The sequence below is a fragment of the Micromonospora sp. DT15 genome (assembly GCF_049841475.1).
GTDB lineage: Bacteria > Actinomycetota > Actinomycetes > Mycobacteriales > Micromonosporaceae > Micromonospora.
In genome coordinates, this window is sequence record NZ_JBNCKJ010000007.1 from 1 (window position 1) to 404,916 (window position 404,916).

Genomic DNA, 404,916 nt, shown 5'->3' on the forward strand with positions numbered 1-404,916 from the left:
CAAGATCCCCTACCAACCACGGCCGACAGATCAGGCACCCGTCCCCGCTTGACGAAACCCATAGGGACACCCCCCCCGGAAAGGAGATGTACCGAGATGGCAGCGACATTGCAGGGCAAGCGGATCGCCTTCCTGGCCGCCGACGGCGTCGAGGAGGTCGAGTACGTCCAGCCACGCGAGGCGGTCGAGAACGCAGGCGCGACGGCCGAGCTGGTCTCGCTGAAGCCTGGTTCCATCCAGTCCTTCAACCACCTGGACCACTCCAAGACGTACGACGTGGACGTGACCGTCGACAAGGCCGACGCCGCCGGCTACGACGCGTTGGTGCTGCCCGGAGGGGTGGCGAACCCGGACTTCCTGCGGGGCGACCCGGACGCGGTGCGGTTCGTGAAGGCGTTCTTCGACGCGGACAAGCCCGTCGGGGTGATCTGTCACGGCCCGTGGACGCTGATCGAGGCGGACGTGGTGCATGGCCGTCGGATCACCTCCTGGCCGACCCTGCGTACCGACCTGACGAACGCGGGCGCCACCTGGGTGGACGAGGAGTGCGTCACCGACGGCAACCTGACCAGCAGCCGCAAACCCGACGACCTCCCCGCCTTCTGCGAAACGATCACCAAAACCTTCACAACCCCCTAACTCCCACCCCCCAACCCTGTTGATCATGAAGTTATTGCCACCTCGCACGGCGTGTCGTGGCAATAACTTCATGATCAACGCTGACGGGGCGGGGTTGGGGTTGGGGCGGGGGGTTGGGGCGGGGGTTGGGGTTGGGGTGGGGGCGGTGGGGGTTGGTTTTTTGGTGGGTTGGCGCATGTTCTGCGGCTCGCGGGATAGAAGGCCACATGACCACCGAAGCCTCAGATGCGCCGGTACTGAGCCGTCAGCAGATCCGGCTGCTCATGTTGGGCCTGATGACCGGCATGCTGCTGGCCGCACTCGACCAGACCATCGTCGGTACGGCGCTGCCGACCATCGTGGGCGAGCTGGGCGGGATCAACCACTACTCGTGGGTGGTCACCGCGTACCTGCTCGCCTCGACCGCGTCGACGCCGCTCTACGGCAAGATGGCCGACCTGTACGGGCGTCGGCCGGTCTTCCTCTTCTCGATCGGCACGTTCCTGGTCGGGTCGTTGCTGGCCGGGCTGTCGCAGAACATGACCCAGCTGATCGTCACCCGGGGTATCCAGGGTCTCGGCGCCGGTGGTCTGCTCACGCTCGCGTTCACCATCATCTCGGACGTGGTGTCTCCCCGGGAACGTGGGAAGTACCAGGGCCTGTTTGGCGCGGTCTTCGGGATCTCGTCGGTCGCCGGGCCGCTCGTGGGCGGTTACTTCGCGGAGACCGACTGGAGGTGGATCTTCTACATCAACGTGCCGCTGGCGATCCTGGCGATCGTCGTCTGCTACCACGTGATGCGGCTGATCCCGTTCGAACGTCGGGACCACTCGATCGACTGGCTCGGTGCCGGTCTGCTGGTGGCCGGGGTGAGTTCCCTGCTGCTCGCGCTGAGCTGGGGTGGCAACGAGTACGCCTGGGGCTCTGGCGTGATCATCACGTTGTTCGTGGTCGGTGCGGTGCTGGGGGTGCTCTTCGTCCTCCAGGAGGCCCGGGTGGCCGAGCCGATCCTGCCGCTGCGGCTGTTCCGGAACGCCACCTTCGCGTTGGCCAACTCGGCGCTGCTCATCATCGGTCTGGTGATGTTCGGTTCGATCATCTTCATTCCGCTGTACCTGCAGATCGTGAAGGGCGCCTCGCCGACCCGAAGCGGTCTGCTGATGCTGCCGATGATGGCCGGCATCATCATCACCTCGATCCTCACCGGCCGCGCGATGACCCGGATCGGCCGGTACAAGTGGTTCCCGGTGGCCGGTTCGGCGACCCTCCTGGTCGGCATGTTCCTCTTCACCCAGTTGGAGGTGGCCACCTCGCTCTGGGTGGCGTTCGGGTACATGGTGGTGATCGGCGTCGGGCTGGGCCTGTGCATGCAGTCGCTGATCCTGGCGGTGCAGAACGCGGTCTCGGTACGCGACCTGGGTGCCGGCACCTCCTCGGCGACCTTCTTCCGGTCGCTGGGTGGTTCGTTCGGGGTGGCGATCCTCGGCACTGTGCTCTCGTCCCGGCTGACCGGTGGGCTCGCCGACCGGTTGCCCGGCGCGATCGCGCAGCTCCCGCCGCAGGAGCAGGCAGCGGTCGCGGCGAGTGGCGGCGCCAACATCTCGATCAACGATCCGGCCACCATCCTGGCCCTGCCGGGGCCGGTGCGCGCGGCCATCCAGGGTGCCTTCGTCGACGCGCTGGACATGGTCTTCCTGACCGCCGGCCTGATCGCGATCGTGGCGGTGGTGGTCACCCTGACCCTGCCCAACACGCAGCTGCGGGGTGCCGGCCCGAAGGGTGCCACCGGTGGCGCCGACCCGCTCGGCGGGGAGGCCCCGGCTCCGGGCGGCAAGCCGTTGACCCGCGAGTCGAAGGAGGAGGCGGCCGCCGACATGGAGGCCAAGTCCCAGACGATGATCTGAGCGTCTCGACACCGACCGTCCCGGATCGCTCCGGGGCGGTCGGCGTCAGCCGGGGCGTGGGTGGTCAGGCGGGGCGCCCTACTTGAGGATGAGCCGGTTCGTCTTCTCGAAGACGTCCAGGTCGGCAAGGGTTTCGATGACCGAGGTGGAGAGTGGGGTGGGAAACCGGTCGCGGGCGAAGAAGCCGGCGTCGGTGGTCTCGTCGGTGACCCGGGCCAACTGCCCGTCCCACTCCTCCACCTTGAACGCGGTCGTGAACACCTGGTAAGTGTGCCCGTACATGTTGGTGCTCGTCCGGTCCGGGCCGGTGTAGAGGGCGAACGCGCAGACCCGCAGCGCGCGCAGGCCGGTCTCCTCACGGACCTCGCGTACCGCGCAGTCGGCTATCGACTCGCCCAGCTCCATCGCGCCGGCCGGCATGGCCCACTGGCCGTTGTCCGAGCGTTTGATCAGCAGAACGCGTCCGGCGTCGTCGTTGACCACGGCACGAGCGCCGACGAACATCAGCGTCCGATCGCCGGCGATCGCGCGCAACTGCCCCACGTACGAGTCGGCCCAGGAGATGCTCACCTGCGACAACTTACCGGGGGTTCCCAACGTGTGACCGGCGACACTAGCTTGTTACCCATGCGTAGCACGATGATGGACGCCCCTCTGCAGATCTCCCGGATCCTCGACCACGGTGCACTGGTGCACGGCTCGGCCGAGGTGGTCACCTGGACGGGTGCCGAGCCCCGCCGGATGACGTACGCCGAGGTGGGACGGGCCGCCGCCCGGCTGGCACACGGGCTGCGCGACGAGTGTGGGGTGACCGGCGACGAGCGGGTCGCGACCTTCATGTGGAACAACAACGAGCACCTCGTCGCCTACTTCGCGGTGCCGAGCATGGGTGCGGTGCTGCACACGCTCAACATCCGGCTCTTCCCCGACCAGGTCGTCTACATCGCCAACCACGCCGAGGACCGGGTGGTTCTCGTCGACAGCACGCTCATTCCGCTGCTGGCCCGGGTGATCGGTGAGCTGACCACCGTGCGGCACGTCGTGGTGGTCGGCGGTGGCGACCCGGCGCCGCTGGTGGCCGCGGCCGGCGACCGGATCACGGTGCACCACTGGGACGCGTTGCTCGCCGACCGACCCGACACGTACGACTGGCCGGAGGTGGACGAGCGCGACGCCGCCGCGCTCTGCTACACCTCGGGCACCACAGGCAACCCGAAGGGCGTGGCCTACTCGCACCGGTCGATCTACCTGCACTCGTTGCAGGTCTGCATGCCTGAGGGTTTCGGCCTCGGGCCGACCGACCGCGAGTTGGCCATCGTGCCGATGTTCCACGCCATGTCGTGGGGCCTGCCCTACGCGGCCTTCCTCTCCGGCGCGTCGCTGATCATGCCGGACCGGTTCCTCCAGGCCGCGCCGATCGCCGAGATGATCGCCGCCGAGAAGCCCACGCTGGCCGGTGCGGTGCCGACCATCTGGACCGACCTGCTGGCCTACCTGGACACCCACGACGTGGACACCTCCTCGCTCGGTGAGGTGATCGTCGGCGGTTCGGCGTGCCCACCGGCGCTGATGCACGCGTTCGACGAGCGGCACGGTATCGACGTCATCCACGCCTGGGGGATGACCGAGATGTCCCCGCTGGGGTCGGTCTCGCGTCCGCCCGCCGGTGCGACAGGTGACGATGCCTGGCGCTACCGCTACACCCAGGGGCGGGTGCCGGCGGGCGTGCAGGCGCGGATCGTCGGCCCGGCGGGCGACCCGATGCCCGCCGACGGCACGGCCGTGGGTGAGCTGGAGGTCCGGGGGCCGTGGGTGACCGCCCGGTACGTCGGTGACGACGCCCCGGACGAGGAGAAGTTCCGCGACGGCTGGCTGCGGACCGGCGACGTGGGCACCCTCTCGCCGGACGGGTACATCAACCTGACCGACCGCGCCAAGGACGTGATCAAGTCCGGCGGCGAGTGGATCTCGTCGGTGGAGTTGGAGAACGCGCTGATGGCCCACCCGGCGGTGCTGGAGGCGTGCGTGGTGGGGGTCCCGGACGAGCGATGGGACGAACGTCCGCTGGCCACCGTCGTGGTCCGGGAGGGCGCTTCGGTGACCGCCGAGGAGTTGCGGGACTTCCTGGCCGGGTCGGTGGCGCGCTGGCAGTTGCCCGAGCGCTGGGCGTTCATCGACACGGTGCCGAAGACCAGCGTGGGCAAGTTCGACAAGAAGGTCGTCCGTTCGCGGTACGCCGAGGGCGAGCTGACTGTCCGGGAGCTGACAGCCCCGTAACGTTTTCCCCGGCAGTGTCGCCTGTTGGGGCGGGACTACTCCTGAACCCTCCCCAGGGGCGGCCCCGGCGTTCGCACCGCGCCGGGGCCGCCCGCTCCACGCGGGGTAACCCGCACCGTCATTGTTGCGAAACTTGTTCGCTTCTGTCCTGCTGACGGGGAAATCGGGTGGTCGGCGACCCGATCAGGCGTCGCTGGTGGTGATGAGCACCTTGCCCACCGTCGAATCCTCCACCGCCTGGTGCGCCGCGGCGGCCTCCGCCAGCGGGTAGTAGTGCAACGGCAGGCCGGCGTCCGCGCCGACCCGGATGCCACCCTGGCTGGCCGCCGCCGCCACGTCCTTCACGCCCTGCGCCTTGGCCGCCTTCGGCTCGGTGTAGACCAGGACGAACTGCCAGCGGGCGTTCGGCGCCATCATCGCCCGGATCGGGATGCTCACCTCGTCCCCGCCGTTGTCGGCGTACATGCAGACCGCGCCGCCGTGCCGCAGCACCCGTGCGTCGACCGAGGCGTTGCGGGCGGGGGCGACCTCCACGATCGTGTGGACCCCGTCGGGAGCGATCTTGTGGACCTCCTCGACCACGTCCTGCTCCCGATAGTTGATCACGAAGGATGCGCCGGCCGAGGCTGCGAGCTGGGCCTTCTCCGCGCTGCTCACAGTGGCGATCACAGTGGCGTCGGCCCAACGGGCGAGCTGGATCGCGGCGTTGCCGACCGCGCCCGCGCCGCCCTGCACCAGCACCGTGTGATCCGCCAGCGCGCCCGCCCGCAGAGTGTCCGGCATGAACTCGCCAGCCGTCAGACAGCGGTGCGCGGTGAGGAACGGAATGCCGAGGGCCGCGCCCAGCTCGAACGGAGCGGCACCGAGGCGTACCGCCTGCCGGACCGGCACCAGCGTGTACTCCGCCGTCGTGCCCCACTGTCGCTGCCAGGCGGCCTCCCAGACCCACACCCGCTCACCGATCAGGTCGGGATCGACCCCGTCGCCGACCGCCTCGACCAACCCCGCGCCGTCCTGCCCGGGGATCTGCCACCCGTTCGGCGGGCTGTTGCGTCGGGACTTCCAGTCGGTCGGGTTCACCCCGGAGACCGCCATCCGCACCAGGACCTCGCCCGCCCCCGGCTCGGGCACCGGGCGGTCGACCAGGTTGAGCACCGAAGGGTCGCCGTTGCGCTCGTACACGATGGCCTTCATCCGTGGTCTCTACCCGGCTCGAACCGGGTCAACCCAGCTCGTCCACCAGCTCCGGGGTCAGCTCACCGATCGCGTTCAGCGTCACCACGGCCAGCCCGGCGGCGTCCGGATCGAGCGGGTACGAGCCGTGCGGCACCGCCACCACCCGCATCCCCGCCGCCGCGGCGGAACGCACCCCGTTGGACGAGTCCTCCACCGCCACACACCGGGTCGGGTCGACGCCGAGGCGCTGCGCCACGCTCAGGTACACGTCCGGTGCGGGCTTGCCCCGCTCGGTCTGCTCGGTGGAGAGGGCCGCGCCGAACGCGTCGGTCAGGCCGGTCGCCGCCAGCGCCGCCTCGATCAGCCGGGTCGGCGACGAACTGGCCAACCCGAGCGGCCACCGCGCGGCCAGCCCGCGAACGACCTGGTCGGCGCCGTCGATCAGGGGTACGTGGTCCCGGTAGCGTCGGGCCATCTCCTCGACAACCTCGACGGCGACCTGCTCGGCGGTGCGGTCGACGCCCAGCTCTCCGCTGAGGTAGTGCGCCCACTCGCCGGTGCTCATCCCCATCAGTCGGCGTTGCGTGTCGGGCTGCCACGTCCCGCCGTGCGCCGCCACGTACGCCCGCCGGACCTCCTCCCACACCGGCTCGGAATCCACGATCACGCCGTCCAGGTCGAAGACCACAGCATCAGTCACGGGCCCATCCTGCCCGACCGGTGGGTGCCCGGTCAGCCGGGCAACGCGGGCAGACCGAGCGGGCTGCCCTCGGGAAGCAGGGTGTGGGCGGACCGGGCGATCGGCTCCAGCAGCTCCCGCAGCCGGTCCGTGTCGTCGGCGCCGAGCGCCTGCCAGGGGTGCGCGGCGGCCAGGTCGGTGGCGTCCTCGATGGCCTGGAACTCGGCCCGGGCGTGGTCGGTGGCCGCGCCGTCACCGGTCAGCCAACCCCGCTCGGTGAGCCGCTCGCGGGCGGCCTGCCACTGCTCCTCGGACCAGCCCCGGCCCAGCAGGTACTGCGGTGGCGAACCGTCCAGCGCGACCCGCACGGTCAGCGTCTCCACCGGGTCCAGGCCGGCGGCCACCAGCGCCGCCACGTGCCCGTCCCCCCGGTGCTCCCGCAGCGTGGTCGCGGCCTGCCAGAGCCGCGCCAACGGGTACTCACCGGCCGGGAGAGCCGCGTTCGCCGCGCCGAGCACCCGGCCGGCGGTCTGCGCCGCCGATGCGGCCCGTTCCAACAGGTCGGCGGCCTCCACGAGGTGCGACTCAGGAAGCTCGTAGGTCAACTCGGCCAGCGCCTGCACCGCACCGGTCAGGCGGGCGCGCAGCGCCTCCTGGGGAGTGGCCAACCGCCACACCGCAGGCAGTGCCCGGGTCACCATCGGCGGCGCGAAGTTGAAGAAGGCGGCGATCACCGGGGCCGCCTCGGCGGCTCCCAGCGGCGCGGCCCGGCCGGCGAAGTAACCGCGCCAGTAGCCGCGCAACCCGACCGCCTCGTACGCGGCACGCGCCCGGGGGTGAAGGTAGGTGACAGCGTGGACCGGCTCGAAGTACGCCCACATCGACCGGGCGGTCCGCCCAGGCTCGTCCAGCGCAGTCACATGCACCTCCGCGTCGCGGTTCCGGATGCTCACCCCGGGCGGCGAACCGCCCGGGGTGACGCCGAACCTACTGCCGCTGGGTGACGGGCCGGAAGCCCCATGTGAACAACTCCATCCCGTCCCGGCGACAACCGGGACGATCCGGACAGGTCACTGGGCGGCGAGCACGTCCACCACGAAGCGCAGCGGACCGGTCGGACGTCCACCGGCGTTGGCCTCGTCGTTGCCGTACGCCAGCTCGCCCGGGATGTCGAGCTGCACCCGGCTGCCCACTGTCACACCGACCAGGCCCTGGTCCCAGCCCGGAATGACCTGGCCGACGCCGATCGGGAAGGTGGCCGGCTGCCCGGCCTTCCACGAGGAGTCGAACTCCTTGCCGTCCTTGAAGAACACCCCCACGTAGTTGGTGGTGATGTTCTGGCCCTTCTGCACGGCCGGGCCCTTGCCCTTGATCAGCGGGGTGACCACGAGCTTCTTCAGGTCACCCGTGCCCGGCGTCACCGTCGGCTTGGTGCCCAGCGCCGGGTCGGAGCCCTCGGGCAGCTGCGGAGCGGGGGGTGCGCCAGCCTCGTCGGGGGCCGGGGCGGAGGCGGACGGGGTCGCGTCGGCCTGGGTCTTGGGCTTGTCGTCGCCCCCGCCGATCGCCACGAAGACGCCGATCAGCGTCGCGGCCACGGCGAGGGCGGCGAGGCTACTGAGCCCGGCGTTGATCTTCCGCCTCCGGTCGGCGGCCTTCTTCTCCGCCAACTGGGCGGCCAGGCGGCGCCCCGACTTGGTTGCCGGGCTCTGGTCCGGGCCCGTCTGCTGCGTCCGCTCGCTCACGTCGTCGACTCCCTGCTGCGAAGTGTGGCCGGCACCCGGTGCCGGGGGGAAAGCCGACGCACACGGTACCCGCACAGCGGCCCACCGTGCCCGCCGCGGACGCCTCGGATCGCCCAGCGCGACAGTTCCGGGTCTTTCCCCGGCGGTTATTCCGGGACGACCATGAAGTCCGTCACGAACGAGGTGACCCGCCCGTCGGCGGCACGGCCGATCCAGGTGCCGTAGCAGCCGTCGCCCCAACCGGTGGCCACTGTGACGACGTTGGCACCGCTGGCCTCGTCCAACACGGCGGTGATCAGCCCCGGAACCGGGGACGAGGGCAGCTCGGCCGGGATGAAGACCTCCTCGACCAGTTCCTCGTCCCAGCCCTCCAGGACGGCGAGGGCGGTCGGGTCGGCGAAGGTGCCGACGCCGGCATCCACCCCGTAGCCGAAGTAGTCGTCAGCACCGAGCGTGGCCACGTCCTGGTCACCCGCGACGGCCGGCTCCCAGCGGATCGTCGGCTCGGCCGAGACGACCAGCTCCAGCGCCGCGACCCGCCGGTCCACCTCGGCGTCCTCCCGGAGCACCACAGCCACCCAGGCGCGCGCGGGATGCCGCCCCGGCGGCACCGTCACGGTGAACGGCTCCGCCTCCGGGCAGACCAGCGGGTCACACCCGACCACACGGCCGGTCGGCAACACGATGTCGCCCACCGGGTGCACCTCGATCAGGTATCCGCCGTGCTGGTCGGTGAAGCGGGCGCCGGGCGTCAGTAACCGGTCCAGATCAGGGGTGTACGGCATGGGGGCTCCTCCGGTCGCCAGCGGCCGGCGGAGCGTACCCGGCGAGGCGGACACCGCCGCCGCTGCCGTACGGTCAGGCGCTCTTGCGGGGTGCGGTCTTGCGTGCGGCGGTCTTCTTCGCCGGCTCCGCCTTCTTCGCGGCGGTCTTCTTGGTGGCGGTCTTCTTCGCCGGCTCCGCCGCCTTCTTCTCGGCCGTCTTCTTCGCCGCGGTCTTCTTCGCGGGTGCCTTGGCCGCCTTCTTCTCGGCTGCCTTCTGCGCCGACCGGGCCGACGAGATGGGCGTCGGCGCACCCCCGCCACCACCCCCGCCGGCGGGCTGCTCGCCGCGAGCCGCCTTGGCGCGCTCCACCGAGGCCTTCAACGCCGCCATCAGGTCCACCGCCGCGGCCGGGGCCTCCTCGACCTCCTCCGGCTGGACGACCTCCCGACCCTCCACCTTGGCGTCGATGACCTCCTGCAACGCGGCCCGGTAGTCGTCGGTGAAGACGTCCGGCTCGAACTCGCCGGTCATCGAGTCGATCAGCGAGCTGGCCATGGCCAGCTCCGGGGGGCGCACCTTGAGGTCCTCGTCGAGGAAACCGAAGTCCGGGGTACGGATCTCGTCCGGCCAGAGCATGGTGTTGAGCAGCAGCACACCCTCACGGACCCGCAGCGTGGCCAGCTGCTCCCGCTGGCGCAGCGCCACCTTGACGATGGCCACCCGCTCCGAGTCGATGAGCGCGTCGCGCAGCAGCACGTACGGCTTGGTAGCGGCGCCCTCCGGCTCCAGGAAGTACGCCTTGTTGTAGAGGATCGGGTCGACCTGCTCGGCCGGCACGAACTCCAGCACGTCGATCGCACGGGAGCTGGTCAGCGGCAGGTCGGCGAAGTCCTCGTCGGTGAGGATCACCATTTCGCCGCCGCCGATGTCGTAGCCCTTGGCGATGTCGTCGTAGGTGACCTCTTCGCCGCAGACCGAGCAGGTGCGCTTGTAGCGGATCCGGCCGCCGTCCTCGCGGTGCACCTGGTGGAACCGAATGTCCTTCTCCTCGGTCGCGGAGTAGAGCTTCACCCCGATCGAGACGAGCCCGAACGACACGGCTCCCTTCCAGATGGCACGCATCCTGCGCTCCCTTCCCCGGTATCGACCATGCTCGCATCCGAAGGAACCTGACGCGAGGTGTTCGGCCCGCTACTACAATTCGGGTCGTGCCCGGAGCGCCGCTCAAGCCGATGCTCGCGATGACCGGGCCGCTCCCGGCCGGCGACGGCTGGGCGTACGAGTTCAAGTGGGACGGCGTCCGCGCCCTGGCCGACATCTCAGGCGGCGGTCAACACCTCTATGCCCGCTCCGGCGTGGAGATCACCGCCGCGTACCCGGAGTTGGCAACCCTGCCCGAGCAGGTCGACGACGCGCTGCTCGACGGTGAGGTGGTGCTGCTCGGCCAGGGTGGGCAGCCGTCGTTCACCGCACTGGCCGAGCGGATGCACGTCCGGGACCGGGCCAAGGCGGCCCGGTTGGCAGCGGTCATGCCGGTGACTTACATGATCTTCGACCTGCTCCGACTGAACGGCGACGACCTGACCGGCTGGCCGTACGAGCGCCGCCGGGAGGCGTTGGACGCGCTGGCGCTCGGTGGCCTCCGGTGGGCGGTGCCGCCGATGTTCACGGACGGGCCGGCGACCTACGAGGCGGCCGGGGAGCACGGCCTGGAAGGTGTGATGGCCAAGCGCTCCGGGGCCGTCTACCGCCCGGGGGTGCGCTCGCCGGACTGGGTGAAGGTCAAGCTGGAGGTGACCGGCGACTTCGTCATCGGCGGTTGGCGACCGGGCGCGCGCCGGATCGGCGGGCTGCTGGTCGGGGTGCCCGGCCCAGATGGCCGACTGATCTACCGGGGTCGGGTCGGCGGCGGGATCGGCGCGGCCATCGAGCGGCAGCTCCTCGCCGAGCTGGAGCCGCTGCGCTCCGGCGTGTCACCGTTCGCGCCGGGGGTGCCGCGCGAGGATGCGCGGGGCGCCATCTGGGTAGAACCCCGGGTGGTGGTGGAGGTGAAGTACGGCCAGCGCACCCCCGACGGCCGGCTGCGCTTCCCCCGGGTGCTGCGGTTGCGCCCGGACAAGCCTCCGGAGGAGGTCGACGATGCCGGCTGATCGGCTACGGGTGGACGTCGAGGGCCGTGCGCTGGAGCTGTCCAACCTGGACAAGGTGCTCTACCCGGCGGCCGGGTTCACCAAGGGTGAGGTGATCGACTACTACACCCGGATCTCGCCGGTGCTGCTGCCGCACCTGCGGGACAGACCGGTCACCCGGATCCGCTTCCCCAACGGGGTGGACGACAAGTCGTTCTTCGAGAAGAACACGCCGGCGGCGACCCCGGACTGGGTGCGGGTGGAGAACCTGCCGGCGCCCGGGTCGACGAAGGGTCGGGAAACCATCGACTACGTGGTCGCCGACGACCTTCCCACCCTGGTCTGGCTGGCCAACCTGGCCGCGTTGGAGCTGCACACACCGCAGTGGAAGGTGGGCCAGCACCCGGACATGATGGTCGTCGACCTGGACCCGGGCCCGCCGGCCGGGCTCGCCGAGTGTTGCCCGGTGGCGGTGCTGATGCGCGACCGCCTCGCCGACGACGGCATCGAGTCGTACCCGAAGACGTCCGGCAAGAAGGGCATGCAGCTCTGCTGCCCGATCGCCGGCACCCAGACGTCCGACCTCGTCTCCGACTACGCCCGGCGGATCGCGCAGGAGTTGGAGAAGGCCCACCCGAAGCTGATCGTGTCGAAGATGGCGAAGAACCTTCGACCGGGCAAGGTCTTCATCGACTGGAGCCAGAACAACGCGGCGAAGACCACAGTGGCGCCGTACTCGCTGCGGGCCCAGTCGGTGCCGTCGGTGTCGACGCCGCTGACCTGGGACGAGGTGGAGGCCGGCGCTCGCGGCCGGAAGCCGGCCGTCCGCCAGTTCACCGCCGCCGAGGTCCTGGCCCGGGTCGAGGAGTACGACGACCTGCTCGGCCCCCTGCTCGACGGCGGCCCGGAACTGCCCACCCACTGACGCGGCGCAGCCGCCACCAGGCGCCGCCGACCAGGGCGAGCGTGAGGACTGTGACCGCGACGTCGCCGGCCAGGGCCGCTGCCGGGCTCGCCGGGGAGTAGGGCGGCACCAGGTACGCGAATGCTGCGGCGATGACCAGGCCCGCCGACCCGGCCGTCAGCACGTGCGGTTGCCCCCAGCCGCTGCCAGACGACCAGTAGGCGATCAGGGCCCCGGCGGCGGCTGCCAGCGTCAGTGCCACAGTCACTCCCGCCCAGCCGGGCGTCAGGTCGCCGCCGAACCGGACGAGGACGACCGGCAGACCCACCCAGAGCGGGTGCGGCACCCGACGGGCCCGACGCGGGCGGGGATGACGCCAGCGGGGCAGCAGGGCGACCGCGATCAGGGCGACGACCACCACGGCGGCGAAGGCCAGTTGGAGCGGGCTGGCCAGGAAGCCTTTGTCCCCGTTGATGTCCGAGAAGATGAACAGACTGCCGAGCAGGTAGGTCAGACCGACGACGAGGAGGCCGGGGCGGCCCAGCCACGGCCGCAGCCGGCGGTCCGCACCGAGGAACGACTCGATCAGCACGATCGGCGCGCAGATCGTCAGCACGATGTGGTTGCCGACGTAGTCGAACGCCTGCCGGAGGCTGAATTCGAGCCCCGGCACCAGCGACGCCTCGGCGGCGGCGCGGGTGTCGGCGTACTGCGTGTCGTCCAGGAAGTCGGGGTTGAACAACGACTGGTCGACCAGCCCGGCCTGGAGTACGCCGAACGCGGCGGCGAGCAGCACGATCGTCGGCCAGCCCGCGCCGAGGTGCCGGGCGGTCTCCCGGATGAGGATCGCCGCACCGCCGTACATCGGGCCGAGGAAGATCAGCACCGGGAGGAAGTCGTCGATGGCGAAGCCACCCCACGAGCACTCGGCCGCCCACGGGGCGAGCAACAGCAACGCGATCACCGGCAGGAGCCGCCGGCGAAGAGGCAGACGGTCGGCGGATACGAGACGGTCGGCGGCGGGGCGGTCGGTGGCGGGGCGGTCGCCGGTGACGGGGTCGGAACCGGTCGGCATGGGCGCTCCTCGGCGGCGTTCTCTTCGGGGTCACCTGCACGGTGCCCGGACCACCCGGTCACCCGATACGGCCATCGGCCGACGAGCGATGCGACCAAAGTCGTTGAGTACTGTGATGCCGACGTCGACCCGGGGAGCGTGAAGATGCAGCCAACCGACACGGCCGACCTGGCGGCCCGGCCCGTCGAGGCCGAGCGCCCGCTGCTCAGCTACCGCGACGAGGCGACCGGCGAGCGCGTTGACCTGACCGCGCAGCAGGTCGGCCAGTGGGCTGCCCGGAGCGCCGGCCTGCTGCGGGACGGGTGCGGCCTTGGCCCCGGCAGCCGCGTAGCGGTCCTGCTGCCGCCGCACTGGCGTACCGCCGCTGTGTTGTTGGGGGCCTGGGCCTCGGGCCTGGCGGTGTCGTTCCGACCGCGCGCCACCGCGGGCCTGGCGGTCCTCGAACCCGGCGGCGACCGGCCGTTCGATGCGGTGTTCGTGACGCCGGAGCGGCAGGACGACTGGCTGGAGGACGTGCCGGACGCGCCGCACCGCTACCTCGTCGGCACCGGTCCGGGGCGGCTGGACGACGTGCCGTTGGGCTGGTTGGACTGGTCCGCCGAGGTGCTCCGGCACGGCGACGGCGCGCCCGACCACACAGCCATCCACCCGTCGGACCCGGCCACCGCCGACGGCACCACCTACGGTCAGTGGGGTGCTCTCGCCCAGGAGTTCGCCACGATGCTGGACCTGCGCGCCAGCGACCGCCTGCTGGTCGACGCCGCCGAAACCGAGCAGCCGCTGAAGTGGTTGCTCGCGCCGCTCTCGGCCGGCGCGTCAGTGGTGATCAGCGCCAACCTCGACCCGGCGCGGCGGGACTCGATCGTCGCCGCGGAACGCATCACCCGCGTCCTCTGAGGCCGTCTCGAGTCACCCGACCGGTGGAGCCGCCGCCTTCCGTCAGCTCTCACATCTTTCCTGCTCATACGCTTCGCCGAAGGCACGCGCGATGGTCCGGGCGCGGCCACTGTGCACACCGGCGGAGGGTTGATGGCTTCGAGGCGTACACCTCGGGTTGTGGTCGCGGCGGTGGCCGGTGGACTCTTCGCCCTCGGGGTGGTCGCGCCCGGGCCGGCGGCGGCGCCGATGCCCCGTGCGGCCCAGGCCGACGGGCCCACGGCCCCCGACCCGCGCGAGCCGCGCCCGCCGCTGCTCCCCGCCGACTTCCAGGGCACCGGCCGGTACGTCGTGCGGGACCTCGGCATCGACGTGCCGTTCTCCTGGCAGGGCCGCGACGGCAACAGCCAGATGATCGCCGGCGGCCCGGACCACCCGATCTGGTTCACGAACCTGATCTACGAGAACACGCTCTACACGCTCACCTACAAGTGGCCCAACATCCCGCTGTTCCCGCCCCGCGCGTGCAGCAAGGTCCCGGGTTTCTTCAACCGGCAGATCTTCAACGACAAGCTGAAGACCGCTCGTTACGTGGGGCCGGAGATCCTTCAGGGTGAGAAGGACCGACATGTCGACCACTGGCGGGTCGGGGTCGTCGGCGGCTCCGCGGTGCCAGGGGAGTTCTTCCGGTTCCCGATCGCGCTCGGCGACATCTACGTCGACCAGCACGACCCGAGCCGGTGGTGGCAGGTGTTGCAGTTCGGGTTGCAGAACCTTTTCGACCCGGAGCTGGACGAATGGTTCACAATGGACACCTTCGATCACCGCCCCGGCGAGGTCACCCTCCCCGACCGCTGCCCACCCCCCACGTCTTGATCAACACGGGCAGGGTCAGGGCCGAGGGGGTCCGGGTGGGGGTTACAGGGCGAACAGCAGGGCGGCGTTCAGGAGGACGACGACGGCGGTGGCGAAGTGGATGCCGAATGCCACAGCCTTCGTTCCGCCATTCCGCAGCACGATGACGGTGTCGCCCAGCGGGACGAGCGCGACGACCAGCATGTACCACGCGACCGCCTCGGCGGTCGTGAAGGCGATCAGGGCAAGGCCGAGCAGCCCGAATGTGAGGTCCTTGAGTCCTTTGACCGTCAGGTAGGCGGGGTCGCCGTCCGGTCGGGCCGGCACGCCGTAGCCGGCGGCGGCGGCCTGCGGCACCAGCAGGAACCGCGCGCCGATGAAGGCGACGAAGAGGCTGAGTGCGACGGCGAGCCCGTAGGCGAGGGGTGCCAGCATGAGTCTGCTCCAATTCCTAGCGCTGCTAGATATAAGAGCGACGCTAGCAGAGCGAAGACAGGATTGCTAGCAGTGCTAGGTTGCTGTCATGTCGACACAGGCGCGCCGGGAGCGTGAGCGGGCTGAACGGGAGCAGGCGATCATCACCGCGGCGCGGGACCTGGCGTTGGCCGAAGGCTGGGACGCGGTGACCACCCGACGGCTCGCCGCCGAGATCGAGTACAGCCAGCCCGTCCTCTACAGCCACTTCAAGGGCAAGGACGCCATCATGGCGGCGGTCGCCGTCGAGGGCTTCGCCGAGCTGGCAACCGCACTGGTCTCGGCCCGGGCCTCCGCCCCCGACCCCCGGCAGGCGGTCGCCGACGTGGCAGCCGCGTACGTCGCGTTCGCCCAGCAGCGGCCCGCGATCTACGACGCGATGTTCACCCTCGCCGTGGACCTGCCGTTCGCCAGCCAGGACGTGCCAACCGACCTGGCCCGGGGCTTCGCCGAACTGTCCGAGACAGTGCGCCCGGTCGCGTTGGACGACGACCTGGAGACGGTCACCGAAACCTTCTGGGCCGGCCTGCACGGCCTGGTCACACTGATGCGCAGCGGCCGGCTCCGCCGCGCCGACCACGAGCGCCGGCTCGCGGTCCTGGTGGACCGCTTCTCCCGTTGAGCGATGCCGGTCAAGGCTGACGCGGTCGGGGCGCGCACGGCGCGAGGTGGTCGGTCGGCAGAGCGCACCGCGCGCCGCGAGGCAGCGGCCGTCTACGACATCAGCTCCACAGCGAGCGCGAGAGACATCCCGTTCCCGCGCCGTGGTCCGCACCCGCCGTGGTCCGCGCCCACCGTGCTGCCCGCGCCAACCGCGCTGCCCCGCGCCCACCGTGCTGATCGACTCGGGCTCCAGGAAAGTGGGGCATCACAGCGCCCCGAACACCGCGACTTCCTGGAAACCGAGTCGATCGAGGCCGCGCGGGTCAGTCGACAGTGGGCAGCTTCGGGCCGAGGACGTCGTCGGCGTCGACGATCGTGTACGCGTACCCCTGCTCGGCGAGGAAGCGCTGCCGGTGTGCCGCGTACTCGGTGTCGATCGTGTCCCGGGACACCACGGTGTAGAAGTGCGCCTGCCGGCCGTCGGCCTTCGGCCGCAGCACCCGACCGAGCCGCTGCGCCTCCTCCTGGCGTGAGCCGAACGTCCCGGACACCTGGATCGCCACCGCCGCCTCGGGCAGGTCGATCGAGAAGTTCCCGACCTTCGAGATCACCAACGTGCGGATCTCCCCGGTGCGGAACGCGTCGAACAGACGCTCCCGCTCCTTGTTCGTGGTCGAGCCCTGGATGATCGGCGCGTCGAGGTACTCGCCGAGCTGGTGCAACTGGTCGATGTACGCGCCGATCACCAGCACCTGGTCGTCCGGGTGCCGGTCGACCAGCGCCTTGACCACCGGCAGCTTGGTGCGGGCGGTCGCCGCCATCCGGTAGCGCTCCTCGGCTTCCGCCGTCGCGTACGACATCCGCTCCGCGTCGGTGAGGGTCACCCGGACCTCGGTGCACTCGGCAGGGGCGATCCAGCCCTGCGATTCGATGTCCTTCCACGGCGCGTCGTACCGCTTCGGCCCGATCAGGCTGAACACGTCGCCCTCGCGGCCGTCCTCGCGTACCAGGGTCGCGGTGAGGCCCAGCCGGCGGCGGGCCTGGAGGTCCGCCGTGAACCGGAAGATCGGCGCGGGCAGCAGGTGCACCTCGTCGTAGACGACCAGGCCCCAGTCGCGGGCCCCGAAGAGGTCCAGGTGGGTGAATGCGCCGCCGCGCCGCGAGGTGAGCACCTGGTACGTGGCGATGGTGACCGGACGGATCTCCTTGCGCTCGCCCGAGTACTCGCCGATCTCCTCCTCGGTCAGCGAGGTGCGGGCGATCAGCTCCCGCTTCCACTGCCGACCGGCGACCGTGTTGGTGACCAGGATCAGGGTGGTCGCCTTCGCCTCGGCCATCGCCGCCGCGCCGACCAGGGTCTTGCCGGCACCGCAGGGCAGCACCACCACCCCCGACCCGCCGGCCCAGAACGCCTCCACGGCCTCCCGCTGGTACGAGCGCAGCGTCCACGGCTTGCGGCCGTCCTTGCCGGCCTCGGCCAGCTCGATCGGGTGCGCCTCACCGTCGACGTAACCGGCCAGGTCCTCCGCCGGCCAGCCCAGCTTGAGCAGCGCCTGCTTGAGCCGGCCACGCTCGGACGGGTGCACCCTGATGGTGTCGTCGTCGATCTTGTCGCCGAGCATCCCGGCGAGCTTCTTGCTCTTGGCCACCTCGATCAGCACCAGCCGGTCCAGTGCGCGCAGCACCAGCCCGTACGCCGGGTCGTTGGCGAGCTGGAGCCGGCCGTACCGGTCCATCGTCTCGGCCACGTCCACCAGCAGCGCGTGCGGCACCGGGTAGCGGGAGTACTTGAGCAGCGAATCCACCACTCCCTCGGCGTCGTGCCCCGCCGCGCGGGCGTTCCACAGACCCAGCGGGGTCAGCCGGTAGGTGTGCACGTGCTCCGGCGAGCGTTCCAGCTCCGCGAACGGCGCGATCGCCATCCGGCAGGCCTGCGCGTCGGGGTGGTCGATCTCCAGCAGCAGGGTCTTGTCCGACTGCACGATCAGTGGTCCACCGCTCACGCCAGCGTCCTCTCCTCGGTTGGCCGACCGGCCGGAACGGGTCGCATACCCGCTGCTGGCCGACCATCCAGTGTTGCACGATGCGGGACGGCGAAAGAAAGATGCTCACCGGGCGCAACCGTGATGGCACTCACGAACGTCTAGTAAAGGGACGACTGTCTGGGGAGGGCCCATGGAGCATGTCCGGATCGCCTCCCGGCTGGTTGCCCTCGTGGTGGTCGTGCTGGTCGGCGCGGGAGCGTGCGCGTTCGATCCGCAGTCCGGCGGGAGTGGTGGCGGGGGAGCCGCCCAAGCCGGTGCGGCGGAACAGGCAACGGGGGCGGGCGACACGTCCGGGCCCGACCAGCACGGCCGGCCCACCCCGGCCGCGCCCACAACGAAACCCTCCCGGAAACCCACGCCGAAGCCGACCCGCCCGGCACCCACCACGACCCCCGGCACCGGTACGCCGACAGTCGCCGGCTGCCCCCAGGGGCAGCACCAGCGGGCGGTGGAGACCCACCTGGCCCGGTTGGGCGGGTTCGGGGCGGTGACAGTGGACGGCCGGCAGTCCGCCGCCGACTGCGCGGCGATCAAGAAGTTCCAGAAGAGGTACGGCATTCGCCCCGTCGAGGGTCGCGCCGGACCAACCACCCTCGACGTGGCCCAGCGCCTCGCCACCACCGACACGACCCGCTGCAAGGCCGGCACCGGCACGACGTTCTGCGTGGACCTCACGCGGCAGACCGTCTGGGCGCTCCGCGGCGGCAAGGTGATCATGGCGCCGACGGTGACCCGCACCGGCATGTCCGGCTACCGCACCCCGGCCGGCACGTACGCCGTCAACTACCGCAACCCCAAGGAGTGGTCCAACCCGTACGAGGTGTGGCTGCCGTACTGGCAGCACTTCACCCAGGGGATGGGCTTCCACGAAACCACCACCTACCTGCACGACAAGTCGATCGGCTCGCACGGCTGCGTCAACCTGCTGCACGCCGACGCCGTCCGGATGTGGGAGCTCGGCAAGGTCGGCACCCGGGTGGTGCTGATCGGCCGACGCCCCGGCACCTGAGTGACACGGAGCGAATCGCGGGGATAACCCCCTGTCCGACCGGACCAACGAGTGTCACCCTTGGAGTCCAGGGCCGGACCGGGCGGGGAGGCTGGGCATGACGGTCGACCGTGACGTGATCGCGGAGCACGAACACGCACCACCCGACGAAGTGTCCCGAGCGACGGTGATCGCGTACGCCGTCGCGGCGACACTCCTGCTCGGGTGGTTCCTCTTCGGCTGGCTGGTGCTCCAGCAGGGCTTCGTCGACTCCGTCGGCGAGTCCGCCGGTGCCGGCTTCGCGCTGCTGTTGATCATCTCGGTGGTCGGCACCGTACGCCGCAGTCGCCGCTGACCGACGGCGTCCGCGCGGTGGCACCGTCGGTCAGTCCGCCACCACCGCCGCGGTGATCCGGTGCAGCGCGAACGTGTGCAGCATCTCGGTCCGTTCGTCCTCGGCCCGCAGGTAGCCGGCACCGATCGAGACCGGCTTGAGCAGGCGTGACGCCGTCGCCCCGTGCGCGTCGACGTAGCCCACCCAGACCAGCGCCTTGTCCCGGACCGCCTGCTGGAGCACCGCCAGTGCCTCGCTGTGGGTGTGCGCCGGCACCGGGCCGCCGCCCAGCCCGGGTGCACCGCCGCGCACCACGGCAGGCGCCCGTCGGGCGGCCCGCGCCGCCGCGTCGCCGCGCCGGATGTGCTCCACCACACCGAGCAGCCGGGGCATGGGCAGCTTCGGTGCGGCCAGCGGATCGATCGTCCGGGTGGTCACCGACACCCGGGGCGGGGCCCGCCGGATTCGCGGCCGGGCCAGCACAGTGCTGCCGGTGCCGTCCTCCTGCACCGGGGCGTACCCCGCGTCGCGCAGCGCACCCAGCAGCCGACCAACCTGGTACTGCGTACACAGCACCGTCGGCGCGAGCCGGCGCAGCGCCAACGACTCCAGCCGCCGGTCGGCCAACACCTCGCTGATCAGCGTCTCGTCGTCGCTGCGCAGGTACGCCCCGGCCAGGCCGACCCGCAGCCCACCGTGCTTACGGGCCACGTCGTCGATCAGGTAGGTGAGCCCTTGAGGCACCGGGGTACGTGACCGACGCCGGAACACGTCGTGCAGGTCGTCGGCCGTGTAGCCGGAATCCAGGGCCCGCCGCACGCTCGCCGTGGTGACGCGGTGCACGCTGGCCCCGCCGGCCGACTCCAGTTCGGTCATCGCCTCCAACTCGACGGCGAGTGCCGGCTCGGGTGGGCCGGGCACCACCACTGTCAGGTCGGCCTGCACCAGGAAGTGGTCGACTGGTGCGGGGAGCAGGGCGTCCAGCGCCCGCGCGGTACTGGACGGGTCGCCGCTCTCGACGTCGGCGTGCACGCCCAGCGGGTCGTCACCCCGATCGTCGGTCGACGTCAGGTCCCCCAGCAGCAGCCGACCGTACGAGGTGAGCGCCCCCAGCCCCGTCACGCCCAGCTGTGCGGCCTCGGCCAGCACCTCCCGGTGTGCGGCATCCCGGCCCCGGCTGCGACGGGGAGACCGCCAGTCCAGCAGCTCCTGCACCTCCTCCGGGGTGGGTGCCGTCGCCGGCTCCAGATCGGCGAGTACGCCGAGCACCGCCCGTCGGGTGGCCGGCACGCTGGCCCGCTCGGCCTCGGCGGAGAGCGCGGTGATCGGCCGGTCCCGGTCGTCACGGCGGCCCACCAGCCCCACCTGCCGGGTCATGGTCAGCCACGCGCGGGCGAGCTGCTCCCACCGTTGGGCCAGCGAGGCGGCCCGCCACACCTCGTACCCGCCGGTCGGCAGCACCTGCTGATCCGCCCCGTAGCGGCCGGTGGTCGCACCGGGCATCTCCAGCTCACCGAGGAGCCCCGCCGCGTACGCCACCTCCAGCAGCAGCGCGGTGGTCGGTTCGTCCAGCCCGGCGGTACGCGCCAACCGGCGCAGGTCCCGTACACCGATGCCACCCGAACGCAGCACCGGCGCGGGCTCGTCGGCGAGCTGCTCCAGCAGCCCTTCGGTGTGCCGGACCACCTCCATGGACTGCCCGGCTCCGGCCGAGTCGACCGCCTTCGGCTCGCGCGGCGCGGCGGCCACCGGCGGCGGGCTGGTGCGCAGCGGCCCGAGGGGGCCGCTGTCGCGGCGCAGCAGCAGGCCGACCTCGCGGGGCAGCTCCACCGTTCCGCTCGCCGTGGACGAGCCGGTCGTCGCCGGGACCAGCAGCCGGTTGTCGACGAGCCACCGCACCGGGGAGCCGGTCGGCGCGCCACCGTTCGTCGGGTCGGTGAGGACCGGGTCCGCCGCGCCGAGCGGCGGTGCCTGCAACGCCCCCGGCGGCACGCTGCCCACCGGTGGGCCGGCCGCCAACCGGTCCAGGATCGCCCGGGCCGAGGGCGGGGCGGCGAGCACCGTCCGTCGCAGCTTCGCCGGGTCCGCGCAGAGCGCGGCCGCGCGCGGGTCCAGCTCTGCGGCCGGTCGGCCGAGCCCAGCGGGGTACGGGGAGACTTCGTCGACTGCGGGCAACACCTGGAGCGCGTGTTCCGGGCCGTACAGCAGGAAGAGCGCACGCAGTCGGCCCACGGCGGCCCGGACGGCCGTCGGAGCCGGCGGGTGCGGCCCGGCGGTCGCCATCGCGAGCACGGTGTCGGTGGCCGTGGTGGCGTCGTCCGGGTTCCGGGTGAGGCGGGCGGCGTCGAGGATCTGGAGGGTGAACTGGTCCAGGCCGTCCAGCGCGCGGGCCACGGAGACCCGGGACTGGGCCCGGATGGCCAGGGCGGAGACGTCGGCCGGCACGGGCACGACGAGGTCGGGCCGCAGTTGGAGGAGCGCGGCCAGTGACTCGTCGGGCAGCGACCGCAGGTGGTCGGCGAGTGAGGTGGTCATCGTCTTTCCACGCTAGCCCGGCACCGGGCTTCCGCGCCCCTCGGACGTCCGGTCGGCTGGGAGTAGCCGGTACGTTTCTCGACATGCCCGCACTGACCGTCGGATTCGACCTCGACATGACCCTGGTGGACTCCCGCCCCGGCATCGCCGCGGCGTACCGGGCGTTGACCGCGAGGACCGGTGTGCCGGTCGACGCCGAGCTGGCGGTGTCCCGGCTCGGGCCGCCGCTGCGTACCGAGATCGCGCACTGGTTCCCGCCGGATCAGGTCGAGTCGGCCGTGCGGGTGTATCGCGAGCTGTACCCGGCGTACGCGATCACCCCGACGCTCCTGCTGCCCGGCGCGCGGGAGGCGATCGAGGCGATCCGTGCGCGCGGTGGCCGGGTGCTGGTCGTCACGTCCAAGATCGGCCGGCTGGCTCGGTTGCACCTGGACCACCTCGGTCTCACTGTCGACGAGTTGGCCGGCGACCTGTTCGCCGAGCAGAAGGCGACCGCTCTGCGGGAGCACGGCGCTACCCACTACGTCGGTGACCATGTCGCGGACATGGTGGCGGCGGCAGCGGCCGGGGTGCCCGGCATCGGTGTGGCGACCGGCCCGTGCTCCTCCGATGAGCTGCGCGCGGCCGGGGCGGAAGTGGTGCTGGAGGAGCTCACCGAATTCCCAGCGGCGCTCGACGGGATGATCCAGCTAGCCTTGGAGCAGTAGCGGCTCAAGTGAAGCAGGGGTTTTCAGGTGCCTACGGGTCGAGTGAAGTGGTACGACACGGCCAAGGGATACGGCTTCGTCACGAGTGACGAGGGCGGCGACGTGTTCCTGCCCAAGGGGGCGCTGCCGGCGGGTGTCACCGACCTCAAGGGTGGCCAGCGGGTCGACTTCAGCGTGGTGGACAGCCGCCGGGGCTCGCAGGCCATGGGGGTCAAGCTGCTGGACGCGCCGCCGTCGATGTCGGAGCTGCGCCGTCGGCCGGCTGAGGAACTGCACGGCCTGGTCGAAGACATGATCAAGGTGCTGGAGGCGAAGGTCCAGCCGGACCTGCGCCGGGGTCGGTATCCGGACAAGAAGTCCGCGCAGAAAATCGCTCAGCTGGTCCACGCGGTGGCCCGCGAGCTGGAGGTCTGAGGCACCAGGCCGGCGGTGGCGGCCCGGTCGAGCAGTGCCGCCACCGCGGCGAAACCGGCCTCGCCCAGGTCCGCTGTGAACTCGTTGACGTAGAGGCCGATGTGCCGGTCGACCACGTCGAGTTCCATCTCCTGGGCATGCGCCAGCACGTACTCCCGGCTGGCCTTCGGGTCCGCCCAGGCCTGCCGGACCGACTCGCGGACCCAGGCGGCCGCGGCCTGCGGGTCGACCGCCCCGCGTCGGGCCAGGATCGCGCCGAGGGGGATGGGTAGGCCGGTGTCGGCCTCCCACCATTCGCCGAGGTCGACGAGGGCGCTCAGGCCGTGCCGGTGGTAGGTGAACCGGGCCTCGTGGATGACCAGCCCGGCGTCGTAACGCCCAGCCGCCACGCCCGGCATGATCTCGTGGAACGGCACCACCTCGATCCGGGCCGGTGGCCGCCCGGCCGACCAGAGCCGGAACAGCAGGTACGCGGTGGTCCGGTCACCCGGCACCGCCACAGTGGCGCCGGTCAGGTCGGTGCGGTCCGGGCCGCCGTCGCGGTCACCCCGGGTGAGCACCAGCGGACCACAACCGCGACCGAGGGCGCCGCCGCAGGGCAGCAGGTGGTAGTCGTCGAGCAGCCAGGGCAGCGCCGCGAAGCTCACCTTCACCAGGTCGAACGCGCCCTGCTCGGCCGCCGTGTTGGTGACGTCCACGTCGGCGTACGTCACCTCGACCGGCGGTGCGTCGGGCACCCGCCCGTGCACCAGCGCGTGGAAGACGAACGTGTCGTTGGGGCAGGGCGAGATCGCCAGGGAGAGCGCCACACCCTCACGGTAGTCCCGCGCCCGCCTCGCGGCCCGCGCCCACCCCACGACTGTGACCCGCGACCATGACCGGCGGCCCGTGGCCCTGATCTGTGCCCGCGACTGCGGCTGGCGGTCAGCGGCCGTGATCCGGCCGTAGGGCGGTGGCCCGAACTCCGACGGATGCCCGCCGGGTGGGAATGACGCGCGGAAACGACTGGCCCAGCAATGTCAGACACCCACCCCACTCTCCCTTTGGAGCTGATGTCGTTAACGAATCGCCCAGGTTCGGTGACCGGTGGTTCGGAGCTTGCGGTCCTAGCTCCGAGTGGCGATGTCGTAGACGATTCAGCTCCAAAGGGGGCTTGCGGAGTAGGTCGTCCACCGAGCCGAGCGGTTGTCCACAGCTTTATCCACAGGTCTGGCCGGGGTGTTGATAGTGCGCTGACCAGCGGGGAGCATCGGTATGTGACCGAGGCGAGTGACCACACGGACGAGACCAGCGGGGTCGATCTCGGTCCGGCGCTCCGCGCCCTGCGTCGGCGGGCCGATCTGAGTCAGCGGCAGTTGGCCGAGAGATCCGGGGTGCCGCAGCCGACGCTGGCCCGGATCGAGTCGGGGCGGGCGCTCGATCCCCGATTCCGGACAGTGGAACGCCTCGTCCAGGCGGCGGGTGGGGCGCTGGCCGTCGGCGTCCCACCCGCCGTCTCCGGCGTCACCGAACCCACGCCGGTTCCGCACGACGACATGCGCGACGAGGCGGGCCGCCGATACCCGGCTCACCTGGACGTCTGGCCGGTCCACGAGCCTCGGGACTGGCCCGGCGCCTGGTGGGCGGAGTGGTACCGGTTGCCGCCCGAGCGGTATCCGCTTCCGCTGCCACCGGCCGCCTACGAGCTGAACCGGCGCTATCGCGACAACCGGCGGTGGGCTGCCGAGGTCCGAAGGACTGCGCAGGTGCGTCGGGTGCTGGCCAGCGACCTGCCGTCCACCTGCTGGCGCTACGTCGCCGAGCTTCCCGACGGCACGCTGGTTGGTGAGCTGCGGGCCCATGAGCGCAGCCCGTTCCTGGAGTTCGGCGAGTGGCATCCGGACATGCCGGAGCGGGAGATGGTGCTCGACGGCGTGCTTGTCGACGCCCGGCACCGGCGGTTGGGGCTCGGGCGACGGCTGGTCACCGCGCTGGTGACCGGGATGCGCGAGGCGGGCATCGACGACGCGGTCGCTGTCGCCGAGGGGTCCGGCATCGACCTGCTGCTGGCGTGCGGTTTCGAGATCGAGGCACGCCGCGCTGCCGCACTACGCCTGGGTCATCCTGGCAGGCGCCGCTTCTCCTGAGCGTCGGCCGGGTCAGCGCAGTGCCGGGGCTGCTGCGGTCAGGGCGGCCAGGGCTTCGCGCAGCCGCCAGGCGTCCCGGTCGCGGGGGCCGATCGGGTTGGAGATCGTGCGCAGTTCGGCGAAGGGCACCCCGGCCTGCGCCGCGGCGACCGCCACGCCGTACCCCTCCATGGCTTCGGCGACCGCTTCCGGATGCCTCCGGCGCAGCTCGTCGGTGCTGGCCGTAGTGCCGGTGACGGTGCTGACCGTGAGCACCGGGCCGGCCGTGGCCGTCGGGAGGGCGGCTCGCAGTGCCGCCAGCAGGCCCGGGTCCGCCGGGACCCTGCTGCCGGCACCGAGCAGCGCGGGCGGCATGCCCAGCTCGTCGACCGGGATGAAGCCGTCGGGCGACTCGGCACCCAGGTCGGCGGCGATGCTGGCGGTGCCGAGCACCGTGTCGCCGACCTCGGCCCGCCCGGTGAAGCCGCCGGCAACGCCGGCGCTGACCACCGCACGGTACGGGCGACCGGCGGCCTCTGCCAGCGCCAGCAGCCGGGCGGTGGCGGCACCGGCGAGGGCCGGGCCCACACCGATCGGGCTGACGGTCACGCTGGGGTCGGTCAGCCCGGAGCGGACCGCGTCCGCCTCGGCTGGAACCGCCGTCACCACCAGCAGCCCGGTCACGAAAGTGAGCCGGGGGACTCGCGGCGGGTTTCGTCGTCGGCCCCGCCACCCGGGCCGCCAACGGCCGACGACGGGCGGTAGATGTGGTAGCCCGGCGGGGCGAGGCTCGGGTCGTCGTACTGCGGTGAGCTGGTCCGGGCCGGGGCCGGTGAGGTCGGTGTGGGGTCCCCGGGCTCGTCCGCCGGCTCGTCCGTCGGCTCGTCCTCAGTCAGCTCGTCGTCACCGAGCGGTCGGCCGGCCAGCTTCTCACCGCGCAGCCGGGCGGCGGCCAGCACACCCCGGATCGCCGCCAGTACGCCGACCCCGGCGGCCACGGCGATGCCCATCCGGCCGTCGAACGGCACCAGCCCGAGCCCACCGCCGGCGACGAAGGCGAGCATCAGCACCGTCTCGGAGTGGGCGAAGGAACTGGCTCGCAACCGTTCCGGGATGCGCTCCTGGATCGAGGCGTCCACCGCCAGCTTCGCTATCCCGCTGGCCAGCGCGGCGACAAGGCAGAGCAGGGCGACCATCAGCAGCGAGAACTGGATGACGGCGAGCACCGCCACCCCGGCCACGATGATCATGCTGCTGGACTGGATGGCGGTCGGCCGGTGGATGCGCAGCCGGGTGCCGATGGCGGTGGCCAGGAAGGTGCCGACCGCGAGCGCGCCGCCGACCACGCCCAACGCCCACTCGGCGCCCAGATCCCGGCCGAACACCACTGTCGTCAGGTCGCCCTTCTTGATCGCGAAGGCGAGGAAGAGCAGCAGGAAGCCGTAGAGCGCGCGTAGCGTCGCCGCGCCGATCAGGGTGGCGATCACCAGCCGGCCGGACGGTCGGCCCCGGCCCAGCGGCCGGTCGCCACGGCGGCGGCCCAGCGCGCGCAGTGGCCGGGGGACCCGCTCCGGTGGCTCCGAGTCGGCCTTTGGCGGCAGCCGCAGGGAGATCACCATGCCGACCAGGAAGATCACCGACGCGACCCGCAGCGGCCACTGCGGCCCGAACCAGAACGCGGCCAACCCGATCGGCGCCACCAGCGCACCCGCGACGGTGCCGTAGACGCTGGCCCGGGCACCCACCTGGGACAGACCGAGCCCCTCCGGCAGTAACCGGGGCACCGCCGCGGATCGGGCCACGCCGTACGCCCGGGAGAGCGCGAGCACCCCGAACGCGGCCGGATAGAGCCCGAAGCCGTGGATGTAGTCGGAGATCAACCAGGCCAGGAAGGCGCGCCCGAGCATCGTCGCCGCCAGGGCGTACCGCCGGCCGTGCCGGAAGTGATCCAGCAGCGGGCCCACCACCGGGGCGAGCATCGCGAACGGCACCATGGTCACCAGCAGGTAGAGCGCGACCTTGCTGCGAGCCTCGCCGAGCGGCACGTTGAAGAAGATCGTGCCGGCCAGGCCGATGGCGATCAGGGTGTCACCGGCGCAGGAGAGCGCGTGCAGGTCGAACAGGCGAACCATGCCGACCTCGCCGCCGGCACCCCGGGCGCGGGCCCGGCCGGCCCGGCGGGTCACCCAGCGGCCGCTACCCACCGAACCACGCAACAGCAGACGGATGGCGCGAATGCCGGTGCCGACGGTCCGCCCGAGGACGGATCGCCCGGAGCGGGAGTACGACGGCATGTGCACCATCCTCGCCCATCTGATCCGGGTACGCCGCACCACCGCTGGGAAAGGTTCCCCGGGAGTCCCTGTCACCCCTGCGAGGCGCATGGGGAACAATGGTCGGGTGACCAGGCCCGTCTCCACCCGTGCCGCCCGTCTCGACCAGGTCTGCGCCGCCGCCGTCGAGGTGGCCCGCGCCGGCATCACCGAGGTGGGCTCCGACGATGTCGGCGACCACCTGCAGGTTGTCGCCGAGGGTGACCGGCTCGTCACCCATTACTTCGAATGTCGCCTCGCCGGCTACAACGGCTGGCGCTGGGCGGTCACCGTCACCCGGGTGCCGCGTAGCAAGACGGTGACCATCTGCGAGACGGTGTTGCTGCCCGGCCCGGACGCGCTGCTCGCGCCCGGCTGGCTGCCCTGGCAGGAGCGGCTCAAGCCGGGCGACCTGGGTCCGGGTGACCTGCTCCCGACCTCGCCCGACGACGATCGACTGGTCCCCGGTTACCTGCTCTCCGACGACCCGGCGGTCGAGGAGACAGCATGGGAGTTGGGCCTCGGCCGCGCCCGCGTGCTCTCCCGGGAGGGTCGCATCGACACGGCGCAGCGCTGGTACGAAGGTGACCACGGCCCCGCTGCGGCCATCTCGTCCGCCGCTCCGGCCGCCGCCCGCTGCGGCACCTGCGGCTTCTACCTGCCGCTGGCCGGTGCGATGCGGCAGGCATTCGGGGCGTGCGGCAACTTCTACGCTCCCGACGACGGCCGGGTGGTGAGCGCCGACCACGGTTGCGGCGCCCACTCCGAGACGTTGATCGAGGCGGCCGAGACCGCTGTCGACGAGCTGCCCACTGTTTACGACGACAGCGCGGTGGAGGCCATGTCGGTCAGCCGGGCTCCGGGCTCGGTGGAGGCCGCTGAGCCGGCGGAGCCGTACGGGCACTCCTGATCGTCCGCGCCGGAGTGCTCCGGCGCGGCGGCCAGCTCACCTTGCGCGGCGACGTCGTCGGTTGGCGTCGTGCCGCATCATCACGGCGAGGCCCGGGAAACCCCACAGGAAACCGGCGAGGCAGGTCCAGAGCCAGTTCTGGTGACCGTGGTCGGTCAGCCAGCCCCGGAAGAAGATCAGCAGGACCAGCCCGGCCACGGCCCACGCGATCAACCCGGCGAGGGCGAACGGCACCATCGGCGGATCCAGTGGTGCGGGCCGCGGTGGCTGCTCGTTCGGCATTCGGCAAGCGTACGGGATCTACTTCCCCTGCCCGCCGACGATCTGGGACGATGCGCGCGACAACTGGAAGATCACCTGCGAGGACCTGATGGCCGTAGCGCCGCCCGAGAACGGCACACCTTCCAAATCCGCCCCTCCGCGTAACGGTTTCGACCGGTTCTTCGAGATTTCCGCCCGTGGCTCGACGTTGAGCCGTGAGGTACGCGGTGGCCTGGCGACCTTCTTCACGATGGCGTACATCGTGGTGCTCAACCCGCTGATCCTGGGTGGCGCCGTCGACGGTGACGGCAAGAGCCTCCCGATTCCCGCGCTGGCTGCCGCGACCGCGCTGGTCGCCGGCCTGATGACCATCCTCATGGGTGTGGTCGGCCGGTTCCCGCTGGCGCTCGCCGCCGGTCTGGGTGTCAACGCGCTCGTGGCGTACGAGATCGCCCCCGAGATGACCTGGGCAGACGCGATGGGCCTGGTGGTGATCGAGGGTCTGATCATCGCGGTGCTGGTGCTGACCGGTCTGCGGACCGCTGTGTTCCGCTCGGTGCCGACGCAGATGAAGAGTGCGATCGGGGTCGGCATCGGTCTGTTCCTGACCATCATCGGCCTGGTGGACGCCGGCTTCGTCCGGCGCATCCCGGACGATGCCAACACCACAGTTCCGGTCGGCCTGGGCATCGGCGGCAAGCTGGTGAGCTGGCCGATGCTGGTCTTCGTGGTGGGCCTGCTGATCACGCTGGTGCTGGTGGTCCGTCGGGTCAAGGGCGCGATCCTGATCGGCATCCTCGCCTCGACGGTGCTCGCGGTGATCGTGGAGGCGATCGGCAACATCGGCCCGTCGTTCGTCAACGGTCAGCCCAACCCGAAGGGCTGGTCGCTGAACGTGCCGGAGTTGCCGAAGTCGGTGGTCGACCTGCCGGACCTGTCGCTGCTCGGCAAGTTCAACGTGTTGGACTCGTGGGGCCGCGCCGGTTGGCTGGTCGTGCTGATGTTCATCTTCACGCTGTTGATCACGGATTTCTTCGACACCATGGGCACGATGGTCGCGGTCGGCCAGGAGGGTGGGCTGCTCGACGAGCAGGGCACTCCGCCGAAGGCCAAGGAGATCCTGCTTGTCGACTCGATCGCGGCGGCGGCCGGCGGTGCGGCCAGCACCTCCAGCAACACGTCGTACATCGAGAGCGCCGCCGGTGTCGCGGAGGGTGCCCGGACCGGTGTGGCCAACCTGGTCACCGGCGTGCTTTTCCTGCTCGCGATGTTCCTGGCGCCGCTGGTCGTGATCGTGCCGTTCGAGGCGGCGTCGACGGCACTGGTGGTGGTCGGGTTCCTGATGATGACAGCGGTCCGGACGATCGACTGGTCCGACTACGAGATCGCCATTCCGGCCTTCCTCACCATCGTGTTGATGCCGTTCACCTACTCGATCTCCAACGGTATCGGCGCTGGTCTGATCACCTTCGTGGTGGTCAAGCTGGCGCGGGGCAAGGCCCGGGAGATTCACCCGTTGCTGTACGGGGTGGCCGTGCTCTTCGTGCTGTACTTCCTGCGTGGGCCGATCGAGTCCCTGGTGCTCTGAGGCTCGTCCGGGCGGGGAATCGATCGGGATTCCCCGCCCGTACCATCTGAATCCCCTCGTGAGCCTGGTCATAACGGATGTCGTTAGCCATGCTCATTAGTTAAGCTAACTACTGTGACGGAGCGGACGGTGACGGCGGAACGCGTGCCACCGGCGCAGCTGGCTCCCCAGCTGCGTGATGCGATCACCCGACTCAACCGGCGGGTCCGACAGGCCCGACCGGTCGGCGACCTCACGGTCACCCAGGTCTCCGCGCTCACCAGCCTGCGGCTGGCGGGCGCGATGACACCCCGTGAGCTGGCCGACGTGGAGCGGGTGCAGCCGCCGACGATGACCAAGATCGTCGGGAAGTTGGAGGACCGCGGCCTTGTGCAGCGGACACCCCATCCGACCGACGGGCGGCAGGTCATCCTCGCGGCGACCGAAGGAGCGCAGGCCGTGCTCGACCAGTTCGAGCGGGCCCGCGACGAATGGCTGGCCCACCGGCTGGCCGCGCTCGACGAGGACGAACGGGAGACCCTGCAGAGGGCCGCCCAGATTCTTCAGCAGCTCGCTCGCGCCTGAGCCGCGCCCGCGCCACCGGGTCCGTGCCGTCACCTGTCGATGACGCGTACGTCCGAGGAGGCGCACCAAGAGTGCAGGCCAAGCTGAGCACGATGTTCCAGTCCCTACAGGTCCGCAACTACCGGCTCTTCGCATCCGGGCAACTGATCAAACTGATCGGTGTCTGGATGATGTTCATCGCCCAGGACTGGCTCGTCCTCGACCTCTCCGACAACTCGGCGACCGCGCTCGGCGTGGTGACCGCGTGTCAGTTCACCCCGGTGCTGCTGCTCACCCTGTTCTCCGGCCGACTCGCCGACCGGTACGACAAGCGGGTGCTGCTCTTCGTCGCCAACGCCTTCTGGAGTGTGCTGGCGCTCGGCATGGCGGTGCTGGTCCTCACCGATTTGGTGCAGCTCTGGCACGTCTTCGCCTTCGCCGCCCTGCTCGGCACGGCCAACGCCGTGGAGACCCCGGTCCGGCAGGCGTTCGTCTCCGAACTCGTCGGCACGCCGCTGCTGCCCAACGCGTTGTCGCTGAACGCCGCCGTGTTCAACTCGGCGCGGATCGTCGGCCCGGCCGTCGCCGGCCTGGCGATCGCCGCGTTCGACGTGGGCCCCGTCTTCCTCTTCACCGCCCTCAGTTCCGTCGCGCCCCTGGTCAACGTGGTCCGGATGCGGACGGCCGACCTGCACCGCGACGCCCTGCTGCCCCGCGACGAGCGGGCGTCCGCAAAGGTCATCGACGGGCTGCGGTACGTGTCCCGTCGCCCCGACCTGCTACTGCCGATGGCTGTCATGTCGGTGATCGGCATGTCGCTGTTCAACTTCCAGCTCACCCTCGCCGCGCTGGCGAAGACGGTCTTCCACACCGGTGCCGCCTCCTTCGGCCTGTTCAGCACGGCGCTGGCCGTGGGCGCGCTCGGCGGCGCGCTCAGCGGCACCGGTCGACGCAGCCGGCCGTCGGTCTGGCTGGTGCTCGGCGCGGCGATCGCCTGCGCCAGCTTCGGCACCCTGGTCGGTCTCGCCTCGACGTACTGGCTGGTCGTGGCCCTGCTGGTGCCGACCGGCTTCTTCATGGTCTTCTTCGCCCAGGCCGCCAACCAGCGGGTCCAGTTGGGCGTGGACGCGGCCTTCCGGGGTCGGGTGATGGCGCTGTGGGTGCTGGTGTTCCTGGGTACCAACCCGGTCGGCGCGCCGCTGATCGGCTGGGTCGCGGAGCACTACGGTGCCGGTGCCAGCATCTGGATGGGTGGGCTCATCTCGCTGGCCGCCGCGGTGATCGCCCTCACCTGGCAGCTCCGCCACTCCGGTGCCCGGCTGCGTTTCCGGGTGCTGCCGATGCCCCGCTTCTACGTCACCTCCACCGACTGCTGAGGTTTACCACCAGCTCCGGCCGCGTCCGGTTGCGCGGATTGCTCGGATGCGGCCAAATCGCTGGCGGGGTGGCACGGTGGGGCTTAGCGTCGATGCGTGGGAGTCGGACACGCGCTGATGCTGGCCCTGGCGTTCCTCGCCGTGGCCACGCTGCCGGCGGCGTTCGCCCTGCTCTTCTGCTACGACGAGATCCTCGACCGGGTGGTCTGCGGCTGGTCCGAGTGGCGTGACCGCCGACGGGAGAAGCGCACGATCGCCAGACTCGACCGTGCCATCGAGGCCGACGCGCTGACCCGGGACATCGACCTCAGCGAGTTCGACAGCGTTGACCGCCGGCCGCTGGAGCAGCTCGCCGCCGACCTGCGCCGTCTCGGCGGTCAACGGGTCGGCGGTAGCGGTCGCTCGATGGTCTGGCACAGCGCGCTGCTCCAGGCGTACGACGACCGGCTTCGTCTCGCCTGCCGCGCTCTCAGCATCGCCGAGCACCTCGCCGAGCTGGAGGGCGTCGACCAGGAGATCGAGCGGGTCCGGGTGGAGGGCGTGCTGCACGCCGCCGGTCTGGCCCTTCCGGCGGCCCGCCCCGGGCAGCGGCAGCGGCACCGCTGACCCGCCCGCCCGTCGGTCACCGCCGATCCGGTTGCCCGGTGGCCTGGGCAGCGGGTTGGGTCCCGGTGTGAAGCACCGCGCGGCCCTGCTCGGCGGCGCGGACGACGCTCTCACTGATGAAGTCGAGGAAACGGGCGATGTTCTCCAGGCGGGCGGCGGCGGGGGTCTGCGGGCCGAGAATGGCGACGCCCTGGCGCGCGGTTGCGACGAGCTGGTCGTTGGCCCGGGCGCTGGCGATCGTCGCCTGGTAGAACAGCTCGTCGTCGACCACGTAGCGGTCGCGGCGGCGTTCGTCGCGTTCCCGGCGGACGAGGCTCTGACTCTCCAGGAAGGTGATCGCCTTGGAGATGGACGCCGGGCTGACCTGGAGGCGCTGGGCGAGCTGTGACGCGGTGAGGCTGGCCGAGTCGGTGATGAACAGGTGGGTCAGGACCCGGGCCGCCATCTTGGGCAGGCCCGAAGCCATGAGGACCGTGGTGAACGTCTCCCCGTACTCCGCCACGGCCCCGGCGTCACGTCCATGCTCCTGAGGGAGCGCGCTGGCCCCTGGTGAGGTGACTGTCCTGCGCCGCTGGGCGCGGCGTTCGGTGGCGCGGTGGGCCAGCTCGGCGCGGTAGGCGGTGGGGCCGCCGTTGCGCATCACCTCGCGGGTGACTGTCGACGTGGGACGGTCGAGGCGCCGGGCGATCTCCGCGTAGGGGAGGCTGTCGATCAGCCCCAGCGCGATCTGCTGGCGCTCCTGCTGACTGAGTCTGCCTCCCGGCATCACGATCTCCCCGGTAATTGCTCGTCGCGTCCGCTGACTGCCCCACCATAGCGTTCACCCTCCGCCCGTTGCAACGGTTGCGACCTTCGCCGTTGCGTTATCTCCGGGATCGTTGCAACACTTTATGAGCCTTGAGCTGCGCCTCTGCAACTCTAACGCAACATACTTGTTGCCTCCGTTTGGAAAGCAACGTAGCGTTTCCGTTGTCAGAAAGAGCTGTCAACACAGGAGAACACGATGCAGACGTTCGACACCCCCGCCCCCATCTCGGCCGTCCTCGACATCCCCGCCGGACGGATCCAGTTGATCGCCGCGGACCGCGCCGACACCGTCGTCGAGGTTCTGCCCACCGACCCCTCGAAGAAGCGCGACACCAGGGCCGCCGAGCAGACCACTGTCGCCTACACCGACGGCGTCCTGCGGATCACGGCCCCGGCCTCCGGCAACCCGCTCGTCGGCCCGTCCGGGTCGCTGGAAGTGACCGTTCAGCTCCCCGCCGGCTCGACGATCAAGGCCAGGACCGCCAGCGCCGAACTTCGCGGCGTCGGGCGTCTCGGCGACATGGCCTTCGACGGGGCGTACCGCCAGATCAAGATCGACGAGGTCGCGAGCCTGCGGCTCACCGCGATCGACGGCGACGTCGAGGTCGGCCGGCTCAACGGCCCCGCCGAGATCAGCACCGCCCGGGGTGACATCCGGATCGCCGAGGCCGTGCGCGGCGCGGTCGTGCTCAGCACCCAGTCCGGCGACATCTCGGTCGGTGCCGCCGCCGGCGTCTCCGCCGCACTCGACGCCGGCACCGGCCACGGCCGGGTCAGCAACGCCCTCAAGAACGACGGCACCACGACGCTCGACATCCGCGCCACCACCTCCCAGGGCGACATCACCGCCCGGAGCCTCTGAACCCCACCACGACCAGGCGACAGGAGTACGACATGAACCCAGCTACCTTGTGGACCGGCATGGTGTCGGTCGACGACACGGCCCTGGCCGTCACCGACACCGGTGGCCCCGGCATCCCGGTGGTCTACCTCAACGGCCAGTTCGCCACCCAGGGCTACTGGCGGCGGGTCATCGCCGAACTGGGCACCGAGTTCCGGCACATCACCTACGACGAGCGGGCTCGCGGCAGGAAGTCGGAGCGCTCAGCCGACTACTCGTTCGAAGCTGCCGTCCGGGACGTCGACGCCGTACTCGCCGCCCGGGGGGTGGCCCAGGTGTTGCTGGTGGGCTGGTCCTACGGAGCGGTGGTCGGGGCGCACTGGGCCAACCGGAACCCGGAGCGTGCCCTGGGCGCGGTCCTGGTCGACGGCGCGTTCCCGCACGACTGGCTCGACGATGCCATGGCGCAACGGATCCGCAGGATGTTCCGACGGATGAACCTGTTCATGCCGCTGCTCCGCCCGACCGGCCTGACCCCACGGATGAACGCCGACCAGATGGCGGACAGCAACATCGAACTGGGCGAACTCTCCCGCGAGCGCGAACTGGGCCCGGTGCTGGACGCCATCAGCGTTCCGGTGCGGTACGTCGTCGCCTCGGGAACGTCCCTCGGCAGTCGCGGGGACGAGCAGGAGCAGATCCGCGCCAGCCTCGACGCGGTGACCGCCCGCAACCCGCACATCACCATCGGGGCGAAGGTCGCCAGCAACCACGGTGCGATCCTCAAGAAGGACTTCCGCGCCGTCGCCGAAGCGGTACGCGGAGTCGCCGCCCTCAGCCGAACCGCACGAAGGACCCTCAACGAGGATGCGTAGTCGGCCGCTACACCGCGCCGATCTTGCAGTTTCGGTCGCCGAGATGGGCGGATTGCCCAGTGAGTCTGGACAGAAAGTGCAAGATCGCCGGGCGGACCGTGTCGCTCAGGGAGCTGAGGTTCGAACGCGCGCGTTGACGGGTGACACAGGGTCACCCGTCAACGCGAGGCGTCAGGAGGATTCGCGGGCGGCCGGGCCGCTGCCGAAGAGCACGTCGTCCCAGCTCGGCAGCCGCTTGCGTGGCTTGCCGTTGGCGTCGGTGGACTCGCCGCCGGTGGCCGCCGCAGCGCCCGTGCGGCGGGGCCGCAGCACCGCCAGCGACGGCACGGCCGGCACCTCCTTGGGCGCGTCCGAATCGTCGTCGAAGGCCGAGCCCTGGCCACCGCCGAGCAGCGCGGCGGCACCCCCACCGACCGGCCGCTGCCGGGGCGCGTCCGACCCGGCCAGGGCAGCCGGGGTACGCGGCTCCAGCCCACGACCCGACGAACCGCCGAGCGGACGGTCCAGGGAGGCGAGCAGCGCGTCACGGCCGGCCCGGATCGGATCACGGCCAGGGCGCGGGTGCTCGGACGCCGCTGGCAGACCGTGCCCGCCACGACTCGGCTCGCCGCGCGACGGGCCCGGCAGGGCGTGCCCGCCGCGCTCCGGTGCCGGCTCCTGGCCGAGGATCGGCGTGGGCCGCTCGGCGCACAGGTACTGCGCCATGTCGTCGTGCGGCGTGACCACCTGTCGCGCCTTGTCCATGTCCCAGATGGCCTGCGCGGTGGCCTTGCCCGACGGCCAGGTGGCGATGATCCGCCAGGTGCCGTCGTCGCGCCGGTACGCGTCCCAGGAGATCTTCTCGGTGTCGATGCCGTGCTGGCTCAGCCGGCCGTTGACCACCTCGGCGAGCGGGGTGGGCTTCTCCGCGCCCTTGAGTCGGGTGCGCCGGGCGTGCTGGGCGAGCATCGCCCGCTCCTGCAACACCGGGCCGGCGTAGCGCAGCACGCGGTCGACCGGCACCCCGGCGATCCGGGCGACGTCCTCCGCGGACTCACCGGAGCGGATGCGGGCCTGGATGTCCCGGGGGGACAGTGAGGGAATTGGGTCGACGGTGCTCGGTGCCACCGCGAGCGGCGGGGCACCCGGCTCGGGGTGCATCACACCGGCGATGCGTTCGTCGATGGGCAGGGCCAGGAGGCGCCCAACCTCGTCGGCGAGCACCAGTGCCTGGCCGTCCTCGGAGAGGGCGACGAAGCGTACTGGGCGCATAACGTTGCCTCCGTCCCGCTTCGCTGGCCGCACACCACGAGTCGGCCACCCAGGCGTCTCGGACCACCGTACGCGCATCTGTCTCGGGGTGGGGGAAGCGACACCCCGCATGTCGTGACTGAGCTGCGGCGATGATCACGGTCGGTGTCCGTGGAGGCTCCAACGGACACCGACCGTGACGAACGTCAGAGTCGCTCGACCACGTAGTCGATGGACGCGGTGAGCGCCTCGACATCGGCCGGCTCGACGGCCGGGAACAGCGCCACCCGCAGCTGGTTGCGACCAAGCTTGCGGTAGGGCTCAGTGTCCACGATGCCGTTGGCGCGCAGCGCCTTGGCGATCGCCGTGGCATCCACCCCGTCGGCGAAGTCGATGGTGGCGACCACGTTGGAGCGCAGCGCCGGGTCGGTGACGAACGGGGTGGCCACGCTGGACCGCTCGGCCCAGCCGTAGACCGCTGCGGCGCTCTCGGCGGTGCGCTTCGCCGCCCAGGACAGGCCGCCCTGCGCGTTCATCCAGTCGGTCTGCTCGGCGGCCAGGAAGATCGTGGCCAGCGCCGGGGTGTTGTAGGTCTGCTCCAGCCGCGAGTTGTCGATAGCGGTGACCAGGTCGAGGAAGGCGGGGATGTAGCGCCCCGACGCCTTGATCTCGGCGGCCCGGTCCAGTGCGGCCGGCGACATCAGAGCCAGCCACAGACCGCCATCGGAGCCGAAGCACTTCTGCGGGGCGAAGTAGTAGACATCGGTCTCACCGACGTTGACGTCCAGGCCACCCGCGCCGGAGGTTGCGTCGACAAGCAGCAGCGCGCCCTCGTCGGCACCGGCCACCCGGCTGATCGGGACGGCCACACCGGTCGAGGTCTCGTTCTGCGGCGTCGCGTACGCGTCCACGCCGGACTCGGCGACCAGTGTCGGAGCGCTGCCCGCCTCGGACTTGCGGACGGTCGGCTCACCCAGGAACGGGGCGTCCTTGACCGACTTGGCGAACTTGGCGCCGAACTCGCCGAAGCTGGCGAACTGGGCCCGCTCGCGAATCAGGCCGAAGGTGGCGACCTCCCAGAACGCGGTGGTGCCGCCATTGCCGATGACCACCTCGTAGCCCTCGGGCAGCGAGAAGAACTCGGCGATGCCGGAGCGCAGCCGGGCAACCTGGTCACGGACCGTCTTCTGCCGGTGCGAGGTGCCGAGGTAGGTGGTCGCGACCTCGGTGAGGGCGGACACCGCCTCCGGGCGGACCTTGGACGGGCCGCAGCCGAAGCGTCCATCGGCGGGCTTGATCTCATCGGGAATCCGGATGATCGGTGCGTCAGCCACGGTCTTGAAGATCCTTCCGCAAGGGCGAGGGCGGGCCCGGCGACACTGCCGGCCCTCATCCTCGCACCCGGACCGGACGACGGTGGGCGGGGTCCCGGCGGTCGGTCTGAGTCCTTCGCCACAGTCGGCTCCGGTGACCGACGACAACGACCACTCTTCGACGCGCGGCGTGGACAAGGGGCCCTTCCTCGACGTCCGGCGTCGAGGAAGGGCCCCTTGTCGATCAGCTCAGACGCCGTGCGGGATGGCCGCCCAGCCCTCGACGTCGGACGGCTTACGGGTCTCCGGGCCCGTGTAGCGGGCGGACGGGCGGACCAGCCGCTGCAGGCGCTTCTGCTCCAGGATGTGCGCGCTCCAGCCGCCCATCCGCGCGCAGGTGAACATCGAGGTGAACATGTGCGCCGGTACCTCGGCGAAGTCCAGCACCACGGCCGACCAGAACTCGACGTTGGTGGCCAGCACCCGGTCCGGGCGGCGGGCCTGAAGCTCGGCGAGGGCGGCCTTCTCCAGCGCCTCGGCGATCTCGAAGCGCGGCGCGCCCAGCTCCTTGGCCGTACGCCGGAGCACTCGGGCGCGCGGGTCCTCGGCACGGTAGACGCGGTGGCCGAAGCCCATCAACCGCTCACCGCGGTCGAGGACGCCCTTGACGTAGCCCTCCGCGTCGCCGCTGCGCTCCACCGCCTCCAGCATGCTGAGCACCCGCGACGGGGCGCCGCCGTGCAACGGGCCGGAGAGGGCGCCGATGCCCGACGAGATGCAGGCAGCCGCGTCCGCACCGGTGGAGGCGACGATGCGAGCGGTGAAGGTGGACGCGTTGAGGCCGTGCTCGGCGGCCGAGATGAAGTACGCGTCGACAGCCTTGACGTGCCGCGGGTCCGGCTCGCCGCGCCAGCGCTTCATGAACCGCTCGACGATGGTCTGCGCCTTGTCGATCTCCTTCTGCGGCACCGCCGGCAGGCCGAGGCCGCGGGCGGACTGGGCGACGAAGGAGAGCGCGGTCACCGAGACCCGGGCGAGATCCTCACGGGCCTGCTCGTCGGAGATGTCCAGCAGTTGGTTGAGACCCCAGTACGGGGCCAGCATGGCGACCGCGGACTGCACGTCGACGCGGATGTCACCGGAGTGCACCGGCACCGGGAACGGCTCCGCCGGCGGCAGGCCCGGCCCGAACCGGCCGTCGACGAGCAGCGCCCAGACGTTGCCGAACGACACCTGGCCGATCAGATCCTCGATGTCGACTCCGCGATAGCGCAGCGCACCGCCCTCACGGTCAGGTTCGGCGATCTCGGTCTCGAAGGCGACGACGCCCTCCAGCCCGGGTTTGAAATCGGCCATGTCGCTCTCCTGGATCTGGTCGGTGCGCCCGATCGCTCATCCGGCCCGGATCGGCCGAGCGCCTTAGGCGACCCTCAGGGATGTGTTCGCAACATACTGCCTGCTGAGTAAGGGATACGCGACCCGCTGCGACTGTGCTGCACGCGACATCCCCGGGCGCGCATTCTCCGTCCGGCTCGGTGAGACTGGGCAGGGCGGGCTGGTCAGCGCGGGAGGGTGCTGGTGGGGCCCCCGAGAAGGAGTGGGGACGTGACGGGCGACACACCCGCCCCGGCCGCGATGCGTAACGAGTACGCCGCGGACCTGGGCCTGACCGAGGCTGACCTGGCCGCCGACTGGCACACCCAGTTCGACAGCTGGTTCGCCGACGCGGTGGCCTTCGGGCTACCCGAACCGAACGCCATGGTGGTGGGCACCGCCGACTCGGCCGGCCGGCCGAGCGGGCGGACGGTGCTGCTGAAGGGGTACGACCCGGAGGGCTTCGTCTTCTTCACCAACCACCTGTCGCGCAAGGGCGTCGAGGCGACCGCCAACCCGTACGCCAGCCTGGTCTTTCCGTGGTTTTCCATGCAGCGTCAGGTGGTGGTCGCCGGACGGGTCACGCCGGTCGACCGCGCCACGAGCGAGGCGTACTTCGCCAGCCGACCGCGCGGCTCCCAACTGGGTGCCTGGGCCAGCCCGCAGTCGCAGGTGGTGTCGGATCGGGCGGCGTTGGAGCAGCGGTACCAGGAGGCGGTCGAGCGGTTCGCCGACCAGGCCGAGATCCCGACCCCGTCGCACTGGGGAGGGCTGCGGGTCCAACCCGAGTCGGTGGAGTTCTGGCAGGGCCGGGCCGGCCGGTTGCACGACCGGCTCCGCTTCCGTCGCCTCGACGAGGGTGGCTGGATCGTCGAGCGGTTGGCGCCGTGACGGGTGTGCGGGAGACCCGGCCGCGCGCAGCGCGCCGCTGGGCGATCGACGTGCGTCCGCTGCGGGTTCCGGCGTACCGCCGGCTCTGGCTCGGCAACACGGTGGCGATGTTCGGCTTCCAGTTCACCGCCGTCGCGGTGCCGGTGGAGATGTACGCCCTGACCCGGGACTCGTTCTGGGTGGGCCTGCTGGGCGTGGCTGCCTTCGTACCGTTGCTGGTCTTCGGGCTCTGGGGCGGCGCGGTCGCCGACGCCCGTGACCGGCGTGCGGTGCTGCTCGGCGGCTCATTGTTGCTCTGGGCATCCACTCTCGGGTTGCTGCTCCAGGCGGTGCTGGACGTGGGCAGCCCGGTGCTGCTGCTGGCGTTGATGGCGTTGCAGTCGGTGGCCTTCGCGATCAGCTCGCCGGCCCGTAGCGCCATGCTGCCCCGGCTGGTGCCGGAGGACCTGGTGGCGTCCGCGACCACCCTGAACTACACGACCTTCACCGCCGCCTCGGTCGCCGGCCCGCTCGCCGCCGGTCTGATCCTCTCCGCCTCGCCGGACACCACTGTGGTCCTGCCGATCGCCTACGGGCTGGACGCGGTGCTGTTCACCGCGATGCTCTGGGCGGCGCTGCGGCTGCCCTCGCTCCCGCCCGAGCCCAGCGCCGACGGCCAGGTCCGGCGTGCCGGTCTGGCCAGCGTCGTCGACGGGTTCCGCTACCTGGCCACCACCCCGGTCCTGCTGCTGTCCTTCGGGGTGGACCTGATCGCGATGATCCTCGCCATGCCACGGGCCCTCTTTCCGGAGATCGCGCACGAGCGCTTCGGTGGCGGTGGCTCGGTCGGTCTGCTCTACAGCGCCATCGCGATCGGCTCGATGATCGGTGGGTTGACCTCCGGCTGGATCGGCCGGCTCCGCCGGCAGGGGCTCGGCCTGGTGCTGGCGGTGGTCGGCTGGGGCCTGGCGATCGCCGCCGCCGGGTTGGCCCACCAGCTCTGGCTGATGGTCGTGCTACTCGCCGTGGCCGGCGCCGCCGACCTGATCAGCGCGGTGCTGCGTCAGTCGATGCTGCTGGTCTACGCACCGGACCGGATGCGCGGCCGACTCCAGGGCGTGAACACGGTGGTGGTGGCGGGTGGCCCACGCCTGGGTGATCTGCGCGCCGGCACCATGGCCGCCGGGTTCGGTGGCGGGGTGGCCTGGGTGGCCGGTGGGCTCGCCTCCGCGGTGCTCGTGGTGGTGCTCGCTGTCGCGTTCCCGGCGCTGCTGCGCTACCGGGCGGCGACGGCGTCGAGCGACAACCGGACCTGACCGGTTAGTGTCGCCGGCATGGAAAGCCCCGATCCGCGCCCGTTCTCCGGCGCCCAGTGGACCATCTCCGCCGCCGGCCACGAGGCCGTCATCGTGGAGGTCGGCGGTGGGCTCCGGACGTACCGGCACAACGGTGTCGACCTGCTCGACGGGTACCAGACCGACGAGGTCTGCCCCGGTTGCACCGGGCAGGTGCTGGCACCGTGGCCGAACCGGATCCGCGATGGTCGCTACTCGTTCGACGGGCGGACGCACCAGCTTTCGCTGACCGAGCCGGAGCGGCACGTGGCCATCCACGGGCTGGTCAACTGGGTGCCGTGGCAGTTGCTGGAGCAGTCGGCGGACGCCGTGACGGTCGGATACGACCTGCCGCCGCAGCCCGGCTACCCGTGGCCGCTGCGGCTGCGCAGCCGGTGGAGCGTCGACGCGGACGGGCTGCGCGCCGAGCACGAGGTGACGAACATCGGCGGGGAGCTTGCCCCGTTCGGCTTCTCCGTGCACCCGTACCTGCAACTGCCGGGCGTCGCGGTGGACGACCTGGTGATGCGGCTGCCCACCCGCAGCCGCGTGCTGGTGGACGGTCGACTGCTGCCGGTGGGGGTCACCCCGGTGGCCGGCACCGAGTACGACTGGACCAGCCCCCGCCGGATCGGCGCTGCCGTGTTGGACTCCTGCTTCGGCGAGGTGATCTCCGACGCCGACGGCGGTTCGTCGGTGAGCCTCGCCGCGCCGGACGGTTCGGCCGCGGTGAGCATCTGGGCGGACGCCGAGTTCGGCTGGTGGCAGGTGTTCACCGGGGACGCCCTCACCGGCGAGCGGCACCGCCGTTCGGTGGCAATCGAGCCGATGACCTGCCCACCGGACGCGTTCCGGTCGGGCAAGGACCTGCTCGCCCTCAAGTCCGGCGCGACCTGGCGAGGTGCCTGGGGCATCCGCCCCGGCGCCTGATGGAGTTCGCCGAGGTCGTCCGCCGCCGGCGGATGGTGCGCAACTACGACCCGGACCGCCCGGTCCCGCCCGACGTGGTGGACCGGTTGCTCGACCACGCGGTCCGCGCGCCGTCGGCCGGCTTCGCCCAGGGCTGGGGTTTCCTGGTGTTGGAGGAGTTGGCCGATCGGGAGCGGTTCTGGGCCGCCACCACACCCGATGGCGGGGGGCGGGAGCGTTGGCTCGCGGGCATGCGCCGGGCACCAGTGATCGTGGTGCCGCACGCCAACGAGTCGGCCTACCTGCGGCGGTACGCGGAGCCGGACAAGGGCTGGACGGATCAGTCCTCGGACCGGTGGCCGGTGCCGTACTGGCACGTGGACGCCGGCTTCGCGGCGTTGCTGATGCTGCTCACCGCTGTGGACGAGGGGCTGGGGGCGTGCTTCTTCGGCATTCCACAGCAGCGGATCGCCGCCTACCGGGACGCGTTCGGCGTGCCGGCGGAGTACCAACCCATCGGTGCCGTCACAATCGGTTACCGTGCAGCCGACCATCGGTCACCATCGTTGCGCCGTGGACGTCGTCCGATGGACGAGGTGGTGCGGCGCGGTCGGTGGAACTGACGCTGACGTCCCGTTCGTCCGGTTCAGGATCGGACGAGCGATAGCGAAACTGACATCAGGGAGCAGAACGTAGCGTGCGCTGGGCGGCTAGGCTGGCACGGTCATCGGTGCCGCGCCGCGCGGTGCCCGCCGCGGCCCGGCTCGGCGCCGTCGGTCGGCCCGGCCACGGGGAGGGGAGCGTGCCGTCGTGATCTTCAGAGCGGTCCGGGACGGGCGTCCCTATCCGGAGCACAATCTGACGCTCAAGCAGTGGGCGGAGATCCCGCCGAGGCCACTGCGCCTGGATCAGATGATCACCACCAAGCGCGAGTTGGCGCTGGACAAGCTGCTCGCCGAGGATTCGACCTTCTACGGTGACCTCTTCCCGCACGTCGTGCAGTGGAACGGTGGGCTCTACCTGGAGGACGGGCTGCACCGCGCGCTGCGCGCAGCCCTCCAGCAGCGCAACCAGATCCACGCGCGGGTGCTGGTGCTCTCCGGGCCCATCGAGTGACGAGCCCTTCTTTCCCGCGCTGAACCTTCGTTAGGGTGGCGTCCATGACCGCTGCGCTGGATCTGCTCGACCTGGACCCGTCGCTCAGCGAGGAGGAGCGGCAGATCCGCGACGTCGTCCGCCAACTCGTCGACGACCGGGTGCGACCCCACGTCGCCGACTGGTACGAGGACGGCCGGGTGCCCGCCCGGGAACTGGCCCGTGAGTTCGGCAAGCTCGGCCTGCTCGGCATGCACCTGACCGGCTACGGCTGCGCCGGCGCCTCCGCTGTCGCCTACGGCCTGGCCTGCCAGGAGCTGGAAGCCGGCGACTCCGGCCTCCGCTCCCTGGTCTCCGTGCAGGGATCGCTCGCCATGTACGCCATCTGGCGCTACGGCAGCGAGGAGCAGAAGCAACGGTGGCTGCCGTCGATGGCCACCGGTGAGGCGATCGGCTGCTTCGGCCTGACCGAGCCGGATCACGGCTCCGACCCCGCCTCGATGGCCACCCGGGCCCGCCGCGACGGCGACGACTGGGTGCTCACCGGTGGGAAGATGTGGATCACCAACGCCCCGATCGCGGACGTCGCGGTGATCTGGGCGCGCACCGACGAGGGCGTACGGGGTTTCGCCGTACCCATGGACACCCCCGGCGTCACGGCCCGCGAGATCCGCCGCAAGATGTCGCTGCGCGCGTCGGTGACCGGCGAGATCGTGCTCGACGACGTCCGGCTCCCGGCCGACGCCCAACTACCCGAGGCGGTCGGGCTCAAGGCACCGCTGAGCTGCCTCACCGAGGCCCGCTACGGCATCGTCTGGGGAGCGGTGGGCGCGGCCCGCGACTGCCTGGAAACCACACTGGCGTACGCGACCACCCGCACCCAGTTCGGGCGCCCCCTGGCCGGCTTCCAACTCACCCAGGCGAAGCTGGCCGACATGGCCGTCGAGTTGGTGAAGGGGCAACTGCTCGCGCTGCACCTGGGCCGGCTCGCCGACGTCCGGCGACTGCGGCCCGAGCAGGTCAGCGTGGGCAAGCTGAACAACGTGCGGGAGGCGCTGGCCATCGCCCGGCAGTGCCGCACCATCCTCGGCGCCAACGGTGTCTCCGGTGAGTACCCGGTGATGCGCCACGCCAACAACCTGGAGAGCGTGCTGACCTACGAGGGCACCTCCGAGATCCACCAATTGGTCATCGGGCAGCGGCTGACCGGGCTCTCCGCGTTCGCCTGACCTGCTCGTTTGTCACTTCCTGGCGCTCGCCGCGCGGCTGTCGTATCGGGGCCGTACCGTCATTGACAGACGACGTGTCTGACGAGGACGGTGAGCGTGATGGCCCGCGACGCTGGCAGCAACGAGCCCACGAGAGAGTTCCCCGGTTACCCGACCGGTGACGATCTCAAGGCGCGGTCGACCGCTACAACCGGGTGGACCATGGACACGCCGGGTGGCCCCGGCGAGCCGGCCGGTCCCGGTGGACCCGCTGGCCCCGGTGGGCCTGGAGATCCCGGTGGCCCGACGAGCGGTGGCGATGGCCCCGTCGGTGGTGGTGGCGGTGGGGCGGCCCGTGGTCTGCTCCTGTTGCTCGGCGCCGCCGCGCTGGCCGTGGTCGTGCTGCTCGGCATCCAGGCGACCGGCATTCTGCCGGAGTTCCGCAACCCGTTCGCCAAGGAGCAGACCGACCGCAGTCAGCCACCGCTGCTGAAGTCGATCCAGGACCTCAGCCGCTACGTGGCCGCGGAGGGCAACTTCCAGGTCGTGGTCGACACGCAGAACGACAGGCGCAACGTTCCGGACTTCCTGCTCAACGAGCGCACCCTGTTCGTCGGGGCCGGCAGTGTCGAGGCGTACGTCGACTTCACCAAGATCGGTGAGGGCGCTGTCGTCCAGTCCGCCGACGGCAAGTCCGTCGAGATCAAACTGCCCGCGCCGCAACTCGGTGAGACCAACCTCGACATGGAGAAGAGCTACGTCTTCGCCGAGCAGCGCGGTCTGCTCAACCGACTCGGTGACCTGGTCGGCAACGACCCCAACCGGCAGCAGCAGGTCTACAAGCTCGCCGAGGACCGGATCACCGCCGCCGCCCGGGACAGCGGGCTCTCGGCCCGAGCCGAGGAGAACACCCGCAAGATGCTGGAGGGGTTGCTCCGCTCCCTCGGCTACCAGCAGATCACTGTCACCTACATCGCCCCCTGACCTGCCCTCCGTACGCCGAAGCGCCCGCCCCGACCTCCGTCGGAGCGGGCGCTCCCGTCTCTACCGCCGACGCGCCCTCCCCCAAGATCCGCCGCCCGGGGTGGGGTGTGACCGTGGCGGGTGGGTCAGTGTTGGGCGGATCAGTGTCCGGTGGACGCGAGGTAGCGGTCCTCGTTCGGCATCAGCACCCACAGGATCAGGTAGACGATCACCTGCGTGCCGGGCAGCAGCAGCGACAGCAGGAACAGCAGCCGGACCATTCCGGCCGACATGCCGAACCGCCGCCCGAGACCGGCGCAGACACCAGCGATCATGCGCCCCTCGCGGGGCCGAACCAGTTTGCGACTCATCGTCGTACTCCCACTCTGCGGCGGTGCGCCGCGTCTGCAATCCACGGTAGAAAGGGATGGCCACCTCGCCCTCGGTCTCGAGGAGGAGCGGCGACCCGTGGACCCGTAGGTGCTTTACCCGGGCAACCCCTCGCTGACGCCTCCCCGAGCCGCCCGCCCGCCGCAGCCAGGCGGGGCGTGGCGGGCGGGGCGTGGCGCGGGGCGGGAGACGGTGGTCGGGTGTTCACGTCCCGGACCGGGTGGCGGGTGAGCTGGGCGGGTAGGCTGGTAGATCGGCCTCCCACACCCCGGGAGGCCGGCACCCATACCCCGGACGGTCACGAGCGGGGCCGCCAGACCGGCGGTCACGACCCGGCCGGGTCCCGTACGCCGGGACGACGGCGAGGAAGCGCAGCCATGATCAGTGTTTTCGACCTCTTCAGCGTCGGTATCGGGCCGTCCAGCTCACACACGGTGGGGCCGATGCGGGCCGCGCGGACGTTCGTCGGAGGGCTGAAGGCCGACGGGCTGCTCAGCGACACGGCGCGGGTGCAGGCCGAGCTGTTCGGCTCGCTGGGTGCCACCGGGCACGGCCACGGCAGTGGTCCGGCGGTGCTGCTCGGGTTGGCCGGCGAGTCGCCGGAGACCGTCGACACGGACACCGTCGGTCCTCGTGTCGAGCGGATCCGGGCCGAGCGGCGGATCAACATCCTCGACGCGCACGAGATCGACTTCGACCCGGATCGGGATTTGACACTGCACCGCCGGCGGTCGTTGCCGTACCACCCGAACGGGATGACCTTCGCGGCGTACGACCGGGCCGGTGCCGAGCTGCGCAGCCGCACCTACTACTCGGTGGGTGGCGGGTTCGTGGTGGACGAGGCGGCTGCCGGGGCGGACCGGATCAAGCCGGACAGCACCGTGGTGCGGTACCCCTTCCTGACCGGGGCGCAACTCCTCGACGTCACCACCCGCACCGGGCTGTCGATCAGCGAGGTGATGCTCGCCAACGAGCGTTCCTGGCGCAGCGAGGCGGACATCCGGGCCGGTCTGCTGGAGATCTGGCGGGTGATGCAGGAGTGCGTGCGCAACGGCTGCGAGCGCGACGGCGTACTCCCTGGGGGGTTGAAGGTCCGGCGGCGCGCGGCGGAGCTGCGGCGTGGCCTGGAGGCGGAGGCCGGGTCGGCCGACCCGCTGCACGCGATGGACTGGGTGACCCTGTTCGCGCTGGCGGTCAACGAGGAGAACGCCGCTGGTGGCCGGGTGGTCACCGCGCCGACCAACGGCGCGGCCGGGATCATTCCGGCGGTGCTGCACTACTACACCCGGTTCGTGCCGGACGCCGATGACGAGGGTGTGGTGCGGTTCCTGCTGACGGCGGGCGCGATCGGTGTCCTGTTCAAGGAGAACGCCTCGATCTCGGGCGCCGAGGTGGGCTGCCAGGGTGAGGTCGGTTCGGCGTGCTCGATGGCGGCGGCGGGGCTGGCCGAGGCGCTCGGTGGCACCCCGGAGCAGGTGGAGAACGCGGCCGAGATCGGGATGGAGCACAACCTCGGGTTGACCTGTGACCCGGTGGGTGGCCTGGTGCAGATCCCCTGCATCGAGCGGAACGCGGTGGCTAGCATCAAGGCGATCACGGCCGCCCGGTTGGCGTTGCGCGGCGACGGGGTGCACAAGGTGTCGCTGGACAAGGTCATCAAGACCATGCGGGAGACCGGCGCCGACATGAAGGTCAAGTACAAGGAGACGGCGCGTGGCGGTTTGGCCGTCAACGTGATCGAGTGCTGAGTCCGGTCGATTCGGGGCAATCGTTCACCGACTGCTAACCTGTCGTCCGTTTCAGGAGGCGGGAGGCTGCGGTGACCTCTGGCGTCGCGGCGTTGTGGTCGCACCGCAACTCGCTGCGCATCCTGGTCAGGCGGGATCTCGCGGTCAAGTACCAGCAGTCGGTGCTGGGCTACTTCTGGTCGTTGATCGAGCCGCTCGGCATGGGCGCCATCTACTGGTTCGTCTTCGGGGTGCTCTACTCCCGGGACACCGGTCGGCACCTCGGTGAGGCGGCCGGGTCGTACCCGTTGTTCCTGATCACCGGCATCTTCGCCTGGATGTGGACCAGCTCCGCGCTGAGTGAGGCGACGAATGCGCTGACCGGCCAGTCCCGGCTGATCACCACGATGAACGTGCCGCGTCAGGTGTTTCCGATCGGCCGGGTCACCGGCCGGTTCGCCGAGTACGCGGCCGGCCTGCCGATCCTGATCGCCATCGCGGTGATCTACGCGGTGCACGGCCGGATCCACCCGGGTTGGTCGCTGCTCTCCCTGCCGCTGGCGGTGGCCGTCCAGGCCGTTCTGCTGACCGGGCTCGCCCTGCTGCTGTCCGCGTGGAACGTGCTGATGCGCGACGTGGAGCGGCTGATGCGGCTGATCATCCGGGTGCTCTTCTACGCCACGCCGATCATCTATCCGCTCAGCCTGGTCCGGGAGTCCGGGCTGCCCGGCTGGCTGAAGGTGGTGTACGAGCTGAACCCGCTGGTCGGGATCTTCCAGCTGCACCACGCGATCTGGTACCCGGACGAGTTCCCGGACGCCCGACTGCTCGCCACCACGATCGTCGGCAGCCTGCTGGTGCTGGCCGCCGGTTGGTGGTCGTTCCGCCGGTTGGAGCCTGCCGTGCTCAAGGAGCTCTGAGGTGGCCGCGCCGATCATCGAGGCGGACGGCCTGGGCATTCGGTTCGTCCGCAACCGTCGCCGTCAGCTCCGCCTGCGGGAGTTGTTCATCCACCGGGGCGCCCGTGGCGCGCTGCCCGGCCAGTTCTGGCCGTTGCGGGACGTGTCGTTCACAGTGCAGCCCGGCGAGACCGTCGGGGTGATCGGGCGCAACGGCACCGGCAAGAGCACACTGCTGCGGCTGATCGCCGGGGTGCTCATCCCGGACGAGGGCGACATCCGGGTGCACGGCGCGGTGGCGCCGTTGCTGGAGTTGTCCGCCGGTTTCTCCAACGACCTGACCGGGCGGGAGAACCTGCACCTGGTCGGTGGGCTGCACGGACTGTCGACGAGCTACCTGAAGCGGCACTTCGACGAGATCGTCGAGTTCGCCGGTGAGCAGGTGGAACGGGCCATCGACACGTCGGTGCGGCACTACTCGTCGGGGATGAAGGTGCGGCTGGGCTTCGCGATCATCTCGCACCTGCCGCACCCGATCCTGCTGATGGACGAGGTGACCGCGGTCGGGGACGCGGAGTTCCGCAAGAAGTGTTACGCGACGATTGATCGTCTGCTCGGGGAGGGGCGCACGCTGGTGCTGGTGTCACACAACGAAAAGGACCTGACCCGGTTCTGCCGTCGGGGGTTGTACCTCGACGCGGGCCGGTTGACGCTCGACGGCACCATCGCCGAGGCGCTCGACGCGTACCACGCAGCGGTTCCGCGGTGACGCTCGCGATCGTGCTCGCCGCCGGAACGTCCGCGGCGGGCCTCACCACGGCGGGCCTCACCACGGCGACAGGTGAGCCGCTGGCCGACCGGTTGGCCGCCCAGTTGCGCCTGGCCGGGGCGGACGAGGTGCGCTTCGCCGCCACCCTCGACGAGTTGTCCGACCTGGTCACCACCGCGACCGCCCCGGTGCTGATCACCGGCACCGACCTGGTCGCGCACACCGCCGTACTGCGGCACCTGGCCACCAGCCCGGTGGGCCCCACCGTGGCGCTGGTGCTCGGCGACCCGCCGGTGCCCGGTCGGACCGCTGTGCGGGAGGAGCGCGGCCAGGTGGTCGACGCCGGCGCGTTGGACGCCCTCGACGGGGCCGCCACCGGCGTGTTCGGCGGCGCGCTGCGGGTCGGCGTGGACGACCTGCCGACCCTCGCGGCCGCCGCCCGGGCCGCCGCGTCCGGGATGCTTCCCGTCGCCGCCCCGATCGGCCCGGCCGGCGACGTGGCGCCGCTGCCGGCGACGGTCGGAGCCGGGCCCGGAGGGTCGGTGGCGGCCGGTGGCCCCGGGTCCGCCGTGGACCGGCTCTTCGCGGGTCTCGCGGCGCTCGGCACCCTGATCTTCGCCCAGCGGGTACGCCTGCTCGTCGCCCACCGGGTCGAGGACCCGGCCGGGCTGACCGCTGCCGAGGCGGCGGTGACCGCTGTCGACGAGGACCGGGCCGAGTTGCGGCTGTCGGTGAAGGAGAAGGACGACTTCTTCTCCACCTACTTCGTCAGCACCTGGTCGCCGTACCTGGTCCGGCTCTCGGCCCGGCTCCGGCTCACCCCGACCGGGGTGACGGTGATCTCGGTGCTCTTCGCGCTTGGCGCGGCGGTGCTGTTCGGGGTCGGTGGGCGGCCCGCGCTGGTCGGTGGCGCGGTGCTGCTCTACCTCGGCTTCGTGCTCGACTGCGTGGACGGTCAACTGGCCCGCTACACCCGGCACTTCAGCGCCTGGGGTGGCTGGCTGGACACCATGGCGGACCGAGCCAAGGAGTACCTGGTCTACGCCGGGTTGGGCTTCGGTGTGAGCCACGCCGGGCTGGGCAACGGGTGGGCGCTCGCGATCGCCGCGATGACGTTGCAGACCGTCCGCCACATGACCGACACCTGGTACGGGGTGCTGCACGACGAGGCGGCCCGCCGCCCGCGTACGGCCACGAACGCCAGCGGCGGGATCGGCGACCGGCTCAACGCCGCGTCGACCCGGGTGCAGGCGGACACCGGGTCGGTGTCGTACTGGTTGAAGCGGACGGTGGTCTTCCCGATCGGTGAGCGGTGGGCGCTGATCGCGCTGACCGTGGCGCTGTTCAACCCACTGGTCAGCCTGATCGCCGTCCTGGTCTGGGGGGTGCTGGCGTTCGCGTACACCGGGGCCCTGCGGACCCTGCGGGCCCGCTGGATGTGGGTGCCGGTGCTGGACACGGTCGACGCCACCCTGCACCGCGACGACGGCCCGTTGGCCCGCTGGCTGCCGGTGGTCCGCCCGATGGGACCACTGACCCTGGCGGTCATCGCCGCGCTCGGCCCGGCGGTGCTTCTGGTAGCGGCGCTGCTGAGCGACGCCCCGGACGAGCTGCGCTGGGCGGTGCCGGTGGCACTGCTGGTGCTGCTCATCGGTGGACTCGGGGCCGGGGCGGCGCACAACGGCCCGCTGGACTGGCTGGTGCCCGCGGCGTTGCGAGCCGCCGAGTACCTGTTCGCCATCGCGGTCGGGGTGGTCGGTGCGGCACCCGGCTGGCTGATCTTCGGGTACGTCTTCGTGCTCACCGTGCACCACTACGACCTGACCGCCCGGCTGGAGAAGCGGCAGGCGGCACCGCCCCTGCACGCAGCGACGCTGGGCTGGGAGGGGCGTTCGGTGCTGCTGGCCCTCGCGGCGATCGCCGGTATTGCGGGTATCGGACTGGCTACACTCGGTGCGTACCTTCTCGTGGTTTTCGTGGTGAGCGTCGTCCTGGCCTGGTTCGTGCGACCGGCCCGTAGCGCGCGGGCGTCGGTGGCGCCGGCGGGCGCTGGAGGTGCCGCGCCGCACTGACGGAGGGCGGCCGGATGACTCTGATCAGCTTCGTGGTGCCGGCCTTCCGGGTGCAGGGATACCTGCGGGAGTGCCTGGACTCCATCCTCGGTCAGCCGGAGACCGACATCGAGGTGATCGCCGTCGACGACTGCTCGCCGGACGCCAGCGGCGACATCATCGACGAGTACGCGGCCCGCGACCAGCGGGTCCACTCGGTCCGGCTGCCGGAGAACGTCGGCCTCGGTCCGGCCCGGAACATCGGGCTGGACCGGGCCGTCGGCGAGTACGTGTGGTTCCTCGACGGCGACGACTGGCTGGCTCCGGAATGCCTGACCGAGGTCGCCGAACGGTTGCGGGTCACCCGCCCGGACGTCCTGCTGGTCGACCACGTCCGCACCCACTGGAACGACACCGCCACCCGCAGCGCGATGGCCGAGGTGTTTCCGGAGTCCCCGGGGTCGGACACCTTCCGGTTGCGGGACCGGCCGCAGGCGATGCACCTGCTGCACACCGCGTGGAACCGGCTGGTCCGACGGGAGTTCCTCGCCGACCTGGGGTTGCGTTTCGCGCCCGGCTGGTACGAGGACGTCTCCTTCAGCTATCCGGTGCTGATGGCCGCGCACCGGATCGGCGTACTCGATCGCGTCTGCGTCAACTACCGCCAGCGCCGCGCCGGCGCGATCACCCGGACCCGGGGTGACCGGCACTTCGAGGTGTTCCCGCAGTGGCACCGGGTCTTCCACCTGATGGATTCGTGGGGGCCGGCGACGGAGGCCCTGCGGCCGGCGGTCTTCGAACGGATGATCTGGCACTACCTGACAGTGCTCGGCAACGGTCAGCGGATCGCCCCGGAGCTGCGGGAGGCGTTCTTCGCGCAGATCACCGCGGACTACGAGCGCTGGCTGCCGCCCGGCGGCTATCCGGTGCCGGACGGGGTCGAGGGGATCAAGCACAAGCTTGTCGCCTCCGGCCGGTGGCGCACCTTCAGCGCGTTGCGGGCGGCCAGCCGGGCCCGCGACGCCGCCCGCCGACGGGCCCGCACCGCGCGGCGCGCTGTCGGCCCGGTCGCCCGGCGCGGTGCCCGGCTGACCCGGGACGGGCTGCTGCGTGAGTACTACCGGGCCGAGTTGCGGCGGCCGGTCGACCCGACGCTCGCGGTGTACGCCGCGTACTGGTACCGGGGCTACTCCTGCAACCCGGCGGCCATCTACGAGGTCGCCCGCCGGTTGGCGCCGGGGGTGCGCGGGGTGTGGGTGGTGCGCCGGGACCGGGTGGAGGCCGTGCCGGCCGGAGTGGAGTACGTGGTGGCCGGCACGCCGGCGTACTACCGGGTGCTCGCCCGCGCCCGGTGGCTGGTCAACAACGTCAACTTTCCGGACTTCGTCCGCAAGCGACCGGAACAGGTGCACGTCCAGACTCACCACGGCACGCCGGTCAAGGTGATGGGGCTTGATCAGCAGCGCCACCCGATCGGCGCGGGCCGGATGGACTTCGCCGGGCTGCTGCGCCGGGTGGACCGCTGGGACTACAGCGTCAGCGCCAACAGCTTCTCCACCCAGATGTGGGACCGGGCGTACCCGGCCACGTACACCACGCTGGAGGTGGGGTACCCGCGCAACGACCGCCTGGTCACCGCGGGCCCGGACGAGGTGCGCCGACTCCGCGCGGAGTTCGGCCTCGACCCCGACGAGCAGGTCGTCCTGTACGCCCCGACGCACCGCGAGCACCTGCCCGGCTACCGGCCACCGTTCGACCCGGACCGGTTCGTCCAGGCGCTGGGTGACTCGGGCCGGTTGCTGATGCGCAGTCACTACTTTCACGACCGTGATCGACGCCCCGGCCAGCCGAGGGACTGGGAGCGGGTTCGGGACGTCAGCGGCCATCAACGGGTGGAGGATCTGTACCTGGTGGCAGATGTGCTGGTCACCGACTACTCGTCGGCCATGTTCGACTATGCGGTGTTGGACCGGCCGATCGTGCTCTACACCCCGGACTGGGAGGCGTACCGGCTGGCGCGGGGGGTCTACTTCGACGTCACCGCCGAACCGCCGGGCGCGGTGGCCTCCACTTTCGCCGATCTGCTCGATGTGTTCCGCACCGACGGGGTGCGCTCGGACGCGGCGATCAAGGCCCGCGAGCATTTCCGGGCCCGGTTCTGCACGTTGGACGACGGGCGGGCGGCGGAGCGCGTGGTGCGACGGGTGTTCCTCGGGGAGCCGGACGAGCGGTCCACGCGCTGCTGATCGCGGTTTCTGTCGTGTAATAGCAGCGTCATCGATCGAACATGAGACGTTTACCCGATGTCACAAACCCATGATCCTGGTCACAGTCTTGGGGGGTTCGGCCGACGCGCGCTGGGGGGAAGACGGTGAGTACCGTCACGCTCAAGGATGTGACCAAGGTTTTCCGAGATGGCACGCTGGCCGTCGACAGCATCAACCTCGATGTGAACGACGGCGAGTTCCTGGTGCTGCTCGGGCCTTCCGGGTGCGGTAAGTCGACAGTGCTGCGAATGATCGCCGGGCTGGAGGAGCCGACCACCGGTGCGGTGATGCTCGACGGGGAGTTGGCGAACGACCTCCCCCCACGCGACCGCCGGATCGCCATGGTCTTCCAGGACTTCGCCCTCTATCCGCACATGACGGTCGGCGACAACATCGCCTTCCCGCTGCGACTGGCCGGGGTCGAGCCGGAGCCGCGGGGCGAGCGGGTCAGCGACGTGGCGAGCGCGCTGGGCATCGGTGACGTGCTGGCCCGCAAGCCGGGTCAGCTCTCCGGCGGGCAGCGGCAGCGGGTGGCGATGGGCCGCGCGATCGTCCGCCGGCCCGGCCTGTTCCTGATGGACGAGCCGCTGTCCAACCTGGACAGCGGCCTGCGCGCCGAGTTGCGCGCGGAGATCTCCGGCCTGACCCGCGAGCTGGGCGTCACCACTGTCTACGTCACGCACGACCAGGCCGAGGCTCTCACAATGGCCGACCGGGTGGCGATCATGCGCCGCGGCGTGCTCCAGGACGTGGGCACACCGACCCAGGTGTACGGCCGGCCGGCGACGCTCTACGTCGCGGCGTTCCTGGGCAGCCCACGGATGAACCTGCTGGAGGCGTCGGTCTACGTCCATCTCGACCGGTACGTCACGCTCAACCTCGGTGACCAGTCGCTCTACCTGCCCTGGAACGACATCCGCAGTCGGGCGGTGGCGCACTACCACGGTGAGCGGATCGTGGTCGGCATGCGGGCCGAGGCGCTCACCCCGGTCGCACCCGACAGCCCCGGCGACGTGCTGCGCGGGCGGATCCGCTACCTGGAGCACCACGGGCACGAGTCCCTGGCGTTCCTCGACATCGGCGCGACCGCGATCGTGGTCGACGAGATGGGTGCCCCGCTCGACCCGCCGCCGGTCGGCCAACGCGGCCTACGCCGCTTCGGCTCGGTGATGCAGCGGCTCACCGGCAAGCCGGTGGACACGCAGGAGGCTCCGGCCAGTGGCGTCCAGACCAGCGTGCTCCCCGATCCGGGCCGGCACCACCGCCGCCCGGCGGAGCTGGCGGTGCGGCTGGCGCCGTACCCGGCGGTCAGCGCCGGTCACCCGCTCGCCGTCTCGGTACGGATGGACGCGCTGCACTTCTTCGACGAGCGTGGCGACCGGATCGACGTGGGTTGGCGCTGACGACGTCTGACCGTGCCCTGGCGGCGAAATCGCTGGTTGCCGGCATGGTTACCGGTTAGTAACGTCAGGCCATGACTATCGACTCCCGCCAGGTGGCGGCCGGCATGCTGGAAGCGGTGCCGTTCGCTCGCACGCTCGGTATCGAGTTCGTCGAGGTGGCACCCGAGGCCGAGGGCGGCGTGCGGGCAGTCGTCCGGCTGCCCGACTCGGCGGCCACCCACAACCACATCGGCGGGCCGCACGCCGGTGCCATGTTCACCCTCGGCGAGACGGCCTCCGGCGCGGTCGTGCTGGCTGCCTTCGGGCAACTGCTCGACCGGGCCGTGCCACTGGCCGTCCGGGCCGAGATCGCCTACCGGAAACTCGCCATGGGTCCGGTGCTGGCCACCGCGCGACTCGGCCGGCCGGCGGCCGAGGTGACCGAGGAGTTGGCCGCCGGGCGACGACCGGAATTCCCCGTCGAGGTCCAGCTCACCACCGAGGACGGCAAACCGACCTCGGAGATGACAGTGATCTGGACGCTGCGACCGAACTGAAACGCCTCAGGGCGGCCGAAATGGGTTTGCGTGCCCAGCAGGGTGGATAGATTCGTACCGTGCTGGGCCTACCTGCTCACGTGACCGCCTGTCTCTTCGACCTGGACGGTGTGCTGACGCAGACCGCCCGCGTACACAACGCCGCCTGGACGCAGACGTTCGACGAGTTCCTCCGTCAGCGCGCAGCGACCTCCGGCGAACCGTTCCAACCGTTCGACCCGGGCCCGGACTACAACCGCTACGTCGACGGCCGCCCCCGGGCCGACGGCGTGCGGTCGTTCCTCGCCTCCCGAGGGATCGTGCTGCCCGAGGGCAGCCCGGACGACCCGCCGGAGGCGGAGACCGTCAACGGCCTGGGCAACCGCAAGAACGTCCTGCTGCTGCACCGTCTGCGTACCGCAGGCGTCGAGGTCTACCCGGGCTCGGTGCGGTATCTGAAGGCGGCGGCCGCTGCCGGCCTCCGCCGAGCCGTCGTCACCGCCAGCGCGAACGGGGGTGAGGTGGTCGCCGCCGCCGGGCTGGAGCCGCTGCTGGAGGCCCGGGTGGACGGGATCGTCGCGCGCACGCAGGGGCTGCGCGGCAAACCACAGCCCGACTCGTTCCTCGCCGGAGCCAGGCTGCTCGGCGTCGACCCGACGCAGGCCGCCGTCTTCGAGGACGCGCTCTCCGGGGTGGCCGCCGGCCGCGCCGGTGGCTTCGGCTACGTGGTCGGCGTCGACCGGGTCGGGCAAGCCGACGAGCTGCTGGCCCACGGGGCCGACATCGTGGTGACCGACCTCGCCGACCTGCTCGACCGCGCGAACCCCCCGGCGCCGGACCGCACCGCCACCGACCCGCTCGCCGCCGAACGAGGCTCCGGATGATTCGGGAGCGCGCCTACCCGGTCGAGCCGTGGCACGTCCGGGAGACCCGGCTGGACATGGACGTGCTGGCCCAGTCCGAGTCGGTCTTCGCGCTCTCCAACGGGCACGTCGGCCTGCGGGGCAACCTCGACGAGGGCGAACCGCACGGCCTGCCCGGCACCTACCTCAACTCGTTCTACGAGCTGCGTCCACTGCCGTACGCGGAGGCGGGCTACGGCTTCCCCGAGTCCGGGCAGACCATCGTCAACGTCACCAACGGCAAACTGATCCGGCTGCTGGTCGACGACGAACCGCTCGACGTGCGTTACGGCGAGCTGATCGCCCACGAGCGGATCCTCGACCTGCGGGCCGGCACGCTGCACCGGGAGCTGCACTGGCGCTCGCCCGCCGGCCGGGAGGTCAAGGTCCGCAGCACCCGTCTCGTCTCGTTCACCCAGCGGTCCGTGGCCGCCATCAGCTACGAGGTGGAGGCCGTCGACGGCCCGCTGCGGCTGATCGTGCAGTCCGAGTTGGTGGCGAACGAATCGCTGCCCGCGCAGAGCAAGGACCCCCGGGTAGCGGCGGTGCTGGAGTCGCCTCTCCAGGCCGAGGAGGAGCTGACCACCCCCGACGGCGGCCAGCTGATCCACCGCACGAAGGTCTCCGGTCTACGGGTCGCCGCCGCCATGGAGCACGAGGTGCACGGCCCGGACCACACCACCATCGAGTCCGAGGGTTACCAGGACTGGGTGCGGACCACCATCGCCTGCGTGCTCCAGCCCGGCGAGAAGCTGCGGGTGATCAAGTATCTGACGTACAGCTGGTCGAGTCGCCGGTCCCTGCCGGCGTTGCGCGACCAGGTCGGCGCGGCACTGGCCGGCGCCCGACTCGACGGATGGGACGGGCTGCACCGGGAACAGCGCAACTACCTCGACGCGTTCTGGGACGCCTCCGACGTGCTGGTCGAGGGCGACCCGGAGGTGCAGCAGGCGGTCCGGTTCGGGCTCTTCCACGTGTTGCAGGCCGGCGCGCGGGCCGAGCAGCGGCCGATCTCGGCGAAGGGGCTGACCGGCCCCGGTTACGACGGTCATGCCTTCTGGGACACCGAGATGTTCGTCCTTCCGGTGCTCACGTACACCCAGCCGAGCGCGGTGCGCAGCGCGTTGCAGTGGCGACACACCACGCTGGATTCGGCGCGGGAACGCGCCGAGACGCTCAACCTCAAGGGCGCCGCCTTCCCCTGGCGCACCATCGGCGGCCCGGAATCATCCGGGTACTGGCCGGCCGGAACGGCAGCCTTCCACATCGCCGCCGACATCGCCGACGCCGTGCGCCGCTACGTGATGGTCACCGGGGACACCCAGCTGGAACGGGAGATCGGGCTGGAGCTGCTGGTGGAGACCGCCCGGCTGTGGCGCTCGATCGGCCACCACGACCGGCACGGGCAGTTCCACATCGATGGTGTCACCGGCCCGGACGAGTACACCGCAGTGAAGAACGACAACGTCTACACCAACCTGATGGCGCAGCGGAATTTGCTCGCCGCCGCCGAAGTGGTCATGCGCCACCGGGACGAGGCGTTCCACCTCGGGGTCACCGACGAGGAGGCCGCGAGCTGGCGGGACGCCGCCACCTCGATGCACGTCCCGTACGACGATGAACTCGAGGTCCACCAGCAGGTCGAGGGCTTCACCCGACTCCAGGAATGGGACTTCACGCACACACCGGCGGAGAAGTACCCGTTGCTGCTGCACTACCCGTACTTCGAGCTGTACCGCAAGCAGGTGGTGAAGCAGGCCGACCTGGTCCTCGCCATGCACTGGCGGGGAGATGCCTTCACACCCGAGGAGAAGGTGCGCAACTTCCTCTACTACGAGCGCCGCACCGTACGCGACTCGTCGTTGTCGGCGTGCACCCAGTCGGTGCTCGCCGCCGAGGTGGGCCACCCCGAACTCGCGCACACCTACCTGCGTGAGGCCGCGTTGATGGACCTGCACGACCTCAACGAGAACACCCGCGACGGCGTTCACATGGCGTCGTTGGCCGGCGCGTGGCTCGCCCTGGTCAGCGGGTTGGGCGGTCTACGCGACCACGACGGCGAGCTGTCCTTCGCCCCCCGGCTATCCAGCCGACTCAGCCGGTTGGAGTTCTCACTCCAGTGGCGGGGGCTGTCGCTGCGGGTGGATGTCCGGCCGCACCAGACGACGTACTCGCTGCGACACGGCGGCCCGGACGACGTGGTGGAGCTGCGCCACCATGACCAGGTGCTGCGGGTGACCTGCGACGAGCCGGTGACGGTACCGGTGCCGCCGGCCGAGCCGTCCGGCCCGCCGCCCGAGCAGCCACCGGGCCGGTCCCCGCTGCTGCGGTTGCCCGAACGCGAACAGTGACGGGCGGGGCGGGAGTCTTCCCGCCCCGCCCGTCCGAGCTGTTGATCAGACCGAAGTGCCGGCCCAGGTTGATCAGACCGGCTCGCCGGTCGAGGTGGATCAGACCGGCTCGCCGGTCGAGGTGGATCAGACCGGCTCGCCGGTCGAGGTGGATCAGACCGGCTCGCCGGTGGACGGACGCCCGATCGCGTCCCGGGGCGCCGCCGCCTTCGGGTCGTCGGGCAGCCGGGCCGAAGCGGCCTGGTCGCCGAAATCCTGGTCCCCGACGTCCTGGTTGCGCTCGGCGTCCTGTTCACGCTGGGCTCGCTCGGTCAGCTGCTGCTGCCGGGAAATCTGCTGCTTGGCCATGGCGATCCTCGCGATCCGTCGGGGCGCGGCTGCGCCGACACGGTCTGCGGTCGCTCGTCGCGTACCCGGCGCCCCAGCCGACAAACGCGGCCCGGCGGCGGGCGCACGGCCCCGGGTGAACGCCGTCGCGGCGTGCGTGCCCGGCGGCGGGCGGGGTAACCGGGCCACCGGCGAGTACGCGGAGGTGGGGCATGGACGAGCAGCGCAGCGTGACCATTCCGGTCGGGGACGCTCAACTCCCCGCCGACCTGACGCTGCCCGCCCAGCCGGTCGGCGTGGTGCTGTTCGCGCATGGCAGCGGCAGTTCCCGGCACAGCCCGCGCAATGTGGCGGTGGCCCGGACGCTGAACGACAGTGGGCTCGGCACGGTGCTGGCGGACCTGCTCACCCCGGCCGAGGACGAGGTGGACGCGCGAACAGCCGAACTGCGCTTCGACATCGGGCTGCTGGCCAGCCGGCTGGCCGGGATCGTCGACTGGCTGGCCGTCGAGCGTCCTGCCGGCGATGCGCCGATCGGCCTGTTCGGGGCCAGCACGGGTGCTGCCGCTGCCCTGGTCGCGGCGTCGTCCCGCGCCGATCGGGTGGCCGCAGTGGTCAGCCGGGGTGGTCGGCCGGACCTGGCCGGGAGCGCGCTGGCCCAGGTGCGTACCCCGACGTTGCTCCTGGTCGGCGGGCTGGACGAAGAGGTGATCACGCTCAACGAGCGGGCGCTGGCCGAGTTGGGGGAGGTCGGCGAGTTGCGGGTGATCCCCGGCGCCACCCATCTCTTCGAGGAGGCCGGCACCCTTGAGCAGGTCGCCGATCAGGCTGGCACCTGGTTCACCACGCACCTCGGTCGGTGATGATCACTCCGAGGGCAGCAGAGCCGAGGTCGAGCGGCGCTGTTGGACGGTGTCGATGACGCGCCAGAGGACGGCGGTGATCGGGACGCTGACGAAGGCGCCAGCGATGCCAGCGATCAGCGTGCCAGCGGTGACCGCCACCAGGATCACCGCCGGATGCAGTCGGACCTGCCGCTTCATGACCAGCGGCTCCAGCAGGTTGCCCTCGATCTGCTGCACGGCGATCACCGCCGCGAGGGTGAGCAGCGCTGTGGTCGGCCCGTTGGCTGCCAGCGCCACCAGCACCGCCACCGCGCCGGCCACCGTCGCCCCGATGATCGGCACGAACCCGCCGAGGAACGTGATCAACGCCAGCGGCAGGGCGAGTGGCACCCGCAGCACCACGAGAGCCAGCCCGATGCCCAGCGCGTCGATCGCGGCGATGAACATGGTTCCCCGGCTGTACGCGCCCAACGTCTGCCAACCGTTGCGGCCGGCCTCGGCCAGCACTGGTTGGTTCGGGCCGGACGCCCGGGACAGCACCCAGTGCCACATGGACCGGCCGTCCTTGAGCAGGAAGAAGAGCAGCACCAGAGCCAGCAGCGCGGAGCCGAACACCTCGGTGGCGGTCCGGGCGCCGGCCACCGGATCCGGTGAGCTGCCGCTGAGCCCTTCCCGAGCCTGGTCGACCAGCCGGTCCAGCTGTGCCTCGCTGACCGGCAGGGTGGACGTCACGAAGTCCCGGCTGCGTTCGACCCCCTGCGTCAACTCCTGGCTGAGCTGATCGAACTGGCTGGCCGTCAGGTTCCACACCAGAGCGCCGACGCCGACCAGGATGCCGAGCAGCAGCAGTACGGTGCAGAGCGCGGCCAGCGCCGCCGGCAGGCGCAACCGGCGCAGCAGCAGCAGGACCGGATCCAGCAGCGCGGTGAGGAAGATGGTGGCGGCCAGCGCGATGGCCAGCGGCGCCAACAGGACGGCGATCCGGCCAAGCAGGTAGAGCCCCGCGGCGATCACCACCAGGCAGGCGCTCCACAACACAGCGGTCCGGACCAGCCACGGCAGCGCCGCCCAGGTCTGGCGCGGCCCGGGGCCGCCTGTCGGTCCGGGTACCTCTGCGGCCATGTCGGTCCTCCTCGATGTCGACGAGGTCGGTACCCGGTCGGTCGTGCCCCGACACCCGAATCGCTGGCCGTTGCCCGCGCGGATCGTACGTCGGCCGGAGTGACGCCGGTGGGTGTTCGCCAATCACGTCCGGAGCGGCGGCGTTTGCGTGGTCCGGCCGAGGGAACGCGAAGGGGACGGACCAGACTGAGGAGGAACGCCATGGGTGACTTCATGGACAAGGCCAAGGACTTCGCGGACAAGCATGACAAGCAGGTCGACCAGGGTGCGGAGAAGGCCGGCGACATGGCCGACAAGCGCACCGGCGGCAAGTACGGCGATCAGATCGACAAGGGCGTCGACCAGGCCCAGGCGCGCACCGGCGAGGGCGATCAGGTCCGCTGACCCGCCGCGCTTCTCCCGGGTCGCCGAGCCTCGGCGACCCGGGAGTGCCGGGTCCGGACGACGCGGGTCAGCGCTTGTCGCGTAGCTCGTCCATCGAGGTCGGCCGGCCGCTCAACGCGTCACGCAACCGGTCGACCAGGCCGATGCCGGGGGCGAGCAGCTTGTTCGCCGGTGGGTGCTCCGGGCTCCCCGGGTGCGGCCGGGTCGGCCCGATCTCCTTGATCACCGTCACCCGGGCGGCGATCTCGACCAGCTCCTCACGGGCCGTCGCCGCGCGCAGCCGCGGAAAGAGCTCCTTCTCCTCTTCCGCCACGTGGTGTCGGACGGTGCTGGTCAGGTGGGCGAGCAGTTCGTCGAAGCGGGGGTCGGACGGGTCGGCCGACTCCAGCTCCTTCATGGTCCGCTCGGCGTCGGCGTGCTCCGCGATCTCCCGATCGGCGATCTCGTTGCCGTCGGGCAGCACCTTTCGGGCGATCGGATACACGTACGCCTCCTCGGCCACCGAGTGGCGGACGAGTTCGGCGATCACCACGTCGGCGAGGTGTCGGCGGTGCTCGGCAGTGCCCTGCCGGGTCGCCAACTCGACGAGGACCGCCTCGATCGCACGATGATCGGAGATCAGGATGTCGACGGCGTCGTGGTCGTCGGTGTTCGGTGGATTGGTCATTGTCACGGCCCCTTACCGGTTGCGGATCGGTGGGAGGTGTGTGGCTCTGGTACCCCCACGGGGCTGCACAAACCCACGGTTGACGATGCGTACGACGGTGTCTCTGGTACCTGCGGTGGCGGGTGGTGCCCGGCCGTCACGATTGCCGTGCCGCCGCCGGGGTAACCGCCGCCATGGCCGACGAACGCCCACCCGCCGACCGCGATCAGTCGCGGTTCGATGAGACCGCCGAGCGGACGGTCCGGCGGGTGCGGCACCGTGGCGGGCAGGCCGGCCGGATCCGGGCCCGGCAGTGGGAGGTCACTCTGGTGATCTCCATCCAGGCCGGGCTGGCCGCGGCCATCGCCGCCCTGCTCGCCAAGAATCTGCTCGGCCAGGGATCGCACGTCTTCGCACCCGCCGCCGCCGTCGGTACGATCGCCACCGCCATCGGGCAGCGGGCCCGCCGGACCTTCGAACTGTTGGGCGGCGTGGCCCTGGGCATCATCATCGGCGACACGCTGCGATTCCTGCTCGGCTCGGGACCGTGGCAGACCGGCGTGGTGGTCGCGTTGGCCATCGCCAGCGCGTTGCTGGTGGCCGGTAAGGGCGGTCCGCTCGTCGGCCAGGCCGGCGGTACCGCCGTGCTGATCGCCACGCTGGCCCCGATGCAACGCGGCCTGGAGGTGCCCCGCATCTTCGACGCGCTCGTCGGTGGGGCGGTCGGCCTGGTGGTGGTCGCGCTGTTGTTGCCGATCAACCCGATGCGGGTGCTGGACCGGGCCGCGGCACCGATCTTCGCGATCCTCTGCGAGCAGCTCGACGAGCTGGCGCAGGCGTTGCGCGAGCGCGACGTCGCCCGGACCATGGGCGTTCTCGACCGGCTCCGCAGCACCGAGGACGACCTGGGCCGGTTGCACGATGCGCTCAGCGGCGCCGAGGAAGTGGTGACGATCGCCCCGGTGCGCTGGCACCGCCGGCAGCAGTACCACCGTTACGCCCGCAGCGCGGGCCACCTGGAGCGGTTACTGCTGGACACTCGCGCCATGGCCCGCTGGTCGACCACTGCCTTGCAGTACGACGAGCCGATCCCACCGGAGCTGCCGGACGCGATGGGCCGACTGGGTCAGGCGGTGGCGGAGATGCGTGCGGAGTGCAAGGTCGGCGACGACACCCAGCGCACCCGTCGACTGGTCGAGCAGTGCGCCGAGTTGGCCGGGCGGGCATCGGCGACCGGGGTCAAGTCGTTCGTCGAATCCCTCGTCACCGGGCTGCGTACCGCGGCCAGCGACCTGCTCCGGGCAGCGGGTTCCGAACCCGAGGACGCCAACCGGATCGTGCGCCGGGCGGCCGGAGCCGGCGAGGCCGAGATCCACCCGCCACTCCGCCGACAACTGCACCGGGCCCCACCGACGCGAGCCGCCCGAGCCCGCCGACGCGCGCACCTCGCCAACCGCCGTGACAACGGACGGGCCGGCCTCCCCGCACGGGAGAGGCCGGCCCGGTGAAGCGTCCGGATCAGGAGGAGTAGCCGCGCTCGGCGATCCAGTTGGCGACCTTCGGCAGGCTCATCCAGTACTCGCCCAACGCCGGGTCGGCCGGGTCGGCGACCCGGATCGTGTCACCACCGTCGCGGTAGCCGACGAGGGTCAGGTAGTGGCCACCCTCGTACGAGTGCGGGTTGCCGTCGGTGTCCACTGTCGTGCCCTTGATGTTGGCCACCACCGGGCGGCCGGCGTCCACCGCGGCCAGCACGTCACGGCGCAACTGCTCGACCTGGTCGGGGCGGGCCACCGAATCACGGATCTCGGTGGTCCGGTACTTGCCGCCGGTCAGTTCGTTGAGCACCCGGGTGGTGTCCAGGGCCGAGGGGGTGCCCGCCTCGGTGGTGCCGAGCAGCCGGGCCACCTCGTCCTGCGAGAGCGCCTTGCCCTGGGCGGACAACGCGATCCTGGTCGCGGCCGGGCCGCAGTAGTAGAAGTTCGGCTGGGCCTGGTAGTCGACGCCAAGGACCCGCTCGGCGTGCCTGTCGGTCTGGCTCGACGAAGCCGGAGCGGCGGGTGCCGGCGCGGCCTGCGCGGCCACCGCCGGGCCGAGGGCGCAGCCGCCGGCGACGAGCAGGCCGACGACGGACAGGCCGCTCTTCTGGACGATCGGGTTCATGGTCGAGTCTCCGTTCGGGGGTTGTCGGCTCCGACAAGCGGAGGGCGGCAGCACCGGGAATGGCGCTCGGCGCAACACGGGGGCCGACCAGCTGTGGTCTCGGCCCTGGGCGTACCGAGGGCGTAACGGCTCTGCTCCACGGAGAATTCCGCCGGCTGAGGGCACCGGGACCCGCACGACATCCCTGCCCGACCCGAACCGGTCATCGGGGACAGACGGTCAGCTCAGAGGCTGCCCAACAACCTGGTCACGGTGATCTCGATGACCACCCGCTCCGGATTCGGGCGTGGTGTCCGGTACCGCTCGGCGTACCGCCGCTCCGCCTCCGCCACCGCGGCCGGATCCGACCGCAGCACCGCGCGGCCCTCGATGGTCAACCAGCGGCGGCCATCCACGTGGCACACGGCCACCGCCGCGCCCGCCGCGCCGGCAGCCGCCACCTGACGGGCTTTGCGGGAGGCGCCGGAGGTGATGACCCGGGCCAGGCCGGCCGCCGGGTCGAGCGTCACCCCGACCGGTACGACGTGCGGGGTACCGTCCGCCCGCAGGGTGGTCAGCGTCGCCAGGTGTCGTTCGGCGCAGAAGGCGACAACCCGCTCATCGTGCACGTCCAACCGATGATCGCCCGCCATGCCCGTCCCCTGTCCGCCGAACCGATCCCGATCATGGCACGCGGCGGCGCACCTGGCCCCGATCCGGCGGGGCGTCCGGCTGACCGGGCAGCTGGCGGCCTGCCGCCCGACGTTGGTGCACCAGCCGGGTCAGGTAGATCAGCGCGGCGGCCAGGACCCCCATGTCATCCAGGTAGATCGGGTCCGGCAGCACGTCGACCGGGAAGACCGTGTAGATCAGCGCCCCGTAGAAGGCGACCTTGCCGCCCGCGCCCAGCCCGGTCAGCATCCGCCGGGTACGCACCACCCGCACCGCCAGCACCACGGCACCGACCAGTGTGGCGAGCGCCAGGATGCTGGCGATCACCACGAGGACCCACGCCTGTCGGGACATGCCGTCACGCTAACCCACCCGAGCCCGCGCGGCTCAGAACGCGGGCACCGTCGCACGGCCGCGAGCGGTCACCTTGTTCTCCCGGGTCTGCTCGACGTTCTCCCGAGGCTGCGCGCCCACCGGCCGGGCAACCTCGCTCAGCGGCAGCACGGACGCGGACTCGGCGACCCGTCGCCCGCTCGCGGCGTGCGCCTCCTCGCGCAGACTGCGAGCCGCGGCAACCGCCAACTCCGCCGCTCGCCACGCGCTCTGCTCCCGCTCGCGGGCTGCGGCGTGCCGGGCCGCCAGGTTGTCCCGGATCGCCCGCTGGAGCACCAGCTCCTGCTCGACCGGGTGCAGTCGCGGGTCCCAGCCGTCGCGGTGCGCGAAGACGTCGCTGAGCTGCTCCACCGACAGGTCCCGCCGCCAGTACGCATCCAGCGCCGCCCGGTGCAGGTAGCGCTCGCGGTCCGCGTACTCGGCGGGGGTCCGTGCGGTGTGCGGCAGCGGCATGGCGGCCGCCGCGTCCAACCGCCGTACGCCAGCCTCGGCCGCCTCGTACGCCAGCCAGGCCGCCTCGACCGCCTCCTGCGCGGCAACCCACTCCGTCCGGCGGCGCTGCACGGTGGTGGTCGCCCGCTCGGCGGCCACCGCGACCTCCTGCGCGTAACGGCTCTGCTCCCGCTCCTCCTGGGCCTGCTCAAGTTGGCTCGGCATTGCGGCGCGCCGGATCCGGGAACCCGGGTCGAAGCGGAGCCGGCCGGGTCGCAGCAGGAGAGCGGAGACAGCGACGGCTACCACCCCGAGCAGGCTCAGCCAGATGACGGCGGCCCGGGAGAGGTCGGGCAGGACGGCGGAGAGGATGGTTTGCATGTAACAGCACCTCGCGGTCGAAGGCGGGTATCGACGGGCGGCAGGAAGGCGCGGCAGCACCGGTCGGCCCGGTGGCGGGATGATCCCGTGGACGGCGAACTCAGGTGCCGTGCGGGAGGATCAGCCGGGATCGGGCCCCGGGGATCGCCGGGCCTGGCTCAGCGGGTGGGTGGGCCGCGTCGTGCGGGAGAGCCACGGCCGGGATCGGCGGCCGGGACGTGCACCGGGCCCGCCGCGACCGGAGCGGTCGCCGTGGCGGTGTCGAGCGTGCCAGCCGGCGGGGCTTCAGCGGGCTGGCCGGCTCGCTCGTCGGCCGGGCCGGCGTCGGGGCTGACACTCGCCACCCGGCTGCTCACGGCGCTGGGCCGCAGCGGCGTGGGGGTGGGCGGTGGGGTCGCGGCGAGAGCGGCACCGAGGCCGACCGCGAGGACGAGCGCGGTGACCGCCAGGCGGGTCAGTTCCCGCAGTGACCGCAGCACAGCCCACCTGGCTGGGCGGACGGACGCTGCTGACGACACCTGACCAACCTATCGCCCGTTCCGGCCAACCGCAGCACGGCGATGGGCGGCGCGGGCGTGACCGCCACCACCATGCGCACTGTGGACACCGCCGATCAGGGCCCGGAAACGGCAACGCCCCCGACCGGATCGGGTCCGATCGGGGGCACCGTCAATCGTCGGGGGCGCACCGCCGGTGGTGCGTGCTGGCCGGCGGTGGGCCGTGGTCAGTCGCCGGTGCCGAGCACCGGGGGCGCGGCTTTGTCGTCGCCCTGCCACACCATCTCGTCCTCGGTCAGCCAGGTCAGCCGCTCGTCGGAGTCGTCGTCCTGCGCACGCCCCTGCCCGCCGAGCACACCGGGACGACCGCCGCCGGACCCCGGCCGGGCGTTGCCACCGGTCATGGCCGGACGGCCGCCGCTCCCGCCACGCTGGCCGTCGATGCTGCGCCCGACCCCGTTGGCGGCGCGGGTCTCCGCCGGGGCCGCGCCACCGCCGGTCGGTCGAGCCGAGGTGGGGGCCGCGCTGCCCGAGCCGGCGAGCGCGCCGCTGCGCAACACCCCGCCGGCCGGTGCCCCGCCCTGCGCCCCGTAGAGCAGGCCGGGACCGGTGCTCGCCGCGGTGGGCGCGCCGGCCGGCCCGGACAGCCCGACCAGCCCGGCGGCACCCCCGCCGAGCAGCGCGCCGCCGAGAAGCGGGTCGGCTCCGGCGAGGGACGTGCCGCCGCCAGCGAGGTCGCTGCCAGCGCCGGTCGGAACGGTGACGACAGCAGCCCCGCCGCCGGTGACCGCGCCGACCTCGCCCGGCGTCGAACCGTCGCCCGGCAGTTGGGCGACATGGTCGGGCGTCGAGATGGTCGCGTCACCCTTGCGGCCGGTGTCGGCGCCGGTGTGGGGGCCGCCGCTCACCCGGGCGATCGCCGAGACGCTCTGTGGCGTCGTCGGGTCCTTCCGGGCGGTGGTCGGCGTGTCCGGATCCGGTGGGGGCGGTTCGACCACCCGGTCGTAGGCGGAGATCTCGTAACTGTTGGCCAGGCCGGCCACCAGGTTCACCATCCGCTGGTGGGCCTTCTCCTGCTCTGCCTTGTCCTGCTGGTGACCCGCGATGCCTCCGACGATCAGACCGGTCAGACCGAAGACCGCGCCACCCTTGATCGCACCGCCGATCGCCTTGTCGTTGTCGTCGGTCTCCTCCGGGCTCTCAGCCTGCTTGTGGGCGTCGCGCAGATGGTCGGCCATCATGGTCAACCCCTGCCTGATGCCGGCCATCCCTTCGCCCAGCGCGTCAGTGTGGGCGACGATGAAGCTGAGTCGCCGGTGGAACTCCTGACCCGCCGAACCCGTCCAGGTGTTGGCGAGCTTGTCGAGGTCGCCGCTCAGCTCCCGGCCGAGACCGTCGAGGATGCCCTTGAGCTCGGCCCACTGGGTGGCCACGCCCTCGATCTGCTCCGGCTTGCCCGCCATCAGGCCGTCGTACAGCTGCTGGTGACTGTTGCCCTGGTAGCGCTGGGTGTAGTCAGACACGCCCGTCCTCCTTCGGCTGCAACGCCCGGTCGACCGGGGTCAGCGCGGCGGTGACATCGTCGGCGTTCGCCGCGTTACGTGCCTCGGCGGTGCGGTAGTTGTTCAGGATCGTGCTCGTCGCCTGCTGTGCCGCCAGCACCGCCTGCCGGATCCGTTCGGCCTGGTCGACATAGGACTGGTGGACCTCGCTGTAGCGACGCGCCTTGTCGGTGGCGTCGAAGAACGAGCCCAGGGCCGGAGGACGGCACTGCATCTCGGTGTTGAGCTTGCGCAGCACCGACTCGGCCTGGCTCAACCGCGACGCCAGGTGCTCGTGGAAGTCCTCAAGGGACAACAGGTCGACTTCCGTACGCCCGGCCATGGCAACATCCCCGTCGTTCTGGTTGACAACCGTCAGCGGCATCCAGGTTAGTCCACCAGTGCGACTCCGGGCGACCCGTCGAAGCTGCTCAGCCGTCGGCGTCGGTCGATTCCGCGGACCCTCCGCCGGTCCCACCGCTCGACGGGGTGCCACTGGCGGGACTCGACGATGTCGACCCCGACGGTGGCGCGGCGGACGGCATACCCGACGGCGGTGCCGCTGACGGCGAGCCCGACCTCGGCGCGGTCGACGGCGGTGCGGTCGGTGCCGGTCCGTCGGCAGCGAAGACGGCGAACGCGTCCTCGCGGTCCAGCGTCGGCCCGGTCGGGATCAGTGCGAGCAGGGAGCCGGGCACCGCCAGCGGGGTGATCCCGCCGTAACCGAGCACGTCGAGGGTCTCCGCCGAAGCGAGCGGATACCGGATGCCCTGCGGGCTGATCAGGTAGATCGTCGACCCGGCGGCACCGGAACCGCTGGTCCCGGCACCGGGCGAGGCCTGCGCGATGACACCCTTGCCGCCGGGCAGCAGCACCGCCTCAGCGGTGCGTACCGCGTCGCGCCTGGTCTGGCGCACCGGCACCAGGCCCGGATCGCTGTCGGTCAACTCGGTCGGCACCCGGTCGAAGACCTCCAGGGTGGTCGTCGGCGGGCCGCCCGCGCTGCCCTTGCGGTACGTCGCGCACAGCGTGGTCTGACCGGGCTGGGCCGGGTAGAGGGCGGGCATCGTCGCCGGCACCCCCTCCTCCTCGATCCGCCGCTCCTCGAATGCCTCGCTGGCCTGGTTCGGGGTGATGTCGGTGATCCGACCGCCGTTGCTGACGAGCAGCAGAGCGGTGATCTCACTGATCGAGACGAGAGCGTCCCGGGTCAGCACGTAGTGCCGCCCGGCGGCCTTGAACACCGAACCGACGTCGTACGTCTGCCCTGCCACAGTGCGGCTGCTGGGCTGACCCTCGCCGGGCAGTGACGGCCGGCGCAGCGGTGGCCCGGCCGGCACGGCGTTGAGCAGCTGCTGTCCGACCTGGAGTCGCTCGGTGCCGGCCATCCGCAGCGCCGTGATCGTGCGGGACGGATCGAGCAGCTGGAGTCGGGTGTTGTTGGTGACCAGGTACCGCTGGTCGTTCACCGAGACCAGCACCGCCCGGTCACCCAGCGGCGTGCCGCCGGGCAGCGCCCGGTCGATCACCAGCCGGGTGCTGGAACGCTGCCGGTCGACCGGGTCGGGCACGTCGCAGACCGACCAGGGCAGGCCGGTCAGCGACTTGCGGTCCGGCAGGGCGTCAGGCGCCCCGACGATGCCGACGGTGACGCCGCGCGGCCGGTCCCGCAGCGACGCCTGGGACATCGTCCGCACCTGGGCACTCGCATCGTTCACGATGAGGCGTGCCGAGGTGTAGTTGAGCGTCGGGTGCAACTTGCCCTCGATGAACACGTACGTCGCGCCGGTTTCCCGTTCGATGACCAGGGTCTGGTCGTCCAGCGGTGCCGCGCCACCGGTCAACTGGCCGTAGGCCCCGACCCCGCCCAGCACGATGGCCGCGGTGAGGACACTGCCGAAGACGGCCATGCCGAGACGTCGCATCGGCAGGTTGGTGGTCTCCGGATCGCCCGACAGCAAGGCGGAGACGATGCGGCGGGTGACGAAGCGGTACGCCTGCACCTGATCGCGGCGGGTCCGCATGACTTACCTCCGGCGGGGTGGATCCGCGACGATCAGGGTCGGGGTGCCGTCGCGGGCTTCCCTACGATAAGGGGCCGACTGTGGTTCCTTGGGACCACCGCTCGTGGCCGGCACCGGAGAAGACCCGGCGCAGAGTCGTACCGTGCAGGAGGGACAGTCAGCGATGACGCAGGTTCAGGCGCCACCCGTCCGAGCGGTCACGGACCCTGTGGACGTTCCGACCCGGCCGGCGCCCCCGGCCGAGCGGCCCGGCCGTGGGCGGGTCGGCCCCGTGCTGGTCGGGCAGCTCGTCGTACTGGAGCTGTGCGTGGTCGGCGTCTGGGCCGCCACGGCCGGACCCAGCTGGGTGCTCGCCGCGGCGGGTGTCGCTTCGCTGCTGGTCGTCCTGGCGGCCTTCGCCCGTCGGGGTGGCCGCTGGTGGTTCGAGGACCTGCTGCTGCGCCGGCGTCTGCGGCGACGTGGTGAGCGGGCGTTGGCAGCCCTGGCCAGCGGCACGGCGACCGACCCGAGGTTGGCTGCGCTCGCTCCCGAGCTGAGCGTCATCGAGCTGACCGACCGAGGCACCCGGCTCGGCATCGGGCGCGACGACCAGGGCTGGTTCGCCGCCGTCGCCCTGCAGTCCGCCACCGGTGCGGCGGTCGGCTCCGTCGACGCCGCCGCCGTGGACCGCGCGCTGCGGGTGCTCGCGGACTTCAGCGCCCCGGTCTCCCGGGCCCAGGTCGTTGCGCACACGTTGGTCTGGTACCCGGCACCCGGCGCGCCGCCGGCTGCTCACCGGACCGTCTGGGTGGCGGTGCGGCTCACCGTCCGGGATGCCCGGGTCGAGGCGGTGAGCCGGGGCGGCGGGTTGACCGGCGTACACCGGACGGTGGCTGCCGGCATCGGCCGGCTCGGCAAGGCGCTGACCTCGGCGGGGCTGGCACATCGCCCACTGGGCCGGGAGGAGCTGCGTGCGGCCATCGTCTCGGCCGCCGGCCTCGACCTGGTGCCCGAGGCGCCGGCCGAGAGTTGGCGTGGGTTGCGCGGCGGCGGCTGGACGCACCGCTGCATGGCTCTGCCGGGCCGCTTCGACGCGCCGCTCGGTCCGCTGGTGGACGCGATCACCGCGACCTCGGCACCGTCGCACACGGTGGCCGTGACCGTCTCGTCGGACGGTCGGGTGGCGGCACCGCTGCTGCGGGTCGCGGCGATGGACAACCACGTCGAGGCCCTGGTCAAGGTGGTTCGCGACGTCGCCGGCCGGGTGGGCGCGTCCACCCGGCCGATGGACGGTCAGCACGGCCCGGGGGTCTACGCCACCGCTCCGGTCGCGTCGGCGCTGGGCGTCTCCACCGATCTGCGGTCGCGCTGACCGGTGCGGGGGCGCACGGTCAGGGGCGGAGGTTGACGATCCAGCCGTAGAGGCCGCAGACCCAGAAGGCGAGCGGCACCAGCGAGATGATGAGCAGGATCTCGGCGATGTCGAGCAGACGGCCCCAGACCGGCGAGATGCGCTTGCCGGCGACGGTCAGACCGTAGATCAGGCTGATCACCGCGGCGAGCACCAGACCGCCCAGGATCAGGCCGAGCCGGACCGGCAGCGACCCACCGGCGAAGGTGGTCGCGGCGGCCAGGCCCAGACCCACGGTGCCGGCCAGCAGCACCGGGGTGCGCTGCGCCCGGCCCAGGAGGGGGCGGGCCCGCAGCAGTGCCAGCAGGGCCAGCACCAGGCAGAGCAGCACCGCGGGCAGGCGCCCGTCCAGGGCCAGCACGAGTTGCGCGCCCAGCACCAGCAGCGACACCGTCCACAGCAGACCGGTCAGGAACGCGTCGGCGCGCTCGCTCTGCTGGAGCACCTGGCGGCCGTCCACCGACTCGCTGTCGGTCTTCAGGTCCTCCGGACCGGTCGGAATCGACGGCACCGGCAGCCGGGCCAGCCGGTAGGCCATCATCGGCAGCGCCGGCACCACGCCGAACGCGACAGCGGCGACCACCGAGGCGGAGGCCGCCGCGTCGAGGTCGAGGGCCAGGCAGAGCACGGCGCCCAGGCCGGTCGCGGCCGCGACCCCGATCGCGGCGAAGAAGAGAGGGTACCGGTCGCCGACCGCCAGCACCGCCACCGCGCCGGCCACCACCGCGGCGGTCGCCGCGAGCAGGACATGCGGACTGGCCAGGTCGGTCAGTGCCCGATCACCGGCCAGCAGCAGCAGGCCGCCGGTGGCCGCGTGCACCAGGCCGACCAGGGCCAGCACCGCGCCGATGCCGCTGTCACCGGCGGCCCTGGACAGCACCGCCGCGCCCACCAGCAGCGCCACCGCGACCAGCAGCGCGGCCAGCGCGCCAGGCAGGTGCGGCGGACCGGCGAAGAGGGCGGCGAGCGCGCCGGCACCGAGCGCCGCCGCCGCGAAGACCACAGCGAAGGATCGGGTCGCGCCGACCTGCCAGGCGCCCGGGCGCTGGTTGGTCGCGGTGGCGACCGCGTCCACCACGTCGTCGAAGACGATCTCCGGCGCGGCGTCGGACCGGGGGTTGAAGTAGAGCACCTCACCGTCCCGGACGCTGAGCTGCGCCGCGGTACGACCACCGTCGAGGGGCGCACCGCCCAACCGGGACAGTGCCCAGCCGCCGTGCCGCGCACCCTCGTCGGCCATGTCCTCACCGGCGTAGCGCAGCAGAGTGGGGAGCAGGTCGGCCAACGGCACGTCCGACGGCAGCGCCAGGTCCATCCGGGTACGCGGGGCCACGATGGTGATCCGGCTGAGACCGCCGGTCGCCGTCTTCGTCGCCACAGTGGCCTCCAGGTGTGCGTCTGTGATCGGCTGGCTGGGATGCCGCGGTCCGGGTCCACCGCGCACACGGCAGATTACCTACGATGACGGCACGTACGATGCCCACCCGCGGGCGGTGTTCCGCGGGCCGCACGTCATCAGGGCCGCTTCTGGGGAGGAGACAGCCGTGAGCACTGTGGTGTTCCGCCGGCTCCCGCGTCAGCCGGGGCCGGCCCTGCCGCGCGGCGAGGTGCTGCTGGAGTCGCCTCCTGAGCTGCCCGAGCCGACACCCCGCGGGATGGGGCAGTTGCTCATGATCCTGCCGATGTTCTGCGGGGTCGGCGCCATGGCGTTCCTCTACGCCGGCAAGGGCGGCGGCATGATGACCTACGTCGCCGGTGGTCTGTTCGGTGTCTCGATGCTCGGCATGGCGATCGGCTCGTTGGCCAACAGCGGCGGCAAGGACAAGGCCGAGCTGAACGCCGATCGCCGTGATTACATGCGCTACCTGGCGCAGATGCGCAAGCGCACCCGGCGTGCCGCCGAGCAGCAGCGGGCCGCGATGGCCTGGCGGCACCCGGAGCCCGACGCGCTCTGGTCCATCGCCGCGTCCCGGCGACTCTGGGAACGGCGGATCACCGAGGACGACTTCGGTGAGACCCGGATCGCCCTCGGCCCGCAGCGGCTCGCCGTGGAGATCGTCCCACCGGAGACGAAGCCGGTGGAGGACCTGGAGCCGATGAGCGCCATCGCGCTCCGCCGGTTCGTCCGCGCACACTCCACGGTGCCCGAACTGCCGACGGCGCTGTCGGTGCGCGCGTTCAGTCGGGTGGTGCTGCGCGGCGACCGCGAGCCGGTGCTCGACCTGACCCGGGCGGCGCTGGGGCAGCTGACCACCTTCCACGCACCGGACGACCTGGTGATCGCTGTGGTCGCCGCACCCGACCGGCAGTCGTCCTGGGACTGGGTGAAGTGGCTGCCACACGCCCACCACAGCGGTCGGACGGACGCCGCAGGCGCGCGCCGGCTGGTGTTCGCCAGCCTGGCCGAGGCCGAGGCCTCGCTCGCCGCCGAGCTGGCCGGGCGGCCCCGGTTCGCGCCGGAGGCCAAGCCGCTGACCACTGCCCCGCACCTGGTCGTGGTGATCGACGGCGGGGAGATCTCGCCGACCTGCCAGCTGGTCGGTCCGGGTCTGCTCGGGACCACCGTGATCGACCTCTCCGGGACGGTGCCGCGCGACGCCGGCCGCTGGCTGCTCTGCCTCGACGTGAACGACGGAGGCTCACTCGACCTGGTCCGGGGCACTTCGTCGTCGACGCTGGGTCGTCCCGACCGACTCAGCGCGGAGGCCGCCGAGGGGTTGGCCCGACAGATCGCCCCCTTCCGGCTCTCCCAGCAGCAGACCGGCGGCGACGAGCCGCTGGCCCGCAGCACCGAGCTGCCGGACCTGCTCGGCGTCGGCGACGCCGCAGCGGTGGACGTGCAGAACACCTGGCGCCCGCGTGGGCACCGCGACCGGCTGCGCATCCCGCTCGGTGTCGGCCCGGACGGCAACGTGGTCGAGCTCGACTTCAAGGAGTCGGCGCACGAGGGCATGGGCCCGCACGGTCTGGTGATCGGTGCGACCGGCTCCGGCAAGAGCGAGCTGCTGCGTACGGTGGTGGCCGCGTTGGCGGTGACCCACTCGTCGGAGGAACTGAACTTCGTCCTGGTGGACTTCAAGGGCGGCGCTACCTTCGCCTCGCTGGAGGCGCTGCCGCACACCAGCGCGGTGATCACCAACCTGGCCGACGAGCTGCCGCTCGTCGACCGGATGCGCGACGCGCTCGCCGGTGAGATGGTGCGCCGCCAGGAGTTGCTGCGGGCGGCCGGCAACTACGTCTCCCGCTTCGAGTACGAGAAGGCGCGCTCGGCCGGTGAACCGCTGGCGCCGATGCCCAGCTTGTTGATCATCTGTGACGAGTTCAGCGAACTGCTCGCCGCCAAACCGGACTTCATCGACCTGTTCGTGATGATCGGCCGGCTGGGTCGGTCCCTCGGCGTGCACCTGCTGCTGGCCAGCCAGCGCCTCGAAGAGGGCAAGCTGCGGGGCCTCGACACGCACCTGTCGTACCGGATCGGTCTGCGGACCTTCTCCGCTGTGGAGAGCCGGATCGTGCTCGGCGTCCCGGACGCGTACGAGCTGCCGAACGCGCCGGGCCACGGCTACCTGAAGACCGACACCAGCACCATGCTGCGCTTCCGGGCCGCGTACGTGTCGGGGGCGTACCGGGCGCCGGGGCAGCAGGCCTCCGCCTCGCAGGCGCTGGTGCAGCGCCGGATCGTGCCCTACGGTCTCGACTTCGTACCGGTGCAGGTCCCGCAGGTGCCGGTGGCCACCGCTCCGGAGGCGGAGCAGCCGGCCGACGGCAAGGCAGTGGCGATGCTCGACGTGCTGATCGACCAGCTCAAGGGGCGGGGCCGCCCGGCGCACCAGGTGTGGTTGCCGCCGTTGGCCGACCCGCCGGGTCTGGGCGAGCTGCTCGGTCCGCTGGCGGTGGACCCGACCTACGGGTTGTGCACCGCCTCCTGGCCCGGCCGCGGGCGACTGACAGTGCCCGTCGGCGTTGTGGACCGCCCTTACGAGCAGCGTCGGGATCCGATGATGGTCGAGCTGGCCGGGGCCGGCGGCAACGTGGTCATCGTCGGTCGGTCGCTGAGTGGCAAGAGCACGATGCTGCGTACGCTGCTGGCCTCGTTGGCGCTCACGCACACGCCGCGGGAGGTGCAGTTCTTCTGCCTGGACTTCGGTGGGGGCGCGCTACGCAGCATGGAGCGGTTGCCGCACGTGGCCGGGGTGGCGGGTCGGCGCGACGTCGAGGCGGTCCGCCGGACGGTGGCCGAGGTGGTCGCCGTCCTGGACGATCGGGAGGGTCGTTTCGCCCAGCACGGCATCGACTCGGTGGCGAGTTACCGTCGTCGTCGTGCCGCCGGTGAGTTCGCCGACGATCCGTTCGGCGACGTGTTCCTGGTGGTGGACGGGTGGAACACCCTGCGTCAGGAGTACGAGGAGCTGGAGCAGACCATTACCACGTTGGCCAACCGGGGCCTCGGCTTCGGTGTGCACGTGGTGCTCACCGCCGTGCGGTGGGCGGAGATCCGGATCAACATGCGGGATCTGCTCGGCACCAAGTTGGAGCTGCGCCTCGGTGACGCGTCGGAGTCCGAGATCGACCGTCGGGCGGCGAACAACGTGCCGGAGAAGTCGCCCGGTCGTGGCCTGACCCGGGACAAGCTGCATTTCCTCACCGCGATCTCACGCATCGACGGCCGTCGCGACATCGATGATCTGAGCGAGGCCTCGCTGTCCCTGGCCGGGCACGTGGCCGCGAACTGGTCGGGTCGACCGGCGCCGAAGGTGCGGTTGCTGCCGCGCCGGCTGCCGGTGACGGAGCTGGCCCGGATCATCGACCGCTCGGCGCCCGGTATCCCGATCGGGGTCAACGAGTCGGCACTCGCGCCGGTCTACCTGGACCTGACCAACGAGCCGCACCTGACGGTCTTCGGCGACGCGGAGTGCGGCAAGACCAACCTGCTGCGCCTGATCGCCCGGGGGATCACCGAGCGCTACACCCCGGCGCAGGCCCGGCTGGTGATCGCCGACTACCGGCGTGGCCTGCTGGGGGCGGTGGAGGGTGACCACCTGCTCGACTACGCCCCGTCGAACCAGGCGTTCGCCCAGGGCCTCGGGTCGATCCGCAGTGCCCTGAACAACCGGCTGCCCGGCCCGGACGTGACCACCGCCCAGCTGCGTGATCGGAGCTGGTGGAAGGGTCCGGATCTCTACATCCTGGTGGACGACTACGACCTGGTGGCATCGGGCGGCAGTAACCCACTGAGCGCCCTCCAGGAGTTGTTGCCGCAGGCCCGCGACATCGGTCTGCACCTGATCGTCACGCGCCGCGTCGGTGGTGTCTCCAGGGCGCTGTACGAGCCGGTGCTGCAACGGCTGCGCGAGTTGGACTCGCCGGGCCTGCTGATGTCCGGCAACCGGGAGGAGGGCGCGGTCTTCGGCACGTTGCGGCCGAGCCCGCAACCGGCCGGTCGGGGCACCCTGGTTCGCCGTCGCGATGGCCAGCAGCTGATTCAGACGGCCTGGTCTGAGCCGGCCTGAGCGCTGTCGTTCGTTCGGTAGGGGCTGGTGGGCCGTTCCGGTCCGATTCACCACCATCCATCGAACGTCGCCGGTCAGGGCTGCGAGGGCTGGACACGTTCCGCTACGGTCTTCACTGGAGTGTCCGTCGGTGGGGTGTTGCTGCCTTGCCGCGGGGGAGGGGTGCGGCGAAGCCGCCACCACAACAGACGGAAGGGTGTGAAGCATGGCGTTCGAGGTCGAAGCTGCGACTCTGCATACCGCCGCGAGTGACGTGCGGTCCACGCGCAGCGAGGTCGACGGCGAGCTGAAGAAGCTCTGGAACGTGGTCGACGACCTGGCCATGGCGTGGAAGGGTCAGGCGTCCACGGGCTTCCAGTCGCTGATGACGCGCTGGAACGAGGACACCGTCAAACTGCTGACGGCGATGGACAGCATCGCTGACCTGCTCGACAAGTCGGGTACGACGCACCAGGTCAACGACGAAGAGCAGCAGCAGATGCTGGACAAGTTCCACTCTGCTCTCAACCCGTGATCCGTAGCCGGCAGAGGAGGAAATCGTGACGATCAAAGTTGACTATGCGGTCCTCGAGAGCAGCAACCAGCAGATGCAGGCCATCTCGAAGACCCTCGAGGAAAAGCTCGACACGCTGCGGTCGATGCTGACCAAGCTGCACTGGGACGGCGAGGACCGGGTTGCCTACGAGCAGCACCAGGCGAAGTGGGACGCCGCGGTCCGGGACATCAACCGGATCCTGAACGAGATCGGCGGTGCCGTGGGCATCGCCCGCGAAAACTACCTCACCACGGAGATGAGCAACTCCAAGGTGTGGAGCTGAGGCATTCGCACGAGCGGCTCCGGTCCGGTTCGCCCGGCCCGGAGCCGCTTTGTGTCTGGCGTTGGCGGGCGTAGGCGTCGGCGTCGGGCTGCGGTGCCCAGCTCAGCCGGCGGTTGGTGCGTCCTTGCGTCGGCCGGGGCGCCAGTCGCGTCGGCGGCCCAGGGTCATGATCGGTCGCGCGAGCAGCAGCAGCCCGGCGAGTAGCCCGCCGATGACCGCAGCCCAGATCGCTGTGGGGCGCTGCCAGCTCAGCGGGTCGTCCCGCACGGCGGGCGCCGGGAGCGCGCCGGCCGGCGGGTTCGCCCGGGTGCCGAGCAGGCTCGACACCGCCCGGTACGGGTTGACCATCCCGTGCCCGATGTCGGCGTTCTGGCCCTCGGGTGGGTTGTCCGCGGTGCGCTTCAGCCGATCCGCTACCTGCTGCGGGTCGAGACCGGGGTAGGCGGCCCGGACCAGCGCGGCCGCTCCCGACACGTACGCGGCGGCATAGCTGGTGCCGCCCTCCGGCACGGTGCGGTAGCCGCTGTTTCCGGGTGCCGGCCCGACGATGTTCATCCCGGGTGCGGCGATGTCGACGTAGTCGCCGCTGATCGAGGTGCCGACGTGGCCGCCCTGCTCGTCCACCCCGCCGACCGCTATCACCCCGGGGTAGGCGGCCGGGTAACCCGGCAGGTTCTGCGAATCTTCGGACCGGTTGCCCGCGGCGGCGACCAGCACCACCCCTTTGGCCAGCGCGCGTTCGACGGCCGCCGTCAGTTCGGGGCGGGGAACCGTGGTCAGGGACAGGTTGATCACGTCGGCGCCCTGCTCGACCGCCCAGTCGATTGCCGCGGCGATCTGCGCGGGGAGTTGCGGGTTGTTGACCGCGCCGAGTTGCGGCAGCACCCGGATCGGCAGGATGCGGGCGGCCGGGGCGATGCCGCTGAAGGGGACGACGGTGCCCTCCCGGCCCGCGATGATGCCCGCGATCAGCGTGCCGTGCCCGGCCTCGTCGCACTGGCCCTGGCGGGCCGGCAGGCCGTTGAAGTCGCGACCCTCGAGCACCTGCCCCTTGAGGAGCGGGTGGGCGGCGGAGACTCCGGAGTCGATCACGGCCACCGTGATCCCGGCGCCCCGGGACAGCGGCCACGCCGAGGACGGCTCCAGCCGGCGGAGCGCCCACGGCATCTGGGTCAGGCTGTCGGTGCCGGTGGGACCGCAGAGGGGCGGCGCCGCGGTCGCGGGGGAGGGTGCCACCAGGCCGGCGCCGAGCAGGACCGCCAGCGTTCCACTAAGGACGCCGCGAAGGGCACGGCGGGACGGGGTCGCGCTCAACGGCGGGCATTCGCGCACCCGCAAAGGTTACCGCCGCGACCGTTTGTCAGCGGCCCCCGGTGACCGGGGTCAGGCCCGGGGCTCCGCCTTCGCGGTGGACGTGTCGGCGAACAGCGCGAGCAGGTCGCCGACCTGCCGGTCGGCCTCGGCTGGGTGCCGGAACCGGCCGGCCGGGTTGAGGGTGTACTCGTTGCGTCGCCCGACCCGGGTGCGGTGCAGGTACCCGTCCGCCTCCAGGTCGGCGACGATCGCCTGCGCGGCCCGTTCGGTCACCCCGACCTCGGCTGCGACGTCACGCAGCCGGGCGGTCGGATTGCGGGCGATGGCCAGTAGGACGTGCCCGTGATTGGTGAGGAACGTCCAGTTCCGCCCACTGCCGGTGTCGCCTGTCACCGTGCTCGCCATCGTGTGACCGCCCTTTCGGATGTCCGTCTGCCCTCGCGAGAGTCTGGTCCGCCCCGCCCCGGGAAGGTTGCCCAGGGTGTGGCCGGAGTCAACGTATGAAATCTAAATCACGCATACCTTGACGCATCTTACGGTGCGTGTGACGGTGGAGCACGAGCCAGCGCCCGCCGCCCGCCCGGCGGAAAGCCGGTTTGACCAGGTCAGATGCGTCGAGACGAGGTGCGGGATGAGTCATACCGGGAGCTCCGGCGGTCAGCCGGGTCCGCAGCGGACCACCGACGGGGCCACCGCGCTCAGTGAGCCGACCCGGGCGTACGCCGAACTGGTCGCCGGCAACCGGCGTTTCGTCGATGGCGCCCCACGCCACCCCAACCAGGATGCCGGGCACCGGGCCGCGGTGGCCGACGGGCAACACCCGTTCGCGGTGATCGTCGGCTGCTCGGACTCGCGACTGGCTGCCGAGATCATCTTCGACCGAGGCCTGGGCGACCTGTTCGTGGTTCGCACCGCCGGGCACACCGCCGGCCCCGAGGTGCTCGGCAGCGTCGAGTACGCGGTGACAGTGCTCGGCACCCCGCTGGTGGTGGTGCTCGGTCACGACTCCTGCGGTGCGGTGCAGGCCGCCCGGGAGTCCGCCGCGACCGGTACCGCGCCGAGTGGCCATCTGCGCGCCGTGGTCGACGCCGTGCTGCCCAGCCTGCGCCGGGCCGCGGCCGAGGGCGTGGACGACATCGACGGCATCGTCGACATCCACATCGCACAGACCGTCGAGACGCTGCTCGGGCAGTCGCCAGTGCTGGCCGACGAGGTGGCGCGGGGGCGGTGCGCGGTGGTGGGCGTGTCCTACCGACTGGCAGCCGGAGCGGTACGTCCGGTGGCCGCTGTGCCGGCCGGCTTCACGACGTTGACGACTCCGGCCTCGACCGACCCGGCCGCGCCTGCCACCGTCTGACGCGACGAGGGCCGCTCCGCGTCACGCGGAACGGCCCTCGACGGAGATCGGGCGGGTCAGAGCAGCGACATGTGAACGTGGTCGGTGTGGTTCGACGGCCCGCTGTACGAACTCCAGCCGGTGGCCGGGAACCAGATCTGCCGGTTCCAGATCACGTAGTAGATGCCGAGCCGGTCGGCGTTACGGATGAGGAACGCGGCGACGTTGTTGCCGTACGTCCTGGTGTCGTTGTTGTGCCACGGGGAGAACCCGCTCTTCTGTAGCGACCAGTCGCAGGCGCGGCCCTTCGGGTGCTCCCACGGCCCGCCGGGGCGGTAGCAGCCGACGAACCGGTTGAAGCCGGCCGCCTTGACCTCCTTGTACGCGTGCAGCGTGCGCGGCGTGATGCAGCCGGAGGTGGTGGGGTCGTTCTCGCTGCACGACTGGGCCTTCCAGTCACCGTCGGCCGTGCGACCCGGGCCGATCTTCGCGACCTTGGAGGTGGCATCCACCAGGCCGCCGGTGAAACCCTTGCCGCCGACGAGGGAGAGCGCCTTGTCGGCCTCGCTCTTGCGCTTCGCCATCAGGGCGGTCTGCTTCTGCTGCTCGCGCACCTCGGTGTCGAGGGCCAGCTTGGCCTGCTCGGCGCGGGACTTCACCTCGTTGACCTCGGAGAGCTTCTTCTCGTTGACCATGTTGATCTCGTCGAGCAGCCCGGCGCGCTGGACGAACGAGTCGGGCGCGTCGCTCTCCAGCAGCATTGCGACGGCACCGATCCGGCCGGTCCGGTACGCCTGGGCGGCGATCTGCCCGACCTGCGGGGCCAACGCGTCCAGGTCGGCCTTGGCCCGGTTGACCTCCGCCGCCAACTCGCTCTGCCGCTTCTTGGATTTGTCCAGCTTGGACTTCGCGGCGGAGTAGTCACGGTTGGCCTGCTCGATGACGTCGTTGAGCAGCTTGGGCTCGCCGTCCTCCTCGTGCCCGGACGGTGTGGGGTTCGTCGGGGCGGCGTGCGCCGGGAACGGCCCGGCGAACACGGTCAGTGCGGCGATCACGGCCACCACGGGTGTCAACCAGCGGCGTAGGGGTGCCGTCACAATGTTCCCTTCCGTCGACCGCCGACCGGGTTAGCTGACGGGTTCGGGGCGGAAGTGGCCCCTACCGCTGATGCGGATTCACCCCAGGTACCTGGGTCCCCGGCTCGCCGGTTGGCGATTGGGCGGTGGCACCGCAGGCGCCGCTTCGCGCCTTCATCGGTAACCGGCAGCGAGGTTACCCGAGAGTCGACCGGCTGAGCTACGCCTGGATGCCGACCAAAAGCGTCATTTCGCCATAGCGTTCTGTGACCAGTGACGGGGTTCTCAGGGTGGATGCCCGATCTGGTCACGCTGAGGAGTGTCACCATGCCGTATCCGTGCTCCTGTTCGACTTCGGCCACCGGTCGGTGGCCTCGGGTGGGGGTGCGGTCCGCGTCCGGTCCGGTTCGTCGGAGCCGGCCGTTCGCGGTGAGCTGAGTGCGGCCAGCGCCTCGCTGCGGTCCGGCTGGGGCCGGGGCGCGGGAGCGTCGGTGGGGGCTGAGGCGTCGGTGAGCGCTGAGGCGTCGGCGCGCCCGGCGGCGGTGACCACCGCGGCCAGCCCGGTGGTCAGCGGCACGGCGGCGATCAGACCGAGGGTGGCGACCGCGCTGCGGACGATCTCCTGCGCGAGGAACTCACTGGTGAGGATCTGCCCGATCGGCCGCGAGTCGGCGGTGAGCAGGAGCAGTAGGGGCAGTGACGCACCCGCGTAGGCCAGCACGATGGTGTTGACAGTGGAGGCGATGTGCGCGCGGCCGACCCGGGTGGCGGCACGGTAGAGCTGCAACCGGGTCAGCCCGGGGTTGGCGCTCGCCAGTTCGGTGACGGTGGCCGCCTGGGTGACCGTCACGTCGTCGAGCACCCCGAGTGACCCGATGATGATTCCGGCGAGCAGCAGACCGTGCAGGTCCACGTCGCCCTGGAACATCGACAGGGTGGTGGCGTCCTCGCTGCCGAAGCCGGTGAGGTGGGTCGCGGCCGTGGCGATTGTGGCGAGCACGCCGGTCAGGACCAGGCTGCCCAGGGTGCCGAGCACCGCGACCGAGGTCTGTGCGGTGACCCCGTGGGTCAGATAGAGCACCACGAACATGATCAGGGCCGAGCCGACCACCGCCACCAGCAGCGGTGACCTGCCGGCGCTGATGCCCGGCAGCACGAAGGTGAGCAGGATGGCGAAGCTGGCGGCCAGCCCGGCGAGCGCGGCCAGACCCCGCCACCGACCGAACGCGACGATCGCGACCGCGAAGATCACCGCCAGCCACACCATCGGGGTGCCGCGTTGGTGTTCGGCGATGTTCCAGTTGCTGGTGGCGGGATCGGTCGGGTCGGCCAGCTCGACCAGGACGACCTCGTCGCCGACCTCGACCCGGGGTGCGCCGGGCCCGTCGGGCACCGGAGTCCGTACCTGCTGGCCGGCGGTCGGCCCGTCGTCCACCCGCACGTCGACAGTGCCGCACCGCCCGTCGCCGAGCCTCGGTGTGCCCTCGGGGACCGACGGCGCCGGCGGGCACGGCTCGCTCACCACCCGGGTGACAGTGCCGGGGTAGCGCGGCACGTCCGCACCACCATCGGTCTGCGGTGACCCGCCGCGCGGCCAGAGCAGCACCGCGGCCAGCACGGTGGCGACGAAGAGGGGCACCACAGTCACGACGAGGATCCGTCGCACCCGAGGCGGGGCGGACGGAGCAGGGTGAGTGTGGTCGGCGGCCAAGGTGAGACTCCCAACGATCCGGTGCGGGATACGGGTCAGCGGGCCGGGCGGTTCACCGTTGCGGTGGAAACGCGGCGGACGGCGGGGCGGATCGCTGCCTGACGACCGCTTGATCACGGACGGTCAGTGCTCGGCCCGGTCGGCTGGGGGCACCGCCACGACGTGGCGGCGCCGGTGCCCGACTGTGCAGCGGCATTCGGAGGGCCATCGGGGGAGATGCTAGCCAGCCCTTCCGGGGGTTGCAGGTCGTGGCGGAGTGTCGGGCGGCCGAACCGCTCGCGCGGCGGTCTCCGGGGCGGCATGTTGGAGCCATGCCCGCTCCGTCACCGCCCGACCCCGACCGACCGCGACACGCCGAACCCGTGCCGCACGACAAGCACGCCGGACACGACAAGCACGCCGGACACGATCCGGCGATGTTTCGCCGTCGGTTCTGGGTCTGCCTGGTATTGACCATCCCGGTGGTGCTGACGAGTCATCTCGTGTCGGGTCGGCTGGGCCTGAGCGGGGACGTCGTCCCCGGTCAGGGCTGGGTGGGCCCGGTGCTCGGCTCGGTGGTGTTCTGGTGGGGCGGTTGGCCGTTCCTGGTCGGCGCGGTTCGGGAGGTCCGGGACCGGGCGCCCGGGATGATGCTGCTGGTCGCGATGGCGATCACCGTCGCATACGCCGCGTCCCTGGCGACCAGCGTCGGCGTCTTCGACCTGGACTTCTGGTGGGAGTTGGCCGCGCTGGTCACCATCATGCTGCTCGGGCACTGGCAGGAGATGAAGGCCATCGGACAGGCCCGGGGAGCGCTGGCGGCGCTGGCCGCGCTGTTGCCGGACGAGGCCGAACGGGTGGCGGCGGACGGGCGGGTCGAGGCCGTGCCGGTGACCGGTCTGCGGATCGGCGACGTGGTGCTGGTCCGGCCGGGGGGTCGGGTACCGGCGGACGGCCGTGTCGTCGAGGGCGGCGCCGAGCTGGACGAGTCGATGATCACGGGGGAGTCGCGGCCGGTCGCCCGGTCGACTGGCGACCGGGTGGTGGCCGGCACCGTCGCCACCGACTCGGCGATCCGGGTGCGCGTCGAGGCGTTGGGTGAGCAGACCGCCCTCGCCGGCATCCAGCGGATGGTCGCGCAGGCCCAGGCCTCCGGTGGACGGGCCCAACTGTTGGCCGACCGGTTCGCCGCCGCGCTGTTCTACCTGGCCACCGGGACCGCCGTGCTGACCGTGCTGGTCTGGACCGCGCTCGGTCAGCCCGACGAGGCGGTGGTCCGCGCGGTGACCGTCCTGGTGATCGCCTGCCCGCACGCGCTGGGTCTCGCCATCCCGCTGGTCGTCGCGCTCTCCACCGCGCTCGCCGCACGGTCCGGGATTCTGGTCAAGGACCGGCTGGCCCTGGAGCGGATGCGGACCGTCGGCGCGGTGCTCTTCGACAAGACCGGCACGTTGACCCGGGGCGAGCACGGGGTGACCGACCTGGCGACGGCGTCCGGCGTCGAGCGGAACGAGGTGCTGCGGATCGCGGCCGGTGTCGAGTCGGAGAGCGAACATCCGTTGGCCCGGGCGATAGTGGCGGCGGCCGGCCGCGGCGGCCCGGCCCGGGCAACCGGGTTCCGGTCGCTGCCGGGCCGCGGTGTGAAGGCGACAATCGACGGTACGGAGTACGCGGTGGGCGGGCCGGCGCTGCTGCGCGAGCTGGGCCTTTCGCTCCCGGCGGAGCTGGAGGCCGCGACCGGGCGGTGGTCGGCGCGGGGTGCCGCGGTGTTGCACCTGGTGCGGCTGCCCGACGCCGTGCTCGGTGCGTTCGCGTTGACCGACGAGGTGCGTCCGGAGGCCCGGCGCGCTGTCGACGAGTTGCGAGCCGAGGGTGTCCGGACCATCGCCATGATCACCGGTGATGCCCGGCCGGTGGCCGAGGCGGTCGCCGCCGACCTCGGCTTCCGGCCCGGCGTCGACGAGGTCTTCGCCGAGGTGCTGCCGGCGGAGAAGGACGATCGGGTGGCCGAGCTCCAGCGGCGGGGGTTGGTGGTGGCGATGGTCGGTGACGGGGTGAACGACGCGCCGGCGCTGGCCCGGGCGGACGTGGGCATCGCGATCGGCGCGGGCACCGATGTGGCCATCGAGTCCGCCGGGGTGGTGCTGGCATCCTCGGACCCGCGCGGGGTGGGGGCCGTGGTCCGGCTGTCCCGGGCGTCGTACCGGAAGATGCGACAGAACCTGGCCTGGGCGGCCGGCTACAACGTGGTGGCGCTGCCGCTGGCCGCCGGGGTGCTGGCCTGGGCGGGTGTGGCGTTGAGCCCGGCGGTGGCCGCGGTGCTGATGTCGGCGTCGACGATCGTGGTGGCGCTCAACGCTCAGTTGCTGCGCCGGGTCCGTCTCGATCCCGCGCCGGACTGAGCGCGGTCAGCCGCGCTTCATGAGCCGGCCGACCGCCGCCATCATCTCGGTGGCCATCTCGTCGGCCCGACCATCGGCGGCGCCCTCGTGCATGCAGTGCCGGGCGTGCCCGTCGAGCAGCCCGAGGGCCACCTTGTCGAGGGCGGCCTGGATGGCGGAGATCTGGGTGAGCACGTCGATGCAGTAGCGGTCGTCGTCGACCATCTTCTCGATGCCCCGGACCTGCCCCTCGACGCGGCGGAGCCGCGCGAGCAGCTGGTCCTTGCTGGCGGTGTATCCGCGGATCGGGGTGGGTGCGGTCATACCGACCAGGATAGCGTACCCCCAGGGGGTATGGTACGGTCGGTTCTGTTGGGATACCCCCACCGGGTACCGGTACCACGAAGGAGACGATCCAATGGTCGACACGACGTACCAGGTGCAGGGCATGACCTGCGGGCACTGCGTCAGCGCGGTGAGCGCTGAGGTCGGCGCCATCGCGGGTGTGCGTGACGTCCAGGTCGACCTCGCCGCCGGCCGGGTCACCGTCAGCAGCGACCAGCCGCTGGACACCGCCGTCGTCCGGGCCGCCGTCGACGAGGCCGGTTACGACCTCGTCGACGCGTGATCGGCGGGCCGGCGTGCGTACCGTGACGAAACTGGCCGGGTTCGCCGTCGGCCTGGCGGCGGTCTTCGGCGCCGCCTACGGGATCGGCCGGGTCGTCGACCCCGCCCCGGTCGCCGAGAGCCGGCACGACGATGCCGCCGCCACCCCGACGGCGGACGAGCGGGGCGGGACGGGCGATCGGCTGCCCGGTGGGTTGCTCGTCTCCGAACGTGGCTACACCCTCGAACCGCTCGACGCCCCGGCCGACGAGTTCGCCTTCCGGATCACCGGCCCGGACGGCCGCCCGGTCATCCGGTACGACGTGGCGCACGACAAGCAGATGCACCTGATCGTCGCCCGTCGGGACCTCTCCGGCTTCCGCCACGTCCACCCCGAGCTGGCCGCGGACGGCACCTGGCGGGTCGACACCCCGCTGGCCGGTCCCGGACAGTGGCGGGCGTTCGCCGACTTCACCCCGACCGGGGGCGATCCGCTGACCCTGGGCGTGGACGTGACAGTCCCCGGCGTGCTGACCGAACGGCCGTTGCCCGCCCCGACGACCAGCACCACTGTCGACGGCTACACGGTCACCCTGACCGGTGCGCCGCAGCCCGGTCGGACGTCGTCGCTGACCCTGACCGTCAGCCGGGACGGGCAGCCGGTCACCGACCTGGAGCCCTACCTGGGCGCGTACGGGCACCTGGTGGCACTGCGTCGGGGTGATCTGGCGTACCTGCACGTGCACCCGGACGGAACGCCCGGCGACGGGCGCACCCGGCCCGGTCCGGCCGTCACCTTCCTCGCCGAGGTGCCCTCGGCCGGCAGCTACCGGCTCTACCTCGACTTCCAACACGGCGGGAGGGTGCACACCGCCGAGTTCACAGTGGTCGCCGGCGCTGCCCCGACCGGAGACGCCCCCAAGCCGAGCGGGCCCGCACCGACCGGCGGGGCCGACCACGGCACCCCCGGGCACGGACATGACTGACGGGACCAGACGATGACCACCACCAGCAGACCGCTGCCCGAGGCGCCGAACCGGATCGAACTGGCGATCAGCGGGATGACCTGCGCCGCGTGCGCCGCCCGCATCGAGAAGAAGCTCAACCGGATGGACGGGGTGAGCGCCACCGTCAACTACGCCACCGAGAAGGCGACAGTCCGGTACGCCGACGGCGTCACGCCGGACGACCTGATCGGGACCGTGCAGAAGACCGGTTACACAGCGGCGCTGCCAGCCCCGCCCAGCGCGGAACCCCCGGTGGACCCGTTGCGGGGGCCGCGTACCCGGCTGTGGGTGTCGGTGGCCCTGAGCGTGCCGGTGGTCCTGCTGGCCATGGTCCCGGCCTGGCAGTTCGACTACTGGCAGTGGCTGTCGCTGACCCTGGCCGCCCCGGTGGTGGTCTGGGGCGGGCTGCCGTTCCACCGGGCCGCCTGGACCAACCTGCGGCACGGCGCGGCCACCATGGACACACTGGTGTCGCTCGGCACGTTGGCCGCGTTCGGCTGGTCGCTCTGGGCGCTCTTCCTCGGTGACGCGGGGATGCCCGGAATGACGCACCCGTTCCGCTTCGACATCGTCCGGAGCGACGGCGCCGGCAACATCTACCTGGAGGCGGCCGCCGGGGTCACCGTGTTCATCCTGGCCGGTCGCTACTTCGAGGCTCGGTCCAAGCGAACTGCCGGCGCCGCCCTGCGCGCCCTGCTCGATCTCGGCGCCAAGGACGTGACGGTGCTGCGTGACGGCGTGGAAATCCTGATCCCGGTGGACCGGCTCGCCGTCGGTGACCGCTTCGTGGTCCGCCCCGGGGAGAAGATCGCCACCGACGGTGTGGTCGACGAGGGCACCTCCGCCGTCGACGCCAGCATGCTCACCGGTGAGTCGGTGCCGGTCGAGGTCGCCCCGGGTGACGGCGTGGTCGGCGCAACGATCAACGCGGGTGGGCGGCTGATCGTCACCGCCACCCGGGTCGGCGCGGACACCCAGCTCGCCCGGATGGCCGACCTGGTGGAGCAGGCGCAGAGCGGCAAGGCGGCGGTGCAGCGGCTGGCGGACCGGATCTCCGGGGTCTTCGTGCCGATCGTCATCACCCTCGCCGTCGGCACGCTCGGCTGGTGGCTCGGCACCGGGGCCGGCCCGACCGCCGCGTTCACCGCCGCCGTAGCCGTGCTGATCATCGCCTGTCCGTGCGCGCTCGGCCTGGCCACCCCGACCGCGCTGCTGGTCGGCACTGGTCGGGGCGCCCAGCTCGGCGTGCTGATCAAGGGCCCGGAGGTGCTGGAGTCGACCCGTCGGGTGGACACCGTGGTGCTCGACAAGACCGGCACCGTGACGACCGGCCGGATGACACTGGTGGACGTGGTGCCGGCGAGCGGCGTGGACCGGGCCGAGCTGCTCCGGCTCGCCGGGGCGGTGGAGGCCGCCTCCGAGCACCCGATCGCCCGTGCGGTAGCGGCCGCTGCCACCGAGGCGGGCGCGTTGCCCCCGGTGACCGCCTTCGGCAACCTCGAAGGGCTGGGGGTGAGCGGCACCGTCGACGGGCGGGCCGTGCTGGTCGGCCGGGTCCGGCTGCTGCGCGAGCGTGAGATCGACGTACCCCCGGAGGTCGAGTGGGCGGTGCGCGACGCCGAGGCCGCCGGCCGTACGCCGATCGTCGCCGGCTGGGACGGCCGGGCCCGGGGCGTGCTCACTGTCGCCGACGTGGTCCGGCCGACCAGCCGGGCGGCGGTGGCTCGGCTGCGCGGGCTGGGGCTGACTCCGGTCCTGCTGACCGGGGACAACGCCACTGTGGCTCGCGCGGTCGCCGCCGAGGTGGGCGTCGACGAGGTGATCGCCGAGGTGCTGCCCGCCGGAAAGGTCGACGTGATCAAGCGGCTCCAGGCCGAGGGGCGGTCGGTGGCGATGGTCGGTGACGGGGTCAACGACGCCCCGGCGCTGGCCCAGGCCGACCTGGGGCTGGCCATGGGCACCGGCGCCGACGTGGCGATCGAGGCGTCCGACCTCACCCTCGTCCGGGGCGACCTGGACGCCGCGGTGGACGCCATCCGATTGTCCCGCCGCACGCTCGGCATCATCCGGGGCAACCTGTTCTGGGCGTTCGGCTACAACGTGGCGGCCCTGCCGTTGGCCGCTGCCGGGCTGCTCAACCCGATGATCGCCGGTGCCACGATGGCGCTGTCCTCGGTCTTCGTGGTGGCCAACAGCCTGCGCCTGCGTCGCTTCCGGTCGGCCGTCGCCGATCTGTGACGACGGTAATGGTTGGACCGGGGACGGCGGGGGTACCTCTGTTGTCGTAGCGACGCTTGCAATGGAGGTTGGCAATGGGATTCGACGACAAGATCAACAACGCCACCGAGGACGCGACCGGCAAGCTGAAGGAAGGCGCCGGTCGGGCCACCGACAACGAGCAGCTGGAGGCGGAGGGACGCGCTGACCAGTCCACCGCCAAGCTCAAGCAGGCGGGCGAGAAGATCAAGGACGCCTTCAAGAGCTGACGTACGACGTAACCCGCACGCCGGGCCGGTGATCATCACCGGCCCGGCGTGCTGTGTGTCCGGCCTCTTTCGCCGACCCTGAGATCCCCCTGATTCCGCTCTCCGTCCGCACCGCAGTTCGCCGACACCTGCTAACTTTCCTTGGCATGTGCAAGGGCTGGTTATGAGCACCGCCTCACCGCCGACCGGCGACGACCTGGTCCGGGTGCTGGCCACCCTGGCCAACCCGCACCGGCTGCGGGTCGTCGCCGCGCTGGCCCGCGAGCGTGCGTACGTCAGCGGGCTGGCCCGGCAACTGGGCATCAGTCGAGCGCTGTTGCAGGTCCACCTACGGAAGCTGGCGGCGGCCGGGCTGGTCACCGCCCGCCTGGAGTTGTCGGAGGACGGGAAGGCCATGAACTACTACGAGGTGGAGCCGTTCGTGCTCACACTCACCCCCGCGGTCATCGCGGCGGCGGTCGAGACGCTGACAGTGCCCGACTCGGGCGAGCAGCCGGGAGCGCAGCGATGAGCGAACACGACTGGACCGAGGTGGTCGGCGCGATCGGCATCTTCGCCTTCCTGATCAGCGTGGTCACGGTGACCGTCGTGCAACTCGCCAAGACCCGTCGGGCCCGGTACGAGGCGGACCGGGCGGACGACTACCGCCAACTCGCCGAGACGGCCGCTCAGGCCCAGGCGGAGAACGCCCGACTGCTCGCGGCGATGGACGGCCGGCTGGGCGGGATGGAAACCCGGATGACCACGCTCGAACGCGTCCTGCGCGAGGTCGACTGACCCGGCGGACGAGAAGGGCCCCGGGCCGTCGAGCGGCTACTCGACGGCCCGGGTGGAAGCAGCATCACCTCGCCCAGTGGGCGATTTTCACCGGCAACGCTCCTTCGAGGAGAGGACAGCACCTCATGCTGCGCTCACGCAAATCCGCAGTCGGCTGGGCCGTCGCCCTGGCCCTGACGGCCGCCGGCCTGACCCCGGCGAGCCCGGCCGCCGCCCGACCACAGCCCGCCCGGACTATCGACTGGCGGCCCTGCGCCACTGACACCAGCGCCGAGTGCGGCACCCTGTCGCTGCCGGTGGACTGGAACCGACCCGGGGGTGAGCGCTTCGACCTGTCGCTGGCCCGCCGGGTCGCCGACCCGGCCACCCGCGAAGGCGCGCTGGTCTTCGGCCCCGGCGGGCCGGGCGACAGCGGGGTCGACCGGGTGGTGGACGGCAGCTCCCGATTCAGCGCCGACCTGCGGGCCCGGTTCGACATCGTCAGCTTCGACCCACGCGGCACCGGCGGCAGCCACCCGGTGGTCTGCGCCCGGGACCTGCTCGCCCGGCAACCGCAACTGATCGCCGACCAGGCGCAGTTCGACGCCACACTGGCCGACAACGCGCTGCTGCGCGCCGACTGCCGGGCCCGCACCGGGGCGCTCTACGACCACGTCGACACCACCAGTGCCGCCCGCGACCTGGACGCGGTCCGCGCCGCGCTCGGCGAACGGCAGTTGACCTTCCACGGCAGCTCGTACGGCACCCTGCTCGGGCAGCGGTACGCCGAGCTGTACCCCGACCGGGTCCGGGCCGTGGTGCTGGAGGCCACGATGGACCACAGCCTCGGCACCCGCGCCTTCCTGGACACCCAGGCCGCCACAGCGGAGGGCGCGTTCGACGAGTTCGCCGCCTGGTGTGAACGGTCCACGGCCTGTGCCCTGCACGGCCGGGACCTCCGGTCGATCTGGGCCGGGCTGCACGTGCGGGCCGAGCGCGGCCTGCTGACCGACCCGAAGCGGCCCGGGGTGGTGCTGACCCCGTTCGAATTGAGTCGGCTCACCCACAAGGAGTTCTACGACACCTGGCGGTGGCCGGGCCTGGCCGAGTGGCTGGGCAGGATGGATGCCGCCACCGCCATGCGAAGCGCCGGCCCATCGACCGCCGACGCCGTGGCTCCGTACCCCTTCGCGGTTTTCTGTCAGGACTGGAGCCTGCCGGTGCGCGACTACCGCGAGTACGTCGGACATCTGCGCCGGGCGGCCCGGCTCGCGCCGGACCTGCGCTACCCGCCGGCGCTGTTCGCACTGGTCACCTGCCTGGGCGCCCCGACGCCGGTGGCCAACCCGCAGCATCGGCTACGGGTCCACACCGACGTGCCGCTGCTGCTCGCCGCCACGGTGCACGACCCGGCCACTGGCTACGACTGGGCGCGCAACGTGGCGCGACAGTTGGGCCGGCACGGCGCGGTGCTCACCTACCAGGGGTGGGGGCACGGCAGCTACAGCAGTAGCCAGTGCGTGCAACGAGCCGTCGACTCGTACCTGATCGATCAGGTGGTGCCCGCCCGGGGTGCCAGCTGCCCGGCCGTCGAACCCGAGGTGTGACCGCCGCTGCCGGCCGCCGGGCGCCCGGCGGCCGGCAGCGCTGTGCTCAGCGGCGTGACAATTGGTGCCAAAGCGGCAAGGCGACGTCGCTCAGCCCTGCCCGGTCAGCCGGGCCGCCCGCACCTCCAGGTAGCGCTGCTCTGGCCGGCTCGTGGTGCCCCGCGCCGCCACCAGGTACGCCTCCCGCGCCGCACCGACCTCCCCAGCCAGCTCCAACAGGTGAGCCCGGACGGCGGCCAGCCGGTGGTGCCCGGCCGTGCGTTCGTCGGCGTCCAACGGCGTGAGCAGGGCGAGGCCGGCCCGGGGCCCGTCGACCATGGCCACCGCCACCGCCTGGTTGAGGGTGACCATCGGATTCGGCGCGATCCGGGCCAGCAGTCGGTAGAGCGCGACGATCTGCCGCCAGTCCGTCTCCGCCGCCGTCGACGCCTCGGCGTGCACAGCGGCGATGGCCGCCTGGAGCTGGTACGGGCCGGGCGGCGACCAGGTCAGCGCCTCGGTGATCAGCGCTACCCCCTCCGCGATGGCGGCGACGTCCCACCGGGAACGGTCCTGCTCCGCCAGCGGCACCAACTCCCCGTCCGGCCCCACCCGGGCCGCCCGGTGCGCATCGGTCAGCAGCATCAGCGCCAGCAGCCCGGTCACCTCGCCGTCGTCGGGCAGCAGCCCGCGCAGGATGCGAGCCAGCCGGATCGCCTCGCCGGTCAGCTCGGCCCGGCGCAGGTCCTGGCCACTGGACGCGGTGTAGCCCTCGTTGAAGATCAGGTAGAGCACCCGCAGCACCGTGCCCAGCCGCTCGCCCCGCTCGGCCGGCCCGGGCATCGTGAACCGTGCCCCGGCAGCCTCGATCCGCTGCTTGGCCCGTCGGATCCGTTGACTCATCGTCGCCTCGGGCACCAGGTGCGCCCGGGCGATCTGGGCGGTGCTGAGACCGCCGACCGCCCGCAGTGTGAGCGCCACCTGCGCCGAGCCGGGCAGCGCCGGGTGGCAGCAGAGGAACAGCAGCGTGAGGGTGTCGTCGTCGGCCGCAACGGTGGGCTCCGCGTCCGCCGCGGGCGCCACCCCGGCGTACGCCGGCTCGCGCCGCGCCACCGCCACCTCGCGGTCCCGGCGCGCGCTCTCGCTGCGCCACTCGTCGGTGAGCCGGCGGGTGGCAACGGTGAGCAACCAGGCGCGCGGATTGTCCGGCACGCCCTGCCCGGGCCACTGCGTCGCGGCGGCGAGCAGTGCCTCCTGGACCGCGTCCTCGCACCTGTCGAACTGTCCATGCCGACGGACCAGCAGGCCGAGGACCTGCGGCGCGAACGTGCGCAGCAGGTCCTCGACCGTCCGGTCCTCGGTCACATCTCCGTCCCAGCCTCGTCCATGATCGGGCGGACCTCCATGGCGCCGCCGTACCGGACGTCCGGCCAGCGGGCCGCAATCTCGGCAGCCCGCTGCGGGGTGTCGCAGTCGACGGCCAGGTAGCCGGCGAACTGCTCCTTGCTCTCCATGAACGGGCCGTCGAGAACCTCGGGGCTGCCGTCCACGAGCCGGACCGTCAACGTCTGCGACGGATTCGCCAACGCCTGGCCGCCGATCAGCTCGCCGGTCTCGGTCAGCTCCTTCATGATCTCGTCGACCTCGCCGAAGAGGGCGGTGCGCTCCTGCTCGCTCAGACTCTCGGTGAAGCCGGGCCGGTTCCAGATCAGCAGCATGTACTTCACGGCGATTGCTCCTCAGGCTCTGGTCGCACCCCGATCGGGGCGCGACTCACCGGAGGGTCGGAGCTGATCCCCCGATCCCTACCGCGTACCGAAGAAGATCGCAGATACATCCGCCGGGGGCGTTCCCACGCCGGACGGTTCAGCGCGGATCGGGTCGGCCGGGCACCTGTCGGGGCTTCCGGGCGCCCCCGACGTCCAGCGAGGCCCGGTCGGCGGCCGAGGTGCCGGACGACCAGCCCTCGGCGTCGCGCACGCTGAGCCGGTGCCGGGTGACGCCGGGGAAGAGCGAGTCCAACCGCTCCCGGACCGCCTCGCCCCGCGCCGCGAGCACCGGCAACAGTCCTTCCGCCCCCGCCGTCTCGGCCGCCGCCTCGTCCGCCGCGGTGGTCGCCGCCTCGGTGGCCGTGCGCAGCCGCTCGCCGATCCGCAGCGCGAACGCGTTGAGGAAGGACTCGTCCCAGACCTTCGTCCGCCGCCCCGACCCCGGCCGACGCTCGGCACGGCCACGCAGCATCGCCGCCGTGGCCTGGACCAGCAGCGACGTGTAGAGCAACTCGACCGCCACCAGATCGGCCGGCCAGCCCAGCACTGTGGCGAAGCCCAGATCGTCGGACCAGACCGCCTCGCACCGGTTCGCCGCCGCCACCTCCTGCACCAGCAGCGCCTTCGCGCCCGCGTACGGGGCGTCGGTGCTCAGACGTACCCCGCCGGGCAGGTCACCGCGCTCGGACCCGGCCGCCAGCAACGCCTCGTCGATGCTGTGCCGGGCAATCAGCTCCTGGGCCTTTCCCGTCAGTGCCTCCGCCTCCGCCGGGAAGGTCGTCGACTCGGCCTTCGCCAGCAGCGCCCGCACCCGATCCAGCATCGGCGACCCGCTGCGAGCCGTGCCCGCCGTGCGGGGCAGTGCCGCGCCGCTCGTGCCCGGCGGTGGGCGCAGCACCGCGATCGGCGGCAGGCTCTCCACCAGCGCGAGAGCGTCCACTGCCGAGCGGAGCGCGTCGGCCCGGTCCAGACCCTCCTGGCTGGCCCAGCCAGCCACCACGCTGCCGTCGGCCTTGGTGGCCGCCAACTCGCGTAGCTGGTCGTCCCACCAGGCCGGGACCGGCTCGGCCTGGTCGCGCCGCTGAACGGCCATCGCGGCACGGACCAGCCGCGCCGCGCGGCCGTCGAGCCGTCGACTGGTGATCCGGTCCACGTCGACCGGCTGCCAACCGCGCGGCCAGAGCCGACCCAGTGCGCGGACCAGGCGACGCAGCAGAGCGGCGTCCACCGCCGTGCTGCCGTCCACGGCGCCGGTGCCGACCATCAGTTGGTCCAGCTGCCGTTCGGCCTGTCGTACGTCAGTGCCGCGCACCGCCGCGAGCGCGTTGGCGACGAGTTCGTCCGCGTCCGGCACGGGCACCTCCTTCTCGGGATCTGGCTGTCGCTGCCTCTCCAGGCTCCATGATCATGCCGTCAGTGGCCCGGGAGCCACGAAACGGGGATATCGCCGGCCGCCCCCGCCCCGCCCGTCCCCGTCGCCGTTGATCAAGAGGTTTGCGTCACCGGAAGGCGATTTCCTGACGCAAACCTCTTGATCAACAGGGTGAGGGGGACGGTCAGGCGCGCTGGGGCCAGTGGGTGAGGATCTCCTCGACGGGTAGGACGTCCTGCTCCGGGTTGGGTGCCGGGGTCGGCCGGTCGGTCGGGGTGCGGTCGAAGCGGGGTGCGGGGGCCGGCTGGATCTCGCCGCCCACCTCGACGAACGTGCCCCGGGCCGCGTTGTGCGGGTGCGCGTGCGCCTCGCCGGGGGCGAGCACCGGCGCGACGCAGGCGTCCAGGTCGGCGAAGACCGCCGTCCACTCGTCCCGGGTGCGCTCGGCGAACCGTTCGGTGAACCGGCGGCGCAGCTCGTCCCAGCCGCTCGGGTCGTACTGGGCGGGCAGGTCCGGGTCGTCGGCGAGGCCGAGGCCGGTGAGCAGTACGGCGTAGAAGGCCGGTTCCATCGCGCCGACCGCCATGAATCCACCGTCGGCGGCGGCGTACGTGTCGTAGAACGGGGCCCCGCCGTCGAACATGTTGCCCCCGCGTGGGGCGGCCCACAGGCCGGCGCCGAGCAGCCCGTGCAGGAACGAGGTGAGCAGCGCCGAGCCGTCCACCATCGCCGCGTCGACCACCTGGCCGAAGCCGGAGCGCTCCCGCTCCAGCAGCGCAGCCAGCACCCCGACGGCGAGCAGCATCCCGCCGCCGCCGAAGTCGCCGAGGAGGTTCATCGGCGCGTACGGGCGTTCGCCGGCCCGTCCGAGCGGCTCCAACGCCCCGGCCACCGCGATGTAGTCGATGTCGTGCCCGGCTCGGGCTGCCAGCGGGCCGTCCTGACCCCAGCCGGTCATCCGCGCGTACACCAGTCGGGGGTTGCGGGCCTGGCACACCTCCGGCCCGATGCCGAGCCGCTCGGCCACCCCCGGCCGGTACGCCTCGACCAGCACGTCCGCGCGGTCGGCGAGGCGCAGCAGGTCCGCCACCCCGGCCGGGGACTTGAGGTCCAGCGCAGTGACTTGCCGGCCGCGTTGCAACGGCCCGCTGGTCGGTGCGGCCAGCCGGCCCGCTCCCGGTGCGCCCGGCCGGTCCACCCGCACCACGTCCGCGCCGAGGTCGGCGAGCACCATGCAGCCGAACGGCGCCGGGGCGAGGCTGGCCAGCTCGACCACGCGCACCCCGGCCAGCGGCCCACCGCGGGCCGCCATCACGCGACGTCAGCCGGTTCGGCCCGAAGGGCGGCGAGCCGGTCGGCCAGGTCGGCGGGGGGCGTGAACCGGTCGCCGTAGCTGGCGGCCAGCTCGGTGGCACGGGCCGCGAAGCCGGCCGGGCCGCCCGTGTACTGCCGGACGTAGCGGATCACCCCGCCCGTCCACGCCGGGAAGCCGATGCCGAAGATCGAGCCGATGTTGGCGTCGGTCTCGGTGCGCAGCACCCCCTCGTCGAGGCAGCGCAGCGCGTCCAGCGCCTCGGCGAAGAGCATCCGCTCCTGAAGGTCGGTGAACGGCACCGCCCGACCCGCGTCGGTGATCAGGTCGGCGAGCCCGGACCACAGCCGGCCCCGGGCACCCTCGTCGTAGGAGTAGAAGCCGCGTCCCGCGGCGCGCCCCGGCCGGTCGTACGCGTCGACCAGCTCGTCCACCAGGCGGTGCGCCGGCAGCGGGCGGAACTCCTCGCTGGCCGCCTCGAACTGGCGGCGGATCCGTTGGATCAGCGTGAGACTGACCTCGTCGGCCAGCGCCAGCGGCCCGGTCGGGTAGCCGGCCTGGAGGGCGGCCTGCTCCACCGATGCGGCGGGGACACCCTCGGCGACCATGCCGACCGCCTCGTCGATGAACCTGCCGATCACCCGGCTGGTGAAGAAGCCCCGGCCGTCGTTGACCACGATCGGGGTCTTGCCGATCCGCCGGCCCAGGTCGAAGGCCCGGGCCAGCGCCACGTCCCCGGTCCGCTCGCCCACCACGATCTCCAGCAGCGGCATCCGGTCCACCGGAGAGAAGAAGTGCATGCCGATGAAGTCCGCCGGCCGGTCCACGCCGGCGGCCAGCCCGGTGATCGGCAGGGTGGAGGTGTTGGAGGCGAGCAACGCGTCGGGCGCCAGGACGGGCAGCACCTCGGCGAAGACCCGCTGTTTCAGCGCCGGGTCCTCGAAGACCGCCTCGATGACCGCGTCGCAGCCGGCCAGCGCGTCCGCCTGGTCGGTGGTGGTGATCCGGTCCAGTACGGCGCGGGCGTCCGCCTCGGTCTTGCGGCCCTTGCGTACGGCGCGGGCCAGTAGGCGCTCGGCGTGTTCGCGGGCCCGGCCGGCGGCCTCCGGGGTGACGTCCTTGACCACGACGTCCAGCCCGGCGCTGGCGCAGGCGTACGCGATGCCCGCGCCCATCATGCCGGCCCCGAGCACCGCCACCCGGCGTACCGGTGCGGCGTCCACACCGGTCGGTCGGGCCGCACCACCGTTGACGGCCTTCAGGTCGAAGAAGAACGCACCGATCATGTTCTTGGCGACCTGCCCGGTGAGCAGGCCGATCAGGTGCCGGGTCTCCACCGTCAGGGCGGTCTCCAGGTCGACCTGCGCGCCCTCGACGGCGGCGGCGAGGATCGCCTCGGGCGCGGGTAGCCGGGCACCCTTGAGCTGCTTGCGCAGCGTCGCCGGGAAGGCGGGCAGTTGTGCGGCCAGCGAGCGGCTCGCCGGGGTGCCGCCCGGCATCCGATAGTCCGGCCGGTCCCACCGTTGCGCCGGGTGCGGGTTCGCCGCGATCCAGGCCCGTGCCCGGTCCAGCAGTTCGGCGGGCGTGGCGACCACCTCGTCGACCAGCCCGACCGACAGCGCCTCGGTCGGGCGCATCCGCCGGCCGGTGAGCAGCACCGTGGTCAGCGCGCCGGCCAGGCCGAGCATCCGCACGGTCCGGGTGACGCCACCCGCCCCGGGCAGCAGGCCCAGCGTCACCTCGGGCAGCCCGAGCCGGCTGCCGGGGGTGTCCAGCGCGATCCGGTGGTGGCAGGCGAGCGCGATCTCCAGGCCACCGCCGAGCGCGGAGCCGTTGACCGCGGCGACCACCGGTCGGCCCAGCGTCTCCAGCCGGCGCAGGTCCCGTTTGATGGCGCCGAGCAGGTCGGCCAGGTCGGGCGCGTCGGCGCGGGTCGCCCGGATCATCTCGGGCAGGTCCCCGCCGGCGAAGAAGGTCGACTTCGCGCTGGTCACTATGACGCCGACGAGATCGGGCTCGGCCTCCAGCCGGTCCAGCACCGCGCTCATCGAGGCGGCGTACGCCCGGTTCATGGTGTTGGCGGACTGGGTGGGGTCGTCCAGGGTGAGCGTGACGATGCCGTCGGCGCCGCGGTCGTACCGGATGGTGTCTGTCATTGTCGTCCTCCGGGTCAGCAGCGCTCGAGAACTGTGGCGACGCCCATGCCGCCGCCGATGCACAGGGTCACCACGGCCCGGCGCAGGTCGCGGCGCTCCAACTCGTCCAACGCCGTACCGAGCAGCATCGCTCCGGTCGCGCCGAGCGGGTGGCCGAGCGCGATCGCGCCGCCGTTGACGTTCACCCGGTCCGGGTCGAGGCCCAGGTCGCGGACGTACTTGAGCACCACCGCGGCGAACGCCTCGTTGATCTCGAACAGGTCGATGTCGTCGACTGTCAGCCCGGCTACGGCCAGCGCCTTGTGGGTGGCCGGGATCGGGCCGGTCAACATCAGCGTCGGGTCCGCGCCGGTGACTGCCGCGCCGACGATCCGGGCGCGCGGGGTGAGGCCGAGATCCTGACCCACCTGTTCCGACCCGATCAGCACCAGCGCGGCACCGTCCACGATGCCGGACGAGTTGCCCGCGTGGTGGACGTGCTCGATGGCCTCCAGCCAGTGGAACTTCTGCAACGCGACCGCGTCGAAGCCGGCCGCCTCACCCATCGTGGCGAACGACGGGGTGAGCTTGGCCAGCGCCTCCCGGGTCGTCTCCGGGCGCGGGTGCTCGTCGACGGTGAGGATGTCCAGGCCGTTGCCGTCGCGGACCGGCACCACCGAGCGGGCAAAGTATCCGCCGGCCCACGCCTTGGCGGCCCGCTCCTGCGACCGCAGCGCGTAGCCGTCCACGTCGTCGCGGGTGAAGCCCTCCAGGGTGGCGATCAGGTCCGCGCTGACGCCCTGCGGCACGAACGACGTGGCCAGCGCGGTCTGCGGATCGGTGGCCCAGGCCGCCCCGTCGGAGCCCATCGGCACCCGGGACATCGACTCGACCCCGCCGGCGAGCAGCAGATGCTCCCAACCGGAGCGGATTCGCGCGGCGGCGGAGTTGACCGCCTCCAACCCGGAGGCGCAGAACCTGTTGAGCTGCACCCCGCCGACCTGGTCCGGCAGCCCGGCCAGCAGCGCGGCCGCCCGGGCCAGGTCGCCGCCCTGCTCGCCGACCGGGGTCACGATGCCGAGCAGCAGATCCTCCAGCCGGCCCACGTCCAGGCCGGGGTTGCGCTCCCGCAACGCGTCGATCAGGCCGACCACGAGGGAGATGGGCTTGACCCCGTGCAGCGCGCCGGTGTCCCGGCCGCGTCCGCGCGGGGTGCGGACCGCGTCATAGACGTACGCCTCAGAGGGCACGGGCGATCAACTCCTTCATGATCTCGTTGGTGCCGCCGTAGATCTTCTGGACGCGGGCGTCGGCGTACATCCGGGCGATCGGGTACTCCGTCGTGTAGCCGTAGCCGCCGAAGAGCTGAAGGCACCTGTCGACGACCTCGCACTGCCCGTCAGTGAGCCATGACTTCGCCATCGCCGCTGTGGAGACGTCCAGGTCGCCACGGGTGTGTCGGACGATGCAGTCGTCCAGGAAGACGCGGCTGACGCGGGCGCGGGTGGCGCACTCGGCGAGCACCATCCGGGTGTTCTGGTGACCCATCAACGCCTTGCCGAAGGCGGTGCGCTCCTTGGCGTACGCGACAGTCAGCGCGACCGCCCGTTCCATGGCGGCGACCGCGCCCACACCGATGACCAGCCGTTCCTGCGGAAGCTGCTGCATGAGTTGGACGAAGCCCAGCCCTTCGGCGCCGCCGAGCAGGTTGGCCGCCGGCACCCGGAACTCGTCGAAGAACAACTCCGCCGTGTCGTTGGCGTGCAGGCCGATCTTGGACAGCAGCCGGCCTCGCCGGAAGCCCTCCGGGTCACCGCCCACCTCGCAGACAAGCAGCGAGACGCCGGCCGCCCGCTGCTCGGGGTCGGTCTTCACGGCGACGATGATCAGGTCGGCCAGGCCACCGTTGGTGATGAACGTCTTCGCGCCGGTGACCAGGTAGTCGTCGCCGTCGCGGACCGCCCGGGTCCGCATCGCCTGAAGATCGGAGCCGCCGTCCGGTTCGGTCATCGCGATGGCACCGACCAGTTCGCCGCTGCACAGGCCGGGCAGCCAGCGCCGCTTCTGCTCCTCGCTGCCGTACGCCACCAGGTAGCCGGTGACGATGCCACTGTGGACGGCGAGGCCCAGACTGCTCTCCCCGGTGTACGCCTGCTCGTGCAGCAGCACCGCCTCGTGGGTGAACCCGCCGCCTCCACCGCCGTACTCCTCAGGGACCGACAGGCCGAGCAGCCCCAGCTCACCGGCGCGCCGGTAGTGCCCGCGGTCCGGGTGGCCCTGCGCGAGGAGGCGTTCGGCGTGCGGCAGCACCTCCTTGGTGAAGAAGGTGCGGGCCAGCTCGGCGAGGTCGTCGTGTTCCGGTTCGCGCCAGGGCGAGGGGGGATGGTCGGGCGTCGACATGTGCACACCCTCGCGCCCTGTTGGCACGCTGTCAATAAGCGGTGCTGGACGGCTGCGGCGGCGTCGGGGCGTGCGGTGATCAGGGTGAGGAACGGCTGCTGACCGGTGAGCTGTCGATAGGGTCGGGCAGATGAATGTCGAGACGGCTCCGCGCCGCCGCCGTTTGGAGCCGGACGCCCGGCGTGGGCAGATCCTGGCCTGCGCGGTCCGGCTGTTCGGCGAGCGCCCGTACGCGGACGTGTCGACCACCGACGTGGCCCGCGAGGCAGGTGTCGCTCGCGGCCTGGTCAACCATTACTTCGGTGCGAAGAAGGACCTCTACCTGGAGGTCGTCCGGGTCATGGTGACCATCCCCGAGGTTGCAGTGGAGCGGCTGCCCAAGGGTGATCTCCGGACCCGGGTCGACGCCAGCGTCACCTGGTTCCTCGACGTGGTGTCCCGGCACAGCACCTCGTGGCTGGCGGCGGTCACCGCCCGGGGGATGGGCGGTGACGCCGACGTGGAGCGGGTGCTCGCCGAGGCCGAGGAGGTCGCCGCGGACCGGATGCTGGTCGCCGTCGGGTTGGCCGGCGAGGCGGAGCACCGCGAGGAGTTGCGCGGGATGGTCCGCGCGTACGGCGGGCTGGCGACGTCGACCGCCCGCGAGTGGCTTCAGCGCGGCGCGCTGACCCGTGCCCAGGTGCACCTGCTGCTCACCACCACCCTGCTGACCATCGTCGAGCAGGTCATCCCGCAGGCCCTCGCCGACGACGGTCCGCCCCGCCCGGCGCAGCCGGCTGGACCTTCGGCGTAGGGCCTGACTCGGGGGCGGGTGACGCAGGCCATGGGCCCGATGATTGCCGGTGAAATAGGCATAGGGGCTACGGTTATTTCAGCGGTCTACGGGTACCCAACCCCGACGTGCCGCCGACCGCGTCACCGGAGGAGGAGACATGACCACATCTGCGCTGTCCTACGAGGTGTTCGTCTCAGACGGCCCGATGCGAGCCGGTGATCGGCGCATGCCGGACGGGTCGAGGCTCTACGGAAGCCCGGTCGCGTCCACGTTGATCTTCGGGGCCGAGGAGGCCCTTCTCGTGGACCCACCCTTCACCCACGAGCAGATCGCGAAGGTGGGCGACTGGATCGCCCAGTCGGGTAAGCGGCTGACGTACATCTACGCCACCCACGGGCACGGCGACCACTGGTTCGGTGCGGCTGAGCTGGTCAAGCGCTTCCCCGGTGCCGTCACCTACGCGACGCCCGGCACCATCGAGGTCATGCACCAGCAGGCCACTGTTGGCCGGAGTGAGGTGTTCGACAGGGATTTCCCCGGCCTGATCCCGGAGTCGCCGGTCGACGCGGTGCCCGTGCCGGCCGACGGGTTCCTGCTGGAGGGCAATCTCATCCAGCCCGTCGAAACCGGGCACACCGACACCGACCAGTCCACCGTGCTGCACGTTCCGTCGATCGGCCTGGTGGTCGCCGGTGACGTCGTCTACAACGGGGTTCACCAGTACATCTCGGAGAGCGCCAACGGGGGCCTGCGGCAATGGCTCGACGCCCTCGACCGCGTCGAGGCGCTCGCACCCCGCACAGTCGTCGCCAGTCACAAGAACCGGGACCTCCCCGACGACCCGGCCAGCATCGACCAGACCCGGCAGTACCTGCTGAACGTGCAGCGGCTGTTGGCCGAGAAGCAGACCGCCAGTGAGTTCTTCGACGAGATCGTGCGACTCTACCCAGACCGGATCAATCCGGGACCCGCGTGGTACGGGGCGCTTGCCCTGCTCGGGAAGTGAGCTGATGGTGCCCTCGATCCCCGACCACCCAGCAGATGTGGTGGTCGGGTCGTGGCCCGCCACCGCGAGGTACGACCTGGACGCCGCCCCAGGTGGCCTCGGGCTCGTCCAGGATCTGCTCAACACGATCTCGGCCGGCGCGCCACGGCAACCGGACCTCCTGGACGACCTGGACAGCGCCACGGAGTGGGCCCACCTGGCCGTCGCGCAGTGGTCGACCGCCACCGGGCGCCCGGCGCCCGACGTCACGCTCGACGCCGCAGGGCTCCGGGCGCTGCGCATCTTCCGCGAGGAATTGTCGGACGAGATCGATGCCAGGCTCCGCATCACGCCGGACCCCGGGCAACCCGTCGGAGCGTCGAACCGGGTTCCGACCGGATCTCGTACCACCGGTGCCACGCTCCGGCTCGATCGAGACGGCTCCGTCCACCTCGACCCCGCCGGGTTCGGTGTCGATCTGCTGGTCTCGCTCGTTCTCGGCGCACTGTTCGAGGCGCAGCTCGCCGACGTGGGGCGGCGGATCAAGACCTGCCGCAACCCCCGCTGCCGGGTGGCGTTCTACGACCGCTCCCGCAACAACAGCGGGGCCTGGCACTCCGTACGCGTCTGCGGGCACCCCACCAACCTGCGCGCCCACCGCGCGCGCCAACGGCAGGCGGACTGACTCAGGCGGCCCGGCGTTCGTCGCCCTGGCCGGTGCGGGGCCGACCGCTGTGCGCCGCCGGTGCGGCGAACCGGTCGGCCGCCTGCGCCGGATAGGACTCGGGGCGCACCACCCGCAGCGGCCGGTCCACCTCGTCGGCCCCGAAGCGCCAGCGGGACGGCGTCGGCTGCCGCTGCGGTGCCGGGCCACCGGGGCGCAGCCCGGGCCGGGACAGCGCCACGGTGATCAGGTAGCCGACCACCAGGAAGCCATGGCTGATCAGCCGTTCCCCGCCCACCGAACCGGTGGCCAGGTCGTTCACCGACAGCAGCAGCAACGTGCCGACGAACGCGCTGAGCATCGGCAGCAGCCCGGCGGGCGGGCTGCGGCGCAACGCCACGAACAGGAAGCCCGCGCCCACTGCCACGTTCCACGCCGCCGACTCGTGCCACAGGTGTTGGCCGGTGGGGTGCAGGTGGTCGGCGGTCGCGCCCCGGCCGACCTGGGCCAGGCCGAGCACCAGTTGCACCGCGCCGAGCAGCCCGAGCGCCGACCGCAGGCCGGCCACGAGCGGGCCACGTCCGAACGCCGCGCGCAGGCCGGCGGCGAGCTGACCCCGTCCGGGCACCTTTCGCAGGCCGGCGACCAGCGGGCCACGCCGCCAGCGTGACCGGCGGGCCGGGTCCGCGCTGGCGGCGGCAAGGATCGCCGCCGTCCGGTCGGGCACCTCGACCACCAATCGGGTACGAACCCGACGGGTCACCGCGGCCGCCGCCGTGAACCAGGCCCGGCAATCGGCACACCCGTCGAGGTGCCCCTGCACCGCCGCCAGTTCGGCGGCGGTCTCCTCCCCGTCCAACTGCGCGGACAGGACCTCCCGCCACTGCTCACACCCCATGTATCGGTAGTCGCTCCGGCAGCCGCTCCGGTTCCCGGCGACCGTGACCCGTTGTGGAATACTCGCCGGATCATGACGCGTTACGGCCTGCTGATCCTGCCCGCCACCAACCGGGTGTACGCCCGCGCCGCAGTCGACCTCACCCGGGCCGAGCTGGAGATCTTCGGCCGCTCGGCACTCGACGGTCGGATCGGCGAGCTGGACACCGAGGTCGTGGGAGGGGCGTCCTACATCACGTTCACCGGCGACGGGCTGACCGAGCGTGACCTGGCCGTCCTGGGCAACCTCTCCGCCGGGTACGCGTTGTTCGAGATCGTCGGTGAGCTGTTGCGGCCGATCGAGTGGAGCCGTCTGGACCGCTACGACGACGATCTGCTCACCATTCAGAAGTACCCGGGCAAGACCAATGAGCAGTTCACCAAGCTGCTGCTCAACGTCACACTGCTCGCCTCGGACTGGGCCGCCGAGATGACCAGCCGCCGGTTCCGGGTGCTCGACCCGCTCTGTGGTCGGGGCACCACCCTCAACCAGGCGCTGATGTACGGCTTCGACGCCGCCGGGATCGAGCGCGACCAGAAGGACGTCGAGGCGTACCGGGCGTTCGTCACCACCTGGCTGAAGCAGAAGCGGGTCAAGCACCGGGTGCTGGAGTCGGGGCCGGTGCGACGGGAGCGCAAGGTGGTCGGCCGGCGGGTACGGATCGAGGTGGCGCCGACCCGTGAGGAGCACAAGGCCGGCCAGACGCAACTGCTGGACGTGGTCAACGCCGACACCACCCGCTCGGCGGAGTTCTTCCGCCCGGAGACCGTGGACCTGGTCGTCGCCGACGCGCCGTACGGCGTGCAGCACGGCAGCCGTACCGCCGGGCAGGGGTTGACCCGCGACCCGCTGGCGTTGCTCGCGGACGCCGCACCGGTCTGGGCCCGGTTGTTGCGGCCCGGCGGTGCGCTCGGGATCTCCTGGAACACCCACGTCGCCAGTCGGGACGACGCGGCGGCGGCGTTGGCCGACGCCGGCCTGACAGTGCTCGACGACGAGCCCTACCGCGCGCTGCGGCACCGGGTGGACCAGTCGATCATGCGTGACGTGCTGGTGGCACGCCGCCCGGCCTAGCCCCCGGTCTCGCCCCTCCGCCCCTCGCCCCTCCGCCCCTGCGCCGCGCAGTGCGTCACCCCATCGGGGTCGCGCACGGTCTCGTGCGTCCTTTGCTCTGCACCCGCGGAGGCGACACTCACGGTCCGTAGCTGGTGCCTCCGCGGGTGCAGAGCAAAGGGGTGGACAACTGGTCTCGACCCCCCCGGACCACCGAGGGTCTGTGCCGCATTTCACCTGTTTAGTGGGCGGGCGTGAAAACCACGTCAAGAAAAGGTTCGCCCCCGTCATGGTCGCGTTATGACCCCTGCCGTTCGGCGGGTGGTGGGGCTTTGATTGCCCGGCGCGACCGGAAGGCGGTCGCGACGAACCTTTCCGGCTGAGGAGTCAGCGTGTCTGACGTGGTGTTCGTGGTCCTGACGGTGGTGCTGTTCGCAGTGCTCGCCCTGGTGGTCCGGGCGGTGGAGAAGCTGTGAACGCGGTAAACGCCGTCGGTCTGGTGCTCGCGGTCGTCCTGGGCGCGTTCCTAGTGTTCGCCCTGCTGTTTCCGGAGCGCTTCTGATGACCATGACAACAGCGGGCGTCATCTTCGTGTTGACGCTGGTGGCGGCCCTGGTCGCCGTCTACAAGCCGTTCGGCGACTACATGTTCCGGGCGGTCTCCGGCACCAAGCAGTCCCGGGTCGAGCGGGGCATCTTCCGACTGGTCGGGGTCAATCCGGCAGCCGAGCAGACCTGGGGCGTGTACGCCCGCAGCGTGCTGGCGTTCTCCGCGGTCTCGATCCTGTTCCTGTACCTGTTCCAGCGGGTGCAGAACCACCTGTGGTTGTCGCTCGGGTTCGACCCGGTGGTGCCGCACGGCGCGTGGAACACGGCCGTGTCGTTCGTGACGAACACGAACTGGCAGTCGTACTCGGGTGAGTCGACGATGGGCCACCTGGTGCAGATGGCCGGTCTGGCCGTGCAGAACTTCGTGTCGGCGGCGGTCGGCATCGCGGTGGCTGTCGCGTTGGTACGCGGCTTCGCCCGCAGCCGTACCGGGCAGCTCGGCAACTTCTGGGTCGACCTGACCCGGATCACGCTGCGGATCCTGCTGCCGATCGCGGTGCTCGGCGCCATCGCGTTGATGATCGGCGGGGCGGTGCAGAACCTGTCCGCCGGCACCGACGTGAGCACGCTGACCGGCGGCACCCAGACCATCACCGGTGGTCCGGTCGCCAGCCAGGAAGTGATCAAGGAGCTGGGCACCAACGGTGGCGGCTTCTACAACGTCAACAGCGCGCACCCGTTCGAGAACCCGACCACCTGGACGAACTGGCTGCAGATCTTCCTGATCTTCCTGATCCCGTTCAGCCTGCCCCGGGTCTTCGGCCGGATGGTCGGGCAGAACCGGCAGGGCTACGCCATCGCCGCGGTGATGGGCATCCTCGCGTTCCTCAGCGTCGCCATCACCAACATCTTCGAGCTGGCCGGCCACGGCACTGTGCCGCAGGCGGTCGGCGCGGCGATGGAGGGCAAGGAGGTGCGTTTCGACGTGTCGAACTCGGCCACCTTCGCCGCCGCCACCACGCTCACCTCGACCGGTGCGGTGAACTCGTTCCACGACTCGTTCACCTCGCTCGGCGGCATGATGACGATGGTCAACATGATGCTCGGCGAGGTCGCGCCGGGTGGCACCGGTTCGGGGCTCTACGGCCTGCTCATCCTCGCGGTGATCACGGTCTTCGTGGCCGGGCTGATGGTGGGCCGCACTCCCGAGTACCTGGGCAAGAAGATCGGGTCCCGCGAGATCAAGTTCGCCTCGCTCTACTTCCTGATCACGCCGATCCTGGTGCTCGTCGGTACGGCGGCGGCGTTCGGCACCGGCAACAACTCGACGGCGCTCAACGTCGGCCCGCACGGTCTCTCCGAGGTGCTGTACGCGTTCACCTCGGCCAGCAACAACAACGGCTCGGCGTTCGGCGGCATCACTGTCAACACCACCTGGTGGGACACCGCGCTCGGGTTGTGCATGCTGCTGGGCAGGTTCCTGCCGCTGATCTTCGTGCTCGCGTTGGCCGGCTCGCTGGCCCGCCAGGCACCCACCCCCGCGTCCGAGGGCACTCTGCCGACCCATCGACCGCTGTTCATCGGCATGGTCGTCGGCGTCACCGTGGTCCTCGTCGCGCTGACCTTCCTGCCCGCGCTCGCGCTCGGTCCGCTGGCAGAGGGGCTCTGACCATCATGAGGAACGAGGACATGTCCGTCACGTCCGCCCCAACAGAGCAACTCCCCGGTACGCCCGCCACCCAGGGCAACCGGATCGGTGGAGGGCTGCTCGACCCCAAGCAGTTGATCCGGTCCCTGCCGGACGCGGTACGCAAGCTGAACCCCGCCACGATGTGGCGCAACCCGGTGATGCTGATCGTGGAGGTCGGTGCGGCCTTCACCACCGTCCTGGCGGTGGCCGACCCGTCGGTGTTCGCCTGGGCGATCACCATCTGGCTCTGGCTGACGGTGGTCTTCGCCAACCTGGCCGAGGCGGTCGCCGAGGGTCGGGGCAAGGCCCAGGCCGCGACCCTGCGGCAGGCGAAGAAGGACACCATCGCCACCCGGCTGATCGACTGGAAGCCGGGCGCGCGGGCCAACACCTACCGCGACGAGGCGGTGCCGGCGCCGGACCTGCGTCAGGGCGACGTGGTGCTCGTCGAGGCGGGCGGCATCATCCCCGGTGACGGTGACATCGTCGAGGGCATCGCCAGCGTCGACGAGTCGGCCATCACCGGCGAGTCGGCCCCGGTCATCCGGGAGTCCGGCGGCGACCGCAGCGCGGTCACCGGTGGCACCAAGGTGCTCTCCGACCAGATCATCGTGAAGATCACCCAGAAGCCCGGGGAGAGCTTCATCGACCGGATGATCGCCCTGGTCGAGGGTGCCAACCGGCAGAAGACGCCGAACGAGATCGCGCTGAACATCCTGCTCGCCGCGCTCACTGTCATCTTCCTGCTGGCCGTCGTCACCCTCCAGCCGCTGGCCATCTTCTCCAAGGCGTACCAGGCGGCCGCTCCGGACAGCGGGGCGATCACCGGTTCCGGTGTCACCGGGGTCGTGCTGGTCTCGCTGCTGGTCTGCCTGATCCCCACCACCATCGGGGCGCTGCTCTCCGCCATCGGCATCGCCGGCATGGACCGCCTCGTCCAGCGCAACGTCCTGGCCATGAGCGGCCGGGCCGTCGAGGCGGCCGGCGACGTCAACACCCTGCTGCTGGACAAGACCGGCACCATCACGCTGGGCAACCGGCAGGCCGCCGAGTTCGTTCCGGTCGAGGGGGTCGACGCCGCGACGTTGGCCGACGCCGCGCAGATGTCCAGCCTGGCCGACGAGACCCCGGAGGGGCGCTCGGTGGTCGTACTGGCGAAAAACGAGTTCGGGCTGCGCGAGCGCGAGCCGGGCGTGATGCCGCACGCCACCTTCGTACCGTTCACCGCGCAGACCCGGATGAGCGGCGTCGACCTCACCCCGGACGCCAGCGTGGACGCCGGCGCGGTGGGCACGGCCCGCCGGGTCCGCAAGGGCGCCGCGGCGGCGGTCATGAAGTGGGTACGCGAGAACGGCGGTCACCCGACCGAGCAGGTCGGCGAGATCGTGGACGCGATCAGCGGCACCGGCGGCACCCCGCTCGTGGTCGCCGAGCACGTCGACGGTCAGCCCGCCCGCGCGCTTGGCGTCATCCACCTCAAGGACGTCGTCAAGTCCGGCATGCGCGAACGGTTCGACGAGATGCGCCGGATGGGCATCCGCACCGTGATGATCACCGGTGACAACCCGCGTACCGCGAAGGCGATCGCCGACGAGGCCGGGGTGGACGACTTCCTGGCCGAGGCGACGCCGGAGGACAAGCTCGCGCTGATCAAGCGGGAGCAGGAGGGCGGTCGTCTGGTCGCGATGACCGGTGACGGCACCAACGACGCGCCGGCGCTCGCCCAGGCCGACGTCGGGGTGGCCATGAACACCGGCACGTCGGCCGCCAAGGAGGCCGGCAACATGGTCGACCTCGACTCCGACCCGACCAAGCTGATCGAGATCGTGGAGATCGGCAAGCAGTTGCTGATCACCCGTGGCGCGCTGACCACGTTCAGCATCTCGAACGACATCGCGAAGTACTTCGCGATCATCCCGGCCATGTTCGCCGGCCTCTACCCGAGCCTGGACGCGCTGAACATCATGCGGCTGGCCAGCCCGGAGTCGGCGATCCTGTCCGCTGTCATCTTCAACGCCCTGGTGATCATCGCGCTGATCCCGCTCGCCCTGCGGGGCGTGCGGTACCGGCCGGCCGCCGCGTCGAAGCTGCTCAGCCGCAACCTGCTGGTCTACGGACTGGGCGGCATCATCGTGCCGTTCATCGGGATCAAAATCATCGACCTGCTCATCCAGTTCATCCCGGGGATTTCGTGATGCGCCTACCCACCTGGATCGCCCAACACCTCGCCGCGCTGCGCGCCGTACTCGTCTTCACGGTGCTGCTCGGCCTGGTCTACCCGCTGGCCCTGGTAGCGCTCGGTCAGCTACCCGGCCTCAACCACAAGACCGACGGTTCGCTGATCTCCTCGGGCGGGACGGTTGTCGGCAGCGCCCTGATCGGCCAGTCCTTCACCGACGCGGACGGCAACCCGATCGCCCGGTACTTCCAGTCCCGCCCCTCCGCCGCCGGCGACGGCTACGACCCGACCTCCACCTCGGCCAGCAACCTGGGCCCGGAGAGCGTTGTCGACACCATCGCCACGGACCCGGAGGAATCCAGCGAGAGCCTGCTCACCCAGGTGTGTGGGCGCAGCAAGTCGGTCGGCGAACTCAACGGCGTCGACGGCCGGCGCCCGTACTGCACCGACGACGGGGTGGGCGCCGTGCTCGCGGTGTTCCGCGCCGACGGTCTGACCGGCCCGGTCACCCGGGTGGTCAGCGTCAACCAGGCAGCCCCGGCCACGCCGTTCGTCAGCGAGTACCAGGGCGTGACGGTGGAGCCGGCCCAGCCTGGCGAGGACTACGTGGCCGCCGGCGGGGTGATCACCCCGATCCGGGGCGACGCGCCCGCCGACCCGGCGGTTCCGGCCGACGCGGTCACCGCCAGCGCCAGCGGCCTCGACCCGCAGATCAGCCCGGCGTACGCCGAGTTGCAGGTGAACCGGGTCGCGCGGGAGCGCGGCGCGGACCCGGCGGCGGTCCGCAAGCTGGTCAAGGAGCACACCGACGGGCGGGCGCTCGGCTTCATGGGTGAGCCCGGCGTGAACGTGCTGGAGCTCAACCTCGCGCTCGACAAGCAGTTCGCCGCACGCTGAGCACGCGCGCGGGGCGGGGCCGTGCCCACCGGGCGCGGCCCCGCCCGCCAATCTGACCAGGGAGGATGGTCCCCGTGCCACGCGGAGAACTGCGCATCTATCTGGGGGCCGCCCCCGGCGTCGGTAAGACGTACGCCATGTTGGAGGAGGCCCAGCGGCGGGCCACGCGCGGCACCGACGTGGTGATCGGTTTTGTGGAGACCCACGGCCGTCAACACACCGCCGCGATGCTCGGTGACCTGGAGCAGGTGCCCCGCCGGACCATCGACTACCGCGGCGCGGAGTTCACCGAGATGGACCTGGACGCGGTGCTGGCCCGCCGACCACAGATCGCCGTGGTCGACGAGTTGGCGCACAGCAACGTGCCCGGTTCCCGGCACGACAAGCGCTGGCAGGACGTCCAGGAGCTGCTCGACGCGGGGATCGACGTGCTGTCCACCGTCAACGTGCAGCACCTGGACTCGGTGAACGACGTCGTCGCGCAGATCACCGGCACCACCCAGCGGGAGACCGTGCCGGACGAGATCGTCCGCGCCGCCGAGCAGGTCGAGCTTGTCGACATGACCCCGGAGGCGCTGCGCCGGCGGATGGCGCACGGCAACATCTACCGACCTGACAAGATCGACGCCGCGTTGGGCAACTACTTTCGGGTCGGCAACCTCACCGCGCTGCGCGAGCTGGCGCTGCTCTGGCTGGCCGACAAGGTCGACGAGCAGCTCGACCGCTACCGCAGCCAGCAGGGCATCGCTGCCACCTGGGAGGCCCGGGAACGGGTGGTGGTCGCGCTGACCGGCGGCCCGGAGGGCGAGACGCTGATCCGCCGCGCCGCCCGGGTCGCGGCCCGCAGCAAGGGCGCCGACCTGCTCGCCGTGCACGTGGCCCGCAGCGACGGCCTGGCCGGGGCCGACCCGGCCCAGTTGGCCCGGCAACGGGTGCTGGTGGAGAGCCTGGGCGGCACGTACCACCAGGTGCTCGGCACCGACGTGCCGGCCGCGCTGCTGGACTTCGCCCAGGGCGTGAACGCCACCCAGTTGGTGCTGGGGGCCAGCCGGCGGGGTCGCCTCGCGCAGGTCTTCGCGAGGGGTGTCGGGGTGACCACCACAGCGCTCTCCGGCTCGATCGACGTGCACCTGGTCACCCACAAACAGGCCGGCAAGGGCCGGAGGGCGGCGGCCGTACCGGCGGCGCTGTCCCGACGCCGCCGGCTGCTCGGCTTCGGCCTGGCGGTGCTGGGCATGCCGCTGCTCACAGTGCTGCTGAAGACCCTGCCCGACCTGACGTTGACGAACGACATCCTGCTGTTCCTCGCCGGGGTGGTCGGGGTCGCGCTGGTCGGCGGGGTGTGGCCGGCCCTGGTCGCCGCGCTCGGCGGCTCGCTGCTGCTCAACTGGTTCTTCACCCCGCCCTTCCGCACGCTCACCATCGCCGAGGCGGACAACCTGCTCGCCCTGGCCGTCTTCGTCGGGGTGGCCCTGGCCGTGAGCTGGATCGTCGACGTGGCCGCCCGGCGTACCCGGGAGGCCGCGCGAGCCGCCGCCGACGCGCAGACCCTCGCCGCCGTCGCCGGTGGTGTGCTGCGCGGCGAACGTCCGCTGCCCGCCCTGCTCGATCAGCTCCGGGAGACCTTCGGGCTGCGCGCGGTGAGCGTGCTGGAGTTGGCCGAGGAGGCCAGCGGGCGACCGGAGCGGGCCCGCGAGGAGCACGCCTGGTGCGTGGTGGCGAGCGTCGGCGAGCAGCCGGCGTGCACACCCGACGCTGGCGAGACCGCGGTGCCGGTCGACGAGCGGATCACTGTCGTGCTCAGCGGCCGGCGGTTGGAGGCGGCCGACCGGCGCATCGTCGAGGCGTTCGCCGCCCAGGCCGCCGTCGCGCTGCGCCAGGAACGGCTCGCCGAGGAGGCCGCCACCGCCCGGCCCCTCGCCGCCGCCGACCGGATGCGCACCGCGCTGCTCGCGGCGGTCAGCCACGATCTGCGTACGCCACTGGCGTCCGCGAAGGCGGCCGTGACCAGCCTGCGCAGCCACGACATCGAGTTCGACGAGTCCGACCGCGAGGAGTTGCTGGAGACCGCCGAGGAGTCGCTGGACCGGCTCGCCCGGCTGGTCGGCAACCTGCTGGACATGAGCCGGCTCCAGGCGGGCGTGCTGGGCATCTCGGCGACAGCGATCGGCCTGGAGGACGCCGTACCCCTGGCGCTTGACGAACTTGGCCCGGTGGCCGCGACTGTCGGCACTGACATTCCGGCCGACCTGCCGGCCGCCACCGCCGACCCGGGCCTGCTGGAACGGGTGCTTGTCAACATCGTCGCCAACGCCCTGCGGTACAGCCCGCCCGGTCAGCCGCCCACGATCACCGCGAGCGCCCACGCCGGCCAGGTCGAGCTGCGGGTGATCGACCGGGGGCCGGGCATCCCGGAGGACCAGTGGGAGCACGTCTTCCTGCCGTTCCAACGTCTCGGCGACCGGGACAACCAGACGGGTGTCGGTCTCGGTCTTGCCCTGTCCCGGGGGTTGGCCGAGGCGATGGGTGGCAGCATCACCCCGGAGACCACGCCCGGCGGTGGGCTCACCATGGTGCTGCGGCTGCCTGCCGCGCCGACCAGCTCGGAGGGGCCGCAGGAATGACGCGCATCCTGGTCGTCGACGACGAACCGCAGATCCTGCGTGCCCTGCACATCAACCTGCGCGCCCGCCGGTACGACGTGGACGTGGCCGGCACCGGGGCCGCCGCGTTGAAGGCCGCCGCCAGCCACCCGCCCGACCTGGTGGTGCTGGACCTCGGCCTGCCCGACATCGACGGCGTGGAGGTGATCCGGGGCCTGCGCGGGTGGACCACAGTGCCGATCATCGTGCTCTCCGGTCGGGCCGGCAGCGAGGACAAGGTCGCCGCGCTGGACGCGGGCGCGGACGACTACGTCACCAAGCCGTTCGGGGTGGAGGAGCTGCTGGCCCGCATCCGCGCGGTGACCCGCCGTCTCGGCGGGCCCAGCGAGGCGGTGCCGGCCCTGCGGATCGGCCAGCACACCGTCGACCTGGCCGACCACAGCGTGCGGCGAGACGACGGCACCGAGGTCAAGCTGACCCCCACCCAGTGGAGCGTGCTGGAGAAGCTGCTGCGTCACCCTGGCAAGCTGGTCAGCCAACGTCAGCTGCTCCAGGACGTGTGGGGGCCGGAATACCAGAACGAGACCAACTACCTGCGGCAGTACCTGGCCCAGCTGCGGCGCAAGCTGGAGGACGACCCGGCCCGCCCCCGCCACCTCATCACCGAGCCGGGAATGGGTTACCGCTACCGGCCGTGAACCGTTGACACCCACCGGCAGAGATTGAAGAATTTCGCTCGCAGCGGCAGCGGCGTGCTTCTGTAACCGTCCCCTCCACCGGTTACCCCTCGGGAGCCCGCCGTGTCCGTGCCTCTGCCCCTGTCCCGTCGTCGGCTGCTGGTCGCCGGCGGTGCCGGCCTCGTCCTGGCCGGTCTCACCGACCCGTTCCGGGCCGCCCCCGCCCGAGCCGCCGTCACCACCGCCGACCTTGTCGTCTACGGCGCCACCTCCGGCGGGCTGGCCGCCGCGATCACCATGCGCCGGCTCGGCCGCACCGCAGTGGTGGTGGAGCCCACCGGTCACGTCGGCGGGTTGAGCACCGCCGGGCTGGGCGCCACCGACACCGGCGTCCAGGCGTCCATCGGCGGGCTCGCCGCCGAGTTCTACCGCCGGGTGTACGTGAAGTACCACGGCGGAACCCTCACGTCGACGTCGCCGCTGCGGATGACCTTCGAACCGCACGTCGCCACCGCCGTCTTCGCCGAGATGCTGGCCGAGGCGGGCGTGCCGGTGGTCGTCGACGCCCGGCTGGCCGGCCTGGGCCGAACCGGCAACCGGATCACCGAGTTGCGCACCGAGGACGGGTCGATCTACCGGGGCGGGGTGTTCGTCGACGCCACCTACGAGGGCGATCTGCTGGCCATGGCCGGCGTCGGGTTCACCGTCGGGCGGGAGTCAAACGACACCTACGGCGAGACGATCAACGGGGTGCAGTCGCGTAACACGCACCAGTTTGCCTACCCCGTCGATCCGTACGTGACGGCCGGCTCGCCCGCCAGTGGACTGCTGCCGGGCATCTCCGCCACCCCGCTCGCCCCGCAGGGCAGCGGCGACGACAGGATCCAGGCGTACTGCTTCCGGATGTGCCTGACCCAGGCGGCCAACCGGATCCCGTTCGGCAAGCCGTCCGGCTACGACCCGATCCGGTACGAGTTGCTGCTGCGGCACATCCAGGCCGGCTACGCGGGACCGTACTTCACCACCCACTCGGTCGGTGGCGGGAAGACCGACTCCAACAACAACGGGGCCGTGTCGACCGACAACATCGGCTTCAACTACGCGTACCCGACGGCGAGCTGGGCGACGCGCGAGAGCATCATCGCCGAGCACCGCACGTACCAGCAGGGGTTGATGTGGTTCCTGGCCAATGACAGCCGACTGCCGGCGTCGGTTCGCGACTCGACGGCCCGGTGGGGGCTGCCGGTGGACGAGTTCACCGGCACGGGCGGCTGGCCGCCGCTGCTCTACATCCGCGAGGCCCGCCGGATGATCTCCGCGTACGTGATGACCGAGGCCGACTGTCGGGGCCGGGTACGCGCCACCGACTCCGTGGGCCTGGCCAGCTACACGATGGACTCGCACAACTGTCAGCGGGTAATCATCGACGGCAAGGTGCGCAACGAGGGCGATGTGCAGATCGGTGTGCCAGCGCCGTACCCGGTGAGCTACCGCGCGATCGTGCCGCACGAGGCGCAGTGCGCCAACCTGCTGGTGCCGGTCTGCCTCTCGGCGAGTCACATCGCCTACGGCTCGATCCGGATGGAACCCGTGTTCATGATCCTCGGGCAGGCCGCGGCCACCGCGGCGTCCCTGGCGCTCGCCGGGAACCTCGCCGTGCAGGCCGTCTCCGTGCCGGCCCTCCAGACCCGGCTGCGCCAGGACGGCGCGGTGCTGGAGTGGGGCTCCACCAGCGAGGTGATCCTGGACAACGCGTCGACCAGCGGGATCACCCGGGCCGGAACGTGGCTGCGCAGCACCAGCATCGGTGGTTACTACGGCGGGGACTACGAGCACGACGGCAACACCGCCAAGGGCGTCAACCGGCTGCGGTTCCGCCCGACGCTACCGGTCTCCGGGTCGTGGACGGTGCAGTTGCGCTGGACCGCTGACCCCAACCGGGCGAGCAACGTGCCGGTGGACATCGCGTACTCCGGGGGGTTGGTCACCCGGACCGTCGACCAGCGGCAGTCCGGGGGTCAGTGGGTACCGCTGGGCACCTACCCGTTCACGGCGGGCACGGAGGGGAGCGTGTTGATCCGCACCGAGGACACCGACGGCCACGTGATCGCCGACGCGGTGCGCTTCGTCCGGGCCTGACCGCTCGAAACGGCGGCGGTCTCCGGGCGGGCAGCGGTCTCCGGGCGGGCGGCGGTTCCCGGGCGGGCGGCGGTCCTCGGGTCGAGCGGCGGTGCCACCAGCAGCGGGTCGACCTGGATCACCTCGATCCCGAGCGGGCGCAGCATGCCCCGCAGTGCCGACTCGCACAGCTCCTCCCATGGCTGCTCCGCGCCCATGGCGGCGACCAGCAGCTCGGGTCTGGTGAAGGCGATGCCCACCCGTTGCCCCTGTGGGGAGCGGCCGGTCCGCACCGTCCGCACCAGCCGTCCCGGCAGATCGCGCACCGGAACGGCGAAGACTATCGGGGCCTCGTCCATTGTCGGGTTGGTCCTTCCCGTTCGTGCCGCGGTTGCGGCGGTTGCTGGTTGTGCCGTAGTTGCGGTGGTCATCGGCTGAATCGTTCGAGGTCATGGGCGAAGCGGCGGATCGTCGCGGCCCGTGCCCAGGACGGCGCGGGAACCGCGACGACCGGCACGGACGCGCGCGTCACGCAGTACCGGGTGACGTTCCCGCGCGACCTACCGAACCGGCCGCGATCCGGGCTGCCGACGACGAGCAGGTCGGACTCCCGATCCGCGTGGTCGACGAGCACCTGCCCGGCGTACCCCTGGGTCGCCACCAGCCGCACTGTCACGTCCCCTGGCAGGCCACCGAGCGCCGCGTCGAACACGCCGCGCAGGTAGACCAGGGCCGCCCTGTCGCACTCGTCCTGCCAACGCCAGGTCAGGGTGCCGGGCCGCCACGTCGGCGCGAAGACCCAGGCGCGGACGGCGTCCAGTTGCGCTCCGTCGCGGCGGGCCAACTGCATCGCGCGCCGCAACGCCTGCATTCCGGCGAACGACCTGTCGACTCCGACCACGATCCGGTGGGGCTGGGCCGGGCGGCTCATGCGGCGGACACCACCCAGGCCGGGGCGTGGGTCGCGGTACGCGGGTCGGTCGGCGTGATCAGGTCGAGCGCGCGCAGGATGTAGTTGGCCTCGACCACCTCCACCCCGGCGCGCAGGCGCAGGTCGGCCACGGCGCGGTGCAGCACTGTGATGCTGCCGGCGGAGAGGCGGACCACGGCGTCGACGTCGGCGGCGATCCACCATGCCGCGACCGCGCACGGCTCGTGCCGCAGGTACTCCACCAGGTGACTGCCCGGCGCGGATGGGCCGAGCCGGACGCTCACCAGCGCCTCGTGCCGCCGCTCGGGCTCGCTCGCCCCGGTCACGGTCTCACCGGGGTCGCCGTCTGTGCCGGGTGGCGGTCCTCCGCGTTCCCAGCGTGTCATCCGCCAAGGACTCATGGACCCATCGTCACCACCAGGCGACGGCGGAGCGCCAGTCGATACGCCGTTTCGACGGGCCACCGCCAAATCTTGACGCCGCGTTCACGCGGAGCACTCTCCGGTCAGTTGCCGGAGAACCCGACGGCCACTAACCGTTGCGAGACGGCCCAGAGGCGGGCGGCGTCGTCGATGCTCCGGGCGGAACGGTAGACGGTCAACTCGGTCGGCGCTCCGGTGAACTGACCCAGCCCGTCCGGGCCGTAGAACCGGCCGCCCTGCGCCTGCGGGCTGGTGGCCGCGTACAGGGCGGGGCGCAGCCCGGCCTCCACCGAGTGCACCAGGAAACCCCAACGGGCCAGCCGACTCATCACCGTGTGGTGCAGCGAGGGCCGGCTGCGGCCCAGGTTGGGACCGGACGCGTACAGGTTCGTCATCGTGGTGCCCGGGTGGGCGACGTTGCTGACGATTCCCCAGCCGCCGGCTCGACTGCGCCGGTCCAGTTCCAGCCCGAACAGCAGGGTGGCGAGCTTGGAGGCGTTGTAGGCGCGGATCGACGCGTACCTGCTGTCGCTCTGGAGGTCGTCCCAGTCCAGCCGGCCGGAGCGGGCGGCACTGCTCGACATGGTGGTGACCCGCGCCCGCCCGGCGCGAAGCAGCGGCAGCAGCCGTCCGGTCAGCGCGAAGTGGCCCAGGTGGTTGGTGCCGAGTTGCAGCTCGAAGCCCTCCGCTGTGACGTGCCGGGTGGGAGGTGTCATCACGCCCGCGTTATTGATCATGAGGTGGATCGGCCGGCCCTCGCCCAGCAGCGTGTCGGCCAGCGCGGCCACCGAGTCCAGCGAGGCGAGGTCCAGCTGCCGGGTCGACACGACGGCAACCGGTGCGGCGGCCCGTACGGCGTCCAGCGCAGCGGCGCCTTTGGCAGGGTTGCGGACCGGCAGCACCACCTCGGCGCCGGCCTGCGCCAGCCGGGTGGCCAGGCCGAGGCCCAGTCCGTCGCTGCCGCCGGTCACGACGGCGAGTTTTCCAGTCAGGTCCGGAACGGTCAGGTCGAGCACGACATCCCCCAGGTCGACGGTGTCCTTCATCGGTCGTGGACAAGCCTGGATCGGTCGCCGGCCGGCACCCAGGGTGGCCTTGTCCAGGGATCACCGGTCCCTGGCTCGGGGAAGCTGCCGGCCGGGCCGACACGGGGAGTAGCGTTCCCGGCGGACCAAGATCGGCGTACGAGGAGGCACAGTGCAGACGACGACGGTGGACATCCCGACCGGTGACGGAGTCGCGGACGCATCCCTGAGCCGGCCCGACGGAGACGGCCCGTTCCCCGCGGTGCTGCTCTTCATGGACGCCTTCGGCCCGCGTCCGCGCCTGGTCGAGATGGCCGAGCGGATCGCCGCCCGGGGCTACCTGGTGCTGACGCCCCACCTGTTCTACCGGGCCGGCCGGGCGCCGCTGTTCGACCTGTCCCGGCTCGCCGAGCCGGATCAGCGCGGCGCGCTGTTCCAGAAGATCATGCCGTTGGTCGGTGCGTTGACCCCCGAGGTGATCAGCCGGGACACCGCCGCGTTCCTCGACTTCCTGGCCGCCCGCGACGACGTCCGACCGGGCCCGGTCGCCATCACCGGTTACTGCATGGGCGGCACGAACGCGCTGCGGGCCATCGAGGCACACCCGGACCGCATCGCCGCGGTGGCGAGCTTCCACGGTGGGCGGATCGTCACCGAGGCGCCGGACAGCCCACACCTGGGCGTCGCCTCGGTGACCGGCGAGGTGTACTTCGGGCACGCCGACGCCGACCAGTCGATGACGCCCGAGCAGATCGCCACGCTGGAGAAGGCGCTCGACGCCGCCGGTGTGCGCTACCGCTCCGAGGTGTACGAGGGCGCCCACCACGGCTACACCATGGCCGACACCCCGGCGTACGACGAGCAGGCCACCGAGCGTCACTGGGCCGCTCTGTTCGACCTCCTGGACCGCACCCTGCCCGTCAGCTGACGGGCGCCGGCCCGATCAGCGGCGCAGCAGCACCGGGCCGGCGTCGATGCGGGTGCGGAACAGCGCGTACGGCTTGCGCCGTAGGTCCTTGCCCCGCTGGTACTGCGGCTGCCGGTGCAGTTGGTTGGCGGTGACGTAGAGGTACCCGTCGGTGGCCACCGACATGGTGTCCGGCCACAGCAGCCGTGGGTCGTGCACCAGGGTCTCGTACTCGCCGTCGGGCAGTCGACGGAGCACCGCGTTGTGCTCGTACGAGGTGAGGTAGAGCCGCCCCGCGTCGTCGCTCTCCAACCCGTCCGAGGCGGTGCCCCGGTCGCCCTCGTCGACCACTGTGGCGGCGACCGCCTCCTGGGTGACGCCCGGGTCGGCCAGCGCCTCGGTGGACACGCTGTGCAGGCGTCGGGACGCCAACGGGCAGTAGTAGAGCCGTTCGCCGTCGGCGGAGATGGCGATGCCGTCGGAGCCCATGCTCACCGGCTTCGGCGGACCGTCGGCCGGCCGTTCGAGGAACGGTCGGCCCTCCACCACCGGCCGGAACGACGTCAGCGGCTCCGCCTTTGTGGACGGGTGGTCGTGCAGTCGCCGCCAGGAGGCCCCGCTGGCCAGGTCCACGACGATGATCCCGTTCGGCCCGGAGTCCGCCGAGTCGGTGATGTACGCGACCCCCGCCTCGCCCCGCCGCAGGTCGAAGCGGACGTCGTTGAGGTACGTCGTCGGCAGCGCCACGTCCGCCGGGAAGGTGATCACTTGGGCGACGGTGTCCGTGTCCAGGTCGATCCGGACCAGCTTGGGGCCGCCCGGCTTGGTGGGCTGGAACATCGGGCTGCCGGTGTCCAGCACCCAGAGCCGGTCGGCCGGGTCCACCACGATGCTCTGCACCGAGACGAACGCGCCCGCGTCGTCGTCGCCGGACGGGTCGTTCCAGGCCTGGTCGGGGTAGGGCACCTCCTGACCGTCGCGCAGCTCGACGACAGTGGCCGGCACCTCGTCGCCCCATTTCGGGAAGTTGACGAAGATCCGGCCGGAGTGCGAGACGCTCACCCCGGTCGGCATCGGCCCGGTGAAGGTGTGCACCAGATCCAGCTCGCCCATCGGCTCGTCGCCGACCGGCCCGTTCATGACGTCCGCCCCACGGTGCTCATCGCCCGCCCCTTCCGACCCGCCGGATGTCCCGCTCCACCGCTGCTATTCCCGCCCGGACGTCCGGTATGCGTCGCTGGTCAGCGGAGCCGGAAGGGACGGCGGAGCCGGGAGGTACGGGGGAGCCGGAAGGGGCGGGCCGGTCCGGGTTTCGGTCAGGCCACCGGCGCGGCGGCCCTGGCTGCGGGCAGGCCGGGGACGGGGACGTCCACCGCGAGTAGCGCTCCGTCTTCCGGGCCGGGCGTGTCCAGCCCCACCCGGGCGGTGCCGATGAAGAGTCGCCGCAGGTCGGGGCCGCCCAGGCAGATCCCGGCCGGCTGTTTCGCGGGCAGCCGGATCTCCTGCTCCAGGGTCCCGTCCGGCCGGTAGCGGCGGACCGCCGAACCGCCCCACAGCGCGATCCAGAGGTGACCGGCGGCGTCGACGGTCATGCCGTCCGGGCCGCCGTCCGCGGAGGGCAACCGGAGGAACGGCTCCCGCCCGTTCAGGGCCCCGGTCGCGGGGTCGACGGTGAACCGGTCGATCTCGCCGCGCGGCGTGTCGGCGAGGTACATGGTGGTGCCGGTGGCGTCGAACGCCGGTCCGTTCGGGATGGTCAGTCCGGTGACCGCGGGCACCGGTGCCGCGCCGGGGGTGAGCCGGAACAGCGTGCCCCCGCCGGGCGTCATCGCGTACGTCATGCTGCCGGCCCAGAAGTGGCCGTGCGGGTCCGCGACCGCGTCGTTCATCCGGGTGGGAACGGGCGCGTCAGCAACCAGGTCGGCGACCGGTCGGGGGTCGCCGGTGGCGGGCAGCACTGTGAGACCGGTTCCGGCGGCGGCCAGCCAGTCACCGGGCCGGCCGGCCACCGGGGCCACCGCGCCGAGCGGGACGTCGAGACGGCGCACCTCCCGTAGCGCGGCGGGGGCGTCGCCGTCGGTTTCCAGCAGTCGTCCGGCCAGCAGATCGACGAGGATCAGGCGGTCGTCGACCCAGCGCAGCCCTTCGCCCAACTCCAACCGGTCGGTGCTCCAGACGGTCGGCTCGGTCAGCTCCATCTCGCTCCTCCAAACGATCTGCGGGGGCGGCGGCGGGCGGTCCTGCCGATCAGCGGTGACCGCCCACAGCCCGGTCAGCGGACCGTACCGCCCGGCTCGTGGTCCAGCAGCGTCAGCTCCGCCCGGTCGGGCAGGCCCTCCCAGTCGCCCCGGGTGGCGACCGCGAACGCGCCGGTGGTGACGGCCCGTTCCAGTCGGCCACGGGTCGGCTCGGCTCCGCGCCGGTTCAGGCCGGGACGAACTCCCGGCATCGACGTAGCGCGGCGAGGGCGAGTGGAGCCTCGCGGCCGGCGATCCCGGCTTCCAACTCGGCCACCGCACTCGCCGCCCGCGCCGGTTCACCAGTCGCGGCCGCCGCTTCGGCCAACACCAGCACGGCCTCGGCGGCCCAGGCCAGGACGCCCTTTCCGCGTACCAGCGACAGCGCCTCGGCCGCGTGCCGGACCGCCTCGTCCGGCCTGTCGACCAGCAGCAGCCGGGCGAGCGCCGAGAGTGCCTGCACCAGTGGCCAGATCGCGCCGACCCGTCGAGCGTCGGCCACCACATCCCGCAGCGCCCGTTCGGCGGCCTCCACGTCGTCGCGGCGCCCGGCGGTGCTGCGGAGGGTGTTGCGTCCCTCGGCGGTGCCGCCGCGTTCGTTGCGTCCCGCGGCGGTGCCGCCGTGTCCGGTGCCGGCAACGAGCGCCAGCACCGTGGCCAGTTCGGCCCGCGCGTCCAGCAGGGTGACCGGCATCCGCTCGGCGTTGGCCACCAACCGGCCGAGCCGTTCGGCGAGCCCGTCCAGCCGGCCGGCGGCCCGATCCAGTGACAGTTCGGTCGCCTCCACCAGGGACGCCAGCCGCTCGTACCCGGTCTCGTCGACAAGCGCCCGACCGGCCGCCAGCAACGCTTCGGCCTGCTCCGGGTGACCGGCGTGCAGCGCGCCCTGCGCCCAGTTCAGGCAGGCTCGCGCGTGCTCGCGGGGCCGGTCGGCCAAGTCGGCGGACGCGCGCAGCTCGGAGATGATCGCCCACGCCGCCGGGTCGCCCAGCTCCAGCAGCAACGAGGCTCGGGCGATGCGGACCGCGAGGTGCGCCGCCGGATCCCCGCTGGCCGCAGCGGCGGTCTCCGCCTCCGCGCAGCGGGCCAGGTGGTCGTCGACGTGCCGGCCGACGACGGTGTCGGGGGCCGCCAGCACCGCGAGCGCCGGGGCCTTGCGGCGCGGCGCGCGCAGGTACGGCACGGCACGCTCGATCTCGGTGTACCCGCGCAGCGCCTCGCCCTGCTGTCGCAGCATCCGCCCGAGCACCAGACCCAGCTCACCTCGGGCACCCGGCGGCAGCCGCCGGTCGGCGAGCAGCCGTTCCAGCACCGGGATCGCCTCGGCCTGGCTGAGTCCGTCGATGGCCGAACGGCCCAACTTGGCGGCGAGCCGAACCCGTACCGGTCGGGGCAGTTCGGCGATGTCCATCGTCTGGAGCAGGAAGCTGGCCGCTGTCGCGTCGTCGCCGCGCTCGGTGGCGAGGTCGGCGGCCGCCTCGGCGTTGCGGACGAAGTCGGCGCCGCTGCCAGCTCGACGGTAGTGGTGCGCCAGTTGGGCAACCGGCCTCGGCAACTCCTGTTCCAACACCCGTGCCACCCGCAGGTGCAGCCACTCCCGGCTCTCCCGGGGCACCAGGTCGTACACCACCTGTCGGGCCAGGTCGTGCCGGAACCGCAGGCCGTCCCCGGCGTCGTGCAGCAGGCCCGCCCGGTGCGCGGCGGTCAACGCCGCGCGGATCGCCACCCGGTCCAGGCTGAGCACCGAGGCGAGGATGCGCTGATCAGGCGTCATCCCCAGTACGGCCGCCGCGCCGAGCACCTCCCGGGTGGCCTCGTCGAGCGGACGCAGCCGCCAGAGCAGCACGTCACGCAGGACGAAAGGGACACTGTCGTCGGCCAGCGGGTCGCCGCCCCGCTCGGCGAGCGTCCGCAGCACCTCCTCGACCACGAACGGGATGCCTGCCGTGCGGTCGAGCAGGGTGGCGGTCAGCTGCTGCGGCGGATCATCGAGGCGCAGGGTCCGGGCCGCCAACCGGCGTACGTCGGCGGCGTCCAGCGGGCCGAGCGCAACGCGCGTGACGCTCCACGGGGGAGTACGCGCCAGGGCGTCGTGGATCGGCGTACTGCTTCCCGGCGTCGCCGTACGCGCGGTCAGCACCACTGCCAGCCCCTCCACCGGGTGGGTGCTCAGGTAGGCGAGGAGTTCGCAGGTCGCCGGGTCCGCCCAGTGCAGATCCTCCAGCAACAGCGTGGCCGGACTCAGCGCGGCGAGCACCGCCGCGACGGCGCGGAGCAGGCGATGTCGTTCGGCCGCCGGGTCGGTCAACGAGGGCGGGACGTCCGGCAGCACGTCGGCCAGTTCGGGTAGCAGTGGCGCGAGGGCGCCGGCCACCGGGTTGAGCGGACCGAGTCGGTCGGCGCCGCCCCGGATCGCGTCCAGCAGCACGCCGAGCGGGAAGGGCTCGGGCACGTCGTCACACTCGCCGACGAGGTGTCGTCCGGGGAGTTCGGCGAGGAGTTCGGCGACGAGTCGACTCTTGCCGATCCCGGGCTCACCCTCCAGCAGGATCAGGCAGGGCGGGGTGGCGACGAGCCGGCGTAACTGCGCCAGTTCCGCCGCTCGGCCGACGAACTCGACGGGCCCGCGCAGACGTTCGGGGCGGACGGGAGTTGGGCTCCCGCCGCCCCGTTTCTTGTCCTCGCCACCGTCGATCACCGTGGGCCGAGCAGATCACCTCTGCCCGGCGCGACGGTGGGCCGGCGGACCGGCGGTGACCTGGGTCACACGCCGGTCCGCCGGGTGGGGGGTGCAGTCAGGACTGGATGGTGACGGGCACTGTCTTCAGCGACCCGTCCCCGTTGCGGAACTCCACCACGCCGACGTAGCGCTGACCCGGAGCGAGTCCGAACCAGCGCAGAGTCAGGTTCGCCGTCGCGCCCGGCTGCACGCTGCGCTGCTTCGGGTCGATGGTGAACCGGCCGGTGGACGTGCCCGGCGCGCCCGGCAGGTAGCTGGTGACTGTGTACGCGTTCGCGCCGTCCTTGATGTTCTCGGTGAACTCCTGCTCGACGACCACGATGTAGTCACCGGCACCGTCCGGCAGGGTGACCTTGGCGCCGATCCGGGTGCTTGCCGTGGCGGTGACGAACTTCCCGGACTTGTCGTAGACGTTGAGGCTGAACTCGGTGCACTCCATCACGCCCTCCTCGTCTTCCCAGTCGATGTGGGAGCAGGTGGGTCGCGCGGACGTCACGTGGATCTCCGGACTGCGGGTACCGGCCGGGACGTGCAGGGTGGTCCTGCTGATCGACGCGGGCAGCGGCACCGGCAGGTTGTTCGACGTGCTCCAGTCCCAGCTCGGCCCGTCGCCCTTCAGGGTGACCACGTTGCTGGTGCCCGAGGTCAGGCCGGAGAGCTGGGAGACCAGCTGACCCTTGAAGCCGACCTCGGCGGCGATCCGGACGCTGCCGAAGGTGCCCTTGCCGGTGATGGCGTCGGGGGCGACCAAACCGGAATTGTGTACGACGAGCGGGCTGCGTACCGCGTGCTTGAACTGGTCGCGCCAGGTCAGCGACCCGTCGGCCCAGGTGTCGAACGGGCCCCCGGTGTTGGTGACCTCAACCGTGAAGCGGGCGCTGTGGCCCGGACGGACCTGCAGCTTCTTCGGGGTGACAGTGACCTTGTACCCCGGCGGGGCCTGCACCGAGGAGGTGTAGGTGCTGGTCTTGTCGCTGACGTTGGTGACCGTACGGGTCACGGTCTGCCTGCCCACCATCCGGCCCAGCGAGATGGACGGGTAGTTGAGCTGGGCCGTGTCGATCGCGCCGACGGTGTCGCAGCCGTCCAGGTCGCCGAGCCCGTAGTCACCGCCACGGTCGGCGGACACCCCGCACAGGTACTGGATCCAGTCCTGCTGGTTGGAGTCGTAGACCAGGCCCGGGTCGAAGGCGCTGCCCGGCTCCACCTGCCCGGCGCCGTAGTTCAGCGGAGTCGCGTCGTACGTGCCGATCTTGATCGGGTTGCCCTTGTCGGTCTTGTCCACGGCGCTGGTCATCAGCGCCGAGCGGACCGCCGCCGGCGACCAGCCGGGGTGCTTGGCCAGAACCAGGGCGGCGATACCGGCGATGTGCGGCGCCGCCATCGAGGTGCCCGACTCCAGGGCGAAGTCGTTGCCGCCGATGGATGGGGAGAACGCGGCGACGATGTCCTGACCGGGCGCGCTGATGTCCGGCTTGAGCAGCTCACCGGCGTTCAGGTTCGACGGGCCCGCCGAGGAGAACGCGGCGACCGATGGGGCCTCCACCGTCTCCAGCTTGCTCGGCGCGATGGTCGCCGTGGCGTTGCCCTTGGCGACGTACGCCGTGACGGTGGCCAGGTCGACCTCGTTGATGTGCACTGTCGGCACTGTCTGCACGTCGGCGTTCAGGGAGTTCAGCTCGTCGTTGTACAGCACCATGCCGACGCCGCCGGCCCGCGCCACCTCGATGCTCTTGTCGGTACGCGGGATCTCGCCGCGCAGGCAGAGCACGATCGCACCCTTGACCTTGGCCGGATCCAACGTGTCGTCGGCGCAGAGACCGGCACCGTAGGCGCCGTCCGGATCGATCGCGCTGTCCTTCGCGAAGACCAGTCGGGCCGGCCCGACGCCGGTCTCGCCCATGCCCACGCCGGCGATCGTGGTGCCGTTGCCGAGGGTGAGCTTCCGGGTGTTCTGCCGGTCGGTCGTGCTCGCGGCCACCGTGGTCAGCCATGGCGTCGAGTTGTCGACAGTGTTGGCGAACGGGCCGGAGTTGCCGGCGGCGGCGGCGACGAACACCCCGGCGGCGGCCGCGTTGAAGAACGTCGCGTCGACCGCCCCGAACTGCTCGGTGTCATCACCGATCGAGTAGTTGATCACGTCGACGCCGTCCGCGACCGCGTCGTCGATGGCGTGCACGATGTCGATGTCGGTGCCGGTCGCGCCGCCCGCACCGTTGTCGTACAGAGCCTTGTAGATCGCCAACCGCGCAGCCGGCGCCATGCCGGAAATCATGCCCAGGTCCTGGGTGCCCGACGTGGCCCGCACGCCGTGGATGCCGGCCGCGGTGCTGGCGGTGTGGGTGCCGTGGCCGTTGCGGTCGCGCGGCGAGGAGTAGTCGTCCGGGAAGGCCTCGGCGATGCCGCTGTCGTTGTACCAACGTGCCCCGATCACCTTGTTGTTGCAGGTGACCGGCGCTTCGACGCCGACGTCGCAGGTGCCCTTCCACTTGGCGTCGATGACGGCCTGGTCGGGGCGCGGGCTGGGCAGCGGCGCGAAGCTCGCGCTCTCCGGCCAGTAGCCGCTGTCGATGACCCCGATGATGACGCCCTCACCAGCGTGGGAGTCTCCACCGAACTCCTTGTTCCACACCCCGCCCTTTCCGGTCAGGCCCAGGTAGTCGGGGGTGTGTGAGGTGGTGGCGTGCACCTTCTGGCTCTCGTACACCGCTCGGACACCGGTTGTGGCGCGCAGCCGGGCGGCCTGTGGCCCGGTGAGGTCGGCGGCGAAGCCGTTGAACGCGGTCTCCATGGTGACGCGGGTGCGGTCGGCTGGCACGCCGACGTGGTCCAGCACCGACTTACGCTGCTGGCGCAGGTGATTCCGGTACGCGTTGGCGTTCCCGGACGTGCGGTTCAGCTTGGCCCCGTCGGCCGGCTTGGTGGCCGCGATCCCGGGAACCCCGCCGGTGTAGGTGGCCAGCGGCTCCTCGGCGAGCTGGACGAGATAGCGGGCGGTCGGCCCACTGCCGGCCGGCGCGGCGGTGGCGCTGGCGCTGGCGGGCAGGCCGGTCAGGCCGGCCGCGGTCAGCGCAACGGCGGCCAGCATGCTGACCCCGTACCTGGCCCGTCCGGTCCGATGTGCGTTCGGTTGTGGCACGTCGTTGCCTCCACGTTCGGTGCCGGCCGCCACGACTGATGACGGTGGCCGAAACCTAGGATCGGTACCGATCATCGAGAAGCACCCGTAACCTGCCTGTCATCTTGGAAACAAGCTCGTAACACAACGGGTACTTTGCGCGTCATTTGGAAGCGCCGACCTGGGGGATCTGTGCCATTTGGTCGGGCGCGACGCCGTCTGCCATCCGCCTCAATGGTCCTGTTCGGACGGTGCGCGACGTGGCTTTGTCTGACCTCATCCACCCCTGGTGCGACGGCAGCAACCTGAACCACGCCACAACGTACGCGCGGACCGCCGCCGACTCGCCGGTTCCAGGACCTGCCGGTCCGCGCTGTCGAGCAGGCGGAGCAGGGCGTCGGTTTACGGGCCTGGCCACCGGGCTGCTCCTATGTGCGTCGGTGGTAGTGGTTGCGGCGGGGGAGTTGTTCGGGGTCGAGCCAGGCGGGTGGGATGAATTCGGGGTGGCCGTGGCCGTTGAGTTGGATGGTCCAGTCGCTGTGGTGCAGGTGTCGGTGGTGGTGGCCGCAGAGTAGGACGGCGTTGGCCAGGCTGGTGGGGCCGCCGTCGGCCCAGTGGTGGATGTGGTGGGCGTCGCACCAGCGGGGTGGTCGGTCGCAGCCGGGGAAGGCGCACCCGCGGTCGCGGAGCACGAGGGCGCGGCGCAGTGGGCCGGTGATGAGTCGGCGTTGTCGTCCGACGTCGAGGATCTGACCGGTGCCGCCGAGGACGGCGGGCAGGATGGTGGCGTCGCAGGCGAGCCGGCGCACTGTTTGCGGGGTGAGGGGCAGGCCGGTGTCGAGGGTGCCGCTGCTCAGTTGCCGGGTCAGCGCGTCGTAGCTGGTGGTGACGACGATCTGGGTGGGGTCGCCGCCGCTGTCGGGTAGCTCGCCGGCTCGAAGGGCGAGTCGGCAGACCTCGGTGAGGGCGTCGTGGCGTCGTTGACCGGGGGACCGTGAGTCGTCTGGTGCGGACGGGGCGGTCAGCGGATCGATGGCGGCGCGGAGCAGGCCGGCGGTTTCGGCGTCGAGGGTGCCGGTGAGTCGCAGGCGTCCGTCGGTCTGTTCGGAGAGGGTGAGGTGGCGGTCGCGGGCGGCGCGGGCGGCTTCGGCGTCGAGTGCTGCTTGGGCGGCGGCGTCGGCGAGGTCGGGGGCGACGTGGTCGAGGATGCGGGTGCCGAGTTTGCGCAGCAGGGTGGGGTCGAATTGTGTGGCCCAGTCGGTGAGCAGGGTGACGGCTTTGTCGGCGGCCTGCGTGCCGGCGGTGGCGTGCACGGTGGTGGCGGTGTCGGCGATGACCCGGGCCTGGTCGAGGGTGATGTGTCCGTCGGCGAGCGCTTGTCGGATGCCGGGGCTGCCGGTGTCCAAGGCGGTGGCGAGGTCGACGAGCCGGCGGGCGGCGGAAACGGTCAGCCGTAGCCGTCCGCGGAGCCAGACCGCAGTGGATGAGGCTCCTTGGGTGCGGGCGGTGCCGTGGGCGTCGATCTCGCGGATCAGGGTCAGTTTGACTGCGGCGAGGCGCTGCTCCAAGCGGTGCGCGGCGTCGAGTGCGGCGATCAGATCGTGTTCCGGGAGTGGCCAGGCGGGGGCGTCGACGCACGCGGAGATCGCGTCGTCTGCCTGCGCCAACTCCTCTACCATGACCCGAGACTAGAACAGGTGTACGACATATTTGGTCGGCCATGATCGATGCGTTCTCGGGGCTCGATGCTGATCACGGTTGCTCCGCGACCGAGGCGGACCAGGCTCGTTCAGTTGAGGAAGCTGCGCCCGTGCCGCGCCCGTGCCGCGCCGTCTCGGCTCGCGGCTGTCGGCCGGGCCGAGGTGCCGCGAGTGGCGCTGGTGAGCGCAGCCAGCGAAAGGCCTGCGCCGGGAAAAGGGTAGCGCTGGTTCGGCCACGCTGTGGTCAGTCGCGCCGGACGAGGCCTGGGCCGGCGATGATGTCGATGTCGCCGTCGGCGATCTCGTGGCCGGCGGCGCAGCGGAGCACTGCGCGGATCGGTTCGCCGCAGTCGTGGTGGGTGGCGACGACGGACGGGCCGGTGTCGGTGGTGGCCCAGGTGTCGCCCCAGTTGCGCAGTGCGGTGATGACGGGCAGGAGGTCGCGGCCCTTGCGGGTGAGTTGGTACTCGTGGCGGGTGCGCTGCCCGGGCTCCCGGTAGGGGATTCGTTCGAGCAGTTCCGCGGCGACCATTTCCTTGAGGCGGGCGGCCATGGCGGGTTCGCCGACGCCGACCCGGCGGACGAAGTCGTCGAAGCGGCGTGTGCCGAGCAGGGCCTCGCGCATGATCAGGACCGTTGACCTGCTGCCCACGATGTCCATCGCCCGGGCTACCGAGCAGTTCTCGCTCGTCCAGGAATCGCGATCGCCTCGTAGGTCCTCCATGCCCACCAGCCTACCTGACTTGCATGAAGGCTAGCCAGGTGCTTAACTGGGCCGCGCTGACTTCAGCATACGCAAGTCAGACCCCAGCCTGAAGGATCTTCAGTGACCACCAGCGCCACGGCCCCGACCCCACCCGGAGCGACCCCACCCGGAGCGACCCCACCCGGAGCGACCCCGCCCGGGAAGATCCCATCGGGGCCAGCGGCACCCGGGTCGGCCGCCTCTACCCGCTCGTCCTTGCGCGGCTCCCGCCCGGTGACCCTGATCGCCATGTGCCTGGGCGCGATGATCACGTTCCTGCAGATCACCGCGACGGTCTCCGCGTTGACCACGATCCAGCGGGACCTGCGGGTCGACCCCACCACTCTGGTCTGGATCCCCAGCGCCTACACCCTGATGGTGGCGAGCGTCGTGCTGTCCGCGGCCACCCTGGGCAGCCGCTACGGGCGTAAGCGCATGTTCGGCGCCGGGGTCGTCGCGATGATCGTCGGCGCAGCCGTCGTGGCTGAGGCTCCGACCGTCGGGTGGGTGATCGTCGGGCAGTTGGTCGCCGGCCTCGGCGGGGCGCTGATCCTGCCGAACAGCCTGGCGATCCTCGGTGCGACCTTCACCGATCCGCACCGACGGACCGAGGTCATCACCGCCTGGTCGGCGGCGTCCGGCATCGGCCTCGCGATCGGCCCACTCATCGCCGGCTTCCTGCTGCGGCACTACCAGTGGCACAGCGTCTACCTGTCGACGATCGCGCTGGGTCTGGTCACCCTCGTCGTCGCCATCGTCGGGGTGGTCGAGTCCCGGCCGAGCCCCGCCCGACTCGACGTGCCCGGCCTGCTGCTGGGTACCGTCGCCATCGCGGCCGCCGTCTACGCGCTGATCCAGGGCGGCAAGGTTGGCTACACCGACCCGGTGGTGTCGACGGCCTGGGTCGTCGCGGTCGTCGCACTTGTCGCGTTCGTGCTGGTCGAGCTGCGGACCAGTGCGCCGATGCTCGACGTGCGGCTGTTCCGGTCCGCGTCGTTCAGCGCCGTCATGGTCGTCGGCGCGGTGTCGCTGTTCGGCTTCACCGGCGTGGCGATCCTGCTGGTTCTCTTCCACGAACGTGCCCAGGAACTCAGCCCGCTGGACACCGGCTGGCGCATGCTGGTGCTCTTCGGCGCGTACGTGCTGGTCGCCTTCGGTGCCGGGCGCGCGATCCGCCGTACCGGATTCAAGGCGCCGTTGACCCTCGGCCTGGTCCTCGCTGCGGTGGCCAGCTTCGCGCTGGCCAACCAGGGGCCGACCACGTCGTTCGGTGACCGCTGGGCGCTGTTCGCGTTGTTCGGCGCGGCCACCGGTCTGGTGGTGGCCCCGGCGACGGCGGCGGCGTTGGCCAGCGTCGCGCCCGCCCAGGCCGGTATGGCCTCCGGCGCGGTGAACGCCGCCCGCCAGGTCGGCTCGGTGCTTGGCTCGTCCCTGCTCGGCACGCTCCTCACCACCACGATGGTGGCCGACCTGCCGGGCCGGCTCGCCGCGCACCAGATCGACGAACCCACCCGTACCGCCGTGCGGGCGGCCGTGGCCTCCGGCGCCAACGGCGGCCAACCCCTGCCCGACCCGGTCCGGGCGGCGATCGCGGAGGCACTGACCTCCGGTGTCCAGGCCGGGCTGCGGGTCACCGGCATCGTCTTCCTCGTCACCGCGGTGCTGGCGCTCACCCTGATCCGAAACCGGCCGCACCAGCAGCACCAGCAGCACCAGCAGCACCAGCACTGAGCCGCACGAACGCTAGGCGGCGAGCGCGTCCAGTTCCTCGATGGCGTCGGTCGGCAGTTTCAGGTCGGCCGCCGCCATGTTCTCCCGCAGGTGCGCCAGGCTGGAGGTGCCGGGGATCAGGACGGTGGTGGGAGACCGCTGAAGCAGCCAGGCGAGGGCGACCTGCTGAGGTGAGGCGCCCAGTCGGGCGGCCACGCCGTCGAGCGTGTCGGACTGCAACGGCGTGAACCCGCCGAGCGGGAAGAACGCCGCGAACGCGATGTTCTCCGCCGCGCACCTGTCGACCAGTGCGTCGTCCCGGCGGTTGGCGAGGTTGTAGAGGTTCTGCACGGTGACCACCGGCGCGATGGCCTGGGCCTCGTCGAGCTGGTCGAGCGTCACGTTGCTGAGCCCGAGGTGCCGGATCAGGCCCTCCTGGCGCAGCTCCGCCAGGGCGGCGAACTGCTCGCCGAGCGGCGCGTCGCCGGTGCCCTCCGCCACGCCCACCCGCAGGTTGACCACGTCGAGGACGTCCAAGCGGAGATGCTGGAGGTTCTCCCGCACCTGGGCCTTGAGGTCGTCCGGCTCCAGGGCCGGGATCCAGGAGCGGTCGGCGCCGCGGCGCGCGCCGACCTTGGTGACCAGGTGCAAACCCTGGGGGTACGGGTGAAGCGCCTCGCGGATCAGCTCGTTGACCACGACGGGCCCGTAGAAGTCGCTTGTGTCGATGTGTCGGACGCCCAGGTCGACGGCCTCGCGGAGCACGGCGAGCGCCTGCTCGCGGTCGCGGGGCGGGCCGAAGACACCCGGGCCGGCCAACTGCATCGCCCCGTAGCCCATCCGGCTCAGGGTGAGGCCGTCGGCGGGGGTGAGGGTGCCGCCGGGAAGGTTCTCGCTCATCTCATCCTCTTGTCAGCAGTAGTGATGACATCCGTGGCCGAACGGATCCGGCCCTTCGACGACTGTCCGCCGCGAGTGACCCCGGCGGCAGGGCGAGCTGTTCCTGGTAGTGACACAGCCAGTCACCGGGCCGCCCGGCGATCTACCGTCGGTGGCATGGACGCAACGAACCCGCTCGGCGACTTCCTGCGCGCCCGCCGGGAGCAGACCCGGCCCGAGGACGTCGGGCTCGGCCCGGGGGTGGGCCTGCGCCGGGTGCCGGGGCTGCGGCGCGAGGAGGTGGCGATGCTGGCCGGCATCAGCGCCGACTACTACCTCCGACTGGAGCAGGGTCGCGAACGGCACCCCTCGGTGCAGGTCCTCGATGCCCTCGCCGGGGTGTTGCGGCTGGATCCGGAGGCGACCGCGTACATGATCGGGTTGAGCCGGGCGCGGTCGCGCCGGGCGGCCCGACCGGCCGCCGAGCGGGTGCCGGCCAGCATCCTGCACCTGCTGCGGCAGCTCTCCATGCCGGCCTTCGTGCAGAATCGCTACCTCGACATCCTGGCCTCGAACCCGATGGCGAGGGCGCTGTCGCCGAATCTGGCCCCGGGTGCCAACCGACTCCGCGCGGTGTTCCTGGACGAGGCCGAGCGGGAGCTGTTCCGCGACTGGCGGCAGGCGATGCAGAGCGTGGTGGGGCAGATGCGTGCCGACTCGGGCGGGGCCACCGACGACCCACGGTTGACGGCGCTGGTGGGGGAGTTGTCCCTCAAGAGCGACTGCTTCCGGCAGTTGTGGGCGCGCCACGAGGTGCGTCGGCGGGAGGGCGTCGTCAGCCGGCTGCACCACCCCGAGGTGGGCGACCTCGACCTGTACTGCGACAAGCTCGCCGTGGCGGGCGCCGACGGGCAGCTGCTGGTGATCTACCACGCCGAGCCCGGTACGGAGTCCGCCCGCTCGTTGGCGCTGCTCGGCTCGATCGCCGCCAGCAGTGCGGACGACGTGCCGGACAGCCTCCGACCCGGCGACCCGGCCCGTCTCTATCCGCTGGAGTGAGCCGGTCATGGCCGCTGCGGACCGCCTGCGTGGGGATGTGCTCGTAGCGACGACTTGACGACACTTGTTTGTGAGTGCACACTTACAAATATGCGATCCACCGCCGAGGCCCGCCGGGTCACAGTCCTGAACACCGCGGTGTCGGTGTTCGCGCGCGCCGGCTTCCACGCCACCCCGGTCACCGCCGTGGCCGCCGCCGCTGGCATCTCCGAGGCGTACGTCTTCCGACTCTTCTCCGGGAAGCTCGGCTTGTTCGTGGCGGCGGCCGGGGCGTGTTTCGACCGGATCGCCGACGCGATCGAGGCGGGCGCTGAGCGCGCCGTGGGTGGCAGTCCGGAGGAGATCCTCGACGCCATGGGCGATGCCTACGCGGAGCTGATCGCCGATCGCGACCTGCTGCTCTTCCAGGTGCAGGCACAGGCCGTCACGGACATCCCGGAGGTCGCCGAGGCGGTGCGGGCCGGCTACCGGCGGGTCGCGACCTTCGTGCAGAGTCGGGCCCGGGCCAGCGACGCGCAGGTGCAGCAGTTCTTCGCGTACGGCCAGTTGTGCCACCTGATCGTGACGGCCGGCCTGGAGGAGGTCCCGGAGCCCTGGGCTCGCGCCCTGACCGCCGGTATCCGCCACCCCTGACCGACCCCCGATGCTGGGCCGCCTCGGCGGCCCAATCTTTTGACCAGGCAAGTGTGTGAGTGCACACTTACAAACAAGGAGAATCCGATGACGACCACCGACACGACGATCACCGAAGTGGTACTGCCCGGCGTGGTGGAGCCTGACGGCCTCCTGCTGCACCGACGCGCGATGCCCGTCCCCGCCCAGGGGCAGGCGCTCGTCCAGGTAGAGGCCACCGGCATCTCGTTCGCCGAGCAGCAGATGCGCCACGCGCTCTACCCCGGCCAGCCGAAGTTTCCGTTCGTGCCCGGCTACGACCTGGTCGGCACGGTGCGGGCGGTCGGCCCCGGCGGCGACGACGCGCTGGTCGGCACCCGGGTGGCGGCGGTCACCAAGACCGGTGCCTGGGCCACGCACGCGCTTGTCGACATCGACGCCCTGGCCCCGGTGCCCGCGGGTCTGGACCCCGCCGCGGCCGAGACCGTCGTCGTCAACGGGGTGACCGCCTGGCAGATGCTGCGGGACGCCCACCTGACGGCCGGACAGACCATCCTCGTGCACGGCGCGAACGGCGGCGTCGGGAGCGTGCTCGTCCAACTCGGCCGACACCTCGGCCTGCGGGTCATCGGCACCGCCGCCGAACGGCACCACGCCGGGCTGCGTGAACTCGGCGTCGAACCGCTCGACTACCGCGACCCGGACATGGCCGCGCGGGTCCGCGAACTGTCGCCAGGCGGGGTCGACGCCGTCTTCGACCCGGTCGCCGGCCCGGGCGTACGCACGTCGTACGCCCTGCTCGCCCCCGGCGGCACGTTGGTCGTCTACGGCAACGCCGCCGCCGTCGGCACCGGGCAGTCGGTCGCGTGGGTCTTCGTGAAGCTGCTGGCCCGCCTCTACACCTGGAACGCGCTGCCCAACGGCCACCGCGCCGGCTTCTACAACTTCTGGGCCGGCCAGCTCACCCGGCGCGCCGCGTTCCGCCGTCGCCTGCGTACCGACCTCGGCATCGTGCTCGACCTGCTGCGGCAGGGAGTGATCGTGCCGCAGATCGCCGCCCGCTACCCGCTCAGCGAGGTTTCCGCAGCACTGGTGTTCGCCGAGAACCGCAGCCGGGCCGGCAAGGTGGTGCTGGAGCCCTGACCTCCGGCCCGCCCAGGGCGCTGGTGCGGCGGGCCGCCGGCGGCTCGGTCGTCCCGACGCGCCCTGGGGCGTACGCCACTCGTGCACACCGGGTGCGCGGCGGGCGAGGTAGCCTCACGCTCGCACTACGTGCTCCTGCTACCGGGGAGGACAGGGGGAGGTGGAGCGTGGCCGACATCGGCGAGGTGGTCCGTTGGTTGCAGCTCAACGCGCCCCGGGGTGGCCCGGACGAGGTGTCGCAGTTGGTTGCCCGAGCGGCGCCCGAGATCGATGCCAGCGAGATCGTGATCTATCTGGCCGACTACACGCAGACTCTCCTCGTGCCGCTGCTCGGCGCGGGTGCCGACCGGGACCAGTTGCCGCTCGAGACGACGCTCGCCGGCCGGGCCTTCACCACCCTCGACATCCAGCGCGCGCCCGACAACCCGGACCGGCTGTGGGTGCCACTGCTTCTCGGCTGTGAGCGGATGGGCGTACTGGAAGTCGTCTCGCCGGCCGCCGCCGACGAGGCGATGGACGCTCCAGCCTGGGAGGTGGCGGTCAACGTCGCCCAGATCCTGGTGAACCGCCGGCTCTACGGTGACGTGGTCGAGCGGATGCGGCGGCGGATGCCGATGCAGGTCGCTGCCGAGATCGTGTGGGGCCTGCTCCCGCCGCTGACCTTCGCCACCGACGACCTGGTGGTCACCGCCATCCTCGAACCGTGCTACGACGTCGGCGGCGACATCTTCGACTACGCGTTGAACGACGACGTGCTCAGCGTCGGGCTCTTCGACACCTGCGGGCACGGCATCAAGGCGAGCACCCTGGCCTCGCTGGTGGTCAGCGCGTACCGCAATGCCCGTCGGTGTGGCCTCGACCTGGTCGACACGGCGATCAGCATCGACCGGTGGGTGCGCTCCGAGCACCCGAACTTCTTCGCTACCGGGTTGCTCATCGAGTTGGACCGCCGGACCGGCCGGCTCAGCATGATCAACGCGGGGCATCCCGGTGCGATGTTGCTGCGAGACGGCAAGGCCGTTCGGGAACTGCCCGGGCCGACCGCGTTGCCGCTCGGCCTGGGCCACATGGCACCCCGCCGACCGCGGGTGCACGAGGAGAATCTGCACCCGGGCGACCGCATCCTCGCCTACACCGACGGCATCACCGACGCCCGTAGCGCCCAGGGGGAGCAGTTCGGGGTGGACCGGCTCGTCGACTTCGTCAACCGCGCCCTGAACGACGGGTTGCCCAGCCCGGAGACGATGCGTCGCCTGGTCCGCGCGGTCGTCGGCTACCAGGATGACCAGCTCGAGGACGACGCGACGGCCCTCTTCGTGGAGTGGCGGCCACCGCACCTGCCGCTCGCGCACCTCCGCGACCTCGCCGCGCTCCGACCCTGACTCCTCGCGCAGTGGGATTTTGCACTCGCAGTGCACTTGTCTCCGATTGCGGGGCTGTCTAGCGTCACCTCATGGCTGACTCATGGACCTTCGCCGTGGCGCGTGACGACCTCGGGCAGACCACGCTCGTCGATGGCTCCACCCCTGTCCTGTCCGACGGCGAGGCGCTGCTGCGCGTGGACCGCGTCGGCCTCACCGCCAACAACGTGACCTACGCGGTGCTCGGCGACTCGATGCGGTACTGGCAGTTCTTCCCACCGGCGGCCCAGGGCCTCGGGCCGCAGTGGGGTCTGCCGCCGCTCTGGGGCTTCGCCGAGGTGGTCGCCTCGGCGGTGGCCGGTGTCGAGGTGGGGCAACGGGTCTACGGCTACCTCCCGCCCGCCGGTCACCTCGTGGTGCGGCCGGACCGGGTGGACGCGTCCGGGTTCCGCGAGGCGAGCCCGCACCGGGCCGAGCTGCCGTCGCCGTACAACGCGTACCGGTCGACCACCGGCGACCCGGCGTACCAGCGCGACCAGGAGGACCTGCTGATCCTGTTCCGGCCGCTGTTCTTCACCTCGTTCATGCTGGCCGACCAGGTCGTCGACAACGACTTCTACGGTGCCGAGGCGCTGCTGGTGTCGTCGGCGTCGAGCAAGACCGCGTACGCCGCCGCGTTCGAGCTGCACCGGCGCGGGCCGCGCCTGATCGGTCTCACCTCACCGGGCAACCTGGCGTTCACCCGGTCGCTCGGCTGCTACGACGAGGTCGTGTCGTACGACGACATCGATTCCCTCGACGTGGTCCCGAGCGTCTACCTCGACCTGTCCGGCGCGCCCTCGACCCGCGCCGCCCTGCGTCGACGTCTCGGCGACCGGTTCGTCCGGGACATCGCGGTCGGGCTCACCAACCAGACGCCGAACGCCGACGCCGCCGAGGAGGTGTTCTTCGCGCCGGTGCAGATGCGCAAGCGCAGCCACGACTGGGGCCGCGACGGGCTCGACCAACGGTTCACCGAGGCGTGGCAACGCTTCGCCGCCGTCGTGAGCCAGTGGCTCGACGTTCGGGTGGGTGCCGGGCCGGCAGCCCTCCAGCACGCGTGGCTCGACGTCCTCGCCGGTCGTACGCCGCCACGGGTGGGCCACGTCGTCCAACTGTGAACCGGCTCAGGCGGTGATGTCGTCGCTGAGCTGGTGACGCAGCGTGGCCAGTGAGCGGGTGATCAGCCGGGACACGTGCATCTGTGACACGCCGATCCGGTCGGCGATCTGGGCCTGGGTCAGATTGCCGTGGAAGCGCAGGCTGAGGATCTCGCGCTCGCGTTCCGGCAGCGTCGCGAGGGCCGGGCCGAGGGCGACGCGGATCTCGACGAGGTCGATCTCGTGGTCGTCGACGCCGAGGGTGTCGCCGAGCTCCCGGTTGCCGTCGGTCCCGATCGGGGTGGACAGCGACGTGGCCCGGTAGGCACGCGCCCCCTCCAGCCCTTCCAGGACGGTTTCCTCGGACACGTCGAGGTAGGAGGCGATGTCGGCCACCGTGGGCAGGCGGCCGAGGGTCTGGGTCAGGACGCCGTTGGCGGCGCTGATCGACAGGCGTAGCTCCTGTAGGCGGCGAGGCACCCGCACCGCCCAGGTGCGATCCCGGAAGTATCGCTTGATTTCGCCGATGATGGTGGGGATGGCGTACCCGCTGAAGTCGATCCCCCGGCTGTGGTCGAAGTTGTCGACGGCCTTGATGAGCCCCACCGAGGCGGTCTGGGCCAGGTCGTCGTCGGGGGCGCCGCGTCCGCTGTAGCGGCGCGCCAGGTGCCGGGCGAGCGGCAGCCACGCCTCGATGGTGCGCTCCCGCAGTGCCGGGCGCCGGGGGTCGTGCGGCGAGGTCGCCGCCAGGGCGGCGAGGAGGTCCTCCGGGCTCTGGTCCCTGTTGCGCTGGCCGACCCGGGTGCTCGTGGCGTTCTCGGCGGTGGCTGTGGCGTTCTCGACGATCGTGGACATGGGTGGTTCCTCCGGCGTTCGCCCGTCGATCGGATCGACCGGAAGGATCTCCGAACCGGCTTGTGGCCGGGGGCGCACCTGCGGGCAGGAGCGCGCTGTCGCAACACCACACGATCACGGGCCTGGCCACCGCGTCATGTCTTTCATGTGATGAAGCGACCCTACCCGAACGTCCGACTGATTACTAGCCGAAAGTATGAATCGAGGCAGGTCTAGGCCGTCCGGAGAGGGGGTTGCGCCCCAGCTCAGCCGCGCTGGGCGGGGGCGTCGACAGCAGCCGAGGCAGTCTGGGCGGGCTCCACCGCGAACGGGTGACGCAGTCGCCGCATGGCCTCCTCGCTGCTGTCGAAGGTCACCGCCGGTCCGTCCAGCACGTCACCGTGCGACGTGGCGAGGAACAGTGCGGGTCGATTGCTGTCGTTCGATGTCATGCAGAGATCCTGTCTCTTTGAAAGGGGTGCGTCTGGGGCCCCGGCAACATCGGCCGTGCGACCTGGTGACGCTTCGGCGCACACGCTGGCGCCCGAATGCTGGTGTCCTGTTGCACGGGCGAGCGCCCGGCGACACCGACACCCCGCACCATACCCGCCGCCGCCGACACATATGCGCCGCCGACGGACCCGCCTCGCTTGTGGCGGACCGACCGCCCGGGAATTCTGTAATCCCACCCGCTGCCGTGAGTCTCCGATCTTGAGGGCGGTCAGCACAACCAGCGTGGGCGCCGCGCGGATGAGCACCAAAGGAGTGAGACCCATGTCGTCAGCCGGTCGAGCACTGCCCGATGTCGGGTTGGTCGTCGCGGCCCGGCAGGGCGACCAGCGCGCACTCGACGACGTCGTCGCGGCCTCGCTCCCGCTGGTCTACAACATCGTCGGGCGTGCGCTGCGCGGGCACGCCGACGTCGACGACGTGGTCCAGGAGACGTTGGTACGGGTGATCCGGTACCTGCCCGCGCTCAACGACCCGGCGGCATACCGGTCCTGGCTGGTGGCGATCACCATCCGCCAGGTGCGGGACTGGGAGACGCGCCGCCGTGTCGCGCTCAACCGGGATGCCGGGCTGGACGCGATCCACAACGTGCCCGACCCCGCCTCCGACTTCGCGGGGATGACCATCCTCCGGCTCGGCCTCACCGACCAACGACGCGAGGTCGCCGAGGCGACCCGCTGGCTCGACCCGGACGACCAGGAACTGCTCTCGCTGTGGTGGCTGGAGGAGACCGGCGAGATCGACCGGAACGAGGTCGCCGACGCGCTCGGGTTGTCGCCCGGGCACGTCGCGGTGCGGATTCACCGGATGAAGGAGCAGATCCAGAGCGCCCGAGGCGTCGTACGCGCGCTTCGCGCCCGCCCCGGTTGCCCGGACCTGGGCGCCGTGACCGCCGAGTGGGACGGCACGCCCAGCTCGCTGTGGCGCAAGCGACTGGCTCGACACGTCCGTGACTGCGCGTTCTGCGGACGGCTGGGAAACACCCTCCTGCCGATCGATCGACTGCTCGCCGGCATGCCGTTGCTGCCGCTGCCGGCGGGTCTCGGCGCCCAGCTGCCGAGCGCTGCCGCCCCGGCAGCCGCCGCGCAGGCAGTCCCGCCGCCCGGCCCGACTGCCGCACCCGCCGCCGGACCGACGGCACCCGGCACGGTGCCCACGGACGCGGGCGGCGGCCCGAGCGTCGTCGACCTCGCGGTGAACCGGCCCCGTGGCCTCGTGCCGTCCCTCGCCGCCGGTGTGGCCGCCGCCGTCCTGGCCATCACCATGGCGGTGGTGATCCAGCCGGACGACCCGTCCGCGCCCTCCTGGGCGGCGCCGCCGTCCGCCGCGCCCACCGCCGCCGCCACCCCGAGCGTGGCGCCCTCGCCGAGCGCACGCCCCTCGTCGAAGGCTCCGGTAGCGCCGGCGGTCAGCTCCGCCCGCAAGGGTGTCGGGGTGTGGAACTTCGCCGGGGCGAGTCAGGCGTTGGCGAACTCGAAGGCCGGCTGGTACTACACCTGGGGCACCCAGCACCCGGGGATCAGCACGCCGCGCGGTGCGACGTTCGTGCCGATGATCCGCAGCGCGGAGAACGTCACCGCCGCAGAGCTGGCCCGGGCCAGGGCCGCCGGGCCGTACCTGCTCACCTTCAACGAGCCGGACATGCCCGAGCAGGCGAACATGACCGTCGAGCAGGCGTTGGAGCTGTGGCCGCAGCTGATGGCGACGGGCAGCAAGCTGGGCAGCCCGGCGGTCGCCTGGGGTGGGCCGGACCCGCAGGGTTGGCTGGACAGGTTCATGACCGGCGCCCAGGCCCGCGGCCACCGGGTGGACTTCATCACGCTGCACTGGTTCGGCGCCGACTTCACGACCGCCACCGCCGTGGCCCAACTCCGGCAGTATCTCCAGGCCGTCTACCAGCGGTACCGAAAGCCGATCTGGCTGACCGAGTTCGCGCTGATTCGCTTCGCCGGGGGCGGTTCGCAGTTCCCCAGTCAGCAGCAGCAGGCGGCCTTCCTCACCGCAGCCACCGCCATGCTCGGTCAACTGCCCTACCTACAGCGCTACGCCTGGTTCGGGCTACCCGCCACGGACAAGGATCGGTCCGGACTGTTCAGCGACGGGGCCGAGGCGACAGTGGTCGGCCGCGCGTTCCAAGCCGCCCGTTGAGCACCGACGAACGGATGGACGAGCAGAGCATGGCGGAGCGCCGAGGCTTTCGCGTACGGGCCGGGCGGCTGATCGGCGTCGTCGCGACCCTGGTCGCCACGGCGGTGGCCGTCGGGCTCAGCCAGGGCTGGGGCCGCACCAACCAGGCACCAGCAGCGTCGACGGTGGCAGCGTCGTCGGCCGCTGCGGCACCGACCGCCCCGGTGGTGCTCAACGGCACCGACGACGCCTTCATCCAACTGTTGATTCCGATGAACGAGGGCGCGCTCGCGCTGATCGACCAGCTCGACACCCGCCCGGCGGATCCGTCGTTGCGGGCCCTCCTCGGCGAGGTCCGGAAGGCTCATCAGGCGGAGTTGCGGGACCTGCGGGGGCTCCTGGCCGCGGGCAACGTGCCGGAGCTGAACATCCACGAGGGGCATCAGATGCCCGGCATGGTCACCCAGGCCAGCCTCGCCGAGCTACGTGCCGCATCCGACACGGAGGTGTCGTCCCGGGCGGCCGGTCTGATCCGGGCGCATCTCGCGCAGACAGTGGTGCTGTGCCGGGGCGAGCAGACCGCCGGGGGAAGCCCGGAGCTGAAGGCGCTCGCCGGCCGGATCCAACAGGCGCGGGCCGCCGAGCTGAACACGCTGGACAACCGACCCGGCGCGCCCACCGCCGCACCGGGCGGCTGAGCATGCGGCCCGGAGGTCCGGCCGATGCGGACGTCTGACCTGCACGTCGACGTCCACCCACAGTCCCGGGCGTCCCGTCCCGCCCACCGTGCCGTCGCGTCGGACGCCGTCCGCCCGGTGCGGCGCGCGACGCACCGGACCCGCAGCGCGTCCCTGCCCGAGGCGGTCGCCCCGATGCCGGTTGCCGGCTGGCGCGGTGGCCACCGGCGCGCTGCCGGCCGGGCCACCATCGTCGCCTCGGTCCTGACGGTCAGCATCGGGTGGCTGATCGCGATCCTGGTCGCGCCGCACGTCACCCTCTCTCCGGGTGCGCGGATGGTCGCCCTCTTCTGCCACCTGACCTGCCTGGTGGTGGGCTTCGGCGCGGTGCTGACGGTGGACTGGTTCAGCCTTCGCTGGCTGCTGCGCCGGGAACCACTCGGCACCGTGCTGACCGCCGCCCGTGGCGCGCACCTGCTCATCTGGCTGGGTCTGGTGGGTCTGCTCGCCAGTGGGGCCGCCCTCGGACCGGACACGTCGTCCGGGCTGGTCTGGGTCAAGTTGCTCGCGGTGCTGGTGGTCGGCATCAACGGGCTGTTCCTCGGCCGGGTCCGGGATCGACTCGTGGCGGTGCAGGGCCGCCCACAGTGGTCCGCCCTGCTGCCCGGTGTCGCCGCCGCCACGATCTCGCAGCTCGCCTGGTGGACCGCGACCCTCGTCGGCTTCTGGAACGCCAACGGCTGACGGCCGGTGGTCAGGCCGGCGTCGGGTGCCTCTCCGCGAACCGGGCGCGGGTCAGGAACGCGAGCTGGGCCCGCTTGTCCGGCATGTCGATCTCGGAGTCGAAGGTGAAGCCCTCGATCTCCAGTCGGCGCAGGGCGAGGTGGTTGCGGACGTCCGGTTCCACAACGATGCGCTGCGCGGCCGGGTCGCGGAACAGGAATCGGGCGATGGCCGGGCCGGCCGCGTTGGTGAGGCTGCGGGCGAGGCGTCGGTCGGGGCTGAGCAGCAGGTGCATCCCCACGTCGCCGGGCTGGACGGGGTAGCGCTCGCCGACCGGGTCTGCCTCGGGCTGATAGCTCTGGAAGAGGCCGACCGGCTCCCCGTCGACCGTGATCAGGTACGCGTGGTGCGTTGGCAGACTGTCCACAAAGGCGTAGATCTCGCGTACCTCGTCGAGGGTGTGCGAACCCATGCCCCAGAAGGAGTTGCGGGGCATGGTCACCCAACCGTGCAGGAGTGCGGCGTCCCGATCCGGGTCGACTGTCACCAACGACAGCTCGCCGAGACCGACGATCTTCTCCTGGTACGTCATCGGGCGCTGTCCTCTGTTCCATCCGGGGCGCAACTTAGGTTAACCTCCCCTAACCAAGGATGACCTTACCTGGAGGGGTGCGTGAAACGGAACTGGGAGGCCCTGGTCCTCAAGGCCATGGGAGGGCGGGACTTTCAGTTGACCGTCCTGGGCACCGAGTCAGTCGACGGGCACTACCAGCGACTCCTTCTGGACGGGGGCGGCCTGCTGGAGGCGTGCGGGGTGCACCCCACGATGTGGATCCGGCTGTGGTTCGACAACGACGGCCGAGCCCACCAACGCGCGTACACGCTGGTTGACCCCGACCCGGCCACCGGGCGATTCACCCTCGAATTCGCCATCCACGACGGCTGCGCGGCCCGCTGGGCCACCACTGCCACTGTCGGCGACACCATCAGCGCGACAGTGCAGGGCAGCGCCTTCGAGCTGCCCGACCCCGCGCCCGAGCACCTCTACCTGGTCGGTGACGCGGCCTCGCTGCCCGCGGTCAACAGCCTGCTCGACGCCGGTGCCGACATCCCGGCGACGGTGTGGCTGGAGTACGCCCACGAGGGCGAGAAGGCACTCGCGCTGCGGGCCCGGGCGCACCACGACATCACCTGGGTGCCGCGGCGCGACGAGGGTCAGCACCTCGTCGACACGGTCTGCGCGGCCCTGCCGACCAGCGGTGCGGGCCACTACTGGGTGGCCTGCGAGGCGGCAACCACCCGGGGCATCACCCGACACCTCCGCAAGACGTTGGGCGTCGACAAGGACAGGTTGACCTCTCTCGGCTACTGGAAAGCGGCATGAAGGGCCGCCTCGGCACCCTGACCGCGCTGTACGTCACCCAGTACCTCGGCGTCGGCTTCATCACCGTCGGGCTCACCGCCATCCTGCGCGACGGTGGCACCTCGCTGGACACGTTGGCGCTGTTGCAGATCGTCGGTCTGATCTGGCCCGTCAAGTTCCTCTGGGCACCGATCCTCGACCGGTACGGCTCACGGCACCGCGGCCACTACCGCTCCTGGTTGCTCGTACTCCAGACCGCTCTGGTGCTCGCCCTGCTGGCGTTGCTGCCCTTCGCCAGTCCGGCCGACGCGCTCGGCCCGATCGTCGCGATCTGCGCCGCGTACGTGTTCTTCTCGGCCACCCAGGACATCGCCGTGGACGCCGTCGCGGTCCGGATGCTGGCCGACTCGGCCCGGGGGACCGGCAACGGCATCCAGGTAGCGGCGAGCTACCTCGGCAACCTGCTCGGCGGCGGCGCCTGCGTCCTGGTCTACGACCAGTTCGGCTGGGCGCCGGCGATCGGCCTGCTGGTTGCGATGACGGCGGTCGGCCTGCTGGTGGTGTGGCGGTTCCAGGAGCCTCCCCGTACCGACCGGGTGGAACGGGTCGGCACTGCCTACCGGGCGTTGCTGTCGGTGTTCGGCCAGCCGGGCTGCCGGTGGTGGACCTTCGGCGTGGTGCCGCTGGTCTACGTCGGGGCGGGAATGGCGTACGCCCTGGTCACCCCGGCGCTGGTCGACGCCGGGTGGTCGTTGGGTCGGATCGGCGTCGTCACGGGTGTGGTGACCAGCGTCCCGGCCATCGTGGCGGGCTTGGTCGCGGGCCTCGGGATCGGGCGGTTCGGGCGCGGTGGCGTGCTCGTGATCGGCGGCGTGACGCTGACGGTGTCGACGTTGTTGCTGCTGCCGCTGATGAACGGCCGCGCGCCGCTGGGCGGGACGGTCGCCGCGCTCTGCTGCTTCATGGTGGCCTACACCATCGCCAACGTCGTGCTCTACACGGTCAACATGGACTACTCCCGGCCCGACACCGGCGGTACCGACTTCACGGTGCTGTCGTCGTTCGGCCTGGTCTGCTCGTTCGTGGCGGCGTCCATCGGCCTCGCGGCGGCCGACCGGGTCGGCTACCCGGCGGTCGCGGTCGCGGCCATCGTGCTGGTGGCCGCCGGCGTCGCCCTCGGCCTCGTCCACCAGCGGCGCTTCCCGCACCGGCCCGGCCCCGCCGTCGGCCCGGCGGTCGAGCAGCCCTCCGAGCAGCCAGCGGTGGACGGCGTCAAGGCGGTGGCGTGACCACGGTCCAGCCGGCCACCGACACCGCGACATCGGCACGACTTCCACAGCGATGGCTCATCCTGGCCGTGCTGTGCGTCGCGCAACTGGTAGTGGTGTTGGACAACACCGTGCTGACCGTGGCGGTGCCGGTGCTCACCACCGAGTTGGGCGCCAGCACCGCCGAGGTGCAATGGATGATCAACGCGTACGCGTTGGTGTTGTCCGGGTTGCTGCTCACCGCCGGTAGCGCCGCCGACCGGTACGGCCGCCGCCGGATGCTGCTCGCCGGGCTGGTCCTGTTCGGGGTCGGCTCGCTGGCCGCCGGTCTGGCCAGCACCAGCGGGCAGTTGATCGCTGCGCGGGCCGGGATGGGCGTCGGTGGAGCGTTGCTGGTCACCGCGACGCTCGCGGTGGCGATGCAGGTCTTCGACGCCACCGAGCGGTCCCGGGCGATCGGCATCTGGGCGGCCACCAGCGCGTTGGGCTTCGCCGTCGGGCCACCGATCGGCGGCACGATCCTCGCGCATCTGCCGTGGGGCGCGATCTTCCTGATGAACGTGCCGATCGTGCTTGTCTGCCTGCTCGTCGCTCGCGCGCTGGTCCCGGAGTCCCGCGGGCCGGCCGGCGGCCGACTCGACGTGCTGGGCGCCGTGCTCTCCACAGCCGGTCTGACATCTGTCGTCTGGGCGATCATCTCTGGGCCGGAGCGCGGCTGGGCGTCGACCGAGGTGGTCGGCGCGGCGGTCGTCGGCGTACTCCTGCTCGGGATCTTCGTGCGGTGGGAGCGACGGATCGCGCACCCGATGCTGGACATGAGCTTCTTCCGGGACCGGCGCTTCGTCGGTGCGATCTCCGGCGTCGTGCTGATCACGTTCGGCGCCACCGGCGCGCTGTTCCTGCTCACCCAGCACCTCCAGTTCGTCAGGGGTTACCCCGCCTGGGAGGCCGGTCTGCGGATGGCGCCCTTCGCACTGTCCATTGTGCTGCTCAACGTCAGTGGCGTCGTCGCGAGCGTGATCCGTCGGCTCGGCCTCGCTGTCGCCATCGCCGTTGGCATGACGCTGCTCGCGGCTGGTCTCGCGCTGGTCACAGTCTTTCCGTCCGACGGGTACGGGGTGCTGCTGGTCGGGTTGCTCGTCATGGGTGTCGGCTGCGCATTGGCCAATCCGGCCATCGTCGAGGCGGTGATGAGCGCGATCCCGACGGCGAAGGCCGGCGCGGGCGCGGGTGTCGACGGCACCATGACCGAGGTCGGCAGCAGCCTCGGCATCGCGGTGCTGGGTGCCGTGCTGAACGCCCGGTTCGCGGCGCTGCTGCCGGCGGCCCTGGCCGGCACCGGGTCGTTTCCCGCAGCGCTCGCCGCAGCCCGTGGAGGAGCTGAGCGGGAGGCGGTGACCGTCGCCTTCGCCTCGGCACTGGAGACGGGGCAGTTGGTGGGCGCGGCTGCGGTGTTGATCGGTGGCCTGGTGGCCGCCGGGTTGCTACATAGGGCAGACCGCATCAAATCCGTTTAATAAGGATAGGCTACCCTAATAGCGACATCGTGGTAGTCGACGGAGGCGGTATGCAGCTGTACCTGACCGCGCTCAACCCCACCGACGCGCTCCTGGACGGGTTACTCCCGGCGGCGGCGTCGCTCGGGCTGTCGGCGACCGTGCTGACCGACCGGCCCGCCGAATGGCCGGCCGACGTGCGGGTGGCGCGCTGCGCCGTCCGCGACCCGGCCGCCGTGGTGGCGGCGGCGGCCCCCGCCCGGCCCCTGGCGCTACTGTCCAACAGCGACCATCTCCAGGAGGCCACCGCGATCGCCGCCCGAAAGCTCGGCCTGCCCGGCAAGGACCCGGACGCCGCCCGTCTCTGCAAGGACAAGGCCGCGGCGCGCCGGGCGATCGCCGCTGCGGGCCTCGATCTGGTACGCACCGTCACCGTCGACCCCGGCGCCACGCCGCACGTGCCGACCCTGATGTTCCCGGCGGTGGTCAAACCCCGCGAGGGAGTTGCCAGTGAGGACGCCTACCTGGTGACCGACCACGCCGAGCTGGTCGCCCGGGTCGCCGAGATCCGTGGCCGACGGCCGGACGTGGCACTGGTCGTCGAGGAGTACCTCGCCGGTGAGCTGCGGACCTTCGAGACCCTCGGTGACGGCACCGAGCTGGCCTCCCTCGGCGGATGGCGCACCGGCCTCGGCCCGCCGCCGACCTTCACCGAGGAGAGCCTCGCCTGGTCGCCCCCGGCGGAGCAGGCACGCACCCAGTTGCGGGAGCGGCTGGACGCCCTCGGGGTCGGCTTCGGCGCCTGCCACACCGAGTACGTCGTCTCCGACGGCCGGGTCCGGCTCATCGAGGTGAACTACCGTCTCATCGGCGACCGGATGGACCTGATCCTCGCCGACCTGCTCGGTGTGCCGTTGTTCGAGTACGTCATCCGGCTGCACCTCGGCGAACCGCTGGCCGCCCTCGGCCTGCCCCACACCGTCGACCGCTACGCCCGGGTCGAGTACGTCTGCGCGGACCGGTCCGGCCGTCTCGTCGCCGCACCGGGGCCCCTCGACACCGTCGACGGCGACGTCCGGCTGGCCTGCCGTCCGCTGCGCGAGGTGGGCCGCACCGCCGAGCACACCGGCACGAACCGCGACTACCTCGCCGTGCTGCACGGAGTCGGCCCCGACGAGGCCACCGTCCGGCAGTCGCTGACCGCCCTCCGCGACAGCCTTCAGTGGACCATCGTCGAGTGAGCGACGAGTGTGAGCGGGAGGTCCTCGCCCGGGTGCTCGACGCCCTGCTGCGCGAGGATCACCTCGGCCTGCGCAGTGCCGGCCGAGCGGACGGCCCCGGCTGGTGGCAGGTGCCGCACCCCGACGGCCTGCTGCGCATTCCGGTCCGGGCGGACGGGTTCCTGCAGGCCCTGCGCAGCGCCGCGCCGATGGTGCTGCTGGTGACCCACACCGGGGAGACGCAGCGCGCGGAGACGCTGGACGGACTGTTGACGCTGCTCGCCCCGTACGACAACGCCGAGGCCGAGGCCGGCTGGCGGGACTTCGGCGTCGAGTGCCGCGCCGACCTGCGGGCCCGACGCCTCGCCGCCCGCAACCGGGCACGGGTGCTAACCGAGGTGGCCGCCGAACGCGCGCACACCCCGACCGGCCTGCCGGCGGCACTCCTGGACGACGTGCTCGCGGCCCACCACGGCCACCCCGTCTACCCCACCGACCGGTGCCGGCACGGTCTTCGCGACGACGAACTGCTCCGGTACGCCCCGGAGCACGCCCCACGGTTCGCGCTGCGCTGGTACGCCGCCCCGGCCGACGACGTCCGACTCGCTGGCGAGCTGCCAGCGTGGTGGCCGAGCGCGCCGCGACCGGATCAGCTGCTGCTGCCAGCGCATCCGATCACTGTGGCCCGCGACGCGCTCCCGGTGGTCGACCTGCCGGTGACACCGGTGCGACCCACCCTCTCCATGCGGACGGTGGCGCTCGACCACGACCCGTACCTGCATCTCAAACTGCCGCTGCCGACCGCGAGTCTCGGCGCGCGTAACCGACGCACGCTGCAACCGGGCTCGCTCGCCGACGGCGCTGCCGTCGCCGGGCTGCTCGACCGGATCGCCACCGCCGAACCCCGCTTCGCCGGCCGGATCCGGCACGCCGACGAGAGCACCTGGGCGCACGTCGACGGCGACGAGCGCCGCGGTTTCCTGCTGCGCCGATTTTCGCGCGACCTGGGCGGCGTCCAGGTGGTGCCGGTCGCGGCCCTCGCCGCCGCCGACCCGGTGGCGGGCACGGTCCTCGAACGGATCAGCCCGCAGCGGCCCGTCGCGCTGCTGGAGTCCTACCTGGACCTGCTGCTCGACTGGCACGTCTTCCTCTGGCTGCGCCACGGGATCGCGCTGGAGGCGCACCCGCAGAACATCCACCTGCTGGTCCACCCGGACGGCGCTGTCGGCCTGCTCTACAAGGACAACGACGGCGCCCGGCTCGACCCACGACACGACGGCGTGGACGGGCTCGCCCTGCACGACGACCGGATGTGGGCGCGCGACCCGCACGAGTTGGCCGACGTGTTCATCACCATCACCCTGCACCTGGCCGCCGCCGCGCCAGTGATCGCCCTGGCCGCCCGAGGACTGCCCGTACCGACGCCCGCCGAGGCGCTGGTGCCCCGGCTCGCCGCCGCCCGCGACCGGTGGGGCGACGGACCGGCGGTGCGGACCTTCACCGAGCAGGTCCTGCACGCCGCCCAGTTGCCCATCAAGGCGATGCTCACCGCCGGCACCCTGCTGCCCAAACAGCGGCTCGGCTGCGCCGACATCAACAAGTACTACCTGCGTACCGGCCCGAACTACCTCCGGGAGACACGATGACGAGCGCCCAGCTGCGCTCCCGGCCGGCCACCGACACCGGTCAGCGCGCCGACCTGGCCGCCGCCCACGCCCTCTTCGGGTGCCTGCTGCGCGAGCTCGCCCCGCCGGACGGCACCCCGAGCGTTGTCGACGGCGCGGTACGGCTGCTACTGCGGCACCTCGACGTCACAGTGCGCTGTGCTGTCGCGCGAACCTCGCCGCTCGGCGCGCACCGCTACAGCGGCCCGGTCCAACGCAACACGGGCAGCGGACGGTGGGAAGACCTGGACGCGGACGGGTTGGCCGCCCTGGTCACGGCGGAACTCACCACCCGTACCGGCCTGGTCAACGACGAGTTCGCCGAGCAGGTCAGGGCCAGCCGGGACACCGTGGCCCGGCTGCTGGCCGACCGACCGGCCGAGGATCCGACCCCCACCGGTGAGCCCGCCATCGACGCGTACATCGAATCCGAGCAGTCGCTTGTCTTCGGCCACCCGCACCACCCCACCCCGAAATGGCGCAGCGGCGACCCGGACAGTTGGCGGGCGTACGCGCCGGAGCTGCGCACCGCGTTCCGGCTGCACTGGCTGGCCGTACCGGACGACCTGACCGCCGACGCCGGGCCGTTCGATCCGCTGGTGGCCACGCTCGACCCGCCACGCCCCCCGCGCGGGTACCGCGTCCTACCGGTGCACCCCTGGCAGCTGTCGCTGATCCCGCCCACCCATCCACGGCTGCGTGACCTGGGGGCGGCCGGTGTGCCGGTACGACCCACGGCGAGCGTCCGTACCCTCTACGCCCCCGAGGCCGACCTGTTCGTGAAGACCAGCCTGCACGTGCGGATCACCAACTGTCTGCGCAAGAACGCCCGCTACGAGCTCACCGGGGCGGTGGCGCTGACCGACCTGCTGGCCCGGGTGCCGCTGCCGGACGGGGTGGGGCTGCTCGCCGAGCCCGCCTACCGCACTGTCGACGTCCCAGGCCCGGACGAGGCGTACGGGACGATCCTGCGCGGCGGTCTGCGTCCGCACCTGCGTCCCGGCGACACCCCGGTGCTGGCGGCGGCTCTGGCCGCGACGCCGCTGGTGACGTCGGATCCGGTGGCCTGGTGGCGCGCGTACGTCGGCCTGCTGGTGCCGGCGGTGCTGCGCAGCTGGCTCAGCCACGGCGTCGTGCACGAGGCGCACCTGCAGAACGTGGTCGTCGTGCTGGACCGGGATCACCATCCGGTACGGATGCTGCTGCGCGACCTGGAGGGGGTGAAGCTGGACGCCGACCGGTGGGATACCTGGCCGGACGGCGTCCCGGCGCAGGTCCGCTACGGTCCCCGGGCCGCCCACCGCCGGATCGTCTACTGCCTGTTCGTCAACCACCTCGGGGGGATCAGCGGGGCCCTCGCCGACGCGCGGCCGGGAATCGAACGGCGGCTGTGGCAGGAGGTGCGCGCCGTCGTCGAGGCGGTGGCCGCCGACCTCGGTGAGCCGGCGGAGCTGCGCGCGCTGCTGACCGGGGAACCGCTGCTGGCCAAGGCGAACCTGCTGGTCCGGTGGCGGCGAGACGCCGACCGGGCCGCGCCGTTCGTGCCGGTGCCGAACCCGATGGGTGGGCCACGATGACCCGACCGGTCTACGTCCACGACCTCGACGCGCTGGCCGGGCAGGCCCGTGCCATCCGGGCGGCGCTGCCTCGGCCGGTCGAGCTGCTCTACGCGGTCAAGGCCAATCCGGATGCCGGCGTGCTGCGCACCCTCGCGCCGATCGTCGACGGGTTCGAGGCCGCCAGCCGGGGCGAGCTGCGCAGGCTGGCCGAGGTGCTGCCCGGACGGGCGCCCGCCGCGTACGCCGGACCGGGCAAGACCGACGCGGACCTCGCCGCCGCTCTCGCCGCCGGGGTGCGCCGCATCCACGTCGAGTCCCCCACCGAGCTGGCGCGACTCGGCGCGCTGGCCACCGCGGCGGGCCGGTCGGCCCAGGTGCTGCTGCGGGTGAACCTGCCTGTCGACGCGCCGGGCGCGAGCCTGGTCATGGGCGGTGGACCCAGCCCGTTCGGCATGGACCCGGCCGACGTGGTGGCGTGCGCCCGCCGCCCGCCCGCCGGCATCGACGTACGCGGAATCCACGCCCATCTGGCCAGCGGACTGGACGCACCGCTCGCCGCGACGGTCGCCGCGGCCGTGGTCGACTGGGCGGCGGCCGAGGTCGACGCCTCCGAGGTCGACGTCGGCGGCGGCATGACAGTCGACTACACCGACCCGGACGCGCGGTTCGACTGGGCGGGCTACGGCCAGGCCCTGGCGGACGTCCTCGACAGGCACCCGGGCGTGCGGCTGCGCATCGAGCCGGGCCGGTCGGTCACCGCCTACTGCGGGGCGTACCTCACCGAGGTCGTCGACGTGAAGCGTTCCTACGGCGAGTGGTTCGTGGTGGTGGCCGGTGGGACGCACCACCTACGGACTCCGGCGGCGAAGGGGCACGCGCAGCCGTTCACCGTGCACCAACGGCCTAGTGCCGGCGGCCCCCGCACCGACGGCGGGCCGGTCACAGTGGTCGGGCAACTCTGCACACCGAAGGACGTGCTGTCCTTCTCGGCCACCGCGGGGCCGATCGGCGTGGGCGACGTGCTGGCCTTCACCATGGCCGGGGCGTACGCCTGGAACATCAGCCACCGTGACTTCCTGCTGCACGAGCCTCCGCTTTTTCGCACCGGTGACCTGCACGAAGTGGCTGTCGAGTGGGCGGCCCGGCCGCTCGGGACGTGAGCCCGGGAGGCCCGATCGGCTCGGTGTGTTATCGATAACATGCTATCTTTCACCCGGGAGTGAAGGGCACGCTCCCGGTCACCCGAGCCAGCGGCGAAGACGCGCCGAGGGGCCCGTCCCCTCCCGCCGCCTTCCCGGTCGGTGACCAGTCCGGGCCCCCGTCGATGCCAGGCGACCACGGTTGGTCGCCGAACGGCAAGGAGCCCCAGCAATGCTGAGACGTAGGTTCTTCCTCCCATCCATCGCGGCCGCGGCGCTTGTTCTCGCGGCCACCACCGGCGGCGTGTTGAGCGGCGGCTTCGGTGCGACGGCGGTGGCCGCCACCAACGGCACCCTCGCGGCGACCGCCGGCTGCGGCAAGGCCCCCACGCTCGCCAGCGGGACGCGGACGATTCAGAGCAGCGGACAGAGTCGTACGTACAACCTGCGGATCCCGGACGGTTACGACCGGAACCGCCCCTACCGGCTGATCTTCGGCTTCCACTGGTTGAACGGCTCGGCCAACAACGTCACCTCGGCCGGTTACTACGGGCTCCAGCCGCTGTCGAACAACAGCGCGATCTTCGTCGCCCCGCAGGGTCTCAACGCCGGCTGGGCCAACACCAACGGTCGGGACCTGACCCTCTTCGACGACATCTCCCGGCAGATCGAGAACGATCTCTGCGTGGACACCACTCAGCGCTTCGCCCTGGGCTGGAGCTACGGCGGAGCGATGAGTTACGCGGTGGCTTGCGCCCGGCCCACGATCATCCGCGCGGTCACCGTCCTGTCCGGCGCGAACCTCAGCGGGTGCAATGGGGGCACGCAGCCGGTCGCCTACTTCGGCATCCACGGCATCTACGACAGCGTGCTGAACATCTCCCAGGGTCGGCAACTGCGCGACACGTTCGTACGAAACAACGGCTGCACCGCGCAGAGCCCACGGGAGCCGAGCCGAGGCAGCCTCACCCACATCACCACGACGTACGCGGGTTGCCGGGCCGGCTACCCGGTGCAGTGGGCGGCGTTCGACGGGGACCACACCCCGAGCCCGGTGGACGGTTCGGGCAGCCCCAACGACTCGCGGACCTGGACCTCGGGGGAAATCTGGAGGTTCTTCAGCCAGTTCGCGTCGACCACGCCGCCGACGACCGACCCGCCGACTGACCCGCCCACCGATCCGCCGACCAGCCCGCCGCCGACCGGGGGGCCCGGCACCTGCGCTGCCACCTACCGGACGACCAACACCTGGCCCGGCGGCTTCCAGGTCGAGGTGACAGTGGCCAACACCTCCACCGCGCCCTTGAACGGCTGGACGGTGGGCCTGACTCTGGCCAGTGGTCAGGCCATCAGCAGTCTGTGGAGTGGCGTCAACACGGGCACCACCGGCAGCGTCACGGTCAGAAACGCCGCCTACAACGGCACAGTTGGCCCGAACGCATCGACCACCTTCGGGTTCACCGCCACGGGCAACGGTGCCACCGCGCCCAGCAGCGTCACCTGCACCAGCCCCTGAGTTCGGCAGAGGGAGGGCCCGGAGCCGACCGGCTCCGGGCCCCACGGCTGAGCCGACGGGCCTTTGCGGACAGTTCACGGTCGGGAAGGGCCCTTCGCTGACGGACCGTGCGCGCGTCGTACCGTTGCGGACATGAACCCGGCCGTCAGGCGAATCGCGATCGATGCCCTCATCGCGGTCGTCGTCGCGGCCGTGGTGGCGGTGGCGATCCGGGTCGCCGACGAGCCCGGCGCCCGGCCGCCGGATGCGCGCGCCTACGCGATCGGCGCGGTGATCGGGCTGCTGCTGGTCTTCCGACGCCGCTGGCCGCTACTGGTGCTGGTCGGCTCGGTCACCGCGCTGATGATCTACTACGTCCTCGAGTACCCGGGCATCCCGCCCGCCCTCCCGCTGGCCGCCGCCCTCTTCTCCGTCGCGGCCGCCGGCCGGTTCACCTGGGCGCTCGTCGTCGCCGGGTTCTTCGTCGTCCTTGAGCTGATCATGCGGTACACGCTGCTCGGCGAGGGTTTCTTCCCCGCTCTCTCGGCCACCCTCGAAGAGGGCTCGCTACTCGCGGCAGTGGTGCTGCTCGCCGAGACGATCCGCACCCGCCGGGTCCGGCTGGCCGAGGCACAGCAACGTCTCGCTGTGATGCGCCAGGAGCGTCAACACGAGGTCGCCCAGGAGCGGCTCCGCATCGCCCGCGAGGTCCACGACGTACTCGGTCACACGATCGCCGCGATCAGTGTGCAGGCGAGCCTCGCCGACGACATCTTCGACAGCAGGCCGGCCGAGGCGCGGGCGGCGCTACGGAACATCCGGGGCGCGGCCCGCGACGCCATGCACGAGGTGCGCTCGGCCATCGGCATGCTCCGCGACCCCGGGGAGGTGCCCGATCTGGCGCGGGTCTTCGCTGTCGCCGAACAGGCCGGCGTGAAGGTGCGGTCGGGAATCGCGGGCACCCCGCGCCCGATCCCGCCGGAGGTGGCGCTCTCGGTCTACCGGATCGTGCAGGAGTCGATCACGAACACCGTCAAGCACGCCGGAGCAACGACCGTCGACGTCACGATCGCCTACGCGGGCGACGCCGTCACAGTGGAGATCGTCGACGACGGGGTCGGGTCCGGGGCTGGCCGGCGGGGGCACGGGGTGGCCGGCATGCGGGAACGGGCCACGGCCGCCGGCGGATCCCTTGAGGCCGGGCCCCGGCCGGAGGGTGGGGGGTTCCGGGTGGCCGCGCGGCTGCCGGTCGAGGTGGGGGAGACAGCGTGACGATCCGGATGGTGCTGGCGGACGACCAGACACTCGTGCGGGCCGGCTTCCGGGGCCTGCTCGACCACAGCGACGACCTGGAGGTGGTCGGTGAGGCGTCCAACGGTGCCCAGGCTGTCGAGATGGTCGCCGCGACCCGGCCGGACATCGTGCTGATGGACGTACGAATGCCGGTGCTCGACGGCGTGCGTGCCACGGCCGCGATCGTCGAACGGTTCCCGGCCGTGCGGGTCATCGTCCTGACCACCTTCGAGCTCGACGAGTACGTCTTCGAGGCGCTGCGGGCCGGCGCGAGTGGCTTCCTGCTCAAGGACATCGAGCCCGACGAGCTGCGCCAGGCGGTGCGGGTGGTGGCCGGCGGCGACATGTTGATCTCGCCGCGGGTGACGAGCCGGCTGGTGGGCGCGTTCGTCAGCCAGGTCGCACCGACGCCCGTCGACGGCGGCCGGCTGGCGGTGTTGACCGACCGCGAGCGCGAGGTGATGAGCCTGGTGGCCATCGGGCTGACGAACGAGGAGATCGGACGCCGGCTGTCGATGAGCCCGGCCACGGCCCGTACCCACGTCCACCGAGCCATGGTCAAGCTCAGCGTCCGTGACCGCGCGCAACTCGTCGTCCTCGCCTACCAGACGGGGCTCGTCGCGCCCGGCAGTTGACTACGGCCCCTGTTTCCCGGGTGGTGCGGGCTACGGCGATTCCCGTACGCACCGGCCGTTCCTCAGCGGATGCCACGCGGTACGCAGCCTTCGTACGTTGGCGTCATGTTCGAGGTCGGAGAGAACGCCGACGGGATCCTGGCCGGGGTCCTGTTCCTGATCTGGCTGTCCGCGGCGATCCTCGCCACGCGGCTGGCCTGGCGGCCGACACCCGAGGCGCTACGGAAGAGCGCCCGTCGGTTGCTGCGTCTGCTCGTCGCCGCGCTGGTGGTGCTGGTCGTCAAGTGCGTCGCGATCGGGCTGATGCTCGCCGTCGACTGGATCTTTGCCGACAACCGCGTGATCGTGCAGATGCCGCTCCTGCTACTGCCGATGTTGGCCGTCGCCCTCTGGACCGTGCCGGGCCTGCGCGCCCTGGCCAACCGCGACGACGCACCGGTCGACGCCGGGACGCGCTCCGCCGCCGCCGACCCGCGATTCGTCGTGCCGGTCCAGGTGACGGCCGTGGCGACAGTTGTCGGCGTCTACGTCGCGTACGTGTCCCGTCCGGTCCCGTCCTACCTCGACGACATCGTGACCCACTCCGCGCCGATCCTGCTGTCGGCGGTGGTGCTGTGGTTCTGGCAGGGGAGTCGCCTGCGGGTCGTCACCGCCACCGACTTCGCGCGCCGGGGCCGGCGGGCCCGCGGTCTGCGCGCCACCGCGCAGGCCGCCGTCGTGGTGCTGGTCGTCGCCGCCGGCATCACCTACGTGGCGCAGAGCAGCAGGCTGCCCGACCGGATGAGCATGATGTCGCACGACAACGTCGACTACGGCGGAGGCCCGTCGTTCGGTCACGGCGGTCATGGCGGGGTCTCCGTCGACGACCTGCGTGGGCCGCGGACCGCCAAGCCCGACAGGGCCTTCACGCTGACCGCGAAGAAGGCGACGGTACGGCTCTCGTCGGGCGCGGAGATCGAGGCGCTGACGTACAACGGACAGTCGCCCGGGCCGGAGCTGCGGGTCCGCGAGGGAGACCTCGTCGAGGTGACGCTGCACAACGAGATTCCCGACGAGAACGTGACCATCCACTGGCACGGTCTCGACGTCCCCAACGGTGAGGACGGCGTGGCCGGCGCGACGCAGAACGCGGTGGAGCCGGGCGGCAGCTTCACCTACCGGTTCCTCGCCGAGCAGGTCGGCACCTTCTGGTACCACACCCACCAGAACCCACTGGAGGCGATCAGGCGGGGCCTGTTCGGCGCGCTGATCGTCGAGCCGCGCGACGGCCCACCACCCGGCGAGCGGGACTTCGTCGTGCAGGCCCACGAGTGGCGTACGCCGACCGACACCATCGTCTCGTTCGGCACGAGTGACACCCTGCAACGCCAGGAGGTCGACCCGGGCACTCCGGTGCGGCTGCGTCTGGTCAACACCGACAACAACCCGTCCACCGACAGCCGTCCGCGGTCCCTGACGGTCAACGGCACACAGGTACGGGTGGCGGCGATCGACGGGGTCGACGTCAACGGCCCGACCCCGCTGACCGACCCGCGGTTCGGGCTGGCGACCGGTGGACGCTACGACGTGACGTTCACGATGCCGGCGGGCCCGGTGCGGCTGACGGACCTCGCCAACCGCGACGCCGGGCTGGTCCTCGCGCCACCGGGCGACACGTCGACGCCGAGGATCGTCGACGACGGGGACCGGTTCGATCCGCTGTCGTACGGCTCCGGCGGCTCCCGGCCCTTCGACGCCGGCTCGTCGTACGACCGCTCGTTCACCCAGCTCCTCGACGACCGGCTGTCCTTCTACAACGGGGGCCTCCACCTGGTGCCGATCATCAACGGGCACAGCTTCCCCGACACACCGACGCTCATGGTCCGGACGGACGACGTGGTCAAGGTGCGGATCGTCAACCGCAGTCACCAGAACCACCCGATGCATCTGCACGGCCATCACGCGTTGGTCCTGTCCCGCAACGGGGTCGCCGCGACCGGGTCACCGTGGTGGATCGACAGCCTCGACGTGATCCCCGGCGAGATCTACGAAATCGGCTTCACGGCGGACAACCCGGGTCTCTGGATGGACCACTGCCACAACCTCGACCACGCGGCCAACGGCATGGTGATGCACCTCGCCTACGAGGGCGTGACATCCCCCTACGAGCTGGGTCGCGGCACTCCCAACCAGCCGGAGTAAACAGACCTGTCGAGTCTTCCCCACCGAGCAAGTGCGCGGTTGAACCGGACTCCATCGGTTCTCGACACTGGTGGGGGAGGTGCGGACATGACTGGTGACTTCAGCGATTTCAAGGTGGCGGATCTGTCGCTGGCAGCCTTCGGGCGTAAGGAGATTGAGCTGGCCGAGCACGAGATGCCGGGTCTGATGTCGATCCGGAGGGAGTTCGCCTCGCGGCAGCCGTTGAAGGGCGCCCGGATCACGGGCTCGCTGCACATGACAATCCAGACGGCCGTGTTGATCGAGACGTTGGTGGCGCTCGGCGCGCAGGTCCGGTGGGCGTCCTGCAACATCTTCTCCACCCAGGACCACGCGGCGGCGGCGATCGTGGTCGGCCCGACCGGCACCCCGGACGCCCCGGCGGGTGTCCCGGTCTACGCCTGGAAGGGCGAATCCCTCGACGAGTACTGGTGGTGCACCCAGCAGGCGCTGCTCTGGCCGGACGGCCAGGGCCCGAACATGATCCTCGACGACGGTGGTGACGCCACGCTGCTGGTGCACAAGGGCGCCGAGTTCGAGGCGATCGGCGCGGTCCCGTCCCCGGAGAGCGCGGACTCCGAGGAGTACGAGGTCATCCTCGGTGTGTTGACGCGGTCGTTGCGCGAGGACAACCGCCGCTGGACGCGGCTCGCGGCCGGGATCAGGGGGGTGACCGAGGAGACCACCACGGGCGTGCACCGGCTGTACGAGATGCAGCAGGCAGGGAGCCTGCTCTTCCCGGCGATCAACGTGAACGACTCGGTGACCAAGAGCAAGTTCGACAACAAGTACGGCTGCCGGCACTCACTGATCGACGGGATCAACCGGGCCACCGATGTGCTGATCGGCGGGAAGGTCGCCGTGGTGTTCGGTTACGGCGACGTCGGCAAGGGCTGCGCCGAGAGTCTGCGTGGTCAGGGTGCGCGGGTCATCGTGACCGAGGTGGATCCGATCTGCGCCCTCCAGGCGGCGATGGACGGCTACCAGGTCGCAACCATGGACGACGTGGTCGAGACCGCTGACATCTTCGTGACCGCGACGGGCTGCTTCAGCGTGATCACCAACGAGCACATGGCGCGGATGAAGCACCAGGCGATCGTGGGAAACATCGGCCACTTCGACAACGAGATCGACATGGCAGGTCTCGCGAAACGCGACGATGTCGAGCGGATCACCGTGAAGCCGCAGGTGGATGAGTGGCGGTTCGCCGACGGCCACTCGATCATCGTGCTGTCCGAGGGCCGGCTGTTGAACCTGGGCAACGCCACCGGGCATCCGAGCTTCGTGATGTCGAACAGCTTCGCCAACCAGACCATCGCGCAGATCGAGCTGTTCACCAGGACCGACCAGTACCCGATCGGTGTCCACACCCTCCCCAAACACCTGGACGAGAAGGTGGCCCGACTCCACCTCTCCGCGCTGGGTGTCCGCCTCACCGAACTGACGAAGGAACAAGCCAGCTACCTCGGCGTCCCGGTCGAAGGGCCCTACAAGCCCGACCACTACCGCTACTGAGAGGGCCCCTCCGCATGATCGCCGTGTCCGGCTCGATCGCGACCGACCATCTGATGCGCTTTCCGGGGCGGTTCGCCGAGCAACTCGTCGCCGGCAGCCTCGACACCGTCTCGCTCTCGTTCCTCGTCGATGACCTGGTCGTCCGGCGCGGCGGGGTCGCCGCCAACATCGCCTTCGGGCTCGCCCAACTCGGGCACCGGCCGGTGCTGCTCGGCGCGGTCGGCGGTGACTTCGGCGACTACCGCAGCTGGCTGGAGCGGCACGGGGTCGACTGCTCGGAGGTGCAGGTCAGCTCCATCGCCCACACTGCCCGGTTCATCTGCACCACCGACACCGATCTCTGCCAGATCGCCTCGTTCTATCCCGGCGCGATGGGCGAGCCCGACCGGATCAGCCTCGACGGCGTCGCCGAGCGCGCCGGAGGGCTCGGGCTCGTCATCGTCGCCGCGGAGAACCCGGACACGATGCTCGCCCGCGCCGCGGCCTGCCGTCGGTTGGGTCTGCCCTTCGCCGCCGACCCGTCACAGCAGTTGGCCCGGATGCCGTCGGCCGACATCGAGGCGATGATCGACGGCGCGAGCTACCTGTTGACGAACGAGTACGAGGCGGCGCTGCTGGAGTCGAAGACCGGGCTCAGCGAAGACGACATCCTGCGCCGCGTGGGCGTGCGGGTCGTGACCATGGGCGCCAACGGGGTACGGATCACCGGGCGGGACGGCGACGTCCTGGTGCCGGCGGCCCGGGTGGGCGACATCGTCGACCCGACAGGCGTCGGCGACGGCTTCCGGGCCGGCTTCTTCGCCGCGCTCGCCGCGGACCTGCCGATCGAGCGGGCGGCGCAGGTCGGCTGTGTTCTGGCGGCGCACGTGTTGGAGGTCGAGGGTCCACAGGAATACACGATCGACGCGGACGCTTTCGAGCGCCGCCTCGTCGAGTCCTACGGCCCCGACGTGGCGGTGGATGTGCGCGCGCTCGGGCTGGCCCGGGTCTGACCGGGCCAGCGGGCCGAGCCGAAAGGCACCCGGGGGTGATCGGATAGCCTGCACGGGTGCGTACACCGCTTCCGGCCGCGGGTTCAACTCGCCGCGGGCTGATCGCCGCGGCGACGCTGGCACTGCTCGTTTCGGGGGCGTGCGCCGACGCCCAGCCGACATCCGAGCAGCAGCGAGGGCCCGATCCCGAGGTGCTGATCGATGAGCTGACCGCCGGCCTATCCCGGGACAACCCCTACCGAGACCCGGACACGGAGGAGCGGGCGACGGCCCGGCGGGCAGCGCGGTCGCTGGTCACCGAGCCGAATGCCGCCAACGACCTGGATCAGGTCTTCGGCGACCTCGGCTTCCGGGCCCATCATGGGACGGACCCGGTCACCGACCGGCCGTTCGCGCTCTACCTCGCCGATGGGTCGGACGATCGTTCCTGGGGCGCCGTGCTGGTGGACCGGGGCACCGCCCCGCGCACGGTGATCGAGGTGCCGCACCCCGGCTTCGACATCAACACGGAGAAGCTGGGCCTGGCCGTCCACCGGAAGACGCCGGGAAGCGTACTGCTCGTCGCCGGGGCACACCGGCAGGCCGCCGACAGCGACGCGGACGTCGCCCACAACGACCGCTCGCTGTTCCACACCCTGGCGACCGAGTTCGCCAGGAACGACCTCGACCAGATCCAACTGCACGGCTTCGCCGACCGGAACCTGCCCACGTCCGACGCGGTGGTGTCGACGGGGTCGGCTCCGGTGACCCCGGTGGCCCGCCGGATCGCGGACGGCCTCTCCGGGGCCGGGCTGAACGCCTGTCGGGCGTGGGTGCGGAAGTGCGGCCAGCTTGAGGGTAAGACCAACCAGCAGGGCCGGGCCGCGGCGGAGCTGGAAGCGGTCTTCGTCCACCTGGAGCTGAGCTGGTCGGTCCGGCGGGACGCCGAGGCCCGCGGCCGTGTCGCGGACGTGCTCGCGGCGCAGCTCGCCGTGGCCTGACCCGTTGCAGGGTCGCCGTCGAGGTCAGATCCGGCGGGCCGTCCGCCAACGCAGGGCCCAGTAGCCGGTGCCGTCCAGGATGGACTCGCCACCCAGGTCACCCATGGTCGGGCCGTTCGCGGTGGTACGGCTCGAGATGAACCTGTGGTGTCCCCGGTCGTCCACGCCGAGGTACATGCCGGAGTGCTCGATGTTCGCGCCCTGCACCGGCCCGGCGTTGAAGAACAGAAGATCGCCGGGGAGCAGCCGATCCAGCTCCCGGGCCCGCTTGCCGGTGTTCGGCATCAGCAGGGCCCCTGGTCCCACCGAGGCCATCGCGGTCGCCCGCCGGGGTAGGCCGGGGCCAGCGTTGTTCGTGCCGAGGAGCGGGTAGCCCATCCGGTAGCCGTAGACCATGCGCAGGAAGCCCGAGCAGTCCAGGCTGCGGATGTGCGACGCCGTCGGCTTCTCCTTCTTGTCGGGGAACTCCCACGACACACCGAGGTAGTCGTAGAAGTCGGAGTTCTCGGCGCGACCGTCCGGGTCGATGTCCGACAGAGGCCCGAAGGCGGCGTCCCCGGAGTACTGCCGGCCTTTCGCGTCCTTCTTCGGCACGGCGACGTAGGTGTACTCCCGGGCCACCGCCAGAACGTCGGGCGAGCGGTCGGTACGGGCCTTACGGAACCAGTCGGTGAACCACTTCTCCTTCTCGGCACCCGCCCGCCACTCCCGTGGTGCCAGTCGTACCCAGAGCTCGGCGGGGACCTTGGCCTTGGTGAACCGCGACTCGGCGAACGTCCGCTTCGGGCCGCTGATGTGCACCGTGCGGGCACCGTCGGTCATGATCGCGACGGTCTTGCCCTTGGCGTCGACCATCTGCGTCCGGTTCGGCGCGGTCAACCGTCGGTAGCTGTAGCCGGAGCCGCTGGTCACGGCGGCCTGAGCGGCCTGCGCGCCGAGGCTCAGCTCGATCGGATCCGCCGCGCTGTGCCGGGCGATGACGTAGGCGAAGGTGCTGCCGCCGCTCAGCAGAGCGAAGGCGGCGACGGTCATCAGCATGGCGCGGCTGCGGGAGTAAGTCCGGTAGTTCATGCCTGTTCCTCGTCGGTGTGGGGCCTCAGGTGACCGGCACGAAGCCGGCCACGACGCCGCTGAACGCCACCCCGTAGGTGATGACGGTGACCATGACGGTGGCCAGCACTGTCGCCTTCGGCGGCTGGCGTACGAGCTGGTAGGCGATCAGCCCCGGTGCCACGAAGCCCAGGGTCTGGTGTGCGAAGAGCAGCGGCAGGTCCCGTTGGACAATCACGAACAGAGTCATCTGGAGGAGGACGCTGAGCAGGACGATCGCGGCGAAGAGGCGCTTGCCGTAGAGGATCACCATGCGCTGCATCAGCCGGGTGAGGGCGTAGGTGACGACGGTCATGACCACGATCACCGCAGCCTGGAGCGGGTCCTCGATCAGCGCGAGCGCGATCCAGCCCGGCGTGATCATCCCGCCTGGCGAGAGGTTCGTGGTCAGATAGCAGAGCAGCGCGAAGACCAGGCCGATGCCAAGGCACGCGGTGGCCAGCTGGGCGCTTAGTTCTCCTCCGAATGTCACCGGTAGGTCCTTCCCAGGAACACGGTCTCGCCGTCCACGGCGGAAGCGCGCGCGGTCGGCGGACGGAGCATCGATTCGGCACGACTGCGGTCCTGCGGTTCCCAGCTCGGCAGGGCGGCCAGCTCGTGCAGCAGCACCTCACCCTGCCCGTGGATGTTCCCGACGGCGACGATCGAGGCATCCTCCGCCGTCACCGCCATGACCTCGCTGATCAGCCGTTCCGAGGGGAGCTTGCCGCCCAGGTCGACCACCCGGCTCTGCAACTCGGCGGGAACGTTGACCTTGGCGCTGCGGGTCATCTCGCCGATCAGCACGATGCACTGCGGCTGTACCCGGCCGGCGAGCGTACCCATCTGCCCGTTCCGTTCCACCCGGTCCGGTCGACAGTTGATGACCATGGTCAACGGCTTGCTGATGAGCCGTTGCTTCTCCAGTTGCTCGATGTTCATGTACGTCGACTCCGGGTCGTTGGCGGCGAAGATGTTGGCGAAGCGGACGCGCTTGTCGCCGTACAGAACCCGGGCCACGGAGAGCACTCCCGGGTCGGGTGGGGCCGACCACATGCCGGTGAGCGCGCTGTGCCTGTCGACGCCGAGCTGTTCGGCAACGGCGAGTGCGATGGCCACGTTCTCCTTGAAGGTGATCCAGCCAAAGCCGGACATCTCCTGGTCGGTCACCGACTCGGGGTCGACCGCGATCAGTCGGCAGTTCCGTTTGGCTGCCTCCTTCTCCAGGATCGCCAGTCGGTCCTTCTCCGCGGTGATGCAGATGCCGCCCTCGGGCATCGACCGGCTCAGCGACCGGGCCACGTCGTCGAGGGTCGGCCCCATCTCGGCGAGGTGATCCTCGCGGACGTTGCAGAGCACCCCGATGGTGGACCTGATGAGCTTGATCTGGTTGATCTCCTGCAACGCCGGCATGACCGCCATGCACTCGATGACGAGCGAATCCGGGTGGTAGACGGCGGCCCGCCGGACGATGCCGATCTGCTCGACCACGTTGGCGATCCCGAACTTGCGGTGCACCGGCTCCTCGCTGGCATCCGGGAAGATGAACCGCGCGGCGGTGCCGGTGGTCTTGGCCACCACCACCTTGCCGCCGCCGCGCAACGCGCCCGCGCAGAGTCGTGTGATCGAACTCTTGCCACGGATCCCGTTGACGAGCACCCGGTGCGGGATGGTGTCGAGGTTGCGGTTGTGGTTCCGCTGCTCGATCACGCCGGCCACCAGGAGGGCGAGGCAGCAGAGGCTGTAGACGGTGTAGAGGTAGAACATGCTCAGCCTTTCGTCGCCCGGTTGCGAGTCCCCGCCGCGTGCCGGACGCGGGCGAGGACGCTGGTCCGGTCGGCTCCCGCGCCGCGTAGCCGCAGCGCACCACCGAATCGGGCGGACCCGGTGTGTCGGACCTGGCGACAGATCTCCAGGCACATCGCGATCGCACCGATGTCGTCGTGGCGCTGCGGCGGGACGGGCAGATCCACGGTCCCGTCGGCCATCCGCTCGGCGAAGGAGCTCAACCTCCGCAACGGCCGGACGAAGATGTAGAGCTGCCACAGGTGGGTGAGAAGGGCGATGCCCACCACGGCCCCGGCCACAAGCAGGGTCCACCGCCGCTCCACCATCGTGGGCAGGCGCAACGCGGCGACGTCCTGCTCCAGCACGACCGCCCACTCAAGGTGGGCGACTGTCGTCGGCACGGTCAGACCGGAGGCGGCGACCATCGCCGGGGTACCGTCCTCGGTGGTCGACCGGCCAACAGTGCTGCCCGGCAGCACCTCGACGGCGACGCTTCGGGCCAACGCGCCCTGTAGCGGCTGGAACGCTTGGAAGCCCTCCGAGTCCAGGATCGTCCGCAGCTCGGCGTCGACGACCCGGACTCGGCCATCCACCCGACGGACCAGCCCGAGCAGGCGGTCCGGGTCGAACTCACCGACCACAGCGAAGCCGTCGGCGCGCTGGTTGAAGGCGTACACGAGCGGCAACCGCTCGGCTGTGTCGTCGAGATGGATGCCGACCTCGCCTGGCAGTGGCGCGACGGTCCGCAGCGGTTTCCGGCCCGCGCCGGCCACCATTTTTCCGTCGTGGTCGACCAGGTACAAGGCCCGCAGCCGCTGCTCGGCGGCGAGTTCCCGGTCGAGGGTCCGGTCCGCCTGCCCGAGGTCCTTCGAGGTGATCCCCTGCGAGACCCGGGAGACGGTGGTCAGGCCGTCATCCAGCAGGTGCCCGAGGGCGTTGCTGGCCTCCTCTGCCCGGCTCTCCGCATCCCGCACCAACTGCACGGGAATCGTCGGATCGGTAGCCTGCAACGCGACCACCGTGGCCGCCGCCGGCCAGAGCATGGCGACCACCACGGCGACGGTCAGGCCCTGGAGGACGGTTGGCCGCCACCGCTGGTCCGGCGGGTACTGGTCGCCGGAGGCCAGGGCCAACGCCCGCGTGATCCGGTGCGCCTCGCGGATGCGCATCGGCGGACGGCGCCGGGTCATCACGCCGCAGGCGTCGGCCTTGGCCTGGTTCAGCAGCGCCCGGACCGGCCGGACCAGCGACATGCGCATGAGTACGAAGCTGAGCAGTGTCACGAGCAGCAGGCTGAGCCCGAGCAGCACCCCCTTGGTGCCCGAGGTCCCCGCGCTCACGTCCGCCGCGAGCAGGGAGACGACCACGAGCCCTGTCTCACCCACCGGCGCGGACGACACCACGAGCCTGCGGTCCGTCCACTCCTTGACCACCACCTCGCGGCTCTGGGGCGAGTCGGACCCGGCCAGGCCGGCGAAGACCGTCGGCAGGTGCACGGCGTCGACCGCACTGGCCCCCTGCATCAGGCTGCTCTTGCCGTCGGGTCCGATCATGTGGACGCCATGTCCCGCGTCGGGGTTGAGTCGCAGGTTCCGCATGGTGACCTGCTGGAGTGCGAGTACTGCCCGGGTGTCGTCCAGCGCTACGGCATAGACCAGCACCGGGCCATCAGCCGTGGTGGCGGCGATCGTCCTGTCGACTTCCAGCACCGGCGGCAGGAGGTCGAGCGGTAGCGCCGCGCCCTTGGCGGCGAGAGGTCGCCGGGAGGCGGTTTCCACGATCACCGCGCCGGTGAAGCCGGCACCCTCCCCGACAAGGCGGGTCAGCAGATCGGCGTCGCTCGTGGTGCCCCGGTCCTGCACGGTCCGGCTGAGGTTGGTCGCCCGGCTGCGGGCCTCGGTCTGCATGCTCGACGCCAGTTTGGACACGACGTCACGCTGGGAGTCGACGACGGCTGGGAGCACCCCGCGCTCGGCGCTGACCGCGAACCCGAGGATCGCCATGGCGACCACGAACATCGTGGTCCAGAGATAGACGAGTGAGGGTGCGCTCGTGCCGGCGGGAAAGGACGCGGCCGGCAACTGCTGGTCTAGCGCCCGTCGCCTCCAGGCCAGCAACTGTTCATGATCGTCTGCGGGCCCAGCCGTCGACTGCCATGGCGCGTACTGCGCCGACCTGCCTGACACGAAACGACAACCTTCCCCGTGGAGCTACCCCCTGGACCGCTGCCTGTCCAGCTCGTCACCCCAGGCGACGGCCGCAGGCCGCCGCGAATGCTAGCAAGGCGCGCCACCACGAGATCTGTGACGATTTCGCCTTTGTGTCGGCTCAGTTGCGGTTGTTACCTGCGCGGCACTCCGCGTACCACCAGGCCTGCGGTATCGGCGGCCCTGGTTAAGAGGTTGCCTTCGATCCGCTCGACCGCGGCCTCGTAGATCCGGCGGCGCCCTGGGGAGAGGGCCGGATCCGCCAACGCCCGCTCAAGATCGACCAGACGGATGTTCGGATTCAGATCAACGAAGGTGGGGATCGCCTCGATGGCCACCACCTTCCACCTCTTCGTCTCGCCGGCCGGACCGAACGTCACCCGGGTCATCGCGCCGTCACGGTTGGCGTTCACCGGCTCGGCGTGCCGGGCGATCTGGTTGCCCATCCCGTAGACGATCCAGGTGTCGCCGATCCGCTCCACCGGCTGGACGACGTGCGCGTGATGCCCGAAGACGACGTTCACGTCGTCGATGGCGGCGATCTGACGGGCCCAGGTCTGCTGGTCGACGTCCGGTTCGTGCTCGTACTCGGTGCCCCAGTGCAGGCTGACCACCACGATCTCCGCGCCGGCTTCCCGGGCCGCCGCCGCGTCCCGCCGAATGGCCTTCACGTCGATGAGGTTCGCCACCCACTCCTTGTCGGCGGGCGGGCGCAGACCGTTGAAGCTCTTGGTGAAGCTGATGTGCCCGACCTTCACGCCCTTGGCCCGATAGATCTTGACGGTGCGGGACTCACGCTCGGTCCGGTAGCTGCCGGTGTGCCCCAGATCCGACTTGTCCAACGCGTCGAGGGTCCGCTTGACGCCGTCGTACCCCTGGTCGATCGTGTGGTTCGAGGCGGTGGAGCAACCGTCGTACCCGGTGCTCTTGATGCCCTTGACCACCTCCTGCGGCACGTTGAACTTCGGGAAGCCGATGTAGGGGCCGCCCGGCGGTGCCAGCGGGGTCTCCAGGTGGCACAGGGCCAGATCCGCGCTGGAAACGGTCTCCCGCACCGGCGCGAGCATGGGGGCGAAGTCGAACTCGCCGCCACCGTCGCGCCGGGCCTGGTCCCACAGCTCGGGGTGCAGCAGGATGTCCCCGGCGCCGAGCACGGACACCGTCCGTCCGGCCGCCTTCACCGGGGCCCCCAAGGGGCGGGGCGGGTCTGCCGGCGCGGGAGATTCAACGGACCAGGGTCCGAGGACATAGATCGCCCCGACCCCGACCGCCAGTGCGATCACGCAACTGAGGATCGCCCGTAGCGTGCCGGAGAACCCGCCGCTCACCTGAGAATTGCTCGCCACCGCGACAGGCTAGTACGCCTTGTCCGCCGCCGGTCGAGGGGTTGGCCCGCTGTCCCCCGGTCGATGAACGACCTCAACAGTCGGAGAAGCCGGCGCTTCCGTCGTGCAGACCCTGCGCGAGCATGCCCGCGCATCTTGGCAGCGGCACGTGCCTCCGCTACCGTGGGAACGCTCCCACAAACTTAGATACATCGATGTGATCTGGAGGCAACACGTCGTGGCTATCCTCTCCTCGCTCCGCCGCAGATCGGCGGCTTTCAGCGTGGCGGCCGTCGCGGGCGCCACCGCCGTCGGCGTCTGCCTCGCCGTCAGTAGCGCCTCCGCCGGCACGCTGTCCGGGTCGCTCTACCGTGACCCGAGTTCGGCCGTTGTCCGCTGGGTCGCCGCCAACCCGGGCGACTCGCGTACGGCCGTCATCCGGGACAAGATCGCGAGTCAGCCGCAGGCGCGCTGGTTCGCCAACTTCAACCCCTCGACTGTGCAGTCCGAGGTCTCCGGGTTCATCGGCGCCGCCAACGCGGCGCAGCAGATCCCGGTCCTGGCCGTCTACGAGATCACCAACCGGGACTGCGGCGGTGCCAGCGCCGGTGGGGCGCCGGATCTCAACCAGTACCAGACGTGGGTGTCGAACTTCGCCAGGGGACTGGGCAACCAGACCGTCATCATCATCCTGGAGACCGACTCGCTCGCTCTGCTGACGTGCCTGAGCAGCGCCGAGATCAACGCGCGCAACGCGGCGATCTCGACGGCCACCCGGACCATCAAGTCGGGCAACCCCAACGCCAAGGTGTACCTCGACGGCGGCCACTCCACCTGGAACAGCGCTGGTGAGACGGCCAACCGGCTCCGGGCGGCCGGCGTGCAGTACGCGGACGGCTTCTTCACCAACGTCTCGAACTACAACTCCACCTCCAACGAGGCGAACTTCGGTCGGGGGGTCATCTCCGCTCTCAACGGCATGGGGATCTCGGGCAAGCGCCAGGTCATCGACACCAGCCGTAACGGGGGTGCCAGCGGGGACTGGTGCGGCGACGACAACACCGACCGGCGCATCGGGCAGTACCCGACGACCAACACCGGCGACGGCAACATCGACGCGTACCTGTGGGTGAAGCCGCCGGGGGAGGCGGACGGCTGCCGCTTCACGGCCGGCTCGTTCCAGCCCGAACTGGCCTTCAGCCTGGCCAACGGCGCGCCCAACCCGCCCACCACCACCCCGCCGACGACTCCGCCGACGACTCCTCCGACGACGCCGCCAACCACCCCGCCAACGACTCCGCCGACCACGCCGCCGGCCGGTGACGGCTGCTACGCGTCGATCGCGGTCAACCAGTGGGCTGGCGGTTTCACCGCGAGCGTGACAGTCACCGCCGGCAAGTCGGACATCAACGGCTGGACCGTGACCGTCGCACTGCCCAACGGCACTGTCACCAGCGCCTGGAACGCGCAGGTCAGCGGCACCAGCGGATCCGTAGGGTTCACCAACGTGAGCTACAACGGACGTGTCCTCGGCCGGCAGTCGACCAACTTCGGCTTCCAGGGCACCGGCACCGGCCCGGGCATGTCGGCCGACTGCGTGACCAACTGACAGCAGTCGATGCGGCGGCCCGGCGCGGAGGACCACTCTCCGCGCCGGGCCGTTCCTCGCCAACCCAGGTCGCGCTCGCGCCGCCCGTAGCCGTCGGGGACGCCGCGCCAGCTAGGTCCGCACGCTGGTGGCCGGTGGCTTCTCGGCATCCCGAACACGGGTCGGTCGCACCGACCAACTGCTGTGGTTCCTCCCTCTCCTGCGGGACATCTCCTGGCCGGCGAGCAACGCGATCGCCACGGCTGTCAGCAGGCCACCGAACAAGGGGATGACGCGCACCCCGGCCGTCGCCAGCAGACCCGCGCCGATCAACGAGCCGGCCGCGAGGCCGAAGTTGAACGCGACGCTGAGGCTGGCCGACGCCATGTCGGTGGTCGACGGGGCCACCTGCATGACGCGGTGCTGGATTCCCGCGATCAGCGAGCTGAACGACATCCCCGCCACGGCGAGCAACGGGATCGTCACCACCTTGCTCGCGCCAGCTCCATAAAGGCCGAGCATCGCGGCGGTGAGAAGCCCGAGTAGAACCAGCACGACACCGAGCGGAAACCGGTCGAGGACCCGGCCGACCGCCCAGGTCCCGGCGACGCCGAACGAGCCCTGGACGAAGAGCAGCAGGCCGAGAGATGCTGCGGCGAACCCGCTGACGTCGAGGAGGAAGACCGTCATGTAGGTGAACGCGCCCATGGCGCCAGTGACCGCGAGGACGGTGGCGGAAAGGAGCACGCCGAAGCGTGCTCGGTCCGGCATCGGCCCGATGTCGCCGGCACCCTGTTGCGGTGCGACGCTCGGCAGGAGCAGGGCGACCGCGACGCAGGTGACGAAGCCGAAGACGGCCATCGCGACGAAGGCGGCCCGCCACCCGGCCTGCCCGCCCAGCCAGGTGCTCAGCGGCACGCCGAGGACCGGGCCGAGGGCGTTACCGATCGACAGCCGAGCCACGATGCGGCCGCGGATGTTCGCGGGGAACATCGAGATCGCCACCGGAAACACCACAGCCCAGAAGACACCGTTCGTGGTTGCGGACACCAGTCGCGCGGCGAGCAACACCTCGTAGGACGTTGCGAAGGCCGACACCGTCGTCGCCGCGGCGAACACACCGAGGGCGCCGGCGAGCAGTGGGCGCCGGGGCACACGCCGAGTGACCCGGGTCAGCGGGAGCGCCACGATCATGACCACCACGGCGTACCCGGTCACCAGCAGGCCGGCCTCGGACCTGGAGCGTCCCAGGTCCGGGGCGATCAGCGTGAGCAACCCGATCGGAAGCACCTCGGTGGTGACGTAACAGAAAGTGGCGGCGGACAACGCGGCGAGGGCATAGACCGCGCGTCGTTGGGGCGCCATTGGCTACCTCCCAGATCCCGAACGTCCATGGATGATCCCGGCTAAGTCGATTTTGACGGTAGCATAGACGAGTGGGCATCCCTCGTTGTTCGGCCGTAAAGCGCTGTCCTCGTACCGATGCGTGGGGTCAAGCGTGGCCTACTGACTCTCGAACTGGACGGGCGTGAACCGCCGTCGATGCTTTAGGTGGTAGCCTCGCTGGTATGCCACTCGACGTGTGCCAGCTACCGATGGTCGGCGGGCACCCCGTGCTGGATCTGGTCAACACACTGGAACGCGGCGGCACGTCGCCGCACGACTTCCTGTCCGACAGCTCCGCCCTGCTGCGTTGGTCGGTCCAGGTGGGCCTGATCAGCGACGCGGAGGCCGACCAGGTTGGCCGCGCCTGGGGCGACGAGCCGGCGGCGGCGCACGCGGGCCTGGCCGCCGTGCGGGACATCCGCGAAGGGCTGTATCTCGTGATGCTCGCGGCGATCACCGACGCGGACGACAGCGCGGCGGGCGACCCCGTAGCGGCCGGTGCCGCGCTGGTCGGGCTCCACCAGCGCTGGTCCGGCGCGGCCGCCCGAGCGAAGTTCGTGCTCGACTCGTCGCAGGTACGGCTGGTCTACGGCACGGTGCGGGCCATGTTGGTGCCCGACCGGATCGCCGAGGCCGCCCTGGACCTCATGGTGGCGGCCGACCTGACCCGGGTGCGCCGCTGCCCGGTGCTCGAAGGCGGCTGCGGCTGGCTGTTCCTCGATCGGACCCGCAACGGTTCCCGCCGCTGGTGTCGCATGGCGGACTGCGGCAACGCGGTGAAGGCGCGACGGCTCACCGAACGTCGCCGCGCCGCCCGGCCCGCCAGTCCGTAGCCGGTCGACGGTGGTGAACGTGGTGAGTCTCCGCCGGCAGCGGGCGGCTGCCGCCCTCATGTCGGTCCCCCTGGCGTCCCGCCGGGGGTGGCCCTGTGCTGGGACAAGAGGCGTCCGGGTGGCGGGGTGAACGCAGGCCGCTCCCTGCCACCTCCGCTGGACGCCCGGGTCGCTAGACTGAGCCCTCGCGCCCCCGTAGCTCAGGGGATAGAGCATCGGTTTCCTAAACCGTGTGTCGCAGGTTCGAATCCTGCCGGGGGCACCAGGTCAGAGCTTTGATCATCGATCAATCTTCGCTCTTACGCGACTTCCGTGCCCGATGCGTGCCCGATCGTGCCTGTCCAAGGTTGTCCAGGTGAGCGGCTACCTCAGCATCTCGGGAGTCAATCGCGCGGGCGTAGTGCCGGGTACTGACGCTCGCGTTGGCGTGTCAGCGCCGGCGGGCAGCGACGAGCACGCCGTGAGAGTCAGCCATCCAGCTTGCGTGTTGCCCGCAGGTCGTGTGGGGTCACGTCGTCGAGTCCGGCGGTGGTGACGGCCTGGACGAAGCGGCGCCGGAATCCGTGGTAGCTCTGCTGCCGGCAGTGTGCTTCTTGCTACGGAAGGCCTTGAATCATTTGGCAATCTTCTAGTGGTGCTTATCGGTGAGTTGCTGAGGCACTGCGGCCGGGCCCGCCCTGCTCGGGCGGGCCCGGCACTTTCTGGGGCAGCTATGAGCTGACTCGTTGCCAGCCCCGATCTGCGACAAAGGGACGGTACGACCACACCTGTTTTCCGCTTGTGGTCGTGACCGTTACCTGCACGATGCCTTCGCTGACTTCCGCCTTCTCAATACGGGTGACTCCGTTGACGCCCGACCGGAGAACCTCCGAGCCGAGCGGGTAGTCACCATCCCGCCGGAAGGATTGCAGGGTCTGCGACGTCTCGCCGCTAGGGGACCGCAACGTGAGGATGGCGAACGTCGCTTCACCGTCGCTGGCGTTGACGAAGGACACGGCGCCGATCGTGACTGTGTAGTGGGTCGTGCCCTTGCTGGGGTCATCGCTGTTGTTGTACATGTTGACTTCGCCGGACCCATTCACCATCGGCACGCAGTAAGCCGACTCGCCGGATCCGTCGGGCTTCCGGCGGCTCACGAGGAGGCCGGTGTTGCGGAAGTCGACCTCGTGGAAGTTCTTGGATGGCTTTTGGAAGGTGGTCGGACCGTCCACCTGACGGAAGGCGCCCTTCCGGAACGCATAGCCCCGCACCTGTCGCTCGCAGGGCAGCCACCCGTTGGTCTGGTACGGGCCATAGGCGGCGAGCCGGACGACGCCGTTATCGACTGTTATTGCCTCGCGGGAGAACGTCGCGGCCACGTTGGGAGTGTCCGCCGAGTTGATGACGTATCCCAACGGTGTCAGTGCGCCGTCCGAAGCGACCTTCAGCGCCAGCAGCTGGGTAACGTTCAGCGACTCATCGTTCTGGCAACGGATGGTGGTGATTTCCTCGTCGCCTGGCACGCCATCGAGGTCGGCCTTGATGGGAGCCAGCTCCCCGATGACCAGTTTCGCGCCATCCGCCAGCGTCGTCGTACCGTGGACAAATTTCCTCGTTCCCTTCGCCTTGCACCCGTCGTCTTCCCAGCCAGGGAAGGCCGGGAGGGTGAGGGAGGCATTGCGCAGATCGGCCGCCGATGGAGCCGACGATGCTGGAGTCGATGACGGGGCGAGCGACAGAGTCGGAGTGGCCGGTTCGACGGGGTTGGCGGATCCGATCGCATCGGGTGGCGAGTTGTTGCCCCGTGGACTGGCGGAGTAGGCCGTGATCGGCAGGGCGATCAGCAACGCACCGGCCACGCTGAATGCCGTGAGGTGGACTCTCCGCCGGAACGCCACCTTGTGGCGGACTGCGGGGGCGCCCGGCGCAGGCAGGTAGGAGGAGCGCTCCGCCGCGTCGAACTCGGTGAATGCGTTGTTAATGAGGTTGTCCAGGTTGTCAGACATATGATTTTCCTTTCCGGTCATCCCTTGAGGTGCCCGGCGAGGGCGGTTCTCCCGCGGCTGAGCCAACTTTTTACGGTGCCCTCGGCCACGTTTTCCTGCACGGCGATTTCCGCGACTGACAACTGGCCCAGGTAATGCAGAACGACGGCCTTGCGAAGCTTCGGCGGTATCTTGGATAAGGCCGCGACCAGCGCCACGCGGTCTGGCGACGGGCCGTCGTGATGTTCTTCGCGCTGGCGGCGCAGGAATATCGCGGACGTCTTCTGTCGCCGGAGCCTACTGGTGGCGAGATTCCATGCGACCCGGCGCACCCAGGCATAGGAGTCGTCGTATTGCCTGATCCTTGCCCATCTGGTGTAGGCGCGGCAGAATGCCTCTTGCACCAGGTCCTGTGCCTCTGCTCGGTCACCCAGGTACGCGTAGAGCTGGGACCTGAGGACGTCGAACTTTGTTGCATAAAATTCGTCGAAATCGCGCTGGTCGTCTTTTGTCGAGGCTCGAGGTGCGGCCGCGGCTGCGGTCATCACTGCGGTCACGTTTCCTTCCTCCCGTGGTGCCACCCTCGTGGGCGAGCAACACGAACACGTGCGGGCCCTCCCGTCGGTTGCATAGGTCTTTCCGGTGCCGCCCGCGCTCCGGCGGCAGGGTTGGCACTTCAGGCCGACGGCGTGTCAAGAAACCCCGCCGAGTGGGCGGCGCGCGGCTCGGGCCACGACAGTCGTGGTCCCGCGTGCACAACTCCGGTCCGATATATTGCCGCAGGGTGTCGACCAGGTGAACGAGCCGGCATATTTCGCTGAGTGCGACGCCTAGAGAAGGACTTTCCCGCCTTGCGGAACGAGCTGGCTACCAAGGAGAAGTAGCTGCGCAGCGAGATTGGCGCGGTGGGCCAACGCCTCTATGACTATTTGCTGTCGCCGGAGTCCGACCCGGTCGACGGCTTCGAGACTGCAGAGGAACGAAATCGCTGACTGGGAGCAGGCGCACCCGACCTCGATACGGAGATCAGCTGGCGGCGTATGAACGGTGTGCACCCGAGGAGCGCGACGACGGCCTCAACGAAGCGGAAGCGATCGCCATGCGCGACCAACTCCACGCGCAGCTGACCCGCGAGCGGCGTCGGCTTGACGCCCGCACCCGGTTCGCTCACCACCGATGCCCACGGGTCAGCGGCTGCGCGCTCTAGCACCGCACCATCCGGGCCGGCCGGTCACGACCGGCCGGGGCGGTGGGCGACTCAGGCGGCGTAGATGAGCTTGACGCCGTCCAGCCCCAGGGCGGCTGCCCGGGTTCCGCGGACCCCGCTGTTGAGGTTGCGCCAGCCGTTGTTGCTGGCGGCCTCGTGCACGTACCCGTCGACGGCGTTGAGATGTGCTTCACCCCGTCGAGGTTCAGCGCGGTATCTACGGAGGCTACTGGGTGGGGTGGTCGGGCGGTACCGCGGCCACCAGACGTTGATCAGAGCGTCGGCAGCTGTTCGGCTCGGGTGACCACCTGGTCGATGAGGCCGTACTCCCGGGCCTGCTCGGCGGTGAACCACCGGTCCCGGTCCCAGTCCCGCTGGATCTCGTCGAGGGTCCGTCCACTGTGCTGGGCGATGAGCTCCTGCATCGTCCGCTTCACGTGCAGCATGTTCTCCGCCTGGATGGTGATGTCGGCGGCGGTTCCGCCCATCCCGCCGGACGGCTGGTGCATCATGATCCGCGAGTGCGGCAGCGCGTACCGCTTGCCGGCCGCACCCGCGCAGAGGAGGAACTGCCCCATCGAGCCGGCGAACCCGAGCGCCAGCGTCGCCACGTCGTTGCGGACGTAGCGCATCGTGTCGTAGACCGCCATCCCCGCGCTCACCGAACCGCCCGGCGAGTTGATGTAGAGGTAGATGTCCCGGTTGTCGTCCTCGGCGGCGAGCAGCAGGATCTGCGCGCAGATCTGGTTGGCCGACTCCTCCGTCACCTCGGTGCCGAGGAAGACGATCCGCTCCCGCAGCAGCCGCTCGAATACGTGATCACCGAAGGACGGCTGCCCGCCGTTGAGCATCTGTACGCCGTACCCCATCATGTGCCGCCGCCCTCCGCCGTGCCGGCGGGCGGTGGGACCACCCGGTGGACCGGCCCTTCCAGCGTGCCGGCGGTCGCGACGGCCAGCCCACGGATTCTGCCGCCGGCAGATCCGCCGACGGCAGAACCGGCGCGGCCTACGCGGCGGTCAACCGGCGCGCGCCGACCGGGGCCGACCCCCTGCCAGCCAGGCAAGGGGTACGCGGGCCGGGGCGCGAGCCACCAGCGGAGACCGTCACGCCGACCCGCATGGTCGGCTCGCCGGCCCTGGGCACCCGCTGGAGGGGCAGCCCGCCGCCGAGCGGACCCACCAGAAGGGTGGCATTGCCGATCTCCCGTCGGACCGCCTCGACAGGCTCCAGGTGGGTCAGCGCGGCGCGGGGTGCCGCCGGGAGACGGGGTTCGACCCGGCGCATGTCGTCGCGGGCCTCCCCGAGCAGGTCGGCGAGGCTGATGCCGAGCGCCCGACAGATCGCTGCGAGCACCTCCGAGGAAGCCTCCTTGCGGCCCCGCTCCACCTCCGACAGGTAGGGCACCGACACGTCGGCCGACTCGGCCACCTCGCGCAGCGTGCGGCCCTGGCGCTGGCGGTGGCGACGCAGCACCCCGCCGATGACTCGTCGCAGCAACGACATGCCGGCCTCACTTTCGCGGTCGTCGTCGGGAACACCCTCATCATGCCCGTCCCCGGCCGTTAAGGCCGACCCGTCCGGGCCCGCGCCGCTCGACGGCGCGGGCCCGGGGCGCTCACCGGTGCAGGTGGGTGTGCCAGTTGGCCGGATCGGCCACCAGCGTCACCGCCGGGAACAGCGCCCGGGTGCCACCGCTGGGGAGCAGGGCGCTGTCGTCGATCGACACGTTCGCCCCGTCGACGTCGTAGACGGTCAACGACTCGTTGCCGTTCTCCCCGCCGAACCGCGCCGGGTGCCCGTCGACGGTCGTGTTCGGGTCGACGTACTCGTTGTCGGCGGAATCGGTGATGTTCCGGTAGCGGGAGATGCTCACCGTCATCGTCCGGGCCCGCTGCTGGCCGGGATCGTCGGTGATCGACTTCGGTGACCAGGTGGTCGACGCGTACCAGACCTTCGGCTCGTCCAGCGACTCCTGCACGTCGACGACGATCACCTGTAGTGCGGCCGGTACACCCGCCACCGCGGCCGGCATCGGGATCGGGTCGTCTGCGAACCGCAGCGCCCGGGCCACCCGCGTCGCGGTGCTCCGGACGTCGGCTCCGACGCCGACCACCCTGAGCTGTGCCCAGCCGTCCGGGGCGTACCGCCAGCGGAGGATCGCCTCCGGCTGCTCGGCCCCGCTGTACGAGGCGAAACTGCTGGTCCCGCCGTTCAACTGCGGGCCGGGTGTGGTCTCGCCGGGCCGGGCCGCTTCGCCGCTGTCCCGCTGCGGTGCCGAAGGCTGCACTCCCTTCGGATAGAGGGTGATCGCGACGCCCTTCCATTGGCCGCCGCCGGGCGCAGTGGACGCGCTGAGATAGACGCCGGAGCCGGAGAGCAACAGCCCGGCCTGGTATTGAAGTTTGGGCAGCCCGTCCGGCAGCCAGCCGAACCGGACGTACACCCGTTGTGGGTCGATGGTGGTGAGCGCGGCCGGTAGCCCGGTCTGGCCGGGGAGTGTGGCGGCGTCGAACGGGGCGGGGGCCGGCGTCCGGTCCGGGGTCAGCAGGTGGGGGACGGTGAGCCCGCCGACGGTGAGCGCCACCGCCAGCAGCGCGGCGCCGGCACCGTGGGCGAGGCGGCGTTGCCGCCGTGCCGTGGTCATCGCCCGTTCCACGTCCAGCACGACGGAGGGCCGCTCGGCCGACTTGATCTCGGTCAGCATCAGGTCGCCAATCTGACGTTCGTCAAGCATCGTCGCTCCTCTCAGTTCGCGGTCAGGGTGGGGGTGAGCAGGGTGCGCAGAGTGGCCAGGCCCTTGGCGGTCTGGCTCTTCACCGTCCCCGTCGAGCAGCCCATCGCGTGGGCGGTCTCCTCGACGCTGAGGTCCTGGAAGTACCGCAGCACCAGCACCGCGCGTTGGCGCGGAGGCACCTGCCGCAGCGCGCCCACCAGGGTGATCCGGTCGGTCGGGTCGGCGAAGGCCCTGGACACGTCGGGCAGCGCGGCGCCGAGGCGGACCCGCGTCCACCGCAACCGCCGCTCGTCGATCAGTCGCCGCAGCAGCATCGTGCGGACCAGCGCGTCCAGGTGATCGGCCTGCCGGGCCCGCGCCCACGAGCGGTACAGCTCGGTGAGCACCCGTTGCAGAATGTCGTCGCCCCGGTCCCAGTCCCCGCACATCAGGTAGGCGGTGCGTCGCCACTGCGCCATCCGGGACCGGACGTACTCGGTGTATTCGTCGTCGGCCTCGGCTCGCCGTCTGCCGCTCGTCGTCACGAGGGTCGCGCCCCCTCCGTCTGCCGGCCTGCACCGGTTCGTCGTTGTCGTCCGGTAGTCGGGTGCGGGAGCGGCGTCGGTTGTCCGCCGCGACCCGGACGTGCGATCGGCGGTGCACCCGCTATGTTGTGGGCGTGCAGGCGACGGCGGGGCAGCAGGTTCGACGGTGATCCATTTTCCCGCGCAGCGGCGGGGCCCACTGAGCGCGCTGAGCCTCCGGCTCGCCGCCGCCCTGGGCCTGGTCTTCGCAGTGGTCGCCGCGGTCTATCTCGGCCGGGACGGCTACCGCGATGTCAACGAGGACGGTCTCACCCTCCTCGACTGCTTCTACTACGCGGTCGTCTCGCTCTCGACCACCGGTTACGGGGACATCACCCCGGCCGCGCCGTCGGCCCGGCTGGTCAACGTCCTCTTCATCACCCCGGCCCGAGTGATCTTCCTTATCATCCTGGTCGGCACCACCCTGGAAGTTCTGACCGAGCAGTACCGGACCGGCCGTCGCCTGTCGCGGTGGAGGAGAGCCGTGAAGGACCACGTCATCATCTGCGGCTACGGCACCAAGGGGCGTAGCGCTGTCTCCGCCCTGATGGAGAACGGTCTGGACCGTTCGCGGATCGTGGTGGTGGAGCGCAGCGCCGCCGCCCTGCGGCAGGCCACCTCCGCCGGGCTGGTGGCGATCGAGGGCTCGGCGACCCGCTCGTCGGTGCTGAATGAGGCGCACGTCAAGAACGCGAAGGCCGTGATCATCGCGACCGACAGCGACGACGCGTCGGTGCTGGTCGCGCTGACGGTACGGCAGCTCACCGCCGGGCAGGTTCGCATCATCGCGGCAGCCCGGGAGGCGGAGAACGCCCCGCTGCTCAAGCAGAGTGGCGCACACCATGTGATCGTCTCCTCGGCCACGGCGGGCCGGCTGCTCGGCCTGTCCACCTCGGCGCCGCCGCTGATCGACGTGGTGGAGGACCTGCTCACCCCCGGCCAGGGCATGGCGCTGGCGATGCGTTCGGCCGAGCGGGACGAGGTGGGGCGCTCGCCGCGCGAGCTGGAGTCGTTGGTGATCGCCCTGGTGCGGCGGGGCAAGGTGGTCACCCTGGCCGACCGGGCCGGCGCGGTGATCGAGACCGGCGACATGCTGGTGCACGTACGCGACGACCGTCCCCAGTCGGCGACCACCGCCTGATCGTCCTGCCGCTGCCGCGGCGTGCCGGCCCCGCTGTCGCCGGTGTGGTGAGGCGGCGTCAGCAGGTGTCGTCGGCGACGCAGATCGCCTCGGTGCAGTTGACCGCCGTGCCGGTGGAGGCCCGGCTGAGCAGTTTGTAGAGCGTCTCCCGCTCGGTGGGATCCAGCGCGCCCAGCACCTCGTCCTCGGCGCTGGCCAGGGCGCATTCGGCCTCGCTGAGGCGTTTCGCCCCATCTTCGGTGAGTTCGACGACGTGTCGGCGACGATCCTCGGGTGAGCGCCGACGCTCGATCAGCTGCTTCGCCTCCAGGTCGTTGAGCAGCCCGACGATGTTGGTGCTGTCCATCTCCAGGATGGTGGCGAGCGCCTGCTGCCCGGTGCCGCCGCCGGCGCGCAGCACGGTGAGCGCGACCAGATGCCGCGGGCGAAGTCCCAGCGGCGCCAGCACCGACTCCGACCGCAGTCGCATCCGCCGGGCCAGATGGTCCAGGAGCGCGCCCGAGCGGTGCTCGGAGGAGTCGAGCGGCTGCGCGGACATGTGACCCAGTCTACCGAGTCTGAGGAACATCGGCCTGCTATAAATAGTTGGTGCTTCACAGACGATTCCTGGAGGAGGAATGATGCATCTGCTGCATATCGACTCGAGCATCCGCGGTGACTGGTCGGTCAGCCGGCGGCTCACCGCCCGCGCCGTGGCGACCTGGCGTGCGGCTCACCCGAACGGCACGGTGGCCTACCGAGATCTGGGCGCGGAGCCGCTGCCGCACCTGGATGCAGACGGTGGGCTGGCTCGCATGACGCCGCCGGACCAGCACAGCCCGGCGCAGCGCGACTCCTGGCAGCTCAGTGAGCGGCTGGTCGACGAGGTGAAGCGGGCCGACGTGGTGCTGCTCGGCCTGCCGCTCTACAACTTCGGCGCGCCCAGCAGCGTCAAGTCCTGGGTCGACCACCTGATCGTTCCCGGGCTGGCGTACGACCCGACGACGCAGGAGGGCCTGCTCGGCGGGCGCGAATTCGTGGTGCTGGCCACCCGGGGCGGCGGCTACGGCGAGGGAACCCCTCGCTCCGGCTGGGACCACGCCGAGCCTTGGCTCCCGCACGGCCTGTCGATGACCGGCATGCAGCCGCGCTTCATCAGTGCCGAGCTGACCCTGGCGCCGTCGGTGCCGGCGATGGCCGAGCTGATCCCGCTGCACGAGGCGAGTCTCGCGGCGGCCGAGAAGGAGATCGACAACCTCTGGACGCCGGCCACCGCCCAGCGCTGAGGCATCGCCGGTACGACGAGAGAGCGGCCGCCCCCCCGGATCGGGGACGGCCGCTCTCGTCAGTAACGACGGGTCAGATGATGGTCCAGGTGTCGCCGCTGCCCAGCAGGCCGGCGAGCTGCTGCTCGGGGGTCTCGGTGACAGTCGCCTTGGCGGCCGCGAGCTGAGCCTGCACCACGCTGTCGTAGGACGGTCGGTCCACCGAGCGGAACACCCCGATCGGGGTGTTGCGCAGGTCCAGGCCGGGCAGCCGGGACAGCGCGAACGCGTACGCCGGATCGGTCACCGTCGCGTCGTGCACGACGATCTCCTCGGGGCGGACCGAACTGGTCTCCCGGACCTCCAGACCGAAGCCACCCGGCGGGTGCACCACGCAGAACCGCCCGTCGGCACCGAAGGTGATCGGCTGCCCGTGCTCCAGGCGGATCAGGTAGTCGTCCCGGGTCGACGGGTCCTTGAGCTGTTCGAACGCCCCGTCGTTGAAGATGTTGCAGTTCTGGTAGATCTCCACGAAGGCCGAGCCCTCGTGCTCCGCGGCGGCCCGCAGCACCGACTGGAGGTGCTTGCGGTCCGAGTCGATGGTGCGGCCGACGAAGCTGGCCTCCGCCCCGAGGGCGAGCGAGAGCGGGTTGAACGGGGCGTCCGCCGAGCCGGCCGGGGTCGACTTGGTGACCTTGCCGACCTCGGACGTCGGAGAATACTGGCCCTTGGTCAGACCGTAGATCCGGTTGTTGAACAGCAGGATCTTGAGGTTGACGTTGCGACGCAGCGCGTGGATCAGGTGGTTGCCACCGATGGAGAGCGCGTCGCCGTCGCCGGTGACCACCCAGACCGACAGGTCCGGCCGGGACACCGACAGGCCGGTCGCGATCGCCGGGGCCCGACCGTGGATCGAGTGCATCCCGTACGTGTTCATGTAGTACGGGAAGCGGGACGAGCAGCCGATCCCGGAGACGAAGACGGTGCGCTCCCGGGGGATGTTCAGCTCCGGCATGAACTGCTGGATGGCTGCCAGGATCGCGTAGTCACCGCAGCCGGGGCACCAGCGCACCTCCTGGTCGGACTTGAAGTCCTTGGCGGTGAGCTTGACGGCGACGGGCTCAGACATTCTTCAGCACCTCTTCCAGCGTCGTCTCCAGCTCGGCGGCCGTGAACGGCAGACCGCGGACCTGGTTGTAGCTGATCGCGTCGACCAGGTAGCGGGCCCGGATGACGTGGGCCAGCTGGCCCAGGTTCATCTCCGGGATGACCACCTTGTCGTACGAGCGGAGCACCTCACCGAGGTTGGCCGGCATCGGCGCCAGGTGCCGCAGGTGCGCCTGGGCGATGGAGAGGCCACGCTGACGGACCCCGCGGCACGCCGCGCCGATCGGCCCGTACGTCGAGCCCCAACCGAGGACCAGCACCCGGGCGTCGCCGTCCGGGTCCTCCACCTCGATGTCCGGCACCGGGATGGTCTCGATCCGCGCGGCCCGGGTGCGCACCATGAAGTCGTGGTTGGCCGGGTCGTAGGAGATGTCCCCGGTCTTGTCGGCCTTCTCCAGACCGCCGATCCGGTGCTCCAGGCCCGCGGTGCCGGGGATCGCCCATGGCCGGGCCAGGGTCTCCGGGTCACGCAGGTAGGGCAGGAAGGTGGTGCCGTCCTCGCCGTTGGGCTTGGTGGCGAACTCGACCCGCAGGTCGGGCAGCGACTCCACGTCGGGCAGCAGCCACGGCTCGGAACCGTTGGCGACGTAGTTGTCGGACAGCAGGATCACCGGGGTGCGGTAGGTGAGCGCGATCCGGGCCGCCTCCAGCGCCGCGAAGAAGCAGTCCGACGGCGACCGGGGCGCGATCACCGCGACCGGCGCCTCGCCGTGCCGGCCGTAGAGCGCCATGTTGAGGTCGGCCTGCTCGGTCTTGGTCGGCATGCCGGTCGACGGGCCGGCCCGCTGCACGTCCACGATCACCAGCGGCAGCTCCAGCGCCACCGCGAGCGAGATCGTCTCGCTCTTGAGCGCCACGCCGGGGCCGCTGGTGGTGGTCACCCCGAGCGACCCGCCGTAGGAGGCGCCCAGCGCGGCGCCGACGGCGGCGATCTCGTCCTCGGCCTGCACTGTGAGAACGCCGAAGCGCTTGTGCTTGCTCAGCTCGTGCAGGATGTCCGACGCGGGCGTGATCGGGTACGCGCCGAGGAAGACCGGAAGCCCGGAGCGGACCCCGGCGGCGACCAGCCCCAGCGAGAGAGCCGCGTTGCCGGTGATGTTGCGGTAGGTGCCCGGCTTCATCTTGGCCGGCTTGACCTCGTAGCGGACAGCGAAGTCCTCGGTGGTCTCGCCGAAGTTCCAGCCGGCCTTGAAGGCGGCGACGTTCGCGGCGACCAGCTCCGGGCGGGCCGCGAACTTGCGCTCCAGGAAGCGCAGCGTCGACTCGTAGGGCCGGGAGTACATCCAGGAGAGCAGGCCGAGCGCGAACATGTTCTTCGACCGCTCGGCGTCCTTCTTGGACACCTGGTGGGCCGCGAGCGCGCCAACGGTCATCGAGGTCAGCGCCACCGGGTGCACCACGTAACCGGCCAGCGAGTCGTCGTCCAGCGGGCTGCTCTGGTAACCGACCTTGGCGAGGTTGCGCTTGGTGAACTCGTCGGTGTTGACGATGATGTCCGCGCCGCGCGGCAGATCGGCCAGGTTGGCCTTGAGTGCCGCCGGGTTCATTGCCACCAGCACGTTGGGCGCGTCGCCCGGCGTGAGGATGTCGTAGTCGGCGAAGTGCACCTGGAAGCTCGATACGCCGGGCAGGGTGCCGGCGGGAGCCCGGATCTCGGCGGGGAAGTTTGGCAGTGTGGAGATGTCGTTGCCGAGCTGCGCCGTCTCCGAGGTGAACCGGTCGCCGGTCAGCTGCATGCCGTCGCCGGAGTCACCGGCGAACCGGATGACCACTCGGTCGAGTTGACGGATCTGCTTGGTCACTGTGCCACCTTCGTTCGCGACTGCGGGGCTTGCCCGGCCACGGAACCTCCTCGACGCAACGCTTCACCGCACCGCCCCAGGCTGGTCCGGCCGCTGTCGTTCCTCTTCTGAGAGCCTACGTCTAAGGGAGCCCTAACCATCCCCGGAGGTCCGCCGACTGGGAACGGATCTGGATGCAAAATGCCCGCCTTTGCGGGGTTACGCACCGCCCGCCGTAATTCAGATCACCACCCGGTCGCGCCGACGACCCCGGTCGCGCGGGCCGGGGTCGTCCGTCGATCAGTCGGCGGGGTTGGGCGCGGGCTCGGGCGGCGGGCCGCCGAGCCGGCGCCGCAGCGAGGTCGTGGCCAGCGTGAGGGCCAGCACCACCAGCAGCGTGGAGACCGCGATCAGGATGACAGCGGTGCGCTGAACCGACGTCAACCCGCCGTCTCCGGTCGTGGCTCCGGCGGGCAGTACGCCCTGCGAGCCGGTCGGCGCGGGTGGGGAGACCACCGGCGTGGCCAGTGCGGCTGCCGCGGTGATCCGGAAGCTCATCTGCACCCGCCGGGTCGGGCCGCTGCGTGGATCGAGTTGCCCGATCACGGCACCGGACAGCGGCGCTTCCCGCTGAGCCTGCGGCGTCGCCTCCACCGGCAGCTGCACCTCGGCGGTCGTGCCCGCCAGCACCAGGCCGGCGTCGCAGCGGGTACGCGTCGGGTCGACCGCCACGCAGCCGAGCGGTGGGGTCGGCACTGTCACCCCGGCCGGCAGGACGACGTCGACCCGCCCGGCGGCGTCCACTGCGCCGGTGTTGCCCAGCCGGAGTGTGAGGGTGCTGGGGCCGCCGCTGATGTCGAAGGCCACCTCGTCGGCGGCGAGCGCGATCCCGGGCACCGGCGGGCCCGCTGGGAAGAGCACAGCGAAGCCCTGGTCGTCGGTCGCCTCCCCTTCCGCTCCCGGCGCGTCCGCGATGACCTGGACGGCGCCGCTGAGCGGCATCTGCTTCCACGCCGTGCCGGCGACCCGTAGCCGCAGCGCGGTGCTGAACCGGACGCCCGCTTCGGCGGTCCAGGCACCGCACCGGTACGTCCCACCACCGGCGGCGGCGCAGCCCTTCGTGCCGGCGTCGGTCAGCCCGACGGGCAGCGTGTACGAGAGTCGGATCTGTTCCGTTGTGGTGCCGGTGTTGTGCACGGTGACCTGGAGGGTGGCGGCCGTGCTCGGCGTGTTCCAGTACGCCTCGGTGAGGGTGACGTCGCCGGTGGTGACCTGCACGCCCAGCGGGCTCTGCTGCGGCGGCGGCGCCGAACCCGGGGCGGGCGGGCGGACCGTCGGCCCCGGCGGTGTCGGCGGGGCGGGGGGCGCCGTCGGTGGCACCGGGGGAGCCGGGCTGGGCGGTCGGGTGGTGGCGCCCGGCGCGGGCGCGACGGTGGTCGGCGCTGGCGGGACCTCCGGGGCGGTGGTCACCGGCGCGGGTGGCGTCGTCTCCGGCGGTGGCGCGGAGGTCTCCGGCGCCGGGCCGGTCGGCTCCGGTTCACCGCCCGGGTCCTCGGTCGGGGTGGGCTCCTCCGCCGGTGTGGTCGGGGGCTCCTCGCCTCCCGGCTCGTTGACCGGCTCGGCCGAGGTCGCGACCGGCTCCGCGTCCGGTGCGGCCGCGCTGGCCCAGGCCGGCCCCACGGCGAGCGCCGTGAGCAGGCCGAGCGCGAGCGCGGTCGCCAGCAGGGGCGTGGAACGTCGCCCCTCCGCCCGGTTACCGGGCGATGCCTTCACGCGGGACATCAATCCTCCGGTGACATGGGTGGGTGTCCAGTATTCGGTAACAGTTGCCCCGGGGCACTAGTCCCATGCGAAACAAATTCGTAACGTGTTTGGGACGACCCGTCCGAGCGGACGGTAGGCTGCCGACTGTGAACGGATACCTGGGCTCGTACGCGACGCTCGGGCTCCTGCTGCTCGCCAGCGTTCTCTTCTTCGTTACGGCGTTCTCGGCCAACCGGGTGTTACGCCCGGCGCGTCCGGCCGACCCGCCGGGCAAGCGGGCCAGCTACGAGTGCGGGCTCGACCCGGTCGGCGCCGACTGGGCGCAGATGCAGATCCGCTACTACGTGTATGCCTACCTCTACGTGCTGTTCGCGGTCGAGGCGGTGTTCCTCTTCCCCTGGGCGGTGGTCTTCGACCGGCCCGGCTTCGGTCTGGTGACGGTGGTGGAGATGGCGGTGTTCGTGGCCGTGCTCGCGCTCGGCATCCTCTACGCCTGGCGTAGGAACATCCTCCGCTGGACCTGAGCGCCACTGCCTCCGGCGATCGTGTCGGTCCCTCCGTCCGTTCGCTGTCGGTTACGGCGACGACCGGTCAGGCGAGCCCTCGGCGGGTGGCGGTGGGCGGGCGGTCGCCTCGGATCGAGGCCACCATGTCCAGCACTCGGCGGGTCGGGCCGACCTGGTGGGCCCGGAAGACCCGGGCACCCAACCAGGCCGAGACGGCCGTAGCGGAGAGCGTCCCCTCCAGCCGTTCGGCCACCGGCAGGGCCAGCGTCTCCCCGATGAAGTCCTTGTTGGAGAGCGCCACCAGCACCGGCCAGCCGGTAGCGGTCAGCTCGTCCAGCCGGCGGGTGATCTCCAGCGAGTGCCGGGTGTTCTTACCGAAGTCGTGCGCCGGGTCGATGAGGATGCCGTCGGGGCGTACCCCTGCCGCCACCGCGCGCTCGGCGAGCCCGGTGACCGTCGCGACCACGTCGGCGACCACGTCGGTGAAGGCGGCCCGGTGCGGCCTGGTCCGCGGCGTCAGCCCGCCGGCGTGCGAACAGACCAGGCCGGCACCGGTCTGCGCGGCCACCCGGACCAACGCCGGGTCGGCGCCCGACCAGGTGTCGTTGAGGAGGTCGGCGCCGGCCGCCACGGCCTCCGTCGCCACCTCGGCCCGCCAGGTGTCGATCGAGATCACCACGTCCGGAAACGCGGCTCGGACGGCGGCGATGGTGTCCACCGTGCGCCGGATCTCCTCGGCGACGTCCACGTCCGCGCCGGGGCCGGCCTTGACGCCGCCGATGTCGATGATGGCCGCGCCCTCGTCCACCGCCCGCTCCACCGCGCGCAGAGCGCTGTCGGCGGCGTAGGTGGCCCCGCGGTCGAAGAACGAGTCCGGCGTGCGGTTGATGATCGCCATCACCACCAGCTCGCCGGGGGCGAACGTGTGCCCACCCAGCCGAAGCGCCCCGGCCATGCCCGCCTCCTGCAAGTTCACGCCGCCGCCGCCGCGTCGGCCGGTCCCGACGCTAGCCGGTCGCCCGTCCACCATCCCGGGCGGGCGTCGGCACCGATCGTGATCGAGGCGGGTGGCGGGGTCGCTCCCGGCCGGCTGCCATGCCACGATCAGTACATGGGTCAGCTTCTGCTCCTTCTGGTCGTGGCGTTGACAGTCGCAGCGGTGATATTCGGTGTGACGGTGCTGGTCAGCGGGCGTGATCCCGGCCTGGTGCCGGCCGAGCCGGATTCGCAGGCCGTGGCGTTGCCGGGCACCCGCCCGTTGCGTGAATCCGACGTGGGGGCGGTCCGTTTCGACACCGGGTTGCGTGGGTACCGGATGGACCAGGTCGATAAGGCGTTGCGCCGTGCCGCCTACGACATCGGTTACAAGTCCGAGCTGATCGGCGTACTGGAGTCGGAGGTCATCGCCTTGCGTGAGGGGCGCACCGACGACGCGGACGTGCTGCGGCAGGCCCGCGAGCAGTCCGCCAGCAAGGTGACTCCCGCGGACGCGACCGAGCCGGGCGAGGCGGTCGAGCCGGGCAGGGACGTGCCCCTGACCGGCGAGGCGGGCTCGGCCCCGGTCGGTTCGACGACTCCCGGCCCGTTGCCCGCCGCCAGCTCGTCCCCGGCGGATTCGGACGGGGTGGCGCCTGCCGCCGCGCCCGCCGACGACGAGTCGGCCGATCGTGAGCAGACCGCCGGCACCGACCAGCGCGACGCGGTGGTTCGGTCGGAGTCGGCGTGACCGAGCCGGAGGGCGCTGACGATCTTCGCGAGGCGGCCCGACCCGGTGCCGGTGAGGTGACCGCCACGGTGATCGTCGAAGCCCCGGCGGAGCGGGTGTTCGCCGCGCTGCTCGCCTGGGAACGTCAGTCCGACTGGATCCCGTTCACCCGCGTCCGGGTGGTCGAGGGCGACGGCCGTGAGGGCAGCCGGATCGAGGCGGTGACCGCGCTCGGCCGGGCGACGCTGCGCGACGAGATGCTGGTGGTCCGGGTCGACGAGCCGTACGAGATCGGCGTCGTGCACCACGGCCAGCTGCTGCGCGGCCCGGGGGTGCTGCGCTGCACCCAGCTGGACCGGGACCGCACCCAGGTCGTCTGGCACGAGTGGTTCCACCTGCCGGGCGGTCGGGCCGGTCGACTGGCGTGGCCGGTGCTCTGGCCCGGCTCCAAGCTCGGCCTCACCCAGGCGCTGAAGAGGTTTGCCCGTCTGGTCGAGCAGGGCCGGCTGCCCTGACCGGGGAGCCCGGTGCCGGCTGCCAGCCCGGTGCGCGGAAGAGATGCCCGACCCGGTGCCGCCAGGTCACCGCGGCGCGCAGGTCCCGGGCGATCGAGGCGTACTCGTGGAAGGCCACCCGGACCGGGTTGTAGCTGCCGACGTTCTTGGTCAGGCCGTACACGCAACGTTCCCCTTCCGGCGCGAACGACCCGAAGAGCCGGTCCCAGACGATCAGGATGCCGCCGAAGTTGCGGTCCAGGTAGCTGCCCTGCGACGCGTGGTGCACCCGGTGGTGCGACGGGGTGTTGAACACCGCCTCGTACCAGCGCGGCATCTTCTCGATCCGCTCGGTGTGGATCCAGAACTGGTAGAGCAGGTTGACCGAGCCGCAGAACGCGACAACGGCCGGGTGGACGCCGGCCAGGATCAGCGGAATGTAGAACACCCAACTGGTCAGGCCGGTCCACGGCTGGCGCAGCGCGGTGGAGAGGTTGAACCGCTGCGACGAGTGGTGCACCACGTGCGAGGCCCAGAGGATGCGGATCACGTGGTGGCCGCGGTGCGACCAGTAGTAGCAGAAGTCCTGCGCGAGCAGGATCAGCGGCCAGGTCCACCAGAGCTCGGCGACCCGCAGCGGGGTGAGCGCGTAGAGCAGCGCGTACGCGGCGGCGATCGGCACCTTCCAGAGCAGGTCGGCGAAGATGCTGCCCAGCCCCATCGTCAGGCTGGTCGCGGTGTCGGCGCCGCCGTAGCCGACCTCGTCGTCGTCGCGGTGCAGCAGGTAGGAGATCCGCTCCAACACGATGAGAAGCACGAAGGCCGGGATCGACCAGGCGATGACGTCCGGGAACTCCTTCACCGCGCGGCCTCCGCTCGCCGTCACCGGTCGGGGCGCACCGTCGGGTGACCTCGACCTACCGGTCGGTAACAAGCACCATAGGCAGCCGGGCGGCCGGTGGCAATGGGGTGTCGGACGGATGCCCTAGCGTGTACCAGGTGACTGACCTGGTGATCGGAGCCGACGGGCTGGCCCGCTGCGCCTGGGGGTCGAGCACCCCCGACTACGCCGTCTACCACGACACCGAGTGGGGGCGACCGCTGCGCGGAGACGACGCGCTCTACGAGCGGATGACGCTGGAGGCGTTCCAGTCCGGGTTGTCCTGGCTGACCATCCTGCGCAAGCGTCCGGCGTTCCGACTGGCCTTCGACGAGTTCCACATTCCGACCGTCGCCCGCTACGACGACGCCGACGTCACCCGGCTGCTCGCCGACGCCGGCATCGTCCGCAACCGGGCCAAGATCGAGGCGGCGATCGCCAACGCCCGCGCCGCACTGGAGCTGCCGGAGGGCCTGTCCGCGCTGCTCTGGTCCTTCGCGCCGGAGCCCCGGCCGACTCGCCCCGCCTCGTTCGCCGAGCTGGCGCCGATCACCCCGGAGTCGACGGCGATGGCCAAGGCACTCAAGAAGCGCGGCTTCCGGTTCGTCGGCCCGACCACCGCGTACGCGCTGATGCAAGCCACCGGGATGGTCGACGATCACATCGTCGGCTGTCACGTCACCGTCCCACCGGCGGCGTGATGAGATGGCAGGCATGACGACCGAGACCGCGCACCGGGCCGGTGCGGCCGGCAACGCCGACGGGATGGGCACCTGGGCCGTGCTGCTGCCCGCCGAACGGTACGAGGCCGAGCGGCTCGTGCACCACGACACGCTGGAGCTGACCGGGCTGACCGACGTCGCCCGGCCAGGGCCGGGCGACCAGGTGGCAGTGCTGGTCGACGCGCCGCCACGGCTGGTGGCCCTCGGCCGGGTCACCGAGCCGGGACGACGCCACCGCGAGGACCCGGACGACCCGCAGTCCCCGGTCGAGCCGGGCACGCTCGTCGTCGCGTACACCCGGCGGGCCTTCGACGAGCCGGTGCCGGCCGACCTGCTCACGCTCGACGGGCCGGTGACCGCCGTGGAGCCGGCGGCCTTCCGGGCGCTGGCCGACCAGCTCGGCCCGCCCCCGGTGCGCCGCACCTGGCTGGTCAGCCTCGACCTGCCGATCGAGGCCGACACGCCGGCCGAGGCGGTGCGGCTCTTCTGGTCCTACGTGCAGGAGCTGGGCCCGCGTGAGCTGCCCGCCTTCGTCTCGCCGTCCGGCGACGAGCTGGCCATGCAGGCGTTCGTGCTGGGCGAGCAGGCCAACCAGGACCCGGAAGAGGACGATTAGAAGAGCTTGTCCACCCGTCCCCGCCAGTCGGCGAGGACCGGACCCGGGTCGGTGTCCAGCACCCGCTCCAGCAGAGTGGCGTAGACGTCCCGGAAGTCCGTCGTGTATTTCAGGTCGCCGTCGTCGAGGTCGGTGAGGCTCGGCGGTGCGCCGTGCCAGCCGCCCCGGACGCCCGCGCCGAGCAGCAGCACATCCGAGGCGGTGCCGTGGTCGGTGCCGTCGGAGGCGTTGGCGCGTACCCGACGGCCGAACTCGGAGTAGACCGCCACCACCACCTTCCGGCCCGCCTCGGTGCGACTCATCCGGTCGGCGAACCCGGTCAACGCCCGGTCCAGCTGACCCAGCAGCACCGCCTGCAACTGCTTCTCGTCGGCGTGCGTGTCGAAGCCGCCCAGCGACACCGAGAAGACCCGGGTGGACACTCCCGCCTCGACGCACTGCGCGACCAGGTCCAGCTGGGCGTCCAGCGGAGTCTTCGCCCCGCCGGTGGCGGTCGCCGGAGCCTGCTCGCCGTCCGGGTCTGCCATGTCCAGGTTGTCGGAGTCGCGGACCTGGCGGATCATCTCGTCCACCGACCGCAGGTCGGCGAAGCAGGCGGCGGCCCGGGCTCGCGCGGCGGACTCACCCGGCTCGGCGGCCTCGAACGCGGTCAGCGTCTGCGCCGACAGCCCCTTGGCTGCCTTCCGGTCGGTCACCGGCACTGCCGCACCGGCGCTCTGCGCCCCGGCCAGCAGCGGCGGCAGCGCCGGCTCGAAGGAGACCGCCAGCCGGGGGTCGCCACCGGCGCCGTCCAGCCACCGCCCGAGCCAGCCGGTGTTGCCGGGCCGGTCCGGTTGCGCCGTGTGCCAGATGTCCATCGAACGGAAGTGGCTGCGGTCCGGCTTCGGGTAGCCGACCCCACGCACGATCGCCAACCCACCGCCGGACCAGCGCTGGTGCAGGCCGGCCAGCGCCGGGTTGAGGCCGAAGTCGTCGTCCAACCGCCGCACCTCCCCGTCCGGGTACGCCAGCTCCGGTCGAGCCGCCCGGTAGGCGGGGTCGCCGTACGGGATGACCGTGTTGAGGCCGTCATTGCCGCCGTAGAGGGTCACCAGCACCAGCGTGCGGGACTGCTGGTCCCGGTCTCCGCTGGTGTCCAGCAGGTCCCGCAGGCTGTACGCGCCGGCCCCGGCGGCCAACGCGCCAGCGCCGACCACCCCACTGGTCAGCAGGAACCTGCGTCGGGTCAGGGTGTCCATGTCGACTCTCCGCTCAGCTGACTGTGTATTCGGGGCTGACCAGGCCGGCGGCCAGCAACGTGCGGGGCTCACCGGCCAGCGGGGTGAGAGCGGCGCGGGTGCGCGCGCTCCAGCCGTCGACCACGAGCAGTCGGGCCAGCGCGTCCGGTCGCCCGGCGGTGGGCGCGGCGGTCAGCCGGGCCAGCACCGCTGGAGCCGTGGCGGCGGCGAGCACCCCGGCCGTCCGCAGCCGCGCCTGTAACGACGAGGTGGTCAGCCAGGCGGACCCGGCCGGCCAACCGCCCACGCTGGGTGGACGCAACGGCACCTGGTCGAGCGCGTTCAGACCCGCCAGCAGTTGTCTGCGTTGCTGCTCGGGCAGCGCGGACGGTCGGATACCGAGTTGCCGCAGCGCACCGACCAACCACTCCACCGGCTGCTTCACCAGCGTGCCCCGGGTCTGCGTGAAGGCCGGTGCGGAGAAGAGCGCGCGTAGGGTCGCGATGGTGTCCGCGCCGGCCAGGCCGTCCGGGGCCGGGGTCTCGGTGCCGGCATAGCGGAACCAGAGCCGACCGGCCACGAAGGTCGCGGCCGCCGGTTGGGCGGCCAGCAGGCCGGCGTACGTTCCGGCGTCGAACCGGCCGCTTTGCCCGAGGATGCTCTTCTCGCCACTGTCGTGCCGGCGGGCCTCGAAGCGGGCCGCACCGGTACGCCTGTCGACCACCCAGCCGGTCAGGGCCCGCGCGCCGGTCTTCACGTCGGCCTCGCTGTAGGCGCCGATACCGAGGGTGAACAGCTCCATCAGCTCGCGGGCCAGGTTCTCGTTCGGCGCCTTGCGGGTGTTCTTCTGCCCGTCCAGCCAGACGATCAGGGCAGGGTCGCGCACCATCGCGGCGACCAGCGGGCCCAGCGGCCCACGACCGTGCCGGCGCAGCGTCTCCAACTGGCCCACCATCAGGGGCGCCGACTTGACCTTCTGGGCGCTGGTCGCCCAGTGCCCGTGCCAGAAGAAGACCAACTTCTCGGTCAGCCCGTCCTCGGCGGTCACCATCCGGTCCAGCCACCACTCGGTGACCTGCTGGAGTTGCCTGCGGCGCTCCGCGTTGGCCTGCTGCCGTTGCTCGCGGGTGGAGTCCTTGGTCAGCCCGGCGTACGGGTCCGGGGGCAGCGTCGGAACCGGCGTGGCCGCCGCACCCCGGTCCGTCGCGGGCGGGGTGAGCAGCCGGTCCAGCGTCGCCGCCGTCCCGGCCCGCTCGGCCGCGTCCACCTCGTCGGCGGTCGGCCCGAAGGTGGCCCGGCGCAGCAGGTGCGCCACCGCTTCACGATCGCTCATACCGGCCGACGCTAGGCGGCCCGTGTTCGAGGACCGTAAGGGCGGCGTCCGGATCGCGTTCAGCGTCCTTCGAAGACCGGTTTCTGCTTGCCGACGAAGGCGAGGGTGGCCGCCCGGTGGTCGGCCGTGGCGCCGCAGATCGCCTGGGCCTGCGCCTCGGCGGCGAGGGCGTCGGCGAGGGTGCCGGCGTCGGCGATGGAGAGCTGTCGCTTGATCGCCCCGTACGCGACGGTCGGGCCGGCGGCGAGGCGGGCGGCCAGCTCCTGGGCGACGGGCAGGACCTGCTCGTCGTCGTCCGTCAACCGGTTGAGCAGGCCCAACCGGCAGGCCTCCTCGGCGCGGACCGGCTCGGCCAGCATCAGCAGCTCCACCGCCTTGGCGTGCCCGACCAGTCGCGGCAACGTCCAGGAGGCGCCGGTGTCGGCGGCGAGACCGACCTTGGCGAAGGCCATCAGGAAACTCGTGGTCGGACCGCCGATGCGGATGTCGGCCAGGAACGCCAACGACGCGCCCGCCCCGGCGGCCATCCCGCGGACCGCGGCGATCACCGGCTTGGGCAGGTTGGCGAGCCGGGCGGCAATCGGGTTGTAGTGCGCCCGCACGGTGCCCAGCGGATCATTGCCGGAGTTTTCCAGGGTGGCCACGTGCTCGCGCAGGTCCTGCCCGGCGCTGAACGACCCGCCGGCCCCGGCCAGGACGACCGCTCGGCAGGACCGGTCGGTCTCCAGCTCGGCGAGGGCGTCGCGCAGCGCCTCCTTGAGCGCCACGTCGAGCGCGTTCATCGCCTTCGGCCGGTTCAGCGTGAGGGTGACGACGGCATCGGTCCGGTCGACCAGCAGCGGCTCGGTCACGTGTCTAACGACCCTTCTGTCGGACGATGCGGTTGCCGGCGTCGAGGCACTGTTCGACGTACCGGTCGGCGGCCGGACGCAGGCGGGCCGCGTGTCGGTCGAAGAAACTGGCCGCGGCGGTGCCGGGCCACCGCTCGGGCAGCAGCGCCGGGGGCAACTGCGGATCCTGGAAGAGGAACGTACGCCAGGCGTGCACGAGGCGGAACCGCGTCGCGTACGCCTCCTCGTCGCTGCTGCGTACGGTGACCGCGGCGAGCAGCGGGCGCTGGTCCGCGACGAACCGCTCGTAGGCGCGGCCGATCTCGGCCAGGTTCCAGGCGCGTCGGACCACGCCCATCGCGCCGGGGGTGCCGGAGAAGTGCGAGGCGGTGAACCGCTCGAACCGGATGCCGGTCTCGGCGAGGAGCAGGTCGACATCCTCGGCGGGGCGGGTGGCGACCCAGGTCTGCTCGTCGAGCGTCCCGTAGCCGAGGAAGCTCAGGTTGGCGGCGAGCCGCTGGCGGTCCCGCCGGGAGCCCGGGGCCTCCAACACCAGCAGATCGAACCGGCCGTCCCAGGTGACCCGGCCGGTCCGGTAGATCCGGGCAGCTGCCTCGTCGAGTCGGCGGGCAGCTTTCGGTGTGATCGAATATCCGGGTCCGGAGACCAACCGGAGGGGCTCGAGCCAGCCTTGGCGCACCATCCGGGAGACGGCGGTGCGAACCGCTGGCGGTGCGATTCCCAGCGGTGCCAGTAGCTTGACCAGGGCAGCAACCGGTGCCCGGCCACCCCTCGGACGGAGGTGGTCGCCGTACAGGTCGAAGAGTGCCGACCGTGCCTGCATGACCGCACATTGTGACAGGCCTTCTCAAGATAAGCTAGATGCTGTTACATCAATGCTGCTCCGGTTTGGGTCCGGCGGTGTTCATCAGGGAAAATCGTTTGTTGACACCCCCGCGACCGTTGCGGGTGGTCGTGACGAAGTGGCTGTGGGGCAACCCACCGACCCTGGTGTAGGTCTGAGGGGAGACAACATGGCGGCGATGAAGCCGCGGACGGGCGACGGTCCGCTGGAAGTCACCAAGGAGGGGCGGGGCATCGTCATGCGGGTCCCGCTGGAGGGCGGTGGCCGGCTCGTCGTCGAGATGACTCCCGACGAGGCCAACGCGCTCGGTGACGCACTGAAGGCAGCGGCCGGCTGAGTAAGGAGTGCTCCGGGCGGCTCAGGCCGCCCGGAACGTTCTTCAGGCCCTGAGCCACCGGAACCACCGGTGGCTCAGGGCCTTCAACGCTGCGGGCAGGCAGGTTGGCCGCCGACCCGCGACACTTTCCTGGAGGTGCGGTTCCGCGTGCTCGCCATTCGTCTGATCGCCGAGCCCGACCGGCTCGACGTCCTCGTTCTGCCCGTCCGCTCCGCCGATTCGACGGCGGAAGGTGACACCTCGGCCGAGCCGGTACCGACCGCCGTGGCGGGCCCGGACGGCACGGCTGACGAGGCGACAGCGCTGGTGTCAGCGGCCCGGCTGACCGGCCGAGCCGGCGAGATCCACACCCAGCTGCGCCCCGGGCGTACCCCCGGTCGGCTGCTACTGCTCGGCATCGGCGACGGCGACGAGGCGGCCTGGCGGGCGGCCGGCGCGGCCCTGGCCCGCTCAGCCTCAGCTGAGACGCATATCACCATCGCGCTGCCGGCCGAGGTGACAGCTGCCGCGGTTCGCGGGTTGACCGAGGGGCTGCTGCTCGCCCCGTACCGCTTCCGGCTCACCGAGGCCGGCGACCGACCGGCGCTCACCGGCGTCGACCTGCTGCTCGACGACCCCACCGGGTACGAGGACACCGTCGCGACGGCCCGAACCACGGCCGCGATGACGCATCTCGCCCGGGACCTGACCAACACCCCCTCCTCGGTGAAGACCCCGCAGTGGTTCGCGGACCAGGTGGCCTCCGCCGCAGCCGACCTTCCGGACCTGCGGCTGCGGGTCCGTGGCCCGGCCGAGCTGACCACCGAGGGCTTCGGCGGGATCCTCGCCGTGGGCGGTGGCTCCGCCAGCGGCCCGCGGCTGGTCGAGCTGGACTGGCACCCCGCCAACGCGCGCACCCACGTGGTGCTGATCGGCAAGGGCATCACCTTCGATACCGGCGGCATCTCGATCAAGCCGGTGGCGTCGATGAAGCTGATGCGCAAGGACATGGCCGGCGCGGCTGCGGTCGTCGCCGCCACGGTGGGCGCCGCCGCGCTGCGGCTGCCGGTCCGGATCACCACGTTGGCCCCGCTGGCCGAGAACATGGTCAGCGGCTCGGCGTTCCGCCCCGGCGACGTGATCCGGCACTACGGCGGTACGACCAGCGAGACGACCAACTCCGACGCCGAGGGTCGCCTGGTCCTCGCCGACGCGCTGGCGTACGCGGTGCAGCAGCTCAAGCCGGACCTGCTGCTCGACCTGGCCACGCTCACCGGCGCGAACTCGGTGGCGCTCGGCAAGCGCACCGCCGCCCTGTACAGCGAGAACGACGAACTGGCCGCCAGCGTGCTGGCGGCGGCCGAGGCGGCCGGCGAGTCGGCGTGGCGGATGCCGCTGCACACCGACTACGTCGAGTACCTCGGCAGCGAGATCGCCGACCTCTACAGCGCGCCCACCCAGGGTGCCGGCTCGGTGCTGGCCGCGCTCTACCTGCGCGAGTTCACCGGTGAACTACGAGACCGCTGGCTGCACCTGGACATGTCCGCCCCGTCCTGGGCCGACGGAGACCAGGCCGAGGTCAGCCGCGGCGCCACCGGTTGGGGCGTCCGCTCGCTGCTGCGCTGGCTCGCCGACGTCAACTAAGGTGCGGGTCAGAGCCTCGGCGCAACCGGGGCTCTGACCCGTCCTGGGCTCGAATCAGCACTTCACCGCGGCGAGCAGCCCGTGCCCGACCGGAAGCAGCGCGGGGATCCAGTGCTCCGACTCCCGGACCGCTTTGATCGTTTCGCGAACCGTCACCGTCTCCGCATCCCGGGCGGACGGGTCTCCGATCCGGCCGCTGGCCAGCACACCGTTGAGCGCCAGCACACCCCCTGGGCGCAACAGTCGCAGCGCCGCCTCCACGCAGGCGTGGAAGCCGGTCGCCTCCGCGTCCACGAAGACCAGGTCGTACGCGCCGTCGGCGAGCCGGGGCAGCACGTCGAGCGCCCGACCGGTGATGATCCGGGTACGCCCGGCCGCGAAACCCGCCTCGGCGAAGATCCGTCGGGCGATCCGCTGGTGCTCCACCTCCACGTCGATGGTGGTGAGCACGCCGTCGACGCGCATGCCGCGCAGCAACCAGACACCGCTGACCCCGGTGCCGGTGCCGATCTCCACCACCGCACGGGCGTTGCCGGCGGCGGCCAGCAGCCGCAGCGCCGCCCCCGCGCCGGGCGTGACCGCGTCGAGGCCGACCTCCCGGGCCAGGCTGCGGGCGGTACGCAGAACGAGATCCTCGGTGACGTACGACTCGGCGAAATGCTGGGCCTGTGTCGTCGAACTGCCGGAACCGGCGACCGTGGCGATGGGGCACCTCCGGGGGCGGTGCGTGGTGCGGGGGCGGGTTGGCACTGTGAGCGTAGAGGCGACAGTCCTGGGGCGCGCAGCCGCGCCTCCGCCCGGAGCGATCACCGGGGCAACCGCTGACTGCACCGCGTCCATCCGTGCAATCCTGGAGGCGGTATCCCGTCAGCCGCGACCAGACCGGCCCGTGGCCGGGCGACGCGGCACGGGATCCGGGGACGGACTGGGAGGCACCACGTGACCGACGGCTGGGACTGGCGCCGGGGCGGTGAGACTCCGGCTCCGGCGCGACCGCCCGGGGCAGGAGCCCCGTCGGTGGGGCCGCCGACCATGCCGGGGGCTGACCGCCCGCCCCTCGGCCCGCCAGGCAGCGGGCCGGCACCGGGCTGGCCGGCGTCTTCCGGCGGACCGACACCCGCCTGGCCGGCGTCTTCCGGCGGACCGACACCGGCCTGGCCGACGTCGGCTTCGGGCGGGCCAGGCTCTGCCGATGCGTCGGCCTGGTGGTCGGACGCGCTCGCCGACCCCTGGCGCGACCCGGCGGCCCCGACCGCTGTGGTGGTGCCCGGGGTGGTGGCTCCCGGCGCCGAGCCCGAGCCGGTCACCGACCCTGATGCGCCGGGCCGGCCGACACTGCGCCACCTGTTGCTCATTCCCGTGATCACCGCGCTGCTGGCCGGCACCCTCGGCGGTGCGTTGGGCTACGCGTTCGCGGTGCGCGGCGGCGCTGGTGCGGCGGTCCTCGGCGGTGCGCCCGCAGAGGTGCCGGCGCTGGCGCAGCGCAAACCAGAGTCGCTGGCCGGGGTCGCCGAACGGGTCCTGCCCAGCGTGGTCACCGTACGGGTGAGCAGCCTCGGCGGGACCAGTGAGGGCTCCGGTTTCATCGCCACCACCGACGGCCATGTGATCACCAACGACCATGTGGTGGCCGGCGGCACCGGCAAGGCCTCGGTGGTCTTCAACGACGGCAGCACCGCGCCGGCGACCATCGTCGGCCAGGACGCGGAGTCGGACATCGCGGTGATCAAGGTGAGTCGTCCCGGGTTGCGACCCGTGGAGTTCGGCGACTCCGACGCGCTGGCGGTCGGCGACCCCGTGCTCGCCATCGGCTCGCCGTTGTCGCTGGCCAACACGGTCACCGCCGGCATCGTGAGTGCGCTGGACCGGACGATGCAGGCCGGTGAGCCGGGCGGCCCGGTGCGTTACTACGCGGCCATCCAGACTGATGCCGCCGTCAACCACGGCAACTCGGGCGGCCCACTCGTCGACGGCGCGGGCCGGGTGGTCGGAGTGAACTCCACCATCAAGTCACTGGTCGCCGAGGGGCAGGAGGCCGGAAACATCGGGCTCGCCTTCGCCATTCCGATCAACCAGGCCAAGCGGGTGACCCAGGACATCATCGGCACCGGCAAGGCCCGGCGTACGGTGATCGGCGCGCGGGCGGACGGCCCGACCGGGGTCGTCGGGGGCGGCCTGCGGCTGGCCGAGGTGGAGCCGTCCGGCCCTGCGGACGGCGCCGGACTGAAGGTCGGTGACGTGATCCTCAAGATCAACGGGCGGCCGATGACCGAGCCGACGGATCTGACCGCGTTGGTCCGCAAGTACGCGCCGGGTTCGATCGTGACCGTCGAGTATCGGCGGGGCTCTGCCCGGCAGAACACCTCGGTAACTCTCGCCGCGGACGCGAAGTGACTCGGCGCGGAAGCGAAGTGAACAGCGGCGCACCCCTTGCCCGAAAGCCGTCCGTCGTGCGTAGTCTTGCTGCTGACGCCGAGAGGAGGCCCGCGGGATGCTCGACAACCTGAACTGGTGGGAGATCGGTGCGCTGCTGCTCCTGGCGCTGTTGATCTTCGGTGACCGGCTTCCCGCCGTGATCACCGACGGCCTGCGGTTGGTGCGAAACCTGCGCAACATGGCCCGCAACGCCACCGGTGACCTGAGCCGTGAGCTGGGCACCGACATCCAGCTGGAAGACCTGCACCCGAAGGCGTTCATCCGCAAGCACCTCCTCAGCGAGGAGGACGAGGCGGCGATCCGCAAGCCGTTGCAGGGCGTCTACGACAACCTGCGCGCGGACGTCAGCGGCGTGCACAACGACCTGAAGGACGTGGCCAACGCCGCCGACCTGCGGTCGAACGGAAATTCGCCCGCCAGCACGGCCACCAGCACTTCCTCGGCCCCGGCCCCTCGGGCCAGCTACGACGACGCCACCTGACCGACCCGCCCCCGGGGCCCGCGCTTGCCTTGATCAACTCGGTTTTCAGGAAGTCGGCCCGTCAAACGGCGCGGGATGCCCCGATTTCCAGAAACCCGAGTCGACCATGCGGCCAGCGCCTGGCGGACTACGGACCGGTCAGCGACCGGCGGGCTTGAGACCGAGCGGCTTGCCGAGCAGCGATTCGCGGCGCAGGGCGAGCCGGTCGGCGACCGTGCCGAGCGCCTGAGCGGCCGGGGACTCCGGCTCGGCCAGCACGATCGGGTTACCGGCGTCGCCGGCCTCGCGGACCCGGGTGTCCAGTGGGATCTGACCGAGCAGCGGCACCTGCGCGCCGATGGTCCGGCTCAGCGACTGGGCCACCGCCTCACCACCGCCGGCGCCGAAGATCTCCATCCGGGAGCCGTCCGGCAGCTCCAGCCAGGACATGTTCTCGATGACGCCGACCACCCGCTGGTGGGTCTGCAGGGCGATCGCCCCGGCCCGCTCCGCGACCTCGGCGGCGGCGGTCTGCGGGGTGGTGACGATCAGGATCTCCGAGTTGGGCAGCAACTGGGCCAGCGAGATGGCCACGTCACCGGTGCCCGGCGGCAGGTCGAGCAGGAGCACGTCCAGGTCGCCCCAGTAGACGTCGGCCAGGAACTGCTGCAACGCCCGGTGCAGCATCGGGCCGCGCCACACGACTGCGGCGTTGCCGGACGTGAACATGCCAATCGAGATCACCTTCACGCCGTGCGACTGCGGCGGCATGATCATGTCTTCGACCCGGGTGGGCCGCGCCTCCGTGCCGAGCATCCGAGGCACCGAGTGGCCGTAGATGTCGGCGTCGACGACCCCGACGGAGAGCCCACGGGCGGCGAGCGCCGCCGCCAGGTTGACGGTGACGCTGGACTTGCCGACGCCACCCTTGCCGCTGGCCACCGCGTACACACGGGTGCGCGAGCCGGGCTGGGCGAACGGGATGACGGGCTCCTCGGTGGCGCCGCCGCCGCGCAGCTGCGACTGCAGCGACTGCCGCTGCTCGGGGGTCATCACCCCGAAGTCGATCTCAACGCCGGTGACTCCGGGCACCGAGGCGACGGCGGCGGTGATGTCCGTACGCAGCTTGTCCTTCAGCGGGCAGCCGGCGACGGTGAGCAGTAGCTCGACGCGGACCACACCGCTGGCACCGATCGTGGCGGAGCGGACCATGCCCAGCTCGGTGATGGGCCGGCGGATCTCCGGGTCGTTGACGGTGGCCAGGGCGGCCTGGATCGCGTCCTCGACGGTGCTCACGGGTGCTGACATGCCCGCAATGCTACGTCGCGGGGCATCCGTTGCCGCCGCTGCCCAGCGCGGTGTGAGCCAATCGATGACCCGTCGGTCAGCCCTCCGACCGGCGCGGGCCGGTGCCGTCCGGCCGGGCGTTGCGGGTGAAGTCGCCGTCCAGGTCGTCACGGGGTTCTTCCAGGCCGACGCCGTCGGTCGGCCGCTGGCCACGTCGCTCCTGCCGGTTGTCCTTCTCCTGCTGGCGGCGCTCCAGTCGCTGCCGGCGTTGCCCCACCTCGTCCAGTTCCTCGGCCAGCCGGGTCAGCTCGGAGCGGAGGAAGTCGCGGGTGGCGACCTCACCGAGCGCGATCCGCAGGGCCGCGATCTCCCGGGCCAGGTACTCGGTGTCCGCCTTCTGCGCGGTGGCCCGTCGCCGGTCCTCCTCCAGGGCCACCCGGTCCCGGTCGGCCTGCCGGTTCTGGGCCAGCAGGATCAGCGGGGCCGCGTAGCTGGCCTGCAACGACAGCACCAGGGTCAAAAACGTGAAGGTGTACGGGTCGAAGCGCAGGTTCGCCGGGGCAAGGGTGTTCCAGACGAACCAGATCGCGATCACCACAGTCATGACGACGATGAAGTTCGCGGTGCCCATGCCTCGGGCGATGCCCTCGGACCATCGACCGAACGCCTCCGCGTCGAACCGGGGCAGCTTGATGCCCCGGGGCTCGCGTGGCTGGTCGAGGCGCTCCGTCCGACGCTGGTCAGCCATCCGTGCCGTCCAGCGCGGGGTCGGTGGTGCCCGGGGCGACGAGGGCGTCGCGGTCCCGCCAGTCCCGGGGCAGCGAGTGGTCCAGCACGTCGTCCACCGTCACGGCACCGACCAGTCGGTTGTTGCGGTCGATCACCGGCATGGCGACCAGGTCGTAGGTGGCCATCCGGCGGGTGATCTCCGGCAGCGGCGTGGTGGGGCGCAGCGGGTCGATGTCGTTGACCACCACCTTGCCCAGCAGGTCGGCCGGGGGTTCGCGCAGCAGCGCCTGGAAGTGCACCATGCCCAGGTAGCGGCCGGTCGGTGTGTTCTGCGGTGCCCGGGTCACGAAGACCTGCGCGGCCACGGCGGGGGAGAGCTGTGGCTCCCGGATCCGGGCCAGCGCCTCGGCGACTGTGGCGTCCGGCGGCAGGATGACCGGCTCGGAGGTCATCACACTGCCCGCCGTGCCAGGGGTGTACTTGAGCAGTTGGCGTACCGGGTCGGCCTCGTCCGGCTCCATCAGGTCCAGCAGCACGTCCTGCTCGGGTGGAGGCAGTTCGTTGAGCAGGTCCGCGGCGTCGTCCGGGTCCATCTCCTCCAGGACGTCGGCGGCCCGCTCCCGGTCGAGGGCGGCGAGGATCTCCACCTGGTCGTGCTCCGGCAGCTCGCTGAGCACGTCGGCCAGTCGTTCGTCGTCCAGCGCGGCGGCGACCTCGTTGCGTCGTGCGTCGGGCAGATCCTGCAACGCGTTCGCCAGGTCGGCGGGGCGCATGTCCTCCAGGACGGCGAGCAGGTTCGCCGTACCCCGGTTGTCGGCGATGCCGCTGAGCCCGCGCACCCGGTCCCACTCGACCTGGTGCAGGTGGCCGCGGCGGCTGAGCCGACCAGTCTGTTCGCGGACGGCGACACGGGTCAGCGACCACTCGCCACCCCGGGTGCACTCCATCGCGACGTCCACGACGGCGCCGGGCTGGCCGCCGGGGTCGAGTTGCACCCGCCGGTCGAGCAGTTCCTGGAGCACCAGCAGCTCGTTCGGACGCTTCTCGAACCGGCGCAGGTTGAGGGTGCCGGAGCCGAGCACGACGGCGTCCGCGTCGATGGAGGTGATCCGGTTGATGGACAGGAAGATCCGACGACGCATCGGCATCTCGGCGACGAGGCCCACCACCTCCGGCGGACGCTTCGTCGCCCGCAGCCGTGCCACGGCGTCACGAACCCTGCCCACCTGATCGCCGTTCGGGTCGAAGACGGCGACTCCGGCGAGACGGGCGATGTAGACCCGGGTCGGCGTACTCACGGGCACCAGCCTAAGCGCCTAGTGTTTATCAACATGTCGACCTTGGCCTACGAGATCGTGGACGTCTTCACCGATCGCCCCTTCGCCGGCAACCCGCTCGCTGTGGTGTTCGGTGCGGAGGCGCTGGCCACCGAGCAGATGCAGGCGCTCGCGTTGGAGTTCAACCTGTCCGAGACGGTGTTCGTGCTGCCGCCGACCCAGGTCGGCGTCACCTACCGGGCCAGGATCTTCACCCCGGTGGAGGAGTTGCCGTTCGCCGGGCACCCCAGTGTCGGCGCGGCGGTCACCGCCTGCCGGCGGGGCATGTTCGGTGTGGGGCAGGTCACCCAGGAGTGCCGGGCCGGTGTGCTGCCGATCGAGGTGACCGCGTCCGGGGCGACGCTGACCGGTGGCGCCCCGACGCTCGGGCCGGAGCTGGACCCGGAGCCGTTGCTGGAGATCGCCGGCCTGGTCGCCGAGGACCACATCGGGCCCGCCCCACGGGTCGCCGGCTGCGGGTTGGAGTTCCCGTTCCTGCCGGTACGGCCGGAGTCGGTGGCCCGCGCGCAGGTGAATGCCGCGGCGGCGCAGCGGTACGGGGTTTCGCACGTCAGCGTCTTCTCCTGGGACGCGGCCGCGCAAACCGCGCACGCCCGGGTCTTCGTGCCGGGAATCGGCGTTCCGGAGGACCCGGCGACCGGTTCGGCGGCCCTCGGCCTCGGTGTCTGGCTGGTCGCGAGCGGTCTGCTGCCCGGTGAGGGTCGGTCCGAGTACGCGGTCAGTCAGGGCGTGGAGATGAACCGTCCGTCCGCGTTGGCCTGCACGGTCACCGCGGCGAACGGGGCGGCGGTCGGCGCGACCGTCGCCGGCCAGGTGGTGCCGGTGGCCCGGGGCGAGATCGCCGTGCCGCCGTTCGTGGGCTGAGCGGAGGCGCCGATGCGGGAGGATGCGGGTGTGACGGACGAGACCGCCCCCCGGGGCACCCCACTGGTCGACGAGGCGATGAAGAAGGCCGCCGTGGCCTGGGTCAGCGTTGCGGGTGGGCCGGCGCTCGCGCTCTGGTGCGCGCCGCTGGAGGGCGCGCTGCTGGTGGTCAGTGGGCCGGGCGAGCAGGCCGCACCGGGTCTGGCCGACGCGACGGAGGCCCAGGTCACCCTGCGCGGCGACCACGGCGGCCGGATCGTCACCTGGCCGGCCCGGGTGAGCCGGTTGCAGCCGGGCACCGAGGCGTGGGACGTCGCCGCGCCGCTGGTGGCGGCGAAGCGCCTCAACGCGCCCGGTCCGACCGCTGACCTGGTGGCCCGGTGGGCCGCCGACGGATGCGCGGTGAACCGCCTCGCCCCGGCCGGTACGCCGCTGGCCGGAGCGGAGTTGCCGGCCGACGCGCAGGCCGAGCCGCCCCGGGCGACTCCGGCGGTCCGGGCCACCCGCAAGCCGTTCCGCCTGCACCGGGTCCGCCGCCGCTGATTGGTCGATCAGCCCGTCCGACCGCCGACGCCCGCCACCGCCGCGTCGGCGTCGACGAGGGCGAGCACCTCGCCCAGGGTGCCGAGGGCGGGGCCGCACCAGTCCCGGTCGGCGTTGAAGACCATGTGCGTGGCCAGATCCGGTGCGGCGAGCCGGACGGCGGTCATCCCGGCCCGCTCGGCGCCGGTCAACTCCTGGCTGCCGCCGTCACCGACGTAGAGGCAGTCGCTTGGCGCGAGCCCGAGCCGCTGGCAGGCCGTCAGGTAGAGCGTCGGATCCGGCTTGCACCGCCCGACCTGCACCGAGAAGACCCGTACGTCGAGCAGGGGGGCGACCGCGAGCTGCGGCAGGAAGGCCGGCAGTTCGTGCGTACAGTCGCTGATCACGCCGGTGCGCAGGCCGCGTTGACGCAGAGCCGCCAGCACCGGCACCGCGTCGGCCCGCAGCCAGGTGTCGGCGCGGACCGCCCGGTGCCGGGATGCCACCGCTGCCCGTACCGCATGGTCGCTGGGGTGTACGCCGGCCTGGGCGCACACCCAGCGCAGTGTCGCCTCGGCGTCGCCGAGCCGGCCGCTGGCCCGCTCGTAGTAGGTGCGGTTCAGCACCTCGGTCAGGACCTCGGTGGGACATCCGAGCAGCTCGGCGGTGCCGACGTGCGCGACACCGCGTTGTACCGAACGGGTCAGGGTGCCGAAGAAGTCGAACAGCACCGCCTGGTAGCTGGGCATGGGAGAGCGCCTCCGGGCGGTCGAGGGTCGCCGGCGCGGAACCGCGTGATCGTAACGGAGTGATGACCCTCCGTGCTGACCGTCATACGTGTGAGGATTACGTCCCGTGCCCCCACCTTCACCCCGACCGTCCCTGGATCCGCTGACCACCGGCGCGGTCGGGCTGGCAGTGGTCGCCGTGTCGTCGTCCGCGCCGCTGATCGCGTACGCCGCCGCTCCGGCGCTGGCCATCGCGTTCTGGCGCAACCTGCTCGCGGTGGCCGTCCTGAGCCCCTTCGCACTGGTCCGACGCCGCGCCGAGTTCCGCAGACTGACAGTGGGCGCGGGCCGGCGGGAGGGCCTGTTCTGCGTTCTGTCCGGGGTCGCCCTCGCCGGGCACTTCGCGACCTGGGTGCCGAGCGCCCAACTCACCTCGGTCGCCACGTCCACCGCCCTGGTCGCCACCCAGCCGGTCTGGCAGGGGCTGATCGCCCGCGCCCAGGGGCGTCCGCTGCCCCGGGTGGTGTGGACCGGCATCGCGGTGGCGGTCGGCGGCGCGGCGGTCGCCACCGGGGTGGACGTCGGGGTCTCCGGCCGGGCCGTCCTCGGTGACGTGCTGGCGCTGATCGGCGCCATGTTCGCCGCCGTCTACACCGCCTTCGGGGAGCGGGCCCGGGTCAGCATCAGCACCACCACCTACACCACCATCTGCTACGGGATCTGCGCGCTGATCCTGCTGGCCCTGTGCCTGGTCGGCGGCGTGCGGCTGACCGGCTTCGACGGGCGTACCTGGCTGGCCATCCTGGCCCTGGTGGCCGGCGCTCAACTGCTCGGGCACTCGATGTTCAACTACGCCCTGCGGAAGATCCCGGCGACAACTGTGAGCGTGCTGATCCTGCTGGAGGCGCCCGGCGCGGCAGTGCTCGGCTGGGCCTGGCTGGGGCAGGTGCCCCGCCCGTACGCGCTGCTCGGCATGGCGATGCTGCTGGCCGGCGTGGCGGTGGTGGTGCTGGGCGGCGCCCGCGCCGGCCGCCGTGCGGCCGAACCCACAGCCCTGCCCGCCGATCCGACGCCACTGTCCTGACGGGGATTCACAGGTATGCGGCGAAGTGGTCCGCCACCAGGTCGGTCAGTCCTTCGCCGTCCAGGCTGCCGTCGACCCGGATCACGCGGACCCCCAGTCGCTCGGCCTGCACGACCGCGTCCGCCGCCACCAACTCATCGCGTTCCCACCGGTGACGGTTCGCAAGAGGCGGGTCGCTCACCCCGGCTACCGCAGCGCTGGCCCGGGGCAGTCGGGTGATCTGGTGGGCTCGGAACCCGGGGGTGGGCACCAGCACCACCATCTGCCGTACCGACTCCACCAGCGGCGCTACCAGTTCCGCTCGCAGCCCCCAACCCTCGGCCACCACCCGCCGTCCGCAGACCAGTGCGCTGAGGTCGTCGAGGACCCATTCGAAGCGACGGGGGAAGCCGGCCAGTGTCTCGGCCGCCATCCGCGCCGGATCGGTGTGCACCCAGGCGGCGTCCGGGTCGGGGTCAGCCGGCGGGTCACCACGTCGGACGCGGTCGGCCACGCGTCGGTCGTCGTGGCCGCGAGCGTCGTGCCGGTCGTAGAGGTACGCGGTCAGCCCGTGCCGCAGCGCCAGGTTGACGGCGACAGTGGACTTGCCGGCCCACTGTCCGCCACCGATCCACAGGGCCCGTCGCGCGGTGGCTGTCGCATCGAAATCCATGGACTTACCCTGACCGCCGACCGAGCCAAGATCAAGTCTTGTTCTCGCGGGTCGAGGATGATGAAGTAAAGGTGGAAGGGCACGTCCCCGCACCTCGACGCCCCCTGGTGGTCGGCGCGGAGTCGCCGAGAGCGGCGAGCAGGCTGCCCAGTTCCCCGTCGGCGAGGAACACAACATCAACGCTGGTTCCCTCCGCGAAGGGCCCGCCCGGCGTCTGTCCGGGTGAGGAGGGCGATCCGTTGACGACTGAGGACCGCACCCGGGACGGCTTCGCCGACTTCGTCCGGGCTGAGACCGCCGGGCTGACCCGGCTCGCGTACCTGCTGACCGGTGACCGGCATCATGCCGAGGACCTGGTCCAGGTGGCACTCGCTCGGGTCGCGGTGCGGTGGGAGCGGATCGCTGACCCGCGCGCCTACCTGCGCCGGGTGCTCTGCACGCAGGCGGCCAGTTGGTGGCGCTGGCGGCGGGCCCGCCCACCGGAGCGGCTGGACGGGGCGTTGCCGGAACGCCCCGGGCCGGGTGACGACACCGATCTGCGGCTGGTGCTGTCGGCGGCGCTGGCCCGGTTGACCGCGCGGCAGCGCGCGGTCCTCGTGCTGCGCTACTACGAGGACCGCACCGAGACGGAGACGGCGGAACTGCTCGGCTGCCGGGTCGGCACCGTGAAGAGTCAGACCCGCCACGCCCTCGGCCGACTCCGTGTCCTCGCCCCCGAGTTGGCCGAACTCGTCGGCCGTGACCCGCAGGAGGTGGCCCGGTGACCGCTCGGCTCTCCGAAGCGCTGCGTCGCCTCGCGGACGACGTGCCGCCCGCGCGCGTACCGGCGGGGCTCTTCGACGCGGCGCGGACCCGGCACCGTCGCCGCCGGGCCGTCGTCGCCGGCGCGCTCGCCGTCCTGGTCCTGCTCCTGGGCACCGGGTACGCGCTGCACCCGGTCGCCCTGACGCTGCCCGCCAGCCCTCGGCACGACGCCCCGGGCCTGCCCACCCGGCTCGTCGACCCGCCGCTGCGGACCGCCTCGGTGCGGGCGTCGGCGCCGGGTACCGCCGCGATGCTCTTCGGCGGTCCCGCCGTGCGCACCAACTGGTTCGAGACCCGGATGGCCGTGGTGGCGGCCGACGACGACCGCTACCGCGTGCTGAACGGCGATCCGGCCGTCGCGGGCTTCGAGGCGATGCTCTCCCCGGACGGCCGGTATGTCTGGATGGGCGCGTCGCTGCTCGATCTCACGTCCGGAAGGACCACCACGGATCGCCCGGACGGCTATCCACTCGCCTTCGCGCCCAACGGGAAACGCCTGGTCTACGCCGACGACGACACCACGTTCACGTCCCCGAACACCTACTCCACCCCGTACGTGGGGGTCTACGACCGGGATCACGGGACCGACGTGCTGCGGGTGCGGGTCGGCACCACCTGGGTTCCGCCGGGGCGTACGGCCGCGTTGTCGCCGGACGGCGGCGACCTCGCCCTTCAGCTCCGCGACGAGGTCTGGCTGGCCCGGGTGGACGACGCGGGCGCGGATCGGGTGGCCGAGCCGTACCGGAAGCTGCCGTTGGCGGGCGGGCGGCTCGCCGGGGCCGGGTCCTGGCTGCCCGACGGCCGTTCGGTTGCTGTCCTCGGCCGGTCCACCTGCACCGACTGCCCGGTTCCGTCCTACCGACGCACCTGGACACTGGTCCCCCGGTCCACAGTCGACGGCACCCCACTGGCCGGCGCGGCGTTCCCGCCGCTGCGCTCCCGCTCGTTCGTGCAACTGCTCGGCTGGCGCTCGGCGGACGAAGCGGTCGCGTTGGTCGGCGTACCGGGCCCGGCGGCGGTGGACAGCCCGGAGGAGCACGACGTCGCCTGGGGGCCCTATCACGAGGTCGGTACGGAGGCGGTGGAACTCGTGGTGCTACGTCGGGGGGCGACCGCGCCGGAGGTGCTCTTCCGGACGCCGGAGGGCATCACCGACCTGTCGGTCGCCGCCGACCTCGCGATCGACGGGGCGGTACGCGAATCCGGCCGCCCCCACTACGGGCCACCGTCGTTCTGGGCGCTCGCTGTGGGGTTCATCCTGGCGGTCCTGGTCGCGCTGCCCGTGCTGTCGTGGCTGCGACGCCGGCGCGCTCGACGGTCAGACCGACTCCTCCGCGGCGGCTGACCCCTCGTACACCTCGATGACCCGGGTCGTCGGGGCGGCCTCGCCGAGGGCGGCACGCAGGGCCGCCCGGTCCGGGTCGGCGAGGAACGACTCGTAGCCGGCCCGTCCGGCGAACCGGATCACGTGCACCTCGGCCTGCCCGTCGGTGCCGTGCAGTCGCCGTTCCAACCGGCCGCCGTGCCGTTTCAGCAGGGCCAGCACGGCGTCCTCGTAGCGCTGCCCGGCGGCCTCCGCCCCGACGGCGAACTCGACGATCGCGACGAGTGTCAGCTCATCGGCCCGGTCAGTCATCGAGACCGACCGCCTTGACGCTCGCCGCCCACAGCCGGGCGGCGAGCTGCGGATCGGCCGCCTTCCGGAGCGGTCGCCGCGGGCGTCGGTCGACGTAGTACCCCCCGTTGATCAGCCGGGAACGCTCCTGTCCGGCCAACCACACCAGGGTCTCGGCGCCCTTCTCCGGGCTGCGGAACGGCATGAAGCGCATGCCGAACGCGACGATCCTGCTGTCGTTGGCGAACCGGGTACGGACCACCCCGGGGTGGAAGCTGTACGCGGCAACGTCCGGCCAGCGCCGGGCCGCCTCGGCGGTGAACAGGACGTTCGCCTGCTTGCTGGTGCCGTACGCGCCCAGCGGCCAGTAACTACTCAGTGGCTTGTTCAGGTCGTCCGGGTCCAGTGCGCCGAAGCGGTGCGCGCCGGAGGCGGTCACCACGACCCGGCCCACCCGGTCGGCCAGCAGGTTGGTCAGCAGGAACGGGGCCAGGTGGTTTGCCTGGATGGACATCTCGAAGCCGTCGACGGTTTTCAGTGGTTGCAGCGCGATCGCGCCGGCGTTGTTGGCGAGCACGTCGATCCGGTCGTACGCCGCCCGGAGCCGCTCGGCCAGTCGGCGTACGTCGTCGAGGATCGCGAAGTCGGCCCGGAACAGCTCCGGACGTTCGCCGGAGGTCTCCCGCACCCGTTCGGCCGCAGCCTGCAGGCGGGCCGGGTCCCGCCCGACCAGCACCACCTGGTCGCCCCGGCAGGCCAGGTGCACGGCAGCGGCCAGCCCGATGCCGGAGCTGGCCCCGGTCACCACCACCAGTCGGCGCCCAGTGAGATCTTCCACAGGTCCATTCACCCCGGTCATGGCGCGAGGTTACCGTGACGTCACAACGCCCTTTGGGATCGTTAAGGTCCCGTATCTGTCGTCAGGTGGCGTCGGCATGCCCGCCGGACGCTGGAAGGAGCGCATCCATGGCCGCAGTCGGTCGCCCCCGCAGGTCCTGCCTCGCCGTGCCGGGTTCCAGCGTGAAGATGCTCGGCAAGGCCCAGGGCCTCCCGGCCGACCAGGTCTTCCTCGACCTGGAGGACGCCGTGGCCCCACTGGCCAAGCCGGACGCGCGCAAGAACATCGTGGCCGTCCTCAACGAGGGCGACTGGGCCGGCAAGACCCGGGTGGTCCGGGTCAACGACCTGACCACCCCGTGGACCTACCGGGACGTCATCGAGGTCGTCGAGGGCGCCGGCGCCAACCTGGACTGCATCATGCTGCCGAAGGTGCAGACCGCCGACCAGGTGCAGTGGCTGGACCTGACGCTCACCCAGATCGAGAAGACGATCGGCCTGGAGGTCGGCCGGATCGGCATCGAGGCGCAGATCGAGAACGCCGCCGGTCTGGTCAACGTGGACGCGATCGCCGCCGCCTCGCCGCGCGTGGAGACCATCATCTTCGGCCCGGCCGACTTCATGGCGTCGATCAACATGAAGTCGATGGTGGTCGGCGGCCTGATCCCGGACTACCCGGGCGACCCGTACCACTACATCCTCATGCGGATCCTGATGGCCGCGCGGATGCACGACAAGCAGGCCATCGACGGCCCGTTCCTGCAGATCCGCGACGTCGACGCTTTCCGCGAGGTGGCCAAGCGCTCGGCCGCGCTGGGCTTCGACGGCAAGTGGGTGCTGCACCCGGGCCAGATCGACGCCGCCAACGAGGTCTACCAGCCGGCGCAGGCCGACTACGACCACGCCGAGTTGATCCTCGACGCGTACGAGCACTACACCTCGGAGGCCGGCGGCCGGCTCGGCGCCGTGATGCTCGGCGACGAGATGATCGACGAAGCGTCCCGCAAGATGGCGCTGGTGGTCGCCGCGAAGGGCCGGGCCGCCGGGATGAGCCGTACCTCGTCGTTCACCCCACCGGAGCAGTGACCGGCCGGGCCGGGACGACCGCCGCCGGCTGTCGAACCGGCCCGACAATCGCCGGTACGCCGGCCCGCCCGCTGGTCAGTAGCTGCTGCTGTCGTTGCTCGTCGCGATCGCGTAGACGATCGCGGCAACGTAGAAGAGGATCACCAACACCAGGAACCCGGTGAGGATCCAGCCGACGATGATGGCGGCCTTCGCCATCCCCGCACCGCCCTCACCGCTGAGCCGGATCTGCTTCTGCGCGACGTGCCCGAGGATCGCGCCGATCGGCGCGGTGATGCAGGACGTGAAACCGATCAGGGCCAGCACGAACGCCGCGATGGCCATCCCGTTGGTCTTCGGCGGCTGCGGGTAGCCGTAGCCGGGGTACTGCGGCGGGTAACCGGGCGCGTATCCGGGCGCGGCGTATCCGGGCATCGGCTGGGTCGCCGGCTGCTTCGCTCCGGCGTACGGGTCGACCGGGGCGTACGGGTCCGGGGCGTACGGGCTGGTCGCGTACGGGCTGGGCGCGTACGGGTCGACCGGGCCAGGTTGCGCGGGCACCGGCTGACCGGCCACCAGGGTCGGATCCGGTGCGGGGCTCGACGGCTGGGCCGACCACGTGGGGTCGCTCCAGTTGCCGGGCGGCGGGGGATTGGTCATACGAACTCTCCGTCAGGTTGGGGTGCGCAGACAGGGTAGCCAGCGCTGCCCAAACCCGACGCCCCCGCTTCCGGGTGCCGCGTTGCTCGGGCCGGTCGTAACGGGCAGGATCCCTGACATGGCATACGACGCGCGCGCCGCGGACCGCTCCGGCAGTCGACCCCGACGGGACGTCAGCCGCCCGGGTGCGGCCCGGCGCGCCCGGACGGCCCCTCCGGCGGGCAGCCCCGGCCCCGACGAGCCGGTCGCACTCACCGACCCGGTCACCATGCGCCTCGACGGGCGGGTCGCCCTGGTCACCGGGGCGGGCAGCCCGGACGGCATCGGGTACGCCACCGCCCGTCGACTCGCCGACCTGGGCGGGCGGGTGGCCATCGTCTCCACCACCCGACGCATCCACGAGCGGGCGACCGAGCTGGGGGTGACCGGTTTCGTCGCCGACCTGACCGACGAGTCCGAGGTCGGCGCGTTGGCCGATGCCGTCGCCGAGCAATTGGGCGACGTCGAGGTGCTGGTCAACAACGCCGGCCTGGCCAGTCGCGCCAGCCAGGGGGTGCTGCGGCCGGTAGCGCAGCTGACCTACGACGAGTGGCGCGGCGAGATCGACCGCAACCTCTCCACCGCGTTCCTGTGCAGCCGGGCGTTCATCGGGGGGATGGCCGAGCGGGGTTGGGGTCGGATCGTCAACCTGGCGGCCACGGCCGGCCCGGTCAACGCCCTGCCCACCGAGGCCGCGTACGCCGCGGCGAAGGCCGGGGTCGTCGGGCTGACCCGGGCCCTGGCCATGGAGATGATCGCCGACGGGGTGACCGTCAATGCGGTGGCGCCCGGCACCATCTACACCGCGGCGTCCACCATGGCCGAGATCAAGCAGGGGTTGGGCACCCCGGTGGGGCGGCCGGGCACGCCGGACGAGGTCGCCGCGGCGATCAGCTTCCTCTGCTCGCCGGCCGCCTCGTACATCACCGGGCAGATGCTCGTGGTGGACGGCGGCAACAGCGTCCGCGAGGCCCGCTTCCGCTGACCTTGACGGGCCGCACCGGCCCGTTCGTCAGTAGCTGCCACTGTCGCCGGAGTTGCTGAAGGCCACCAGCGCCAGCCAGCCACAGCAGGCCAGCACTGTGAGCCCGGTAAAGACGTAGCCCAGGATCAGCCCCCAGGTCGCGAGCTGGTCGCCCTCCTCGCCGCTGGTACGGATCTGCCGCTTGGCCACGTGACCGAGGACGGCGCCGGCCGGCGGAAAGACGAAGGCGAACACCAGCGACAGGATCGCCAGCACGTTCGTGCCCCGACCCGGCCCGGCAGGCGGTGGGCCGTACTGGCCGTAGGGGCCCTGCGGGGGGTACGGCGGTTGCTGACTCCAGTGGGCCGACTGCTGCGGCCCCTGGTGGCCGTACGGCGACGGTTCGCCCTCCGGCGGCCCGTACGGTGAGCGTTCCGCTGGCAGCTCGTATGCCGGCTGGTCCGGCTGCGGCGCGTACGGTGACTGGCCGGCCGGCGGTGGCGCGTACGGCGACTGGTCCTTCGGTGGCTCGTAGGGGGACGGCGGCGGCTCGTCCCCGGGCGGTCCCGACGGCGGTGGGTAGCTCACAGCTGTCCTCCTCCTGCCGGTGCCGGAAAAGTCCCTCTTGCCGGACGCTACCCGCAGCGGTGAACCTTTTCACAGCGGTTGTGTGGACTGGTCACCTTGGCCTCCTCGACCCGAGGGGCCGATACTGACCCAGCGTTCAGTTACCCATGAGTAGTGCGCGGATCCCCGGAGGCTGAGATGGCCCGACTCGCCCAGACGCCCGGCCTGACCGATGTGCAACAGTCGATCCTGGAGACCGTTCGGGACTTCGCCGACAAGGAGATCATCCCGCACGCGCAGCGGCTGGAGCACGCCGACGAGTACCCCACCGACATCCTCGACGGCATGCGCGAGATGGGGCTGTTCGGCCTCACCATCGACGAGGAGCACGGCGGCCTCGGCGAATCACTGCTCACCTACGCGCTGGTGGTGGAGCAGTTGTCCCGCGGCTGGATGTCGATCTCCGGCATCGTCAACACCCACTTCATCGTGGCGTACCTGATCTCCCAGCACGGCTCCGCCGAGCAGAAGGCCCGGCTGCTGCCGAAGATGGCCACCGGTGAGGTGCGGGGAGCGTTCTCCATGTCCGAGCCCGAGACCGGCTCCGACGTCTCGGCGATCAAGTCCCGGGCCGTCCGCGACGGCGACCAGTACGTGCTCAACGGGCAGAAGATGTGGCTCACCAACGGGGCCTACTCCTCGGTGGTGGCCACCCTGGTCAAGACCGACACCGGCGCGGAGTCCGTCTACGGCAACATGAGCACGTTCCTGCTGGAGAAGGAGCCGGGCTTCGGCGAGACCGCCCCCGGCCTCACCATCCCCGGCAAGATCGAAAAGATGGGTTACAAGGGCGTCGAGACCACCGAGATGGTGCTCGACGGCGTCACGGTGCCCGACTCCGCGATCCTCGGCGGCGCCGACCAGGTGGGTCGCGGCTTCTACCAGATGATGGACGGCATCGAGGTGGGCCGGGTCAACGTGGCAGCCCGCGCCTGCGGCATCTCCATCCGCGCCTTCGAGCTGGCGGTGAGCTACGCCCAACAGCGCAAGACCTTCGGCCAGCCTCTCGCCAAGCACCAGGCGATCGCCTTCAAGCTCGCCGAGATGGGCACGAAGATCGAGGCCGCGCACGCCCTCATGGTCAACGCCGCCCGGCTCAAGGACGCCGGCCAGCGCAACGACGTGGAGGCCGGGATGGCCAAGCTGCTCGCCTCCGAATACTGCGCCGAGGTCGTCCAGGAGGCGTTCCGCATCCACGGCGGCTACGGCTACTCCAAGGAGTACGAGATCGAGCGGCTGATGCGGGAGGCCCCGTTCCTGCTCATCGGCGAGGGCACCTCAGAGATTCAGAAGACCATCATCTCCCGAGGTCTCCTCAAGGAGTACAAGCTCTGAGTCCACGCCCTGCACCCTCGCGATCTTGCACTTTCGGTTGTCCGATTGACCCTCATGCCGGGTTTGTCGCGACAGTAAGTGCAAGATCGCGGTGGGGGTGGGGGTGGGTCAGGGCAGGCGGGTCAGGTTGGCGGCGGCGCGTTCGACGATGAGGCAGCGGTCTTCGACGTAGTCCATGCCGGCCTCCTCGGCGATCCGCCGCGCCTCGGCCGAGACAATGCCCAGTTGCAGCCAGACCGCGGGAGCGCCGATCGCCGCCGCGTCCCGCACCACCTGCACGGCGTCAGCCGCCGGTCGGAACACGTCCACCAGGTCCACGGGGTGCGGAATGTCGGCGAGGGTCTTGTAGGCCCGTTCCCCGAACAGTTCGTCGACAGTCGGGTTGACCGGGATGATGCGCCAGCCGTACTGCTGCATCTGCAACGGCACGCCGTGCGCGGCCTTGAACGGGTCGCGGGACGCGCCCACGACGGCGATCACGGCGGAGTCGGCGAGGATCTGCTGAGCGGTACGCACCCGCCGACTGTAGCTCCGATCAGAGCAGCGTCAGCTGCTCGGCTGACGGTGGCGGCGACTCGGGCAGGCTGCGGTTGTCGCCCCGCTCCCCGCGGTGCAACCCGTGTCGCCGGGCGGCGATCCGCACCCGTGCGGTCAACTCCCGCTGGTACGCCTGCGGCGTGTACGCGCCGGCCCGGTAGAGCTCGCGGTAGCGGGGCACGAGGCGCGGGTGCTCGCGGGCGAGCCAGTGCGCGTACCACTCCCGAGCCCCCGGACGCAGGTGCAGCGGCAGGGCGGTCACGCTCGTCGCGCCGGCGGCGGCGATGGCTGAGACGGTGGCGTCGATCGACTCGTCGCTGTCGCTGAGGCCGGGCAGGATCGGGGCCATCAGCACCCCGACGGAGAAGCCGGCGTCGGCGAGCGCCCGGACGGCGTCCAGTCGGCGGCGGGGGTGTGGTGTGCCCGGTTCGACGGTGCGCCAGAGGTGTTCGTCGACGAAACCCACCGAGAAGGAGATGCCCACCGTGGTCACCTCGGCGGCCTGACGCAGGAGTGGCAGGTCGCGCAGGATCAGCGTGCCCTTGGTGAGGATCGAGAACGGGTTCGCGAAGTCTCGCAGGGCACCGATGATCTGCGGCATCAGCCGGTAGCGACCCTCGGCCCGCTGGTAGCAGTCGACGTTGGTGCCCATCGCCACGTGGGCGCCCCGCCAGCGCGGCGCGGCCAGCTCCCGCCGGACCAGCTCACCGGCGTTGACCTTGACGATCACCTTCCGGTCGAAGTCCGCACCGGCGTCGAGATCGAGATAGGTGTGAGTATTTCTCGCGTAGCAATAAACGCAGGCATGAGAGCAGCCCCTGTACGGGTTGATCGTCCACTCGAACGGAACGCGGGACTGCCCGGGCACCCGGTTGAGGATGGACTTGGCCTGCACCTCGTAGAAGGTCATCCCGGCGAACTCGGGGGTGTCGAAGGTGCGGGCGACGGCGCCGGGCAGCGCCAGCGGCAGGGGTGGCGTCGCTGGCGCTGCCCGCTCGGGGTCTCCCTCGACCGGGGGAGCGGTGAGGTTGTCCCAGCGCATGGGCACTATTCGAACACGTGTACGAGGCAAGCGCAAGTGACCCGCCGTACACCGGTGGGCGTCCGGGTGGTCGGAGAGGGAAGGATGGGAGCCATGGAGACGTCGACCTTCGTCTACGACGGGGACTGCGCGTTCTGCACGAGCTGTGCGGAGTTCATCGAGCGCCGCATCCCCACCGCCGCACGCGTGGTGCCCTGGCAGTTCGCCGACCTGGACGCGCTCGGCCTCAGCGTGGCCGAGTGCGAGGAGGCCGTGCAGTGGGTCGGCGCGGACGGCTCACGCGCGGCCGGTCCGGACGCCATCGCGAAGCTGCTCGCCGCGAGTGGTCCGCTCTGGCGGGTCGCCGGCGCCGGCCTGCGGATTCCTCCGGTACGCGTCGCGGCCTGGCCGTTGTACCGCTGGGTGGCGCGCAACCGGCACCGACTTCCCGGTGGCACGGCGGCCTGCTCCCTGCCGCAGGAGGCCCGGGAGCGGCTCTACGGGCCGGCCGGTCGCCCGACCACCGGCGCCTGATCGTCGCGTGCCGGCCCCGAGCCGGCTGTCACCGGGCCCTGGTCGGTCGGCACCGGGTCGACGTCGGCCGGGCGCGGCACCGAGGCGTCCGTCGTGGCCGCCTCGGGAGAGCCGCGGCCGACGAGCCGGCGCGCCCAGACCAGCGGGCGCACCCGCTCCAGCGGCAGGAAGCTGGTCATCGCGGCCAGGTGCGGCGCGAACGAGATCGTGATGGTCGCGATGGTGACCGCGTGGAACGAGTAGAAGAAGCCGACCATGGCGAGTCGCCAGCGGGGTGGCAGGAAGAAGACCACCGGACTCAGCAGTTCGAACGCCACGATGCCGAACTGGGCGACGATCAGCAGGTACGGCACCTGGGCGATGAGGTCGGCCAGGTCGGTGCCGCGCCGGATGATCGCGCGGGCCAGGACCGAGCCGGTCAGCCAGTCCAGGCCGCCGAACCGCAGCTTGGCGAAGGCGGCCAGGAAGTACGTGCAGATCACCGCGATCTGGGTGACGCGTAGGGCCCAGCCGCCGGCCTCGGTGCGGGTGGTGTCGCCGTGTCGCGCGCGGCCGGCGGTGGGCAGCACGGCCAGTGCGACGAGCAGCCCGAACCGGTCGTGGTCGACCTTCCCGTAGCTCATCGCGATGATCATCCACTCCAGGTACAGCGCGCACACCGCCCAGCCGAGCAGCCGGGGCGCTCGTCCGGTGGCGGCGAGGAGGGCGAGCAGCAGCAACGCCCAGAAGATCACCGTCACCAGCGTCTCGGTTGGCGTCGGCAGTGGGAGCAGGCGGCCGATCAGGAGTGGTTGGTACAGGTCGCCGGGCACGCTTACCCGGGTGCGTACCCAGGGGGTGAAGATCACCAGGTCGGCGGCGACGAACAGGTAGATCAGGGTGCGGAAGGCGGCCACCCGGCCCCGGGGTACGGCCTCGGTCAACCAGCGGTTCATCGGGCGGCCTGCCAGCTCACGACGGTCTGGTCGGTGTGCTCGCCGGTCGGTCGGCCGGCGCGGATGCCGTGCCAGCGGATGACGATGCGGACCTCGACCAGCGCGGGGGCGTCCGGGTGGCGTTCGGCGTACGCGTCGGCGACCTCGGTGAGCAGCGTCGGGTCGGCGGCGTATCGGGCCTGCTGGCCCTCGATCTCGGCGCGGCGGATGCCTGTCGCGTTCTGGTCGAGGTCGATCACCGCCCCGGAGCTGTTCACCCCCTCGACGCGGGTGTCAGGGGCGGGTGCGTTCGGCGGGTTGGAGGTGGAGTACATCCGGAACGGGCCGAACGGGAAATCGTCGTCGCTGCCCCAGAAGGTGCCGACGACGAGCAGGACGAGGCCGAGTGCGGTCGCGCCCAGCCGGGTCACGCGCCCGCGGGTGGTCAGATTCTCCATCGGGTCGTGACGATACGGGATGTACCGACGGCCTCGGGTCCCTCCGATGGCCAGTTCGGCCCGACCAGGCAGGTGATCATGGGTCGAGTCGGCGGGTACGACGAAGGCCGGGCCCGTACCGGGCCCGGCCTCGCGTGTCGTCGTGGGGACGACTCAGTGGTTGTGCTCGGCCAGCTGCTTGCGGACGTCGTCCATGTCCAGCGCCTCGACCTGCTCGATCAGGTTCTCCAGCGCGGACTCGGGGAGGGCGCCCGGCTGGGCGAAGACGATGACGCCGTCGCGGATCGCCATGATCGTCGGGATCGAGCGAATGTCGAACTTGGCGCCCAGCTCCTGCTGAGCCTCAGTGTCGACCTTGCCGAAGACGATGTTCTGGTGCTTCTCCGAGGAGCGCTCGTAGACCGGGGCGAACCGCTTGCACGGACCACACCAGTCGGCCCAGAAGTCGACCAGGACGATGCCGTCGTTGCCGGTCACCTCGTCGAAGTTCGTCGAGGTCAGCTCAACGGTTGCCATTGCACTCTCCGATCACCGCGGTTTATCTACGTCCCGTAGAACCAGGGCTGACCGTATCGAATTCCCGGGGGGTGGGGCACGAAACGTGCCCGGGGCTGCCGGGGGGTGCCGACGGTCATCGACAAGCATCTGTTCACACCCGACCTGCGGAACGCAAGTGCATGACGCACTTGCGTGACCTGCGGTGATGGGAGCGTTTCCAGGGAGATCCACGCGATTGAGCACTACGAATCGGTAACTTGGGCCTTGACAAGGAGGTATCCGGCCTGCGGAGATCGCTGATCAACCTCCGCTTCGTCACTCACAGTAGTGTTACAAAAAGATAAATGTGATCGCGACCTCTGTTGAAGCTACGCACCCGTAGGGCAGAATTCCTCACATCAGAGCGTGGGCGGCGGGTGCCGGGGAGGGCCCCGCCGCTCATTGCGTCTCCCCCCAGGCGAGTGACCCGTGTGACATTTCCGCCGCCGCCGCGCCCCGCCGGTCGCCTTAACCATCGGTAAGGCATGCTGTGCCGAACTCCATCGCCGCCCGTCGAAGGGACCAGCATGCAGTTCGGTCGCTACTACGAGGAGTTCGAGGTCGGCGCGGTCTACCGGCACTGGCCGGGCAAGACCGTCACCGAGTACGACGACCACCTCTTCTGCCTGCTCACCATGAACCACCACCCGCTGCACATGGACGCGCACTACGCCGCGACGGCCAGCCAGTTCAAGCGCAACGTCGTGGTCGGCAACTACATCTACTCGCTGCTGCTCGGCATGTCGGTGCCCGATGTGAGTGGCAAGGCGATCGCCAACCTGGAGGTCGAGTCGCTGCGGCACGTCGCGCCGACCTTCCACGGCGACACGATCTACGGCGAGACCACGGTGCTGGACAAGCGAGAGTCCGGCTCGAAGCCCGACCGGGGTGTGGTGTCGGTGGAGACCCGCGGCTACAACCAGGACGGCACGATGGTCTGCGTCTTCCGGCGCAAGGTCATGGTGCCCAAGCGGGAGTACGCGGCCGCCGCGGTGCCCGACGGCGTGGATCCGGAGCGGCCCAGCTTCCCCGAGCCGCGCTGACGAGTCACGGCGGGCTCGACCGTCGACGAACACCGGGCTCCTTCCCCGGCGCGGGTCTGCTGGGGAAGGGGTCCGGTGCCCGTCGCGGGGCATATGCTGACGCCGGAGGTTCCGATGAGCCACTCCGTCGCGGGAGAGCCGCCCTCTGCCGGCCGCCGAGCCGCACCCTTGACCACCGCTGTCTACTCCGCCGTCGAGTGGGATCTGCTCACCAGCCTGCCCGGTCGGGTCCTCGTGGCCGCCGCGGCACCGGGGCCTGACCGGACGGAGCGTGGAGTGATGGCCGGCCTGGCCGGTCTGGATGCCGTGGCCGCGGGCCGAGCCTCCGACAGCGACCTGGTCCGGGCGGTGGTCGCCACGATCTACGCCCGCCACGACGGCACCCCACAGCCCGCCGAGCGGCTCACCGACCTGGTGGACCTGCTGGCCGCATGCCGGGCGGCGAGCCGGGTCCTCCGGCGGCGGGCCGACCCCGCCGACTCGGCCGCGTACCGCCAGTGGGTGCAGTCGGTCGCGGCCCGGGTCTGTCGCGCGGTGCCCGGCACCGGCACGCGCCGGGTGGACCCACCGGCCAGCCCGGCGGACCGGCGCTTCCTGGACCGGCTCGGTGCCGCCCTCGACCTGGGCTGACCGGCAGGTCGGCGCGGCCGACGGCGACGCGGTCCGTACCCTCTGATGACCGTGACCGACGACCAGCTTGAGGTGGGCGTGGGCCCCTGGCAGGGGGACCCGCCGGACGACAGCCGCTACGACCCGCAACTGCTCGCGGAGGGGGACCGGCGCAACGTCGTCGACCGCTACCGCTACTGGCGGCACGAGGCGATAGTCGCCGACCTGGACCGGCACCGGCACGGCTTCCACGTCGCGATCGAGAACTGGCAGCACGACTTCAACATCGGCACCGTGGTGCGCAACGCCAACGCGTTCAACGCCGCCGAGGTGCACATCGTCGGACGCCGACGGTGGAACCGGCGCGGCGCGATGGTGACCGACAGGTACCAGCACGTACGGCACCACGAGACGATCGAGGAGTTCGTCGCCTGGGCGGCCGAGCGGCAACTGCCGGTGTTCGGCATCGACAACCTGCCCGGGTCGCGTCCGCTGGAGACCGGCACCCTGCCGCGGGACTGCGTGCTGCTGTTCGGCCAGGAGGGCCCCGGCCTCTCCGCGCCGGCCCGTGCCGCCTGCCACCAGCTCTACTCCATCGCCCAGTACGGCTCGACGAGGTCGATCAACGCGGGGGTGGCCAGCGGAATCGCCATGCACGCCTGGATCCGCGCGCACGCCGGTACGCCGCCGGACTGACCCACGTACGGTGCCGAATCGGACGTTCCGGCTTGACGTGCCGGCGGTCCGGGGCGACGGTGGGGATGTGAGTGTCGCGGTGAGTTGTCCGAGATGCGGGGGCCCGGTACGGGCGCCGGATCTGATGAACACCGACTCGAGATGTGCGCGCTGCGGCCCGGTGCCGCCATTGCACGTGCCCGAGCACATCGGAGCGGACATCGTGGCGAGCGTGGTGGAACGGATCACCGCGACCGGCGATCCACCGGTGACACCGCTGTGGTGCCCGTGGCCGCTGCCGCCCGGTTGGACACTCACCGGCGTGGCGTACGCCGGGGACGACCGCACGGGTGTGCGGGCGACAGTGGTGGCGTGCGCGGGCCCCGCGCCCCTCGGTGGTGGTCCGGCCGATCTGGTCTTCGTGGCCGAGGAACCCGGTGTCGGCCTGGGCACCCGCCTCGCCGGTCTGACCGGGCCGGACCCGGGACCGGAGTTGGTGGACGCGTTGACCGACCCGGGGCCGGGTCACCCTGACCACGTCGGACAGGCGAAGATCAAGGTCGGTGGGCACCCCACTCCACTGTGGTTGGTGAATTCTCCAACGGATCGAAGCGCGTACGCCGGCGAAGCTCGGGGAATGTGGCTCCATGCGATAGCCTGGCCGGCGAGTGCGGGTCACCTGCTCGCGGAAGACGTCGTGCTACACGACCTGACCGAGTGGACTCCGCCCGAGCTCGTGTACGGCGCACCGTCCCCGTATCTACCCGGTAGAGCTTGACAACTCTTCCGGATTGACGGAGAACGGACGCAGATATTCACTGTACGACACCACACTGATACTCTGGGTGCCGCTGCGGTAATGGGACCCGGCGCCGCGCGAGAGGATGGCCCGCCATGGTCAAGAAGGTCCTCACCTGGGCCGGAATCGCATTCTTGATCTTCTTCGTCGCCTATCGACCAAACTCGGCGGCGGACGTGTTCAAGTCGCTCGGCGGCGGGATCATGGATATCGCCCAGGGGTTTGGCGACTTCTTCACCAGCCTCGTCGCCTAGCCGCCGATGGGCAGCCCCTCCGGTCCACCCTTCGACCCGGACGACCCCGACCGGGAACGTCGCGAGCGCGACACCGAGCCGATCCCGCGGATCGGGCCTGATGACGGCCCGGGCTACGGGGCCGGCCCCGGCCTGTCCGACGGTCCGTCCCTTTCGGACGACGTCGGCTATGGCGACGGGCCCGGCTACGCCGGCCAGGGTCGTTCCGGTCGGGGGTGGATCCGAGATCCGGAGGCCAGCTACCAGCCGCCGCAGATCTCCGAGGACGAGCTGGCCGGGTTGCGTGCCGACGCGACCGGCTCGACCCCTCGGCGGGTGCTGCCGCTGGAAGACGAGCCCAGTTCGCTGGTGGCTCGCTACCTCTTCCCCACCGAGCGCTACCGGGGCGAGTGGAAGCGACACTGGATCCACCTCAGCAACCCGCTGTTGATCGGCGTCGCGGCGACCTTCGTGCTCGGCTATCTCTCCGGCTTCCTCGCCGGTCAGGACGTCGGCGCGTTGACCACCATCGCCGTGCTGCTGTGGTTCGCGGTGATGGGCTGGGTGGCGTGGAAGGTCGCCGACTGGTGGTATGACCGGTTCATCCTGACCAACAAGCGGGTCATGGTGGTCAACGGGATCGTCACCCGCAAGGTGGCGATGATGCCGCTGGTCCGGGTCACCGACATGAAGTACGAGCAGACCCCGACCGGTCGAGCGCTCAACTACGGCACCTTCGTGCTGGAGTCCGCCGGCCAGGAGCAGGCGCTTCGCGAGGTCAAGAACCTGCCCAACCCGAACGAGCTCTACCTGCGCGTCGTCGAGGAGATGTACGAGCCGCAGGCCGTCGAGGCGCGGCTCGGCAAGGAGGCCGACGAGGCCAAGGCCGACGACGGGGCGTGAAGGTTTTCGACCGAACATCGGAGCAAGTGCGCACCTTTCGTCATGGACCAGACCGCCCCTGACGTGGCACTCTGCCAGGACGGCAGGGGTGTGGAGGTGGGCGGTGGCGAGCAAGGACTCGTTGGAGGAGCAGTTCCGCGAGTTCGTCGCGGCCCGCTCCGCCGCGCTCCTGCGCACCGCCTATCTGCTCACCGGCGACTGGGCCACGGCCGAGGACCTGCTCCAGACGGCGCTGACCAAGACCTACCTGGCGTGGAAGCGGCTCGGCGGGATCGAGGCCGTCGAGCCGTACGCCCGGCGTGTGATGGTCAACACGTCGACCAGTTGGTGGCGGCGGCGCTGGCACGGCGAACGCCCTACCGAGGTGCTGCCCGAGCGGGCCGGTGTCGACGAGATCGAGCAGCAACTTGACCGGGATCTGCTCTGGCGGCATCTCCGGGAGTTGCCCAACCGGCAGCGGGCAGTGCTGGTGCTGCGCTACTACGAGGACATGTCGGAGGCGCAGACCGCCGCGATGCTGGACATTTCACCGGGCACGGTGAAGAGCCAGGCGTCCCGGGCGCTCGCCACGCTGCGTCGGCGACTGGGCGCGGACGCACCGGAGCTGGCAGCCGCCGCCGGCATCGCCGGCCGGACTGGCGCTGCCGACAGTGCTGCGGGCGCGATCGGCGCCGGCGGCCGGGCGGCGGGCTCGGGTTCCCGGACCGGGCGGGTCCCGGCCACCGGTGCCGCTGCCTCACCCCGTCCCGGACGGGCGGCTGGCCGACCCGTGCCCCGCCCCACCGCTCCGCGCCCTGCCGTGCCGCGCGGGATCGATCCGCAGGTGGTCCTGCCCACCGCCCCGGCGGCCGTGCCCGTCGGCACGGGCTCCGGGGAACAGCAGTGAGTCAGTTCCCCGGCCGACGCGACAACCTGACGGACGGCCCGCAGCGTTCCTACCAGGTGCGGCCTGACGAGTTGGAAGGTGCGGTGCGGGAGACCCTCTCGCACCAGGTCGCCCTTGCCCGTCCGCTGAGCGTCGACCCGGCCGGCCAGGCCATCCGTCGCGCGAACCGGATCCGGCGTCGACGCACCGCCGCCGGCCTCGCCCTCGCGGCGGCCACCACCGTGCTGCTCAGCGCCGGCATGGCCCAGCTCGGTGCCGAGACCAGGCGGGACGGCTCACCCATCGTCGTGATCGGCGACCCCGACCCGACCAGTCGACCGTTCCCGACGGCCAGCATTCCCGGCCCCGACCCCTCGCCCACGGCGTCGACCTCGCTCATCGCCAGCGAGACGCTGGTCAGCGCCGACGGGCGGCGGCTGGTGTTGTCCGACGTCGGGCCGGCCGAACGCGTCCAGCCGCTGCCCAGCGGAGGCGGTTGGCTGGTGGTGGGCGCGCCGAGCACCGCCGGGCGCTTTCTGTGGGTGGTGCAGGACGACGGCCTGGTACAGGTGCTGCTGGCCGGTGCCGGCGCGATCGTCCTGGCCCCGGACAGCCGCCAGGTCGCCTGGCGCGACGGAGGCGATCTCCTGACGGCGGGTGTGGTCGGCACCCAACTCATCGGGTCGGTGCGCACTCCGATGCCGGCGGCGGCGGAGCCCGTCCGGTTCGTCGGTGACAGCGTGCTGGTCCGCCTCGACCCGGCCAGCGCCGGTCACACACTCTGGCGGCCCGGTGCGGGGCCGCTGCCCGACGCCCTCGACCGGAAGAGCCTCAACGTCTACGGGCAGCTGCCCGACGGGCGGCTCGTCGGGCAGGTCAGCACGGCCGATCCGGACCGGACCTGCCTTGCCATCCTCACCCCGACACGTCACCTGGACCCGGTACGCACGGGCTGCGGTCCGGACCTGAGCCAGGACGGCGTCGGCGGGGTCTCGCCGGACGGGCGGTGGCTGCTGGTCAACGAGGACAGCGGCTCGGCCGGTCGGTCCCTGCTGGTCGACCTACAGCGGCTCGGACCGGGTGCGACAGCCGTCGCGGCCGGGCCGCCGATGACCGGGGCGATCGTCTGGAGCGACGAGGCTCAGGCCTCCTACCTCGACGGCGACGGCGAGCTGGTCCGGGTCGACGTCGGCCAGGTGCGGGCGGGAAAGCCCGCCGGCCCCGCTGCGGTGCCCGGCGTGCCGGCCGGAGAGCGGCCGATCCTGGTGCAGGGCTTCTGACCCCAGGTGGCCCATGTGAGCCGGGCTCACCGTTTCCTCGGTAACGTCGGGCGGTGACCTCGCGTACCGGCCCCGCCTCCCGGATCGACCTGCACGCCCATTCGACGGCCAGCGACGGCACGCTGACCCCGGCCGAGCTGGTCGGCGCGGCCTCCGACGCCGGGCTGGACGTGCTGGCGATCACCGACCACGACACCACGGCGGGCTGGGCGCCGGCAGTGGCCGCGCTGCCACCCGGTCTGCGCCTGATCCGGGGTGCGGAGTTGTCGTGTCGCTGGTCCGGTCCGCAGCCCGCGGTGCCGCTGCACCTGCTCGCGTACCTGTTCGATCCGGGTCACGCGGAGCTGGTGGCCGAGCTGGCGCGGGTCCGGGCCGCCCGGGAAGAGCGTGGCGAACGGATCGTCGGCCTCCTGCGGGCCGACGGCATCGACGTGAACTGGCCGGACATCCTCGTCGGCGCGGGTGGCGGCACAGTGGGACGTCCGCACATCGCGCAGGCACTCATCCGCGCGGGCCTGGTCGGCAGCGTCCGGGAGGCGTTCGGCCCGGACTGGCTGGGCGAGCGGTACCGGCTGCCCAAGGAGGACATCGACGTGTTCCGGGCCGTTCGGCTGGTCCGGGCGGCCGGAGGCGTGCCGGTCTTCGCCCACCCGCGAGCCACCCGACGCGGCCGGGTCGTGCCCGACGAGCTGATCGCCGAGCTGGCCGCCGCCGGGCTCGCCGGGCTCGAAGCCGACCACGAGGACCACAGCCCGGCCGAGCGGGAACACGTGCGGGCGCTCGCCGCCGAGCTGGGCCTGCTCGTCACCGGCTCCTCGGATTTTCACGGCACCCACAAGACCGTCCAACTCGGCGCGTTCAGCACCAGCGTCGAGGCGTACGAGCGGATCGTCGCCGAGGGGGTGACCGAGGTCGCTTCGGGCTGATCCGGGTATTTCGCCCATCGCGACGCGGCTAGGTTGATCACGTGGATCTGAAGCTGTTCGGCGAGGTTTTCGTGACTCTGCTGGTGATCACCGACCCGCCGGGCATGATGCCGATCTTCCTGGCGCTGACCGGCCCCCTGCCCGCCCGCGACCGCAACCGGGCAGCCTGGCAGGCCGTCGCGTTGGCGCTCGGCGTCATCGTGATCTTCGCGGTGGCGGGGCAGACCCTGCTCGACTACCTGCACGTGGACCTGCCGGCGTTGCAGGCAGCCGGTGGGCTGCTGCTCGTGCTCGTCGCCCTTGAGCTGCTGACCGGCAAGGCCGACGACCCGAGCCAGCAGGTCACCTCCAACATCGCCCTGGTGCCGCTGGGCACGCCGTTGCTGGCCGGCCCGGGTGCCATCGTGGCCACCATGCTCTTCGTCCAGCAGGCCGACGGGCTGGGAGAGTTCAGCGCCATCGCCGTGGCGATCCTCGCCGTGATGGTCGCCGTCTGGATCGTCCTGCGCTTCTCCGGCGGCATCGTGAAGATCCTCCGGCCGGGCGGGATCGAGGTGCTGACCCGGATCGCCGGCCTGCTGCTGGCCGCGATCGCCGTGCAGCTCATCGCCGACGCGGTGGCCGCCTTCGTCACGCAGTACGTGAACATGGCCTGACGGCACACGCGCGATGTCGGAGATGGATGGCAGGATCTGAGACGTGCGACGATCCTCATCAGCGGGGCGGCCGGCCGCCGGCGGCCGGGCCCCGCGGCAGCGCGCCGGCGACGCCGAGCAGCTCGGCTTCGAGGGCATGCCCGAGCGGCTGTTCGTCTGCACCCCGAGCAAGCTCGGCGCGTACGCGGACTGCCCGCGTCGCTACCGCTACTCCTACGTCGACCGGCCCGCCCCACCCAAGGGCCCGCCGTGGGCGCACAACTCGCTCGGCGCCAGCGTGCACACCGCCCTGAAGAACTGGTATGCGCTGCCCGCCGACCGAAGGCGTCCCGAGGTGCTGGCCACACTGCTCAAGGGCACCTGGGTCCGCGAGGGCTACCGCGACGACGAGCAGGAACGGGCCGCCTACCGGCGGGCGTTGGGGTGGCTGGAGTCGTACGTCGAGACGCTGGAGCCGGATTCCGACCCGCTCGGCGTGGAGCGGGTGGTGGCGGTCAAGACCGCGGTGCTGGCGTTCAACGGTCGTACCGACCGGATCGACTCGCGGCCCGGCCCGGACGGGCCGGAGCTGGTCATCGTGGACTACAAGACCGGCCGCACCGGGCTGGACACTGACGACGCCAGGGGCTCGCAGGCGCTCGCGCTCTACGCGTACGCCGCCGAGCGGGTGTTTCGTCGGCCGTGCCGCAGGGTGGAGCTGCACCACCTGCCGACCGGCACGGTCGCCGGCCACGACCACACAGTCGAGTCGCTGGCCCGACAACTGACCCGCGCGGAAGAGACGGCCCGCGACATCATGGCCGCCGAGCGGGCAGTCGCCGACGGCGCCGACGCGGACGAGGCTTTCCCGGTGGCGCCCGGCCCGCGCTGTGGCTGGTGCGACTTCCGGCGGCACTGCCCGACGGGCGCACAGGTCCCGGGCAAGGAGCCGTGGGCGGCAGTGGACCGGCCGGCCGACGGCTGATCTCCTGCCGAATGTCGGGTCAGCCGGCCAGCGAGGCGGCAGCGTGCCGCGCGGCCCGCTCCTTGGCCGCCTGAATCAACGGCCCCTCCAGGTAGCGACGGGGGACGGCGGCGAACGCGAGCCGCAGCGCGCGCACTGTCAGGTCCGCCGACAGCGCGGTGGTCGGTAGACCGGGACCTCCGTACATCCGGCGTGCCCACGCCGGCAGCAGCGCGAACGCGGTGCTGGCGATCCCCAGGTACGCCCAGCGTGGCGGGCCCAACGTGAGCCCCAACCGGACCGGCAGGCTGAGCTTCCACGGCAGCGGCGGGGCGGTGAGGAACACCGCCGTCTCGGCGGCCTCCCGGGTCATCCGCAACTGTGGCCGTACGGCCTCGTAGTAGTCAGCGACCTCGGCGGCGGTCCCCGGGACGGTGGCCGGGTCCAGGCCGACCAGGGCTGCGGCGCGGCGCTGCTCGGTGTAGTAGCCGTCCACCTCGTCGTCGCTCAGCGGCAGCCCGGCGCGTCGGGCCGTGCTCAGGAACGACTCGACCTCGGTCACGTGCACCCAGCGCAGCAGGTCCGGTTCGTCGATCCTGAACTGTTCACCGGTGAGCGTGTCGGTGGCCCGCAGGCGGTCGTGCAGGCGGCGCAGCCGGGCCCCGGCGGCCTCCGCCTCGGCGGTGGTCCCGTAGACGGTGGTCGCCACGTAGGTGGCGGTGCGGAGCAGTCGACCCCAGGCGTCGGTGCGGTAGTTGCTGTTCTGCGCGACCCCGGCCATGGCCCGGGGGTGCAACGCCTGGAGGTAGAGCGAGCGCAGGCCGGCGACGATCAGGATCGGCTCCTCGTGCACCTTCCACGTGACCGAACCCGGACCGAAAAGGCCGAGGTCATCGGAGTCCACCGCACAAGAGTGCCACGATCGGGCCGACCTCGCCGGTCACGTGCCTCCGGTGCGGATGCTCAGACGTCGGCGGAGCGGCGGGCCCGGCAGCCCGGGCAGAGGCCCCAGAAGGTCACTTCGGCCTCGTCGACCTCGAACCCGTGCGCGCTGCTCGGCTCCAGGCACGGTGCGCTGCCCACCGCGCAGTCGATGTCGGCGATCTCGCCGCAGCCTCGGCAGACCACGTGGTGGTGGTTGTCGCCCACCCGCGCCTCATAGCGGGCGGGACTGCCCGCCGGCTCGATCCGTCGGGACAGCCCGGCCCGGGACAGCGCGCCCAGTACGTCGTAGACCGCCTGGGTGGAGACCGAGTCGAGGCGTTCGCGCACCCGCCGGGTGATCTCGTCGACCTCCAGGTGGCCGCCGTCGGCCAGCACGTCGAGCACCGCGAGGCGGGGGCGCGTGACACGCAGACCCCTCGACCGCAGCAGCTCCTCGGCACCGGACATTGGCCAATGACAACACGCTCGACCCGCATCGACAACCGTCGCCCGCTCCGGGTGGCCACCGACACAGCCAGGCAAGATCGGGAGTACGGCCCCAGCGAATGAACCCGATCGACGTGGCGCGCGTGTCATCCGTCGAGAGCCTGGGGACGATCGGCGGACCATAGGCTGAACACCCCTGACCATGATCCACCTGGAGGGTTCGATGTTCGAGGAGATCCTGGGTCTACCGGTGCACGTCCTGGTAATCCACGCGGTCGTCGTGTTCGTACCGCTGCTGGCGGTGCTGGCCATCGCGTACGTGGGGCTACCGCGGTGGCGGCACCGGCTGGACTGGGCCCTGGGCCTCCTCGCCGTGGCCGCGCCGGTGACCGCCTACGTCGCGGTCAAGTCGGGTGAGGCACTCACCGACGCGCTGGTGGCCCGGGGCTTCCAGGGGCCGATCCTCGATCAGATCTTCGAGCACAGCCGCTACGGGGACATCCTGTTACGCGTCGTGGTGCCGCTCGGGGTCGTGGCCATCCTGCTGCTCGTGGCGACGAGTGGGCACCCCCGGGTGCCGCGCCTGCCGGCGCTGGTCATCCCCGTGCTGGCGGTAGCGGCAGTGGGGCTTTCCATCGCCGCCCTGATCTACGTCTACCTGACCGGCCACTCCGGCGCCGAGACGGTGTGGGGCACCACCCTCTGAGCCGCTGGCCGGCGCTGCCGCCCGGGGGTGGGCATCAGAAGATGACCCGCGAGCAGAGCAGACAGAGCAGTACCAGCAGCACCACGCCGGCCGCCGCCCCGAAGCCGTAGGTGACCCGCTGCGATCGCTGCTCGGCCGCGTCCAGGTCGGCCATGTCCTGCGGTGGCAGCCGTCGCGGCGGCGCCGGCTGCAGATGTACGGGTGGACGCCAACCCGCCGGCGGCGGCACGCTCGGCGGCGGGCCGGAGTATCCGCTGGCAGGGCCTCCCGTCGGCGCTGGCGCGGTTGGTGCGGGCGGCGGCGGGCCTGCGTTCCCGCTGGTAGTGCCCCCTGCCGACGCCGGTGCGGGCAGCGGGCCCGCGTTCCCGCTGGGCGGGTGGCCCGTCGATGCTGGGCTGGCCTGCTCGTTCTGCTGCGGGTGGGTGGGCCCGGCCGGTGGTGTGGTCGCGGGCGCGGCGGGAGGTTGGCCGGCCACCGCGTCGTCACCGGTGTCGGGCCGTCGCCAGTAGTCGTCCGGGTCGCTGCCACCGCTGGGGGTCGTCACGCCGTCCGACGCTACCAACGCCACCGGCGGCCCGGTCGCTTCTGGCCGGCGCGCCCACTGTCGGCGGTCCGGCCGGCGTGCCCAGTGCCGGCGGTCCGGCTGGCTCTGGCCGGCGTGCCCACCGCCGGTGGCCCGGTCCACCGCCGTCGGCTGCGCTAGTCTTGCCGCTCGTGAGCACCGAGGACCCTGGCACGCACGGCGCACCGCGAGACGATGACCGCGCCGTCGACCTGAGCGAAGACTTCGTGGTGCTGCCCGAGCAGACCACCGACGACACCGACCGTGGTTGGGGTGAGCGGTCGGGCGGCAACGACGACTGGCTGCTCGCCGAACGCCCCCCGCACTGGGAATGACCCCCGCAGGCTCGGCCAGACCCTGACGATCTCGATCCGCCAGCTCCTGCCCTGGGCGGTGGCCGGTGCTCGACCGGGGCGGATGCCTGTCCTGCTGCGCTCGCCCGACCGACCTTGGTCGGCCTACCGGGTCGGGTCGTCCGCCACCGATGGCGAGTCGGAGGGCACGGCGGTCGGAGGGCATCCGGTCGGGGTGTGCAGGACCGCGGCGGCCAGGCCGAGCAGCGCGGCGACCAGACCGGCCCGGAGCAGGGTGCGCCCGCCGGGCAGAGTGAGCTGGCGCAGCGGGCGCAACGCCCGCGCGGAATCTGGATCGACCATCGCCTCTGCCGCCTCCCGTCCCCGAGCGCCGCAGCGGCACTCATGCAGGGGAGGCTAGGCAGTTCCCGCCGCCTCGGCCGACCCACGGCCACCGCCTGTGGACAACCGCCCGGCCTGTGGACAACGCGCATCCGCCGGTGCGATCTGCTAGGAGAATCGCTTTGATCGACTCGGGATCAGGGAAAGCGGGCGGTCAGAGCGACGGGGACAGGCCGACTTCCTGGAACCCGAGTCGATCGAGGCTCGACCCGTGGTGGGGTCGGGCCTTCGGCGATCAGGACGTGGAGCTGGCCGTGGCCGCCTTGCCGCCGCCCGATGCGCCCGAGGAGGACGACGACCCCGAGGACCCCGACCCCGAGGACGAGGACGACCCGGACGAGGACGAGGACCCCGAAGAGGACGACGAGCTGTCAGCGGAGGACGACTCGGACTTCGCCGGCTTGGTGGTCGTGCCGCCGGCGGTCGTCTCGGAACCGGACGCCCGGGAGTCGGTGCGGTAGAAGCCCGAACCCTTGAAGACGATGCCGACCGAGTTGAAGACCTTGCGCAGCCGCCCCTGACACGCCGGGCACTCGGTCAGCGGCTCGTCAGAGAAGGACTGCACCGCCTCGAGCTGCTCACCGCACGTGGTGCAGGCGTACTGGTACGTGGGCACGTTCTCCTCCGGATCTGGGCTCAGCCAGTTGGCACTCGACGTATTCGAGTGCCAATGGTGCGTCATTCGCCCCGGGTTCGTCCAGCAGACGTGTGGGGCGCGACACCGTGCGCCGCACCCGGGCCGCCGTCAAGCGTACGCACCCCGTCGGCGGGAGTGACGACCGCGCGCACCCGACGGTCGTGGGGCTCTGCCGGCAGCGCCTCGACCAGCTCACCGTCGTGCAGCGGCACCACCGTCAGGGCCGCCGCGGGGACCCGGGCGAGGGCGCGGTCGTACGACCCGCCACCGCGCCCGAGCCGCCGACCGTGGTGGTCGACCGCGAGAGCCGGAACGACCACGAGTTCCGCGTGTGCCACGGCGGCCAGCCCGAGACGGGCACCGACCGGTTCTCGGATACCCCGTCCCGCAGCGATCACGGCATCGGGCCCGGTATACGCCGCCCAGTCCAGATCCAGGTCACCGAGGAGCACCGGCAGCAGCAACTCGGCGTCCGCCGGCAGCGCCGCCCGCAGCACCTCGGGCAGGTCGGGCCCGCCCGGTTCGGAGCCGACCGGCACGTACGCCGTCATCCGGTGTGGGCGCAGTCGGCGTACCAGGGCGACCAGCTCGGCCTGCACGCGCCCGGCGGCGGCTGCCCGGGTCGCGGCGGGCAGCGACCGGCGGCGGGCGAGCAGCTCGACGCGGGTGTTCCGCTTCGCCACTCGGGTCACTTCCGCTTCATCAGAAAATTCCGGCACGCAACACTCCTGACGCAACGCCTCTCCCACGGTTGCACTGTGTCAGCATCGCAAGCAACGGAGGCGGAACTTCCGGGGGGACGAGTGACGCTACGCGGGCGGTTGACGGCAGCCTTCCTCGTGGTGGTGCTCGGGCCCGTCCTGCTCGGCGCGCTCTTCGTCGCCTCCACAGTCGCGGCGGTGGACCGCAGCCGCTCCACCGAGCGCCTGGCGGTGGCTGCCTCCGCGGTTCGCACCTCGGTCGACGCGCTCTGCCAGCAGCTACGCGCCACCGCCGACGCGGTGGCGCTCACCGCCGACCCCGCCGTCGCCGCCGCGCAACTGGTCGGCCGGGGTCTGGCCGCCGCGGTGCTGGTCAGCGACGTGGCCGGCCAGGTCACCTACCTGTCGCCCGGTGCTCCGTCGACCCCGTGGCAGGACTGCGGCGGCTCGGCCGAGGGCACGAACGGGGGCTCGAACCCGGGCTCGGCGGGCCCGGTCCGTGCGTTGGCCGCCCAGGTCGACCTGCACGATCGCGCCGGCACCCGGCTGGGCACTGTGACCGCCGCGCAACTGGTCGACCCGGCCTTCGTGGCCCGGCTGGCGGCGGTGACCGGGGTGGCGGTCACCCTCCTCGACAGTGGGGCGAGCGCCGCGCGGGTCACCCACACGACCGAGTCCCGTGACGTCCGCGACGCGGTGCTGGCCGCCGCCGTCGGCGTACGGGGCGAGCAGGTCACCGAGACCAAGGAGGGCCGGTACGTGCGCAGGCTCGGGCCCTCTGCCACGCAGCCGCTGCCACTGGTGCTCTCCGTGCCCAGTGACCGGCCACCGGGGTTGCACGCCACGCTGCTCGGGGTGGTCGTGCTGGCCGGGCTGCTCGCGGTGCTGGCCGCCTGGCGGCTGGCCCGGGTGACCACCCGGCCGCTGGCGGAGCTGGCCGGTGCCGTCGACCGGGTGGCCCAGGGCGATCTGACCGCCCGGGTGCCGGTGCGCAGTCGTGACGAGTTGGGTCGGCTGGCCGCCGCGTTCAACCGGATGACCCGGGAGACCGGCTCCTACGTCGCGGCGTTGACCAGCAACCGGGACCAGCTGCGCGGGCACCTCGCGGTGCTCGGCGACACGCTGGCCAGCACACACGACCTGCAACGCATCCTGCGGGTGATCCTGCGCAGTGCCATCGGGGCCACGGGCGCGCGCGCCGGTGCCGTGCTGCTGGTGGAGACCGGCGGGGTGCTCGTCGCCCAGTGCACGGAGGGGTTGGACGGGCGCTGGCCGGCGGAGGAGGCGGACGGGTCGCAGACGCTCCGGGTGCCGGTCGGCGTCGGCGTGGTCGGTGAGGTCGCCGCCACCGGGGAACCGCAACGGGGCAGGGCGGAGCAGACCGGGACGCCAACGGGTGAGCCACGCTGTCGCACCTACGTCGCGGTTCCGTTCGCCGCCCCGCCCGGCGGTGCCACGGCCACCCTCGGCGGATCCTCGGGGCCGGTCGACGAGGCGGGCGCGGCGGCCGCCCTCGGCGTGCTGGCCCTCTACGACCGGCTGGGCGCCGACGAGTTCGACGACGACGACCTGGCCACCCTGCGCACCTTCGCCGGCCACGCGGCTGTGGCGGTGGACAACGTCCGGGTGCACGAGGAGGCGCAGCGGCTCTCCCTCACCGACCCGCTCACCGGGCTGTGGAACTACCGCTACCTGCGCGAGTCGATCCGGCGGGAGGTGGAACGGGCCAGCCGCTTCGGGCGGATGCTCAGCGTCCTCGCGTTGGACCTGGATCGGTTCAAGGACGTCAACGACACCTACGGGCACGCCGCGGGGGACACCGTCCTGGCCGAGTTCGCCCGCCGGGTGCGCGGGGAGATCCGGGAGGTCGACCTGGCCTTCCGCCAGGGTGGTGAGGAGTTCGTGCTGCTGCTGCCGGAGACCGACGCGCGGGGCGCGGCGATCGTGGCCGAGCGGCTCGGCGCGGCGGTGCGCGACACGCCCATCGCCGTCGAGGCGTACGCCGGGCCGGTCCTGGTGACCGTGTCGGTGGGCATCGCCGTCTTCCCGGACCACGGCAGCACCGGGCGGGAGGTGCTGGAGGCCGCCGACGACGCGCTCTACGCGGCCAAGGCGGCGGGCCGTGACACGTACCGGGTCGCCGAGGTTCGCTCGGATCTGCCGACCCGGGAAATTCCCGTGCTCGCGTGCGCGGTGAGCCCTACCGACGGGCTGCCGCGCGCCGGCCAGCCGGTGCAGGCCAGCCGGGAGCCGGGCGGGCCCGCCCGGTCCGACCCGGCGGTGGGCGTACCGGAATCATCGCTGGCGGGCCCGGCGCAGGCCCGGCCGGATTCGGCCGACGACACGCCGGACGTCGCGACGGACGCGGCGCGGGCCGGCCCGGACGCGGCGCGGCCGGGGCCGGGTGGCGGCGCGTCTTCTGGGCCACACCCGCCGCGGCAGAGCCGTGGCCGATAGTCTCGCGGCATGTCGGAGCACTCAGCGAACCCCTCATCGACGGTCGCCGCAAACGGCCGTCCCCTGGCGGTCAAGGCCGTCATCCCGGCCGCCGGACTGGCCACCCGGTTCCTGCCGGCCACCAAGGCGGTGCCCAAGGAACTGCTGCCGGTGGTGGATCGGCCGGTGTTGCAGTACATCGTCGAGGAGGCCACGCAGGCTGGCATCGGTGACGTGTTGCTGATCACCGGTCGGGGTAAGACGTCGATGGTGGACCACTTCGACCGTCGCCCGGACCTGGAGACCAGGTTGGAGGAGAAGGGCGACTCCGAGCGGCTGGCCGCCGTACGTCGGCCCAGCGAGCTGGCCGAGATCTACACAGTGCGGCAGCCCGAGCAGCTCGGGCTCGGCCACGCCATCGGGTACGCCGAGTCGCACGTCGGTGACGACGCCTTCGCGGTGCTGCTCGGCGACGAGTTCGTCAAGCCATCGGAGCCGCTGCTGCCGGCGATGCTGGAGTTGCAGGCCCGCACCGGCGGTGTGGTGCTCGCCTTCTTCGAGGTCGACCCGTCCGAGACCAAGCGGTACGGGATCGCCTCCGTCGAGCCGGCCGAGTCGGAGCTGACCGACATCGGCGAGGTCGTCAAGGTGACCGGGATGGTGGAGAAGCCGCAGCCGGAGGACGCCCCGAGCAACCTGGCGGTGCTCGGCCGCTACGTGTTGCCGGGCAAGATCTTCGACGCGATCCGGCGGACCAAGCCGGGCAGCGGCGGCGAGATCCAGCTGACCGACGCGATGGAGCTGCTGCGTACCGAGGGCACCCCGGTGCACGCGATCGTCTACCGGGGCACCCGCTACGACACCGGCATGCCGCTGGGATACCTCCAGACGGTGGTGCAGATCGCCGCCGAGCGCGAGGACCTGGGCGCCGAGTTCCGGTCCTGGCTGGCCGACTTCGTCAAGGCCGACGCGGCAGGCGGATCTGGTACATGACAGCGACGGCCGACGCCGAGGCGGCCGCGAACGAGTTGACGCCGCTCGCCGACTACCTGGGCAGCGTGCTGCGCAGGTTGCGCGCGCTGCCGCCACTCGACCTCGACCTCACCCAGGCGCACGGCAACGTCCTCGCCGAGGACGTCGTCGCGCCGCACGCCTTCCCGGCCTTCGACCAGGCGGCCGTGGACGGCTACGCCGCGCGCTGGGAGGACATCTCCGGAGGGGGGAGGGGGCCGAGCTACGTCCCGGCCCCCTCCGGCACGCCCGGCGGCCGCACCATCCGGCTCAACGTGGTCGGCGATCTCGGCGCCGCGAGCTGGCGGCCGGTCCGGCTCACCCCCGGCTCGTGCTTCTCGGTGGCCGCCGGGGCTCCGCTGCCGGTCGCCGCTGACGTCGTTGTCCCGGTGGAGTGGACCGACCAGGGCATGGCCGCAGTGGAGATCTTCCGCACCCCCAAACGGGGGTACGGGGTACGCCGAGCGGGTGAGGAGCTGCCCGCCGGCACCCTGCTCGCTCGGGCCGGCACCTACGTGTCCCCGGCCCTGGTCGCCGTCTTCGCGGCGACCGGCATCGGGCACGTGGTGGTCCGGCCCAGTCCGCGGGTGGTCATCGTGGCCACCGGTGACGAACTCGTCGACGTCGGCCGGGGTAGTCAGCCCGGTCAGGTGGTCGACGCGAACTCGCACGCGCTGACCGCCGCGGCGGCCGAGGTGGGCGCGCTGGCGTACCGGGTGGGAATCTGCGACGACGACCCGGAGGGGCTGCGCGGGCTGCTGGAGGACCAGACGCTGCGTGCCGACCTGATCATCACGACCGGGGGCACCGGCACCGGCCCCGGAGACATGGTGCGTCGGATCCTCTCCCGCCGTGAGGGCGGTCGCGCCGGGCCGGTCACCTTCACCGACGTGGCGCTCTACCCTGGCACCGCGCTCGGGTTCGGCACTGTCGGCGCCGAGGAGGTGCCGGTGGTCTGCCTGCCCGGCGACCCGGGTGCCGCGTTGATCGGCTTCGAGGTGCTGGCCCGCCCCGCCATCCAACTGCTCGCCGGTGCCGAACCGGTGTTCCGACCCAGTGTGCGGGCACACCTGCTGGAGACCGTGTCGTCGCCGACCGGGCTTCGCGAGTTCCGGCCGGCGCACGTCGCCGAGCGACGCGGCGGCGGGTACACGGTCCAGCCGCTCAGTGGCGGACCGTTCACCCTCTCCGGGTTGGCCGAGGCCAACGGGCTGCTGGTGCTCGGCGAGCGGGTCACCACGGCCGCCGCCGGCTCCACCGTGGACGTCCTGCTGCTGGACCGCCGCCGGTGACGCGTCCCGGCCGGCCCGTTCGCGGCCCGCGTCGGGTGATCGTCGGATCTGTGCGGTGAACGCGGTGAGGCCACTTGTGCGCGACACGGTCCCGCGCGGGAGACTGTCCAGGTGAGTCTCTTCGGTCCCGCGCGGGCACCGGGCTGGCCGGTGGAACTGGCCGACGGCCCAGTGCTGCTGCGGCCGTACCGGCGCTCCGACGCGGCGGCGTGGTCGGAGGTGCGGCGGGCCAACCGGGCCTGGCTGGCACCCTGGGAGTCGTCACTGCCCGGCGGCTGGGACGAGATGAACTCGCCGGCCGCGTTCCGCTGGGTGCACCGTGACCAGCGGCGCTCGGCCCGCGAGGGTGAGGGCATGCCGTTCGCGGTCTGCCTGCGTGAGGCCGACCGGGACCGGCTGGTCGGGCACATCAACGTGGGCAGCATCGTGCGGCGGGCGCTCTGCTCCGGCTACGTCGGCTACTGGGTGGACGCCCGGGCCGCCGGCCAGGGTGTGATCCCGACTGCGCTGGCGCTCGCCGTGGACCACGCGTTCGGCCCGGGCGGGCTGCACCGGGTGGAGGTGAACATCCGTCCGGAGAACCGGCCGTCCCGGCGGGTGGTGGAGAAGTTGGGCTTCCGCGAGGAGTCGTACCACGTGCGCTACATGCACATCGACGGCGCCTGGCGGGACCACATCGGGTACGCGATGACGAGTGAGGAGATCGCCGCCGAGGGTGGCCTGCTGGCCCGCTGGCACCGGGTTCGCGCCAACGCGCGGTAGGAGGATTTCCCGACATCGGCCCACTCGTCCCACGGACGGGATCGGCGCGGCGCGGTGGCAACCCGGTCGGTGCGCCGTAACCTCAAGTAACTGCAAGCTGCGGCAAGCGCTCCCCGGCCGGACGATCCACGCGCCCAGGCGTGATCGATGGAAGATCCTGCGGTCGGGTGGCGGTTGCTTCGAATTCGGTGACGGGAGGGGTGAGGGTGCCGACCTCGGTGCTCCTCGCCGTCCTCGCCGCCGCCGGCCTGCTCGCCCTGGCCCCGGCGTTGGTTCGCCGGTACGACGCCACCGAGCGGCTGGTGGCGGAGCGGGCGCAGTCGACGGCGCGGGTGCTCCAGCGCCGCCGACGGCGCCGCACTGTGCCGGGACGGCGACCCGTCCATCCTCCGCGCTCACTGGTAGTCACCCTCAGTGAAGATGCGACTACCGGCGTGTTGGGCGCGCCGGTCTCCGCGCCGCCGGCCGTCCGCCGCTCCGGTCGACTGCGCGCCGTGCCCGCCGCGCCGAAGCGGTCCCGTCGCCGCCCGCCGCCGCGCCGGCAGCACACCCCCGCCGTCTACCGGCGTCGCCGCGTGCTCGCCGCCCTGCTGCTCCTCAACGTCGTCGAGTTGATCGGTGTGCTGTTCGTCAGCCCCGGCTTCTGGGTCGGCTTCGGGGTCACCTTCCTCCTCCTGGCCCTCTACGTCGTGCACCTGCGGGGTCAGGCCCTGGCCGGGCGTCGCCGCCGCCGCGCCCGAGCCCGGGAGGCCGCCTGGTTGGCTGCCCGGCAGGCCGAGGTGCGCCGGGAGCAGGCCCGCAGGGCCGCGGCCCGCCGGGAGGCGCAGCGCCGCCTCGCCGCCCAGCGCGAAGGGGTACGCCGCGCCGCCATGGGCCTGGACCGGCCGGGAGACCTGCCGGCGGCGGTCAACGGTGGATCGGTCTCGTACCGGCGGTCGGGCGGCCTGCGTGGCCGCCCCTACGAGGCCGGCCGAGGCGCCTGACGGCCGGTCCCGGCCGTACCTCGGTCCGGTCCGTGCCTGGCTGGCTTGATCGACTCGGGTTCCTGGACGTCGGGTGGTTGCGGCGTCCGGGATGCCCCGATTTCCAGGAACCCGAGTCGATCTTCGGACGGGCGGCAGCGCCGCACCGGGGGCGGATTCGCGGTGGGGCCGAGCAACCTGTTAGCCTTGCTCCCGGCCCGCCCGGTGTAAGCCGGGTGGGACCGAAGCCGGTTCGCCGGCGGGGGGCTGTGGCGCAGACTGGTAGCGCACCTCGTTCGCATCGAGGGGGTCAGGGGTTCAAATCCCCTCAGCTCCACCCCAGTTCAAAGGCCGTTTCCGCAAGTCGGAAGCGGCCTTTTGCGATCTTCGGGGTGCGTGACCGACCCAACGCCAGGTCGTGACGACCCGGCGTTGATCCACCTAGGCGAAGCGTTCGGTCGTCACCGGTATCAGGCCGTGCTGGCGCAAGACGTTCGTCAGCTCGGACAGGGTCGAGCCGAGCGCCGCGGTGGCGTCGGTCCTCAGCAGCGCGGTCACGTCGAGAGACCAGGCGAGGGAGTGGCCGACGCGGCGCAGATCCCAGGTGAACCGGTCACCGTGCTCGTCGAGACGACCACTCGCGGCGGACGCGACAGTGCCGCCCGCCGGTGTCCGCCAGGCCGTCCGGAGGCTCGCCACCTGCTCGGCGCGGAGATCCTTGGCGAATAGGACGCGGTACACCCGCCGCTCGTGGAAGCCGGCCGGTGGCTGCGCCGGGCCGAGCCGCAGCGGCGGGGCGGTGGCGATCGGTTGATGGTCGAGGAAGTGCGTACGAAGCACCGCCTCGGCCGGCAGTTGCCCGCCACCGAGCGCGCGGTGGACGTCCTCGGCCTCACGGCGGGAGGTGGGGAGGACCCGTGTCAGCACCTCGGGGTCGGTACGCATGGCGCGGCTCAGCGCGGCGGAACTCCACCAGCCGGCCTCCGGTGTCCAGGCGGCGCTGTCCAGCCCCGTCGTGGTGAAGTCGTGGTGGCGGGTGAACTCCTCGACGACGATCCCGTCCACAGTGGTGACCGGGCCGCTGTCGTCGGGTCGAGGTAGGACCAGGTAGTAGTCCAGGGGCGGTCCCGCGTCGGGCACCAGCACGGGTACGGCCCGCAACGGCTCGGTGTTCATCAGCGCAACCGTAGCGAAGTGGAACGGTTAGCATCCGGACCTCTACGTGAGGAGCCCAGATGACTTCGGTGGCCCAGACCCGGTTCGGCATCATCGGCAGCGGCTGGCGAGGTGAGTTCTTCCTACGCCTGGCCCGGCTGCTTCCCGACAGTTTCCGGGTGACCGGGGTGGTGACGCGTACCGAATCACGGGGAGCCGCCGTGACGGCCGGCTGGGGCGTGTCGACCTTCCGCACGACAGCCGAGATGCTCGCCCACGAGCGGCCGGACTTCGTCATCGTGTCGGTGCCGTGGCCGGTGACGCCCGAGGCGACCCGGGAGCTGGTCGCGGCCGGCGTACCGGTGCTCGCCGAGACGCCGCCCGCCCACGACCTGGCGGGTCTGCGCTCGCTCTGGGCCGACGTCGGAGGCAGTGGCCTGGTGCAGGTCGCCGAGCAGTACCTGCTGATGCCCGGGCACGCGGCGCGGCTGGCGTTGGTCCGCTCCGGGGTGCTCGGTGAGCCGACCTCGGTCCAGATCTCCTCGACCCACCTGTACCACGCGGTCTCACTGATCCGGGGCCTGCTCGGCGTCGGTCACGAGAGCGCCGAGGTGAGCGCGCGCGCCTTCGTCGCGCCGCTGGCCAACCCGCTCTCGCCGGCCGGCTGGAGCGGCGACGACACCCCGCAGCAGCTCTCCACCACCCTCGCGACCATCGACTTCGGCGGGCGGATGGGGTTGTACGACTTCACCGACAACCAGTGGTGGAACCCGCTGCGCACCCGCCGGTTGGTGGTCCGGGGCTCGCGCGGTGAGTTGGTGGACGACCGGGTGGTCCGCCTGATCGACCCGAGCACGCCGGTGGAGTCGTTCCTGACCCGGCGGCAGACCGGTCTCGACCTCAACCTGGAAGGGCTCGACCTCAAGCACATCAGCTTCGACGGCGACGTGGTCTACCGCAACCCGTTCGTCGGCAGCGGAATGTCCGACGACGACATCGCGGTGGCCGACATCGTCGCCCGTGCCGGGGCGTGGGCGCGGGAGGAAGGCCCGGCTCCGTACCCGCTTGCCGAAGCCTGCCAGGACCACCTGATCAGCCTCGCCGTCGAGGAGTCGGTACGCACCGGCCGCCCGGTCGTCACCGCCACCGAGGCATGGGGGCGGTAACTCCGGCGGTTTCGCTGTTGTCTCTTGGCTGACAGTGCGCAACCGTGCAGCCAGCTCACCTGTGAAGCCAGGTATCAATCAGATGCCTGGGAGTACCCGGGCCCCACACGGGGAGCAAGGATGAACCGAAGCACTCGACGCCGGATGCTCGCAGCCACCGCGACCGGTCTGCTGGCCACCTCTCTCGGGGTCGCCGTCTCCGCTACGGCGACCGCCGCGCCCAGCGGGGCGACCCCCCGCATCTGCAAGATCAGCACGCTGCCGTACCCGGCCGGCACCTATCGCGCGGAGGCGAACGCGGTCGACCCGACGGGGCGCTACGTCGCGGGCACCGCGCTGCGGGTCGGTGAGACAGACAACCAGTACCTGCTGCTGTTCTGGGACGGGCAGCGGGTCACCGAACTGGAGTCGAAGAGCACTGACACCCCCGTCGACATCAACGCCGACGGCGTCGTGATCGGCAACGGATCGGCGGAGAGCGGCTACGGGCAGCCGTGGAGGTACCGCAACGGCAAGCTCGAGCAGTTGCCGGTGCTGCCGTCCACCGGCATCTTCGTCAGCGCCATCAACGATGCCGGCGACATCGTCGGCTACGGCTCGGACATCGTCCCCGGGCAACTGGTCGCGCTGCGCTGGCCGGCCGCCCGTCCGGGCACTGTGGAGGTGCTCAACGCCCCGGTCGACGCGCAGGCGGGTGGGATCACCGACAACGGGACCATCGTCGGTAGCGCCGGACCCTTCGGAGACTGGAACAGCTGGGTCCGCCGACCGAACGGAAGGATCGACGCGCTCACGTTCCCCGGTGCCGAGTGGAGCACGGCCGGCGCGGCGGCGGGTCGCTGGGCGATCGGTCAGGCATGGCTGAACGGCACCACCTCGGCCAGGGTGCGGTGGGACCTTCGGAACGGCTCGCACACGTTGCTCGACCAGGAAATGCCGGCACTGACCGACGTCAACGCCAAGGGCGTCGTGGTGGGTGGTGACCGCGTCGCCAGGGGCTCCACCTCCCGGGTCCTGCCGGGCGGCGGCACCGGGGCGGTCGTCGGTGCGCGGTCCATCTCCGACTCGGGCACCATCGTCGGGTTCCGGAACGTCCTGGCCGACCGGGTGACCCCGGTGCGCTGGTCGGGCTGCTGACCCGCCGAATCACCCACCGCGTGGGGCCGGCCCGGACGGGTCGGCCCCACGTCGCGTCAGCGCGTCACGGCTTCCAGGAACCAGCGGTCTGGAACTGGTCGTGGTACTCCAGCGCGCCGGAGGTGTCGTGCACGTCGAACACCACGCTGCCGGTGCTTCTGGTGCCGGCGGTCAGGTCGTCCACGGCCGGCATCGGTTTGCCACAGCCGGAGAAGGCTCCACCGATCGCTGTGGTCTTGGTGCCGTCGGCGGCGACCCACTGGAAGTAGAGCGGGTTCGTCGACGCGGTGCCCTTGGTGACAGCCACCGTCACGTCGGCGATCACGTACATGCCCTCGCCGGGCTTCAGTCCGTGGGACTTGCAGGGTTTGGTGGCGCTGCTGAACTTCGTCACGGTGATCTCGACGGTGCCGGCCTCGCGGTTGACGACCAGGGTGTCGCCCGGCGACATCCCGCGGGTGTCGCCGCTCGTCGGCGGGGTCGGCGGGGTGGCCTGTGCCTCGCTCACCGTGGTTGAGGTGCCCTTGGTGCCGATGACGACCGCCACGATGCCGCCGGCGCAGGTGAGCAGGGTGAGTACGGCCGCGGTGACCGCGACGACCACGACGGACTTCTTGGCGCGGTCCGTCAGCGCCGGTGGTGGTGCGATGATCGGGTAGCCGGAGCCGCCGGGTGCCCGATATCCGCCGCCATCGCCCGTGTTCCCGCCCGCCGCCGGGTACGCAGCCCCCGAGAACGGCGGCTGCGGTGTCGCCGCGAACGAGCGGGTCGGCGGCTGCGGGTTCGGCTGTCGGGGGTCGTGCGGCGTGACGCGAGGCTGGGGGTGGGTCACCGTACTCCTTGACGCTTCGGTACGTGCGGTGCGGGAACTCTTCGACGTTACCGTGGGTGGCGGAGCGTCCAATCGCCACGCCGGAGGGCTTCCCATCGCAAGGATGCAAAACCCATCTGGCCAGCGTGGACGGTGTTCAACTGGTCACCGATAGCCAATGTGGATCGGTATTCCATTCATCGCTATGAGTAACCGGGCGAGGTCAACGTGCCGGAAGCACGGCGGCGGTGCGGACCAGCCCGTCGGCGATCACGAATCGGCCGCTGATCGATGCCGGTGGGTCGTCGACCCCCGCCGCGTCCACCCGGGCCGGTGCGATCCGGGCAGTGAACGTGCCGGCATCCGGATCGATGTCGAGTTGGGCGTCGTGGAAGTCCAACCAGCCGCGGACGACCGGATGCCACACCTTGTAGACGGTCTCCTTCGCGCTGAACAGCACGATAGGCCAGTAGGTGCCGCTGGGCAGCCGGGCGCAGATGGCCTCCTCCTCGGGCAGCAGCACGAGTCGGCGTACTCCCGGATTGACCTCGCGGTGCTGCTCGGCGTCCATCCCGACGGACCGTACGTCGGTGGTGTGCGCCGCCGCCGCGGCGCAGTAGCCGGCGGTGTGGGTGATGCTGCCGACGATCCCGGCCGGCCAGACCGGCGCGCGGTCGGCGGCGGCCGGCACGGCGGTCGACGGCAGGCCGAGGTCGCGCAGTGCCCTGCGGGCGCAAATCCTGCCCGCGGCAAAGTCCCGCCGACGGGTCTGCACCGCCCGCTCGCCGAGGCATGCCTGCTCAGCGGGGAGCAACTCGCCCGTCCAGTCCTCCGGCCCGGCGACGGCGACGGCGACCGTCGAGGGCAGCAGGTCACGCATTCCGGTGACCTACTGGTCGGTAGGAATGACGCATCAAATTAACCGTCAAATTTCCGACTCCCACGACGGACGAAGGTACCGCAAAGATGTAACACCGGAGGGACGCGCAGCGCTCTCCCTGATGGCTCCGGGGGGACCACCATCAATGCTGGCCGGCACGGCAGCCGCCAGTCCCGTGGACATCTGGAAGGACGTGCGATGACCGATGGTCTGGAACGGCCGGGGGTGCGGGCCGACGAACACGCCCCGAAGACCCCCTGCTGGAGCTGCGGCTCCTGCGGTGACGAGTGGCCGTGCGCGACGAAGCGCACCCGGCTGCTGGCGGAGTACGGAGGTGACCGCGCCATGCTCAGCGTCTATCTGGGCTCCTGCCTCGCCGCCGCCACCGAGGATCTGCGCGCAGCCCCGGTGATGTCGCTCCAGGACAGGTTCATCGGCTGGTTGCCGCGCGGCTCCCGGCGGCGCTGAGCCTCTGGTGGCCTCGCCGCTGGGCGGGGCCACCAGAGGGGGCGTCTCAGCGACGTCGAGGGCGTCGGGTCAGCGCGAATCCGAACACGCCGGCCACCGCGGCGAGCGCGCCGCCGATGCCGGTCCAGACCCAGCGCGAGCCGAGATCCGGCAACCAGTCCGTCAGCGAGCCGCTCTCGTCGTCGGCCTCCGCGTCCACCGGGGGTACGGCGTTGAGCACCGTGCCGGCCTTGGTGTTCGGCACCAGCGGGGCGGCCAGTTCGCCGTCGTCAGCCGAGGCGCCCCGGTCGGCGATGGTGCCCACCAGCAGGTCGACGTCGATCGGCGCACCCAGATCCGGCTCCGGCAGCTCGATCACCGAGAGTCGGACGACGTACGTGCCGGGCAGTGGGTCGGCCGACCAGGGCTCCGCCCACGGCCGCACCTCGCGCAGCGTGCAACCCAGCACCACGTTCGACGCCTTCGCGTCCACTGTCGGGGTCTGGGCCCCCGCCGTGCACGCCTGTCGTCGGCGCAGCCCGTCGAAGACGTCCACCGTCCAGGTGGAGGCGCCGCTGCGTCCCTTCGGGAACGTGACGGTGGCGCTGATCTCGTGCACCTGCCCGGCCGTCGCCGGGAACGACCAGTAGAGGTGATCGCCGATCGAGGCGTCCACCCGTACCGGTTGTCCGGCGGTGATCGGGGTGGCGGTGAGGAACGACGTGCCGGCACGGTTCACCGGCGTAGCACCCGGGGAGGGGGTTGGTGCGGCGGCGGCCGCGGTGGGGAGCAGAGCGGCCGTGCCGGCGGCGAGCAGCGCCGCCATCGACCGGAACAGTGCGGTACGCATCAGTTCTCCCTCCAGGTGGCGACCCACCAGCGGGTGAGCAGACCCGCGATCAGGCCGGTGAGCAGACCGGCGATGGTGAGCAGTGCGAGCAGCACCCAGCCCCGGCCGAGGTCCGGTCCGTCCGGTGCGGGTGCGGCGGCGACCACGTCGATGGTCAACTCCACCGGCATGCCCGGGGTGGCCGCGGTGCCGGGACGCGGGGCGAACGAATTGCTGACCACCAGGCAGACGGTGGTGGGTTCGATGACCGGCGCGGCGCTCTGCTCGGTCTCGGCGGCATCCTCGTCGTCGGCGGTGGCCGACCAGCGCAGCCCGGCGGAGAGCACGTCGGCCCGCCCGCTGCCGGCGTCCGCGCCGCGGACGAGTTCCCGGCCGTCGGCCGCGGTGGCCCGCAGCAGCACCCCGTAGTCCCGGTTGACGGCCCGGTCCAGCGCCATGCTCACCGAAGCTCGCAGCTCCTGCCCGGGGCGGATCGGCACCCGGTAGTAGCGATGCTCGGAGAACGCTTCCCGGTCGGCGTAGACGCCGGGGGCGAGCAGTGGCGCCGAGTCGCACGCGCTCGTGCCGCCGACAACTGTCGGGGCTCGGGTGTGCGTGTCTCCGGCCCGCTCGACGAGCTGTTTGATCCGGTCGGTCAGCTCCTCGGCGCTCTGCGCGGCGGTGTAGGTCCCGCCGGTGGCGCTGGCGATGCAGAGCAGTTGCCGGCGAACCTTGTCGTCGGGGGCCAGGCCGAGGGTGTCGACGACCAGGCTGGTGCCCTGGGCGGCCAGTTCCCGGGCCACCTCGCACGGGTCCGGTGGAGCGCAGGTGTCCTCGCCGTCGGTGATCAGCACGATCCGCCGGGTGGTGGCCCCGGCGCCCAGGTCCTGCGCGGCGGAGCGCAGCGCAAGCCCGACCGGAGTGAATCCGGTCGGCCGAAGTGTCGCCACCGCCGCCTTGGCGGCGGACCGGTTCACCGGCCCGACCGGCACGATCTGCTGGGTGTCCTGGCAACCGACCTTCTTGTCCTTGCCGCGATAGGTCGCGCCGAGCACCCGGATGCCGAGCTGTGTCTCCTCGGGCAGCGCGTCAACCACCTCGTTGAATGCCTGCTGGGCGACCGAGATCCGGGTGCGTCCGTCGATGTCGGCGGCGCGCATCGACCCGCTGACGTCGAGCACCAGCTCGACCCGGGGCGGCTCGGGCGCCGGCTCCTCGTCGGCCTGTGCCGGGCCGGTCAGCGCGGTGGTCGCCAACAGTCCGATAAGGACCGCCGTCGATCGTCTGAAGTTGATCACGATCCGCAGTGTAGTGAGATCCACTTTGGATGATCGTTTGGGTGTGGGCGCGCGGAAACGGCGACGCCACCCACGTCGGAGTTCGCCTCTGATCGGCAGCACCCGCGCTCAGGGTCCATGCCGGGTCACCCTCGGTCAACTCTGAGAGGAAAGGGGGCGGCTCGGCCAGCCTCCGTCGGAAATCTGACCCAAGTCGACCCGTTGTGCCGGTGGTGCGCGGTGGTTAAGCTCTTCATGCGCGCCCCAATCGCCCGCTTCCCCCGTGGCAGGCGATCGGGGCGCGCGTCTTTGTCAAGAAGGGCCCGCACGCTTCGGCGTGCGGGCCCTTCTTCCGTCGCGCTGTGCGGCGCGTCGCCTGTCGATGCTTATATCCACCGACCGTCGAGCCACATCCGGGACAGCCAGTCCGAGTACGGAATCACCCGACCGACAAAAATCGGATAGAAGTACGCGAAGCAGAGCGCAACCAGCAGCACGTACGCTCCCGCCGCGATGCTGCCCACCAGCCGGCGCTCATAAGCCGGGTCACCGGGCACCAGCGGCGTCACCGCACCCACGTCACCCCCGGCGGGCGCGATCAGCGCGCCCAGCACGTACACCACGGCCAGCACCAGGAACGGCACCGCCGGCGCGGCGTAGAACGAGAACATCGTCCGGCCGTCGAGAGCGAACCAGAACCACGGCAGCAGCCCGGCGGCCACGGTGAGCAGGATCGCGCCGGCCCGCCAGTCCCGACGGGCCAACCCCAGCCAGGCCAGCGCCACCAGGGCCGGCAGGAACGACCACCAGAGCAGCGGGGTGCCGAGCAGCAGAATCTCCGAAGCGCAGCTCGCCGCGCCGCAGACGCCGTCACCGGCGTAGTGGAACGCCACCGGCCGGCCCAACAGCAGCCACTGCCACGGCCACGACTGGTACTTGTGCGCGTCGTCAAGCTGGGCGTGGAAGCCGTACGCCGCGCGGTGGTATTCGAAGAGGTTGATCAGCGGGCCGATGAACGGGCGGTCGCTGAGGGGTGCGCTCGGGTAGGCCGACGCGAGCCGGTAGTAACCGTCGTCGGTGAGCAGCCAGCCCGACCAGGTGGCGAGGTAGGTGCCCACCATCAGCACGCCGGCGAGCACCAGCCAGGGCAGCTCGTCGACGAGCGTGTCCCGCCAGGGCCGGCGGACCCCCGCCGAGCGGCGGGCGCCGACCTCCCAGAAGAGCACCAGCAGCGCGAAGGCCGGCACGAAGTACAGGGCGCTCCACTTCACCGCGCAGGCGCAGCCGATCAGCACCCCGGCCGCCAGCCGCCACCACGGCCAGGTGCGCCAACCGGTCGGCGGGCGCCCGGCCCGGCCCGGCTGGCTCGGATCGAGCCCGTCGTCCAGGGCCCGTGCCCAGCGTCGACGGCGGGCGTCCCGATCGAGCACCAGTGCGCCGAACGCCGCCAGCACGAAGAACAGCAGGAAGATGTCGAGCAGGGCCGCCCGGGACAGCACCAGGTGGAAGCCGTCCAGGGCGAGCAGCAGACCGGCCGCGCAGCCGAGCACCGTCGAGCGGAACATCCGCCGACCGATGCGGACCAGCAGCAGCACCGACAGCGTGCCGATCACCGCCGCCGAGAATCGCCAGCCGAACTCCGGTGCGGTGGTCATCAGGTGACCGGGAACGGAGACCTTCGAATCCGCGTCCTGGTAGCCGAAGGCCCACTCGCCGACGCCGATCAACCACTTGCCCAGTGGGGGGTGCACCACGTACGACGGGACGTTGTCCTTGTAGTTCCACTCCACGCCACGGGAGATCAGGCCGTAGGCGTCCTTGGCGTAGTACGTCTCGTCGAAGATCTTGCCCTTCGGGCTGGACAGCCCGACGAAGCGCACGATCGCCGCGATGGCCACCACCACTGCTGTGGCCAGCCAGGAGAACCTGTCCGCCTGGGTGTCGACGGTGGCGAACCGTCGCCGGACCACGGCGACCACCCCGCCGCCCTCGGCGCTCGGTGCCGTCGGCTCCTGGGTGGCACTGGGCTCGCCCGTCACCTGGATCATCTTGTCCGGATCTGCGCTCGGGGTCTGCGCTGTCGACGCACTCGTCACCCGGCGATCGTAGGCTGCCAAGGTGTCCGGTGGCGTCCGTCGTCCCTGATACCGGTATTCCCTGCAATGAAGGAGACGAATTCGTGGGTGAAATGTCCGCAGTTGGGCGCCTGATTCTGCTCGGTGCCCCGCTCGGCAACCCCGCCGACGCCTCGGCCCGACTCCGGGAGGTGTTGATCAGCGCCGACGTGGTCGCCGCCGAGGACACCCGACGGCTCACCCGGCTGGCCCGCGATCTCGATCTCACCGTCGGCGGTCGAATCGTCTCCTACTTCGAGGGCAACGAGGAGCGGCGCACCCCCGAACTGGTCGAGGTCATCCTCAGCGGGTACGTGGTGGCGCTGGTCACCGACGGCGGGATGCCCAGCGTCTCCGACCCCGGCTATCGGCTGGTACGTGCCACGTTGGATGTCGGTGCGCCGGTCACCGTCGCCCCCGGGCCCAGCGCGGTCACCACAGCGCTGGCCGTCTCCGGGCTGCCCTGCGACAGGTTCTGCTTCGAGGGTTTCCTGCCGCGCACCCCCGGTGGCCGTCGGTCCCGGTTGCGCGCCCTCGCCGCCGAGGAGCGCACCCTGGTCTTCTTCGAGGCCCCGCACCGGATCGGGGCGACGCTCACCGACCTGGCCGACACGTTCGGGGCGGATCGGCCGGCCGCGCTCTGCCGCGAACTCACCAAGACCTACGAGGAGGTGCTCCGCCGCCCCCTCGGCGAGCTGGCCCGGTGGGCCACCGAGGGGGACCCGCGTGGAGAGATCACCCTGGTGGTGGCCGGAGCCCCGGTGACCGCTGCCGAACGCCCCGACGACGACACCCTTCGCGCCGCCGTCGCCGAGCGGGAGGCCGCCGGTCGGTCCCGCCGGGACGCCATCACCGACGTCGCCACCGAGTACGCGCTGCGCCGCCGGGACGTCTACACGATCGTGCACAGCTGATCGAGGTGGTCCGGCTCGCCGGACGAGCGGTCACCACGCGGCGATCAGGAAGCCGACGGTGATCAGTGTGGGTCCGGCGACAGCGGCGGCCACGGCCCAGCGGCGCTGCCGGCGACCGGGCAGCCGGGCCGACCCGGTCAACCGGACGATGCCGGCGGCGCAGGCCAGCACCACCAGCAGGCCGGGCAGCCACCGCAGGTGCCGGCCCACGCCGACGTCCGCGTACGCGGTACCGCTGTCCGGGCCGGTCATCCGTGCCGGCAGCGCGGTGCCGGCCGTGCTCCCCTCGGCGGGCACGCCACTGACCCGGACACCATGGGTGATGAACCGCCCGTCCTCGGCCGTGAAGATCCCCCGGCAGCGCAGGGTGAGACCGTCGCCGGAGCAGCCGTCGATCACCACGGTGCCGGTCCGGGCGTGTCCGACCGCGAGCCAGAACGGGCCGGCGCTGACCCAGGCGAAGAAGGCCGCGACCAGGCTCAGCACCACCAGCGCGGCGAGCCCGGGCAGCGGGTCCGGCGGCAGGGGCGTGCGGTGAGGTGCCCGGCGCCGCGCCAGCCGGAAGCCGCGGAACCGCGCCGGTGCCGCGTCCTTGCGAATCGGGGTGCCGTCCCAGTGCACCTGCTCGATCGGCGCCCAGAAAGCGCCACCGTCGTCCTCCGGCGGGTCGCCGTCGGGACCATGGCCGCGCTGCCGGTGGCCCTGCTGCCGGACCGGCACCCGACGCGGCACCGCGTCCACCGGTGCGCCGGTGGTGGGCTCCACCTCCACGGGCTCCGCGCCGGCCGGCGCCGAGTCGGCCGGCGGGCCCGACGAGTCGGGCCGGGCCGGGCTGGGTACGGGTGCCCCCGGGGTCGGACGAGTCGGTGTGGGTGACGGCGCCGCCGGCGCGGGGCGGGCCGCTGCGGCGGACCTGCCCGCCGGGGTGGGCCGCAGCGCACCCGGGTCGGCGGCGGAAACGAGCCGGGGCTGCGGCGCGATCCCGGCGACCCGGGACGCGGCGGGCCCGAGCCCGGGGTCGTCGCCGACCGCCGACCCGGTGGGAGGGTCCTCGTGGTCCCGCGCCGCTCCTCTGCCCGTCACGACGTTCATTGCACACCGCACCAGGAGGTGAAACGGGCAGGTGAGCCGCGTGTCGACGACAAATCGGACCAACGGGCGAGGTGGTCGGCCCGGTCCGCCGGTCGGGCACCCCCTATTGGTTCGCGAACGCCCCGGACGGGTCACTAGGCTCACTGCTCATGAGTCACGTTCTCGCGGCAGTGGCCTGGCCGTACGCCAACGGCCCCCGCCACATCGGCCACGTCTCCGGTTTCGGCGTTCCCTCCGACGTCTTCGCCCGGTACATGCGGATGGCCGGCCACGACGTGCTCATGGTCTCCGGCACCGACGAGCACGGCACCCCGATCCAGGTGCAGGCCGACGCCGACGGGGTGACCCCGCGCGAGCTGGCCGACCGGTACAACAGGGTGATCGTCGAGGACCTGCACGGCCTCGGTCTCTCGTACGACCTGTTCACCCGCACCACCACCCGCAACCACTACGCGGTGGTGCAGGAGTTGTTCGAGGGGATGTACCGCAACGGCTACATCGTGCCGAAGACCACCATGGGCGCGATCTCCCCGTCCACCGGGCGCACCCTGCCCGACCGTTACATCGAGGGCACCTGCCCGATCTGCGGGTACGACAGCGCCCGCGGTGACCAGTGCGACAACTGCGGCAACCAACTCGACCCGATCGACCTGATCAACCCGAAGTCGCGGATCAACGGAGAGACTCCGAAGTTCGTCGAGACCGAGCACTTCTTCCTGGACCTGCCGGCCCTGGCCGAGGTGCTGCGGCAGTGGCTGGACACCCGCGAGGGGTGGCGGCCCAACGTGCTGCGGTTCTCCCGCAACCTGCTCGACGACCTCCAGCCCCGGGCGATCACCCGTGACCTGGAGTGGGGCGTACCGATCCCGCTCGAGGGCTGGCGCGACCGGTCGGACAAGCGGATCTACGTGTGGTTCGACGCGGTGATCGGCTACCTGTCCGCCTCGATCGAATGGGCCCGTCGCTCCGGCGACCCGGACGCGTGGCGGAAGTACTGGTCCGCCGACGGCGCGGGCAAGGACGCCCAGTCCTACTACTTCATGGGCAAGGACAACATCGTCTTCCACTCGGTGATCTGGCCGGCGCTGCTCTCCGGCTACTCCGGTGAGGGTTCCCGCGACGGTGAGCCGGGCGAGCTGGGTCGGCTCAACCTGCCCACCGAGGTGGTTTCGAGCGAGTACCTGACCATGGAGGGGCGCAAGTTCTCCTCGTCCCGCAAGGTGGTCATCTACGTTCGCGACTTCCTGGAGCGCTACGACGCCGACGCGCTGCGCTACTTCATCGCCGCCGCCGGCCCGGAGAGCAACGACACCGACTTCACCTGGGCCGAGTTCCTGCGCCGCAACAACGACGAGTTGGTCGCCGGTTGGGGCAACCTGGTCAACCGGTGCGTCTCGATGGCCGCGAAGAACTTCGGGACGATCCCGCCGGTCGACCCGGCCGGGCTCACCGAGGCCGACGAGGCGCTGCTCGCCGTCGCCCGGAACGGGTTCACAGGAGTCGGCGACCTGATCGGCCGGCACCGGCAGAAGCAGGCGATCGGTGAGGCCATGAAGGTGGTCGCCGAGGCCAACAGGTACCTCTCCGAGCAGGCGCCCTGGAAGCTCAAGGACGAGGCGGACAAGCCCCGGATGGGCACCATCCTGCACGTCGCCCTTCAGGTGATCAGCGATGCCAACACGCTGCTCACCCCGTTCCTGCCGCACTCCGCCCAGCAGGTGCACGAGCTGCTCGGGGGCACCGGGGTGCACGCGCCGATGCCGGTGATCGAGCAGGTCGACGACCTGGACGGCGGCCCGGCGTACCCGGTGCTGACCGGGGACTACACCGTCGGCGCGCGCTGGGAGTCGGTGTCGATCGAGGCGGGCCGCCCGCTGGCCGCGCCGAAGCCGGTGTTCCGCAAGCTCGACCCGTCGATCGTCGACGAGGAACTGGCCCGGCTCGCCGACTGAACCCCCTGCCACCGTACGGACCGCGGCCCCGGGTAGACCCCGGGGCCGCGGTTCGTACGGGTGGGCCGCGTTACGGCTGTACGAGGATGTTGTAGGACGAACTGTCCGTCCACGTGCCGTTGGCCAGTCGGCCCCGCACGGTCATCGTGTAGCTGGTCCAGTAAGGCGGAGTCCAGCTGACAGTGGCCGTGCCGTCGACGGCCGGGACGACCCGAGCGTCGTCCTCACCGACCTGGTACTCGAACTCGACAATGCCGGTGGTGCCCCCGCTGAAGGTGAACCTGCCGGCCTGACCGGCGCCGCCGCTCCACTGCCCGGCCGGGTACTCCGCCGAGGTGACCAGCGGTGCGGTGCCGACCCTGAAGCGGTACTCGGTCGCCGGGGACAGCTCCCCGCTGCGCAGCAGCTGACGGACCGACAGGGTGTTCACGCCGTTCCGGTCCGGGGTGAGGAGGAAGCCCGTGCCGGTGCCGTCCGGGTCCGCGGCCACCGTCTGCTCGGGGCCGTCGTTGAGTCGGTACCGGTACTCGGCGACGTCCGGGTACAGATCGGTCCAGAACGTCATCGAACCCGGCACACCGATGCCACCGGTGACGCTCCAGTCGCTGTACCAGCCGGCCACTCCCACCCGGTCGCTCTTCACCACGAACTCGTACGTCCGGGTCTGCGACCTGGTGCCGTCCGCGCCGTGGCTGGTGACCTCGATCGTCTGGTAGCCGGATTCGCTCGGGGTGTACGTCACGCTGGCCGTGCCGTCAGCGGCAGCGTCGACGGTCTGCTCCTGGCCCCAGTTCAGCTGGTAGGTGTACCGCTGCACACCGGGCAGGCCCGGCTGGAAGGTGAACGTGGCCTCCTTGCCCACCCGCCCGTCCGAGCTGCCCGACTGATAGGCGGCCGAACGGACGACCGGCCCGGTCCAGACCGCGAACGGCCACACCGCCGGAGGAGACAGCTCGCCGGAGGTGTACCGGGACCGGACCGTCACCTCGCGATCACCGGCTCGATCCGGGGTCCAGGTCACGCGGGCCGACCCGTACTCCGCCGATACCGTTCGCTCGGCCTCGCCGTCGAACTGGTAGACGAACTCCGTCACGTCGGGCACCCACGTGTTGAAATTGAACGACATCGGAAGTCCGAGGCCGTCCCGACGCGGCGATCCGTCGACATCCGAGGAGTAGACGGTGGGCTTGTTGTCGACGACCGAGAACTCGTACCGCGTGTCCTGCGAGATCGTTCCGTCGGCGCGCTCCGAGCGAACGTGGAGCTGGTAGTAGTTGGGCGCCTGCGGGGTCCAGGCCAACGACGCCGTCCCGTCCGCCGCCGCGGCGATTCGCGTCTCCTCGTCGTATTCGAACGCGTAGCGGTATGCCACCACGTCGGTGGTGCGAGGTCGGAAGGTGAACCTTCCCTCCACGCCGACGACGCCGTTGTGATCCCAGGCGAAGTCCGTGGACTCGATCTTCGGTGCGTCGTTGACGGACACCGACTGGTGCTGTGAGCCGGAGAGCGTGTCACCGATGTAGGCCGAGACCACGAGCTGGTACAGGCGGGATTCGGTGAACGTGACGGTGGCCGTCGCCGCAGCCTCCGCCGCCGGTACCCGCACCTCCTCGCCGCTGTCGATCCGGTAGCCGAAGGAGGTCACCTCGGCGACGGGGGAGCGCATGGTGAGCGTGCTGGGCAGATGGGTGCCGGCCACATCGACCTGCACGTTGGGCTCGGTGTACCGGACCCAGAACTCGTACTCGCGGGGCGGGGAGGCATTGCCCACGGCGTCCAGCGACCGCACCCGCATGGTCATCGGTCCGCTGCGCTGCGGCGTCCAGGTGAAGGTTGCGGCAGCGCCCGGTGCCGGTGCGTCGACCACGACGGTCGTCCCCTGGTTGGGGTCGTCGTAGCGGTAGCGGGTCACGTCGGTGTCGCCACCCGCGTCGAAGCGGAACGTGCCCGGCACGCCGACGCCTCCCGAACCCGGAGCGCCGGTGGCCGGGTATTCGGCGGAGCTCACCTGCGGAGCCTCGGCGGGAGCCTGCCCGTCCACCCGCACGTAGCAGAGGGGAGCCCACCCGGAGTCGCCGTCCCCGTCCGTCGCCCGCGCCGTCCACGCCAGGACGGTGCCGTGCGGATAGCTCGACATCTCCCACTCGGTCCGGTGCTCCTGGCCGCTGCCGTAGCTGCTGCCACCCCGCTCGCGGCGCTGGTCCGGGTGGTCCACCGGCCAGGCCGCGAAGTAGACGTCGGCCCAGTCGTTGGGGTCCGGATCACTGGCCTTCGCCGAGAACGTGATCCAGCCGCCCCCGACGGTGACCGGGTTGGTGGCGTCACCGCAGCCCTTGTTCGGGTAGAGGGAGAGGTTGCCGATCGTCGGCAGCCCGTTGTGCTGGACGCTGAGCGTGGGCCGGTAGTACAGCCAGCGGCCCTGACGTGCGTCCCGCTCGGCCTCCGCGTTCAGCCGAAGCTCCAGGTGCAGCCGCTTCTCCCCCCGCGCGAGGGCGGCCTGGACGGTGCTGGTGAGGTCCTGCACGAGCGAACCGGGACACTCGGCTCCGGCGCCGCCGGCGCTCATCGTGCCGAGCTTCTCCTGCTCGACCGGAGGCTTCTTCCAAGAGTTGGTGTTGGCGAACCCGGCGGTACGCCACAACTCGACCGATGCCGCCTTGCCGCAGTCGGTGACCTTCTTCTCCCGCACGATCAGGTCCGCGTCGGACAACTGCCTACCGGCCAGCTCGGCCAGGCTGATGGAGAAGTAGAAGCGGGAGGTGTGGGCGTTCTCCTCGGCGTCCAGCCAGCGCCCGACGGGGGCGTCGGTCTGGGCGTTGACGGTGGCGCGAGTGGGCGTGGCGGAGTCGGTGTAGGCCCAGCTCGAGGCCGGGATCTGGATGTTGGTGTAGGCGAGCGCTGGGCTGGGCGCGACGAGCGCGCCGGCAGCGACGGCCACCACCACGGTGGCGGCTGACAGCCTTCGACGAAACACTATGGGAAACCTCCGGAGAGACGCCGGCGCGCAGCACGCCGGAAGCTCCGACCCTAATGATCATCTAAGTGTCGTGGTGTCCCGTTTCCACACCGAACGGCTCGCTCTCCCAACCCGGGAGGGGGAGCCGTCACATCGCGTACCGGGTGTCCATCACCTGGTCGTCGGTCACCTCGGCGCCCGGCGCCCAGGCCTCGTAGACGCCGCGTTCCTGGCACTGCGCGCCGGTCGTGACCACGGTGTCCGGGTTCGGGTAGCGCAGGCGCACCCGCAGCCAGCCGGCCTCCTCCCGCAGCACCAGGCACGGCACCCCCCGCCACTGGGCGAACCGGAGCCGGCGGGCCACCGCGTCGACCGGGTAACGGGCCGCCCGGGTCATCGCCAGCACCCGGAACCCACCGGGCAGGTCGGCGACCGCCTCGTACTCGCTGTCGCCGTACATGCCGACCAGCTGGGTGGAGCGGGGGACGTCGGCGTTCGGCACGTACTCCTGGTCCGGGGAGAGTCCCGGCACCGCGGCCAGCAGGTGCCGCCACTGCGGGCCCACCATCCGCAGCCACCCGCGTTGCTCGGCCTGGTACGTGTACAGCACCACCTCCATCCCCTCCGCCGGGTACGCGATGAGGGCGGCGTTCGCCGGCATCGGCAGGTCGGCGAAGTCCCGGGTGATGAACTCCGGGATGAGCTGACCGTTGCTGGGCACGAAGCCGGTGCCGAGCACCGGGGCGCCGAGCCGGTCCCGGGCGGCCAGCGCGGTCAGGCCACGGTGTGCCGGGCCCACCGGCACCTCGTAGTCGCCCGGGTCGGACGCGCGCCAGCGCAGCGCGTACGTCACGTCCGTGTCGTCCCGGCCAGCGTCACCGTCCGTACGCAGCACCGTCGTCGTCGCCGGCGTACGCAGGTGCGCCACATCGTGCTCGCGGTAGCAGAAGCCGTGCGGCAGCCAACCCCGTACGTAGCCGGCGAGCTGCTGGGCCGAGAGCACCTTCATCATCCGGGTGCCCCGCCGGACCACCGCCGACGCGCGCGCGGCCACCAGCATTTGGTCGCCCGCTGCCGCCGGCTGCTGGCTGAGCTGGTGCAGGTACGCCCAACCCCGCTCGCGGTGAGCGGGCATCAGCAGCGGCGTCTCCGGCTCGTCGGCCGGCTCCGTCAGCCCCTGCACAGCCGTCACCTCGGTGACGTGCACGAACCGGTGCCACGGCAGGGCGCTACCCGGGCGGGGTGCCCACTCGAAGCCGGCCACCTCGTCGGCGCTGAACAACTCGTACGCGGCGCCCCGGGCGATCTCCTCCGCCGGGTACACGCCGCCACCGAACGCCACGTTCAGTCCGATCCGTTCGCCGGCGCTGCCACCGGCCTGGGGAGTGACGCTCATGCCGTCGCCTCGCTGCTCGGTGGGATGAGGTCCGCACGCTGTCGCGTCCGCTCGTGAGCGACCGTAGAGTCGCGCGGCGTAGTCGGGGTGAACGTCGGGTGGCGGGCAGATGGACAGGCCCGGTGTGTGATGCTGTCGCTGATGAGCGAGCCCACTGAATCCCGCCGCGAGCGTGCCGCCCGGCGGGCCGGAGAGTTTCCGCCCGCCCCCGAGTCGTTGCCCCGGGCGGTGCTGGACAGCCACACCCACCTGGACATCACGGTCAGCGAGGCCGGTGTGCCCGGCGGCGGGCCGGCCGACGACCCGGTCGCCGTGGCCATCGCGTTGGCCACCAAGGTCGGCGTGGACCGGCTGGTCCAGGTGGGCGTGGACGTCGCCTCGTCCCGGTGGGGCGCGGACATCGCCGACGAGTACCCCGCGGTGCTGGCCACCGTGGCGCTGCACCCCAACGAGGCACCCCGGCTCGGCGACCTCGACGAGGCGTTGCGGGAGATCGAGTCACTCGCCGCCCGCGACCGGGTCCGGGGGATCGGCGAGACCGGAATGGACTTCTTCCGGACCGGCGACGAGGGGCGTGCCGCGCAGGAGCACAGTTTCCGGGCGCACATCGCCATCGCCAAGCGGTACGACAAGACGCTTGTCATCCATGACCGTGACGCGCACGCCGACGTGCTGCGCATCCTCGACGACGAGGGTGCTCCCGACCGGGTGGTGCTGCACTGCTTCTCCGGCGACGCCGACTTCGCCAGCGAGTGCGTCCGCCGCGGCTACCTGCTGAGCTTCGCCGGCACCGTCACCTTCGGCAGCGCGACGGCGCTACGCGAGGCCGCCGCGCTCACCCCGGTGGATCAGATGCTGGTGGAGACCGACGCCCCGTACCTCACCCCGATGCCGTACCGAGGCCGGCCGAACGCGTCGTACCTGATTCCGCTCACCGTCCGCGCGCTCGCCGCGACCACCGGCAGCGATCTGAACGAGCTGTGCGCGGCCATTTCCGCCACCGGCGAGCGGGCCTTCGGCCCGTGGTGAGCCTGCTCGGCCCGGCGGAGATCCGGGAACTCGCCGCCCGGTTGGGCGTCGCGCCCACCAAGAAGCTGGGCCAGAACTTCGTGCACGACCCGAACACTGTGCGCCGGATCGTGACCGCCGCCGGCCTCACCCCCGACGACGTGGCCCTGGAGGTGGGGCCCGGGCTCGGCTCGCTGACCCTGGGGCTGCTGCCGGTCGCCGGGCACGTGCACGCCGTGGAGATCGACCCGGTGCTCGCCGGGGCGCTGCCGGAGACCGTCGCGCGGCACGCCGAGGGCGATGCCGCCCGGCTCACCGTGCACCGCGCGGACGCGCTGCGCATCGCCGCCGCCGAGCTGGGCGACCCGGCGCCGACGGCGCTTGTGGCGAACCTGCCCTACAACGTCGCCGTGCCCGTCGTGCTGCACCTGCTCGCCGTGCTACCCACCCTGCGCCACGGCCTGGTGATGGTGCAGAAGGAGGTCGCCGACCGGCTCGTCGCCGGTCCCGGCTCCAAGGTGTACGGCATCCCGTCGGTGAAGCTCGCCTGGTACGCCCAGGCCCGGAGCGCCGGCAAGGTGCCGCCGAACGTGTTCTGGCCGGTGCCCAACGTCGACTCCGGCCTGGTCGCCTTCACCTGCCACGAGCCGCCCCGCATCGACGTACCGCGGGAGCGGGTCTTCGCCGTGGTGGACGCGGCGTTCGCGCAGCGGCGCAAGACGCTGCGCGCCGCGTTGGCGGGCTGGGCCGGTGGCGCGGACCGGGCCGCCGCGGCGCTCACCGCCGCCGGCGTCGACCCCGGCGCCCGTGGGGAGTCACTGACCGTCGAGCAGTTCGCCGCCATCGCCGCGTCGGCCCCGGTCGGTACGCCGGCCGGGAAGTAGGCTGACGCCGTGCCCGCCGAGGACGCTGAGGAGCTGATCGTGGCCAAGCCGTTCGACATCCGCCTGCCCGTGCGGGACGTCACCCCGTGACCGAGGCCTGGCGACCGGACGACGACGAGCGACGCGGAGCCATCGGCCCGGTGCGGGTACGGGTGCCCGCGAAGATCAACCTGCACCTCGGGGTGGGCCCGCTGCGCCGGGATGGCTACCACGAGCTGAACACCGTCTACCACGCCATCTCGATCTACGACGAGCTGACGGCCCGCCGGGGCGACACCCTCGCCCTGACCATGGAGGGTGAGGGCACCGGCGAGCTGGCCCTGGACGACACCAACCTGGTGATCCGTGCCGCGCACGCCCTCGCCGGGTACGCGGGGGTGCTGCCGCACGCCCGACTGCACCTGCGCAAGCAGATCCCGCTCGCCGGTGGGTTGGCCGGCGGCAGCGCCGACGCGGCCGCCGCGCTGGTGGCCTGCGACGCGCTCTGGGGCACCGGGCTGTCCCGCGACGAGCTGGCCGGCATCGCCGCCGACCTCGGCTCGGACGTGCCGTTCCTGATCTACGGTGGCACCGCGCTGGGCACCGGCCGGGGCGAGGCGGTCAGCCCCGTGTTGGCCCGCGCCACCTCCTGGCACTGGGTGGTGGCGATCGCCGACGTCGGCCTCTCCACGCCGGCCGCGTACCGGGAGCTGGATCGGCTCCGCGACTCCGGTGCCGCCGGTACCCCGCTGGGCAGCACCGACGCGCTGCTGGGGGCGCTGCGCCAGCGTGACCCCCGGGTGCTCGCCCGTACGCTCGGCAACGACCTCCAGGACGCCGCGCTGGCCATGCGTCCGGCGCTGGCCGACACTCTGAAGGCCGGCGAGGCGGCCGGCGCGCTCACCGGCATCGTCTCCGGCTCCGGCCCGACCTGCGTGTTTCTCGCCGCCACCGCGGCCGACGCGGAGCGGATCGCCGCCGAGCTGACCACCGCGGGCGTCTGCCGGGAGGCGCGGGTAGCACACGGTCCGGTAGCCGGCGCCCGCGTCGGCTGACGACCCGTTCCACCGGAGCTGCCGGCGCGCGGCGCGGGCGTTCGGGGCTTCCGCGTACCCTTGGGACAGGCGTCCAGGTGCCCGCCGGCACCGGGACGCCTTGATCATGAAGGGTGGAACGTGGCGAACATCGTCAATCTGGACCGGGTGTCCAAGGGGTACGGCGCCGCCGGGCGGCTGCTCACGGACGTCTCGCTCGGCCTGGACGACGCCGACCGGATCGGCGTGGTCGGCCTCAACGGCGCCGGCAAGTCCACCCTGCTGCGGCTGCTCACCAAGCAGGAGGACCCCGACGACGGTCGGGTGACCCACCGCCGTGACCTGCGTGTGCTCTGGCTGCCGCAGCAGCTCACCCTCGCTCCCGAGGCGACCGTCCGGGACGTGGTGCTCGGCACCGCCTGGCTCGCCGAGGGCATGGGCGCCGAGCACGAGTGGGCCGGCGACTCCGGGGTGCGGGCCATCCTCGACGGCCTCGGCATGCCGCACCTCGGCCTCGACCAGCCGGTCGGCCCGATGTCCGGTGGCGAACGCCGCCGCGTGGCGCTCGCCGCGCTGCTCGTGCGCGACTCCGACCTGCTCATCCTCGACGAGCCCACCAACCACCTGGACGTCGGCGGGGTCGACTGGCTGGCCCGGCACCTGGTCGGCCGCAAGGGCGCCCTCGTCGTGGTCACCCACGACCGGTGGTTCCTGGACGCGGTCTGCACCAACACCTGGGAGGTCGCCGACCAGACCGTCCGCGCCTACGAGGGTGGCTTCGCCGCCTGGACCCTCGCCCGCGCCGAGCGCGAGCGGGTCGCCGCCGCCACCGAGGCCCGCCGGCAGAACCTGCTCCGCAAGGAGATCGCCTGGCTGCGCCGTGGCCCGCCCGCGCGGACCTCCAAGCCGCAGTTCCGCATCGACGCCGCGAACGCGTTGATCGCCGACGTGCCGCCGGCGCGCGACACCATGTCGTTGCAGCGGATGGCGGTTTCCCGCCTGGGCAAGCAGGTGTACGAGCTGGAGAACGTCGAGCTGCACGCCGGCCCGAAGGAAATCCTGCGCGACACCTCCTGGCTCGTCGGCCCCGGCGACCGGATCGCCATCCTCGGTGCCAACGGCGCCGGCAAGACCACGCTGCTGCGGATGCTCGCCGGCATCACCCGCCCCGATGGCGGTCGCCTCGGCACCGGCTCCACGGTGCGGCCCGCTTTCCTCTCCCAGGAGCTCACCGAGCTGCCCGGGCACCTGCGGGTGCTGGAGGCGGTGGAGGACGTCGCCCGCCGGGTTCAGCTCGGCGACCGGGAGGTCTCCGCTTCGCAGCTCGCCGAGGTGTTCGGCTTCGACGACCGCCGGCTCTGGACCCCGGTCAGTGATCTCTCCGGTGGGGAGCGCCGGCGGTTGCAGATGCTGCGGCTGCTGGCCGGCGAGCCCAACGTGCTGCTCTTCGACGAGCCCACCAACGACCTGGACACGGACACCCTCGCCTCGCTGGAGGACCTGCTCGACTCGTGGCCCGGCACGATCATCGTGGCCAGCCACGACCGTTACCTGATCGAGCGGGTCACCGACACGGCGTACGGGATGTTCGGCGACGGTCGACTGGTGCACCTGCCGGGCGGTGTGGACGAATACCTCGCGCGGACCGCCGAGCGGGCCGGCTCTCCCCGGGCGGGCGTGACCTCGACCTCCGCACCCGGTGCTCCCTCGGGAGGCGGTATGACCGCCGCCGAGGTCCGGCAGGCCCGCAAGGAACTGACCCGGCTGGAGCGCCAGCTCAGCAAGCTTGACCAGCGCGAGACCACGCTGCTCGATCAGCTTGCGGCGGACGCCACCGACTACGCCCGGGTCGCCGAGTTGGACACCCAGCTGAAGGATCTGCGCGCCGAACGGGAGCGGATCGAGGAGAGCTGGATGACCCTCGCCGAGGACCTGCCCGAGAGCTGACCGGCCGGGCGCGCCGGCCCGGCCCCCGTGTGCGGCGTCACACCACCACATGCGAGACAATCGTCGGCGACACCTACCCCACGGCGTTGGAGACACAGACATGGCACACACCCCCGTCAACCACCCCGCGCGGCCGATCTACCGGGCGATCGGCGGGCTGACCGGTCTGTACCTGGTCGTCTTCGGGGTGCTCGGCATCATCGCCAGCACCGGCAACGAGATCCTCGCCCAGGACGACACCCGGGTCCTCGGTCAGGGCACCAACCTCGGCTTCTCGCTGTTCAGCGTGCTGGTCGGGGTCGTCGTGCTGGTCGGCACCGCGCTTGGCCGCAACATCGACGTGGCGATCAACCAGTGGCTGGCGTACGGCCTCATGGTGGTCAGCCTGGCCGGTCTCGCGTTCATCCGGACCGACGCCAACATCTTCAACTTCAGCATCACCACTGTGGTCGTGGTGATGACGGCAGCCCTGGTGCTGCTCATGGTCGGCATGTACGGCAAGGTCGGCACGGATGACGAGGCGGAGGCGTTCCAGAAGGCTCGTCTCGTTCTCTGATCTTCTTGGGTTGCGGTCTAGGGTTTTCCGCCGGAGCCCGAGCTGCTCCGGGCGGTCAGGCTTGATCCCTGCGCAGCTCGGGCTCCGGCGGAAAACCTGACCTGGTCCAGCCATTCGGCGGACCCCTTCCGGCTTTGTGGCTTTCTCGGACAGTTGACTGGACCCTGGGCGACAATTCCCCTGAAACGGTCACTTCAGGGGGTCTGGGCATGCCGCATTTTCCGGTCAACCATCCGGCACGGCCGCTCTACCGGGTCCTCTCCGGGCTGATCGGCGTCTACATCCTGGTCTTCGGCGTGTGGGGCGTCGCCGAGACGATCGGGGACCCGCTCTTCGCCCGTAACAGCACCTGGGCCCTCGGGCTCCGGACCAACCTGGCCTTCTCGCTGGCCTCGGTGATCTTCGGGGTCGTCCTGATCATCGGGGCCTCGCGGCGTACCAACCTCGGCCACTACATGAACCTCACGGCGGGCGTGGTGTTCCTGGTGACCAGCATCCTGATGATGTCGGTGCTGCAGACCGGAGGGAACTTTCTCAACTTCTCGATGTCGACAGTGATCGTGTCGATGCTGTTCGGCCTGATCCTGCTCGGCACCGGCCTCTACGACAAGGTCGGCCCACCGGAATCCGCCGAGGCGGAGTTGGAGCACCGCAAGCACCCGGTGGCCGACGTGCACCGCCGCTGATCGGGGTCAGTTGCGCCGCGCGGTGATCAGCGTCGGCTTGGCCTCCAGGTGCGACAACCCGTTCCAGGCCAGGTTGACGAGGTGCGCCGCCACCGTCTCCTTGCGCGGCTTACGCACCTCCAACCACCAGCGGCCGGTCAACGCCACCATGCCGACAAGCGCCTGCGAGTACAGCTCGGCGAGCTTCGGGTCGTACCCGCGGCTCTTGTACTCGGCGCCCAGGATGTGCTCGACCTGGTGCGCCACGTCGTTCATGACGCTGCTGAAGGTGGCCGTGCCGGACATCAGCGGCGACTCGCGGACCAGCACCCGGAAACCGCTGGTCTCCTCCTCGATGTAGGTCAGGAGGGCGAGCGCCGCCTGTTCCAGGAGCTCCCGCGGATGCCCGGCGGTCAACGCCGTGGTGATCCGGTCGAGCAGGGCCCGGACCTCCCGGTCCACCACCACCGCGTAGAGCCCTTCCTTGCCACCGAAGTGCTCGTAAACCACCGGCTTGGAGACCTTGGCGCGGGCCGCCACCTCCTCGATGGAGGTGGCGTCGAAACCGCGTTCCGCGAAGAGTTGCCGGCCGGTCGCGATCAACTGTTCCCGGCGTTGGGCCGCCGACATGCGGATCCGGGAGGGAGGTTTGGCTTTCGGTGCCGCCGTCGGCGTCGTCCGTCGGCCGCCGACAGCTGCCGCCTGCTCGTCGCTGACCTCAGGCATGTCGCCGCCTCGCTGGCGCTCGGTGACGCCCTGCCGTGGAATGGTTCCTCCGCTGTGCCCGTTCACGTCGTCGCCTAACTGTCGGGCGGTTCGACCGCCCTGACGCGCCGTTCGACCGTACCCGGATCGGGCTCGGCTCCCGCCGGCCGAGCCGCCTGGTGCCCCCGCATGGCTCGGTCACCCGGCCATCCTGCCAGGCGGCATCCTCTGGCACCGCCCGGTTTCAGCGGGGTGCGACCGGCTTCACCAGCTTGGCGGCGAGGCGCTCGGGCTTTGGCCAGCGCACCTGTGTTGCCGCGCCGGTCTTCTCGAACAACCAGATCACCCGGGCGGAGATGTCCACCTGACCGCGCAGCACGCCGTGCCGGGCGCTGGTGGGGTCGGCGTGGTGCAGGTTGTGCCAGCTCTCGCCGAACGACAGGATCGCCAGCGGCCAGAAGTTCGACGCGCGGTCGCCCTGGCGCATCGCGAACGGACGCTCACCGTAGACGTGGCACACCGAGTTGATCGCCCAGGTGACGTGGTGCAGGAGGCCGATCCGGACCAGCCCGGCCCAGAAGAACGCGGTCAGCGCGCCCTGCCAGGACCAGGTCACCAGGCCGCCGATCAGCGCCGGGCCGAGCAGCGAGATGGCCACCAGCGCGGGGAAGAGTCGGTCGACCCGGCTGATGTCCCGGTCGGCGATGAGGTCCGGTGCGAAACGCGCGCGGTTGGACAGCTCCCGGCGGAAGAGCCAGCCCACGTGTGCGTGGAACAGGCCCCGGGTCAACGCCCAGAAGCTGGTGCCGAAGCGCCACGGCGAGTGCGGGTCACCCTCCAGGTCGGAGAACGCGTGGTGGCGCCTATGGTCGGCGACCCACTGAATGATCTCGCCCTGTACCGCCAGCGAACCCGCGACCGCCAGAGTCACCCGCAGCCACCGCTTGGCCTTGAACGAGCCGTGGGTGAAGTAGCGGTGGAAGCCGACGGTGATGCCGAGCCCGGAGACGACGTACCAGACGAGGCCGATGATCACGTCGGTCCAGCCGAGCCAGCCGCCCCACGCCACCGGAACGGCGACCAGCAGAGCGACGAAGGGGATCACCACGAAAGCCCAGAGGGCGGCCAGGATGCCGGGGGACTGGCTGCCGTCGGTGAGTGGCTTGGGGCCGGATCCGGCGGTGTTGGGATCGAGTACAGCAGTGGACATGGGACCTCGCAGGGGGATGGTAACGATCACTAAGTTACGCCTACGTCACCGTAACTTACGGCACCGTAGATCGCATCTGGAAGTTTGAAATCGCCTTCGCGTAACTGTATGAAGTCGCAGGTCAAACGGTCCGGTCGCGGAGACCCGACCAACCCGGTCCGGGGGTGGCCGAGGTGCGGGCCGACGACCCCTGGACCGTTCACGGCATCGACCGCTCGCCGTGCGGTGGGATGAGCGCTGGCGCCCGACGGCCGGGGCGCTAAGGTGTAGCGGCGAGGTGTCCATCCCTCGTGCGACGTGCTCGCGTCGGTGATCGGCCGTGGTGTAATTGGCAACACCCGGGTCTTTGGTACCCGTATTTCAGGTTCGAACCCTGGCGGCCGAGCTGCCCACCTGCGTCCGTTTTGGGGCCCGGTGGGGGTAAGAGGGAAACGTGCCGGGCCTCGCGGCTAGCATGGCCGCGAGAGTGTCCGCCGTCCCGACGGGAGCCACGTCGTGCCCCAGCCCCACCTCCGTACCGTCGTCGTGCTTGCCGCCGGTGAGGGCAAGCGGATGAAGTCGACACTGCCCAAGGTGCTGCACCCCCTGCTCGGCCGGACGCTCCTCGGTCACGTGCTGAGCGCCGCCGCCCCGTTGGGCGCTGACCGCACCGTCGTCGTGGTGGGGCACGGCGCCGACCAGGTGCGGGCGCACCTGTCCGAGATCGCCCCGGACGCCACTCCGGTGCTCCAGGCCGAGCAGCTCGGCACCGGGCATGCCGTACGGATCGCGCTGGAGGCCGTACCGGAAGGTGCCGGCACCGTCGTGGTGATCAACGGTGACGTGCCCCTGCTGCGGCCGGAGACGGTGGGCGCGCTGGTGACCGCGCACGAGGAGGCCGCCGCGGCGGCCACGGTGCTGGCCGCCGAGGTGCCCGACCCGACCGGCCTCGGGCGGATCGTCAGGGACGCCGACGGGCGCCTGGAGCAGATCGTCGAGGAACGCGACGCCGACCCGACGCAGCGCGCGATCCGGGAGATCAACGCCGGCATCTACGCGTTCGACGCGGTGCGGCTGCGCGAGGCGCTGGGCAAGCTCTCCACCGACAACGACCAGGGCGAGGAGTACCTGACCGACGTCTTCGGTCTGCTCCGTTCCGCCGGTGAGCCGGTGGCGGTGCACGTCGCCGTGGACCACGTCGAGACGTTGGGCTGCAACGACCGGGTGGAGCTGGCCACGCTGCGGCGGCTGCTGCGCGACCGGATCAACGAGGCGTGGATGCGCACCGGGGTGAGCCTGCTCGACCCCGCCACCACCTGGATCGACGTGACGGTCGCGCTGGACCGGGACGCGGTGATCGACCAGAACACCCAGTTGCGCGGCGGCACGGTGATCGGCGCGGGCGCGCTGATCGGGCCGGATGTCACCCTGATCGACACGATCGTCGGCCCCGCCGCGTCGGTGATCCGCAGCCACGCCGTCGGCGCCGAGGTGGGCGCGGGCGCGACCGTCGGGCCGTACGCGTACCTGCGGCCGGCCGCCCAGCTGGCCGAGAAGGCGAAGATCGGCACGTTCGTCGAGGTGAAGAACTCGCAGATCGGCGCTGGCGCGAAGGTGCCGCACCTGACGTACGTCGGCGACGCGACGATCGGCGAGCAGACCAACATCGGCGCCGCGTCCGTCTTCGTGAACTACGACGGGGTCAACAAGCACCGCACGGTGATCGGCAGCCACGCGCGGACCGGCGCGGACAACATGTTCGTGGCGCCGGTCGAGGTGGGCGACGGGGCGTACACGGCGGCTGGTTCGGTGATCGTCGACGACGTGCCGGCCGGGGCGATGGGCGTCGCCCGGGCGCGCCAGCGCAACATCGAGGGCTGGGTCGTCAAGCGACGCGCCGGCACTGCCGCGGCGGAGGCGGCGCAGCGGGCCCGCGACGCGAAGGGTGCGGCCGGTACGACTGGTGTTGCAAGCCACAGTGAGGCAATCCACGGGGCGACCGAGACGGTGGGCGGCGCATCCGGCGCGGGAGATACTGCAACCGAATAGTCCCCGACCCACCACCACCGGGTCGGGTACCGCCGACATAACGGGAGCAGACGGGCCCATGGGCAGCATCGTCGCCGAAAACCGCAAAAGCCTGATGCTCTTTTCCGGACGTGGCTTTCCGGAGTTGGCCAAGGAGATCGGCGAGGTGCTCGGCGTCGCGCCGACGCCCGCCGACGCGTACGAGTTCGCCAACGGCGAGATCTTCGTACGGTTCAAGGACTCGGTACGTGGTTCGGACGCCTTCGTGGTCCAGTCCGTCACGCACGGGGTGAACACCTGGGTCATGGAGACCCTGATCATGGTGGACGCGCTGAAGCGGGGGTCGGCCAAGCGGATCACCGTGGTGCTGCCGTTCTACCCGTACGCCCGCCAGGACAAGAAGCACCGTGGTCGGGAGCCGATCTCTGCCCGCCTGGTGGCGGACCTGCTGAAGACCGCCGGCGCGAACCGCATCCTCACCGTCGACCTGCACACCGCGCAGATCCAGGGCTTCTTCGACGGCCCGGTGGACCACCTCTTCGCGATGGACATCCTCGCCGAGTACGTGGAGCACAAGTACGCCGGACGGCCGATGACGGTGGTGGCACCGGATTCGGGGCGGGTGCGGGTGGCCGAGCGGTGGACCGACCGGTTGGGCGGGTGCCCGCTGGCGTTCATCCACAAGACCCGTGACCCGATGAAGCCGAACCAGGTCGTGGCGAACCGGGTCGTCGGCGAGGTGGAAGGCCGGGTCTGCCTGATCGTCGACGACATGATCGACACCGGTGGCACCATCGCCAAGGCCGCGGACATCCTCAAAGAGTCGGGCGCGGCGGAGATCGTTGTCGCGTCCACCCACGCGCTGCTGTCCGACCCGGCCACCGAGCGGCTCAAGAACAGCTCGATCAGCGAGATCGTGGTGACGAACACCCTGCCGCTCCCCCCGGAGAAGCAACTGGACAAGCTCACCGTGCTGTCGATCGCGCCGCTGCTGGCGCGGGCGATCCGCGAGGTCTTCGACGACGGTTCGGTTACCACCCTCTTCGGTGGCCTGAGCTGAGCCTGAGCCCCGTTTCCCCACTCGGCGTGCCGGTGGGGGGCGGGGCTGTCAAACTGGTGGAAACGGGGCCGGCACGCTGGTGGGAACGCCACCGACGCGCCGGTCTTGAGCCGTGATCGGGGACTGCCGGAAACCCTGGAAACAGCTCGGGTAGACTGGTGCGGTTGCCACGGCGAGGGTGCCCGGCGGGCCGCTGAAAAGCGCCGCACGGAGGCACCGTCATCGACGCGGTGCTCCGGGCAGTCGTTCATGACGCATGAGCCCCAGCGAGCCCCTCGCCCAGCACCGTTAGACGACAAGCCGCCGCAGCGAAAAGCATCAGGAGTTTCCCCGTGTCCGAGGTAAAGATCAGCGCCGAGCCCCGTACCGAGTTCGGCAAGGGTGGTGCCCGCCGTACCCGCCGGGCCGGCAAGGTGCCTGCCGTGCTGTACGGCCACGGCGAGAAGCCGAAGCACATCGCGCTGCCGTCGCGGGAGTTCGCCGCCGCGATCCGCAAGGGCGGTGCCAACCAGCTCTTCGCGATCGACATCACCGACGGCACCCAGGTGCTGGCGCTGCCGAAGGCGATCCAGCGTGACCCGATCCGCGACACCTTCGATCACGTCGACCTGATCCTGGTCCGTCGGGGCGAGAAGGTCACCGTCGAGGTCCCGGTCCAGCTGACCGGCGAGGCCGCCCGGGACACCCTGATCGTGCACGACCACGACACCCTGTCGGTGACCGCGGACGCCACCAAGGTTCCGGACCACCTCGAGGCGTCGATCGAGGGCATGGAGGCGGGCACCCAGGTGACCGCCGGCGATGTCACGCTGCCCTCCGGCGTCGAGCTGGCCGCCGACTCGGATCTGACCGTCGCGTCGGTGACCGCCGCCCCGACCGCCGAGCAGCTCGAGGCGACGCTGCCCGACGTCGAGGTTGCCACCGACGAGGCCGAGGCCGAGGTCGGCGAGACCACCGAGGGCTCCGAGGGCGCGGACGAGGCCCCGGCCGAGGGCGCCGAGACGACCGAGGCGCGCACCGAGGCCTGATCGGTTCGTACTGTGCGACAGGCGTCCCCGGATGTTCGGGGGCGCCTGTCGGCATATCGGGAGTCGCTGCGTTGGGCGTCGGAGAGGACGGGTCGTGACAGACGAGGCGGGGCCGTGGCTGGTGGTCGGCCTGGGCAACCCGGGCCGGGAGTACGCCGGCAACCGGCACAACGTCGGGTTCATGGTGGCGGAACTGCTGGCCGGGCGGGTGGGTGCGCGTTTCGGCCGGCACAAGCGGGCGGTGGCCGAGGTGGCCGAGGCGCGGCTGGGGTTCGGTGGGCCGAAGCTGGTGCTGGTCAAGCCACTGACGTACATGAACCTGTCCGGCGGGCCGGTCGCCGCCCTGGCCCAGTTCTACAAGGTGCCGCCCGCGCAGGTGATCGCGGTGCATGACGAGCTGGACATCGACTTCGGCCAGGTGCGGGTCAAGTTCGGCGGCGGCGAGGGCGGGCACAACGGCCTGCGCTCGATGTCGAAGTCGTTGGGGACCAAGGACTACGCCCGGGTGCGGTTCGGCGTCGGCCGACCGCCGGGGCGGCAGGATCCGGCGGATTACGTGCTGTCGGATTTTGGCGCGGCCGAGCGCAAGGAGTTGGATTTCCTGGTGGACCGGGCCGCCGACGTGGTGGAGTCGGTGATCGTCAAGGGCGTGGAGCCGACCCAGAACCTCTACCACGGCGGCTGAGCCGGGCGGGGCGTACCCGAATCGGAAACGGCGGGCCGGTAGTCTGCGCCTTTCAGCGTGCCGCGACCGGCGACGCGAGTCGCGGCGGATCGGCCCGTGCGGGCAGCGCGGCGAGGCGACGGGAGCGGACAGATGAGCAGTCCTCCGATGATCGATGGCGCGTTCGCCCGATGGTTGGCGTCCCGGGCCGGGCAGGCGCTGCTCGACCTGCGCACGGAGATGGGTTTCGCCGACGGCGGTGCGCTGAAGTCGGCCGGGGACAAGGTGTCGCACGACCTGATCCGCACGGAGTTGGCGAAGTGGCGTCCGGGTGACGCGGTGCTCTCCGAGGAGGACGAGGGGTCGCGGTTGGCCTGGGCTGCGGAGGTGAACACCGGCGCGGTGTCCCGGCTGAACGCGGACCGGGTGTGGATCATCGACCCGTTGGACGGCACCCGGGAGTTCTCCGAGGAGGGCCGCTCGGACTGGGCGGTGCACGTGGCGCTCTGGGCGCGCAACGCGCCGAGCCCGCACGGGCTCGTCGCCGGGGCGGTGGGGTTGCCGGCGCAGCACCGGGTGCTGGGCACCGACTACCCGCCGGCATACCCGCCGATGACAGTGGAGGCGGCGACGGCCGGCGAGCGGAAGATCCGCCTGGCCGCGAGCCGGAGCCGTCCGCCGGTCTTCCTGACCGATCTGGCCGAGGACGTCGGGGCGCATCTGGTGCCGATGGGCTCGGCCGGCGCGAAGATCGCCGCAGTGGTCACCGGCGAGGTGGACGCGTACATCCACGCAGGTGGGCAGTACGAGTGGGACTCGGCGGCCCCGATCGCTGTGGCGACGGCCACCGGACTGCACGCTTCCCGGATCGACGGTTCTGCGCTGAAATACAACGAGGCGGATCCGCGGCTGCCCGACCTCCTGGTCTGCCGCAAAGATCTCGCCACCCGGTTGCTTGCAGCGCTGCAGAAACATTCCGGGTAGCCTGAGCGCACTTTCTTGACATGTCCGACCGGAAAGGTCTGGAAATCGGATGAGCGAGCGAATCGAGCCGGTGTCATGACCACCCCCGCGGCGTACCAGGTCTCCCACCTGGACGCCTTGGAAGCGGAGAGCATCTTCGTGATGCGCGAGGTGGTCGCCGAGATGGAACGCCCGGTGATGCTCTTCTCCGGTGGCAAGGACTCGATCGTCATGCTGCGGCTCGCGCAGAAGGCGTTCGCCCCCGCCAACATCCCCTTCCCGGTGATGCACGTCGACACCGGGCACAACTTCCCCGAGGTCCTGGAATACCGCGACCAACGGGTCGCCGAGCTGGGGTTGCAACTCGTGGTGGCGAGCGTGCCGGAGGCCCTGGCCAGCGGCATGGTCCGGGAGTCCGGTGACGGCATGCGCAACCGGATCCAGACACCGGTGCTGCTGGACGCGGTGGAGAAGCACCGCTTCGACGCGCTGTTCGGTGGCGCCCGCCGGGACGAGGAGAAGGCCCGGGCGAAGGAGCGGGTGTTCAGCTTCCGCGACGAGTTCGGTCAGTGGGACCCGAAGAACCAGCGGCCGGAGCTGTGGTCGCTGTACAACGGCCGGCACCACCCGGGCGAGTCGATCCGGGTCTTCCCGCTGTCCAACTGGACCGAGCTGGACGTGTGGCACTACATCGCCCGGGAACGCATCCCGCTGCCGTCGATCTACTACGCGCACGAGCGCGAGGTGATCGAACGGGACGGCATGTTCTACGCCGTCAACGAGTTCTTCCGCCCCCGCGCGGGTGAGGAGCGGTTCAAGGCACAGGTGCGCTACCGCACCGTCGGCGACGCCTCCTGCACCGCCGCGGTCCGCTCCGACGCGGACACCGTGGAGAAGGTCATCGAGGAGGTGGCGGCCACCCGGATCACCGAGCGCGGCGCCACCCGTGGTGACGACCGGGTCAGCGAGGCCGCCATGGAGGACCGCAAGCGGGAGGGCTACTTCTGATGAGTACCGAGATCGTGGCCGCCGCGAGCGCGGACGCGCGGGCTGTTGCCGGCGCCGGGCCGGAGGCCCGGCCGATGGACCTGCTGCGGTTCGCCACCGCCGGCAGCGTGGACGACGGGAAGTCGACCCTGATCGGGCGGCTGCTCTACGACACCAAGTCGCTCTTCACCGACCAGCTGGCCGCCGTGGAGGCGGTCAGCGCGGCCCGCGGCGACGAATACACCAACCTGGCGTTGCTCACCGACGGTCTGCGTGCCGAGCGGGAGCAGGGCATCACCATCGACGTGGCGTACCGGTACTTCGCCACCCCCCGGCGCAAGTTCATCATCGCCGACACCCCGGGCCACATCCAGTACACCCGCAACATGGTCACCGGCGCTTCGACGGCGGACCTGGCGTTGATCCTGGTGGACGCGCGTAAGGGCCTCGTCGAGCAGTCCCGCCGGCACGCGTTCCTCTGCTCGCTGCTGCGGGTGCCGCACCTGGTCCTCTGTGTCAACAAGATGGACCTCGTCGACTGGTCGCAGGAGGTCTACGAGCGGATCGCCGACGAGTTCACCGCCTTCGCGGCGAAGCTCGACGTACCGGACCTGACAGTGGTGCCGGTCTCCGCGTTGCGCGGCGACAACATCGTCACCCGGTCGGACAACATGCCCTGGTACGAGGGCCCGTCGCTGCTGCACCACCTGGAGCGGGTGCACATCGCCAGCGACCGCAACCTGGTCGACGTCCGGTTCCCGGTGCAGTACGTGATCCGTCCGCAGTCCACCACTGTCACCGACTACCGCGGCTACGCCGGCCAGGTCGCCTCCGGCGTGCTGAAGCCGGGCGACGAGGTGATGGTGCTGCCCTCCGGCTTCACCAGCCGGATCGCCGCCGTGGAGACCGCCGACGGGCCGGTCGCGGAGGCGTTCCCGCCGATGTCGGTGACGGTACGACTGGCCGACGAGATCGACATCTCGCGGGGTGACCTGATCTGCCGGCCGAACAACGCTCCGGCGGTGGCCCAGGACATCGAGGCGATGGTCTGCTGGATGGACGAGACTGCCCCGCTACGGGTCGGTGGCCGGTACGCGATCAAGCACACCACCCGGTCGGCACGGGCGATCGTGCGCGGGTTGCACTACCGGCTGGACATCAACTCCCTGCACCGCGACGAGTCCGCCGACGAACTGCGGCTCAATGAGATCGGTCGGGTGCGACTGCGCACGACGGTGCCGCTGCTGGCCGACGAGTACCGCCGTAACCGCACCACCGGCGGCTTCGTCATCATCGACGAGGCGACCAACCGCACGGTAGGCGCCGCCATGATCGTCGAAGCGAGCTAACCCCAACCCGCGCCGCACCCGCGCTGCCCGCGCAAGATCGCGCTCGATCCAGGATGTAGTGGCCTCGCCCGTTGGGCGAGGCCACTACATCCATGAACCAGCACGATCTCCACAACCGCCGCCGCCCGCCCCCGCCCCCTCCCCCCGCCCCGCCTGAGAGGGGTGATCAAGAGGTTCGCGTCAGGATCCGGGCTCGAATTGACGCAAACCTCTTGATCACCGCCGGCCCCGGGTGGGGTGGGGGTGGGTGGGTGGGGTGGGGTTAGGGCAGGCGGGTGGCGCCGGGGGAGGGGAGGACCGTCACGGTGCCGGGGGCGGTGAAACCTCGTTGCGCGTACGCGTCGGACACGGCAGCGGCTACCGCGTCGGCACTGTCTGCCTCGATCAGCGCGAGTACGCAGCCGCCGAAGCCGCCGCCGGTCATCCGGGCACCCAGCGCGCCGGCTGCCAACGCTGCCTCGACCGCGGTGTCGATCTCCGGGACGGTGATCTCGAAGTCGTCGCGCATCGAGGCGTGGGAGGCGGTCAGCAGCGGGCCGATGTCGCGGACCCGGGCGGCGCGGAGCAACGCCACCGTGTCCAGTACGCGCTGGTCCTCGGTCACCACGTGCCGGACCCGTCGCCGGGTCTCCTCGTCGTCGAGCCGTGCCAGCGCGGCGTCGAGCTGGTCGATGCTCACGTCCCGCAGCGCTGTGACACCGAGCGCGTTGGCCCCGGCCTCGCAGGAGCGACGGCGGGCCGCGTACTCCCCGTCGGCGTGGCGGTGCGGCGCACGGCTGTCGATGACCAGCACAGCCAGCCCGTCGGCGTCGAGGTCGAACGGGATGTGCTCGACCGACTCGTCCCGACAGTCCAGGAAGAGGGCGTGCCCGGCGCGGCAGCGGATCGCCGCGGACTGGTCCATGATGCCGGTCGGCGCGCCCACGTAGACGTTCTCCGCCCGTTGCGCCAGCCGGGGTTGCAGTTCCGGGGCGAGCTCCAGCTCGCCGAGGTCGAGCAGGGCGGACAGCACTGCCGACTCCAGCGCGGCCGAGGAGGAGAGCCCGGCGCCCAGCGGCACGTCGGAGGCGATCGCCAGCCGGGCACCGGGCACCGGGTGACCGGCCTCGCGTAGCGCCCAGACCACACCCGCGACGTACGCGCCCCAGCCGGAGACGCGGCCCGGCTCGGCGACGTCCTCCGCGCCGAAGGTGATCGACTCGCCGGACAGTTCGGACCAGACCGTCCAGTGCTCGCCGTCCTGCCGGTCGGCGGCGACGACGGTGCGCATCGGCAGGGCGAAGGGCAGCACGAAGCCTTCGTTGTAGTCGGTGTGCTCACCGATCAGGTTGACCCGCCCAGGGGCGGCCCAGCGGCCGGTGGCCTGGGCACCGAACTGCGCGGAAAAGCCGGCCGCGGCCCGCTCGGCGACATCACTGCTCGGGTGGGTCATGACTGGCCCAGGATGTGCGTGCGGTAGAACGCCCAGGCATCCCCGACCATGTCGTGCAGTGTCGGCTTCTGCGGCACCCAGCCCAGCTCGTCGCGGGCCAGTGCGGAGGATGCGACCAACTCGGCCGGGTCGCCCTCGCGGCGCGGCGCGACCTCGACGGGCAGTTGGTGCCCGGTGACCTCGCGCACCACGTCGACGACCTGGCGGTTGGTGAAGCCGTTGCCGTTGCCCAGGTTGTAGATCCGGTGCTGACCGCCGGTGGCCGCGTCCAGCGCCAGCAGATGCGCGCGGGCCAGGTCGGCGACGTGGATGTAGTCGCGGACGCAGGTGCCGTCCACTGTGGGGTAGTCGTCACCGAAGAGCTGGAGCTTGTCCCGCCGGCCGGCGGCGACGTCCAGTGCGATCGGGATCAGGTGCGTCTCCGGGTCGTGTCGCTCGCCGAGGGTGATGTCGCCGTCGAGGTGGGCGCCGGCCACGTTGAAGTAGCGCAGCGACACGGCGGCCAGCCCGTGCGCGATCGCCTCGGAGGTGAGTGCCATGTCGACGGCGAGTTTGGTGGCGCCGTACGTGTTGGTGGGTGCCTTGACCGCGTTTTCGGTGATGGGCAGCTCGGTGGGGTTGCCGTAGACGGCGGCGGTGGAGGAGAAGACCATCCGGGGCACCCCGGCGGCCCGGACCGCGTCGATCAGGGCGAGCGTGCCGATGGTGTTGTTGTGCCAGTACAGCTCCGGCTTGACCATCGACTCGCCGGCGGCGATCAGGGCCGCGAAGTGCAGCACGCCGTCGAAACCGGCGTCCGCGGTGATGACCTGTGCGGCGTCGTGGATGGACGCCTCCACGTGGGTGGCGTCCGGCGCGAGGGCCTCGCGGTGGCCGGTACGCAGGTCGTCCAGGATGACCACCTGGTGACCCGCGTCGAGCAGCATCCGGGTCACCACGCTCCCGATGAAGCCGGCGCCCCCGGTGACGAGCAGTTTCACGTCGTTGCCTCCTGCCTGGCCCGCCCGGGACGTGGCCCTTCGGTGATCACACTAGGGCGGTGGCCGGCGCTCTCGCCGTCGCCACCGCCAACCCCATTCCATCATAATCTCTCATGATTAAACAGAGCCGAACATCTCTCTGCCGCTCCGCCTGATCCCCGGTGCGGTGGGCCCACGGTGTCTACCATCTCTGTCATGCGGGAAGCGGCCCGTACCGGGCTCCGGCGAAACGCGCGGGCACACCCCCGCCGCGCCCCTGGCCCGCTCGCCCGGGGCGTCGCCCGGGTGCTGGTTCGCGCCGCGGATGGCGCCACCCGACTCGTCACCGACCTGCTCGGGACCGGTCCGACGGCCGGTCGGGAACACATCTCCGAGGCCGATCTGCGGGACCTTGTCGCGGCGAACACGGTGCTCGACCCGGACGAGCGACGGATCATCGACGAGGTCCTGGTGGCCGGTGCCAGTCTGATCCGCGAGGTGATGATGCCGCGCACCGAGGTGGTCTTCCTCCCGGCACGGATGACAATCGTCGAAGCCGCCCGACTGGTCCGCGCCGCAACCCACACCCGTTACCCGGTCACCGACGGCACGCACGACGACGTGGTCGGCTTCGTGCACCTCCGTGACGTACTGCTGCGCCCGGACGCCGACCCGTGCGTCACCGTCGGGGAGTTGGCCCGGGAGGTGAAGCGACTACCGGACAGCAAACGGGTGCTCGCCGCGCTGACCGAAATGCGCCGGGAGGGCCAGCACCTCGCTGTGGTGGTCGACGAGTACGGCGGCACGGCCGGGATCGTCACGCTGGAGGACCTCATCGAGGAGTTCTTCGGCGAGATCCACGACGAGTACGACGCCACCCCGGACCCGGAGCGTGCCGGCCTGCCCGCCGTGGTGGACGGCCGTCTCAACCTCGCTGACTTCGCCGAGCGGACCGGGGTGGCCCTTCCCGCCGGACCGTACGAGACGGTGGGCGGGTTCGTCATGGCCGCGCTGGGCCGGCTCCCGGTGACCGGTGACGAGGTGCCGGTGCCGGGTGAGCCCGCCGAGGTCGGCGCACCCGATCCGGCCGAGCTGCCGGCCGGCTGGCTGTTGCGGGTGCTCACGTTGGACGGCCGCCGGGTGGCCCAACTCGCCGTCTCCGCCGCCCGCAGCGCCGACCAGCGCCGAGAGCAGGGCGCCGGCAAGCGCCTTGAGTACGACGCCGCGTCGGCCTCGGCGGGCGGCCCCGAGCCGGCTCGGGAGGCGGTGACGGGGCAGCACCGCCGGGTGTCGGTCGGGCCGACGCGCCGGGTCGGCGCTGGCGAACCACGCGAGGTCAGCACCCCGGCACCGGCGGGCCGGAGCCGACCCGCCGGCCCGTCATGACGGACCGGGTTGCTTGCTGACAGAATTATCGCCATGTCCGACGTTCCCGCCCGGCCCCGCGTCTTCTCCGGCATCCAGCCGACAGCCGACTCGTTCCACCTCGGCAACTATCTCGGCGCGGTGCGGCACTGGGTGGCGCTACAGGACACCCACGACGCGTTCTACTGCGTGGTGGACCTGCACGCCATCACGGCGGGGCACGATCCGGCGCTGCTGCGCCAGCGGACCCGGGTGGCCGCGGCCCAGCTCTTCGCGGTCGGGCTCGACCCGGAACGCAGCACGCTGTTCGTCCAGTCGCAGGTGCCCGAGCACCCGCAGCTGGCCTGGGTGCTCGGTTGCATCACCGGCTTCGGCGAGGCCAGCCGGATGACCCAGTTCAAGGACAAGTCGCAGAAGCAGGGCAACGAGCGGGCCAGCGTCGGGCTGTTCACCTATCCGGTCCTCCAGGCCGCCGACATCCTGCTCTACCAGGCCAACGCGGTCCCGGTCGGCGAGGACCAGCGCCAGCACCTGGAACTCTCCCGGGATCTGGCCCAGCGCTTCAACTCGCTGTTCGGCGCGACGTTCACGGTGCCCGCGCCGCACATCGTCAAGGACACTGCCAAGATCACCGACCTGCAGGACCCGACCGCGAAGATGTCGAAGTCGTCGTCCTCGCCAGCCGGCATCATCGACCTGCTCGACGATCCGGCCCGGTCCGCGAAGAAGATCCGTTCGGCGGTGACTGACACCGGTCGGGAAATCGTCTTCGACACCGAGACCAAGCCGGGTGTGTCCAACCTGTTGACCATCTACTCGGCGCTCAGCGGCCGCAGCATCGACGAGCTGGTGGCCGCCTACGCGGGTCGTGGCTACGGCGATCTGAAGAAGGAGCTGGCCGAGGTGGTGACGGACTTCGTCCGGCCGATCCAGGAGCGCACCCGCGCCTACCTCGACGATCCGGCGCAGTTGGACAAGCTGCTCGCGGCCGGCGCGGAGAAGGCCCGCGCGGTGGCCGCGGCGACCCTGCGGTCCGCGTACGAGCGGGTCGGGTTCTTCCCGCCCGTGCGCGGCGAGTAGCTCCGCGGTACAGGTGGACGGCTCGGTGCTCGGAGGGGCGGCGCGAAGCGTGGATCGCAGTGGCGGGGTGCCGCCGACCGGCGACACCATCCAGATCGGCATCGCCGTGGACATCCCCGAGCCGTGGGGTGCCCTGCTCACCCGGCGGCGGGTCGAGGCCGGTGATCCGCTGGCGGTGCCCGCGCACGTGACGTTGCTCGGGCCCACCGAGATCCGGACGGCCAACCTGCCGGCGGTCGAGCGGCACCTGGCCGCCGTCGCCGCCGCGCACCTGCCGTTCACCCTGCACCTGCGGGGCACCGGCACGTTCCGTCCGGTCACCCAGGTGGTGTTCGTCGCGGTGGCCGCCGGGATCAGCGAGTGCGAGCTGCTGGCCGCGGCCATCGCCGCAGCGCCGGGCCTGCACCGCGAACTCCGCTTCCCGTACCATCCGCACGTCACAGTGGCTCAGGACGTGGCACCGGAGGCCCTGGACCGGGTGTACGAGGATCTGGCCGACTTCTCCGCGATGTTCGAGGTCGACGGGTTCACCCTCTTCTCGCACAGCGGGCAGGCCAGGTGGCAGCCGCGTCGGGACTTCTGCCTCGGCACCTGAAACGCCGGCATTCGAGCCGTCAGCACCTGAAGCAGCGACGCGCCGGCCGGCGAGCATCGGGAGCCGGTTGCCACTACAGCGGTGGGAGATCGGCGAGGATGACCGCGTGAACGTGATCGGCCGGATCGAGACGGGCATCGACCGCTGGGTGAGCGCCGCGCGCCACCGGTCGGGGCTCTTCGATCACGTGTGGCGGGCCGGGGTGCTGTACGGCGAGGTGCTGGCTGGCCGGTTGGCCGCCGCGATCGCCTACTACGGCTTTTTCGCCGTGTTCGCCCTCGCCCTGGTCGCGTTCTCCGTCTTTGGCGCGATCCTGGAGGACAACGACGAGGTCAGCGCGGCGGCGGCCGACTTCCTCAAGGAGAATCTGCCGTTCCTGGACGCCGGGCAGATCGCCAACTCCAGCGGCACCGTCGGTGTGGTCGGCCTGGTCATCCTGGTCTTCACCGGGATCGGTTGGGTCGAGGCCATCCGGTCCTCGCAGCGGCTGATGTACCAGCTCAACCAGCAGCCGGGCAATCTGGTGGTACGGCGGCTCGTCGACCTGGGCGTGATGGTCGGCGTCTTCGTGCTGCTCGGCGTCTCGGTCGCGGCGGTGGACGCGTTGGAGTCGCTGCTGCGTTTTCTGCTGCGCAGCACCGGCTCGGTGGGTCTGACCACCATCAGCGCGGTGCTCAGCGTGCTGGTCAACACAGTGCTCGCCACCGCGTTGCTGCTCGCCGTGCCCCGGCTGCGGATGAGCCGGTCCCGGCTGCGCCCGGTGGTGTTGCTCGTCGCTGTCGGCATCACGCTGCTGAACACCGTCGGCCGGTACTACGTGGTGCGGACCGAGCGGAACCCGGCGTACACCGTGGTGGCCGGCGCCGTCGGTCTGCTGCTGTACCTCTACCTGCTCAACCAGTTGGTGTTGTTCGGCGCGGCGCTCCTGGCGACCAGCACCACCGGCCGAGTGGTGGACCTGGCGGAGACCCCCGCCCCGCCGAAGGATGTCGACGAGGGCATCGACCCCGGTACGCCGGGCGGTGCGGGCTGATGACGGAAGGCGCGCAGGTGCTGATCTCGGTCGACGCGGACTCGTCGGTGCCCCCGTACGAGCAGGTGCGCGTGCAGCTCGCCGAGCTGATCGGCGACGGCAGGTTGCCGGTGGGCAGCCGCCTGCCCACCGTCCGGCAGCTCGCGGCCGACCTGCGGTTGGCCGCGAACACGGTGGCCCGCGCCTATCGGGAGCTGGAGGCGGCCGGGCTGCTGGAGACCCGGGGGCGCAACGGCACCTTCGTCGCCCCCGGTCGGGACGACGCCGTCGACCGGTTGCAGCGGGCGGCGGCCGGTTACGCGGCGGAGGCGGCCCGGCTCGGCGTGCCACCGGCCACCGCGCTCGCTTTGGTCCGCGCCGCCCTGGACGCGGTCCGCCCCGGCTGACCGGCCGCCGATCGACCGTCGGACGGGCGATAACTGAGCAGAACTGCGCCGCCGCTCGCGTTCGCGGACCATGATGAGCCGGTGGGCGCACTCATGACACTGGACCTGCCGGCGGACTCGCCGCTCCTCGGCCTGCCGTGGATCATCACCTTCGGTCCGCTCGGTGATATCGACGAGTGGGAGCCGGTGGTCTGCGGGCCGTACGAGCGACCGCACGCGTTGGCCCTGGCCGAGGCGGTGGTGGCCGAGGAGCAGTTGATGGCCGTGGTGGAGCCGTTGCTGCCGGCGCTGTCCGCCGACGAGATCCGCAGCGAGATCGCCGCCGCGCAGGTCGCCGCCGAGGATGAGGCCCGGCAGGTGGAGGGGGCCGACCTGTACGGCGACTTCGAGGACGTGATCGACGAGGAGTTGGACGCGGCAGCCGACGAGGCCGGCCACGGTGAGCCCGTCGAAGCGCCGGACGAGGCCGAGGTACGTGCCGGCTTCACCCGGATCGCGGCGTTGCTCACCGCGAAGTGACGACCTGGGTCGGCGTGCACGGACACCGGCGCCACGCGGAGCGGACTCCGCGCGGCGCCGGTGGCACCTCACCCCCCACCACAAGGGGCCGGTAGCCCAGTCGCCCGTCGGCGCGGGGCACGACGAACGACCAGGTCGAGAACGAGTTACCCGTTCAGCGCCGTTCCAACCAGACTGCCGCGTCAATTGGCAGCAGCCGGCCGGAGCCCTGTTCGGTGAGCTCGTCGCTGGCGACGAGCGGCTGACCGTACCCGTCGATCAGGACCGGCGCGCCGCTCATGTTGACGACGCAGGTCAGCACTGTCGCGCCGGCGGAGCGGGAGAAGGCCAGCACGCCCGGCTCGCTCTCCTGCCAGGTGACCCCGTCGGCGTCGAGGGCGAGCGCGGGATGAACGTGGCGGATCCGCAGCGCGGTCCGGTACAGCTCCAGGGTCGAGCCGGGCACGCCGGTCTGCGCCGTGACGGACAGCGCCCGCCAGAGCGCCGGGGCGGGTAGCCAGCTCAGCTCACTGCCGGCCGGTCCGAAGCCGTACGGAGCCAGCTCGCCGTCCCACGGGATGGGCACCCGGCAGCCGTCGCGGCTCTCGCCGGTGCGCAGGAACGCCGGATCCTGGCGCAGCTCGTCGGGGAGGTCGAGGACCTCCGGCAGGCCCAGTTCCTCGCCCTGGTAGAGGTAGGCGCAGCCGGGCAGGGCGAGCATCAGCAGGCTGGCGGCCCGGGCTCGGCGCAGCCCTTCGACGCCGTCGCCGTACCGGGTGACGTGCCGCTGCTTGTCGTGGTTGGACAGCACCCAGGTGGTGGGCGCTCCGACGACGGTCGCCTCGGCCAACGCCGTGTCGATCACCTTGCGGAACGAGTCGGCCGACCAGGTGGCGTCGAGGAAGTCGAAGCTGAACGCCTGGTGCAACTCGTCCGGGCCGATGTAGCGGGCCAGGCGCTGCGGCGTCTCGGCCCACGCCTCGGCGACCGCCATCCGACCGCCGGGGTAGCTGTCCAGGATGGGCCGCCAGGCCCGGTAGATCTCGTGCACCTCGTCCTGGTCGAAGTAGGGCAGCCGGCCCTTGCCGAGCAGTTCGACCTGGCGCTGGCCGGTGGTCGCCGTGCTGAAGCCGACGTCCGGCAGCCCTTCCGCCTTGATCATGCCGTGCGCGACGTCGACGCGGAATCCGTCGACGCCCCGGTCCAGCCAGAACCGCAGCACGTCCTCGAACTCGGCGCGGACCTCCGGGTGACGCCAGTTCAGGTCCGGCTGCGAGCTGTCGAACAGGTGTAGATACCACTGACCGTCAGCGGTCCGGGTCCAGGCGGGGCCGCCGAAGATGCTCTCCCAGTCGTTCGGGGGCAACTCGCCGTGCGTGCCCTGACCGTCGGCGAAGAGGTAGCGGGCCCGCTCCGGTGAGCCGGGGCCGGCGGCGAGCGCCGCGGTGAACCAGTGGTGCGCGCTGGAGGTGTGGTTGGGCACCAGGTCGACGATGATCCGAAGGCCGTGGGCGTGCGCGTCAGTGATCATCGCGTCGAAGTCGGCGAGTGTGCCGAACATCGGGTCGACGTCCCGGTAGTCGGCCACGTCGTACCCGCCGTCGATCATCGGCGAGGTGTAGAAGGGGGTCAGCCAGAGCGCGTCCACACCGAGGTCGCGCAGGTACGGCAGGCGCTGCCGGATGCCCTGGAGGTCGCCGGTGCCGTCGCCGTCGCTGTCGGCGAAGCTGCGGACGTACACCTGGTAGACGACCGCAGAGCGCCACCAGTCGTCGTCGGTGGTGGTCTGCGGTGGGGTGGCGGTGCTGATCATTCGAGCAATATGCCGGCCCGCCGTTGCAAGAGTCAAGCAGATCTTGCGTAAGACAAGCGTGCGGGACTCGGCGCGACAGCCGTGGAGCCACGCACCACCAGCTCCGGGCGGAACAGGTACTCCGAGTGCGGGGCGCCGTGCCCGTTGATCTCGTCCACCAGGGCGCGGACGGCGGCCACCGCCATCGCGGTGACCGGTTGCCGCATGGTGGTCAGCGGCGGGTCGGTGAAGGCCATCAGCGGGGAGTCGTCGTAGCCGACCACGGAGAGGCCGCCGGGCACGTCGAGGCCGCGTTGACGGGCGGCCCGGATCGCGCCGAGCGCCATCAGGTCGGAGCCGCAGACCACCCCGGTGACGCCGCGGTCCAACAGGCGGCCGGCCGCCGCCTCGCCACCCTCCACTCCGAACAGTGACAGCTCGGCCAGCGGGCCCAGGTCGGCTTCGGCGACGCCGGCCAGCCGGGTCATCGCGGAACGCCAGGCGGCCACCTTGCGCTGCACCGGGACGAACCGGTCCGGGCCGGTGATCAGGCCGATCCGTCGGTGCCCGAGCGCGACCAGGTGGGCAACTGCCAGCTCGGCCGCCTCCCGGTCGTCGCAGGAGACGAAGGGCGCGCCGATGCCGGGCACGTACCCGTTGATCATCACGACCGGCAACGGCCGGGCGAGCAGTGCCCGGTAGCGGTCGTGGTTGGCGGCCGTGTCGGCGTGCAGTCCGGAGACGAAGACGATGCCGGAGACCTGCCTGTCCAGCAGCATCTCCACGTACTCGTCCTCGGTCACGCCGCCGGCGGTCTGGGTGCAGAGCACCGGCGTGAATCCACTCTGCGCCAGAGTGGACTCGATGACCTGGGCGAAGGCGGGAAAGATCGGGTTGTCCAGCTCCGGCACCACCAGGCCGACGAGACCGGCGCTGCGCTTACGCAGCCGGGCCGGCCGCTCGTACCCGAGCACGTCGAGGGCGGTGAGGACGGCCTGCCGGGTCTCCGGAGCCACGCCGGGGCGGTCGTTGAGCACCCGCGACACCGTGGCCTCGCTGACTTCGGCCTGCTGGGCGATGTCGGACAGTCGAGCGCGCATGGCGGCACTTTAGCCCACCGGCAAGTTCTTGCGGGGTCCTCTGCAAGCCCTTCCATTACTTGCAACGTCTTGCTAACGTCCCCGCAACATGCGAGAGCAGCGGCGCAGCATCCAAGCGCCGATCGGCAAGAACTTCCAGCTTTCCACTGGCGAGCCGCCCGTCCCCGGCGAGCCGCCATGACGACAGGAGTACCGATGCGCATCCGTACCGCGGGTGTGGTCGCCCTCTTCGCCCTGGCGCTCGCCGCCTCAGGCTGCGGTGGCGACAGCGACGAGCCGGCCGCGAAGGAGACCCCCAAGGCCGCCGGCGGCAAACTGGTGATCTGGGCGGACGACAAGCGGACCGCCGCCCTCAAGCCGTTCGCCGAGAAGTTCGGCCAGGAGAACGGCGTCAGCGTCGAGGTCCAGGCCGTCCCGAACGAGGACCTTCAGAACAACTTCGTGACAGTGTCGAGCCAGGGCGGCGGCCCGGACGTGGTGATCGGCGCGCACGACTGGATCGGCAACCTGGTCCAGAACGGTGCCATCGACCCGGTGCAGCTGTCCGACCAGCAGAAGGCCGCCTTCAACGAGACCGCCGTCAAGGCCGTCACGTTCAACGGCCAGCTCTACGGCGTGCCCTATGCCCAGGAGAACCTGGCGCTGATCCGCAACACCGAACTGGCCCCCGAGGCACCGAAGACGATCGAGGACCTGGTCGCCACCGGCAAGCAGCTCAAGGCGCAGAAGAAGGTCACCGAGACGCTCTGCCTCCAGGTCGGCCAGAAGGGCGACGCGTACCACATCTATCCGCTGTACACCTCGGCCGGCGGTTACCTCTTCGGCACCACCGCGAACGGCGACTACGACCCGAAGGACCTGGGCGTGGGCAAGCCGGAGTCGATCGCCGCGTTCAAGAAGATCGCCGCGCTCGGCGAGAAGGGCGAGGGCGTGCTGAAGCGCTCGATCGCCGACACCAACTCGACCGCCACCTTCACCGGCAAGAAGTGCGCCTTCCTGGTCTCCGGGCCGTGGGCCACCGCCGACGTGAAGAAGGCCGGCATCAAGTACGACGTCTCCGCCGTTCCCGGCTTCGCCGGCGGCAAGGCGGCCGCGCCGTTCGTAGGCGTCCAGTCCTTCTACGTGGCGGCCAAGGGCAAGAACAAGGCACTCGCCCAGGAGTTCGTCGCCAACTACGTCACCACGCCGGAGCTGGCCGTGGCGCTCTACCAGGCCGACCCGCGCCCGCCGGCGCTGACCGCCGCGCTTGACCAGGTCAAGAGCAGCGACCCGGACCTGGCCAAGTTCATCGAGGCCGGCAAGAACGGGCAGGTGCTCCCGGCCATCCCGGCCATGGCCGCGATCTGGGACCCGTTCGGCAAGGCCGAGGCCGCCGTCATCGGCGGCGCCGACCCGACCAGCACGGTTACCGCGGCCGGCAAGACGATCGCCGGTTCGATCAAGTAATGAGCACACCGCTGTCCGGCCCGGGGCCTGCCCAGCAGGCCCCGGGCCGGGGGCCCGTCCGCACCGGGTCCCCGCGCACCACCCGTACCGCGCGGAACCACGCGCCGATCACCGCGACCGGCCTCGCCGCGAAGGTGATCCTGCTCGGCCTGGTGGCCGGGATCGCGATCTGGGCGGCCTTCCCGCTCGTGGCGGCCGAGAAGTGGGTCGGGCTGGCGGTGCTGGTGCTGACCACCGCCGCACTGTTCTATCTGTACCTGGGCCGCCGGCACGTCCCGGCGAAGTACCTCATCCCCGGCACGCTCTTCCTGATCGCCTTCCAGGTCGTGCCGGTGCTTTACACCGCGAGCACGGCCTTCACCAACTTCGGCGACGGCCACCGAGGCAGCAAGGACGACGCGATCGTCGCGATCCAGAGCTCCTCGGTCAAGCAGGTCCCGGGGTCCACCCAGTACCCGTTGTCGGTCGCCACCAAGGGCGATCCGGCCACCGGTGCCCTGGTCTTCCTGATCACCAAGCCAGGAACCGACACGGTCTCCGTCGGCGACGCCGAGGGCCTTCGCCCGCTCGATCCCGGCGCGGCCACCGTCGGCCCCGGCGGGAAGGTCACCGCGGCCGACGGCTACACAGTGCTGAACTTCAGCCAGGCCAGCGCCCGCAGCAAGGACATCACGGACCTGGTGGTGCCGACGGCCGGAGGCGCGCTGCGCTCGTCCGGTCTGTCCCGGGCGTACGAGGGCAAGGCCGTCCGGGCGTACGACGCGGGCTGCGACTGCGTCAAGGACAGCGACAGCGGCAGGACCTGGACCGCGGACGGCGAGGTCGGCGCGTTCGTCGCCGCCGACGGCGAGCGGCTGGCCCAGGGTTGGAAGGTGAACGTCGGGCTGTCCAACTTCACCCGGGTGCTCACCGACGAGCGGATCTCCGGGCCGTTCCTCCGCACGCTGATCTGGAACTTCGCCTTCGCCATCGGCTCCACCGGCGGCACGTTCATCCTCGGCATGGCGATCGCCCTGGCGCTGCACTCGCCCCGAATGCGGGGCACCAACCTCTACCGGATGTTGCTGATCCTGCCGTACGCCATGCCGTCCTTCGCGATGCTCCTGGTCTGGCGGGACATGTTCAACACCGACTTCGGGCTGATCAACAATCTGTTCGGGCTCAGCGTCGACTGGTTCGGGCAGGGCTGGTCGGCCCGCGCCGCGGTGATCCTGGTGCAGCTCTGGCTCGGCTACCCGTACATGTTCCTGGTGGCCACCGGCGCTCTACAGGCCATCCCACGGGAGTTGACAGAGGCCACCTCGGTCGACGGGGCGTCGCGCTGGCAGTCGTTCCGGGCCGTCACCCTGCCGCTGCTGCTGGTCGCGCTCTCGCCGCTGCTGATCTCGTCGTTCGCGTTCAACTTCAACAACTTCAACGCGATCTACCTGACCACCGAGGGCGCGCCATTCCCGGCGGACAACCCCAGCAACGGCGCCACCGACCTGCTGATCACCTACACCTACCGGCTGGCGTTCGGTGGGCAGGCCGCACAGTTCGGCTTCGCCGCGGCCATCTCGCTGTTCATCTTCGCCATCGTCGCGGTGGTGTCGGCGGTCAGCTTCCGGCGGACCCGCCAACAGGAGGAGGTGTACTCATGACCATGCTCACCGGCGCCGCCGTCACGGGCGGCGCGAACGGCCCGACGACGGTCGACCGCAATGCGGGCAGGCGTAAGAAGCGATGGTTCGCCGAGGTCGGCTGGCGGCACCTGGTCGGCCTGCTCGGCGTGCTGTTCAGTCTCTTTCCGCTCGTGTTCGTCGTCTCGGCGGCGCTCAATCCGCTCGGCACCCTGTCGTCCACCGAGTTGGTGCCGACCGGCGGGGTGTCGTTGGAGAACTTCGGGAACCTGTTCGCGCGCACCGAGTTCGCTGACTGGTTCCTGAACTCGCTGCTCATCGCCGGTGGGGCCGCGTTCGCCTCGGTCTTTCTCTCCGCGCTCGCGGCGTACGCCTTCTCCCGGATGCGGTTTCAGGGGCGACGGGTGGGGTTGCTGTCACTGCTGTTGATCCAGATGTTCCCGCAGTTTCTCGCGATCGTTGCGATCTTCCTGATCTTCGGCACGATCACCGACCTGTGGCCGGCCATCGGCTTCAACACCCCGTGGGGTCTGTTGCTGCTCTACCTGGGTGGCGCGCTGGGCGTGAACACCTGGCTGATGAAGGGCTTCTTCGACACCCTGCCCCGCGAGCTGGACGAGTCGGCCACGGTGGACGGCGCCTCACACGCCCAGGTCTTCTTCCGGATCATGCTGCCGTTGGTGGCGCCGATCCTCGCGGTGACCGGGCTGCTCGCCTTCATCAACACCATCAACGAGTTCCTGATGGCGAGCGTCTTCCTCACCGACACGGATGCCAAGACCCTCGCGGTCGGCATGCGGGGCATGTTGCAGGGCGGCGAGCGGAACACCAACTTCGGGATCTTCGCGGCCGGCACCCTGCTGACCGCGATCCCGACGGTGCTGGTCTTCCAGTTCCTCCAGCGGTACATCGTCTCCGGCCTCACCTCCGGTGCGGTGAAGGGATAGGTCATCGGCCGTGGCCGGGCGGCCTGGACGCGCCGACCGGTCACCCCACTACTACAAAGTGTCGTTGATAGGGGAGTATGGCGGGCGTGGAAGCTCTCAGACTCATCCTTCTCTACGTCCATCTGATCGGGTTCGCCCTGCTGCTCGGTGGCTCGATCGCCCAGTACGCCAGCGGTCGGCTGCGGATCAACCAGGCCATGCTGTGGGGCGCGGTGATCCAGTTGCTGACCGGGCTGGGCCTCTCCGCGCCGCTGCGCGGCGGCGGCGACGACGAGCCGAACCCGGCAAAACTTGTGACGAAGTTGGTGATCGCGCTGCTGATCTTCGTCATGGTCTTCTTCTCCCGGAAGCGGGACGTGGTCAACCGCGGTCATTTCCTCGCGATCGTCGGTCTGACCCTGGTCAACGCGGCGGTCGCGGTCTTTTGGCGGTAACGTCCGTGGAGGGAAACGCCTCCAGAAAACGGACGTTGCGGACGCTGTGGCGCACGGTTACCAGCACGAAGAGTGACGTGCCCCACGCGAGGGTTACACCCGGGTAACAGGCGCTCAACAGTCGTGCACGATTGTCGGCCGGTGGGTGGGCGCGGGCGTACGCTCCCGTCCGTAACGTGGGACAGCCGGCGGCACACCCGCAGGTCGGCTGATGGGCTGCCACCGCACAAGGCGCGGTGTGCAATGGGAAGGAGACGTCTTGCGCTCGGTGCGTGGGATGCGGATCGCTTCGATCTTCGCGGTGGGTGGGCTCGCGCTCACCGCCGCCGCTTGTGGCGAGGCGCCCAAGGATGACAACAACGCCGGCAGTGGCGCCAAGAAGTTCAGCGCCTGCATGGTGACCGACGTCGGCGGCATCGACGACAAGTCGTTCAACGCTTCGGCCTGGAAGGGCCTGCAGGAGGCCAAGGCCGCCAACGACAACATCGACATCAAGTACGTCGCGTCGAAGGCCGAGGCCGACTACGAGCCGAACCTGACGCAGTTCGTCAACCAGAAGTGCGACTTCATCCTGGCGGTCGGTGGCCTGATGGGCGACGCCACCTCGAAGATCGCGAAGGCGAACCCGAACCAGCAGTTCGGCATCGTCGACGCGAACCCGGGTGACGCCAACGTCTACCCGATGCAGTTCGACACCGCCCAGGCGGCGTTCCAGGCCGGCTACCTGGCCGCCGGGATGAGCAAGAGCGGCAAGGTCGGCACCTACGGTGCCGTGCCGATCCCGCCGGTGACCATCTTCATGGACGGTTTCGTCGACGGTGTGAAGTACTTCAACACCACCAAGGGCAAGAACGTCCAGGCCCTGGGCTGGAACAAGGAGACCCAGAAGGGTTCCTTCTCCAACGCCTTCGACAAGCAGGACGAGGGCAAGAAGGTCTCCGACGCGCTGGTCGCCCAGGGCGCGGACATCATCATGCCGGTCGCCGGCGGCTCCGGCCTCGGCACCACCGCTGCGGCCAAGGCCTCGGGCGGCAAGTACAGCACCATCTGGGTGGACGTCGACGGCTGCGAGAGCACCCCGGACTGCTCCGCGATCGTGACCACCGTGGTCAAGAACATCCCGGAGGCCGTCAAGGAGGCCGTGGTGAAGGCCGCCGGTGGCGAGAAGCTGGAGTCCAAGCCGGGCTTCGTCGGCACCCTGGCCAACACCGGTGTCTCGATCGCCCCGTACCACGACTTCGACAGCAAGGTTCCGGCCGAGCTGAAGGCCGAGGTCGACAAGATCAAGGCGGACATCGCCGCTGGCACCATCACCGTCACCTCGAAGGCCCAGCCGACCAAGTGACAACCGGCCGGCCGCTCCGGTGAGATCATCGGGGGGCCGGCGGGGGACAGGTACGACTCGATCGGCCGCTCCGGCTCTGCGGATACCCCGCGGGGTCGGAGCGGCCGATCGCGCACCACGGCGGCCGGTCCGGTCCGGCCGGTACGACGGCAGCTAGGCTGCACCATCGCTCGCACTCCAGGAGGTTGCGCTGAGACTCGAACTGCGCGGCATCACCAAGCGGTTCGGTGATCTGGTCGCCAACGATCACATCGACCTGACGGTGGAGCCTGGAGAAATTCACGCCCTCCTCGGCGAGAATGGCGCGGGCAAGTCGACCCTGATGAACGTGCTCTACGGGCTCTACCAGCCCGACGAGGGCGAGATCCTGGTCGACGGCAAGCCGCTGAAGCTGAAGGGCCCGTCCGACGCGATCGGGGCCGGGATCGGCATGGTGCACCAGCACTTCATGCTGGTGCCGGTCTTCACCGTCACCGAAAACATCATGCTCGGCGCCGAGCAGATCAGGGGCGGCATCGCCGGCTTCCTGGACCGGCGGCGGGCCCGGCGCGAGGTCACCGAGGTGTCCGAGCGCTACAACCTGCGGGTCGACCCGGACGCGGTGATCGAGGACCTGCCGGTCGGCATCCAGCAACGCGTCGAGATCGTCAAGGCGCTCACCCGCGACGTCGACCTGCTCATCCTGGACGAGCCGACCGCTGTGCTCACCCCTCAGGAGACCGAGGAGTTGCTGACGGTCATGCGGTCGCTCAAGGCGGCCGGCAAGTCGATCGTCTTCATCACCCACAAGCTCGGCGAGGTCAAGGCCATCGCCGACCGGATCACCGTGATCCGACGCGGAAAGACCGTCGGCACCGCCTCGCCGGAGGCCAGCCGGGACGAGCTGGCCGCGTTGATGGTCGGGCGCAACGTCCGGCTCACCGTGGACAAGACCCCGGCCACTCCGGGCGAGCCGGTGCTGGAGGTGGCCGGGCTGGTCGTCGACGACGACCGGCAGATCCGCGCGGTTGACGGCGTCGACCTGACCGTTCGCGCGGGCGAGGTGCTCGGCGTGGCGGGCGTACAGGGCAACGGTCAGACCGAGCTGATCGAGGCGATCATGGGCCTGCGCCCGGCGCTCGCCGGCACGATCAGCCTGGCCGGCGACCGGATCAACGGCTGGAAGCCCAAGAAGGTGCTCCGGGCGGGCGTCGGTTACGTGCCCGAGGACCGTAGCGTGGACGGCCTGATCAAGGAGTTCAGCGTCGCGGAGAACCTGGTGCTGGACATCTACGACCGGCCGCCGTTCGGTGCCGGGCTCGCGCTGAAGCCGGACGCGATCGCCGCCTCCGCAAAGGAGCGGATCGAGCAGTTCGACGTTCGTACCTCATCGGCCGACGCGGCGGTGGGCACCCTCTCCGGCGGCAATCAGCAGAAGGTGATCGTGGCCCGGGAGCTGTCCCGGCCGCTGAAGCTCTTCATCGCCGCCCAGCCGACCCGTGGCGTCGACGTCGGATCGATCGAGTTCATCCACAGCCAGGTCATCCGCGAGCGGGACATCGGCACCGCCGTTCTGGTGGTCTCCAGCGAACTCGACGAGGTGATCGGGTTGGCCGACCGGATCGCGGTGATGTACCGCGGCCGGATCATCGGCATCGTCGGCCCGGACACCCCGCGTGAGGAGATCGGTCTGCTGATGGCCGGCATCAGCCCGGACGAGGCCCACGACGCCGTCGCCGAGAAGCCCGACGCGGCAACCGCCGACGGCGAGTCCGGCGCGGGACCCGCCACCGACAAGCCCGGCGCGGCAGACGGGAGCCCGGCGCGCGACGCGGGCTCCGCGAGCGAGGACGAGGCATGAGCGAGCGCCAGCGAGCGAACAGTCGACACCGGGGTCTGGTGCCTCATGGCGTCACGCAGCGAAGCGGAGTGACGGCATGAGCGACCCCAATCCGCAGTCCGGCTCGCCGGACAAGGAGCCGGCGAGCGAGGCGCAGGCCGCGCAGAACGCGCTCGGCAACACCGAACGCGCCGAGGTGGCCACCGAGCCGGATCGCTCGGCCACGAAGCCGGCCCCGGAGCCGAAGCCGAGCCTGGGCCGGTTGTTCCTGGACAACCTCTGGGCGGCGAACACCTTCACGGTGACGCTGTTGTCGTTGGTGCTGGCGATCGTGGTCGGCGCGGTGCTGATGATCATCTCTGATCCCGACGTGCTCGCCACCTACTCGTACATCACCTCCCGCCCGTCCGACGCGATCAACTCCAGCTGGACGCTCGTCAGCGAGGCGTACGCGAACCTGTTCAAGGGCTCGATCTTCGACCCCGAGGCGTTCTCCGGCTGGTTGGACGGCGCCAACGGCTGGCAGGCGGTGCTCGCGCCGATCTCGGAGACGCTGACCTACGCGGCGCCGCTGGTCTTCACCGGCCTGTCGGTGGCGCTGGCCTTCCGGGGCGGCCTGTTCAACATCGGCGCCCAGGGCCAGGCCACCATCGGTGTGATCATGGCGGCGCTGGCCGGCTTCCTGCTGCCGCTGCCGCCCGGCCTGCACCTGCTGGTGGCGGTGCTCGCCGGCGCGCTGGGTGGAGCGATCTGGGGCTTCATCCCCGGCATCCTCAAGGCCCGTGCCGGCGCGCACGAGGTGATCAACACGATCATGCTCAACTACGTCGCCACGTACTTCCTCACCTGGTTGATCGTGCAGAACGGCGTGCAGGACCCGAACCGCACCGACGCGATCAGCAAGGCGGTGGACACGTCCGCCCAGCTGCCCCGACTGCTCGGCGACAACCTGCGCGTGCACGCCGGCATCCTGCTCGCCGTGCTGGCCACCTGGGCGGTCGCCTGGCTGCTCAACCGCTCGACGCTCGGTTTCGAGCTGCGCGCGGTCGGCGCCAACCCGGACGCCGCCCGGACCGCGGGCATCAGCGTCACCCGGACGTACATCCTGATCATGGTCTTCGCCGGAATCCTGGCCGGCCTCGGCGGCTCGAACATGGTGCTCGGCTCGACCGCCAGCGCGTTGACCCCGCTGGTGGTCGCGCAGATCGGGTTCGACGGCATCCTGGTGGCACTGCTCGGGCGGGTGAAGCCCTGGGGGGTGCTGCTGGCCGCGCTGCTGTTCGGCGCGCTTCAGGCCGGTGGTAACCGGATGCAGTCGTACTCCGGGATCTCGCTGGAGCTGGTGACAGTGCTCCAGGCGCTGATCGTCATCTTCATCGCCGCACCGGCCCTGGTGAAGGCGATCTTCCAGCTCCGGGCCGCGCGCGCCGCCCGGTTGCAGACGAGCCTGGCGAAGGGCTGGTAACTCATGTCCACCATGGCTGTCCCCGACATCGCGGTCGCCCCGGTCGACGAGGGCTTCTGGACCCGCAGCCGGAAGGTCGGTCTCACGCTGCTGGCGCTCGGCCTGCTGGCCGCGGTGCTCTTCGGCGCGCTCGCCACCGACCAACAGGCCCGGTTCACCCTCAGCGACGACGCGGCCGGTGCCGCACTGGAGATCAACGGCACGATCGGGGCGATCCTGTTCGGGATCATCACGATCGCCGCTGGCGCGGCGCTGCTCGCCGGGGTGCCGAAGCGGTGGTTCCTTCCCGTGCTCGGCGTCGGGCTGGTCGCCTTCGTGCTGTCGTTCCTCTGCTGGCAGGTCAGCGCCGCGCCGGCCGGGCAGAACTTCATGCCGCTGGTCAACATCATCCGCGGTACGTTCATCCTGGCCCTGCCGTTGATCTTCGGCGCGCTCGCCGGGGTGCTCTGTGAGCGGTCCGGCGTGGTCAACGTGGCCATCGAGGGCCAACTGCTGATGGGCGCGTTCAGCGGGGCCCTGTTCGGCAGCATCTCCGGCAGCGTGTGGGTGGGCCTGGTCGCCGCAGCCATCGGTGGCGCGTTCATCTCGCTGCTGCTGGCCGTCTTCGCCATCCGCTACCTGGTCGACCAGGTTGTCATGGGCATCGTGCTGAACCTGCTGGCCGTCGGCGTCACCGGCTTCCTCTACGAGCGGCTGATGCAGACCGACGCCGCGAAGTACAACAGCGCGCCCCGCTTCAGCAACTGGGAGATCCCGCTGCTGAAGGACATCCCGGTGCTCGGTCCGGCGTTGTTCCGCGGCAACATCTTCCTCTATCTCGGGCTGCTCCTGGTGCTGGTGATCCACATCGGGCTGTTCCGCACCCGGTGGGGGCTGCGGACCCGCTCGGTCGGCGAGCACCCGATCGCCGCCGACACGCTCGGCGTCAAGGTGCTGCGGGTGCGCTACCGCAACGTGCTGCTGGCCGGTGTGGTCGCCGGCATCGGCGGCGCGTCCTACACCCTGGCGCTCTACTCGTTCACCAAGAACATGATCGGCGGTAAGGGCTTCATCGCCCTGGCTGCGCTGATCTTCGGTCGCTGGAACCCGACCGGCGCGCTGCTCGCCGCGCTGTTCTTCGGATTCGCCGACCAGCTCGCCACGTACCTGGGCGCGATCAGCAGCTCGATCCCCAGCCAGTTCCTGGCCATGCTGCCCTACCTGGCGACGATCCTGGCGGTCGCCGGGCTGGTCGGTCGGGTCCGGGCACCGGCCGCCGACGGCAAGCCCTACATCAAGGGCTGACCTCCGGGGCGGGCCCGATCCCACTTGATCAAGTGATGAAAAGTAGGTGCCGGGACCGTTCCTGGCCTACTTCTCATCACTTGATCACGGCGGGCGGCCGCCCCTGCCCGCGTCTGACCTGGGCAGCTTGGGCAGAATGGCGGCATGACCGACATTGACTGGGCACGGTTGCGCGCTGCCGCCATCGAGGCGATGCGGCACGCGTACGCGCCGTACTCGACGTTCCCGGTTGGCGCGGCCGCACTTGTCGACGACGGCCGGGTGGTGGTCGGCTGCAACGTGGAGAACGCCGCGTACGGGGTCACGCTGTGCGCCGAGTGCGGGGTCGTCTCCAGCCTGCACGCCACCGGTGGCGGCCGGCTCGTCGCGCTCTCCTGCGTCGACGCGACAGGCGAGCCGTTGATGCCGTGTGGCCGCTGCCGGCAGCTGCTCTGGGAGCACGGCGGGCCGGAGTGCCTGATCGAGAGCAAGACCCGGCCGCTGCGGATGGCCGAGCTGCTGCCGCACGCCTTCGGTGTGGAGGACCTGGAGGCCGTCACCGGGGAGACACCGGTGCCGGTGGTCCCGGAGCGGCTCGCCGCCTGGCGCGGGCGCGGCACCGTCTTCGTGCACCCGGACATGTCCGCCGGCCAGCAGGTCTGGACGGCGTACTGGGAGCGGTCGGCAGGCGACGACGCCGGCGCCGAGACCGGGGTGCTGGAGGAGGCGCCGAGCTGGGACGACCCGGCCGAGGCGATCACCTGGGGCCTGGCCCGGACGCCCCGGGTGGTCGTGGTGGACGCCACCGGCACCATCTTCTGGGCCGGCGAGGGTGAGCCGCCTGCTGAGATCCCGGTGCGGTGGTCTTAGTGGTTGGGGGCGGGGGCCGACCGTGCCCGGCTCCGGGCGGTCAGGCTTGATCCCTCCGCCGGGCACGGTCGGCCCCCGCCCCGACGTGGTCGACGGCCGTCGGTCGGGATCTGCAACAGACGAGGGAAGATCTTCTGATGAGTTTTGCTGCTGTTGACGTTATTCGGGTCAAGCGGGACGGCGGTGTGCTGTCGGACGCGCAGATCGACTGGGTGGTCGACGCGTACACCCGGGGGGTTGTCGCCGACGAGCAGATGTCGGCGCTGGCGATGGCGATCCTGCTCAACGGCATGACCGGGCCGGAGATCGCTCGGTGGACCGCCGCGATGATCGCCAGCGGTGAGCGGTTGGACCTGTCGGCGGTACGCCGGCCGACGGTCGACAAGCACTCCACCGGCGGCGTCGGCGACAAGATCACTCTGCCGCTCACCCCGCTGGTGGCGGCGTGCGGCGCGGCCGTTCCGCAGCTGAGCGGCCGGGGTCTCGGGCACACCGGCGGCACGCTGGACAAGTTGGAGTCCATCCCGGGCTGGCGGGCCACGGTGAGCAACGACGAGTTCATCGCCCAGCTGGACGAGGTCGGTGCGGTGATCTGCGCGGCCGGTGCCGGGCTCGCCCCCGCCGACCGCAAGCTGTACGCGTTGCGGGACGTGACCGGCACCGTGGAGGCGATCCCGCTGATCGCCAGCTCGATCATGAGCAAGAAGATCGCCGAGGGCACCGGGGCGCTGGTCCTCGACGTCAAGGTCGGCTCGGGCGCCTTCATGAAGTCCGTCGACCAGGCCCGCGAGTTGGCGCGCACCATGGTCGAGCTGGGCGGCGCGCACGGGGTGCGGACGGTCGCCCTGCTCACCGACATGTCCACCCCGCTCGGCCTGGCGATCGGCAACGCGGTCGAGGTGACCGAGTCGGTCGAGGTGCTGGCCGGTGGGGGACCGGCGGACGTGGTGGAGCTGACCCTCGCACTGGCCCGGGAGATGCTCGACGCCGCCGGTCTGCCGGACGCCGACCCGGCCGCGGCGCTGCGCGACGGCCGGGCCATGGACTCCTGGCGGGCGATGATCCGGGCGCAGGGCGGCGATCCGGACGCGCCGATGCCGGCGGCGGCCGAGGTGGAGGTGGTCCGCGCGGAGCGGGACGGGTACATCGCGGCCATCGACGCGTACGCCATGGGGGTTGCGGCGTGGCGGCTCGGCGCGGGCCGGGCGCGCAAGGAGGACCCGGTCAGCGTGCCGGCCGGTGTGGTGTTGCACAAGCGGCCGGGTGACGAGGTGCGGGCCGGTGACCCGCTCTACGAGCTGCGTGCCGACGACGCTACGCGGATTCCGGCCGCGCTGACCGAGGCCGCGAACGCGGTGCGGATCGCGTCGACGGCCCCGGCGGCGACGTCGTTGGTCATCGAACGCGTCGGCTGATCGATCCGGCGTCGCCCTGGCGTGGTGCCGGTCACGTGGGAGCGCTATTGTCGCAGGCCAAGGGGGGACAACCGGCCTTGCGCCGGCGCGAGCAGACAGGAAGATCCGCCGTGAGCGTTGCTGCCCCCGACCCCCGTGAGGTGCGCGAGGCGAGCCTGGACGAGCTGTCCCGGCTCGGCCTGCCGTTGCCGCCGGCCCAGTTTCCCCTCGTCTGGGAGCCGGGTGATCAGATCGACCTGCGCCCGACCGTGGAGATCGAGGCGCGCATCGCGGTGCTGCACCTGATCCTGGCGCGCTGTTTCGGGATGCCCCCGCAAGCAGCGATGAGCTGGCTGCTCGGCTCGCACCTGGTCGACATGGTCACCCCGCCGGAGTGGCAGTTCGTGATGGGCGGCAAGGGCGACCACCGGTCGTTCGTGCTGCACCACGACGCGCTCTTCGCGTTGGCCTGGGTGCTCGGGCTGAGCAAGCAGCTCGACCCGACGCTGGCCGTCGACGAGCGGCTGGTCGAGCGGCTGCCGCACATCGTCGACGGGGAGACCTTTTCGCACTGGCGCTCCCGGATCCTCACGGCGCCACAGCATCCGGCCGACGCGGCAGCCCTGCTCGATCTGCACTACTGCCTGGACTGGGCGTACCTGGAGACCGAGCGCGGCGGCCGGCGGGCGCCGGGCCTGGTCGACGCTAACGCGATCGGGCAGCGGCGTTGGGCGCTGGAGTGGGCGGTGATCCTGCGCGGGCCGTACCACGACGAGCCGCCCGGCTGGGAAGAGGTCGACCTCTCCACCTGAGGTCAGCGCGGTCGCAGGACGTCGAGCCGGACCGCCACCGTGACCCGGACCGGTTCGGGGAGCGCGGCCAGCCGGGTGGTGAGTGCGGCTGCGTCGGTGTGCCAGGCGCTGGGGCCCATGCCGACCACTGTGGCGACCTCGGGCCGGGTCAGTGCCAACCCGGCCCGGTGCACTGCGGAGCTGACCAGCGTGAAGTGCCCGCCCAGGCTGGCTGCCACCCGGTCGGCCTTGTCCGGGTCCACCCGCAGCAGGTCGAGGGTGTCCACCAACTCGGCGAGGTGGTCGGTGTCGGGCGTGACCACCAGCAACGTGCCGGCCGGGTCGAGCACCCGGTGGAACTCCGGGCCGTTGCGCGGGGCGAACACGTTCAGCAGCACGGCGGTCGAGGCGTCCGCGAGCGGCAGTCGCTGCCAGGTGTCGGCGAGCGCGGCGGCGGCCCGGGGATGCGCGCGGGCCGCGCGGCGCAGCGCCGGCTTGGACACGTCCAGGGACAGACCCACGGCGTCCGGCAGCGCCGCCAGCACCGCGCCGAGGTACCGGCCGGTGCCGGCGCCGGCATCCACCACCAGGGGGTACGCCCCGAAGTCGGGCGGTTGTACCTCTGCTGTAGCGGATTCCGGCTGCGGGGCGTCCGTGTCGCCGAGACGGCCGACAGCGTCCATCGCGGCGGCGGCGAGGGCGGCCGAGATGACGTCGTAGTGCCCGGTGGCCTGGAAGTCCGCGCGGGCCGCGACCATCTCGGGGGTGTCGCCGACGTGCGGGGACCGACCGGTGAGCAGGTTGACGTAGCCCTGGCGGGCGATGTCGAAGCTGTGCCGGCGTGGGCAGCGCAGCGCCCTCGTGTCGGTGGCCTGCTCGAGCGGCTCGCCACAGACCGGGCAGCGCAGCCGGGCGAGAATGCGGGAGTCCACGTCAGACCTCCGCGTCGTGCCGTGGCTGGGGTGCCCGCCCGCCGAGCTGGTCGACCACGCGGTGGGTGAGCGCGCCGAGGGCGTCGATCTCGGCGGGGGTGAGCAGGTCGATCAGGTGCCGGCGGACGGCGGCCACGTGACCGGGTGCGGCGGACTCGATGGCCTGCCGCCCAGCGGGGGTGAGGACGACGACGGAGCCCCGGGCGTCATCGGCGCACTCCTCACGGGTCACCAGGCCGCGCTGCTGCATCCGGGTCAGGTGGTGGGAGAGCCGGCTGCGCGACCACAGCATCCGGTCTGCCAGCTCCCGTAGGCGCAGTCGCCCCTGCGGTGTCTCGGAGAGGTCGGACAGCACGTCGTAGTCGGCCTCGGAGAGGCCGGCGTCCTGGGTCAGCTCCCGGGCCAGTTCCAGGTCGAGCAGTCGACGCATCCGGCGGTAACCGCGCCAGGCGCGGTCCTCCCGTTCGTCCAGCCACCGGGGTGCGTCCATTCGTCGAGTCTAACGCTTTCGTTGACATGTCATCGATGTGCCTCTAGATTCGATGACATGTCAACTAATTCTCCCGGGCGGCCTGGTGCGCCGACCGCCGCCGCTGGTGACCGGCTGTGGGAGCTGTTCGGTCAACGGGGGCGCGGAGTGCTGGTCACCGTGCGCCGGGACGGGCGGCCCCAGCTGTCCAACCTCGACTACCTGGCCGAGCCGGGGTTGCTCCGCTGCTCCACCACAGGCGACCGGGCGAAGGTCCGCAACCTGCGCCGCGATCCCCGCGCCAGCTTCTACGTCACCACGCCGGACGGCGGCGCGTACGCGGTCGCGGAGGGGGCCGTGAGGCTCAGCGAGCCGGCCATGGCCACGACCGACGAGACGGTCGACGAACTGGTCGAGGTCTACCGCCGGATTCGCGGTGACCACCCGGACTGGGCGGACTACCGGGCGGCCATGGTCGCCGACGGGCGGTTGGTGATCCGCCTCGACGTGCACCGGGTGTACGGCTGGCGGCCGTGACGCCCGGCCGGTCCCGTACCCGTCCGCCAAGGCTGCTGACTAGGGTCTGAGCATGGTCGCAACTATCCGGTACGAGGACATCGTCAAGGTCCCGAAGGCGCTGCTGCACGACCACCTCGACGGTGGGCTGAGGCCGGCGACGATCGTCGACCTGGCCGCCGAGGTGGGCCACGAACTACCCACCACCGACCCGGAGGCGCTCGGACGCTGGTTCGCGGACGCGGCGGACTCCGGCTCCCTGGAGCGCTACCTCGAGACGTTCGCGCACACCGTGGCCGTCATGCAGACCGCGCCCGCGCTGCGTCGGGTGGCCCGCGAGTGCGCCCTGGACCTGGCCGCCGACGGTGTGGTCTACGCCGAGGTGCGTTTCGCCCCGGAGCAGCACCTGGAACGGGACCTCAGCCTGGACGAGGTGGTCGAGGCGGTGCTGGCCGGGTTCGCCGAGGGCACCGCCCAGGCGGTCGAGGCGGGCCTCACCATCCGGGTGGGCACCCTGCTCACCGCGATGCGGCACGCCGCCCGTTCCCAGGAGATCGCCGAGCTGGCCGTGCGGCACCGGGATGCCGGGGTGGTCGGCTTCGACATCGCCGGCGCCGAGGCGGGCTTCCCGCCCACCCGGCACCTGGACGCCTTCGAGTACCTGCAACGGGAGAACTTCCACTTCACCATCCACGCCGGCGAGGCGTTCGGTCTGCCGTCGATATGGCAGGCGATCCAGTGGTGCGGGGCCGACCGGCTCGGCCACGGGGTGCGGATCGTCGACGACATCGCCCCCGACGGCTCCCTCGGCCGGCTGGCCGCGTACGTCCGGGACAAGCGGATCCCCCTGGAGCTGTGCCCCTCGTCGAACGTGCAGACCGGCGCGGTGGCCTCGATCGCGGACCACCCGATCGGCCTGCTGCGGGACCTGCGCTTCCGGGCCACCGTCAACACCGACAACCGGTTGATGAGCGGCACCTCGATGTCGCGGGAGATGTCGCTGCTGGTGGAGACGTTCGGCTACGGCTGGAAGGAGTTGCAGTGGTTCACCATCAACGCGATGAAGAGCGCATTCATCCCGTTCGACGAGCGGCTGCGGATCATCGATGACGTGATCAAGCCGGCGTACGCGAAGTTGCTGGCCTGAGCTCAGCCATGTGGGTGGCCGGCGAGCAGCCCGGCCACCCGGCGCAGCACCTCCCGGGCCCGGGCCGCCTCCGCGCCGAGGCCCATCTGCCGGCGCAGCACAGCGGGCTCGGCCCGTAGCAGCGTCACCCCGCGCCGGATCAGCACCCGGGGCGCCTTGCGCTGCTCGGACAGGTCGCGGGCGAGTCGGCGCAGGAAGGTGGCCCCGCGCGGGCGTCGCAGCGCGTACGCCCCGGCGAGCAGGCCGCGGCGACGGCACTCCTCGACGATCTCGGCGGCGAAGATCCCTTCGGCCACGAAAAGTGGCGATCCGGCGACATCAAATGGCCGGGTGGCCACCCGTCGATCAGCGCCGATCGCATAAACCGGCACATCGGCTCGGCCCTCACGGGCAAGTTGGGCAATGATTTCCACCGCACTGAGGGCGTCCCAGGAGTGCGGCGATTCCCAATCCACCTGGCCGTTTCGTCTCGGCAACGTAGGGTCATCGCCGTCTTTGTAGAAGTCGTCCAAGCACAGCACCGGCAACCCGGTTTGCTGCGCTATGTACGACTTTCCGGACCCCGATGGGCCGGCCAGTAGGACAACACGGTGCGGATGTTCCATTACCTTCAGTTACTCCGGCCAGACAGACTGCTATCAAATCGCATCAACATCTCATCACACCTTCGGTCTGGGACAACCTGGGCTTTCTTCTTGTCGACCGGCGTGATGGAATCTCGGGGGTCCGACCCGCCGGGTCGGTCGCTGGGCGTTGCCCGGGGCAACGCGTTCAAGCTGTAATCGCGAGGGCGGTGACGTGAGCAAACGGCCAAAGACGGCGGGCTCCTTCCTGTCGCGGCTGCGCCGGCCGGCCAGCCGGCTCCGGGACATGCCGATCTGGTCCAAGCTCGGTCTCATCATGATCGTGCCGACCATCGCCACGGTCGTGGTGGGCACCAGTGGTCTCATCGACCACGTGGAGACGCTCAACAATGCCAACCGAGCTGGCGACCTGGCGAATCTGTCGAGCTATTCAGGTGATCTGGTCGACACCCTCCAGGACGAGCGGACCGCCGCCGTACTGCTGCTGGGTGCGGACGGAACGCAGCCGACGGCGCAGTACCAGGAGGCCTACAACCGGGTGAACTCCCGGGTGGACCAGGCGGCGGCCCCCTACCGGCAGCAGCGGGCCGAGGTCGAGGACCTGCCGAGCAGCCTGGAAGGTCTGCTCGACAGCATCGACCAGAACCTTCAGGACCTGTCGGGCGTCCGCAGCCAGGTGTTCAACGGCAAGCTCGCGCTCACCGAGACCGTGCAGGCGTACGAGGGGCTGATCAGTGACCTGCTCGCCATCCGCGACTCGTCCACGCAGCTCGCCGGTGACAACCAGCTGAGCGACCGGATGCGCGCCGCCGCGGCGGTCGCCCGGGAGAAGGAGTTCCTCGCCGTACGCCGTGTCGTTGTGCACCGCGCGCTGGGTGTGAAGGGCGGTCAGCGCCTGACCCCCGCACTGCGTCGGGACTACGTCGCCAGTGACACCGGCCAGCAGCAGGCCCTGCAGAGCTTCAAGGCCGTCGCCACCCCGGACGACGCCAAGTTCCACGACCAGACGGTCGCGGGCGGCGACCGTCGGCAGGCACAGAACTACACCGGCTGGATCGACGGCAACACCACCGGCAACATGCGCGGTGCGCCGTTCGGCCCGGACCAGTGGGAAGCCGCCATGACGGCCAACGCCAAGCTGATCCGCACCGTCGAGGTGAAGCTCGACAGCGAAGTGGTCGACCAGGCCGACGCGCTCCGCTCGGACGTCCAGCGCCAGGTCTTCCTGGAGACCGGCCTGCTGCTCAGCATGCTGCTGCTGGCCATCCTCTTCGCCTACCTGGTGGCCCGCTCGATGGCCCGCTCACTGCGTGAGCTGCGGCAGGGTGCGCTCTCCGTGGCCCAGTACGGCCTGCCACAGGCGGTGGCCCGTCTGCGCGACCCGCAGGTCGTCGGGCAGCTCTCACCGGTGCAGCTGGCCAACCAGATCGCCGAACCGCTGCCGGTGCGCAGCAAGGACGAGTTCGGCCAGGTGACCGAGGCGTTCAACGCCGTCCACCTGGAAGCCGTCCGCACGGCCGCCGAGCAGGCGGCACTGCGTGCCTCCGTCGCGACCATGTTCGTCAACCTGGCCCGTCGTTCCCAGATCCTGGTCGACCGCCTCATCGGGCACCTCGACCGGCTGGAGCGCGGCGAGGAGGACCCGGACCGGCTGGCCGAGCTGTTCCAGCTCGACCACCTGGCCACCCGGATGCGCCGTAACGACGAGAACCTGCTGGTGCTCGCCGGTGCCGACTCCACCCGTGTGCAGCGTGAGCCGGCCGCTCTCATCGACGTGCTGCGCGCCGCGCAGTCCGAGGTCGAGCACTACACCCGGATCGAGTTCGGTGTCATCGACCGTGACATCGAGGTCGCCGCGCACGCGGTAAACGACCTGGTGCACCTCGTCGCCGAGCTGTTCGACAACGCCACCGCGTTCTCCCCGCCCGACTCGCAGGTCATGGTCGAGGCTCGCCGGGTCGGCGACCGCTCCTCGCTGTACGTCGAGGACCGCGGCATCGGCATCAGCGCCGACCAGCTGCACGACCTCAACGAGCGGCTCGCGACGCCGCCCCAGGTGGACGTGGCCGTGTCCCGGATGATGGGCCTGGTCGTGGTCGCCCGGCTGGCGTCGCGGCACGGTGTCCGGGTCGAGCTGCGCCCCGGCAGCGATCGCGGCACTGTCGCCGAAGTGAGCCTGCCCACCTCGGTGCTGGTGCCCCGGGCGCTCTCCGGTCGGGTGCAGCAGCCTCCGGCGCTGCCGGCGGCCGGTACTCACCAGTTCGGTGGTCCGCAGTCCGGTGCTCCCCAGTTCGGTGGTCCGCAGTCCGGTGGGCCCGCGCCGGTCTTCGGCGCGCTGCCCGCGCTGGGCAACGGTCCTCGCCCGAGCGAGTCCGGCAACCAGGTCACCCTGGGCGGTCGCCCGTTCGACCCCGCGACGCGCAACGGTGCCGGCACCCCCGCCAACGGTGGCGCGTACCGGTCGATGCCGGCCTGGTCCGACCTGACCGGCGCGGCCGGGACGAACGGCGTCAACGGCGGCGACGGGTTCACCCCCCGGTCGGCCAACGGCCACGGCATCGACCCGCTGCCGCAGCGCCGGGGCGGGGACGAGACCCCGACCACCGACCAGCAGCCGACCATTCCACGTCAGCTACCGAGCAGCCCCGAGGCGCACCCGTACTCGGCGCCGCCGGTCTCCGCGCAGCCCTACTCCGGTGCCCCGGCCTCCGCCTCGCCGGCCTCCGGCCAGCCGTACTCCGGGCAGCCCTACTCGGGTGCTCCGTACGGCGGCGCGCCGGTGTCCGCCGCTCCGGCCTCCGGGCAGCCGTACGCCGGTCCGCCGGTGTCCGCGTCGCCGGTTTCGGCCTCGCCGGCGTCCGGTCAGCCGTACGCCAACCAGCCGTACTCGGCGCCGCCGGCCTCCAGCCAGTCGTTCAGCGGCTTCGCGCCCCGGTCCGCTCCGCCCGCGCAGGCACCCAACGCCCCGGCGCCGCCGGCCTGGCCGCCAGTGCCGGGCAGCGACCGGGACACGGCCACCCCGCCGGTGCCCGAGCGGCTCGCCGCCGCGCTGGACATGACGACGGAGCTGCCGCGGGTGCCGCGACCCGGCGAGCAGCCGGCCGCAGCCCAGCCTCCGGCTCCTGCGCCGACCCCGGCAGCAGCGCCGGCTCCGGCTCCGGCTCCGCAGACCCGGCCGACGCCGCAGCAGCCGCAGGCGCAGAACCGTCAGCGGTACGCGGATGAGACGATGGAGCTGCCGATCTTCCGGGAGCTCGAGTCGGCCTGGTTCCGTACCCGTCGCCCGGGCTCCGAGGAGACCGCGGCCGGCGCTCCGCCAGCGACGAACGGCGACTCCGCGACCCAGCAGTTCGCCGCGGTCGAGGCCACCGGTCGGGCAGTCCACAAGACACCACCCGGGACGACAGGTAACACACCGATGGCAGACACTCCGACGGTCGGAGGAGCGCCGCGGGACAACGGCTCCACAGCGAACGAGGGCACCCGCCCCAGCCTCGCCGAGAGCCTGCCGAACCGCCGGCCCCAATCGCAGAGCAACGGCTGGCAGACCGCCGCTGACGACGGCTGGCGTGCTGCCTCCGCGGCGGCCGGCGCGGCGCCGGTGAGCGAGACCACCACGACCGGTCTGCCGAAGCGCAAGCCGATGGCGCAGCTGGTACCTGGCGCGGTGGAGAAGCCCACCACCTCGGTCCAGCGGCGCTCCCCGGAGGCGGTTCGTGGCCTGCTCTCCGCCTACCACCGGGGCGTGCAGCGAGGGCGTAGCACCTCGGACAACCCGACCAGCCCGGAGGCGACTCCGGGAGGGCAATCCTCGCAGTCTGGCTCAGGCCCGGTGGCCGGGAGCGGGCAGAAGGAGCAAGAAGGATGACAACTACGCAGGATCTTGGTTGGCTGCTGGCCAACTTCGCCGACCGGGTGCCCGGCGTCGCGCATGCGGTCGCCGTATCGGCGGACGGCCTACTCCTCGCGTCGTCACGGGATCTGCCGCGCGACCGGGCAGACCAGCTCGCCGCGATCTCATCGGGTCTGGTCAGCCTGACCCAGGGGGCAGCACGCTGCTTCGAGGGAGGCGCGGTGTTGCAGACCGTCGTGGAGATGGACAATGGCTTCCTGTTCCTGATGTCCATCTCCGACGGCTCGTCCTTCGCCGTGCTGGCAGCCCGCAGCTCCGACGTGGGCCAGGTTGGCTACGAGATGGCGCTGCTGGTCGACCGGGTGGGCGACGCGCTGACCCCGCAGCCGCGTGCGGCTGCGGGCATGCTGGGCTGACGTCTCGCCGATCGTGAGGTCGGCACGACTTCAACAACGACAACGACGGGTTTCACCGGTGGGAGCCGGTAACGGGTGCGAAGGAGGTGAGCGGCGAGATGGCCGATCGTGACGAACCAACCGGAGCGTTGGTCCGTCCATACGCCGTGACCCGTGGTCGCACCCGTCCCCGGCTCGACATCGCGCTGGAGGCGCTCGTCGAGACGACGGTGCGCGGCCGTACCGCTGCCAATGGCAACGGTGGTGGCCGCGAACACCAGTACATCGCCGCGCTGTGTGACGGTCGCGTGCAATCGCTCGCGGAGATCGCGGCGCGGATGCAGCTCCCGCTCGGTGTGGCCCGGGTGCTCATCGCCGACATGGCGACGGACGGCCTGGTCGCGGTTCACGAGCCGACCATTTTGGACGACTCCGACGACGCGGTGGGCACTGAACTGCTGGAGAGGGTGCTGAGTGGACTTCGCAGGCTCTGACATGTCGCACCGCCCGCCGAACCCGAGCGGCCGCGTGACGTCGGCGAAGATCGTAATCGCCGGTGGATTCGGCGTCGGTAAGACGACGCTGGTCGGCTCGGTCTCGGAGATCACGCCGCTGACCACCGAGGCCATCATGACCTCCGCTGGCGTGGGCGTCGACGACACCCGGCAGGTGCCGGGCAAGACGACGACCACGGTGGCCATGGACTTCGGCCGGATCTCGATCGACCGTGACCTGATCCTGTACCTGTTCGGTACGCCGGGTCAGACCCGTTTCTGGTTCATGTGGGACGAACTGGTGCGGGGTGCGATCGGTGCGGTCGTGCTGGTCGACACCCGCCGGCTGGCCGACTGCTTCGCGGCGATCGACTTCTTCGAGCACCGACGCCTGCCGTACCTGGTGGCGATCAACTGCTTCGACGGGATGCAGTACCACGACCCGCAGGACGTCCGGGACGCCTTGGCGATCTCGAGCGACGTGCCGGTGGTGGCCTGCGACGCCCGTAACCGGGAGTCGACGAAGCACGTGCTGATCTCGCTGGTCGAGTACGTGCTGACCATGCGCCGTACGCGCGCCGTCGCCCCGGCCTGATCCGGGACGCTGCACGCCCCGGTGGTGGCTCCGGCCGCCATCGGGCGCTGCCAGCCGCCCGGGTGAGTGCCCCCGCGCTGGCTCGTCGCTCGGACGAGCCAGCGCGCCGCCGAGCCGCCTCCTGACGATCCTGGAAGCCGTCAGCCCTTTTCCGGGGCCCCGGCCACCCACCGTCCTCACGAGGCGGCTTCTGCGTGCCCGGGGGGATCGCCCCGCACACGCAGAAACGCCCCCAGCCGGCTGGCTGGGGGCGTTTCTGCGTGTGCGAAGGGGGTCAGGACTGGTAGCCCGCCGAGCGGTACTCGTACTCCCGGTCGTCGTCGCGGTCCCCGTGGTCGCGACTGAAGTCCCAACCGCCGGCCGCCTCGCGACCGGGTCGACCACCCACTGCGAAACCGCCGATCTCCTGGCCGCGACGCCAGCCCCGGAAGTAGCCGGTGGTGTTCTCCGCGAGGCTTGCCGCATCACGCACTATGCGCAATGGGCGCTCCTCGCGCAGCGGCGAACCCGGCACCAGGTTGGCCTGCGGCACGCGCTTCGGCAGCCCGGCGTTGGTCTCGGCGCCCACCGCCGGGCGGGCCGCCTGCTCCGCGGCCTGCCAGCCGGTGTCGGCGGTGGTCGACCAGTCCAGGTCGGACTCCTCGGCCTGCCCGACGAACCAGGCCGACTTGGCCTGCGCGAAGATCAGAAGATCGCCGTCGCCCTCGTCGGCGACCGGCGGCGGCCGGTGCTCCATGGGCGGTGGCCGGTGCTCGACCGGGGGTGACGGCCGATGCTCGGGGGCGCGCTCGGTGCGAGCGGCCGCCCGACCGTTGCGAGCGGCCTGCTCGCGGTCGACCAGGCGCAGCGGCGGCGTCTCCAGGTGCTGGTCCGCGGGAGGGTTGAGCCCCTCGCGCAGCGCACGGTCGGCCAGCGGCGGCGGCTCCACCAGCCGCAGCATCGGCGGCTCCGGCGGCAGGTCGTCCGCCAACCACGGCGGGGTGACCCGACCGTCGGCCCGACCCGGGTCGGTCGGAGCTTCGACACCGCGGCTGCCGCCGTACGAGTAGGCCACCGGGTTGTTCGGTGAGCTGTCGGACGGGTCCTCCGGGTTGTTGACCAGCGGCCAGTTCGCACGGGAGCCGGGCGGTGCGGCCTCCTGCCCCGGTCGGGGGGTCGGCACCGGAATGCTGAGATCGGTGGCGCTGAACCCGCCGGTCGGTGGCTCGTCGACCGGGCGTTGCAGGTGGCTCGGCCGGGGCTCACCGTTGGTCTTGGGGCGGGGTGGAATGACCGTCCGCTGCCGCTCGGCCCGCGCGTTGTTGATGGCGGCAGTGGTCAGCGTCGGCCGGAACGGCTCACCGGCCTCGGCCGGCGGCACCATGCCCCGCTGCGTTGGCGCGATCGGGGTGATCCCGGGCGGCGGAGGCGGCGGCGCGGAGACGGGCCGGTTGGTCGGGCCGTCGATCCGGCTCGGAAGCGGCTCGCTGCGACTGGGCAGCGTGGACGGCGGCGGACCAGCCATCGCCGCCGGAGTCATCGGCGCGGGTGCGACCGGCGGCGGCGTGACCGGCGCGGGTGCGACCGGCGGCGGCCCGAGCGGGCGGGGCGACGCCAACGGCGCGTTACCGGGGATCGGCTCTGGACGGCTGCGCCGACCGACAGCGGGTGCCGGGTCGGCGGCGGGCGGGGTGGGCCGGACCGACCGCAACCCGGCGTTGGTGCCGGCCAGGCCCGTCAACCCGGCGTTGGTGCCGGCCAGGCCGGTCAACTCGCCGACGGACTCGCCGCGGCGGGCCGCAGCCCGACGGCCGGGCGCCTGAACCGGCGTGCTGACCCGCGAGCTGAGCGCGCTGACCAGCGCCTCACACCCGGCGTCGCAGGCTCGTACGGAGGCGACGGCCTGGCGGACCGTCTCGGCCACCGCGGACGTGAGCGCCCGGTTGACCGCGGCCCGTCGGGGTGTCTCAGAGATGGCGACCCGCAGGGCGGTGACCGCCTCGTTGATTTCCTCGGCATCGGCGACCCCGTCCGCGGCGAGGTGCGCGGCGATGGCATCCGCCGCGACCGACACCTCGCGGCCCCGGGCCACGGTGCCGCCGAGCATGCCCGGCTCGGGCAGCGCGTCCAGCACTGCCAGAGAGACCGGCTCGGCCGGGTCCGGGTAGGCGCGCAGGGCCGCCGGGTAGAGCTCACGCAGAACCTCGCGCAGCGCCACGGCGGCGGAGTGCCGGCCACTGGCCAGCGCGGCGTGCGCGGAAAGCACCTGCTTGTATCCGGCGAGGTCCCGGGGCGCCGGCAGGGTGACGGCGGAGAGCGCCCCCGCCTGCAACGCACGGGCGAGACCGACCGCCCGTCGTTCGGCCGGAGGCGACTGCATCTCCTCAAGAGAGTCGTCGTCGGCGAAGCGCTCGGCGAAGTCGTCCACCGAGTCGTCGTCAGCGATCGCCAGGGGTCGCCCCGCCGCGCTCAGCAGCGACGTGACCGTGTGGTCGTCGCTGTCGGCGGCGATGGCCGCACCGCTCGGCCCGCCCGACCGCTCCACGAGCAGCGCGACGAGCTGGGCGTAGCCAGCGGCGTCATCGCTGATCTCGCAGACATGCAGCAGACGGCCTGCGTCGTCGACCACAGCGGACGTCAGCGTCGAACCGGCGGAGGCCGGTCGGTCAGCCGGATCCGCCGAGGCCAGACCGCAGTAAACGCGCACGAGCGCCACGGCGTCGTCCTCCTCCCGGGACAGGTCTTTCCTCTGCCAGCAACTGATGCTCCCCGGTACGGGTCAGTCGCGCCAGTCCACCACCGCAGAGATCTTGCCGACAATGGTGCGCCAACCCAAACTTGCGGTCTGCGCCCCGATCTTCTTCAGCCGTCGCCGAGCCATGAACGCGCCGATCCCGCCGTTGGCGGTGCCACGCAGAGCCTCGTCCAGGTCGTCAAGGCTGGAGCCGGCCGAGAGCATGTCGAGTACCGCAGGCAGCCGCAATGCGTACGAGAGGTCACGCGCGGCCTCGCCCGCCTCGATCAGCAGGGTCGAATCCCACGTGTCGTGCCCGCCGCGCAGGTTCTCCACGACCAGGTCGAGCTCGTAGGTGTCCTCGTCCAGCGGAGCGATATCTGCCGGCTCCACCCGTTCGGACAATTCATTCCAGCTGTCCAGTTGGGACAGATCGTTTGGCGCACCGGATCGGATGAAACTGACAAGCGACTCGGGGGTCTTGAACAGCAGCAGCTTGCCCCGGTTGCTGAGGAAGACCGGCACCTCCTCGTCGTCCGCCTCGTCCGTGACGGCCTCGTCCGACTCGTCGTCGGTCTCGGTGTCGGTGGCGGCGCCGCCCCGGCGGCGCGTCGACTCGTCGTCCTCGTCGGCGAACTCCTGGGCCAGTTCCTCGTCGAGGATGACGACGGTCTCGTCGTCCTCGTCCTCCTCCTCGATCGCCTGGCGGCGGGCGAGGAACGGGTCGTCCTGGTCGCGCTCGGTCACGTCGGTCGGAGTCAGCGAGCTGGCCGGTCGGTACGCCCGGAGCGTGAAGCCGGTACCGGCGGGCAGGGCGATCTCCACTGGGTCGATGCGCAGCTCGTCCCAGAGTGAGCGGTCGATCGACGCCGACGGGCGGTCGGTCTCGACCTCGTCTGGCTCGGCCGCGCCGGTGGTGTCGTCGAGCTCGGGCTCGTCGGCGTCGGGCCGTTGGGGCGACTGGCGGGCCACGCTGACCTCCGTGTGCATCGGGTTGCCCACCCACCGGGGTCTCTGACCGGCGAGTGACTCTGGGCACATACCCTAGTCGGCGGCCCTGGGTGACCGGTGCCCGCACCCCGGTGGCCGGTTGCCGCACGGGTCCGACCTGCTGGTCGTCGTCGCTGGCGAAGTGACGATTCGACAAGTAGCGTAGCTACGCATGAAGGCCCAGGCGCTGCATGGCCATCTCGACGCTCTGCTGCTCGCCGTGCTCGAACAGGGCGCGCTGCACGGCTACGCGATCATCGAAGCGCTGCGCGCCCGCAGTGACGGCAGTCTGGATCTGCCCACCGGCACCATCTATCCGGCGCTCCGTCGCCTGGAACGCGCCGGTCACGTGGCGAGCACCTGGAGCACTGTCAGCGGCCGGGAACGGCGGACGTACCAGCTCACCGACTCCGGCCGGCGGGCGCTGGCCGGGGAACGGGCCGGTTGGCGCGAGTTCCAACTGACCGTCGGCCGGTTCCTCGATTCCGGCAGCCCGCCCACCCCGGCCTGACGCGCCCCTCCGGGCTGGCCCGTTCGCGCCGGCCGGTGGTCAGCGGCTGGCGGCCAGCAGCCAGCCCCGCGCCGCGCGGGTGAGCGAGAAGTAGGCGCCTCCCACCAACACCGCTCCGATGATCATCGGGGGCCAGTGCAGCGCCGCGTCCCAGAGGTTCAACGACCAGGTGAAGAGGGCACCGCCGGCCACCATGCCGAGGATCAGGACGCCGGTCAGGCCGGTGCCCACGGCACGCTGGGCCAGAGCCAGGCCCGGCCGAGGTGCCCGCGCGCTCGCCCGGACCACCAGCAGGCCGGCCACCGAGAGCAGCAGCGTGCTCATCCAGATCCAGTCGACCGAGCTGGAGAGCAGCAGGTAGCCGGCGGGCGGGCGGGGGCCGTCGCTCCAGCTCGCCCCGCGCCAGGTCAGATCGCCGGCGGCCACCCCCACCCCGGCGACCGCCAGCATCCGCAGGGAGAGTCCACGCAGGGCGCCCACTGCCAGCTCGGCCTGCCAGGACGGGAGCACCTGCGCCGGTGAGCCGAACTCGGCCACCGCCCTGCGCTGCGCCTCGGTGGGTGGCACCCCGCTCTCGCGGTACGCCTCCACGGCGTCCAGCAACCCGTGCCGGGCCTCGGTCAGCAGGTCGGACTTGAGTCGCGCCGGCCCCTGCAACCGGGCGGCCAGCTCCCGCAGGTGCTCGTCGACCATCACGTCCTCACCGCGCCGCATGGCACCACCCTGCCACGGACCCCGGCCGGTCGACGTCCGGGAGAACCCTGGTCCGCCCCGGAGCCGGGTCAGGGGGCGAGCGCCAGGTAACCCCGTTCGGCTGCGGCCTGGAGCAGCCACTGGTCCCGGTACCAGCCCGGGGCCGCCACCAACTCGGCGTGCCGACCGCGCTGGATCACCCGACCGCCGTCCAGGACCACTATCTCGTCCAGCTCGGCCAGCCCGCTGAGCCGGTGGCTGATCAGCAGCACCGAGTGCCCGGCGGGGGTGGCGGCGAGGGCGGACGCGAGCACCGCGTCCGCGGCGGCCGGGTCCAGACCTTCGGTGGGCTCGTCGAGCACCAGCACCGGCGGCGCGGCGAGCAGTGCCCGGGCGAGCGCCAGCCGCTGCCGCTGCCCACCGGAGAGCTGCCCGCCCTCCTCGCCGACCAGCGTGTCCCAGCCCGTCGGCTGGGCACGGACCCAGTCCAGCAGGCCGGCGGCGGCGGTGGCACCGGCCAGCTCCTCCTCGCCCGCTGCGGCCCGCCCGAGCAGCAGGTTCTCCCGCACCGTGGCATGAAAGACGTACGCCTCGGCCAGCAGCCCGCCGACAGCGCGCGGCAGCGCCTCCTCGGCGTACGCCGAGAGGTCCTGACCGTCCAGGGTGACCCGGCCGGACGCGGGCTGGACGGTGCCGGTCAGCACGGCGGCCAGTGTGCTCTTGCCGGCGCCGCTCGGGCCGACGACCGCGATTCGCCGTCCCGCCGGCAGGTCCAGGCTGACCCCGTCCAGGGCGGGCGCCGCGCCGGCCCGGTACCGCACTGTCACGTCGACGAAGCGCAGATCGTGCGGGCCGGCCAGGTCCGTTGGACCAGTCGCCGTCGCCGTCGCCGTCGCCGTCGCCGTCGCCGTCGCCGTCGCCGTCGGCGTCGGCGGGTCGGTGTCGAGCAGGTCCGCCACCCGGGTCAGGCCGGGCCGCAGCTGCGTCCACTGCCGGGCCGCCGCTACCAACGCCAGCGTCACCTCGACGGCGGCCAGGGTGCCGACGGCCAGGACGCCCACCAGCACCCCCCGCACGTCGGCGGCGAGGGCGACCAGCACCACCGCAGCGGCGGTCACGCCGGCGGCCAGTACGCCGGCCGCGTCCACGGCGAACCCGGTGGCGGCCAGCCGACGTTCCAGCCGGGCCAGCCGGTGGGCGCGCTGCTCGGCGGCGCGCAGCGTGATGTCGGTCGCCCCCAACGCGGCCAGGTCGGCGGCACCGTGGGTGAGGTCGATCGCGTCGGTGGCCAGCGCGCCCCGCAGGGGGGCCACCTCGGCCGCGCTGCGGCGGGTGACCGCGGTGGCCAACGCGGGCAGTGCCACCCCGGCGACCAGCAGCCCGACGGCGAGCGCCCCGGCGGCCGGTGGTGAGATCAGCGCCGCCACGGCGACCGCCGTCACACCGACCACTGCCGCCGCCGAGGCGGGCACCAGCACCCGAAGCAGCAGGTCCTGGACGGCCTCCACGTCGGAGACCAGGCGGCTCAGCACGTCACCCGAGCGGTGCGCAGTGCCACGGCGGGCGGCCAGGGTGGCGAAGACCCGGGCCCGGACGTCGGTGATCATGCGGAGCACCGCGTCGTGCCCGGCGAGTCGTTCGGTGTAGCGGAACACGCCACGGCTGATCGCCAGCGCCCGGACCGCGACGATCGCCACTGTGAGGCGGTCCAGCGGAGGCTGACCGGCGGCGCTCATCAGCAGCCAGGTGGCGGTGGCCATCAGGGCCAGGCCGGCGAACTCGGTGGCGGCCGCCAGCAGCCCGGCGCCGACCAGGCGGCCCAGGTACGGCCGGGCCAGTCGCAGCACCGTCCGCTCGGCGGCGGCCCGCCCGGCCGGTGCCGACCCCTTCGGCCCGGTCATCGAGCGGCCTTTCCGGTCGGTTCGGGCGTCAACTCGGTGACCCGGCCGTCCTCGATGCGCAGGATCCGGTCAGCGTCGGCCAGCAACGCCGGTCGGTGTGCGACGAGCAGCGCCGTCCGCCCGGCGACCAGGCGACGGGTGGCGTCGAGCACCACTGCCTCGGCCGCCGTGTCGAGTCGGGCGGTGGGTTCGTCGAGCAGCACCACCGGGGCGGAGCGCAGGAACGCCCGGGCCAGTGCCACCCGCTGCCGCTGCCCACTGGACAGCCCGTGGCCGCGCTCACCGAGCACTGTGTCCAGGCCGTCGGGCAGGCCGGCCACCACGTCGTCCAGGGCGGCGTCGTGCACCGCGGCGGTGAGTACGTCGGCCGGGGTGTCCGGCGCGCCGAGGCGGATGTTGTCGGCCAGCGAGGCGGCGAAGAGGTGCGCCCGCTGCGGCACCCAGGCGAGCTGTCGGCGCCAGGCGTCCGGGTCGGCGGTGGCGAGGTCGACCCCGTCCACCGTGATCCGGCCGCTGGTCGGCGTCACGAAACCCAGCAGCAGGCCGAGCAGTGTGCTCTTGCCGGCGCCACTGGGTCCGATGATGGCGATCCGCTCGCCGGGTCGGATGGTCAGTGTCACGTCGCGCAGCGCTGTGGTCCGCTCGTACGCCACGGTCACCCCCTCGAACCGGATCTCGGCCCGCGCGTCGGGGACGGAGGCACCCTCGGCGGCCCGGGGCGCGGTGGGTGCGGCGGAGACGGTCAACGCCTCGTCCAGCGCGGCCAGCCCTTCCATGCTGGCGTGGAAGCGGCTGCCGGCGGCCCGCAACGGCAGGTACGCCTCCGGGGTCAGGAGCAGCACCAGCAGCGCGGTCTGCAGGGCCAGCCCGCCACCGAGCAACCGGATGCCGACCGGCACCGCGACCAGCGCCACCGAGAGGGTGGCGACCAGTTCGAGGACCAGCGCGGAGAGGAACGCGATCCGCAGTGTCTTCATGGTGGCGACGCGGTGTCCGTCGGCCATCCGGCGTACCACGTCGGTCTGCGCCCGGGCCCGCCCGAACGCGCGCAGCGTGGGCAGCCCGGCGACCATGTCCAGGAAGTGCCCGCCGAGCAGCGCGAGCCGCCGCCACTGCCGCTCGGTGGCGGCCTGCGCCTGCCAGCCGAGCAGCGCGCCGAAGACCGGGATCAGCGGCAGGGTCAGCGCGATGATCACCGCCGAACTCCAGTCGGCGAAGACGACCCGCGCCAGCACCGCGACGGGCACCGTCACGCTGAGCACCAGTTGCGGCAGGTACCCGGTGAAGTACGCGTCCAGCGCGTCCAACCCACGCCCGGCCAGGGTGGCGATCTCACCGGCTCGCTGCCCGGCCACCCACCCGGGCCCGTGCCGGCCCACCGCGCCGAGCAGGTCGGCCCGCAGCGTGGCCTTGACCGTGGCGGCGACCCGCGCCGAGACAGTGCCCTGCGCCCACACCAGGGCCGAGCGGGCGGCGACAGCGACCACGAAGCCGGCCAGCGCCGGTCGATCCAGCCGACCGTCGATCGCGGTGGCCAGCAGCGACGCGAGCGCGGTGGCCTGCGCCACGATCAACCCGGCGGCCAGCACCCCCAGGAACGCGAGCACGGCAAGATCGCCCCGGGCCGCAGGGACCCGGCGCAGCAGACGCGGGTCGAACGGACGGCGGCTCACCAGTACACCGGTGCCCTACCGTCGGTCCGTCCTCGGAAAACCCACCAGCACATCGCCTGGAAGCCTAGTAGGGCCGGAAGTAGCGGCAGCGCCACCCAGCCCAGCAGCCGCAGGGTCGGTGCGCTGGCGGCCGCGTCGGCCACCCGCAGCGAGGCGTCCGGGTCGGTCGTGGACACCAGCACGTAGGGCCAGAGAGCTGCTCCGACCAGCAGCACCGGCAGCGCCAGGGCCGCGCCGGTGGCGACCAGAGCCCACCCCGGCCGCCGCCGGGCCAGCGCCGCACGGGCCGCCAGCAGCGCCGCCACGAGCAGCACGGGCAGGAGTACGGCCACCGCCGGCCGCTGCACTGCGTCGCGTACCCGGGCGGAGAGCAGGCCCACGATGGTGGCCAGGGCGACCGCGGTGAGCGCCACCGGCACCAGCCGGCGGGCCGTACGGCCGACCACGGCGGCGGCCTCGGCCGACAGTCGCAGTGTGAGGAAGGTCGCACCGTGCACCGCGACCAGGGTGACCATGGCCAGGCCCGCGGCGGCCGCGAACGGGGTGGCCAGGTGTGTCACCCCGGCGACGTGCCCGTCGGCCGTCAGGGGTACGCCCTGCAACAGCGCGGCGAGCAGCACACCCCAGCCCAGCGCGGCGAGGACGCTGCCGATCACCACGACGCGGTCCCAGCGGGCGCGAATCCGCTCGTCACTGGGCCGGCTGCGCAACTGCACCCCGACGGTGACCAGGATGACGCCGACCAGGGCACCGGCGACTGCCGGATAGCAGCCGGCGAGCAGCTCGCCCTCCAGGAGGGGGAACGCGCCGAAGAGAATGCCCATGGCGGCCACCAGCCAGACCTCGTTGCCGAGGAAGAACGGGCCGAGCGCGGTGAGCGCCTCCCGGCGCCCGGCCGGACTGACGCCGCGGGCGAGCAGCAGCCCGACGCCGTAGTCGTAGCCGGCGAGCACCAGGTAACTGGCGAAGAAGAAGCCGAGCACTGCGTACCAGGCGAGGTCCACTGTCTACTCCTCTACAGGAGGGCGGGTTCGGGGTGGGCCGGTCCTCTACAGGAGGGCGGGTTCGGGGTGGGCCGGCTCGCTGGGCGGTACCGGTGGGCGGCCGAGCGCCGGGTCGGCCGCACCGCGTCTGGCGTGCCGGGCGAGCAGCACCCAGTTGGTGACGGCGAGGGTGCCCAGCAGCAGGCTGAACCCGATCAGCGAGGCGAGCATCAGCGGGGCGCTGACCGGGGAGACGGCCTGCTCGGTGGGGAGCAGCCCGTACGCCACCCAGGGTTGACGGCCGACCTCCCGGGAGATCCAGCCGAGGATCACCGCGATGAACGGCAGCGGCAGGGCGAGCAGGATCAGCCAGAGCGGGAAGCGCAGTCGGATGACCCAGTCCCGGAAGAGCAGGGGCAGCAGGAGCCAGACGCAGCCGAGGGTGAAGCCGATCAGGATCATGAAGCCCAACCCGACGCTGGCCAGCACCGGCGGGGTGTAGTCGCCGGGGCCGAACCGCGTGGTCCACTCGGCGATCAGCGCCTGGCTCTCCGGGCTGTCGCCGCCGAACTTGGTCGGCTGCACCGAGCCCACCGGGCCGAACTGGGCGAAACCGAAGCCCTGCACCATCGTGATGGCCAGTGCCGCGGTGACCAGGCCGATCCGCAGCGAGGTGCGGAAGAGGGCGAAGTCCGGGGTACGCCGGATCAGGTGCCAGGCGCTGACGGCCGCCATCAGCATCCCGCCGACCAGCAGCGCAGCCGAGACCACGTGCCCGAAGGCCATGCCGAGGCTGGGATTGCTGAGCAGCGCGCCGAAGTCGGTGAGGTGGGCGATCCCGTCGCGGACCTCGTAGCCGACCGGGTTCTGGAGCCACGAGTTGGCCACCATGATCCAGAACGCCGAGGCGTACGCGGTGATCGCCACGCCCCAGAGCAGCGCGAGGTGGACGCCCTTGCCGAGCCGGTGCCAGCCGAAGATCCACATTCCGAGGAAGGTGGACTCCAGGAAGAACGCCACCAGCGTCTCGATGGCCAGGGGCGCGCCGAACACGTTGCCGACGTAGCGCGACAGGCCGCTCCAGTTCAGCCCGAACTGGAACTCCATCACGATCCCGGTGGCGATGCCGAGCACATAGTTGATCACGTAGAGCTGGCCCCAGTAGCGGGTCAACCGCTCCCACTTCGGGTTGCCGGTGAGCACCCAGGCGGTCTGCATGCCGACGAGCAGGGTGACCAGCCCGAGTGTGACCACCACGAACAGGAAGTGGATCGAGGTGGTGGTGGCGAACTGTAGGCGGGCGAGGAGCAGGGTGTCCATGACCAGCCCTCCATAGCGTTGGCTCCCTTGTCGTAGCCACCCTACACGTAGCTAGCCTACTGGTAACTCCTACTACGCCACGTCGTAGGTAACGTTACTACGTAACGTAGTAATAAAGCTCGCGCTCAACCCCGACCCTCGTGCCGCAGAGCCCCGGGTCCGTCACCGCCCCACCCCGTCGATCATGGAGTTGTGGTGGGTGACAAAGTCCCCGTCAGTGAACAAACCAGGCACCACAACTCCATGATCGACCCGACCGGGCCGCGATCTTGCACTTTCTGTCCCCGCATAGGGCGCATTCAACGCTTATCGACGACCGAAACTGCAAGATCGGCGGGGCGGGGCGGGGCGGGGCGGGGCAGGGCGGGGCGGGCGCGGGGCGGAGCGGGGCGGGGTGGGGCGGCAGCCTGGATCTGGTGATCGGGTCGGCGGTGTGGGGTGTGGGGCAGCGGGTCGCCGCCGGGGTGCCCGGTGGGCGTCAGCTCAGGAAGAGGGTGACCGGGAGGGCGACCAGCGTGGCGGCGACCGCGAGGGCGGTGGCGCCGAGCACCCGGGGCGGCCGGTCGCTGACCAGCAGGCGCTGCACCCGTACATCGAGATCCCGGTCGCCCATGCCGAGCGCGCCGGCCGGGGTGATCCGGTGCCCGGCGGCGGCGAACCGGCGCAGCGCACCCGCCAGTGGCGCCTCGGCGTGCAGCTCGCGGGCCTTGTCGTCGGCGCGCATCTCGACCAGCAGGGCGACCCGCTCGTGCGCGTCGCGCACCCAGCCGAACCACGGCAGCGCCCGGCACAGCGCCGTGAACGGCAGCAGCACCAGGTCGTGCCGCTCATGGGCGTGCGCACGCTCGTGGCTGAGAACCGCTGCCAATTCGGCCCGGTCCAACATGCTCAGGGTGCCGGCGCTGATCACCACCTGCGGCTTCACGCCCGGCAGGCAGTACGCGGCGGCGCTCGGATGATCCAACACCAGCGCGCCTGGCGCGGCCGGGTCGTTCCGGGCGACCAGGGAGAGCAGGTCCCGGTGGCGACGCTGGGCGCGTACGGTGCCGTGGATGCTGCGAACGGTCGTCGTGACCAGCACCGCCCCGATGCCGAAGCCCACGCCGACGCCGGCCAGGTGGAACGTGCCCACCCCGATCGGCAGGGCGCCATGGGCGAGGTCGTTGGCAAGGGCGAGCAGTGCGCTACCGGTCGACCGGTCGTACGCGCTCAACCCGAGCGCCATGGGCAGGCCCATCGCCGAGAGGCCCAACGCCAGCCCGACGGCCTGCCAGCAGACGATCGCCACCCGCGGGCTGCGCCACGTCCAGGTGGAACGGGCCAACACCTGGGCGGTCAGATAGCAGGCCAGCATCGTGGCGGCGAAATGCACGGCGTAGGCCATGGCGCGCGCCCTACCGCTCCGCTGTCTCGTCGGCGGCTCGTCGGCCCGCCGGCCCGTCCACCCGGTCGGTCAGGGCGTCGGCCCTGCCCGCGTCGCCGTCGGTGGAGCCCGGCCCGGTCAGGCCGGCTTCATTGCCCAGGGCTGCTCGCAGCACCTCGGCCTCGGTGCCAGTGACCGAGCGGGCGAAGCGCACCAGCGCGGCGTCCCGGCTGCCACCCAGGTCGAGGGCGTCGAGCATGAGTTGAGCGATGTGCGCCTCGCGGCTGGCCGCCGGACGATACCGCCAGGCCCGACCCTCCCGCTCCCGTTGCACCATGCCCTTGCCGGCGAGCCGGTCCAGCACTGTCATCACAGTGGTGTACGCCAGCTCACGGCCATCGAGCGCGTCGGCCACCTCGCGCACGGTCACCCCGTCCGACGTGCCGGGAACCACGTCCCACAGCACGTCCATCACCGCACGCTCAAGATCGCCCAACCGAGTCACAAACCAATCCTACCCCCGGTAGTAGACCCCCACCGCCCGTCCCCACCGGCCAGCCCTCACCCACCACCAACCTCACCCACCCACGCCACCAGCGATCATGGGATTGACCGGGTTGAAAGAGGTCAAAGCCCCCGCCAACCCCATGATCACCGGGGGAGATCGGCGGAACAGGACAGCCACAGGACAAGAACAGGGATGTTGCTGCCTCCGAGGCGCTGGAGGCAGCAACATCCCTGAAGTTGCCGTGGATCCTGACCGGCCGCCGCCAGCGAACCCGGATCAGCACGCCAGCGGACCCGGGCAAACCCGAACGGACCCGGCGGGGCGGTGCGGGACGGACCCGGGCGGTGCCGGGCGGACCCGGGCGGTGCGGCGCGGGGCGGGGCGGGGCGGGGCGGCCCCGGGCGGTGCGGCGCGGTGCGGGCGGCGAGGTCAGCCGACGCCCCGCCGACCGGCAACCCGACCCGAGGCAGAACCCGTGAGCTGACCCACCCCGACAAACCCGGCCCACGCCAGGTTTTCCGGGAGGAGCCCGCCCACGCAGGGATCAAGCCTGACCGCCCGGAGTGGGCGGGCTCCCCCGGAAAACCGCCCCGGACAGAAACCCCGAGGCCGAGAAAGACGATCACACCCCCTTGGGGTGCCACACCGTCTTCGTCTCCAGCAGCGCGGTCATCGGCGCCACCCCCGGGTCACCGGTCCAGTCGTGGCCGGCCGGGGCCGGCCGGAGCACCCGCTTGAGGTTGTCCGCCGCCTTGACCTCCAGGTCGGTGGCGAGCTTGGCGTCGGTGACCCCGGTCAGGTCGATCGCGTTGACGTCCATGTGCGCGGCCAGCGTCGGCGCGGTCTCGGTGATCGCGCCGGTGAGGATGTTGACCACACCGCCGGGCAGGTCGGAGGTGGCCAGCACCTCGGCCAGCGTCACCGCCGCCAGTGGCTCGCTCGGGGATGCCGCCACCACCACCGTGTTGCCGGTGACGATCGCCGGGGCGATCACGCTGACCAGGCCGAGCAGCGCCGGGCGTTCCGGGGCGACCACCGCGACCACGCCGGTCGGCTCGGGCGCGGAGATGTTGAAGTACGGGCCGGCGACCGGGTTGGCGCCGCCGTACACCTGGGCCAGCTTGTCGGCCCAGCCGGCGTACCAGACCCAGCGGTCGACAGCGGCGTCCACCTCGTCGCCGGGGATGCCCAGGGTGACGAACTGTTCGCGGCGGCCCTCCAGCATCTCGGCGGCCCGGTAGAGGATCTGACCCCGGTTGTACGCGGTCGCGCCGGCCCAGCCCTTGACGGCGGCGCGGGCGGCGACCACCGCGTCCCGGGCGTCCTTGCGGGAGGCCAGTGACACATTCGAGGACTGCACGAGATACGACCGTCCCGACTCGCTGCGCGGGAACTTCCCGCCGATGAAGAGCTTGTACGTCTTGCGTACCGCGACCCGCTCAGACATTGAGGTACCCCTCCAGCCCGTGCCGGCCGCCCTCGCGACCGTAGCCCGACTCCTTGTAACCACCGAACGGCGAGGTGGGGTCGAACTTGTTGAAGGTGTTGGCCCAGACCACGCCGGCGCGCAGCCGGTCGGCCATCCACAGGATCCGGGAGCCCTTGTCGGTCCAGATCCCGGCCGACAGCCCGTACGGCGTGTTGTTGGCCTTCTCCACGGCCTCGGCCGGGGTGCGGAAGGTCAGCACCGACAGCACCGGGCCGAAGATCTCCTCGCGGGCGATCCGGTGTGCCTGGGTGACGCCGGTGAAGATGGTCGGCGCGAACCAGAAGCCCCGGTCGGGCAGGTCGCACGGCGGTGACCAGCGCTCGGCGCCCTCGGCCGAGCCGGCGTCGGACAGTTCACGGATCCGCTCCAGCTGGGCGGCCGAGTTGATCGCGCCGACGTCGGTGTTCTTGTCCAGTGGGTCACCGACCCGGAGCTGAGCCATCCGTCGCTTCAGCGAGTCCAGTACCCGGTCGGCCACGTTCTCCTGGACCAGCAGTCGCGAGCCTGCGCAGCAGACGTGCCCCTGGTTGAAGAAGATGCCGTTGACGATGCCCTCGACGGCCTGGTCGATGGGTGCGTCGTCGAAGACGATGTTGGCGGCCTTGCCGCCCAGCTCCAGGGTGAGCTTCTTGCTGGTGCCGGCGACGGAACGGGCGATGGCCCGGCCCACGTCGGTGGAGCCGGTGAAGGCGACCTTGTCCACGCCGGGGTGCTCGACGAGCGCGCGGCCGGTGTCGCCAGCGCCGGTGAGGATGTTGACCACACCGGCCGGCAGCTCGGCCTGCTGGCAGATCTCGGCGAAGAGCAGCGCGGTCAGTGGGGTGGTCTCGGCCGGCTTCAGCACCACCGTGTTGCCTGCGGCCAGCGCCGGGGCGATCTTCCAGGCCAGCATGAGCAGCGGGAAGTTCCACGGGATGACCTGCGCGGCCACGCCGATGGGGCGCGGGTTGGCCCCGAAACCGGCGTGCGGAAGCTTGTCGGCCCAGCCCGCGTAGTAGAAGAAGTGCGCGGCGACCAGCGGCAGGTCGACGTCGCGGGACTCGCGGATCGGCTTGCCGTTGTCCAGCGACTCCAGGACGGCCAGCTCGCGGGAGCGCTCCTGGATGAGCCGGGCGATCCGGTACAGGTACTTCGCCCGGTCCCGGCCCGGCATCGGGCCCCAGACCTTGTCGTATGCCTTGCGGGCGGCGCGCACCGCGCGTTCCACGTCCTGGGCGCCGGCCTCGGCGACCTCGGCCAGCACCTCCTCGGAGGCGGGGTTGATCGACTTGAAGCTGCCACCGTCGGTCGGGTCGACGAACGTGCCGTCGATGAACAGCCCGTACGAGGGTTTGAGGTCCACCACCGAGCGGGACTCGGGGGCGGGGGCGTATTCGAACATCGGCTATCAGTCCAGGGTGAAGTAGTCGGGACCGGAGTAGACGCCGGTCGTCAGCTTGGTGCGCTGCATCAGCAGGTCGTTGAGCAGGCTGGACGCGCCGAAGCGGAACCAGTCCGGGTCGAGCCAGTCCGGGCCGACGGTCTCGTTGACCATCACCAGGTACTTGATCGCGTCCTTGGTGGTCTTGATGCCACCGGCGGGCTTCACGCCCACCTGCCGCCCGGTCGCTTCGCGGAAGTCGCGCACCGCTTCCAGCATCACCAGGCTCACCGGCGTCGTCGCCGCGATCGGGACCTTGCCGGTGGAGGTCTTGATGAAGTCGCCGCCGGCCAGCATGGCCAGCCAGGAGGCCCGCCGAACGTTGTCGTAGGTGGCCAGCTCGCCGGTTTCCAGGATCACCTTGAGGTGGGCGTCCCCGGAGGCTTCCTTGGTGGCCACGATCTCGTCGTAGACCTCCTTGTACCGCCCGGCCAGGAACGCACCCCGGTTGATCACCATGTCGATCTCGTCGGCGCCGGCCGCGACGGCGGCCCGGGTGTCGGCCAGCTTGATCTCCAACGGTGCCTGACCCGAGGGGAACGCGGTCGCCACGCTGGCCAGGTGCACACCGCTTCCGCGCAGCACCTCGGCCACGTGGGGGACCATCGCCGGGTAGACGCAGACCGCGCCGACGTGCGGGCAGGACGGGTCGGCCGGGTCCGGACGCAGGGCCTTCGCGGCGAGCGCGCGCACCTTGCCCGGGGTGTCCGCCCCCTCCAGAGTGGTGAGGTCGACCATCCGGATCGCCAGGTCAATCGCCTGGGCCTTGGCGGTGGTCTTGATGGAGCGGGTGCCGAGCTGTGCCGCCCGCTGCTCCGCGCCGACCTGGTCCACGCCGGGCAGGCCGTGCAGGAAGGTCCGCAGAGCGGTCTCGGATCGTCCCAGCTCGGAGAGCTCCGACCGGGCCGACGTCGTTGTCGCCGTCATGCCGAGAAGTCTACGCACGAGACCGCGGAGTGATCTTGCTCACGGCCGCTCGATGAGGTTCCGACGTGAGCGGCGTCCCTGGTCCGACCGCACCTGCACCGTCGCGCGGTACGGACCGGTAGGTTGAGCGATCGTGGACGTACACGTCATTGACCACCCGCTGGCCCAGTCCAGGTTGACCGCCATGCGGGACGCGCGCACCGATTCCTCGACGTTCCGGGCGGCGCTGCACGAACTGACCACCATGCTGGTGTACGAGGCGGCGCGCTCCTTCCCCGTCGAGCGGTACCCGGTGCAGACGCCGGTCACCGGCACCGAGGGCACCCGACTGGCCAACCCGCCGCTGCTGGTCCCGGTGCTGCGCGCCGGGCTGGGCATGGCGGACGCCGCGCTGGGTCTGCTGCCCGAGTCCTCGATGGGTTTCGTGGGCCTGGCCCGCGACGAGGCGACCTACGAGCCCCGCGCGTACATGGAGTCGCTGCCACGCGACCTGGCCGGGCTGCCGGTGCTGGTGCTGGACCCGATGCTGGCCACCGGCGGTTCGCTGGAGCACTGCTGCCAGCTGCTGGCCGACCGCGGCTGCACTGACATCACAGTGCTCTGTGTGCTCGCCGCCCCGGTCGGCATCGACCGGCTGGAGCGCTCCGGCCTGCCGTTGCGCCTGGTCACGGCCTCGATCGACGAAGGGCTCAACGACCACATGTTCATCGTCCCCGGCCTCGGCGACGCCGGCGACCGCCAGTTCGGTGGGATGCCCCGCTTCTGACGGGAAACCCGGTCGGTGCCGGGTCCGGCGGGGTCCGTGCACGGGGTGCGCGGACCCGCTACCGTCTCCGCCCATGACTGGTGTTGCGCTCGCCGAGGAGTTGCTGCTCCTCGCCTACGACGACACGACCGGCAAGGCGACGATGCCACGGATCAGCCTGGACCTGGGCATGGCCGCCGCGGTGCTGGTCGAGCTGGCCCTGACCGGCCGGATCGCGTACGCCGACGGGTCCCTGACGGTGATCGACCCGACGCCCACCGGCGAGCCGTTCAGCGACGACGTCCTCGGCCGGATCGCCGCCGACACCCCGCACAGCCCGGCGTCCTGGGTGCAGCGTCTGCGGCACGGCCTGCGCGACCGGATCCTCGCCGACCTGTGCCGGCAGGGCGTCGTCCGGGACGTCGACGAGACCGAGTTGGGCTTCATCCACGTGCACCGTTACCCGGTCGTGGACACCTCCGTCGAGGCGGAGACCCGGCAGCGGCTGGCCGAGGCGCTGACCGGCGCGGCGGCCCCGGACGAGCGGACCGCCGCGCTGGCCACCCTGGTGGTGGTGCTCCGGATGGAGTCCGCGCTCGGGCTGAGCGGCGAGGCCGCCGCCGACGCCCGCCGCCGGCTGACGGAGATCGCCACCGGCGCCGGGTTCTCCGGCGAGGTGAGCACCGACAACTCGGTGGTCCGCCCGTCGGTCGGCCTGGTCGTCGCGGCCCTGGCCAAGGCCGTCGACCAGGCCCTCGGCAAGCGCGCCTGATCGTCGAAGCCAGCACGCCCCTGCCGTCCTTTGCTCTGCACCCGCGGATGCACCATGCGCCATGCGGTGGCCGCCGCTTGGCGTCCGTCGCATGTCGGCTCCCCGATGGCACGTGGCGCATCCGCGGGTGCAGAGCAAAGGGAACGTGCCGGGCGGATGGGTCCTTCGCGGCGTCAGATGCCGAGAGCGGCGCCGACCTCGGCTCGCAGCCCGACGACCGCCTGCGCCGCCCGGCTGCGGGCCGCCGGAACGTCACCATCCGTGACCGGCTCCACCACCTCGAGGTACGCCTTCAGCTTCGGCTCGGTCCCAGACGGGCGGATCACCACCCGGGCCGCCGCGGTCCGCAGGATCACCACGTCCGACTCGGGCAGCAGGTCCCGGACGCTGTCCACCGGCTGCCCGAGCAGGGTGGCCGGGGTGGCCGCCCGGATCCGGGCCATCGCGTCGGCGATGACCCGCAGGTCGTCCACCCGGGCGGAAAGCTGGTCCGTGTGGTGTACGCCGAACTCGGCAGCCAGCTCGTCCAGCCGGTCGGCCAGCGTGCGACCCTGCGTCTTCAGTCCGGCGGCCAACTCGGCCACTGTCAGCGCGGCGGTAATGCCGTCCTTGTCCCGGACGTGTTCCGGGGCGACGCAGTAGCCGAGCGCCTCCTCGTAGCCGAAGACCAGCGGCGCGCTTCCTCCGCCGGCCCGCACGATCCACTTGAAGCCGGTCAGCGTCTCGTCGTAGGGCAGGCCCCGGGCCGCGCACATCGCCCGCAGCAGTGACGACGACACGATGGTGGTGGCGTAGAGCCCGGTCACCCCCCGGCGCATCAGGTGATCGGCGAGCAGTACGCCCACCTCGTCGCCCCGCAGCATCCGCCAGCCGTCGCGGTCCCGGACGACCACCGCGCACCGGTCGGCGTCCGGGTCGTTGGCGATGGCGAGGTCCGCGCCGGTGGAATCGGCCAGTGCGATCAGCCGGTCCACCGCACCCGGCTCCTCCGGGTTGGGGAACGACACGGTGGGGAACGCCGGGTCCGGCTCGGCCTGGTCGGGCACCACCCCGGGGGTCGGGAAACCAGCGCTGGCGAAGGCGGCGGTGAGCACCGCCGCGCCCACCCCGTGCAGGGGGGTGTACGCCACGGTCAGGTCCCGTGGCCCGTCCGGGTCGATCACCGCGGTGGCCCGTTCGACGTACGAGGCGACCAGGTCGTCGCCGAGCACCTGACCCGGCTCGCCCAACGGCACCTGGGCCAGCGGCCCGACCGATCGGATGGCGGCCTCGATACCGGCGTCGGCGGGTGGCACGATCTGCGCGCCGGCGCCCAACTCGCCGCCCAGCTCCGCGCCGAGGTAGACCTTGTAACCGTTGTCCTGCGGCGGGTTGTGGCTGGCCGTGACCATTACGCCGGCGACACCGCCGAGGTGCCGCACGGCGTACGCCAGCACCGGGGTGGGCAGCGGTCGGGGCAGCAACAGCGCCGGGCGGCCAGCGCCGGTCGCCACCTGGGCCGTGCGCTCGGCGAACTGCCGGGAGCCGTGCCGGGCGTCGTACCCGATCACCAGCGGACCGGTGCCACCCTGGGCCGCCAGCCAGGTGATCAAGCCGGCAGCGGCCTGGGTGACAACGGCAAGGTTCATCCCGTTCGGGCCGGCGCGCAGCGGGCCGCGCAGGCCCGCCGTGCCGAAGGTCAGCGGGCCGGCGAACCGGTCGGCCAGCTCCGGGCCGCTCGCCGGGAGACCGGCGAGCACCGCCGTCAGCTCGTCCCGGCTGGCCGGGTCGGGGTCGTCGGCCAGCCAACGCCGGGCTTGCTCGCGAATGTCGTCGATGTCAGTGCTGTCCGCCGCCATGCCCCTTGATAGCACGGCGACGGATCATCCCTGTGGGTTCCCTCCGGCTCAGCCGTTCCCGGTGAGCTGGAACGTCCGTGCCATCTCGTCGAAGATCGCCTTGCTCTCCGCGAACTTGGCGTCCGTGGAGGTGAGGTAGAACGAGTACGCCTTGCCGTCCTGGGCGACGCCTCGCCAGACACCGTGCCGCATCGCGTCACCCGCGCCGCAGGTGTACTCGAATTCGGCTGCCGGCTTGCTGGCCAGTTCGGTCTCGGTGGAGGAGATCTGGTTGTACGGCTTGACGCAGGAGGTGCTCCGGGTCTTGAGGCCGTTCTCGGCCGTCTCGGCCCACCGGACGGAGCTGCTGGTCCACTTCTCGGTGATGATGCGGACCTTACGGCCGCTGTCGGCCGGGTCGATGTAGTCGGTGTACGAGCCGCCGGTGGACTTCTTCCAGCCCTTCGGCACCATGACCTGGATTCCGCGGGCCGTGTGCTCCTGCATCTCGACGGTGGGGGCCGCCGGGGCGGACGTGGTGGGCTGCGCGGTCGGGGTGCTCGGCGGGGCGTCGTCGCCGCCGGAGAGCGCCACCGCGGTGAGCAGCAGCACGACGACCAGGCCGCCGGCCGCGGCGAGCTGCACCTTGCGCGGCCAGCCCTTGACCGTGGTGACGAGCTGACCACCGGTGGCCCGGGCCTTGTCCAGCGCGCTGCCGCCCGAAGCGGCGGGCGTGGTCGCCCAGGGTTGGCCGGTGCCCGGCACCGACCACTGGTTGCCGCCGCCGTAGGTGCCGCCGACGCGCTGGGTGGCCTCCGGTGCTGCGCCGCCGTACCCGACCTGCTGGGTGGCATCGGCCGGGCTGCCGTAGCTGACCCGCTGGGTGGCGTCGGGGTGCCCGCCGGCGTCCACCCGCTGGGTGGCGTCCGCGTTGCCGCCGTAGGTGCGCCCGGCCGCCGGTCGGCCCGTCGTCGGCATCGCGCCGGTCGGCGTGTGCAGCGGGCCGGCCAACGCGTCGGCGCTGGTCTCGTCGAGACCCCCGGTGGTGCCGGCCGGGCGAGCTGCCGCCTGCGGGCGCTCGCCCCGGCGCAGCGACGCCAGCCGGTCGGTCAAGGACTCGCCCGGGGCCAGCATTGCCTTGCCGCCGATCTGGCTGTCCGGCTTCGGCTCCGGCTGGGGTGGCGGGAGGACGGGGATGGGGCGCTGCTGCACCGGCACCACGGCGTACGGGTCGGTGACCGAGTGCACAGCCGTCGCCGTGCTGCCCAGCGGGCCGGCGAGCAACTCGCGCAGCATGGCCCGGGAGGTGTGCACGTCGAGTCGGCGCGCCGGGTCCTTCTCGAGCAGACCCATCAGCACCCGGGTCAGCGGGCCGCTGCGCTGCGGTGGGGCGGGCGGGTCCTCCACCACGGCGTGCATGGTCTCGATCGGGTCGCCCTTGTCGAACGGGGGGCGCCCCTCGACAGCTGTGTAGAGCGTCACACCCAGCGAGAAGAGGTCACTCGGCGGCCCGAACTCCTGGCCCATGGCCCGCTCGGGCGAGATGAAGTGCGGTGAGCCGAGCACCATGCCCGGGGTGGTGAGCTGCACGTCGGTGGGCATGCGGGCGACCCCGAAGTCGGTCAGCACGCAGCGCCCGTCGGTGCAGATCAGCACGTTGGCGGGTTTGACGTCGCGGTGCAGGACGCCGATCGCGTGCGCGACCTCCAACGCGCCGAGCAGCGCAATGCCGATCTTGGCGACGGCCCGGGGCGCGACCGGCCCGTCCTCGATCACCATGTCGGCGAGGCTGCGGGCGTCCAGCAGCTCCATCACGATCCACGGCCGGCCCGCCTCGGTGACCACGTCGTACACCTGCACCACGGCCGGGTGCTGGATGGCGGCGGCGGCGCGGGCCTCGCGCAGGGTGCGTTCGTACATCGCGTCGCGGTCGCTGGGGGCCAGCCCCGGGGGCAGGACGACCTCCTTCACCGCCACGTCACGGCGCAGCAGGGTGTCTGTGGCGCGCCACACCGTGCCCATGCCGCCGTTGCCCACCGAGGACCGCAGCGAGTACCGGTCACCAATGGTGGTGCCGGGCGCCGCTCGTCCGTTGGCGGGACTGACTGGTCCGCCGCTCCACGTCGGGATCTGAGTCACAGAAAAGCCACCGGGGGAAATCGAGGGGGGCTGGGACACAACCCCCCTATCTTGCTGGTTCCGACGCCGGATGCGAAAGCCGACGCGGCGGACGTTTGTCGAAGTCGACAGAACGTGCCCTGTCGTTCACCTGGTGTCGACAGGTCGGGACGCACTGTGCGGTATCCCTCACCCGACGACGTGGCCAGGCGTCCTACCATCCGGGGATGAACCAACGGCGGTCAAGTGAGTCCGGTTTTCCGATCAACGGCGTCTACACGGAGGCCGACCTTCCGGAAGAACTGGACTCCCGGCTCGGCAGCCCGGGCGAGTTTCCGTACACCCGGGGTGTCTACCCCACCATGTACACCTCCCGCCCGTGGACGATGCGCCAGTACGCCGGCTTCGGCACCGCCACCGAGTCCAACGCGCGGTACCACCAGTTGTTGCGGGCCGGCACGATGGGCCTCTCGGTAGCGTTCGACCTGCCGACCCAGATGGGCTACGACTCGGACGAGCCGATCGCGCACGGCGAGGTCGGCAAGGTGGGTGTCGCGATCGACTCCATCGAGGACATGCGGCTGCTCTTCGCCGACATTCCACTGGACAAGGTGTCCACCTCGATGACCATCAACGCGCCCGGTTCGGTGCTGCTGCTGCTCTACCAACTCGTCGCCGAGGAGAACGGGGTGCCGGGCACGGCGCTCAACGGCACCATCCAGAACGACATCCTCAAGGAGTACATCGCCCGGGGGACGTACATCTTCCCGCCGAAGCCGTCGCTGCGCCTGGTGGCCGACACGTTCGCGTACTGCCGCAGCGAGGTGCCGAAGTGGAACACCATCTCCATCTCGGGCTACCACATGGCGGAGGCCGGCGCGACGCCCTCGCAGGAGATCGCGTTCACGCTGGCCAACGGGGTGGAGTACGTGCGGGCGGCGCTGGCCGCCGGGCTCGCCGTCGACGACTTCGCGCCCCGGCTGTCGTTCTTCTTCGTGGCCCGCACCACGCTGCTGGAGGAGGTGGCGAAGTTCCGCGCCGCCCGGCGGATCTGGGCTCGGCTGATGCGTGACGACTTCGGCGCCAAGGATCCGAAGTCGATGATGCTGCGGTTCCACACCCAGACCGCGGGCGTGCAGCTCACCGCCCAGCAGCCGGAGGTGAACCTGGTTCGGGTGGCGGTGCAGGGTCTGGGCGCCGTGCTCGGTGGCACCCAGTCGCTGCACACCAACAGCTTCGACGAGGCGATCGCGCTGCCCACCGAGAAGGCGGCCCGGCTCGCGCTGCGTACCCAGCAGGTGCTGGCCTATGAGACGGACCTGACCTCCACCGTCGACCCGTTCGCCGGGTCGTACGTGGTGGAGGCGATGACCGCCGAGATCGAGGCCGCCGCCGTCGAGTTGATGGAGCGGGTGGCCGACCACGGCTCGGCGGTGGACGCGATCGAGGCCGGGTTCCAGAAGCGGGAGATCGAGCAGTCCGCGTACCGGATCGCCCAGGAGATCGACTCGGGGGAGCGGGTGGTGGTCGGGCTCAACCGGTTCACGGTGGACGAGGAGGAGCCGTACGAGCCGCTGCGGGTCGACCCGACGATCGAGGCGGCCCAGGCCGACCGCCTGGCCCGGTTGCGTTCCGAGCGGGACGCCGACGCGGTGGCACGGGCTCTCGCCGATCTTCGGGCCGCTGCCGAGGGTACGGAGAACGTGTTGTACCCGATGAAGGAGGCACTGCGGGCCCGCGCGACGGTGGGTGAGGTCTGCGGGACGTTGCGTGAGGTGTGGGGGTTGTACCGCCCGACTGACCGATTCTGAGCGTCCAGCCGCGACTGCGGCCCTCGGGGCGCGCCGCGACTGCGGCCCTCGGGGCGCGCCGCGGCTGCGGCCCTCGGGGGGCGCCGGTGTGTCCGGCGCTCTCAGCGGGTATCCGGTCGGTTGAGCCGGGACGCACACCCTGTGCGCCCACGGCGGGTGGGTGCGTGTGAGCGTCCTTATCCGGCTCGTTGCGCTGTGTGGTCGGCTAATTGTCGGAGTGTCAGTTCATCACCCCGACTAATGCGACAATTTGGCAACGGGTCTCCGACTGTCGACCGGGATTCGGGACCGCAGCGATCGGTTACGCGTTGTAGGAGGTGAGGGGCTGATGACGGCATTCGACCGTGATCTACCTGCTGTCCCCCACCTTGACGAGCGGCCCCAGCAGGGCATACGTGACTCTGCGCGGTCCGATCATTACCGTAACGAGGTTGCGCAGCGTCACCGTCGGAGGTCTAGGCTGTCTGCTGTCCCCGATGATCCATCCATTCCTAGTGATCGAGAATTCGACGTGACGAGTGCGTTGACGCTGCCCACGAGTGGCCAGCTGGCGTCGTCCTGGCCGGAGACGCCACCGGGATCCGAGCCCCTGCCCCGCGAGCTGGACCACCTTCTCGCGCTCCGGGTACCGGGGCTGATCGCTACGCGCCGTCACCTCCACTCGCACCCTGAGCTTTCCGGCAACGAGTTCGAGACGGCCGCGCTGATCGCCCGGGAGCTGTCGCTGGCCGGGCTGAGCCCGCGCCTGCTGCCCAAGGGCAACGGCGTGATCTGCGACGTCAACGGCAGGCCGGACGGCCCGGTCGTGGCACTGCGCGCCGACATCGACGCGCTGCCGCTGGACGACCCCAAGGACGTCCCGTACCGGTCGACCGTGGAGGGCGTCTGCCACGCCTGCGGGCACGACGTGCACACCTCGGTCCTGCTCGGCGTCGGCATGCTGCTGGCCCAACTCGCCGACCTCGGTGAGCTGGACGGTCGGGTCCGGCTCATCTTCCAGCCGGCCGAGGAGATCCTGCCCTGCGGTTCGCTGGAGGTCATCGAGGCCGGCGGCCTGGACGACGTGGTGCAGATCTTCGCGCTGCACTGCGACCCGAACCTGCCGGTGGGCCAGGTCGGCCTGCGGGTCGGCCCGATCACCGCGGCCGCCGACAACGTGACCGTCCGACTCTCCGGCCCGGGCGGGCACACCGCCCGCCCGCACCTGACCGTCGACATGGTCGACGCGCTCGGTCGGCTGATCACCGAGGTGCCGGCCCTGGTCAGTCGCCGGGTGCCGGCCAACAGCGGCCTGCTGCTGGTCTTCGGCCACGCCTCGGCCGGCACCCGCTACAACGTCATCCCGTCCGAGGCGAGCGCGTCCGGCACCCTCCGGGTGATGGATCGCGACACCTGGGAGAAGGCTCCCAAGATCGTCGCTCAGGTGGTGCGGGACGTGATCGCGCCGACCGGTGCCACTGTCGACCTGGAATACCTGCGCGGCCGGCCGCCGGTGTGCAACGACGCCCGCGCCATCCAGGTGCTGACCGCCGCCACCGCCGCCGCCCTCGGTCCGGACGGGATCGCCGAGACACCGCAGAGCATGGGCGGCGAGGACTTCTCCTGGTACCTGGAGTACGTCCCCGGTGCCCTCGCCCGGCTCGGCGTGGGTCGCGCCGGCCCCAACGTCGACCTGCACCGGGCGAGCTTCGACGTGGACGAGCGGTCCATCGCGGTCGGCGTCCGCGTCATGGTGCAGACCGCGTTGCGGGCACTGGCGGCGGCGCGCTGACCGTCGCGACCGGAGCCGACGGCTTGCGCCGTCGGCGCAGCACCACCAGCAGCGCCACCAGCGGTACGCCCAGCGCCACCAGCCACGGCAGCAGTGCGCCCAGCACCGTGAGCAGGACGGTCATCGAGACGACGAACGCCTTCCAGCCGCCCTTGAGTCCGACCAGGAAGCCGGTCTCGGCCTTCTCCTCGGTGTCCTTCGCCGCCGGCCCGGCCAGCGACACGGTGATCGTGGAGAGGGCGGTCAGGTCGGCCAGGCGTCGCTTCTTGGCTTCCAGCGAGGCCAGGTCGGCCTCCCGTCGACCCAACTCGTTCTCCAGCGACACCAGGTCGGTGATCGAGGTGGCCCGGGACAGCAACCGGCGGGCGCTCTCCACCCGGGCCCGCTGACTGGTGATCCGGGCCTCCAGGTCGACCGTCTCCTCGGTGACGTCCTGAGTGTTGATCTCCCGGCTCTGCTGCCGACCGAGCTTCGCGATCTCCTCCACCACGCCGGCGAACTTCGCCGCCGGCACCCGCAACTCCAACTCCGCCACCGCGTCGGCGTCGGCGCTGTGCCGCTGGTCGCCGCCGACGAAGCCGCCGGCCCGACCGGCCGCGGCGGTGGCCTCGCGGGCGGCAGAGTCCACATCGTCCACCTGCACCCGCATCTTTCCGGTGTAGATGATCGCCCGCTGGTCGACCCGTAGGTCGGGTGCGCCCGCGCCGGCCCCCTCCGGTGCGCCCGCGGCGGCGTCCCGGTTCACCTCACCGCCGTTGGCGGCTGGCGCCTCGGCCGCCGTGCCCGCGCTGTCCTGCGCCCCGCTGTCGCCGGCACCGCACCCCGTCAGCGCCAGGGCCGCCGCCAGTGTCGTCGCCGCCAGCAGCGCACTGCGGCGTCGTCCCACCTGTCCGTCCATCCCCGCTCCCATCGTCGTCAACCGGTGTGGCGATAGCTCGGACGCGACGCGCACACCGGCTGGTTCCGGCAGACTGCGCTGAGGACGTCACGATTCGATAATCGAGGAGTCACGATGCGGCTCACCAAGTACGCCCACTCCTGCCTTCGGGTGGAACACGACGGGGGAGTGCTCGTCGTCGATCCCGGGGTGTTCAGCGACCCAGCGGCGGCGCTGGACGGTGCGGACGCGGTGCTGATCACCCACGAACACCCCGACCACCTCGATCTGGCAGCGGTGCGCCTCCAACTCGACCGACAGCCGTTCCCGATCCATGGGCCCGCCTCGCTCGGCGAGGCCCTGGGCGACGCGGCCGACGTGCTGCGCCCGGTCAGCGCCGGTGAGTCGTTCACCGCCGCCGGGGTCGCCGTGCGTGCGTACGGGGGGCGGCACGCCGTGATCCACCCCGACATCCCGGTGGTCGACAACCTCGGTTACCTGATCAACGACGTGGTCTACCACCCGGGCGACTCCCTGGTCGTGCCCGACGAGACCCCCGTCGACACGCTCTTCGCGCCGATCCACGCCCCCTGGTCGAAGTTTTCCGAGGTGGTCGACTTCATCCGCGCGGTCGCGCCACGGCGCGCGTACGCCCTGCACGACGCGTTGCTCAACGACAAAGGGCTGGGCGTGCTCGACAGGCAGTACACAGCGCTGTCCGGCACCGAGTACCAGCGGCTGGAGCCCGGTAGCCGGGTGGACGTCTGACCCGATGCCCGGCCTCTCCGCGGAGCTGGTGCAGCAGCTCTACCGCACCCCACCGGACCGGTTCGTGGCCGCCCGGGACGCCGCTGTGGCCGAGGCCCGCCGGGCCGGCGACGCGGCCACCGCCCGGCAACTGGCCCGGCTGCGTCGCCCGACGGTGGCCGCCTGGTTGGTGAACCTGCTCGCCATCGGACGCCCGGAGCTGGTCGCCGATCTGGTGCAGCTCGCCGACGCCCTGCGAGTCGCCCAGCGGGAGTTGCGGGGGCCCCGACTGCGGGAGCTGTCAGCGCAACGCCGGGCTGTGGTCGGCGCCCTGGTCGCCGAGGTTCGCAAGCTCGCCGCAGCCGAGCCGGACGCGCCACCGGCGAGCCGGCTGCCCCTGGCCGAGGTGGAGGCGACGCTGAACGCGGCGTTCTCCGACGCCGAGGTCGCCGAGCAGGTGCGGGCGGGCCGCCTGCTGCGGGCGGCCAGCTACGCCGGCTTCGGTGAGGTGCCCCGGCCGCAACTGCGACTGGTCACCGACGATGACGAGGAGCACGAGGAGGAACGCCCGGCCCGCCGACCCGGCCCCCAACGGGGCCGTCCCGAGGCGGCACCCCGTACGGACCGGGCGGCCGAGCAGGCCGAGCAGGCAGAACGGGCCGAACGGGCCGCACAGCGAGCGGCCCGAGCCGAGCGGGCCCGACAGCGCCGCGCCCTGGACCGGGAGTTGGCGAAGGCCCAGGCCGACCAGGAGCGGGCGGAGACCGAGCTGACCGAGGCGACCGGGCAGGAGCGCGACGGTGTGGCCGTACTCGATCGCCTTGAGGCCGAGTTGGCCGAGCTGGAGCGGCGGCGCGCGGTCGCCGAGCAGGACCTCAGCCGGGCCAAGCTCGCCCGGCGTGCCGCCGAGCGGGCGGTCACCGTGGCCCGGCGGCGCGCCGGTGAGGTCGAGGCGGCGGTCGAGGCACTGGCGGCCGAAGAGGGGGATGCGGACGCGGGCGGTGGCGCGGCAGACTGAGCATCGATGGACGACGACGAGTGTGCGCGCCGTACACGGCGAGTGGCCCCGGGTCGGGGCGTGGTCGTGGTCGCCGGGCCGGGTCGCCCGAGCGGGGCGGCGCGGTGACTCCGGAGCAGGTCGCGGCCGCCAGTAAGCCTGTCGTGCTCGACCTGGGCGACGCCTTCAGTCGGGACCCGACGACGTTGCGCCGGGCCCGACTGCTCGGCATCTCCGGCTGGGCCTTCTACATCAGCGGCCGGGCCGGCGCGCTCGGCGGTGTGCGGGCCGAGACGGCCGCCGCCGCCCTCGGGTTCATCGCCCCGGACGCGGTCGCCGACGGTTGGGACGCCGCCGCCCGGGTCGTTCCGCCGTTCGAGGTGGCCGCCGCGAGCCTCGCCGAATGCTGCCGGTGGGGGGCGCAGCAGCTCGGCCCGCTGCCCGGCACCGAGCGCCTGTCGGCGCTCGTCGAGCGGGCGGTGGTGGCGGCGGAGGCCAGTGGGATGCCGCTCTTCGCCGCGTGGCGGGCCATGCCGCTTCCGGATCTCTCACCCGGGGCTCGCAGCGCCGCCGGGCTGCGGCTGCTCCGGGAACACTTCACCGGGGCCTACCTGCTGGCGGTACGCGCGGCCGGGATGACCCCGCTGGAGGCCGTGCTGTCCGGGCCGGAGGGCGAGGCCGGGGCGGTGGCCTGTGGCTGGCCGCCGCCGTACCCGCCGATCGGGCCGTTGGTGCGCCGCCGGCTCTGGGCGGAGGCGGTGACCAACCGACTGGCCGCGCCGGCGTTCACGGCCCTCGGGCCCGCCGACGGCGCGGAGTTGGTGGAGTTGCTGCACCGCACCCGGGTCGACCTCGGCTGAGCCCCCCGTCGGCCGGAAAATGGGCGGCGTCGAAGCGGATCGGCTGCCAGGATGTCCTGCCGTGACCCTTCCCGCTGGTTGGACGACGCGCCGACCCACCCTCGACGACGTGCCGGCGATCCTCGCGGTGGTGCACGCCGCCGACACCTTCGCCATCGGTCATCCCGACTTCGACGCCGAGGACGTCGCGGCGTCGCTGACCGCCTCCCACTTCGACCCGACCCGGGACTCCTGGCTGGCCATCGACCCCGACGACACCGTTGTCGGCTGGGCGACGGTGGACAACCCGACCGGGGTGGGCCGGGAGTTCGTGGAGGTCTACGTCGATCCGGTACGGGCCGCCGCCGTCCGCGCGCCGTTGCTGCTGCGCCAACTGGACCGCGTCGCCGAGCGCGCTGCCGAGCGGGGGCTGCCCTCACTCACCGTCCGCTGCGCGGTCTTCGCGCCGGAACGTGACTGGGAACAGGCCCTGCGCGGGCTCGGGTTCGCCCTCGTCAAGCGGTACGTCCGGATGAGCCGGCCGCTGGACGACCTGCCCGACGAGCCGACCGGGCCGTCGGCCGTGACGGTGCGGCCGGTCCGCCCGGACGACGAGACCGATCTGGTGGAGTTCCACCGGATCTACGAGGACGCCTTCGGCGACACCCCGGACCACGAGCCGCTGTCGTACGAGCGGTGGCGGGCCCGGATCGGCGACCTGACCGCCTGGGACGAGTGGTTCGTCGCCGAGGTGGACGGGGTCCCGGTCGGCGCGTTGCAGTCCTCGGACCAGGCGCTCGACCAGCAGTCGGGTTGGGTGAAGAGCCTGTCGGTGCGGTCCGCGTACCGTCGCCGGGGTGTGGGTGCGGCGTTGCTGCGCCGCGCCTTCTCCCGCTACGCCGAGAAGGGGCGGCGCGCCGTCGGCCTGGGCGTCGACCTCACCAACCCGACCGCCCCGCTGTCGCTGTACCGGTCGGTGGGCCTGCGGGAGACCCAGTGGACCGACATGTACGAACTTTCCGTGCCGGCGGCCGGTGTGTGATTGACGACCCCGGTCCGGCCCGACCGGCGCTCCGCTCGACAGCGGTAGCACACTGGGGGCGTGCGATACGCGCTGCTACGCCGAGGCGGTGCCGGTGGGGCGGGCCCGCAGCTCGGTGACGTAGTCGTCCGGGGCGCCCGCCTTCTCGGCGGCGTTCGCGATCTCCGACAGGTACCAGGAGGTCGGCAGGCCACCCTCGTACCCGTTGAAGACGTAGATCCAGGCGGTCACGTCGCCGTCGAGGGTGGAGACCCGGACGTGCAGCTTGCGGTACGTGCCGGCGGTCACCCCCTCGAGTTCGTCGAGTTGGCCCGCGTCGTAGGGGTGGATGTCGTAGATCGCCACGAAGACCCGGTCGCCGGGAGACTCGACGAGGGTGCTCACCGCGCCCTCCCAGCCGATCACGTCCGCCCCGGCGAAGGTCAGCCGCCAGCCCTCCAGCCAGCCGGTGCCAACCATCGGCGAATGCGGACAGTAGGCGCGCATCCGGGCGGGATCGAGATTTGAGCCGTAGGCGGCGTGATGACGCACGGCGATGACGATAGCCCGGCCGACGGGTGGGGGAGAATACGACAGTGCGTGTCGAATGCGCTCGGGAGAAGAAAGTCACTGTGAGCATGGACGAAGGGCGAACGCTGTGAGCCGGATCGTGATCATCGGCGGAGGGCCGGCCGGGTACGAGGCGGCACTGGTCGCCGCCCAGCTGGACGCCGATGTCACAGTGGTGGAGGCCGACGGTGCGGGCGGTGCCTGCGTGCTCTCCGACTGCGTACCCTCGAAGACCTTCATCGCCAGCTCGCAAGTGGTGACCGGTTACCGCGACACCGAGGAGTTCGGGGTGCACTCGGACGGCCTGGAGGCGGTCACCGTCGACGCGCGCGCGGTGCACGGGCGGGTCAAGCGGCTGGCCCTGGCGCAGTCCGCGGACATCCACGCCAAGCTGCTGAAGGCGGGGGTCACCTTCGTGGCCGGCACCGCCCGGCTCGGCGAGGACTCCCTCGGGCACACCCACCGGGTCGTCGTCACCCCCGCCGACGGCGCGGAGGAATACTCGATCGACGCGTCCACCGTGCTGGTGGCCACCGGCTCGACGCCCCGTCAGCTGCCCACCGCCGTGCCGGACGGTGAGCGCATCCTGACCTGGCGACAGGTGTACGACCTGCCGGAGCTGCCCGAGCACCTGATCGTGGTCGGGTCCGGCGTGACCGGTGCCGAGTTCGCCAGCGCGTACCTGGCGATGGGGGTCGAGGTCACCCTGGTCTCCAGCCGGGACCGGGTGATGCCGCACGAGGACGCCGACGCCGCCTCCGCCATCGAGCGGGTGTTCCGCAACCGGGGCATGGAGATCCTCAACAACTCCCGGGCCGACGCGGTCCGGCGTACCGCCGACGGCGTCGAGGTGGAGCTCTCCGACGGCCGCAAGGTGACCGGCTCACACGCGCTGATCACCGTCGGTTCGATCCCGAACACCGCCAACCTGGGTCTGACCGAGTACGGGGTGGAGCTGGGCCGGGGCGGTTACCTGACCGTCGACCGGGCTTCCCGGACCAACGTGCCCGGCATCTACGCCGCCGGCGACTGCACGGGCGTGCTGTTGCTGGCCAGTGTCGCCGCCATGCAGGGCCGGATCGCCATGTGGCACGCGCTCGGTGAGGCGGTCCGCCCGCTGCGGCTGCGTACCGTCGCGGCGAACGTCTTCACCGACCCGGAGCTGGCCACAGTGGGTGTCTCGCAGGACGAGGTCGACGCGGGCAAGGTGCCGGCCCGGCAGGTGATGCTGCCGTTGTCCGGCAACGCCCGGGCCAAGATGGACGACCTCTCCGACGGTTTCGTGAAGCTGTTCTGCCGTCCCGCCAGCGGTCAGGTGATCGGCGGTGTGGTGGTCGCTCCGAAGGCCAGCGAGCTGATCCTGCCCATCACGATGGCGGTGGAGAACAACCTCACTGTCAACGAGCTGGCCCAGACCATCACCATCTACCCGAGCCTGTCCGGCTCCATCACCGAGGCGGCCCGTCAGCTCATGCTGCACGAGCTGGAGTAACCCGACCGGCGCGTGCGGGTCGGGTCAGGCTCGTCGCCACCGTCACCAGGACCGCCACCTCGGCGAGGATCAGGAGGCGTTCGGCCAGGCCGATGAGCATCCGGTCGCCGGGGTAGGCGGACCAGATCATCGCCGCCGCCAGGGCCAGGCTCAACAGGACCAGGGCGCGTAGCGTCCGGGCGGCGGGCGTCAGGTCGGGTCGGCGGGCGAGCAACCAACCGGCCACCGGCAGCGCCAGGAAGGCGATCACCGACGCGTACCGGTGCAGGTAGGCGGCGGTGGTCATGGCGGTGCCCGGCTCGTTCGTCGGCACCACGGCGGCCAGCAGCAGCCCACCCACCCACGCGCCGAGCAGCAGCTCTGCCGTTCGACCGGAGCGCGGTCGGGGTGGGCTGGCGCGGCGCAGTCCGTAGAGCAAAGCCACGGTGGCGAGCGCGAGCACCACCATGGCTATGTCGATGACGCCGCCGCGGTCGGAGACCGCGAAGTCGCTGATGGTCAACGCCCACGGGTTGAGGTCGTCGTTGACTTCGAGGTGGCCGATCACTGTGAGCAGCGCCGCCAGGGCGATCCCGCCCAGGGCCAGCAGGCCGGTACTCCGGGTAACAGGCATACCTCAGCCTGTCGCTGCGTACACCCCAGCCGAATCCGGGACAGCCACCGAAATAGTCCCCCGGGACCACCCCTAGAGGCCTTCCGGCATTTGGCTGTCACATGCTTCTGCGCATCCGTGAACTTGCGATGGTCGCGACGACCCTCGCCAGGTCAGGCGACGTTCAGCTGGATGTTCCCAATGCGGGCGACGATGTCGAGATGACCACCCAGGCCGGTGACGTAGGCGCGGAGTGATTCCAGGCTGGTGTGCTCGCCATTCTCGATCTGGCTGATCCTCGCCTGCGTCAGCCCTGCCGCCTCGGCCAGTTGCACCTGAGTCATACCCAGGTGCTTGCGGATCTCTGCCAGCTGCGCCCCACTGACCGCTGCCAGCATCTGCTCACGGTGCTGAGCGCGCCGGGAGGTCCTGTCCGGATCTGCCCAGGATGGATCGAGCGCGCGGGCCTTCGCCTTGACGTCCTGCCAGTCAGCTCCATCGGTCATCTCTGTGTTTCCCTCAGCCTGGAGAGGTGCTCCTGAAACCGGTCGTCCGCCAACGGGACCGCCGTCTTGTACCAAGTCTGCCACTGGCCCGACTTGTCGCCAGCGACCAGAAAAACAGCTTCTCGAACGGGATCAAAAGCGAAGATCATGCGGACCTCCGTGGAGCCAGTCGACCCAGGTCGCAGCTCCTTCATATGGTGGAAGATGCTGCCTTTGAGGCGGTCAACCAGGGGACGCCCGAGCGCCGGCCCGTGTTCGGCGAGGAGGTCGATGGCCTCGCTGATGAGGTCGGCGCTGGCAGGATCCGTCTTGCAGAGGTCGAGGAACCACTCCTCGACCTCAGGATGAAGTTTGACGTCCCACATGCTGCCAATATAAGTGCAGCTTATACCCCGCAGATCCAACGACACTCAGTCGATGGGGACGTCGACCGCGGCCACTGCGGCGGCGGCGCGGGCGTGGCGCGCGCTGACCACTGTCATCGCCCAACCGGCGGCGGCGAAGCCGGCGGCCGCGGCGGTGGCGATGATGGCCAGCCGCCAGGCCGACTCGGTCAGTGCGGTGCCGCCCAGGTGCCCGACCAGCGCGCCGTAGGTGGCCCAGCCCAGCGCGGCTACGGCCTCGTAGAGCACGAACAGGCGGTACGGGTAGCGGCTGCGCCCGGCCGAGAAGCAGGCTGCCATCCGCCCGCCGGGCACGAACCGGCAGAGCAGGATGACCAGCGGCCCAGGTTGTCGCAGCCCCTGGGTGACTCGGCTGGCCACCCGGCGGGCGCGGCTCAGCTCGGCGTGCCGGGGTGGCCGCCGATCCGGTGCGCTGCGCCCCAGCAGGTAGCAGGCCAGGTCGCCGGCGAATACGCCGAGCGCGCCGACGGCGATGGTGACCGGCAGGCTGAGCCCGCCGTAGACGGTGAGCGCACCACTGGTGATCATGACGATCTGGGTGGGGATCACCGGCACGAAGGCGTCCGCGATCAGCAGCGCGAGCAGCACCAGGTACGCCCACGTCGGCGACGCGACGTCAGTCAGAAGTTCGGGCACGCCTGCCACCTCGCCGAATGCGGCCGTTTGGGTGTCTTGAGCCTGACGTCGTGTCCGGCGTCACGGTGGACGGCCCCGGCCCGTCGTGACCGTCGACACGACTGGGCCACCCAGCTACAACGAGCCCGATCGGTGCCGGGTGACGGTTTCGGAGGCGGTTCCACCCGTTCGAGGCGGGCGGCAGAACGCCGTTCGTCGGCGTACCGTTGTCGGCGCGGCCACGCCCGTCGGGTCCCCCGTTCCTGACGATTCGGCCGCCAGGGCCGCCGGCGGGTCCCGCGCCGGCGGCCCACCCCTCCGCCGCGAAATCCGGGTGCATTCCCGATGGTCGCGCGGGTACGGTCGCCACATGCGCAGCGCGGTAGTGATGACCACGACGCCGGGTGTCCCCGGCGCGCCGCTCTGACGTAACCACAGTCGACCAGGCCCCGGGGCGATCCGCCCCGAGGGCAGCGCGCCGAACGGAGCTCAGGTCGCCTCCGGGTCGTACCCGATCCAGGAGCCCGACATGATCGACCACCGTAGGCTCGGCCGTGAGCTGGACCTCTTCGTCTCCGACCCGCTGGCCGGCGCCGGCCTGCCGATCTGGCTGCCGGCCGGTGCCGCCGCCCGGCATGCCGTCGAGGAGTACGTCCGGGAGTTGGAGCGCCGCTCCGGCCACCAGCACGTCTACTCGCCGCCGCTGGGAAAGCGGGAACTCTTCGAACTCTCCGGCCATCTCGGCTACTTCGCCGACGACATGTTCCCGCCGATGCGGCTGAGCGCCGACGACGAGTTCGTGCTCCGGCCGGCGCTCTGCCCGCACCACGCGCTGGTCTTCCGGGCCCGGGGCCGTTCCTACCGGGAGTTGCCGTTGCGGATCGCGGAGCTGGGCGGGATGTACCGCTCGGAGCGCTCCGGTGTGCTCGGCGGGCTGTCCCGGGTACGCGCCATCTCGCTCAACGACGCGCACACCTTCTGCGCCCCCGAGCAGGTCGGCGCGGAGGTCGTCGAGATCCTCGGACTGATCCGTGCCGCGCACGCCGCGCTCGGTGTCCGGCCGGCCGGGTTCCGGCTGTCGCTGCGCGGGCCGGGCGAGAAGTACGTCGGCGACGACGCCCAGTGGGCCCACGCCGAGGAGTTGCTTCGGGAGGCGCTGGCCGGGATGGAGTACGTCGAGGCACCGGGGGAGGCTGCCTTCTACGGTCCGAAGATCGACATCCAGATCGTCGACGCCGCCGGCCGGGAGTCGACCATCTCCACCGTCCAACTGGACTTCGACAAGCCGGAACGGTTCGACCTGTCGTACACCGACTCGGACGGCAGCCGGCGTCGCCCGGTGATGGTGCACCGCAGCCTGGTCGGCAGCATGGAGCGGCTGTTCGCGTACCTCATCGAGGTGCACGAGGGGGCCTTTCCCGCCTGGTACGCGCCCGTCCAGTTGGTGCTGCTGCCCGTCGACGACGGCCAGGCCGACGCGGCGGCCGACCTGGCCCGACGGGCTCGCGACGCCGGCCTGCGGGTCGAGGTCGACGTCGCCGGCTCGCTGGGCGCCCGGGTACGGGACGCGGCCCGCCGCCGCGTCCCGTACCTCGGAGTGCTGGGGGCCCGGGAGGTGGCCGACGGGCACCTCGCGCTGCGCCTGCGCGGCGGCCGCGCCCTGGCTCCGATGCCCGCCGACGCGGCTCTCGCCCTGATCGGCGGGCAGGTCGACGCCCGCGCGACCGACCTGCTGCCGTCGGACTGACACGCCCACCGATCGTCTCGCGCGCACGGCCGCCCGACCTCAGACCGATGCCGGTTGGGCGGCCGGTTCCTCGTCGACCACAGCGCCGGTGAACTGGGAGCGGTAGAGCCTGTGGTACGCGCCCTGGGCGGCGAGCAACTGCTCGTGGGTGCCCTGCTCGACGATCCGGCCGTCCTCCATCATCAGGATCAGGTCGGCGTCGCGGATGGTGGACAGCCGGTGCGCGATGACGAAGCTGGTCCGGTCCGAGCGCAGCGCGGCCATCGCCCGTTGCAGCAGCACCTCGGTACGGGTGTCCACCGAGCTGGTGGCCTCGTCGAGGATCAGCAGCGACGGCTCGGCGAGGAACGCCCGCGCGATGGTGATGAGCTGCTTCTCGCCGGCGCTGACGTTGCTGCCCTCCTCGTCGATGACGGTGTCGTAACCGTCGGGCAGGCTGCGCACGAACCGGTCCACGAAGGTGGCCCGGGCGGCGGCGAGGATCTCCTCCTCGGTGGCGTCCGGCCGCCCGTAGGCGATGTTGTCCCGGATGGTGCCGCCGAACAGCCAGGTGTCCTGGAGCACCATGCCGATCCGGCCGCGCAGGTCGTCGCGGCGCATCGTGGTGATGTCCACCCCGTCGAGCGTGATCCGGCCCGCGTCCAGCTCGTAGAACCGCATCACCAGGTTGACCAGGGTGGTCTTGCCGGCGCCGGTCGGGCCGACGATGGCCACCGTGTGTCCGGGCTCGGCGACCAGCGAAAGGTCGTCGATCAGCGGCTTGTCCGGCTCGTAGCGGAACGAGACGTGCTCGAACTCGACCCGACCGTGCGGGTCGGTGACCCGGGCCGGCGCGACCGGGTCGGGGGTCTGCTCGTCCGCGTCGAGCACCGCGAAGACCCGTTCGGCCGACGCCACCCCGGACTGGAGCAGGTTGGCCATCGAGGCGAGCTGGGTGAGCGGCTGGGTGAACTGGCGGGAGTACTGGATGAACGCCTGCACGTCGCCGAGGCTCATCGTGCCGGAGGCGACCCGCAGCCCACCGACCACGGCGATCGCCACGTAGCTCAGGTTTCCGATGAACATCATCGACGGCATGATGATCCCGGAGATGAACTGCGCCCCGAAGCTGGCCCGGAACAACTCCTCGTTCTTCGCGTGGAACGCGGCCTCGACCTCACGCTGCCGGCCGAAGACCTTCACCAGCTCGTGGCCGGTGTACGCCTCCTCGATCTGGCCGTTCAACTCGCCGGTGTGCGTCCACTGGGCGATGAACTGCTTCTGCGAGCGCTTGGCGATGCGCTGGGTCACCAGTACCGACAACGGCACCGCGACCAGGGCCACCAGGGCCAGCACCGGCGAGATCCAGAACATCACGGCCAGCACGCCGACGACGGTCAGCAGCGAGGTGAGCAGCTGGCTGAGGGTCTGCTGGAGGCTGGTGGAGATGTTGTCGATGTCGTTCGTGACCCGGCTGAGCAGCTCACCGCGCGGCTGCCTGTCGAAGTAGGGCAGCGGCAGCCGGTTGAGCTTCTCTTCCACCTCGGCGCGCAGCCGCAGCACCGTGCGCTGGACCACCCCGTTGAGCAGCCAACCCTGCCACCAGGACAGCAGACTCGCCGCCAGGTAGAGCCCGAGCGCCAGCAGCAGCACCCGACTCAGTGCGTGGAAGTCGATGCCCACCCCGGGCACCACGTCCATCCTGGCCAGCATGTCGGCGAAGCTGTCGTTGCCGCTGGCCCGGGCCGCCGCGACGGCCTGGTCGGCGGTGGTGCCGGCGGGCAGTTGCCGGCCGATCACCCCAGTGAAGATCAGGTCGGTGGCGTGGCCGAGGATCTTCGGTCCGGCCACGCTGAACCCGACGCTCACCAGGGCCAACGTGATGATCGCGGCCAGGTGCAGTCGGTGCGAGCGCAGCCGGCCGAGCAACCGCCGGGCCGACGGGCCGAAGTTCATCGACTTCTCGGCGGGCATTCCGGCGCTCATCCATCCCGGACCGCCGCCCTGACGGCCTGGTGGCAGCCGCTTCGGCGTCGGCGCGGTCTCCCCGCCGGGCTGCCGCGCGGTCTCATCCGGCGTCCGTCCGTCGCCGGCCGGCTTCTGACTGGGTACGGCCGCGGTGCGCGGCTCGTCGCGCTCGCTCATGCCGCCACCTCCGTGGTCTGCTGCGAGGCCACGATCTCGGCGTACGTCGGGCAGGTGTCCAACAACTCCGCATGTCGTCCCACTCCGACGACCCCTCCGTTCTCCAGGACGATGATCTGATCGGCGTCGATGATCGTGGAGACCCGTTGGGCGACGATCACCACCGCCGCCTGCGCGGTGACCGGCCGCAGGGCTGCTCGCAGCCGCGCGTCGGTGCCCAGGTCGAGCGCGGAGAACGAGTCGTCGAAGAGGTAGATCTCCGGTTGCCGGACCAGGGCGCGGGCGATGGCCAGGCGCTGCCGCTGCCCACCGGAGACGGTGGTGCCGCCCTGCGCGATCGGGGCGTCCAACCCGCCGGGCATCTGGGCCACGAAGTCCCGGGCCTGGGCGATCTCCAGCGCCGACCACAGCTCCTCGTCAGTGGCGTCCGGGTTGCCGTAGCGCAGGTTGCTGGCGACCGTTCCGGTGAACAGGTACGGCCGCTGCGGCACCAGGCCGATGCGTCGCCACAGCTCGTCCGGCGCCAACTCCCGCACGTCCACCCCGTCGACCAGCACAGCGCCGTCGGTGACGTCGACCAGGCGGGGGATCAGGGACAGCAGCGTCGTCTTGCCGGCGCCGGTGCTGCCGATGATCGCCGTGGTGGTGCCCGGGGTCGCCCGGAAGGAGATGTCGCGCAGCACCGGCTCGACCGCGCCCGGGTACTGGAAGCGCACCCCGCGCAGCTCCAACTCGGCTCGGCTGGGCAGCTCGGTGACCGGCACTGTGGCCGGGACCACCGAGGAGTCGGTGTCCAGCACCTCGACGATCCGCTCGGCGCAGACCGCTGCCCTCGGCACCATCATCAGCATGAAGGTGGCCATCATGACCGCCATCAGGATCTGCATCAGGTACTGGAGGAACGCGGTGAGCGCGCCGATCTGGATCGCGCCGGCGTCCACCCGCTGCGCGCCGAACCAGAGCACGGCCACGCTGGAGACGTTCAGCACCAGCATGACCACCGGGAAGATCAACGCCAGCAACCGGCCGGTACGCAGCGCGGTCGCGGTCAGGTCGGCGTTGGCGACGGCGAAGCGGTCCGTCTCGTACGGCTCCCGGACGAACGCACGGACCACCCGGATGCCCGTGATCTGCTCCCGCAGCACCCGGTTGACAGTGTCGATGCGGGTCTGCATCAGCCGGAAGCCCGGCACCATCCGACGGATGATCGCGCCGAGGGCGATGGCCAGCACCGGGACGCTGACCAGCATCAACCAGGAGAGCCCGACGTCCTCACGCAACGCCATGAACACGCCGCCGACGCTCATGATGGGTGCGGCGACGAGCATCGTGCAGCTCATCAGCACGAGCATCTGCACCTGCTGCACGTCGTTGGTGTTGCGGGTGATCAGCGACGGTGCCCCGAACCGGGCCACCTCGCGGGCGGAGAAGCGGTTGACGTGCCCGAACAGTTCGGCGCGTACGTCACGGCCGAAGCCCATCGCGACCCGGGCACCCAGGTAGACAGCCGCGATGGAGCAGACGATCTGGATCAGGCTGACCAGCAGCATCCAGCCGCCGGTGCGCACGATGTAGTCGGTGTCGCCCCGGGCCACACCCTGGTCGATGATGTCCGCGTTGAGGCTGGGCAGGTAGAGCGAGGCCATGGTGCCCACGAACTGGAGCAGCACGACCGCCAGCAACGGTCTCTGATAGGTGCGCAGTTGGCCGCGCAGGAGTCGGATCAGCACGCCGGGTCCTTCGTTTCGGTAGGGCGTCCGGTCATCCGCGGGTCGTCTCCGCTGCCGATGACCTCAAGCAGGAACTCCCGGATCACCTGGGCCTTCGCCGGGTCGACGTCGACCGAGGTGAGGGGGCGTCCGGAGTGCATGAGCGCGTCGAGCGCTGCCACCCGTTCCCGCCCGGCGGGGGTGATGGCGAGTCGGATGCTGCGCCGGTCGTTGTCGTCGCGCTGCCGCTCGACCAGACCGTCGCGCTCAAGCGTGTCGACGATGCCGGTCAGGGTTGCCGGGCGGACGAACCCCTTCTCGGCGACCGCCCGGTGCGGCAACTCGCCGTGCCGGGCGAGCGTCATCAGGGTGATCATGCCGGCCTGGGTGAGGCCGTGCTCCTCGGCGAGGTAGCGGTTCCACCGCTGCCCGACCAGGTGCCCGGCCACCACCAGCAGCCGGCCGAGCGGCACGTCCTGGAGGGTCACGAGTTCCACGACAAGCAGGTTAGCCCCCTGATAGTCAGGGGCCAAACGAAATTGCCGCAGCGGTGGCCACGAACAGGATCTGCAGGGCGGTTCGCTGTGCGAGCGGGGTGACCGGGCGGCCGGCGAGGGTCAACTCGCGGCGGGCGGCCGAGATGTTGGCCGGGAACATGGCGAGCATGAGCAGGCCGAGCCCGGCCGCCGCGACCCGGGCGGTCGCCGGCACCAGGAGGCCGACCGCGCCGACCAGCTCCAGCACGCCGGTGGCGGTGACCAGCAGGTCCGGTCGGGGCAGGCGGGGCGGGACCATCGCGATCAGGCCGCTGCGACGCTGGCCGAGGAAGTGCGCGACGGCAGTGAGTGTGAACATCACGGCAAGCCCGACGCGCAGCGCGGGGTGCCAGCCGTCCAGTGCGGAGAAGCCGACCAGGCCGGCGATGCGGGCCAGCGCGGTACCGGCGATCAAGGCGATCAGGGGTGCCATCGGAATCCTCCTCGGGGGGAAACTTGTCAGTGACAAGATTGCGCGTCAGATGCTCATCTTGTCAATGGCAAGATAGGCTTGGCGCATGAGCGGAACCCGCGCCTACCACCACGGCGATCTACGCCGCGCCCTGCTCGCCGCGGCGCTGGAGGTCGTCGGGGAGGTCGGACCCGCCGCGCTGAGCCTGCGTGACCTGGCTCGCCGGGCCGGTGTCTCGCACGCCGCGCCCGCACACCACTTCGGCGACAAGGCGGGCCTGCTCACCGCGCTCGCCGCACAGGGCTTCGACCTGCTGGCCGAGACGTTGACCGCGGCGGATGACGACCTGCTGGAGGCCGGCGTCGCGTACGTCGACTTCGCGGTCACGCACCGGGCGTACTTCGAGGTGATGTTCCGCCCGGAGCTCTACCGGGCCGACGACGCCGAGCTGATCGCGGCGCGGAGCCGGGCCGGCGCCGCGCTCCGCTCCGGGGTGGCGGCGCTGTCAAACGGTGGCGCGCCCGCCGACACCGACCGGGACTCGCTCGCGGCCTGGTCGATCGCGCACGGCTTCGCCACCCTCTGGCTGGCCGGCGCGCTGCCCGACCGTGTGGGCGACAACCCCCGCGAGGCAGCCCGCGCCGTACTGCGCCGACTGCCAACCTGAGCGCGCCAACACGCGCCAACACGCGCCAACACGCGCCAACACGCGCCAACACGCGCCAACACGCGTCGATCATGGAGTTGTGGTGGGCAATTCACCCATCGATGCCCCTTTTGCGGGGCACCACAACTCCATGATCGACGCGGTGGAAGGGCGCGCGCCTTACCAACTCGTGGGGAGGGGCATTCCTTCGGTGAAGCCGGCGGCGCTCTGCACGCCGACGATCGCCCGCTCGTGGAACTGGGTCAGATCCCGTGCGCCGGCGTAGGTGAAGGCGCTGCGTACCCCCGCGATGATCTCGTCGATCAGGTCCTCGACACCAGGGCGGGTCGGGTCCAGGTGCATCCGGGCCGAGGAGATGCCCTCCTCGAACACCGCCTTGCGGGCCCGGTCGTACGGGCTGTCGTCGGCAGTTCGGGCGCTGACCGCCCGAGCCGAGGCCATTCCGAAGCTCTCCTTGTACCGCCGGCCGTCCGCATCGGTGTAGAGGTCGCCGGGGGACTCGTAGGTGCCGGCGAACCAGGAACCGATCATCACGTTCGACGCGCCGGCGGCGAGCGCGAGCGCCACGTCCCGGGGGTGCCGCACCCCGCCGTCGGCCCACACGTGCCGGCCCAGTTGGCGGGCGGCGGCAGCGCAGTCGAGCACGGCGGAGAACTGCGGTCGACCCACGCCGGTCATCATCCGGGTGGTGCACATCGCCCCCGGGCCGACGCCGACCTTGATGATGTCCGCCCCCGCCTCCACCAGGTCGCGTACGCCCTCGGCGGTGACCACGTTGCCGGCCGCCACCGGCACCCCCGGGTCCAGCTTCCGGACCGCCTGAAGTGCGGAGATCATCCGTGCCTGATGACCGTGCGCGGTGTCCACTACCAACGTGTCCACCCCCGCCTCCAGCAGCGCCGCCGCCTTGCCGGTCACGTCCCCGTTGATCCCGACGGCCGCCGCGATCCGCAGCCGGCCCCGGTCGTCCACAGCCGGTGTGTAGAGGGTGGCGCGCAACGCGCCCTGTCGGGTCAGCACCCCGACCAGCCGACCCTCGGCGTCCACCACCGGGGCGAGTCGGCGACGGCCCGCCGAGAGCAGATCGAAACCGGTACGAGGATCCGCGTCCGCCGGAACGGTGTGCAGCTCGGTGGACATGACGTGACGCAGTTGCGCGAAGCGGTCCACGCCAGTGGTGTCCGCCTCGGTGACCACACCCATCGGCCGGCCGTCGTCGTCGACGACGATCACCGCACCGTGCGAGCGCTTGGGCAGCAGGTGGATGGCATCGCCCACGGTCTCGGTCGGGCCCAGCGTGATCGGGGTGTCGTAGACCAGGTGGCGCTGCTTGACCCAGGCGACGACGTTGGCCACCACCTCGATCGGAATGTCCTGCGGGATCACAGTGATGGCACCCCGGCGGGCGACCGTCTCGGCCATCCGCCGTCCGGCGACCGCGGTCATGTTCGACACCACCAACGGAATCGTGGTGCCGGTGCCGTCGCCGGTGGAGAGGTCGACGTCGAGTCGGGAGCCCAGGTCGGAGCGGGCCGGCGCCATGAAGACGTCGGTATAGGTCAGGTCGTGCGCGGGAGCCGCGCCGTGAAGGAACCGCACCCGGCAATCATTCCCGCTCGCGGTCGGTTCCACCGCCGGTGGTCGCGGAAAACACTCGCATCGTCGTCGGCCCTGATCGCGGTGGCGCGGTGCTCGCCGGAGGAGGGGTCACGGCGAGTCCGGGTACGAACCGGTCAGCCCAGCAGGAGTGCCACGGCGAGCCCGGCCATCACGACGGCGATGACCGCGTCCAGCACCCGCCAGGCGACGGCGCGGGCGAGCAGCGGCGCGAGGCGCTGCGCGCCGACGCCGAGGGCGGTGAACCAGGCCACACTGGCCAGAACGGCGCCGGCGCCGAAGACCCACCGGTGCGGGTGTTGCTGGGCCACGCTGCCGAGGAGCAGCACGGTGTCCAGGTAGACGTGCGGGTTCAGGTAGGTGAAGGCGGCGCAGGCGAGCAGGGTCGCCCCCAACGTGGCTGGCGGCCGCTCGGTGGGCAGCAGGGCGCCGGGACGCAGGGCGCGGCGGGCGGCGAGCCCCGCGTAGCAGAGCAGGAAGGCGGCTCCACCCCAGCGAATCGCCGTCAGCAGGCCCGGTCGGCCGGTCACCAGCGAACCGACCCCGGCCACCCCCGCCATGATCAGCAGCGCGTCCGAAGCGGCGCAGGTCAGCACCACGGGTACGACGTGCTCGCGTCGCAGACCCTGACGCAGGACGAAGGCGTTCTGGGCGCCGATGGCGACGATGAGGGCGATGGAGACCGAGAAGCCGGCGACGGCGGAGGTGAGCACGGAGACGACGCTAGGACCGCCGACGGCCACCAGTCCAACTAAAGATTCTCACGCAACTTAAGCTCAGCTGATGAACGGTCTCGACTCGGCGCAGCTTCGGACACTCGCGGCAGTAGTGGCGGAGGGCAGCTTCGACGCGGCGGCCCGGCTGCTGCACGTCACCCCGTCGGCGGTGAGCCAACGGATCAAGGCGCTGGAGGAGACAGTCGGCCAGGTGCTGGTCCGCCGTGCCCGTCCATGCGTGGCGACCGACGCCGGCCGCCCGCTGCTGCGCCTGGCCGGCCAGCTCGCGCTGCTCGAACGGGAGGCCCTCGCAGATGCCCGCGGCCCGCTGGCCGGCGGTGGCCGGATCCGGGTCGCCGTGGTGGTCAACGCGGACTCGCTGGCCACCTGGTTCCCCGCCGCGCTGGCCCGGCTGCCGCAGCGCGCCGGGCTCTCGTTCGACCTGCGGCAGGACGATCAGGACCACACCGCCGAGCTGCTGCGCGACGGTTCGGTGACGGCGGCGGTCACTGCCCAGCGGGAGGCCGTGCAGGGCTGCCGGGTGCTGCGACTCGGGGCCGTGCGCTACCGCGCGTTGGCCACAGCGGAATTCGCGGCGTCGCACTTCCCCGGAGGATTCGCCGCCGCCGCGCTGGCGAGCACCCCGCTGTTGGTCTTCGACCGGAAGGACCGGGTGCAACATCGGTTCATCCGGGCGGTGGTCGGTCGACCGCTCGACCCGCCGGTGAACTACGTACCGTCGGTGCCGGCGTTCAGCGAGGCGATCCGGCTCGGGTTGGGTTGGGGTCTGGTGCCGGAACAGATCGCCCAGGCCGACCTGACCGCAGGTCGCTGTGTCGACCTCGCGCCGGGCCGACACCTCGACGTTCCGCTGTACTGGCAGCACTGGCGGCTGGAGTCGGACGTGCTGAACGCCCTGACCGTCGCCGTCCGCGAGGTCGCCGCCGAAACCCTGCGCTGATCGTCCGCCGGGCGGCTCAGGCGATGGTGCAGATGGGAGCACCGGCGGTGATCACGGCGCCGACCTCGGCGCTGAGGCCGCTGACCGTACCCGCCTTGTGCGCGTGCAGCGGCTGCTCCATCTTCATCGCCTCCAGCACCACGACCAGGTCACCCTCGGCCACCGTGTCGCCGTCCGCCACCGCGATCTTGACGATGGTGCCCTGCATCGGCGAGGTGAGCGAGTCGCCGCCGACCGGGGCACCGGCCTTGGCGCCGCCACCGCGCCGGGTCGGCTTGCGGGCTGCGGGTGCCGCGGTGGTCGTACTCCCGCCGAAGCCGGCGGGGAGGCTGACCTCGATGCGCTTGCCGCCCACCTCGACCACGACGGTGTCGCGCTCGGCCGGCGCCTCGGCGGTGCCGGCGGCGGCGCTGAACGGCGGCACCGTGTTGTGGAACTCGGTCTCGATCCACCGGGTGTGCACTGTGAAGGGCTCGGCGGTGAACGCCTCGTCCCGCACGACGAGCCGGTGGAACGGCAGCGCGGTGGCCATTCCGTCTAGGACCATCTCGTCCAGCGCGCGGCGGGCGCGCTCCAACGCCTCGGTCCGCGTCTCACCGACGATGATCACCTTGGCGAGCAGTGAGTCGAAGTTGCCGCCGATCACGTCGCCGGCCGAGATGCCGGTGTCGACCCGCACACCCGGCCCGCTGGGCAGGCGCAGCGCGGTGACAGTGCCGGGGGCGGGCAGGAAGTTGCGGCCCGGGTCCTCGCCGTTGATCCGGAACTCGATCGCGTGCCCGCGCGGCGTCGGGTCCTCCGTGATCCGCAGCTTCTCGCCGTCGGCGATCCGGAACTGTTCGCGGACCAGGTCGATGCCAGCGGTCTCCTCGGTGACCGGGTGCTCGACCTGGAGTCGGGTGTTGACCTCCAGGAAGGAGATGGTGCCGTCCACGCCGACCAGGTATTCCACTGTGCCGGCGCCGTGGTAGCCGGCTTCGCGGCAGATCGCCTTGGCGCTCTCGTGGATCTGCGCGCGCTGGGCGTCGGTGAGGAACGGCGCGGGCGCCTCCTCGACGAGCTTCTGGTGCCGCCGCTGCAACGAGCAGTCCCGAGTGCCCACCACGATCACGTTGCCGTGCTGGTCGGCGAGGACCTGCGCCTCGACGTGCCGGGGCTGGTCGAGGTACCGCTCGACGAAGCACTCGCCCCGACCGAACGCCGCGACCGCCTCCCGGGTGGCCGACTCGAACAGTTGCGGGATCTCCTCCATCGTGCGGGCGACCTTGAGGCCGCGCCCGCCACCACCGAAGGCGGCCTTGATGGCGACCGGCAGACCGTGGTCGACGGCGAAGGCCATCACCTCGTCCGGGCTGGCCACCGGGTCCGGGGTGCCGGGGACCAGTGGCGCGCCGGCCCGCTGGGCGATGTGCCGGGCGGTGACCTTGTCGCCCAGGTCACGGATCGCCTGCGGGGTGGGGCCGATCCAGGTCAGCCCGGCGTCGGTGACGGCCTGGGCGAAGTCGGCGTTCTCACTGAGGAAGCCATAACCAGGGTGTACGGCGTCGGCGCCGGCCCGAGCGGCGACGTCGAGCAGTTTGTCGATGCGGAGGTAGGTCTCGGTCGCGCTGTCCCCGCCCAGCGCGTACGCCTCGTCCGCGAGGGTGGCGTGCAGGGCGTCGCGGTCGGAGTCCGCGTACACGGCAACGCTGCCCAGGCCGGCGTCGCGGCACGCGCGGATCACCCGAACGGCGATCTCGCCGCGGTTGGCGATAAGTACCTTGCGCACCTTCGTGGCTCCTCCCGGGCAGGTTACTGACGGGGAGTGTATCGGCCGCCCACGGCGACCCTAACGATCGCTCAGTGTGGGATGGCGCACTGCACCCGCCACGGTTTAGTCAAACTTGGCTATTACGCTTATCGGGTGTCTTCGACTCGGATGATGATTCTCGGTCTGGTGCGGTGGATGCAGCCCGTGCACGGCTACGACGTGCGCCGTGAGCTGCTGAGCTGGAGCGCCGACAAGTGGGCGAACGTGCAACCCGGATCGATCTATCACGCTTTGCGCAAGCTCACCGAGGAAGGGCTGCTCCGCGCCGTCGCGACCGAGCAGGTGGGCGCCCGTCCGGCGCGGACCACGTACGAGGTGACGGTCAAGGGGGAGGACGAGTTCGAGACGCTGCTGCGTAACTCCTGGTGGACCATCAGCGAGCCCGTCGACCCGTTCGTGGCCGCCTTCTCCTTCCTGCCGGCCATGCCGCGCGCCGAGGCCGCCGCCGCCCTGCGTAACCGGGCCAACCTGCTGCGCGCCGGCGTCGAGTCCATGCGCGCCTCGCTGGAGTCGGACTGGGTGCGCAACCGCAAGCCGGTGCACGTGGCCTGGATGTTCGAACTGTGGTCGGCGCGCGCGGAGGCGGAGATGACCTGGTGCGAGCGGATCGCGGAGCGGATCGATTCCGGAGTGTCGTACCTGCCTGCTGAGCTGGACGAAGCGCAGGGTTGGACGGGGTGGAGGGACGGCCTGGAGTCGCCCGGCTCCGACGCGGAATAATCAACGTTGACTAAAAAAGTTATATCGCGTTAGCCTACTGACGGCACAGCGGGGGATTGCGCCGTCCGGCGTCGACCCACTCGACGGCCGGCCCGACCGGCCCGAACGACCAGGAGCAGAGATGATCGAGACCAGGGGGCTGCGGAAGTCGTTCCGCTCCCGCGCGGGTCGAGAGACGAAGACGGTGGACGCCGTGCGGGGCGTCGACCTTGACGTTGCCAAGGGTGAGATCTTCGGCTTCCTCGGCCCGAACGGCGCCGGCAAGACCACCACGCTGCGGATGCTCGCCACGCTGATCGAGCCGGACGGCGGCGAGGCCACCATCGCAGGCGCCGACCTGCGCAAGGACCCGGCCGAGGTGCGCCGCCGCATCGGGTACGTCCCGCAGGGCGGCAGCACCTGGGACGAGTCCACCGCCCGCGAAGAGCTGGTGCTGCACGCCCGGATGTACGGCATCAGCAAGGCCGACGCGCAGCGGCGTGCCGCCCGCGCCCTGGACGCCTTCCAGCTCACCGAGTACGCCGACCGCAAGTGCAAGACCTACTCCGGCGGCCAGCGCCGCCGGGTGGAGATCGCCCTCGGCATCATCCACGAGCCGAAGATCGTCTTCCTGGACGAGCCGACCACCGGCCTCGACCCGCAGAGCCGCGCACACATGTGGGACGAGATCCGCCGGCTCCGCGCCGACGGCATGACCGTCTTCATCACCACTCACTACCTGGACGAGGCCGACGCGCTCTGCGACCGGATCGCGATCATGGACAACGGCGAGGTGGTGGCCGAGGGCACCCCCGCCGAGCTCAAGCGGGAGATCTCCGGCGACGTGGTGCTGGTCGGTCTCGACCTGGCCGCCACCCCGCAGGCCGCCCAGACGCTCGACGGCGAGCCGTACGTCAACAAGCTGGAGACGGTCGACGAGGGCGGCCTGCGCCTCTACGTCGACGAGGGCGCCACCGCCATCCCGCAGGTGCTGCGCCGACTCGACCACGCCGGGCTGGAGCTGCGCTCGATCGAGCTGCACCGACCCAGCCTGGACGACGTCTTCCTCACCAAGACCGGCCGCTCGCTGCGCGAGTCCTGACCACCGGAGACGACTCTCATGAAATTCGCCCGTGACACGTGGCTGATCTTCCAGCGCCAGATCCAACTCCTGCTCCGCAACCCGGTCTGGGTCTTCGTCGGTGTGTTCCAGCCGGTCATGTACCTGCTGCTCTTCGCCCCGCTGCTCAAGCCCGCACTGAACGCGCCCACCCAGGCGGCCGCCTACAAGATCTTCGTACCGGGTCTGCTGGTGCTCCTGGCCATCTTCGGTGGCCTGTTCCAGGGCTTCGGCCTGATCGCCGAGCTGCGAGCCGGCGTCATCGAACGCTCCCGGGTCACCCCGATCAGCCGGCTCGCCCTGCTGCTCGGCCGCTCGCTGCGCGACGTGGTCTCGCTCCTGGTGCAGGCCGTCATCATCACGCTCCTGGCGCTCATCTTCGACCTTCGGGTGTTCCTCGGGGACCTGCTGCTGGCGTACCTGATGCTCGCCCTGATCGCCCTCATGACTTCGGCCGTCTCCTACGGCGTCGCCCTCAAGGTCAAGAGTGAGGACGCGCTCGCCCCGCTGATGAACACCGTGGCGCAGCCGGTGCTGCTGCTCTCCGGCATCCTGCTGCCGCTGACCTTCGCGCCCGGCTGGTTGCAGGGCATCGCCAACTGGAACCCGTTCTCCTGGGCGGTCGACGGCACCCGGGCGCTGTTCGCCGGTGACCTGGGCAGCGACAAGGTCTGGCAGGGCCTCAGCATCACCGCTGTCCTCGCCGCGCTGGGCGTCTACTGGGCTGCCCGCCAGTTCGCCCGCAGCGTCCGCTGACGCCAGCTTTCACTGACGGGGGTGTCCCTCTGGTGGGGACACCCCCGTCGCTGCGTTCGGCGTCGGTCAGCGGACCCGGGCGAGGGTCAGGCCGTCCGCGATCGCCAGCATCACCGGGTCCACCCGTACGTCCGCGAGGACCTCGTCGTTGAACGCGGCGATGGCCCGGTCGCCGGCGTCCTGCGGGGCGATGACCCGCCCGCCACGCAGGACGTTGTCGACGGCGATCACCCCACCCGGACGCATCCGGGGCACCAACTCGGCCCAGTAGATCGGGTAGCCGGTCTTGTCCGCGTCGATGAACGCGAAGTCCAGGTGCCGCTCGTGCGGCAACTCCCGCAGCCCGTCCGCGGCCGGGCCGATGCGCAGGTCGATCAGATCCTGCACGCCGGCCCGAGCCCAGTAGCGCCGGGCGATGCCGGTGAACTCCTCGGAGATGTCGAAGCAGGTCAGTTGCCCACCCTCGGGCAACCCGCGGGCGATCGCCAGAGACGAGAGCCCGGTGAACGTGCCGACCTCGACGGCCTGCCGCACGCCGAGCAGCCGGGTGAGGAACGTCAGGAACGCGGCCTGCTCCGGAGCCACCTGCATGGTGGCGTGCTCGGGCAGCACCGACCGGGTCTCCTCGGCCAGGTCACGGATGATCTCGTCCGGCGGGGAGCCGTGTGCGACCAGATAGGCGTGCAGCTCGTTGGTGAGCGGGATCGACTTGATGGTCATGACCGGACGTTACCGAGCGGCTCGACCATTTGGCCGCCCGGCGCGACAGTCGTCCACAGGTCGGTGATCCGCAGATCCAACTCGGCGAGGAGCCGGCGCAGCAGCGGCATCGACAGCCCGACCACCGTCCCCGGGTCACCCTCGATCCGTTCCACGAACGGCCCACCCAGCCCGTCGATCGTGAACGCGCCGGCCACCGCCAGCGGTTCACCGGTGGCCACATACGCGGCGATCTCGTCGTCACTGATGTCAGCGAAGTGGACCGTCGTCGACGCGACCGCCTCCGCGCGCCGGCCCGCAGTAACGTCGACCAGGCAGTGCCCGCTGTGGAGAACGCCGCTGCGTCCCCGCATCCGCAGCCACCGCCGGGTAGCGTCCGCGGCATCCGCCGGCTTGCCGAGGATCTCCCCGTCGAAGGCGAGCACCGAGTCGCAGCCGATCACCAACGTCCGCTGATCGGCGGCCGCATTGAGCCGGGTCAACACCGCCTGCGCCTTCAGGCGAGCCAACTCCAGGCACAACTCCTCGGCCCGTTCGGTCACCACCAGGGACTCGTCCACCCCACTGACCAGCACCTCCGGCTCGACGCCGGCAGCCTGGAGCAACTTACGACGGGCAGGGCTCGCCGATGCGAGCACGAGGCGGAGCGGCAAAGTCTCAGACACCACCCCGACGTTACCGCCCAGCCACCCACCAAGACCGACACCCCGCCCGCCGGGTGGCCCGCGCCCTTGATCCACTCGACTTGCAGGAAAACGCGCGATCCCGTCGCCCCGGACACCGCGACTTCCTGCAAGCCGAGTGGATCACCGCTTCGCCGATCGTTCAGCGACTGATTCTGGGTGGCGGATCATCGCCACGTCGACGCCGCCGCGCTATCACGGCCCACCCGACCCCGGCAGCCACGAGCACCCCGAGAGTGACCAGCCCACGCGCGGTCGCGCTATCGCTCTCCCCGCCCGGCTGAGCGCCAGCCGTCGTGGTCGGGCCAGCACCGGCCGGAGCGCTCACCGATTCAAACCCAAGCGGCGGTACGTCTGCCGTCAGCGCCGCCACAAGATCGATCACTCCATAGCCGTACTCGTCGTCACGCCCAGGAGGGCCCTTGTCGACGGCGGTAGCCGTAAGCCGGTGCGCCACCTCTCGGGCCGGCAGGTACGGGTACTTGGACCTGATCAACGCAGCCGCGCCCGCAACGATCGCCGTCGCGTCAGAGGTGCCGGTGCCTTTGCGGTACTCGCCGTCGATGCTCGTGCTGTAGATGTCAACGGCGGGCGCAACCACGTCAACCTCCGGCCCAGACACTGAAAAGCTTGCGCGAATCCCGTTTTGATCTATGCCGCCTACAGCTACCACGCCCGGATAGGCCGCCGGAAAGCTGACATATTTATCCCGAGGGCCATTGCCTGCTCCTGCAATCACGACAACATTCGCTTGCACTGCCATTTCGACGGAGCGTCTTAGTCGATTATTTGGTCCTGCTACGGAGGAGACGCTAATAACCGAAGCGCCTTTGGCGACAGCAAAGTCGATCCCGGCCGCAAGGTTGTCGCTGTCACCATCTTGATCTGTTCGGCTGGTCCGGATTGGTAGGATTTTGGCCTCTGGGGCGATGCCAAGGGCGCCGAAATTTACGGACTGTCCGTGGGCGGCGATTAGCCCGGCCATTCCGGTGCCGTGGCTGCTTTCGTCCTGCCAGCCGTCGCCGCCGGGAAGGACGATGTCGGTACCGGTTAGGAGATTATCGCGAAGGTCGGGGTGCGGTGTGACGCCGGTGTCTGGCACGGCCACAATTACGCCCTCGCCTTTGCTTAACCTTTGAGCTTCGCGGGTCTTTAGATAGCCCAGGTGCCACTGATCCTTGCGTATCCGCTCGGCACCATTCGGTTGAGGATCGTTCTGAGCTGATGCCGGGGCTGGAAGTAACGTGAATGTGAGGCTGAGACTGGCTAGCAGCACTCCAGAGGCATGCAGGGTCAACGGTCTAGACCGATAGTCGGGCCAGGGTCGATGGGGCCCTCATCGTTCGGTGGTCGAACGATTGGCGCGACGCCTTCGTCTGTCGTCCAGGGGTTGTCAGGATCCCGGCGGCGCCTTTCCGCGTCTGGATCTATCCGGAAACCGGGCCGTGAGGGTGCTCCACCACTGGGGTTTTGGCCGGCGCTGGAACCGATGCCGGAGCCGAAGCCGAAGGGAGGGGTTCCCTGAAGCGCGTTCGAGCCTCGGCCGCCTCCAGGGCGCGAGCCCGCGCCGCCAGTGGGCCCTGTCCCAGCGCTGCCGCCACCTATTACACCGCCCACCGGGTTAATGCGGCGGGGTGCGCCGGTACCGGACGCAGGAGGGCCAAATCCCATCGCAGGCACCCCGCCGATTAGGCCGCCAGGAGGCATCGGGCGCGGTTGCGCCGCAGGTTTGCCCGCGGAGCCTGTGGCGCTGGCTGGAGGGTTCACTGAGTGAGGCTGCCAACGCGATGCCCCAGAAGCATCACCGCGCGCGGATCTTGCAGGCGGTAGGGGTGTCACCCCGACTCCAGGCGTTGAACCGGACACTGCTGGCGGTGTAGCTCCGATTGGCGGGACAGGAGTTGTGGAGCCAGGAGTGATTACGTTACCTGTTCCGCCAAGAACTGGGCCGACGCCGGGGCTTGTTATCGGCCAGCCTTGACCTGCAGAAGTCCGAGGGCGAGTTGTAGGAGCCTTCGGGAGAGGTACCGCTATAACTGGAGGAATTACGGGAGCAGCAGCAGTTCCGCCGTAAACATTGACCTCGCTCTGATCGATCCCGGGATTTGCCTTGGGCGCCGCAGGGGGTTTTTGGAGGGTTGCTTGGGCTTGTTGGAGTTCGCCGCTCAGGTTGAACATCATGGAGCGGGCCCGCACGTTTAGCCGTTCCAGTTCGCCGTCAGCAACAGGTGGTGTGGTGGCCCGGTTGCCCATCACCGCTTTCGGGTCGGCGACCATCGACTCGTACGCCTGCTTCTGCTGGAACTTGGTCGCGTACTCCTCGTAGATCTTGTGGAGTGCGGCGCGGGTGGTGCCGATGGCCTGGGTTGCGGCGGAGAGCGCTGTGTAGTTCGCGGCGGCGGCGTCGTGGGTGCGCTGCACCTTGTCGATGAGGTCGTCGAGTTCGGCGAGGTACGTGCGGGAGGCGGCGCTGGTTTCGGGGGGCCACGCCTCGGCGAGTCCGCGTCGGTACTGCTGGAGGCGGCCGAGGTGGGTCTGCGCCAGGTCGCAGACCTTGCGCCAGCCGGCGACCTGCTTCCAGTGGTTGGCGGTGTCGTGGTCCTGGAGGCAGGCCCACATGCTGTTGACGTCCATGAGGTGCCAGTCGGTGAGGCCGGAGGTGCGGCCGGTGCCCCGTTCGATCACGGCAGGACCACCGGCCCTTCGGCGTCGGGGCTGGTCGGGTCGGTGATGGTTGGCGTCGGGCCGCCGGGGAGGACGCTGGCCGGGTTGGCGAGGGCTCGTTGCACGTCGACCACTCGGGCGGCGGTGAAGGCGTCGCTGTCGGCGTAGTGGGTGGCGACCTGATCGGCGGCGGCGGCCAGGTGGCCGGTGGCGCCTCGGACGGCGTACACCATGTCGGCGGTGGCCTGCTGCGTCTCGTGGTGGGCGTGCAGGAAGGTGACCAGCTCGATGAAGGCGTCACACGGGTTGGGCAGCTTCGCCGACATGTCTTCGGCGATGTAGGACAGGTGCGGCGCGTAGTTGCTCTCGACCTCGGCGGCGAGCCGGTCGGCGAACTCTCTGAGCTGGCTGATGTCGGCTTCGATGCCGCCGTAACCGCGTAGCCAGGGTGCTGGCCGGTCCTCTTCGGGGATCATGGATCCTCCCTACCCGTAACGGCACCGTTTCCCTGAGTGAGGTTAACGGCTCAACGCCACCCTGACAGCCCCCGTACGGCAGGTCTCGGGGTCAGCGGGGCAGGCCGGCGGCGCGCCACCCGCGGGAGCCGCCGGGTCGACCGCTGAGCGCCCAGGTGGACGCGGTCGCCGGGACGGGGGCGGCGGCCGGACGGGTTCGGACGATGATCGCCCCCACCAGAGCGGCCAACTCCTCGGCTGTGGGCACGCCGCGGACGACCCGGAACAGCGGCTCTTCGGCAGACATGCCGCCAGGGTACGCGGCGCGAAGTTACCCGAAGCGCACAGTGGCGTGCCGGCGGTGTGAGCGTCAGCGGGTCCGGGTACCGTCTCACCGATGTCGAACGCGCTTCCCCAACTCGTCGCTGACCGATACCGGCTCCTGTCGCCGCTCGGCCAGGGCGGCATGGGCAGGGTGTGGAAGGCGCGCGACGAGGTGCTGCATCGGGACGTCGCCATCAAGGAGTTGGTGCCGCCACCCGGTCTCACCGATGAGGAACGCCGCGAAATGCGGGAGCGCTCGTTGCGGGAGGCGCGGGCCATCGCCCGGCTCAACCACGCCAACGTCGTCCGCATCTTCGACGTGCTGCGCACCGACGGCGATCCGTGGATCGTCATGGAGTACGTGGCGTCGAAGTCGTTGCAGGACACTCTCGCCGAGGACGGCCCGGTGGGGGTTGCCCGCACGGTCGAGATCGGCCTGGGCGTGCTGGGTGCGCTCAGCGCCGCGCACAAGGCGGGCGTCATGCACCGCGACGTGAAGCCCGGCAACGTGTTGCTCGGCGACGACGGTCGGGTGGTGCTGACCGATTTCGGTCTCGCCACGATCCCCGGTGACCCCAACGTGACCCGCACCGGCATGGTGCTCGGCTCGCCCGCGTACATCTCGCCGGAGCGGGCCCGGGACGGCACCGCCGGGCCGGAGGCCGACCTGTGGTCGCTGGGCGCGACGCTCTACGCGGCGGTCGAGGGCAAGTCTCCGTACGCCCGGCCGTCGGCGATCGGCACCCTGGCCGCGTTGGCCACCGAGCCGATTCCGCCGCCGAAGAACGCCGGCCCGCTCAAGGCCGTCCTCAACGGGCTGCTGCGCAAGGACCCGAACGAGCGCATCACCGCCGAGGTGGCGGAGCGGTTGCTGCGCCGCGCCGGGGGCAAGCGGTCGCGCGGCATCTCCCTGCTCGATGGCGTACGCCGGCCTGGGCCGAACGGTCCGCGCGAGCCGCGCCTGCCGGTGGTGCCGGCCCCGCGACCGGCCGAGAGTGTCGACCGCCCGGTGTCACCGCCGCCGGCCGCCGCTGCCGCGACCACCTCCGCCGCCACGTCTGCGTCGGCGGCGACTCCCGCCGCCGATGCCACGCCGACGGCCGTCGTTTCCGGTGCGGTCGCCGACCCGACCGCGGTCGTGCCGGCCGAGTCGGCGGCAGCGGCCCCGGCCGAGCCGACCGCCACGATCGACCGGCCGTCCGACGCCGACCCGTCCGATGCCGAGCCGACCGCGAAGGTCACGGCCGCGCCCGACACGAGCGGCGACGGTACGACGAACGTCGACGACGAGCCGACGGTTGTCGACGGTCCGCCGGTGGCTCCGGAGCAGCGCAAGCCGACCACACCGACGTCGCTGATGCCGCCGGTCAGTCCGGCCGGCCGCGCGGCGGTGCCGCCCTCGGATGGCACGAAGCCGAACAACACCCGACGCAACCTGCTGATCGGGGCTGTTGTCGCCCTGCTGCTGATCGGTCTCGTGGTGGTCGTGCCGATGCTGACCAAGGGTGATGGCGACAAGACCCCGCAGGCCAACCCGACCGGTGCTGCCGCGACCTCGGGGGCTGCGCCGACCTCCGCTGCCGCGCCTCCGCCACCCACCACCGGTGCGCCGAGCCCGTCGGCCTCGGCCACCCCCTCGGTGGACCCGAACGCGCTGCCGGCGGGCTGGAAGCTGCACCGGGACCCCGAAGGCTTCGCCCTGCCGATTCCCGATGGTTGGGTGCGGCGCAGTGCAGGCCGCAACACCGTCGTCTTCGACGAGAAGAACGGGCCGGGTGAGCTGCTCGTGCAGTGGACCAGCACCCCGAAGAAGGACGCCTACGCGGACTGGAAGAGCATCGAGGGCGGCCGCAAGAACGAAGTTGACGACTACCAGTACCTCAGCATCGAGCGCTGCAATGTCGGGCGGACCTGCGCGGACTGGGAGTGGCTGGAAACCCGGGACGGGCAGCGGATCCACGTCCGCAACCGGGGGTTCGTGACGGCCAAGGACCGGGGCTACGCGCTGCGGTGGGAGATCGCCGAGAAGGACTGGCAGGCCAACCTGCCGAACTTCGACCGGATCGCCAAGGGTTTCGTGCCCGACCGTCAGGACTGAAACTTCTTCGCATGACCTTCCGTGGTCCTGGGTAATTGACAGTCGACGACGGAAGGAGGCACGACATGCGTTACCGACGGAGGGACGCTCGGCCTCGGCTGGCACTGTGGATGCTCGTGGCGCTTGGCGACGCGATCCTGCTGCTGGTCAGCGCGGGGGTTTCGGTGCTCGTCGCACTGCTCGGCGTCGTGATCGTTGCCGGCTTTGGTGTTGCTGCCTGGCGCATGACCCGCAGGGGCGCGCTGGCTCGTGAGGACGCTGTGGTGCCGGCCCTGAGCCGGCGGCGGGCCTGACCCGTACCCGGTGGTGTGGCGGCAGCCGGACCGATTGTCGACCATGATGGTGATCGTCGATCCCGCTGCCGCCAACGGCCCGGTCAGGTGTTGTTGGCCAACGCGATCAGGCGGCTCCGGTCGCCGTTCCAGTAGTTGCGGTCCACGTTGCCGCTGATTCCGGAGACCGCGCCGGTGCTGGTGTACTGCCAGAAGCTCCACACCGAAGCCCCAGCCGGCAGGGCGCCTGGCGTGCTCGACCAGCGAGCCAGCCAGAGCGGGTGGTTCGCCCACGGGCCGGTCCAGCTGCCGGTGCACTGGTTCCACCAGCTGGTGGTGGTGTAGATGACCGCGTACCGGCCGGTGCGGGAGCGGTAGGTGTTCAGGAAGTCCTGCACCCAGTTGCGCATCCCGGTGGTGCTGAGCCCGTAGCAGTAGCCGCCGGCGTACGGATTGCCCTCGATGTCCAGGGCCGCCGGCAGGGTGCGGCTGTCCGCGGACCATGCGCCGCCGTTGGAGGCCAGGTAGTTGGCCTGGGTGGAGCCGGCGGAGATGTTCGGGCGGGCGAAGTGGTACGCCCCGCGGATCACCCCGGCGTTGTACGAGTTGACGTAGTTGGCGTTGAAGCGCGGGTCCTTGTAGCTGGTGCCCTCGGTTGCCTTGATGAAGGCGAACTGGATGCCCGCGTTGCGGACGCTGGTCCAGTTGATGGCGCCCTGGTAGTTGGATACGTCGACGCCCGGGGTGGTGGCGGCGGCCGCCGGTCCGGCGGTCGCGACCAGGGCCGCCGCCGCGGTGGCGAGGACGGTGAGGCCGGCCGCGAGCGCGCGGCGCAGCGATGATGAGGTACGGGCCATGAGTGCCTCCAAGAGGATTGCTCTATTGACAATCATCTTTGGAGGTAAGTGCCCTAGATCGCAAGTGCGGTTGAATAAAAGCTTCAACGACTGGGTGCGGGACCCCTGGACGAGGCGGGACGGATCAGCGGAGTGCGGCCGGGTCGAGCTGCCAGCGGAACGGCTCGACGACGCTCAACGTCTCGCCGGCTTTGGCCACCTGGTCCTCGACGTAGTGCTCGCCGTCGAGCCGGAACAGCCGCAACGAGTGGCCGTCCCCGTCCTGCTCGACAAGCAGGTACCAGGGGATTCTCGCGATGGCGTAGAGCTGCATCTTGAGCAGACGGTCAGCGGCCGCGTTCCCCGGCGAGACGACCTCCCCGACGAGAGACACCCGGTCGGAGTCGAGATAAGTGCCGTCGTCATCGGCATCGGTGACGACGAGATCCGGGATCACGACCCGGTCGACGCCGAGCCGGACGTTGATCGCGTCATAGACCAGGAAACCCCGAGGCTCTGCTGCTGCCTCGATGCTGTTCGCCAGCCGACGCGACGCCCGCTGGTGCCGTCGGCTCGGGGCAGGGCTCACCAACAGGCTCCCGTCGAGCAGTTCGATCCGGTCAGGCGTCTCGCCCAGGGCGAAGTAGTCGGCTTCGGTCCACAGACCGACGTGCGGCTCTAGGGGGGCAGTGCTCACCGACCGTCACCTCCCGCTTCGCTCGCCACCCGATCAGTCTCACAGGATACGAGCCGGTGCCTTGGGAACGACACGGAACGCCGCCGGTAGGCTCGCGCCCCATGATGTCGATCGACGGACTGGGCGAGAAGTGGGACACGCTGTTCGGGGCGCAGCCGGACCCGCCCGCGCTGCTGGTGCTGATCACCGGGGTCGTCGCGCTGGTGGTGGTTTCCACCCGCCTGCCGTGGCGGATCGCCCGTAACGCCGTCACCATCGCGCACGAGGGCGGGCACGCCCTGGTCGCCCTGCTGACCGGCCGTAAGCTGCGCGGCATCCGACTGCACTCGGACACGTCCGGGCTGACGCTCTCCGCCGGCCGCCCCACCGGGCCGGGCATGATCCTCACTCTGCTCGCCGGGTACGTCGCACCGCCGCTGGTCGGGCTGGCCGGGGCCTGGCTGCTCGGTGGTAACCGGATCACCCTGCTGCTCTGGGTGGCCGTGGCGCTTCTGCTGGCCATGCTCGTCATGATCCGAAACGCGTTCGGTGTGGTGTCGCTGCTGGTCACCGGCGCACTGGTGTTCGCCGTCTCCTGGTACGCGACGCCGCAGGTCCAGGCCGCGTTCGCGTACACCGGTGTGTGGTTCCTGCTGCTCGGTGGGGTGCGACCGGTGGTCGAGCTGCAACGGCTGCGCTCGCGGGGCCGGATGCCCGCCTCCGACGCCGACCAGCTCGCCGGGCTCACCCCGTTCCCGCCGCTCTTCTGGGTGGGCTTCTTCGCCCTGGTCAACGTGGCGGCGCTGATCGCCGGAGCGCTCCTGCTCGCCGGTCCGTTCCTCCCCACGTCGCCCTAGCCGCCTCGCTCCGGTCGATCCGGGCAGAATGAGGCGATGCGATACCTGATCATCGGCGCGGGTGCGGTCGGCGGGACCATCGGCGTACGGCTGGCCCAGGCCGACCGGGACGTGACGGTAGTGGCCCGGGGTGCGCACCTGGAGGCGATCCGGGCGCGGGGCCTGACCCTGCGCCAGCCCGAGGGTGAGGTCACCGCCCGGCTCGCGGCGGTGGACCGGCCCACCGACCCGCCGCTGCCGACGGACACCGTGCTGATCCTCACCGTCAAGTCGCAGGACACCGCCGACGCGCTGGCCGCCTGGGTGGACGCTCCGGTGGTCGGCGGCGGCACGGCGGGCGAACGTCTGCCGCTGGTGACCGCGCAAAACGGGGTGGCCAACGAGCGGGCCGCGCTGCGCCTCTTCGCCGACGTGCACCCGGTCTGCGTCTGGCTGCCGGCCACCCACCTGGACCCGGGTGTGGTGGTAGCCAACGGGTACCCGCATCCCGGGATGCTCCACATCGGGCGGTACCCCGGGGGCGCCGACGACACCGACCGGGCGATCGCCGCCGACCTGACCGCCGCCGGCTTCGTCGCACCGGTCCGCTCCGACGTGCTGCGCTGGAAGTACGGCAAGCTGCTCAGCAACCTGGGTAACGGCCTGCAGGCGTTGCTCGGTCGGGACATCCCGGACGCGCTGGTCGAGCGGGTACGCGCCGAGGGTGTCGCCGCGCTCGCCGCCGCCGGTATCGCGCACACCTCGCCAGAGGAGGAGAAGGTCGAACGCGGCGACATGGTCGGGCAGCGCCCGGTCGACGGCGAGGCCCGCTCCGGCGGCTCCACCTGGCAGAGCCTGGCCCGGGGCACCAACTCGACCGAGGTCGACCACCTCAACGGTGAGATCGCGCTGCTCGGCCGGTTGCACGGGGTACCGACGCCGGTCAACGTCGCCGTGCAGCGGGCCGTGCGCCGGGCGGTCCGGGAGCGGATCGGGGCCGGCGCGTTCCCGCTCGACGAGCTGGAAAAGTCGATCGCCTGACCGGGCAACCAACGGCCCTTGCCGGTGCGTGTTCCCAGCGACCGACACGGGGAGGTAGCGGGTGCCGGACGTCGACGGGTTCGACGAGTTCTACCGGGGGAGTCGGCAACGACTCCTCGGGTTCGTCTACGCCCTCACCGGTGATCGGGGTGAGGCCCAGGACGCCGTGCAGGAGGCGTACGTCCGGGCGTGGCAGCGCTGGTCGACGATCAGCGGGTACGACGACCCGGAGGCGTGGGTACGGGTGGTGGCCAGCCGGATCGCGGTCAGCCGGTGGCGCAGTCTGCGTAGCCGGGCCCGCGCCTACCTGCGACACGGGGCCACCGAGACCGTTCCCGGGCCGGGCACCGACACCGTCGCGGTGGTCGCCGCCCTGCGTCGACTGCCCGAGGAGCAGCGCACCGCCATCGCCCTGTACTACCTGATGGGTATGCCTGTCGCCGAGGTGGCGCGGGAGACCGCCGCCCCGGTGGGCACGGTCAAGGCCCGACTCTCCCGGGGGCGTACCGCGCTCGCCGGTCTGCTCGCCGTCTCTGACCTGGAGGAGGCCACCGATGCGTGACGACGACCTGGCATTCGTCGAACGGGTTCACCGGGACCTGCGTGACGTCAGGTGGCCGGAGCCGCAGGAGATCCGGTCCCGTGCCCGTCGCCGTAGTCGTCGTACTGTCGCGCTGGCGACGGTCGCGGTGCTCGCGGCCGTGACTGGCCCGGCGTACGCCCTGACGGAACGGGCGTCGGCTCCGCCCGATGTCGCCCTGCCTGCGTCCACGCAGGGCCCGGTCCGGATGGACATCCCCCTCGACTCCCTGCTGGCTGTCACCGAGGTGCCGGTGATGAAAGACGCCGTGCAGTTGGGCGACGCCGGCCTCGGTGAGGTCGTCCGGTTGGATCCGACGTTGCAGAGGTGCGGCGACGACCGCGGCGTGCCGACGGTTCCCGCGTACTCCCGTTACTCGCGGTCGCAGACCCTGTTGTCGCCGACGAGGGACGGCAGGGCGCCGGTACGGGCCGAACTGAGCCAGGACGTCTACCGGCTCGATCCGCTGGTGAGTGCGCGACTCTTCACTCACCTGAGGGCGCTGCTCGACGCCTGCCCCGAGTGGCATGTCGTCGAGAACGTCGTCGCCGCGGGCGAGACGACGCCGAACGAGAGCAAGCACGCCTGGGAGACGGCGGCGAGCAACTTCGCCGGTGACGAGTCGGTACTGGTGCGGCACGTGCCGTTCGCCCCCCGTGGCCCGGCCGCCGGAAGGACGCTCCAGCGCTCCACGCCGGTCGGGATGACAGTAGTGGTCCGGGTCGGCGATCTGGTCACGGTGCTGGTGCCCGACCCTGGCCTGGGCCTGGGCGACGCGGATCTTGAGGCGCTGGGCCGTACGGCCGCCCAACGACTGTGCCCCGCTGCCAACCCGGCGTGCTGACCCTTCCACGATCCGCGCAACTTCACGGATGTCGCTGCCTCCCGATCCCCGGAAGCAGCACCATCCCCGAAGTTGTGCGGATCACGTGAGCAGGGCTCTACAGCGGGATGTTGCCGTGCTTCTTGGGCGGCAGGGTCTCCCGCTTGGTCCGCAGGACGCGCAGCGCCCGGACGATCTGGGTGCGTGTCTCGTGCGGAGCGATCACCGAATCGATGTATCCACGCTCGGCGGCCACGTACGGGTTGGCCAGGGTGTCCTCGTACTCGGCGATCTTCTCGGCCCGGACGGCCGCCGGGTCCTCGGCGCCGGCCAGCTCGGAGCGGTAGAGGATGTTCACAGCGCCCTGCGCGCCCATCACCGCGATCTGCGCGGTCGGCCAGGCGAAGTTCAGGTCCGCGCCGAGGTGCTTGGAGCCCATCACGTCGTACGCCCCGCCGTACGCCTTGCGGGTGATCACGGTGACCTTCGGGACGGTCGCCTCGGCGTACGCGTAGATGAGCTTCGCGCCCCGGCGGATGATGCCGTCCCACTCCTGACCGGTGCCGGGCAGGAAGCCGGGCACGTCCACGAAGGTCAGCACCGGAATGTTGAACGCGTCGCAGGTGCGGACGAACCGGGCGGCCTTCTCCGAGGCGGCGATGTCCAGGGTGCCGGCGAAGTGCATCGGCTGGTTGGCCACCACACCGACCGGCCGTCCCTCGACCCGGCCGTAGCCGACCACGATGTTCTGCGCGTAGAGGGGCTGGACCTCCAGGAACTCCCCGTCGTCGAGGACGTGCTCGATCACCGTGTGGATGTCGTACGGCTGGTTGGCCGAGTCCGGGATGAGGGTGTCCAGCTCCCGGTCCTCGTCATTGACCTCAAGCGAAGCGGGGGCGTCGACCACGACCGGCTCGTCGAGGTTGTTCGACGGCAGGTACGACAGCAGCGCCTTGACGTAGTCGACGGCGTCCTCCTCGTCACTGGCGAGGTAGTGCGCGTTGCCGCTGCGGGTGTTGTGCGTACGCGCGCCGCCCAGCTCCTCCATGCCGACGTCCTCGCCCGTCACCGTCTTGATCACGTCGGGGCCGGTGATGAACATGTGCGAGGTCTGGTCGACCATCACGGTGAAGTCGGTGACCGCCGGGGAGTAGACAGCGCCGCCGGCACAGGGCCCCATCACCAGTGAGATCTGCGGGATGACGCCGGAAGCCCGCACGTTGCGGAAGAAGATCTCGCCGTAGAGGCCGAGCGAGACGACGCCCTCCTGGATTCGCGCGCCGCCGGAGTCGTTGATGCCGACCACCGGGCAGCCGATCTTCATGGCCAGGTCCATCACCTTGACGATCTTCTCGCCGAAGACCTCACCGAGCGAGCCACCGAAGACAGTGAAGTCCTGCGCGAAGACGCACACCTGCCGGCCGTCCACCGTGCCGTAGCCGGTGACCACACCGTCGCCGTACGGGCGGTTCCGCTCCAGCCCGAAGGCAGTGGACCGGTGCCGGGCCAGCCCGTCGAGCTCGACGAAGGAGCCCTCGTCGAGCAGCATCTCGATCCGCTCGCGGGCGGTCTTCTTGCCGCGCGCGTGCTGCTTCTCCACGGCGCGGGCCGACCCGGCGTGCACCGCCTCGTCGACCCGGCGCTCCAGGTCCGCCAGCTTGCCCGCGGTGCTGTGCATGTTGGTCCCGGTCTCGGTAGTCACCCAGGGAATATAACGATGGTTCAGGTGGGTGCCGCTGTGCAGTACGCCTCAGTGTCGACCGGAGCACCGCCGTAGGCTGGCGGAATGCCGGGCTCCCCGTACACCGATCTGGACCGGCCGCCGCTCTCGGCGGCCCGGCTGCGCCGCGCGTTGACAGCGCCGAACGGGCCGTGGGCCCGGCTGGAGCTGCGTGCCGAGACCGGCTCCACGAACGCCGACGTGGCCGAGGCCGCGCGGGCCGACGAGCCCGAGGGCCTGGTCGTGGTCGCCGAGCGGCAGACCGCGGGGCGCGGCCGGCGCGGGCGGGTCTGGCAGTCGCCGGCGCGGGCCGGCATCGCGACCAGCGTCCTGCTGCGGCCCGGCGAGGCCGTGCCGGACCGCGGCTGGCTGCCGGCGACACCCACCGGGTACGGGTGGCTGCCGTTGCTGGCCGGCGTGGCGTTGGTGGAGGCGGTGGCCCGGCTCGCCGAGCTGGAAGCCACCCTCAAGTGGCCGAACGACCTGCTGATCGACGACGCGAAGTGCGCGGGCGTGCTGGCCGAGGCGGTGCCTGGACGGGCGCCGGACCAACCGCCGGCGATCGTGCTGGGCATCGGGCTCAACGTGACGTTGCGCGCCGACGAGTTGCCGGTGAATCCGACCGGGCTGCCGGCCACCTCGCTCCAGTTGGCCGGCGCGGTGGCCACCGATCGGGATCCGCTGCTGCGGGCGCTGCTGCGGGCGGTGGCCGACTGGTACGACCGTTGGCGTTCGGCGGCCGGCGACGCGGTGGCCAGCGGCCTGCGCGACGCCTACCTGGCGGCCTGCGCGACGATCGGGCGCGAGGTACGCGTCCTGCTCCCCGACGGCGACTCCCTGACCGGCACCGCCACCGGGGTGGACCCGGACGGCCAACTGATGGTCACCACGTCGACCGGCGCCCGAACCCTGGCCGCCGGCGACGTCCTGCACCTCCGCTGAGGACGGGCAAGATCACGTAGGGCCCGAGTGGGCCCGCGCGGCGGATGTTGTGGTGGGGCCTGGGGGGTTTACCGTCTGCGCGTCCAGAAAATCGCGTTGGAGGTTCCCGTGGCGTTTCCCGAAGACGTGCTCACCGAGGACGAGCACGTCGTGCTGCACCTGCACCCGCACTGGAAGGCGTTGATCCGGCCGATCGCGGTGCTGGTGCTGGCCATCGCCGCGGTGGTGGTCGGCGTGCTCCTGTTGCCCGAGAGTGGCGGCGGTTCGGTCGCGCTGGCCGTGATCGGGGCGATCGCCCTGGTCGCGGTGCTCTGGCTCGGCCTGTGGCCGTTCCTGGTCTGGCGCACCACCCACTACCTGTTCACGAACGAGCGAGTCCTGCTTCAGCAGGGTGTGCTCTCCCGGGACCGGCGGGACCTTCCGCTCGCCCGGGTCAACGACCACTCGATGAACCAGCGTTTCGTCGAGCGTCTGCTCGGCTGCGGGACGCTCACCATCGAGTCGGCTGGTGAGCGCGGCCAGTCGGTGCTCGCCGACGTACCGGACGTCGGGAAGGTGCAGACCACCCTGTACGAGCTGGTCGAGGCACAGCACGACAAGCACTCGCTGGGCGATGGCGAGATGCGCGACATGCTCGCCGACATGCAGGACGGCAAGCCGCTGCGCGACACCACTACCTGATCCGGGCCGGTGGGAGACCCGCCCCTGGCACACCGTCGGGGGCGGGTCAGTCGGGTGGGCCGCTGCTCTTCGTCGGGTCGGTCGGGGACGAGCCGACGGTGGACGGGTCTGCCGCGGTCGGGCCGCTGTCGGGCTGGTCAGCTCCGGGCCGGTCAGCGTCGGTCGGAGTGGCTTCGGTGGCTTCGGCGGGGTCGGCCTCGACCGGTCGCATGCCGAACCAGCCACGGAAGCGCGTCCGCAGGACCTCCTGCTCGGGCCGGTCGTCCGGGCCGAGGCGCAGCATGGCGCCGGTGAGGCTGACGGTGCCGAGCCCGGGGCGGGCAGTCGACGGCCGGGCGCCCATCACGTCGACCCGGACCGCGAGCCGGTCGCCGGCCCGCACCGGGGCGAGCCAACGCAGCTCCTCCAGGCCGGGGGAGGCGTCCGCGGCGGCCCGGGACAGCAGGTGGTCGACGTACGCGCGCATGAACAGGCTGACTGTGTAGAAGCCGCTGGCGATCAGACCACCGTGTCGGCTCGCCGCAGCCAGGTCGGGGTCGACGTGGTACCACTGCGGGTCGAAGCGGCGGGCGAAGGCAACCATTTCGTCGCCGTCCACGGTGACCACGCCAAGATCGACGGTGAGTCCCGGGACGAGATCCTCGAAGAACAGCTCGGCGGGTCGCCCCGTGCCGGAGCGGGCGTCGGGTGTCGTCACCGGCGGGGCGCGCGACGGGTGCCGACGTGCAGCTCCGCGGCGAGTTCCGCGTCCAGGTCGACGGCGGGGCTGACGCTCAGCTGCGGGAGCCGCCCCTGAGTCGGTGCGCCGGCTGGCGGGTCGTTGCGTTGCGCTGACTCCGCCTCCTCCAGCTCGGACACCGATTCCGCCAACTCGGCGACCGGGTCCATCTCCGCCATGGTGTCCCACTCGTCGCGCGGAATGCTGTGCCAGGTGGAGTCGGGCTTCGCGGGCTCGTCCTCGGCCGGCGCGACGGGTTGGAAGACGAACGTGCGGTATGACCAGAACCGGAACAGCGTGGCCAGCAGGACGCCGACGGTCTTGGCCAGATTCAGTGCCAGCAGGCCGTGTACGCCGAGACCGTACTTCGCCGCCGCCACAGCCCCCAGCTCAATGAGCAGGCCAGCGCCGTTGAATAGGAAGAAAAGCAGATATTCCCGGCGAAGCGCCGATTTCGGGCGATCACGGTACGTCCAGTGCCGATTCATGAGGTACGACGTGATGGTGGCGACGATCGTCGCGATCACTGTCGCCTTCAACTGACCATTGACGAAAACGGTCAGTGCAAGGGCATTGAACACCGCGTAATTGATGACGGTGTTGATGCCGCCGACGATGCCGAACTTGAGCGCCTCGTGGATGAACTTCTGCCAGCGCTCAGGCAGCAGGCGGACAAGACGCATGCGAAACACCTTAGGGCAGTCGGTGCGGCCGGCGATCACCGGCCGAACGAGGTGGGCGGCAGGTCACGCCCGGTGGTCACGGTCGGGATCCACCTGCGGAAGGGTCGGGGTTCCCGCTTCGACGAAGACGAACCGCCGGTACGACCAGAATCGAAACAGCGTGGCGAATCCCGTACCGGCGATGTAGCTGGCGAGATTGTCCGCCAGGCGCGTCTGGAACACGTCCGGCCAGATGGCCCCGAGCCCGTAGCGGCTGAGCGCGAGGCAGGCCACAGTGATGCCGAGACCGACCGCGTTGAAGAAGAAGAACAGCGCGTACTCGCGGGCCGCGTTGTTGCGCTGACGGTGCCGCCACGTCCAGAACCGGTTGCCCACGAAGGCAACGGACGCCGCGATCACCGTGGAGATCGTCTTCGCCGTCAACTCTTCGACGCCGTGCCTGCTCGTCAGGTAGTTGAAGAGCGCGAAGTCGACGAGGAACGCGAAACCACCCACGGTGGCGAACTTGCCCATCTCGCGGATGAGGTGACCGAAGCGGTCGAGGAGTAAGCCGACGAGACCCCGTCGGGTCTGCCGGGGACCCGGTTGTTCCCCGGTCATCGTGGCGGCCACGGGGGGAGCCTACCGGCTGCCGGCCAGTCAGAGGGGTAGCAACGGCAAGCGGGCGTGGTCTCCCGGAGGGGCCCAGCGCCGTGTACGTAACCACTGCACAGAGCGTAGCCAATTGGGAGGACTGAGCCGCTGCGGAACGGGAATCACCGCATCGGTCGGCGGGGCAGGTCAACGGCCCGACCGCAACAAGCGTCCGCCGGGGTGCACAACAAGATTTGCGTGAAACTGCGCGGGAAAGCGGGTATCAGCTCGTGATGCCGCAGCGAGGCCGTAGCTTGTGCAGTTCTTCACAACCTGTCCCACTGACTCGGAAGGCTGCCCGGTTTACGCTGAGGCCAATCCCAGGTTTCCACGAAGGCGACGCATCGCGCCGCTGAGTCTCGTGCATCCCATAGATCGGTCAGCGTCGACCACAAGGAGATGTGTCATGGTTGCTCCGGCTGTTGTGCGGGGTATCGATCAGGCCCCGACGTCCCATCCGAAACTGCTCGCCTGGGTCCGTGAGGTCGCGGAACTGACCACCCCCGACCGTGTCGTCTGGGTGGACGGGTCCGACGAGGAGTGGCGCCGCCTCACCGATGAGCTGGTCGAGGCCGGCACCCTGATCCGGCTCAACCCGGAGAAGAAGCCCAACTCGTTCTACGCGCGCACCGACCCGACGGACGTCGCCCGGGTCGAGGAACGCACCTACATCTGTTCCGTCGACGAGGCGGACGCCGGCCCCACCAACAACTGGATGGCGCCGGCCGAGATGAAGCGGACGATGACGGAGTTGTACCGGGGCTCCATGCGCGGTCGCACCATGTACGTCATCCCGTTCGTCATGGGGCCGGTCGAGGCCGAGTCCCCGATGTTCGGTGTCGAGATCACCGACAGCCCGTACGTGGTCGCCTCGATGCGCATCATGACGCGGATGGGCACCCGGGTCCTGGAGGCCATGGGCGACGACGCGGACTTCGTGCACGCGCTGCACTCGATCGGCGCCCCGCTCGCCCCCGGCCAGCAGGATGTCGCCTGGCCGTGCAACGACACCAAGTACATCTCGCACTTCCCGGAGAGCCGGGAGATCTGGTCGTACGGCTCGGGTTACGGCGGCAACTCGCTGCTGGGCAAGAAGTGCTACTCGCTGCGGATCGCCAGCGTGATGGGCCGCGACGAGGGCTGGCTCGCCGAGCACATGCTGATCCTCAAGATCACCTCGCCGGAGGGCAAGACCTACCACATCGCCGGCGCCTTCCCGTCCGCCTGCGGCAAGACCAACCTCGCCATGGTGGAGCCGACGATTCCCGGCTGGAAGGTCGAGACCATCGGCGACGACATCGCCTGGATGCGGTTCGGCCCGGACGGCCGCCTCTACGCCGTCAACCCCGAGTACGGCCTGTTCGGCGTCGCGCCCGGCACCGACTGGAAGACCAACGCCAACGCCATGCGCACGTTGGACCGGGGCAACTCCGTCTTCACCAACGTCGGCCTGACCGATGACGGCGACGTCTGGTGGGAGGGCATGGGCGAGCCGCCGGCACACCTGATCGACTGGAAGGGCAACGACTGGACGCCGGAGAGCGACAGCCTGTCCTCCCACGCGAACAGCCGGTTCTGCACCCCGATCACGCAGTGCCCGATCCTCGCCGACGAGTACTTCGACCCGAACGGCGTGCCGATCGACGCGATCCTCTTCGGTGGACGCCGCAAGGACACCGTGCCGCTGGTGACCGAGGCCCGCGACTGGGTGCACGGCGTCTACATGGGCGCCACGCTCTCCTCGGAGACCACCGCCGCCGCGTCCGGCGCCGTCGGCGTGGTCCGGCGGGACCCGATGGCGATGCTGCCGTTCATCGGCTACCACGCCGGGGACTACTTCCGGCACTGGATCGAGATGGGCAAGGGCACCGACGGCGACGAGGCGAAGCTGCCGAAGATCTACTACGTCAACTGGTTCCGCAAGGACCCGGACGGCTCGTTCCTCTGGCCGGGCTTCGGGGAGAACTCCCGGGTGCTCAAGTGGGTCGTCGAGCGGATCGAGGGCACTGCCGACGCGGTCGAGACGCCGGTCGGCATGGTCCCCGCGCCGGACGCCCTGGACGTCGAGGGCCTGGACATGACCCCGGAGGATGTTCGGATCGCGCTGAAGGTCGACCCGGACGAGTGGCGTAACGAGCTGCCGATGATCACCGAGTGGTTCGAGAAGTTCGGTGACAAGCTGCCCGGCGTGCTCTGGGCCGAGTTGGACGCGCTGCGCGCCCGCCTGGACGCCGCGCAACCGCAGCGGTAGGTGTGAACGAGGCCCTTCGCGGGCAACATCGGATTTCATGAGGACGGCCGCCGAGACACAGGTCCGGCGGCCGTCCGCCGTCCGGGTGCTCACCATCCTGCTGGCGACGACGGCGGCGGCCACCGTCGTGGTCGAGCTGCTCAACTGGTGGTACGCCCCGGAGCAGGGATTCGGGCTCGCCGTACGGACCGGCTGGGCCATGCTGCGCTCGTTCGGCTTCCTGCTGCTGATCGGGCACGTGCGACGGGGTCGTACGGCGGCCCGCCCGTTCGGGCTGATCCTCGCGGTCACCACGATCTTCGCGGTCGGTCGGCTCATCGTGCCCCGGCAGGGGGTGCCGCCGCTGCCCGGCCTGCTCGGCTTCGCCATTCTCACGGCGCTCTGCGTCGCGGTGGTCTGGCTGCTCTACCGCTCGTCGGCGTTGGCAGCGCACCTGGTCCGGCACCGTCCACGCCTCGTCATCGACCGGGACGGCATCTCCTGGCGGGAGACCCCGCCACGCCGACCACAGGCCAGTGCCTGGTTGTTGACCAGCCGGGTGGCTGCCTTCACCTACAGCCCGCTGATGCTGGTGCCGGCACTGGTCGCCGGGGGTTCCATCCTGGATGGTCGCCTGACCGCGGTGCCGGCCGTGCTGTTCTGGTTCGGCGCGGGCATCACGGCCAGCTACGCGGTGCTGTTCTGCACAGCGTTCCTGATGCGGGGCAAGGACTGGGCGCGTGGCCTGCTGGTCGTCGTCACTGTGGCCGTACTCGCCGTGGATCTGCCGCTGTGCTGGTGGCTGCTCGGCGTGGACGGCCTGATCCGCGACGGCGCCCCGCTGCTCGCCGCCGCCGGGCTGGTCCTCTACGGCCTGCGCCGCGCCGCTCGCGCCCCCGACGATGCCGGACCTGAACCCCGACCTTGACCGCGGCGGAGCCCCGCACCGACGCCGCCGGTGCCGACCCGGCGGCCGACCGCGGCCACGACCGCGGCCCAGCACCTGCCATCCCTCGTCGGCTCTGCACCGTCCTTTGCTCTGCACCCGCGGATGCGACAGTCGCGGACGGTAACCGTCGCATCCGCGGGTGCAGAGCAAAGGTGGGGTGGGTGAGATTGGCCGGCCGGGTGCGGGAGCGGTCTTCGCGGGCGACCAGGGGGCAGGATGGCGGGTGGCGTCGGTCACAGTGTCGACGTCGGGGCGAGCTGCGGAAATGTCGCGGCGGTCGGCCGCAGGGCCGACCGGGTCGCCCGGCGGGAGCGGCCGCGACGCGGCGGACTGGGAGGAGGCTCGTGGTGGGCGACGAGTTCGACGTGGTGGTGGTGGGGGCGGGACCGGCCGGGGCGGCAGCCGCGCTGACGGCACGCCGGGCCGGTGCCAGCGTGCTGCTGCTGGACCGGGCCGACTTTCCCCGGGACAAGGCGTGTGGTGACGGGATCGCCGCGCACTCGGTGGACGTGCTCGCCGAGCTGGGGGTGACCGAGGCGGTTGCGGGTTACGCGCCGCTGCCGGCGTTACGCATGGTCTCGCCGGGTGGCGGTGCGGTGGCTCGGGCGCTGCCCCGACCCGCGTACACGGTGCCCCGGGAGGTTTTCGACGCGCGGCTGGTGGCGGCCGCGGTGGCCGCCGGCGCGCAGCTGCGCCGGCACACGGTGCGCCAGGTCGAACCGCGCGCGGACCGGGTGGTGCTCGACGGGCAGGTGTCCGGCCGGGTGGTGATCGGCGCGGACGGCGCCGGCTCGGTGGTACGTCGGGCGCTCGGCCATCCGCAGAACCCCGACCGACACCTCGCGCTGGCCATCCGGGGGTACGCCCCGGCTCTGCCCGGCCCGTCCGAGCAGCTCATCGTCACCTCGAAGGCGCGTTGGCCGGCGTACGCCTGGTCGTTCCCGATCGGCGACGGACGGGCGAACGTCGGGTACGGGGAGGTCCTGCGCGGTGAGCCGTTGAGCCGTGCGTACCTGCTGGATCGGCTGGCCGCGCTGCTGCCCGGCACCGATCTGGCGACCGTGACCGCGTTGCGCGCGCATCACCTGCCGCTCTCCACCCACCGGCCGTCGCCGGGGCGTGGGCGCACCCTGCTGGCCGGGGACGCCCTGTCACTGATCAACCCGTTCACGGGGGAGGGGATCTTCTACGCGTTGCTCTCCGGCGCGCTCGCCGGGTCGGCGGCGGCCCGGTCGCCCGAGGGCGCGGCTGGCCGCTACGCCGACGGGTTGCGTCGCCGCCTCGGCACCCACCTGCGGCACAGTTCGGTGGCGGCCTGGTTGGCCCGGCGACGTCGGGTGGTGGACGCGGCGGTCCGGGCCGCCCATCGGGACGACCGGGTGTTCTACGACGTGGTCGAGCTGGGGCTGGGTGACGGACGCCTCACCGCTCGTACGCTCGCACTGATCGGTGTCGGTCTGGGCGGCGGGGATGGGGCTCCGAGGCAGTGAACTGGCGCAAGGGTCGCTACGCTGCTAGGTGATGACGCTGCGGAACCTTATCTACTCCGTGTACGAGCGCCGGCTCACGGCGAAGCTCGCGGGTAAGCCGGTGCCCCGGCACGTCGGGGTGATGTGCGACGGCAACCGCCGATGGGCGAGGGAGATGGGCTTCGTCGACCCGAACGACGGGCACCGGGTTGGCGCGGCGAAGATCAAGCATGTCCTCGGCTGGTGTGACCAGGCCGGCGTCGGGCACGTGACCCTCTACCTGCTGGCCACCGACAACCTGCGCCGTCCGGCCGCCGAGCTGGACCCCCTCCTCAAGATCATTGAGGACCTGGTGGTGGAGCTCTCCGAGGAGGGCAACCCCTGGCGACTGCGCATCGTCGGAGCGCTCGACCTGCTGCCGGCGCAAACTGCGGCGGCACTCAAGGGCGCCGAGGAGCGCACCCGTGAGCGCACCGGTGGCGCGGAGGTCAACATCGCGGTGGGCTACGGCGGCCGCCGGGAGATCACCGACGCGGTCCGTTCGCTGTTGCTGGAGCACGCCGCCACCGGAGGCACGATCGAGGAGTTGGCCGAGGTGCTGGACGTCGAGCACATCGCCGAGCACCTCTACACCCGCGGCCAGCCCGACCCGGACCTGGTCATCCGCACCAGCGGCGAGCAGCGGCTGTCCGGTTTCATGCTCTGGCAGTCCGCGCACTCGGAGTTCTACTTCTGCGAGCTCAACTGGCCGGATTTCCGGCACATCGACTTTCTGCGGGCCCTGCGCTCGTACGCCACCAGGCAACGCCGCTACGGCGCCTGACCCGGCGGCGACGCCGTCGGCCGCCGCTGGGGTCAGGTCGGTTCAGGACAGGTGTGTCAGCGCCCGGGTGAGGAAGTCACCCAGGGCGGCCGGCGACTCGATGGTCAGGTCGGCGGCGTTGGCCACCTCGTGGCCGGTCTCCGGGTTGGCCACCGCCACGCAGACCCCGAGGAAGTCCGGGTCGGCGGTGGCGCGAGCGCGCAGCGCGGCGAAGGCCTTGATGTCGGAGACGTCGTCGCCGAAGTACCAGGCGCCGGTGGCACCCTTGATCGCCTCGCCGATCACCATGCCCTTGTCCCGGTCGACAGGTGGCTTGAGCTCCAGCACCATCCGCCCGGCCTGTGAGCGCAACCCCAGACGGTCGGCCTGCGCCTGCCCCCACTGCTGCACCGTCGCGCCGAGTTGCGGGGCGGTACGCCAGTGCAGCGCGACCGAGAGCCGCTTGTACTCCACAAGCGTGCCGGGTGGCAGTTCCGCCCGAGCCAGGTCGGCCAGCTCCGACATGGTCGGCACCCAGGGCAGCGCGGCCGGTTCGGTGACTGTCTCGCCGCCGGAATGGCTGTGCTCCAGCCCGTAGAGGCCGTAGAGGTCCACGCCAGCGAGCCCGCCGAGCTGATCCCGAAGGAACTCGACGGGTCGGGCGGAGACGATCGCGACCCGCTGCACGACCGGGGCGAGCGCCTCGATCGCGGCCAACGCCTTGGGCGCCGGGCGTACCGCGGTCGGATCGTCGTCGACGGGCGCGAGCGTGCCGTCGAAGTCGAAGAAGAGCACGGTCCCGGCCGCCCGGCTGGCGGTTACCCGCCAGGCCTGGTCGGCGTTCAACGGGGTCCTCGGCTGCTGATTGCCCAGATTCAACGGCGGCACGCGCGTCAGCGTACCCCGGCGATCCAGGCTCATTCCTGGCCGAGCGGACCCATTGAGCGGTAAGCGATCAGCGTTCGGCGGCTCCTCGTCCGCGCCGGCCGAACGGCACCACCGCGGCCTCCTGGCCGTGGCTCAACAGGTAACCCTCCACAAACCCGGTGTTGCGATCGCCGGTGTGGTTGTCGATCTCGTTGAGCCGTGCCACCAGGAACTCGGTGAGCGCGCTGATTCGGTTGTTCAGACGCTCGTGCAGCTCGGCGACGACGGCCAGGACGACCGCGGTGCCGGCGGTGATGAGCGCAAAGAGGTTGACGAGCAGCGGCAGCTGCCCGCCGTCGACCGCGAGGGTCACCGTGTTGCCGGTCGCCCACAGTGTCACCGACACCGTTGCGACCACGACTGCCAACCACTTCAGGGTCATGGACAGACCCCTCCTTCTGTCCCGCAGGGCTGGGTTCGGCCTTGTCCCGTCCCCCCGCCGATGACGAGCCCAAGCAGTACGAGTAGGGACGCTAGCGTGCCCGTTCCAGCCCCGGAGGCAAACGAATGAACCTGACCAGGCGTTCTTTCGCTATCTGAGGAACTAGCCTGCCTGATTGCCCCTTTTTCGGACATCGACCGGCAACGTTGGGCGGTATGCGAGGTATCTGATGGTTTCCCGGATGTGGAACTTCTCCGCGTCCGACACCTGCGGATCGACCAGACGGCGCAGCAGCGCCTCCACGTCGGGGTCCATCGGAGGGGCGGCCTGGCCGATGCGGGGGCCGGCTGCGGCGCGGTCCCAGCCGAGTGCGGCGAAAGCCGCGGCGGGGTTCAACCCCAGGCCCTCGCAGAAGGCGACCACCCGTTCGGCCTCCGGGTCGCTGGCCCAGTCGCCCCGGACCCAGCGGTTGATGGTCTGCCGGGAGACGCCGGTGCGCCGGGACACCTCGGTGCCGCTCCAGGCTCGGGTCGCCCGCGCCTCGTCCAGGGCCCGCCTGACGAAGGTGGCGAAGGCGATCTTCCGCGCATTGGCCGTCTCGGTCACTCCGTGACGGTACGACCAGCCGGCTACGGGTGCGCGCCCCGGCTCGCCACTGTCACGCGGACGTGACGAAAGGTTCGGATTTCCGGTAAACGAGTCAGTGCCACTGTTGAGGGGTGTCACGCGGGCAGAATAGATGAACGTAGTGACAAACGTAAGCGGACGAAAAGCTGATACTGTCACGCCCATGGGACAATCTACGGTGTGTCACGTGCATGAGACGATTGGTGCTCACATGCGTCACGCCCCCGGTGCCAGGGGGTCGTGGTGACCGAGCTCGCCACCCGCGCCCAGGCCTTCGGGCTGATCGCCGAGGGGGTCGCCGCAGGGCTGACCGCCCCCTGGCGCCTCTATCTGGCCCGAGGCTGCCGCTACCTGTCGTTGAGCGTCGGTGATCGTGCCGAGTGGAACGCCTGGCGTACCCATCTCGGCTGCCCGGAGCTGAGCGTCCGGGTCTACGACGCCGGCGGCGAGATCCGTCGGTCCTCGATGGCCGAAGTCGTGCTGGACGGCTGCCGGATCAGCGTCGAGCTGGTCGAGGAGGTCAGCACCGACGACCTGGACCGGCTGCTTGTCGCCGACCCCACCACGATCGAGCCGGAGGAGCGATGACCTGGCGTCCCGGCTGGGCCGGAGCTGCCCGATGAGCCCGTTTCTCGCGGTGTTCCTCGTCCTGGTGCTCGGTGCCACCAGTTACGCGGCCGGCCGGCTGCATGGGCAGCTCAGCTACCGCATCGGCTACCGCTTCGGTTACCGGCAGGGCTACTTCGACGGTGACCGGGGCGCCTGGAACCGGCGTCGTCGGGACGCCCAGGCGGCGATCGCCTCGGCCCTGTCGGTCTCGCCGGCGGGCGTGGTCCGCACCGCCGGTGCTGTCGAACGCCCCGGCACCACGTACACCGGCTCGTCGTTCAGCGCGCCGGCCGCCCCGATCACCGGGCGGCACCCGACCGGCACGCTCGTCCGACGTACCGGTTGAGGTCGGTCGGCGGGCCTGCCCCGCCGACCGGCGCCACGAGCGCGGTGCGTCGTCCGCGGCGGACACGCACCGTCGGGGTCACGTCAGACCGGTGACGGTGGCCCCACCGGCCGGGATGCGCGCAGGGGGCATGCATCCCGGCCGGGTCCGCCGCGTGCGCGACAGTGCCTTTTGACTGGTGCGGGCGTCGACGGAGCGCTGTTCACGAGCGCGTCTTGGGAGATCCACGTTCGGCCCCTAGCCGGGAAGGTCCGGCGGGGCTAGCGTCTAGGCATGGCACGGGGTTCTCCCGAGCCAGCCGGTCCGCCCGGATCTGCGACCTCGCGCATGGGGTTCCGCATCCGACCCCGTGTCCCCGGGCACCGGAGGAGGCGGAACACGGGTGGCGGGTGCCCATCCGTCGGAGCAGGCCTGTGACGACTCGCCGTACCATCGCCGGTGCCGACCAAACCCCGGCCGCGACTGCCACGCCCCGCCGAGCCACCAGGAGCCGCCGTTCGGCGGCCGCCGCGCCGGCCGACCCCAAGGAGCCACGACCAGCCGGCCAGGCCTTTGTCCTGGACACGTCGGTGCTGCTCTCTGATCCGGCGGCGTTCCACCGGTTCGCGGAGCACGAAGTGGTGCTGCCTCTCGTGGTCATCACCGAGTTGGAGGGAAAGCGGCACCATCCGGAGCTGGGCTGGTTCGCCCGGCAGTCGCTGCGGATGCTCGACGACCTGCGGGTTCGGCACGGCCGACTCGACCGCCCGGTGCCCGCCAACGACGTCGGCGGCACCCTGCGGGTGGAGCTCAACCACACCGACGACGGTGTTCTGCCGCCCGGGTTCCGCAACGAGAGCAATGACGCCCGGATCCTCTCCGTCGCGCTCAACCTCGCCGCCGAAGGGCGGGAGGTGACCCTGGTCAGCAAGGACATGCCGTTGCGGGTCAAGGCGGCCTCGGTTGGACTGCGCGCCGACGAGTACCGCCACGGCCAGGCCAGCGACCCGACCTGGACCGGTATGTCGGAGATGGAGTTGAGCGAGGAGCAGATCGGCCAGTTGTACGCCGGCGAGACGCTCGACCTCGACGAGGCGGCCGGGCTGCCCTGCCACACCGGTCTGGTGCTGCACTCGGGGCGTGGCTCCGCGCTCGGTCGGGTGCTGCCGGACAAGTCGGTACGTCTGGTCCGGGGCGACCGGGAGGCGTTCGGGCTGCACGGCCGCTCGGCCGAGCAGCGAGTCGCCCTCGACCTGTTGCTGGACGAGTCGATCGGGATCGTCTCACTGGGTGGCCGGGCCGGCACCGGCAAGTCGGCGCTGGCGCTCTGCGCCGGGCTGGAGGCGGTGATGGAGCGCCGCCGCCACAAGAAGGTGATCGTGTTCCGCCCGCTCTACGCCGTCGGTGGCCAGGAGTTGGGCTACCTGCCGGGCTCGGAGTCGGAGAAGATGTCGCCGTGGGCCCAGGCGGTCTTCGACACGCTCGGCGCGGTGGTGCACGAGAACGTGCTGGAGGAGGTCACCTCGCGGGGCATCCTCGAGGTGCTGCCGCTGACCCACATCCGCGGGCGCAGCCTGCATGACGCCTACGTGATCGTGGACGAGGCCCAGTCGCTGGAGCGCGGGGTGCTGCTGACCGTGCTGTCCCGGATCGGGCAGGGCTCCCGGGTGGTGCTCACCCACGACGTGGCCCAGCGGGACAATCTGCGGGTCGGCCGGCACGACGGGGTGACGGCTGTCATCGAAGCGCTCAAGGGTCATCCGCTCTTCGCGCACGTCACCCTCAGCCGTTCGGAGCGATCTCCGATCGCGGCGATGGTCACGGACCTTCTGGAGGACATCCCGATCTGACGGGTGATATGCGGGCTTTCGTCCGTATTTTCGGTGTGGCGCAGATCACAAAGTGCCTGGTTGGTTTCCCATCAGCCTCACTGTGCGCAATCGTGTCCCACGAGCGTCCACGCACCACCGGAATCGTTGGTGATCGTTCGTCCCGAGACGGACGACATCGGCGAAGGTCGGTGCGTCGGCGCGACCGGCAACCGGTCGGGGCGCTCGTGGCACGGCTGACGGCCCACCTGTGGTCTGCGCCGCGCCGCGTCCTTGCTCCCGACGAAGGGACCACTTCGTGAGTCGGCTGTGGAGCCGGTTGGGCGCCCGTACGGCTGCTGTCGCGCTGCTCTCCGTGGGCGTTGCCGGTGGCTTCTACCTGGGCGAAGACCGGGAAACCCAGCAACAGGGTCTGACCGAGCAGGTCAGTCTCGAGGTCGACCGGGCCGACCTCGCGTACCAGCGCGAGCGGCAGGCCGCCCACCAGGTGCAGTTCTCCAAGCAGCGGGCCGCCGAGTACCAGGCCAAGCTGCGGGCGAAGCAGGCCGCCAAGGAAGCCGCCGAGCGGGCCCGCAGGGCCGAGGCCGCCGCGGCGTCCCGTAAGCGCGAGCGCGCCGCAGCCAACGCACCCGCCAAGCCGTACGCGGGGAAGATCCCGGCGTCCTGCGAGGAGTACAGCGGCAACCGCAAGGTCGGCTGTGCCCTGATGATCGACAAGGGCTTCGGTATCGCCGAGTTCCCCTGTCTGGAGAAGCTCTGGACCAAGGAGAGCGGCTGGAACCACAAGGCCGCCAACTCGTCCTCCGGCGCGTACGGCATCCCGCAGTCGTTGCCGGGCAGCAAGATGGCCTCGGTCGCTTCCGACTGGCGCACCAACCCGGCCACCCAGATCATCTGGGGGTTGGGTTACATCAAGGGCCGGTACAAGACGCCCTGCGGCGCCTGGACCTACTTCCAGAACAACGGGCACTACTGACGCTGTCGACGCGGGGCGGGTGGGCGACCACCCGCCCCGCTGTCGCGCGTACCCAGGACGGGACGTGAGTGGCGGTCGGCCGCTTTTGCTGATAGCAGTTGTGGAGTGACCCTGCACCCGTCAAGCGGCGACCCGTTCCGGTTCGGCACCGAGGCGTTCTACGCCTCGCTCGGCCGGGCGTTCGTCGCCATGTGCGCGGTGGTGCCGTTCCTCTTTCTCATCGAGGCCGTCGACCAGGGGCTCGCGTTCGGCCTGGACGCCACCGCCGGCATCATCCCGCAGCGCATCGAGGGTCTGGACGGGGTCTTCTTCTCCCCGTTCCTGCACCACGGCTTCGACCACCTCTACAGCAACAGCATCCCGCTGATCCTGCTGGGCACCTTCGTCCTCGCCGCCGGCGCCCGCCGGTTCCTCTGGTCGACACTGGTCATCATCCTGGTCAGCGGCCTCGGTGTGTGGTTCACCGGCTCACCCAACTCGGTGGTGGTCGGCGCCAGCGGTGTCATCTTCGGCTACCTGGGCATCCTGCTCACCCGAGGCATCGTCGAGCGCAGCTGGTGGAACTTCGCGGTCTTCCTCCTGGTCGGTCTGCTCTACGGCTGGCAACTGGTCGGCATCCTCCCCACCGACGAGCGGATCTCCTGGCAGGGGCACCTGTTCGGCCTGCTCGGCGGGGTGGTGGCGGCGATCCTGTTCCGTCGGCGGCGACCCGCACTGGGCGGCTCGGACTACTCGGGCTCCACGCTCAGCCTGCCCTGAGGCGATTCTCCGGCGCGCCTCTGGGACATGCTTGCCCGACCGTCGCCGCCCGCTTACGGTCGAGATCAGCAAGCGTTGATCCGTGAGCGGAAAGCGACGGTACGCCATGCGCGAGGTCGATGTCGCCGTGATCGGGGCCGGTCCGGCCGGCCTCTTCGCCGCCTACTATGCCGGGTTCCGAGGGCTGTCCGTGGCGGTGATCGACGCGTTGCCCGAGCCGGGCGGCCAGGTCACCGCCATGTACCCGGAGAAGCTGATCCTCGACGTCGCCGGCTTCCCCGCGGTCAAGGGCCGCGACCTGGTGGCCAACCTGGTGGCCCAGGCGGCACCGTTCAATCCGCAGTACCTGCTCGGCACCCGGGCGGAGAAGCTCGCGTACGCCGACGGCCGCCCGGTGCTCGGCCTGGCCGGTGGCGAGCAGCTCGCGTGCGGCGCGGTCGTGGTCACCGGCGGGCTCGGCAGCTTCAGCCCTCGGCCGTTGCCGTGCGCCGACGGCGCCCCCGGCTCGGGGATCCTCTACTTCGTGACCGAGCCGACCGAGCTGACCGATCGGGACGTGCTGATCGTCGGTGGCGGCGACTCCGCGTTCGACTGGGCGCTGGCGCTGCAACCGTTGGCCCGGTCGGTGACCCTGGTGCACCGCCGGGAAAAGTTCCGGGCCCACGCCTCGACTGTCGCCCGGGTGCTCTCCCTGCCGGTGCGGGTGGTGGTCAACGCCGAGGTCACCAGGCTGCTCGGGGACGGCGCGGTGACCGGTGCCGAGGTGACGGTGCGCGGCGGCGCGACCGAGACGCTGCCGGTGGACGTCGTGGTGGCCGCCCTCGGCTTCACCGCCGACCTGGGCCCGCTCGCAGAGTGGGGGCTACGGCTGGACCGCCGGCACATCCTGGTCGACAGTGCGATGGCCACCAACCTGCCCCGGGTCTTCGCGGCGGGCGACATCACCGAATATCCGGGCAAGGTCCGGCTGATCGCCACCGGCTTCGGTGAGGCGGCGACGGCTGTCAACAACGCGGCAGTGGCCATCGACCCGAGCGCACACCTCTTCCCCGGGCACTCCTCCGACGCTGGCTGAGCGTCGGTATCGGACCCAGACCGACCCGAGTCCGACCCGAGTCCGGATCGAGACTGGTCGACCGGATCCTGAGAGGATGACGGGTCCCGAGACACCGCGGGACGGCGCGCCCACCACGCTGTCCTGGCTCTGCCACCCCGCAACCCTGGTCGCGCTGGTCCTGCTGCTGGTCAACGACCATGTGCTGAAGGTGGCCTTCCCTGGCCCGGTGACCGGCAAACTGAGCGACGTCGCCGGCCTGGTGCTGGCACCACCGCTTGTCGCGGTGCTGCTGACTCTCCTGGTGCCACGGCTGCCGTCCCGGGCCGCCGCGCTGGCCGGCCTGGTCGCGGTGGGTGCCGGGTTCGCGGTCGTCAAATCCAGTGGGTACGCCGCCGAACTCGCCTCTTCGGCCTGGACCGTGCTGGCCGGGCCGTCGCTGGTCCGGGCCGACTGGACCGACCTGCTCACCTTGCCGGCGCTATGGCTTTCCTGGTGGAGTTGGACGCGGTCACGTCGCCGCCCGGTGCGCCGACGGACCGCCCGGCTGGTCCGGTTGCTGGTGGTGCTGCCACCGGCGGTGCTGGCGGTGGCAGCGACCAGTGCGATCAACTACCCGTACGCGGTGGGCACCGCGATGCTCGACGGCCAACCGGCGATCTCGGTCGGCAGCGGTTACAGCGAGTCGGACTGGCCGACCAGCCCGTCGGACGGGCAATGGGCGGTCAGCGATGACGGCGCGACCACCTGGCGGCCCGCCACCGATGACGAGAAGCAGCGGCTGTCCCGCCAGGAGACCGGGCAGCAGCAGGCGTGCGCTCCGGATGAGCCCCGGCGTTGCTACCGGGTCGTCACCGGGCATCTGCGGGTCGAGGAGAGTGACGACGCTGGTGCAACCTGGCGGGTGGCCTGGGAGGTGCCCGACGAGCAGCGGGAGGAGTTGGCCCGCCGGTCGCCGAACCCGGGCGAGGTCCAGCGCCACTTCGCCTCCCGCGACCTGGTCGTCTACCCCCATCCCAGGGGCGGTCACGAGGTGCTGGTCGCCAACGGCCGGGACGGGTTTCTGCGCCGCCTGCCCGACGCTTCGTGGCAGCGCGACGGGTTCCTCTTCGAGGAGGGGCAGAGCGCCATGTCGTGGAACGATCCGCCCCAACTGGGCGGTGGCGGTCCCGGTGACCGCGGGACGGACCTGCTGCTCGCCGTCGCGCTTGCGCTGACTCTCGGCTGCGCCGTCGCCGCGCTCGCCGGTCACCTGGCTATCCGCCGTGGTGGAGGCCCGCGCTGGTGGGGGATCGCTGGCAGCGGGGCACTGCTGGTGGCGGGCATCGTGCTGGCCTCGGCCTGGGAGCGTGACGACGACATGCTGGCGTTCATCGCCGTGCCGTTCGTGCTGGCGGTGGGCGTCCTCACCGCGGTGGCCATGATCGTTAGAGCCTCCTACCAGGGTGCTCTGCGTCGGTGGATCAGGTGGGTGATCACCGGGTTCCTCCTCACCGCGTTCCTGGCCGGGCTGCCCCTCGTCGGTTGGCTGTACGGCACCCCGTCGCGGACCCGGTTCGCGGTGGCGATCGCCCTGCTGGCCCTGGTGCCGGGCGTGCTGCTGGCCACCCGGATCGCGGGGCTTGTCGACCCGGCCCGCGCGTTCGAGCGCCGGTACCCGCCGCGCCCGCACTATGCGCCCTATCCGCCGCACGGGCCCTATCCGCCTGCGCCCTATCCCGCGCGCCCGCCGACGGTGCCTGATCCGCCCTACCCGCCGCAGTGATCCTCCGGCGGGCGGCCGGTCAGCGGCGGGGGGCGGGTGGTGCCAGCGCGGCGATCAGCACCGCCACCATTGTCAGCGCGGCCCCGAGCAGGGTGTTCACACCCGGGTGCGAGGCCGCCGTGGGGAGGATCAGGTCCAGCAGGACCGCACCCACGATCTGCCCGGCGATGGTGGCCAGGCCGAGCAGCAGCACACCCGTGAAGCGCACGATCGCGGCGGCGATCGCGATGAACACGATGCCGATCGGGCCGCCCAGGTAGAGCCACGGCTCGGACGGCAGCTCGCCGCCGGGCCAGCCGCGTACGGCGATGTCGATCGCGAACGCGACGAGCAGGGTGGCGGTGCCGACGGCGAAATTCACGAGCGTGGCGGTCAGCGCACTGTCGGCCGCCGCCCGGACCCGACCGTTGACGGCCTGCTGCCAGGCGATACCCACCCCGGCGAGCAGTGGCAGCAGGGCCAGCGCCAGCGCGCCCAGGTCGCCAAGACGGTCGCCGACCGCCAGGCCGACCGCCAGCACGGTGAGCACCGCTCCGGCCAGCCGCTGCCGGGTGACCGGCTGCCGGCCGGTCGGCCCGATACCGGCCCGGTCCACGGCGAGGCTGCTGCCGGTCTGGCCGGCGACCACCGCCACGGTGAAGACCGCCACGCCCAACGTGCCGATCGTGAGGCCCTGGGTGGCCACCAGGAAGGCCCCGCACATCCCGCCGAGGCACTGCCAGGGCCGCAGCGTGCCGGTCCGCAGAGCCCGCCGCGTCGCGACCAGCCCTCGCCGACCACCGGGGGTCGCGGGCACCAGCACCAGCAGCACCAGCAGACCGATGCCGAAAGACACGACCGCGGCGGCGAAACCGTCGTCGAGGCGTACCCCCAGCTCGCCGTTGATGCGCGACTGCACCGCCACCGCGACCCCGGAGGCCGACGCCAGCGCGACGCCGGTGATCCGGCGGGCGGCCGACAGGGTCTGCGGGGTCGCCGTGTCGGCGGCTGTCACTCCTGCTCGGCCAGCGGACGACCGTCGAAGTCGACAGCGGAGTAGAGCGCCAACTTCTCCAACCGGTGATACGAGTCGATCACCCGGATGGTGCCGCTCTTCGAGCGCATCACGATCGACTGGGTGTACGCGCCGCCCGCCCGGTAACGCACCCCGCGCAGCAGGTCGCCCGAGGTGACCCCGGTCGCCACGAAGAAGCAGTTGTCGCCGGTGACCAGATCATCGGTGGCCAGCACCCGGTCCAGGTCGTGCCCGGCGGCGATCGCCTTCTCCCGCTCCTGCTCGTCGCGTGGCCACAGCTTGGCCTGCATCGCACCGCCCATGCACTTCAGCGCGCAGGCGGAGATGATGCCCTCCGGGGTGCCGCCGATGCCCATCAGGACGTCGACGTCCGACTCGCCCCGGGCAGCCGCGATCGTGCCCGCGATGTCGCCGTCGGAGATGAACCGGATCCCCGCCCCGGTCCGGCGGATATCCGTGACCAGGTCGTCGTGACGGCTCCGGTCCAGCACACAGACGGTCACCTCGGAGACGTCGGTGCCCTTGACCTTGGCGATCCGGCGCAGGTTCTCCGCGACACCGGCGTTGATGTCGATCACGTCGGCGTACGCGGGCCCAACGGCGAGCTTCTCCATGTAGAACACGGCGCTGGGGTCGAACATCGCACCGCGCTCGGAGACGGCGAGCACCGCCACCGCGTTCGGCATGCCCTTGCTCATCAGGGTGGTGCCGTCCACCGGGTCGACGGCGACGTCCACCTCCGGGCCTGTGCCGTCGCCGACGTGTTCGCCGTTGAAGAGCATCGGGGCGTTGTCCTTCTCGCCCTCGCCGATCACCACCACACCGCGCATCTGGATCGAGTTGATCAGCTTGCGCATCGCGTCGACCGCGGCCCCGTCGCCGCCCTCCTTGTCGCCCCGACCGACCCAACGGCCGGCGGCCATCGCCGCGGCCTCGGTGACCCGGACCAGGTCGAGGGCAAGGTTTCGGTCGAGATCCTGTGGGATCCGCGTCCTGGTGTTCGTCATGACGGCTACTCCTCCTCGCGACGGTGCGGGGACGACCGGCGGCGGGGAGGCCCCCACTGCCGGCTTTGTCGCTGATCCTCACACGATGGCCGACAGGGCGTCGGCGCGGGGCGGTGATGGCCTGGATACCGCCGGTCGGGCGGCTGCGAAGATAACGGGGTGGAACCCGCACAGCCTGCCGACCGCGTACCCGCCGACAGCACGCCGCCCGACGGTCAGCCGCCGGCCGACGCCCCCGCCGGCCGCAGTGGTGAGCCCGCCGCGACCGACCCGACCCCACCGCCGCCGGCGGCGGTGTCCGGCAAGTCCGAGCGGTCGCCGAAGGACATGGCGATCTCGCTGCTGGTGCTGCTCGTCCCGATCGCGCTGCTCCTGGCGTTCTACCGGGGATTCCTCGGCGGCGACCAGGCCACCACAGTCGATCCTGCGCCCGCCATCGAGCAGGCACGTTCGGCGAACGTCTTCCCGGTGAGCCAGCCGCAGGGGCTCGGCGCCGACTGGAAGACGGTCAGCGCCCGCTACCAGACCGTCGAGGGCGGTGCGAACCTGCGGCTCGGCTACCTCACGCCGGAGGGGCGGGGCGTCCAACTGCTGCAGAGCAGCGTCCCGGCGGACCGCCTGCTCCCCGCCGAGCTGACCAGTCAGGGCCAGCCGCAGGGTCCCACCGAGCTGGCCGGGCGCTCCTGGCAGCTCTACACGGCCCGGGGGAACCAGCAGGCGCTGGTCCTGCTGGAGCCGACCCGCACGGTGATCGTCGTCGGCGACGCCCGGGACAACGAAGTCCGCGAACTGGCCGGCTCGCTGCGCTGACCGGACCCGGTGGAATGGCCCCGTCGGCGCTGAATCTGGGCAACTGGCCCGAAGGGTGATTGTCCGACGCGTCGACAGGGAAGAAGGAGGGGGTGATCCGGGCGCGTTGCTCGGCCCGGGTCGCGCGACGCAGCCGACGGTGCTGCTGCGTCGCCCGGAGTTTCCGGCACCTTCCAGGTCGTCGGGTGACCCCCTTGGGAGACACGTATGACTGTTCGACGACTCGGCGCCGGCCTGGTAGCCGCCGCTCTGATCACGCCCGCACTGGCCGCCTGCGCCAGCGGAACCGGCACCGCCGGATCGACGCCGTCTCCGACGGTGAGCGCGTCCGGGACCGCGAGCCCGTCCGGTGCTCCGGTCGCGGGCGACGCCAAGCAGGCCCTGCTCGACTCCACCAAGGAGATCAGCAACGGGAACTTCCGGTTCACCCTGGCCGGCGCCGGCTCGACGGCGGAGGGGCTCGTGCACCAGCCGAGCCAGAGCGCGGCGATGAAGATCGCGATCGGTGGCCCCTCGTCCGACCTGGCGATGAAGCTCGATGTGATCCACTTCAAGCCGGACAGCTGGGTCAAGCTGGAGCTGAGCGGCCCCACCGCCAACAGCCTGCCCGCCATCAAGCAGCTCAATCTCGGCAAGTACCAGCACCTCGACCAGACCCGGATCAAGGGCAACCGCAGCCTCGGCTTCGACTTCGAGAAGGTCGACCCGGCCGGCAGCGCGGTGCTCACCCAGGGCATCACCGAGGTGCGCAGCACCGGCACCGGCGCGTACGCCGGCACCATCGACGTCACCAAGGCCGCCGAGGCGGGCTCGTTGAACGCCGCCACGATCGCCGCGCTGGGCACCCAGGCGAAGACCGTCCCGTTCACCGCGAAGGTCGACCCGCAGGGCCGGCTCAGCGAGCTGGTGCTGCAGTTGCCGGCCGCCGGGCAGACCACCGCCCAGGAGATCAAGATGACGTACTCCGACTACGGTGCCGCCACCGCCGCGCAGAAGCCGCCGGCGGACCAGGTCGTCGAGGCGCCGGCCGAGCTGTACAGCCTGTTCAACTGACGTGCCGAGGTGGGGCGGCTCCGGCCGCCCCACCGGCGGTCGGTCAGGAAGCGGGCTCCTGCCGGGCGGCGTCGATCCGCGCCCGCGCACCATCCAGCCAGCGTTGACAGATCACCGCCAGCGCCTCGCCGCGCTCCCAGAGGGCCAGCGACTCCTCCAGGGACGTGCCGCCGGCCTCCAGCCGTTCCACCACCGAGGCCAGCTCGGCGCGGGCCTGCTCGTAACTGAGCCGCTCGTCCGGCCCGGCCTTCGTGTCATCAGTCATCGCGTTCATCTCAGCACACCACTCCCCACCGTGCCGCGTCGCCACTCAGCCATCGACAGTGGCGGCCAGCTCGCCGTCGGCCAGTCGTACCCGCAGCGGGTCGCCCTTGCCGACCTCCGCCGCCGCGCGGACCACGTGGCCGTCCGCGCGCTGCACGATCGCGTACCCCCGGTCGAGGGTGGCGGCGGGGGAGAGGGCGCGCAGGCGGGCGAGGGTGTGCCGCAGGTCGTCCTCGGCGGCCCCGAGCCGGTGTTCCAGGCAGCGGCCGGCCCGCTGACGCAACGCGGTCAGCTCGGTCGCCCGATGCTCCACCATCACCTGGGGTCGGGCCAGCACCGGTCGGGAACGCAGCCCGTCCAGCCGGTGCGTCTCCCGGTCGACCAGGTTGCGCACCGCCCGTTCGAGGCGGTGCCGGGCCTGACCGATGAGGCGTACCTCCTCGGTGAGGTCGGGGACGACCCGCTTCGCCGCGTCGGTCGGGGTGGACGCGCGGACGTCGGCGACGTAGTCGATCAAGGGCGCGTCCGTCTCGTGGCCGATCGCGCTGACCACCGGCGTACGACAGCCGAACACCGCGCGACAGAGCGCCTCGTCGGAGAAGGGCAACAGGTCCTCGATGCCGCCGCCACCCCGGGCGATGATGATCACGTCGATGCTCGGGTCGGCGTCCAGCACCTTGAGCGCGTCAACGATCTGTGGCACCGCGGACGGGCCCTGCACGGCCACGTTGACCGTCCGGAACTCCACCGCCGGCCAGCGCCGCCGGGCATTTGTCAGCACGTCCCGCTCGGCCGCCGACGCGCGACCGGTGATGAGTCCGATCCGGCCGGGCAGGAACGGCAGTCGACGCTTGCGGGCGCGGTCGAAGAGCCCTTCGGCGGCGAGCAGCTTCTTGAGCTTCTCCAGTCGGGCCAGCAGCTCCCCGAGCCCCACCTGACGAATCTCGTCGGCCCGCAGGCTCAGCGTGCCCCGGGCGGCGTAGAACTCGGGCTTGGCGTGCAGCACCACACGTGCGCCCTCGCGTAGCTCCGGCGCGCCGGAGTCCAGGACGTCCCGGTTGGTGGTGACGGTCAGGCTCAGATCGGCCGATGGGTCACGCAGGGTGAGGAAGACAGTGCTGGCCCCGGGGCGGCGGCTGATCTGCGCCACCTGCCCGTCCACCCACACCCAGCCCAGTTTGGCGATCCAGGCCCCCACCTTCTGGCTGACCACCCGTACCGGCCAAGGCTCCTCAGCGCTGCTAGCCCCGCCGCCCCCGCCGCCGCCCCCGCCCCCGCCGCTGGCCCCGCCGCTCCCCACCCGCCCGCCCTCGCTCACCCGCCCACCCTACGGACCTCCCCCGCCTGGCCCGTCGATCATGAAGTTATTGCCCTCCGTGCCGGCGTGTCGCAGCAATAACTTCATGATCAACGCAGGGATGGGTGGGGCGCGGGCCGGTGGCGGGTGGAGGGGTGGCACGTACGATGGGGTGGTGACTGAGGCTCAGGCGACTCACCGGACCGGCAAGCGCGTGCTCCTGGCCAAGCCCCGCGGCTACTGCGCGGGTGTCGACCGCGCCGTGCAGACCGTGGAGGAGGCGCTGAAGCTCTACGGCGCCCCGATCTACGTGCGCAAGCAGATCGTGCACAACAAGCACGTGGTGCAGACCCTGGAGGCCCAGGGCGCCATCTTCGTCGAGGAGAACGAGGAGGTGCCGGAGGGCGCCACCGTCATCTTCTCCGCCCACGGTGTGGCGCCGGAGGTCTACGAGCAGGCCAAGGCGCGTTCGCTGAAGGCGATCGACGCGACCTGTCCTCTGGTCACCAAGGTGCACCACGAGGCGCGGCGCTTCGCGGCTGAGGACTACGACATCCTGCTCATCGGCCACGAGGGGCACGAAGAGGTCATCGGCACCGCCGGTGAGGCCCCCGCGCACATCCAGCTGGTGGACGGCCCCGACGGCGCCGACAAGATCACCGTACGTGATCCGGAGAAGGTGGTCTGGCTCTCCCAGACCACGCTCTCGGTCGACGAGACGCTGGAGACGGTGGCCCGCCTCAAGCAGCGGCTGCCGCTGTTGCAGTCCCCGCCCAGCGACGACATCTGCTACGCCACCTCCAACCGGCAGCACGTGATCAAGGAGATCGCCGCCGACTGTGACGTGGTGATCGTGGTCGGCTCGACGAACTCCTCCAACTCGGTCCGCCTGGTCGAGGTCGCCCTGGACGCCGGCGCCCGCGCCGGTCACCTGGTCGACTTCGCGCACGAGATCGACGACGCCTGGCTGGAGGGGGCCACCACGGTTGGCCTGACCTCGGGCGCGAGCGTCCCGGACGACCTGGTCCAGGAGGTGCTGGTCCACCTCGCCGCCCGCGGCTTCGCCGACGTCGAGGAGATCACCACCGCCAACGAGCGGCTCACGTTCTCGCTTCCGCAGGAGCTGAGGCGGGACATGAAGGCCGCCGCGGCGCGCGGCTGAAGCACGGAACGAATTCGGGTCGGCCTACGTCAGATTCGGCATGAGGACTCTTCGGCTCGCCGTCCCCGCGCTGGCCGTCTGCGTGGCGCTGAGCGCCTGCGGCGGCCAGGGTGTCGGGGGCGGCACACCCACCCCGACACCGACGGGAGCGCAGCCGGTGACCAGCCAGCCCACGCCCGACCCGACGCCCTCGCCGGAGACCGGCACCCGGAGCGTGCCGCCCGGACTGAAAACTCCGAAACCGGGCGGCCCGAGCACGCCGCCGGGCGTCGGGGCCACCACCCTGAGCGGCACCGTGCAGGGCGGTGTGGAGCCCGGCTGCGTGCTGCTCGACGGTTACCTGCTGCTCGGCGGCCCGCGTGAGGTGCTGACGCCGGGCGCCCGGGTCGAGGTCACCGGTCGGGTGGAGCCCGGCATGATGACCACCTGCCAGCAGGGCACCCCGTTCGTCGTGACGGCAGCCCACCGGTCCTGACCCTTCCCACCCCTGACATGCGGGAGCCCGCCCCCGAACGTGGGGACGGGCTCCTGCCGGTGTTACGAGCGGATCAGTTCACCGCCCCGATTGACACGTTGCCGCGACCCACGATCGCACCCTCGCTGGTGACGATCGCCAGTTCACCGGAGAGCTGACGCCCGTCGGCCGGAACGGCCACCGCGGTCACCGTGCCGGTGATGGTGGCCGACTCGCCGTGCATCAGCGGCACCGCGACGGCCGGAGCGGTGATCGTGCCCAGCGACGCCGACGCGAACGCGTCGTAGTAGTCGTAGGCCGTGCTGGTCCCGGGCCCGTCGACCCCGTACGGCTCCACCACGACGCGGTAGGTGCCGGCGGCCGGGTTGGTCAGCGTGACCGCCTCCTCCGAGTCGCCGTCAGCGGCCCGGCCGACCTCGGTGGTACCCCGGTAGACGAACAGGTCCAGGTCGGCGCCCGCGTTGGCGGGGTTGCCGATCCGGGCGGTGAACGTCGACGTACCCGTTGGGATCTCGACGGTCCACTCCTGGTTGGGACCGCCCTCGGTGATGGTCGGACGCTCGGTCCGCACACCGGTCAACGCGCCGCTGCGGCCGCTGACCGAGACCGGACCGAAGGCGTTGGTGACCTTCCAGCTCACCGGGGTCGGCTCACCGGCCTCGACACTGGGCAGCTCGACCAGCGCCGGCTCGACCGTCAGGCCCTGCACCCGCGCCTGGAGCTTGAACGGGTTGTTCAGCGCCGGGGACGTCCGCCGCGCCTCCACCTCGATCTCCCAGACCCCGGGAAGCGGGTTCTGGTAGTCACGCTCCTGCGGCTTGCAGACGTTGACGTCGGAGAAGTTGGTGTAGCAGACGGTGCTGGTGGTGGCCTCCACCGGCACACCCAACGGGTTGATCGCGATGAACCGGGTCTGCGAATCGGTGGCGATCCCGGAGAGGTTCACCTGGAGTGCCTTGGCGCCCTCCGGCACCGTGACGAAGTACGACGTGAAGCCGTTGCGGTCGACCGAGCCCTCGTTCGCGTACGAGAAGGTGGGCTTCTTCACGTCGTTCGAGGCCACCACCACTGTGGACACCTCGAAGTCGACGACGTTGGTGGCCGGGTCGTCGATCCGCACGATCGCGCCGTGCGCGCCCTCGGTGGCCGGCTTGGCGGTGACGCTGATGGTGACGGCCTTGTTGAGCGGCAACGCGACGGTCTTCGGCGCCTTGAAGGTGCCGTCGTTGCCCTGGAGCGTGATGGTGTGCTTGATGGTGCCGGCCGGGCCGCTGGTGCGGGTGAGCTTGACCGGGTACGTCTTGCTCTGGCCGACCTTGTGGCCGCCCTCGGACGAGGTGCAGCGGTTGTAGACGCCGGTGCCCCGGCCCGGGTTCGGCACGAACTTCACGCCGTTCCAGATGGTCAGCTGCTCCGCAAGGGGGCTGCAGACCGGCGCGTCGGAGACGTACGACCGGGTTTCGACGCCCTGGCGCAGCAACTGCCAGGCGCCCGGAACGTTGACCATGCCGTAGCCCTGCGCGTACGTCGGCACGTCCGCGATCGGCTTGGCGGAGCTGAACAGCGCCCGCCGCAGTGCGGCCGGGCTGACGCCCCGGTCGGTGGCCTTGGCCGCCGAGAGCAGCAACGCGCCGGCGCCGGCGGTCTGCGGAGACGCCATCGAGGTGCCGTTCAGCATCGCGTAGCCCGGAGGCAGCGCGTAACCGGCCTCGGGGACCGGGGCTCCGAGCTGCCAGGTCGGTGCGGTGGAGATGGCCGAGCCGGGGGCGGCGATGTTCGGCTTGAAGCCGCCGTCCTCGCGCGGGCCACGGGAGGAGAAGTTGAACAGGGCGTTCTTCTTCTTCACGACCGAGCCGTAGTTGGCCAGCCAGGTGTCCTTGCTGATGTTGGCGGCAACGCTGATCACGTTGCTGGCCACCGACGGGTCGCCGACGGTGTTAAGACCCGGGCCGGAGTTGCCGGCCGAGATGACCAACTGCACGCCGTACGTCTCGATCAGTTCGTTGTAGAGGTTCGTCCGCGCGTTGTTGCCGTCGTTCAGGCCCGGAAGGCCACCGATCGACATGTTGACGATGTCGACGCCACGGTTGGCCACCAGGTCGATCATGCCGGTGGTGAGGGCAGCCGCGCTGCAGCCGCCGCCCCAGGAGCAGGCGCGGGCGGAGACCAGCTTGGCACCGGGCGCGGCGCCGTCGAAGGCTCCGTTGCCGAGCATGTCGTTGGCGGCGGTGATGCCGGCGACGTGGGTGCCGTGGGTGCTCTCGACGATGCCGATGTTGACGTAGTCGTAGGTGCCCGGCAGGCCGATGGGCGTGGTGTTCACGTTCTTGCGGAACTCGACGACGAAGGGCTGCCGCTCAGCGACCGGGGTCGCCGGGTTGTCGGTACCGAAGTAGCCGATGTCGTACTTTTCCTTGTACGGCCGCATAACCGGGTCGTCGGTGAAGTTGAGGTTCTGGTTGGCGTCCACCCGGATGTTGTTGGTGGCCGGGTCGAAGAGCACACCCCAGGTGTCGGTCGTGTCGCCGTCGCGGTTGACGTCACCCCGGGCGTCGCTCGCTGCGGTGACCGACTCGCTGAACAGGTTGAACCGGTACGTGCCGGCCGGTGCCGTCCAGGTGCCGCCGGCGATGGTGAACGACGGGCCGGTGACCTCGGCCTGCATCCGCCGCCACGAGCCGTCCTCCAGCGGATCGGTAGCGGTGACCCAGTCGACGATCTTGCGCTCGCCGGTGGTGGTCTGCTGCAACGCCGGGTGCGCCAGGTCCACACCGGAGTCCATGATGCCGATCGTGACGCCCCGGCCGTCCCACTCGGGGTGGGCCGCGGTGAACGCCACCGCGCCGGTCTCGTTCGTCGGCATGTAGGGGTTGTCGGCCGGGGTGGTCTCTCCCGGCGCCGCGACGGCGGCCTGCCGCGCTCCGGCGGTGCCGGTGGCGGTGCGCTCCGGGGCCGGGTCCGGCAGTTGGATGACCTCGTCCAGGTCGACGGCCAAGACGCCCGGCAGCCGTGCCGCCTTGAGGACCCGGTCGGTCGGAACCTTGGCCAGCACGAAGCCGACCCTGTCCTGCCGCTGGCTGACAGTGCCGCCGAGCTTGGTGAGGCTGTCGGCGACGTCCCCGGCCTCACCCTTCTCGGTGGCGACGATCAACGTGACGGTCGGAGCCTTCTTGGCGCGGGCCTCACTGAGCAGTTTGGCGTCGTGGGCGCCCAGCGTCTCGGCGGCGGTGGCCGGGGAAGCGTCCGGTGTGGTGGCGGGAGCGGCGGCCGCGGTGGCGGCACCACCCATCGTCGTCATGGCGCTCGCCGCCAGGACCGACGCGAAGAGCGCGGCTGAGGTGCGCCGGCTCATATTTCGGAGTCTGCTCACGTTCTCTTTACCTCCAGAGAACAGGGCCCTTCAGAGAAGGGCGCTCGGGTGAGCAGAATCTTTCGTGGTGGCGGTGAGCACTGTCACTACTGGTCAGTCCCTTGTGACCAGTTCGTGACATGCGGGTATACGTACTGTCACATGATTGGCGAGCGGTTCGAGACCTCGTCACCGGCCGGGTCGGCCAGCTCGGGTGCCTGCGGTTGCCGGGGCGTCAACTCGACCTGGGCCGGGGTGGCCAACTCGTCGTCCGACACGCCCAACTCGGCGAGCTTGCGGGCGCTGACCAGCACCCGGGCCTCCAGCGAGCCGACCGCCCGGTTGTAGGCGGTCACCGCACCGGCCAGCGAGGACCCGAGCTTGCCCACGTGGTCGCCCAGGGTGGAGAGCCGGCCGTACAGCTCCCGGGCGAGAGTGTGCACGGCGAGCGCGTTGCGGGCCAGTGCCTCCTGCCGCCAGGAGTAGGCCACGGTGCGGAGCAGCGCGACCAGTGTGGCCGGCGTGGCGAGCACCACGTTGCGGGTGAAGGCGTGTTCCAGCAGCGACGGGTCTCGCTGGAGCGCGACGTCGAGGAACGGGTCGGCCGGGACGAACAGCACCACGAACTCGGGTGAGTTGTCGAACGCCGACCAGTACGACTTGGCGGCCAGGGCGTCGACGTGCCCCCGCAGGTGCCGCGCGTGCGCGTCGAGGTGGGTGTCCCGGCCGCGCTCGTCGCGGGCCTCCATGGCCGTCAGGTACGCGTCGAACGGGGCCTTGGCGTCCACCACCACCGAGCGACCACCGTGCAGGCGAACCACCAGATCCGGTCGGACGACCTGCTGGTCGGTGGCGGCGGTGACCTGCTCGGAGAAGTCGCAGTGCTCCAGCATTCCGGCAGCCTCGACGATCCGGCGCAACTGGTGCTCGCCCCAGCGGCCCCGCACCTGCGGTGCGCGCAGCGCCGCCACCAACTGCTTGGTCTCGGTACGCAGCTCACCGGAGACCGCGTTCATCGAGCGGACCTGCTCACGCAGCTCGGCGTACGCGTCGACGCGGTCGTGCTCCAGCTCGGCCACCCGCTGCTCGTAGCGGCGCAGGGTGTCGTGCAGCGGCGCGACCGCCCGGGCCACCGCCTCCTGGGACTGTGCGGTGGCCTCGTAGCTCAGCGCCCGCATGGACTGCTCCAGCCGACCCTCGCCCTCCCGGGTGGCGGCCAGGGTGGCATCCAGTCGGGCGATGTCAGCGGCCGACCGGGACCGGGCCGCGAGCCAGCCCACCGCCCCGCCGGTGCCGAGGCACACGATCACCAGGAGCAGCGTCGAGACGTCCATCACCGGAGCTTGCCAGACGGATACGACGTGCGACCCGGGGGTACGTTCGATGACATGGAACTTGTGCTCTGTCTCGCCGTTGTGCTGGTCGGCGCGCTGGGCGCCGCCGCGCTCGTCCGCGCTCAGGCCGGTGCCCGTCGGCGCACCGAGCTCGGCGACGCCCGCGCGGAGGCGCAGCGGTGGTACGAGCGCCTCGGCGGCCAGTTGATGAACCTGCACGGCGACGACCCGGCGGTACGCCAGGCGCTTGCCGACGCCGGTGAGCGGTACAACGCGGCGGGCTCCCAGCTGGAACAGGCGTCCACGCCGCACCAGTTCGGGCTGGCCCGGGAGACCGCGCTGGAGGGTCTGGCGTACATCCGGGCGGCGCGCACGGCGCTGGGCATCGATCCGGGCCCCGAGGTGCCGACCCTGGCCGCCGCCCGCGGAGTGGGGCAGCTCACCAAGGAGCGTGAGGTCGATGTGCAGGGGCAGACCTTCCGGGCCGGGCCGCAACCCGGCCGGGAAACGCCCTACTACTACCCGGGTGGGCGTTATCAGGGTCGACCGGTGCCCGCCGGCTGGTATTCGACGCCCTGGTGGAAGACGGCGCTGGGTGCCGGTGCCGGTGTGCTCGGCGGCATCCTGATCGCCGACGCGCTCTTCTCGCCCGCCTTCGCCGACCCCGGGTACGGCTACGACGCTGGCTACCAGGAGGGCTTCGGTGACGGCGTCGACCAGGGGGGCGACGGCGGCGACCAGGGCGGGGACTTCGGCGGCGGCGACCAGGGCGGCGACTTCGGCGGCGGCGACTACGCCGGTGGTGACTTCGGCGGCGGTGACTTCGGTGGCGGCGGTTTCGGCGGTGGCGACTTCGGGGGCGGGGACTTCGGCGGCGGCGACTTCTGACGGTCGTTCAGACCCACCGAAACGGGCCCCGGTCGCAACGACCGGGGCCCGTTTTCCGTACCTCTTGATCAGCCGGTGTTGCGCATCCCGGCCGCGATGCCGTTCACAGTGGTGAGCAGCGCGCGTTCCAGGGCGGTGCCGTCGCTCGGCGCGCGTCGGCCGCCCGGTGCGGTGGCGACCGCCCGGCCGGCGGCACCCGACTCCCGGTACTGCCGCAGCAGCGCCACCTGGAGATGGTGCAGAGGCTCCAGGTAGGTGTCGCGGACGGCCAGGGTGCGCTGGAGCACCGGCGAGTTCTCCAACAGGGCCGGTGCGGCGGTCACCGCCAGCACCTCCCGCTTGGTCAGCTCGTACTCCTGCTCGATCTGCTCGAAGATCGGGTGCAGCTTCTTCGGCACCAGCGTCTCGACGTACCGGCGGGCGATGCTCAGGTCGGTCTTGGTCAACATCATCTCGACGTTCGACAGGAACGTGCGGAAGAAGTGCCAGTTGCGGTGCATCTCGGCCAGCACGTCCGCCAGACCGGCCTCGCGGGCGGCGGCCAGCCCGGAGCCGACGCCGAACCAGCCCGGCACGATCTGCCGGGTCTGCGTCCAGCCGAACACCCACGGGATGGCCCGCAACCCGGACAGCCCGGCGCCGGTGTTCGGGCGCTTCGCCGGCCGGGAGCCGATGTTCAGTGCGCCGAGCAGCTCTGTCGGGGTGGACGCCCAGAAGTACGCGGGCAGGTCCGGGTCCTCGACGAGCGACCGGTAGGACCGGAACGCCGACTCGGAGACCACGTCCATCGTCGCGTCCCAGCGCTCCAACATCTCGGCGGGCTGCCGGGGTGCGGTGTGCAGCAGGGTCGCCTGGAGCACAGCGGCGAGGGTGAGCTCCAGGTTCTCCCGGGCCAGCGAGGGCAGGGTGTACTTGTCGGAGATCACCTCGCCCTGCTCGGTCACCTTGATGGCGCCGTCCATGGTGCCGTACGGCTGAGCCAGGATCGCCTCGTGCGTCGGCCCGCCGCCGCGCCCGACAGTGCCGCCCCGGCCGTGGAAGAGCCGCAGGTGCACACCGTGCCGGGCGGCCACGTCGCGCAGCGCGCGCTGCGCCCGGTGGATCGACCACTGGCTGGTCGTGATCCCGGCTTCCTTGTTCGAGTCGGAGTAGCCGAGCATGACCTCCTGCACGTCACCCCGGGCGCTCACCAGCGCCCGGTACGCGGGCAGCGACAGCAACTCGTCGAGGAGTTCGCCGCCGGAGTTCAGCTCGGCCGGGGTCTCCAGGAGCGGCACGAACCCGACCCGGGCCCGCCCGCTGTGCACGTCCACCAGGCCGGCCTCGCGGGCCAGCACCACCGCGGCGAGCACGTCGTCGACACCCAGGGTCATCGAGATGATGTACGACTCGATCACCTCGGCGCCGAACCGGTCCTGTGCCTCCCGGATGGTGCTGAACACGTCGAACGTCTTGCGGGCCGGCTCGGACAGCGACGTGTCCAGCGTCGACAACGGACGGCGACCGGTCAGCTCGTCGGCGAGCAGCTTGGTGCGTTCCAGCCGGGTCAGCGCCGGGTAGTCGGAGACCTCGCCGACCGCCTCGTAGAGCTGCGCGAGCACCGCGTGGTGCGCCTCGGCGTGCTCCCGGACGTCCATGGTGGCCAGGTGCAGGCCGAACGCGGAGACCGTACGGATGGTGGAGGCCAGCCGGCCGACCGCGGTGAGCTGCCCGGAGTTGCGGGCCAGCGAGGCGCGCAGCAGGTCCAGGTCGGCGATCAGCTCGGCGGAGCCCCGGTAGTCCCGGCCCGGTACGTGTGCGGTGCCCTGGCGCAACCTCAGCCGGGTGTTGGCGAGCTTCGCCTTCACGCAGCGTGCCTTGAGCCGGTACGGCTCCTCCGCGTTGACCCGGCGGAAGCGCTGTGCCACCTCGGGCAGCGCGTCCAGGTCGGCGGCGAGGCTGGCGGAGAGGTCCAGGGAGACCCCGCGCAGTCGGCGGGACACCGAGACCTCGTTGATCAGGTGGTCCATCGCCTTCTCGGTGGCCGCGATCCCGTGCTCGTGCTGGATGGTCAGCACCTCGCGGGTGACCGCCGGGGTGACGAACGGGTTGCCGTCGCGGTCGCCGCCGATCCAGGTGCCGAAGCTCAGCGGCCGGGCCGTCGGTGAGGTCTCCACACCGAGCGTGCGCAACGTGTCGGCCAGGTCGTCGAGCACCTGCGGGGCGGCCTCGGCGTACAGGTCGCGCAGGTAGTAGATGGCGTTGCGGGCCTCGTCGGTCGGGTCCGGCCGGTCGAGCCGCAGCTCGTCGGTCTGCCACATCAGGTCCAACAACTCGGCCAGCCGGCGGTTGGCCGGGCCCTCGTCGCTGGCGCCGTAGAGGATCGCGTTGGCGGTCTCGGTGTCCAACTCGTCGGCGATCGCCCGCAACTTGGACAGGATCGAGCGACGAGCCGCCTCGGTCGGGTGCGCGGTGAAGACCGGTCGCACCGCCAGCCGGCGAGCCGCGTTGGCGATCTCCTCGGCCGGCACCCCGCGCTCGGCGATCATCTTGGCGGCCTGGTCCAGCCAACCGCCCTGCACCGCGCGGCGGCGGCGCAGGTCCCGTGCCCGGTGCACCTGTTCGGTGATGTTGGCCAGGTGGAAGTAGGTGGAGAAGGCGCGAGCCAGCTTGGTGCCGGTGGTCACGTCGAGCCCGCCGAGGCGCTGGGCGGCCGCCGGGGCGTCGGAGCGGACCTGGGCGCGGATCTCCTCGACGAGGTCGAGCAGCGGGCGACCCTCCTGGCGGGCCAGGGTCTGGCCGAGCAGGGTGCCGAGTCGGCGAATGTCGGCGCGCAGTGCGGCGTCCGGGCCGTCGTGGTCGTGCTGATCGGTCACGATGCGCTCCCTTACGTGGATACGAAGGACAGCGCTGTCCGACTTACTGGATGGTATCCGCGCGCAACGGATGTCTGGAGGGCCCCCTGGTGATCCACTGCCCTGGGAGGGGTGTTTTCCGGGGTGATCTCAACCACCGTCGCGGTCCGGCGAGAGGCCCGAGCGGGTCGTTGCAGGGCCGGAGGGGACGGCCCGGCGACCCCGGACCAGGCTCGCGCTGACGAGTCCGAGCCCTCCGAGCACCGCCCAGATCCCGAGGGCGGAAGCCGGCCAGCCGGCCGACCGCCAGTCGAAGTACACGGCGGCCTTGGTCAGGTCGTTGGCGAGCCCGGGGATGTTCCAGCGGTGCATGCCGCGCAGCACCCCGGGCAGGAACTCGGGCGCGTAGATGCCACCGGAGCCCGGGTTGCCGAGCACCACCAACAGCAGGATGACCAGCGCGGTGCCCGCGACGCCGAGCCAGCCCTGAATGGCGCTGGCGAACATGGCGGCGGCGAAGACGGCCAGCGCGCCGATGGCGGCGATCGTCGGTACGTCGCCGTGCCAGATGTCCAGAACGGGTCCGACCACCACCGCGCCGGCGATGCCGAGCAGCACGCTGTAGACCGCCAGGGCGGCGATGCGCAGTCCGGCTCGTCGCGCCGTACGGGGGGTGGTGCCGGCGGATATCCCGAGCACCGTCGAGGCGAGATAGCCGCCGAGGACGTACCCGACGTTCAGGTAGAAGGGCACCACCCCGCGCGGGTCGGTCGGGTTGACCGGCACCTTGTCGACGATCTGGAGCGCGGTGCCGGTGCGGGTGGTGGCGGTGCCGAGGACCTCCTTGATCGCGCTGGTGGCGGAGGGGCCGGAGGCGCTCGCCACGGTGAGGAGCAGGCCGTTGTCTCCTCCGGTGCTGAGTACGGCGTACACCGCTCGGCTGAGCAGTGCGTGCTCGGCGGCGGCCGGGTCGTCGTACCCGATGGGTTTGAGGATGGTGGTCTGGGCGCGCACGGCGTCGAGCGTCGCCTGGGCGCGTTGGTCGCCGGAGACGACGCCGATCGGCACGTCGCGCGGTGTGGGCTGGTGCAACGCGCCGACGTAGGCCGCGATGAACGCCGTGGCCAGTACGAGGGTGCCGAGGAGCAGTCCGATGCTGCGGGGCGCCCAGTCGCGAGTTGTGCCGCGCGATTCCTTGTCCACGTTGTTAGCCTATGGTCTGTTTTGTGGGCCGCACTGTGGAACCAACTCGTCGCCCCGGCGGCCCGGTGGCGACCGCCGCTGGCCGTGCGGCAGGCGTCGCGGGTGGCGTCAGGGGGCGCGGGTGGCGTCAGGGGGCGCGGGTGGCGTCAGGCGTCGCAGGTCGCGTCAGGGGTTGACGATGGCGAAGGCGCGGACCGGAAAGGTGCCCATGCCGGCCACCATCGGCGGGGCAGCGGTGAACCGGAACCCGCTCGGCGGCAACGCGTCCAGGCCGGTCAGGTGCTCCACGATCGGGATGCCGGCGGCGAGCAGCGTGCTGTGCGCGGGGCGTACGCCGGCGGCCGTCGGGCTCATGTCGTCGATGTTGATCGAGTCGATGCCGACCAGGGCCGCCCCCGCCTCGACAAGCGCCTGGGCGGCGTCGCCGGTCAGGTACGGCGCTTCCGGAGCAGCGTACCGGTCGGTGCCGAAGTGCGCGTCCCACCCGGTGTGCAGCAACACCGCCCGGCCGCTCACCTCGTACGGGGCCAGCATCAGCCGGTCCACCGCGCGGATGCCGGCCGGCACCCGGACCACAACCCCCGGTAGGTCGGCGAGACGGTCCAGCGACACAGCGGTCAGGTCGTCCCTGCCGGCCCAGCGGTGGGCGGGCGTGTCCAGGTACGTGCCGGTGTTGGCGATCATCTCGATTCGGGCCACGTGGAACTCGGTGTCCGGGGCGTACCGCTCGCGGGATGCCGCGAAGGTCAGCCAGTCGGTGATCCGGGGGCCCGGCCAGCCCGGCAGGGTGGTCATCCCGTCGCGGATCACGTGGCTCAGCTCGACCAGCCGGCGTTCGGCACCGGATCCGTCGACCGCGACACCCCGGCCGCCCTTGTGCGGCTCCTCGACGATCGTCTTGGCGCTGATCCGGACGTCGGCGACCATCAGCAGCCCGAGGTGCCGGACGAACAACGCCGCGAGGTCGTCGTCGGTGATCTCCCGACCGGGAATGTCCAGCCGGAACCCCTCGGTACGCAGACCGCCGCCGTTGGCGAAGCTCACCTCCGCGTCGAACTGTGCCCGCCACTGCTCACCCATCTCGAAACCCGACCACGCCATCCGGCGACCGTCAAGATCCGCGAGGCACAACGGCAGGCCGCCGGGTGTCCGGCCCGGCGGGATCCGCGGGCCGGTCCGGCCGGGTCCGTGAAGACGGCCGGTCCGGCCGGGGCCGTGAAGATCCGCTCAATTGCAGGGAAAGTGCTGCCTCGGCGCGCTGTGACGCCGCAAGTTCCCCGAAGTTGAGCGGATCTTGTCGCGAAGTAGGCCGACTCGGACCCAAGATCGCGCAATATCCAGGATGTAGTGGTCTCGGCGCGTCGCTGATGCCACTACATCCTGGTTTGAGCACGATCTTGGCGCGGGGCGCGGGGCGCGGGGCGCGGGGCGCGGGGCGCGGGGCGCGGGGCGCGGGGCGCGGGGCGCGGGGCGCGG

General features: G+C 71.3%; 379 protein-coding genes, 3 tRNA genes, 1 pseudogene and 1 riboswitch. Of the genes and pseudogenes, 212 read left to right on the forward strand and 171 right to left on the reverse strand.

Translation table 11 applies throughout. From position 1 onward, the window contains the following. Positions 1 to 96 precede the first annotated feature (96 nt). Positions 97 to 639 carry a type 1 glutamine amidotransferase domain-containing protein gene (locus ACLQ3F_RS16520; protein ID WP_425849844.1) on the forward strand — a complete coding sequence of 181 codons (543 nt, stop codon included), beginning with the start codon at positions 97 to 99 and terminating at the stop codon, positions 637 to 639. A 206-nt stretch (positions 640 to 845) separates the two neighbouring features. Further along, a complete protein-coding gene (locus ACLQ3F_RS16525; RefSeq protein WP_425849847.1) occupies positions 846 to 2,522 on the forward strand; it encodes an MDR family MFS transporter in 1,677 nt (558 codons plus the stop codon). A 78-nt stretch (positions 2,523 to 2,600) separates the two neighbouring features. Here the strand turns inward: ACLQ3F_RS16525 and ACLQ3F_RS16530 are convergent, their stop codons facing one another. Further along, positions 2,601 to 3,092 carry an NUDIX domain-containing protein gene (locus ACLQ3F_RS16530; RefSeq protein ID WP_357203793.1) on the reverse strand — a complete coding sequence of 164 codons (492 nt, stop codon included), beginning with the start codon at positions 3,090 to 3,092 and terminating at the stop codon, positions 2,601 to 2,603. Positions 3,093 to 3,164: 72 nt separating this feature from the next. Here ACLQ3F_RS16530 and ACLQ3F_RS16535 point away from each other — a divergent pair, with 72 nt between their 5' ends. Then, entirely contained in the window at positions 3,165 to 4,799 is a 1,635-nt protein-coding gene (locus ACLQ3F_RS16535; protein WP_357203803.1) for a fatty acid--CoA ligase, read from the forward strand. A 183-nt stretch (positions 4,800 to 4,982) separates the two neighbouring features. Here ACLQ3F_RS16535 and ACLQ3F_RS16540 read toward each other — a convergent pair whose 3' ends face one another. The 6 genes from ACLQ3F_RS16540 to ACLQ3F_RS16565 all read right to left on the reverse strand — a co-directional run bounded on the left by ACLQ3F_RS16540 (position 4,983) and on the right by ACLQ3F_RS16565 (position 10,283). Beyond that, positions 4,983 to 5,993, reverse strand: a complete 1,011-nt coding sequence (locus ACLQ3F_RS16540; protein ID WP_425849849.1) for an NADPH:quinone reductase — start codon at positions 5,991 to 5,993, stop codon at positions 4,983 to 4,985. A 28-nt stretch (positions 5,994 to 6,021) separates the two neighbouring features. Next, complete coding sequence (locus ACLQ3F_RS16545; protein ID WP_425849852.1) at positions 6,022 to 6,675, reverse strand: HAD family hydrolase; 654 nt, start codon at positions 6,673 to 6,675, stop codon at positions 6,022 to 6,024. Positions 6,676 to 6,707: 32 nt separating this feature from the next. After that, on the reverse strand, positions 6,708 to 7,535 hold the full coding sequence (locus tag ACLQ3F_RS16550; RefSeq protein WP_425850298.1) for an SCO6745 family protein: 828 nt from the start codon (positions 7,533 to 7,535) through the stop codon (positions 6,708 to 6,710). 189 nt (positions 7,536 to 7,724) lie between these two features. Next, entirely contained in the window at positions 7,725 to 8,396 is a 672-nt protein-coding gene (locus ACLQ3F_RS16555) for an FKBP-type peptidyl-prolyl cis-trans isomerase (RefSeq protein WP_357203787.1), read from the reverse strand. Between the two features lie 146 nt (positions 8,397 to 8,542). Beyond that, positions 8,543 to 9,181: a DUF4241 domain-containing protein gene (locus ACLQ3F_RS16560; RefSeq protein WP_425849854.1), complete on the reverse strand. Its 639-nt coding sequence runs from the start codon at positions 9,179 to 9,181 to the stop codon at positions 8,543 to 8,545. Between the two features lie 73 nt (positions 9,182 to 9,254). Continuing rightward, positions 9,255 to 10,283 (reverse strand): Ku protein, encoded by a 1,029-nt coding sequence (locus tag ACLQ3F_RS16565; RefSeq protein ID WP_425849857.1) that lies wholly within the window; start codon positions 10,281 to 10,283, stop codon positions 9,255 to 9,257. An 86-nt stretch (positions 10,284 to 10,369) separates the two neighbouring features. Here ACLQ3F_RS16565 and ligD (ACLQ3F_RS16570) point away from each other — a divergent pair, with 86 nt between their 5' ends. Further along, the gene (ligD, locus tag ACLQ3F_RS16570; RefSeq protein ID WP_355004944.1) at positions 10,370 to 11,311 is read left to right on the forward strand and encodes a non-homologous end-joining DNA ligase; all 942 of its coding nucleotides are present in this window, start codon (positions 10,370 to 10,372) and stop codon (positions 11,309 to 11,311) included. After that, a complete protein-coding gene (gene ligD, locus ACLQ3F_RS16575; protein WP_425849860.1) occupies positions 11,301 to 12,215 on the forward strand; it encodes a non-homologous end-joining DNA ligase in 915 nt (304 codons plus the stop codon). Before ligD (ACLQ3F_RS16570) ends, ligD (ACLQ3F_RS16575) begins: the two co-directional genes overlap by 11 nt. On the opposite strand, the gene ACLQ3F_RS16580 is transcribed toward ligD (ACLQ3F_RS16575), so the two are convergent. Beyond that, complete coding sequence (locus tag ACLQ3F_RS16580; protein WP_425849862.1) at positions 12,124 to 13,269, reverse strand: hypothetical protein; 1,146 nt, start codon at positions 13,267 to 13,269, stop codon at positions 12,124 to 12,126. The two genes, ligD (ACLQ3F_RS16575) and ACLQ3F_RS16580, sit on opposite strands and share 92 nt — an antisense overlap. 144 nt (positions 13,270 to 13,413) lie before the next feature. Between ACLQ3F_RS16580 and ACLQ3F_RS16585 the strand changes: the two genes are divergently transcribed. Further along, complete coding sequence (locus ACLQ3F_RS16585; RefSeq protein ID WP_425849864.1) at positions 13,414 to 14,166, forward strand: TIGR03089 family protein; 753 nt, start codon at positions 13,414 to 13,416, stop codon at positions 14,164 to 14,166. 132 nt (positions 14,167 to 14,298) lie between these two features. Further along, the gene (locus tag ACLQ3F_RS16590; protein ID WP_357203773.1) at positions 14,299 to 15,021 is read left to right on the forward strand and encodes a hypothetical protein; all 723 of its coding nucleotides are present in this window, start codon (positions 14,299 to 14,301) and stop codon (positions 15,019 to 15,021) included. 42 nt (positions 15,022 to 15,063) lie between these two features. Here the strand turns inward: ACLQ3F_RS16590 and ACLQ3F_RS16595 are convergent, their stop codons facing one another. Then, the gene (locus ACLQ3F_RS16595; protein WP_425849867.1) at positions 15,064 to 15,435 is read right to left on the reverse strand and encodes a DUF4267 domain-containing protein; all 372 of its coding nucleotides are present in this window, start codon (positions 15,433 to 15,435) and stop codon (positions 15,064 to 15,066) included. 88 nt (positions 15,436 to 15,523) lie between these two features. Between ACLQ3F_RS16595 and ACLQ3F_RS16600 the strand changes: the two genes are divergently transcribed. Next, positions 15,524 to 16,096: a TetR/AcrR family transcriptional regulator gene (locus tag ACLQ3F_RS16600; protein WP_425849869.1), complete on the forward strand. Its 573-nt coding sequence runs from the start codon at positions 15,524 to 15,526 to the stop codon at positions 16,094 to 16,096. Positions 16,097 to 16,400: 304 nt separating this feature from the next. Here the strand turns inward: ACLQ3F_RS16600 and ACLQ3F_RS16605 are convergent, their stop codons facing one another. Next, entirely contained in the window at positions 16,401 to 18,080 is a 1,680-nt protein-coding gene (locus ACLQ3F_RS16605) for a DNA repair helicase XPB (RefSeq protein ID WP_112699948.1), read from the reverse strand. Between the two features lie 172 nt (positions 18,081 to 18,252). On the opposite strand from ACLQ3F_RS16605, the gene ACLQ3F_RS16610 reads away from it, so the two are divergent. Together ACLQ3F_RS16610 and ACLQ3F_RS16615 are read left to right on the forward strand one after the other, a co-directional pair. After that, positions 18,253 to 19,131: a L,D-transpeptidase family protein gene (locus ACLQ3F_RS16610; protein ID WP_357203766.1), complete on the forward strand. Its 879-nt coding sequence runs from the start codon at positions 18,253 to 18,255 to the stop codon at positions 19,129 to 19,131. A 97-nt stretch (positions 19,132 to 19,228) separates the two neighbouring features. Further along, positions 19,229 to 19,465 carry a hypothetical protein gene (locus ACLQ3F_RS16615; protein ID WP_091395293.1) on the forward strand — a complete coding sequence of 79 codons (237 nt, stop codon included), beginning with the start codon at positions 19,229 to 19,231 and terminating at the stop codon, positions 19,463 to 19,465. Between the two features lie 30 nt (positions 19,466 to 19,495). Here ACLQ3F_RS16615 and ACLQ3F_RS16620 read toward each other — a convergent pair whose 3' ends face one another. Further along, positions 19,496 to 21,979, reverse strand: coding sequence for a helicase-associated domain-containing protein (locus ACLQ3F_RS16620; RefSeq protein WP_425849871.1), 2,484 nt, complete (start codon positions 21,977 to 21,979; stop codon positions 19,496 to 19,498). An 83-nt stretch (positions 21,980 to 22,062) separates the two neighbouring features. Here ACLQ3F_RS16620 and ACLQ3F_RS16625 point away from each other — a divergent pair, with 83 nt between their 5' ends. Both ACLQ3F_RS16625 and ACLQ3F_RS16630 read left to right on the forward strand, forming a co-directional pair. Then, positions 22,063 to 22,686: an HAD family hydrolase gene (locus ACLQ3F_RS16625; RefSeq protein WP_357206227.1), complete on the forward strand. Its 624-nt coding sequence runs from the start codon at positions 22,063 to 22,065 to the stop codon at positions 22,684 to 22,686. Positions 22,687 to 22,713: 27 nt separating this feature from the next. Beyond that, positions 22,714 to 23,100 carry a cold-shock protein gene (locus ACLQ3F_RS16630; RefSeq protein WP_355004957.1) on the forward strand — a complete coding sequence of 129 codons (387 nt, stop codon included), beginning with the start codon at positions 22,714 to 22,716 and terminating at the stop codon, positions 23,098 to 23,100. On the opposite strand, the gene ACLQ3F_RS16635 is transcribed toward ACLQ3F_RS16630, so the two are convergent. Beyond that, the gene (locus tag ACLQ3F_RS16635; RefSeq protein ID WP_357206225.1) at positions 23,061 to 23,909 is read right to left on the reverse strand and encodes a 1,4-dihydroxy-6-naphthoate synthase; all 849 of its coding nucleotides are present in this window, start codon (positions 23,907 to 23,909) and stop codon (positions 23,061 to 23,063) included. The two genes, ACLQ3F_RS16630 and ACLQ3F_RS16635, sit on opposite strands and share 40 nt — an antisense overlap. Positions 23,910 to 24,356: 447 nt before the next feature. On the opposite strand from ACLQ3F_RS16635, the gene ACLQ3F_RS16640 reads away from it, so the two are divergent. After that, positions 24,357 to 25,226 (forward strand): helix-turn-helix domain-containing protein, encoded by an 870-nt coding sequence (locus tag ACLQ3F_RS16640; RefSeq protein WP_425849873.1) that lies wholly within the window; start codon positions 24,357 to 24,359, stop codon positions 25,224 to 25,226. A 12-nt stretch (positions 25,227 to 25,238) separates the two neighbouring features. Here ACLQ3F_RS16640 and ACLQ3F_RS16645 read toward each other — a convergent pair whose 3' ends face one another. Both ACLQ3F_RS16645 and ACLQ3F_RS16650 read right to left on the reverse strand, forming a co-directional pair. After that, entirely contained in the window at positions 25,239 to 25,889 is a 651-nt protein-coding gene (locus tag ACLQ3F_RS16645; RefSeq protein ID WP_425849876.1) for a futalosine hydrolase, read from the reverse strand. Continuing rightward, positions 25,886 to 27,499, reverse strand: a complete 1,614-nt coding sequence (locus ACLQ3F_RS16650) for an MFS transporter (protein WP_357206219.1) — start codon at positions 27,497 to 27,499, stop codon at positions 25,886 to 25,888. Before ACLQ3F_RS16650 ends, ACLQ3F_RS16645 begins: the two co-directional genes overlap by 4 nt. Here ACLQ3F_RS16650 and ACLQ3F_RS16655 point away from each other — a divergent pair. After that, positions 27,498 to 28,427: a DUF3027 domain-containing protein gene (locus ACLQ3F_RS16655; protein WP_393217828.1), complete on the forward strand. Its 930-nt coding sequence runs from the start codon at positions 27,498 to 27,500 to the stop codon at positions 28,425 to 28,427. The genes ACLQ3F_RS16650 and ACLQ3F_RS16655 overlap by 2 nt on opposite strands. Positions 28,428 to 28,463: 36 nt before the next feature. Here the strand turns inward: ACLQ3F_RS16655 and ACLQ3F_RS16660 are convergent, their stop codons facing one another. Then, positions 28,464 to 28,709 carry a DUF2530 domain-containing protein gene (locus tag ACLQ3F_RS16660; protein WP_091395273.1) on the reverse strand — a complete coding sequence of 82 codons (246 nt, stop codon included), beginning with the start codon at positions 28,707 to 28,709 and terminating at the stop codon, positions 28,464 to 28,466. An 88-nt stretch (positions 28,710 to 28,797) separates the two neighbouring features. Between ACLQ3F_RS16660 and ACLQ3F_RS16665 the strand changes: the two genes are divergently transcribed. From ACLQ3F_RS16665 to ACLQ3F_RS16680, 4 genes are all read left to right on the forward strand, one after another. Next, a complete protein-coding gene (locus ACLQ3F_RS16665) occupies positions 28,798 to 30,276 on the forward strand; it encodes an NCS2 family permease (protein WP_357257739.1) in 1,479 nt (492 codons plus the stop codon). A gap of 114 nt (positions 30,277 to 30,390) precedes the next feature. Continuing rightward, positions 30,391 to 30,840: a MarR family winged helix-turn-helix transcriptional regulator gene (locus tag ACLQ3F_RS16670; RefSeq protein ID WP_355004963.1), complete on the forward strand. Its 450-nt coding sequence runs from the start codon at positions 30,391 to 30,393 to the stop codon at positions 30,838 to 30,840. Between the two features lie 71 nt (positions 30,841 to 30,911). Then, positions 30,912 to 32,195: an MFS transporter gene (locus ACLQ3F_RS16675; RefSeq protein ID WP_355004964.1), complete on the forward strand. Its 1,284-nt coding sequence runs from the start codon at positions 30,912 to 30,914 to the stop codon at positions 32,193 to 32,195. Between the two features lie 96 nt (positions 32,196 to 32,291). Further along, positions 32,292 to 32,801 carry a hypothetical protein gene (locus tag ACLQ3F_RS16680; RefSeq protein ID WP_425849880.1) on the forward strand — a complete coding sequence of 170 codons (510 nt, stop codon included), beginning with the start codon at positions 32,292 to 32,294 and terminating at the stop codon, positions 32,799 to 32,801. Positions 32,802 to 32,817: 16 nt separating this feature from the next. On the opposite strand, the gene ACLQ3F_RS16685 is transcribed toward ACLQ3F_RS16680, so the two are convergent. Continuing rightward, positions 32,818 to 33,567: a helix-turn-helix domain-containing protein gene (locus ACLQ3F_RS16685; RefSeq protein ID WP_355004966.1), complete on the reverse strand. Its 750-nt coding sequence runs from the start codon at positions 33,565 to 33,567 to the stop codon at positions 32,818 to 32,820. A gap of 237 nt (positions 33,568 to 33,804) precedes the next feature. On the opposite strand from ACLQ3F_RS16685, the gene ACLQ3F_RS16690 reads away from it, so the two are divergent. Together ACLQ3F_RS16690 and ACLQ3F_RS16695 are read left to right on the forward strand one after the other, a co-directional pair. Further along, positions 33,805 to 34,470, forward strand: a complete 666-nt coding sequence (locus ACLQ3F_RS16690) for a DUF4097 family beta strand repeat-containing protein (protein ID WP_425849881.1) — start codon at positions 33,805 to 33,807, stop codon at positions 34,468 to 34,470. 32 nt (positions 34,471 to 34,502) lie between these two features. Then, positions 34,503 to 35,324 (forward strand): alpha/beta fold hydrolase, encoded by an 822-nt coding sequence (locus tag ACLQ3F_RS16695; RefSeq protein WP_425849883.1) that lies wholly within the window; start codon positions 34,503 to 34,505, stop codon positions 35,322 to 35,324. A gap of 171 nt (positions 35,325 to 35,495) precedes the next feature. Here the strand turns inward: ACLQ3F_RS16695 and sepH are convergent, their stop codons facing one another. From sepH to ACLQ3F_RS16710, 3 genes are all read right to left on the reverse strand, one after another. Beyond that, entirely contained in the window at positions 35,496 to 36,575 is a 1,080-nt protein-coding gene (sepH, locus tag ACLQ3F_RS16700; RefSeq protein WP_355004969.1) for a septation protein SepH, read from the reverse strand. 185 nt (positions 36,576 to 36,760) lie between these two features. Then, complete coding sequence (serC, locus tag ACLQ3F_RS16705; RefSeq protein ID WP_355004970.1) at positions 36,761 to 37,888, reverse strand: phosphoserine transaminase; 1,128 nt, start codon at positions 37,886 to 37,888, stop codon at positions 36,761 to 36,763. Between the two features lie 228 nt (positions 37,889 to 38,116). Continuing rightward, positions 38,117 to 39,223 carry a citrate synthase 2 gene (locus ACLQ3F_RS16710; protein ID WP_425849886.1) on the reverse strand — a complete coding sequence of 369 codons (1,107 nt, stop codon included), beginning with the start codon at positions 39,221 to 39,223 and terminating at the stop codon, positions 38,117 to 38,119. A gap of 279 nt (positions 39,224 to 39,502) precedes the next feature. On the opposite strand from ACLQ3F_RS16710, the gene pdxH reads away from it, so the two are divergent. The 7 genes from pdxH to ACLQ3F_RS16745 all read left to right on the forward strand — a co-directional run bounded on the left by pdxH (position 39,503) and on the right by ACLQ3F_RS16745 (position 45,641). Beyond that, the gene (gene pdxH, locus ACLQ3F_RS16715) at positions 39,503 to 40,132 is read left to right on the forward strand and encodes a pyridoxamine 5'-phosphate oxidase (RefSeq protein WP_357203216.1); all 630 of its coding nucleotides are present in this window, start codon (positions 39,503 to 39,505) and stop codon (positions 40,130 to 40,132) included. After that, complete coding sequence (locus ACLQ3F_RS16720; protein WP_425849889.1) at positions 40,129 to 41,427, forward strand: MFS transporter; 1,299 nt, start codon at positions 40,129 to 40,131, stop codon at positions 41,425 to 41,427. Before pdxH ends, ACLQ3F_RS16720 begins: the two co-directional genes overlap by 4 nt. A gap of 18 nt (positions 41,428 to 41,445) precedes the next feature. Continuing rightward, positions 41,446 to 42,375 (forward strand): aldose 1-epimerase family protein, encoded by a 930-nt coding sequence (locus tag ACLQ3F_RS16725; protein ID WP_425849891.1) that lies wholly within the window; start codon positions 41,446 to 41,448, stop codon positions 42,373 to 42,375. Continuing rightward, a complete protein-coding gene (locus ACLQ3F_RS16730) occupies positions 42,375 to 42,977 on the forward strand; it encodes a nitroreductase family protein (protein WP_387351221.1) in 603 nt (200 codons plus the stop codon). The genes ACLQ3F_RS16725 and ACLQ3F_RS16730 overlap by 1 nt, the downstream gene beginning before the upstream one ends. A 187-nt stretch (positions 42,978 to 43,164) precedes the next feature. Next, on the forward strand, positions 43,165 to 43,470 hold the full coding sequence (locus ACLQ3F_RS16735; RefSeq protein WP_091395231.1) for a type II toxin-antitoxin system VapB family antitoxin: 306 nt from the start codon (positions 43,165 to 43,167) through the stop codon (positions 43,468 to 43,470). A gap of 44 nt (positions 43,471 to 43,514) precedes the next feature. Continuing rightward, positions 43,515 to 44,678, forward strand: coding sequence for an acyl-CoA dehydrogenase family protein (locus ACLQ3F_RS16740; RefSeq protein WP_425849894.1), 1,164 nt, complete (start codon positions 43,515 to 43,517; stop codon positions 44,676 to 44,678). Between the two features lie 99 nt (positions 44,679 to 44,777). Next, positions 44,778 to 45,641, forward strand: coding sequence for a DUF4230 domain-containing protein (locus tag ACLQ3F_RS16745; RefSeq protein WP_355004975.1), 864 nt, complete (start codon positions 44,778 to 44,780; stop codon positions 45,639 to 45,641). Positions 45,642 to 45,781: 140 nt separating this feature from the next. Here ACLQ3F_RS16745 and ACLQ3F_RS16750 read toward each other — a convergent pair whose 3' ends face one another. Further along, positions 45,782 to 45,991: a PspC domain-containing protein gene (locus ACLQ3F_RS16750; RefSeq protein WP_030486383.1), complete on the reverse strand. Its 210-nt coding sequence runs from the start codon at positions 45,989 to 45,991 to the stop codon at positions 45,782 to 45,784. A gap of 396 nt (positions 45,992 to 46,387) precedes the next feature. On the opposite strand from ACLQ3F_RS16750, the gene ACLQ3F_RS16755 reads away from it, so the two are divergent. From ACLQ3F_RS16755 to ACLQ3F_RS16795, 9 genes are all read left to right on the forward strand, one after another. Continuing rightward, complete coding sequence (locus ACLQ3F_RS16755) at positions 46,388 to 47,758, forward strand: L-serine ammonia-lyase (RefSeq protein ID WP_425849896.1); 1,371 nt, start codon at positions 46,388 to 46,390, stop codon at positions 47,756 to 47,758. Between the two features lie 71 nt (positions 47,759 to 47,829). Continuing rightward, complete coding sequence (locus ACLQ3F_RS16760) at positions 47,830 to 48,657, forward strand: ABC transporter permease (RefSeq protein ID WP_112581809.1); 828 nt, start codon at positions 47,830 to 47,832, stop codon at positions 48,655 to 48,657. Position 48,658: 1 nt separating this feature from the next. Continuing rightward, positions 48,659 to 49,405, forward strand: a complete 747-nt coding sequence (locus tag ACLQ3F_RS16765) for an ABC transporter ATP-binding protein (RefSeq protein ID WP_334507643.1) — start codon at positions 48,659 to 48,661, stop codon at positions 49,403 to 49,405. Continuing rightward, a complete protein-coding gene (locus ACLQ3F_RS16770; RefSeq protein WP_425849899.1) occupies positions 49,402 to 51,477 on the forward strand; it encodes a DUF5941 domain-containing protein in 2,076 nt (691 codons plus the stop codon). The genes ACLQ3F_RS16765 and ACLQ3F_RS16770 overlap by 4 nt, the downstream gene beginning before the upstream one ends. A gap of 14 nt (positions 51,478 to 51,491) precedes the next feature. Next, complete coding sequence (locus ACLQ3F_RS16775; RefSeq protein ID WP_425849902.1) at positions 51,492 to 53,702, forward strand: bifunctional glycosyltransferase/CDP-glycerol:glycerophosphate glycerophosphotransferase; 2,211 nt, start codon at positions 51,492 to 51,494, stop codon at positions 53,700 to 53,702. A 125-nt stretch (positions 53,703 to 53,827) separates the two neighbouring features. Continuing rightward, positions 53,828 to 55,126 carry an ABC transporter ATP-binding protein gene (locus tag ACLQ3F_RS16780; protein WP_357203205.1) on the forward strand — a complete coding sequence of 433 codons (1,299 nt, stop codon included), beginning with the start codon at positions 53,828 to 53,830 and terminating at the stop codon, positions 55,124 to 55,126. A gap of 71 nt (positions 55,127 to 55,197) precedes the next feature. Further along, complete coding sequence (locus ACLQ3F_RS16785) at positions 55,198 to 55,662, forward strand: DUF4442 domain-containing protein (protein ID WP_357203208.1); 465 nt, start codon at positions 55,198 to 55,200, stop codon at positions 55,660 to 55,662. A 59-nt stretch (positions 55,663 to 55,721) separates the two neighbouring features. Next, complete coding sequence (locus tag ACLQ3F_RS16790) at positions 55,722 to 56,525, forward strand: HAD family hydrolase (RefSeq protein WP_425849905.1); 804 nt, start codon at positions 55,722 to 55,724, stop codon at positions 56,523 to 56,525. After that, the gene (locus ACLQ3F_RS16795) at positions 56,522 to 58,894 is read left to right on the forward strand and encodes a glycoside hydrolase family 65 protein (RefSeq protein ID WP_425849907.1); all 2,373 of its coding nucleotides are present in this window, start codon (positions 56,522 to 56,524) and stop codon (positions 58,892 to 58,894) included. Before ACLQ3F_RS16790 ends, ACLQ3F_RS16795 begins: the two co-directional genes overlap by 4 nt. Before the next feature lie 153 nt (positions 58,895 to 59,047). Here ACLQ3F_RS16795 and ACLQ3F_RS16800 read toward each other — a convergent pair whose 3' ends face one another. Then, positions 59,048 to 59,242: a hypothetical protein gene (locus ACLQ3F_RS16800; RefSeq protein WP_355004984.1), complete on the reverse strand. Its 195-nt coding sequence runs from the start codon at positions 59,240 to 59,242 to the stop codon at positions 59,048 to 59,050. A gap of 191 nt (positions 59,243 to 59,433) precedes the next feature. Between ACLQ3F_RS16800 and ACLQ3F_RS16805 the strand changes: the two genes are divergently transcribed. Continuing rightward, positions 59,434 to 60,084 carry a dienelactone hydrolase family protein gene (locus ACLQ3F_RS16805; protein WP_425849909.1) on the forward strand — a complete coding sequence of 217 codons (651 nt, stop codon included), beginning with the start codon at positions 59,434 to 59,436 and terminating at the stop codon, positions 60,082 to 60,084. 3 nt (positions 60,085 to 60,087) lie between these two features. On the opposite strand, the gene ACLQ3F_RS16810 is transcribed toward ACLQ3F_RS16805, so the two are convergent. Beyond that, the gene (locus ACLQ3F_RS16810; protein ID WP_357200046.1) at positions 60,088 to 61,188 is read right to left on the reverse strand and encodes an AI-2E family transporter; all 1,101 of its coding nucleotides are present in this window, start codon (positions 61,186 to 61,188) and stop codon (positions 60,088 to 60,090) included. A gap of 201 nt (positions 61,189 to 61,389) precedes the next feature. Between ACLQ3F_RS16810 and ACLQ3F_RS16815 the strand changes: the two genes are divergently transcribed. Continuing rightward, positions 61,390 to 61,572, forward strand: a complete 183-nt coding sequence (locus ACLQ3F_RS16815; protein ID WP_091395189.1) for an antitoxin — start codon at positions 61,390 to 61,392, stop codon at positions 61,570 to 61,572. 67 nt (positions 61,573 to 61,639) lie between these two features. On the opposite strand, the gene ACLQ3F_RS16820 is transcribed toward ACLQ3F_RS16815, so the two are convergent. After that, the gene (locus ACLQ3F_RS16820; protein ID WP_425849912.1) at positions 61,640 to 62,239 is read right to left on the reverse strand and encodes a hemerythrin domain-containing protein; all 600 of its coding nucleotides are present in this window, start codon (positions 62,237 to 62,239) and stop codon (positions 61,640 to 61,642) included. A gap of 173 nt (positions 62,240 to 62,412) precedes the next feature. Between ACLQ3F_RS16820 and ACLQ3F_RS16825 the strand changes: the two genes are divergently transcribed. Continuing rightward, positions 62,413 to 63,726, forward strand: coding sequence for an FUSC family protein (locus ACLQ3F_RS16825; RefSeq protein ID WP_425849914.1), 1,314 nt, complete (start codon positions 62,413 to 62,415; stop codon positions 63,724 to 63,726). 10 nt (positions 63,727 to 63,736) lie between these two features. On the opposite strand, the gene ACLQ3F_RS16830 is transcribed toward ACLQ3F_RS16825, so the two are convergent. The 8 genes from ACLQ3F_RS16830 to eccB form a co-directional block, all read right to left on the reverse strand. Continuing rightward, complete coding sequence (locus ACLQ3F_RS16830) at positions 63,737 to 64,381, reverse strand: C39 family peptidase (RefSeq protein WP_357227586.1); 645 nt, start codon at positions 64,379 to 64,381, stop codon at positions 63,737 to 63,739. 224 nt (positions 64,382 to 64,605) lie between these two features. Beyond that, positions 64,606 to 65,013 carry a pyridoxamine 5'-phosphate oxidase family protein gene (locus ACLQ3F_RS16835; protein ID WP_357200033.1) on the reverse strand — a complete coding sequence of 136 codons (408 nt, stop codon included), beginning with the start codon at positions 65,011 to 65,013 and terminating at the stop codon, positions 64,606 to 64,608. Between the two features lie 31 nt (positions 65,014 to 65,044). Then, the gene (locus tag ACLQ3F_RS16840; RefSeq protein ID WP_357200030.1) at positions 65,045 to 65,386 is read right to left on the reverse strand and encodes a YkvA family protein; all 342 of its coding nucleotides are present in this window, start codon (positions 65,384 to 65,386) and stop codon (positions 65,045 to 65,047) included. A 33-nt stretch (positions 65,387 to 65,419) separates the two neighbouring features. After that, positions 65,420 to 66,238, reverse strand: a complete 819-nt coding sequence (locus tag ACLQ3F_RS16845; RefSeq protein WP_357264292.1) for a hypothetical protein — start codon at positions 66,236 to 66,238, stop codon at positions 65,420 to 65,422. 158 nt (positions 66,239 to 66,396) lie between these two features. Next, positions 66,397 to 66,717, reverse strand: coding sequence for a hypothetical protein (locus ACLQ3F_RS16850; RefSeq protein WP_357200024.1), 321 nt, complete (start codon positions 66,715 to 66,717; stop codon positions 66,397 to 66,399). Positions 66,718 to 66,962: 245 nt separating this feature from the next. After that, on the reverse strand, positions 66,963 to 68,258 hold the full coding sequence (locus ACLQ3F_RS16855; protein ID WP_357264289.1) for a WXG100 family type VII secretion target: 1,296 nt from the start codon (positions 68,256 to 68,258) through the stop codon (positions 66,963 to 66,965). Then, entirely contained in the window at positions 68,251 to 68,661 is a 411-nt protein-coding gene (locus ACLQ3F_RS16860) for a hypothetical protein (RefSeq protein WP_355004994.1), read from the reverse strand. Before ACLQ3F_RS16860 ends, ACLQ3F_RS16855 begins: the two co-directional genes overlap by 8 nt. A gap of 46 nt (positions 68,662 to 68,707) precedes the next feature. After that, on the reverse strand, positions 68,708 to 70,300 hold the full coding sequence (gene eccB / locus ACLQ3F_RS16865) for a type VII secretion protein EccB (protein WP_425849919.1): 1,593 nt from the start codon (positions 70,298 to 70,300) through the stop codon (positions 68,708 to 68,710). A 163-nt stretch (positions 70,301 to 70,463) separates the two neighbouring features. Between eccB and ACLQ3F_RS16870 the strand changes: the two genes are divergently transcribed. After that, positions 70,464 to 71,651 (forward strand): type VII secretion protein EccE, encoded by a 1,188-nt coding sequence (locus tag ACLQ3F_RS16870; protein WP_425849922.1) that lies wholly within the window; start codon positions 70,464 to 70,466, stop codon positions 71,649 to 71,651. Positions 71,652 to 71,670: 19 nt separating this feature from the next. Here ACLQ3F_RS16870 and eccD read toward each other — a convergent pair whose 3' ends face one another. Continuing rightward, positions 71,671 to 73,068 (reverse strand): type VII secretion integral membrane protein EccD, encoded by a 1,398-nt coding sequence (eccD, locus tag ACLQ3F_RS16875; protein ID WP_357200011.1) that lies wholly within the window; start codon positions 73,066 to 73,068, stop codon positions 71,671 to 71,673. Between the two features lie 166 nt (positions 73,069 to 73,234). Here eccD and eccCa point away from each other — a divergent pair, with 166 nt between their 5' ends. The 3 genes from eccCa (at position 73,235) to ACLQ3F_RS16890 (ending at position 78,018) form a co-directional block, all read left to right on the forward strand. Then, positions 73,235 to 77,200 carry a type VII secretion protein EccCa gene (eccCa, locus tag ACLQ3F_RS16880; RefSeq protein ID WP_425849923.1) on the forward strand — a complete coding sequence of 1,322 codons (3,966 nt, stop codon included), beginning with the start codon at positions 73,235 to 73,237 and terminating at the stop codon, positions 77,198 to 77,200. A gap of 205 nt (positions 77,201 to 77,405) precedes the next feature. Further along, the gene (locus ACLQ3F_RS16885) at positions 77,406 to 77,714 is read left to right on the forward strand and encodes a WXG100 family type VII secretion target (protein WP_139583998.1); all 309 of its coding nucleotides are present in this window, start codon (positions 77,406 to 77,408) and stop codon (positions 77,712 to 77,714) included. Between the two features lie 25 nt (positions 77,715 to 77,739). Further along, entirely contained in the window at positions 77,740 to 78,018 is a 279-nt protein-coding gene (locus tag ACLQ3F_RS16890) for a WXG100 family type VII secretion target (RefSeq protein ID WP_030329555.1), read from the forward strand. A 102-nt stretch (positions 78,019 to 78,120) separates the two neighbouring features. Here ACLQ3F_RS16890 and mycP (ACLQ3F_RS16895) read toward each other — a convergent pair whose 3' ends face one another. Both mycP (ACLQ3F_RS16895) and ACLQ3F_RS16900 read right to left on the reverse strand, forming a co-directional pair. Next, positions 78,121 to 79,350: a type VII secretion-associated serine protease mycosin gene (mycP, locus tag ACLQ3F_RS16895; RefSeq protein ID WP_425849924.1), complete on the reverse strand. Its 1,230-nt coding sequence runs from the start codon at positions 79,348 to 79,350 to the stop codon at positions 78,121 to 78,123. 51 nt (positions 79,351 to 79,401) lie between these two features. Further along, on the reverse strand, positions 79,402 to 79,737 hold the full coding sequence (locus ACLQ3F_RS16900; protein ID WP_425849927.1) for a helix-turn-helix transcriptional regulator: 336 nt from the start codon (positions 79,735 to 79,737) through the stop codon (positions 79,402 to 79,404). 226 nt (positions 79,738 to 79,963) lie between these two features. Between ACLQ3F_RS16900 and ACLQ3F_RS16905 the strand changes: the two genes are divergently transcribed. Then, on the forward strand, positions 79,964 to 80,689 hold the full coding sequence (locus ACLQ3F_RS16905; RefSeq protein ID WP_425849930.1) for a carbonic anhydrase: 726 nt from the start codon (positions 79,964 to 79,966) through the stop codon (positions 80,687 to 80,689). 56 nt (positions 80,690 to 80,745) lie between these two features. On the opposite strand, the gene ACLQ3F_RS16910 is transcribed toward ACLQ3F_RS16905, so the two are convergent. After that, positions 80,746 to 81,765, reverse strand: a complete 1,020-nt coding sequence (locus tag ACLQ3F_RS16910) for a coiled-coil domain-containing protein (protein WP_425849933.1) — start codon at positions 81,763 to 81,765, stop codon at positions 80,746 to 80,748. Between the two features lie 4 nt (positions 81,766 to 81,769). Further along, positions 81,770 to 81,900: riboswitch (cyclic di-AMP (ydaO/yuaA leader) on the reverse strand. A gap of 166 nt (positions 81,901 to 82,066) precedes the next feature. Then, the gene (locus ACLQ3F_RS16915) at positions 82,067 to 83,455 is read right to left on the reverse strand and encodes a YibE/F family protein (RefSeq protein ID WP_425849935.1); all 1,389 of its coding nucleotides are present in this window, start codon (positions 83,453 to 83,455) and stop codon (positions 82,067 to 82,069) included. A 416-nt stretch (positions 83,456 to 83,871) separates the two neighbouring features. Between ACLQ3F_RS16915 and ACLQ3F_RS16920 the strand changes: the two genes are divergently transcribed. Beyond that, on the forward strand, positions 83,872 to 85,836 hold the full coding sequence (locus ACLQ3F_RS16920; protein WP_425849937.1) for a copper-translocating P-type ATPase: 1,965 nt from the start codon (positions 83,872 to 83,874) through the stop codon (positions 85,834 to 85,836). 6 nt (positions 85,837 to 85,842) lie between these two features. Here the strand turns inward: ACLQ3F_RS16920 and ACLQ3F_RS16925 are convergent, their stop codons facing one another. Then, a complete protein-coding gene (locus tag ACLQ3F_RS16925) occupies positions 85,843 to 86,139 on the reverse strand; it encodes a metal-sensitive transcriptional regulator (protein WP_425849940.1) in 297 nt (98 codons plus the stop codon). Between the two features lie 94 nt (positions 86,140 to 86,233). Here ACLQ3F_RS16925 and ACLQ3F_RS16930 point away from each other — a divergent pair, with 94 nt between their 5' ends. The 7 genes from ACLQ3F_RS16930 to ACLQ3F_RS16960 all read left to right on the forward strand — a co-directional run bounded on the left by ACLQ3F_RS16930 (position 86,234) and on the right by ACLQ3F_RS16960 (position 92,277). Then, positions 86,234 to 86,443, forward strand: coding sequence for a heavy-metal-associated domain-containing protein (locus tag ACLQ3F_RS16930; RefSeq protein WP_238681977.1), 210 nt, complete (start codon positions 86,234 to 86,236; stop codon positions 86,441 to 86,443). 13 nt (positions 86,444 to 86,456) lie between these two features. Further along, complete coding sequence (locus ACLQ3F_RS16935; protein ID WP_425849942.1) at positions 86,457 to 87,407, forward strand: hypothetical protein; 951 nt, start codon at positions 86,457 to 86,459, stop codon at positions 87,405 to 87,407. Positions 87,408 to 87,419: 12 nt separating this feature from the next. Then, the gene (locus ACLQ3F_RS16940) at positions 87,420 to 89,666 is read left to right on the forward strand and encodes a heavy metal translocating P-type ATPase (RefSeq protein WP_425849945.1); all 2,247 of its coding nucleotides are present in this window, start codon (positions 87,420 to 87,422) and stop codon (positions 89,664 to 89,666) included. A 74-nt stretch (positions 89,667 to 89,740) separates the two neighbouring features. Next, positions 89,741 to 89,914, forward strand: a complete 174-nt coding sequence (locus ACLQ3F_RS16945) for a CsbD family protein (protein WP_036410891.1) — start codon at positions 89,741 to 89,743, stop codon at positions 89,912 to 89,914. 163 nt (positions 89,915 to 90,077) lie between these two features. Further along, a complete protein-coding gene (locus ACLQ3F_RS16950) occupies positions 90,078 to 90,425 on the forward strand; it encodes an ArsR/SmtB family transcription factor (RefSeq protein WP_285792822.1) in 348 nt (115 codons plus the stop codon). Then, positions 90,422 to 90,691 carry a hypothetical protein gene (locus tag ACLQ3F_RS16955; RefSeq protein WP_112581781.1) on the forward strand — a complete coding sequence of 90 codons (270 nt, stop codon included), beginning with the start codon at positions 90,422 to 90,424 and terminating at the stop codon, positions 90,689 to 90,691. The genes ACLQ3F_RS16950 and ACLQ3F_RS16955 overlap by 4 nt, the downstream gene beginning before the upstream one ends. A 125-nt stretch (positions 90,692 to 90,816) precedes the next feature. Further along, positions 90,817 to 92,277, forward strand: a complete 1,461-nt coding sequence (locus ACLQ3F_RS16960) for an alpha/beta hydrolase (protein ID WP_425849949.1) — start codon at positions 90,817 to 90,819, stop codon at positions 92,275 to 92,277. A gap of 90 nt (positions 92,278 to 92,367) precedes the next feature. Here the strand turns inward: ACLQ3F_RS16960 and ACLQ3F_RS16965 are convergent, their stop codons facing one another. The 7 genes from ACLQ3F_RS16965 to ACLQ3F_RS16995 form a co-directional block, all read right to left on the reverse strand. Beyond that, positions 92,368 to 93,621 carry an RNA polymerase sigma factor gene (locus ACLQ3F_RS16965; protein ID WP_425849951.1) on the reverse strand — a complete coding sequence of 418 codons (1,254 nt, stop codon included), beginning with the start codon at positions 93,619 to 93,621 and terminating at the stop codon, positions 92,368 to 92,370. Continuing rightward, entirely contained in the window at positions 93,618 to 93,974 is a 357-nt protein-coding gene (locus tag ACLQ3F_RS16970; protein ID WP_357197465.1) for a YciI family protein, read from the reverse strand. Before ACLQ3F_RS16970 ends, ACLQ3F_RS16965 begins: the two co-directional genes overlap by 4 nt. 148 nt (positions 93,975 to 94,122) lie before the next feature. Next, positions 94,123 to 95,379, reverse strand: a complete 1,257-nt coding sequence (locus ACLQ3F_RS16975) for a DUF2786 domain-containing protein (protein WP_425849953.1) — start codon at positions 95,377 to 95,379, stop codon at positions 94,123 to 94,125. 202 nt (positions 95,380 to 95,581) lie between these two features. Then, positions 95,582 to 96,709, reverse strand: coding sequence for a CaiB/BaiF CoA transferase family protein (locus ACLQ3F_RS16980; protein ID WP_425849956.1), 1,128 nt, complete (start codon positions 96,707 to 96,709; stop codon positions 95,582 to 95,584). Then, on the reverse strand, positions 96,709 to 98,865 hold the full coding sequence (locus ACLQ3F_RS16985) for a 3-hydroxyacyl-CoA dehydrogenase NAD-binding domain-containing protein (protein WP_425849959.1): 2,157 nt from the start codon (positions 98,863 to 98,865) through the stop codon (positions 96,709 to 96,711). Before ACLQ3F_RS16985 ends, ACLQ3F_RS16980 begins: the two co-directional genes overlap by 1 nt. Positions 98,866 to 98,879: 14 nt before the next feature. After that, a complete protein-coding gene (locus tag ACLQ3F_RS16990; RefSeq protein ID WP_425849961.1) occupies positions 98,880 to 100,094 on the reverse strand; it encodes an acetyl-CoA C-acetyltransferase in 1,215 nt (404 codons plus the stop codon). Next, complete coding sequence (locus ACLQ3F_RS16995; RefSeq protein WP_425849963.1) at positions 100,084 to 101,244, reverse strand: acyl-CoA dehydrogenase family protein; 1,161 nt, start codon at positions 101,242 to 101,244, stop codon at positions 100,084 to 100,086. Before ACLQ3F_RS16995 ends, ACLQ3F_RS16990 begins: the two co-directional genes overlap by 11 nt. A gap of 130 nt (positions 101,245 to 101,374) precedes the next feature. On the opposite strand from ACLQ3F_RS16995, the gene ACLQ3F_RS17000 reads away from it, so the two are divergent. The 3 genes from ACLQ3F_RS17000 (at position 101,375) to ACLQ3F_RS17010 (ending at position 103,689) form a co-directional block, all read left to right on the forward strand. Next, positions 101,375 to 102,037 (forward strand): TetR/AcrR family transcriptional regulator, encoded by a 663-nt coding sequence (locus tag ACLQ3F_RS17000; protein ID WP_425849965.1) that lies wholly within the window; start codon positions 101,375 to 101,377, stop codon positions 102,035 to 102,037. 139 nt (positions 102,038 to 102,176) lie between these two features. After that, positions 102,177 to 103,025: an MBL fold metallo-hydrolase gene (locus ACLQ3F_RS17005; RefSeq protein ID WP_425849967.1), complete on the forward strand. Its 849-nt coding sequence runs from the start codon at positions 102,177 to 102,179 to the stop codon at positions 103,023 to 103,025. A gap of 4 nt (positions 103,026 to 103,029) precedes the next feature. Next, entirely contained in the window at positions 103,030 to 103,689 is a 660-nt protein-coding gene (locus ACLQ3F_RS17010) for a CGNR zinc finger domain-containing protein (RefSeq protein ID WP_425849970.1), read from the forward strand. A 1-nt stretch (position 103,690) separates the two neighbouring features. Here ACLQ3F_RS17010 and ACLQ3F_RS17015 read toward each other — a convergent pair whose 3' ends face one another. Further along, complete coding sequence (locus ACLQ3F_RS17015; protein WP_357197428.1) at positions 103,691 to 104,566, reverse strand: zf-HC2 domain-containing protein; 876 nt, start codon at positions 104,564 to 104,566, stop codon at positions 103,691 to 103,693. 72 nt (positions 104,567 to 104,638) lie between these two features. Here ACLQ3F_RS17015 and ACLQ3F_RS17020 point away from each other — a divergent pair, with 72 nt between their 5' ends. The 8 genes from ACLQ3F_RS17020 to ACLQ3F_RS17055 all read left to right on the forward strand — a co-directional run bounded on the left by ACLQ3F_RS17020 (position 104,639) and on the right by ACLQ3F_RS17055 (position 116,391). Further along, a complete protein-coding gene (locus ACLQ3F_RS17020) occupies positions 104,639 to 105,679 on the forward strand; it encodes a TRM11 family SAM-dependent methyltransferase (RefSeq protein WP_425849973.1) in 1,041 nt (346 codons plus the stop codon). Between the two features lie 451 nt (positions 105,680 to 106,130). Beyond that, entirely contained in the window at positions 106,131 to 106,220 is a 90-nt protein-coding gene (gene kdpF / locus ACLQ3F_RS17025; RefSeq protein WP_036410889.1) for a K(+)-transporting ATPase subunit F, read from the forward strand. After that, complete coding sequence (gene kdpA, locus ACLQ3F_RS17030; protein ID WP_357264251.1) at positions 106,220 to 107,875, forward strand: potassium-transporting ATPase subunit KdpA; 1,656 nt, start codon at positions 106,220 to 106,222, stop codon at positions 107,873 to 107,875. The genes kdpF and kdpA overlap by 1 nt, the downstream gene beginning before the upstream one ends. Positions 107,876 to 107,895: 20 nt before the next feature. Further along, entirely contained in the window at positions 107,896 to 110,091 is a 2,196-nt protein-coding gene (kdpB, locus tag ACLQ3F_RS17035) for a potassium-transporting ATPase subunit KdpB (RefSeq protein WP_425849975.1), read from the forward strand. Next, on the forward strand, positions 110,091 to 110,972 hold the full coding sequence (locus ACLQ3F_RS17040; RefSeq protein WP_355005028.1) for a potassium-transporting ATPase subunit C: 882 nt from the start codon (positions 110,091 to 110,093) through the stop codon (positions 110,970 to 110,972). The genes kdpB and ACLQ3F_RS17040 overlap by 1 nt, the downstream gene beginning before the upstream one ends. Positions 110,973 to 111,046: 74 nt before the next feature. Beyond that, positions 111,047 to 113,596, forward strand: coding sequence for a DUF4118 domain-containing protein (locus tag ACLQ3F_RS17045; protein WP_425849978.1), 2,550 nt, complete (start codon positions 111,047 to 111,049; stop codon positions 113,594 to 113,596). Further along, on the forward strand, positions 113,593 to 114,273 hold the full coding sequence (locus ACLQ3F_RS17050; RefSeq protein ID WP_355005030.1) for a response regulator: 681 nt from the start codon (positions 113,593 to 113,595) through the stop codon (positions 114,271 to 114,273). The genes ACLQ3F_RS17045 and ACLQ3F_RS17050 overlap by 4 nt, the downstream gene beginning before the upstream one ends. Before the next feature lie 102 nt (positions 114,274 to 114,375). Next, entirely contained in the window at positions 114,376 to 116,391 is a 2,016-nt protein-coding gene (locus ACLQ3F_RS17055; protein ID WP_425849980.1) for an FAD-dependent oxidoreductase, read from the forward strand. Here the strand turns inward: ACLQ3F_RS17055 and ACLQ3F_RS17060 are convergent. From ACLQ3F_RS17060 to ACLQ3F_RS17075, 4 genes are all read right to left on the reverse strand, one after another. Continuing rightward, entirely contained in the window at positions 116,292 to 116,729 is a 438-nt protein-coding gene (locus ACLQ3F_RS17060) for an SAV_915 family protein (protein WP_425849981.1), read from the reverse strand. The genes ACLQ3F_RS17055 and ACLQ3F_RS17060 overlap by 100 nt on opposite strands. Positions 116,730 to 116,797: 68 nt before the next feature. Further along, entirely contained in the window at positions 116,798 to 117,301 is a 504-nt protein-coding gene (locus ACLQ3F_RS17065) for a universal stress protein (RefSeq protein WP_425849983.1), read from the reverse strand. Beyond that, positions 117,298 to 117,627 (reverse strand): hypothetical protein, encoded by a 330-nt coding sequence (locus ACLQ3F_RS17070; RefSeq protein WP_425849984.1) that lies wholly within the window; start codon positions 117,625 to 117,627, stop codon positions 117,298 to 117,300. Before ACLQ3F_RS17070 ends, ACLQ3F_RS17065 begins: the two co-directional genes overlap by 4 nt. A gap of 179 nt (positions 117,628 to 117,806) precedes the next feature. Beyond that, positions 117,807 to 118,769, reverse strand: coding sequence for an SDR family oxidoreductase (locus tag ACLQ3F_RS17075; protein ID WP_425849987.1), 963 nt, complete (start codon positions 118,767 to 118,769; stop codon positions 117,807 to 117,809). A gap of 151 nt (positions 118,770 to 118,920) precedes the next feature. Here ACLQ3F_RS17075 and ACLQ3F_RS17080 point away from each other — a divergent pair, with 151 nt between their 5' ends. Continuing rightward, a complete protein-coding gene (locus tag ACLQ3F_RS17080) occupies positions 118,921 to 119,676 on the forward strand; it encodes a dienelactone hydrolase family protein (RefSeq protein ID WP_425849989.1) in 756 nt (251 codons plus the stop codon). 15 nt (positions 119,677 to 119,691) lie between these two features. Here the strand turns inward: ACLQ3F_RS17080 and ACLQ3F_RS17085 are convergent, their stop codons facing one another. From ACLQ3F_RS17085 to ACLQ3F_RS17115, 7 genes are all read right to left on the reverse strand, one after another. Continuing rightward, complete coding sequence (locus tag ACLQ3F_RS17085) at positions 119,692 to 120,795, reverse strand: L-dopachrome tautomerase-related protein (RefSeq protein ID WP_425849992.1); 1,104 nt, start codon at positions 120,793 to 120,795, stop codon at positions 119,692 to 119,694. A gap of 176 nt (positions 120,796 to 120,971) precedes the next feature. Next, entirely contained in the window at positions 120,972 to 121,853 is an 882-nt protein-coding gene (locus ACLQ3F_RS17090; protein ID WP_357229008.1) for an SMP-30/gluconolactonase/LRE family protein, read from the reverse strand. Positions 121,854 to 121,927: 74 nt separating this feature from the next. Then, positions 121,928 to 122,104 (reverse strand): hypothetical protein, encoded by a 177-nt coding sequence (locus ACLQ3F_RS17095; RefSeq protein ID WP_425849995.1) that lies wholly within the window; start codon positions 122,102 to 122,104, stop codon positions 121,928 to 121,930. Next, entirely contained in the window at positions 122,080 to 124,590 is a 2,511-nt protein-coding gene (locus tag ACLQ3F_RS17100; RefSeq protein WP_425849997.1) for an ATP-binding protein, read from the reverse strand. The genes ACLQ3F_RS17095 and ACLQ3F_RS17100 overlap by 25 nt, the downstream gene beginning before the upstream one ends. 97 nt (positions 124,591 to 124,687) lie before the next feature. Continuing rightward, entirely contained in the window at positions 124,688 to 127,720 is a 3,033-nt protein-coding gene (locus tag ACLQ3F_RS17105; RefSeq protein ID WP_425849999.1) for a S8 family serine peptidase, read from the reverse strand. A gap of 458 nt (positions 127,721 to 128,178) precedes the next feature. Next, on the reverse strand, positions 128,179 to 129,429 hold the full coding sequence (locus ACLQ3F_RS17110; RefSeq protein ID WP_425850001.1) for a DUF222 domain-containing protein: 1,251 nt from the start codon (positions 129,427 to 129,429) through the stop codon (positions 128,179 to 128,181). A gap of 265 nt (positions 129,430 to 129,694) precedes the next feature. After that, positions 129,695 to 130,174 carry a winged helix-turn-helix transcriptional regulator gene (locus ACLQ3F_RS17115; RefSeq protein WP_425850003.1) on the reverse strand — a complete coding sequence of 160 codons (480 nt, stop codon included), beginning with the start codon at positions 130,172 to 130,174 and terminating at the stop codon, positions 129,695 to 129,697. A 237-nt stretch (positions 130,175 to 130,411) separates the two neighbouring features. On the opposite strand from ACLQ3F_RS17115, the gene ACLQ3F_RS17120 reads away from it, so the two are divergent. Beyond that, complete coding sequence (locus ACLQ3F_RS17120; RefSeq protein WP_425850005.1) at positions 130,412 to 131,926, forward strand: MFS transporter; 1,515 nt, start codon at positions 130,412 to 130,414, stop codon at positions 131,924 to 131,926. A 12-nt stretch (positions 131,927 to 131,938) separates the two neighbouring features. On the opposite strand, the gene ACLQ3F_RS17125 is transcribed toward ACLQ3F_RS17120, so the two are convergent. After that, entirely contained in the window at positions 131,939 to 132,805 is an 867-nt protein-coding gene (locus ACLQ3F_RS17125; protein ID WP_425850006.1) for an oxidoreductase, read from the reverse strand. 156 nt (positions 132,806 to 132,961) lie between these two features. Here ACLQ3F_RS17125 and ACLQ3F_RS17130 point away from each other — a divergent pair, with 156 nt between their 5' ends. The 5 genes from ACLQ3F_RS17130 (at position 132,962) to ACLQ3F_RS17150 (ending at position 138,119) form a co-directional block, all read left to right on the forward strand. Further along, entirely contained in the window at positions 132,962 to 133,843 is an 882-nt protein-coding gene (locus ACLQ3F_RS17130; protein WP_425850009.1) for a helix-turn-helix domain-containing protein, read from the forward strand. Between the two features lie 90 nt (positions 133,844 to 133,933). Further along, a complete protein-coding gene (locus ACLQ3F_RS17135; RefSeq protein ID WP_355005047.1) occupies positions 133,934 to 134,476 on the forward strand; it encodes a TetR/AcrR family transcriptional regulator in 543 nt (180 codons plus the stop codon). A gap of 87 nt (positions 134,477 to 134,563) precedes the next feature. Beyond that, positions 134,564 to 135,598, forward strand: a complete 1,035-nt coding sequence (locus tag ACLQ3F_RS17140; RefSeq protein WP_425850011.1) for a medium chain dehydrogenase/reductase family protein — start codon at positions 134,564 to 134,566, stop codon at positions 135,596 to 135,598. A gap of 167 nt (positions 135,599 to 135,765) precedes the next feature. Continuing rightward, positions 135,766 to 136,980 carry a PP2C family protein-serine/threonine phosphatase gene (locus tag ACLQ3F_RS17145; protein ID WP_425850013.1) on the forward strand — a complete coding sequence of 405 codons (1,215 nt, stop codon included), beginning with the start codon at positions 135,766 to 135,768 and terminating at the stop codon, positions 136,978 to 136,980. 71 nt (positions 136,981 to 137,051) lie between these two features. Beyond that, complete coding sequence (locus tag ACLQ3F_RS17150) at positions 137,052 to 138,119, forward strand: DUF2855 family protein (RefSeq protein ID WP_425850016.1); 1,068 nt, start codon at positions 137,052 to 137,054, stop codon at positions 138,117 to 138,119. Positions 138,120 to 138,125: 6 nt separating this feature from the next. Here ACLQ3F_RS17150 and ACLQ3F_RS17155 read toward each other — a convergent pair whose 3' ends face one another. Both ACLQ3F_RS17155 and ACLQ3F_RS17160 read right to left on the reverse strand, forming a co-directional pair. Continuing rightward, positions 138,126 to 138,953 carry a SigB/SigF/SigG family RNA polymerase sigma factor gene (locus ACLQ3F_RS17155; RefSeq protein WP_425850018.1) on the reverse strand — a complete coding sequence of 276 codons (828 nt, stop codon included), beginning with the start codon at positions 138,951 to 138,953 and terminating at the stop codon, positions 138,126 to 138,128. A gap of 245 nt (positions 138,954 to 139,198) precedes the next feature. Next, positions 139,199 to 139,384: a hypothetical protein gene (locus ACLQ3F_RS17160; RefSeq protein ID WP_425850020.1), complete on the reverse strand. Its 186-nt coding sequence runs from the start codon at positions 139,382 to 139,384 to the stop codon at positions 139,199 to 139,201. Positions 139,385 to 139,706: 322 nt separating this feature from the next. Here ACLQ3F_RS17160 and ACLQ3F_RS17165 point away from each other — a divergent pair, with 322 nt between their 5' ends. From ACLQ3F_RS17165 to ACLQ3F_RS17175, 3 genes are read left to right on the forward strand one after another with little or no spacing between them, the layout of a single operon-like run. Further along, positions 139,707 to 141,590, forward strand: coding sequence for a sigma-70 family RNA polymerase sigma factor (locus tag ACLQ3F_RS17165; protein WP_425850023.1), 1,884 nt, complete (start codon positions 139,707 to 139,709; stop codon positions 141,588 to 141,590). Further along, positions 141,587 to 142,267, forward strand: coding sequence for a DUF305 domain-containing protein (locus tag ACLQ3F_RS17170; RefSeq protein WP_425850025.1), 681 nt, complete (start codon positions 141,587 to 141,589; stop codon positions 142,265 to 142,267). Before ACLQ3F_RS17165 ends, ACLQ3F_RS17170 begins: the two co-directional genes overlap by 4 nt. 24 nt (positions 142,268 to 142,291) lie before the next feature. Continuing rightward, complete coding sequence (locus tag ACLQ3F_RS17175; RefSeq protein WP_425850028.1) at positions 142,292 to 142,990, forward strand: hypothetical protein; 699 nt, start codon at positions 142,292 to 142,294, stop codon at positions 142,988 to 142,990. 10 nt (positions 142,991 to 143,000) lie between these two features. Here the strand turns inward: ACLQ3F_RS17175 and ACLQ3F_RS17180 are convergent, their stop codons facing one another. Then, complete coding sequence (locus tag ACLQ3F_RS17180; protein ID WP_355005055.1) at positions 143,001 to 143,561, reverse strand: GNAT family N-acetyltransferase; 561 nt, start codon at positions 143,559 to 143,561, stop codon at positions 143,001 to 143,003. A gap of 81 nt (positions 143,562 to 143,642) precedes the next feature. Between ACLQ3F_RS17180 and ACLQ3F_RS17185 the strand changes: the two genes are divergently transcribed. The 14 genes from ACLQ3F_RS17185 (at position 143,643) to ACLQ3F_RS17250 (ending at position 161,787) form a co-directional block, all read left to right on the forward strand. Continuing rightward, a complete protein-coding gene (locus ACLQ3F_RS17185) occupies positions 143,643 to 144,353 on the forward strand; it encodes a siderophore-interacting protein (RefSeq protein WP_393217664.1) in 711 nt (236 codons plus the stop codon). Further along, positions 144,350 to 145,621, forward strand: coding sequence for an MFS transporter (locus tag ACLQ3F_RS17190; protein ID WP_425850031.1), 1,272 nt, complete (start codon positions 144,350 to 144,352; stop codon positions 145,619 to 145,621). The genes ACLQ3F_RS17185 and ACLQ3F_RS17190 overlap by 4 nt, the downstream gene beginning before the upstream one ends. Further along, entirely contained in the window at positions 145,618 to 147,117 is a 1,500-nt protein-coding gene (locus tag ACLQ3F_RS17195; protein WP_425850033.1) for an MFS transporter, read from the forward strand. The genes ACLQ3F_RS17190 and ACLQ3F_RS17195 overlap by 4 nt, the downstream gene beginning before the upstream one ends. Before the next feature lie 50 nt (positions 147,118 to 147,167). Further along, positions 147,168 to 148,337 carry an ATP-grasp domain-containing protein gene (locus tag ACLQ3F_RS17200; protein ID WP_425850035.1) on the forward strand — a complete coding sequence of 390 codons (1,170 nt, stop codon included), beginning with the start codon at positions 147,168 to 147,170 and terminating at the stop codon, positions 148,335 to 148,337. Beyond that, positions 148,334 to 149,962: an IucA/IucC family protein gene (locus ACLQ3F_RS17205; RefSeq protein WP_425850037.1), complete on the forward strand. Its 1,629-nt coding sequence runs from the start codon at positions 148,334 to 148,336 to the stop codon at positions 149,960 to 149,962. The genes ACLQ3F_RS17200 and ACLQ3F_RS17205 overlap by 4 nt, the downstream gene beginning before the upstream one ends. Beyond that, positions 149,959 to 151,557 carry an IucA/IucC family protein gene (locus ACLQ3F_RS17210; RefSeq protein ID WP_425850040.1) on the forward strand — a complete coding sequence of 533 codons (1,599 nt, stop codon included), beginning with the start codon at positions 149,959 to 149,961 and terminating at the stop codon, positions 151,555 to 151,557. The genes ACLQ3F_RS17205 and ACLQ3F_RS17210 overlap by 4 nt, the downstream gene beginning before the upstream one ends. Then, entirely contained in the window at positions 151,554 to 152,699 is a 1,146-nt protein-coding gene (locus tag ACLQ3F_RS17215) for an alanine racemase (protein ID WP_425850042.1), read from the forward strand. Before ACLQ3F_RS17210 ends, ACLQ3F_RS17215 begins: the two co-directional genes overlap by 4 nt. 211 nt (positions 152,700 to 152,910) lie before the next feature. Then, positions 152,911 to 154,194, forward strand: a complete 1,284-nt coding sequence (locus tag ACLQ3F_RS17220) for a cellulose binding domain-containing protein (protein ID WP_425850044.1) — start codon at positions 152,911 to 152,913, stop codon at positions 154,192 to 154,194. A gap of 132 nt (positions 154,195 to 154,326) precedes the next feature. After that, positions 154,327 to 155,445, forward strand: coding sequence for a sensor histidine kinase (locus ACLQ3F_RS17225; RefSeq protein ID WP_425850045.1), 1,119 nt, complete (start codon positions 154,327 to 154,329; stop codon positions 155,443 to 155,445). Continuing rightward, entirely contained in the window at positions 155,442 to 156,101 is a 660-nt protein-coding gene (locus ACLQ3F_RS17230) for a response regulator (protein WP_425850047.1), read from the forward strand. Before ACLQ3F_RS17225 ends, ACLQ3F_RS17230 begins: the two co-directional genes overlap by 4 nt. 105 nt (positions 156,102 to 156,206) lie before the next feature. Continuing rightward, positions 156,207 to 158,282 (forward strand): multicopper oxidase family protein, encoded by a 2,076-nt coding sequence (locus ACLQ3F_RS17235; protein ID WP_425850049.1) that lies wholly within the window; start codon positions 156,207 to 156,209, stop codon positions 158,280 to 158,282. Positions 158,283 to 158,369: 87 nt separating this feature from the next. Continuing rightward, complete coding sequence (ahcY, locus tag ACLQ3F_RS17240) at positions 158,370 to 159,815, forward strand: adenosylhomocysteinase (RefSeq protein ID WP_425850051.1); 1,446 nt, start codon at positions 158,370 to 158,372, stop codon at positions 159,813 to 159,815. Positions 159,816 to 159,829: 14 nt separating this feature from the next. After that, complete coding sequence (locus ACLQ3F_RS17245) at positions 159,830 to 160,807, forward strand: carbohydrate kinase family protein (protein WP_425850053.1); 978 nt, start codon at positions 159,830 to 159,832, stop codon at positions 160,805 to 160,807. A gap of 56 nt (positions 160,808 to 160,863) precedes the next feature. Then, positions 160,864 to 161,787, forward strand: a complete 924-nt coding sequence (locus ACLQ3F_RS17250) for a hypothetical protein (RefSeq protein ID WP_425850056.1) — start codon at positions 160,864 to 160,866, stop codon at positions 161,785 to 161,787. 24 nt (positions 161,788 to 161,811) lie between these two features. Here ACLQ3F_RS17250 and ACLQ3F_RS17255 read toward each other — a convergent pair whose 3' ends face one another. The 5 genes from ACLQ3F_RS17255 to ACLQ3F_RS17275 form a co-directional block, all read right to left on the reverse strand. Then, entirely contained in the window at positions 161,812 to 162,858 is a 1,047-nt protein-coding gene (locus ACLQ3F_RS17255) for an NlpC/P60 family protein (RefSeq protein ID WP_357205544.1), read from the reverse strand. A gap of 25 nt (positions 162,859 to 162,883) precedes the next feature. After that, positions 162,884 to 163,369 (reverse strand): poly-gamma-glutamate biosynthesis protein PgsC/CapC, encoded by a 486-nt coding sequence (locus ACLQ3F_RS17260; RefSeq protein WP_355005071.1) that lies wholly within the window; start codon positions 163,367 to 163,369, stop codon positions 162,884 to 162,886. Further along, positions 163,366 to 164,643: a poly-gamma-glutamate synthase PgsB gene (gene pgsB, locus ACLQ3F_RS17265; protein WP_425850059.1), complete on the reverse strand. Its 1,278-nt coding sequence runs from the start codon at positions 164,641 to 164,643 to the stop codon at positions 163,366 to 163,368. Before pgsB ends, ACLQ3F_RS17260 begins: the two co-directional genes overlap by 4 nt. 2 nt (positions 164,644 to 164,645) lie before the next feature. Beyond that, on the reverse strand, positions 164,646 to 166,781 hold the full coding sequence (locus ACLQ3F_RS17270; protein ID WP_425850062.1) for a HAMP domain-containing protein: 2,136 nt from the start codon (positions 166,779 to 166,781) through the stop codon (positions 164,646 to 164,648). 224 nt (positions 166,782 to 167,005) lie between these two features. Further along, entirely contained in the window at positions 167,006 to 168,217 is a 1,212-nt protein-coding gene (locus ACLQ3F_RS17275; RefSeq protein ID WP_425850064.1) for a CapA family protein, read from the reverse strand. Positions 168,218 to 168,434: 217 nt separating this feature from the next. Between ACLQ3F_RS17275 and ACLQ3F_RS17280 the strand changes: the two genes are divergently transcribed. Beyond that, a complete protein-coding gene (locus ACLQ3F_RS17280; RefSeq protein ID WP_425850066.1) occupies positions 168,435 to 169,805 on the forward strand; it encodes a glycoside hydrolase family 6 protein in 1,371 nt (456 codons plus the stop codon). Positions 169,806 to 169,916: 111 nt separating this feature from the next. Here the strand turns inward: ACLQ3F_RS17280 and ACLQ3F_RS17285 are convergent, their stop codons facing one another. Beyond that, a complete protein-coding gene (locus ACLQ3F_RS17285; protein WP_425850068.1) occupies positions 169,917 to 171,149 on the reverse strand; it encodes an MFS transporter in 1,233 nt (410 codons plus the stop codon). 203 nt (positions 171,150 to 171,352) lie between these two features. Between ACLQ3F_RS17285 and ACLQ3F_RS17290 the strand changes: the two genes are divergently transcribed. Together ACLQ3F_RS17290 and ACLQ3F_RS17295 are read left to right on the forward strand one after the other, a co-directional pair. Then, positions 171,353 to 172,003, forward strand: a complete 651-nt coding sequence (locus ACLQ3F_RS17290) for a CGNR zinc finger domain-containing protein (protein WP_425850070.1) — start codon at positions 171,353 to 171,355, stop codon at positions 172,001 to 172,003. A gap of 189 nt (positions 172,004 to 172,192) precedes the next feature. Further along, positions 172,193 to 172,268 (forward strand) — tRNA-Arg (locus tag ACLQ3F_RS17295). Between the two features lie 445 nt (positions 172,269 to 172,713). Here ACLQ3F_RS17295 and ACLQ3F_RS17300 read toward each other — a convergent pair. The 6 genes from ACLQ3F_RS17300 to ACLQ3F_RS17325 all read right to left on the reverse strand — a co-directional run bounded on the left by ACLQ3F_RS17300 (position 172,714) and on the right by ACLQ3F_RS17325 (position 178,435). Then, positions 172,714 to 173,988, reverse strand: coding sequence for a hypothetical protein (locus ACLQ3F_RS17300; protein WP_425850072.1), 1,275 nt, complete (start codon positions 173,986 to 173,988; stop codon positions 172,714 to 172,716). 17 nt (positions 173,989 to 174,005) lie between these two features. Beyond that, entirely contained in the window at positions 174,006 to 174,515 is a 510-nt protein-coding gene (locus ACLQ3F_RS17305; protein ID WP_425850301.1) for an RNA polymerase sigma factor, read from the reverse strand. A gap of 931 nt (positions 174,516 to 175,446) precedes the next feature. Further along, positions 175,447 to 176,046, reverse strand: a complete 600-nt coding sequence (locus tag ACLQ3F_RS17310) for a ClpP family protease (protein WP_425850073.1) — start codon at positions 176,044 to 176,046, stop codon at positions 175,447 to 175,449. A 136-nt stretch (positions 176,047 to 176,182) separates the two neighbouring features. Beyond that, positions 176,183 to 176,680: a helix-turn-helix domain-containing protein gene (locus tag ACLQ3F_RS17315; RefSeq protein ID WP_357205512.1), complete on the reverse strand. Its 498-nt coding sequence runs from the start codon at positions 176,678 to 176,680 to the stop codon at positions 176,183 to 176,185. A 112-nt stretch (positions 176,681 to 176,792) separates the two neighbouring features. After that, entirely contained in the window at positions 176,793 to 177,911 is a 1,119-nt protein-coding gene (locus ACLQ3F_RS17320; protein ID WP_425850076.1) for a hypothetical protein, read from the reverse strand. An 11-nt stretch (positions 177,912 to 177,922) separates the two neighbouring features. Beyond that, a complete protein-coding gene (locus ACLQ3F_RS17325) occupies positions 177,923 to 178,435 on the reverse strand; it encodes a SigE family RNA polymerase sigma factor (RefSeq protein WP_357195555.1) in 513 nt (170 codons plus the stop codon). 166 nt (positions 178,436 to 178,601) lie between these two features. Between ACLQ3F_RS17325 and ACLQ3F_RS17330 the strand changes: the two genes are divergently transcribed. Continuing rightward, positions 178,602 to 179,615 (forward strand): potassium channel family protein, encoded by a 1,014-nt coding sequence (locus tag ACLQ3F_RS17330; protein ID WP_112603739.1) that lies wholly within the window; start codon positions 178,602 to 178,604, stop codon positions 179,613 to 179,615. 58 nt (positions 179,616 to 179,673) lie between these two features. Here the strand turns inward: ACLQ3F_RS17330 and ACLQ3F_RS17335 are convergent, their stop codons facing one another. After that, entirely contained in the window at positions 179,674 to 180,153 is a 480-nt protein-coding gene (locus ACLQ3F_RS17335) for a MarR family winged helix-turn-helix transcriptional regulator (RefSeq protein ID WP_425850079.1), read from the reverse strand. Between the two features lie 82 nt (positions 180,154 to 180,235). Between ACLQ3F_RS17335 and ACLQ3F_RS17340 the strand changes: the two genes are divergently transcribed. Continuing rightward, complete coding sequence (locus ACLQ3F_RS17340; RefSeq protein ID WP_357195551.1) at positions 180,236 to 180,880, forward strand: FMN-dependent NADH-azoreductase; 645 nt, start codon at positions 180,236 to 180,238, stop codon at positions 180,878 to 180,880. A 73-nt stretch (positions 180,881 to 180,953) separates the two neighbouring features. Here the strand turns inward: ACLQ3F_RS17340 and ACLQ3F_RS17345 are convergent, their stop codons facing one another. The 3 genes from ACLQ3F_RS17345 to ACLQ3F_RS17355 all read right to left on the reverse strand — a co-directional run bounded on the left by ACLQ3F_RS17345 (position 180,954) and on the right by ACLQ3F_RS17355 (position 185,589). Next, the gene (locus tag ACLQ3F_RS17345) at positions 180,954 to 181,988 is read right to left on the reverse strand and encodes a 2-oxoacid:ferredoxin oxidoreductase subunit beta (RefSeq protein ID WP_357221853.1); all 1,035 of its coding nucleotides are present in this window, start codon (positions 181,986 to 181,988) and stop codon (positions 180,954 to 180,956) included. Then, positions 181,981 to 183,828, reverse strand: a complete 1,848-nt coding sequence (locus ACLQ3F_RS17350; RefSeq protein WP_196920913.1) for a 2-oxoacid:acceptor oxidoreductase subunit alpha — start codon at positions 183,826 to 183,828, stop codon at positions 181,981 to 181,983. The genes ACLQ3F_RS17345 and ACLQ3F_RS17350 overlap by 8 nt, the downstream gene beginning before the upstream one ends. 279 nt (positions 183,829 to 184,107) lie before the next feature. Beyond that, complete coding sequence (locus ACLQ3F_RS17355) at positions 184,108 to 185,589, reverse strand: hypothetical protein (protein WP_425850084.1); 1,482 nt, start codon at positions 185,587 to 185,589, stop codon at positions 184,108 to 184,110. 128 nt (positions 185,590 to 185,717) lie between these two features. On the opposite strand from ACLQ3F_RS17355, the gene ndhC reads away from it, so the two are divergent. Further along, complete coding sequence (gene ndhC, locus ACLQ3F_RS17360; protein WP_091394827.1) at positions 185,718 to 186,095, forward strand: NADH-quinone oxidoreductase subunit A; 378 nt, start codon at positions 185,718 to 185,720, stop codon at positions 186,093 to 186,095. A 67-nt stretch (positions 186,096 to 186,162) separates the two neighbouring features. Here ndhC and folP read toward each other — a convergent pair whose 3' ends face one another. Continuing rightward, positions 186,163 to 187,032: a dihydropteroate synthase gene (folP, locus tag ACLQ3F_RS17365; RefSeq protein ID WP_425850085.1), complete on the reverse strand. Its 870-nt coding sequence runs from the start codon at positions 187,030 to 187,032 to the stop codon at positions 186,163 to 186,165. Positions 187,033 to 187,188: 156 nt separating this feature from the next. Between folP and ACLQ3F_RS17370 the strand changes: the two genes are divergently transcribed. After that, a complete protein-coding gene (locus tag ACLQ3F_RS17370) occupies positions 187,189 to 187,803 on the forward strand; it encodes a DivIVA domain-containing protein (protein WP_425850087.1) in 615 nt (204 codons plus the stop codon). Beyond that, complete coding sequence (locus tag ACLQ3F_RS17375; RefSeq protein ID WP_355005087.1) at positions 187,800 to 188,297, forward strand: SRPBCC family protein; 498 nt, start codon at positions 187,800 to 187,802, stop codon at positions 188,295 to 188,297. Before ACLQ3F_RS17370 ends, ACLQ3F_RS17375 begins: the two co-directional genes overlap by 4 nt. Here ACLQ3F_RS17375 and ACLQ3F_RS17380 read toward each other — a convergent pair. Further along, a complete protein-coding gene (locus tag ACLQ3F_RS17380) occupies positions 188,242 to 189,138 on the reverse strand; it encodes a sterol desaturase family protein (protein ID WP_366605357.1) in 897 nt (298 codons plus the stop codon). The two genes, ACLQ3F_RS17375 and ACLQ3F_RS17380, sit on opposite strands and share 56 nt — an antisense overlap. 137 nt (positions 189,139 to 189,275) lie before the next feature. Between ACLQ3F_RS17380 and ACLQ3F_RS17385 the strand changes: the two genes are divergently transcribed. Both ACLQ3F_RS17385 and ACLQ3F_RS17390 read left to right on the forward strand, forming a co-directional pair. Then, positions 189,276 to 189,857 carry a DNA-3-methyladenine glycosylase I gene (locus ACLQ3F_RS17385; RefSeq protein WP_357195534.1) on the forward strand — a complete coding sequence of 194 codons (582 nt, stop codon included), beginning with the start codon at positions 189,276 to 189,278 and terminating at the stop codon, positions 189,855 to 189,857. A 13-nt stretch (positions 189,858 to 189,870) separates the two neighbouring features. Next, positions 189,871 to 190,494, forward strand: a complete 624-nt coding sequence (locus ACLQ3F_RS17390; RefSeq protein WP_425850091.1) for a hypothetical protein — start codon at positions 189,871 to 189,873, stop codon at positions 190,492 to 190,494. Here ACLQ3F_RS17390 and ACLQ3F_RS17395 read toward each other — a convergent pair. Genes ACLQ3F_RS17395 through ACLQ3F_RS17410 form a run of 4 tightly spaced genes read right to left on the reverse strand, consistent with a single transcriptional unit; the run spans position 190,491 to position 194,718 of the window. Then, a complete protein-coding gene (locus tag ACLQ3F_RS17395) occupies positions 190,491 to 191,732 on the reverse strand; it encodes a DUF1501 domain-containing protein (protein WP_425850093.1) in 1,242 nt (413 codons plus the stop codon). The two genes, ACLQ3F_RS17390 and ACLQ3F_RS17395, sit on opposite strands and share 4 nt — an antisense overlap. 13 nt (positions 191,733 to 191,745) lie before the next feature. Beyond that, complete coding sequence (locus ACLQ3F_RS17400; RefSeq protein WP_425850094.1) at positions 191,746 to 193,044, reverse strand: DUF1800 domain-containing protein; 1,299 nt, start codon at positions 193,042 to 193,044, stop codon at positions 191,746 to 191,748. 59 nt (positions 193,045 to 193,103) lie between these two features. Further along, positions 193,104 to 193,895 carry an enoyl-CoA hydratase-related protein gene (locus ACLQ3F_RS17405; protein ID WP_355005093.1) on the reverse strand — a complete coding sequence of 264 codons (792 nt, stop codon included), beginning with the start codon at positions 193,893 to 193,895 and terminating at the stop codon, positions 193,104 to 193,106. A gap of 4 nt (positions 193,896 to 193,899) precedes the next feature. After that, positions 193,900 to 194,718: a PaaX family transcriptional regulator gene (locus ACLQ3F_RS17410; RefSeq protein ID WP_091394799.1), complete on the reverse strand. Its 819-nt coding sequence runs from the start codon at positions 194,716 to 194,718 to the stop codon at positions 193,900 to 193,902. 190 nt (positions 194,719 to 194,908) lie between these two features. Here ACLQ3F_RS17410 and ACLQ3F_RS17415 point away from each other — a divergent pair, with 190 nt between their 5' ends. Both ACLQ3F_RS17415 and ACLQ3F_RS17420 read left to right on the forward strand, forming a co-directional pair. Then, positions 194,909 to 195,076, forward strand: a complete 168-nt coding sequence (locus tag ACLQ3F_RS17415) for a DUF3117 domain-containing protein (protein WP_007455245.1) — start codon at positions 194,909 to 194,911, stop codon at positions 195,074 to 195,076. Positions 195,077 to 195,223: 147 nt separating this feature from the next. After that, positions 195,224 to 196,699, forward strand: coding sequence for a leucyl aminopeptidase family protein (locus tag ACLQ3F_RS17420; protein ID WP_425850097.1), 1,476 nt, complete (start codon positions 195,224 to 195,226; stop codon positions 196,697 to 196,699). Between the two features lie 54 nt (positions 196,700 to 196,753). Here the strand turns inward: ACLQ3F_RS17420 and ACLQ3F_RS17425 are convergent, their stop codons facing one another. Further along, a complete protein-coding gene (locus tag ACLQ3F_RS17425) occupies positions 196,754 to 197,323 on the reverse strand; it encodes an O-methyltransferase (RefSeq protein ID WP_238683858.1) in 570 nt (189 codons plus the stop codon). Between the two features lie 315 nt (positions 197,324 to 197,638). Here ACLQ3F_RS17425 and ACLQ3F_RS17430 point away from each other — a divergent pair, with 315 nt between their 5' ends. Beyond that, complete coding sequence (locus tag ACLQ3F_RS17430; RefSeq protein WP_425850100.1) at positions 197,639 to 199,093, forward strand: trypsin-like peptidase domain-containing protein; 1,455 nt, start codon at positions 197,639 to 197,641, stop codon at positions 199,091 to 199,093. 97 nt (positions 199,094 to 199,190) lie between these two features. Then, a complete protein-coding gene (locus ACLQ3F_RS17435) occupies positions 199,191 to 199,616 on the forward strand; it encodes a preprotein translocase subunit TatB (protein ID WP_355005095.1) in 426 nt (141 codons plus the stop codon). A 138-nt stretch (positions 199,617 to 199,754) separates the two neighbouring features. On the opposite strand, the gene ACLQ3F_RS17440 is transcribed toward ACLQ3F_RS17435, so the two are convergent. The 3 genes from ACLQ3F_RS17440 to ACLQ3F_RS17450 all read right to left on the reverse strand — a co-directional run bounded on the left by ACLQ3F_RS17440 (position 199,755) and on the right by ACLQ3F_RS17450 (position 202,909). Continuing rightward, positions 199,755 to 200,903 (reverse strand): Mrp/NBP35 family ATP-binding protein, encoded by a 1,149-nt coding sequence (locus ACLQ3F_RS17440; protein WP_357195513.1) that lies wholly within the window; start codon positions 200,901 to 200,903, stop codon positions 199,755 to 199,757. A gap of 76 nt (positions 200,904 to 200,979) precedes the next feature. Beyond that, positions 200,980 to 201,630 carry a DUF1003 domain-containing protein gene (locus ACLQ3F_RS17445; RefSeq protein ID WP_355005097.1) on the reverse strand — a complete coding sequence of 217 codons (651 nt, stop codon included), beginning with the start codon at positions 201,628 to 201,630 and terminating at the stop codon, positions 200,980 to 200,982. Then, a complete protein-coding gene (locus ACLQ3F_RS17450) occupies positions 201,623 to 202,909 on the reverse strand; it encodes a magnesium transporter MgtE N-terminal domain-containing protein (RefSeq protein WP_355005098.1) in 1,287 nt (428 codons plus the stop codon). The genes ACLQ3F_RS17445 and ACLQ3F_RS17450 overlap by 8 nt, the downstream gene beginning before the upstream one ends. A 33-nt stretch (positions 202,910 to 202,942) precedes the next feature. On the opposite strand from ACLQ3F_RS17450, the gene ACLQ3F_RS17455 reads away from it, so the two are divergent. Together ACLQ3F_RS17455 and ACLQ3F_RS17460 are read left to right on the forward strand one after the other, a co-directional pair. Next, on the forward strand, positions 202,943 to 203,812 hold the full coding sequence (locus ACLQ3F_RS17455) for a PhzF family phenazine biosynthesis protein (protein ID WP_355005099.1): 870 nt from the start codon (positions 202,943 to 202,945) through the stop codon (positions 203,810 to 203,812). Positions 203,813 to 203,824: 12 nt separating this feature from the next. Further along, positions 203,825 to 204,355, forward strand: a complete 531-nt coding sequence (locus ACLQ3F_RS17460) for a hypothetical protein (protein ID WP_425850104.1) — start codon at positions 203,825 to 203,827, stop codon at positions 204,353 to 204,355. Positions 204,356 to 204,363: 8 nt separating this feature from the next. On the opposite strand, the gene ACLQ3F_RS17465 is transcribed toward ACLQ3F_RS17460, so the two are convergent. Beyond that, positions 204,364 to 205,083 carry an HAD family hydrolase gene (locus ACLQ3F_RS17465; RefSeq protein WP_357221825.1) on the reverse strand — a complete coding sequence of 240 codons (720 nt, stop codon included), beginning with the start codon at positions 205,081 to 205,083 and terminating at the stop codon, positions 204,364 to 204,366. Between the two features lie 106 nt (positions 205,084 to 205,189). Between ACLQ3F_RS17465 and ACLQ3F_RS17470 the strand changes: the two genes are divergently transcribed. Next, complete coding sequence (locus ACLQ3F_RS17470; RefSeq protein ID WP_425850108.1) at positions 205,190 to 206,146, forward strand: DMT family transporter; 957 nt, start codon at positions 205,190 to 205,192, stop codon at positions 206,144 to 206,146. A 7-nt stretch (positions 206,147 to 206,153) separates the two neighbouring features. Here ACLQ3F_RS17470 and ACLQ3F_RS17475 read toward each other — a convergent pair whose 3' ends face one another. Then, complete coding sequence (locus ACLQ3F_RS17475; protein ID WP_425850111.1) at positions 206,154 to 206,798, reverse strand: hypothetical protein; 645 nt, start codon at positions 206,796 to 206,798, stop codon at positions 206,154 to 206,156. Positions 206,799 to 207,037: 239 nt separating this feature from the next. Here ACLQ3F_RS17475 and ACLQ3F_RS17480 point away from each other — a divergent pair, with 239 nt between their 5' ends. Both ACLQ3F_RS17480 and ACLQ3F_RS17485 read left to right on the forward strand, forming a co-directional pair. Beyond that, positions 207,038 to 207,562 carry a SigE family RNA polymerase sigma factor gene (locus tag ACLQ3F_RS17480; RefSeq protein WP_279515046.1) on the forward strand — a complete coding sequence of 175 codons (525 nt, stop codon included), beginning with the start codon at positions 207,038 to 207,040 and terminating at the stop codon, positions 207,560 to 207,562. Next, positions 207,559 to 208,947: a hypothetical protein gene (locus ACLQ3F_RS17485; protein WP_425850114.1), complete on the forward strand. Its 1,389-nt coding sequence runs from the start codon at positions 207,559 to 207,561 to the stop codon at positions 208,945 to 208,947. Before ACLQ3F_RS17480 ends, ACLQ3F_RS17485 begins: the two co-directional genes overlap by 4 nt. Here the strand turns inward: ACLQ3F_RS17485 and ACLQ3F_RS17490 are convergent. Next, positions 208,921 to 209,238: a hypothetical protein gene (locus ACLQ3F_RS17490; RefSeq protein WP_425850117.1), complete on the reverse strand. Its 318-nt coding sequence runs from the start codon at positions 209,236 to 209,238 to the stop codon at positions 208,921 to 208,923. The two genes, ACLQ3F_RS17485 and ACLQ3F_RS17490, sit on opposite strands and share 27 nt — an antisense overlap. Continuing rightward, complete coding sequence (locus ACLQ3F_RS17495; RefSeq protein WP_425850304.1) at positions 209,231 to 210,055, reverse strand: SDR family NAD(P)-dependent oxidoreductase; 825 nt, start codon at positions 210,053 to 210,055, stop codon at positions 209,231 to 209,233. The genes ACLQ3F_RS17490 and ACLQ3F_RS17495 overlap by 8 nt, the downstream gene beginning before the upstream one ends. Before the next feature lie 128 nt (positions 210,056 to 210,183). On the opposite strand from ACLQ3F_RS17495, the gene ACLQ3F_RS17500 reads away from it, so the two are divergent. Then, entirely contained in the window at positions 210,184 to 211,140 is a 957-nt protein-coding gene (locus ACLQ3F_RS17500) for an HpcH/HpaI aldolase/citrate lyase family protein (protein WP_357195487.1), read from the forward strand. A 75-nt stretch (positions 211,141 to 211,215) separates the two neighbouring features. On the opposite strand, the gene ACLQ3F_RS17505 is transcribed toward ACLQ3F_RS17500, so the two are convergent. After that, entirely contained in the window at positions 211,216 to 211,779 is a 564-nt protein-coding gene (locus ACLQ3F_RS17505; RefSeq protein WP_425850118.1) for a DUF4190 domain-containing protein, read from the reverse strand. A 118-nt stretch (positions 211,780 to 211,897) separates the two neighbouring features. On the opposite strand from ACLQ3F_RS17505, the gene ACLQ3F_RS17510 reads away from it, so the two are divergent. Beyond that, positions 211,898 to 212,803 carry an SDR family NAD(P)-dependent oxidoreductase gene (locus tag ACLQ3F_RS17510; RefSeq protein WP_425850121.1) on the forward strand — a complete coding sequence of 302 codons (906 nt, stop codon included), beginning with the start codon at positions 211,898 to 211,900 and terminating at the stop codon, positions 212,801 to 212,803. A 27-nt stretch (positions 212,804 to 212,830) separates the two neighbouring features. Here the strand turns inward: ACLQ3F_RS17510 and ACLQ3F_RS17515 are convergent, their stop codons facing one another. Further along, positions 212,831 to 213,370 carry a DUF4190 domain-containing protein gene (locus ACLQ3F_RS17515; RefSeq protein ID WP_425850124.1) on the reverse strand — a complete coding sequence of 180 codons (540 nt, stop codon included), beginning with the start codon at positions 213,368 to 213,370 and terminating at the stop codon, positions 212,831 to 212,833. A gap of 177 nt (positions 213,371 to 213,547) precedes the next feature. Here ACLQ3F_RS17515 and ACLQ3F_RS17520 point away from each other — a divergent pair, with 177 nt between their 5' ends. Next, positions 213,548 to 214,744, forward strand: a complete 1,197-nt coding sequence (locus ACLQ3F_RS17520; protein ID WP_357195564.1) for an acyl-CoA dehydrogenase family protein — start codon at positions 213,548 to 213,550, stop codon at positions 214,742 to 214,744. Positions 214,745 to 214,852: 108 nt separating this feature from the next. On the opposite strand, the gene ACLQ3F_RS17525 is transcribed toward ACLQ3F_RS17520, so the two are convergent. Together ACLQ3F_RS17525 and ACLQ3F_RS17530 are read right to left on the reverse strand one after the other, a co-directional pair. Continuing rightward, positions 214,853 to 215,260: a CoA-binding protein gene (locus ACLQ3F_RS17525; protein WP_196928457.1), complete on the reverse strand. Its 408-nt coding sequence runs from the start codon at positions 215,258 to 215,260 to the stop codon at positions 214,853 to 214,855. Between the two features lie 19 nt (positions 215,261 to 215,279). Continuing rightward, on the reverse strand, positions 215,280 to 216,323 hold the full coding sequence (locus tag ACLQ3F_RS17530; protein ID WP_425850125.1) for an Rv2578c family radical SAM protein: 1,044 nt from the start codon (positions 216,321 to 216,323) through the stop codon (positions 215,280 to 215,282). A gap of 93 nt (positions 216,324 to 216,416) precedes the next feature. On the opposite strand from ACLQ3F_RS17530, the gene ACLQ3F_RS17535 reads away from it, so the two are divergent. Beyond that, a complete protein-coding gene (locus ACLQ3F_RS17535; protein ID WP_112620689.1) occupies positions 216,417 to 216,836 on the forward strand; it encodes a thiol-disulfide oxidoreductase DCC family protein in 420 nt (139 codons plus the stop codon). Here ACLQ3F_RS17535 and ACLQ3F_RS17540 read toward each other — a convergent pair. From ACLQ3F_RS17540 to trxA, 3 genes are all read right to left on the reverse strand, one after another. Next, positions 216,800 to 217,771, reverse strand: coding sequence for an HTTM domain-containing protein (locus ACLQ3F_RS17540; protein WP_357195468.1), 972 nt, complete (start codon positions 217,769 to 217,771; stop codon positions 216,800 to 216,802). The two genes, ACLQ3F_RS17535 and ACLQ3F_RS17540, sit on opposite strands and share 37 nt — an antisense overlap. Further along, a complete protein-coding gene (locus tag ACLQ3F_RS17545) occupies positions 217,768 to 218,208 on the reverse strand; it encodes a hypothetical protein (protein ID WP_355005113.1) in 441 nt (146 codons plus the stop codon). Before ACLQ3F_RS17545 ends, ACLQ3F_RS17540 begins: the two co-directional genes overlap by 4 nt. A gap of 153 nt (positions 218,209 to 218,361) precedes the next feature. Then, positions 218,362 to 218,724, reverse strand: coding sequence for a thioredoxin (gene trxA, locus ACLQ3F_RS17550; RefSeq protein ID WP_007455291.1), 363 nt, complete (start codon positions 218,722 to 218,724; stop codon positions 218,362 to 218,364). A 548-nt stretch (positions 218,725 to 219,272) separates the two neighbouring features. Between trxA and ACLQ3F_RS17555 the strand changes: the two genes are divergently transcribed. The 11 genes from ACLQ3F_RS17555 (at position 219,273) to ACLQ3F_RS17605 (ending at position 227,698) form a co-directional block, all read left to right on the forward strand. Then, on the forward strand, positions 219,273 to 219,788 hold the full coding sequence (locus tag ACLQ3F_RS17555; protein WP_030486570.1) for a MaoC family dehydratase: 516 nt from the start codon (positions 219,273 to 219,275) through the stop codon (positions 219,786 to 219,788). Between the two features lie 93 nt (positions 219,789 to 219,881). Continuing rightward, on the forward strand, positions 219,882 to 220,418 hold the full coding sequence (locus tag ACLQ3F_RS17560) for a hypothetical protein (RefSeq protein ID WP_357261686.1): 537 nt from the start codon (positions 219,882 to 219,884) through the stop codon (positions 220,416 to 220,418). Positions 220,419 to 220,469: 51 nt separating this feature from the next. Next, a complete protein-coding gene (locus ACLQ3F_RS17565) occupies positions 220,470 to 221,093 on the forward strand; it encodes a TrmH family RNA methyltransferase (RefSeq protein ID WP_425850130.1) in 624 nt (207 codons plus the stop codon). Between the two features lie 79 nt (positions 221,094 to 221,172). Next, a complete protein-coding gene (locus ACLQ3F_RS17570) occupies positions 221,173 to 221,850 on the forward strand; it encodes a DUF6758 family protein (RefSeq protein ID WP_425850133.1) in 678 nt (225 codons plus the stop codon). Between the two features lie 116 nt (positions 221,851 to 221,966). After that, on the forward strand, positions 221,967 to 222,125 hold the full coding sequence (locus ACLQ3F_RS17575; RefSeq protein ID WP_007455302.1) for a hypothetical protein: 159 nt from the start codon (positions 221,967 to 221,969) through the stop codon (positions 222,123 to 222,125). A gap of 6 nt (positions 222,126 to 222,131) precedes the next feature. Next, the gene (locus ACLQ3F_RS17580; protein ID WP_357195457.1) at positions 222,132 to 223,007 is read left to right on the forward strand and encodes a PH domain-containing protein; all 876 of its coding nucleotides are present in this window, start codon (positions 222,132 to 222,134) and stop codon (positions 223,005 to 223,007) included. A gap of 103 nt (positions 223,008 to 223,110) precedes the next feature. Beyond that, a complete protein-coding gene (locus ACLQ3F_RS17585) occupies positions 223,111 to 223,893 on the forward strand; it encodes a SigE family RNA polymerase sigma factor (RefSeq protein WP_357195454.1) in 783 nt (260 codons plus the stop codon). Beyond that, positions 223,890 to 225,152, forward strand: coding sequence for a hypothetical protein (locus ACLQ3F_RS17590; protein ID WP_357195451.1), 1,263 nt, complete (start codon positions 223,890 to 223,892; stop codon positions 225,150 to 225,152). The genes ACLQ3F_RS17585 and ACLQ3F_RS17590 overlap by 4 nt, the downstream gene beginning before the upstream one ends. 53 nt (positions 225,153 to 225,205) lie before the next feature. Next, positions 225,206 to 226,078 carry a PHP domain-containing protein gene (locus ACLQ3F_RS17595; protein ID WP_425850136.1) on the forward strand — a complete coding sequence of 291 codons (873 nt, stop codon included), beginning with the start codon at positions 225,206 to 225,208 and terminating at the stop codon, positions 226,076 to 226,078. A gap of 41 nt (positions 226,079 to 226,119) precedes the next feature. Further along, positions 226,120 to 226,734, forward strand: coding sequence for a MarC family protein (locus tag ACLQ3F_RS17600; protein ID WP_091394729.1), 615 nt, complete (start codon positions 226,120 to 226,122; stop codon positions 226,732 to 226,734). Positions 226,735 to 226,777: 43 nt separating this feature from the next. After that, a complete protein-coding gene (locus ACLQ3F_RS17605; RefSeq protein ID WP_425850138.1) occupies positions 226,778 to 227,698 on the forward strand; it encodes a RecB family exonuclease in 921 nt (306 codons plus the stop codon). A 19-nt stretch (positions 227,699 to 227,717) separates the two neighbouring features. Here ACLQ3F_RS17605 and ACLQ3F_RS17610 read toward each other — a convergent pair whose 3' ends face one another. Together ACLQ3F_RS17610 and ACLQ3F_RS17615 are read right to left on the reverse strand one after the other, a co-directional pair. After that, positions 227,718 to 228,581 (reverse strand): oxygenase MpaB family protein, encoded by an 864-nt coding sequence (locus ACLQ3F_RS17610; protein WP_357195442.1) that lies wholly within the window; start codon positions 228,579 to 228,581, stop codon positions 227,718 to 227,720. 59 nt (positions 228,582 to 228,640) lie between these two features. After that, on the reverse strand, positions 228,641 to 229,069 hold the full coding sequence (locus tag ACLQ3F_RS17615; RefSeq protein ID WP_357195440.1) for a Fur family transcriptional regulator: 429 nt from the start codon (positions 229,067 to 229,069) through the stop codon (positions 228,641 to 228,643). Positions 229,070 to 229,271: 202 nt separating this feature from the next. Between ACLQ3F_RS17615 and ACLQ3F_RS17620 the strand changes: the two genes are divergently transcribed. Next, the gene (locus ACLQ3F_RS17620) at positions 229,272 to 229,754 is read left to right on the forward strand and encodes a DUF2231 domain-containing protein (protein ID WP_425850307.1); all 483 of its coding nucleotides are present in this window, start codon (positions 229,272 to 229,274) and stop codon (positions 229,752 to 229,754) included. Positions 229,755 to 229,788: 34 nt separating this feature from the next. Here the strand turns inward: ACLQ3F_RS17620 and ACLQ3F_RS17625 are convergent, their stop codons facing one another. After that, positions 229,789 to 230,298: a hypothetical protein gene (locus ACLQ3F_RS17625; RefSeq protein WP_425850140.1), complete on the reverse strand. Its 510-nt coding sequence runs from the start codon at positions 230,296 to 230,298 to the stop codon at positions 229,789 to 229,791. Positions 230,299 to 230,468: 170 nt separating this feature from the next. Between ACLQ3F_RS17625 and ACLQ3F_RS17630 the strand changes: the two genes are divergently transcribed. Beyond that, a complete protein-coding gene (locus tag ACLQ3F_RS17630; protein WP_355005124.1) occupies positions 230,469 to 230,651 on the forward strand; it encodes a hypothetical protein in 183 nt (60 codons plus the stop codon). A 123-nt stretch (positions 230,652 to 230,774) separates the two neighbouring features. On the opposite strand, the gene ACLQ3F_RS17635 is transcribed toward ACLQ3F_RS17630, so the two are convergent. Then, positions 230,775 to 230,972 carry a hypothetical protein gene (locus ACLQ3F_RS17635; RefSeq protein WP_357195433.1) on the reverse strand — a complete coding sequence of 66 codons (198 nt, stop codon included), beginning with the start codon at positions 230,970 to 230,972 and terminating at the stop codon, positions 230,775 to 230,777. A 293-nt stretch (positions 230,973 to 231,265) separates the two neighbouring features. On the opposite strand from ACLQ3F_RS17635, the gene ACLQ3F_RS17640 reads away from it, so the two are divergent. Further along, positions 231,266 to 231,472 (forward strand): hypothetical protein, encoded by a 207-nt coding sequence (locus ACLQ3F_RS17640; protein WP_425850323.1) that lies wholly within the window; start codon positions 231,266 to 231,268, stop codon positions 231,470 to 231,472. Positions 231,473 to 231,486: 14 nt separating this feature from the next. Here the strand turns inward: ACLQ3F_RS17640 and ACLQ3F_RS17645 are convergent. Next, positions 231,487 to 231,693: pseudogene (locus ACLQ3F_RS17645) on the reverse strand (FmdB family zinc ribbon protein); the annotation flags it as partial. Further along, positions 231,690 to 232,367: a 5-formyltetrahydrofolate cyclo-ligase gene (locus ACLQ3F_RS17650; RefSeq protein WP_425850144.1), complete on the reverse strand. Its 678-nt coding sequence runs from the start codon at positions 232,365 to 232,367 to the stop codon at positions 231,690 to 231,692. The gene ACLQ3F_RS17650 and the pseudogene ACLQ3F_RS17645, both read right to left, overlap by 4 nt. Before the next feature lie 84 nt (positions 232,368 to 232,451). On the opposite strand from ACLQ3F_RS17650, the gene ACLQ3F_RS17655 reads away from it, so the two are divergent. The 6 genes from ACLQ3F_RS17655 to ACLQ3F_RS17680 all read left to right on the forward strand — a co-directional run bounded on the left by ACLQ3F_RS17655 (position 232,452) and on the right by ACLQ3F_RS17680 (position 239,149). Beyond that, complete coding sequence (locus ACLQ3F_RS17655; RefSeq protein WP_425850146.1) at positions 232,452 to 234,806, forward strand: diguanylate cyclase; 2,355 nt, start codon at positions 232,452 to 232,454, stop codon at positions 234,804 to 234,806. Between the two features lie 9 nt (positions 234,807 to 234,815). Further along, a complete protein-coding gene (locus ACLQ3F_RS17660; RefSeq protein WP_355005128.1) occupies positions 234,816 to 235,778 on the forward strand; it encodes a UTP--glucose-1-phosphate uridylyltransferase in 963 nt (320 codons plus the stop codon). Continuing rightward, positions 235,775 to 237,088 carry a molybdopterin molybdotransferase MoeA gene (glp, locus tag ACLQ3F_RS17665; RefSeq protein WP_091394702.1) on the forward strand — a complete coding sequence of 438 codons (1,314 nt, stop codon included), beginning with the start codon at positions 235,775 to 235,777 and terminating at the stop codon, positions 237,086 to 237,088. Before ACLQ3F_RS17660 ends, glp begins: the two co-directional genes overlap by 4 nt. A 111-nt stretch (positions 237,089 to 237,199) precedes the next feature. Continuing rightward, a complete protein-coding gene (locus ACLQ3F_RS17670; protein ID WP_357195419.1) occupies positions 237,200 to 237,850 on the forward strand; it encodes a GNAT family N-acetyltransferase in 651 nt (216 codons plus the stop codon). Between the two features lie 200 nt (positions 237,851 to 238,050). Next, positions 238,051 to 238,833 (forward strand): divisome protein SepX/GlpR, encoded by a 783-nt coding sequence (locus ACLQ3F_RS17675; RefSeq protein ID WP_357226687.1) that lies wholly within the window; start codon positions 238,051 to 238,053, stop codon positions 238,831 to 238,833. 242 nt (positions 238,834 to 239,075) lie between these two features. Continuing rightward, positions 239,076 to 239,149 (forward strand) — tRNA-Ala (locus ACLQ3F_RS17680). Positions 239,150 to 239,253: 104 nt separating this feature from the next. On the opposite strand, the gene ACLQ3F_RS17685 is transcribed toward ACLQ3F_RS17680, so the two are convergent. Further along, on the reverse strand, positions 239,254 to 239,988 hold the full coding sequence (locus ACLQ3F_RS17685) for a hypothetical protein (protein WP_425850149.1): 735 nt from the start codon (positions 239,986 to 239,988) through the stop codon (positions 239,254 to 239,256). A gap of 59 nt (positions 239,989 to 240,047) precedes the next feature. On the opposite strand from ACLQ3F_RS17685, the gene ACLQ3F_RS17690 reads away from it, so the two are divergent. Next, a complete protein-coding gene (locus ACLQ3F_RS17690) occupies positions 240,048 to 241,133 on the forward strand; it encodes a Gfo/Idh/MocA family protein (RefSeq protein ID WP_357207525.1) in 1,086 nt (361 codons plus the stop codon). Positions 241,134 to 241,253: 120 nt separating this feature from the next. Further along, positions 241,254 to 242,270: a hypothetical protein gene (locus tag ACLQ3F_RS17695; RefSeq protein WP_425850150.1), complete on the forward strand. Its 1,017-nt coding sequence runs from the start codon at positions 241,254 to 241,256 to the stop codon at positions 242,268 to 242,270. 64 nt (positions 242,271 to 242,334) lie between these two features. Here ACLQ3F_RS17695 and ACLQ3F_RS17700 read toward each other — a convergent pair whose 3' ends face one another. Together ACLQ3F_RS17700 and ACLQ3F_RS17705 are read right to left on the reverse strand one after the other, a co-directional pair. Next, positions 242,335 to 243,102: a DUF4352 domain-containing protein gene (locus ACLQ3F_RS17700; protein WP_357207531.1), complete on the reverse strand. Its 768-nt coding sequence runs from the start codon at positions 243,100 to 243,102 to the stop codon at positions 242,335 to 242,337. Positions 243,103 to 243,304: 202 nt separating this feature from the next. Continuing rightward, the gene (locus tag ACLQ3F_RS17705; protein WP_357261665.1) at positions 243,305 to 243,961 is read right to left on the reverse strand and encodes a 4'-phosphopantetheinyl transferase family protein; all 657 of its coding nucleotides are present in this window, start codon (positions 243,959 to 243,961) and stop codon (positions 243,305 to 243,307) included. Between the two features lie 198 nt (positions 243,962 to 244,159). Between ACLQ3F_RS17705 and ACLQ3F_RS17710 the strand changes: the two genes are divergently transcribed. Beyond that, positions 244,160 to 244,429, forward strand: a complete 270-nt coding sequence (locus tag ACLQ3F_RS17710; RefSeq protein ID WP_357207537.1) for a hypothetical protein — start codon at positions 244,160 to 244,162, stop codon at positions 244,427 to 244,429. A 46-nt stretch (positions 244,430 to 244,475) separates the two neighbouring features. Here the strand turns inward: ACLQ3F_RS17710 and ACLQ3F_RS17715 are convergent, their stop codons facing one another. The 3 genes from ACLQ3F_RS17715 to ACLQ3F_RS17725 form a co-directional block, all read right to left on the reverse strand. Next, positions 244,476 to 245,258, reverse strand: a complete 783-nt coding sequence (locus ACLQ3F_RS17715) for a peptidase (protein WP_355005137.1) — start codon at positions 245,256 to 245,258, stop codon at positions 244,476 to 244,478. Next, positions 245,258 to 246,535, reverse strand: a complete 1,278-nt coding sequence (locus ACLQ3F_RS17720; protein ID WP_357261662.1) for a VWA domain-containing protein — start codon at positions 246,533 to 246,535, stop codon at positions 245,258 to 245,260. The genes ACLQ3F_RS17715 and ACLQ3F_RS17720 overlap by 1 nt, the downstream gene beginning before the upstream one ends. Positions 246,536 to 246,900: 365 nt before the next feature. After that, positions 246,901 to 248,562: a dolichyl-phosphate-mannose--protein mannosyltransferase gene (locus tag ACLQ3F_RS17725; RefSeq protein ID WP_425850308.1), complete on the reverse strand. Its 1,662-nt coding sequence runs from the start codon at positions 248,560 to 248,562 to the stop codon at positions 246,901 to 246,903. A 140-nt stretch (positions 248,563 to 248,702) separates the two neighbouring features. Between ACLQ3F_RS17725 and rsmI the strand changes: the two genes are divergently transcribed. Beyond that, positions 248,703 to 249,542 carry a 16S rRNA (cytidine(1402)-2'-O)-methyltransferase gene (rsmI, locus tag ACLQ3F_RS17730; RefSeq protein ID WP_425850310.1) on the forward strand — a complete coding sequence of 280 codons (840 nt, stop codon included), beginning with the start codon at positions 248,703 to 248,705 and terminating at the stop codon, positions 249,540 to 249,542. A 30-nt stretch (positions 249,543 to 249,572) separates the two neighbouring features. Here the strand turns inward: rsmI and ACLQ3F_RS17735 are convergent, their stop codons facing one another. Further along, positions 249,573 to 250,634, reverse strand: coding sequence for a hypothetical protein (locus ACLQ3F_RS17735; RefSeq protein WP_425850153.1), 1,062 nt, complete (start codon positions 250,632 to 250,634; stop codon positions 249,573 to 249,575). A gap of 149 nt (positions 250,635 to 250,783) precedes the next feature. Here ACLQ3F_RS17735 and metG point away from each other — a divergent pair, with 149 nt between their 5' ends. Continuing rightward, on the forward strand, positions 250,784 to 252,586 hold the full coding sequence (metG, locus tag ACLQ3F_RS17740; protein WP_425850154.1) for a methionine--tRNA ligase: 1,803 nt from the start codon (positions 250,784 to 250,786) through the stop codon (positions 252,584 to 252,586). Between the two features lie 70 nt (positions 252,587 to 252,656). On the opposite strand, the gene ACLQ3F_RS17745 is transcribed toward metG, so the two are convergent. Together ACLQ3F_RS17745 and ACLQ3F_RS17750 are read right to left on the reverse strand one after the other, a co-directional pair. Then, positions 252,657 to 255,560 (reverse strand): hypothetical protein, encoded by a 2,904-nt coding sequence (locus ACLQ3F_RS17745; protein WP_425850156.1) that lies wholly within the window; start codon positions 255,558 to 255,560, stop codon positions 252,657 to 252,659. Positions 255,561 to 255,690: 130 nt separating this feature from the next. Beyond that, positions 255,691 to 256,938, reverse strand: a complete 1,248-nt coding sequence (locus tag ACLQ3F_RS17750; protein ID WP_425850157.1) for a hypothetical protein — start codon at positions 256,936 to 256,938, stop codon at positions 255,691 to 255,693. A gap of 129 nt (positions 256,939 to 257,067) precedes the next feature. Here ACLQ3F_RS17750 and ACLQ3F_RS17755 point away from each other — a divergent pair, with 129 nt between their 5' ends. The 6 genes from ACLQ3F_RS17755 (at position 257,068) to ACLQ3F_RS17780 (ending at position 263,032) form a co-directional block, all read left to right on the forward strand. After that, positions 257,068 to 257,967: a TatD family hydrolase gene (locus ACLQ3F_RS17755; protein WP_425850158.1), complete on the forward strand. Its 900-nt coding sequence runs from the start codon at positions 257,068 to 257,070 to the stop codon at positions 257,965 to 257,967. After that, entirely contained in the window at positions 257,961 to 258,830 is an 870-nt protein-coding gene (gene rsmA / locus ACLQ3F_RS17760; protein ID WP_357261650.1) for a 16S rRNA (adenine(1518)-N(6)/adenine(1519)-N(6))-dimethyltransferase RsmA, read from the forward strand. The genes ACLQ3F_RS17755 and rsmA overlap by 7 nt, the downstream gene beginning before the upstream one ends. 86 nt (positions 258,831 to 258,916) lie before the next feature. Further along, complete coding sequence (locus ACLQ3F_RS17765) at positions 258,917 to 259,864, forward strand: 4-(cytidine 5'-diphospho)-2-C-methyl-D-erythritol kinase (RefSeq protein ID WP_357208226.1); 948 nt, start codon at positions 258,917 to 258,919, stop codon at positions 259,862 to 259,864. Positions 259,865 to 259,984: 120 nt separating this feature from the next. Continuing rightward, complete coding sequence (locus tag ACLQ3F_RS17770; protein ID WP_357208228.1) at positions 259,985 to 261,790, forward strand: ABC-F family ATP-binding cassette domain-containing protein; 1,806 nt, start codon at positions 259,985 to 259,987, stop codon at positions 261,788 to 261,790. Positions 261,791 to 261,890: 100 nt separating this feature from the next. Continuing rightward, on the forward strand, positions 261,891 to 262,346 hold the full coding sequence (locus ACLQ3F_RS17775) for a DUF4383 domain-containing protein (RefSeq protein WP_355005148.1): 456 nt from the start codon (positions 261,891 to 261,893) through the stop codon (positions 262,344 to 262,346). A 209-nt stretch (positions 262,347 to 262,555) separates the two neighbouring features. Then, complete coding sequence (locus ACLQ3F_RS17780) at positions 262,556 to 263,032, forward strand: DUF4383 domain-containing protein (RefSeq protein WP_357199912.1); 477 nt, start codon at positions 262,556 to 262,558, stop codon at positions 263,030 to 263,032. 6 nt (positions 263,033 to 263,038) lie between these two features. Here the strand turns inward: ACLQ3F_RS17780 and ACLQ3F_RS17785 are convergent, their stop codons facing one another. Continuing rightward, positions 263,039 to 263,737 (reverse strand): TetR family transcriptional regulator, encoded by a 699-nt coding sequence (locus tag ACLQ3F_RS17785; protein ID WP_425850162.1) that lies wholly within the window; start codon positions 263,735 to 263,737, stop codon positions 263,039 to 263,041. Positions 263,738 to 263,960: 223 nt separating this feature from the next. Beyond that, positions 263,961 to 264,926 carry an acyl-CoA desaturase gene (locus ACLQ3F_RS17790; protein ID WP_355010209.1) on the reverse strand — a complete coding sequence of 322 codons (966 nt, stop codon included), beginning with the start codon at positions 264,924 to 264,926 and terminating at the stop codon, positions 263,961 to 263,963. A 313-nt stretch (positions 264,927 to 265,239) separates the two neighbouring features. On the opposite strand from ACLQ3F_RS17790, the gene ACLQ3F_RS17795 reads away from it, so the two are divergent. The 8 genes from ACLQ3F_RS17795 to ACLQ3F_RS17830 all read left to right on the forward strand — a co-directional run bounded on the left by ACLQ3F_RS17795 (position 265,240) and on the right by ACLQ3F_RS17830 (position 272,984). Continuing rightward, positions 265,240 to 265,311, forward strand: a tRNA-Gln gene (locus ACLQ3F_RS17795). 110 nt (positions 265,312 to 265,421) lie between these two features. Continuing rightward, the gene (gene glmU, locus ACLQ3F_RS17800; protein ID WP_357199919.1) at positions 265,422 to 266,954 is read left to right on the forward strand and encodes a bifunctional UDP-N-acetylglucosamine diphosphorylase/glucosamine-1-phosphate N-acetyltransferase GlmU; all 1,533 of its coding nucleotides are present in this window, start codon (positions 265,422 to 265,424) and stop codon (positions 266,952 to 266,954) included. Between the two features lie 58 nt (positions 266,955 to 267,012). Continuing rightward, positions 267,013 to 267,993 carry a ribose-phosphate diphosphokinase gene (locus ACLQ3F_RS17805; RefSeq protein WP_030329105.1) on the forward strand — a complete coding sequence of 327 codons (981 nt, stop codon included), beginning with the start codon at positions 267,013 to 267,015 and terminating at the stop codon, positions 267,991 to 267,993. A gap of 332 nt (positions 267,994 to 268,325) precedes the next feature. Then, on the forward strand, positions 268,326 to 269,021 hold the full coding sequence (locus ACLQ3F_RS17810; RefSeq protein WP_357199922.1) for a 50S ribosomal protein L25/general stress protein Ctc: 696 nt from the start codon (positions 268,326 to 268,328) through the stop codon (positions 269,019 to 269,021). Positions 269,022 to 269,115: 94 nt separating this feature from the next. Further along, positions 269,116 to 269,706 carry an aminoacyl-tRNA hydrolase gene (gene pth, locus ACLQ3F_RS17815; RefSeq protein ID WP_357199925.1) on the forward strand — a complete coding sequence of 197 codons (591 nt, stop codon included), beginning with the start codon at positions 269,116 to 269,118 and terminating at the stop codon, positions 269,704 to 269,706. A gap of 132 nt (positions 269,707 to 269,838) precedes the next feature. Beyond that, entirely contained in the window at positions 269,839 to 270,669 is an 831-nt protein-coding gene (locus ACLQ3F_RS17820) for a 3'(2'),5'-bisphosphate nucleotidase CysQ (RefSeq protein WP_357199928.1), read from the forward strand. A gap of 75 nt (positions 270,670 to 270,744) precedes the next feature. Continuing rightward, positions 270,745 to 271,656 (forward strand): sulfate adenylyltransferase subunit CysD, encoded by a 912-nt coding sequence (cysD, locus tag ACLQ3F_RS17825; protein ID WP_124862940.1) that lies wholly within the window; start codon positions 270,745 to 270,747, stop codon positions 271,654 to 271,656. A 74-nt stretch (positions 271,657 to 271,730) separates the two neighbouring features. After that, on the forward strand, positions 271,731 to 272,984 hold the full coding sequence (locus ACLQ3F_RS17830) for a sulfate adenylyltransferase subunit 1 (protein ID WP_355010213.1): 1,254 nt from the start codon (positions 271,731 to 271,733) through the stop codon (positions 272,982 to 272,984). Between the two features lie 262 nt (positions 272,985 to 273,246). Here ACLQ3F_RS17830 and galK read toward each other — a convergent pair whose 3' ends face one another. Beyond that, positions 273,247 to 274,416 (reverse strand): galactokinase, encoded by a 1,170-nt coding sequence (gene galK / locus ACLQ3F_RS17835; RefSeq protein ID WP_425850166.1) that lies wholly within the window; start codon positions 274,414 to 274,416, stop codon positions 273,247 to 273,249. Continuing rightward, on the reverse strand, positions 274,413 to 275,396 hold the full coding sequence (gene galE / locus ACLQ3F_RS17840) for a UDP-glucose 4-epimerase GalE (protein ID WP_425850168.1): 984 nt from the start codon (positions 275,394 to 275,396) through the stop codon (positions 274,413 to 274,415). Before galE ends, galK begins: the two co-directional genes overlap by 4 nt. A gap of 195 nt (positions 275,397 to 275,591) precedes the next feature. Here galE and ACLQ3F_RS17845 point away from each other — a divergent pair, with 195 nt between their 5' ends. The 6 genes from ACLQ3F_RS17845 to ACLQ3F_RS17870 all read left to right on the forward strand — a co-directional run bounded on the left by ACLQ3F_RS17845 (position 275,592) and on the right by ACLQ3F_RS17870 (position 280,353). Continuing rightward, positions 275,592 to 276,761: a hemolysin family protein gene (locus tag ACLQ3F_RS17845; protein ID WP_425850170.1), complete on the forward strand. Its 1,170-nt coding sequence runs from the start codon at positions 275,592 to 275,594 to the stop codon at positions 276,759 to 276,761. Between the two features lie 33 nt (positions 276,762 to 276,794). Then, entirely contained in the window at positions 276,795 to 277,820 is a 1,026-nt protein-coding gene (trpS, locus tag ACLQ3F_RS17850) for a tryptophan--tRNA ligase (RefSeq protein ID WP_357199942.1), read from the forward strand. A gap of 13 nt (positions 277,821 to 277,833) precedes the next feature. Next, on the forward strand, positions 277,834 to 278,415 hold the full coding sequence (locus ACLQ3F_RS17855) for a 2'-5' RNA ligase family protein (protein WP_387351020.1): 582 nt from the start codon (positions 277,834 to 277,836) through the stop codon (positions 278,413 to 278,415). Between the two features lie 106 nt (positions 278,416 to 278,521). Further along, on the forward strand, positions 278,522 to 279,448 hold the full coding sequence (locus tag ACLQ3F_RS17860) for a YihY/virulence factor BrkB family protein (protein ID WP_425850174.1): 927 nt from the start codon (positions 278,522 to 278,524) through the stop codon (positions 279,446 to 279,448). Further along, the gene (locus ACLQ3F_RS17865) at positions 279,448 to 279,834 is read left to right on the forward strand and encodes a GntR family transcriptional regulator (RefSeq protein ID WP_357199950.1); all 387 of its coding nucleotides are present in this window, start codon (positions 279,448 to 279,450) and stop codon (positions 279,832 to 279,834) included. Before ACLQ3F_RS17860 ends, ACLQ3F_RS17865 begins: the two co-directional genes overlap by 1 nt. Before the next feature lie 81 nt (positions 279,835 to 279,915). Further along, positions 279,916 to 280,353, forward strand: a complete 438-nt coding sequence (locus ACLQ3F_RS17870) for a hypothetical protein (RefSeq protein WP_357199953.1) — start codon at positions 279,916 to 279,918, stop codon at positions 280,351 to 280,353. Between the two features lie 154 nt (positions 280,354 to 280,507). Here the strand turns inward: ACLQ3F_RS17870 and ACLQ3F_RS17875 are convergent, their stop codons facing one another. Beyond that, positions 280,508 to 282,145 (reverse strand): glycoside hydrolase family 13 protein, encoded by a 1,638-nt coding sequence (locus ACLQ3F_RS17875; protein WP_425850177.1) that lies wholly within the window; start codon positions 282,143 to 282,145, stop codon positions 280,508 to 280,510. Positions 282,146 to 282,177: 32 nt separating this feature from the next. Continuing rightward, entirely contained in the window at positions 282,178 to 283,224 is a 1,047-nt protein-coding gene (locus ACLQ3F_RS17880) for a LacI family DNA-binding transcriptional regulator (RefSeq protein WP_357199958.1), read from the reverse strand. Between the two features lie 195 nt (positions 283,225 to 283,419). On the opposite strand from ACLQ3F_RS17880, the gene ACLQ3F_RS17885 reads away from it, so the two are divergent. The 11 genes from ACLQ3F_RS17885 to ACLQ3F_RS17935 all read left to right on the forward strand — a co-directional run bounded on the left by ACLQ3F_RS17885 (position 283,420) and on the right by ACLQ3F_RS17935 (position 296,638). Further along, a complete protein-coding gene (locus ACLQ3F_RS17885) occupies positions 283,420 to 284,670 on the forward strand; it encodes a sugar ABC transporter substrate-binding protein (protein WP_355010193.1) in 1,251 nt (416 codons plus the stop codon). Beyond that, positions 284,670 to 286,310, forward strand: a complete 1,641-nt coding sequence (locus tag ACLQ3F_RS17890) for an ABC transporter permease subunit (RefSeq protein WP_357199961.1) — start codon at positions 284,670 to 284,672, stop codon at positions 286,308 to 286,310. Before ACLQ3F_RS17885 ends, ACLQ3F_RS17890 begins: the two co-directional genes overlap by 1 nt. Next, the gene (locus tag ACLQ3F_RS17895) at positions 286,307 to 287,236 is read left to right on the forward strand and encodes a sugar ABC transporter permease (RefSeq protein WP_425850182.1); all 930 of its coding nucleotides are present in this window, start codon (positions 286,307 to 286,309) and stop codon (positions 287,234 to 287,236) included. The genes ACLQ3F_RS17890 and ACLQ3F_RS17895 overlap by 4 nt, the downstream gene beginning before the upstream one ends. 86 nt (positions 287,237 to 287,322) lie before the next feature. After that, positions 287,323 to 287,670, forward strand: a complete 348-nt coding sequence (locus ACLQ3F_RS17900; protein ID WP_355010190.1) for a hypothetical protein — start codon at positions 287,323 to 287,325, stop codon at positions 287,668 to 287,670. A gap of 277 nt (positions 287,671 to 287,947) precedes the next feature. Continuing rightward, on the forward strand, positions 287,948 to 289,015 hold the full coding sequence (locus ACLQ3F_RS17905) for a BMP family lipoprotein (RefSeq protein WP_387351822.1): 1,068 nt from the start codon (positions 287,948 to 287,950) through the stop codon (positions 289,013 to 289,015). 250 nt (positions 289,016 to 289,265) lie between these two features. After that, on the forward strand, positions 289,266 to 290,855 hold the full coding sequence (locus tag ACLQ3F_RS17910; protein ID WP_425850312.1) for an ABC transporter ATP-binding protein: 1,590 nt from the start codon (positions 289,266 to 289,268) through the stop codon (positions 290,853 to 290,855). A 76-nt stretch (positions 290,856 to 290,931) separates the two neighbouring features. Continuing rightward, on the forward strand, positions 290,932 to 292,299 hold the full coding sequence (locus ACLQ3F_RS17915) for an ABC transporter permease (protein WP_425850185.1): 1,368 nt from the start codon (positions 290,932 to 290,934) through the stop codon (positions 292,297 to 292,299). Positions 292,300 to 292,302: 3 nt separating this feature from the next. Next, a complete protein-coding gene (locus ACLQ3F_RS17920; protein ID WP_357199973.1) occupies positions 292,303 to 293,583 on the forward strand; it encodes an ABC transporter permease in 1,281 nt (426 codons plus the stop codon). 144 nt (positions 293,584 to 293,727) lie between these two features. Continuing rightward, a complete protein-coding gene (locus ACLQ3F_RS17925; RefSeq protein ID WP_091394566.1) occupies positions 293,728 to 294,432 on the forward strand; it encodes a cytidine deaminase in 705 nt (234 codons plus the stop codon). A gap of 134 nt (positions 294,433 to 294,566) precedes the next feature. Then, the gene (locus ACLQ3F_RS17930) at positions 294,567 to 295,847 is read left to right on the forward strand and encodes a thymidine phosphorylase (protein WP_425850313.1); all 1,281 of its coding nucleotides are present in this window, start codon (positions 294,567 to 294,569) and stop codon (positions 295,845 to 295,847) included. A gap of 110 nt (positions 295,848 to 295,957) precedes the next feature. Next, the gene (locus ACLQ3F_RS17935) at positions 295,958 to 296,638 is read left to right on the forward strand and encodes a DUF4272 domain-containing protein (protein ID WP_355009505.1); all 681 of its coding nucleotides are present in this window, start codon (positions 295,958 to 295,960) and stop codon (positions 296,636 to 296,638) included. Positions 296,639 to 296,640: 2 nt separating this feature from the next. Here the strand turns inward: ACLQ3F_RS17935 and ACLQ3F_RS17940 are convergent, their stop codons facing one another. Both ACLQ3F_RS17940 and ACLQ3F_RS17945 read right to left on the reverse strand, forming a co-directional pair. Next, positions 296,641 to 297,549 (reverse strand): putative RNA methyltransferase, encoded by a 909-nt coding sequence (locus ACLQ3F_RS17940; protein ID WP_425850189.1) that lies wholly within the window; start codon positions 297,547 to 297,549, stop codon positions 296,641 to 296,643. Between the two features lies 1 nt (position 297,550). Beyond that, a complete protein-coding gene (locus ACLQ3F_RS17945) occupies positions 297,551 to 298,039 on the reverse strand; it encodes a MarR family winged helix-turn-helix transcriptional regulator (RefSeq protein ID WP_425850192.1) in 489 nt (162 codons plus the stop codon). 57 nt (positions 298,040 to 298,096) lie between these two features. On the opposite strand from ACLQ3F_RS17945, the gene ACLQ3F_RS17950 reads away from it, so the two are divergent. Together ACLQ3F_RS17950 and ACLQ3F_RS17955 are read left to right on the forward strand one after the other, a co-directional pair. Further along, positions 298,097 to 298,555 carry a PPOX class F420-dependent oxidoreductase gene (locus tag ACLQ3F_RS17950; protein WP_425850195.1) on the forward strand — a complete coding sequence of 153 codons (459 nt, stop codon included), beginning with the start codon at positions 298,097 to 298,099 and terminating at the stop codon, positions 298,553 to 298,555. Between the two features lie 52 nt (positions 298,556 to 298,607). After that, positions 298,608 to 299,681, forward strand: a complete 1,074-nt coding sequence (locus ACLQ3F_RS17955) for an adenosine deaminase (RefSeq protein ID WP_238680481.1) — start codon at positions 298,608 to 298,610, stop codon at positions 299,679 to 299,681. Positions 299,682 to 299,683: 2 nt separating this feature from the next. Here the strand turns inward: ACLQ3F_RS17955 and ACLQ3F_RS17960 are convergent, their stop codons facing one another. Beyond that, positions 299,684 to 299,977, reverse strand: a complete 294-nt coding sequence (locus ACLQ3F_RS17960; protein ID WP_238690831.1) for a hypothetical protein — start codon at positions 299,975 to 299,977, stop codon at positions 299,684 to 299,686. A gap of 502 nt (positions 299,978 to 300,479) precedes the next feature. Between ACLQ3F_RS17960 and ACLQ3F_RS17965 the strand changes: the two genes are divergently transcribed. The 4 genes from ACLQ3F_RS17965 (at position 300,480) to ACLQ3F_RS17980 (ending at position 305,602) form a co-directional block, all read left to right on the forward strand. Beyond that, positions 300,480 to 304,133: a nitrate- and nitrite sensing domain-containing protein gene (locus ACLQ3F_RS17965; protein WP_425850197.1), complete on the forward strand. Its 3,654-nt coding sequence runs from the start codon at positions 300,480 to 300,482 to the stop codon at positions 304,131 to 304,133. Further along, a complete protein-coding gene (locus ACLQ3F_RS17970; RefSeq protein ID WP_030329023.1) occupies positions 304,130 to 304,534 on the forward strand; it encodes a roadblock/LC7 domain-containing protein in 405 nt (134 codons plus the stop codon). Before ACLQ3F_RS17965 ends, ACLQ3F_RS17970 begins: the two co-directional genes overlap by 4 nt. 98 nt (positions 304,535 to 304,632) lie before the next feature. Beyond that, a complete protein-coding gene (locus ACLQ3F_RS17975) occupies positions 304,633 to 305,007 on the forward strand; it encodes a DUF742 domain-containing protein (RefSeq protein WP_124820399.1) in 375 nt (124 codons plus the stop codon). A gap of 1 nt (position 305,008) precedes the next feature. Then, the gene (locus ACLQ3F_RS17980) at positions 305,009 to 305,602 is read left to right on the forward strand and encodes a GTP-binding protein (protein ID WP_007455465.1); all 594 of its coding nucleotides are present in this window, start codon (positions 305,009 to 305,011) and stop codon (positions 305,600 to 305,602) included. 274 nt (positions 305,603 to 305,876) lie between these two features. Here the strand turns inward: ACLQ3F_RS17980 and ACLQ3F_RS17985 are convergent, their stop codons facing one another. Further along, positions 305,877 to 308,321 (reverse strand): transposase, encoded by a 2,445-nt coding sequence (locus ACLQ3F_RS17985; RefSeq protein WP_425850315.1) that lies wholly within the window; start codon positions 308,319 to 308,321, stop codon positions 305,877 to 305,879. A 39-nt stretch (positions 308,322 to 308,360) separates the two neighbouring features. Further along, positions 308,361 to 309,317 (reverse strand): DNA primase, encoded by a 957-nt coding sequence (locus tag ACLQ3F_RS17990; protein ID WP_425850199.1) that lies wholly within the window; start codon positions 309,315 to 309,317, stop codon positions 308,361 to 308,363. A 160-nt stretch (positions 309,318 to 309,477) separates the two neighbouring features. On the opposite strand from ACLQ3F_RS17990, the gene ACLQ3F_RS17995 reads away from it, so the two are divergent. Further along, on the forward strand, positions 309,478 to 309,816 hold the full coding sequence (locus tag ACLQ3F_RS17995; protein ID WP_357206520.1) for a PadR family transcriptional regulator: 339 nt from the start codon (positions 309,478 to 309,480) through the stop codon (positions 309,814 to 309,816). A 39-nt stretch (positions 309,817 to 309,855) separates the two neighbouring features. On the opposite strand, the gene ACLQ3F_RS18000 is transcribed toward ACLQ3F_RS17995, so the two are convergent. The 10 genes from ACLQ3F_RS18000 to deoC all read right to left on the reverse strand — a co-directional run bounded on the left by ACLQ3F_RS18000 (position 309,856) and on the right by deoC (position 322,093). Continuing rightward, complete coding sequence (locus tag ACLQ3F_RS18000; protein WP_425850201.1) at positions 309,856 to 310,530, reverse strand: permease prefix domain 1-containing protein; 675 nt, start codon at positions 310,528 to 310,530, stop codon at positions 309,856 to 309,858. 68 nt (positions 310,531 to 310,598) lie between these two features. Beyond that, positions 310,599 to 312,410, reverse strand: a complete 1,812-nt coding sequence (gene cydC / locus ACLQ3F_RS18005; RefSeq protein WP_425850202.1) for a thiol reductant ABC exporter subunit CydC — start codon at positions 312,408 to 312,410, stop codon at positions 310,599 to 310,601. Further along, on the reverse strand, positions 312,407 to 314,083 hold the full coding sequence (cydD, locus tag ACLQ3F_RS18010; RefSeq protein ID WP_425850204.1) for a thiol reductant ABC exporter subunit CydD: 1,677 nt from the start codon (positions 314,081 to 314,083) through the stop codon (positions 312,407 to 312,409). Before cydD ends, cydC begins: the two co-directional genes overlap by 4 nt. Next, entirely contained in the window at positions 314,080 to 315,087 is a 1,008-nt protein-coding gene (locus tag ACLQ3F_RS18015; protein ID WP_425850206.1) for a cytochrome d ubiquinol oxidase subunit II, read from the reverse strand. The genes cydD and ACLQ3F_RS18015 overlap by 4 nt, the downstream gene beginning before the upstream one ends. 45 nt (positions 315,088 to 315,132) lie before the next feature. Continuing rightward, positions 315,133 to 316,386, reverse strand: coding sequence for a cytochrome ubiquinol oxidase subunit I (locus ACLQ3F_RS18020; protein WP_393217467.1), 1,254 nt, complete (start codon positions 316,384 to 316,386; stop codon positions 315,133 to 315,135). Between the two features lie 478 nt (positions 316,387 to 316,864). Continuing rightward, on the reverse strand, positions 316,865 to 317,770 hold the full coding sequence (locus tag ACLQ3F_RS18025; RefSeq protein WP_357206509.1) for a M56 family metallopeptidase: 906 nt from the start codon (positions 317,768 to 317,770) through the stop codon (positions 316,865 to 316,867). A 10-nt stretch (positions 317,771 to 317,780) separates the two neighbouring features. After that, positions 317,781 to 318,254 carry a BlaI/MecI/CopY family transcriptional regulator gene (locus ACLQ3F_RS18030; protein WP_425850208.1) on the reverse strand — a complete coding sequence of 158 codons (474 nt, stop codon included), beginning with the start codon at positions 318,252 to 318,254 and terminating at the stop codon, positions 317,781 to 317,783. 625 nt (positions 318,255 to 318,879) lie between these two features. Then, complete coding sequence (locus ACLQ3F_RS18035) at positions 318,880 to 319,704, reverse strand: aldehyde dehydrogenase family protein (RefSeq protein WP_425850210.1); 825 nt, start codon at positions 319,702 to 319,704, stop codon at positions 318,880 to 318,882. Further along, on the reverse strand, positions 319,697 to 321,127 hold the full coding sequence (locus tag ACLQ3F_RS18040) for an aldehyde dehydrogenase family protein (RefSeq protein ID WP_355009490.1): 1,431 nt from the start codon (positions 321,125 to 321,127) through the stop codon (positions 319,697 to 319,699). Before ACLQ3F_RS18040 ends, ACLQ3F_RS18035 begins: the two co-directional genes overlap by 8 nt. A gap of 6 nt (positions 321,128 to 321,133) precedes the next feature. Further along, the gene (deoC, locus tag ACLQ3F_RS18045) at positions 321,134 to 322,093 is read right to left on the reverse strand and encodes a deoxyribose-phosphate aldolase (RefSeq protein WP_425850212.1); all 960 of its coding nucleotides are present in this window, start codon (positions 322,091 to 322,093) and stop codon (positions 321,134 to 321,136) included. A gap of 133 nt (positions 322,094 to 322,226) precedes the next feature. Here deoC and upp point away from each other — a divergent pair, with 133 nt between their 5' ends. Further along, entirely contained in the window at positions 322,227 to 322,859 is a 633-nt protein-coding gene (gene upp / locus ACLQ3F_RS18050) for a uracil phosphoribosyltransferase (RefSeq protein ID WP_355009488.1), read from the forward strand. 73 nt (positions 322,860 to 322,932) lie between these two features. Beyond that, positions 322,933 to 323,610 carry a GOLPH3/VPS74 family protein gene (locus ACLQ3F_RS18055; RefSeq protein ID WP_357206407.1) on the forward strand — a complete coding sequence of 226 codons (678 nt, stop codon included), beginning with the start codon at positions 322,933 to 322,935 and terminating at the stop codon, positions 323,608 to 323,610. A 173-nt stretch (positions 323,611 to 323,783) separates the two neighbouring features. Here the strand turns inward: ACLQ3F_RS18055 and ACLQ3F_RS18060 are convergent, their stop codons facing one another. Together ACLQ3F_RS18060 and ACLQ3F_RS18065 are read right to left on the reverse strand one after the other, a co-directional pair. Continuing rightward, on the reverse strand, positions 323,784 to 325,448 hold the full coding sequence (locus tag ACLQ3F_RS18060) for a phospho-sugar mutase (RefSeq protein ID WP_425850214.1): 1,665 nt from the start codon (positions 325,446 to 325,448) through the stop codon (positions 323,784 to 323,786). Positions 325,449 to 325,496: 48 nt separating this feature from the next. Beyond that, a complete protein-coding gene (locus ACLQ3F_RS18065) occupies positions 325,497 to 327,566 on the reverse strand; it encodes a serine/threonine-protein kinase (RefSeq protein ID WP_357206411.1) in 2,070 nt (689 codons plus the stop codon). A 206-nt stretch (positions 327,567 to 327,772) separates the two neighbouring features. Between ACLQ3F_RS18065 and ACLQ3F_RS18070 the strand changes: the two genes are divergently transcribed. Further along, positions 327,773 to 329,356 carry an acyl-CoA mutase large subunit family protein gene (locus ACLQ3F_RS18070; protein ID WP_425850217.1) on the forward strand — a complete coding sequence of 528 codons (1,584 nt, stop codon included), beginning with the start codon at positions 327,773 to 327,775 and terminating at the stop codon, positions 329,354 to 329,356. 511 nt (positions 329,357 to 329,867) lie between these two features. Next, on the forward strand, positions 329,868 to 331,127 hold the full coding sequence (locus ACLQ3F_RS18075) for an amidohydrolase (RefSeq protein WP_355009483.1): 1,260 nt from the start codon (positions 329,868 to 329,870) through the stop codon (positions 331,125 to 331,127). Here ACLQ3F_RS18075 and ACLQ3F_RS18080 read toward each other — a convergent pair. Continuing rightward, positions 331,084 to 332,046 (reverse strand): DUF4349 domain-containing protein, encoded by a 963-nt coding sequence (locus ACLQ3F_RS18080; RefSeq protein ID WP_425850219.1) that lies wholly within the window; start codon positions 332,044 to 332,046, stop codon positions 331,084 to 331,086. The two genes, ACLQ3F_RS18075 and ACLQ3F_RS18080, sit on opposite strands and share 44 nt — an antisense overlap. A gap of 93 nt (positions 332,047 to 332,139) precedes the next feature. Between ACLQ3F_RS18080 and ACLQ3F_RS18085 the strand changes: the two genes are divergently transcribed. The 4 genes from ACLQ3F_RS18085 to ACLQ3F_RS18100 all read left to right on the forward strand — a co-directional run bounded on the left by ACLQ3F_RS18085 (position 332,140) and on the right by ACLQ3F_RS18100 (position 335,629). After that, positions 332,140 to 332,772: an MBL fold metallo-hydrolase gene (locus tag ACLQ3F_RS18085; RefSeq protein WP_357206033.1), complete on the forward strand. Its 633-nt coding sequence runs from the start codon at positions 332,140 to 332,142 to the stop codon at positions 332,770 to 332,772. A gap of 4 nt (positions 332,773 to 332,776) precedes the next feature. Next, positions 332,777 to 333,769 (forward strand): hypothetical protein, encoded by a 993-nt coding sequence (locus tag ACLQ3F_RS18090; protein WP_425850222.1) that lies wholly within the window; start codon positions 332,777 to 332,779, stop codon positions 333,767 to 333,769. A 104-nt stretch (positions 333,770 to 333,873) separates the two neighbouring features. After that, entirely contained in the window at positions 333,874 to 334,608 is a 735-nt protein-coding gene (locus ACLQ3F_RS18095) for an SCO6745 family protein (RefSeq protein WP_357188423.1), read from the forward strand. 61 nt (positions 334,609 to 334,669) lie between these two features. Continuing rightward, on the forward strand, positions 334,670 to 335,629 hold the full coding sequence (locus tag ACLQ3F_RS18100) for a GNAT family N-acetyltransferase (protein WP_425850224.1): 960 nt from the start codon (positions 334,670 to 334,672) through the stop codon (positions 335,627 to 335,629). 75 nt (positions 335,630 to 335,704) lie between these two features. On the opposite strand, the gene ACLQ3F_RS18105 is transcribed toward ACLQ3F_RS18100, so the two are convergent. Next, complete coding sequence (locus tag ACLQ3F_RS18105; RefSeq protein ID WP_425850227.1) at positions 335,705 to 336,160, reverse strand: gamma-glutamylcyclotransferase; 456 nt, start codon at positions 336,158 to 336,160, stop codon at positions 335,705 to 335,707. 106 nt (positions 336,161 to 336,266) lie between these two features. On the opposite strand from ACLQ3F_RS18105, the gene ACLQ3F_RS18110 reads away from it, so the two are divergent. After that, positions 336,267 to 337,670, forward strand: coding sequence for an NAD(P)H-quinone dehydrogenase (locus tag ACLQ3F_RS18110; RefSeq protein WP_355009476.1), 1,404 nt, complete (start codon positions 336,267 to 336,269; stop codon positions 337,668 to 337,670). Here the strand turns inward: ACLQ3F_RS18110 and ACLQ3F_RS18115 are convergent. From ACLQ3F_RS18115 to ACLQ3F_RS18130, 4 genes are all read right to left on the reverse strand, one after another. Beyond that, entirely contained in the window at positions 337,648 to 338,283 is a 636-nt protein-coding gene (locus ACLQ3F_RS18115; RefSeq protein ID WP_425850229.1) for a DUF998 domain-containing protein, read from the reverse strand. The two genes, ACLQ3F_RS18110 and ACLQ3F_RS18115, sit on opposite strands and share 23 nt — an antisense overlap. Positions 338,284 to 338,435: 152 nt before the next feature. Beyond that, a complete protein-coding gene (locus tag ACLQ3F_RS18120) occupies positions 338,436 to 338,768 on the reverse strand; it encodes a helix-turn-helix domain-containing protein (RefSeq protein WP_357206017.1) in 333 nt (110 codons plus the stop codon). Next, the gene (locus ACLQ3F_RS18125) at positions 338,765 to 339,133 is read right to left on the reverse strand and encodes a type II toxin-antitoxin system RelE/ParE family toxin (RefSeq protein WP_425850230.1); all 369 of its coding nucleotides are present in this window, start codon (positions 339,131 to 339,133) and stop codon (positions 338,765 to 338,767) included. Before ACLQ3F_RS18125 ends, ACLQ3F_RS18120 begins: the two co-directional genes overlap by 4 nt. A 45-nt stretch (positions 339,134 to 339,178) precedes the next feature. Continuing rightward, positions 339,179 to 339,808: a DedA family protein gene (locus ACLQ3F_RS18130; protein WP_112732530.1), complete on the reverse strand. Its 630-nt coding sequence runs from the start codon at positions 339,806 to 339,808 to the stop codon at positions 339,179 to 339,181. Positions 339,809 to 340,316: 508 nt separating this feature from the next. Between ACLQ3F_RS18130 and thrS the strand changes: the two genes are divergently transcribed. Beyond that, complete coding sequence (thrS, locus tag ACLQ3F_RS18135) at positions 340,317 to 341,534, forward strand: threonine--tRNA ligase (protein ID WP_357197941.1); 1,218 nt, start codon at positions 340,317 to 340,319, stop codon at positions 341,532 to 341,534. 39 nt (positions 341,535 to 341,573) lie between these two features. Here the strand turns inward: thrS and ACLQ3F_RS18140 are convergent, their stop codons facing one another. Genes ACLQ3F_RS18140 through ACLQ3F_RS18155 form a run of 4 tightly spaced genes read right to left on the reverse strand, consistent with a single transcriptional unit; the run spans position 341,574 to position 346,336 of the window. Next, on the reverse strand, positions 341,574 to 343,658 hold the full coding sequence (locus ACLQ3F_RS18140) for an ABC transporter ATP-binding protein (protein ID WP_425850234.1): 2,085 nt from the start codon (positions 343,656 to 343,658) through the stop codon (positions 341,574 to 341,576). Beyond that, positions 343,655 to 345,388 carry an ABC transporter ATP-binding protein gene (locus ACLQ3F_RS18145; protein WP_357197944.1) on the reverse strand — a complete coding sequence of 578 codons (1,734 nt, stop codon included), beginning with the start codon at positions 345,386 to 345,388 and terminating at the stop codon, positions 343,655 to 343,657. Before ACLQ3F_RS18145 ends, ACLQ3F_RS18140 begins: the two co-directional genes overlap by 4 nt. After that, positions 345,382 to 345,864 (reverse strand): MarR family winged helix-turn-helix transcriptional regulator, encoded by a 483-nt coding sequence (locus tag ACLQ3F_RS18150; protein WP_425850237.1) that lies wholly within the window; start codon positions 345,862 to 345,864, stop codon positions 345,382 to 345,384. Before ACLQ3F_RS18150 ends, ACLQ3F_RS18145 begins: the two co-directional genes overlap by 7 nt. Positions 345,865 to 345,889: 25 nt before the next feature. Continuing rightward, positions 345,890 to 346,336: a DoxX family protein gene (locus ACLQ3F_RS18155; protein WP_425850240.1), complete on the reverse strand. Its 447-nt coding sequence runs from the start codon at positions 346,334 to 346,336 to the stop codon at positions 345,890 to 345,892. Between the two features lie 85 nt (positions 346,337 to 346,421). Between ACLQ3F_RS18155 and ACLQ3F_RS18160 the strand changes: the two genes are divergently transcribed. After that, the gene (locus ACLQ3F_RS18160) at positions 346,422 to 346,982 is read left to right on the forward strand and encodes a TetR/AcrR family transcriptional regulator (RefSeq protein ID WP_425850242.1); all 561 of its coding nucleotides are present in this window, start codon (positions 346,422 to 346,424) and stop codon (positions 346,980 to 346,982) included. 159 nt (positions 346,983 to 347,141) lie between these two features. Here the strand turns inward: ACLQ3F_RS18160 and ACLQ3F_RS18165 are convergent, their stop codons facing one another. Together ACLQ3F_RS18165 and ACLQ3F_RS18170 are read right to left on the reverse strand one after the other, a co-directional pair. Further along, positions 347,142 to 348,581 (reverse strand): GuaB1 family IMP dehydrogenase-related protein, encoded by a 1,440-nt coding sequence (locus ACLQ3F_RS18165; protein WP_357262706.1) that lies wholly within the window; start codon positions 348,579 to 348,581, stop codon positions 347,142 to 347,144. Positions 348,582 to 348,715: 134 nt separating this feature from the next. Next, entirely contained in the window at positions 348,716 to 349,312 is a 597-nt protein-coding gene (locus ACLQ3F_RS18170) for a LysE/ArgO family amino acid transporter (protein WP_355009467.1), read from the reverse strand. A 70-nt stretch (positions 349,313 to 349,382) separates the two neighbouring features. Between ACLQ3F_RS18170 and ACLQ3F_RS18175 the strand changes: the two genes are divergently transcribed. Next, positions 349,383 to 350,276, forward strand: a complete 894-nt coding sequence (locus tag ACLQ3F_RS18175) for a LysR family transcriptional regulator ArgP (RefSeq protein WP_425850246.1) — start codon at positions 349,383 to 349,385, stop codon at positions 350,274 to 350,276. Positions 350,277 to 350,292: 16 nt separating this feature from the next. Here the strand turns inward: ACLQ3F_RS18175 and ACLQ3F_RS18180 are convergent, their stop codons facing one another. Then, positions 350,293 to 352,044, reverse strand: coding sequence for an acetyl/propionyl/methylcrotonyl-CoA carboxylase subunit alpha (locus tag ACLQ3F_RS18180; protein ID WP_357197962.1), 1,752 nt, complete (start codon positions 352,042 to 352,044; stop codon positions 350,293 to 350,295). A 150-nt stretch (positions 352,045 to 352,194) separates the two neighbouring features. Here ACLQ3F_RS18180 and ACLQ3F_RS18185 point away from each other — a divergent pair, with 150 nt between their 5' ends. The 3 genes from ACLQ3F_RS18185 (at position 352,195) to ACLQ3F_RS18195 (ending at position 354,661) form a co-directional block, all read left to right on the forward strand. Continuing rightward, positions 352,195 to 352,806 carry a PadR family transcriptional regulator gene (locus ACLQ3F_RS18185; protein ID WP_425850318.1) on the forward strand — a complete coding sequence of 204 codons (612 nt, stop codon included), beginning with the start codon at positions 352,195 to 352,197 and terminating at the stop codon, positions 352,804 to 352,806. Positions 352,807 to 352,927: 121 nt separating this feature from the next. Then, positions 352,928 to 353,887: an ATP-binding cassette domain-containing protein gene (locus tag ACLQ3F_RS18190; RefSeq protein ID WP_355009464.1), complete on the forward strand. Its 960-nt coding sequence runs from the start codon at positions 352,928 to 352,930 to the stop codon at positions 353,885 to 353,887. A gap of 18 nt (positions 353,888 to 353,905) precedes the next feature. Further along, positions 353,906 to 354,661 carry an ABC transporter permease gene (locus ACLQ3F_RS18195; RefSeq protein WP_357197966.1) on the forward strand — a complete coding sequence of 252 codons (756 nt, stop codon included), beginning with the start codon at positions 353,906 to 353,908 and terminating at the stop codon, positions 354,659 to 354,661. Positions 354,662 to 354,727: 66 nt separating this feature from the next. On the opposite strand, the gene ACLQ3F_RS18200 is transcribed toward ACLQ3F_RS18195, so the two are convergent. The 5 genes from ACLQ3F_RS18200 to ACLQ3F_RS18220 all read right to left on the reverse strand — a co-directional run bounded on the left by ACLQ3F_RS18200 (position 354,728) and on the right by ACLQ3F_RS18220 (position 359,490). After that, complete coding sequence (locus ACLQ3F_RS18200) at positions 354,728 to 355,381, reverse strand: O-methyltransferase (RefSeq protein WP_357221156.1); 654 nt, start codon at positions 355,379 to 355,381, stop codon at positions 354,728 to 354,730. Further along, on the reverse strand, positions 355,378 to 356,046 hold the full coding sequence (locus tag ACLQ3F_RS18205) for a Maf family protein (protein WP_357262700.1): 669 nt from the start codon (positions 356,044 to 356,046) through the stop codon (positions 355,378 to 355,380). The genes ACLQ3F_RS18200 and ACLQ3F_RS18205 overlap by 4 nt, the downstream gene beginning before the upstream one ends. A 160-nt stretch (positions 356,047 to 356,206) precedes the next feature. After that, positions 356,207 to 357,340, reverse strand: a complete 1,134-nt coding sequence (mycP, locus tag ACLQ3F_RS18210; protein ID WP_425850251.1) for a type VII secretion-associated serine protease mycosin — start codon at positions 357,338 to 357,340, stop codon at positions 356,207 to 356,209. 1,405 nt (positions 357,341 to 358,745) lie between these two features. After that, positions 358,746 to 359,204 (reverse strand): hypothetical protein, encoded by a 459-nt coding sequence (locus tag ACLQ3F_RS18215; protein ID WP_425850253.1) that lies wholly within the window; start codon positions 359,202 to 359,204, stop codon positions 358,746 to 358,748. Positions 359,205 to 359,295: 91 nt separating this feature from the next. Beyond that, positions 359,296 to 359,490, reverse strand: coding sequence for an acyl-CoA carboxylase subunit epsilon (locus ACLQ3F_RS18220; RefSeq protein WP_425850256.1), 195 nt, complete (start codon positions 359,488 to 359,490; stop codon positions 359,296 to 359,298). A 90-nt stretch (positions 359,491 to 359,580) separates the two neighbouring features. On the opposite strand from ACLQ3F_RS18220, the gene ACLQ3F_RS18225 reads away from it, so the two are divergent. After that, a complete protein-coding gene (locus tag ACLQ3F_RS18225) occupies positions 359,581 to 361,605 on the forward strand; it encodes a serine/threonine-protein kinase (RefSeq protein ID WP_425850259.1) in 2,025 nt (674 codons plus the stop codon). Between the two features lie 65 nt (positions 361,606 to 361,670). Beyond that, positions 361,671 to 361,898: a hypothetical protein gene (locus ACLQ3F_RS18230; RefSeq protein ID WP_357197985.1), complete on the forward strand. Its 228-nt coding sequence runs from the start codon at positions 361,671 to 361,673 to the stop codon at positions 361,896 to 361,898. Positions 361,899 to 361,981: 83 nt separating this feature from the next. Here ACLQ3F_RS18230 and ACLQ3F_RS18235 read toward each other — a convergent pair whose 3' ends face one another. Next, a complete protein-coding gene (locus ACLQ3F_RS18235; protein ID WP_425850261.1) occupies positions 361,982 to 362,734 on the reverse strand; it encodes a GH25 family lysozyme in 753 nt (250 codons plus the stop codon). Between the two features lie 124 nt (positions 362,735 to 362,858). Next, positions 362,859 to 363,410, reverse strand: coding sequence for a Uma2 family endonuclease (locus tag ACLQ3F_RS18240; protein WP_425850263.1), 552 nt, complete (start codon positions 363,408 to 363,410; stop codon positions 362,859 to 362,861). A 101-nt stretch (positions 363,411 to 363,511) separates the two neighbouring features. On the opposite strand from ACLQ3F_RS18240, the gene ACLQ3F_RS18245 reads away from it, so the two are divergent. The 4 genes from ACLQ3F_RS18245 to ACLQ3F_RS18260 all read left to right on the forward strand — a co-directional run bounded on the left by ACLQ3F_RS18245 (position 363,512) and on the right by ACLQ3F_RS18260 (position 366,690). Next, positions 363,512 to 364,246 carry a M50 family metallopeptidase gene (locus ACLQ3F_RS18245; RefSeq protein ID WP_357197993.1) on the forward strand — a complete coding sequence of 245 codons (735 nt, stop codon included), beginning with the start codon at positions 363,512 to 363,514 and terminating at the stop codon, positions 364,244 to 364,246. 36 nt (positions 364,247 to 364,282) lie between these two features. Further along, the gene (locus ACLQ3F_RS18250; RefSeq protein WP_425850266.1) at positions 364,283 to 365,266 is read left to right on the forward strand and encodes a ketopantoate reductase family protein; all 984 of its coding nucleotides are present in this window, start codon (positions 364,283 to 364,285) and stop codon (positions 365,264 to 365,266) included. 61 nt (positions 365,267 to 365,327) lie between these two features. Beyond that, positions 365,328 to 365,828, forward strand: coding sequence for a SigE family RNA polymerase sigma factor (locus ACLQ3F_RS18255; RefSeq protein WP_357262688.1), 501 nt, complete (start codon positions 365,328 to 365,330; stop codon positions 365,826 to 365,828). Continuing rightward, on the forward strand, positions 365,821 to 366,690 hold the full coding sequence (locus ACLQ3F_RS18260; RefSeq protein ID WP_425850268.1) for a hypothetical protein: 870 nt from the start codon (positions 365,821 to 365,823) through the stop codon (positions 366,688 to 366,690). The genes ACLQ3F_RS18255 and ACLQ3F_RS18260 overlap by 8 nt, the downstream gene beginning before the upstream one ends. 97 nt (positions 366,691 to 366,787) lie before the next feature. Here ACLQ3F_RS18260 and ACLQ3F_RS18265 read toward each other — a convergent pair whose 3' ends face one another. Then, positions 366,788 to 368,371: an acyl-CoA carboxylase subunit beta gene (locus ACLQ3F_RS18265; RefSeq protein ID WP_357198002.1), complete on the reverse strand. Its 1,584-nt coding sequence runs from the start codon at positions 368,369 to 368,371 to the stop codon at positions 366,788 to 366,790. Positions 368,372 to 368,455: 84 nt separating this feature from the next. On the opposite strand from ACLQ3F_RS18265, the gene ACLQ3F_RS18270 reads away from it, so the two are divergent. Together ACLQ3F_RS18270 and ACLQ3F_RS18275 are read left to right on the forward strand one after the other, a co-directional pair. After that, a complete protein-coding gene (locus tag ACLQ3F_RS18270; RefSeq protein WP_425850270.1) occupies positions 368,456 to 369,331 on the forward strand; it encodes a biotin--[acetyl-CoA-carboxylase] ligase in 876 nt (291 codons plus the stop codon). A 108-nt stretch (positions 369,332 to 369,439) separates the two neighbouring features. Continuing rightward, positions 369,440 to 370,012 (forward strand): PH domain-containing protein, encoded by a 573-nt coding sequence (locus ACLQ3F_RS18275; RefSeq protein WP_357198008.1) that lies wholly within the window; start codon positions 369,440 to 369,442, stop codon positions 370,010 to 370,012. Positions 370,013 to 370,058: 46 nt separating this feature from the next. Here the strand turns inward: ACLQ3F_RS18275 and ACLQ3F_RS18280 are convergent, their stop codons facing one another. From ACLQ3F_RS18280 to ACLQ3F_RS18290, 3 genes are all read right to left on the reverse strand, one after another. Continuing rightward, positions 370,059 to 370,709 carry a MaoC/PaaZ C-terminal domain-containing protein gene (locus ACLQ3F_RS18280; RefSeq protein ID WP_425850273.1) on the reverse strand — a complete coding sequence of 217 codons (651 nt, stop codon included), beginning with the start codon at positions 370,707 to 370,709 and terminating at the stop codon, positions 370,059 to 370,061. Further along, a complete protein-coding gene (locus ACLQ3F_RS18285; protein WP_357198041.1) occupies positions 370,706 to 371,413 on the reverse strand; it encodes a GtrA family protein in 708 nt (235 codons plus the stop codon). The genes ACLQ3F_RS18280 and ACLQ3F_RS18285 overlap by 4 nt, the downstream gene beginning before the upstream one ends. 63 nt (positions 371,414 to 371,476) lie before the next feature. Further along, complete coding sequence (locus tag ACLQ3F_RS18290; RefSeq protein WP_425850320.1) at positions 371,477 to 372,013, reverse strand: GtrA family protein; 537 nt, start codon at positions 372,011 to 372,013, stop codon at positions 371,477 to 371,479. Between the two features lie 439 nt (positions 372,014 to 372,452). Here ACLQ3F_RS18290 and ACLQ3F_RS18295 point away from each other — a divergent pair, with 439 nt between their 5' ends. From ACLQ3F_RS18295 to ACLQ3F_RS18310, 4 genes are all read left to right on the forward strand, one after another. After that, entirely contained in the window at positions 372,453 to 374,297 is a 1,845-nt protein-coding gene (locus ACLQ3F_RS18295) for a phosphoenolpyruvate carboxykinase (GTP) (protein WP_357198016.1), read from the forward strand. A gap of 37 nt (positions 374,298 to 374,334) precedes the next feature. Next, a complete protein-coding gene (locus ACLQ3F_RS18300) occupies positions 374,335 to 375,204 on the forward strand; it encodes a hypothetical protein (protein WP_357198019.1) in 870 nt (289 codons plus the stop codon). Positions 375,205 to 375,572: 368 nt separating this feature from the next. Continuing rightward, entirely contained in the window at positions 375,573 to 376,715 is a 1,143-nt protein-coding gene (locus ACLQ3F_RS18305) for a geranylgeranyl reductase family protein (RefSeq protein WP_357198022.1), read from the forward strand. Between the two features lie 31 nt (positions 376,716 to 376,746). Further along, positions 376,747 to 377,517 carry an isoprenyl transferase gene (locus ACLQ3F_RS18310; RefSeq protein ID WP_091394347.1) on the forward strand — a complete coding sequence of 257 codons (771 nt, stop codon included), beginning with the start codon at positions 376,747 to 376,749 and terminating at the stop codon, positions 377,515 to 377,517. 42 nt (positions 377,518 to 377,559) lie between these two features. Here ACLQ3F_RS18310 and otsB read toward each other — a convergent pair whose 3' ends face one another. The 3 genes from otsB to ACLQ3F_RS18325 all read right to left on the reverse strand — a co-directional run bounded on the left by otsB (position 377,560) and on the right by ACLQ3F_RS18325 (position 379,411). After that, positions 377,560 to 378,384, reverse strand: a complete 825-nt coding sequence (gene otsB / locus ACLQ3F_RS18315) for a trehalose-phosphatase (RefSeq protein ID WP_357198025.1) — start codon at positions 378,382 to 378,384, stop codon at positions 377,560 to 377,562. A gap of 67 nt (positions 378,385 to 378,451) precedes the next feature. Continuing rightward, on the reverse strand, positions 378,452 to 378,805 hold the full coding sequence (locus tag ACLQ3F_RS18320) for a hypothetical protein (RefSeq protein WP_210784414.1): 354 nt from the start codon (positions 378,803 to 378,805) through the stop codon (positions 378,452 to 378,454). 162 nt (positions 378,806 to 378,967) lie between these two features. After that, the gene (locus ACLQ3F_RS18325; RefSeq protein WP_425850277.1) at positions 378,968 to 379,411 is read right to left on the reverse strand and encodes an XRE family transcriptional regulator; all 444 of its coding nucleotides are present in this window, start codon (positions 379,409 to 379,411) and stop codon (positions 378,968 to 378,970) included. A 264-nt stretch (positions 379,412 to 379,675) separates the two neighbouring features. Here ACLQ3F_RS18325 and ACLQ3F_RS18330 point away from each other — a divergent pair, with 264 nt between their 5' ends. From ACLQ3F_RS18330 to ACLQ3F_RS18360, 7 genes are all read left to right on the forward strand, one after another. Then, positions 379,676 to 380,020, forward strand: coding sequence for a hypothetical protein (locus ACLQ3F_RS18330; RefSeq protein ID WP_110562608.1), 345 nt, complete (start codon positions 379,676 to 379,678; stop codon positions 380,018 to 380,020). Between the two features lie 31 nt (positions 380,021 to 380,051). Continuing rightward, positions 380,052 to 380,387 carry a hypothetical protein gene (locus tag ACLQ3F_RS18335; protein ID WP_357198029.1) on the forward strand — a complete coding sequence of 112 codons (336 nt, stop codon included), beginning with the start codon at positions 380,052 to 380,054 and terminating at the stop codon, positions 380,385 to 380,387. 413 nt (positions 380,388 to 380,800) lie between these two features. Beyond that, positions 380,801 to 382,216: a PhoH family protein gene (locus ACLQ3F_RS18340; RefSeq protein WP_357202766.1), complete on the forward strand. Its 1,416-nt coding sequence runs from the start codon at positions 380,801 to 380,803 to the stop codon at positions 382,214 to 382,216. A gap of 277 nt (positions 382,217 to 382,493) precedes the next feature. Beyond that, positions 382,494 to 383,171: a lytic transglycosylase domain-containing protein gene (locus ACLQ3F_RS18345; protein ID WP_425850282.1), complete on the forward strand. Its 678-nt coding sequence runs from the start codon at positions 382,494 to 382,496 to the stop codon at positions 383,169 to 383,171. A gap of 105 nt (positions 383,172 to 383,276) precedes the next feature. Continuing rightward, the gene (locus ACLQ3F_RS18350) at positions 383,277 to 383,930 is read left to right on the forward strand and encodes a rhomboid family intramembrane serine protease (protein WP_357202760.1); all 654 of its coding nucleotides are present in this window, start codon (positions 383,277 to 383,279) and stop codon (positions 383,928 to 383,930) included. A gap of 106 nt (positions 383,931 to 384,036) precedes the next feature. Next, positions 384,037 to 385,005, forward strand: coding sequence for an NAD(P)/FAD-dependent oxidoreductase (locus ACLQ3F_RS18355; protein ID WP_355009509.1), 969 nt, complete (start codon positions 384,037 to 384,039; stop codon positions 385,003 to 385,005). A gap of 76 nt (positions 385,006 to 385,081) precedes the next feature. Next, complete coding sequence (locus ACLQ3F_RS18360) at positions 385,082 to 386,749, forward strand: hypothetical protein (protein WP_425850285.1); 1,668 nt, start codon at positions 385,082 to 385,084, stop codon at positions 386,747 to 386,749. 19 nt (positions 386,750 to 386,768) lie between these two features. Here the strand turns inward: ACLQ3F_RS18360 and ACLQ3F_RS18365 are convergent, their stop codons facing one another. Next, positions 386,769 to 387,743: a DMT family transporter gene (locus tag ACLQ3F_RS18365; RefSeq protein ID WP_357202754.1), complete on the reverse strand. Its 975-nt coding sequence runs from the start codon at positions 387,741 to 387,743 to the stop codon at positions 386,769 to 386,771. Next, positions 387,740 to 388,771 carry a class II fructose-bisphosphatase gene (gene glpX / locus ACLQ3F_RS18370; RefSeq protein ID WP_357202751.1) on the reverse strand — a complete coding sequence of 344 codons (1,032 nt, stop codon included), beginning with the start codon at positions 388,769 to 388,771 and terminating at the stop codon, positions 387,740 to 387,742. Before glpX ends, ACLQ3F_RS18365 begins: the two co-directional genes overlap by 4 nt. Before the next feature lie 159 nt (positions 388,772 to 388,930). Here glpX and ACLQ3F_RS18375 point away from each other — a divergent pair, with 159 nt between their 5' ends. Both ACLQ3F_RS18375 and ACLQ3F_RS18380 read left to right on the forward strand, forming a co-directional pair. Beyond that, positions 388,931 to 389,581 carry a DUF4245 domain-containing protein gene (locus ACLQ3F_RS18375; RefSeq protein ID WP_425850287.1) on the forward strand — a complete coding sequence of 217 codons (651 nt, stop codon included), beginning with the start codon at positions 388,931 to 388,933 and terminating at the stop codon, positions 389,579 to 389,581. Positions 389,582 to 389,788: 207 nt separating this feature from the next. Further along, the gene (locus ACLQ3F_RS18380; protein WP_357202747.1) at positions 389,789 to 390,634 is read left to right on the forward strand and encodes a hypothetical protein; all 846 of its coding nucleotides are present in this window, start codon (positions 389,789 to 389,791) and stop codon (positions 390,632 to 390,634) included. A gap of 43 nt (positions 390,635 to 390,677) precedes the next feature. On the opposite strand, the gene ACLQ3F_RS18385 is transcribed toward ACLQ3F_RS18380, so the two are convergent. Together ACLQ3F_RS18385 and xseA are read right to left on the reverse strand one after the other, a co-directional pair. Beyond that, positions 390,678 to 390,899 (reverse strand): exodeoxyribonuclease VII small subunit, encoded by a 222-nt coding sequence (locus tag ACLQ3F_RS18385; RefSeq protein WP_030328827.1) that lies wholly within the window; start codon positions 390,897 to 390,899, stop codon positions 390,678 to 390,680. A 45-nt stretch (positions 390,900 to 390,944) separates the two neighbouring features. After that, positions 390,945 to 392,198 (reverse strand): exodeoxyribonuclease VII large subunit, encoded by a 1,254-nt coding sequence (gene xseA / locus ACLQ3F_RS18390; RefSeq protein WP_425850322.1) that lies wholly within the window; start codon positions 392,196 to 392,198, stop codon positions 390,945 to 390,947. A gap of 172 nt (positions 392,199 to 392,370) precedes the next feature. Here xseA and ACLQ3F_RS18395 point away from each other — a divergent pair, with 172 nt between their 5' ends. Together ACLQ3F_RS18395 and ACLQ3F_RS18400 are read left to right on the forward strand one after the other, a co-directional pair. Beyond that, positions 392,371 to 393,357: a 4-hydroxy-3-methylbut-2-enyl diphosphate reductase gene (locus ACLQ3F_RS18395; protein ID WP_357202744.1), complete on the forward strand. Its 987-nt coding sequence runs from the start codon at positions 392,371 to 392,373 to the stop codon at positions 393,355 to 393,357. A 40-nt stretch (positions 393,358 to 393,397) separates the two neighbouring features. Further along, positions 393,398 to 393,832: a hypothetical protein gene (locus ACLQ3F_RS18400; protein ID WP_112581935.1), complete on the forward strand. Its 435-nt coding sequence runs from the start codon at positions 393,398 to 393,400 to the stop codon at positions 393,830 to 393,832. Positions 393,833 to 393,905: 73 nt separating this feature from the next. Here the strand turns inward: ACLQ3F_RS18400 and ACLQ3F_RS18405 are convergent, their stop codons facing one another. Both ACLQ3F_RS18405 and ACLQ3F_RS18410 read right to left on the reverse strand, forming a co-directional pair. Then, on the reverse strand, positions 393,906 to 397,202 hold the full coding sequence (locus ACLQ3F_RS18405; RefSeq protein WP_425850290.1) for a S8 family serine peptidase: 3,297 nt from the start codon (positions 397,200 to 397,202) through the stop codon (positions 393,906 to 393,908). Positions 397,203 to 397,339: 137 nt separating this feature from the next. After that, on the reverse strand, positions 397,340 to 398,515 hold the full coding sequence (locus tag ACLQ3F_RS18410; protein WP_357202738.1) for a DNA recombination protein RmuC: 1,176 nt from the start codon (positions 398,513 to 398,515) through the stop codon (positions 397,340 to 397,342). Between the two features lie 54 nt (positions 398,516 to 398,569). Between ACLQ3F_RS18410 and ACLQ3F_RS18415 the strand changes: the two genes are divergently transcribed. Next, positions 398,570 to 399,403, forward strand: a complete 834-nt coding sequence (locus ACLQ3F_RS18415; protein WP_357202735.1) for a hypothetical protein — start codon at positions 398,570 to 398,572, stop codon at positions 399,401 to 399,403. Positions 399,404 to 399,471: 68 nt separating this feature from the next. On the opposite strand, the gene ppc is transcribed toward ACLQ3F_RS18415, so the two are convergent. The 3 genes from ppc to ACLQ3F_RS18430 all read right to left on the reverse strand — a co-directional run bounded on the left by ppc (position 399,472) and on the right by ACLQ3F_RS18430 (position 404,541). Beyond that, positions 399,472 to 402,258: a phosphoenolpyruvate carboxylase gene (ppc, locus tag ACLQ3F_RS18420; protein WP_425850292.1), complete on the reverse strand. Its 2,787-nt coding sequence runs from the start codon at positions 402,256 to 402,258 to the stop codon at positions 399,472 to 399,474. Positions 402,259 to 402,387: 129 nt separating this feature from the next. Continuing rightward, complete coding sequence (locus ACLQ3F_RS18425) at positions 402,388 to 403,440, reverse strand: hypothetical protein (protein WP_425850294.1); 1,053 nt, start codon at positions 403,438 to 403,440, stop codon at positions 402,388 to 402,390. Positions 403,441 to 403,605: 165 nt separating this feature from the next. Then, complete coding sequence (locus ACLQ3F_RS18430) at positions 403,606 to 404,541, reverse strand: cyclase family protein (RefSeq protein ID WP_425850296.1); 936 nt, start codon at positions 404,539 to 404,541, stop codon at positions 403,606 to 403,608. Positions 404,542 to 404,916 lie beyond the last annotated feature (375 nt).

Excerpts from the sequence above, each read along its gene's own strand:
- ACLQ3F_RS16520 (WP_425849844.1), top strand. The coding sequence starts at position 97 with ATGGCAGCGACATTGCAGGGCAAGCGGATCGCCTTCCTGGCCGCCGAC.
- ACLQ3F_RS16525 (WP_425849847.1), top strand. The coding sequence starts at position 846 with ATGACCACCGAAGCCTCAGATGCGCCGGTACTGAGCCGTCAGCAGATC.
- ACLQ3F_RS16535 (WP_357203803.1), top strand. The coding sequence starts at position 3,165 with ATGGACGCCCCTCTGCAGATCTCCCGGATCCTCGACCACGGTGCACTG.
- ACLQ3F_RS16540 (WP_425849849.1), bottom strand. The coding sequence starts at position 5,993 with ATGAAGGCCATCGTGTACGAGCGCAACGGCGACCCTTCGGTGCTCAAC.
- ACLQ3F_RS16550 (WP_425850298.1), bottom strand. The coding sequence starts at position 7,535 with ATGTGGGCGTACTTCGAGCCGGTCCACGCTGTCACCTACCTTCACCCC.
- ACLQ3F_RS16560 (WP_425849854.1), bottom strand. The coding sequence starts at position 9,181 with ATGCCGTACACCCCTGATCTGGACCGGTTACTGACGCCCGGCGCCCGC.
- ACLQ3F_RS16565 (WP_425849857.1), bottom strand. The coding sequence starts at position 10,283 with ATGCGTGCCATCTGGAAGGGAGCCGTGTCGTTCGGGCTCGTCTCGATC.
- ligD (WP_425849860.1), top strand. The coding sequence starts at position 11,301 with ATGCCGGCTGATCGGCTACGGGTGGACGTCGAGGGCCGTGCGCTGGAG.
- ACLQ3F_RS16580 (WP_425849862.1), bottom strand. The coding sequence starts at position 13,269 with ATGCCGACCGGTTCCGACCCCGTCACCGGCGACCGCCCCGCCACCGAC.
- ACLQ3F_RS16585 (WP_425849864.1), top strand. The coding sequence starts at position 13,414 with ATGCAGCCAACCGACACGGCCGACCTGGCGGCCCGGCCCGTCGAGGCC.
- ACLQ3F_RS16590 (WP_357203773.1), top strand. The coding sequence starts at position 14,299 with ATGGCTTCGAGGCGTACACCTCGGGTTGTGGTCGCGGCGGTGGCCGGT.
- ACLQ3F_RS16595 (WP_425849867.1), bottom strand. The coding sequence starts at position 15,435 with ATGCTGGCACCCCTCGCCTACGGGCTCGCCGTCGCACTCAGCCTCTTC.
- ACLQ3F_RS16600 (WP_425849869.1), top strand. The coding sequence starts at position 15,524 with ATGTCGACACAGGCGCGCCGGGAGCGTGAGCGGGCTGAACGGGAGCAG.
- ACLQ3F_RS16610 (WP_357203766.1), top strand. The coding sequence starts at position 18,253 with ATGGAGCATGTCCGGATCGCCTCCCGGCTGGTTGCCCTCGTGGTGGTC.
- ACLQ3F_RS16615 (WP_091395293.1), top strand. The coding sequence starts at position 19,229 with ATGACGGTCGACCGTGACGTGATCGCGGAGCACGAACACGCACCACCC.
- ACLQ3F_RS16620 (WP_425849871.1), bottom strand. The coding sequence starts at position 21,979 with ATGACCACCTCACTCGCCGACCACCTGCGGTCGCTGCCCGACGAGTCA.
- ACLQ3F_RS16625 (WP_357206227.1), top strand. The coding sequence starts at position 22,063 with ATGCCCGCACTGACCGTCGGATTCGACCTCGACATGACCCTGGTGGAC.
- ACLQ3F_RS16655 (WP_393217828.1), top strand. The coding sequence starts at position 27,498 with ATGTGCACCATCCTCGCCCATCTGATCCGGGTACGCCGCACCACCGCT.
- ACLQ3F_RS16650 (WP_357206219.1), bottom strand. The coding sequence starts at position 27,499 with ATGCCGTCGTACTCCCGCTCCGGGCGATCCGTCCTCGGGCGGACCGTC.
- ACLQ3F_RS16660 (WP_091395273.1), bottom strand. The coding sequence starts at position 28,709 with ATGCCGAACGAGCAGCCACCGCGGCCCGCACCACTGGATCCGCCGATG.
- ACLQ3F_RS16665 (WP_357257739.1), top strand. The coding sequence starts at position 28,798 with ATGGCCGTAGCGCCGCCCGAGAACGGCACACCTTCCAAATCCGCCCCT.
- ACLQ3F_RS16685 (WP_355004966.1), bottom strand. The coding sequence starts at position 33,567 with ATGCCGGGAGGCAGACTCAGTCAGCAGGAGCGCCAGCAGATCGCGCTG.
- ACLQ3F_RS16690 (WP_425849881.1), top strand. The coding sequence starts at position 33,805 with ATGCAGACGTTCGACACCCCCGCCCCCATCTCGGCCGTCCTCGACATC.
- ACLQ3F_RS16695 (WP_425849883.1), top strand. The coding sequence starts at position 34,503 with ATGAACCCAGCTACCTTGTGGACCGGCATGGTGTCGGTCGACGACACG.
- sepH (WP_355004969.1), bottom strand. The coding sequence starts at position 36,575 with ATGCGCCCAGTACGCTTCGTCGCCCTCTCCGAGGACGGCCAGGCACTG.
- ACLQ3F_RS16710 (WP_425849886.1), bottom strand. The coding sequence starts at position 39,223 with ATGGCCGATTTCAAACCCGGGCTGGAGGGCGTCGTCGCCTTCGAGACC.
- pdxH (WP_357203216.1), top strand. The coding sequence starts at position 39,503 with ATGCGTAACGAGTACGCCGCGGACCTGGGCCTGACCGAGGCTGACCTG.
- ACLQ3F_RS16725 (WP_425849891.1), top strand. The coding sequence starts at position 41,446 with ATGGAAAGCCCCGATCCGCGCCCGTTCTCCGGCGCCCAGTGGACCATC.
- ACLQ3F_RS16730 (WP_387351221.1), top strand. The coding sequence starts at position 42,375 with ATGGAGTTCGCCGAGGTCGTCCGCCGCCGGCGGATGGTGCGCAACTAC.
- ACLQ3F_RS16740 (WP_425849894.1), top strand. The coding sequence starts at position 43,515 with ATGACCGCTGCGCTGGATCTGCTCGACCTGGACCCGTCGCTCAGCGAG.
- ACLQ3F_RS16745 (WP_355004975.1), top strand. The coding sequence starts at position 44,778 with ATGGCCCGCGACGCTGGCAGCAACGAGCCCACGAGAGAGTTCCCCGGT.
- ACLQ3F_RS16750 (WP_030486383.1), bottom strand. The coding sequence starts at position 45,991 with ATGAGTCGCAAACTGGTTCGGCCCCGCGAGGGGCGCATGATCGCTGGT.
- ACLQ3F_RS16755 (WP_425849896.1), top strand. The coding sequence starts at position 46,388 with ATGATCAGTGTTTTCGACCTCTTCAGCGTCGGTATCGGGCCGTCCAGC.
- ACLQ3F_RS16775 (WP_425849902.1), top strand. The coding sequence starts at position 51,492 with ATGACTCTGATCAGCTTCGTGGTGCCGGCCTTCCGGGTGCAGGGATAC.
- ACLQ3F_RS16785 (WP_357203208.1), top strand. The coding sequence starts at position 55,198 with ATGACTATCGACTCCCGCCAGGTGGCGGCCGGCATGCTGGAAGCGGTG.
- ACLQ3F_RS16795 (WP_425849907.1), top strand. The coding sequence starts at position 56,522 with ATGATTCGGGAGCGCGCCTACCCGGTCGAGCCGTGGCACGTCCGGGAG.
- ACLQ3F_RS16800 (WP_355004984.1), bottom strand. The coding sequence starts at position 59,242 with ATGGCCAAGCAGCAGATTTCCCGGCAGCAGCAGCTGACCGAGCGAGCC.
- ACLQ3F_RS16805 (WP_425849909.1), top strand. The coding sequence starts at position 59,434 with ATGGACGAGCAGCGCAGCGTGACCATTCCGGTCGGGGACGCTCAACTC.
- ACLQ3F_RS16810 (WP_357200046.1), bottom strand. The coding sequence starts at position 61,188 with ATGGCCGCAGAGGTACCCGGACCGACAGGCGGCCCCGGGCCGCGCCAG.
- ACLQ3F_RS16815 (WP_091395189.1), top strand. The coding sequence starts at position 61,390 with ATGGGTGACTTCATGGACAAGGCCAAGGACTTCGCGGACAAGCATGAC.
- ACLQ3F_RS16820 (WP_425849912.1), bottom strand. The coding sequence starts at position 62,239 with ATGACCAATCCACCGAACACCGACGACCACGACGCCGTCGACATCCTG.
- ACLQ3F_RS16825 (WP_425849914.1), top strand. The coding sequence starts at position 62,413 with ATGGCCGACGAACGCCCACCCGCCGACCGCGATCAGTCGCGGTTCGAT.
- ACLQ3F_RS16830 (WP_357227586.1), bottom strand. The coding sequence starts at position 64,381 with ATGAACCCGATCGTCCAGAAGAGCGGCCTGTCCGTCGTCGGCCTGCTC.
- ACLQ3F_RS16835 (WP_357200033.1), bottom strand. The coding sequence starts at position 65,013 with ATGGCGGGCGATCATCGGTTGGACGTGCACGATGAGCGGGTTGTCGCC.
- ACLQ3F_RS16840 (WP_357200030.1), bottom strand. The coding sequence starts at position 65,386 with ATGTCCCGACAGGCGTGGGTCCTCGTGGTGATCGCCAGCATCCTGGCG.
- ACLQ3F_RS16845 (WP_357264292.1), bottom strand. The coding sequence starts at position 66,238 with ATGCAAACCATCCTCTCCGCCGTCCTGCCCGACCTCTCCCGGGCCGCC.
- ACLQ3F_RS16860 (WP_355004994.1), bottom strand. The coding sequence starts at position 68,661 with ATGCCGCTGACGGTTGTCAACCAGAACGACGGGGATGTTGCCATGGCC.
- eccB (WP_425849919.1), bottom strand. The coding sequence starts at position 70,300 with ATGCGGACCCGCCGCGATCAGGTGCAGGCGTACCGCTTCGTCACCCGC.
- ACLQ3F_RS16870 (WP_425849922.1), top strand. The coding sequence starts at position 70,464 with ATGACGCAGGTTCAGGCGCCACCCGTCCGAGCGGTCACGGACCCTGTG.
- ACLQ3F_RS16885 (WP_139583998.1), top strand. The coding sequence starts at position 77,406 with ATGGCGTTCGAGGTCGAAGCTGCGACTCTGCATACCGCCGCGAGTGAC.
- ACLQ3F_RS16900 (WP_425849927.1), bottom strand. The coding sequence starts at position 79,737 with ATGGCGAGCACGGTGACAGGCGACACCGGCAGTGGGCGGAACTGGACG.
- ACLQ3F_RS16905 (WP_425849930.1), top strand. The coding sequence starts at position 79,964 with ATGAGTCATACCGGGAGCTCCGGCGGTCAGCCGGGTCCGCAGCGGACC.
- ACLQ3F_RS16920 (WP_425849937.1), top strand. The coding sequence starts at position 83,872 with ATGTTTCGCCGTCGGTTCTGGGTCTGCCTGGTATTGACCATCCCGGTG.
- ACLQ3F_RS16925 (WP_425849940.1), bottom strand. The coding sequence starts at position 86,139 with ATGACCGCACCCACCCCGATCCGCGGATACACCGCCAGCAAGGACCAG.
- ACLQ3F_RS16930 (WP_238681977.1), top strand. The coding sequence starts at position 86,234 with ATGGTCGACACGACGTACCAGGTGCAGGGCATGACCTGCGGGCACTGC.
- ACLQ3F_RS16940 (WP_425849945.1), top strand. The coding sequence starts at position 87,420 with ATGACCACCACCAGCAGACCGCTGCCCGAGGCGCCGAACCGGATCGAA.
- ACLQ3F_RS16945 (WP_036410891.1), top strand. The coding sequence starts at position 89,741 with ATGGGATTCGACGACAAGATCAACAACGCCACCGAGGACGCGACCGGC.
- ACLQ3F_RS16950 (WP_285792822.1), top strand. The coding sequence starts at position 90,078 with ATGAGCACCGCCTCACCGCCGACCGGCGACGACCTGGTCCGGGTGCTG.
- ACLQ3F_RS16955 (WP_112581781.1), top strand. The coding sequence starts at position 90,422 with ATGAGCGAACACGACTGGACCGAGGTGGTCGGCGCGATCGGCATCTTC.
- ACLQ3F_RS16960 (WP_425849949.1), top strand. The coding sequence starts at position 90,817 with ATGCTGCGCTCACGCAAATCCGCAGTCGGCTGGGCCGTCGCCCTGGCC.
- ACLQ3F_RS16970 (WP_357197465.1), bottom strand. The coding sequence starts at position 93,974 with ATGCTGCTGATCTGGAACCGGCCCGGCTTCACCGAGAGTCTGAGCGAG.
- ACLQ3F_RS16980 (WP_425849956.1), bottom strand. The coding sequence starts at position 96,709 with ATGGCGGCCCGCGGTGGGCCGCTGGCCGGGGTGCGCGTGGTCGAGCTG.
- ACLQ3F_RS16985 (WP_425849959.1), bottom strand. The coding sequence starts at position 98,865 with ATGACAGACACCATCCGGTACGACCGCGGCGCCGACGGCATCGTCACG.
- ACLQ3F_RS16995 (WP_425849963.1), bottom strand. The coding sequence starts at position 101,244 with ATGTCGACGCCCGACCATCCCCCCTCGCCCTGGCGCGAACCGGAACAC.
- ACLQ3F_RS17000 (WP_425849965.1), top strand. The coding sequence starts at position 101,375 with ATGAATGTCGAGACGGCTCCGCGCCGCCGCCGTTTGGAGCCGGACGCC.
- ACLQ3F_RS17005 (WP_425849967.1), top strand. The coding sequence starts at position 102,177 with ATGACCACATCTGCGCTGTCCTACGAGGTGTTCGTCTCAGACGGCCCG.
- ACLQ3F_RS17010 (WP_425849970.1), top strand. The coding sequence starts at position 103,030 with ATGGTGCCCTCGATCCCCGACCACCCAGCAGATGTGGTGGTCGGGTCG.
- ACLQ3F_RS17015 (WP_357197428.1), bottom strand. The coding sequence starts at position 104,566 with ATGGGGTGTGAGCAGTGGCGGGAGGTCCTGTCCGCGCAGTTGGACGGG.
- ACLQ3F_RS17020 (WP_425849973.1), top strand. The coding sequence starts at position 104,639 with ATGACGCGTTACGGCCTGCTGATCCTGCCCGCCACCAACCGGGTGTAC.
- kdpA (WP_357264251.1), top strand. The coding sequence starts at position 106,220 with ATGACCATGACAACAGCGGGCGTCATCTTCGTGTTGACGCTGGTGGCG.
- kdpB (WP_425849975.1), top strand. The coding sequence starts at position 107,896 with ATGTCCGTCACGTCCGCCCCAACAGAGCAACTCCCCGGTACGCCCGCC.
- ACLQ3F_RS17040 (WP_355005028.1), top strand. The coding sequence starts at position 110,091 with ATGCGCCTACCCACCTGGATCGCCCAACACCTCGCCGCGCTGCGCGCC.
- ACLQ3F_RS17050 (WP_355005030.1), top strand. The coding sequence starts at position 113,593 with ATGACGCGCATCCTGGTCGTCGACGACGAACCGCAGATCCTGCGTGCC.
- ACLQ3F_RS17060 (WP_425849981.1), bottom strand. The coding sequence starts at position 116,729 with ATGGACGAGGCCCCGATAGTCTTCGCCGTTCCGGTGCGCGATCTGCCG.
- ACLQ3F_RS17065 (WP_425849983.1), bottom strand. The coding sequence starts at position 117,301 with ATGAGCCGCCCGGCCCAGCCCCACCGGATCGTGGTCGGAGTCGACAGG.
- ACLQ3F_RS17075 (WP_425849987.1), bottom strand. The coding sequence starts at position 118,769 with ATGAAGGACACCGTCGACCTGGGGGATGTCGTGCTCGACCTGACCGTT.
- ACLQ3F_RS17085 (WP_425849992.1), bottom strand. The coding sequence starts at position 120,795 with ATGAACGGGCCGGTCGGCGACGAGCCGATGGGCGAGCTGGATCTGGTG.
- ACLQ3F_RS17090 (WP_357229008.1), bottom strand. The coding sequence starts at position 121,853 with ATGGAGCTGACCGAGCCGACCGTCTGGAGCACCGACCGGTTGGAGTTG.
- ACLQ3F_RS17095 (WP_425849995.1), bottom strand. The coding sequence starts at position 122,104 with ATGCCGGGAGTTCGTCCCGGCCTGAACCGGCGCGGAGCCGAGCCGACC.
- ACLQ3F_RS17105 (WP_425849999.1), bottom strand. The coding sequence starts at position 127,720 with ATGCTGGCCGCCGTTGCGCTGACCGCGGCCGGCCTGACCGGCCTGCCC.
- ACLQ3F_RS17110 (WP_425850001.1), bottom strand. The coding sequence starts at position 129,429 with ATGGTAGAGGAGTTGGCGCAGGCAGACGACGCGATCTCCGCGTGCGTC.
- ACLQ3F_RS17115 (WP_425850003.1), bottom strand. The coding sequence starts at position 130,174 with ATGGAGGACCTACGAGGCGATCGCGATTCCTGGACGAGCGAGAACTGC.
- ACLQ3F_RS17125 (WP_425850006.1), bottom strand. The coding sequence starts at position 132,805 with ATGAGCGAGAACCTTCCCGGCGGCACCCTCACCCCCGCCGACGGCCTC.
- ACLQ3F_RS17130 (WP_425850009.1), top strand. The coding sequence starts at position 132,962 with ATGGACGCAACGAACCCGCTCGGCGACTTCCTGCGCGCCCGCCGGGAG.
- ACLQ3F_RS17135 (WP_355005047.1), top strand. The coding sequence starts at position 133,934 with ATGCGATCCACCGCCGAGGCCCGCCGGGTCACAGTCCTGAACACCGCG.
- ACLQ3F_RS17140 (WP_425850011.1), top strand. The coding sequence starts at position 134,564 with ATGACGACCACCGACACGACGATCACCGAAGTGGTACTGCCCGGCGTG.
- ACLQ3F_RS17150 (WP_425850016.1), top strand. The coding sequence starts at position 137,052 with ATGGCTGACTCATGGACCTTCGCCGTGGCGCGTGACGACCTCGGGCAG.
- ACLQ3F_RS17155 (WP_425850018.1), bottom strand. The coding sequence starts at position 138,953 with ATGTCCACGATCGTCGAGAACGCCACAGCCACCGCCGAGAACGCCACG.
- ACLQ3F_RS17160 (WP_425850020.1), bottom strand. The coding sequence starts at position 139,384 with ATGACATCGAACGACAGCAATCGACCCGCACTGTTCCTCGCCACGTCG.
- ACLQ3F_RS17165 (WP_425850023.1), top strand. The coding sequence starts at position 139,707 with ATGTCGTCAGCCGGTCGAGCACTGCCCGATGTCGGGTTGGTCGTCGCG.
- ACLQ3F_RS17175 (WP_425850028.1), top strand. The coding sequence starts at position 142,292 with ATGCGGACGTCTGACCTGCACGTCGACGTCCACCCACAGTCCCGGGCG.
- ACLQ3F_RS17180 (WP_355005055.1), bottom strand. The coding sequence starts at position 143,561 with ATGACGTACCAGGAGAAGATCGTCGGTCTCGGCGAGCTGTCGTTGGTG.
- ACLQ3F_RS17190 (WP_425850031.1), top strand. The coding sequence starts at position 144,350 with ATGAAGGGCCGCCTCGGCACCCTGACCGCGCTGTACGTCACCCAGTAC.
- ACLQ3F_RS17200 (WP_425850035.1), top strand. The coding sequence starts at position 147,168 with ATGCAGCTGTACCTGACCGCGCTCAACCCCACCGACGCGCTCCTGGAC.
- ACLQ3F_RS17210 (WP_425850040.1), top strand. The coding sequence starts at position 149,959 with ATGACGAGCGCCCAGCTGCGCTCCCGGCCGGCCACCGACACCGGTCAG.
- ACLQ3F_RS17215 (WP_425850042.1), top strand. The coding sequence starts at position 151,554 with ATGACCCGACCGGTCTACGTCCACGACCTCGACGCGCTGGCCGGGCAG.
- ACLQ3F_RS17220 (WP_425850044.1), top strand. The coding sequence starts at position 152,911 with ATGCTGAGACGTAGGTTCTTCCTCCCATCCATCGCGGCCGCGGCGCTT.
- ACLQ3F_RS17225 (WP_425850045.1), top strand. The coding sequence starts at position 154,327 with ATGAACCCGGCCGTCAGGCGAATCGCGATCGATGCCCTCATCGCGGTC.
- ACLQ3F_RS17235 (WP_425850049.1), top strand. The coding sequence starts at position 156,207 with ATGTTCGAGGTCGGAGAGAACGCCGACGGGATCCTGGCCGGGGTCCTG.
- ahcY (WP_425850051.1), top strand. The coding sequence starts at position 158,370 with ATGACTGGTGACTTCAGCGATTTCAAGGTGGCGGATCTGTCGCTGGCA.
- ACLQ3F_RS17245 (WP_425850053.1), top strand. The coding sequence starts at position 159,830 with ATGATCGCCGTGTCCGGCTCGATCGCGACCGACCATCTGATGCGCTTT.
- ACLQ3F_RS17255 (WP_357205544.1), bottom strand. The coding sequence starts at position 162,858 with ATGAACTACCGGACTTACTCCCGCAGCCGCGCCATGCTGATGACCGTC.
- pgsB (WP_425850059.1), bottom strand. The coding sequence starts at position 164,643 with ATGTTCTACCTCTACACCGTCTACAGCCTCTGCTGCCTCGCCCTCCTG.
- ACLQ3F_RS17285 (WP_425850068.1), bottom strand. The coding sequence starts at position 171,149 with ATGGCGCCCCAACGACGCGCGGTCTATGCCCTCGCCGCGTTGTCCGCC.
- ACLQ3F_RS17290 (WP_425850070.1), top strand. The coding sequence starts at position 171,353 with ATGCCACTCGACGTGTGCCAGCTACCGATGGTCGGCGGGCACCCCGTG.
- ACLQ3F_RS17300 (WP_425850072.1), bottom strand. The coding sequence starts at position 173,988 with ATGTCTGACAACCTGGACAACCTCATTAACAACGCATTCACCGAGTTC.
- ACLQ3F_RS17310 (WP_425850073.1), bottom strand. The coding sequence starts at position 176,046 with ATGATGGGGTACGGCGTACAGATGCTCAACGGCGGGCAGCCGTCCTTC.
- ACLQ3F_RS17315 (WP_357205512.1), bottom strand. The coding sequence starts at position 176,680 with ATGTCGTTGCTGCGACGAGTCATCGGCGGGGTGCTGCGTCGCCACCGC.
- ACLQ3F_RS17320 (WP_425850076.1), bottom strand. The coding sequence starts at position 177,911 with ATGCTTGACGAACGTCAGATTGGCGACCTGATGCTGACCGAGATCAAG.
- ACLQ3F_RS17335 (WP_425850079.1), bottom strand. The coding sequence starts at position 180,153 with ATGTCCGCGCAGCCGCTCGACTCCTCCGAGCACCGCTCGGGCGCGCTC.
- ACLQ3F_RS17340 (WP_357195551.1), top strand. The coding sequence starts at position 180,236 with ATGCATCTGCTGCATATCGACTCGAGCATCCGCGGTGACTGGTCGGTC.
- ACLQ3F_RS17345 (WP_357221853.1), bottom strand. The coding sequence starts at position 181,988 with ATGTCTGAGCCCGTCGCCGTCAAGCTCACCGCCAAGGACTTCAAGTCC.
- ACLQ3F_RS17355 (WP_425850084.1), bottom strand. The coding sequence starts at position 185,589 with ATGTCCCGCGTGAAGGCATCGCCCGGTAACCGGGCGGAGGGGCGACGT.
- folP (WP_425850085.1), bottom strand. The coding sequence starts at position 187,032 with ATGGCCGGGGCGCTTCGGCTGGGTGGGCACACGTTCGCCCCCGGCGAG.
- ACLQ3F_RS17370 (WP_425850087.1), top strand. The coding sequence starts at position 187,189 with ATGGGTCAGCTTCTGCTCCTTCTGGTCGTGGCGTTGACAGTCGCAGCG.
- ACLQ3F_RS17390 (WP_425850091.1), top strand. The coding sequence starts at position 189,871 with ATGACGACCGAGACCGCGCACCGGGCCGGTGCGGCCGGCAACGCCGAC.
- ACLQ3F_RS17395 (WP_425850093.1), bottom strand. The coding sequence starts at position 191,732 with ATGGACACCCTGACCCGACGCAGGTTCCTGCTGACCAGTGGGGTGGTC.
- ACLQ3F_RS17400 (WP_425850094.1), bottom strand. The coding sequence starts at position 193,044 with ATGAGCGATCGTGAAGCGGTGGCGCACCTGCTGCGCCGGGCCACCTTC.
- ACLQ3F_RS17410 (WP_091394799.1), bottom strand. The coding sequence starts at position 194,718 with ATGCAGGCACGGTCGGCACTCTTCGACCTGTACGGCGACCACCTCCGT.
- ACLQ3F_RS17415 (WP_007455245.1), top strand. The coding sequence starts at position 194,909 with ATGGCGGCGATGAAGCCGCGGACGGGCGACGGTCCGCTGGAAGTCACC.
- ACLQ3F_RS17435 (WP_355005095.1), top strand. The coding sequence starts at position 199,191 with ATGCTCGACAACCTGAACTGGTGGGAGATCGGTGCGCTGCTGCTCCTG.
- ACLQ3F_RS17440 (WP_357195513.1), bottom strand. The coding sequence starts at position 200,903 with ATGTCAGCACCCGTGAGCACCGTCGAGGACGCGATCCAGGCCGCCCTG.
- ACLQ3F_RS17445 (WP_355005097.1), bottom strand. The coding sequence starts at position 201,630 with ATGGCTGACCAGCGTCGGACGGAGCGCCTCGACCAGCCACGCGAGCCC.
- ACLQ3F_RS17455 (WP_355005099.1), top strand. The coding sequence starts at position 202,943 with ATGTCGACCTTGGCCTACGAGATCGTGGACGTCTTCACCGATCGCCCC.
- ACLQ3F_RS17460 (WP_425850104.1), top strand. The coding sequence starts at position 203,825 with ATGCGGGAGGATGCGGGTGTGACGGACGAGACCGCCCCCCGGGGCACC.
- ACLQ3F_RS17465 (WP_357221825.1), bottom strand. The coding sequence starts at position 205,083 with ATGCCCAGCTACCAGGCGGTGCTGTTCGACTTCTTCGGCACCCTGACC.
- ACLQ3F_RS17475 (WP_425850111.1), bottom strand. The coding sequence starts at position 206,798 with ATGGATTTCGATGCGACAGCCACCGCGCGACGGGCCCTGTGGATCGGT.
- ACLQ3F_RS17490 (WP_425850117.1), bottom strand. The coding sequence starts at position 209,238 with ATGACTGACCGGGCCGATGAGCTGACACTCGTCGCGATCGTCGAGTTC.
- ACLQ3F_RS17500 (WP_357195487.1), top strand. The coding sequence starts at position 210,184 with ATGGCCGCAGTCGGTCGCCCCCGCAGGTCCTGCCTCGCCGTGCCGGGT.
- ACLQ3F_RS17505 (WP_425850118.1), bottom strand. The coding sequence starts at position 211,779 with ATGACCAATCCCCCGCCGCCCGGCAACTGGAGCGACCCCACGTGGTCG.
- ACLQ3F_RS17510 (WP_425850121.1), top strand. The coding sequence starts at position 211,898 with ATGGCATACGACGCGCGCGCCGCGGACCGCTCCGGCAGTCGACCCCGA.
- ACLQ3F_RS17520 (WP_357195564.1), top strand. The coding sequence starts at position 213,548 with ATGGCCCGACTCGCCCAGACGCCCGGCCTGACCGATGTGCAACAGTCG.
- ACLQ3F_RS17530 (WP_425850125.1), bottom strand. The coding sequence starts at position 216,323 with ATGCGCTGGGACAACCTCACCGCTCCCCCGGTCGAGGGAGACCCCGAG.
- ACLQ3F_RS17535 (WP_112620689.1), top strand. The coding sequence starts at position 216,417 with ATGGAGACGTCGACCTTCGTCTACGACGGGGACTGCGCGTTCTGCACG.
- ACLQ3F_RS17540 (WP_357195468.1), bottom strand. The coding sequence starts at position 217,771 with ATGAACCGCTGGTTGACCGAGGCCGTACCCCGGGGCCGGGTGGCCGCC.
- ACLQ3F_RS17545 (WP_355005113.1), bottom strand. The coding sequence starts at position 218,208 with ATGGAGAATCTGACCACCCGCGGGCGCGTGACCCGGCTGGGCGCGACC.
- trxA (WP_007455291.1), bottom strand. The coding sequence starts at position 218,724 with ATGGCAACCGTTGAGCTGACCTCGACGAACTTCGACGAGGTGACCGGC.
- ACLQ3F_RS17555 (WP_030486570.1), top strand. The coding sequence starts at position 219,273 with ATGCAGTTCGGTCGCTACTACGAGGAGTTCGAGGTCGGCGCGGTCTAC.
- ACLQ3F_RS17560 (WP_357261686.1), top strand. The coding sequence starts at position 219,882 with ATGCTGACGCCGGAGGTTCCGATGAGCCACTCCGTCGCGGGAGAGCCG.
- ACLQ3F_RS17575 (WP_007455302.1), top strand. The coding sequence starts at position 221,967 with ATGGTCAAGAAGGTCCTCACCTGGGCCGGAATCGCATTCTTGATCTTC.
- ACLQ3F_RS17580 (WP_357195457.1), top strand. The coding sequence starts at position 222,132 with ATGGGCAGCCCCTCCGGTCCACCCTTCGACCCGGACGACCCCGACCGG.
- ACLQ3F_RS17615 (WP_357195440.1), bottom strand. The coding sequence starts at position 229,069 with ATGTCCGGTGCCGAGGAGCTGCTGCGGTCGAGGGGTCTGCGTGTCACG.
- ACLQ3F_RS17620 (WP_425850307.1), top strand. The coding sequence starts at position 229,272 with ATGTTCGAGGAGATCCTGGGTCTACCGGTGCACGTCCTGGTAATCCAC.
- ACLQ3F_RS17635 (WP_357195433.1), bottom strand. The coding sequence starts at position 230,972 with ATGGTCGATCCAGATTCCGCGCGGGCGTTGCGCCCGCTGCGCCAGCTC.
- ACLQ3F_RS17660 (WP_355005128.1), top strand. The coding sequence starts at position 234,816 with ATGTCGGAGCACTCAGCGAACCCCTCATCGACGGTCGCCGCAAACGGC.
- glp (WP_091394702.1), top strand. The coding sequence starts at position 235,775 with ATGACAGCGACGGCCGACGCCGAGGCGGCCGCGAACGAGTTGACGCCG.
- ACLQ3F_RS17685 (WP_425850149.1), bottom strand. The coding sequence starts at position 239,988 with ATGAACACCGAGCCGTTGCGGGCCGTACCCGTGCTGGTGCCCGACGCG.
- ACLQ3F_RS17690 (WP_357207525.1), top strand. The coding sequence starts at position 240,048 with ATGACTTCGGTGGCCCAGACCCGGTTCGGCATCATCGGCAGCGGCTGG.
- ACLQ3F_RS17695 (WP_425850150.1), top strand. The coding sequence starts at position 241,254 with ATGAACCGAAGCACTCGACGCCGGATGCTCGCAGCCACCGCGACCGGT.
- ACLQ3F_RS17705 (WP_357261665.1), bottom strand. The coding sequence starts at position 243,961 with ATGCGTGACCTGCTGCCCTCGACGGTCGCCGTCGCCGTCGCCGGGCCG.
- ACLQ3F_RS17710 (WP_357207537.1), top strand. The coding sequence starts at position 244,160 with ATGACCGATGGTCTGGAACGGCCGGGGGTGCGGGCCGACGAACACGCC.
- ACLQ3F_RS17715 (WP_355005137.1), bottom strand. The coding sequence starts at position 245,258 with ATGCGTACCGCACTGTTCCGGTCGATGGCGGCGCTGCTCGCCGCCGGC.
- ACLQ3F_RS17725 (WP_425850308.1), bottom strand. The coding sequence starts at position 248,562 with ATGATCCAGGTGACGGGCGAGCCCAGTGCCACCCAGGAGCCGACGGCA.
- rsmI (WP_425850310.1), top strand. The coding sequence starts at position 248,703 with ATGTCCGCAGTTGGGCGCCTGATTCTGCTCGGTGCCCCGCTCGGCAAC.
- ACLQ3F_RS17735 (WP_425850153.1), bottom strand. The coding sequence starts at position 250,634 with ATGAACGTCGTGACGGGCAGAGGAGCGGCGCGGGACCACGAGGACCCT.
- metG (WP_425850154.1), top strand. The coding sequence starts at position 250,784 with ATGAGTCACGTTCTCGCGGCAGTGGCCTGGCCGTACGCCAACGGCCCC.
- ACLQ3F_RS17750 (WP_425850157.1), bottom strand. The coding sequence starts at position 256,938 with ATGAGCGTCACTCCCCAGGCCGGTGGCAGCGCCGGCGAACGGATCGGA.
- ACLQ3F_RS17755 (WP_425850158.1), top strand. The coding sequence starts at position 257,068 with ATGCTGTCGCTGATGAGCGAGCCCACTGAATCCCGCCGCGAGCGTGCC.
- ACLQ3F_RS17775 (WP_355005148.1), top strand. The coding sequence starts at position 261,891 with ATGGCACACACCCCCGTCAACCACCCCGCGCGGCCGATCTACCGGGCG.
- ACLQ3F_RS17780 (WP_357199912.1), top strand. The coding sequence starts at position 262,556 with ATGCCGCATTTTCCGGTCAACCATCCGGCACGGCCGCTCTACCGGGTC.
- ACLQ3F_RS17785 (WP_425850162.1), bottom strand. The coding sequence starts at position 263,737 with ATGCCTGAGGTCAGCGACGAGCAGGCGGCAGCTGTCGGCGGCCGACGG.
- ACLQ3F_RS17790 (WP_355010209.1), bottom strand. The coding sequence starts at position 264,926 with ATGTCCACTGCTGTACTCGATCCCAACACCGCCGGATCCGGCCCCAAG.
- ACLQ3F_RS17805 (WP_030329105.1), top strand. The coding sequence starts at position 267,013 with ATGGGCAGCATCGTCGCCGAAAACCGCAAAAGCCTGATGCTCTTTTCC.
- ACLQ3F_RS17820 (WP_357199928.1), top strand. The coding sequence starts at position 269,839 with ATGAGCAGTCCTCCGATGATCGATGGCGCGTTCGCCCGATGGTTGGCG.
- cysD (WP_124862940.1), top strand. The coding sequence starts at position 270,745 with ATGACCACCCCCGCGGCGTACCAGGTCTCCCACCTGGACGCCTTGGAA.
- ACLQ3F_RS17830 (WP_355010213.1), top strand. The coding sequence starts at position 271,731 with ATGGACCTGCTGCGGTTCGCCACCGCCGGCAGCGTGGACGACGGGAAG.
- galK (WP_425850166.1), bottom strand. The coding sequence starts at position 274,416 with ATGACCCACCCGAGCAGTGATGTCGCCGAGCGGGCCGCGGCCGGCTTT.
- ACLQ3F_RS17845 (WP_425850170.1), top strand. The coding sequence starts at position 275,592 with ATGCGGGAAGCGGCCCGTACCGGGCTCCGGCGAAACGCGCGGGCACAC.
- trpS (WP_357199942.1), top strand. The coding sequence starts at position 276,795 with ATGTCCGACGTTCCCGCCCGGCCCCGCGTCTTCTCCGGCATCCAGCCG.
- ACLQ3F_RS17865 (WP_357199950.1), top strand. The coding sequence starts at position 279,448 with ATGACGGAAGGCGCGCAGGTGCTGATCTCGGTCGACGCGGACTCGTCG.
- ACLQ3F_RS17875 (WP_425850177.1), bottom strand. The coding sequence starts at position 282,145 with ATGATCAGCACCGCCACCCCACCGCAGACCACCACCGACGACGACTGG.
- ACLQ3F_RS17880 (WP_357199958.1), bottom strand. The coding sequence starts at position 283,224 with ATGCGCGCTCGACTGTCCGACATCGCCCAGCAGGCCGAAGTCAGCGAG.
- ACLQ3F_RS17885 (WP_355010193.1), top strand. The coding sequence starts at position 283,420 with ATGCGCATCCGTACCGCGGGTGTGGTCGCCCTCTTCGCCCTGGCGCTC.
- ACLQ3F_RS17890 (WP_357199961.1), top strand. The coding sequence starts at position 284,670 with ATGAGCACACCGCTGTCCGGCCCGGGGCCTGCCCAGCAGGCCCCGGGC.
- ACLQ3F_RS17895 (WP_425850182.1), top strand. The coding sequence starts at position 286,307 with ATGACCATGCTCACCGGCGCCGCCGTCACGGGCGGCGCGAACGGCCCG.
- ACLQ3F_RS17905 (WP_387351822.1), top strand. The coding sequence starts at position 287,948 with ATGCGGATCGCTTCGATCTTCGCGGTGGGTGGGCTCGCGCTCACCGCC.
- ACLQ3F_RS17915 (WP_425850185.1), top strand. The coding sequence starts at position 290,932 with ATGAGCGACCCCAATCCGCAGTCCGGCTCGCCGGACAAGGAGCCGGCG.
- ACLQ3F_RS17920 (WP_357199973.1), top strand. The coding sequence starts at position 292,303 with ATGTCCACCATGGCTGTCCCCGACATCGCGGTCGCCCCGGTCGACGAG.
- ACLQ3F_RS17925 (WP_091394566.1), top strand. The coding sequence starts at position 293,728 with ATGACCGACATTGACTGGGCACGGTTGCGCGCTGCCGCCATCGAGGCG.
- ACLQ3F_RS17945 (WP_425850192.1), bottom strand. The coding sequence starts at position 298,039 with ATGGACGCACCCCGGTGGCTGGACGAACGGGAGGACCGCGCCTGGCGC.
- ACLQ3F_RS17950 (WP_425850195.1), top strand. The coding sequence starts at position 298,097 with ATGTCAACTAATTCTCCCGGGCGGCCTGGTGCGCCGACCGCCGCCGCT.
- ACLQ3F_RS17955 (WP_238680481.1), top strand. The coding sequence starts at position 298,608 with ATGGTCGCAACTATCCGGTACGAGGACATCGTCAAGGTCCCGAAGGCG.
- ACLQ3F_RS17970 (WP_030329023.1), top strand. The coding sequence starts at position 304,130 with ATGACAACTACGCAGGATCTTGGTTGGCTGCTGGCCAACTTCGCCGAC.
- ACLQ3F_RS17975 (WP_124820399.1), top strand. The coding sequence starts at position 304,633 with ATGGCCGATCGTGACGAACCAACCGGAGCGTTGGTCCGTCCATACGCC.
- ACLQ3F_RS17980 (WP_007455465.1), top strand. The coding sequence starts at position 305,009 with ATGTCGCACCGCCCGCCGAACCCGAGCGGCCGCGTGACGTCGGCGAAG.
- ACLQ3F_RS17995 (WP_357206520.1), top strand. The coding sequence starts at position 309,478 with ATGAAGGCCCAGGCGCTGCATGGCCATCTCGACGCTCTGCTGCTCGCC.
- ACLQ3F_RS18000 (WP_425850201.1), bottom strand. The coding sequence starts at position 310,530 with ATGCGGCGCGGTGAGGACGTGATGGTCGACGAGCACCTGCGGGAGCTG.
- cydC (WP_425850202.1), bottom strand. The coding sequence starts at position 312,410 with ATGACCGGGCCGAAGGGGTCGGCACCGGCCGGGCGGGCCGCCGCCGAG.
- ACLQ3F_RS18020 (WP_393217467.1), bottom strand. The coding sequence starts at position 316,386 with ATGGACACCCTGCTCCTCGCCCGCCTACAGTTCGCCACCACCACCTCG.
- ACLQ3F_RS18025 (WP_357206509.1), bottom strand. The coding sequence starts at position 317,770 with ATGGCCTACGCCGTGCATTTCGCCGCCACGATGCTGGCCTGCTATCTG.
- ACLQ3F_RS18035 (WP_425850210.1), bottom strand. The coding sequence starts at position 319,704 with ATGTCTGAGCGGGTCGCGGTACGCAAGACGTACAAGCTCTTCATCGGC.
- ACLQ3F_RS18040 (WP_355009490.1), bottom strand. The coding sequence starts at position 321,127 with ATGTTCGAATACGCCCCCGCCCCCGAGTCCCGCTCGGTGGTGGACCTC.
- deoC (WP_425850212.1), bottom strand. The coding sequence starts at position 322,093 with ATGACGGCGACAACGACGTCGGCCCGGTCGGAGCTCTCCGAGCTGGGA.
- ACLQ3F_RS18055 (WP_357206407.1), top strand. The coding sequence starts at position 322,933 with ATGACTGGTGTTGCGCTCGCCGAGGAGTTGCTGCTCCTCGCCTACGAC.
- ACLQ3F_RS18060 (WP_425850214.1), bottom strand. The coding sequence starts at position 325,448 with ATGGCGGCGGACAGCACTGACATCGACGACATTCGCGAGCAAGCCCGG.
- ACLQ3F_RS18070 (WP_425850217.1), top strand. The coding sequence starts at position 327,773 with ATGAACCAACGGCGGTCAAGTGAGTCCGGTTTTCCGATCAACGGCGTC.
- ACLQ3F_RS18085 (WP_357206033.1), top strand. The coding sequence starts at position 332,140 with ATGCGGCTCACCAAGTACGCCCACTCCTGCCTTCGGGTGGAACACGAC.
- ACLQ3F_RS18090 (WP_425850222.1), top strand. The coding sequence starts at position 332,777 with ATGCCCGGCCTCTCCGCGGAGCTGGTGCAGCAGCTCTACCGCACCCCA.
- ACLQ3F_RS18115 (WP_425850229.1), bottom strand. The coding sequence starts at position 338,283 with ATGCCTGTTACCCGGAGTACCGGCCTGCTGGCCCTGGGCGGGATCGCC.
- ACLQ3F_RS18120 (WP_357206017.1), bottom strand. The coding sequence starts at position 338,768 with ATGACCGATGGAGCTGACTGGCAGGACGTCAAGGCGAAGGCCCGCGCG.
- ACLQ3F_RS18125 (WP_425850230.1), bottom strand. The coding sequence starts at position 339,133 with ATGTGGGACGTCAAACTTCATCCTGAGGTCGAGGAGTGGTTCCTCGAC.
- thrS (WP_357197941.1), top strand. The coding sequence starts at position 340,317 with ATGATCGACCACCGTAGGCTCGGCCGTGAGCTGGACCTCTTCGTCTCC.
- ACLQ3F_RS18140 (WP_425850234.1), bottom strand. The coding sequence starts at position 343,658 with ATGAGCGAGCGCGACGAGCCGCGCACCGCGGCCGTACCCAGTCAGAAG.
- ACLQ3F_RS18155 (WP_425850240.1), bottom strand. The coding sequence starts at position 346,336 with ATGGCACCCCTGATCGCCTTGATCGCCGGTACCGCGCTGGCCCGCATC.
- ACLQ3F_RS18160 (WP_425850242.1), top strand. The coding sequence starts at position 346,422 with ATGAGCGGAACCCGCGCCTACCACCACGGCGATCTACGCCGCGCCCTG.
- ACLQ3F_RS18175 (WP_425850246.1), top strand. The coding sequence starts at position 349,383 with ATGAACGGTCTCGACTCGGCGCAGCTTCGGACACTCGCGGCAGTAGTG.
- ACLQ3F_RS18185 (WP_425850318.1), top strand. The coding sequence starts at position 352,195 with ATGATGATTCTCGGTCTGGTGCGGTGGATGCAGCCCGTGCACGGCTAC.
- ACLQ3F_RS18190 (WP_355009464.1), top strand. The coding sequence starts at position 352,928 with ATGATCGAGACCAGGGGGCTGCGGAAGTCGTTCCGCTCCCGCGCGGGT.
- ACLQ3F_RS18195 (WP_357197966.1), top strand. The coding sequence starts at position 353,906 with ATGAAATTCGCCCGTGACACGTGGCTGATCTTCCAGCGCCAGATCCAA.
- ACLQ3F_RS18200 (WP_357221156.1), bottom strand. The coding sequence starts at position 355,381 with ATGACCATCAAGTCGATCCCGCTCACCAACGAGCTGCACGCCTATCTG.
- ACLQ3F_RS18215 (WP_425850253.1), bottom strand. The coding sequence starts at position 359,204 with ATGATCCCCGAAGAGGACCGGCCAGCACCCTGGCTACGCGGTTACGGC.
- ACLQ3F_RS18220 (WP_425850256.1), bottom strand. The coding sequence starts at position 359,490 with ATGTCTGCCGAAGAGCCGCTGTTCCGGGTCGTCCGCGGCGTGCCCACA.
- ACLQ3F_RS18225 (WP_425850259.1), top strand. The coding sequence starts at position 359,581 with ATGTCGAACGCGCTTCCCCAACTCGTCGCTGACCGATACCGGCTCCTG.
- ACLQ3F_RS18230 (WP_357197985.1), top strand. The coding sequence starts at position 361,671 with ATGCGTTACCGACGGAGGGACGCTCGGCCTCGGCTGGCACTGTGGATG.
- ACLQ3F_RS18235 (WP_425850261.1), bottom strand. The coding sequence starts at position 362,734 with ATGGCCCGTACCTCATCATCGCTGCGCCGCGCGCTCGCGGCCGGCCTC.
- ACLQ3F_RS18245 (WP_357197993.1), top strand. The coding sequence starts at position 363,512 with ATGATGTCGATCGACGGACTGGGCGAGAAGTGGGACACGCTGTTCGGG.
- ACLQ3F_RS18250 (WP_425850266.1), top strand. The coding sequence starts at position 364,283 with ATGCGATACCTGATCATCGGCGCGGGTGCGGTCGGCGGGACCATCGGC.
- ACLQ3F_RS18260 (WP_425850268.1), top strand. The coding sequence starts at position 365,821 with ATGCGTGACGACGACCTGGCATTCGTCGAACGGGTTCACCGGGACCTG.
- ACLQ3F_RS18270 (WP_425850270.1), top strand. The coding sequence starts at position 368,456 with ATGCCGGGCTCCCCGTACACCGATCTGGACCGGCCGCCGCTCTCGGCG.
- ACLQ3F_RS18285 (WP_357198041.1), bottom strand. The coding sequence starts at position 371,413 with ATGCGTCTTGTCCGCCTGCTGCCTGAGCGCTGGCAGAAGTTCATCCAC.
- ACLQ3F_RS18290 (WP_425850320.1), bottom strand. The coding sequence starts at position 372,013 with ATGACCGGGGAACAACCGGGTCCCCGGCAGACCCGACGGGGTCTCGTC.
- ACLQ3F_RS18295 (WP_357198016.1), top strand. The coding sequence starts at position 372,453 with ATGGTTGCTCCGGCTGTTGTGCGGGGTATCGATCAGGCCCCGACGTCC.
- ACLQ3F_RS18300 (WP_357198019.1), top strand. The coding sequence starts at position 374,335 with ATGAGGACGGCCGCCGAGACACAGGTCCGGCGGCCGTCCGCCGTCCGG.
- ACLQ3F_RS18310 (WP_091394347.1), top strand. The coding sequence starts at position 376,747 with ATGACGCTGCGGAACCTTATCTACTCCGTGTACGAGCGCCGGCTCACG.
- ACLQ3F_RS18320 (WP_210784414.1), bottom strand. The coding sequence starts at position 378,805 with ATGACCCTGAAGTGGTTGGCAGTCGTGGTCGCAACGGTGTCGGTGACA.
- ACLQ3F_RS18335 (WP_357198029.1), top strand. The coding sequence starts at position 380,052 with ATGAGCCCGTTTCTCGCGGTGTTCCTCGTCCTGGTGCTCGGTGCCACC.
- ACLQ3F_RS18355 (WP_355009509.1), top strand. The coding sequence starts at position 384,037 with ATGCGCGAGGTCGATGTCGCCGTGATCGGGGCCGGTCCGGCCGGCCTC.
- ACLQ3F_RS18360 (WP_425850285.1), top strand. The coding sequence starts at position 385,082 with ATGACGGGTCCCGAGACACCGCGGGACGGCGCGCCCACCACGCTGTCC.
- glpX (WP_357202751.1), bottom strand. The coding sequence starts at position 388,771 with ATGACGAACACCAGGACGCGGATCCCACAGGATCTCGACCGAAACCTT.
- ACLQ3F_RS18380 (WP_357202747.1), top strand. The coding sequence starts at position 389,789 with ATGACTGTTCGACGACTCGGCGCCGGCCTGGTAGCCGCCGCTCTGATC.
- ACLQ3F_RS18385 (WP_030328827.1), bottom strand. The coding sequence starts at position 390,899 with ATGACTGATGACACGAAGGCCGGGCCGGACGAGCGGCTCAGTTACGAG.
- ACLQ3F_RS18400 (WP_112581935.1), top strand. The coding sequence starts at position 393,398 with ATGAGGACTCTTCGGCTCGCCGTCCCCGCGCTGGCCGTCTGCGTGGCG.
- ACLQ3F_RS18410 (WP_357202738.1), bottom strand. The coding sequence starts at position 398,515 with ATGGACGTCTCGACGCTGCTCCTGGTGATCGTGTGCCTCGGCACCGGC.
- ACLQ3F_RS18415 (WP_357202735.1), top strand. The coding sequence starts at position 398,570 with ATGGAACTTGTGCTCTGTCTCGCCGTTGTGCTGGTCGGCGCGCTGGGC.
- ACLQ3F_RS18430 (WP_425850296.1), bottom strand. The coding sequence starts at position 404,541 with ATGGCGTGGTCGGGTTTCGAGATGGGTGAGCAGTGGCGGGCACAGTTC.